The sequence below is a fragment of the Gorillibacterium timonense genome (assembly GCF_001457415.1).
GTDB classification, from domain to species: Bacteria; Bacillota; Bacilli; order Paenibacillales; family NBRC-103111; genus Gorillibacterium; species Gorillibacterium timonense.
Window position 1 is genome coordinate 1 of sequence record NZ_LN881722.1, and the last position, 461,373, is coordinate 461,373.

A 461,373-nucleotide genomic window follows, 5' to 3' on the forward strand; every position below is an offset into this window, starting at 1 on the left:
AAGATGAGATTTCCCAATTCGTAAGACCCCTGGAAGACGACCAGGTTGATAGGTCCGAGGTGGAAGTGCGGCAACGCATGCAGCTGACGGATACTAATCGGTCGAGGGCTTATCCAAATAGACCCCATAAAGTGAAGGGAACGCTGACGAAGCGGATTCCTGGTACTTTGCGGGGGCCCCGATAACAAGGGGACACACAGGTAGGAATGTTCCACGCGAGTTGCTTCGCATCCGGTTTTCAGGGAATAACCTTCCTTGATAGGCCTTGTCATGAGGCACCTGAAAAGCAGTAGACGCGGGCTGAGAAGCCGCGCTTCCTTTTTGGGGATATATGGAGAGGTACCCAAGTGGCCGAAGGGGGCGCTTTGCTAAAGCGTTAGGGTGTAACAGCCGCGAGGGTTCGAATCCCTCCCTCTCCGCCATTCCCTTCATTCGCTCGGTTGATGTGGCGGTGTAGCTCAGCTGGCTAGAGCGTTCGGTTCATACCCGAAAGGTCGGGGGTTCGATTCCCTTCGCCGCTACCAATATTAGCTTGTCAACTTGCTTCAAATATGGTAAGATATCAAATGTCTTGTCGATTATGGAGGCTTAGCTCAGCTGGGAGAGCATCTGCCTTACAAGCAGAGGGTCGGGGGTTCGATCCCCTCAGCCTCCACCATAAGCCGACGTAGCTCAGTTGGTAGAGCAGCGGTATCGTAAACCGCAGGTCGGGGGTTCGAGTCCCTTCGTCGGCACCATCTTTACACGATTCTCTTTTGTTGATGCGGAGCCGTGGTGTAGAGGCCTAACATGCCTGCCTGTCACGCAGGAGACCGCGGGTTCGAATCCCGTCGGCTCCGCCATTTTACAACAAGAGAAAAGCTTACTCTTTGCGCCTATGACGCAAAATTTTTTTTGTCCGTTTACGGTTTGGCTCGGTAGCTCAGTCGGTAGAGCAGAGGACTGAAAATCCTCGTGTCGGCGGTTCGATTCCGTCCCGAGCCACCATTTTATGGAGGCTTAGCGAAGTGGCCAAACGCAGCAGACTGTAAATCTGTTCTCTGACGAGTTCGGTGGTTCGAATCCATCAGCCTCCACCATTTTGTATGAGCCATTAGCTCAGTTGGTAGAGCACCTGACTTTTAATCAGGGTGTCGTAGGTTCGAGTCCTACATGGCTCATTCTATAGAAAAGGGACGTTCTTTCGGAGCAATCCGGTGAGAACGTCCCTTTTTTGCGTTAGGAAGCAATTGGTTCAGGGGTGATCGGCAGAGGCGTTGGCGCTCTTCAGAAGCTTTTTGCGAGTCCGATAGCGAACATCGCTGCCAAGTGCGAGAGGAACCCCAATTAGGAGAATGAGGCAAGAGAAGCCAAATGTATGATGGAAGGCGTTTTCTCCGGCTTTTTGTAGGCGGCTTTGCAAGAAGAGGAACTGGTCCGTGACCATTTTCTTTTGTTGATCATACTCCTTCAAGAAAGCTTCTCGCTGTTCGTCCGAAAGCGTCTTGGTGATGGCCTCCTTCTGCTGATCAAGAAGCGCGCTCAGCTCCGCCGGCTTAAAGCTGTTAATAGAAGAAGTAGAGTTCCCGTTATCTGAAACAAGAGTTTGTTCGATTCGTGTACCCACGACCTGCTTCCACTCGGGCGCTAACTCTTGAACGGATTGAAGATGCGTCAAGCTTACCTCTTTGGCATGGTCCATTTCGCTCGTCATGGCGTTGTTCAGCACCGTAGCCAGGATGGCGACGCCAAGCACATTTCCAATGGCGCGTGCCATGTTGACTACACCGGAGGCGATGCCGACCTTCTCCTCGGGAACGTTGCGAACGGAGGCGGCGATAACCGGTGATAGGCAGAGGCCGAGTCCGAGACCCGACAAAGCGAGGCGAAGCATAATAACGATGGTAGAGGAGTCAGAGGTAAGGCTCCGAAAGGTATAGATCGACAAGATCATGAGGAGCATGCCGGCAGCGGCAAACCAACGGCTTCCGTATTTCGCAGAGAGAGGACCTGAGAAGACAGAGGTGCACATCGAGGCGAGAGCCATCACCGAAATGGTGAGCCCGGCGTGGAGCTCGCTCATCCCGACGATCCGGGTGAGGAAGAACGACATGAGGAACGCAACGCTCATAATGGCGCCGCCGGCTACGATGAGAGTGGCCGCTGCCCGGTTGAAGACACCGATTCGGAGCAGCGAGAGGGGGAGCATGGGGTGCTTGCCCTTGGATTCGGCAAGGGCAAAGCAAAAGAATGCGAGGAGGCTTACCCCAAAGAGAAATAAGGTAGTAGGAGAGCCCCATCCGTAATCGGGTACCTTGATAAAGGCATAGGTGAGGCAGAACATCGCGGCGGAAATGCTGAGCATGCCCGCCCAGTCGATTCTTTTGTCTGAGGAGGGATCGACCGATTCCTGAATGAATGCGACCGTGAGGACGATGCTCAGGATGCCGAGCGGCACATTGACGAAGAAAATCCACGGCCAGCTTAGCCAATCGATCAAAATGCCCCCCAGAGCAGGGCCGCTGGCGGCGGCCAACCCGGAGACGGCCCCCCAAATCCCGATAACCACCCCATGTAATTCTTTAGGAAATGTCGAGGTGGTGAGCGGAACCGTAACCGGAACGATGATGGCGCCAGCGAGCCCTTGCACGACCCGGCATGCGATCAAGGCTTCGCTGCTCGTTGAGAGACCTGCGAAGAGAGAGGATAGCGTGAAGACAGCCAAACCGATGAGAAACAGCTTTTTTCGACCGAATTGATCGGCGAGCCGGGCGGAGGTCAGAATGAAGACGGCAAACGCCAGATTATAGCCGTTCATCACCCAGGAGATCTCGCGGACAGAGCTAGAGTAGGAATGCATCATTTCGGGCAGAGCGATGTTCACGATGGTCGAATCCAGCAGTGCCATGAAAAATCCGAGTACAATCGCGCAAAACGAGAGGGCGGAGCGTCCATTCCATTTCATAAAATGCCTTCTTTCTATTTCTAATATGAACTTTATTTCACGTTTGATTATATGAACCTAAGTTCGCATTTGTCAATCAGACAATTTACGAAGAACGATCGAATAACCGATGCATGCTTGCGGTACCGTCCAATGTCTTTTAGAATTTGGAGAGAAGGGGGACGAAAGGATATGGAACCCAAAGATCGAGTTCGTACTCCACGACAAGAACGAAGTATGAAGACGAAGACGCTGATCCTCCATGCTGCCATCCAGCTCTTTTCCGAAAAAGGCTACCATGCGACCAACACGAAGGAGATCGCCGCGGCTGCAGGCGTATCGACGGGCAGTGTCTATTCGTATTATGCGGACAAGCGGGCGATCTTTCTCGATGCCGTGCTTCTCTACAACCGAGAGTTTGTTGATCGGATGGAGCGGGAGCTTAGTGAGATCGATATCAAGGTAGACGACAAGAGGATGGTATTGCCCACGCTGGTGGACAGCCTGATCAGCGCGCACCAGGTATTCAAGAGCTTTCATAATGAAATGAAGGTGCTGTATTACTCCGATCCGGTCGTGCGCCACTTGATGGATGAGCAGTATGAACGCAGTCGCGAGATGACGCTAAAGTATTTTAACAACTGGAAGGATGAGCTCATACTCGACGATCCGGAAGCGGCTGCCTTCGTGGTCTTTGAGGCGATCGGTCAGGTGGTGGACATGCTGGTGTTCTCGAAGGTGCCGATCTCCGAGGAGCGCATCAAAAAAGGGCTCATCGCTATGGTGGAAAGCTATCTGATGAACCTGGATGAGAAGGAAGAGGCGAAGGGATAAGGAGCCGGTACTGGGGAAGCCTAACAAAGCATATTTGTTTCCTACGGAGGGAATCCGGCCATGTCCTATGCAATTCCCTGGCTCACTGCCATGCTCTTGGTGCTCTTGCTCATTCCCCCTATTCGTTCTCTTGCGCTTCGCAGCGGCTTTGTGGATCGACCCGGCGGAAGGAAGATCCACGGACAGCCGATTCCACTGCTCGGCGGCGCGGCCATTTACATCGGCGTCGTTGTGTCGATCCTGCTCTATACCGGGTGGACGGCGCAGACCAAGACGATCCTAACCGGGGGAACGCTGATGGCCTTCATGGGGCTTTTGGATGATTCCTTTAAGACGAGGGGCAAGGAGTATCCCGTATGGCCCCGCCTCATCGTCTATCTCTTGGCGGCGGTTGTGCCGCTTGCGTTCGGGATCGAGATTTCAAGCGTCCGCGGGCTGCACGGTATGATCGTGTTTCCGCAGGCGGTCGCTTGGGTTGCTACGATTCTCTGGATGTTCGCCATCCCTAACATGATCAACTTTATCGATGGAGTAGATGGGCTTGCCTCAGGGATCATCACGATCGCCTCAGCGGCGTTGTTCGTTGCAGCGTTATGGCAGCGGCAAACCGAATCGGCTGTTCTGGCGGCCATCCTCTTCGGAGTCAGCCTCGGGTTTCTGGCTTATAATTTCTACCCGGCGCGAATCTTTATGGGCGATTCGGGGGCGGTCTTCCTCGGCTATACGATCGCCGTTCTCGCTGTAAACGGCTCCTTCAAGAGCGCAACGGTGATTTCGCTGTTCGTTCCGATCCTGGCGCTTGGGGTGCCGATCTTCGATACTGCGCAGGTTTTCATGCGCCGGCTTATGCGCGGGAGCGGGCTGCACCGGGCCGATAATCTGCATACGCATCATCTGCTGATGCGGTGGGGACTCAGTCAGACGCAGACCGTCGCCTTTCTTTATCTGGTGGAAATTGCCTTTACGCTTCTGGCTGTCATCCTGCTTCTTCTCTATCCCGCGCTGTGAGAAACCCTTTGGGCCCTGTCCAAGGGGTTTCTTTTTGGCTGATTTATGGGGTATCATGGAGAAAAAGAGACGGATCGGAGAGCGGCTATGGACTGGGAGAAGCTGGCGGAGCAACTGGAGCAAAGGCTTGGAGCGGCAGTATCGCTCCGCAATGAGCCGCATGATCACAGCAGGAAGGGCGGGGATAAAGCCGGCTCAGCGGACGGGGATGGGCAGAGCGGGGAGAGGCTTTTTCCGCTTGAGGACACCGCCGACGGACTGCTGCTGCTGGCCGTTGCGGGCAATCTCTCGGAGAGAGAGCAGGCACTCATTGAGCTTGCGGTAGAAGCGGGCAAGATGGGCAGCCAGCCGAAAGCGCCCAACCCCAACGCCCAAGAGGAGCGCCGGGCTATTCTCGTACGGGATTGGTTCCTGCAGCACCTGGAGAGCGGGCAGACCTCGGCAGAGCTTCCGGAGCCGCTTGCCTCTCAGATCGGCTTTCACAAACCGCGAATTCCGCTCCTGCTCACAGGTGAGTTCTCTGCAGCGCGGAAGCAGCTTCCTTATCGGGAATTCAAGAAGCTGTTGGAATCGTTTTTCGATACGGAAATTCATCTGATTCCGCTCATGGACAAGGAGTGGCTTATTCTGGCTCCGGAGACGCTGCTCGCGGACAGCTACGGAGAAGAGGAGGGCGAGGACCGGGTCGAGGATTCGCTCAGCGCATTGGCGGAAGGCATGTATGAGATGCTGTCGAGCGAATGGCTCGGTGAATGTCATCTGAGCATCGATTATCCGATGACGCCGGCTAAATCGCTGCTTCCGGTCGCCCTTCAGCTGCGAGAGACGATTTTGCTAGGCAAAGCGTTCCATCCGGGGATCAACATCCACCTGCCTTGGAAACTCCAAATGGAGAAGCTGCTCTACGAGATTCCCGAAGAAGAGAAGCTGCTTTTCGTGAGCAGGGTGTTCAAGCGCAGCGATCCGTCATTGGAGGGCGAGCTGCTCACTACGCTGGAGAGCTTCTTCGCACTTGAATGCAATGTGAGCGAGACCGCCAAGAAGCTGTATATCCACCGCAATACGCTCCTCTACCGGCTGGACAAGTTCAAGCAGGAAACCGGACTCGACGTCCGCACCTTCAATGATGCCGTATTGGTGAGAATTGCCGTGCTATTGTATAAAGTTACGAAAAGGCAGTAGGATTTTTTGTAGGGATTGTGCATAGTGTTTTGGCTGGGAGTAGGTTATCATGAACATGTACTCAAGAAGGAGCACAATTTATTCATTCGGGAGGAATACGCATGGCTGGCGTTCGCTTGAACCATATTGTGAAGAAGTACCCCGGTAACGATGAAGCGACGGTTAAAGACTTTCACTTGGACATTAAAGATAAGGAATTCCTCGTTCTGGTAGGCGCTTCGGGTTGCGGCAAATCCACCACGCTCCGCATGATCGCGGGCCTCGAAGAAATTTCTGAAGGCGAACTGTACATCGGCGACCGTCTGGTCAACGACGTCGCTCCGAAAGACCGCGACATCGCGATGGTGTTCCAATCCTACGCTCTGTATCCGCACATGAACGTTTATCAAAATATGGCATTCGGTCTGAAGCTGCGCAAATTCAAGAAAGCCGACATCGACGCTCGCGTCCGTGCCGCTGCCAAGACCCTTGATATCGAACATCTTCTGGACCGCAAGCCGAAGGCTCTGTCCGGCGGTCAACGTCAACGTGTTGCTCTGGGCCGCGCGATCGTCCGCGAACCGCAAGTGTTCCTGATGGACGAACCGCTCTCCAACTTGGATGCTAAACTCCGCGTACAAATGCGCGCTGAAATCACCAAGCTTCACAAACGTCTCGGAACGACGTTCATCTACGTAACGCATGACCAAACGGAAGCCTTGACCATGGGCCAACGAATAGTCGTTATGGATAAAGGCATCATTCAACAAGCCGCTACGCCGGAAGAAATCTACAACCACCCGGTAAACATGTTCGTAGCTGGCTTCATCGGATCTCCTTCGATGAACTTCCTGAACGGCAAGCTCGTCGAAGAAGGCGGTAGCCTGAAGTTCAAAGCCGAAGGAGCAAACCTGGAAGTTCCTGCAGGCCGCGCCCAGATCCTCAAATCCAAGGGCTACGTCAACAAGGAAATCGTTCTCGGCGTTCGTCCGGAAGAACTCCATGACGAGCCGATCTTCCTGGAAGGATCCCCGAACTCTATCGTGAATGCTCACGTGGAAGTATCGGAAAACCTCGGTCACGAAATGTACCTCTACCTGAACGGAATCGGCACCAGCTCGATTATCGCCCGCGTAGACGCTCGCTCGGCAGCTAAGGAAGGCAACAATGTCCGCCTGGCTATCGACATGAACAAAGTCCATTTCTTCGACAAAGAGTCGACGGAATCGGTCCTGGTTGAAAAATAAGCTTGCACTCAAGTTCAAAGGGTCAGCCAAAAGGCTGACCCTTTTTTACTAAGAACGGGTTTGCAAACACGCTCTAAGAGGCGATTCTCGCGGTTGACTGTCCGTTCCCTAACTTGTGGCGGGAACGGACCTCGTCTATCGGGGCAGACTGCCGCTATGAAAATGTGGAAGAGAATGGATTCGACTTTTGTTGATTTCAGAACTCAATTCCGATACGATGTACCTATTGGAGAGAGAAGGAGCAACGCAACATGGCCAAAAAAGTAAAAATTGCCGAACTGGTCAAACGCTTTAAGCTGGAGGTCGTCTGCGCCGAAGAGGGCTTGCAGCGCCTGATCACCGTGTCGGATCTGTATCGTCCCGGACTGGAGATCGCCGGGTATTTCAACTACCATCCGTCGGAACGGATTCAAATTCTCGGCAAAACCGAGCTTACGTTCCTGATGACGCTGAGCGAGGACCAGCGCAACGAGCGGTTGGCCAAGCTGTGCAGCTCGGAGGAAACACCGTGCATTCTGGTTACCCGTGGCCTGCCCGTTCCGGAAGAGCTGATCGAGATCGCAACGGCCCGGAAGCTTCCTATCGTCCGCAGCACCATGCCGACGACGACGCTCTCCAGCCAGATGACCAACTTTTTGGAAACCAAAATGGCTCCCACCACGACCATTCACGGTGTCCTGGTCGACGTGTACGGCATCGGCGTTCTCATCACCGGGTCCAGCGGTATCGGCAAGAGCGAAACGGCGCTCGAGCTGGTGAAACGCGGGCATCGGCTTGTGACGGATGATTCGGTGGAAATCCGGCAGACCGCAGAAAATGTTCTGATCGGCAACCCGCCGGAGCTGATTAAGCATCTGCTCGAAATTCGCGGAGTCGGGATCATCAACGTCATGACGCTGTTCGGCGCAGGCGCGATCCGCAGCGACACGAAGATCAACCTGGTCGTTAAGCTGGAGACCTGGCAGCAGGAAAAGCAGTACGACCGTCTCGGATTGGATGAAGAAACGACACGGATTATCGATACCGATATTCCGCTGATGACGATTCCGGTTCGTCCGGGACGCAACTTGGCGGTTATCGTCGAAGTAGCAGCGATGAACTACCGCTTGAAGCGGATGGGCTTCAATGCGGCTCTGCAGTTTGCCAACAAACTGACGGAGACGATTGCGGAGGATTCAGAGAACTTGGATTAAGAGAAAGCGAATAGATGGAAAGGGGCACAAGCATGGTTTTGGCGTTGGATCGAATCGCATTTTCCATCGGGAGCTTGTCTGTTACGTGGTACGGCATCATCTTGGCATCGGCAGCGTTGGCCGGTCTCTATCTGGCGATTCTGGAAGGGAAACGGTTCGGGATCATTCCCGATTTCTTCATGGATGTTCTCCTGATCGGCGTTCCGTCGGCTATCGTCGGCGCAAGGCTCTATTTCGTGGCTTTCAAGTGGGAGGATTACCGCGATACCCCCATGGATATCTTCAAAATATGGGAGGGCGGCATCGCCATCTACGGCGCTTTGATCGGTGCCTTCATCGGCGCATTTTTCTACATAAGGGCCAAGGGCTACAGCTTTTGGCGCATCGCCGATATTTGCGCGCCGAGCCTCCTGCTCGGACAAATGATCGGGCGATGGGGAAACTACGTCAACCAAGAGGCATACGGCGGCCCGGTTTCCGAAAGCTTTTTGCGGGATACGCTGCATTTGCCTTCGTTTATCGTCGATCAGATGCTGGTCGGGACCACATACCATCACCCGACGTTCCTGTACGAATCGGTGTGGAACTTCGTGGGCTTGCTGCTCCTGTTCTGGCTGAGAAGAAGGCCGTTCCTCCGTTCCGGCGAGCTGTTGTTTAGCTACCTGATGTGGTATTCGATCGGACGCTTCTTTATTGAAGGATTGCGCACGGACAGCCTTGCTTTTGCCGGCCCAGGCTGGTTGGAGAAGCTGATGAATGGCTTATGGTCGCCGATGACGCTGTTGTTTGAATCGGGCGCAATGGAACCGGGCAAGAACATCCGGATTTCTCAGGTGATAGCGGTTCTGCTCGTCATTGCAGCCGTGATCATCATTACTTACCGCCGGAAGAAGGGCCATTCCTCGGAACGGTACCTGGATCCGATCGTGTCCACGCGAGTGGTGGCAGCGGGCGCTGGTCCTGGCGAGAGCCATGCGGCTGTCGCTGAACCCATTTCGGTTCCCGTTGAGGCCCATGCGGTGAAAAGCGATGGAGTGAATTCGGAAGATGCAGCCACAACGACGCCGGAGGGAATTCCGGGTCACGCGGCCGAAGAAAGCTCCGAAGACTTCCCCGAGGACTCGCCCATTGATGGGGATACAGAGGGAACGGATAAGGGACGGAACTAGCCGGTACGCTGTCAGCATTCATATCCACACGATTAGGGCTGACAGCGTACTTGGATTTAATCGAATCATGCAAAAGCGGGAGAAACGGTCGTCGTCCCTTCGGGGCGGCGCAGCCGTTTCTTCTTATACCCTGAGCTAAATAGCGAATAGGAAAAGGAGATCCCCATGATTGACACGATCTTGTTTGATTTCGACGGAACTATTGTGGATACGAACGAATTGATCATCACCACCTTTCTTCATGTGCTTGAAGGAAAGACCGCTGAGCCGTTAACCCGGGAAAAGATTCTTCCCTATATGGGCCTTCCGCTCGGGGAGCAGCTTCAACTCTTTTCTGGCCAGGAGGATGTAAGAGACCTGGTGCTGGCTTATCGGGAATACAATCTTAAACGGCATGATGAGCTGGTGCGCAAATTTCCAAATGTGGACGAGGTGCTGAAGAAGCTGCACGAGAACGGAATCCGGATGGGCATCGTCACGAACAAAGTGCGGCTAACAACGGAAAAGGGACTTCGGCTGTTCGGATATGACGCTTATATGGATGAAGTGGTTACGGCGGAGGATGTCGAAGTGGGCAAGCCTGATCCAGCCGGCGTGCTCGTCGCGGTGAGCCTCTTGCAAGCGGACCCGAAGAAAACGCTGATGGTCGGAGACAGCCATTTCGATCTGCTCGCAGGACAGCGGGCCGGAGTGCTGTCGGCGGGAGTGGCTTGGTCTCTTAAGGGGGAAGAATTCCTGCAGACGTACCATCCGGACTATATGCTTCACGACATGTGGGATTTGCTCGAAATCGTTGGAATAAAGAGGGATGAACCGTGCCGAGAAAGGTAGAACGGTACCCGGTAACCGGGCCGAATTCGCTGTGGCAGGTGTACAAGACGGTGAGCCCATGGAGGGCGATGCGCAACTTTGTATTCATTCAAGTATCTCGCTACTCGCCTTCTCTTCGTTTGAAGAATTGGATCTTCCGACATGTTCTCGGTATGAGAGTGGGGGAGAACACGGCATTCGCCCTGATGGCGATGCCGGATGTGTTCTTTCCCGAGCGGATCACGGTGGGAGACGATTCGATCATCGGCTACAATACCACCATCCTCTGTCACGAATACTTAACCCGCGAATACCGGTTGGGCGATGTGCGTATCGGCTCCCGGGTCATGATCGGAGCGGGCAGCATCATCCTTCCCGGCGTTACGATCGGGGATGATGCGATGGTCGGAGCGGGATCGGTGGTCGTGCGCGATGTAGCGCCCGGGAGCTTTGTAGCGGGAAACCCATTGCAAGTGATTCGGCCTGGCTGGGAAGGACAAGCCGGCGAGAGATCCGAATGGGCGGGGAAGGTTGGCGAATCGTCTGGCGGAACGACGGACGAACCGACGGATCGATCGACGACTGTTGCTGCTGGCGGACGGATTGACGAGGAAACGTGATCGTGATATCATAACAACATTCTTTATCTTGCTAATATGGTAGCATGGTAGCGAACTAAAGAGAATGATAAATCGCAAGTGAATTGGAATGAAACGAGGGGAACCGCTTGTCCAAGCCAAGAGGGTTTGAAAAGCCAACGGGTGTGAAGGATTACGTTCCGGAGGCAGTGGAACGACTGCGAAGGATTGAATTCCGCGTACTGGAATGCATGAAACGCTGGGGATACCGGCAGATCATCACGCCTACGCTGGAATTTTACGATACGGTTGGAATGGCCAGCGCGACGACGGACAAAAAGCTGTTTAAGCTGCTCGACCAGAACGGACGGACGCTCGTGCTCCGCTCCGATATGACGGCGCCGATTGCGCGGGTGGTATCTTCCCTCCTTAAGGAAGAGCCGCTGCCGCTTCGTCTGTGCTATCACTCCAACGTGTTTCGGGCTTTTGCCGAAGAAGCGGGGAAGGAATCGGAGTTTTTTCAGACGGGGGTCGAATTGGTTGGGGACGCCTCCGCCGAAGCCGATGCCGAGGTGATTGCTCTTGCGGTAGCTTCCCTGCAAGCGGCTGGAATCGGCGAGTTCAAGATCGCGCTCGGCCATATCGGCTTCTTGAACGGACTGTTTGAAGAGCTGTTGCCCTGGCAGCCGGAGAAGCAGGAGATCTTGAAGGAAAGCTTGATGAACCGGGATTATGTGGGCTATCGGCGCATACTCTCTGAGATCGGTTTGTCTGAGCGGACGGAGGAGAAGCTGGAGAGTATCCTTCGCATTCACGGAGGAGCGGAGGTTCTGGACGAAGCCCATGGCTTGACCCGAAATGCGGAAGCGCAGGAAGCGATCGAGCACCTTCGCAGCATGCTGGAGGTGCTGAACGCTTACGGGATGGCCGGGCATGTGCTCGTCGATCTGACCATGGTCGGCGATTTCGGTTATTACACGGGAATGACCTTTGAAGGTTATGCCTCCGGTCTCGGCTTCCCGGTGGTTAGCGGGGGTCGGTACGATAATCTGCTCGGCCAGTTTGGAAGGCCCGCGCCGGCGACCGGATTCGCTCTGAAGACGAACCGGATTCTGGAATGGGGCTCGGAGCCGACCGAGGAGCCGATGAAGACGACGATCCTTTACCGCGCGGAGAAACGAACGGTAGCCTTGGGGAAGGCGATGGAGCTGAGGGCTTCGGGACACCGGATCGTAGAGACGCGGTTGGTTCTCGAGGGGGAAGAGCTTCCCCATATAGCAGGAGAGTTATTGGTGTTTGAATGATCGCGGTTTGAAGGATTCAGGGAAGGAATGAGGGAGATGGCGGAGCTTTTGAAGGTAGCGATGCCGAAGGGGCGGATTAACAAATCCGCCATCCGGCTGTTCCAGGCCGCGGGCTATTCCATACCGGACGACCTGGAAGAATCGCGCAAGCTGATTGTGACGGTTCCGGAGGCGGGTATGGAGTTCATCCTGGCCAAACCGGTCGATGTCGCCACCTATGTGGAATACGGCGCGGTCGATGTCGGGATTGTCGGCAAGGATGTGCTGCTCGAGGAGAACCGGGATGTCTACGAGCTGCTTGATCTCGGAATCGCACGCTGTCGCATGTCGGTGATCGGACTGCCGGATTACCAGCCGGAGCTTCATCCTCGCGTGGCGACGAAGTATCCGAATGTGGCGTCGGATTATTTTCGCAGGCAGGGTCAGCAGGTGGAAGTGATCAAGCTGAACGGCTCTATTGAGCTAGCTCCCTTGATCGGACTCGCCGACCGGATCGTCGATATGGTGGAGACCGGGCAGACCCTGAAGGAAAATGGCCTAGTCGAGCTGACGACGATCTTCCCGGTGACGAGCCGACTCATCGCCAACCGGGTTAGCTACCGGTTGAAAAGCGATGCAATCCAGCGGCTGTGCGACCGGCTTCGGGAAGTCATTCCGACGGATAAGGCAGCATCGGCGAGCAACCGGTGACAAGGCGATTTTACTGGCATCGGAAACAGAACAAGGATACACGAGCAGGACATGAGGTCACATTTAAAAGATAAACGCCGAGGGCTCACCGACGGGATAGAGAACGGGTTGTGAGCTACGAGGGAGCTTGGACAGTTAAGAGAGAGGATGGGACGAAAGCATGCGGATTATTGGAGCGGACGAATTCACGCTGGAGCGGGAAGTGGACAGCGGCAATGCCGAGCAGAGCCGCGCAGTCGCGGAGATTCTGGAGGCGGTGCGGCAAGAGGGGGATGCCGCGCTCTATCGCTTCACGGAGCAGTTTGACCGTGTCCGGATCGACAGCCTGCGCATTTCGGAGGAAGAGATCCAGGAGGCTTACGCTCATGTAGATGACGACTTCCTCGCAGCCCTGAAGGAAGCGGCTGTGAATATCCGGACCTTCCACGAAAAGCAAAAGCGCTCGTCCTGGATCGATCTGGCGCCGAGCGGAACGATGCTCGGCCAAGTGATCCGGCCCCTGCGCCGGGTCGGGCTCTACGTTCCCGGGGGGAAAGCGGCGTACCCGTCCTCGGTGCTGATGAACGCGATTCCCGCCCAAGTGGCGGGCGTGCCGGAGATCGTCATGGTGACGCCTCCGGCGACGGCCGGTGTGCCGGGCGTGAATCCCTATGTGCTGGTCGCCGCGGCGGAATGCGGCATCACGGAGATCTACCGCGTCGGCGGAGCGCAGGCCGTAGGGGCTCTCGCCTACGGCACGGAGACGATCGCCCGCGCGGATAAGATCGTCGGACCCGGCAACATCTATGTCGCGCTCGCCAAACGCCAAGTGTTTGGCGCGGTGGACATCGACAGCATCGCGGGGCCGAGTGAGATCGTCGTGCTGGCGGATGACAGCGCGACTCCGGCGTATTTAGCCGCCGACCTGCTCTCGCAGGCGGAGCACGACGAGATGGCGTCGGCCGTGCTGGTGACGCCGTCGGCGGCTCTCGCCGCAGCTGTGCAGCAGGAAGTCGAGCGGCAGCTGGCCGCTCTGCCGAAGCGGGAGATCGCTGCGGCTTCACTCCGCGACTACGGCGCGATCTTGAAGGTTGCGGATCTGGATGAGGCGATCCGCGTCGTCAACCGGCTCGCGCCGGAGCACCTGGAGGTGGTCACGGAAGCCCCCTTCGAGCTGCTCGGACGGATCGAGAACGCCGGTGCGATTTTCCTCGGCCCTTATAGCGCGGAGCCGGTCGGGGATTATTTTGCCGGCCCGAACCATGTGCTGCCGACCAACGGCACGGCCCGCTTCTCGTCGCCGCTCTCGGTGGACGATTTCATCAAGAAGTCGAGCGTGATTCACTACAGCAAGCAGGATCTTCTTCAGCACGGCGCCAAGATTGTCAAGCTCGCCCGTGGAGAAGGCTTGGACGCGCATGCGGAAGCGATCGCCATCCGGCTTAGAGAAGAGGGGGAGCAGGCATGACGGAAGCGAGAAAAGAAAGAACGGCCAGTATTGCGCGGAAAACGGGCGAGACGGACATCTCGTTAGCCTTTGGCATCGACGGAAGCGGCGTTGTCGAGCTGGAGACGGATGTTCCTTTTCTCAATCACATGCTCGATCTGTTCGCCCGCCACGGTCAGTTTGATCTGACGCTTCAGGCAAAAGGCGATGTCGAGGTCGACGATCATCATACCGTCGAGGACATTGCCATCTGCCTCGGGCAGGCTCTTCGGGAGGCGCTTGGAGACAAGGCTGGCATCAAGCGGTATGCCAGTGTGTTCATTCCGATGGATGAGGCGCTGGCTCAGGTCGTCATCGACCTCAGCAACCGGCCGCATCTGGAGTATCGGGCGGAGTATCCGTCGGCGCAGATCGGAAGCTTCCAGACGGAGCTCGTCCACGAGTTCCTGTGGAAGCTGGCGCTGGAGGCGAGGATGACGCTGCACGTGATCGTGCATTACGGCCGCAACACCCACCACATGGTGGAGGCGGTATTCAAGGCTCTCGGCCGGGCCCTGGACGAAGCGACCGGATACGATCCGCGCGTGAAGGGCGTCCCCTCGACGAAGGGAGTGCTGTAGCATGATTGCCATCGTCGATTACGGAATGGGCAATCTGCACAGCGTGACGAAAGCGGTGGAACGGCTCGGCGCCGAAGCGCTCGTAACGGCGGACGAGGAAGAGATTCTGGGCGCTTCCGGAGCTATTCTGCCCGGTGTCGGAGCGTTCGGCGACGCGATGGCGGAGCTTGACCGGAGTGGATTGGATGAGGTCGTTCGCCGGTATGCGGCGAGCGGCAAGCCGCTGCTCGGAATCTGCCTCGGCATGCAGCTCTTGTTTTCTCGCAGCGAAGAACACGGCAATCACGCCGGGCTTGACCTCCTTCCGGGAGAGGTTGTCCGCTTTGAAGGCAGCTACAAGGTGCCGCACATGGGCTGGAACAAGCTGTCCTTCCTGCGGGAGAGCCCGCTTACGGCGGGAGTGGAGGAAGGCCACGTGTACTTCGTTCACTCCTATCACGCACGACCGGAGATCAAGAACGACCTCATCGCGGTGACGGATTATCACCAGCCGGTAACGGCGATCGTCGGACGCGATAATGTGTACGGCATGCAATTTCACCCGGAGAAAAGCGGAGCCGTCGGCTTGCAGCTGCTCGGGAACTTCCTACGCCTCTGCTAGTGCATGTTAGCAAATCGGTCCTCGTTCCTCGGTTGATCGGGTCGCACCGTTCCGCTTGTTTGGAGCCGCGAAGGCTCTTCTTCAGGCGTTAGGAGCAAGCTGTTTTTCGAACGTTATAGGGTGGGTTTGGTAACACGCTCAAGAGTGATTGATTTCAAATGAGAAAAGGAAAGCATCACGTTCGGCTTTCACAAGGGGAGGAAGACGGCTGTGTCATTCATTGTCTATCCCGCCATCGACATACGCGGCGGCAAGTGCGTGCGTCTTGTGCAGGGCGACTATAATCAAGAGACGGTGTACCGCGAAAGACCAGAGGACGCGGCCGCCGATTGGGCAGCCGCTGGCGCTTCTTGGATTCATCTGGTCGATCTTGACGGCGCCAAGGAAGGCAAGCCGGTCAATCAGGAAGTGATTGGGGCGATTGCAGGAAGTGTCGGAATCCCGGTGCAATGCGGCGGTGGCCTGCGTACGCTGGAGGATGTGGCCTTGCTTGTCCGGCTCGGGGTGTCCCGGGTGATTCTCGGCACTGCCGCCATCGAAGATCGAGCTTTTGTGGAAGCGGCGCTCGCGGAATACGGAGACAAAGTAGCTATCGGCATCGATGCCCGAAATGGCTTCGTTGCCACGCGCGGCTGGCTGACCACCTCCGAGGTGAAGGCGGAGACGCTCGCGAAGGAATTGGCTGCCGTCGGCGCTAAAACCTTCATCTTCACGGACATTTCCCGCGACGGGATGATGAAGGGGCCGAACGTGGAAGCCATCGTAAGCTTGGCGCAGGCCTCCGGACGCGAAGTGATCGCTTCGGGTGGTGTGAGCCGCTATGAAGATTTGGAGCGGCTTGCCGAGTACGAGAAGGACGGGATCGCCGGAGCTATCGTCGGCAAAGCGTTATATACCGGCCAGATCGAATTAGCTGAGGCACTGCGGAGCTTGGGTTGATTTATGAAATCAGCGTTCCGACTTTGCAGCGCCTAATCCGTTAAGGATAGTGGGTCGGCAGAGAGGATCGCTGGAGATCATTAAAGACAAAGGAGGACGACCCGATGTTGGCTAAGCGGATCATTCCCTGTCTGGACGTGAAGGACGGGCGTGTCGTCAAAGGGGTCAATTTCATCAACCTGCGGGATGCCGGAGATCCGGTGGAACTGGCCGCCTTGTACGACCGAGAAGGTGCGGATGAGCTTGTGTTTCTCGACATCTCCGCGTCCGTGGAAGGTCGAGCGACCATGGTCGAGGTCGTCCGGCGAACGGCTGGAGAGATCGCCATTCCATTTACCGTGGGAGGCGGAATCGGCAGCGTCGAGGATATGAAGCGGCTGCTCCGCGCCGGGGCTGACAAGATCGGAATCAACACCGCCGCGGTGCTCCGCCCCGAGCTGATCGCCGAAGGAGCCCGTCGATTCGGCAACCAATGTATAGTCGTGGCGGTGGATGCCCGATTTAATCCCGAATGGGGCGAATGGGAAGTCTATACCCACGGCGGGAGGAAGCCTACCGGCATTCGCGCGCTCGACTGGGTGTCGCGCGCGGAGGAGTTGGGGGCGGGAGAGCTGCTCCTCACCAGCATGGATGCGGACGGGACCAAGGACGGCTTCGATCTGGCGCTCACGAAGAGCGTGGCGAATCGGGTCGGCATTCCCGTGATTGCGTCGGGAGGCGCGGGGAATGCGGAGCATTTCGCCGATGTGTTCCGGGAGGCGAACGCGGACGCCGCGCTCGCAGCATCGATTTTTCACTACAAGGAATTGTCCATAAGGGAAGTCAAAGACAGCTTGAAGAGGGAAGGAGTGGAAATCCGGTGACGGAATCCGCTAACGCAAGCACGAATTCAAAACAGTTGATTGCAGGAGAAGCTCTTGAAGCCATCCGTTGGGATGAACGAGGACTCGTCCCCGCCATCGTCCAGGATGCTGCGAGCAAGGCGGTACTCACTCTTGCTTACATGAACGAGGAGTCGCTGCAGAAGACACTTGAGACCGGAGAGACTTGGTTCTGGAGCCGGTCCAGGCAGGAGCTTTGGCACAAGGGTGCCACCTCCGGCAACACGCAGCAGGTGAAAGCGATCCGCTACGACTGTGACGGCGATGCTTTGCTCGTTCAGGTCATTCCGGCGGGGCCGGCTTGTCATACTGGCGCGTATTCCTGCTTTAATGAGGAGCTTCCGCTTGCAGCGGACGTGGCACAGGCGGGCGCACAACAAGACTGGAAAACCGAAGAGGCAGAAAAGGCTGGGAAAGCCGCGCTTGGACTGGACCGGACCCTCCATGCCGGGGAAGACCGCTTCCGAATCTTGTCCGTGCTCGAAGAGGTGATCGCCCGCCGGGATGTTGAACGGCCGGAAGGCGCGTATACCACGTACCTGTTTGAGCGAGGCATCGATAAGATCTTGAAGAAGATCGGAGAAGAGGCCGCCGAGGTGATCATCGCCGCCAAAAATCACAGCGCCGACGAATTGCGCTATGAGGCCAGTGACTTGATCTACCACCTACTCGTGCTGCTCCGAGAGGAGAAGCTGCCGCTTGACGACGTGATGGCCGAGCTTGATCGCAGGCATAACAAATAATACCGACAGTTGCTTGGTTAAGGTTCAGAGGCGTGTCCAGTAGATAATCGGGGCAGCGCGAAAGGTAACTTCGCGAAATCCGTGCAACTGTTCGAAAGGCTGCATCTGGCGAAAATTAGCGAAGCAGTGTGAATGGCATCATCCAGTATCCAGCATAAATCGGCATACCAGCGCGAAAGATAGCGCGAGCGGCTCTTCCAACATTCGACGCTGCTCTCCAAGGGGACCCGCCGCTCGCTCTCTTTCCGAGACGGCCGCAGGGTCCCTTCCGCTGTTTTTCGGCACGTTTTTCGCAGCATTCGAGGGAGTTTTGGGCTTTTTTCTCTAGAAGCGCAACTTTCCCTTTTGTAAATTCATTTTGAACAGGTATAATTGAACCGTGACGATTTCTATGACAGTTTGTTGACAATCCCTTGTGCAATGCGCACACGGCCGTTTTTTTGATTACACTTGGGAAGGACAAGTCAGAGGCGGGGGATTGTTCTTCGACGGAATGTCCTTATTTGTCTGGGGGCATTTCGATTCCGGATCGGTTGGCGGTTGGCGTCAAAGGACGGCGGTGAGCGTTATTCCGTGAGGAGGACTCTGCCATACGCGAGTGGATCGCACCATTACTAGGAGGTCTAAAATGAACGGCAATTTGAAGATTTTTTCGGGGTCCTCGAACCCTAAATTGGCAGAGGAGATATCCAAGGTACTGGATCGTCCCCTGGGGAAGGTTAAGCTGTCCCGGTTCAAAAGCGGTGAGTTGTACTGCTTGTACGAGGAGCCGGTCCGCAACTGCGACGTCTTTATCGTGCAAACTTTCTCCCATCCGATCAACGAACACTTTGTTGAGCTGCTCGTCATGATCGACGCTGCCAAACGGGCATCCGCCCGCACCATCAACCTGGTCGTTCCCTACTACGGCTACTCGCGCCAGGAGCGCAAAGCGGCTCCTCGGGAACCGATTTCGGCGAAAATGGTTGCCGACGTGCTCGCCACAGTTGGAGCGGACCGGATGATCACGGTGGATCTTCACGCTGCCGCCATTCAAGGCTTCTTCAATATCCCGGTCGATCACCTGACGGCGCTTGACCTGATCAGCGATTACATCCGCAAGAAAAATATCCCGAATCCGATCGTAGTTTCGCCGGATGCCGGCCGCGCCACGACGGCGGAACGCCTTGCGAACATCCTAAACGCTCCTTTTGCCATCATGATCAAAAAGCGCCCGGCCCACAACGAGTCGGTTATCACGCACGTCATCGGGGAAGTCGAAGGCTACACACCGATCATCATCGAGGACATGATCGATTCCGGCGGTACCATCGTCAACGTCGTGGAAGGGCTTAAGGAACGCGGAGCGGGCGACTCTTATGTGTGCGCCACTCACCCGATTTTCTCCGGACCGGCTCTACAACGGCTCGACCACCCGAACATCAAGGAAGTGGTCATCACCGATACGATCGCAATCCCGGACAACCATGCTTCCCGGTTCCAGGTCATCTCGGTAGCTCCCTTGCTCGCCAATGCGATTCACATTGTGGTTGAGGGCGGTTCGATCAGTTCGCTGTTTAAATATGGCGGGGTTTGACGATTCAAGGCTTGGCATGCGGGTTTTTGGAGGAGGTGCTGACCCGTGGGTAAGAAAATGGCGCTCGAGCGCAAAAAGCAACAGAAGATCATCCCGCTAAAAATCGACGCGACTTTCTTCTTCGAGCGGGCGGTCCGTTCTCTGGACCGCTGTCATTACGATAAAGCATTAAAATATTTCCGTCGAGCCGTGGAATACGAGCCGGAGAATGCGGTCAATCACTGCAATCTGGCCGGCGTTCTCGCGGAGATCGGGAGCTTTGAGGAATCCAACGAGATTCTTCTCGGCATTCTTGAGAAGCTCGATCCCGGTATGACGGAATGCTATTACTATTTGGCGAATAACTATGCCAACATGGACGATTTCGATTCCGCCGAGCAGGCCGTGCTTCGTTACTTGGAGACGGATGAGGACGGCATCTATTTGGAGGAAGCGGAGGAGATGGTCGAGCTCTTGTCTTACGAGCTTGGCCGCCCGATCCAGATTCGCTTCGTGAAGAGCCGGGAAGGCATGTACGAGCATGATGATGCCCGGCGTCTTCTGGAAGAGGGCAAATTCGTGGAAGCGACCGGCGTGCTGCAGAAGCTCGTCAAGAAACACCCGGATTTTCTCGCGGCCCGGAACAACCTGGCGCTCGGTTATTACTATCTAGGAGATTTCGAGAAGGCGCTCAGCACGGTGTTCGATGTGCTGGAGATCGACGAGGGCAATTTGCATGCGCTGTGCAATCTGGCGATCTTCTACCAGCACCTTGGCGAGACCGAGAAGCTGGCGGAGCTTACCAGCCAATTGCGGAAGACCTATCCATTTCACTCCGAATATTTGTTCAAGCTCGCGACGACCATGGGGATTCTCGGCGATCATGAGACAGCTTACCGGCTGTTCAGCCGGCTTCTGAGGATCGGGGTCGAGGAGCAGGATCCGAGCCTCTATCATTACACGGCAGTCGCCGCTTTCAATACGGGACGCTTCGAGGAAGCCCGCAAGAGATGGCGGCAGGCGGCGAAGCTGGACCCGCAAGCGGAGATCGCCCGATTCTATCTTGACCAGATGGATCGCCAGGAGACGGACGGGGTGTTCTTCCATTACCACTACCATCTTCCCTTCGAGCAGAAGGCTCTCACCCTGCAGGAAGGAGAGAGTTCGTTGTCCGAGAGCATCAAGCGCGACCCGCTCATCCGCTCGTCCTTTTTCTGGGGACTGAGGCATGGGGATGCCGAGACGAAGCTCCAAGTCATCCAGGCATTCGGAGCCATCGCAGATGAGGAAGCGGAAGCGGCGCTCAAGCAGTTTCTACTTGAACCGGACGAAAGCGACACCCTCAAGCGGATGGCCCTCTACGCGCTGCGCAGCATGGGAATGACCGGGCCTTTGCCGGTGTACATGGCCGGAGGAACGCGGACCGTAGGCGCCGCTCCCTACTCCCCTTCGCTTCCCGAATGGGAAGAGGACTGGCAGGCCGTGCTTACGCTTGCGCACAAGCAAATGGAGAAGCGCTACGATATGGTGCAGCAGTGTGATTTGGAAACGCTCTGGGTGGAATACTTGACCTGTGTATACCCGACCAAGCCGCGCATCGCCAAGATCGAAGGCTGGTCGGCTGCGCTCGAATATTTGACCGCCAAGATGCACCGCAGAGCCATCTCGTTTGAAGAAGTGGCGGGCCGCTACGGCATTTCCGCAGCGACCGTCAGCCGGGCGGCTCGGCGCATCGACGAAGCCTGCGGGCTGAAAGAAAAACTAACAGGCACTTCCGAGCTTTCGGCGGATGCAGCGGGCTCGACGAGCAGTCCGAACCCGTAACTTGTGAGATCAGGAGGAAAGCGGCCATGTACAAAAGCGTGATCATCGGAACAGGCCCCTCGGGCCTGACCGCAGCGATTTATTTGGCGAGAGCCAACCTGAACCCGCTGGTTATCGAAGGGCCGGAGCCGGGTGGACAGCTGACCACGACGACCGAAGTCGAGAACTTCCCCGGGTTTCCGAACGGCATTCTCGGACCGGAGCTGATGGCGAATATGCGCAGCCAGGCCGAGCGCTTTGGTGCCGAGTTTCGTTCCAGTTGGGTAGTGAAGGCGGATTTGTCCCGCTCTCCTTTCCAGTTGACTTTAGAAGGCGGGGCTGTCATTGAAGCGGAGACGGTCATTCTCTCCACCGGCGCTTCCGCCAAGCTGCTCAGCATACCGGGAGAGAAGGAGAACATCGGCAGAGGGGTCAGCACCTGTGCGACCTGCGACGGCTTCTTCTTCCGCGGCAAGAAGATCATCGTTGTCGGCGGAGGAGATTCCGCCATGGAAGAAGCACACTTCCTCACCCGCTTCGCCAGCGAGGTGCGGGTGGTTCATCGGAGAAATGAGCTGCGCGCATCCAAGATCATGCAGGACCGTACTCGGGAGAACGCCAAGATCGTTTGGAGCTTGAACTGCTCACCGCTTGAAGTCACCGCCGGCGAGAAGGGCGTGACCGGACTGAAGGTGCTCAACAACGAAACCGGACAGGAAGAGGTACTCGAGACCGACGGTATCTTCGTCGCCATCGGACACAATCCGAACACGGCGTTCCTCGAAGGGCAAGTGATGACGGACGACCAGGGCTACATCGTCGTGAATCCGGGGACGACCCGGACGAATGTCCCCGGTGTCTTCGCCTGCGGAGACGTTCAAGATCAACGTTATCAACAGGCGATAACGGCGGCGGGAAGCGGCTGTATGGCGGCTCTCGACTGCGAGAAATACCTGGAAGGGGAAATGGTCCACGATTGGAGCCATACCCTGTCCAATACGACCGTCTAACGAATCGAACTAGCGCCTGCGTCTGGTCGAGAAGGGTGCAGACGAGTGCAAGGAGAGAAAAACCCGATCGATCTCTGTCGGGTTTTTCCCGTTCCAGCAAGCTTTTTTGTATGAACGTTTCCTTGACCGCACACCTAGGAAGCTATATAGTTGGAACAGAAGCGTCCGAGCTCGTTCATGCCGTGATCTGCAAGGCCCGGGAAAAGAAATCCGGTCCCTGTATTGTCATGTCCGGACTGGGGCGGCGCACGCCTGTACCTCGGGATTCCTCCCGAGCCGGATCAGCTTGGATCGCTCGCATGTCTGCAGGCTGCATATGCGAAGACGATCGAGTCTTGAGCGAGAATCGGGCAATGGCAAGCAAATCATGTGTAGAGGTGACATTCAAATGTCAGGAAAAGTGTATGTCGGTGTCGATCTGGGCGGAACCAGCATCAAGGTCGGACTCTGCGACGAGAACGGCAAATTGCTGCAAACCTATGAAGGGCCGACCGGCTCTGAGCACGGCCCCGATGAAGTGCTGGAGCGCATTGCGCAGTATGTCCGTCTCTTGGTCGACGAGTCCCCCTACAACTGGGAGGATGTAGCCGGAATCGGCGCCGGACTGGCAGGTTTCTTGGACATTCCGGAAGGCATCGTCCGCTTCTCTCCGAACCTGAAATGGCATGACGTGCCGGTAAAGGCTACGTTGGAGCAGAAACTAGGCAAGCCGGTCGCTATCGATAATGACGCCAATGTGGCGGCTCTCGGGGAAGCCTGGAGCGGAGCCGGAGCGGGAATTGCCAACGTCGTCTGCTATACCCTCGGAACCGGCGTGGGCGGAGGCATCATCATCGGCGGCAAGATCTATCAGGGCTCGGACGGCATGGCCGGGGAGCTTGGACATATGTCGGTGGTACCCGATCTCGAAGCCATTCAATGCGGCTGCGGCCAAATGGGCTGCCTAGAGACGGTCTCCTCGGCAACGGGAATCATCCGGATGGCGAAGGATGCAGTTCAACGCGGCGACAAAACCTCGCTTGCGATGATTCAGAATATAACGGCCAAGGACGTATTCGATGCGGCCAAGGCAGGCGACGAAGTCGCCCTGCGCATTGTGAACCGCGCGGCTTATTACTTGGGACGCTCCATGGCGGCACTTGCGGTTGTGCTGAACCCGAAGCGGTTTATCGTCGGGGGCGGAGTATCCAAAGCAGGTGAAATCCTCTTCCAGCCGATTCGGGAAATCTTCAAGAAATATACCCCCGCTCAGGTTCAGGAAAACGTCGACATCGTTCCGGCCACGCTCGGCAATGACGCGGGTATCGTCGGTGCCGCCGGTCTCAACCTCCGATAAGGAAATGCTGTAAAGCACGGGCCGCTCAACCGGATCATACCGGCGAGCGGCCTTGGGCGGATCAGGCGAAAAAGGTATCCCGCTGACGGCGGAATAGCTGCTACACGGGTCAGAACCGCGGGAGATACTTTACGGGGAGGGATCGATATGGAGGAACGGATTGCGCTTGCTAAGCTCGTCATCATCACCGGCATGTCGGGCGCCGGAAAAACCATTGCAGTACAAAGCCTGGAGGATCTCGGATTCTTCTGTGTAGATAACCTGCCTCCAGTGCTCATTCCGAAATTTGCCGAGCTGATTGAACAATCGAACGGCAAGATCGGCAAGGTGGCTCTTGTCATCGACCTGCGCGGCCGCGAGTTTTTCCGGGCTCTGACGGAATCGCTGCACTCGCTTCAGGAGAATCATACGATCAGCTACGAAATCCTGTTCTTGGATGCGACGGATTCCGTTCTGGTTCAACGTTACAAGGAAAGTCGCCGACGGCATCCGCTCGCTCCGGGAGGAGCACCGCTTGAAGGCATCCAGCAGGAGCGTAAGCTGCTCGAGGAGCTGAGAGGGCTAGCCAGCCAGTCGATCGATACGAGCAGCCTGAAGCCGGGGCAGCTCAAGGAGATCATCACGTCAAGGTTCAATCATCTGGGGAACGAAGGGCTTGTGCTCAACGTGATCTCCTTCGGCTTCAAATATGGGATTCCGATCGATGCTGACCTCATCTTTGACGTACGTTTCCTGCCGAATCCGCATTATATAGAGAACCTGCGGCCGCAGACCGGGCAAGATCCGGCTGTTTATGATTATGTCATGAAATGGAGCGACACTCAGGAATTCCTGATCAAGCTTCTCGATCTGCTCAACTTCCTCATCCCCCAATACCGGAAGGAAGGCAAGAGCCAGGTCGTCATCGGGATCGGCTGCACCGGCGGCAAGCATCGCTCGGTCGCCATCGCCGAATACTTGGGTAAACGCATCGGAGCAAGCGAAACGGAGACGGTTCGCGTAAGCCACCGTGATGCGGAACGGGACCGGAGGTAGAGGAATTGACGGATGCTTTGACCGGAAAAGAAAATCTCCCCCATGTCGTCGTCATCGGCGGCGGCACAGGGTTGTCCGTCATGCTGCGCGGCTTGAAGAAAAAGCCGCTCGATATCACCGCCATCGTCACTGTAGCGGACGATGGCGGCAGCTCGGGAGTGCTTCGCGATGAGCTGCAGATTCCCCCTCCCGGGGACATCCGCAACGTCATGAGCTCGCTCGCGGATGCCGAGCCGCTGTTATCCCAGCTGCTGCAATACCGCTTCAAGCAGGTGGACGGCCTGATCGGCCACCCGCTAGGCAATCTCATGCTGGCGGCGCTGAGCGACATCACCGGCGACTTCGTAAGCGCGGTGCGCGAGCTGAGCCGTGTGCTCGCCGTCCGCGGGCGGGTGCTGCCCGCTGCGGATATTCCCATCGTGCTCAAAGCCGAAATGGAGGATGGGACCTTCGTAACTGGAGAGTCCAAAATCCCTCAAGCCGGCCGCCGGATCAAGCGCATCTCCATCGAGCCTAAGGATGTGGCCCCGCTGCCGGAAACCGTCGAGGCCATTCGTCGGGCGGATACCATCATCCTCGGGCCTGGCAGCTTGTATACCAGCATCATCCCCAACCTGCTCGTCCCCGATATTGCGAATGCGGTCATCGAGTCGAAAGCCTTGAAGATCTTTATCTGCAACGTCATGACCCAGCCGGGCGAAACGGATTCCTATTCGGTGAGCGATCACATTAACGCCGTCTATGATCACATCGGCCAGCCGATCTTTGATTATGTGATCGTGAATAACGGAACGATCCCTCCGGAGGTCGAAAAAATGTACTCCGAGGAGGGAGCGGCGCCAGTCGTGCTGGACCTGGAAGACGCAGAACGGCAAGGCTATCAGGTCATTGCCGATGAACTCGTTTATTTTCATACGTACCTTCGGCATGATGCCGACAAATTAAGCCATCATATCTATCAACTGGTGGAAAGCTGGATGGTCCGAAAGAGGTGATTTCCCGTGTCCTTTGCGGCGCAGACCAAAAAAGAACTGACCCTGCTGGAAAGTGGGGCCTGCTGCGAAAAATCGGAGCTTTCTGCGCTCATTCGCATGAACGGAGCGGTGCAAATCACCGGTCAACGAATCGTCCTTGACATATCGACGGAGAATGCAGCGATTGCCAGGCGGATTTATCTCCTGCTGAAGAAATTGTACCAGGTGCATACGGAGCTGCTCGTTCGCAAGAAAATGCGGCTCAAAAAGAACAACGTCTACATTGTTCGCGTGCCGCTCAGGGTACAGGAGATTTTGTCGGACCTCAAGATCGTATCCTCCGAAGGCTTTCTCTTCACGCCAGGTATCGACAAGGACCTGATCAAGAACAATTGCTGCAAGCGGGCATACCTGCGCGGCGCCTTCCTGGCGGGAGGATCGGTGAACAATCCAGAAGGTTCTTCTTACCATCTGGAGATCGCGTCCATGTATGAGGAACACTGCCACTCGCTGGTTCAGCTGGCCAATCGATTTGAGTTGAACGCCCGCTGCATCGAGCGCAAGAAAGGTTTCATCTTCTACCTCAAGGAAGGGGAGAAGATCATCGATTTCCTCAGCCTGATCGGAGCTCATCAAGCTCTTCTGCGGTTTGAGGATGTGCGGATCATGAAGGACATGCGCAATTCGGTGAACCGGATCGTGAACTGCGAGACCGCCAACCTCAACAAGACGATTGGGGCGGCCGTCCGGCAGATCGACAACATCCGGCTGATCGAGAAGGAGATGGGGCTCGACAACCTTCCGGAAAAGCTGCGGGAGGTGGCCGAGGTCCGGCTGAAGCATCCGGATATCAACCTGAAGGAAGTGGGCGATCTGCTCAAGGGGAGCGTGAGTAAATCCGGAGTCAACCATCGTCTGCGCAAGCTGGATGAGATCGCGGATAAGCTGAGGAGCTCCCGCTAGTATGCAATCGACTTTTATCATGGGAATAGGAGTCGCGTCAGTTGGTTTGGGAAAGGGTACGGAAAACGATGGGGTTTGAGTGAACAACGCGCTTAAGGAGAGTTCCATGCAAGTTCCATGATTTTTCTAGTGCTGCTTTGGAAAAAATGTTATAATGGACAAAAACTCATTCCTATTCGTTCCCTTTTGTTTCTATAGAAGAAAATTCATGCAATGGGGGTATTGGTTCATGTCTAAGAGTCCCGCTGTGGTTCGTTTGAAAACGGGTCTGCACGCCAGACCGGCTGCTCTCTTCGTCCAAGAGGCCAACAAATTCTCTTCGGAGATCTTCGTGGAGAAGGACGAGAAGAAAGTGAATGCCAAGAGCATCATGGGTATCATGAGCCTTGCAATCAGCACAGGTACAGAAATTTCCATAAGCGCCGAAGGTGCGGATTCCGATCAGGCTGTAAACGCTTTAGTCGCGCTTGTCAGCAAGGAAGAGCTGGAGAACCAGTAACCGGCCGCTTTGCCGCCGAAGAAGCTTCCGTGTCGGGAAGCTTTTTTGATTCGGCAGGGACGAGCCTTTTTTCCTATTACCTCGCTCCTCTAAGGGAGCGCTTCCCCATTCATGTACAAAAAAAGGCTGTCTTCCCCGGTAAACGGAGAAGACAGCCTTTTCTGCAGTGCGCAGCGAATTTCTTTACAGCAGGCTCTTGGCCGGTGATTCGATGACCTTGTCGATGATGCCGTAGGCGAGCGCCTCGTCGGCGGTCATGAAGTAGTCACGGTCCGTGTCCTTATCGATGCGTTCCAGCGGTTGGCCGGTACGGTCGGCCAAGATGCCGTTCAGCTTCTCGCGCAGCTTGATGATGCGCTTCGCGCGAATCTCGATGTCGCTTGCCTGGCCTTCGGCTCCGCCGAGTGGCTGGTGGATCATGACTTCGCTGTTCGGCAGGGCGTAACGCTTGCCTTTGGCTCCCGCCGTCAGAAGAAAGGCGCCCATGGAAGCCGCCATGCCCACGCAGATGGTGGAGACATCGGGCTTGATGAACTGCATGGTGTCATAGATGGCCATGCCAGCGGTAATGGACCCGCCCGGGCTGTTGATGTAAATGCTGATATCCTTCTCCGAATCCTGAGCGCTCAGGAACAGGAGCTGAGCGATGATGGCGTTGGCCACCGCGTCGTTGATCTGGCTTCCCAGGAAGATGATGCGGTCCTTTAAGAGCCGGGAGTAAATGTCATACGCCCGTTCCCCGCGGGAGTCGGGTTCGACAACCATTGGAATAAAACTCATGCGGATTTCCTCCTTTTGCACTCGGCCATAATTTGCTTTCTTGCACAGCCTTCGGTGAAACTATACCCATCTTACTCAAAAAAAGAACAAAAGTCAAAAAAGGTCAGACATTTCTTTTGGATAACAAAAAAACGCCCTTCTAAAGGACGTTCGATGATAAAGTAGATGGCGCGCCCGCGAGGGATCGAACCTCGATCTCAGGCTCCGGAGGCCTACGTCATATCCATTGGACCACGGGCGCATAAATGGCTGCTTTTCGAAGCCAGCAAGTAATATTATAGGCGAGCTAATGAGAAAAAGCAAGGAGAACTTTCTGCTCAGAGCGGATTGTTTCAAAAACGGCAAAATCGCGAGAGAAAGAGAGCGAAATGGAGCCTCTGTGGGATGTAATCGGTCCCGCCGGGACATTTCACAAAAACTTAACCAAACTTCGAAACGGACAAACTTGCACCCCGTTCCATAATCCGCTAAAATGGTATCTGGGACAAAGAAATATTCGTATCGTGGGACAAAAAATGCTTATGCGGGACGTTGGGTGTCCAAGGCGGGAGTGATAACATGAGAGCGGTCCTGGAGATGCAGAAACAGCTCGTCCCCGATGTGCTGGACATCGTCAAGAAGCGCTACACCATCCTCCATTACGTCTTGATCTACCGATTGGTTGGACGCCGGACGCTAGCGGCTGCGCTAAACATGACCGAACGGGTCCTGCGTGCGGAAGTGGATTTTCTTAAGGAGCAAGGCTTGCTGGAGGTGGAATCCTTCGGCATGCGCGTCACTCCATCCGGCAAGCGGCTGCTTGACGAGATGGAGCCGATGATCAAGGAGCTTTTCGGCTACAGCCGGATGGAAGAAGCCTTGAAGGAGAAATTCTCGCTGCGTGACGCCATCGTCGTTCCCGGTGATTCGGATGAGTCCGATTACACCAAGAAGGAGATGGGGCGCGCTGCGGCGGCGGCTCTGCGCAAAGCGGTGACCGAGGAAACCGTCATTGCGGTGACCGGCGGCTCGACCCTTGCGGAGGTTGCGGCCCAACTGACACCGAGTTCAGCCCTCAAAGGGAGCCTGTTCGTACCGGCCCGAGGAGGGATTGGTGAAAGTGTTGAATTCCAGGCGAATACGCTGGCTTCCGTCATGGCCAAGAAGACGGGCGGACAATACCGCCTGCTGCATGTGCCTGATCATTTGGGAGAAGAAGCCTACCATTCGCTGATTCAAGAGCCGAACATTCGGGAAATGATTCAAGTGATGAAGAGCGCCCGTATTCTGCTTCACGGAATCGGAGAAGCTACCGTTATGGCCAAGAGGCGGAAGGTTGAGCAAGCGACCTTGGCGGAGCTGGAAAGATCGGGAGCGCGCGGAGAAGCCTTCGGGTATTACTTCGACCGTACCGGCCAGGTTGTCTATCGGATGCCGACTCTCGGCCTCAAGATGGAGGATCTGAAGCAGGTGGATACCTTGATCGCCGTCGCTGGCGGCGGCAGCAAGGGCGGCTGTATCGCGGCTGTTCTGCGGCACGGGCTTGAGCATATTCTCGTAACCGACGAAGCGGCGGCCCGCTATATTTTACAGGAAGCTTGAGGCTTGGAAGGAATTGCGCATTGTTTGGCGAATACGTATAGGTTGGCCGGACGCGCAGCACGCAATCGGTTTTCTTGACGGCATCGCCGTCTTGAGATATAGGTACCATCATTTTTATCCACATAGGAGGAGTTACCATGACAGTAAAAGTAGGGATTAACGGGTTTGGCCGTATCGGACGTCTGGCATTCCGTCGTATTCAAAACGTAGAAGGAATCGAAGTTGTAGCCATCAACGACCTGACCGATGCAAAAATGCTGGCTCACCTGCTCAAATACGATACGACTCAAGGATCTTTCAACGGCGACGTTGAAGTTCATGACGGTTTCTTCAAAGTGAACGGCAAAGAAGTTAAGGTTCTGGCTAACCCGAAACCCGAAGAACTGCCTTGGGGAGAACTCGGTGTCGACATCGTTCTCGAGTGCACCGGCTTCTTCGTAACGAAGGAAAAAGCTGAACTTCACCTGAAGGGCGGCGCCAAGAAGGTTGTCATCTCCGCTCCGGCTACCGGCGAAATGAAGACCGTTGTTTACAACGTCAACCATGATATCCTTGACGGAAGCGAAACGGTTATCTCCGGCGCATCCTGCACCACGAACTGCCTCGCTCCGATGGCGAAAGTCCTGAACGACAAGTTCGGCATCGTAGAAGGCCTGATGACGACGATCCACGCCTACACCGGCGACCAAAATACCCTCGACGCTCCGCACCGCAAAGGCGACTTCCGCCGCGCTCGCGCTGCTGCTGAGAACATCGTTCCGAACACCACCGGTGCTGCCAAAGCCATCGGCCTCGTCATTCCGGACCTGAAGGGCAAACTCGACGGAGCCGCTCAACGCGTTCCGGTTGCTACCGGCTCTTTGACGGAACTCGTTACCGTTCTTAACGCATCGGTCACCGCTGATGAAATCAACGCAGCGATGAAAGAAGCCGCTAACGAATCCTACGGCTACACCGAAGACGAAATCGTATCCTCGGACATCAAGGGCTGCACCTATGGCTCCCTGTTCGACGCTACGCAAACCAAGGTTCTGACGGTTGGCGACAAGCAACTCGTGAAGACCGTTTCCTGGTACGACAACGAAATGTCTTACACCGCTCAACTGATCCGTACCTTGGAATACTTCGCTAAGCTGGCGAAATAAGGTTGGCGCAAGCCCCTTTAAGCAAAAGAGAGAGAGCGGAAACCGGCTATAACGTTTCCGCTCTTCTAACTGCTTTTTGACCATTATAGACCGGGGAGGAACCCTCATGAAGAAGAGTGTTCGCGACATCGATGTAGCTGGCAAACGCGTGTTTGTCCGCGTCGACTTCAACGTTCCGCTGGAAAACGGCAAGATCACCGACGATACCCGTATCGTTGAAACGCTGCCGACCGTGAAATACCTGATCGAAAAAGGCGCCAAAGTCATTCTGGCGAGCCACCTGGGTCGTCCGAAAGGCGAAGTGAACGAATCCATGCGCCTGACTCCGGCAGCTGTTCGTCTGTCCGAGCTGCTCGGCAAGCCGGTTCTGAAAGCCGACGAATCCGTAGGCGATGCTGTTAAGGCTCAAATCGCCGACATGAAAGACGGCGACGTTCTCGTGCTTGAAAACGTCCGCTTCCACAAGGGCGAAGAGAAGAACGATCCCGAGCTCGCCAAGCAATTCGCTGAGCTGGCCGATATCTTCGTAAACGACGCTTTCGGCGCCGCTCACCGCGCTCACTCCTCCACGGAAGGTATCGCGCACTACCTGCCGGCCGTATCGGGTCTGCTCATGGAGAAGGAGCTTGACGTTCTTGGCAAAGCTTTGAGCAATCCGGAACGTCCCTTCACCGCTATCATCGGCGGAGCCAAGGTCAAGGACAAGATCGACGTCATCGACAACCTGATCAAGCTGGCTGACAACATCATCATCGGCGGCGGCCTGCTGTTCACTTTCCTGAAGGCAAAGGGCTATGAAGTCGGTAACTCCATCGTTGACGAAGAGAAGATTGACGTCGCCCTCGGCTTCATCAAGAAGGCTGAAGAAAAAGGCGTTAAGCTTCTGCTGCCGGTTGACATCGTGGCTGCCGACGCATTCAGCAACGACGCCAACGTGAAGACCGTTGCGGCCAACGAAATTCCTGCTGGCTGGATGGGACTCGACATCGGACCGGAAACGACCAAGGCCTATGCCGAAGTCATCAAGAATTCCAAACTCGTCGTCTGGAACGGACCGATGGGTGTGTTCGAAATGGATAAATTCGCAGCCGGTACCCTCGGCGTATGCCAAGCTTGCGCTGACACGGAAGGCTACACCGTTATTGGTGGCGGCGACTCCGCTGCAGCGGTTGAGAAATTCAACATGAAAGACAAGATGGACCACATCTCCACGGGCGGCGGCGCTTCCCTGGAATTCATGGAAGGCAAGGCTCTTCCGGGTGTTGTGGCTCTGCAAGACAAATAAGTTTCCGCCTCCCGGCAGCCGCCGGGAAGGTGGTCGTTCGTAACGGACGGGACGACATGGGCGGATGAGGCTCGGGAACAGGGTGGAGAAGCGCTAGCGTTCGCCTTTGGATTTTGGAAGCCGACATCGAAGAGATTGAATCGAGGGCTTCCAAAACCAACAGCGATCGGAGCCCTGTTCCACGAAGTCGAAGGAGCCCGGGCTCGTACCCGATCCGTTGTTTACAGACAGCAGCACAAGAGCGGTCCAAACGGGCCGCCGCAAAGGAGGGAATCACGGTGAGAAAACCGATCATTGCCGGCAACTGGAAAATGTTTAAAACGGTCAAAGAAGCGCTCGCCTTCGCGGAAGAAGCGAAAGGCAAAGCGGAAGTGGAAGGCGTGGAGAGCGTCGTATGCGCGCCCTACACCAACCTGCCCGCTCTGGTGGAAGCTTTCAAGGGAACGGCGATCAAGGTTGGCGCACAAAACCTGCACTGGGCCGATAACGGCGCCTACACCGGCGAAATCAGCGGCGAAATGCTGAAGGAGCTGGGCGTAGACTACGTCATCATCGGACACTCCGAGCGCCGGGAATACTTCGCCGAAACCGACGAGACCGTAAACAAGAAGATGAAGGCAGCTTTCAAATACGACCTGACCCCGATCGTCTGCGTCGGCGAGAAGCTGGAAGAGCGGGAAGCGGGCCGCACTAAGGACGTCTGCAAGGTGCAAACCGAAGCGGCGTTCGCAGGCCTCGACAAAGAGCTTGCCGCCAAAACGGTCATCGCCTACGAACCGATCTGGGCGATCGGAACCGGCAAGTCCTCGACCTCCGAGGATGCGAACGAAGTCATCTCGTACATCCGCGAGTTGATTGCAGGCTTGTACGGTACCGAGACGGCGGAAGCCATCCGCATCCAATACGGCGGCAGCGTGAAACCCGCCAACGTGAAGGAATACATGGGCATGTCCGACATCGACGGCGCTCTCGTAGGCGGTGCCAGCCTGGAGCCGGCTTCCTATATTCAGCTTGTTGAGGGGGCACGTTAATCATGACGAGACCCAAACCAGCAGCGCTGATTATCCTCGACGGCTTCGGTCTGCGGACCGAAGCGCAGGGCAACGCGGTCGCGGCAGCCAAGAAGCCGGTTTTTGATCGGCTGTGGACTGAATACCCGCATACGCAGCTCGGAGCAAGCGGCGAGTCCGTCGGTCTTCCCGACGGTCAAATGGGCAACTCCGAAGTAGGACACCTGAACATCGGCTCCGGCCGGATCATCTATCAGGACCTGACTCGGGTAACGAAGTCCATTCGCGACGGCGAATTCTTCGAGAACGAATACTTGGCTGGCGCAGTTCGCCGCGCCAAAGCGAACGGCAAGAAGCTGCATCTGTTCGGCCTTCTCTCCGACGGCGGCGTACACAGCCACATCGACCACGTGTTTGCCCTCCTCGAGCTGGCAAAACGCGAAGGGTTAAACGAAGTGTACGTTCATGCCTTCATGGACGGCCGCGACGTAGCCCCGAGCTCCGGCCGGGACTTCATCGAAGAGCTGGAAGCCAAGATCAAGGAGATCGGCGTCGGCAAAATCGCGACGGTCATCGGACGCTACTACGCGATGGACCGCGACAAACGCTGGGAACGTGTAGAGAAAGCGTACCGTGCGATTGTTTACGGAGAAGGGCTGCAGTATAACAGCGCCGATGAGGCAGTTGAGAAGTCGTACGAAAACTCCGTATTCGACGAGTTCATCCTTCCTTCGGTCATCACCGATGCTGAAGGGCACACGAACGGAACGGTTGATAATGGCGACTCCATCATCTTCTTCAACTTCCGTCCGGACCGCGCAATTCAGCTGTCTCAAGCCTTTACCGTGGATGACTTCGCCGGCTTTGACCGCGGACCGAAGCACCCGCACGATCTGGCGTTCGTCTGCATGACGACGTACAGCGAGACGGTGAATGGCGACGTTGCCTTCCCACCGAAAGTGATTGAAGACACGCTTGGCTCCGTTCTTTCCAAGAATGGACTGAAGCAGCTCCGTACGGCGGAAACCGAAAAGTATCCGCACGTGACATTCTTCTTCAATGGCGGTAAGGAAGTGCAGTATGAAGGCGAAACCCGCGTCCTCATCAACTCGCCGAAGGTCGCTACCTATGACCTGCAGCCGGAGATGAGCGCGTACGAGCTGACGGAATCCACGCTGAAGGAGATCGCGGAAGACAAGCACGACGTGATCATCCTTAACTTTGCGAACCCCGACATGGTCGGTCACTCCGGTCTCATGGAGCCGACGATCAAGGCGGTCGAAACCGTTGACGAATGCCTCGGCAAGCTTGTCGAAGCGATCACCGCCAAGGGCGGCGTGGTCTTGATCACCGCCGACCACGGCAACGCCGATATCGTGCGCGATACGGAAGACAAACCGTTCACCGCTCACACGACGCAGCCGGTTCCGTTCATCTTGACGGACAAGAACGTCGAGCTTCGTGAAGGCGGCATTCTGGCTGACCTGGCTCCGACCCTTCTGCAATTGATCGGTGTCGAACAGCCTGCTGCCATGACCGGACATACGCTGATCAGCGGACGCAAGTAAGCTGGAATGAACCTATTCCGTGGGAGGGCGATGGAACGGAATCCGCTTAGCGGCCCGTTCTCCTCGGCCTTCCATTGAAAGAATGCGTGTCCTGCCCCCGCAGGGCAAGCAGCGGGCGATCTGTCCCGCAAATAAATCAGCTTTTCCCAAACTAAACCTATAAGGAGTGTTCTTCGAAATGACGATTATTTCTGACGTATACGCTCGCGAAGTCCTCGACTCCCGCGGTAACCCTACCGTCGAAGTTGAAGTTTACCTGGAATCCGGCGCTAAAGGCCGCGCCATCGTACCGTCCGGCGCTTCCACCGGCGCACACGAAGCGGTTGAGCTTCGCGACGAAGACAAATCCCGCTACCTCGGCAAAGGCGTTCTGAAAGCTGTTGAGAACGTCAACGAGCACATCGCTCCGGAAATCATCGGCCTCGACGCTCTTGACCAAGTTGCGATCGACACCCGCATGATCGAGCTCGACGGAACCGAAAACAAAGCCAAATTCGGCGCTAACGCGATTCTTGCCGTATCCATGGCTGTAGCTCGCGCGGCTGCTGACGCTTTGGACGTTCCGCTGTACACCTACCTGGGCGGATTCAACGCCAAGACCCTGCCGGTTCCGATGATGAACATCGTGAACGGCGGCGCACACGCCGACAACAACGTCGACGTACAAGAATTCATGGTTCTGCCGGTTGGCGCACCTTCCTTCAAGGAAGCTCTCCGTTGGGGCGCTGAAATCTTCCACAGCCTGAAATCCGTCCTGAAAGCCAAAGGACTGAACACGGCTGTCGGCGACGAAGGCGGCTTCGCACCGAACCTGGCTTCCAACGAAGAAGCGATTGTCACGATCATCGAAGCAATCGAAAAAGCCGGCTACAAACCGGGCGAAGACGTATTCCTCGGCATGGACGTTGCTTCCACCGAGTTCTTCAAAAACGGCAAGTACGAACTGGAAGGCGAAGGAAAATCCTTCACCCCGGCTGAATTCGTTGACCTGCTCGCTTCCTGGGTAGACAAATACCCGATCATCACCATCGAAGACGGCTGCTCCGAAGACGACTGGGAAGGCTGGAAGCTCCTCACCGAGAAGCTTGGCGGCAAAGCTCAACTCGTCGGCGATGACCTGTTTGTAACGAACACCAAGCGTCTGTCCAAGGGCATCGACGAAAACATCGCCAACTCCATCCTGGTTAAGGTTAACCAAATCGGTACGCTGACCGAAACCTTCGACGCTATCGAAATGGCAAAACGCGCTGGCTACACCGCCATCGTCTCCCACCGTTCCGGTGAATCCGAAGACAGCACCATCGCCGACATCGTAGTCGCTACGAATGCTGGCCAAATCAAGACCGGTGCTCCTTCCCGTACGGACCGCGTAGCGAAGTACAACCAACTGCTCCGCATCGAAGACCAACTTCCGGTTTCAAACTATGCCGGTAAGGAAGCCTTCTACAACCTGAAGAAATTCAAATAAGCCTTACGGATATACAGCCCCGGCAGCGGGCGAGCCAGACGGATCTTTCCGGTTCGATGGACCGCCCCTGTCGGGGCTTTTTTGCGTTCACTAGGTCTCTTCCGCTTGATTTTGGAGAGCTTTACCCGATAAGATGAAAACAAATCGTGTAAGTTTCGTAAGAGATAGGGGTAAGCGATAACTAAGGGGGGATGGCTGTGGGAAAATGGATGCGCGCGGTGCTTGTGCTGATCGGATGCGCCTTTCTAACCCGGTTCTTGCCGACTTCGTTCTTCCGCAACGTCGATACGATGGTGCATGAATTCGGCCACGCACTTATGGTCTTAGTGATGTCAGGCAAGGTGATGACGATCAGCTTGTACGCGGACCACAGCGGGGTTACGCAGTCGTACCTTTCCTCGCGGTCCTCTTTCATTCCGGTGTCGCTGGCGGGGTATATGACGGCGTCACTGTTCGCCTGGCTCCTCTTCGCCTTGTACGCTCGGAGGCGTTATTCGTTTGGACTCTGGATCGTAACGGGCATTGCCGCCGTCTCGCTTGCCCTCTTCGTCCGCAACAGCTTCGGGATGTCCTGGCTCGCAGGGCTGCTCGTGTTGAACCTGCTGGTGCTTTTTCTTCCGTATGAGGGGTTACGCAAATATTATTTCTTGTTTGTAGCCTTCCTGTCGCTGGAGGAGTCGGTGATGGGCCCGCTCACGCTCGTTCTCCTGGCTTTCCGAAACGGTTCAGGTGCGGGAGATGCCGGCATTCTCGCCCGTATTACACCGCTGCCTGGCTTCGTCTGGTCGCTTTTGTTTTTCCTCTTTGCCCTCTGGTGCGCGAAGCAGGCCATCGATTCCTTTAGCGGGAGGGACCGTCACAACCGGAAGTCGAGCCGCTCGACTGGCGCCCCTGCTTATGATCCAGTCCCTTCCACAAAGAGATGATGGAAGCATTTCGCTAGACCAATATGACTCCCTTGAGTGTCGAGTGGGGGAGTGAGGAACACCTCGGTCCTCTTACCTACCGTTCATACAGTATCCGCTTGCATAGGCATTAAAAGGGAACAACGATCCAAGTAACAAGAACGCAGACGTTCAGCTCTTTCGCTTCCAGTAGGAAGTCGGGAGGGCTTTGTTTGTGTTGTGAGACATTGAGGTACGACTTGTTGTGGTGAGGGTGACTTGTTGTCGTCTAAAGTAGGTGTAGCATTTAGCTTTTTGGGATTGGCTAAGCAAAATAGAACTTGAAATTCGATCAAAACGGTTATATTATGGATATTACAAATCCATTATGGATAATAAACATCTAAAATATGAGGAGGGGATCACTTGAAACTAACCGCCAGTCTTGAGCAGGCCGCAGCTGTCGTCATTTTGTTGGCCACGCAGGATTTGAAATCTCCACTGGCTTCCGATGAAATCAGCAGAATTCTCGAGGTTTCTCCCTCGTACTTGAAGAAGCTGATCCGAAAGCTGGTCGTCAGCGGCATTGTAAACTCCGTGCCTGGAACGAAGGGTGGAATTACGTTAGCGAAATCGCCGGAACAATTAACGGTATTGGACATCCTGGAGGCAATTGAAGGACCCATCGATATCTATCAGGATAGCGGCCTTATTCAACATGCATTCAAAGATGGACGGTACGCGGAGCAGGGAATTGTAGCGATCAAATCTATGTTTGAGGGTGCCAACAGGCTCATTATCGAGTACTTTTCATCCATCACCGCTGCCGATCTGCTTAATAAGGCGACCAATCATGCCGCTCTTCCCGCAATAGACTGGAATACAATGACGCTTGCCCAATTTTTGAAAAAAGAGATGAATATCTGATGAGTGTATTTAAACTGGAGTGGAAAGCAATCGCAACAAACCGGGTGCTTCTGATCAGTCTAATTATCCTGCTGCTTGTCCCGATTATGTACAGCGGCATCTTTCTCAGTTCAGCGTGGGACCCATACAGCCGTACCGAGAATTTACCTGTCGCCGTTGTCAATTTGGACCAGTCTGCCGATTACGGAGACAAAACCCTTGAGCTTGGAGCGAAACTAGTCGAACAGCTTAAGGATAATCCTAATATGCAGTGGCATTTTGTCGATGCTGATCAGGCGCAGCAGGGACTGGAGCGCGGAGACTATTATATGGTCATTACGATCCCTTCCGACTTTTCAGCCAACGCGTCCACCGTTCTCGACGATACGCCCAAAGCGATGAATCTGACGTATCAGACGAACCCAGGACGAAATTATTTTGCCAGTGTCGTTTCGTCGCAAGCTGCCACAGCCGTCGAGGGAACGATAGCCCGGAGCATCACGCAAGAGTACGCTCAGGCTTTACTTGATCAGATGAGCGGCATCGGCGAAGGGTTCGACAAAGCGGCGAATGGCTCCAAGCAGCTTCAAGAAGGGATTGCCAGCGCTCATGAAGGCAGCCAAAAGCTGAAAGATGGATTGGTGAAGTTGGCTGACAGCACCCTAACCTTCAGCAATGGCGTCAAGCAGTTGGTTGCAGCAGTAGGTACCGTTCAAGCAGGAACTGCAGCCCTCAACGATGGAGCCAACCAGCTGAACGCAGGTGTCATATCTTATACAACCGGTGTAAGTACCTTGTACGAAGGAAGCCAGAAGTTTACTCAGGGGGCTGATCAGCTTATTGCCGCTTCTCCCGCTCTCCTAAGCGGTGCCAAGCAATTGGCGGACGGAGCGCAGCAATTGGCCCCTGGGCTCACGGCTCTTGCAAATGGAGCCAATTCAACCCTCCCTGGCAGCAAAGAGCTGACGCAAGGATTATTGGCGGTAAATGAAGCCACAGCCAAGCTGGCAGATGAGAACGCGGGCGTAGCTTCGCTTGCCAAAGGGCAAAAACAGCTTCAATCTGCTATGAACCAGCTTCAGACCGGAGCAGCAGCGCTTCAGTCTGGACTGAAGCAACTGAACGGAAATCTGCCGTCCGAAGAGCAAGCCCGACAATTGACACAAGGTCTGACGGACATTCAAAAGGGTATTAACAAATTGTCAGCATCCGTCTCGTCAAATGCCAATTTGTCTTCATCGGTTGCCTCCATTCAGACGAATTTGCAAGTGATGCAGACAGCTTTGACGGCTCTGTCAGGGCAAGCCCAGACAAGTAGTCAAGCGGTAATTAAAGTCGTACAGGACTCAAGCGGCTATCAGTCACTAAGCTCTGCTCAACAGCAGGAGCTTCTGCGGGCGCTTGGGGTGGAATTAAACCGTCAAAGCGAGGCGCAAGCGGCACAGCTTAAGAATGCTTCTGCTTCGCTCAAGCAGTTGTCAGACACCTTAAGCACCCAGATCGTGCCGTTGGTTCAAGGTCTCGGTACGCTTCCCGCCAGCATCGAAACGCTCAACACGGCCGTCAATCAAGTGAATCCGAAAGCAGCAGCTGCGATTTCCGCTTATCCGACCATTTCGGCAACATTGGATGAGAAGCTTATTCCCGGCGCAGCAGCCTTAAATCAAGGATTGGCGGATGCCTCAACCGGCAGCTCGCAGCTGGCAATCGGATTGGATAGCTTGAATTCCCAAATGCCGATTTTGGCCGATAGCACTGGCAAGCTGGCTAGCGGCAGCCAAGCCCTTAGCGAAGGAATTGACTCCCTCTCACAAGGAAGCAAGCAGCTGTCCGATGCCGCGACTCGGTTCGCGACCGGTTCAAGCAGCTTCTCCGTCGGGGTCTCCCAGTATTCTCAATCCGTAGAGCAGCTCAATGCCGGGGCGAAGCAAATCGGAGCGGGCTTGGAGCAGCTGGATGCGAAATCCAGCGCCCTCCTCCAAGGGTCCGAATCGTTGAAGGATGGCCTTGCTGTTATGTTCTCCAATCTGCCGGCTCTGGCCGATGGGGCGGCTAAACTCTTCGATGGGACTGAACAATTCCAAAGCGGCTCGAATGCTTTGGTTCAAGGCTCTCAGGATTTAACGGAGGGCATCAATAAACTGAACAGCGGCAGTTCGGAGCTTGCATCCGAGCTTGGAGAAGGGGCCGGGCGGCTTCAGCAGGTCAACACGAATAAGGCCAATGCGGAAATGATCGCCAATCCTTTGAATCCTGTTCATACGGAGTACAGCAAAGTGCCCAACTACGGTCATGCCCTTGCTCCCTACGTATTAATTCTTGGCTTGTTTGTGGGAGCGATCGCGTTTAATCTCGTATTTCCGCTCACAAGCCCTGCAGGAAGTCGAGCATCCGGGCTTTCCTGGTGGTTCAGCAAATTCAGCGTCGGCGTTCTGCAAGCTACGTTCTCGGCCCTTGTCATGAACGTCATCATGCTGTATGGCATGGGGCTTCAAGTGGATCATTTGGCATCGTTCGTCTTGTTGTCAGTTCTAGCGTCCATAACCTTTATGTTCCTGGTTATGCTGCTCAATGTGGCTTTCGGCAACTTCGGACGACTTCTGTCGATGCTGCTGCTGGTCGTTCAGCTTGGCGCAAGCGGCGGTATGATGCCGATGGAGCTGAGCAACTCGCTCTTCAACGCCTTGCACCGCTGGCTTCCAATGACGTATGCGGTTGAAGGAACCCGTGAAGCCATGTCTTCCAGCATGGCCGCCTCTCAGTATTCGAACAGTGTCCTCATGCTGATCGTGTTCATGGTGCTGTTCAATCTGCTTCTTCTCGGGGTTATGCATCTGAAAGCTGGCAAAGAATCTGCATCAGCCATTCCAACAACAGGATCTCATCCGGTAGAAATGTAAAGGATGGGAAAAGTCGAAACAGGGTACCCCAAAAATCGACACCTCCCACCACCCGCGGTTGTGATCTGCTCAAGACAAATGAAAAATCGCTTCTCCTGCAAAACCTGCGGACAGGGTTAGGGTCCGCAGGTTTTTTCTCGTTCGGTGAAGCTGGTATGCGGCGGTCTGTATTTCTTTGGCTGTGGTTGAAAAGCATCTTGACAGAAGATGGATTATCTTATATGGTTAGTTACATAAGTAATTAACAAGTATGGTGGTGAAGTGATGAAAGAGCTGATAGACGACAGCAAGCCCATCTTCGTGCAAATCGCCGAACGAATCGAGAACGACATCATATCCGGGATCTTGCCGGAGGAGAGTCAAGCTCCTTCAACCAATCAGTTTGCGGCGCACTATCAGATCAACCCGGCGACGGCGGCCAAAGGGGTCAACTTGCTGGTGGAGGAAGGCATCCTGTACAAAAAGCGGGGGATTGGGATGTTCGTAGCGGAGGGAGCGCGGGAGCGGCTGCTTCAGAAGCGCAAAGGGGAATTTTTCGAGCAGTATGTGGAAGCGATGCTTCGAGAGGCGGAGAAGCTGGCCATCAGCCGGGAGGAAGTCATCGAGATGATTGCCAAGGGAGGGAAGGGACAATGAGTCAAGCCATTGTTGAGACGAAAGGATTAACGAAGAGGTACGGACAGACGGCAGCTTTGGATGGAATCGATCTTCGCATCGGAGAAAATCAAATTTGCGGACTGCTCGGACGCAACGGCGCCGGGAAAACAACGCTCATGCACATCATCACCTCGCAGCTGTTCGCAACCTCCGGTGAGCTTCACGTGTTCGGGGAAAAGCCCTACGAGAATGAAAAGGTTCTGCGCCAAATGTGCTTCATCAAAGAAAGCCAGGCGTACGCCAAAACCTTCAAGGTGGCGGATGTGGTCAGCCTCTCGAACGGGATCTTCCCGAACTGGGATTCCGCTTATGCGGAGCGGCTGCTGAACGAGTTCGAACTGCCGCGGAGCTGTTCGGTCGGTAAGCTGTCCCGCGGGATGCTGTCCTCGCTCGGTATCGTAGTCGGGCTTGCCAGTCGGGCGCCGCTCACGATTTTTGACGAGCCGTATCTCGGCCTCGATGCCGCCAGCCGCACGCTCTTCTATGATCTGCTGCTGGAGGATTACTCGAATCATCCGCGCACGATCATTCTCTCGACCCACCTGATCGATGAAGTGAGCCGCCTCTTGGAGCATGTAGTCATCATCGATCACGGACGTATCCTGCTCGACCAGGATGCTGATGAGTTCCGCGGGATGGCGTACACCGTGACCGGCAATGCAGACCGCATCCGTTCCTTCGCGGAGGGGAAGAAGGTTCTGCATGAGGAAGGCTTCGGCTCGCTCCTGTCGGTTGTCCTCTGGGGACGCGCAGGCGCGCAGGAGAAGCGGGATGCCGCTGAGCTGGGACTGGAGCTTGGGCCAGTCTCGTTCCAACAGCTGTTTGTTCACATGACTTCGGGGAACGCCGCACGGCCCTCCCTCGTCCAGGAAGGAGCGATCCATCGATGACCAGCAAATCCTTGCGCACGATGCTGAAGATGCACTGGATCAATGTACGCGCCAGTATCTATGTGTTTTGGGCCATCATGCTTACCATCACCGTCCTCGCTTTCACGATCATGACGATCGCCGCTGATCCGGACACCCAAATCAACATGGGATCGATCATCTCTGTTTCAGTCTACCTGCTTGTCGTCAGTCTAATTAGCGTAAATGAAACCTTCCGTTATGCCCTCGGGATGAATGTCCGGAGGAAAGACTATTACAGCTCCACCCTGCTCATGATTGTGGGAACTGTGCTTAGCTTTGGGGTTCTCTCGACGCTGCTCTCTGAGATCGAAAAGCCGATTGCTAAGGCGCTGAATGTGAACGTGTCCCTGTTTGGCGTTTTGGGAGAAAGTTCCCTATCTACTCTAGACGTGTTCCTCTTATATATGGGCGTCGGGCTGTGCATTAGCGCCATCGGTTTTTTCATCTCGATCATTTCGTATCGGTTCGGGAAGAAAGGCGTGCTCCTGCTGGGAGGGATAGCCCTTCTCGTGTTCATTGGGATGTCGGTTACGTCGAGCGGGCCGGTCGTCCGCTTCTTCAACAGCATCGGATCGATCGCAGAAGCGATGGCTTGGTTGATGATCCCGACAGCCGTACTCCTGGCCGTCTCTTATCCGCTCATGATGAGGATGGCCTTGAAGGAGTAGACTTCCGCTCCTTGCTTGCCGGATGGGACACCGTATGGTACAATTATCTTTGCTATGTATCAGGACGGTCAAGGTGCGTCCGGCTTCAAGGAGGTGGAAGTGTGGATTTATTCCTGAAAGTACTGCTTGTGATCGTGTGCGTTGGCCTGATCGCTGTTGTTCTCTTGCAGAAAGGGAAGAGCGCTGGTCTTTCGGGCGCCATCTCCGGGGGTGCGGAACATCTCTTCGGGAAACAGAAGGCCCGTGGAATGGACCTGTTGCTGTCCCGTGTGACGGTGGTGCTGGCAGCTCTGTTTATCGTGGTATCGATGGCGCTAGCCTTTGTATCGAGATAACTGAACCGAACCGGTTGAAAGAGGCGGAAGCTTTGGCTCCGCCTCTTTTTGAATAGATGCGGCTGCGAAGTCCAGGGAAGCGATGGGCAAACAGGCAAACGCCTGCCCCTTCCCGGCGCTCCCGCTTCCGCCCGAACGTCTCTCCCCGTGCGAGTGTATGCTTTGTCCGGGGTTTTCTTTTGCCTGACGATGCTGGTAAATTATTCTGCGACGCTGTTCCCTAGAGTGCGTTACCCCATCGCTGAGCTGAAGCGACCAAAGCTTCAGGTAAGGAATACCTGTGAACGGGCCTTGACGAGTCCTTGAAGCCCCCTATACAGGCGGAGCCATTCGAAATTCGGTTTCGTCATACGCGATAGGCGCAGGACATACGGGTTCTCGGGGCAGGGGGATGCGCATTGGGAAATGGGTAAATACTGAGGAAAGCTGTATCCGTCGATGGGAGTCTCAAGGCGGCACAACCGATTCGGCGGAACTCCGGTGTGACGGTCCCAAGAAGACGGCTTCCTGTACGAAGACATCTGGCGGATTGAACAATCATTTATTTTACTTAAAAGCAGGTGAAATCATGGCAACAGAGCAAGAAGTGCTCGATTATATGGCTAGGGACGATTACCGGCCTCTGACTTATCAGGAGCTGGAAAAGGAATTCGCTCCAGCGGATGCTCAGGAATTTAAGGATTTTCTGAAGCTGCTTAACACCCTGGAGGAGACCGGACGGATCTACCGCAACCGCGGCAACCGCTACGGGCTGCCGGAGAGAATGAACCTGGTCCGCGGAAGGATTCAGGCTCACCAGAAGGGCTTCGGCTTTCTGATCCCGGAAGACCGGGAACGGCCGGACATTTACATTCCCGCGACGGATATGGGCGGATCGATGAACGGCGACACCGTCCTCGTGCGAATCTCCTCGAAGGGAGCAGCGGGCGGCAAGGTGGAGGGCGAAGTCGTCATCATTGTCAAAAGAGCGACCCAACAGGTGGTCGGCACGTTCCAGAACTTTGAAAGCTACGGCTTCCTGGTACCGGATGACAAGCGGCTCATACGCGATATCTTCATCCCGCCGCATGCCTCGATGGGCGCAGTAACGGGGCAAAAGGTTGTCGCCCGCATCGTAAACTACCCGGAAGGCCGCTCGTCGGCGGAGGGCGAAATCATCGAGATTCTCGGACATAAGGATGATCCGGGCATCGACATCCTCTCGATCATTCGCCAATTCCAGCTTCCGGAGGCGTTCCCTGAGGAAGTGACCGCCGAGGCCGACCGTGTCCCGGATACGATCCGTGAAGAGGATCTGAAGGGGCGGCGCGATCTGCGCGAAGAGACGATCGTCACGATCGACGGAGAAGACGCCAAGGACCTGGACGATGCGGTCGCGGTCCGCAAGCTCGACAACGGCAATTACCACCTGGGCGTGCATATCGCCGATGTCAGTTACTACGTGCGCGAAGGATCGGAGCTCGACAAGGAAGCGTACAACCGGGGGACGAGCGTCTACCTGGTGGACCGCGTCATTCCAATGCTGCCGCATCGTCTCTCCAACGGCATCTGCAGCCTGAATCCGAAGGTGGACCGGCTGACGATGTCCTGCGAGATGGAGATCAACGCGAGCGGCGATGTGGTGAAGCATGATGTTTTTACGAGCGTGATTCGCACGACGGAGCGGATGACCTACACCAATGTCCGCAAAATCCTGCAGAACGAGGACCCGGAGGTCACCGAACGGTACAGCGGGCTGGTTGACGACTTCAAGCTGATGGAAGAGCTGGCGATGAAGCTGCGGAACAAGCGGATGACCCGCGGCGCTGTCGATTTCAACTTTACCGAGGCTAAAATTCTCGTCGATGAGAACGGCAAGCCGACGGACATCGTCAAGCGCGAGCGCTCGATTGCCGAGCAGATCATCGAGGAGTTCATGCTGAAGGCGAACGAGACGGTGGCTGAGCATTTTCACTGGCTGAAGGTGCCGTTCCTGTATCGGGTTCACGAAGAGCCGGATGCGGAGAAGCTGCTGCGTTTTGCTGAGTTTGTGACGAGCTTTGGCTATGCGCTGAAGGGCGGAAAAGGCGGGAAGCTGCATCCGCGCCAGTTGCAGGATATCCTCGACGAGATTTCCGGGACGAAGGAAGAAGCGGTCATCAGCACGGTGCTGCTGCGCTCGATGAAGCAGGCGCGTTATGACTCCCAGAGCCTCGGCCATTTTGGATTGGCGGCTGAGTTCTATTCGCACTTTACGTCGCCGATTCGCCGCTATCCTGACTTGATCATTCATCGCGTGATCCGCGAGGTGCTGGAGAGCGGAGGAACGCTCAGCGATAAGCGCCATGAATATTTAACGGCGCGAATGGATGACTATGCGAAGCAATCGTCCGAACGTGAGCGCCTTGCCGTGGACGCCGAGCGCGAGACGGATGCGCTTAAGAAGGCCGAGTTCATGCTGGACAAGGTGGGCGAGGAATTCGAGGGCATCATCAGCAGCGTGACTAACTTCGGCTTGTTCATTGAGCTGCCCAATACGGTAGAGGGCTTGATTCGTCTGGCTGATCTGACGGACGATTACTACAACTACCACGAGGCCCAGCACATGCTGGTGGGCGAGCGGACGGGCCGGATCTTCCGCCTCGGCGACGAGGCGAAGGTGCGGGTGACCCGCGTCAACCTGGACGAGCGCAATATCGACTTTGAGCTCGTCGATATGAAAGCTCGCCGCCCAGGAGAAGGCGGCGGGTTCGGAGCTGCCCGCGGCGGCAAGCGGGGCCGCGGAGAGAAAGGCGGCCGCGGCGAGCAGCGGAACGGCAACGGACGGCAGGGCACGCCGTTCGACGCTCCGGGACGCGGAGGCAAAGGCGGCAAGCGCCGCAAGGGCGAAGCGGCTCCGCAAGGCGAGCGCGCGCGGGTAAGCGGCGGCGCCGGCGGTGCTGCGGCGGGGGCGCGGAACAGCCGCGGCGGCGGCAATGGCGCAGGCGCGGAAACGGCTGCCGGCCATGGCGAGGGCAAGGGCCATGGGATCGGCATTGGCCGCAAGCGGGGCAACGGCGGAGCAACCGCCGGTACCGGTCCGGCACCGGGCGCAGGCCGCGGCGGCAAGCAAGCGAAGTCCGGCGACCGCCGGAGCAGCGCGAGCAAACGCCGCGAAGAAGAGCGGAAGCGCCAGGAGGAGAGCGACATCTACCTGGGCGGCGGCGGACGGCGCGAGAAGCCGGGCATCGCCTTCTATGGCGGTGCAGCCGCAACTTGGGCGAAGCCGGTAGTTTCCAAGCCAGCCAAGCGCAGCAAAAACAAAACTGAGCTTGAGCGTGCTGTTGATCCATCCGGTGATCGGCAAGCTCCTGCACAGGTCGCTCGTGCTGCCAAGCACGCAGCCCACGAACCTGCAGCTCCAGTTGGAGATACGGCAGAGCCGACGGCACCCACGAAGAAGCGCCGGAAGCCGAAGACGAAGCCTCTCGTTCATGCGACTCCGATCGAGAAAGCCGTGGAGGACAAGAAGAAGCCGAGAAGACGCTCCACTAAGAAAGCGGAGCCCGAGAAAAGCGAATAAGTCAGCTAGTACCATGGATTTCATATGACCTCTGCCGCACGGGCTGCTTCTAAAAGCAGCCCGTGCTTTCAGATGGGCGCAGCTATTATTCATCAGAACCAATGAGGTAATCGAGTGGAAGGTTTCGCTTTAGGGAAGCTCTCCCCTTGATTTGTCTTGTTCCAGTTGATACAATGAGGTCCTGAACACAGGCAGAGCAAGGTTTTTCTCTCGCCGCGTGTCTGAAGGAGTGAACATCCATGGCGAAGAAAAGCGATGTCGAGCACAAGTCGCTCGCCCAAAACAAAAAAGCTTCCCATGATTATTTCATCGAGGAAACCTTCGAATGCGGCATGGTGCTGACCGGAACCGAGATCAAGTCGTTGCGTGGAGGCAAGGCGAATCTGAGCGATAGCTTCGCCACGATCCGGAACGGCGAGGTATTCGTGCACAACCTGCACATCAGCCCGTTCGAGCAAGGCAACCGCAGTAACCCGACGGATCCCACTCGGGCCCGCAAGCTCCTGCTCCACCGCGCTCAGATCAGCAAGCTGATCGGGTTTGTGAAGCAAGAGGGGTACACGCTGGTTCCGCTCAAAATCTACACACGCAATGGCTACGCGAAGCTTTTGATCGGCCTCGGCCGAGGCAAGAAGAACTACGACAAGCGGCATGACGCAGCCAAGAAGGACGCCAACCGCGACATCCAACGCGCGCTGCGCGAGAAGCAAAAGGTCGCCCGGTAAGAAGAGGAGCGGCCGAGACTCAAGCCTGGGACGCTGTCCCTGAAGTAGATGGCCGGCCCGGATGGTGGAACGGACAGAACACCAGACCACGTGTCACCGCCAATGGGCCATGCACCAGAACCTTCATGTCGTGCGTACAGTTACCAAACCTTTTTGCAACGAATTGTGCTATACTGAATGTGTATCAGAAAGCAGTATTCTTTCCGGCTCGCACCGATCCAGACGATCGAAGCATGCGGCCTCATCACGGGGGCGTTTTTGGATTCGACGGGGATAGTTCGGGCATGGATAGCGGGTAGTGGGGCTGTGTCCACTCTAAAACGCGGAAGCCTATTAAACGGCAAACAACAACAAACCTACGCTTTCGCAGCCTAATAACCTGTGAGCGTGCTTCTACCTTCCATCGCCCATGTGGCAGGATAGGGGCTAACCTATAGTGGGATACGCTGTCTCATCTCCGCCTGGGGTGAACTGAAGAAGACAATCAGGCTGACCTTATGAGGACCCTGTTGCAGGGGGCCGCCTAAGGTGACATCAAAACTGCAACTACACCCGTAGAAGTCTATGTTGCGTTGTCTTCGGACAGGGGTTCAACTCCCCTCGCCTCCATATGTAAAACCAGTGAGTGTGCACTTAAAAAGGCATGCTCACTGTTTTTTTGTAGGCATATAGCTATGCATGGCGTTTGAAAAGTCCTGTTGGGATTTACTTTGCAGACATTCCGTCATGCAACCTTTATTGGTTCTGATGCTTTTTTGCATACTTTGGAATTGTATATTGCAGGAAATTAATGAGAAGTGTTGAAAGGTTTAGATAACATTTTAGTTTGTTTTTAGAGGAGCGATGAAACTTGGGGGATATCAAGTTATTTAATATAAATGACGATGAAGTTTCAGAACTTGAAGGAAAATCAGTAGCAGTTGAAAAGTCACTTCAGACTTTGATGGAGAGGCACTTAGAAGCAATTCTCGGGATACGCTTTTTGGCAACTGAATATTCGACTGGAAAGACACATGGCGGACGGATTGATACACTGGGAATAGATGAAAACAATGCTCCTGTGATCATCGAATATAAAAGATCTACTAACGAGAATGTTATCAATCAGGGATTATATTACCTTGATTGGCTACTCGATCATAAAGCTGAATTTACTCTTCTGGTCATGAGAAAGTACGGAAATGATGTCGCTGAACTAATCGATTGGTCAATTCCGCGTCTTTTGTGTATAGCCGGTGGTTTCACAAAATATGACGGACACGCAGTACAGCAAATCAATCGTAATATAGAATTGTACAGTTACAAACAGTTTGGTGATGAACTCCTAATGCTGGACCTTGTCAATGCAACAACAGCCCAAACTATTGAATGGGATACTGTGAAGCAATTACCGATATCGAATAAATCCTCTGAAAAAACGGTAACTGAATACTTTAAGCAATCAGATGATGTACTTAAAAATCGTTATGAGGCCATTAGGGCATTCCTGTTGGCTTTGGGAGATGATGTTCAAGAAAAAACTTTAAAGCATTATATTGCTTTTAGAAGGATTAAGAACTTTGCATGTATAGAATTTCATCCTCAAATGGGCAGAATTACCGTTTATGCGAAGGTGAATCCAGATTCCATCGAAATAGAGCCAGGCTTCACAAGAGATGTGAGAAAAATTGGACATTATGGAACTGGCGAGCTTGAGATTACTATTAACAACGATGAGCAGATAGAGAAGGCCAAGACCTATTTGCTTAAAAGTTATGAATCTAGTTGAACCAGTGCCCCAAAGAACTTGAGCATCACGCCATGCCTCCATACCTGAAAAACCCGCTCTGTGAGCGGGTTTTACCTTTTTATCATTAAATCATTGACCGATTATAGACATCACGGCACAATGGAAGGAACGTTGCTTTCATTGTAGACGTTAAGGCTACAACTCGACTTGAATGAAGGAGCTAGCAGATTGATGAAATTTTATTTCGCCCCTATGGAGGGGTTGACGGGGCATATCTATCGGAATGTCCACCATGCTTTTTTCAAGAATGTCGATAAATACTTCTCCCCTTTTATTGTTCCCCAACAAAACGAAAGCTTCAAAACCCGGGATATCCAGGATCTTTTGCCGGAGCATAATCAAGGACTGGTTTTGATCCCGCAGGTGCTGACGAACAATGCCAAAGACTTTTTGCATACGTCGAAGAAACTGGAGCGGTTGGGGTATCAGGAGATCAACATCAACCTGGGTTGTCCTTCGAGGACGGTCGTTTCCAAGCATAAAGGGTCGGGGTTTCTTGCAAAACGAGAAGAACTGGATCAGTTTCTAGATGAAATCTTTGCTCACGCGGAAACCAAGATCTCCCTAAAAACGAGATTGGGAAAAGACGAACCGGAGGAGTTTTATGCGTTACTCGACATCTTCAACAAATACCCGTTAGAAGAGCTGATCATCCATCCCCGAATTCAAAAGGATTTCTATAAAAACACGCCGAATCTGGACATCTTCAAGCATGCCTTGGAGAATAGCAAAAACCCGGTTTGCTATAACGGAGATATTTTTACCACCAAGGCGTACCAGGAGATTTCCGCTAAGTTTCCTACGGTCGATACCTTCATGCTTGGAAGGGGGTTATTGTCCAATCCGGGGCTGATCAGCGGTATTACCGACACGAGGAAAATCGACAAAACCCTGCTGAAAGACTTTCATGATCAAGTGTATGAAGGATATAAAGGTGTACTCTTTGGAGATACGAACGTGCTGTATAAAATGAAGGAGTTATGGTTCTATATGATTCAAGTGTTTTCGGATAACGCCCCCTATGTAAAGAAAATCAGGAAATCCCAACGGTTATCCGATTACGACGAAGCGGTAACAAGCTTGTTCAGAGAACAGGAACTTTTAGAAGATAGGGTCTAAATCGAATAGGAGGACGATATAATCCAGCCTATTTTAAATAATCACGAATACAATAGCCTATCCTACTATGAAGGACACCTAATGGAGTACCCTTCATTTTGCTCTATAGACGATACGTTGAATATAGATAACGTTAGGATCTAAATAAACTCCAGAATCCTTTCGTTGATTCTTTCTTTAGGGAATAAGACGTCAGTTGACCCAGTAGTTGGGTTAGTCCTTGCTCAAATTCCATCGATTCATCATCCGCTCCTGTAAACGCATGGGTAATCTCATGCAAGAGGGTCCCAGAAAAATCAATGACACTCCCTAGCTGACTTCGCTTGATTGTAATTCTTTGATCCAGCGGTTCCCACAATCCAAGGGCCTCATTACCCATATAGTCCACCCGCATGGTTTCAGATATTCTTATTTCTTTGATGTTTTGTGTCTGGGATTTCGGAAGCCAGTTGATAATCACATCCTTAACAGCTAGTACATCCTGCTCGGTTTTTGAAAGTTGATTTAGTGAAACAATTCTAAATTCAAAGCTGTTGTTAAACTCTGTGCGATAACCAGCCAAATCAAGGATCGGCTGACCTTGGATATCTTGTAGATTGCCTAAACGGTGGGCAATTGAATCAGGAACAACCACGATCCGATGTCCATCGTTCTGGGCATGAGTTACTAGCGCCCCTCCATTCCGCAATTGATCCGGTGTCAAAAAGATCACTATTTCATTGGCATTCAAGATTTTACAGGCATGGATTTGTACGTCCGTCCATTGGAGTTCATCGTGAAGATGACCAGTTTCAAAGTTTTTTAGGTCTGCTGCCAACTTATCAGCTACCGAAGATGATGAACAAGATAACAGAATGGATTTCACCCGATCGGTATACGCACTTCGTCCCACGTTAGTTCTTTCCCGGTTGAGAGCTTTGCGAAGAGCAGCATTCAATGATGTAATGTTGTAAGAAAAGAGAAAATTCTCTTCCTCGGCAACATAGAGCCCATTTACATAAATTCGTGCATGGTTCTTCTTCGGTTTCAAAACCGAGCCGTAGGGGAGCGTTTCCAATACTTCGTCTCCCGAAAAATGCAGGAAAAAATCTTTGGCTTGATACATGTCCTCATCTTTGATTCCGATCAAAATAACATCTGTTCCAATGAAATTGGGATCTGACGGCGGATGGACCACCGCATGAAGCGTGACAATATCTTCAAACCCATGCTTGTGACTCTTATCCATTGATATATCCGCATGACGGGAACGAATTAAAACGTGGACTTTCTTTCGATCAAATGTCGCTAATGCATCCTTAAGCCCTACTCCAAACTTTCCAATCACTAGCTCTGGGTTTTTCAGTTTTTCCTTATTCTCGTTCTGTGTAAAGTGTTCATACCTTAACCCCCTGCCATAATCACGGATATGCCAAGCCCCCTGCTCATCCTTGTAAATCTTCGGTTCTATTGTCTTGGTCAACATGTGTTCGTCGAAGGCATTTGCAATGATTTCTCGTAAGGCAAAGGCAATGTTCCAATGTTCAAGTACCTTTTCAATATTTAGGTCAAACTGACGTACCACTTCCACTTTTCTCATCCCCTTAAGGTATGTACTTGGATATCTGTTACAAAAATTTTGCATCTCCGATTGATACTTTAGTAAATTCACCCAATAGAAGGATGGGTGATACCATGTTAAGAGTCCTCATGTGGGAAAAATATCGCAAGCTTGGTGTCGGGCACTTTGAAAACGTCAAAAAAGTGATTATGCAACAAACCTATCCCGCCAGATAAAAAAGACAATAGATATAGTTCAGTTTTGGGTCTTTTCCGGACAACGGAATTGCCCCATTTCGTCAATGATTCGGCAGGAGAGAAACAGCCTCTGTTCATGAAGCAGGGCGATTGAATGCAATTGATGTCAGATGACTTTTGATTATTCAACAGGTTAAAGAAATATTAGCATACTCTCTTAGTTCCTTTTCACCGGATGAATTAGCTTATTTGTCTTTAACAAGTAAGAATGAGTTCCCAATTAGAGACAAGTTCGCGTTCGAGGTCTTCAAGGCATATCCACAAATGATTGTATCACGCGAGTAAGAAGATAGATTCAGAACTATTCTCGGATGGAGGGAATGTAAGTCTGACAGATATATTTGAGTTTAAATCGTGGTACTTATTTGATGTTTATAATGAAATAGAAGTCACTAATGCAACAGATCATGACTTTGTAAAAAAAAATTTCGGGTCTTTACCCCGATGCCAAACAATTTGCAGTAATAATAGCTACACATCCAAAACAGATAATCAAGTTGAAATATTTAGATATTGTGAAATATCTTTCTCCTCTTAATAAGATGACAAAGAACAAAGAGCTTATAAATGTTCCTAATGAATGTAATCAAAGAATTGAAGAGCACTACTCCGTTCTAGGTTATAGAGTAGAGATAGTTGAATACAAGGCTGGTGCAGCTTTTGAATGTCAAATAGACATATATGCATGGGTTATTGAAAAACTAAAATAACAAATTACGCTACCTCTCCAAACATCCTATCCTAAGCATCACGCGGCGGCGGATTGTGGATTTGCAAGCACGTTCGCATTTATGAACCATTTTCCATATAAAGCCACAACGATTAATGATGGGCAGGGATTCGATAAGATCAGATCTAGATTGTAACAGCTTTACATCAAAAAGCATCAGTGCCTTTAAATGCGTCATTATGACACTATGAAGGTACTGATGCTTTCTATGTGTAAGCATATTGATTGATTTCTTGATATCTTCGTAGATATATTAGTCAGGGATACGAACGAATTTATTTAATCCTAATATTCGAATTGATGATTATATGATTACGCCATTAACTTATTTTGCAAAACCATTTCTTGTTAGGTACTTCTTCATATCAACAACATCATTGGGATCAATACGATAGATCTGTTTGAACAACCTCTTTAAATGGTCATAGCGCTGATGTATATATTTCGTTTTTAATGTTGGTATTGGATTGTGTTTACTTCTCCACCTTTTCGCGAAATCCTGTTTAGCGTGTTTCGATCTCAATGGTTCCGAATCGCGAGTAGTCATTATTCGAATTATTACATCACCTAATCCAACAACACCCCGAAGATGAAGTTTTATCCTCTCTCCAACAAAAGGTATGGGTGCATGGAGCGGTACCTCCTCAAGACCTAAATCAGTTATATTAGCAATTCTTGCGAATTCATTGTAAGCATCAAGAAGTTTCTGATCAGCAAGTCCACCATGATGCATAATACAATTACAACATTCTTTGAAGTATCGATAACATCGTATCAAATTATCTAATTTACTAGATGAATATTTCTTTGAAGCTGTATATGATAAATAGAAAGTGTTTTTTAAGATAATTGATTCGTGATTGCAAATTTCGTTAATTGTATAAAATATTCCCCAGAGTCTTCCTCGTGGGTCTACACCAGTAGGGAATTGTAATTGTTTTTCATACCATTTGATTCCTGTATTTCCAAAACCTAAAGTAGTTAACACTTGTGTTATCCAGCTTTCGTGCATTGCAAAGAGATTAGAATTCGAAATTTTGAAAACACTTCGAGTTGTTCATCCCAAGCCTGATTAATACATGATTCTTTATAATCCACGCTTGGTAGTCCACTCCCATAAACGAAGCGTCCGGCTAACTCCACTATATTTGCATCAGGCCTGACTGATAAGTATCCATGAACTTGCCATCGAAAGTTCCATAATGCTGACGCTGTGGGTCAAAGAAAGTTATATAAATCAATGACCTGTTGTTCAATATCCTTACTGGCTTTAAAGAAATAATTTGCCATGATAATACCCCACTATTGTTTTTTAGATACGACGTAATCAAAAATACTATGTTATTTCGGCTGAATGGGATTTTCAGAAAATAACTTCATAATCTTCGATATAATGTTTTTAAGTAGTTCAATGTTTTTGCTTGCTGAAATCAGGTTATATACATTACTCCATTCACTATCTCGAATATTAATAAAATTCTCTTTAGTCATATAGTGATAATTATCTTGTCTCAGTTTTGCTAATTCTTTATATTCTTCTGTATTAAATATTGATCTGGCTATTTCAATAAGATCACTGTTTTTTGGGACATTTGCGATATGCCGCATAAATCGTTCAAATGTGTTCTGCTCCTCTTGTGTGTTTGTATAAATACATAAAAGATTAGCGAGTTTATCATAGACAGCATAAATCCGATATATGGCTGATTCAATAAAATATGAGTAATTCATGTTATGGAAGCATACAAATTCTTCGTTTAGTTCGGAGTTATTTTTCATTGATTCGTGAATTAGAGAATATGCAAATTGTAACGATCGATTGGCTTCATGTAATCTAAAAATTACATCAGTGTGAAGCAAAATGAATTTAGAATGTGGACCTCTGTCAAGAAAGTGGACGGTCAGGAAGCGGAATGAGTAGAAAAAAGAGCTGCAAAACGAACAGGAGAGAGATAGCCTAAGGTGCTGTGGATTCGTTTGCGGTTGTAGTAAAACTCGATGTATTGGAAAAGGGAATGGTAAGCCTGGTCCTTGTTCTTGAAACGGGGGTTGCAGTAAATGAGCTCTTTCTTCAAGATGCTGTGCCACGACTCGATGCAGGCGTTGTCATAGCAATTGCCCTTTCGGCTCATGCTGGGTTTCATGTGATAGAGGCACAACTGATTTCGGTAGTCTTGAGAGGTGTATTGCGAACCTCGGTCGGAGTGGTGAATCAAGCCTTTTTCGGGTCGCTTGGCTGCATATGCATCTTGTAAAGCACCGAGTACGAGGCTCGTTTCCATGTGGTGATCCAGACGCCATCCAACAATCTCACGCGTACATAGATCCATGACGCTGGCCAAGTACAAGCGCCCTTCTCGACAAGGAATCGAGGTGATGTCCGTCACCCATACCATATTCGGCTTCGGCACCCTGAATTGTTGATTGAGGTGGTTGGGGGAAACGGGATGGTCGGGATTGGAGCAGGTTGTCTGTACCCGGTATTTTCTGGACACAACCGAGCGGAGGCTCATCTCTCGCATGTATACGCTCACGGTACGCTCAGAGATCGTATGTCCCTCTTGACGAAGCAGTCGGGTAATCTTCGGGCTTCCGTACCGCTTCTGATGGTCGGCGAAGTGATATTGAATGCGCTTGAGCACAATCGCTTTGCGTCGCTTCTGTTTACTCGACCGCTCGACTCTCCACTTGTAATACCCGCTCCGTGAAACCCGTAGGGTTGTGCACATCTTCTCCAAGCGGAACTCGGAGCGATGATCCTCAATAAACCGGAATCTCAGTTCTTTGGTTTGCTGAAGATGTGCACTGCTTTTTTTACGATGGCGAGCTCTTCTTCCACATCGGAGAGTTTTTGCTCTTTTTCATGGAGTTGCCGGTTTAGTTCGCTCAACTTCGCTTCCAGTTCACGTACCCGATCTCCGCTAGCTGCCTGTTCATATTTCAGTTCACGGTACTGGCCCATCCATTGGTGGAGGGTGCCTCTTGGAATGTTGAGTTCCTCTGCTAGATCCGCTACTGTTTTTGTTTGTTCCTGAATGAACCGCACGGTCTGCTTTTTGAATTCCTCGTTGTACCGTTGTCGTTGTTCGCCCATGGGGACACCTCCGTTGGCTTCATTATCCGCAGTCTGTTAGCCGGTGTCCACTTTTTATTCTAGTTGCATGTTCATCTAATTTGGTTAAGTACTTATTTAGTTTTGGTCGTAGTGCTTCAAATGTTGATATTGCCTTGGTAATGTAATTCTGGTTTTGCTCTAGTCGAGAATCTAATAATTGTTTCTGTAATTCAATAGGGACTGTCTCATTTATTTTCTTTAAGTCAAGTCGAGCATCCCAATTAAGAATGTTTAGGTTAATGAGATCATTATAAATAAAACTTTGAGATGAGAGTTGTTCTAAAAGTATCATAATAACTTTATAAAGAGTTGCAGCGTTTTCATAACAAGACCACGCTACCTTTTTCATATCATCATCTTGAGAATATTCAACGTGTTTTGATAAACGATGATCGTTGCTCTCCCTGAAATCCTCAATTGTTGGGAAATAGCCTCTCGCCTTTAAGTCTTCAATTAAAGAACTAACTCTGCTTTTCTGAAAAGTTTCAACCTTTTTCAATGCTCTGTATACCGCAGAAGATTTTCCTGAGTTTTTAGAAAAATCATAACCATGAATGAATGCAGATAGGCGAAAGGTACGTTCCCATGCTCCCATAACGTGTAGAAATGAATTATTTAAAAAGTAACGAGAACTAAAGAAGGTATCGTCTTGTTTATGCTTAAGTCGTTCTTCGAACATGAACACGCCGCTAAGCGCTAAATAGCTAAATCGATGAATTTCCTCGAGAAGAGAAAACAAGTATCCATTATACGAAAGTTGCCTATCGTAGTGATTTAATAGTTCTATAGGAATAGCAGTTGATATTGTTTTTGTAACATATTCTCTATTCTGTTGGAATAAAAGACCACTCGAATCAAACTTGCTGTTTATGAACTCGTTTTGATTTATTATATCCAAGCATTCTTTTTGTAGGTCTTTATTTGGTTTGTTTTTCATTATTTATCAACGCCTCTTGTTGGTATTATTTAGCGCACCTTGCTTTTATTATAGTTGTATTGTATAAAATGTGAAAGGTATCAAAATTGGTAATATCTTTGTCGATCACTCCAAAACTTCTAAGTATCCCTCTGAATTGTAGCTTTGTTAATCCACAGTTCGGAAAAACGACTCCTTTTTCGTTCAAAATGATAATGGATAATGCCGAACAGGGTCCACCAACCAAGAGACAATCATGTTAACCATAAGTATTTTATGTTGGACATAGGCAACAACAGCTCTAATCATAATTAGCAGTAGGGATGAAATACTGTCATTTGCATCTAAGGGAATACGTTTTTAGGATGATATATTGTTAAGGTGGATCTGTATTCCATATTTGCTTATATAGATAAAATTACAATGTTCAAATTTTGAGGATTTACTTTCTTGAGTGCAATAAGTGGTTGATTCAACCTTCCAATCCTATTGGAGGCGACTGAGATGCAACAGACAAAATCGAGAAGAATTTACCGCGTCAGTTTGATATTCCTGGATCTGCTTCTTGCGGGGGGGGGGGGGATTGTATGGTATAAGTTCCCCTTTACGGCTGATCGGTATCTACCACCTAAGGAAAAGATTCAAACGATTTCTTATGGGACCCTTGTTGCAGATTGAGAGCTTAAATCTAGGGACATTTATATCAGGGATCGGAAAAGGATCTCGGAGTTTTACGGAAAATTTCGCTATGTGCGTGGCGTCCGGTTGCTGGGAGAACGAAATGTCATTAATACCACAAAGTCCATTTGGATAATTCCGGTTCGCGTGGATAACGGAAAGGAAAAACTCGTGAGTCTGGAAATGAGCAGCGGAGGCGATTTCAGCCTGAACGGCGGGAAAAAAAGCGTATCGCTTGTGGTCCCGTCCGAAGGATTCCCTCTTTACAAGCTTGAAAGCCTGCTTTTTCGGACGAGAAGTGAGGGCTTAGATCGACATAACAGCCTGAAAAAAAAGATCGCCTCGTCTTCTTGGCATTCTAGCCAAGGAGAGAGCGATCTTTTTTCACGAAGTGGGCCAGTGAGTCCGCTGCGAGGCTTAATGCCGAACCTTTTTACAGCGAGCGGCGGTGGATGATGGCGAGCATGTCCTCGCGTTTGAGCTTCCGGAAGTGGCCGAACGGGCCATATACCATTACCTTATCGATCATTGGTTTCCAATTGGCTGCTAACGATGTCATAGTCGGCGAGGCGGGACAGAGTCCCTATGCTCGTCCAGAAGGGGCGCATTACTTGAATACCTTCCAGACCAAATTACCATGCTGATTTGTTGGCTGGGTCGATGCCGAAGACGTTGACGGCCATTTGCTTAAAGCGCTCAGGGCCTGCGTCTAGCACATGCTCCATCCAGTTCGGGAAGAGGATCGCGAGGTCGCCGCCGTGCTCGATGTTGTACGTCGCCCAGTCGCCGCGAATGCCCATGGAGATCATTCCGTTGCGCCATGGTTCCGCGGTAGAGGATCGCCTCCCGGTGCTCGAAGCTGTTAGCAGCTTCGGAGATGGTTAGATCGATTGCTCGCCGATCTCTTGGTCGGAGATTGGAAATTGTAGATGAAGTCTCACATATGACTGTACAGCGTGCGATGCTCTCATAACTATTTGCAATGCCATGGAGGAGGATCTGCGACTCCTCTTTTTTAAGGGAATATATACCATATCCAGAATAGCAGTGTGTGCGTTGAATCTCACCCAGTAGTACGGAGATACGGCCTTGATGAAGAGAGGTGCGTAGAACTTTAGACCTATCGTCACTTGAAAAATTGGTCAGAAAATGGTTTAATATAACAATATACGGATGGCCATTTAGTACTCTAGGGAGTGCGGTTATGAAAATATATAAGAGATTTAGTGCAGAGAACCGTATAACATTATATAACGGAGATAGCTTAAAACTATTAAAACAGATCCCCAGCAATTCCGTAGATATGATCATCACTTCTCCCCCGTACTGTATTGGCAAGGAGTACGAAGATCCTCAAAACGACATTGAATCCTTTAAAAACGAACATAAAAGGATATTCCCCGATATATATAGAGTGCTTAAGCCTGGCGGAAGTCTTTGCTGGCAAGTAGGATACCACATTAATGACGCAACGGTATTTCCTTTGGATTTTTTTGTATATGATATATTTGTAGAGGGAAGTAAAGATACAGAATATCCGTTACTATTACGAAATAGGATTATATGGACTTTCGGTCATGGTTTAAACGGTACGCAACGTTTTAGCGGACGACATGAAACAATATTGTGGTTTACGAAAGGTAAAAACTATAATTTTGATCTTGATAGTATACGAATTCCACAGAAATATCCTGGTAAACGTTCATATAAAGGTCCAAACAAAGGTAAATTAAGTGGCAATCTCTTAGGAAAAAACCCATCCGATGTATGGGACATTCCAAATGTTAAGGCTCAACACGTAGAAAAAACGGAGCATCCTTGCCAATTTCCAGTTGCTATACCACGAAGGCTAATAAAAGCGCTAACCCCCGTCAACGGTTTGGTTTTAGATCCGTATGCTGGAGCGGGTACGAGTGGGGTAGCCGCTGTATTAGAGAATCGAAGATTTGTCGGAGCAGAGATATTATCCCAGTATTATGACATTTCTATAGAACGAATTAAAGCTGCCGAACGCGGAGAGGCAAAAGTACGAGAGGATGTACCTGTCGTAGAACCAAATTTGAATTCTTCAGTTGCAAAACTGCCGGAGGAATTTGCAAAAGCAAGGGGAGAGTACTACTGATGGCAAAGAAAAGAAAGAAGCTAACTGAAGAACAACTGGTTAAACGTCGTGATGCAGCATTTCGCAAGAAAATACGGACGACATTTACAAATGCTGGATTCATCTACCTTAATACACTAAATAAGCATCAGAAAATAGGTAGCCGAGTCATTGAAGTGGATGCAGTATTTTTATATGAAAATGTCATGCTAATATGTGAGGATACGGGGGCGGCTGCAAAGGATAAAGACCATATCCGAAAGAAGAAAGAGGCATTTGTCGAGATTAATAGGAATTTTCCGGAATTTTTCAACTGGTTGAGCACTACATTCCCTGAAAACGAGGAAAAATTAAAATCGTACAAAGTGGATCGATACATAGTCTTTAATCTCTACATTTCTCAAAACGAACTAAACTTAACAAGAGATGAACGGTCTTTATTCGACAATATTTTATTTATTGAGCCACAAACTTTAAATTATTTTAATAGAATTACTCAATGCATAAAATTGTCTTCTCGTTTTGAGATATTTCGATTTTTGGGGATAAAGAATGATGATATTGGATCATCAAAAAGCGATGCCGATATAAAGTCCATTAAGGCTCCAATTATTTGCTCAGAAGACTCCGTAGGAATTTATAACGGAGTTCGCGTAATATCATTTATGATGTCGGCTGATTTATTACTTAATACATCTTATGTAATGAGAAAGGATAACTGGGAAGACTCAAATTGGCCATATCAAAGACTGATCGAAAAAGAAAAAGTTGCAAGTATTAGACGCTTTTTAGCTGAAAATGGACAAGCTTTTTATAATAATATAATAGTTGGACTTCCCAATACTGTTCGTTTTGTAGACGCTTCTAATAACTATATATCCATCGATAAAATAGGAGACCTTGAGAATTGTAAATTGTCGATACCTGCAGAATGGAATAGTATCTGTGTTATTGATGGACAACACAGAATTTTTGCACACTATGAAGGCCCTGATAACGACAAATTTGAGAAAAAAATTGCACCACTAAGGAAGAAACTTCATCTATTAGTCACTGGTCTTATATTTCCTGAAAATATGTCTAAAATCGAAATCGCTCAAATTCAAAGCAAAATTTTCTTGGAGATTAATTCAAATGCCAAGTCTGTACCTGCTGATGTTTTGCTTCATATTGAAATGATTAGCAATCCATTTTCAGATATAGGTTTAGCTCGTCGTGTTATTGAAAGACTAAACAAGGAACAAGTCTTTCTTAATATGTTCGAGTTATCGTCTATTGACGAATCCAAGATCAAAGTAGCATCAATAATAAAATTTGCTCTCCGTTATCTGGTTACATTAATACCTTCAGGGGGGAAAGACAGTTTCTTTACTTATTGGGATGAAAATAAAAAAGGGCTTTTATTGAAAAAGGAAGAAACATCTCTTAATGAGTATATAGAATTTTGTGCAGACAACTTAAGAATCTATTTTTCTGCAATAAAAAAGAGATTTACTAATGATTGGCATGATAATAGTTCTAAGATATTATCTGTAACATCTATTAACGGCTTCATTATTGCATATACACGACAATTAGCAGTTAATGGAGTTCAATCGTTTGAATTTTTTGATAGAGCATTTCAAAAGCTCAATGTTGACTTCTCAAAGGATAATTTCCCCTTTACCTCCAGTCAATATAGAAAGTTCTCTGATCAGATTATTAAAGAGGCGTTTGGGCTGGAACCCAACACTCAAGAAGACTCTACATTTTAACATAAATCATCTCTGTTAAGTGTTAAGTTTTTAAGTTACTTAATCCTTAGAACAAATGATATTTCAACTGGTTCTAAGCTAATTTGCAGGCTTGTTCTTACTTCTTCAACAAAATGCGAACAAATCATTTTTTCATCTCCCTCTCCCAGATAATATTTCCATCCAAGAACCGAATTTGCCAACCCTTGAAGAGCATCATATTGTGCTATGGAGAAATCATTATTTTTGAACAAATACATATCGCCATTTATTGATAGTACTATAACTGATAGCATTGTAACCTCCTGTTTTCTGTAATGCGAGGGGTTAGTTTTTTTTTTTTATCATCTATAGCTCTTATTATTGTTTACCGTTTTAATAAATATATGCTTATTTTCCTTACTTCATGATGCGCCCTTCAACCCTTACACGTATTACATTTCTTTATTAATACATAGCCTATTGGAATAATGGATAAATCTTGCTTCCATCCTACCTTTGTATGGGGAACGCAGTGTAACAATCTGCTATAAGCCAGATTCAAAAGTGATATGACTGCTCTTCATTTCGAATCATTGTCCGGGTAGCTATGCAATTAAACGTTGATCTAACTTTATTCCCGCCTGATTATGTAGATGGGTGAAGTCCCAAACTATGCAGCATTCTATCAAAGAATCTATTCAATCTCATTCGGCCAATTGTGGATTTGCTGATCCACGGTTCGCCTTCATAGGTATGACCAGTGAGCGTGTTCTTAAAGGGTATGCTCACTGTTTTTTTGTGGGATGTAAGCTATGCATGGAGCCGTGGGAGCAGGGAAACGCATGGTCAAAGCTGAAATGAACGTTGTGCGGCCTTGGAGCACCAAAAGGATTGACGATATTTGGTGCTTTTTGTATTCTGGTGATGAAATAAGTGTTCTTTTTCACTATCAAAATGGGGGCTCAAGCATTTCAAGAATGTCCTGTTATATTTGATGTATTCAAGATAGCCCATTCAGATTGAACAAGTGTCGAAATGAGCTTGGGAAGGACGTTGGTATTATGAGAAAAATTCCAAAATTTAGCAGCTTGTTGCCGGTACGCCATCACGCCAGCGATGGGGGGCAATTGATACTGACATATTCCCAAACCGTGTTCGAACGGCTCAATTCGGGTATAACAATAGAGAGGTGTCAAAATTCCTCCGCAAGGGGGCTGTTTGAATAATGTCAATCCGTTTAACCGATCAAAGAATCGTCCCACATGTATGGTACGACAAGGAGGCAAAAGAAGCAGCAGAGTTTTACGCTTCCGTATTCCCGGACTCCAAAATTACGGATGTAACCACCTTACATAACACACCATCCGGCGATAGCGATGTAGTCTCTTTTGAAATATGGGGGCAGAAGTTTATGGCGATCAGCGCGGGACCCTATTTTAAAATTAATCCGTCTGTGTCTTTCATGGTTAACTTTGACCCCTCTCGAGAGAAAGATGCGGAAGAGAGATTGAATGAGGTTTGGAGCAAATTATCGGATGGCGGTACAGCGCTAATGCCGCTCGATAAGTACCCGTTCAGCGAAAGATATGGCTGGATTCAGGACAAGTATGGGTTGACGTGGCAGTTAATTCTAACCAACCCAGAAGGCGAAGTACGCCCTACGATTATACCGTCGATGTTGTTTGTCGGGGATCGATGCGGCAAAACGGAAGAGGCGATTCATTTTTACCTGTCCGTATTTAAGAACGCCAAGCAGGGACTTACGGCTCGCTACCCCAAAGGTATGGAACCCGACAAAGAAGGGACGATCCTATTCGCTGACTTCATGCTTGAAAATCAGTGGTTTGTCGCAATGGACAGCGCGCACGAGCATAGATTCAGTTTCAACGAGGCCATTTCATTCATGGTGTATTGCGACACACAAGATGAGATTGACTACTACTGGGATAAGCTCTCTGCGGTTTCGGAAGCCGAGCAATGCGGTTGGCTGAAAGATAAGTATGGGGTGTCCTGGCAGGTTGTGCCCAGAGAGATGGACGAGATGATGAGCAAGGGGACACCGGAGCAGATTGCTTCCGTAACAAAAGAATTTCTTAACATGAAGAAATTTGATCTTGCGGAATTGAAGGAAGCATACAACAGATGATGGGGTTCGGTCTCCGCGAATTGTGGAGTTGCCAAGCCATCGTTGATTTGATGGGCCAACATCAATTTGTTGTTTTTTCGAATAGGGATTCACCTCACCGTGGCCCCATCATGTAAATCCACAACTGCAAGAGGTTGTGGATTTTTGCTGTTTCTATCGATATTCTAGACTTAGAAAGTTTGACTGAATGGGTGCAATATCTTTCGAAACAACTAAAAAGCAACTACCGTTGCTGGAAGTCACCATACACCGAGAGGAGACAATACTATGGGCGTTTCTGCAATCGAGGCTGCACAGATCGTCCCGTCATCCCGGCAGATGGCGTGGCAGCAGCTGGAGTTTTATGCTTTTATTCATTTTACGGTCAATACCTTTACGGATCGGGAGTGGGGGGACGGGGCAGAGTCTCCTGATTTATTCAATCCGACGGAATTAAGTGCATCCCAGTGGGTGGAAGTGTGCAAAAGCGCGGGGATGAAAGGCTTGATTCTGACCTGCAAGCATCATGACGGATTCTGCCTTTGGCCGAGTCGCTGGACGGATCATTCGGTCGCGAGCAGCCCGTGGCGCGAGGGAAAGGGCGACTTGGTCAAAGAGGTGTCGGACGCTTGCCGGGAGGCTGGACTAAAATTCGGCATTTATTTGTCGCCCTGGGACCGACACGAATTGAGCTATGGAGATTCGGACAAGTACAACGCTTATTTCATTAATCAGCTTACCGAACTCGTGACGGGCTATGGGGACTTGTTCTGTGTCTGGTTTGATGGAGCGTGTGGCGAAGGACCGAACGGCAAGAGGCAGGTGTACGATTGGGACGCTTATTACCACGTCATCCGATCCCATCAGCCGGGGGCGGTGATCTCCGTGTGCGGCCCGGATGTTCGGTGGTGCGGCAACGAGGCGGGGCATACCCGGAAGGTGGAGTGGAGCGTCGTGCCTGCGAGCCTTAAGGATAACGAGAAGATTCAAGCTCATTCGCAGCAGGTGGATGACAGCAGCTTTGCCAAGCGAATCGGCTCGGATGAAGAGGATCTGGGCAGCCGTAGGACCCTGTCCGCGACAGACCGTGTCGTCTGGTATCCCGCCGAAGTCAACACGTCGATTCGCCCCGGCTGGTTTTATCATGAACACGAGGACCAGCAGGTGAAATCGGTTCCTCATCTGGTGGACCTATACGAACGGACCGTTGGGGGCAACTCCACCTTCCTGCTCAATCTCCCGCCGGACCGCCGGGGACTCATTCATGAGAACGATGCCGAAACCATGCGCTCCTTGGGAAAAACATTGAAGCAGATGTACGGACGAAATCTAGCCTTGGGGGCAAAAGCAACGGCTTCCGCATGCAAGAGCGATGAGCATGAGGGGAGCCGGGCAACGGACGGAGATCCGGGAACCTACTGGCGAACCGAAGAGAATGTGGAAGAGGCAACCCTCGAAATCGAGTTGGGGACCATACAGACCTTTGATCGTATCGTTCTTCAGGAAGCGATTATTCAGGGCCAACGAATCGAGAAGTTCCATATGGAGAGGCTTCACCAGGGACAGTGGCAGGTATTCTATGAAGGGGAGATCGTGGGATATAAGAAAATTTGCCGCTTCGACCCCATTGAAACAGACCGTATCCGCATCTGCGTAACTCAATCCCGCTGGTATCCGACCTTGCAGGCGGTTCAAGTGTACTGCACCGGAGCAAAGGAACTTCATATCTAGGTCGGATACAGGGAGGGAGATACAAACGATCTATATTCCTGCGGGCAAGGTGGATTTTGGCTCCGATCACGGCGTCAATCGGTATGAGAAGTGAAAGCGACCTCGTGATGAGGTTGCTTTTTTTTGGATAAGCTGCACATTCCATTTTATCGATTTATTACATGCGGACCCCGTCGTGTGGATGCGCAGCGGCTTCAACCGGTATGAGAAGTGGTACGATAACCGCGGTTCTTGAGTTGACAGCGTACTTGGCGGACGCAGCTTTGTAGGCATTCTAATGACGAGTGCTTATGACTTGGAGTTGCCACAGGGGACGATCTGTGATCTAATAGTAATAATTACGAATAAGGAGGCGGGACATATGAAGAACGAACACATGAAAGAAGAACGCATGAAGGAAGATCGTATTCCCGTAACCGTGCTGTGCGGTTACCTCGGCTCTGGCAAAACGACGCTGCTCAACCATGTGCTGAACAATCGCGAAGGCTTGCGGGTGGCCGTGATCGTTAATGATATGAGTGAAGTGAATGTCGATGCGGCTCTTGTCCGCTCCGGGTCTAACCTTTCACGGACCGAAGAAAAGCTCGTCCAGCTCTCCAACGGCTGCATCTGCTGCACCCTGCGCGCTGACTTGCTTGAAGAAGTGAAGCAATTGGCTGAGCAGAAGCGATTCGACTATATCTTGATCGAATCTACTGGGATTGCCGAACCGCTGCCTATTGCCCAGACGTTCTCGTACCGGGATGAAACGGGCCAGATCGACCTGACCGATTATTGCCGGCTCGACTGCATGGTAACGGTAGTGGATGCTTATAGCTTCTGGCAAGATTTTTCCTCCGGGGAAAGCTTGCTGGAAAGGTCTCAGGCAACCAGCGAAAACGACACTCGCGATGTAGTCGATCTGCTGATCGACCAGATCGAATTTTGCGATGTTCTGGTGTTGAACAAATGCGACCGCCTGTCGGAACAGGAGCTGCTGGAGCTGGAGGCTGTACTCCGGGCGCTGCAGCCGCGGGCCAAGCTGGTTCGCAGTGTGTACGGAAAAATCGATCCCCAGGAGATTCTTCACACCGATTTGTTTGATTTCGAGACAGCCAGCACATCGGCGGGCTGGATGCGTGAATTGGAGAACGAGCATGTTCCGGAGACCGAGGAGTATGGTATCGGGTCCTTCGTCTATCGGCGCAGACGGCCGTTTCATCCCGAGAGGTTGTATCACTTCTTTGAGGACTGGCCCGAAGAGGTCGTTCGCTCCAAAGGCTATTTGTGGATTGCGACGCGGACTGACATCGCAGCGTCCATCGGCCAGGCAGGACCATCGATTCAATTCGGGCCAGCAGGCTACTGGGTAGCCTCCCTCTCTTCTCCCGAGAGGGAAGAGGTGCTTCGGGATAATCCGGAGGTTCTGGAAAATTGGGACTCCCGTTGGGGAGACCGCATTACCGAGTGGGTGCTCATCGGTATCCAACTGGATCGCGAGGGGATCACTGCTGAACTGGATAAGTGTTTGCTTACAAATGCCGAGATGATGGAGGACTGGAGCTCCTTTGCCGATCCGCTGCCTGCTTGGCCGAATCTTGAATCGGCGAAGGAGGAGATCGGCAAATGACGGAACATAGCCTCGATATGAGCGCCCCCGTCCCCATTATGGTCCTGTCGGGATTCCTCGGCAGTGGCAAGACAACACTGTTGACCCGCATGCTGGAGGAAACGAAAGCCGCAGGGCTGAAGCCCGCTGTCATCATGAACGAGATCGGAGAGATCAGCTTGGACGGAGCCATGGTCCAAGCTGAGGTGCCCATGACAGAGATCATGGATGGCTGTATCTGCTGCAGCGTACGTGGAGAGTTGGCGCTGGCGATCAAATTGCTTATTGAGGAGCATGCGCCAGATATCGTCATTGTTGAAGCAACCGGTTTAGCCAACCCGGTAGAGATTATCGAGTCCATAACCGATACTTCGCTGATCATGAACACGGAGTTGCGCAGCATAGTCACGGTCATTGGCGCGGATCACTTCTTCGCCATGATGGGAGGCAGCGGAGCTAAAAAGGCTTCCCGCGCCACGCTGGCGCTTCTGGAGGATCAAGTACGAGTGGCCAACCGTTTGATTCTGAACAAGACCGATTTGCTATATCCCGATCAGCTCTTCCTCGTTCATGAGCAAATCCGCTTGTGGAATGAAAGTGCCCAGGTTTTCCAGACGAGCTATGCCGAGATTTCCATTGATGAACTGATCGATAGGGGAGCGGAAGCGCCTAATTGGGAGGAGGAAAAGGTCATCGCGGGGGACCAAGGTGACGATGATACCTGTCTTAGGCATCCGCATCACGACCATGTTACGGTCTTTACTCATAAGCTGAGCGGCCCGATTAAACGGAGCCATTTTCAGCGCTTTATCGCCGAATTGCCTGCCGAAGTCTATCGTTCCAAGGGACTCGTCACCTTTGAAGGCAAAGAAGAGGAGCGGCAGCTATTCCAGTATTCCTATCGCGAGGTATCCTTGACCAAATTGCTTCCTCGCAAATCGATTCCGGATGTGCTGGTCGTGATGGGCGAGGGGATCTCTCGCACGAAGCTGGCTCAAATGATGCTTCAGCTTGAAGGAAATCTTCCGAGGACGGTAAGGACGGGTAAAATCATGAGGGAAAATCTGCCTCATTCCTGAATCAGAAAACGGGTTATCGCGATCGTAAGCTGCTGGAGAAGATGGGACTGATCGTCAAGCAGCGGCTGGACAGGCAGTCACTACCAGCTCTTCCGAGAAGACGATCACCTACAGGCGATATGACTTAAATGCGGCCAATGCTGGGGCGTTCGACCGACTGAGCGTTCGTCATAGAGCCGTGCTCGCCTCAAGGGAACCGGGTCGTGATTAGGCCTCTTCCTCACCTCCATAAAAAACCACAACTCCCAGAGTTGTGGTTTTTTATGCGTTACTCATGATGAGCTTGCCATTATGGGCAAATCACCCGTCTCATGCTATTCGACCTTTTCATCGGTTTGCACCCACGCTCTAGTCGATATATCGTAATTAACTCAAATTCAAATGAATATTTCTGGTAAGATAATGTCATATATGAGAATTTGAAAGGAAAACACTATGGAAAACAATAATATCGGAAAAATTTTCAGGAAAATTCGGTTGGGGAGACAAATGTCATTAAAAGAGGTTTCAGGTCAGTCCTTATCGTTATCTTTTATTTCAAAATTTGAAAGAGGGGAAACGGAAATCTCTTTATCGAGATTTCTACTTCTGCTCGATCAGCTGAACGTGAACATTGATGAATTTGTTAAGATCCATCAAGTAGAGAATCCAAGCGAAGTTGATATATTGATGCGTGAAACAGCCAATGCATTTTTCAATAATAATGTGCAAATGTTAAAAAAAATCGAAGAGAATGAATTAATGAAGTGGGAAAAAACAGCTAAGAAGCAATACTACTATAATTCTATAATGGTTGCTGCATTTGCTTCTGAGGTTTCTGGAGAGAAATTGAGTAAATCCAAAACACAAGATCTATCGGACTATCTATTTGGCGTTGAATATTGGGGGAAGTACGAACTGATGATTTACGGAAATTCAATAGGGGTTCTTCCAATAAAAACGACTGTATTATTAACGAATGAACTTATCAATAGAACGATACTATTTGGCACAGTAGAAGAAAACTATAGAGCCAGGATAGGATTACTAATAAATTCCATTCACGCATGTTTACTACATAATGATCTAATCAATGCAGAGCGATTCTTAGGAGTTATAAGAGAAATGAAGCTAGGCGATCTACTACTCTATGAAAAATGTGAGTACAAATTTGCTTATGGAATTTACTTAATTAAATGTGGAGATATAAGCATCGGAAAACAGAATGCACAGGATGCACTGCAAGTTCTAAGGGTATTGAATTCAACTAATTTGCTAATGGCTCGTGAGGAAATTCTTAAAAACGCATTGAGTTCTCATATATGACAAGTTTTATAAAATGGATTGAAGCTCCTATAAGATGATGACATGAGAGATGAACCCCATCTGATCGTGTCATTATTTTTTTGGAGGGGAGGACGAGATTTGGTTTGTTCTAGAATAGCTTGGCCCTCTTTTCTTTGGGATCGAGAACATGGAGCTAACGACATTGGATGAATAAAGGGGAGATTTGGGATGATCAAATCCATCAAACGATTTAAATATGAAAACATTTTTTTGATAGTCTGTCTTATCGGATTATCAGTTGTGCAGGTACTGACCTCGTTGATTCATACCTTTGCTTTTGACTCTTTGCTGGGTGGAGGTATACGACATTTCATTTATTGGTATCTATTTTGCTTAGGGTTGTGGGTCGTGCTGCTCCTGTGCAATTATTTAATTAGAATTTACCAAACCAAGTTAATTCAAAAAATGTCGACCGAGATCCGCAAAGACATGTTACAGCGTGTGGAAAACCTTTCATTTGATGAATTTCATAAGAGTGGAACAGGAGATTATACTTCAAGATTAAGCAATGATGTAACGGCAATTGAAACATCCGGATTTAAAAGCTTATACAATCTTATAAGCACCGCAAGCATTACGATCTTTTCTTTAATCGCTCTGTTACAATTTAGTGGATATATTATGATCACAACGGTTGTACTAACGGTCATGATTTCATTGGTCCCCAATTTGTTTAGCAAAAAGGCAAATAAATCAATGCTGCAGCTATCAGAAGCAAACGAATCCTTTATCAGCAAACTACAGAATATTCTAAATGGCTTTAGTGTGTTGTTCTTTTCAAATGGCACAAGTAAAATGAAAGACTTTATCGGAAAATACTCGGAAGAACTAGGTAATGAAAAGGTAAATTATTCAAGGACAACAGGTGCGATTACTTTTTTTATTTCATTAATAAGCGTTATTTCTCAATTAATTATCTTCGTCTTAACTGGATACCTTGCTTCAATAGGCATAGTCTCGTTCGGTACAATTACTTCAACAGGAAGTATTGCCGGAAATGTGTTTAGTTCATTAACCCAATTTAATAGTAATGTTGTTCAAATTAAATCCGTCTATTCCATTTTCAAAAAATTTCAATTTCGTTCAAGTGAAGAAACAAACTCACCTTTCAAATTGGAAAGTAGTTTCGAAAGCATTGCTCTTGATGATGTTGGTTATAAATACGATGAAAATGAAGTGCTAACGAATATAAATATTTGCTTTGAAAAAGGAAAAAAGTATGCAATCACTGGAGTTAGCGGAAGTGGTAAATCTACGCTTATGAATATCTTGCTTGGAACAAAGAAGGATTACACCGGATCAGCCAAGCTGAATGGAATTGAAATAAATACAATTTCGGATGATTGCCTCCATCAATACATTGGATTTATTGATCATAAAAACTACATTTTCAACGGCACCCTATCCGATAATATTGCATTATGGAGAGATTATCCGGATGAGGAAATGATGGATGCTGTAAGGCACGCAAACGTAGCTGAAATCGGATGCATTGATGAAGAGATTGGAAACGGCAAAAGACTTTTATCAGAAGGACAAAAGCAACGAATTGCTATAGCAAGGGCTCTTATTCAAAAGAAGCCCATCCTCATTATTGATGAAGGGACAGCAAATCTTGATCAAAAAAATTCGGAGGGAATCGAAAGAGAATTACTTTTGAACCCCAACTTAACCATGATCATGGTAACTCATCACTTAAATAACAACCTAAGAGACTTGTACGATGACATAATCACTCTTCATTCCTGAAAAGGAAAGAATCCATTCTATTATCAGAAAAGCGACCTTAATCGGTCGCTTTTTCTTTCCCATTACACGAATGATAGAGTAGTCCAGGCTTCCACGTTGGTTTTTGATAAGGAAACGGGTAAGCTCATTGCCAATTGCCGCCTTTGTTTACAGGACAACATAGCAGCAGTTTACAGTATCGGGGTTGTACCGGCTCATAGAGGAAGAGGATTGGCTACGCGCATGTTGCAAAGAGCCTTGACGAGTCTAAAGGGGAACTATCCCTTATTAAGGTTGTATGTGATGGAAGGGAACGATGCGGAATCGGTGTATTGGAATCTTGGTTTCATGCCTGGAGTACAGGAAATTGAAAACATGTATATTCCTGCGAACCAGTAGCCGAGAATCATCTGGGGTTCCATATTTAGCATTAGAAAGACCACCTTAACGGGTAGTCTTTCTGCTTTAGATTCCGTTAGCACTCCGTTATTTTGATGCAATGTGCTTGAATGACTGAGGTTAATTCCTGGAATCTATACTTATGGATTACCATATCCACGGTGAAGTCCTCGGCCTTCTTTGTATCCATTATGAAATACAGGCCATTATAGCGCAAAAATAGGACAAGTGCCGTAAAAGCAGTACGTTTGTTGGCGTTGTGGAAGGGATGGTTTTGCCCCAGTGATTCAAATAATGCGGCTGCCTTTTCGAATAGGGTCGGGTATGCATCTTCCTCAAAAGCCGAGGATTGAGGCCGATAAACGGCAGATTCAAGCATTCCAGGGTCTTTGACCCCAACCTGTTCACCCGGACTATAGCGCTGAATCATGGCAAGGTTAATGGCAATGACTTCTTGGGCGGATAAATAGCGGGTTAAGCTCATCTGTCTTTGAGACCGTGTAACGTCTGATCATACAGGTTAATTACATCTGCCAGGGAGTCCATAAAATCTTCACTAATTCCTTGGGGCAAGGAGACTTTCGTTGATTTCTTAATAATGATTTCTCCGGTAGATGGATTTACATCGATGCTGACCGTATCGCCTTGATCGAGTCCAATTTGTTTTAAAGCGTCCGTCATCGTTATACCTAGACTGTTACCAAACTTCGTCACTTTTCTTTCCATCCCAATCATCCTGTCCATTGAAATTCCTCCTTACCATCATATTCAATTGTTATAACAATTATACATGTCTTGGCCCATGAATCAATTTTAAGACATAATGGAGCTTTGCACTTCAGTTCCGCTTGCTTGGGAGGAGAGAGGAGGACAAGCATCCCAATATGCTTATCTCGTCCCTTGAAATGTCTGGTAGCTCTTAAATATGGCTTCGATTCGTTTTTGGTGTTGACTGAAATAGTCAAGGGTCATGATGCCCCGCACCCGATATTCAATTTGTCGGTCACTGTTGATTACGTACATCTCAATTAAAACTTTTTTGTCTAGAGGTTCAATGAAATAGCTGGCGATTTCTCCGCTGTCCAGCGTAAGCGGCCTAGCGTAGGTTAATGGCGGGGATGTGTCTTTATCGTATGGGTGACCAGAGGCCTCGATCAACGTCCCTTCGCCTTCAGAAATGAGGGCCGGGGAAAAGTTAGTCTGTCGTTCTCTGAGATTCCAATTCGAAGGATATTTGATACTGTAACCGTAAAAGTCATCTGTGAACGTTACCCGCTCCGTATTATCGATTTCAGCATCGTCATCGGCAGGCACAACAAGAAGATAAGCAAAGTCCTCTGTATCAAAGCCATTCACTTGGTCTGACTTAGCCGCTACGCTCACTTGATCCGACTTTGTCGTAAGAGGAACGTCACAACCAGCAAGGAGAAGAAGGGAAATGCAGAGTGTGAGGATAAACGTAAAGATTCTCATGCCTTTGGATCGGTCTCCTGTAAACTCTCAGATAAACTCATATAAGCTATTATACATAGGACATCCTTATCATGTAAGTGATGAGATTATGCGCGTGCTACCAATTGCACCCATGAGGCATACAAGCGTCCAAGCCCTTTCAAAACCAAGGGTAACAGGAGGACCATTACCAAGCCAATGCCAGCGGCGGCCCATGAACGCTCAGAGGAGGACAGGTCTGGTAGAAGGAAGAGGAGAGAGGAATCGTACGAGAACAGATCGAAGGAAAAGAAGCGGTCGCTCACCCAGTAGGCGATTGGAGAAAGCAAGATACCGAAGGCGGTAGCGGGCAGAACGACAGCAAGGGTAAATCCGGTAATGCCAATGGGAAGCTGAGCTACACTGTAGAGCAATCCGCGGTAGGTCTGGCTTTGCCCCAGTAGTGAGAAGAGAGACCTCCATCCGCCCCATTGAAAAGGTACGGATGCTTCAGCAGGTTCAGGTTTGAGCTCCTCATCACGTATCCAGTTACTCACCGCCGATTGTTCATTCTTCATCATTCTGGAGCAGGCAGCAAGGGTTGCAGCCAACAACGGGATTCCGATCCAGACGATGATGAGCGGCAAACTCACACATATTCCCGTAATCGCAATAACAAATGCCACAATTCCTTTTGGCAGGGATAACATGAGAAGGGTCCAAGATTGCAGAGTACTTTGTTTTTTCATCGCTAAACGCCCCTTTATTGAAGTCTATTCTAGGATAGATGATTAGGAGGGCAGGGGAAAGGTTCTGAGGATTGGGAGATCCCCCGACCTTGGTCCAGAATTCATTCACGATAACGAATATCCCACAGCCTTCGTTCCCCATAGGACGATATACGATTTCCTGTACGCATGTAGAGGGATCGGCGAATCGGTACGGCCGATTTGAACATCATCTAGACACGCCGGTGCTTGGGTGCAGATGATCCGTATAGAAAATAATGGAATCGTATAGTATCATAAAAATTGCTAGAATACAAAAAATGTTAGGGGCCGCTTTCATGAAAAAGAGGATGAAACGTTTATTAGTTGGGATGGTATTGCTTTTGCTGTTCAGTTCACTTGAGGCTGCAGTGGTTCCTGTAGCCCGTGCAGAATCGTTAGCGGCTACTACGGAGCTTTCTCTCCCCGGAAATTTGACGGACTGGCTGTTGGATGAAGATGCGGGCTATATTTATGCAATCTCTAGCAAGGATAATTCCCTGTATTTCATTAGACTCAGCGATTTTACGGTCGAAAAAACGCTGAATGTAGGATCTAACCCGATTTATCTTGCAAGAGATGGGCAGTCTCTGCAGATTGCGCTCTCCGGAGCGACCCTAATCAAGACGGTTAATCTCTCCACTCAACAAATTTCGGACACGATTCAGACAAGCGCAGTACCTGACTCGGTAGCTGCTACTGCCAATCATCTTTTCTATGGAACGAATGATGGGAAAATATACAAGTACGACAAGACCGCCCGAACGAGCAGCCTCTTGTTCAGCGCTTTTTCGAATGATGATGTGGCTCTCGCCGTAGATGAGCAATCCCATACGCTTTATGTTGGCAAATTGTCCTCTTATGGCGGATTAACGGCTGTCAGCACGGAGACCGGAGCAATCCTGAGTCGGGACATTGATGATGACAAGGAGATTGGCGGGTTTTCTTTATCGCTCAAGCATATTTTTATGGATGATCAGTCCGTATACTTTGGCGGGCATCAGTTCAATAAAGACAACTTGATGGAGACCACGGGCACTTATGCAAGAATGTTGAATGATTATACCTCTCTCGAATCGGTTATATTGGCTGTTTCAGACTCCTATGTGCTTACTACGCAAGGGGTTTACGATAAGGATACTTATACTCCCTTGGTGGACTTTCCCTCCGACAAAAAGTTCGCCTTGCTCGACTCGAACGGCCATGCCTATCTTGCGGGCGTAGCGAACTCATTTTATGATGCCAATAAGATCGACAGAATCGATCTTGTGATCCCGCAGAGGGCAACCGTTGCCTTTACCAAGGATGCCTATTCGATCAAAAGCGATCAAGCGATCACCAATTGGGCCACGACGGATCACTCCCCCTACCTCTACGCCATTGTGGCAAGCACAAATGAGCTTGTCGTTATCCGTAAGGACGATATGAGTGTAGCAAGCAAGATGTTTATTGGTTCTAGCCCGAGTAAAATTAAGATTTTTGACAACAAGATCTATATCATCTATGAAGGTGAGAATCATATCAAGGTCATGGATCTGCATGACGGCCTTCCATCAGATGGAGCAGCAACCCAGATTACCACAAAACACTATCCACTTGATGTCTATCCGGATACTAACAGTCGGATCTTGTATAATGGCGGGGTCTTTAACGGCGGTATTCAAGTGACTTCAGCGGTCTATACCTCTGTTCAGGATGCCGTATACCATGAACAAAGTACAGGAATTTATTATCCTGACCGCTACACGTTAGACGCTGACCAACAAGTTCTCTATGGCGGGGATTCGTATTCTATATACAAATACAGCAGCACAAATTTTGAATTGATTGAAAAAGTCGGTGCACAAAGCGGCTATTATTATTCGGATATTATCCTCGATGAAAATAATCTGTATTATGGGAACCTCAGGCTCGATGCGAACCACATCTCCACCCTATACGGAACCTATCCAGAAAAGATTATTTATGCACGCGGCAGTCTCGTGTTCAGCAATAGTTCCGTCTATGACAGAGACAGCCTCACGAAAATCAGTGATCTGTTTATGTTTATTGATCATGCCTATGTTGGCGGAGATCAAGCCCTATTCGTTTCGACGAATAATCGGCTGTTTAAATTCAATAGTTTGGAAGAATTGACCACGGTCATGAATAAGAACCGCTTACCCTCTCATGCGGTTTTCGTGGATGAAAATTTGACCTCCGGTACGATTGATGGGTACCTGACCTTTGAACCGCCGGTCGAACAAGAAGGGATTACGGGGTACGACGCGTACTACCTTGATCGGAATGGCAATCAACTTAATCAAGTAACGATCTATAAGAACACGGAATTATCAACGGACTCCCAATTCGTTTATGATCTCTATCATTCGGTCCTGCCTGCGGGAGCCGTAAGCATTGGGCTGTATCCGGTCATTTGGCATGAAGGGAGTGGCAGTAAGCGCACACTGGATATTCATATCTCCGTTCCGATTTATGATGCGCCTGACTATCTGCCAGTAGATCTAACCGTGACCGATACCAATGCAGATATCTTCAAATTCGCCGGTACCGTAACCTGGAAGCCGGGTGCGATTGAACTGCCAGGTGCCCGCTATTCCTTATATTTCGTTGATGAAGAGGGTGCGGTTGGAGCTGCATTAGACGTTGTGAACGGTGGGAAAAAAGCCTATTCGGTTACATTTCCAGAGAAGGATGTTCCGAAAGAAGCTATTGGAATCGGTATTTTTGTAGAAAATGATGAATTTGAATCGCCCTTCTACAGCCGTGCACTATTAAAAGATAAAGTGACGCCGGATATCCCGCTATCCTCCATTACCGTGTACAAGAATTTGGTTAAAGTGGATCAGGTCGTCGTGAATAATCTGTTACCTGGAGATTATGTACGAGTTTACAATGGAACAGGAACCTCTCTCCTGGGGGTAGGAAACGTCGGCTCGGACAAGAACACCGTTACGATTCTGATCGGTAATCTTGGGCGTTCAGGGGATAACATTATTCTAACCCGTCAAGCACCTCACAAAATGGAAAGCGCGGGAACGATGGTCGTGATTCCTCCTGTAACGGATGATAGCGGCGGCGGAACCGGCGGTGGCGGTGGAATCGGCGGCGGTGGCGGTGGCGGTTTTGGAGGAGGCATCCCGAACCTGTCCGGCATTTCTGATGAAGCCAAGCTATCGACGATAATCAAGGAAAACACCGATGGAACCCATTCGTCTTTAACGGAAGTGACATCGGCCTTTATTTCAAAGGCAATAACGGCTTCCGACTTTGCCAAAAACCCGGTGATCACGATCAAGGCGGATGAACAAGCGGTAGTTCAAAGCAGTCAATTCCAGATCGATACAAGTTCAATAACAAGCATCCGCAATCAATCAAAGGAAGCCATATTGCTTCTGGAATCCACATGGGGCAAGCTTCAGATTCCAGTGAATGCCTTATTCTCGTCGCTTTCTAAGGACAACGGCTCGGAAAAGAAGGTCGTCATTACGATCTCTCAAGCCGCGAGCACCTATAAAGCCAAATTAAGTGCTCAGCTCAAGAGATCAACCAGTGTTCTGTTGGGAGGTCCTGTCGATTTTGAAGTTAAGTTGACCGGAGGCAGCCAAGAACGCATTCTTTCAAGTTTCTCTGATTATGTTGGCCACGTGATGAATTTCAACGTACCCAAAGAAGCGAATGCCGTCTATACAGGGTTAACCTATGATCCGATCTCGCAGACATACGTCCCGGTTCCAACTACTTGGGAATGGAAGGATGGTTCTTTACAGGTTACACTGAAGCGTAAGGGGAATTCTATCTATACCGTTGTTCAAAATCAAGTTGAGTTTAATGATTTAACTAACAGCAATCCGTATAAAGACAGCATCTTGGCGTTAGCGAATCGAAAGGTTATCAATGGCTATTCGGATGGAAGTTTTAAAGCGGAATCGGTTGTTACACGTGCCGAATTTGCTGTTATGCTCAATCGAGCTTTAGGCATTCTTCCTAAGCAGACGGCCTCGCAAAACTTTACGGATGTTAAGGATGGGGCATGGTATGCAGTTCAAGTAAATGCAGCTGTCGATGCGGGTTTGATTAACGGTTTTCCAGATGGCACTTTTCGCCCAAATCAAGAAATTACGCATGAAGAGCTGCTTGTTATGCTGGTAAATGCCATTAAATATGCCGGAACGGACACCGATCTAACGAAAACCTCTTCGGCAAAGTTCCCTGATAAGCTTCCGGATTGGGCTAAACCCTATTATGCTTCTGCCTTGGCTTATGATCTATTGCCGACGAACAGCCCCTTCCACTTCCAGTCGGGTAAGAAAACACAGCGCCAAGAAAGTGCATGGCTGTTGTACCAATTCATGAAGGTATTGAGGCTGACAAACGGATAGATCAGGAGAGGGTGAAACTTAAATGACAGCGAATTGGTGGTTAGCCCTCATCATCATGGTTGTGTTAAACGGCATTGTGGCATGGACTTTGCTTACAGGGCTAGAGCCCGTAAGTCGGAGGGCCAAGAAGTGGATGTTTATCGTCGTGAATGGGATTGGGCTCGTTCTCGCGGTCTCTCAGTTTTTCTGGATGGAGTTTTAACGTGGCTTCGAAAAAAAGCGACCGATGTTCGGTCGCTTTTTGCATGCTCTATCGGGCGATGAAAACAACCATTCGGTTGATCGGAACGAGTGGCCTTTCGTGAGCTGCTACAAGGGGAGAAAGAGGTGATGTGATAATTATCACAGAAAACTTTTGCTTCCCTTCTCAATAATAACGCTAGTGGCTTTACCGCAGAGAACAGATGGCAGGGAGGCAGAGAGTGTGGCGGTCCGTCGTGGAGCTATGGAGCAAGATTATGTGATTGAACGTGTACGAGAATTGTTTCCATGCCGGGTTTTATGGAGCGAAGGGCGTCCATGCCTGGAGTATACAAGTACAGAAGAGCTGACGAAAATCTCTGATTACGTAAAAGCAAACTTTGAAGTCGAGCTGCTGGATGTGTTTTTTACAGCGGTAGAAAGCCTTCCGGAAGAGAATTAGATTGTTCTGCGGGTAGAAGAACTTCTCTCTTGAAGGCCCGAATTTACTGAGGCGCATTGATCTCTCCGTTTCCACTCAAGATTGGTTTTCCAGTACAAAAAGGGACCTTCATCTCCACGTTTTCCGTGGCTTTGAAGATCCCTATGCGTGTTAGTCGGGACTTGCTCATCAACTGTGCTAACGCGTTTGGGACATCCCCTAGTTGTTAATGCTCGTAGGTTTCAACAGGTTAAATCTGCTGCAAAGCGTCTTCCAGGTCTCGGATCAAATCGGCGGTGTCCTCGATTCCGACGGATAGCCGGATCAAATTGTCGGAGATCCCGATTTGCTCCCGGGTTTCTTTCGGGATGGAGGCGTGGGTCATGACAGATGGGATTTCCACTAGACTTTCCACACCTCCGAGGCTTTCAGCCAAGGAGAATAGCTTTGTAGCAGCCGACACTTTGACCGCTTCTTCCGAACCGCCTTTGACCAAGAAGGAGACCATTCCACCGAAATTCGTCATCTGCTCCTTGGCAATGTGGTGATTTGGATGGGAGGGTAACCCTGGGTAGTAGACCTTATCCACCTTGGGATGCTGCTCCAGAAATTCGGCTATCGCTCGGGCGTTCCTACAGTGCGCGTCCATTCGGACGGATAAGGTTTTTAGTCCCCGCAGCAGGAGGAAGGAATCAAAGGGAGACAGCACGGAGCCGATGGCGTTCTGCAGAAAACGGATTCTCTCCGTCCATTCGTCATTGCGTCGGGCTACCACGACACCGGCAATCACATCGGAATGCCCGTTCAAGTATTTGGTGGCCGAGTGGACGACAAGATCGAAGCCAAGGGTGAGCGGCCGCTGCAAATAGGAAGAGGCAAAGGTGTTGTCGCAGACGCTGATCAGGTTGTGCTTTGCCGCAAGGCCGGCGATTTTCTTCAAATCGACGATCTTGAGAAGCGGATTGGTCGGCGTTTCCACCCAAATGAGGCGTGTATTGTCGCGAATCTGGTTTTCTAGCAAATCCAGGTCCGTCATGTCCACATAAGTGATTTCGAGATCGTGAGACTCTCGTTTTACCTTGTCCAGCAGTCGGAAGGTTCCTCCGTACAGATCGTCGCTCGCGATGATGTGGGAGCCCTTCTCCAGCAGGTCGATCACGACGGATTCCGCCGCCAGGCCGGAGGCAAAGGCGAAGCCGGCTTCTCCTTCCTCCAGGGTGGCGAGGCAGGATTCGAGAGCAGTTCGGGTCGGATTTCCGCTTCGGGAATATTCGTACCCTTTGTGCCGACCCGGCTCCTCCTGAACAAAGGTGGACGTGGCATAGATCGGCGTGATGATGGCTCCTGTAGCCGGATCGGGCTCCTGACCCGCATGTATCGATTTGGTAGTAAATCCGTAACCGCTCATGATTGTCCTCCGCTCATTTTAATTTTCTGCGCAGATAATGGATATAGTCCGTCTTGGTGATCACACCGTAAAATTCGTTATTCTTCGTGACGATGACAAGCAGCCCTTCCTTCAAAATTCCGATCACTCGGGACAATTCAGCTTCGAGCGGGACGGACACAATGTCCTTGGACATATAGGTTTCGACCGGTTCTTTCAAAATCGCTTCGTCCCCGTCTTCAACCGCCGTCAAGATGTCCCACTCGTCGATGATCCCCACAACCTTGGAATCCCGCACCACGGGGATTTGCGAAATTTCGTAGAGGCTCATTTTGGAGTGAGCGTTCAGCAAGGAATCATCCGGCTTTACGGTGATGACGCTACGCTCGGAGTACTTGCGCGTAATGATATCGTCGAGTCCGCCTGCCGTTTCCTTCTCGATCAATCCGCGATCGATCATCCAAAAATCGTTGAACATCTTCGTCAAATACTTGTTGCCGCTGTCGCAAACAAACGTCACGATGTTCTTCGGCTGTGTCTGTTCTCGGGCATACTTCACAGCCGCGCTGATCAGCGTTCCGCTGGATGAACCCGCCAGGATTCCCTCTTTGCGCAACAAGGTCCTTGCGGCATCGAAGCTTTCCTTGTCGCTGACCGCATAGGCCCGCCGAATGAGCGTGGAATCGAATTGATGCGGCACAAAATCTTCCCCGATGCCCTCAACCAGCCAGCTTCCGGCCTGCGGCAACGGCTTTCCTTCCACATAATCCGCCAATATCGAGCCTTCGGGATCGGCCAGTACGATCTCCAGATCGGGTTTGACTTTCTTGAAATAATCGGTGAGCCCCTTCAGCGTTCCGGCGGAACCGACGCCGACGACAATCGCATCCACGTTATGCCCGGTCTGTTCCCAGATTTCCGGTCCTGTTGTTTTCTCGTGAGCCAGCGGATTCGCCGGATTATTAAACTGGTTAACGAAGTAGGAGTTGGGGGTTTCTCTCGCAATCCGCTCTGCGTAATCCTGATAGTACTCGGGGTGGCCCTTCTCCACATCCGAGCGGGTGAGCACAATTTCGACTCCGAGAGCCTTGAGGTGATGAATTTTCTCTGTGCTCATCTTGTCCGGAATGACCAGGATCAGCTTGTAGCCTTTGGTGATGGCGGCGAGCGCCAACCCAAGTCCGGTATTTCCCGCCGTCGCTTCGACCAGAGTATCCCCCGGCTTGATTTTGCCTTCCTTCTCCGCCTGCTCGATCATGGATAATCCGATTCGGTCCTTAATGGAACCGCCGGGGTTCTGATTTTCCAGCTTTAGAAACAGGCGGCTTGCCCCCAAGTCGAAACAGTTGACCTCGATCAGCGGGGTGTTCCCGATCAAATCGATCGTTGTCTTCACCTTGTTACCTCCTTATTTTCCGGCAATGAAGCCGCAGTAAATCAATGGATGAACACCAAATAACCCCACAACGAGTGGAGAGCTTTAAAAACCGATAAAAAATACTTGTATAGTATGAATAATGGAATTATATGACACGATCTTAATGCTGTCAATATACGAGATCGGGAAGGAAAAAATGCCGCTGTGAAACGAGTTTGGCAGATTTTTATTGACAATTTTTTCGATGTGCCCTAGAGTGTAAGGTAATTTAAAATACAAGGTAATCCAATAGGGCTACTCATCAAATAAGCTCCTTTTTTTGGGGCTAAATCCGAGTAAGTAGACAGGAATTATAAGTGTATGCCCGATCGATTGAAAAAACTCTTTTACTTGAAAGGTGAGGATAGGATGAGCACGATTCTGGAGGGCAGGCAAGAGCGAATCAAACAAAAGATCGAGGCTAATAAGTCGCTGTATATTGAAACGAGCCATTCGATTCACGCCAATCCGGAGATCGGCAACCAGGAGCACTTCGCTTCCCAGACGCTTACCCGACTTCTCGAAGATGCCGGCTTTGAGGTCACGCGGAATGTCGCTGGCCATGAGACCGGATTCGTTGCCCGTAAAGGTTCGTCTAAGCCAGGGCCAAAGATCGGTTACTTGGCGGAATATGATGCTCTCCCCGGTCTCGGCCATGCCTGCGGGCACAATCTGATCGGAACCATCAGCACGGCGGCGGCGATCGCATTATCGCAGATTACGGAAGAGGCGGGCGGCGATGTCTATGTATTCGGAACACCGGCCGAAGAGGGAGGACCGGGCGGCAGCGCCAAGGGCAGCTTCGTGAAGCATGGGTTGTTCGAAGGGATCGATGTCGCCTTGATCATCCATCCCTCCGGAGAAACGAGATTGACCACACCCAGCCTGGCTGTAGACCCGCTAGATTTTCATTTCTACGGAAAAGCGGCCCATGCTTCCGGCGCACCGGAGAAGGGAATTAACGCTCTCGATGCAGTGCTGCTCCTATTCAACGGAATCAATGCGTTGCGCCAGCAGCTTCCGACCGACGTGCGCATTCACGGCATTATCACACATGGCGGCGATGCGCCCAATATTATCCCCGAATATGCTTCTGCCCGCTTCTTTATTCGGGCAAGCACATGGGCTAGCACGGAAGAGGTTTCAGCGAAGGTTCGAAAGATTGCGGAGGGTGCGGCATTGGCGACTGGAAGCACCGTAAAAATTGAAAGATTCCAAAACGAGATAAAGGACATTGTCATCAACCGGACGCTGGACGAAGTTGTCGGCAGAGAACTCGAGCAGCTCGGTGAGACCTTGATTCACGAGGAGAGACGGGGGATCGGTTCCACAGACGCCGGGAATGTCAGCCATGTGATTCCAACCTCCCATGAATACATAAAGATCGGACCGGATGACCTCATTGCCCATACGCCTGAATTCCGGGAAGCGGCGGGCTCCAGCAAAGGAGACGAAGCGCTGCTCACGGGAGCCAAAGCGCTGGCTCTGGCCGGACTTCAACTGATCGAGAACCCCGATCTGCTGGCTCGGGTGAAAGAGGATTTTGCACACAATCACTGAGGAATGTTTGGACGGGAAATTACTTTTTCAAGGGGGCAGCGAACATGACTTGTTGAAGATCCGATGAGTTCGAATCGTGATCAGGAACGTTAAATATGGGACATGAAGGGATGAGTATCATGAGGAACAAATGGAAGCTGAATGTGCTGTTGAGCTTGGTCGTAGTCGTATCGCTCGCGGGGTGCTCCTCCAAGAAAGCCGAAACCGCGTCGCCTTCCGCAGGCGCAACTGCAGCGGCAACTTCGGCGGCAACGGCTGCTCCCGCTTCTCCGAGCAAGGCGCCTGTACCGCAAGAGCTAAACTGGATCATTGCCAATGAATTGCCTACCGCCGATTCCGTTAAATCCTACGACACGTTAAGCTCTTCGCAAATCGAAATCTTTGCCGAAGGGTTATACAAGATCGACGGAAGCAACAAAACGGTTCCCGTACTGGCCACCGGAGACCCTGTGATCAGCGCAGATGGCTTGACTTATACGATTAAGCTGCGGGATAGCTTGAAATGGTCCAACGGAGATCCTCTTACCGCCAAGGATTTCGTCTTCGCCTGGAAAAGGCTGTTTGATCCCAAAACAGCGGCGCAAAATGCGAGCACTTATTTTAACATCAAAAATGCGCAGGCGATCAACGAGGGCAAGAAAACGCCGGAGGAGCTGGGGATTGAAGCTGTCAGCGATACCGAGCTGAAGATTACGCTCGAATACCCGGATACCTACTTTACCGCTTCCTTGTCGTCGGTTAACCTCTTTCCGCAAAATGAGGCGTTTGTAACGGGGAAGGGCGAAACGTATGGAACAACAAGTGAGAACACGCTCGGCAACGGACCTTTTGTTCTGTCGGATTGGGATGGTACCGGGCTGAAATGGGCCTACAAGAAAAACGAGAACTATTGGGACAAGGACAACATCAAGCTGGACAAGATCAACATTCAGGTCGTGAAGGAAACCGGAACAGGGATTAACCTGTATGAGTCAGGCGCTGTCGATGTAGCGGCTCTATCCGGGGAGTACATCAGTCAATACATTAGCAACCCCGAATATCTGTCCGTTCTGACGTTGACGGATTCCAACCTGGAGTTGGGCATTAGCGCCAATAAGGCGCTGCAGAACGAGAACTTCCGCAAAGCGATTTCCCTGGTCATCAACCGGGAAGAGCTGGTGAACAACGTGCTGATCGACGGCTCCAAGCCGCTTACCGGGATCGTTCCTAAGGGGATTGCGGTTAATCCGGATACCGGCACGGACTTCTCGGATGAAGCGGGAGTGCTGGTCAAAACCGACGTCGAGGAAGGCAAGAAGTTATGGGAGCAAGCCAAGAAGGAGCTTGGGACGGACAAGGTAACCCTTGAGCTGGTGACGAGCGACACCGATACGGCTAAGAAAACGAGCCAGTATCTGCAGAGTCAACTGGAGACGAATTTGCCGGGCGTGACGATCGAGCTGAGCAACGTGCCTGCCAAAGTTCGTTTCGAGAAGATGATGTCCTACAAATTCGACCTGGCCCTTGGCGGCTGGACCGGCGATTTCGATCCGGTGAGTTATCTAAACTTGTTCTTCTCCACGTATGAACACAATCATGCCAAGTACAAGGATGCCACCTATGATGCGTATATCACCAAAATCAAGACCGAGGATGCGACGAATCCGCAAGTCCGCTGGAAGGATCTCCAGGAAGCTCAAAAGTATATTCTGAGCAAGGCGGTAGTGGCTCCCTTATACCAAGGCGCCTCCAACTATCTGGTCAAGTCCAAGGTGAAGGGCATTGTCACTCACAATTTGGGCACCCCATTGGAAATCACTCGCGCCTATATCGAGGAGGATTCCGCCAAGTAAAGAGTTGAACGCTAATGGAAGGGTAAAGTCTATTCGCGAATAGACTTTACCTTTTTCATGATGATTCAGGAGGGCTTCAGCAGCGGGGAGATGGGTTCGCATGACGAATTATTGCAAATTTATTGGAAAACGGGTCGGGTACATGCTGGTCACCTTATTCTTTATCAGCTCGATAACCTTCTTGTTGATGAACTTCTTGCCGGGCAGTCCTTACAATAACGAAGAGAAGCTGACCAACCAGCAGCGGCAGATCATGGATGAGAAGTATGGACTGAACAAACCGGTAACCGAACGGTATGCCACCTATATGTCGGGCATCGTCCGCGGCGACTTCGGCATCTCGCTGCAATTCAGCAATCAGCCTGTGGGCAAGCTGTTGTCCAAGCGCATTGGCCCCTCGCTTCAGTTGGGAATTCAGGCGATGCTGCTGGGAACGGTCGTCGGAATCGTGCTCGGAACGATCTCGGCTATGTATCAGAACAGTTTTACGGATACCTTTGCCTCTTTAACGGCCATCATCGGGCGTTCGATTCCCAACTTTGTTTTTGCGGTTCTGCTTCAGGCGATATTCGCCATCAGTTTAAAATGGCTGCCGATCGCCTTGTGGGACGACGGATTTCGATCCACCATACTGCCGACGATCGCTTTATCCATCTCGCCCATGGCGGATGCCGCCCGTTTTATCCGCACCGAAATGATCGAGGTGCTCAATAGCGACTATGTAGAATTGGCAAGAGCCAAGGGACAGAGCGAATGGCGGATGGCCTTTGTCCATGGCCTGCGAAACGCCTTGATTCCCTTGATCACCATACTCGGGCCCATGACCGTTGGCTTGATGACAGGCTCTTTGGTGGTGGAGAATATCTTCGCCATTCCGGGCATCGGCGAACAGTTTGTTAAATCCATCCTGACCAATGACTATGCCACCATCATGGGTGTGACACTGCTCTATTCCACGCTGCTTGTCGTTGTCATCTTACTCGTAGATATTCTCTACGGGATTATCGATCCGCGGATCCGGGTAGCGGGAGGAACATCATGAGCGAAGCAAACAGGATGGGACAGGCGCTTCCCGAGATTCCGGACTCTTATTTTGAGCCTTTAAGCAGCGACTACTTTTTGGATAATGAGAAAATATCCGCACCTTCCTTGTCCTTCTATCGGGATGGATGGAGGCGATTGAAGAAAAACAAAGCGGCTCTCGTATCGCTTTATATCTTATTGCTCATTGTCCTCATAGCGGTGGCATCGATCTGGTACTCTCCGCATGATCCGAATCTGCAAAATGTGCCGCATGCCAATTTACCGCCTCGCATTCCCGGGCTGGATATCAATGGGTTTAACGGGATGGCGAAGGTGGCGGGCAAATGGGTGAACAAGTACGAGCTTGCCCACGTTCCTCAAGGCGTACATTACTATTTTGGTACGGATGCATTCGGACGCGATTTGCTGTCGCGGATCTTGGCGGGTACCCGCATCTCCCTGTTGATTGCCGGGGTGGCTGCCCTATTTGATCTGGTCATTGGGGTAACCTACGGCTTGATCTCCGGCTGGAAGGGAGGGCGCACGGATAATTTCATGCAGCGCATCCTGGAGATTATCTCCGGTGTTCCGACCTTGGTTGTCGTGATTCTGATGCTCCTGTTTTTTAAGCCGGGGGCCATGTCGATCATCGTTGCCTTGGCCTTAACCGGCTGGATTACGATGGCGCGGGTGATTCGTGGACAAACCCTTAGGCTGAAGGGGCAGGAGTACATATTGGCAGCGAGGACGCTCGGCGTTTCCTCTCTGAATATTGCGGTGAAGCATATCATCCCGAATCTAAGCGGGATCATTATCATTCAGACGATGTTCACCATTCCCAGCGCGATTTTTTTCGAGGCGTTCTTGAGCTTCATCGGGATCGGAATGCGTCCGCCTCATGCGTCGCTCGGGACGCTGCTTAACGAAGGGTATAAAACGTTTCGATTTTTGCCCCATCTGATGTGGTTTCCCGCCGCCGTTCTCTGTGTGATCATGATTTCCTTTAACTTGCTGGCGGACGGGCTTCGGGATGCCTTCGATCCGAAGATGAAAGAGTAGGGGGCTGAAACGGATGGCGGAAACTTTATTGGAAATGAATGATTTGCATATATCCTTCCAAACGTTTGCCGGTAAGGTAAAGGCGGTACGAGGGGTGACCCTCGCTCTGCAAAAAGGGGAGACCCTTGCCCTCGTTGGCGAATCGGGTTCGGGAAAATCCGTAACCTGCAGGAGCATGATGGGGCTGCTCGCCAAAAATGCACAGGTGGAGGGCGGAGAAATCCTCTATCACGGGGAAGACCTGCTCGCCAAAAGCAATAAGGAAATGAAGCATATTCGTGGAAAAGAGATTGCGATGATTTTTCAGAACCCGATGACATCTCTGAACCCGACGATGACAGTGGGGAAGCAGGTGGCCGAGCCCTTGATTCTTCATCAGAAGCTGAGCAAGTCGGCTGCTAGGAAGAGAGCTTTGGAATTGCTGCAAGATGTAGGAATTCCCGACTGTGAGAAGCGCTTGAATGATTATCCTCATCAATTTTCCGGCGGTCAGCGGCAGCGGATCGTGGTAGCGATCGCACTTGCCTGCAACCCGGAGATCCTGATCGCGGACGAGCCGACAACGGCGCTCGACGTCACCATTCAGGCCCAAATTCTCGAATTGCTCAAGACCCTGCAGAATAAGGTGTCGACCTCTATCCTCTTCATCACGCATGATTTGGGAGTGGTGGCGAATGTCGCGGACCGAGTGGCGGTGATGTATGGAGGGAAGATCGTCGAGATCGGCCGGGTTGACGAAATCTTTTACAATCCTCAGCATCCGTATACATGGGGACTCTTGAGGTCCATGCCGACCGTGGACACCGGCGACGAAGACCTCTATGCCATCCCAGGGAGTCCGCCCGATCTCTTGGCGCCGCCCCCAGGGGATTTGTTCGCTTCGCGCAACCCCTATGCTTTAACGGTCGATGTTCATTATGAACCGCCCCTGTTTCAGGTGTCTCCGACTCACTTTGCCGCCACCTGGCTGCTGGATCCGCGTGCTCCGAAGATGGAAGTGCCTGAAGCGATTGCGGCCCGTCGACGTTATTTTCTGGCTAGAAACAGCGGTCTGATCAAAAAAGAGGGATTGACATGATGGAGAACAAACGTGAACTTTTACGGGTAGATGGCTTGAAGCAGGTGTTCAAGGCGGGCTCTGGTCGAGTTAAGGCCGTGGACGATATCAGCTTTTCGATTGGGGAAGGGGAGACCTTCGGTCTCGTTGGCGAGTCGGGATGCGGCAAATCGACGACGGGGAGGACGATCATTCAGCTATATCAGCCTACGGCGGGGCGTATCTATTATGATGGCGTGGATCTATCGACTCTTCATAGCAAAAAGCAATGGCTGCAGTTCCGGCGCGATGTCCAGATGATCTATCAGGACCCCTACGCTTCACTGAATCCGAGGAATAAGATCAAGGAGATTATTGCCGAAGGAATCGATGTTCACGGGCTGGCCAAGAATGCCGCAGACCGCAATCGTCAAGTCGCCGAGCTGCTCGAGACGGTAGGACTAAACCCGGATCATGCCAATCGTTATCCTCACGAGTTGTCAGGGGGTCAACGGCAGCGGATCGGCATCGCCCGCGCTTTGGCCGTGCAGCCCAAATTCATTATCTGTGACGAGCCCATATCCGCATTGGATGTATCCATTCAAGCCCAGATCGTAAATCTGCTGAAACGATTGCAAAAGGAGAAGCAACTAACGTATCTCTTTATCGCCCATGATCTCTCCATGGTCAAATATATCAGCAATCGAATCGCCGTGATGTATCGCGGGAAGATCGTTGAGCTTGGCCATGCAAAGGAGCTTTATCGCTTCCCTCTGCATCCCTATACGGAGAGCTTGCTATCGTCCATTCCTTATCCGGACCCGGATTATGAGAGTCAGAGAACTCGACTGGTCTTTCACCAATTGATTCAGACGGAGAGCAGCCAGCTTCATGAGGTGGTTCCTGGTCATTATGTCTATTGCGATACATCGGAAATACCATTTTATCAGAGAAAATATGAAGGGATGGTTTCCCATACCGCCTTGCAGACCGAAGTTCAACTGATCCGGTAAAACTTCGTTGCGGCAGCTTGATTCGGCTGCGGATGGCTAATCCCTCAAGAGAGACCCATGGGTCTCTTTTTTTCTCCCATTTAAGGATACCCTCTATTCACCATTGGTTTCCTTCTGTTTTCATTTAAGAAAAATTTAAGCTAGGCCTCCTATAATAAAAAACAGAGAAGAGCTTTAGGAGGAGTGACCTGCTCATGATGGTCAAAAAACGAAAATCGAGACGAAAGCTGCTGATCGGTCTTATCCTCTCCCTATCCATTATCGGTGCCATTGTCTACGGGTTGGCGGATCGCTATTTAATCAGGCATGTGGAAGTGGTCGTACAACCGAATACGATAACAAGGTTCGTCGATTCCGCGTCTACATCGACGTCTTCTTCGTCCTCATCCAGCCCAACGTCATCCTCATCGTCATCAACAGCTTCATCCGAGCCGACACCTACAACCGCGTCGTCATCAACGCCCACATCGGAGTCTGCATCCACAACCGCTGCCTCCCCTTCTGCTACTTCAACGGCAGCTGCGGACTCCGCGCAACAGGTCTCCTCCGACGATTGGAATTACAAGAGCGACTCCACTGAGATTGCGATCAAGAAGGTGGAGACCGGCAGCGGCTCGGACAAAGTCACCTACTATGTCGCCGATGTTCAGCTGAAGGACTCGTCTAATCTGCTGACGGCTTTTGCAGATAATGCCTACGGCCGCAATATTATCGAAGACACCTCGGTGATCGCTTCTGCGAACAAGGCGATATTCGCCATTAACGGCGATTATTACGGGTTCCGCAACGATGGGGTCATCATCCGGAATGGCACGCTCTACCGCAATAAACCGGCGCGTGAAGGGCTCGCCCTTTATAGCGACGGCACGATGGCCTCGTACGATGAAAAGGAGGTTTCGGCAGAAGAGCTGCTGGCCCAAGGGGTGACGAACACCTTCTCGTTTGGACCGGTGTTGGTGAAAGACGGCAAGGCCGTCCAAAACTTAACGAACGTCAAGATCGATAACAACATCGGCTACGGCACGATTGACGGAGCCAACCCGCGAACGGGCGTCGGCATGATCTCCGCCAATCATTATGTGTTCGTGGTCGTCGACGGCCGGCAGAAGAACTACAGCAAGGGGCTGACCCTCACCGAATTTGCCAAGCTTTTCGAAGACCTGGGGGCAAAGGAAGCCTACAACCTCGACGGCGGAGGCTCGTCTACGATGTATTTTAATGGCAGGGTCGTGAACAGCCCGGGAAGCAAGGGCAATGAGCGCGGCGTCAGCGACATCCTCTATATCGCGAAATGATCTTCCGAGCTGCAAGCGAACGATTCCGAAGGAGGCAGATCCCCATGACCGTATTGATTCCCGCTTATGAACCGGACGACCGGCTGCTTTCCCTTATTGCCAATTTAAAAGCGACTTTCCGCTCCAAGATCGTCATTGTCGATGACGGCAGCGGCGAAGCCTATCGTCCGATATTCGACTTGGCGCGTCAATCCGGCTGCGTCGTGCTCACCCACGCGGTCAATCTCGGCAAGGGCCGCGCTCTGAAGACCGGGTTCCGCTACTTGATTGACATCGGCGAAAGGGAGGGCGTGATCTGCGCCGACAGCGACGGGCAGCATCTCCCCGCCGATATCAAGCGAATCGCCGATGCATTAGTCGATTACCGTTACGAGATCGTGCTTGGGTGCAGGCATTTTACCGGAAAGGTTCCGTTCAGGAGCCGTTTCGGCAACGACGCTACCCGCTGGGTATATTCGTTGACGACCGGGCGGCGCATCCAGGACACTCAGACCGGACTTCGTGGCTTCCCGGCCACGATGCTGGATTGGCTGTGCCGGATTCCGGGAGAGCGGTTCGAATATGAGATGAACATGCTGCTGCAGGCCCAAAGAGAGGGTTACTCCTTATACGAGGTGCCGATCGATACCATTTATTTGGAAGATAACAAATCGTCGCATTTTCGCCCTATCGCCGATTCCGCCAAGGTGTATGCCCCAATCCTGAAGTTCTGCTCATCCTCGGTGCTTGCGGCCTTGCTCGATTTCGTGCTGGTTTTATTGCTCCAACTGCTAAGCGGCAGCCTGCTCCTTTCAGTCGTCGGCGCGAGGGCTTGCAGCTCCCTTTTCAATTACGCGATGAACCGGCGCTTTGTATTCGGCGATAAGCAGCGTGAGGCGGTGAGCTCGTCGGCTCCAAAATATTTCGCGCTTGTCTTGCTGATTCTGGGGTTCAACTACGGGCTCATGTTCCTCTTCCATGAACGTATCGGCGTTCCGCTCGTTGCGGCCAAGCTGCTGACGGAGGGAATCCTCTTTGCTTTCAGCTATTGGTCGCAGCGCACCTTCGTCTTCCGAAGCGCACGCCCGTCAACCGGATTGCATCCGACGAGCAAGTTGGATCGTTCAACCCGGCAGTAAGGATGGGAGAGAGTGACTTCTCCGGACATCCCTTCGGCTTACGAGGGCACCGGAAATGCGGCCGAGCTGCCCCAACCATCTTTTCAAACCTAATATAACATGATATATTAGGATAAAGGGTTATGCTGCAAGGGTTGATGGAGGTGCTTGATTTTGGTGAATCATTCGTCGTCGAAGCCGATGTATGAGCAGATTTTTGAAGAGCTGCGTGAGCGGATTGAACAAGGGAGTTATCAGGTAGGAGAACGAGTGCCCTCGGAGAAGGAGCTCTGCGACGAGTTTGGCGTCAGCCGGATTACAAGCAAGAAGGCGCTGGAGATGCTGGCGGCAGACGACTATATTGTCCGGAAGCCCGGCAGGGGATCGTTTGTGTCAGATGCCAAGCCTCAGCGGCAGTCGCACCCGTTGAACCACTCGAGCTCGATTCATTCGACTCATTTGGGAAGGTCCAAGGAGAATAATAAAGGCCAGCTGATCGGCCTCGTGATCACGAATTTTAGCGATATGTATGGGACAGAGCTGCTCTATGGACTGGAAGAAGCGAGCCGAGAGAACGGCGCCTTTCTGGTCGTGAGACGTTCCTTCGGCATTGCCGAGCAAGAGGAACAGATCATCCGGGAGATGCTGGAGCTGGGAGTGGACAGGCTGATCATCTTCCCGGCGCAGGGGGAGTATTTCAGCGCGGAGATTCTGAAGCTGGTCATCGAGAAGTTCCCCTTCGTCATGGTGGACCGTTATCTCAAGGGAATCCCGGCTTCTTCCGTCAGCACGGATAATGTGAAGGCGGCCAAAGAAGGGGCGATCCATCTGTTCGAGCTGGGACACCGGGATATTGCGTTTCTGACCACACCTCCGGTAAACACGACGGCGATTGAAGAGCGCATTGAGGGAATCGTCGAAGCCCATGCCGAATACGGGATTCTGGTGAATCGGGAGCAGTGGCTGGAGTCGTTCGTCTCTACCATGCCGAATGTCTTTGACCCGGAGGCCCGTGTACAGGACGCGGAAATGCTGGTGGATCATCTCAAGCGGCATCCTCAGATTACGGCGCTTTTTGCAGCGGAGTACAACATCGCCTTGCTGGCGGAGGCGGCGGCCGCGAAGCTGGGGCTGCGGATTCCCGAAGACTTGTCGATCATCTGCTTCGACAGTCCGAAATCGAGCGACAGCTTCCGGTTTACTCACATCCGGCAGGATCAGTTTGAAATGGGGAAACAGGCCTGTGAAATGGTTCTGGATATGAACCGGAACGAAAGCCCGGTAAACCGGATTCTGCTTCCGGCCACTTTGGTTAAAGGAAGATCGACTGGACCCGTTCGAACAAGCCCTGCTTCAAGCTGATCCATTCCTTCTCTTAAGAGACCTCATACGAGGTCTCTTTTCTGTTAAATGCGAACACTTGGTATACCATTATATCTAATTAAAATTTTCACATACCAATTATACTATTAGTATATTGACATATTATAATAAAGAGGGTAGGATAATGATGAAAGCGGTTCATATGGGGTGCAACAAGAGAAGGAAGGTGATGGCTTTTGTCGTCAGATGTCGAAAAAAGCGTTCCCGCATCGATCCGAAACATGGTGGATCGGGTGAAGGAATGTTTACCGGATAAGCCAAAGCTGGCGCAGATGTTTGAAAATTGCTTTACGAACACCATCGTGACCACTATCAAGGGGAAGGAAGACGGAACGACCTTTGTTATCACAGGCGATATACCCGCCATGTGGCTGCGCGATTCGGCGGCTCAGGTACGTCCGTATTTGGTCCTCGCTGCAGAGGATGAGAGCATCGCGGATATGATCGCAGGGCTGATCGAACGGCAGATGGCGTACGTGCTGATTGATCCCTATGCAAACGCTTTTAATGAGGGGCCAACCGGAGCGGGCCATCAGCAGGATTTGACCGCGATGAACCCTTGGATTTGGGAACGCAAATACGAAATCGATTCATTGGCTTATCCCATTCAACTCGGATACCTGCTCTGGAAAAACAGCGGGTCGGTCAAACCCTTTAATGAGACGTTCCGTAAGGCCGCTTACGAGATCATCAAGCTGTGGAAAGTCGAGCAGCATCATGAGGACAAGTCGCCGTACACGTTCCAGCGCCTGAATGCTCCTCTTACCGATACGTTGGTCAGAGAAGGCAAAGGCAGCGAAACGGCCTACACCGGGATGACCTGGAGCGGCTTCCGCCCGAGTGACGATTGCTGCAATTATGGGTATCTGATTCCCTCCAACATGTTCGCCGTTGTCGCGCTCCGCTATTTGGACGAGATTGCCCGCGTCGTATATGGGGACGCGGTCTTAGCCGAGGAAGCCTTGGGACTGGCAGACGAAATCGAAGCCGGCATCCGCAAATTCGGGGTTTATGATCATCCCGTATACGGGAAAATCTATGCTTATGAAACGGATGGCAAAGGCGGCTATACCCTGATGGACGACGCCAATGTACCGAGCTTGCTCGCCCTGCCTTATTTGGGATACACCGACGATCAGGACGAGATCTATCGGAACACCCGCAGGTTTATCTTGAGTGAGGACAACCCGTACTACTATCGCGGTCAAGCTGCGGAGGGCATCGGTAGTCCGCATACGCCTCCCGGTTATATCTGGCATATCGCCTTATCCATGCAGGGGCTGACGTCTTCGGACCGGGAAGAGAAGGCCCGGATGCTCCAAATGATTCAGGATACAGACGCAGATACGGGGCTGACGCATGAAAGCTTCTCGCCCGACGATCCGCAGCAGTTTACAAGACCATGGTTTTCCTGGTCCAACATGTTATTCAGCGAACTGATCATGGATTATTGCGGAATTCGCATCCACTCGTAATCCCGACGATTCAACGCGAAGGCATGAAGACCATTTCATCCTCGTGCGCTTGCAACATCAACGATGGTTCCGGCATCCGTTCTCACGTTCATGGGTGCCTAATCATATCCACACGAGCACGGCCGAAAGCGTACAAGCACCATAGAGAAAGAATCTTCTTGAGAGATGGGAAAACGGAGAGCGCCTACGATCCTAAAACGAAGGGGATTGACGAGAAATGAGACAGGCTAAAAAAGGGAAGGTCATCCTGACTGCTGCTATCGCATCTTTGCTTGTTGTGACAAGCGCCTGTTCGAGCGGCAAGTCAAATGCGGGGAATTCCGACGGAGGCAAGCAAAGCGTGACGATTACGTTCCGCTCCGCCGGTTCGGAGGACACGCTGACGAAATACTTCAAATCCGGATTGGTCGAAGAATTCGAAAAACAGAACCCCGATATCAAAATCAACATCGCTCCGATTCTAGCCAGCGAAGGCGACTATACGTCGAAGATCGTGCTGCAAATGAAATCGGCGGGCACCGCGCCTGATATTGTGGCCGAAGATACGTCCATTATCAAATCGGATGCCGCCGCTGGGTATTTGGAGCCGCTGGATACGCAGGTCGCCGGTTGGTCGGATTGGAAGGACCATATCATCGATAACCTGAAAGCCGGCGTAACCGGTGAAGACGGCAAAGTATACGGCGTGCCGGCTACCACCGACACTCGCGGGATCTGGTACAACAAAGAGCTGCTGGCGCAAGCGGGCATCCAAGTGCCCTTTAAGCCGGCAAGCTGGGAAGAAGTGCTGGAGGCCGCTCGCACCATCAAGGCCAAGTTCCCGGATGTAACGCCGCTTAACCTGATCGTCGGCAAATCGAGCGGCGAAGGGGTCACGATGCAGACGCTGGAGATGCTGCTGTACGGAACGAACGATACGCTCTATAACGACACGACCAAGAAATGGGTGGTCGGCAGCCAAGGTCTGCTCGATTCCTTCAACTTCATCAATCAAGTCTACAACGTAGACAAGACGGGGACTTCCTTGCAGGTCGCACTGAACGGCCAAGCGGGAAGCATCGCGTTCCAGCAGTTGTTCCCGGAAGGGAAGCTCGCGATGGCCGTCGACGGCAGCTGGGCCGGTTCGACCTGGTTCGCGAACGGCGCGGCTCCGATTGAGAATGTTCAAGACAAGATGGGTTTTGCTCCGTTCCCAACCCAGAACGGCCAAGAACCGGGAGCGACCACGATGTCTGGCGGATGGGCTTGGTCGATTCCGGCTCAATCGAAGAACAAGGAAGCAGCTTGGAAGTTCCTGGAGTTCTTGATGAACCGGGACAACGGCACGGCTCGGGTTATCGCGGAAGGTGCTTTGAGCCCCCGCAATGATTCCACCGAGGTCCAAGGCTACACCGATCGCACCTTTATCGCCGAAGCTCAAGCCATGGTCAATACGGCGCACTTCCGTCCGGCGAACGATCAATACGCTACGGTCTCGGCTCAACTGCAAAGCATCGTGGAAAGCATCGCTACCGGCAAGCTCACTCCGGAAAATGCCATGAAGCAATTGAAAGACAATGTATCTCGCTCTCTCGGTGCGGACAGCATAGAAGAGAAATAGGAAATGGCGGGAGAGACAAGTCGTCGCCAGCTTACGCAAGCGGCGGCGACTGTTTCTTCTTGGACTAGAAAGGAGAGTACTCATGGGGAGGAAGAAATCGGGAGCTTTTCTGTTCTTCACGCCTTCGATACTGCTGCTGCTTGTGTTTTTCATCTTTCCGATTATCCTTACGTTCTGCTTCGCGTTTACCAATATGGCCTTGACCGGTGAGGCGGCAAAAAATCTACAATTTGTCGGCTTTCAGAATTTCATCAATATGTTCCAAGACCCGGATTTTCGAATCAGTGTATGGCGCACCCTGGTCTTTTTGATATTCTCGGCCGTGATCGGTCAAGTTATGCTGGGCTTCATTCTGGCGCTGCTGATGAAGGAAAAGAATGTGACCTTCCGGCGCATCCTCGGAATTATTGTCATCGCCGCGTGGGTAACCCCGGAAATCGTAGTGGCGTTTTGCATGGTTTCCTTTTTCAGCGACAATGGCTCCTTGAATCAAATCATCGGCTGGATCGGCTTGAAGCCGGTATCCTGGCTGTTCAGCTTCCCCATGGTTAGTGTTATCATCGCCAACATCTGGCACGGAACGGCGTTCTCCATGATGGTTTACCAATCCGCTCTCGATGAAATTCCGAAGGATGTGGAAGAGGCGGCGGTTATCGACGGAACCAATGGTTTTCAGTTGCTGCGGCATATCACCATCCCCATGGTAAAAGGCTCGATCGTAACCAACATGATGCTGGTTACCCTTCAAACGCTGGGCGTGTTCACGCTCATCTATACCATGACCGGAGGCGGACCCGGAACAGCTACGCAAACCTTGCCCGTCTTCATGTACAATCAGGCTTTTGTGAACTACCAGTTTGGCTATGGGACGGCAATCTCGCTTGTGCTGCTGTTCATCGGCATCGTGACAAGCTTGCTCTATATGAAATCGATGAAAGTCAAAATGTAGCCGAAAAGGTGGTGGATCATCGTGGTTAATCATAGGCTTCATCGCAACATCCAGTATGGCATTCTGGTGTTTCTCGGGATTTGCTTTCTGGCTCCTCTCCTGTGGCTCCTCTTCGCTGCCTTCGACCTGAATGCGCGGCAGGGGATCAAAATTCCGAGCTCCTTCTCGTTGGCTAACTTTTCAGCGGTGCTGGGGGATACCGGCAATATCCGCTCCTTTGGCGTCGGGCTTTTGCTCTCGGGGGGACAGGCCATCCTGGTTGTCGTCGTCTCCATTCTGGCCGCGTACCCGCTGTCTCGATATGAGATGAGGTTCAAGAAGAGCTTTCTGCTGAGCATCCTCTTTATGACGTCTCTGCCGATCACCGCCGTTATGGTGCCTGTATTTCAAATGTTCTTGTACTTCAAGCTGCAGAACTCCATCTTCGCAACGATGCTGTTCCTGACTTCCTCCTCCCTGCCGTACGGTATCTGGATGATGAAAAATTTCATGGATTCCGTTCCGATCGACTTGGAGGAATCGGCATGGATCGACGGAACCTCCGTATGGGGCGGCTTGCGTAAAATTGTCGCTCCCCTGATGCTGCCGGGGATCGCCACGATCGCGATCTTTACCTTCTCCGGCAGCTGGGGCAACTTCTTTGTTCCGTATATTTTACTGCAAACGCCGGAAAAACTGCCTGCTTCCGTCACCATCTATCAATTCTTTGGAAGCCACGGGATGGTGGAATACGGTCGGCTCGCGGCGTTCTCGCTGCTCTACACCATGCCCTCCGTTGTGCTGTACATTTTCTCCCAGCGCTACATGTCCAAAGGCTTTAGCATGGGCGGAGCGACCAAGGGATAAGAGCATCGGAAATACGGGCCGACATGGCTCGATCGAAGGAGTGGAACCGCATGACCAAGAAAAAAACTGCGCATGTCATCTCGCATACCCACTGGGATCGCGAGTGGTACATGCCTTATGAATATCATCATGCCTTGCTGATCGAGCTGGTGGACACCTTGCTCGATACGCTGGATCGGGACCCGGACTACCGCTATTTCCACTTGGATGGGCAGACGATTGTCCGCGAGGACTATTTACAGATCCGCCCCGATCAGCAAGAACGGTTGGACCGTTATATCCGCGAAGGGCGAATTCATTTCGGGCCTTGGTATGTGCTGCAGGATGAATTTCTGACGAGCAGCGAAGCGAACCTGCGGAATCTGCTGATCGGCCACCGGGACGCGAAGCCGTTCGGCATCATCTCCAAGACCGGTTATTTCCCCGATTCGTTCGGGAATATGGGACAGGCCCCGCAAATTTTGCAGCAGGCTGACATCGATAACGCCGTCTTCGGGCGGGGCGTCAAGCCTACCGGGTTCAACAATACGGTGGGGGAAGCGGACAGCTACGAGTCGCCTTATTCCGAGATGATCTGGCGTGCTCCGGACGGGTCGGAGGTGCTCGGCGTTCTGTTTGCCAATTGGTATTGCAACGGGATGGAGGTCCCCGCCGATGCGGCGGCCGCGAAAACCTACTGGGACAAAAACCTGGCGGATGCGGAGCGGTTCGCTTCTACGCCGCATTTGCTCTTCATGAACGGCTGCGATCATCAGCCGATTCAGACGGATCTGTCGGAGGCTCTTCGCACCGCGTCCGAGCTGTACCCGGATGTAGACTTCGTTCACTCTAATTTTGACGAGTATCTGCTAGCGCTGCGATCGGAGCTTCCGAACGACCTCGTCACCATCGAAGGGGAGCTTCGCAGCCAGCATACGGACGGATGGGGAACGCTCGTCAATACGGCTTCCGCCCGCGTCTACCTGAAGCAGTTGAACCAGCGCGCTCAGACTCTGCTTGAGAAGGTAGCTGAACCGCTTGCAGCGCTTGCTCAGCAGACCGTGGGGAAGGCTTATCCGCATCATCTGTTGACCTATGCTTGGAAGACGCTGATGCAGAATCATCCTCATGACAGCATTTGCGGCTGCAGCGTCGATGAAGTGCATCGAGAAATGATTACCCGCTTCGCCAAGAGCATCCAGATGACCGAGACGATTGTGGCCCAAAGCGCGGAAGCCATCGCGGGGAAGATCGCTACGGGCGCGGTTGTGGCGTGGGGAGAGGAAGCGATCCCGTTCACCGTCTTCAATACGAGCGGCTGGAAGCGCAGCGGCACTGTTGAAGTCGAGCTGATCGTGGCGAGAAAGTATTTTCCGGAGGGGCCGAATCCACAGGCGCTTGCTAGAGAGCTGGAGCACGAGCCGCTTCCCGGCTATCAGGTGCTGGACGAAGCAGGCTGCGTTTATCCGGCCCGCATCGAAGACCTCGGCGCCCATTTCGGCTATGACCTGCCGAAGGATCGCTTCCGCCAGCCGTATATGGCGCGCAAGGTGCGGGTAACGCTTCCCGTTGCCGAAGTAGCTGAGCTCGGCTATCGCACGTATGCCCTCGTTCCCGAACGGGAAGGCGCTCGCGAACAGGCTGCGCTTGATCTCGTTACCGTGCAGGGCATGACCATGGAGAATGAGAAGCTGCGCGTGGAAGTGGCGGACAACGGAACCGTTACAGTAACGGACAAGCCATCCGGAGCGGCCTATCCCGGCCTGAACGGATATGAGAATACCGGAGATATCGGCAACGAATATGTTTACCGTCAACCGGACGGCGAGCAGGCGCTCACGACCGAGCAGTTGAAAGCGGAGCTGCGTGTGGTGGAGCAAACTCTTTATCGCGCCGTCATCGAGAGTGTTCTTCGCTGGGAGATTCCGGAGAGCGCGGGAGAACGGTTCCTTCAAGAGAAGCGCGAGATGGTTCCTTTCACGGAGCGCAAGGCTCAGCGCTCGGACCGCCTCGTTCCGCTCGTGCTGACAACCCGTTACACCCTCGAATCGGGCAGCGGCCTGCTTCAGGTCAAGACGAGCTTCAACAACCAAGCGAAGGATCATCGCCTGCGGGCGCTGTTCCCGACAAACCGACAGGCGGAGCATCATTACGCCGATTCGATCTTTGAAGTGGCGAAACGCAGCAATGTCCCGGCAAAGGAATGGACGAACCCGAGCAATGCTCAGCATCAGCAGGCGTTCGTGCATGTGACGGACGGAACCGACGGGCTGGTTGTCGCTAACAAAGGCTTAAACGAGTATGAAGTGCTTCGCGACGGCAAGAACACGATCGCCTTGACCCTTCTGCGCGCCTCCTCGGAGCTGGGCGATTGGGGCGTATTCGAAACACCTGAAGCGCAATGCTTGGGCGAGCAGGTGGTGGAATACGCCATCATCCCTCATCATGGAGATGCAGCCGAGTCGGGGGCGTATGCACTCGCTTACCAATATCAAATTCCGTGGACCAGCGTCCAATCCGGCCAATTTGCCGCCGCCGCAACGCTGTGGAAATCCGGGAACGGGAAGGTCGGAACTGCCACCGCTTCCGGTGCGGTTGAAGCAACCCTTCCTGTGTCCGCACAGGCGCTGAGCTGGAATGCGGAGCATTCGCCGCTGGCGTTCTCCTCGTTTAAGATCGCGGAGGAGACGGGGGATCTCGTGGCGCGTTGGTACAACATTGGCTCGGCTTCGGTCAAGCTGGAAGCTGCGCTGCCCTTTGAAGCCGCCGCCGTTTACGAAAGCGACGTGCTGGAGCGCCGCCGCGCGGAGCTGCCCTCCGCTGAGCTGGACGTCGCAGGCTACAAAATCGTGACGCTCGCCTTCCGCATGTCCGCTAAGTGAACGAACAACAACAACAACATGCTGCTCTGTCCGTATATACTCTCTGAACGTCCGACTTTGATCGGGTGGCTACGATAGAAAGTTGCGACAATTGGCCAAGGAACCCGGTTGACGGGATGGGGAGACAGACCCTTCCGCACACGTCAAGTAAAAGCAGCCTGCTCTCTCGGGAGACAGGCTGCTTTTGTCAGCTGCGCAGCGGGTTCGGCGAATGAAGCAGTGGATCTTGCTGCTTTCACCTGGTTTCTGCAAGATTCACCCCTTGGGAGAGAACGCCTTGTGCGTATAGGGGATCGATAGGGCTCGATAGGGCTTGATACAGCGCACTTCACTTTCCCGCTTAGCATTTTTTTCGCTTAAGTGGGGTATGCTTATGAAGATTGCCGTCTCTTGGGTTTCGCTCAACCAGTTGAAGGACTTCACAGAGTTTTAATTTTTCCTTCACGGTAGCTTCATGAACAAAGTTTCCATTTGTGATATTATTCTTTATATAAAGTTAAAATCACACTAAGGAGGAAAAATCATTATGTCTCTGATTGGAAAAGAAGTACTCCCGTTTAAAGCATCTGCCTACAACAACGGTAAGTTTGTCGACCTCACCGAGGCTGACTTCAAGGGCAAGTGGAGCGTCGTTTGCTTCTACCCGGCCGACTTCACCTTCGTCTGCCCGACGGAGCTTGAAGACCTCCAGAACCAATACGAAACCCTCAAAGGACTTGGCGTTGAAGTGTACTCCGTTTCGACTGATACCCACTTCACGCACAAAGCCTGGCATGACAGCTCGGAAGCGATCGGCAAAATCACCTATACGATGATCGGCGACCCGTCCCATACGCTGTCCCGTAACTTCGATGTCCTGATCGAAGAAGACGGCCTGGCAGACCGCGGCACGTTCATCATCGACCCGGACGGCGTCATTCAAGCTCTTGAAATCAATGCCGGCGGCATCGGCCGCGACGCCAGCACTCTGGTGAACAAGATTAAAGCCGCACAATATGTTCGGACCAATCCCGGTGAAGTATGCCCGGCCAAATGGCAAGAAGGCGGCGCTACCCTGAAGCCGAGCCTGGATCTTGTAGGAAAGATTTAAGGAGCGAACCCTTATGGCATTGGATGCAGATATTAAAGCCCAACTGGCTCAATACCTGCAGCTTCTCGAGGGGGATGTCCTCCTCAAAGTGAGCGCAGGTACGGATGCCGTGTCCGCGGAGATGCTGGCTCTCGTCGAAGAGATCGCTGGCATGTCTCCCCGGATCACGGTGGAAAAGGCCTCGTTGCCCAAAACGCCGAGCTTTAGCGTCAATCGCGCAGGTCAAGCGGACAGCGGCATTACCTTTGCCGGCATTCCGCTTGGCCACGAGTTCACGTCCTTGGTGCTCGCCCTGCTGCAAGTAAGCGGCAGGCCGCCCAAGGTGGAGCAGAAGGTCATCGATCAGATCAAAGCCATTCGCGGCGAGTATCACTTCGAGACGTATGTCAGCCTGAGCTGCCATAACTGTCCCGACGTGGTGCAAGCGCTGAACGTGCTGAGCGTGCTGAACCCAGGCATCACCCACACCATGATCGACGGCGCGGCCTTTAAGGATGAGGTCGAAAGCAAGAACATCATGGCGGTGCCTTCGGTTTACCTGAACGGAGAATTCTTCAACAGCGGACGTACGTCCCTCGAAGAAATTCTCGCCAAGCTGGGCAGCCAGCCCGACGCTTCCGAATTGGCGAACAAGGAGCCCTATGACGTGCTCGTCATCGGCGGCGGTCCGGCCGGCGCGAGCGCGGCGATCTATGCGGCGCGCAAAGGCATCCGCACCGGTATCGTCGCAGAGCGCTTCGGCGGCCAAGTGCTGGACACCTTGGGCATCGAGAATTTCATCAGCGTGAAATACACCGAAGGGCCCAAGCTGGCGGCAAGCCTCGAAGAGCATGTGAACGAATACGGCGTCGATGTGATGAAGGTCCAGCGCGCCAAGCGTCTGGAAAAGAAAGAGCTCATCGAAGTCGAGCTGGAGAGCGGAGCGGTGCTGAAGAGCAAAACCGTCATCCTCTCGACCGGCGCTCGCTGGCGCAACGTCGGCGTTCCCGGCGAAGCCGAGTTCAAAAACAAAGGGGTCGCTTACTGCCCCCATTGCGATGGTCCTCTCTTCGCGGGCAAGCATGTTGCGGTTATCGGCGGCGGCAACTCTGGCATCGAGGCTGCGATTGACTTGGCCGGTGTCGTGAAACATGTCACCGTTCTGGAATTCCTGCCTGAGCTTAAAGCCGACTCGGTCCTCCAGGAACGGCTATACAGCCTTCCGAACGTAACGGTTCTGAAGAATGTGCAAACCAAGGAGATCACCGGCACGGATAAAGTGAACGGCATTACGTATGTGGACCGGGAAACCGGAGCGGAGCATCACACCGAGCTGCAAGGCGTATTCGTGCAGATTGGCCTTGTTCCCAATACCGATTGGTTGGGTGACACGGTGGAGCGTACCCGCTTTGGCGAGATTGTAGTGGATCGCCACGGCGCAACCAACGTGCCCGGCGTGTTTGCTGCAGGCGACTGTACCAACAGTCCCTTCAAGCAGATCATCATATCGATGGGATCGGGCGCGACGGCAGCCTTGGGCGCGTTCGATTATCTCATCCGCAATTAATGGTATCATCTCGGCGGGCGACTGCGGCTTCCTTTGCGGAAGCGGTGGTTCGCCTTCCTTACTATGAAGCAGAGGGGCTGGCCCTTAAGCAGGTAAATACCTGCTTGGGTCCAGCCCCTGCTTCAATTTTTCTAACGGATGTCGTAGCCGCTATTTAATCGATAGTTGGTGGGGTGAAATTTTAACGGAGATACACGCAGCTAATAGGGGCCAATCGTTGATATTCACTCCGAAGTAAGCCAAATAGCTGCGTCCATTTCCGCTACATAAATAAATCTACCTTTATGAGCTCATTAGCGGCAGTAGCTTCCATTAGAATCAAAACTCGATGCAGCTCGTTAAGGCTGATTTCAGCTCTGTACATGATGTTGGTTTTTACGTACGAGAGTAGGGGTGGCTCGGCTGATTAACAACCATCGGCGTAGGCAAGCCTCTGCCTTCTTTTCCATATTCCTCCGTCGGGGGTTGACATCAGGCGGCGATTCGCCTATACAAAAAGCAAGGAAATGCGCAGCCCGCAGTGGCAGGAACAAAGGCAGGTACGCGGCGGCAGGTACATCGGCGGCAGGTACAGAGGAAGGTGTCGCTGCAAGCGCAGGAGAGTAAGGATACCGCTACAAGGACAAGCGGAGCGAATACTCGGGAGACAAAGGGGAGCTCGTGAGGTCTCTCCAGCAGCCGACGAGGAGGATATTCATGTGAAGTGGAAAGCTGATTTGGAGCGCTGTGCCGACGACGCGCAAACAAGCGAAAGCAGCCGAAAGGAAAACGAACAAGCGAGCCCACAACCGCATTTTCCCGATAAGATAACTCAGCAGGACATCGCCGCTCGCCTCGGCCTTTCCCTTCACACCGTATCCAAGGCTTTGCGCGGGAGAAGCGGGATGTCCGAGCAGACCCGGCGGGCGGTGTTCCAAACCGCACGGGAATTGGGCTACCGCACGAAGCAGCAGGAAAACTCGCTCGCCATCGATCGGCTTGAGGTGCAGCCCGGGCAGAGCTGTCGGTTCCTGTTTATCTCTTACGCCAAAAGCAGCCTCCATCAGCTTCTGTATGACGGACTGGCGGATCGCTTGGCTGAGTTCGGCCACCACTTGAACTGGATCACTTATCCCGATGAGACAACCGATGAGGCCCGGTTGAACGCGTGGCTGGATGAGCAGGCGGTTCCCTATGTGGACGGCCTGTTCTTGTCCTTCGGCCTTCCGCTGCTCGTGGAGAAGCGCATCCTTCAGGTTCCTGTTCCGAAGATTCTGCTGAACTACCCGGAGACGGGGATCGAAGCCGACAGCATCATTTGGGATGTGTATGATGCGATTGCCAAGAGCGTGCTCACCTTCGTGGAAGCGGGCCACCGCTCCATACTCTATGTCGGGGACATCTACAGCCATCGCGGGTTCCGCCGTCGTTGGCAGGCCTTCAGTGAAACCATGAACGACGCCGGGCTTGAGGTGCGTTTGGAGGATCACCTGATCCGGAGCTACTCCACGCAGCAGGAATGGACGAAGGCCTTTGCCGAGCTTTTGACGAAGAGAGCCCCTTCCGCCGTGTTATGCTCGATTGAATATATTTTGCCTTGGGTGTACGACGCATGTGCTTCGCTCTCGCTGCAAATTCCGGGAGATGTATCTCTGATCAGCCTGGAGACGATCCTTTCGCCTTTGTCCGATGAGGTGACCCACCCGCATTTGCTGGTTAGCAAAACCGGAGAGCGCGCCGCCGACCGGCTGCTGTGGAGGATCGCGAATCCGCATCTTCCTTACGAGCATATCCGTTTGCAATGCCGCTGGCACGATGGCGGCACGGTGCGGCAGCTTCATAACAAGCGCAAGCCGGTCATTCGTTGGAACTAAATTTGAACTAGATGCGCAGAAAAGCGTCCGATTATGATGAAGCTGATCCGTTGATCGAAAAGGCCGGTCAAATCATGAGGAGGTTGATCCACATGGAAGCGTATTCTCTTAATCGGAGCGTTCCCCTGCTTGCGGAGGCGGACATTGTCGTCATTGGAGGAGGTCCTGCGGGCATTGCTGCGTCGATCGCAGCGGCACGCTGCGGCAAAAAGGTCATTGTGGCCGAACATTCGGGACAGCTTGGCGGTATGGGGACGCTGGCGAATGTGAGTGTGTTTATGCCCGTTGGCAACGTGACCGGCATCTACCGCGAGATTGTCGAAGAGACCTTGCCGGAGAGTCTGCCCGATTCCCACGACACTTCGATCGCTCCGCAATACAATCCTTTTCTTCTGCGGCATTATTTCAATGAGAAGCTGGAAAAGGAAAACGTCAAGGTTCTCTTCCATACCACATTCATTAGCGCGGTTAAAGAACGGGATCGAGTAACGGCGGTCATCGTCCATACCCGCGAAGGCTTGTTTGCCTTGAAGGCGGCTGTCTTCATTGACGGCAGCGGTGACGGTGCTGTGGCGATCGATGCTGGAGCCGACTATACGACGGGCAGAGAAGAGGACGGCTTGACGCAACCGATGACTCTCATGTTCATGATGCAAAATACGGGAAAACCGGTACAACGCAGCCTGCCGGAAGGCTGCTACACGTACAGCTCGGTCGAGGAGCTGCCGCAAGGGCGTCATTTGTATTGGGAGAGGAATTCGGACGGAACAATGCTCGTGAACATGACCCGGGTGAAAGGAAACGGCTCCAAGGTGGAGGAGGTCAGCTTTGCCGAGAAGGAGTCGCTGCGGCAGGCCTTGTCCGTCGCGGACTACTTGCAACGCAATGGCTTTGAGACTTACACCTTGTCGCATATTCCCGGGCAGATCGGAGTGCGGGAGACGAATCAGATCGTCGGCCGCTACACACTGACGGAGCAGGATATCGTCGAAGGCAGAAGATTCGCGGATGTCGTCGCACAAACCAATTATGAGATCGATATTCACAGCCCGGATGGCAAAAGAGGGACCGACGAGCGGCGCGTAGACGGCTACGATATCCCGTATCGCTGCATGATTCCCGCGAAGGTCGAAGGCTTGCTGGTGGCGGGGCGCTCGATCTCGGCCACTCATGTGGCCATGTCCTCGATGCGCGTGCAGGCGACCTGCTTCGCGCTCGGCCAAGCGGCGGGAATTGCCGCTTCCTTAAGCATCGACACCCATTGCCCACTGCCTGAAGTAAGCATGACGGAGCTACACCGGGAGCTGGGTAAACAGGGAGTGCGCTTGCTGAAAGAAGATGAGCCTGTAGCTTCAAAATAAAAGGCGGCACGGTATCGCCGTCACGGAATCTTGCTCGTGCTCCCCGGGAATCGGATGCGAGTGTGCACTTTGCACAAGACGCTAGGGTAAACCGTTTCCGAGATGACGGTTTACCCTGGCTCTTTTGGCTGAACAGTTCCTGAATTTTTCCTTGAAATGGAACCATTGATCGTTCAAAAATCCCGGAAAAGACCTCTAGTTTACCGGTTTGATTCTTAAGGGGAAATTCTTTATAGTGAGAGGAATGGGTTCGGGAAAGTAGAGAAAATTCCGCAAGGGATAAGGGCTTTTGACAGAACCGCTAAACATTGAAATGACAACAGGGAGAGAGTTCATTGACTACACAGAAGCTGGGAGTTCCATTGGAAGGATTTGCGGAATTCAGCCGCAAAGTAGCCGCGGAAGGAGCCGTGCTGCTGAAGAATGAGGGCCAAGTGCTGCCGATTGGCAACAACGAGACGGTTTCGGTCTTCGGCAGAACGCAGGTCAACTATTACCGCAGCGGGACAGGCTCGGGCGGAAGCGTTCATGTCGCCTATACGACCAACCTGCTGGACGGTTTGCGAAGCAAAACAAGCATTCAAGTGAATGAAGACCTAGCTGCCGTCTATGAGAAGTGGATCGAGGAGCATCCCTTCGATAACGGTGGAGGAGGCTGGGCCGCAGAGCCTTGGCATCAGAAGGAAATGCCGCTTACCGATGAGCTGGTGGCGGAAGCCCGGCGGAAATCCGCTAAGGCGATCGTCGTCATCGGTCGGACGGCGGGAGAGGATCAGGACAACGCCGACGCACCGGGCAGCTATCAGCTGACACCGGAAGAGAAGGCCATGCTGAAGAGCGTGACCGCTCATTTCGAGCAGACGGCCGTGGTGCTGAATGTCTCGAATATCATCGATATGAGCTGGCTGAACGAGGACGGGGATGCGAACCCGATTCCCTGCGTGATCTACGCTTGGCACGGCGGTATGGAGGGCGGCAATGCGATCGCCGATGTTCTGGTCGGAGAGGTGACGCCGAGCGGCAAATTGACCGATACGATCGCGGTTTCCATCGAGGATTATCCTTCCACTCGCAATTACGGCAATGAGCACCAGAACCTTTACCAGGAAGATATCTATGTTGGGTATCGGTATTTTGAAACCTTTTGCCCGGACAAGGTTCAATATGAATTTGGTTATGGCATCTCGTATACGTCTTTCCAGGTTGAATCGGAGGAAGCTAAGCTCGTCAACCGGGAAGGTGAAGAGCATCTGGAGATCGGCGTAACGGTGCACAATACCGGGACGGCATTCGCGGGCAAGGAAGTCGTTCAGATCTATTATGAAGCGCCGCAGGGCAAGCTCGGCAAGCCAGCCAAGGTGTTGGCGGCATTCGGGAAAACCCGGTTGCTTCAGCCGGGTGAATCGCAGCGTTTGGTCCTGAGCTTCCCGGTTCATGCGATGGCTTCCTATGATGACGGCGGCGTGACGGGGCATCCTTCCGCTTATGTACTGGAGGAAGGGACTTATCGCTTGTATGTGGGAACCAGCGTCAAGAAGCTGACAGAGATCACCGTTGAAGGGCAGAACGGCTATGCGGTGGAAGCTCTTCAAGTCGTGCAACAGCTGGAAGAGGCGCTCGCGCCGACTGTGGCCTTCGCGAGAATGAAGCCGGGAGTCCGGAAGGAAAACGGCTCGTATGAGCTCGCCTTCGAGGATGCGCCGAACCAGAAGATAGCCTTGGCGGAGCGAATTGCGAAGAATCTCCCCGCAACCCTGGAGCAGACCGGGGATCGAGGCTACAAGCTGCAGGACGTGCGGGACGGCAAGGTGAGCCTGGAGGCGTTTATCGCGCAGCTTGATGATCAGGACTTGGCCGCGATCGTCCGTGGTGAAGGCATGAGCAGCCCGCTCGTCACCCCGGGCACGGCATCGGCTTTCGGAGGAGTCACCGACCGTCTGTTCCACTACGGAATTCCCGTTGCCTGTACGGCGGATGGCCCTTCCGGAATTCGAATGGACAGCGGGGAAAAGGCGACGCAGGTAGCCATCGGAACTCTGCTTGCCGCTACCTGGAACGCGGACCTCGTGGAAGAGCTGTATGTCATGGAAGGTCAGGAGCTGCTGCGCAACCGCGTGGATACGCTGCTCGGACCGGGCATGAACATCCGACGCAGCCCGCTCAACGGGCGCAACTTCGAGTACTTTTCGGAAGATCCGCTCGTAACCGGCGTCTTCGCTGCGGCTTGCACCCGCGGTATCATGAAGGGCGGCTCTAACGCTACGATGAAGCACTTCGCCTGCAACAATCAGGAGAAGTTCCGCAGCAAGGTCGACGCGGTCGTCTCCGAACGCGCTCTGCGGGAGATCTATCTGAAGGGCTTCGAGCTGGCGGTGAAGCAAAGCGACGCGAATTCGATCATGACCTCCTACAATCCCGTCAACGGGCATTGGGCGGCGTCCAATTATGATCTGAACACCACGATTCTTCGCGGCGAGTGGGGCTTCACGGGCATCGTGATGACAGACTGGTGGGCCATGATGAACGATGTCGTCCACGGCGGCGCTCCGGATTCGAAGAATACGAACGCGATGGTCCGCGCCCAGAACGATCTCTTCATGGTCATCAGCAACTATGGCGCCGACATCAATGCGATGGAGGATAACACCATTGAGTCCTTGGGCAACGGCACCTTGACGCGCGGGGAGCTGCAGCGTTCGGCTATGAACATCTGCCGCTTCATCATGCAGGCGCCGGTATTCTCACGTAAGCTGGAGCGGGAGGAGACCGCCCACAAGTTCGCAGCGAATCCCGCCCTTTTGCCGGATCAAGTGCAGGCCCTGGCGGAGAACGTTCAGGTGAAGCCCGCCACAGCCGGATCGACCTTTATCCGGGCTAATCAGGCTGGCTACTACTGGATCGTGGTCAAGCTCATGTCGCCGGGCAGCTATTTGGCGCAAAGCGCCTGCAACGTGACGCTGAACGGAGAGCTGATGACGACCGTGCAAACGAACGGCACCGACAACCGGTGGATCCGGCTGCGGCTTGTCAAGATCGAGCTGGAAGAAGGCTTGTATGAAATGAAGCTTGATTTCGTCAAGCCCGGCATGCAGATCGATTGGATCGAATTCAAGCAGGTGTAAGCGGAGCAGCTGGTGGATCGAGCTTGGCAGGCGTGAGCTGAGCGGCTGGCAGCTCCATTTCACAAGCTTCGGGAAGTCGTGCAGCTACGGGCTTTCCTGTGATGCTTAGACGATTGAGGATATTCCAGACAAAAGATGCAAAGAGGACTTTCATCACCACTTTTCCGGTGGGGGTGAAGGTCCTTTTTGCGTATCCGGTGGAGGTTGCTCATCCATACGAACGGGTTTGAACAGTCTCTATTGGTTTTTTTCAAAGAAAAGAAAGATCGGAAGTGTGTCATGAAAGAGAGAATCGCGCAAAGCGCAATCGGAGAAATCATGCAGAGGGGGCTGAAGTTTTCTATTCGGGATGTCGCCGCTCGCCTGGGGATCAGCACGAAGTCGATCTATCAATTTTTTGACTCGAAGGAGCAGATCATCGGGTATTTGGTTGACCGGTGTATTGCCGACATGAGAGATGCTGAGAAAGAAGTGATGGATGACCCGGTGCTCACCCCGCGACAAAAGTTGGAGAAGGCTTTGGTCATTCTGCCTCGTGGCATTGTTTTTCCGGACATTCGAGTCCTGCATGAGGTGAAAGTGAAATACCCCAACCAATGGGAAAAGGCGGACACCTACTTGGAGCAAGGCTGGGATAACATCCGGATGCTCGTTCGGGAAGGAATGGCGGAAGGAAGCCTGCGGCCGTTTGATTTGGACGTTTTCATCCAGATGTACATCGGGGCTTTGAATCATTTGATGGATTACCGGGTTTCTACCCGAATGGGCTTGTCCTTAGAGAAGGCATTGGTGCAGATGGTGGAGATCATGCTGCAGGGGATCGAAAACAAGGTTGTCTAGCAAGTGGAGTAAGGGAGGGGAGCCGAATGAAGCCGTATCTTGGATTCTTGAATCAGGTTATCTATCGATTATTTCTCGACGGCGTGATGATCGGTATTTCGGAATTCCCGCTTTGGTTGTCTTATGCTCAACAAATGAGAAATGGTGATTTGCTGGCTCCTTTAGTATGGTTCTTATAGAAGAGAAAAAGCAAAGGAGTAAACATATGCAAATCAAATTCGGCGAGAATCTTCGAAAGCTTAGAATGATGAACGAGCTTACACAGGAAAAGCTGGCAGAGGTATTCGGAGTATCCCCCCAAGCCATTAGCCTTAACGCTAAAAATTCAAACGGATGCAGCAGGCGAGTTCGTTAAGGAAGGAATGCCGGGAGGTTCTTTTGCCAGAAATGGTCATGGAGGATGATTATTTAAGTGAATTGAAAAAAGGGATCCTTACGGTTTTATCTGTAATCTGTGAGAAAATTGAGAACTCCAAAAATCATGAACATTCAAGTATGGATACAATGTTTGCGATTGGACCGAATACGAATGCGAATGATGATGTCAAAGAGAAAATAGAGCTGCTAGCGAAGTTCCTTGATGTAGCTATTCATTGAAAGGTAGTCTGCGTTATATTCGGATGGACGCTATCATCAGCTTTTTCTGGCACGGACGTTTCTTCTGATATAAAATGGAAATCATTCACTCATTCGGCATGAAGGAGCTAGAACGTTGTCCACTCACAAACTGTGGTTTCTGCACCTCTTCTCAATCTCATTTGCGCCGGTTCATCTCTACACGATGCGGGCTGACAACGCACTAGCGAGCCGGCTGGATGTGCATTGGGGTTTTTCCTGGGAGGGGCTCGTCGTATTCCTGCTCGTCATGGTGCCCAACCTGTTCTACTTTTGGCTTCCCCAAGCAGATGCCGATTTGGTCAAAGCTGAGCACAACGGCAGCTATAGGCTGTGGACGCTTATCGAACACGCGAGCCAGGCGGTCATGGTCGCGCTTTTGGTATTTTTGACAAGTCGTTCGAGCTCGTCGTTTCTCAGCCCGTACACCTTGGGGATGGCCGTCTTTCTGCTGTCCTATTACGGGATGTGGGGATTCTATTTCCGGGGGCGCCGAAATCGGCTCCTGCTGCTAGGCATGGCGGTTTTCCCTGTTGTGTATTTTGTGCTGGCGCAGCTCTGGCTTCACAACGTTCCGGCTCTTGTGCCCACTGGGATCTTTGGAATTGCGCATGTATGGATCACGATCTGCGACGATCAACAGACAAGTAAATAGAGGCGTTCGTGGAGAAGAACAAAGGAGGGAATGGCATGAGCGAGATCGTATCCACTCGAAAATTGACACAAGAGGAATTCACGGCGTATCGGAACGAAGTGGTCGAAAAGTATTGCGAGGAGCTGGTGGGAACGGATTCTGTGGCCAGCGCGGAAGAGGCCCGAGCTTTTGCCGAAACGGAGGTCAGCAGGCTGCTGCCGGTTGGAGTGGACCTCGATTGCTTGAATTTGAACGTCATGGTAAACGATAAAGGAGAGGACGTCGGGTTTCTGTGGCATGAGAAGAGACATATCCTGGAGATGGACGTAGCGTTTATCTACGATATTCTCGTCTATGAGAACCACCGCAAAAAGGGCTATGGCCAAAGAATCATTGCTTATTTGGCAGAGGCGGCCAAGAAGGAAGGGCTGGGTAAGATCGTCTTGAATGTCTTTGCGAAGAATGCGGCGGCAAACGCTTTGTACGAGCGCATGGGGTTCGAAGTGATTGCCGAAGCGAAAGGGCAGAAGGCGATGATCAAGCATCTGTAGAAGTGCGAACATTGCTCATGTGAATAGTCCCGATGCCGTGCTTGATGCATACAAGCGGTTGCTAGGCTTCTTCTTCGATCATGTTCGTGATCGTATCAGGTGATAACTCCGGTTGAAAAATCTCACATTTCATGTCAATTCCACTTGCTCAAACTCCGCGAAAAGGGTAAAACTAAAGGAACACCCAACATTCAAGCAAAGGTGGTTGAGGGAGTGGCTGTTGCAGCAGAGCAAGAGATCCAGGCAAGAGAGTACATTCAGGCCGTCTTCGAAACGGTGCAGAGGCGCAATCCGAACGAGAGCGAGTTTCAGCAAGCGGTGAAGGAGATTCTGGAATCCCTCGTACCGGTGCTTGCCAAACATCCGAAGTATCGGGAACAGGGCATTTTGGAGCGAATCGTGGAACCGGAGCGGCTCGTGACCTTTCGAGTGCCGTGGGTGGACGATCAAGGGATTGTCCGGGTGAATCGCGGATTCCGGGTTCAATTTAACAGCGCGATCGGGCCGTATAAAGGCGGGCTGCGCTTCCATCCCTCCGTGAATGCGAGCATCATCAAGTTCCTCGGGTTTGAACAGACCTTTAAGAATTCTTTGACAGGTCAGCCGATCGGCGGCGGAAAAGGTGGATCGGATTTCGATCCGAAGGACAAGTCGGATCGGGAGATCATGCGGTTCACCCAGAGCTTCATGACGGAGCTGTCTAAATACATAGGCCCGGATACGGATATTCCCGCAGGGGACATCGGGGTTGGCGGGCGAGAGATCGGCTATCTGTTCGGCCAATACAAACGAATTCGCGGAGCCCATGAAGCGGGAGTCTTGACCGGAAAGGGTACTCTCTATGGTGGCAGCCTGGCTCGCACGGAAGCGACGGGGTATGGCTGCGTCTATTTCGTCGATGAAATGCTCGCGGCCAAAGGGCTCGGCTTCGAAGGCAGCACGGTCGTGGTATCCGGCTCCGGCAACGTGGCGATCTATGCCGTGGAGAAGGCTGCGCAGCTCGGGGCCAAGGTCGTGGCCTGCAGCGACTCCAACGGGTACATTCATGATCCAAACGGAATCGATCTTGCGGCGGTTCGTCGGTTGAAGGAGCAGGAGAGAAAGCGGATCGCGGAATACGTGTTGGACCACCCGGGCGCAACGTATCAGGAGGGCTGCAGCGGGATCTGGTCGATTCCCTGCGACATCGCGCTTCCATGTGCGACTCAGAATGAAATCGATGAGGATGCGGCGAAGCTTCTGGTCAAGAACGGCGTGAAGGCTGTAGGCGAAGGGGCCAATATGCCTTCCACCTTGCAGGCGATTGAGGTATTCCTGCAGGCGGGAGTCTTGTTCGGGCCAGCTAAGGCGGCCAATGCGGGGGGCGTGGCGGTATCCGCTCTGGAAATGGCGCAGAACAGCACGAGACAGGCTTGGGAGTTCGAGGAAGTGGACGCGAGGCTGCATGGGATCATGCGCAGCATTTACCAGAACTCCGTCCAGGCGGCCGAGGAATACGGCCATCCGGGGAACCTCGTCGTCGGCGCCAACATCGCCGGCTTTCTCAAGGTGGCGGATGCCATGATCGCCCAAGGGGTCGTCTAATTTCCGACCCACGGCCGCCTTTAATCGCTTTGTGGCCGATTTTGGAGCGGATCACCGACTTTTATCGAGCGGAACACTTGCCAATATAGAAGGCGCATCCTGCTTCCATTCAAGCACCCGTCAGGGTGCTTTTTTCACGTTGTACGGTCGCTCTCCTGTTGTTGCCAATTCGGCTCGCTCTTCGGCTTTCCCCGGAATAATCCACTATACGAAAAGAGGGAATTGCGGAGATGAGGGATCTTTTCTACAGTAAGGATATTAGCCACGTAAACTATCGATTACCTGTAGGAGGAATCCGGATGTACTCTGCTGCTGAACGAGAAGCGGTTTTAACGGAGTTGCAAGCCTTGGCTCAAGGGATTGAAGGGATTCGCGGACTGATCCTGGTCGGTTCCGGGGCGTATGGCTTTCGGGACGCCTATTCGGATCTGGATGTCGTAGCGGTCGCGGAAGAGAGCGGGCAGGTCCCCCGGATCCATGAGGAGCTCATCAGCCTGTTGAAGCGTCATCACTCGGTTGTCCGGCATAAGGTTTATCGCCATGAACCGGATATCTATGTCTCCTGCTTGCTGCTCGGCAGCTATTTGGAGCTGGATGTAGGCGTCTGGGCCTTTGATAAGCTCAGGGCCACAAAGCCGCATTGGAAGATCCTCTTCGACAAACAACCATCCTCCTTGGAGGAACGCTTGCAGAGCAAGAGTAGTATTCCTTCCCCAAAGCTTCTGGAGGACAAGGCCCGCGAATCGATGGGGTTCCTTTGGCAATTCGTGAGGGGTGCGGCCATCTCTCTGAAGCGCGGCCATTTCCTGCGGGCCGATAAGGAAATGGGGACGATCCGGGATGTGATCGCGGAGCTGCTCGTCCTGAGGGAAGGCAAGGGACCGGATATCGGCAAGGAGATCGACAAGGTGAACCCGGAGCTGCGGAACCGGTTGATTCGTACCTACGAAGGCAAGCTCGATCATCAAGGAAGCTGCGACAAGCTTATGGCTGCAGTTGAGCTCTATTATGACATTCTGAACGAAATTTTAGGGCAGGAGGAGACGGCGGAGAGCTATCAAATCAGCCGGAATATGATACGAGACCTTTTAAAACCATATGGAGTTGATACGATGGAACTCAGCTCAGAAAAGATTAAGAACAAATTAGAAAATGAGAAGCTCCTTAACTTGGCAACAACAAATGGCAAGTATCCCGATAACTCCGTTGTTTGCTTTGCCTATGATGAAAATATCCATCTGTATTTTGGAAGCTATTCAGACACCTTGAAATGTATGAATATTTCTCAAAATCCACATGTGGCAATAACCGTTGGAACCTTGCAAATTCATGGACTTGCGAAGGTTGTTCCCTATGGAAGCGAAGAATATATAAGCAAAAGAGCCATTTACGACAAGCGCTTTCCCCAATATGTATCCGTATTTGAGAAGGTTGCTAATGAGTTGTATGAAATCGCTCCTCTTGTCATTTGGAACTACAATCCGTCAGTGGGGGAAATGAATCGAGATGAATTCATCGTGGATGATGAATACTATAAAACAATTTCTCCCTATAAATTCCACGAGTATGAGGAACGATAATTCTACATCAGGGGAATCGTCCCATTCGAAGCGAGCCGGCCGAATCACTTGACTGGCTCGCTTGTCATGAGTTATCGAATGATCGTTTTCGTCAGGCTCCTCACTCTCAGCACCTTTACCTTCCCCGTTAGAAGAGCGCGGTCGCTAATGGCCCAGGTATGACCCTGCGAATTTTTTCGGCGAATCGCCACGAAGTTGTGCTTGCTCCCCGCATAAACCTTAAAGCCCTTGGCTCTGCTTCTGGAACAAAACTTGACGCATTCTCCCAAGCTCTGATTGGGGAAGGCGACCTTTCGGAATACATGGCGCTTGAACAGCAGCGTCGCCCCCGCAACATAGGAAACATAGCGGTTATCCATACCGGGATAGCGGAGGAGAAGCAGCCTTCGTCCCCGCAGGTACATGAAATACGCTCGCTTGCCGACGATGTCGGCGCCTGTTCCTTTCAGGGTCCGCATGCTTTCGGTCAGATAGTGGGGGGCGTAGTAATCGTCGTCGTCAAATTTGGCAATGACTCCGTATTTGGCTGCTTTCACCCCGTAGTTTAGGCAGCGGCCGAGCGACACGCGTTCGGGAAGTCGGTAGATTCTAATGTTTTTGTAGGGTTTTGCCGCCGCCAGATAGTCGCTCAGCCTCTGGGTCCGATGATTCAGGATAACGATGAGCTCCTTGTTCTTGTAGTGCTGCCTGGCGAAGTTGCGAAAAAGCGCGTGCATGCATTCGGGTCGTTTGGTGCACGTAAGGACGGTTATCCCTTCCCGGAGGAGAGGGGGCTTCTTCCTTCTCATCGGGGAACCACCTTTGGCATTCGGCTGATGAACCTTGGGATATTCGTGACTCCGCGGATTCGCTTGTGATGCGCGAGCAAGGTTTGGTCGCTGATGATCCACGTGTGCCCGTGAGAGTTTTTTCTGCGGATGGCGACGAAATTGAATTTGCTTGCGGAGTAAATCTTGAATCCCCTTTTTCGGCTCCGCATGCAGAAGCCGTCGTCTTCGCCGACGCTCTGATTAGGGAAGCTTACGGAGCGGAACACCTTGCGCTTCATGACGAGCGTAGCACCGGGAAGGATGTCGACATAGCGGTTCTCGTCCTGCGCGAACCGAAGGAGGAGAGCTTTGGAACCGCGCAAAACCATATAATGAGCCCGTTTGCCTACGATATCGGCACCCGTTCTCTTAAAGGCCTGCAAGCTGTCCGTTAAATAGTAAGGGGCATAATAATCATCGTCATCAAACTTGGCAATATAGGGATAGCGGCTTCTCTTAACGGCATAGTTTAAGCAGGCTCCGAGAGTATAGCGCTCTGACAAGCGGAACACGTGTACATGGGGATACTTCCGGGCTGCGTTGCGGTAGACGGATAGCGGAATTCGGCTGCTGTTGATGACAATGATGAGCTCTTTCTTGGCATGGAGCTGCCGGCTGTAATTCCGAAAAATAGTATGGATAAAACTCGCTCGATTGGTGCAGGTGATGATAGAAACCCCTGGCGGGCTGCTCGGTCTCCCCGGGTTTGATCTCATGAAATCGGCCCCCCTTATCGGAAAATCACGCACGGAAACCATCGCATAATACAATATGTTCCTAGCAGGGGGAGGCAACGGCATTTCTACCAAGCGAAAAAGAAAGGCGGCCAAGCGAGAATGAACCACGATCGGGTCGGGACGGGGATGGCGAATCGCGCTCGGGGGAGCGCGATACCTCATAGGATGATAGGCGGAGAAATGATATACTAATGGTATAATTTTCTTCTTTTGGAGGTCGAACAATGCCGAATCCGACAGAATATTCCCCTTCCGGTCAACCGATTTACCGCTATGAAAGCCGCGAGGAACAAGAGTGGACTCCTCCAGCCTATGGACAAGAGGGCTGGTCAGAGAAGATCGAAGAGCACTTTCAGAAGCACATCGGACCGATCGAGTCCGTCTTTCATGAGGTCATTTCGGATACAATCCACATTGACGTCCATTTTATCAAACCAACGGCGGAACGGGATTATCAGGTCCTCTTCACCACGGGGATGAGCTATCTTCCCATGAGCACACCCGAAGGCTTGGAGGAGCACGATTATGCCGAGCTGATGATTTGCCTGCCCTCCTCCTGGCCGCTTTCGCAAGAAGCGATACAGGATGAGAACCATTACTGGCCGATCCGCTGGTTGAAGATGCTGGCGCGCCTGCCTCATGAATACCATTCCTGGCTGGGACCGGGGCATACGGTCCCGAACGGCGATCCGGCGGACCCCTTCGCCTCACAGACGAAGCTGAGCGGAGTTATGCTGATGCCTCCGACGATTGCCGATCCGGAATTTTCAACGCTCAAGATGGACAGCGGGGAGACCGTACGCTTCTACAGCGTTCTCCCGCTGTATACGGAGGAAATGAACTACAAGCTGAGACACGGAGCGGAGGCTCTCATCGACAAGCTGGAGAAGACAGCGTTCACCGAAGTGGTGGATATCGACCGTAAAAATGCGGTGAAGTCTTCTCTTCTGTCGTTCTGGAAGAGACGATAAGCCCGTTGATATCCTCCTGCAGACAGGCCCGGTTCCGATGGAACCGGGTTTTGCTGTATAGCGAAGAAGCTCCTGCACCGGGAAGGTGCAGGAGCTTCTCTTTATAGGCTTCTATCGGCCGAATGCTGCGCTGAACGCTGCGGCGAGCAGATCGATGGACAAACGGGAAGTATCGGGGAGGACGAGATCCGCATGCGGGAAGAGCTCCAGTTGGCCGATGGCCACGGCGAACATCCCGGCCGCCTTGATGGCTTCCACGCCCGCGGCTGCATCCTCCACCCCGATGCACCGGTCCGGCTCTACGCCGAGTGCGGCGGCGGCTGTCAGGAACACTTCGGGGTCCGGCTTATTCCGCTTCAGCTTGCCTGCGTCGACGATGTAGTCGAACTGCTCCTCGATTCCGAGGAGGCGCACGACGGTAAACGCGTTTTTGCTGGCCGAGGCGATCGCGGTCTTGATGCCCCGCTCCTTCAGCTCTCCGAGCAGCGGCAGAATGCCGGGGAGGGCGTCGTCGGGAGTGACTTGGTTGATGAGCTCTTGGTACCGTTCATTCTTCTCTGTGGCGAGGCGATCCAGCTCCTCCGGCGAGTATTCGCGAGAGGTCGCAGCATCCGCTTGCCCCAGCAGCAGCTTGAGCGAATCAAGACGCGAGACTCCCTTCAGATTCTCGTTGAATTCCCGGGTGAAGGGGATGCCAAGCTCTTTGGCGAGGATGGCCCAAGCCTGGTAATGATATTCCGCCGTATCGGTGATGACTCCGTCGAGATCAAAGATGACGGCTTGCAGCTGTTCGGTTGGCAGCATCTAGAAAACTCCTTCCCATGGTGTCGGTTTCGCTTTACTTCCGATTCGGTTGCTGGAGCGGATGGGTGATCGGTGTCCCTGAAAGCAAGTCGACCGAATCGTTGTAGAGGGTCAAGGTCAGGGCATCGCCCTCCAGAAGCTCCAGTTCGACGCCGGCGGTGGTAATGGTCACCGAGAGGAGCCGCCCGCGGAAGGTCAGCCGGAAGGAATAGGTCGCCCAGCCGGCCGGAATTTGCGGGGACAGCGACAGGCCGGTTTCCTTCAGGCGAGTGCCGGCAAAGCCATAGACGATGGCCATCCAGGTCCCGCCCATGTTGGCCATGTGGAGGCCGTCCTTCGTGTTGCCGTGCGTGTTGTCCAGATCGAGCCGGGCCGTCTCGATGAAATAATCGTACGCCTTGTCGTGGTACCCGACCTTGGAGGCCATGATGCTGAAGATGCAGGACGACAAGGAAGAGTCGTGGGTCGTGATGGCCTCGTAGTAGTCATAGGAGCGGCGGATCGTTTCCTCGCTCTGTTCATCCTCCAGAAGGAAGTGGGCCAGCACCGTATCAGCCTGCTTGCACACCTGATAGCGGTACAGCGTGAGCGGGTGATAATGCAGCAGGAGCGGGTGCTTGTCCTGCGGGGTATTGGCGAAATCCCATACCGCTTTTCGGAGGAACGAATCGTCCTGCGGGTTGATGCCGAGTTTCTCGTCATAGGGAAGCAGCATGGCCTCCGCTGCCTGCAGCCAACCTTGGGCCTCCGCTTCGGTCACCTGAAGGCGTGCGCAGAGCTCCTGAAAGCCCTTCTCGTCGTAGCTCTTCAGCCGCTCAAAGCTGCGATACGCCCACTTCAGGTTGTGCTTCGCCATCACGTTGGTGTAGTAGTTGTTGTTGACGACGCAGGTGTATTCGTCCGGCCCCGTCACGTCATCGATATGGAAGCGGCCTTCGTAATAATGGCCGATTTCCGCCCACAAGCGTGCGGTTTCAAACAGCACCTCAGCCCCGTAACGGAGCAGGAACTCATCGTCTTCTTCCGCCAGCAAATATTGAATATAACTGTAAGCAACATCGGCGCTGATGTGATATTGCGCCGTGCCCGATGGGAAGAAGGAGGAGCATTCGGTGCCGGAGATCGTCCGCCACGGGTACAGCGCTCCCTTGGCATGGCCCATCTCCCGCGCCCGCTCCCGGGCTTGCTCCAGCTTGGAATACCGATACAACAGAAGCTGCTTCGCCAGCTCCGGAGAAGTCATCAGGAACACCGGGAACATGTAGATCTCCGTATCCCAAAAGTAGTGGCCCTCGTAGCCTTCTCCCGATAGTCCCTTAGCGGAAATGTTGCTGTGTTCGTCCCGTCCGGCGGATTGCAGGAGCTGATAGAGGTTAAAGCGGATTCCCTCCTGCAAGCGCTGATCGTTCTCGATCAAGATGTCCGAGGTTTTCCAGAAGGCATCCAAATAGCGCCGCTGCTGCTTCAAGAGCTCCTCGAAGGTCAATTCTCGCAGAGAGTTTTGCAGGGAGATGCCGCGGGCGACCAGTGAGTCCCCGTGCCGGAGGGTATCCGTGTAGACGTTCCATTTCGTCAGGCAGAGCGGCCCCGTCAGCTCCGCTTCCGCGGTCACCCATCCTTCCGCCGCGCCGGCTCGGGTCTCCACCTTCCAATTTCCGTCCCAGTCATGGCGGGTGACGCAAGCGACCCGCAGAGCGGAAGCCATCGTCTCATCCTCGACGTATAGGTATTCCCCCTGCAAGCCGCAGCCGTCAACGGTAAGACGCTTCGAGTGACCGGCGGCGACGCGAGGATCGTTCGGATTGGTGTAGTTGCTCACATCCCCGTTCAGCCGGGAAACGACCTTGATTTTGCCGACGAAATTGACAGGCTCAAGCTTGACCTCTACTGCAAAAAGCTCCTTGTTCGTGAAGGAGACGACTCTGCGAATGTGCAGCTTGAGCTCTTTGCCGGAGGGGGAACGCCAATGGATCTTCCGTTCCGAGAACCCTTTGTCCATATGCAGGCTTCTCTCGTAGCTCAAAGCGCTGCCCTCTGTGAGCGTGAAGGGCTCCTCGTCTTCCCCGATATAGAGATTCACGCTTTGGGAATCGATGACATTGACCAGCTTTTGCTGGGTTCCTGGAAAAGCGTAGAGCTTCTCCCCGTAAGGAATGTCAATGACATCGTGAAAGGCGTTCAAATACGTCCCTCGTATGCTCGAAATCTCCGCATCCGCATAGCCTTCCTCGAAATTGCCGCGAACGCCCAGGTAGCCGTTTCCCAGCGCAAAAATGCTCTCCAGATTCAACAAAGTTTCGGACGATAACCCTTGGTTGGATATGCTCCAGCTCATGCTAACGTTCCTCCTCGATGGATTATGGATTGAATTTTAAGCGGGAAGGGCCTAAGATTATACTAAATTATTTAGCTTTTTATTAAAATTTAAAGGTGAAGCTCATGATAAAGACGGTTCATGGCGAAGGCAGCATCGCGCCTTCCTATCTGATCACTCGCTCCCAAGATCTCAGCGACGGATTCGTTCATCCTCCGCTCGACTATGAGCAAGAGCTGCTGGAGGCCATCCGACTTGGCGACAAGAGCAAAGCGATGGAGACACTCCACCGCATCAACGCTCTGGAAGGAGCAACGCTAGCCCGCTATCCGCTGCGCTCCAAAAAGAACGCCATGATCGCTTCCTGCACGTTGTTTACGAGGGCGATCATCAGCGGGGGTGTGGACCCGGAGACCGCCTTCCAGTTAAGCGACACCTTGATTCGCGAGATCGAAATGATCGGAGAGCTGGAGCGACTGACCTCGTTTGAGTACGAAATGGTGCTGCAGTTTATTTCGGTTCTGAAGCGGGAGAAGGAGACGCTGCAGTATTCGCACATCGTCAATCTGTCGGTGTCCTTCATTCGGGAGCATATTTTTCAGGAGCTTACCCTCGACATCCTCTCTCGGCATGCGGGCGTGCATCCCAGCTATTTGTCTTGCCGATTCAAGAAAGAAACGGGGATGCCGCTCACGGAATTTATCAACCGGCGCAAGATCGAGGAATCCAAGCCGATCCTGATCTACAGCAACCAGTCGATCTCCGAGATCGCATTATTATTCCGGTTTTGCAATCAAGGCTATTACACCCAATTGTTCAAAAAGTACACGGGGAAGACGCCCAAACAGTTCCGTAGGGAAGGGAAAAATACGTTGAGCGAAGAGAAACGGGAAGAATCATGAACAAGCTGAGACGAAACCTGAAGAACCTGCGGATGGAGCAGAAGCTCATCATAGCGTTTTCCGTCTTCATTGTGGTGCCATTGTTGATTATTGGGGGCATCCTGACCGGGATTTACATGGAAAACAACCGGCAGACCGTGATGGATGCAGCGGTGGAGAAAAACCAGCAGATCATCAAGAATATGGATACCTCGATGCAGCCTCTCCTGCGCATGTCCATGCTTCCGGTTCAAGACGACAGCCTGTTTCGAATCATGCGCAAGGAGTATGACAAGGTAGCGTACCCCCTTCTTGAACGAGCGCGGGATTTTGACACCGTGAACGGCATCATCCGCAGCAGCATGATTCCTTATTCGGATTTGATCGATTCGCTGGCCATCTATCACAATGCGGAGCAGCGGATTATCGGACGCAACCACACCGAATATTTGAACTACTCTTATCTTAAAGAGGGGTTTACTCAGGAGCCCTTTGTCCAAGCGATATCGGAAAGCAACGGGGGTTATGTGCCCATCGGGGTGCATCTGGAGAAGCTTCTGTCGAGAAAGCCTCAACCTGTTGTTTCGATCGGCCGGGGGATCATAGACCCGTATTCCAAGAAGAAATTGGGCTTCGTCCTGATCAACATCAAGGCCGAGCAGCTGCAAACCCTATGGAGCAGCTCCTCCTTCACCAAGAACACAAGATTTTATCTGGTGGACGAGAAGGGAAACATCATTTACAGTAAACGGGCTGAAGAAATCGGGGATGCCGCCTCTGCGGTACTGGGAGTGAGCTTCGATTTGCTGCCGGCCAACGGACGTAATGACAAAGGAGGCAATCTGACCGTATCCTCCGCTTCCGGCATAACCGGGTGGAGAGCGGTGACGGTCATCCCGAAGGAAGAGCTGCTGTCGATCGTTTATGAGACGGTGACGATCATCGTGATCAGCCTGCTCGTCTTGCTGATGATCTCCATCTTCACATCGGCGCGCATTGCGAAGGCGGTCATGAAGCCGCTTGCGGAGTTGAACAGCAAGATGAAGCTGGTCTCCCAGGGGAATCTGGACGTCTCCTTCGAGACCCAGAATGGGGAAATGGGGAAGATCAGCAACACGATCGATCATATGCTGAAGGAAATCCGCAGCCTCATCCAGCGCATTTATAAGGAGGAGCGGGAGAAGATGGAGCTGGAAATGACGGCGCTCCAGTCGCAGATTCGGCCTCATTTCATGTACAATACCTTGAATGTCGTGAAATGGATGGCGAAAATTCAAGGTGCCACCGGCATTGAAGAGGCCTTGAACGCCTTCATTTCGGTCGTGAAATTTACCGCTCGGAAGGCGGGCGATTACGTCGCCATCTCCGAGGAGCTGGATTTTCTGGAGAACTATACGAAGATTCTCGACTTCCGCTATCTGAACAAATTCGAGGTGACCTTCGATGCCGATCCGGAGGTTCGGTCGTGCAAAACCTTGAAGTTCCTTCTGCAGCCTCTGATCGAGAATGCGGTCTTCCACGGCTTTGACGGGATCGAGTATAAGGGCGTGTTGATCGTGTCCATTCAGAAGGAGGACGACCAGTTGGTCATGAGGGTCAAGGACAATGGACGCGGAATCGCGGATTCGATGCCCGCCGCGAGCGGGACGATCCCGCTCCCGGATCATATGACTTCCATTGGACTGAGCAATATCCGCAAGCGGCTCGAGCTTCATTTTGGACAAGAAGGCGGGCTGACTCTGGAGCGAGCGGAGGGTGGTGGAACCGTTGCCACCGTTCGGGTTCCGCTCCTCTATGACGAAGGAGAGACAGGGGGGACGGAAGGTGCGAATTCTGATCGCGGATGACGAGCCGCTGGTGCGGATCGGTCTAAAATCAGTTATCGATTGGAAGGGGAACGGCATGGAGATCGTTGGAGAAGCTGCGGACGGCGCGGAAACGCTGGAGCAAATCTCTAGCCTGAGTCCGGATGTCGTCTTCCTGGATATCAAGATGCCGAAGAAGGATGGCATCGCCGTGATGAAGGAAATGCGGCAGCTCGGCTCGACCGCCAAGGTCATCATCCTGAGCAGCTTTGACGACATCGCTTATGTCAAGGAGGCGATGAAGCTCGGAGCGGTCGATTATTTTCATAAACCCGCTATGAACGAGGAGGAAATCACCGCCGTCCTGAAGGAGCTTCAAAGCGAGGCGACCCAAGGCGGGTTTTCTCCCAAGCAGCCGAGAGCCGATCATCCGGCTTCGTCCAAAGCGGATGATCTGCGCGAAGGGCTGCGCGGCAACAGCGGGGTCATGCGGAGATCCAGCCATCTGAAGGAAGCCGGAATCTACGTTCTGCTGTTTTCCATCAAGCATTATGGGACGGTGATCAAGCGCTATCCCCATGAGCAGCCCCATATATTGCCGGATACGGTGGACAATATCGTGGCGGAGGTGCTGGGGAAGGAGAAGGAGACCGAGTACCTGCGTATCGATGACCGCGTGTCGGCCGTTCTGATCAGCAACAGTGAGCTGAAGAGCTTGCTGGCCTCCTTGAATCGGGTCAACGGGCTGGTTCAAACACTTACTACGGCCTTGAAACGGTTCGTCAATGTCGATGCCGTCTTTGGCATCAGCGATTGGTTCTCCTCCTTCGGAGGCTTGGAAACGGGATATGCGCAGGCGCAAACGGCTCTTGAGCAGGCGTTCTATATGCCCGAGCCTTCCGTTTTTTATTTTCATTTCTGCAAGCCTGTCGACCCGAGCAGCCTCGAGCAATCCGACGTGTTGCTTGCCTCGATGAAGAATGCGCTTCGGGAGGGAAACTTCAAGAAGTTCAAGGAAATTCTCGAGCGCTGGCAGAAGCTTGTGGAGCGAGCTCGCTGTCTGAATGAGCAGGAGGCGCGAAAGGTATACGAAGGTCTGCTCTTCATGCTGGATGAGAGAAAGCCGGACGCAGAGGCGGCGGGAACAGGGGAAACCTTTGCAGAGCTCTCCGCATCCTTCAACCGGGTCATCGAGAGGGCGACTGCGGAGAAGGACAGCAGCGAGTTGAAGCTGTACAGCCTGCTGATCCGCAACGTGATCCGCTATTTGCAGGAGCACTACACAGAGGACCTATCTCTCAAACTGCTTGCGGAGCAATTTCAAGTGAGCCCGAACTATGTAAGCCGTCTCTTCAAGCAGGAGGTAGGCCGCGGAATATTTGAATACATCAACGAAATTCGGATCGAGAAGGCGAAGGCGCTCTTGAAGGATTATCGCTACAAAATCTACGAAATCGCCGAAATGGTCGGTTTCAACAGCCAAACCCACTTTTCCACCGTCTTTCAAAGGCTCACAGGAGTGTCGCCTAAGGAGTATCGGAACGATGAAGGTTGATGCGGTTAATGAAAGTGTGATTTCGTGTATATCCATTCCGGCAAAGGCGGAAATGCTAATTTCATAAGCGTTGTGAGAAGAAATTAATCGTTATTCGGTTAATTTCTTTTGTTTTTGAAAGCCTATATCCTTTGACTATAGGCAAGCACTTCATACGAAGCAGGGGGATTAGAGATGAGCAGGTTTAAGAAGATGACCGGGTTGGTGCTGAGCAGCGTACTTGTGCTTTCACTCGCCGCTTGCGGCAGCAGCAAGTCGGATAAGGAAGCGGGCAGCGGCACAGACAATGCTGCAAGCGGTAAAAAAGTTACGGTAAGCATGGGGTTCTGGGGAACCGCCCAGGACTTGCAGGTTTATCAGGACGCAGCGAAAACGATCTCCACGGAATACCCGAATCTTGAGCTTAAGATCAAACAGTATCCAAGTGCCGGGGATTTCTGGAACACGCTGCCGGGTGAAATTGCTGCCGGCGTAGCGCCTGATTTTATCAAGACATCCAATGAAGGGGCTTACGAGTATATCGATAAAGGCTTGTTCACCTCGTTGGATGATCTGATTACTTCGACAGGCGTAGATATGACTCGCTTTACGGAAACCTCCAAGAACATTTGGAAGGTGAACGGGAAGCAGTACGGGATTCCGAACAGTGTGATGCCGGCCATGTTCTTCGTCAACCAAACGATGTGGGAAGAGAAGGGATTAGGCGAGTATCCGAAAACGTGGGAAGAGGTCGAGGCAGCGGCAAAGAAGCTGACCACGGACAAGACGTACGGAATTATCGCTCCTTTGGATGCCTTTCATATCACGAACTACATCAAGAGCTTCGGCGGTGACTGGGGCAATGGCAAGACCATCAATTCTCCTGAAAACGTACAAGCGCTGCAATTTATTATCGATATGTACAAAGAAGGAATTGCGGTAACTCCGAAGTCTCTGGGCTTTGGCTGGGACGGAGAAGTGTTTAGCAACAGTCAAGGAGCGATGAGTACGGGCGGTTATTGGTACAAAGGGTATCTGAAGGATGCCAATCCGGACTTGAAATATGTCGCTTTGCCGATTCCGAAGGGCACGGTGAATGGAAGCACCACCAGCTCGGATGCCTATATCGTCTTGAAAGACGCCAAGAACAAAGAAGCAGCTCTGCAAGCGGCCTATTATCTGACAAACGATACCATCGAGACATCCTTCATGGATCTTGGATATAACCCGGCAGTTGCCTCGCTTTCGGATCAATTCTTCGATAAGAATCCTGAGTTTGCAGCGATTAAGCCTGCGCTCGAATACAGCACCGACTTTGGATATCCGACGGATACCAAGCGCTTTACCGATGAATTGACCCGGCAATTGGAAGAGCTGATTCTCGGAAAATCCGGAAAGACGGCTCAGCAAATTCTGGACGACGTCCAAAGTCAGTTTAAATAACTGACCCTCGTTTAACGCGTACCGCAGATGGTTTGCTCCCCGCTTCCCGGCATGAGCCGAGGAAGCGGGAAGCTTTTTTGTGAAACGGCGGCTTTCGCGGCTGAAAAACATGCAACTGGAGGTAAGTCTATGTCCAATTACAACGAGAAAACGGCCGAAGTTCGCCCGAGGAGCATCATGCCGTCCTGGTTTCGGCGGCTGCTCGACACCGACCTGACGCTGGGCTGGATTCTTTCGCTGCCGTTTTTGATTTTATGGGCTTGGTGGTTTCTTTACCCATTCGCTCAGTCCTTTATCCAAAGCTTCCAGGATGCCAATTTTGCAGCTTTGGATCAGGCGCGTTTTATTGGCCTGGACAATTATATAAATATTCTTCAGGATAAGGCGTTCTTCCGGGCCGTGCTTCATTCGTTGGAGATCGTGCTCGTGTCCGTGCCGATTCAAACCCTGCTGGGCTTGCTTATCGCGCTGCTTGTTAACCAAAAAATCAAAGGAAAAGGCATTTTCCGTACCGTGTTTTTCCTTCCCTACATCACTTCTCAAATCGCGATCACGACCGTCTTTATGATGCTGTTCAAAAAAGGAACCTTTCTCACGCAATTCTTTGGGAAGTTCGGATTTGGCGATGTGACTTGGTATGCCGACACGCGGTATGCCCTGTTGTTCGTTTGTGTTTTGTTCATTTTCCAACAATGCGGATTTACCATGATCGTATATTTGTCGGGGCTTCAGGAAGTGCCCAGCGATTTGTATGAGGCGGGGGAGATCGATGGAGCTTCCGGATGGAATAAATTCCGCTATATCACGGTCCCTTATTTGAAACCGATCACGTTCTTTATCGTGTCCGTGTCTACGATCGGCGGGTTCCAAATCTACGATCAGATCGCCGCTATATCGCGGTATGGGACGCTCGGGTCTCCGGCCGGAGCAACGGATACGGTCGTCACCTATTTTTATCAGCACGGCATTCGTTATATGAATATCGGGTACGGAAGCGCGGCGGTTGTCCTGTTCTTCCTGATCATTATGCTGATTACCTTCCTGCAAAAAATAGTACTGGATGAGAAGGAGTGAGCCTATGAGAGCCCGCAAAGCCGCCAACCAAACGTTACTTTACATCCTTGTGATTGCGCTGGGTTTACTATTTGCCCTTCCTTTTATCTACACGATATACACTTCGTTCGTCCCCATGCGTTTTGTGAATCGTATAGCTCCACTTACCGAATGGTCGTTCAACAATTACAAGATGTACTTTACCAATGAAGCCTATAATGTGCCGCGTTGGTTTCTGAACACCGTTGTGATGACGTCGATCGTCGTCATCGGCAACTTGATCATCAATCCGATGGTCGGTTTTTCCTTGGCGAAGTTGGATTTTCGCGGAAAGAAGCTCATTTACTGGATTGTCGTGGGTACGATGATGGTTCCAAGCCAAATTGTCCTTATCCCCGTCTATGTGAATGAAGCGCATTTGGGTTGGCTCAATACGTTTCAAGGCTTGACCGTACCGTTCCTGTTCCAAAGCTTGTACATTTTCATGCTTCGGCAGTTCTTTATCTCGGTGCCAGGTGAGTTTATCGAGGCGGCGCGGATTGACGGCCTGACCAAGATGGGCGCTTTCTGGCGAATCGTGTATCCGCTGGCCCGCTCCTCCCTGATTACGACGGCGATCCTCTCGTTCGCAGGGACCTGGAACAGTTATTTGATCCCGAGCACCTTGACCAACAAACCGGAGATGTATGTGCTCGTGGTCGGGTTGAACAGCGTGAAGGATATGTTTTTTGAGAATACGCCTTTGATTATGGCTGGGGTTCTGTTATCCACACTGCCGATTATTATCTTCTTCTTCTTGTTCCAACGGCAGTACATCGAAGGGATTTCGGCAGCTGGAGTGAAGGGATAACGATCCGAGGAGGAGCTAGCAGATGGAACAGGCAAGAAAACGAGCGGAAGAACTGCTGAAAATCATGACGTTGGAAGAAAAAATCGGACAAACCGTGCAATACGGGCGCTACGATGACCGCCGAGTGGAATTGATTGCAGCCGGACGTGTGGGCTCGATGTTGAATGTCTATGGGGCAGAGAGGATCAACGAGCTGCAGAAGCTTGCCGTAGAGAAAACTCGGCTGGGTATTCCGCTGTTGATCGGCGATGACGTCATCCATGGCTATCGAACGATCTTCCCGATCCCGCTCGCCGAGGCGGCCAGCTGGAATTTGGAGGCGATGGAGAACAATGCGCGGATTGCCGCCGTCGAAGCTGCATCGGAAGGCATCCGCTGGACTTTTGCGCCGATGGTCGATGTGACCCGAGAAGCGCGTTGGGGTCGGATCGCGGAAGGAGCGGGCGAAGATGTGTACCTCGGCTCCCTTGCCGCTGTGGCCAGAGTGAAAGGGTTTCAGCAAGCGAATGCCGAAGGGTATCCGACGGTCGCTGCCTGTGTAAAGCATTTTGCCGGTTACGGCTGGGTTGAAGGCGGACGGGATTACGACACCACCGATATGTCCGAGCGGACGCTGCGCGAGCATATCCTGCCGCCGTTCCTTGCGGGAATTCAGGCTGGCGCGATGTCGGTCATGACCGCTTTTAACGAGGTGAGCGGCGTTCCCGCTTCCAGTAATGTCTTTTTGCTGCGGGACATCCTGAGGAACGAATGGGGCTTTGAGGGCATTACCGTCAGCGACTGGGAATCGATTGAGGAAGTGATCTATCACGGTTATGCGGAGGATCGTCGCGACGCAGCCATGAAAGGCATGCGGGCCGGTGTCGATATGGACATGCATTCCGGCGTCTACCAGGAGCATTTGGCTTCGATCATCGAAGAACGGCCGGACATGCTGAAGCTTCTGGATGAGGCGGTTCTGCGGGTCTTGACCATCAAATATGCCTTGGGCTTGTTTGAGAACCCTTATACCGATGTCCATCAACACGAGAAGCTGATTTTGGCTCCCGAGCATTTGCAGCAGGCGCGGCTCAGTGCCAGTCAGTCGGTTGTCCTGCTGAAAAACAACCCGGGTATTCTTCCTCTGGACTTTACGAAGCATCGGAAGATCGCGTTGATCGGACCGCTTGCGGACGACCATCATCATACGATGGGCTGCTGGTCTCACAAGGGCAGAGAAGAAGATGTACAGACGGTTCGGGATGCCTTTACCGCGGAGCTGGCTCCGCATGCGGAGATTTTCTATGAAAAAGGCAGCGAGGTCAAGGAAGAACTGGAAGGCGGACTGGAGCGTGCTGTAGCGTTGGCTGAGCAATGCGATATTGCCATTGTCGCCGTGGGCGAAAGCGAAGATATGACCGGCGAGCATTACAACCGGACGGTGATCAATCTGCCGGAATGCCAGGAACGGGTAATCCGGGAAATCAAGAGCCGCACGAACACGCCGGTCGTCGTCGTCTTGATGAACGGCCGTCCGCTGGCCATCGAGTGGGTACAGGAGAACGCCGATGCGATCGTCGAAGCCTGGCATCCCGGAACGATGGGCGGCGGGGGGATCCTCGACGTATTGACCGGTGCATACAACCCGAGTGGCCGACTGCCGGTTACATTCCCCCGTGCGACCGGTCAGGTCCCGATTTACTACAACCGCAAAAGCACAGGCCGGCCGAATCTGTATGAGGATTACCTCGATTGCGATGACAACGAGCTGTACCCGTTCGGATTCGGACTCAGCTATACCACCTTCGCCTACAGCGACCTGTCGCTGGATCGCACCAGCATCCAGGCAGATGGCGAAATCAAGGTAAGCGCCAGAATCACCAACACCGGCACACGGGCCGGAGAAGAAACGGCGCAGCTTTATATCCGGGATATGGTCGGCAGCACGACACGTCCGGTCAAGGAATTGAAGGGCTACCGGAAGCTGTTCCTGCAGCCAGGCGAGTCCGCTGAGGTGGACTTCACGCTGACCGCAACGGAACTCGGCATGCTGGATGAGAAGCTCGAGTTCACGGTGGAACCGGGCAAATTTACCGTTTGGGTCGGCCCTCATTCTGCGGAAGGCTTGCAAGCCGATTTCCTCGTCGTTTAAGCCGTTGTCTGTGCTGTTTGCAGCAAAGAATCGTGGCATCCAATGGAATGAATCGGTCGGGTGTTCGGCAGGCTTCCAGTTGCGGGCGGCAATGGGAATTGGACAATGGTGGTATAATGGGATACAGACCATAGAGACAAAGGAGAGAAATCCAATGGCTGAGAACATCCCAGAAGTCATCCTGAACGATGGCGTTAAAATCCCCGGAATCGGCTTCGGAACCTACAAAATGAATGGAGCAGAAGGCGTCGAAGGCATGAAGAAGGCGATCGATCTCGGTTACCGGCTGCTCGATTCCGCTTTCAACTACGAGAATGAGGGAGCAGTGGGTGAAGTTGTCCGTCAAACGCTAGTGCCTCGCGAAGAGCTGATCGTCTGCTCCAAGCTGCCGGGAAGGCATCACGCTTATGCGGAGGCCTTGAATACGATCCAGGAATCCCTCTACCGGGGTGGCCTCGATTATTACGACCTCTACCTGATCCATTGGCCGAATCCGCGTGTAGACCTTTATGTCGAAGCTTGGCAGGCGATGATCGAGGCTCGCAAACGGGGCTACATCCGCTCGATCGGCGTCTGCAATTTCCTGCCCGAGCATATTGACCGTCTGGTCAAGGAAACCGGCGTGAAGCCGAGCCTCAACCAGATCGAGCTGCATCCCTTCTTCAATCAGGAGGAGATGCGCCGTTACCACGCGGAGCAGGGAATCGTGACGGAATCCTGGAGCCCGCTCGGACGCGCGAGCCGCCTGCTGGAGGACCCGCGGATCGGCTCCATCGCGGAGGCGCACGACAAGTCGATCTCGCAGATCATTCTGCGCTGGCATGTGCAGCTCGGCGCTCTTCCGATTCCGAAAGCCTCTTCGACCGAGCATCAGTTGGATAATCTCCGCATCTTCGACTTTGAGCTGACGGCGGATGAGATGCAAGTCATCAGCAGCTTGAACTCCGGTCGGCTCTGGAATCAAGACCCAGCGGTTTATGAGGAATTCTAGGAGCGAATAGGAAAGGCCCGCAGTGATCGGAACTCCGATCTGCGGGCCTTTTTGCTTTTAGCAACGCGCGCTCCCGTTGCGGCGAAGATAGGCTTCTCGATTCACAGGAGGGCAGCGAGGCACTTGGCTCAGAAGCTCGGCAGCCCAGCAACTCCGAAGCCCGAACTCAGAAGCCATACTCGGCTTCTTTTTCGGCTTGAATGGCTTGAAAGGCTTCTGTGGTGGCTTTCAGATCATCAGCCAGACGACGCAGTCGAAACAGAATGTCGTCGTTGATGATTTCCTTTTGCCGAAAATCCTTTTCCTCGATATAGACATAGGTCTGAACAATCTGGGCCTTCATGTAGGACAAGATCGGCTTGAGCTGCTGCTCCGGTACAAGATAGTGCCGACTGGAGCCGGCCGTTGCCAGGATGCCGACTACCTTGCCAAGGAAGGCCTGCTGCGGCAGCAGGTCAAAGATGTTTTTGAGACTCCCCGGCAAGGAAGCCTGAAAAATGGGAGTCCCGATGACGATGACATCGGAATTCATCAACTCCGCTGCCACATAGCCAGTGTCTCCCTCATACTCCAGATAGTTGCGGCCGTCGCTGAATTGGATCGTGTAGTCGGCCAGATCGATCAATTGGATATCCTCATTCGGGAACTGCTCCTGCAGGTACTGGCGGGTTACAAGCAAGGCGGCGGTTGTCTTCGAGCCGACGATCGACCCGGATAGCAGGGTGATCTTCATCGTTATACCTCCTTCAGATTTGTGGGATTCGTGGGGTTTGTGTACTTGTGCAGGGCGGGAATGATCTCGGAACCGATCACGTCGATGTTCTTCATGATCTTCTCAAAGGGGACGCCTCCGAAATCCAATTGGGCGATATATCGCTGATTTCCGAACAGCTCATGCTGATACAGCAGCTTTTCGATGATCTCCTGAGGGCTGCCGACATTTATAATGTCTCGCTTGTCGGCACCTTGTGCGAAGAGCTGCTTCGGAAATCCGCGGCCGTTCGTTTGCTTCATCCCTTCATTGATGTGCGGGTAGTATTCCCTCAGAGCCTGCTGTGTGGTTTCGGCCGCGTAGAAAAAGCCAGCCGTCGTCACCGGCAACTGCGAGGGATCAAAACCTCCGAGCGAAGCCGCTTCCCGATAGGCGTCGATCGAATGCTTGAAGGAAGAGGCCGGGCCTCCTAAATGAGCCAAAAACATCGGAACGCCTGCATAGCCGGCCTTCATCGCACTGGCGGGAGTCCCGCCTACCGCCCGCCATATCGGGATAGAGCCGTTCAGAGGGCGGGGAAGCACCCGGGCCTGCATCAGCGGGGCGCGGAATTTACCGCTCCAGGAAACCGTCTCCTGCCGATTCAATTTCAGCAGCAAGTCGAACTTCTCCTCAAACAATTCCTCATAATCGTTCAAGTCGTAGCCGAGCAGCTTGTAGACGCCTACCCGCGAGGCGCGTCCGGCAACAAGCTCCACTCGTCCTCCCGACAGGAGATCGAGGGTGGCGAAATCCTCATAGACCCGAACAGGGTCGAGCGTGCTGATGATGGTGGAGGCGCTGCCGATCCTCATGGTCGTGGTGGCTTGGGCGATGGCCGCTAGTACGACCGTATGCGCTTGGGTGGTAAAGAAATCCTGATGGCTTTCGCCGACGCTGAAGAAATCGATACCGGCTTGTTCCGCCAGCTTTGCCATGTCAATGATCTCCTTAAGGCGCTGCTGTGCGGGTATTCGTTCACCGGTAGCCGGGTTCGGTAAATGATCCCCGAGTGTATATAAGCCAAATTCCAGTCGACGGTTCTGATTTGTTTCCATAAGAGAGGGCTCCCTTTCTTTTATCTTGATATTATTATAATCAAGTTGCTATACTAATGTAAGTAGTCAAAATGATTTGACCGGATACGCTGACGGCTCAAACCATGGTTTCGGCATCCGTTTTTATGCCCATTAACGCCGTTTTGTAGCCTCACGATTAAGGCTGATAGCGTACTACTCGGCTAAGTGAATGGAACGGTTTATCCAAAGAAAATTGGAGGGAGATGCGCCATGAAGGATGAATGCAAGCAGGCGTGGCCGTATTTGGATGTGCTCGGAACCAAATGGTCGGTTCTTATCATCACCAAGCTGGAGGACGGGCCGAAGCGGTTCAAGCAACTGCATCGCGATGTTGCGGTCGTCACCACGCAATCCTTAACGAACGCGCTTAAGCGTCTGGTGGCGAATGGGATTGTCGATCGAAAAGTCTACCCGACGGTGCCGGTCTCCGTGGAGTACAGCCTGACGGAAAAAGGTGCGGACTTGAAGCGCGCATTGACGGAAATTGAGAACTGGGCGCTCCGCTGGCAATAAGTAGTCGGAAACGGCCAGATAAAAATGACCATATAAAAATGACCATATAGAAATGACCAGGTGGATTCCACCCTTTTGTTTTTCTAACGGCTACCATGGCCGCTAAATAGGCGATAAGTAGAGTTTGAAATTCTAACGGAGATATACGCAGCTAATTGGGATCAATCGCCGCTATTTACTCTGCAGGAGGTCAAATAGCTGCGTCCAGTTCCATTAGAATGATTAGGGTGCCATTTTGAGCTAATTAACAGCTGCCGCTTCCGCTAGAGTCAAATCAGGGTTATTTCTCGTTGTCTCAAATGGGAGCGTAAGCAAGGGGAAAGACTCATTTCATCCACGATATCCTGTTCCTGTGAACTTGCCAACGTCAGGAATTTCACGTTAGTCAATTTCTAATCGGTGCCGATTGACCGCGATTTTCACGAATAATGAATCTTTTTGGCCTGTTTTCAAGTATTATAAAAGGAACAGGCGATCATCTGGAAAGGGGTGCCCGACATGGGAATTCTGGCGAGATTCAAGGCGATCATGGCGAGCAACGTAAACGCAGCATTGGACAAGGTGAACGATCCGGAGAAGGAGATCGCGGCTTATCTGCGCTCGCTGACTGGCGACCTCGGGCAGGTGAAGGCGGAGACAGCCTCGGTGTTGGCCGATGAACAGCGGGCCAGGAGAGTGCTGGATGAATGCCGGGCGGAGACGGCAAAGCTGCAGAGATATGCGGACAAGTCCGCGGCTGAAGGACGGGCGGAAGAAGCCCGCCGCTTCCTCGAACGCAAGGAAACGGCGGAGGCCAAAGAACGCGAGCTTCAGGCGGCTTATGATCAGGCGGCGGAGAACGCCGCGAATATGAAGCAACTGCACGACAAGCTCTCGACCGATATTGGCTCTCTTACGGAACGGCTCGAGAAGCTGAAGGGGAAGGCGGCAGCCGCCAAAGTCCAGCGGGAGCGGAATGCGATAGGCTCGCCGATGGGGAACGCAGACTCCCGTCTCAAGGAGCTAGAGGATAAGGTGAACTTCGAGTACGACGAAGCGATGGCGATTGCGGAGCTTCGCGCGGGCCGGAAGGACGACCTGGACGAGGAGCTCGAACGGTTGGACCGTGAATCGTCGACGGACAGGGAAGCGCGCAAGAACGAATAGGCGGCCGACCTTACTCGTATGAATACGATGGGATGTTGATTTAGACAGTGTTTGCAAACCTGGTATTCGGTTGATTCGGCCAAGTCGTCTCGCCTGTTTGGAGCCAGGGAGGCTCTGCTAGGCGATTTCTCAACGCGCTATTCAACGGTACAATGGGTTTTCGAACACGCTCGAGTACGCTGTCAACTTTAATCGTGTGGATACGAAGTGGCGTCAATCGATATGGGAAGTGGTGCGGAAACCATCGTTTTTGAGTTGACAGCGTACTAGAAGGAAATTGGGTGCAGCGAGGTGGGGAAATGCGGGTCATTGAGTTCAAATGCCCGAACTGTGGGAGCGGAATGATCTTTGACAGCAAGTCGGGTACTCTGGCCTGTCCGGGCTGCGGCCGGACGGACCAAATCGAGACGCTGCCGGAGCCGCTCGAGGAAAGGGCTGCGGCAGCGACGGAGAGGGAGTCGGACTACCATTGCACGAGCTGTGGCGGCGTCATTGAAGCAGATGAAGTGACGACGGCCACGGTATGCAGCTTTTGCGGTGCGGCGGTGGTGCTTGGAGACCGATTGCGCGGTTCATTGAAGCCTGCGCTCGTCATTCCTTTTCGGATCGGCAAGGAAGAAGCAGTGGCAGCCTTTAAGAAATGGTGCCGGAATGGGCGACTGACTCCCGCCGGGTTTATGACGGCGGACCGGATCAAGTCGATCTCGGGCGTTTATGTGCCGTTTTGGTTGTACGATCTGGACAACCGGATCGAGGTGCAAGCTCATGCGACCAAGGTAAGAACCTATACGAGAGGCGATTATCAGATTACGGAGACCGAGCATTACGAGGTCTATCGGAAGATTCGTCTTGATTACGAACGCGTTCCGATCGACGCCGCGGAGAAGATGAGCGACAAGCTGATGGATCGGCTGGAGCCGTACCCCTATGAGCAATTGAAGGACTTTCGCTCGCCGTATCTTGCCGGCTTCCATGCCGATAAATACAGCTATACCGACGAGGAGCTCGTTCCCCGCGTGAAGGAGAAGATCGAGCCGTATATCGATTCCTACATTCAGTCCACGGTTGGAGGCTACACATCGGTTCAGTTCACCTCCAAGCAGGTCAACACCGCCGTCCAGCATGCCCATTATGCGCTGCTTCCCGTGTGGGTCGTTCAGTACGATTATGACAAGCTGGAGCATACCTTTGCGATGAACGGGCAGACGGGCAAGGTGGTGGGCAAGCCTCCGATCAGCGCCATGAAGGTGGCCGCCTGGTTTGGAAGCATCGCCGGAGTTTCGTTCCTTCTCCTCAAGACGGTATCCTGGATGATGGGAGGGGGATTCTGGTGATGAGACGACGGCACCTGATTCTTGCGCTCTTGTTCCCGCTCCTTGTTATGCTCGTTCTCCCCTTCGGTGCGGCCGCTGCGGCGGAGCAGAAGAAGATGATCTACGACGAAGCGGGGTTGCTCAGCACAGAGGAACAGCAAGAGCTGAATGACTTGGCTAACAAGCTTGGAGCGAAGCGCGATACCGACATTCTGATCATCACGTCCGAGAATGCGACGAATCTCGATGTGATCAAGCTCACCGAGGATTTCTATGACGAGAACGCCCCGGGCTATGACAAGCCGCACGGCAATGCGGTCATGCTGGTCATGGACATGCGGAATCGGAAGGTCTATGTAGCGGGCTTCGGCAAAGCTGAAACCTATGTGGATGACGGGAGAGCGGACCGCATTCGCGAGAAGATCACTCCGCAGTTATCGAGCGGAGATTATGCACAGGCTTTTGAGAAATATATCGAAGCCTCCTACAACTATCTGGGTATACGTCCGGGAGTAAATCCGGATAACCCGCTATTCTCGATTTGGGTCCAGCTGGGGGGAGCCGTCATCATCGGCGGCATCGTCGTGGGCATTATGGCTTACCGATCCGGCGGGCGGATCACCGTCAATGGAAGAACCTATGAGAATTCGGGCGAATCGGGCATTCTGGAGCGACACGATCAATACATCCGCACAACCGTGACCAAGCGCAAAATCGAGAAAAACAACGGCGGAGGCTCGGGCGGTGGAGGCGGAGGCGGAGTTTCCGCCGGAGGCCATTCGCACAGCGGCAGCAAGGGATCGTTTTAAGGCTTCCAAGGCAAGAAAATCATGAAACAAGAAAGGAAGGGATTTAAGATGGTGTTCTTCAAAAACCAGTTTTCCAATGTAGTGGAATGGGAGGAATTCCGGGAGGACATGATCTTCTGGAAGTGGAGCAATCGCGAGATCAAGAAGGGCAGCAAGCTGATCATCCGTCCGGGGCAGGATGCCATCTTCGTGAACAACGGCAAAGTGGAAGGGATCTTTCAGGATGATGGGGACTACAACATCGAGTCAGAGATCATCCCTTTTCTGTCCACGCTAAAGGGGTTCAAATTCGGCTTCAATAGCGGCATGCGGGTTGAGGTCCTGTTCGTGAATACAAAGGAATTCACCGTCCGCTGGGGGACCCAAAGCCCGATTCTCATTCCCTCTCCGCAGCTTCCGGGGGGCATGCCCATCCGGGCCAACGGGACCTTCACGTTCAAGGTGAACGACTACGTCACGCTCATCGACAAGATCGCCGGAGTGAAGGAGAGCTATCTGGTCGAGGATGTCAAAATCCGCATCACCTCCGTGCTCGATCAACTGCTCATGAAGTGGATCAGCCGCGAAGGCAAGGACATGTTCAACCTGCAGGCGAACGCCCATGACATTGCGCGGGGCATTCAGGAGGACCTGGATATGCAGGTGATGGATAACGGCATGACGATCACGGGCTTCCAGGTGATGAGCTTCAACTATCCGCAGGAAATTCAGGATATGATCACGAAGACCGCGTCCCACGAGATGATCGGCAATCTGCAAAAGTACCAGCAGGTATCCATGACCGACGGCATCGCTTCCGGCAACGTGAAGGGCGGTGGAGCTGCTGCAGACATGGCTGGGATGATGATGGGCATGAACATCGCCAAGGAAATGTTGAACAACATGAACACGCCGGGGAATGCACAAGCGCAAGCTCCGAATGCAGGCGCAAAGAAAGCGAACTTCTGTCCAAACTGCGGCACGAAGAACGAAGGCGCCAATTTCTGCTCGAACTGCGGACAGAAGCTGAACGCCTAACTGGAAAGATCGACGAGTGCGTGGTTATCCCTAAAGCATGCGGATAGCAGCCTGTCTCGATTGCCAGGGATAGGGGGCTGAAACCACGGTTGTTGAGTTCACAATGTACGAAGCATGAGAGGCTGTCCTAGAATCAATTTTGGTTTTGATTCCCCCGCATTGTATAGGATTTTGGCTGCAAAAAACGACCTCATCCTCCACTTCACCGTGGATGCTGAGGTCGTTTTTGGAATTGGATCATGGGAGTTATCCTTCGAGACGTGCTCGCTTATTTCAAGTATTGGACGACCTCTTGAAGGGATTGCCGCGTCTTCGGATAAGGTTCAACAGCCCGGTACCCGAAGCCGGCCATCACGGAGACTCCAAAATGCTCGGGATCGAGAATACCTTCGTTTACCAGGATCTCTTCAACGGCGGCCTTGTTGAAGCCTTCGATCGGGCACGAGTCGATGCCGAGCAGCGCTGCGGCCGTCAGCATGTTGCCGAGGGCGATGTAGGTCTGCTTGCTGGCCCAGTCGAACAGCGCCCGGTCGCTTTCCAGGAGGTCAAAATCCTTTTTCTGAAAGGCTTCGAAGGACGCCCGTTTCTGCTCGGCATATTCGGTGGGAATGCCTTGAACCTCCGTCATGATCCGGGTGATGTAATCCGAGCTGTACAGCGTATCGGCTTTTTTACGCGCGAGCACAATGACGAACCGGTTGGCCCCCTTCAAGCTGTTCTGAGCTCCCCAGGCAACGGGCCAGAGCTTTTCCTTCAGCTCCTGGCTTTCGAGGACAAGGAACTTCCAAGGCTCGAAGCCGTAAGAGCTCGGAGACAGCCGGCCGGCTTCAAGGATCACGGCAAAATCTTCATCGGAAACAGTCTTCGAGGAATCGAATTGCTTCGTGGCATGGCGGAACTGAAAGGCATCGAGAATCTGCTTGCGGGTATCGGTCGTAACGGTCATATCGGACAACCTGCTTTCTTGTGGATTTGAACTCAGTATAACCTGATAGGATCAACTATTGAAGTACGCACATTAATGGTACATAATATACTTATCATTACTTAGGTATCTTTTTTATCCTTAGGGGAGTGAAGAGAATGAGCGAGCAAGCCATGAGTCCCGATTGCCCCCATGCCCGTTGTCCGGTGGAAACTACGCTGAACATCATGAGCGGCAAGTGGAAGGGGATCATCCTCTACCGATTGCTTGGCGGGAAGAAGCGGTTCAATGAGCTGAAGCGGTTGATGGACAATGTCACCCACCGCACGTTGACTTTGCAGCTTCGGGAGCTTGAACAAGACGGTGTTGTAAAACGCACGGTATACGCGGAGGTTCCGCCCCGTGTGGAATACGAATTGACGGAGCTGGGCTACTCGATGAAACCCATCATCCAGTCCATGTTTGACTGGGGCTTGGATTACCAAAAAAACTCTGTCGGCGAACCGCCCTCAATAACGATATGAGTAGCATGAACCATGACAAATCTCCTCATCCGGGAGGTTTGTTTTTTTGTTATAATGCATAGAGTGAACTTGGATATATCTGTATCTCAAGTGGTTTCTTTCCCAGGGGGAGGCTTCATAAGCAGATGGAAAGCAAGCTGCGGCTCTTGGTCCATACGAAATTCGATATGGTAAGCCCCGTCTACCAAAAGGAAATCTATCAGGAATTTTACCGGACCTTTTACCGGACGGTTCTTTATATGGTGAATGATCATGCGTTGACGGAGGATATCCTGCAGGATTCCTTCTTAAAGGTCGTTCAGCATCTTCCTTCCATTGACGACGAGAGCCGACTGTGGGCATGGGTCCGCGTGGTTGTGAAGAATATGACGTATAATTATTTGCGAAAAGCCAAAATCAGACGCAACGAAGTCGATGCGGAAAGTGTTTATATTAGCGACAGCGCTGCTCACGCGACGGAGATCCGATCGACCGAGCAGCAGATTGAGCTGAAGGCGCTGGCGGAGGCCGTCGAGGAATGCCTGACGAGACTGAAGCCGGAGTATCGGGTGCTCATCGAATTGCGCTGGAAAAGGGAACTGAGCTACAAGGAGATCGCCGCAGAGCTCGAGATCACCGAAGAAGTCGTCAAATACAAGCTGTACCGAGCCAGAGAAGCGGTAAAGAAGCGGTTGAAACCCGAATGGGGGGAGGAGAACGATGAACGAAGATCCATTTGACAAGCAGTTTGATGCGGCATTCGAGGAAGCCGTGCAAAATCGCGAATGGCTTCCGGATCCGGACGAGTCCTGGAGGAAGGTCGAGGCTCGGCTTAGCCGCAAGCGGAAGAGGCGGAATCGGTTGAGGAGGCTCCCTTATGCGGCGGCTTCCTTTCTTCTCGGCGCTGTCATCTTTGGGACTCCCGCTGCTACCAAAGCGTTCACTCCCTTGTATCAATCGATAAAGAATATCCAAGAGGGGGCTGTTCATGTTGTGTTCGGAACGAAGGTGGAACAGGAGGGGATCCCGCTGACATCGCCCCCGCCTTCGGGAAATCCGGTCGCCTCCGTCGTTCCCGGAGAGGATGTCGATTCCGGCGAGACGGTTCAAAAGGAATATCCATCTTGGGCAGAGGCTTCCGCTTCCTTTCCATACCCGCTCCCCCTGATGCCGCAAGTGCCCGAAGGGTTTCAACTCGACCGGGTTATGGTCATCTTTCCCCATGGGGATACCGGAAAAGGAGGAACTACCGCTGTATTCTTCTATTCAGGGCCGAGCAGCAAGATCGTCACGGTTACCTTCCGGAAGTTGGAGGAAGGGGAGAAGCTGTCCTCCGACTACAGAGAGGCCGATGGAACCTTCCAATCGACGCAGATTAAAGGGAATGAAGCCTATTTGTTTTGGACCAAGGATGGCTCAAGCAGCTTGGAGATGCTCGCGGGTGGGTTGTATGTGTCCTTCGTTGGCAATGTGGAAAAGGAGACGATCCTGCGCATGGCGGGATCGACAGAGTGAGGAGTAGGCCTAGACAGATACAACGAAGCGTACAGCTTTCCCGCTTAGGAAGGCCGTACGCTTTTTTGCTGCTTGTGATCGGAGAGTTGAGGGTGCACTAAGAAACGAGTATGGAGTCCGTGTATTCCATCGCCAGCTCCGTCACTCCCGATTTGATCACATAATGGGTCACGCAAGCGCGATAATAATAGCCCGCACGCGCCGCTTTTGTCGCTGTCTTTTGAAAGTAGCTCGCGTTTGTGCTGGACAGATCGATCTGCGAATTGACATTCACCCAGGAGGCGCCGGACCATTCTTGAAACTGGATTTTCGCTCCGATGACTGCCACCGTCGACTTAGCCTGAGTCACCGGCGTGATATCGATGGTCTGATTCTTATTATCTTTGATGGTCCGTGAAGAGGATAGAAGATACGTATACCCACTGTAGGAAGAGTAGAGTTGGAACGACGGCGGGGGCGGGGATGTTTTGGCTTGGCCTGCCGCAAGAGCTGCAGGGGACGCTCCTATCCAACCGATCACAACCAAGCTTGCCATAAGCAATACCATGAATCCTTGTCTGACCTTCCTCATCAAGACCACTCCCAGATAATAGTAGGTGCACCTATATAACGGTTGATGTCAAAAGGAAGTTTCAAGAATCGAGTTAGTACGCCGATTCCTATCCACACGATTAGGGCTGACAGCGTACTGGCGCGTGTCCTCAAACCCGACTCCTAGCCAATAATTTGACGATGGAAGGGGTCAGGGGCGGCGGAAGCTGCGCTATTTTCCATTTCCCTGCTCCTTAGAATCCGTTTGTGATAAGATGGGAGCAATGAGCCTATTTTTCGGGAGGAAGCTGCCGTGAATGATGCGGAACCGATCGAACTGACCAAGGGTACCCCGGGCGAGCCTTGTCCCATTGCCAAAACGCTCGACGTGATCGGAACAAAGTGGACCTTTTTGATTATTCGCGACCTGCTGATGGAAGGGACGATGCGCTTCAGCGACTTGTTGAAGTCGATGGAGGGGATCAGCCCGAAGACCTTGTCGCTTCGGTTAAAGGAGCTGGAGAATCATGAGATCGTGGAGAGGACGGTTTATCCGGAAGTTCCTCCGCGCGTGGAATATACGTTAACGGACAAGGGGAAACGCTTGAAGGGGATTTTCATCGAACTAAAACGATTTGGCCTTGACTTGTAACCGCAGAATGAGAAGAAGACCGTACTCGCCCGATGGGGTGGAGTCGGTTTTTTTTGTGCGTATTGATGAAGAATGGCGCAATAGTTACTTTTCGGTAATTATATGAATTAAATATCACTACTTCCAATAAGGAATTCATGGAGGTACACTTGCTTTGAAAAGTTCGTATACAACAAAACAATCCGTTGGGAGGAATCCACATGCTGCAAGGTCAACGAATCGTGATCATCGGAGGAAGCTCCGGAATCGGTCTGGAAACGGCCAGAGGGGCGTTAGCACAAGGGGCGGAAATAGTGATCGCGAGCCGCTCGGAAGACAAATTGCGCAAGGCGAAAGAGAAACTGGGTGCGAAAGTCGAAACTTACCAGCTGGATACAACTCAGGAGCAGCAGGTGAAGTCCTTTTTCGATACCATCGGTTCCTTCGATCATCTGGTGGTAACTGCGGCGGCAACATCGGGGGGAGGGTTTCTTGAGACGGATACAGCGAAGGTCCGTGAGCTGTTCGAGAACAAGTTTTGGGGCCAATACTACGCAGCCAAATATGGCGCGCCGAAGCTCTCTCCAAACGGGTCCATCACGCTGTTTGCCGGCGTTGTCGCCTACAAAGCGATGGTCGGTTCCTCCGCGCTCGGAGCAGTCAATGCGGCCGTAGCGAGCCTCGGCCAAACCTTGGCGCTGGAGCTAGCTCCCCTTCGGGTGAACGTCGTTTCGCCCGGAATCATCGATACGCCTTCTCGCATCGGGATGCCGGAGGAAGCGCGCCGAAGCTTCTACGAAGGCGTCGCAAGCAAGCTTCCCGTGAAACGGGTAGGCCGAGCGGAGGATGTGGCACACAGCGTGCTCTATCTGCTTCAGAACGGATTCGTCACCGGTACCGTTCTGCATGTGGAAGGCGGGCATCTTTTAACGTAATCGCGTCCGGGCTCAAATTGAAGAGTAATGATATTCCCGCTTCCGTCGTAAACATAACAGGGTGCCTAGCGCTGGCATCCTGTTATGTTTTTTTCTTTTTCCAGAGGACATAGGGCATTGACAAAAATAGGAAAATAGTAGAAAATTATGATTCGATCTCTATTGTCAAGGAGATAGGTCACAATGAAGTATTTGTACATCCTTATGTTTGTATCGTTATGGTCCTTGGGCTTGTTCGTCTTATTCCACCGAACGAGAACGACTCTATGGATTGGGTTGACGTTGTTCTTGGGCGGATTCGCCAGTTTCGCGTTCGCGATGCACTTGACCCTCATCCCCTTGATCGGAACGGATTGGATGCCGGTTCCCGTGAGCTTTTTGCTGTACGGACTCACTGTCATCGCCATGCACATTCACTTCTATCTTCTCCCTTACGTCTTCTCCATGGGCGGGTTATGGCTAAATGAGACGATCTCCGTACGGCGCAAGCAGCTGCTGTCCATCCTGCTTTTTTTGGGAACGGTCGCGCTTTTGGCCCAACATTTGATCTTGGAGCCCTGGAACTCCTTTCATGTGGCCCTTTTCCGCTGGTGGGACGGCTTGTATGTCGCGCTGGGCTGTTTTTTCTACGGCTTGGCCAATTTTCGTGAAAAGAATGAGCTTAGACGAACCAGCAGGAGGCAGGTCCTTCTCTTTCCGGTCATCATGGTCTGGGCCTATGCTTCCGATTATGTCGGCTTCGATTCCCTGAAGCTGGGCTGGTGGTCGTTCGACCTGCAGAGCAATGGGATGTGGCAGAGCAATTTCATCGCGATTCTGGGAGCGGTGTACGCCATCCTGTTCTTCATCGTCCGCTACGGATTTCTTGGGGTCAAGCTGCGCATCGAACGCGAACGCATTGATTATTCCATCCGGACGTTGACCATGGGCGTGGCGATCTTAAATCATTCGATCAAGAATGAGATTCAAAAAATCGACTACTTGGCGGAAAAAAGCATAACTCTGATTCATACCGGACAATCGGAGAAAGCGATTCATTCGCTGGAGAAGGTGCACGGGCTAACCGCTCATCTGCATCATATGGTGAACCGGATTAAAGAGAAGGCGGAGGATGTCGTTCTGGATGAGAGCGAGAACGAGGTCCGCGAGATCATCGATCCCGTCATTGCTTCGTCTCGAACGCTTATGGAGGAGGGGCCACTATCGATTTTCGTCCGCTATGAGGCGGAAGGGGTGTTGAAATGCGATCCGGTGCATATCAGGGAAACCCTGTCGAATCTAATCCGCAACGCCATGGATGCTCTTCCGCACGGTGGCGGGACCATCGAGCTTCTGACGACGGCGACCCGAAGAGAATTCCGAGTGGAGGTCAAAGATAACGGGGAAGGCATTCCCCCTGAACACTTGGCCAAAATCGTCGAGCCTTTCTTCACCACGAAGAAGAACACACTCAATTATGGATTGGGGCTTTCCTACTGCAACAGTGTCATGTCCAAGCACGGGGGCAGACTGGCCGTCGCCGAGAGCGTGCCTGGCAAAGGAACGACGATGGTCCTGCACTTCCCTGTAAAAAGATTCAAAGCCCGCGTGCCCAGCTTGACGTTTTCCCGCGAGAGCAAACGGCTCGATCCGCTCAATCCGTCTTGAAATGGGTCAGCTTGTTCTTGATGCTTCGCAGCTGGCTCTTGATCGTATTCGTCGATTTGTGCAGCCGTTCGGAGATTTCTCGTTTGCTTAGTCCGTTCCGGCGCAGATCATACACTTCCCGCTCCATGGGCGACAGCTCCATCAGCTGGACTTCGCTCCGCATGATCCGGGCGGCATCGGCATGAATGGCCGCCCGGTTGTCGTATGCTTCACGAATGGCGTGCACAATGTCCCGGTAGCTGGACTTGTTGATATAATTCACGGCGCCGAGTCGGAAGGATTTCATCACGACCTCGCTTTCCGTAAGAGAGGTTAGCATGATGACCTTCGGAGGCTTTGGCAAGGGCATGCGAAGGAGCTGCTCCGCGGCCTCCAGGCCGTCCAATTGATTCTCGGTGAGGTTGATATCCATCAACACGATGTCGATCTCGGACGCTGACGCCGCTTCGACCGCAGCTTCTTTGGTGGCGACAGCCGTGATCACCTCAATATCGGGCTCGCTCGCCAGATCGGCACTGATATGCTCTCGCCAGAAGGGATCGTCCTCCACAAGCATAATTCGGATACGCGCCATGTATGTACACCTGCCTCACCCAGCGATATCAAGAACCTTACAAGTAATCCGAGTATAACAAAATTTACCGTTTCTCGAACAGGATGAATTCTTTTCACCCCCCTGGGTGAAGAAAGTTCATCCTGTTCGGCGTTCCTGTCGCAGGCCTATAATCCGAAATGCGGCAGCTCGAAAGGCGCAGCGAACAAACAAAGCCGCAGATTCATGAGGAAGAAGGGGATGGATTGGGGGAACAGCATAAGGCGGTTATGGGACCGGCGGGAAGGCGTGATGCGTCTTGTCGCTAGTCGAGGAAGTTCAACGAATCGCAGACTCCATACGCGAGATGTTCCCGGATGCGGTGATCCATCGCTTTCAGGAGCCAGAGCTTCCGGCTCGGAATGAATTTGTCGTACTTGTGAAGCAGGAGCTTCGCCGCATGGAGTCCCGAAGTCAAACCGCAGCGGAACGGCAGTATACGATCATTGCCTACGGAGGGAATGCGGAGCAGGCGATCACGGCCATGGAGTCATTTGGCCGGTACGTCATGAATGGAATGGGAGCAATTCCCACAGGTGCTACGGCTACGGCTGCGGCTGCGGCGAAGCCCCTGCAAATCGAGTCCTTCACGCTCGATGCGGTGGAGAAGCTGGAGAGCGGGCTTATGAAATGCAGCGGGACTGTGAAGACGCAGCTCCGCGAGGCCGTTGCAACCCCGGTGCATGTGAAAATGAAGCGCGTAGAACTGCGCGCCAATCCAAACTGAAAGGTGGCGTCATCAATCAATGGGTGGAACATGGGATCCGACAGCTTTACCGGCCCGACCGGGTCTGTATATCAATTTTGTGGAGGCAGCTGCAGCACAGATCAAGGGAGGAGCAAGGGGAACAGTGGCGTTGCCGCTCTTCCAATACGGAAGCGCAGAAGCGGGGAAATTCTTCACGATTGAGAAGGAATCGGAGGCCGCCAAGCTGTTCGGCCTGGACCGAGTCGGTCCGATTCGATTCGCTCTGCAAGGAGGAGCCAAGGAAGTGCTGGCTTATACCGTCTCGAGCGACGTAGAGGCGGAGTCCTTTGAAGAGATCCGGGAAGCGTTCGAGTCTCGCTCGTTTAACGTCTTTGTGTTCCCGGAAGAGATTTCCGCGGAGGAGCGCGCCAATACGAAAGCATGGGTTGTACGCAACCGTCAAGAGGGAAAGCATTTTCTGGCCGTCTTCGGCGGATCGAACGCCGATGATCAGGACCCGGCGATCGGCAATGAACGCACCACCCAACTGGCGGACGATTATATCGTCAACCTGATCACCGGCGCTCATGTGAACGGCAGCCCTTACAGCTCAGGTAAGTATGCGCCGTATATCGCAGGTCTCATCGCAGGCACGGGAATCAACAAATCCATTACGTATGCTCCGGTGCAGGCTACGGATGTTGGGAAGCGGTTGAAGAACAGCGAGATTGCGGCCGCTCTTCAGAAGGGCTCGCTGCTGCTCGTTCACGACGGAGAGAAAGTGAAGGTCGAGCAAGGGCTCGTCACGAGTAAGAAGAAAATTCGGGCGATCCGGGCGCGCCAAGCGATTTCGACCGACATTCCTAGAACGGCTGCGGAAGCTTACATAGGGAAGCTGGATAATAGTGCCGATGGGCAGGCAGCTTTGATCTCAGCGGTAAAAGCCTACCTGGAGCGGTTGGAGCTAAACCATGTGCTGACGGACATCGTCGTCACCTTGGATCCGGAGCGCAAGTCCGAAGGGGACAGCGTGTACTTGCTGATCGGCTTTACGGAGACCGACAGCATGGAGCGCATCTTCCTGACCGTTCGAGTGTAACTAGCCAACATATAAGGAGGGATCACGGTGCTGGATTCAACCCGTGTTATCAATGGAACTTATGGATACGTGTATCACGACGGAAAATGGTTGACCAATATCAAGTCGGCCGAAGCGAATGTGGAGATTACGAAGGAAGAAATCAGGCGTGCCGGTACCCGCTGGACAGCGCATAAAGTAACCGGGCTGAGCGGAACCGGAACCATCTCCGGTTATAAGGTCACTTCCGAATTCGTCGAGCTCATTGGCAAAATCGCGGATGATGGGCAGGGGACGTTCATCACCGAATTGATCCTGAAGCTGGAGGACCCCGAATCCTATGGCGCTTACCGAGTGCGGCTTAAGGGGGTAACCTTCGATAAGATTCCGCTCATGCATTTTGAAGTGGGCTCTATCGTCGAGGAAGAGCTTCCCTTCACCTTCACCGGGTATGAGCTGTTGGATAAACTGATCGAAGAATAATGCCGGTTTTCGGTCTTCCGTGGAAGTAGGCGCGAACGATTCAACTGATAAGGAGATGAACGAGAAGTGATCGACACGAGACAAAGCAGCGTGCTGCAGGCGCTCCTCAGCGTGGAGAGCAAGCCCAAGAAGGATGTACGGATGAAACGGCTGGGCGTTGATTTTCAGATCCAGGCTTTGGACGGCAAGACCATCCACCGCATCCAGGAGCAGTGCACCCATTATACCGGCAAGGGCCCGAAGCGGGAAAAACTGCTGGATGAAGAGCAATTTGGAGCCTTGGTCATCCAGAAGGCATGCCTCATTCCAGATTGGTCCTCGAAGGAGCTCATCGACAAACACGGCACGCCGACGGAAGCGATTCTCGGCTTGCTGCTTGCCGGGGAGATCGCCCGGTTGTCCGCCGAAATCCTCGAGATCAGCGGGTTCGACAGCGATGAAGACGAAATAAAAAACTGATCAAAGCGGGCGGCGAAGCCTTCCTGATCCACCTGATCTTCCAGCGCCACCATATTCCACCGGACGAAATCTACAACAAAGATGAGGGAGTTAAGCGTTTCATGTATGCCTCCATGCTGCTGCAGCTGGAGGAGGAAGAGAAGGCGAGACGGGAAGAGAGCCGAGCGGCCCGCAGGCTAACGCCGTAAAGCAAGAGGATCGCAGCAAGGAGGCGAAACGCACCGGTGGCATCGTCACAGAAGAAACAAGGAATCCCAACCGTTACCGCCAAGAGCCTCAACCAACTGAATGCCTACAACAAGACGATGAAGCAGCTCCAGACCTCCATGATCCGACTCGACCAATTCAACGGCCTGGCCCAGATGAGCGAGGAAATGTGGAAGGCCGGGGATGTGAACGCCAGGGTGGTCCGACAATTGGTCGGCTTGAAGCTCATGGCCGGGGATGCGATCACGTCGATATCAAACGGGGTAAGCGGGACGATGACCGTGATCTCGAATGGCGTGAGCAGCCGGTTCCAGGCGATCGGCAAAGGCGTCGGCGGAGCGATCCAATCCGGCGCGAATACGGTTGGCAAGGGGCTCGGGAGTCTCTGGGGCAAGGTCAAAGCCATCAAGGCGGCTGCCGATCAGAAGGAAGCGGACAAAGCGGCGGCGGCCCAACAAGCCCATTATCTGTATGGCACCCCGCTACCGAAGCCGAGAAGACTCAAGCGGATGCAAAACATTGTGGGGAGCAGCCCCATTCAAGACTCCGAGAAGCAGATGAAGCTGCTCTCCTCGTTCAAAAGCACAGCCTCAAGTGCGTTCAGCATGGTGCAAGACAAATCCTTGGAGGCGGCGAAAGCGTTCAGCACGGCCATGGGCACGCTGCGCGCCTCCTCAGGCGCGGCGCCCCGACAGCTGAACGAACTGGCGAATTCGCTGCGTTCCGTCGGCAGCCAGGTTCCGCAAAATCTGAATGAAGTGGCGAAGGTGCTCGGAACGCTCAGCAGCGGGACGAAGCTAACCGGCAAATCGCTCGAGGGGCTATCCAAAACCGCGCTGGATGCGGCTAGGTTAAGCGGCTCAGGAAGCGCGGAAATCGCGGAATCGACCTTCAAGGTGATGGCGGCGTGGGGCAAGCCGGCGGAGGAGGGCACCTTCCTGCTGGACCAATTCTATGCCGCGAGTCGTGCGAGCAGCGTCGGCATGGGAGGCCTGATGAAAGCGATGGAGCAGGTCGGTGAACCGATGCGCTTGATGGGCTTCGGGTTCGAGCAGTCCACCGCCCTGCTTGCCCAGTGGCAGGCCAAAGGCTTGACTCCCGTCCAGGATGCTCTCAAGAAGGAGCTTCCGACGGGGGGATTGGCCACGATTGCGGATCAAATTCGAACGGCGGCAACGGCTGCGGATGCCGCTGCTATCGCGACCAAGTATTTCGGACAGATCGCGGGCAAGGATCTGGCTGCATCGCTTCGGATCGGGCAGGTTGAATACAAGGGCGTGATCGCCGCGATGAATGGAGCCAAAGGCGTCATCCAGCAGCAATCCAGCGATATCCAAACATTCGGCGACAAGTGGGATATGCTGCAGAACCGCATCACGATCGCGCTCGCTCCGCTCGGGGAGGCGCTTCTCCCCCTTGGTTTGGCCATGGCTTCCGTGATCGAGGTACTGACGAGGGATTCCGACATTGTTCTTGCCACTCTCGGTTCGGTTGCGGCGCTGCTGCTTGGCGTGTTCGCGCCTGCGCTGTGGGCTTCCGCAGTGGCCGGCTGGGCGGCGGTTGCTCCCTTCCTGCCGATCATCCTTGCCGTCCTGCTCGTCGGTGCGGCTGTGGCCGGGCTGGCGTACTTGTTCAAATACCATATGGATTACATTATGAACAAGGCCGCCGAGGTTTCTGACTTCCTCTCTTCCGTGTTTGGTTTTTCAGACAGCGGCAAGAAGACGATTGAAGTGAAAGGCGGCGCAGCCGGGCAGGCTGTCTCGCAAGGCGGGCCATTGCCGGGAAACTATCACGGACTGGATTATGTGCCTTATGACGGCATGGTCTCCCGTCTTCACAAAGGGGAACGGATCATGACGGCGAGCGAGAATCGGGCCTTCACCCAAGGAGCTGGAGGAAGCGGTTCGATCACGATATCGGGAAATACGTTTAACGTCCGCCAGGATTCGGATATCGATGCGATCGCCAGAGCTCTGGCCCGCGAAATTAAGGCGGCGGGAGGGTTGATGGCGTAATGGCGGCACTCGAGTTTTGGCTGAAGACGATTGATGAGAACGAATGGCTGTGGCTGCCGGTCAATCCCGAGCAGATCAGCGTCAAGCGTGTTCATGGGTATGAGGACGTTCAGGTCACCCAGCTTGGCGAATATACGGTGATCGGCGAGGCGGCGCTTAAGGAATATTCGTTTGCCTCTTTCTTCCCCCGCGACTATCATCCCGGCTATTGCGAGTATGAAGACCTGCCCGATCCTTGGGCGACGGTGGAGAAGATCGAGGGCTGGATGAAAAGCCGCAAGCCGCTCCGCCTCGATGTCACGGGAACCAAGCTGAAGGGGCTCGTCACGCTTCGTTCGTTCCAGTACAGCGAACGGGCGGGAAATCCGGGCGACATCTTCTATGAGATGGAGCTTAAGGAGTACGTGGAGGTGCAGTTCCGGCAGGTGGAGACCTCCGGCTCCGGCAAAGCGGTGGTCGTCACGGGAAAGGGACGTCCCGATACCCGAAAACCGCCCGCCTCGTATATTGTCATCCCGGGAGATACGCTTTGGAAAATCGCGCAGCGGACTCTCGGCAACGGCGACCGCTGGAGGGAAGTCTATGCGGCAAACGAGCTTGTCATCGGGAAAAACCCGAATAAGCTCTACCCCGGCCAGAAGCTGGTGATCCCGTCATGAGCTGGAGCGTGATCTACAAGGATCCGGAGCAATCGGTTTACCTAGATCCCATTGTTAAGGCCGTTAATTGGTCAGGAGATATCAAGCAGGCCTCCCGCAAGCTCGTCGTGGACCTGTCCAATACGGGCAATCTCCGCGAGCTCTATATGAAGTTCGAGAAGGGCGGCGAGCTGAGGCTGGTTCTGGATGGGAAACAGGAATTGTTTCGCGGCGTTCTATTCGCGGATTCGATCGACTCCCGCGGGCAGCTGTCATTGACCGCTTATGACGAGAACATCTATTTGACCAAGAACAAGGATACGAAAATCTTCCGCAACCAGAAGGCGTCCGCCGTGGTGAAGAGGCTCTGCAACGAGTTCTCCATCCCGGCGGGCGAGATTCACGACACGGGCTTCGTCATTCCGAAGCTGGTCTTTCGCGACAAGACGCTGTTCGAAATGATGGTCATGGCGCTCACGGAATCCTGGAAGCAGAATGGCGAGAGCTATAGCCTTGTTTCGAAGGAAGGCAAGCTGCAGCTTCTTGCTCGCAAGGAGCAGAAGACGAAATGGGTGTTGGAGAACGGAGTCAACCTGCTCGATGCGAGCTACTCCCAATCGATCGAAGAAACTCGAACCCAGATCAAAGTGATCGGCGGCGATGCAAAGAAGCAGGAGCTGTCGTCAAGCGCCAAGGATTCGGAGCTGATCAAGCGATTCGGCTTGATGCAGCATGTGGAGAAGCCGGACCAAAGCATGTCCAAATCGCAAATGGAGCAGCGGGCGAAGCAGTTGCTTAAGAAGCTGGCCACGATTGATGACGAGGCTCGAATTGAATGCCTTGGCATTGTGGAGGTCGTATCCGGTTCGGCCGTTTACGTCAAGGAATCGATAACCGGAATTCTGGGCGCGTATTACGTGTCTGCGGATGAACATCGTTTCGAGAAGGGGAGCCACAAGATGTCGCTGACGCTGTCGGCAACGGATGACATCCCGAAGATGGAATACAAGGAACAGAAGGGAGGCTGAACGCCTTGGAGAGAATTGAAGGCTCGGGAGCGAGTCAACTGGTCCAGTTGATCCGCGCGATCGGGTACAATGCGGACATCTCCATCGAGCTGGCAACCGTTACCGCCGCTCCTCCCGATCTGAAGATCAAGGTGGACCATATGAATGTGGAGCTGGAGAAGGACGACTTGATCGTAGCTCAGTCGCTGACTGCCTACAAACGAACGGTTCACTTGAAAAGTCAGAAAAAAGCCGAGATTTCGTCTACATCGGTCAATTCCGTACATACGCTGGTCGTCCCGCAAGGTACGGGACAATTATCCTATCTCTCCTTCGGATTAGCGTCCGCCGATTTGACCGTCGAGGAAGCGGAGCTGGAATTTACCGATGAGCTTAAGGAAGGGGAGCGTGTGATCGTTGCGGGAATCCAGCAAGGACAAACGTATCTCGTACTCGATCGGGCGGTGATGTATTAATGGCTTTATCTCCTCTGCAACGGCGGGAGGAACGGTATGAGGAAGAGAAGATAGGGCCTTCTCCCTCGCGCACCTATCGGATTCATTTCGATACAGGTGAATTGGAGGAACGCAGGATCGATGGGAAAGAGGCCGTGTGCCAGTTCATCCGCAAGGCCATTCTCACCGCCAGATACCGTTTTCTCATCTATGACGGCCAGTACGGCTGTGAACTGGAAAGCCTGCTCGGCCAAGATATTTCCTATGAGCTGTTAAAAAGCGAAATTGCTCGCGTGATATCGGAGGCTCTGCTGGGGGACGACCGCGTCAAGGCGGTGGAGAAATTCCAGATTGTGCGCGACAGCGATAAGCTGTTCGTCACCTTCACCGTCCTTACGGTGGAGGGAGCCATCGAACAGGAGGTGACGATTTAACCATGTATGAGGATCAGACCAAAGCGCTCATTTTGCAGCGGATGCTAACGGCAACGCCGGATGACTTGGATAAGCGCCAAGGCTCCGTTACCTTCGATCTGCTTTCACCCGCCGCCATTGAACTGGCGCAGGCATACACCCAGCTCGACCATGTGCTGACCTTCGGATTCGTCGGTCCGAAGCAGCCCTCCGAGTATCTCGAGCTGCGAGCGAATGAGCTTGGCTTGCTCCGCCGTCCGAGTGTGAAGGCGGAAGGAGAAGTTACCTTCAGCGGAGACAACGATACGGGCATCCCAGTGGGGACGGCTGTCTCTACGGATGAAGAAGATGCCCTTGTCTTTCTTACGGTGGAGGAGGGGGTCATCAAGCAGGGCACCGCTCGGGTGAAGGCCATTGCCGCCGTAGGGGGCATCGCTGGAAACGTGGCAAAGAACCGTATCAAGCTGGTGCTCGGGGACAAATCGGGCATTGTGTCCGTAACGAACACGAAGCCGTTTCTCAATGGAGCCGATACCGAGTCCGATGAATCATTGATCGGGCGATACCTGGACCGGGTGAGAAGACCGGCCACAAGCGGAAACGCTTGGCATTACCGGCAGTGGGCACTGGAAGTGCCGGGGGTAGGCGATGTGAAGGTGTTTCCCGTGTGGAACGGCAACGGAACCGTGAAATTGGCTGTGCTCTCCGACGACAAGAGAGCGCCCGGCTCCCCGATCATCGATCGAGTGAAAAAGGCCGTTGAGGAGCGCCGTCCAGTCGGAGCCCTTGTGACGGTTTCTCCGGCGGTGGAGGTGGGAATCGCCGTCTCCGCCCGCTTGACGCTTGCGGCGGATGCGCAGCTGGATGAGGTCAGCGCGTTGTTTCAAACCGCCTTGACCGTCTACCTCGCCGATTTGGCCTTTCAAGACCCGATTGTGCGTTATAACCGGATCTTGGGCCTGCTGTTGGACATCGTGTCCATTGTAGATTTCGATGATTTGACCATCAATGGCGTCCAGGGGAACCTGGAGCTGGTTGACGATCAGGTGGCGGTGGCCGGGGCGGTGAATTTCGTTGTCGCGTAACCGTGGAGCGGAGATGCTGGACGCCTTGCCTTCCTACTATGCCGATTCACGGCTGGTAGGCAATTTGACCGCGCGGGAAGCCGATGAACTCGCTGTATTTCATGAACGGGTTCAGGACGTACTGCGGCAGTTTTTTGTGGATACCGCCACCTGGGGACTGGCCAAATGGGAAGAGCTGTGCGGTCTCCCCGTCCAAGAGAGCAAGCCCGTCGATCAGCGGCGGTCTATGATCAAATCTAAGCTGCGAGGGGCCGGGACGGTCACGCTTGCCGTCATTAAAGAGGTCGTCGATTCGTTCGAAAACGGCGAGATCGGCATCCAGGAGAATTTTGGCAACTACGAGGTGGTGATCACCTTCATCGGCAAGCGCGGAGTTCCGCCGAATTTGAACGATGTCATAACGGCGGTTCGCGAAATTGTACCGGCTCACATCAATCTGCTGTATCAGTTCACCTATTTGAGGTGGGATGAACTGGATCGAGCCGAATTGACATGGGCGGAGCTGGATGCCTTGAACCAAACGTGGGATGAATTAGAGGTGTGGAAGGTTTAGGAGGAGGATAGCCAATGACGACATTGCCCAGCGGGCTAAAAACATTTGAAGCCAACGATACCGTCAGGCGTATCGCGCAGAACGAGAATATTGAAGCGACGGATGCCTTGTTCCACGAGACGAAGGGGCATCGTCATACGGGGAAAGCGGGCGATGCGCCGCGGATCGGCGGAGAAGGCATCGCCGTGGGAGCCATTGAGCGAAAGCATCTGCGTGCAAGCGGCAGCACGGCCAATATTGCCAAATTCAAAAGGGTATGGATCAACGGAGGAAGTCTGTTCGGTCTTCCGACAACACCCTGGTACGGAGGAGCGGAAAGCCAAGGAGACCGGAATTCCTGGACCATCGACGATTCGAGGCTGCCCAATGTGATTACCATTGATCTTGGATACAGCTATTCCAAGGTGGAGGGAATGTCCTTCGTAAGCATCGGCGATTCCATGCCGAGAGGCTTTTACATAGAGGTCAGCAACGATCAAGAATCGTGGACCCGGGTCTATACCCACGAGGGACCTGTGTATGAGTCGGCGGCTTTTCTGGAATTCCGCCCGTTCGAATCCTGCCGGTACTTGCGTTTAGTGGTCACTTCTCCCAGCCATAAAACCTACACGGCGGTCGCGGGCTTGTGCGTATACAGCGGAGACAACGGAAACGAGGATCTGGATGTGCTGGAGGACCGGAGGACCTGGGGACTTTCCGCCCGATTGCAAGGACTGATGATCATCCCTGAGGGGCAGGTAAAGGACTATGGAGACGGTTCACTAGGGATTTACAAAGCTCTCATGATCATGAATCCGTCGGCGGGAACCTATTTTCGGGTAAATGGAGGCACCTACAAGCTTCCGGCGTGGGGATATCTCTATATCGATATTGAGCACATTCACAAGCAATCGGTGTTCCCCAAGATCGGAACATGGACGGAAGGCCCTCGCGCATACGAGCACAAGGACCGAATCGTGCTTGCTCAGCGAAATGGGGACGGCGATATTTACCTTCACTCCGCGATTCAGGCTAAAATTGCCGGAAATATTCCCGACGCGGACAAAGTGGATGGGATCGATATGCGAACCAGCAGCGGGTATTTGGAATACAACGACGGATCGGGGTGGAAAGGCGTGGGAATCAAAAGCGTGCAGCGAGGGACGGTAAACCTGTCATTTTTTTATCCGAATCAGAACTCGACCTTGTTTCGAGAAGTGACGATCACCCCTGTTAATCCGCAAAAGACCTTCCTGCAGGTGTTCTCCACAGGGCTCGCCGTTTCCATGCAATCGAATCCCGTTATGGACGGCAGCATATGCGCTAGGCTTATCGGTTCGAACAAGGTAAGGTTTAACGCATTAGAGTCGTTCTACGAGGCTTACGCGGAGATTGCTTGGGAGGTTATTGAGTATGCCTAATTATTATGCGCAGATTGATTCCGAGGGTCGGGTGTTTGGGCTGAGCCAACTGGCCGATGCAGTCGCGGCGGACGATCTGATCCCGATCGATCAGGAATCCTATACCAATCCCAACCTCCTGTATACTCGGTACGTGAACGGCGAATTCCAGGGATTCCTGGTTCGGATGGAGGCTGATAAGGCGCTCATCGCTCCGGACGGGAGCGATGCGATGACGATTCAGGCAACCGTCACCGATTGGCGAGGCAACGTTCAAAAGGATTACCGGGAGGAGCTCGTTCTGGAACTAAACGGAATGCGGCATGCGGTGAAGGTGAAGGAGGGCGTCGCGGATCTGACGATCAGCAGCGACGAGCCAGGTGAATTTCGGGTACGAACGGTTGGAATGGACCGAAACGCGGAGCTGAAGGTGGTGGTGACTTATGGCAGCTAAGAAAACGCCGGTCAAGCCGAATCACATTCACATCCCGGCCGATCCGCTGAGGATCAGGCTGGAGGAGATTCAGGCCCGGCAGTCGGGCAGGAGGCAACAGGGCCTCAAGTCGGGAGAAGTCACAAACGAAACGCTTTATGAGATGATTGCGGATATCTTGGAAAGTCAGATGCTGATTGAAGCCCGTCTGCAATCGATCGCCCGGGGGAAATGACCTTAGCCGACGCACGGAGGATAAGAAAGCCGCTCATGGCGCAATCGCGTCGTGAGCGGCTTATCCTGTTCGGGCCGCGGCCTCATGTTCATTTCAGACCCTGTTTCAGAGAGGGTTGCAGCGGTCCACTATCTGCCTCGCCCACTTGTCTCCCAGTTGCTCCAAGTGGATGATAACATCCAACAGCTCCGCTTGTGCAATTCTTTGCTCTTGTGACCAAGCTTGCTTGACGGTTGGAAATAAATTTACTGTGGCGCCGCTTGGCATGCCGTCATAGAAGGCTTCAAGCCGAGGGAGCATCTCTTTGTAACCGGCCGCCATTTCAGCGAGAGGTTTAATAACCGGCTCCATCTCGGAGAGCGACAGAGCTTCCTGCAGATAAACGGCAGCGCATCGGCGGGCATCCACGAGGGCTTGCATGCAAAAATGATTGACGCTCAGCCTGCGGGCGAAATCAGAAGCATCGGCGCGTGAATACCACTCCTCGTCCAGCAGGCCGTCTCGCCAGGTCTGCAGAGCGGCGTAGCCGAGACGGTATCCCCGGTTATCGGCCATGCCCATCGACTCGAGCCTGACCTGCAGCGAGCGGATCAGATTGCGCAGCGGGGAGGGGACAGGCCCTTGATCTCCGAACCTCACCAGGGCGAACGGCCAATGATCGACATGCAGGTATCCCTTGGTTTTCCGCATCTCCGCCTGGAAGTCGGGATCGTCCTTCAACTCGTCGAAGGTTTCCTGGTCGAAGAACGAACGGCAGAGAAGCGTGTTTCCGTTGTCTAGATACCCGGTGATCACTCCCCATTCCGGCGCGACGCGCAGGTTGATGGCCACCGGAAGTCGGCCTCTGCGAAGATCGGCCATGATCCGCTGCTTCTCTTCTTTGCGGGCTTCCGGGCCGATCCGATCGGACCAGACGGGAGCGATGCCGTAGGCAGCGAAGGCCGGCGCGGCATAGTCGTAGGCCACAAGCGCATCCGCGGAGCTGTAATCCCAATGAGGGGTAAAGGCCACTCTCCAGCAAGCCCCCGATACCCCCATCACCTCCTCGTACGAAGTGTCCTCCCCGTAGGCTTTCAAGGCAGCCAGCATGGCTCCGCCCCACGAACAATCTCTCCCTTGGCCAAACGCCAGCGGCTCGATCCCTTCGACGATCCAGTTGTCCGCTGCGGAAGAAGAACGGAGCAGCTCGGTCCGCTCCGAATTGAAGCGGAGGCTCTCACCTTCTCGGCAACTGATCGCATGGATTCCCCCCGCATTGCGATAAACGAACAGCAGATAATCGGGTCCGTCGTTGCCGATGAGGCTTGGAAACAGCTCGTGGTTTGCTGTGAACGACTCCCACCGGAAGTATTGGTAATGCTGAAGCTTCTTCATCACATTGCGGTGGGCCTGTTCGTTTCCGTAGAAGGCGTCCATCACGATCAATTCGCCCGGCTGAAGCGGGACACCCGGTGCTGTCGAGTCGATGGCAAGCGATTTTCCCTTACGAACATAAGCCGCATGGATACCGCTTGGAAGCTCGTATTTCACCAAAAGCACCTTGATCCGGTCGCCCGACAGCTCATAGGGCAGCGTATGCTCGTTCACCGGAAAAGTCAGCCGGCTGCCGGTAATGAAGGAATTCAAATAGGAGGTCACGTCATGGCTCTCCGAGCCGTCCGTATAGACGGCGGAGAGGATAATAAGCTCCTGCGGCATCAGAAGGCTGTCGATGGAATGGCCCAGCGCTCGGGATAAGAGCGGAAGGGTTGCCGTTTCCGGCAGGGCCTTGCCGGTCTCCCATTTCGATACCGCTTGCGCGCTTACCTGAAGCCGTTCGGCAAGCTGCTCCTGGGACATGCCCTTTTCCTTGCGCAGCATGGCAATGCGTTTTCCCGTCAATTCTGTAGGGTTCATCGATTTGTCTCCGTTATTCAGATTACGACGTCGTTACCCTCAATTATATACATCGGGACGGAGTTGACCATTTCTCTTAGGAGGGGAAGAAGAAAAAAATCCTCAACCTGAGGTTGAGGAAAGGCGGCTGGATACAGAAGGGCGGAGCGGATAGAGATACCTCTCACTCTCTTGAGGCCACGGCGCACAGGGTATCGGACTCGTTCCGATAGGGCGACCCGGTGACATCTCCATAGAACTCGGCCTTGCCGAATCCGTTCTGCTGTAAGAGGGAAGTGAGTTCGTCTGGGATATAAGTCTTGTCCCAGAGATGGTAGGTCTCGACAGAACGTCCCTCCTCCAGGATGGTGTAGGAATCGAGATGAATGCCTGCCTTTTCGTCCCAGGAGGAGGACTCTAGACAGAGATAAGGGTCTTTTCGCCAAAATCCCCCGTTCTCGACATACCAAGACCGCGAATCGGAGTGGTTCCGATAGCGAACGGGCTGGAACATATCGAACAGGAACTTTCCGTTCGGGGCAAGGGCAGCATGCACTTTACCTAGGATGGCGCGGCGCTCCTCCTCGTCGAAGACGCCGAAGTCGCAATAGATCATCAAGATCAAGTCGTAAGAGTCCGGAAGCAAGCAGGACAAGTAGTCCTCGTTTAGGTAACGGACGGAGAGGCCGGTCTCAGCGGCTTGTTCCTTCGCATGACGAATGGAACGAGCGGAGAAGTCGATGCCGGTCACCTCATACCCCAGCTCTGCCAGCCGGTTGGTATACAGCCCCGGACCGCAGCCGAGATCAAGGATCTTCAAGCTTGTATTCTCTTGGCAGATATCCCGGTGAATCCAGGCTGCCGAGCGGTCGATCGTTTGGAGGTTGCGGCTCGCGGCATCGGTTCCCGGGTCCAGATGGGCGAGCAGCATCTGCTGCGAGATGTGGTCGTCCGTCCACATTTGAGCGGTTCCTTTTTGAAAGATGGCCGGTTTAGCGGCTGCGGCAAGCAGTTGATGGATCTCCATGAATGGTCGCCCTCTCCATAAGGTATCTCAGGTAAGCGTAGCAGAGTAGGGGCGTAAAGTCGCCGGAGAGAATGGATGAAATGGACAATTCCAAGCGGAAGACGAATGCCAGCAGGGCACGACTTCCGACGATACGCATTTCATGCGGTTAAGGAAGAAGGAAGCGGACGAATCGGCTGATGGACAGGCATAGCTTTACATGAAAAAAGAGCGGTCCCCGACAGGAAACTCCTGCACGAGGACTACTCTTTTATGAGAGATTTTTTCTTTGAGACTCCTAAAGACTAGACTGCCCGGGCGACCTTCACGCGAAGGATACGTTTGTCGGAGACATCCTGCACGCGGAAGACATGGCCGCCGAATTCGATGACCGGCTGCTCGCCAGGCTTCGGAATGCGACCCAGTTGACCGACCAGAAAGCCGCTCAGCGTATCGTATTCCTCATAGGGCATCTGAATGTCGAGAAACTCCTTCAAGGTACGCAGGCTGGTCATACCGCTGACCAGATAGGTTCCTTCATCCAGCGTTTCGATCTCCAGCTCCTCTTCTTCGTCATGCTCGTCGAAGATATTGCCGACGATCTCTTCCAGAAGGTCTTCCATGGTGACGATTCCGGCGGTGCCGCCATATTCATCGATGGCGATCGCCATGTGATTTTTATTCTTTTGCAGATCGCGGTACAAGTAGTCGATTCTTCTCGAGGTTGGGACAAAATAAGGGGTGCGGATCAGCGTCTTCAAGGAAAAGTCGCCATTCTCTTTCCCGTCCAAATATTGAATCAGATCCTTGGTGTGCAGAACGCCGATGACATTGTCGACGCTCCCCTCGTAGATCGGAAATCGAGAGTATTTTTCCACATTGACCCGGTTCGCCACCTCGGAGAGAGGAAGGTCGCTCGGTAAGCTTGCGACGCGGCTGCGGTGAGTCATGATATCGGAGACGGTTTTGTTGTTGAATTCAAAGATGTTGTTGATCATCGTCTTCTCGATTTCTTGAATAGCGCCGCTCTCGTTGCCGACATCCACCATCATGCGGATTTCTTCCTCGGTCACCTGCTCGTGGTTGGCGTTCGGATCGACACCGGCCAGCCGTACGAGAAGGTTGGTGGAGCCGGTCAAGAGCTTGACGACGGGAGAAGCAATCTTGGACAGGAAGGTCAGCGGGCCAACGGTCATCATGGCAACGGCCTCGGACTTCTGCATCCCCAGCTGCTTCGGAACCAATTCCCCGAACACCAGGGTGAAATACGACATGATTAAAGTGATGAGAACGAGTGAGATGGTCTTTAGTGCGCTTTCAGGAAACGGAATTCCCCAATTTATGAACAAAGAGGACAGTCTTTCGGAAAAGCTGTCGGCCGCAAAAGCGCTGGCCAGAAACCCGGCCAGGGTGATGCCGACCTGTATGGTGGCAAGAAATCGGCTCGGTTCACTGAGGAGGTTCTGCAGGGATTTGGCCTTCTTATGGCCGCTCTCCGCCATAGCCCGGATTTTATTGTCATTCAGGGAGATCAAGGCAATTTCGGAAGCGGCAAAATAAGCGTTTAGAACAAGAAGCAAAACAAGAACTACGATTTCGGTAATCAACGATTTCATCCTCCGTCTGTAAGGGATTCGATTAGCATTCCTACGGACGGTCCGCTCAATTCCGCGGATAGAAGCTCGTTTTCCGAGTCGGGTACAGGTTCGGGATCACTTCTTGCCATAACAACCATGCCCCGTCCGGAGCACTCTCAGGTTCATCGTCCACGATGAATTGCCACCTCCATTTCCATTCGGTATTGGCTTTCCTACTTCAATATTATAGAGAATCCGGAAGGTCAGAACAACTTTTGACCTGTGCACAGGTTCGAATGACGCTGTCGAAATAACCAGTATAATGTTAAATTATCAAATAATAAAAATATAGGAAAATAATGATATTCTATGCTATGATTTTTTCAGTGATTCAACGATTCAACGATTCAGCGATTCAGATATTTGGAGATATAATGATTTGGAGAGTCGGGTGAACCGGGAAAATGGGGCGATTGGCGGTCAATTTCTCTCAAGTAAATGAACGCTTGGACGGCAGAGCTTCCGCGTACTTGGACTCGATTCGTTTCGGATCGGCGGTTCTGGTTGTAATGGAGCATCTTGGCTCCCGGCTGTTTGTCGGCTACGGCGAGGTAGAAAGACCCGGCCCTGTGGTTCAATTGCTTTATCTCCTTCATCTTCTTGGAGGTCCGGCGGTCATCGTGTTCTTTGTGCTAAGCGGGCTCTTTATCTCCAGATCGGTGCTTCATGCGTTTCTCTTTAACCGCTGGTCCTGGAAGGCTTACCTGATCAATCGGTTCTCCCGGCTCTATGTGGTGTTGATTCCCGCTCTCCTCCTGACCTTTGCGGCCGACCATATCGCCTCTCGCTTCTATTCCTATCCCGGTTATACAAGCCGCTTGGCGGAGCTTAAGGATTTTGTCGGCAACTTGCTGTTCCTGCAAGCGAATCGGGTAAGCAGCTACGGATCGAATGGGCCTCTGTGGAGCTTGGCCTATGAATTTTGGTATTACCTGCTGTTCCCTCTTGTTCTGCTTGCCTTGCTTCGGACTACACGAGCAATCCGGAGGGTGGGCGTTATCATTCTTGCAGCCGGTATTATGCTCTTCGTCGGGAATCGGGTGAGCCTCTACTTTGTCATTTGGCTGCTCGGGACGGCGCTCCTGGTATTGCCGGGAGGACAGAGGGACCGAAGCAAGACGTTCGCGTGGCTGACCGGTGGGCTCCTGGGTGCTGCCATGCTGATGAGGCCGCTCGTTCAAACGGGAAGGTTGTTCCCCGGCCACGGTTCGGGGCTGCTGTTTCTGGTGGATGTGGCTATCGGCCTATCGTTCGCCGGAGTCATTTCATTTTTGATCCATGGGCGCAGGCGCATCGGGTCGCTTGAGCGGAGAGAGGAAGCCGGGAACCATGAACCGGGTAAGTTTGAAAAGACAGCGAAAAAGCTGGCAGGCTTCACCTTCACGCTCTATCTTGTGCATTACCCGATCATTAACCTGGTTTATCACTGGCGAGCGGCTCATGGCTTTCGGGGTCTGCAGCCCGGACTTGGGACTGTGGCGCTGGAGCTGCTGCTGATCGCTGCCCTATGCGGTGCGGCTTACCTGATCTCACTTGTAACGGAGGCGAAGACAGATAAGATCCGGTCTGTCCTCCTTCGTCGCCGAGCAAGCTTGGCGAGTCGCAGAGAGACTCGTGTCACGGAAGCTTGAATCGGTTAGGCATAGATAAGAGGAAACCGTTAGAAAGGATCTTGAAGCTTAGCTCGTCTTGCGACATGAAAATGGAACAATGAGGGACCGGGAGGAATGTTTCCGGTCTTTTTGACGTTTGATTCCGGTCTTGTCGAGGTTGAAATCGATTTTGGTTTGAACGTTCGGCCCTGCGCTCGCGATCTTAACACAATCTTTATAGAGCCGGGCGGCTTCTTAACACTGCGTTTATGCCATTCTCTCGTATGATGGGGCCATGGGTTCACGCGCAGTCAATCCGATCGCTTAGATCGAGCTTGGAATCAGGCTTCTAGCGAGCTTGGATCGGGTTTGAAATGGGCTGTGCGTATGGACTTAACGAGAATGGGAGGTTTTCAAACGCCATGAAGATGATCGTGCTGCAGGATGCCGCATTCCTGCTCCTCTTGATCGGATTGTCCATTCCTCTTGGCCGGTATATGTACCGGGTGATGACCGGTGAGAAGGTCCTGTTGACCAAAATCCTCTCACCGGTGGAGAGAGCCCTCTACCGCCTGATGGGGGTGAAGCCCGAAGAAGAGATGACCGCATGGCGCTATGCGCTGTCGGTTCTGCTGTTCAGCGGCGTGGGTCTTATCGCCGTATGGGTGCTAGAGCTGCTGCAGAGGAAGCTTCCGTTCAATCCGGAGCATATCGGGGCGATGAGCATGCCCCTCGCCTTCAACACCGCTGCAAGCTTCGTCTCCAATACGAATTGGCAGGCGTATTCCGGTGAATCGGCGATGTCCTATCTGACGCAGGCGCTCGGCTTGACGGTGCAGAATTTCGTCTCCGCCGCAGCCGGGATCGCCGTTCTGTTCGCTTTAATTCGAGGGTTTCTCGGCAAGACCAAGGGCACCCTCGGCAGCTTCTGGTGCGACCTCGTGCGGGTGACGCTCTATGTCCTGATCCCGCTGTCCACGATCCTGGCGCTCATCCTCGTCTCCCAGGGTGTGGTGCAATCCTTTGATTCCTATAAAGCGGTTGCCGCTTTGGAAAATGGCGCCCGGCAGCTCATCCCGCTCGGACCTGCGGCGAGCCAGATCGCGATCAAGCAGCTCGGCACCAACGGAGGAGGCTTCTTTGGAGCCAACTCGGCTTATCCGCTCGAAAATCCGACGGTCTTCTCGAATTTGCTGGAGCTGCTGTCGATCCTGCTGCTCCCGGCGGCCCTCTGCGTGTCCTTCGGTGTTGCCGTGAAAGACCGCAAGCAGGGACGCACCCTCTATACCGTCATGCTGATCCTGTTCATCGCCGCTCTGGCCGTAATCACCTTGAGCGAGCAGGGGCTCGGTCCGGTGTATTCCGGAGTGTCCGCGGGAGGAAGCATGGAGGGCAAGGAAATCATCCACGGGGTCGGAACCTCGTCCCTCTGGGCAACCGCTACGACGGCAGCGTCGAACGGCTCCGTGAACGCGATGCATGACAGCTTCACTCCGCTCAGCGGCATGATGATGCTGTTCCTGATGCAGCTCGGAGAAATCGTCTTCGGGGGAGTGGGAAGCGGGCTCTACGGCATGATCGCCTTTGTCGTGCTCACCGTGTTCATCGCCGGTCTCATGGTCGGGCGCACGCCCGAATACCTAGGCAAGAAGATCGAGCCGTTCGATATGAAGATGGTTTGCCTGATCGTGCTGACTCCGCCTCTCTTGACCCTGCTCGGAACGGCGGTCGCCGTCAGCCTGCCGCAAGCACCGTCTTGGTTGGCCAATCCCGGACCGCATGGCTTTACGGAAATCCTCTACGCGTTCACCTCGCTTGCGGGGAATAACGGGAGTGCCTTCGCCGGCTATGCGGCGAACACGGCGTTTACGAACATCGCGGGAGGGCTGATCATGCTGATCGCCCGGTTCGTTCCGCTAACGGCGGTCCTCCTTCTGGCTGGGAACCTCGGAGGCAAGAAGACGGTCGCCGCCAGCGACGGCACCCTTCCGACTACGGGCGGTCTGTTCGTCGGGATGCTTCTCGGCGTCATCCTGCTGGTGGGCGCGCTCAGCTTCCTGCCTGCGCTCGCGCTCGGTCCGATCGCTGATTATTTCACATCCATACATTGAGGTGAGCACCGTGGAAGAGAAAGGGAATCCCCATACGCGTAAACAAGCGATCTACTTCGAAGCGATCAAACAGTCCTTTTATAAGCTGTCCCCCCGCGTACAGATCGCCAATCCGGTCATGTTTGTGGTCTATCTGGGAGCGATCCTGGTCTCCGTGCTGTACGGCTTGACGTTCGCGGGAATTCGCGACGAACGGGCCGGCTATATCCTGGCCATCGCCCTCATCCTCTGGTTCACCGTGCTGTTCGCCAACTTCGCAGAAGCGATCGCCGAGGGCCGCGGCAAGGCGCAGGCGGACAGCCTGCGGAGCGCTCGCAGGGATGTGGCCGCGCGCAAGCTGAAGGCGGCGGACAACCGCGAGGATTATACCGAGGTGCTCTCCAGCACCTTGAAAAAAGGCGATCTCGTCTACGTCCAGTCGGGTGATCAAATCCCGATGGACGGGGACGTAATCGAAGGGGCTGCGTCCGTGGACGAAAGCGCCATAACCGGGGAATCGGCTCCGGTCATCCGCGAATCCGGTGGCGACCGGAGCGCCGTTACCGGCGGGACGACGCTCGTCTCCGATTGGCTCGTCATCCGGGTGACGGCGGAAGCAGGCGGGAGCTTCCTCGACAAGATGATCTCGATGGTCGAAGGAGCGGCGCGGAAGAAGACGCCGAACGAAGTCGCCCTGCAGATTCTGCTCGTGACTTTGACGCTCATCTTCCTGGTCGTGACCGTCACGCTGCTGCCGTTTACGGGCTTCGCCAGCCGCCAGACGGGGAGCGGCTCCGCGATCTCCATCACGAACTGCATCGCCTTGCTCGTCTGCCTGGCTCCGACCACGATCGGCGCGCTGCTCTCCTCCATCGGCATCGCCGGGATGAGCCGCTTAAACCGCGCCAACGTTCTCGCCATGAGCGGCCGGGCGATCGAAGCCGCCGGAGACGTCGATGTGCTCCTCCTCGACAAGACGGGGACGATCACGCTCGGCAACCGCCAGGCGAGTGAGTTTCTCCCCGTTCGAGGGGTCACCGAGGAGGAACTTGCCGACGCGGCGCAGCTGTCCTCCTTGGCCGACGAAACGGCGGAGGGGCGCAGCATCGTGATCCTCGCCAAGGAGAGGTTCGGCATTCGCGGGAGGGAGCTGTCCCGGCTGGAGGCCGTGTTCGTGGAATTCTCCGCTCGGACCCGAATGAGCGGCATCGACTACCAGGGCAATGAAATCCGCAAGGGAGCGGCTGAGGCCGTCAAAGCCTTCGTGCTGGAGCGGGGCGGAACGTACCCGGAGGAATGCGACTGGATCGTGCAGAGGGTCGCAAACGCGGGCGGTACTCCGCTTGTCGTCGCCAAGAACGGTACCGTGCTCGGAGTCGTCTACTTGAAGGATATCGTCAAGAACGGCGTGAAGGAGCGCTTCGAGGATCTGCGCAAGATGGGCATCAAGACGATCATGATCACCGGTGACAATCCGATGACAGCCGCCGCCATCGCCGCCGAGGCGGGGGTGGACGATTTTCTCGCGGAGGCGACGCCGGAAGCGAAGCTGGCGCTCATCCGCGACTATCAGGCGAAGGGCCATCTGGTCGCCATGACCGGAGATGGCACCAACGACGCACCGGCGCTGGCTCAAGCCGATGTGGCCGTCGCCATGAATACCGGCACCCAGGCGGCGAAGGAAGCGGGCAACATGGTCGACCTCGATTCCAACCCGACCAAGCTGATCGACATCGTCAAGATCGGCAAGCAGCTGCTCATGACCCGTGGCGCACTCACCACCTTCAGCGTCGCGAACGATGTCGCCAAGTATTTTGCCATTATTCCGGTCTTGTTCTTCGGGATCTTCCCGCAGCTTAACGCCCTTAACTTTATGGGGTTAACCAGTTCGACCAGCGCCATTCTCTCGGCGATCCTGTACAATGCGCTTATTATCATCGCCCTCATTCCGCTGTCTCTGCGCGGAGTGAAATACCGGGAGATGCCCGCCAGCAAGCTGCTCGGCCGGAACATGCTGATCTATGGGCTCGGCGGGATCGTGGCTCCCTTCGTCGCCATCAAGCTGATCGATGTGCTGCTGACCGCGGCGGGAATCGCCTGAGTCGGGCCAAGAGGCCCCCAGGTAGAGGAAGGAAGCAAGGGAAAATCGAAAGGAGAAAACCATCATGCGCACCATCATTTCATTGATTCGTCCGGCGATCGTCTGCTTCGCCGTGTTAACGCTGCTGACCGGAGTGCTCTATCCGGCATTCGTGACGGGCGTAGCGCAAGCAGCTTATCCGCATCAAGCAAACGGGAGTATAATGAAAGCAACGCTCGCGGACGGAACGGTTCGGGAAATCGGCTCCTCGCTGCTTGCGCAGCCTTTTACCGAGCCGAAGTATCTGATTGGCCGCCCCGCCGGACCGGCGACGAACCTATCTTCGGTCGGAGATAAGCAGGAGGAGGCAGTTCAGCAGCGAATCGCCCGGTGGCATGAGCTGGATCCGGCCAACAAGCAGGACATTCCGCTGGACCTCGTCACCGTCTCCGGCAGCGGGGTTGACCCGCATATCACGCCGGCGGCGGCCGACTATCAGGTCAGCCGCATCGCCCGGGAGCGGGGAATCGGGGAAGACGAGGTGCGCCGCATCATCAAGCAGCACACCTCGGAGCGCTTCCTCGGCTTCTGGGGAGAGCCGGCGGTGAACGTGCTGCAGGTGAATGCGGCGCTGGACGGATTAAGCCGGTAGTACGCTGTCCACCTTAATCGTGTGGATACGAAGCAAGTCAATCGGTATGAGAAGTGGTGCGAAACCACGGTTATTGAGTTGGATGATCGCGACGGAAGGAGCAGCGGCACGGATGGAAAGCTATGAGGAAGGCAGGCCGGATCCGGACCGGATTCTGCAGCAGATCCGCTCGGGCGAGCCGAAGCGGGTCGGGCGGTTGAAGATCTTTTTCGGGTATGCGGCCGGGGTTGGGAAAACCTATGCCATGCTGGACGATGCGCAGGAGCAGCTGCGCTGCGGCGTCGATGTCGTGGCGGGTTATGTCGAGCCGCATACGCGGCCGGAGACGACCCAACTGCTGAGCGGTCTGCCGGCTCTGCCGCCGAAGCGCATCCTCCACAAGGGCATTGAGCTGAAGGAATTCGATCTGGACCTGGCGCTTGAACGGAAGCCGGAGCTGATTCTCGTCGATGAATTGGCGCACACCAATGCCGAGAGCGTGCGCAACCGCAAGCGATACCAAGACATCGAGGAGCTATTGCAAGCCGGGATCGATGTCTATACGACGGTCAACGTCCAGCATCTGGAGAGCCTGAACGACATCGTTCAGGGCATTACCCAGGTCCATGTGAGGGAGACGATTCCGGACTCCATCTTCGATCAGGCCGACAAGGTGAAGCTGATCGACATCGAACCTGAGGAGCTGCTGAAGAGGTTGGATGAAGGAAAGGTGTACCGGCCCGAGCGGGCCAGGGTGGCGACGGAGCACTTTTTCACCCAGCAGAATCTGCGTCTGCTTCGGGAAATTGCCATGCGCAAGGCGGCGGATCGGGTGAGCCATGACCCCGGCCCTGAGCGGCGGTACGCGGACAAGTCGGCCGGCGTCAAGCTGCTCGTCTGCATCAGCGCTTCGCCTTCTTCCGCCAAAAGCATCCGCTGGACCGCCCGGATGGCGGAAGCTTTTCATGCGCCGTGGACGGCCCTCTACGTGGAAACGGTCGACAATGAGCTTCTCCGGGAGGAAGATCGGGCCGGGATTCGCGCCAACATGGAGTTGGCGGAGCGGCTCGGGGCCGATATCATCGTCACGCTGAACGGACATGAGGTCGCTCCCGTCGTCGCGGAGTATGCCCGTCACTCGGGCATCACCAACATCGTCGTCGGCAAAAGCCGGAACCGGAGAACGCTGCCCAGCTTGTTCGAGAGCGATTTGTCCGACAAGCTGATCGAGCGGCTCGGGAATATTGAGCTTCACATCATCGCGGACAGTACGGCGAAGCGAAACCGGAGGAGAAGGGCCAAGCCGCCTCTTGCTCGACACCTGGACTTCTCATGGGGAGATGCCCTTAAGACGCTCGCCATGCTGATAATGGCGACGCTGGTATCGCTTGGGCTCCGAGCGGTCGGCTTGGGGGAACGCAACGTCATGATGATCTATATCCTCTCGGTTCTCGTCGTCTCGCGGGTGACGCGGGGATATGTGTTCGGAGTCGTAGCCTCGGTGTTCAGCGTTCTCTGCTACAACTACCTTTTTACGGAGCCCTACTTCACCTTAAATGCCATTCAAGCCGGGTATCCGATCACCTTCCTCATCATGCTGATCGTCGCCCTCATCACCAGCGCCTTGACCGTAAGAATCAAGACTCAGGCTCGGCTTGCCGCCGAGAGGGAGAGGCGCACCGAGGTTCTGTACGAGATCAACAAAAAACTGCTGGTCACCCGGGGGCTTGAGCCGATCGTGGCGCTTACGAACGACTACATGGTCAAGCTGTTCCACCGCTCGGCCGTCTTCTACACGGAGGACCCGGTGGAGGACGGGAAGCAGGCTTTCTTCAAGCAGGCTCCGGACGAACCGGACTCTTCTTATCTGCTGACAGCGGATGAACGGGCGGTCGCACACTGGGTATTCGCCAATCAGAAGCGGGCCGGGGCGGGGACGGATACGCTTCGAGGAGCCGGAGGCTTTTACATGCCGGTCATCTCGCAGGGGCAGGTGCTTGGAGTCATCGGTTTGTCGTGTACGAACGGGCGGGCGCTTGATCAGAACAACCGGATTTTCCTGCGCATGATCGCTTCCCAGGTCGCTATGGCGCTCGAGAGGCAGTCGCTGTCGGACGAACAGCGGAACATTCTCATTCAGTCAGAAAAGGAAAAGATGCGCAGCAACCTGCTGCGTGCCATCTCCCACGACCTGCGGACTCCCCTGACCGGCATTCTGGGGGCGAGCTCGGTTATTCTGGAGAACGAGAGCCGGCTGGACCCGGACACACGACGCAAGCTCATCTCCGACATTAAGGAAGATTCCCAGTGGTTAATCCGCCTCGTGGAGAATCTTCTGTCGGTGACGCGCATCAACGAGAACGGAGCGGATGTGGCCAAGACGCCCGAAGCGGTGGAGGAGATTGTAGCGGAGGCGATCAGCCGGATTCGCAAGCGGTTCCCGGGTCGTAAAATCACGGTGAAGATTCCCGATGAGCTGCTGCTCGTGCCAATGGACGGAACCTTGATCGAGCAGGTGTTGATCAATCTCGTCGAAAATGCCGCGAAGCATTCCGGGCCGGAGTCCCTCATTGACGTTAGCGTGCGGAAGCAGGGGCTGTATGCCGTGTTCGAGGTCAGCGACAACGGGGAAGGGATTCCCGAGCAGGATCTGCCTCATCTCTTCGAAAGCTACGTTTCCCCGGAGAAAAGGAACGCGGACTCCTCGCGCGGCATGGGGATCGGCTTGTCCATCTGCATGTCCATCATACGGGCGCACGGCGGCAGGATGGAAGCGGGGAATAAGCCGGAAGGCGGCGCCATCCTGCGGTTTACCTTGCCTATAAAAGGAAGTGAGAGTCCGTGAGCAACCGGCGGTTGATCCTAGTAGTGGAAGATGAAGACGGAATCAGCAATTTTATCGCCGCCATTCTCAGCTCGAACGACTATCAAGTCGTCCGGGCCGAGAGCGGCAAGGAGGCGGTCACCCTGGTGGCTTCCCGCAGCCCGGATCTGGTGCTTCTGGATCTGGGACTGCCGGATATGGACGGGCTGGTCGTTCTGCGAACGATCCGCTCCTGGAGCCGCGTCCCGGTTATCGTCGTCTCGGCACGCGGCCATGAGCGTGAAAAGGTGGAGGCGCTTGATCTCGGCGCCGACGACTATGTGACAAAGCCGTTCGGCACGTCGGAGCTGCTCGCCCGCATTCGCACGGCGCTGCGGCACAGCCAGCCGGGTGCGGGTCTGGAGCAGCCGGGTGAGATGCGGCTTGCCATCGGGGAACTCCTCATCGATGACGAGAAACGAAGGGTGACGCTCGGTGGAGCCGAGGTTCACCTGACTCCGATCGAATACAAGATCGTCCTTTTGCTTGCCCGACATGCGGGCAAGGTGTTGACGCATGCCTATCTCTGCAAGGAGATTTGGGGGCCTTATACGAACGAAACCCAAGCGCTGCGCGTGAATATGGCCAACATCCGCCGCAAGCTGGAGGAGAATCCAGCGGAGCCGCGCTACATCGTGACCGAGGTCGGCGTGGGGTACCGGATGGTAGACAGCATCTGACGGGGCCAGAGACCGGGTGACGTCTGCCAGGCGAGAGAAACGGGGTGAACCGGGAGATATCTGCCGGGCGAGGCGGAGGGAAACGGGTGAACCGGACGGCGCCTGCCGGGGCGAGGAAACCGGGAGAACCGAGGAGGTGGCTTGCCGGATGGAACCGAGTGCGGAAAGGGGCAGAGGGTATCTCGGGTTGGGAGGCTTTTGTCAGGGAACCGTTCATTGACAGAAGCGCCGTCCCGGTGGTATCCTCTTCAAATATCAGACTTTTCAAACGAGCGCGTACGATCCGGATTGCGCTGATCCGACCTTTACCGAATTTCTTATCACGAGCTCTTCGGTAGAAGAGTCTTTTTTTTCGTTTTGGGGACCCTTCAGAAGCGGTAGAACCTCGGATCGATCCATTATATAAGAAAAGAATGTGATGATTTGCGAAACGTGCACGCATACAAACGGGGCCTAAGCTTCCTGCAAAAGAACCTCACCGGCGAGTCGATGGATTATCGGCAGATCATCGCTCTATTCGTACCGATCCTGATTGATCAGGCTTTTATCGTCGGGCTGAATCTGGTCAATACGGCCATGATCAGCTCGTCCGGGATGGCGGCGGTCAGCGCGGTGAACATGGTGGATTCGTTGAACATCTTTCTTATCAACGTGTTTGTTGCGTTGGCGACCGGGGGAACAGTGGTCGTTGCTCAGTACAAGGGCAGCGGTAACCAAGAGATGGTCGGGAAAGCGGCGGGGGGGACGATCACATCGGTAACCTTGCTTTCGCTTTTCGTCGGGCTCCTGTTCGCCGGATTTCACAATCCGGTTCTGAATGTACTCTTCGGTTCAGCAGATCAGGATGTCTTTACCAACGCCCGGGTATACCTGATCGGCAGTTGCGCCTCTTATGCTGGAATCGGCATCGTAGAAGCGGTGTGCGGAGCACTCCGAGGAATCGGCAAAACGAAGTCCTCGCTCATGCTGTCGCTCATCATGAACTTGATGTATGTGCTCCTGAACATCGTTTTCATCACTTTTCTGGATATGGGCGTGTTTGGTATGACTCTCGCCGCAAATATTTCCCGATATGCGGGAGCGGTCTGCGCCCTCGTCTATCTGTTCAAAATCGACGCCAGCCTGCGCGTCCAGCTTCGGGATCTTCTACATTTGCCAATCTCCATGCTCAAGAAGATCATGTTCATCGGCCTGCCGTTTGCGGCGGAGCAGATGTTTTTCAACGGGGGCAAGCTGCTCACGCAGACGTTCATCGTAGGCCTCGGTACGAATGCGATCGCTACGAACGCCATCAGCTCCTCGCTTGCGGGATTTTTTCAAATTCCGGCCGGCGCTCTCTCGCTTACGATCGTGACTGTGGTCGGCCAATGTATCGGAAGCGGAAATGTGCCGGACGCGCGCAAATTCATCAAGTCTTTTCTGTGGCTCGGCTCCGCGTCTCTCTTGATCACGGGGGTGGTTCTCATGCCGTTCTTCCATCCGCTTGTCAGCTTGTTCGGGCCGCCGCCTGAAATTGTCGGCGACATCTTTCTCATCGTTCTGGTGAATACGATCGCTGCCATCTTTTTGTGGCCGATCAGCTTCATTACCCCTTCGGCGCTTCGGGCGGCGGGCGATTCGAAGTTCACTTCGATCACATCCATGCTCAGCATGTGGCTGTTCCGGGTGGTGCTCGGTTATCTGCTCGGAATCGTGTTCGGCTTCGGCATTCTCGGTGTCTGGCTCGCGATGAACTGCGAGTGGGGTGTCCGCGGAGCGATCTTCCTGTGGAGATACCGCGGCACGAAGTGGTATGCGCACAAGCTGATCGATTAGCGCGGTATCTGTAGATCGACGATAGACAACCCATTCGAATTCAGGACGTGGTGACGATGAAGGAAATGGAATCCCCGGCTGAGGGCAGCGCGCATCCTTATCGCTCGGAATGCGAGCGCTGCTTCGGCCTCTGCTGCGTGGCTCTCTCCTATACGAAATCGGCTGACTTCGCCTTCACCAAGGAAGCGGGAACGCCTTGCTCCCATCTGCGACCTGACAGCCGCTGCCGGATTCACGCCGATTTGAGAGTGAGCGGCTTCCGGGGCTGCGTCGGATACGAGTGCTTCGGTGCGGGGCAGCAGGTTTCGGAGATCACCTATGCGGGCAAGGATTGGAGAGCGCATCCAGAGCTTGCGGCGGAGATGTTCCGGGTATTCCCGATCATGCAGCAGCTTTACGAGATGCTCGCTTACCTGTGGGAAGCCGAGCAGCGGGAAGAAACCTTGCCGATTCGCGACGGCCTTCGTCATGCGCGGGAGACGACGGAGGCATTGACGCGGCTGAGCGCCGAAGCCCTTGCTCTGCTCGACGTTCCGAGCCATCGAGCCATCGTGAAGGAACAGCTCCTGCAAGCGAGCGCTCTTGTCCGGGCAGCGGCTGCTCCGCAGGAGCGTTCCTCCGGCTCAAGGTCCGCCGCTGCGAGCCGCAGAGGAAGCGACCTGATTGGCGCTCGGCTAGCGGGCGCCGATCTGCGGGGAGCCGAGCTGAGAGGAGCGCTGCTCATCGCTGCCGATCTTCGTGGCGCGGATCTGCGCGGAACCGACGTGCTCGGCGCGGATTTTCGCGATGCCAATCTGTGCGGGGCGGATTTGGCAGATTGCCTTTATCTGACCCAAGCCCAGGTGAATGCGGCTGTCGGGGATGCAGCGACGAAGCTGCCCGCTTGGTTGAATCGCCCCGAACATTGGCAAAGCTGAGGAAGAGCCTGTCCAGGACGCGGTCAGCCCTACTCATGTGGATATGAATTGGAGATCGAACGGGAAGACAGAAGGGGGCGGTAGTCTTGATCGAAGTCGCAGCAGCGATTATTCGCAATGACAAAGGACAGCTTCTGATTGCTCGGCGCGGACCGGAGAAGATACAAGCAGGCCAATGGGAGTTCCCAGGGGGAAAGCTGGAGCCGGGAGAATCGGCTGTCCGGTGTTTGAAGCGGGAGCTGATGGAAGAGATGGGCATCGAGATCGAGCCGTTTGCTCCTTATGGCGTTCATGAGCATGATTACGAGACGTTTTCCGTTCGGCTGATCGTTTATGAGGCTCATTATGTACGGGGTGAAATTCAATTAACAGATCATGACGATTACCGCTGGGTGGACGTGTCGGAGCTTGGCGAGTATCGATTCGCTCCCGCAGATATCCCGTTTGTGGATCGCCTCCGGGGAATGGTGAAGGGCGAGATACGGAGCGGTGAATGAGAGACTGAATGGACTGGGACGGACAGAACCAGAATCGGAACATTCTCTTCGCCTAGCGGACTGAAAAGAGGACTCAAGCGGGGTGCTTAGGGAATGAAGTCTCCGCCCTCCGCTATGCCGAACAGAAACGAATAAGCGAGAGAAGCGCAAGCCCAACCCGGGCTGCGCTTTTTTTCATTGGGAAAGGCGGTTTGGATTGCTCATTCCGAAGCATCTCATAGGAGTCGGGTATTTTTTGGTTTTTTTCAGGCAGACTGGTTTACGAAGGAATTCTTCAAGGAGGATGAATGATGAGCTTGTCGCCGTTTCCCGAATCGTATTGGCTAGCTTCCGCCGACATTCCGGAATACCCCGCCTTAACGGAGACCATCGAGACGGAGATTGCGGTCATCGGCGGTGGAATTACCGGCATTACGACCGCTTATCTGCTTGCCAAGGAAGGCAGAACGGTCGTCTTGGCCACCTCCGGACGGCTGATCGGCGGTACGACGGGATACACCACCGCTAAAGTGACCGCCCAGCACGATCTGATCTATGACGACTCCATTCGCCAGTTCGGAACCGAGAAAGCGGGGCTCCATTATCGGGCAAATCAGGGGGCGTTGGAGTTTATGCGCAGCTTGGTGGAACAGGAAGCCATCGCCTGCGATTGGGCGAGTGAGGCTGCTTATGTCTATGCGACGACCGCCTCGGGTGCCGAGAAAATTCGCAAGGAGTATGAGGCTTACGAGAAACTGGCCATTCCGGGAGCCGTTGTAGCGGAACTGCCTCTGCCGGTTTCTATCCAAAACGCCATCGAGATGAAGGATCAAGCGAGGTTTCATCCCGTTCCCTATCTGGTTCACCTCGTGAAGGAATTCGTCCGCTTGGGTGGACGGGTGTTCGAGCATACCATGGTGGATACGGTGGAAGAAGGAGAGCCGACCCGGGCCAAGATTCGTGACGGAGTGGAGATCGTCTGCCGTGATCTCGTCTCCTGCGCGCATTTTCCCGTCTTCGAAAGCGGCTTCTATTTCGCTCGGCTTCACGCCGAAACCTCCTATGTCCTCGCCGCTCGGGTGCCGGGGGAGCTGCTGCCCGGCATGTATATCAGCGCCGATGAACCGAAGCGTTCCGTTCGGTCCGTGGAATATGGCGGAGAGCGGCTGCTGCTCATCGGCGGCGAGTCGCATAAGACGGGACAGAGCTCCTGCACCATCAAGCATTATGAAGCGCTGGAGGCGTGGGCCCGTGAAAGGTTCGGAGCGGAAGAGTTTCCATATCGCTGGAGCAGCAACGACTTCGTCACCACGGACAAGCTTCCTTATATCGGGCGGATAGGTACGGGGAAAAGCCACGGCTATGTGGCGACCGGCTTCCGCAAATGGGGAATGACAACCGGAACCGCGGCGGCCCTCCTGCTCCGAGATATGCTCACGGGAAGAAGCAATCCCTATGAAGAGCTGTACAGCCCGAGCCGGTTCCAGCTCAATCCCGACGCCAAAACGATTCTCGTCGAAGGAGCGGATGTCGCGGGGCATCTCATCGCCGGCAAGCTGGAATGGCTGAGCAAGAAGACGCGCGACCTCGGTATGGACGAGGGGGCTCTCTTGCGCATCGACGGCAAAAAGACAGCTGCTTATCGCGATCCCGAAGGCCGCCTGCACCTCGTGGATGCCACCTGTACCCACATGGGCTGCGAAGTGGAGTGGAACGATGCCGACCGCACGTGGGATTGTCCCTGCCATGGTTCCCGCTACGACTATCGCGGAGAAGTTATCGAAGGTCCGGCGACCCGGCCGCTGAAGAAGCTGGAGGAGTAAGCCGAGCTTCCACAGATCAAGACAAAAAAAGGGACGCTACTCCCGGGCTGGGCGGGAGAGCGTCCTTTTTTGCGGGGCCTCAATCCATTTTCATGCTTGTCAATTGGACAAACTGCTGCTTCATCTCTTTCGTCACGACAAATTCATCCTGTTTGACTATGGTAATGCCCTTCGGCACATCCGCCAAAACCTGATCGATGGTGGGACCGCCATAGAAGATCATATCCGGGTTATTGCTGAAATGCTGGGGAATCAAGACCTTTACCCCCATCTCATATAATTCCTTGAATCGCACTGCGTTTTTTATGGTGTCCGCGCCATATCCGCCTGCATAAGCGAGCACAACGTCTGCGTCTTTTACGGCTGCGCGCGCCTCCGGCGACTCGATCTTATCCGTTTCTCCCATGTGAACGATTTTCAGATCGCCATAACGGAAGATGAAGATTTCGTTGTCTCCCATATTGGCGACATGCTTGGAGTTGAACCCGGTAACCTCGACGCCGCCGACTTGGATCGGCTCCTTCATCAGAGCGGGAAGGAGTCTCAGCGGATTCCCTTTAAATTGTTTTGCGCCAGGCGAATGATCGGCATGTGAGTGGGAGATGGACATCGCATCGACATCCATTTCAGGAGCCGGTCCAAATTGCTGATCATAGGTGTGGGGGTAGGGATCGGTGATGATGGTGGTGCCATCCGGAAATGTCATGAAAAAACAGGAGTTCCCGACATATTGGATGGTTAACGGGCCATCCTTGACCGGCTTGGCAGGAATCGTAGGAACAGCAGTCGGTGCTGCGCTTGCCGCTGGGCTTGGCGTGCTGTCCGCCGTAGGTTTCACGCTGGCCTTGCTGGTGTCGGCTGATGGCTGGACGCTGGCGGCAGTCGGCTTCTCCGTTGCTGCGCTGCTGCCCTCCTCCTGTTTCGAACAAGCGCCCAGCATAGCGGCACACAAAACAACCGAAAGCCATAACCCCATTCTTTTGGTATTTATACGGAACTTCATAGCTTAAGCCTCTCCTTATGATTTATAGTTTGCTACGAGTTCATCATAAGGGGAGAAGCTTGCGACGAGAATGGTTTATCTGCAAGACTTGTTTGCTTTTCTGCAACGATCTCCTGATGGCTTCAAAGCGGTTCATGTTCATCCATCCGAAAGACTGCCGTTATATCGAAGCGCGTCTGCCAATCGGGTAAGCCGATGACCGGGTTTGCTAACACGCACTAGGAAAAAATTGTATAATGATCATTGATGATCAAGAAAGCTTGTTCAGCCTAACAAACCGAGGTGAGCTCAGTGGAGTTTGTTACCATCGGCAGAGGAGTACATAGCGGTTATCGGCTGCCTTTATCTTGTACGGATGAGGATTCTTATTTGGAGAGTCTCCCGGATTGTTCCGGGTGGAGCATCGTCGTGATCGAAAAAGGCTCCGGCATCTTGTCCTTTGAAGGTGTGGATACGCCTTTGACGGCACCGGTGATCCTGTGCATCAACGAGACCGAATACCCCAGCTTGATAGCCCCTTCCGGGATCACGATGAAATCGGTTCATTTTGACCCGTTAGTGGTGAACAGCAAATTCAATTTTCATAATGTCCGGTCTCAAGAATCCGAATTCTCCAACACGGAGGAGCAGGATCTGTATCTTCTTTTTCCATTCGTTACTAGAAACGCCAAGTACCCGTTCATCATCCCGACAGATGCCGCCAGCGCCCGACACCTTGCTCAAACCTTCACGGAAATATCCGATGTTCTTGAGAAGCAAAAAGGCTACAATTGGCCCTGCCGCTCCCGTTCCCTGCTGCTGGAGGCGCTTGTTCTCATCTCAAGAGTTGCCGACCAAGCAGGGAGCTTGACTGTAGAGGAAAACACGGGAATTCCGGATATCGTGAACGAAATTATCATCTACTTGCATACAAACTATCCCGACAAAATCACACTGAACGATTTATCCCGAGAGTTTCACGTTAACCGGACCACCTTGAACGCGCAATTCTATCAGTACACCAACCTGTCCGTCATCGATTATTTGATCAAATACCGGGTGCAGTTGGCCGCGACTCTGCTGAGAGATACGCTGCTCCCGATTTCCGAAATCATGGAGCGGGTCGGCTTCCACAACACCACTCATTTCTGGAGAATGTTCAAAAAGCATACGTCCGTCTCCCCCTCCGGCTATCGAAAGCAATATTGCTGGTTGTAGGAGGTTAGGTTTTACGCAGTTGAAGGGGTGCCTGTTAGCCCGCTAACGTGATCAGGACCGGGAGCAGGAGAAACGAAGCCAACGTCGTCCAAACGATGCACTTGGAGACGAAGGCCGGGAAGGCGTCGAAGCGCTCGGCGAGGACGACGGAGTTGACGGCGACGGGCATGGACGCGAGGATGAACAGCACCTGGAACAGGGTGCCGTGAATGCCGAGCAGAGCGAGGACGAGGAGAGAGGCGAGCGGAGCCAGCACGAGCCGCATGCCGAGGCCGCTCCAGAATAGGCGCGGTGGAACACTGCGCGCCTCCGGCGTGCCGATGCGCACGATCTGCGCGCCGAGGACCGTCAGCACGACCGGCGAGTAGGCGTCGGCGATCATGGCGATGCCGCGGGCCACGTCGGCGGGAAGCGATAGGGAGAAGCCGCGCAGCAGGAGGGCGAGGACCGACGCGTAGATAGCGGGCAGCGAGAAGACCGACTTGACCGCGCCGCGCACGGAGAACTGTGATCGGGCGGCAAAGTAGATGCCGATCGTGTTCACGATCACCATCTGCGTGACGACGTAGACGGAGGCCTTGTCGAGTCCGGCTTGGCCAAAGGCGAGCAGTACGAGCGGCAGCCCGTAGTTCACGCTGTTGGTGAACGTGCTGACGAGCGTGAGCCCGGCGGCGCCTGCGGCATCGGCGCGGAGAAGCTTGGAGAGACCGAGGGCCAGATAGCGCAGAACGACCAGGTTGACGAGAGCGAAGGCGATGGAGCCGGCCACATCGGTGGAAGAGATCTCGGCGTTCTGCAAGGTATCGAAGATGATTGCCGGGCTAAGGACGTATAGGTACAGCGTGAGCAGCGGCTTCGTATCGAGCCCGCGAAAGCGGGCAAGCAAAGCTCCGGCGGTGACGGGAATCATCAGCGGCACAATCACGTGAAGCAGGGTGGCGAGGACGGTTTGAAGCACGGCGGTTGTTCCTCCGGTCGGATGAATTTCTTCTCACTATAAGGGCGCGCCGGGTAGATGTCCAAGATCGTTTTGCTATATCGGCTATAGCCTGAGCCTATGGATGGAGAGAAACATCACTTCCTGTTGCATTCAATAGGGATAAAATGGTTGAGTGAACTGGACGAATGGATTCATCGAACCCTCGTATTTTTGAAAACGCTAACAGCTTTGAATCGAGCCTTATCCTTTGCAGGAATCTACAGAAAATGGAGAAGCTTATGCCAAAGATCATTCCCGTTTATACCGAAAACAACGATTATCAGAAATTTGAGGTTCTGAAGCGCAACCGCAACAAGCGGCACAAATACCAGGAGTTTTTCGTCGAAGGGGTCCGCAACATCCATGAGGCGGTTCGGGGCGGATGGACCATCCAAGCTTTTCTCTACGCCAAGGAAAAGAAGCTGTCACGCTGGGGGAGCGACATTCTCGCCGCCTCCAAGGCTAACTTCCATTACGAGCTGTATGGAGACCTCATGGACAAGCTGAGCGACAAGGAGGAGACCTCCGAGTTAATCGCCATCGTGACGATTCCTCCGGATGACGCATCCCGTTTCTCTAAGAAGGGACCGCTCTTAGCCGTCGTCTTCGACCGCCCTTCCAATCGAGGGAATCTCGGCACGATCATTCGGAGCTGCGATGCGCTCGGAGCGAACGGGCTCATCATGACCGGACACGCGGTGGACTTGTACGATCCGGAGACGATTCGGGCTTCGATGGGGTCATTTTTTAGCATGCCCTCCATTCGTATGGACTCTCCGCAAGAGGTTGGGGAATGGGTGAGAGCTTTGCGGGTGATGCTGCCTGATCTGCAGGTAGTCGGTACGAGCGCCAAAGGCAGTCGGAACTTGAGCGAAGCCGATCTTTGCCGGCCGACGGTACTCTTAATCGGAAATGAGGCCGATGGGCTGTGCTTCAAGTTCAAGGAGCTGTGCGACACGTTGGTGAAAATCCCCATGGTAGGCTCGGCGTCCTCTCTGAATGTGGCGAGCGCCGCTTCTATTCTGCTGTATGAGGTGGCTCGCCAGCGAGCTTAGAGCAGGATAGGTGCGGATGGAATGGAGTGAGGAGCGCTGCGTTTTGTTTTTATCTTGGTTTAAGCTGGGATTAAGGTGGAGAGCAAGCCGATTTGCTAGAGTGGGAGTGGAGACGGTGATCGTCTAGATGAAGGAGGAGTCCCATGAACATCTCGTCAATCGGAAGCTTATCCAGCTCGTATTCCTCAGGCTCAACCAGCGGAACTGCCGATCTGGAAAAGGAAAAAGCGAAGCTGCAGGCCGAAATTCGGAAAGAAAATGCAAGCAGCGACGATGCGAAGACCAAGGAACAGAAGGTCAAGGCTATTCAGCAGCAGATTCAGCAGCTTGATGTGCAATTCTCACAGAAGAAAGCAAGCGCGGGCACGGGCGCTTCGCAAGGGACAGGCGGCGGACCCGCTCCGAGCGGAGGTCCCGCGGGTGGGTCCACTCCGAGCGGAAGTCCAGCCGGAGGCGGAACGATTGGCGGCGGCAAGTCGAAGGGTTCTAGCGGTGTGCAAGCGGACGGGAGCTTCGACATTCGAGTGTGAGAAGCAATTTATACGGAGATCCACGCAGCTAATGGTGATCAATCGCCGATTTTCACCCCATAGCAAGTCCAATAGCGGCGCCCATTTCCATTAGATGGAAAGGGTGCCTTTTTGGGTTAATTAGCAGCAGCTTCCTCTAGACTTGAATCGAGCGAAAATTTGTTGATGAAGCTCGCTAAGGCATAATTCAGCGCTGTTCTTATCCGTCTCCAGGTCCGCACCGCTTCCAGTCCCACGCGCAGTTCTTCCCATGTGACCCCTTTGGATTTGATTGCTGAGGCTGCTCCAAGGGTTACTTTGGATCGGTGTTCTTTCGTCGATTTCGTTGACGGCCGATTCGCCTGCGCTTCGTACCCTCACAACCTTGAGTACTTTCTCCTCCCCGTGCAAATACTGACAAAAAAAGCTCGGGGTGGAATAGGCGATGAATGAAGCTCAAAAGGATAAGGAGCAAGGCTTGTCGGCCTGGCAGCTTGCGATGATGGCGCTCGGCACGGTGGTGGGCGGTTCGTTCTTTCTTGGATCGGCGGTGGCGATCCGGGCGGCGGGACCTTCCGTGCTGATCGCCTATGTGATCGGCGGACTGCTGGTCTATTGGATCTTGTCGGCCTTATCGGAATTGACGGTGGCAAAGCCAGCCGCAGGCTCATTCCGCACCTACGCGGAGGAAGCCTTCGGAGCGGGGGCTGGATTCACAGTCGGCTGGGTGTATTGGACCGGCCTCGTGCTCGCCATGTCCAGCGAAGCGATCGCCGCCTCCACGCTGCTTCGGGGCTGGCTGCCGAATGTGCCGATCCCGCTGATCGGCGCGGTGATCATCATCGCCGTAACCCTGCTCAACCTGCTTGGAGCCAAGCGGCTCGGCAAGCTGGAAAGCGGGCTCGCTGCAATCAAGCTGGTCGCCATCGCCGCGTTTATTTTGCTGGCGGTCCTTCTGGTCGCCGGTCTCTTCCTGGGAGGGACGGGTCGTACAACCTTGACCGCTTCTCCTTTGACAGAGGGCTTGCGCGAGTTGTCTCGAGGGACCTGGTTTATCGGCGGCCTTCGCGGTATAGCCGGCAGTATGCTCATGGTCATGTTCACCTATGCGGGCTTTGAAGTTCTAGGGCTCGCCGCTGCGGACGCAAAGAACCCGCAGCGCACCATCCCGCAGGCGATCAATCGGACGATTCTCCTGCTCGTCGGCCTGTACATCGGGGCGATGATCTCGCTCTTCCTGCTGGTTCCGACCTCCCGCGTCTCGGAGGCAGTCAGTCCGTTTGTCACCGCCTTGTCGCTGCATGGCTTCGGTTGGGCAGGCACAGTTATGAATCTGGTGCTGGTAACGGCGATCCTCTCGACCATGCTCGCATCGGTTTTCGGACTCGGACGCATGCTTCGCTCTCTTGGCGACGAGGGTCATGCGCCGGAATGGATGCACGACAAAATGGCTGTTCCGCGCCGAGGCATTCTCGTCTCCGGTGCGGCGATGCTGGCCGCGCTCGGGTTGGGTGTTCTTTTGCCGCAGAATGTCTATTTGTTTCTCGTCAGCTCCGGCGGGTTTACCCTTTTGTTTGCATACACCTTAATTCTTCTCAGTCACTATCGGCTGCGCCGGCGCAATGGTCATCCCCTGGCGGGCAAGTACGGCCTGCGGGGCTTCCCATACACATCCTGGATTGCCTCCGTGAGCCTCGTGGCCATCATGCTGAGCATGCCGCTCATTCCGGGTCAAGGGAGCGGGCTTGCCGCCGGGATTCTGCTCGTCCTGCTCTTTGGCGGCGGGTATGCTCTCGGCCAAGCGCGCCGAACCAAGGGGACGGCAGATGGCCATCCGGTTCTTACTCCCAGCTCGGCGGCGGGACGGGAGCCCGCGACTCTGGCCTGGGCGAGCAGAGCTGGATACTCCATCGAGATGGCGGAAGAGCTGACGAAAGAGCAAGCGAGAGAGCAAACGAAAGAGCCGGCCGAAGAAAGGCTCGGAGCAAGCGCCGATAAAAGGCGGATCGATGAGCGGAAACCGGATACGGGGAAGCGCTGAAACGGGTTAGTCCGCTATAACGCTCCTGGGTGATTGCGATGTTAGAGCAAGGCTTTCGCTTGAGACGCGCAAGGAAACCGCCTCCGCTGCAAAATTGAGCGGAGGCGAAACCATGTGTATATTTTCACGTAGATAACGGGAGTAAATATCTGGTAGAATTCAGAAGAGAATTCATTCGAAAACAGGGTGGGGTCGGGTATGGGGAGAAGATCGACGCGATCGATCGGGTTCATTCTGGGAGTCCTTGCTTTGTGCTTGCTCATCGGAGGCTGCAGCAGCAAGCCCGCAAGTGCCAAAACGTCAATCTACAACGATTCCGCCAAGATTGCGGAAGAAGGCGACAGCTATACGTTCACCGACAAGCAGGGCAATGTGGATTCCGACGGCGGCGACATGTCCTACAAGGGCTTCAGCGGTATGATTACCTTATGGTCGGTCGATAACCCTTCGACGGAAGAGGGAACGTTGACGATCTCCTGGAAGCTGATAACGGCCAAGGGACAAGGCAAGCTGGTCTACCTCTCGCCGGACGGTACGACTCAGGTGCTCGCCGAAGGGGATTCGGATGGCGAGCTTCAGCTCAAGATTCCGGCCGGAACCGGGCGGATCAAGCTGGTCGGTCAAACCGCCAAGGGCAGCTTGTCTGCGGACCTGTCCTCTTCCGAAGGACTCGCGGTCAGCGGAGAACAAGATTCCGATTGGGCCAACGACTGAAAGCTCTCGGTGGTCCATTCCATATGAAGGAGACTGCATCGGCAAGAGCACGAACGTTCGCGCCGAGCAGTCTTTTTTCGCTTAGTCGTATTTTCGGGCATCCCTTTCTTTCTCTCTAGCACACGGTCAACTCCAATCCGATGAATACGAAGGAAGCGGCGTCATTAGGGATGGGAAGGAGGTAGGAGCTGCAATTTTTTAAGCAAACGGAGTATCGGAGTTGAACCCATTGCTGAGGGGGAATCGTCTTTTTCATAGGGAGGGATTCATGATGAAGCCGATGAAGCCGAAACCGAGCGGCAGGAACCGATCAAAGCGAAAACGAAAGCAAAAGGCTGCTCTCATGCTGGGTGCCGTTCTTCTCATGGCAGGCGCGGCGGCGATCTTCCTTGTTACTGCTCATGCAAAAGACGGTTCGGACTCCGTATTTCACCAAGGCACCGTCTATTCCTACAGCTCCGGTGCGGAGCGAATCGTTGCCTATGACGCCGGAAACTCCTATTCCGTAGACAAGGAAGGCCGCGTCACGATCCACTACCGCAACGGGACCATGAAGACCGAGGCTCCTCTGACTCTAGACCCGACCGGCTCGACCGCAGGAATGAGCGAAGCAGACACTGGATTTTTTATCTCCGAGGATAAGACCGCCATCGTGTATGGATTTGCAAACGGGACATTCCCGCTGCACGTCCTCATCAGCGACGATAGAGGGAAGACATGGAACACGTATTCCCTGGATAAGGCAATGGGGTATGACACGAAGTTCATTGGCTTCACGACGCGTAACGACGGATGGATTGTCGCCGGAGGCTCCGCAGGAGTGGGCCGGGCGTTGAACCGGGTGTATCAGACCTCGGATGGAGGCAAAAGCTGGACGGAGCTTGGCAATCCAAACGAGCTCTACTCGGAGCACTTGACCGGGGCGGGTTTTTCGAACAAGGACATCGGCTTTCTAGGCTTCCGCTATTACATGGACAATGGGCCCGTCGTCTATTGGACCGAGAATAAGGGACAATCGTGGGAGAAGCTGTCTCTTCCTCTTCCGGCAAAATACGAGGCATACAAAAAGACGCCGCTCTCCCCAGTCTTTGAAGGGGCGAAAGGGCGCTTCCCGATTTTGCTCAGCAAGGATGGAGCAGACGATATTCGGGGAACGATCTACTTGATCAGCACCGACTACGGCAGAACATGGACGTATGAAAAAGACCTCGACTTCCACGAGTAAGCGGAAGTCGAGGTCCTTTTTTGAGCTTGATGAACACCTTTAGAGACAGCCCTTTTCGTTAAGCAAAGGTCTTCGGGTTCGGGCCATATGTATTGTCAGGCTGACTATCCTGCAGCAGGAAGACGAGAAGGATGATCGCGCCAACCAGCGGAACGAAAATAGCGCGGCTATGAACGATCATACAAGAAGCTATCCGATCTTGCGACTATGCGAACCGGGTTTATAGGAAAGTTATCGACGGAGTTGTCTTCCGAGAATAGGGCGATTTTTGGTAGAATAGGGTAGATATTGCGAGACAGAGAGTCGAGAAATGACAGGCAGTCGGATAATCGAAGCTTGCCAAGCTTTCGTTAAGGCAGGATGCGGTAATTCCGGAGCCGCTTTTTGTAGATAGGAGGAAGAAAGAGGATGTCCGACGACAACGACAACAACAACAACGGCTTTACCCCGACTGACGATCCGAATGAGAAGAACGAACGCAGGCGCAACCTGAAGGTGATTTCCTTCAACCGCGAAAAAGGCGATCTGGTCGAAACCGAACAGCCGAAGATCACCTTCGCCGATGTCGGGGGGATGGACGCGCTTAAGAAAAAGATCCGCATGAACTTCATTCTTCCCCTCCAGCAGCCCGAGATGTTCCAGGCATTCGGCAAAACGGCAGGTGGGAGCCTGCTCCTCTACGGTCCTCCGGGCTGCGGGAAAACCTTCCTGGCAAGAGCGATCGCGGGCGAGATCGGGGCGAACTTTCTGCATATCGAGCTGCAGGCGATTCTCAACATGTACGTGGGTGGAAGCGAAAACAACCTCCACGACGTCTTCGAAAAAGCCCGCGCCGAAAAGCCGTGCGTCATCTTCATCGACGAGCTGGATGCTCTCGGCGGCAGCCGCCATCAGATGCGCCAGCATCACGACCGGATGCTGGTGAACCAGCTGCTCACGGAGTTGGACGGCCTATCCTCCTACAACCAAGAGGTGCTCGTCGTAGGAGCGACGAACACGCCTTGGTACCTGGACTCGGCGCTCCGACGCCCCGGGCGATTCAATCACCTGCTGTTCGTTTCGCCTCCCGAGCCCGCTGAACGGGAGCGCATCCTGGAGTTGAAGCTGGCGGGCAAACCGCAAGAGAAGCTGAACCTGAAGAAGTGGGCGGAAGGAGCCACGCATTTTTCCGGGGCCGATCTGGAGCAAATCGTGCGAGATGCGGTTGAGAAAGCGCTGGAACGCTCTCTGGAGAGTGGCAGCATTCAGCCGATTACGGACGGAGACTTGAAGGCGGTGTTTCAAGAACGTAAGGCGACGACGCTGGATTGGTTCTCCACGGCGAAGAACTACGCGACCTTCAGCGACACGAACAAAGACTACGAGCTGGTGCTGGACTACATCCGGGCGAATCGGATCAAGTAGGCGGAGGCGTCGGGAGGAAGGCCATGGAAGAGTCCACACATGCGGACCGGGCGGACCGGCTGCTGCAATGGAGCCGGTATTCGGAGGCGATTCGCGAGACGGAGGATTGGATCCGGGAGGATCCGGAGGATGCCGCCGCGTACGCCTTCCTCGGGCGAATCCATCTGGTGCAGAACCGGTACGACGAGGCGATCAAATGGGCGAACGAAGCGCTGCGGCTTGATCCGGCGAGCGAGCTCGGTTGGTTCGTGCGCGTGAATACCCTTTACAGCCAAGAACACTTTGATCCATTTAAACGGGATGTGCAGGAGGCTCGCCGGATTGATCCGTACGAGGCGCATTATCCCTACCTCCTGTTTAACTATCATCACAAGAAGGGGGAACTCCCGGAGGCCAGGGCTTCGCTTGAGGAAGCGCTTGAATTGCAGCCTGAGAATTCCCTGTATCTCGCTTCGCTCAGCTATTTGGAGGCCAACTCCAAAAACATCCCGGCATCCGTTGAAGCGGAGGAAGCCGCTCTTCGAATCAATCCCGAGAGTTCCCTGACCTTTCTGTATTTGGGTTGGGCCGCCGAGAAGCGGGGCGATTACAAGAAGGAATTGCTGTACCTGGAGAACGCCGTCCGCCTCAATCCCGAGAACAAGCAAACCCGTGACGAGTATCTTGAGAGCTTGAAGAAAAACTATTGGGTTTATCGAGTGCTGTTTCTGTCTTCTCCACGGAAGCGGAAACCTTGGCAAACGGTGCTTTTCTTGGTTTTCTGTGTGGCTTTTCTTCGTCAGTTCTTCTTGCTTTTTATCCTGTTCGTTCTGCTCGCTTTGTTGGTGAATGGGATAACCCGGCTGCTTGTGCGGGTGAAGGTGTTCGGGTGGCGGTCGCTTTTTCGGAAGAGGGAGTAGGGGAATGGATGCGTAGGGAGTCTATGATGCTAGCGGAGCCGGCAGCGATCCTGAACATGAAGGATTCTAAGGTCTTTGGTCACGAGTTAAGCTGGATGGAGTTGGCTTAATCGGCGGGAAAAGCTATAATAGAAAGCGACTGTGTACAGGAAGCGTGTTGACAAGCCGGCTCTCGGACGGGTACGGGGTTGCCTGCACGCTATATTGAGTGAAAGCGAGCGATAACCGATGGGTCGTAAGTGGAACAACATCAAGGAAAAGAAAGCGTCCAAAGATGCCAACAACAGCCGGGTCTATGCCAAGTTCGGCTTGGAGATTTATGTAGCCGCCAAACGGGGGGAGCCCAACCCGGATTCCAACCAGGCGTTAAAATTTGTGCTTGAGCGCGCCAAGACCTACAACGTGCCGAAGGCAATCATCGACCGCGCCATCGACAAGGCCAAAGGCTCCGGCGACGAGACGTATGACGAGCTGCGCTACGAGGGCTTTGGCCCGAACGGCGCGATGGTCATCGTCGACGCGCTGACCAACAACGTCAACCGCACCGCCTCCGAAGTGCGCTCCGCCTTCAACAAGAACGGCGGCAACCTCGGCGTCAGTGGGTCGGTCAGCTATATGTTCGACCAGACAGCCGTCATCGGCCTCGAAGGCAAAACGGCAGAGGAAGTGCTGGAGCTTCTGATGGAAGCGGATGTTGAAGTCCGCGACATTCTGGAGGAAGAGGATTCGGTCATCGTGTACGCCGAGCCGGATCAGTTCAGTGCCGTGCAAGAAGCTCTACGCGGAGCGGGCGTGAAGGACTTCACGGTAGCGGAGCTCACCATGCTGCCGCAAAACTACATTTCGCTTCCGGCGGAATCGGTGGCCCAGTTCGAGAAGCTGATCGACGCCCTGGAAGATCTGGACGACGTTCAACAGGTGTACCATAATGTCGAGCTGGAAGACTAATCTTCGGACGAGCTCGTGTTAGGCAGCCCGTTTCCGAACGATCGGCTTTCGTAAGGCGATAACATCTTCAAGAATAGATGCAGCTATCGCAAGATTGTTGCTCATTCTCGAAGGTGTTTTTTCATGGTCTCGCAAGCACGCTAATGATTCTGTGAAGGATGTTACCCTGAGCTGGCGATTGATTCAGCGTTCGCCTGGATGGCAAAAGGACTCTTCTCCCGGTAAGCAGCGGGGGAAAGAGTCCTTTTGTCACGTAGTCCAGCGGTTTTCTTGCCGTATAAAACGATGCGAGGAATACCATTAGTCGTGCTAGTGATGCAACAGCATCCGTACCAACGCACCGAGCGGGAAAAGCAGCAGAAGGAAGATCTCCCACACGTAGAGACGGTTCTCGTTCGATTCGAAGCTGAGTGAATTGTGTGTCTTCATGGCCGTGCGCAGACTGCCCATCTTGCTTTCTATGACCTCATACCGATCGTTCAGCTCGTAATGCTCGGCGAGGGCGTCGTACAGGCTGCGGCTGTTCCAGCTGTCGCCTTCAGCCGTCGTCCGGTCGAAGATGCGAATCGTCAGGATGCTGTCAAACTCGAATTTGAGGAATTTTGCCAACACGGAGGAAGAGGAGCGCTTGTTAAAGCGCAGCCGACCGCGCTGCAAGTTGTCGATCAACTGCTCCGACTGGTCGAGGTGGTCGTCCACATCGGCTTCGATCTTGGTCAGGGCGGCCGATTTGGCGAGAAGGCTTGCGACCAACGGTAAAATCGACTCTTCGACCCGGAAGCGAAGCGGAGATCCGTCCCAAGGCGAGAACTCGCCTTCCTCATCGACTTCCAACACGTGACTTTCGGTATAACGGGCCACCATGGCATAATCGATCTCGTCCACAAGCCCGGCGAGAAATTCATAGAACGTCTGCTGCTCTCCCTCATCGAGATCGAGGAAGGTCGCACAGCCGTATTCAAACAGATACACCCGCTTGCCCGGGCAGGGCTTCTGTAGAATCCGCTCCAGATGCGCCTCGTTCAGCTCTAGATATTCCTTCCAGCTGACGGTCCGCTCGATCCGGAAGAAGCTGGCGGGCTTATCCAAGTCGATGGAGGAGCCGATGACGCAGCTTTTGAAGCGGAGGAGCCGGGCGGGAGGAGCAGGCGGGGCCGACGCAGAAGCCGAATCTGAATCAGGAGCCATTCGCGGCAGCCGCAGGAGAGAACCGGAATCGTCTGTATGCACGCTGCTCCCCTCCTTACCGGAACGCTTCGATGAGCATCAGCACAACCTCGGCGACGATCAGAAGCACGATGACCCATTCGACGAAGATCCCGCGGGTCGAGTGGCTGATGGTGGAGAAGCCCTCCATGATGTTGTAGAGAATGGCGGTCTTGCTCTTCAGGATCTCGTAGCGGTCGTTCAGCTCGAAGAATTCCGCCATCTGGTGGTAAAAGTCGCCTGCCTCGCTGTTCGTCCACGTAATATCCGGCTTGTCGAGAATCATGATGTAGGCGATGGTATTGTATTCATGGCGCACGATGCGGGCCGTTGTTCGGGCGAGCTCTTTGTCGCTGATGCGCAGATTTGCTTTTTCCAGGCGGTCGATCATCGTTTCCAAGCGGTCAAGAATCTTGCCGAGCTCCTCCTCGGTCTTCTCCAGAGCAACTGATTTGGCGAGGACGATGGAGATCAGCTCGGGATAAAACAGCTCGAACTCCGGCACGATGACATACTCATCGGTCAGATGAAGCATTTCGGTATCTCCGATTTGGAGACGGTAGTCGTCAGTATAGCGGTCGAACTCGGCGAGCTTGATCTCTGGCTCGAAGGATTGCATGTACTTTAAGAAGCTCTTGATCTCCGCAGGCTCTGTGTGATTGATGAAGACGATGCTGCCGAAGGAGAACACCAGCACCTTTTGCGCCGGATCCACCTTTTTGCGGAGTATGGTCCCCAAGATTTCGTCCTGCAGGATCAAGGGCTCTTCCCAGGTGTACTTCTTCGGAATGCCGCAGTCGCTGGCCACCTTATTCAAGTCGATCTCATTGGTTATGGCATAAGCTTTGAATGTCATAGCGCTCATCATCTATCACCCTTCTTTACAGAGTATACCAACGGGAACGCGGTGGCAAATCGGGATTTCCATTGCTATCTGGGCATTCAATAAATATACTGGTTTTATGCGTGTGAGACGTTTCACAGAAAGAAGATGATGAAGTGCCAAGCGTTGAGAGCATTGCAATCAAGAAGCGCCTACTGCAGGAAGGCTTTCACGCCAAGTGGCAGAGCGCGGAGTCGATCCGGGCTTATCTGGAAAGCTTACCGGCGTATCCAGCTCTTTCCTTCAAGAGGACGGGCTGGCAGGAGGATCGCTATGACGATCCGGATTGGGGCCAGGTAAAGGTTTACCGGTTCGGCGAGCAGACGGATAAGAAGGGGACGCTCGTCTATTATCACGGCGGGGCTTATATTGAAGAAATCCTGCCGCCCCACTTTTCCTTTGCCGAGGCGCTTGTCTCGTTAACGGGGTTACCCGTTATCGTGCCGAATTACCCGACGGTTCCGGCGGCAACGGCGGATACCTTGAACCGGCTGCTGGCCGGCTTCTATGATTTTGTTCACAGTCAGACGGACGGGCCTGTTCACCTGATTGGGGACTCCGCGGGAGCTGCGCTCGCCCTGAATGCGGCGAAGCAGGGGATCGCGTCCTCAAGAGAAGCGGCGACCCTGACTCTCCTGTCTCCCTGGGTGGATGTGACGACAGACAATCCGCGCATCGAGGAAGAAGGGCTGGCGGAGCTGGATGTCTTCCTGCAGCCTCCGGGCTTGGGAGAAGTGGGCAGGCTGTTCGCGGGCGATCTGGGCGTGAAGCATCCACTCGCCAGCCCGCTGTTCGGATCGCTCGCCGGGCTGCCGCGCACGCTGGTTCTCATCGGCACCGCGGACAGCCTGCTGCCAGATGCCCGCCTGCTGCAGGACAAGCTGAAGCGGGAAGGGGTCGATTCCCGTTATATGGAGTTCGCCGACATGATGCACGCCTGGCCGCTCTTTTCGATGCCGGAGGCGGAGGAAGCGCGGAGGCTGATCCGGGATTTCGTTTGTTCTGCCGGTTCTGTTTCCGGCGCCGCTGACACGGTCCCGGATTCGACGGCGAAAGGCCGCCATTCGGAAAGTGGGGGGAAGCCATGAGTTTACTTCGCGGCTTCTACGGAAAGCTGCATGATTACGGAGTGCTGGTGATGTTCCAGCACACGATCTTTTCGTTCTCCTTCGCGATCGTTTCGCTGCTCCTCGCAGCGGGCGGGTTTCCCTCCTGGAGGCTGCTCGCCATCATCGTTGTCGCCCTGCTTGCCGCGCGGACGGGAGCGAACGCGCTCAACCGGGTGATCGACGCGGAGTTTGACAAGCGAAACCCGCGCACCGCCAACCGGCAAATTCCACGGGGGGACATGAGCAAGCGGGAGGCGCTCCTTCTATCCGTGGTCTGTTTTGTCATTACGCTGTTCGCCGCATTCCTGCTTAACCCGTTATGCGCCGTCTTGGCTCCACCGGCGATTTTTTTTATGGTGATCTATTCGTATACGAAACGCTTCACCCCGCTCTGCCATCTGGTGCTCGGGTTCACCTGCTCGATCGCGCCGGTCGGAGCTTGGCTTGCGGTCACCGGCCATTTCAGTTGGACCCCGATCTTTCTCGCCGGAGCTAACATGTTCTGGGTGGCGGGCTTCGACATCATCTATGGCGCCCAGGACGCCCAATTCGATCATGCGAATGGCCTTTATTCCATGCTGACCGAGTTCGGGGTTCCGTTCGGGCTGGTCATTTCTACGCTTTTTCATGCGGTGGCCATGTTCTGTCTTCTTGTCGTCGGGCTGCTGCAGCCCGAATTCGGCTGGATTTACTACTTTGGAGCAGGCATCGTCCTGATTCTGCTCATCATTGAGCATCGCGTCGTCAGCCCGGGGCATCTGCAGCACGCTACCTTCGCTTCGTATAACATCAACGAGCTGGTGAGCATCGTTTTTCTTGCGTGCGGAGTGCTGGATGTTTTTCTATAAAACTAGGTATTAGAATCAATAACGGAGGATTACTATGAACTTGATGAAAACCACGATTCGAAGCGGACTTATCCTAACGACGATCGCCCTGGCTCTCGCGGGCTGCGGCAAAACCGACAATACCGACAAAGCATCTGATTCCGGTTCTCCAGCGAAGGAGCCGGTTGTTGTCTCGCTCGGCATGCTGCCGTCCATAGACGAAATCCCGTTTGTCATCGCCCATCAGCAGGGGTTTGACACCAAGCACGGGGTAACCTTTGACATTGAGACCTTCAAAAGCGCGAAAGACCGCGATGCGGCCTTCCAGGCGGGAAAACTGGATGCGATCAGCGCCGATCTCGTCGCCATCTCCATCTACAATCAAGCGGGGATGGATGTAAAGATTGCGAGCACGACGATCGGAGGCTTCAGCCTGCTCACCGGTAACGACTCTATTCAATCGGTCGCGGACCTAAAGGGCAAGTCGGTCATTTTCTCGAAAAATACGTCGACAGAATATACCCTTTCCCGGATGCTGGAGCAAGCGGGCCTGACGGAAGGAGATATTCAGGCTACGGAGGTTCCGCAGATTCCGACTCGGCTTGAGCTTCTGAAAAACGGCAAGGCGGATGCCGCCATTCTGCCAGAGCCGTTCGTCACCATGGGGAAGGCGGCGGGGCTTCGCGTGCTGTCCTCGACCAAGGATGCGGGCGTCGACCCGTTCGTGCTGGGCATTCCGCAGAAGGTGCTCGACACCAAGAAAGAAGCGATTCAAAACATGTACGCCGCCTACAACGAAGCCGTTGATTATATGAAGGCTCATGATCAGGCGGATTATCTCGATGTGGTCATCAAGGAAGTTGGATATCCGGAGTCGCTGAAGGCAGAAATCACCGTTCCTGAGTATCCTCATGCGGTTCAGATGGAGGAGGCACAGGTGGAGGCGGCTTTCTCGTGGGCGAAAACGAAAGGACTGCTCAAAAAGGATCTCGCTCCGAAAGATGTGATCTCCGATGCCGGACTTAAGTAAAGGGGCGGTTCAACCGGTGGACGTGATATCGGGCGAGGGGCTAAGCTTATCGGAGATAACCGTAAGCTACCGTAACGGGCATCGGCCCTTGGACCGGTTTAATCTCGTGCTGCCGAAGAACAGCATCACCTGCATCATCGGCCCCTCCGGCTGTGGCAAGTCGACCTTGCTTCGAGCGGTCGCAGGCCTCGTTCAGCCGGAGAGTGGAGAGATCCGCTTGGACGGCGCTCCCGTCCGGCCGAAGGACACCCGCATCGGCTTCGTGCCGCAGAACTTCGGGCTGCTGCCGTGGAAGACGGTGCGGGCGAACATCGCCATGGCGATGAAGCTGGCCGAAAAGGGCGCGCAGCCGAAAAGCGCGGCTGAGCGGGAGGCGGAGATCGCCCGCTGGCTGGCCGCGATGGGCATCGCCGGGCTCAAGGACCGCTATCCGCTGTCCTTGAGCGGCGGGCAGCAGCAGCGGGTTGCCATCGCCCGCGCTTTCGCCCTGCATCCCGCGCTGCTGCTCCTGGACGAGCCGTTCTCGGCGCTTGACGCGATGACCCGCGAGAGCATGCAGCAGCTGCTCTGGACGAGCTGGCGCGAGCACCCGGCGACGGCGCTCTTCGTGACGCATGACGTGGAAGAAGCGGTTCTGTTGGGAGAGCGGATTCTCGTCATGCCGAAGAGCCGGGAAGCCGGCACCGTGCTGATGGACAATCCGGCAAGCCATCTTGATTGGGAAGGACGCCGGGAGAGCGCTTGCTTCTTTGAGCAGACGAACCTCGTGCGAAAGGTCATCCGGGACAAATGGTAAAAAAACCGAACCAGTTGGAACAAGGGTCGAAAGCGGGCGGGGCAGAGTCGGAGTCACTGAAGAAAGAACCGGAGTTGATGGAGAACATATCGGGATTGATGGGGAAGGAACCGAACGAGTTTGGATCAAAGTCGGAATCGCTGGAGAACGAATCGAAAAAGCCGATGGCATCGCCACTTTTGCGGCTTACGGGCAAGCGGGTTTTCTCTCTCATTGGAGTCTTGGCGGGGCTGCATCTCCTTTGGTATGTACTCGCTCTCTTGATGAACAATTCGATCCTGCCTGCTCCCGGACCGGTGTACGCCTCCATGGACGAGTTGGTCCGGTCGGGCATCGGCAAGCATGTCGCTTACAGCCTATACCGGATTGCGGTGGGGATCGCAGGCGCGCTGATCATCGGCCTTGCGATCGGGCTGCTCATGGGGCGTTCCGCCCGGTGGAACAAGCTGCTCGATCCTGTGGTCTATCTCACCTACCCGATTCCCAAGATCGCCCTCCTGCCGGTAGCGATGCTGCTGTTCGGTCTGGGCGAAACCTCGAAGATTTTGCTGATCGGCCTCATCCTTGTCTTTCAGATCATCATCTCGGTGCGTGACGCGGTCAAGGCGATCCCCGAGGAAACCTATGACGTCCTGACGACGCTTGGCGCCGACTCCTGGGCTAAGTTCCGGCATGTGACCTTGCCGGGAGCCCTCTCCGTCATTCTCAGCACAGTGCGCATCTCGCTCGGCACTGCAATCTCCGTGTTGTTCTTCACGGAAATCTACGGGACGCAATACGGCGTGGGCTTCTTCATCATGGACGCTTGGTTGCGGATGGATTACGCTCAGATGTATGCGGGCATTCTCGTGCTGAGCGCGGTAGGTTTCCTGCTGTTCATGATTGTGGACCTGCTCGATGCGGTCTGGATGAAGTGGCGCAGGCAACGGTGAACATGGGGCTTCTCTTGCTGCTTCCTAGTTCACCTTCATAAGAAACCTCACCTTCGCGGGCTCATATGCCTGTCATATAAAGTGCGACTCGTGTGAAAAGACCGGACCTTCCGCCGCTAACTGGCGTGAGGGTCCGGTCTATTTTCATTGAAGATCAGGCTGGATGCCAGATCACTCCATCAAGCCCGCCTGGATCAGCAGGTGATGCAGGGCATAGGCGGCGAATTCGCGGGTGGCGGCGGTGTTCGGTCGGAAGAAGGAGCCTCCCGGAAGCGTGAAGCCATCGATCACGCCCGCTTCTGCCAGCAAATTGACGCTATCTTTGGCATAAGCGGAGATCTTCGCGTCGTCCGCGAAGGGCACGATCGGGTTGGAGCGATCCTGCTTCCATTCCCCGCCGGTCAGCTTGAAGGCCCGATCCAGAATGACCGCGAGCTCCTCGCGGGTGACCTTGTCGTTCGGTGCAAATTTGCCGCCGCCGATGCCCTTGATGAGACCAGCGTTGTTCGCGGCTGTAACCTCGGCTGCGAACCAATCGGAGGATTTCACATCGGTGAAGACTTGCGCATCCGTCGCTTCTGTCGTCAAGCCGAGCGCACGGACGAGCAGAGCGGTGAATTCCGCCCGGGTCAAGTTGGCCTTGGGCGAGAAAGTCGTTGCCGTCGCCCCGTCGACGATCCATTTGTTAGCGAGCGCCTGAATGTCGGCTGCGGCATACGAGGAATCAATATCGGTGAAGGCTGGCTTTCGCGCTACTGCCGCGTAAACGGAGAAGCCTGGCCGGCTGACCGTTACGAGGGTGGTGCCGTCAGTTTGCTTCTTGAAGCTGGATGCGATAGGGGCGACGAAGCCATCTTGATCAACCAGTACGCCTGCTGTATTCGGATCAATACTGCCAGGTACGGTGAAGGAGCGTTTGATGAATTGCGGGCTCTTCACGACAAGCGGTTGCTTGCCCCCTGCTGTCAGCCATTTCGCATCATAGGATATCGGCGTGCCGATAAGGGTTCCCGAGGCGGCGGATATTTTGCTGTCAAGGGCTTTGCTTTTTTCTGCCGGTTGCAGGGTGAGCACAAAGCTCTTGGCATCGGCTGGCGCTTTGGCGAGCAATTCGGTGGGCAGGGCAATAGCGGAGCCGCTGGACCCGAATACGATTGTGCTCTTCGCCGGAAAGGAAGCCAACTGCTTCGCCTGCTCGGGCGTAAGCGACAACGAGGCGTTCTTTCGGGTTATCGCGTTATCCGCGATCACGAGAACAGCAGGAGCAGACCCGATGGATGAAAGGGCTGTTTTGAACGCATCATCCGAAAGAGTGACCTTGGCATCCAGATCCGAAAGAGCCACGATCGGCGCAAGGACGATGGGCTTCCTTTCGGGGTTTATTACGGCTTGGGCGGCGTTGCTGTATGCAGGCAAGGCAGGGATCGAAGGAAGATTTCCGCCTGTCCCCGTATTGTCGCTTTCCGGCGAGTTGTCCACGCGAAAGGAAGTGGTGGCGGCGAATGCGATCGCTTTTCCCGTGCTGTCTACAGCCACTCCACCCGCCGCGGTCAGCTGAGCAGCCTGGATATAGATTTTGTACGTGCCGTCATCTAGGCGGCCGATAACCGGCTGGCCGTTTGACCCGATCACGGGAAGCCCTGCTGGAGTCACGCTGATATACTGCCCCGTTATCTTTTTCAGAGAATAAGTTCCTGGCTCAAAAAGCGGTCTCTGCGTAGGCATTCGGGGTATGTCGAGCAGACCGATGGGTTGATTGTTCAGGTTCAGCACATAGATCTGGTAGAGGTTCACCTTATCCGTCGCAAGCCGGAACGTAAGGTCGGTCGAGCTTTGAGCCGAGCGCTTCGGGTAGATGATCTTGTTGGTCAGCGCCAGCTCTTGAATCCCGATGTTCTCATAAGCGGGAGCCTCTTCGCCGGCATAGACGACGAAGGGCAGGCGAAGCACCGGTTGATCCGGATCGGACGAAGTGAGAACAACGGTTCCTTCATAGCGAGTATTCAGCGGAGTGTCGGCACCGACGGTTAATTGGAGTTCGAACGATTGAACTCCTTGGGGTGCCAGATCGATCGCACTCTGCGACAGGGTCGCTTTTACGCTGTCGCTGCGAAGCTGCTCGTCCCATTCGATGCGGCTTGCATACGAGAGAGCTTTGTTTGCTTTATTGGCGAGTGTCAGGGTTTTGGAGAGGGCATCGCTTCCCGGACGCACCACGCCAAAGCTCGCAGAGGAATTCAAATTGGTGATGAGCTTGGCCTGAAAGCTTTTGTCGAGAAGGGTGATCGGTTCTACTGCTTGCAGAAGAGCCGACGTTTCGATGGCTTCCTTCACATCGACGCGGCCAGAACCTTGGCCTTGATGCTCTTCCCCGATATCGACAGCGGTATTGGAGAGAGCCGCTCGGATATCTGCCGGAGTATAGTTCGGATGAGCTTGCTTGATGAGAAGTGCCAGCCCCGTGACATGGGCGGACGCGATGCTGGTGCCGCTGAGTCGATCGTATGCGGCGGAATACGGATAACCGGGCTTGCCGAACTCATTGGCGGGAGTGGTGGACATAATGTTCTGACCCGGGGCAACGACATCCGGCTTGATGCTGAGCTGGCTGTCCGCGTTCGGTCCCCGCGAGCTGAAGCTGGAGAGCTGATCCTTCGATCTCGGGATCTCGGTGAACGCCGGGTTGAAGGTGACCTGCAGGCGAGTGTCCGGATTTTCCTTCAGTGAACGAGCGAGCGCGCGTCCCTCGGCTCCTGTCATTTCGAACGTGGGCACAAATTGCGGGCTGTCTCCAAGGAAGACATCGATATAGCCGTCTCTGCCCGGAATCTGAGGACTCAGATCAACGACTCCGCCTACGGAATAGGAATTGTTGTTGAAGTAGATAGCTGCTAGGGCATGATGCTTTCGGGCAATCTTGATTTTCACGTCATAGGAGAGGTCTCCTCGGGAAATGAGAACCACCTTACCCGCGACATCGGACGGATAATCCCGGTCGCGACCGAGCCCGACGTAGACAAGCTCCAGCGGCTTGGTACCGAGAATATCTGCGAAGGCTGCTTTACCGGTTTCGTAAGCCATCGTTTGGAAAGCGCCGTAGGTGCTGTACGTAGCGGTAACGACGGAGGGGTCTTCCTTCAGCACTGCTTCCGGCGTCAAGCTGCCCTTGTACAAGGAGGTCTCGGCCGTTACCGAACCGACGGCAATGGCGAGCTGCGCTACAGCAAGTGATCCGAGGGTATGGAGGCCCGGACCGGTGTTGCCGCTGGCGGTGACAACCGTGATGCCGGAGAGGACCGCGTTGTTGATGGCGATCGCCTCGGGGGAATTTACATCCTGTTCCGTCTCCGACCCGAGCGAAAGATTGAGGACATCCACGCCATCCTTGATGGCATGCTCAATGCCGTCGATGATCTGGGCGGACGTGCCGGTGAAAGCCGTCGGGTCAACCGGATTTCGAGAGAGGACCTTGTAGACGTACAGCTCGGCATCGGGAGCAACACCCTTATGCCGGATTTCACCGGTATCGTTAGCGGCTTGTCCGACGATGATCCCGGCGATATGCGTGCCGTGAGAGGAAGCCTGAAGTCCATAAGCAGGAATTGGAGGTTCTTCATTCGGGTCGGAGTCTCCGTTGACGGAGTCATAACCGCCTCGATAGGCGGGGGCGATGTCCGGATGCTGGCGATCCACCCCGGAGTCCACGATGCCTACTTTTAACCCTTTTCCCGTATAGGTGTTGGCCCAAGCCCAATCGGCGCGAATCTGTTTGAGCGGGGCTTCGTCCAGGTAAGTCGTTGACTCCTCTGGCGTAGGCGCGGAATCAGGAAGCGCAGACCAAACGGAATTCTCGTGAATGGAGGCGACGCCTGGAATGGAGGCGAGCTCGGGAATCTTATTCGCGGGAATCGAGATTTCGAAGCCGTTCAATACCGTGTTGTACGTGTAGTGGACGTTCAGGTCGAGCCCTTCGGCCTGTGCTTGCTGCAGCACATCCGCTTGTTCCTGGTCAACGGCTGCCTCTGCGGCCTCCGCTGCCTCTGCCGACAGCGCAGTAAAGCTCTGCTTCTCCGATGCTCGTACCGCTGCGGCGGGAGCTTCGCTTAGCTGAACGATGACGCGCACCGTTTCCGGCGACTCGATGTCAATTCCCGGTGAAATGACCGGAGCTGAAGAAGATGCCAGATTTTGTAGAGCGCTTTCTACTATAAGCGGATAAATGGTCTGGTTAGTAGAGCTTGCTGCTGAGGCGATTCCAGGCATACCGCTTGCGGTGATACCAAAAGCTAAGGCAAGAAGAGAAAGCTTGCGCAACCCTGTCTTCAAATGAGTCCCCTCCAACAAAAATGATAGAAGATTAGCCTCCTAATAGGAAGAAGCTTGCAGCGATAACGAGAGCCGCCTGCTTGTCCCTTTAGGAAAATATGCCAAAAGATTACAACAATAATGATTCTATCATATTCATTTTGGAGAAATCCGCAGAATCCTGTCGATAGGCTGGAGAATCGTGAGAAGGATGTAAAAGGGTAAAAAAACCCCCTTTTCCGATGACTCGGAAAAGGGGGAACGTCAGGAATCATTCAATCATCTTACGGTTTTATCAACCAGGTATTAATGATTAGTCGATAAGCCCGGTCTTGACCAGTAGCCCGTGGAGAGCAGCAGCTGCGAAGTCGCGGGTAGCAGCAGTGTTCGGCCGGTAGTAAGAGCCTCCTGGGAGTGTGAAGCCGCTGATGACGCCTGCATCGGACAGGGCCTTGACGCTATCCTTGGCATAAGCCGATACTTTGGCATCGTCTGCGTAAGGAACGATCGGGTTGAGGCCACTCGGCTTCAGTTCGATGCCGGTCAGCTTGAGCGCCCGGTCGAGAATAACAGCGAGATCTTCGCGGGTAACCTGGGCGTTAGGTGCGAACTTGCCGCTTCCGATTCCCTTGATCAATCCTGCTTCACTTGCGGCTGCAACATCAGAGGCGAACCAGTCGGAGTCCTTCACGTCAGTGAAGTTAGCCGTATCGGTTGCTTTCAGACCGAGTGCGCGAACCAGCAGAGCAGTGAATTCCGCACGAGTCAGGTTCGCCTTCGGTGAGAAGGTGGTAGCCGTGGTCCCATCGATGATCCACTTGTTAGCAAGGGCTTGAATATCCGAAGCTACTGTGGAAGAAGCGATATCCGTGAAGGCTACAGTGCGGGTTGCTGCGGCATAGACCGAGAAGCCCGGACGGCTGACCGTCACGAGGGTAGTGCCATCGGTTTGTTTCTTGAAGACGGAGGAAACCGGAGTCACGACTCCATCTTCTTCAAAGAGAACGCCAGCCGTATTGGGCTCGATGCTGCCCGGTACGGTGAAGGAGCGTTTGATGAAGACATTGTTCGGCGTTGCTACAGCTTTGCTGCCGGATGCAGTCACCCAGTTGGCTTCAAAGGAAACCGGAGTTCCTGCGATCGTACCAGCGCCCAGCTTGGCGGTGAAGGATGCTTTGGCATCTTCGGCCGGTTTCACCGTAAGCTCTAGCTTGGCTCCAGCCGGTGCATTCGCCAGAAGCGAGGTCGGCAGAGCGACAGCGGAACCGCCGGCAGTGAAGACAACCGTGCTCTTCGCTGGGAGTCCGGCAAGCAGCTTGACTTGCTCGGCCGTCAGAGAAAGCTTGGCATTGGCAGCGCTGTCCGTGATGAGGATTGCGGCTGCGGAAGTTCCAGCAGACGTAACGGCTGCTTTCAGCGCGTCATAGGTAACGGTAACGACGGCTGCGCCATCTTTGGTCTCAGAAGTCGCAGACACGACTTCTTGTTTCAGACCTTGATCGACAACGGCTGCGGCAGCACCGCTAGCGGAAGGTGCTGCAGGTACGTATGCTCCGCCACCAGTGTATACGGTGGAGTTGTCGACGCGGAAGGAGGTGATGCCATAGTATTCAACTAAAGGCGCATCGTCCTTATCGACATATTGATTCATGTCTTCATCGACTAGGGTAGCATACACATACAAAGAGTAGACACCGTCAACGAGATGTTTCTTAACCTCTTTACCATCTACAAAGTCGATGTATGAGCCGTTAATTCCTTCTTTCCCGTAATTGCCTGCAGGAATATACTCTTCATCACTTCCGGTATAGATCTGTCCGAGCGATCCCAAGATGTTCCCGTCCAAATCAGCAATCAGATATTGAATGAGGTTAACATATTCGGCATCTGCAGTGAAACGGAAGGACAGATCTGTGCTATTTTGAGCTGAACGATTTGGATAAATCAAAGTGTTCGTAAGCTTAACTTGGTCAATGGGATTATCTGCGAATTCCGGCTGACCATCCCCAACATGGACCACAAACGGAAGGTGTAAGGTGGGTTGATTAATAGCTGTTAAAGTCACTGTTCCTTCATACCAACCAGAAGGAGTGTGTGCACCAGCAGAAAGTTGAAGCTCGAAATCCTGGGTTTGTTTTGCCCCTACTGTTACGGTGGTAGTAGAAAGAGTAGCATTTACTTCTTTATCAGGAACAAGCCAATCGATCGAGGCTTGATAGGTCAGATCTTCATTCGATGTATTCTTGACCTGTAATGTCTTCGAATGATTAGTTCCAGGACTTACGATACCAAAACTTGCAGAAGGATTATAGTTAATGACGTCTTTGAATTGGTGAGAAGTATCCAGAATTTGAATAGGCTCGACAGCCGTAAGCAGGGCGGGGGTTAGGATTGCATTTTTTACATTTGCTCTACCTGATCCACCTTGATAATAATCTTCTTGATCGATGATAGGGTCAGCTGTATTAGCTAGGGCGGCCCGAACATCGAAAGGAGTATACAAAGGATGTGCTTGCTTGATCAGCAGAGCCAAGCCAGCAACATGGGGCGTAGCCATACTCGTCCCACTCTTGCGACCGTAAGCGTTATTGTAGGAGCCATCAAACGAGGGTAAAGTAGACAAAATGCTAACACCAGGTGCGCTAACATCAGGTTTAATGCTTAACGAAGAATCAAAGTTAGGTCCATAAGAAGTAAAGCTGGCCAACTTATCACCATTCGGAGTTGCTACAAACGGTTCAAACGTGAAAGTGACTTGCTTATTTTGTTGAACCATTTGGCGGGCTATAGCACGGCCATAACTACCTGGTACTTCGAGGATTAAAGGATAATCGCTGTTCTCACCATACAGATTCCCGATTGTACCATCCCTACCGGGGATGAACGCTGATAAATCAGCATCTGTACTAGTGGCATTAGCATTGCCATTAAAGAGAATAATGGCCTTTGCACCTCTATCTTTTGCGTTTTGAAACTTATCAACAAAGTTATTAAGTCCTCTAGAAATCAAAACGACTTTCCCCGCTACGTTTTCTTTAAAGTCTTCGGCACGCCCCAGACCTGCATAAACGGGAGTCAGTGTTTGTCCGGCAAAAAGTTCATCAAAAGCTTCTTTATCCTGACTCGGGAGCCATGAAATCACGTTAAAGTTACCGTAAGTGCTGTATGCTGCAGTAGTGACAGAGTCATCTTCGATGGTAGGAATGAATTTTCCGCTGTAAGCAAAAGATGTAGCGGTTACAGCTCCGACCGAAATCCCTAATTGAGTTGATGCAGGAGATCCCATGGTTTGGAGACCCGGCCCTGCATTCCCGTTAGCAACTACAACTGTGACTCCCATCAGAGTTGCATTGTTCAAAGCGATAACTTCGGGGGAGTTTACATTTTTTTCGGAGTCCGAGCCTAGAGAGAGGTTAAGAACATCCATATGATCTTTTACAGCACGCTCGATCCCATCTAAAACTTGAGCGGTTGATCCAGTTGCACTAGTAGGCCGCTCTGGATCTTTACCAAGAACCTTGTAAACATGAAGCTCTGCACCATATGCGATGCCTTTTTGAGAGATTGCATTTGATTTGTTATTAAATTGACCAATGATTGTACCGGATACGTGTGTGCCATGACTAGTTCCTGCAAACCCTATAGAAGGATCGGGAAGATCTTCAAAGGGATCGTCATCACCATTGAAGGAGTCATACCCTCCTGCATAAGCAGGTTTGATGTCGGGGTGATTATAGTCAACCCCGCTATCAATGACACCGATCTTCAGTCCCGCACCGGTGTATCCCTCGGCCCAAGCCCAATCTGCGCTGACTTGCTTGATCGGTGCATTATCATATGCTGCAGTCGTCACAGTCGGATCTGTTTCATCTGGTTCGACATACCAAGTGCTGTTCTCATTAATGGCGACAACACCCGGAATCTTGGCGAGCTCCGGCAATTTGTTGGCCGGAACGGTCACTTCGAAACCGTTCAACACGGTATCGTATTGATAGTTGACATCGAGGTCAATGCCCTTGGAGGCGGCTTGCTTCAGGACACTCGTTTGCTGGCTGACGACCTTGGCTTCCGTTGCTTCTCCAGCCAAGGATTTCAATCCTTGCTTGGCGGCGTATTGCCCAACAGCAGCCGGTTGACCGCTTAACTGAACGACGACGCGGATCTTGTCCGAGGAAGTGGTGTTAATCTTAGAAGAGATGACCGGTTTTACGGATGCTGCGGCTTCAGATAGGGCTTTAGCTGATAGAAGCGGTGATTTCGCAGCGGATACTCCGGAAGCAGCCGAAGCAAATCCGGGAATGCCGCTTACGGTGACCCCGAGAGCCAAAGTCAGAAGTGATAGTTTCTTTAACCCTTTCTCCAAATAAATTCCCCTCCATCACGAATTTTTATGTAGTACTCTTTTGATCCTCCCCCTGAAGAGCTGGATGTCCTTCCAACACCCTGCCTACAATTTCCAAGAAGAGTGGAAAGAATAAGAAGATTCTACCACCATGTTTACTTAAAATCTATAATCTATGTGAATATTTTTAACATTTGGTTAGGTATAAAAAGTCGTTATTGGCTTGAAAAACAGAAAAAATAGAAGGTGAATGATAGAATATATGTATATAGGTAATAAGTTACTGTTATCCATGTGAGATAACGTGACAGATTAAACGTATTACTTCCTATATATGTATGAAAAATGGAAGAAAGAAGTTTGAGGAGCCATTCTTGTAATTCCATAAACGACAGTAACAGGAATATAGATTGATTGGATTTTTGATAATTAATTGTATTCAATAACTGTTGGTTGAATTGGGATGGAGGAATAGAAGTAGCTAGACGAGCTGATCGGGAAGCGATTAACGGGATAAATCCTCATGTTCACATGATGAATTACGGGTTTGCTGTGAAATGGTTGAATGATTTGATGGCGGCAGGGAGTCTAGCGCGAAAAAAGAGGAACTGACGGGAGCAAAAAAAACGGAGGGTGGATTAGCCCGCTATTTATCCCTGTTCGGACTGCAGCTTGCGTTTACAGTCGGGAACGAGGGAGTGGAATACAGCGGGTGGTCGTTTACCGGATTGAACGGAATGCAGAAAGCACAGCAGCCTTCCGCCCTAGCATCACTTGGCCCCTATCGGTAAAATCCGGTGAATAAGGAAAGCTACCAAAGAAGATTGATAGGGAAGAAACCTTTTCTCGTCGGGGCTCGTCCATATAGCGTACCTCATTTTTCTCCAAGGAGACGATTGTGATGACCCGATTTTATAAAACCATGACCTGCTCGCTGGCACTTGCCGGGATTCTCGGCCTTACGGCCTGTGCTTCAGGAGGGGAGGAAGCGGCAAGTCCTTCAGCCAGCACTCCGGCATCCACTGCAACCGCAAGCGCGCCTGCAACTTCTGCTCCAACGGCAACCGTTCCCGCTGCTTCGGATTCGGCTTCTCCCGCGCCTGCGACGAATAGCCCTGCTCCAACAGCAGCGGCCTCTTCTTCACCAGCAGCCGCTGCTGCCAATAAGACCGAACAGCTTAAGGAACTGATGAAGCTTGCCAAGGAAGGCAAGGTGCCTGGTATCAAGTATGTCGCTCACAAGAGCATGATTGAGGACTTGAAGTTGGATTGGGGAAAAGCCGACAAAGAAGATCCCCTCGGAAGTTCCGGCTTCTACTCCACGTATAGCAAGAAATATGCTGTCATCGGCTGGAATAAGGGAAGCTTGATCTATGACGTGCGTTCGAGTGCTCCCGAGCTGCAAAAGCTGACGCTAAAGGACATCGAAGGCGTCCTTGGCAAGCCGACCGACACCAAGGTCAACGGAGACGACACCATCTACATCTACAAAGCCAATGATCAATATCAATTGAAATTCATCATTTCGAAATCCACCAGCAAGGTAGACCACATCTCGGTGTATTCTCCCCAGGATGCGATCAACAATATGGCGGGATAACCGAACGATCTTATAATGGATACAGGATTAAACTCGAGCTCTTCATCCATATAGTACTTCGTCACGGGAAGCTTTCGACTTCCCGTGATTTTTTTGGCATTTGACATTTGATTGGGGTAGAACTAAAATGGTTACAACGGGGAGGGGGTAAGAGGATGAAGCAGATCAGCAGTAGATTCTCGATTGCGGTTCATATCTTGTCCTTGGTTGCAGTGACTCCCGACCCCTGTACAGGGGATTATCTCGCGGGCAGCGTCAATACGAATCCAGTGATCATTCGGAGAATTACCGGCATGCTCAAGAAAGCTGGACTGATCGATGTCCGTCCGGGCGTTGGTGGGGCAACCCTGCGTGTATCTCCCGATGACATCACTCTGCTTATGGTTTTCAAGGCGGTTCAGGCCGCTTCTGAAGGAGAGCTGTTCCATTTCCATGACAACCCGAACCCGGATTGCCCGATCGGTGGGAATATCGAAGCTCTGCTGCGGGCGGAAATGCGCGCGGCTCAGGAAGCCTTCGAGGCGAGACTTGCTTCTGTTACGCTCCGGAAGCTTTTGGAGGGCTTTAAGCCTCATCTCGGTGCGGAGCTTAGAGTGCCCTGAACTGTGTTCAAGCGACGATCATGTTCCCGGAAGGATAATCGTGAGAAAGCAGCCGAAAAAGAAGCATAATGGAACATGGTATACTTGGGGAACAAGCGGGATAAGCTATAGTGTCTCGTAAAGTTCTGGATGCACATGAAGATGCAATCGCTTAATAATGAGCATTCAAAAGGGTTGTTAATCGCCGATCACGTTGGGATACAGCACAAGAAAAAGCCATACAGTAAGAGGCAACGCGGAAGGCTAACATTGGCGTAACCAGTACTGCTTTAGTGCGGCGGCGATCAAGCCGTTCATTAAAATTGGAAGCTCGCTCTTCGGAGCTTATTTTTATCCTTTAGTTGTAACCAATATGGTTATAACATAGCAACCCAAGGACAGGACATCCCATGGTTATTCATTACCCATTTCAAACGGAGGTGCAGGAAAATGACAAAGTATTTGGTAACGGGAGCAACGGGATTGTTAGGAGACAAGGCAGTGAAGGCTCTTTTGAAGCGGGTACCGGCAGAGCAGGTGGCAATCAGTGTAAGGGACCCGCGCAAAGCGGATGAATTCGCAAAGCTGGGTGTGGACGTTCGACAAGGCGATTATGATGATGCAGCTTCACTTGATCGGGCTTTTGCAGGCATTGAGCGGTTGTTGCTCATTTCGTCACAAGGGGATAACGACACCCGCATTAAGCAGCACAAAACGGCCGTAGATGCCGCAAAGCGCGCAGGAGTGAAGTTCATCGCCTATACGAGCGCTCCCAATGCGACCCACAGCAAGCTTTTCTTGGCTGAGGTGCACAAAGCAACGGAGGAAGCTATTCAAGCGACCGGCATTCCGTATTCTTTCCTGCGCAACAATTGGTATGTAGAGAACGAGACGGAATCGGTAAAAGGGGTGCTCGCCGGAGCGCCGCTCATCACCTCCGCGGGTGCCGGCCTCGCGGGCTGGACGACGCGCGGAGATTATGCCGAGGCGGCAGCGATCGTTCTGTCCGGAGAAGGACATCAGAATACGATCTATGAGCTTTCGGGCAAACTGTCGACGTATGACGATTACGCCGCAGCGATCTCCAAAGCGATCGGCAAGGAAGTATCCGTTCAGCATGTAGACGATGCGACTTATGAACGAATCATGACAGAGGCGGGCTTGCCTGCTCCGATTGTGCAGATGCTGTCGCTCATCCAGCAAGGGATTCGCAGTGGAACGTTGGCCGTCGAAGGCAAGGATCTCGCCGCTCTGCTTGATCGTCCGGTGACTTCTCTGGAGGACGCGGTGGCCGAAGTGGTCCGGGAAATTAACGCCAGCAAGTAAGTTTTTTCGGACGAGCAAGAACTTGCAGCCACAGCTTGCACCGCACAGAACGATAGTAGTGGGGGCAAGGAAATGGGTAGAGCAAGGAATGAGCTTACCGATCAAGAAGGAATTTGCATATAAATGAAGCGAGCTCGTTAGCAGCCAACCGGTTGCGGCGGGTTCGCTTTTTTATGGGAAGAATATTACGGGTTTTGAGTTTGAAATTCACGAGGGGTTTCTGTCTCGAAGATTGTGGTAAGATGAAGAGAATGGACAACAGGTAAGGGTGAGGATATGGAAACGCAAACGCCTCCGGTACGGGGGATTTTTTTCGATGTGGATGATACGCTGTACGATCACTTGGTGCCTTTTCGGCAGGCGGTTGAGGCTTTGCTAGGCAAGAACGACCTCTTTCCTTATGAGGAGGCCTACCACCGGATGAGGTATTACAGCGACACGCTGTCAGCCGCATCGGGAGGCGCGGGGGCGATGGAGGGCAGCCCGGCCATGGAAGTGATGAGAAGGGACCGGTTTCAGCTCGCCTTCCGTGAATTCGGCGTGGAGCTGAGCTCGGAGCAGGCCGCCGCCATGCAAGCGGAATACTTGGGTGGACAATATCGGCTTCAACCCTTCCCTGGCATGCGGGAGCTGATCGAGCGGCTGATTGCGGACGGGAGGGTGGTCGGACTCATCACCAACGGGCCCAAGCTGCATCAGAAGAACAAAATTCACGCTCTGGGCCTGGACGGACTCATCCCACCCGGCAATTGGTTCATCTCAGCGGAGGTCGGCTGGGACAAGCCGGACCCGCGAATCTTCACGTATGCCAATGAATGCACCGGAACGGATGCTTCCGAGTGCGTGTACATCGGCGACACCTGGCGCAACGATGTGATCGGAGCGCTAGCCGCGGGCTGGAGGGTCATTTGGTTCAACCACCGTGGAGTGGAACCGGAATCCGAAGGAACGCCAACCTATACCGCTGCCAGCTGCGAAGAGCTCGCTCGCCTTCTGTTAAATCAAGCAGAATGAGGAGCAAGGGGCGAAAAGGGCGGAACTTCACTGCTGGAAGCGAGACTCACACGGTAGCATTAGATCTACACAAAAACGCACGGCCAATCTTTAAGATCGGCCGTGCGTTTTTTGACTCCTGCTGCCCTGTGGCTCTGTTGAAGAACCACCTTCCGTTTTCGCGGAAGAAAGCGTAGGCTGCTTTACAAGCCGAGTGTCTTTCCCTTTTCCAAGCGCTGGATGCTTTTCTCGCCGGTATCGGCCAATTCGCGGAACTGATCGATCGTTTCCCGCATCTTAGGAAGGGCATTCTGCTTGTAGGTGCTGATCGACTCCAAGGCGGTCAAGCTGTCCGCAAACGCCTGCTTGAGCGTTTCCACCGAAATGCTCGTCTCCAGCGATTGCTTATGAATTTCCGCGCCTTGCTCCTTCAGCATTTTGGCTGTGCCGGCAATCAGCTCGTTGGTGGTTCGATTCAGAAGCTCGATCTTCTGCAGGACGATCTTCTGGTTATAGAGAGCGCTCGCAACCGTTACGGCAATTTTCAAAGCCGAGATCGTCACCGTTTTGGCCCGATCAACGCCGCGAATCAGTTCCTTGTTGTTTCGGATGACCACTTCGATCGCGATGATGCCCTGTTGATTGACGACCAGCATCTGCTGCATATCCATCACGCGCTGCCGGAGGGGGAAGAGCACCTCTTCCGTAATGAAGCGAACCTTCTCGGCGTCCTCCGCGCGCATTCGTGCGGCTTCGATCTGGGCTTCGATGGTTTCGTCCATGAGAACCCCGAGTTGGATTTCCTTCTGCAGCTTTTTGGTCAGCTCCCTCAGCGTCTGCTGCTCGAGCTCAAGGGTGGTGTTATCGTTCTTGAGCGTCGTTTTCCCTTTGTCCAGCGAAGTGACGATATCGGCGATCACCGTATCCGCTTTCTGATACTTCAGAAAGTACGCGCGCATCGGATTGAATAACTTGCCGAGCAGGCCGCCTTTGGCGAAATCGACCACGCTCGGATCCAAATCCTTCAGCTGCATATGAAGCTCGGTCAGCCCTTTGGCGACCTGGCCCCCTTCGTCCCCCGTTTTGGAGAGATTGCCGACCGAAACCTGCAGCAGTGCGTTTTTGCTGGAGGAGGTCTGCATCGTGTCTATGCCGAAGGAGTCGATGGACTTCAGAATCTCTCTTCGCTTCTCCAGAGAATCCAGGTCCAGCTCCATAATCGTCGCTACGTTGGAATTCGCCAAATCCTTTAATTTCGCGACTTCCTCCGGAACCGGTTTAACTTCCTCCTCGATGACAGCCTTAATCTTCTCCGGACTGGCCACTTCCATGGAAAACGACATAGGTATCCTCCTTTAATTGAGCTTCAATATGATGATGGGCTGGATGGATGAAATGAGGTGCGGCTTACATTTGAACATTGAACAAATTGCCGATTTTGTAGACGACATCGTCGGTATCCGCGTTGATGCTGGCAGCTTCATTGATATTGGAAATGCTCTGTAGCGCTTGAATGTTCGCATTATAGCCGATCGTGTAGATCGGGATCTTGTAGGTTTCGATCAGCTCTTTGATGTCCTTCAGCGAATGGCCTTCATTCGTTTCCCCGTCGCTTAAAACGAAGATCAGCGGCTTGACGGACGGGTTCACCGCCATCTGGTCCTGAATCATCTTCATGGCGACCGCGATGCCGTCGAAGGTAGCTGTCCCTCCGCCAGCGGTTAGACTGTTGACGGCGCCGACGAACATCGATTGCTGATTGGTGTCGTATTTGGCAATCGGCAGGTTGATGGTCACGTTGTTGGAGTAAGAGACAAGCCCGATGCTATTGTCCTTGCCCAAAAACTTTTGCCCCTTGATCAAGGACTCCTTCAAGCGGTTGAGAGGCTCGCCGGCCATGCTCCCGGACACGTCCGTGACAAAGACCGCCATGATCGGCTTGTTGCCATTCTTCTTCTCTTTCCACAGCTTTTGGGCGGAGGACAGAAGGGCTCCGTCCACGGCGGGAAGCTCGGACTTGTAATCTTCGAGAGCATTAAAGCCTTTCTCCTCAGCAGCCTTCTGATACTTCTCCTGAGCGACGAACTCCGAGAATTTGGTCAGAATATCCAGCTTGGCTTGCGGCAGGTCGCCGAGTGCATACAGAGGGCTGTCATGCCTGACGCCAAAGGGAGTGAACACGTAAGACTTTTTCAGATCGGCGGCATTGACGTAGGTTTGATATTCCAGTACGAAGCCGTCCAGCATGCCCGACTTGGCCGCATCGCGCATTTGAATCGTCGTGGAGGCGATGAAGGGAACGTTCGCCTGGAACTGCTCGAACCCTTGCACAGCCTTCTCTCCCAAAATATCGGAGCTGTCGAACGTGTTGAGCGCCGTCACGAGAAAATTCAACCCGGTCGAACTCGCGAACGGATCGGTATACCCCATGGCAAATTCATTGGCCGCAATCGCTTCGGTGATCGTTTTGACATTGACGGAGCCGTATTTCGCTACAAGAGCATCGTGTTTGGCTTTGGAGATGACGATTCCGGGGACGTTGCCGACCAGGCGCTTGGAGATCAGCTTCGTCTCGATGCCGTTCGCCTTGACCATCTCTCCCCACAGCTCATTCGACGGGGTATAAGCGTCGGGGACATATTTGCCGGATTTGATATAGTCGGCCGCCGTACCGGACGCAATGTTGCGGAGCTTGATCGAAGCAGGTTTGCCGTCCACGACGATGTTGGATTTGTTAAATTCCTCCGTGACCTCCGTCAACCAGCCGTCGACTCCAGAGCCGGACTTTTCAGTGGAGGAGAAGATCTCCACAAAGTTGTCGGTGCTGTTCGGCACGGTGATCGGGAATTTGGAGATATCCGGCAAAGACTCGCCGACATCGGCCGGGTTCAGGTCAATCTGGCCTTTGATCGGCTCCGCGGTGGACACCGAAATTTTGGAGTAGAGCTTGCTCAACTGCTTGCCTGCATCCTCCGCAGTCACCTGATCTTTGGTTTTTCCAATGTTGGAGGTAAGGTTTACCCCGTAATAAACCAGAGCAAATACGAGAACCACGATAAGTCCGGAAAAGAAAAGGAACTTTCTTTTTTTTTGCATGGCTGCACCTCTTTAGTTCTTATAGTATTTGGTTTGCTGGATGAGCATGTCGATTTCCTGCATGCAGGGCATCTTCTCGATATCTCCGGCCTCCAGGCTGTCCAGGCGGGATATTTCGAGCAGCAGTTTATCGAGCTTCAATAAGATTTCCTCGTTGTTTTCGATTGAGCTTTTGAGGAAGGCCAAATGCTCGTTATAGACGTCTGCTCTCTGGCGAAGGATGTCCGTCGCATACGCTGTTTTCGCTTTCTTGAGGCTCGCATATTCCGACTCGTCGAACACTTGGAGCCGGTTTAGCATGCTTCGGCCATTCAGATAGAATAGATTCTCCACCTGCTGGATGACGGAAGCGAACTTCTTGTAGCTGACCTCAGCCGGGTCGAAGCGCTGATCCAAGACTTCAAACAGCGTGCTCTTCTTCTTCCTGATTCGCTCCAGCTGATTCAAACCGAGGGCCATATCCTCCTCCAGTGCTTGAATTCGTTTGTAGTGCTGAAAGGCCTCCACGTAATCCTCATGCGTTTGAATCTGTTTGATGGGAATGACGACCGGAGCCTTTGTCAAAAGAGAGTAGCTTCCGTACAGCAAAACGAGGGCGCTGGCGAACAGCAGGGTGACTCCCGAAGCCGTCGCCAAAGCGCTCGCGCCGAGCTCGACACCTATGAATCCGGGGGAGAACACGATGATATTTAAAGCTGCGACACCGAGCACGAGTCCCAGCAATTTGACGTATTTGGTACCCGTCAAGAAGATAACCTCCTTATGCATCTAGTACGCTGTCAACTTAAAAACCGTGGACTCCGCACAACTTCCCATACCGATTGACGCCGATTCATATCCACACGATTAAGGTGGACAGCGTACGATATAGGCATCCTTCCTAGAGCAGACGGAAGGAGAGCGTTCTTTTTCAAGGTAATACGCAGCTGGAGCGGTTTTGATTTCACTTGTGTCAGGTATTTTTGAAAAACGGGTTGTTGGAAGAACGTGCGCAGATCATATTTTCTCTACTTTATCATAATATGGGAGAATCGAGATAGAAGAAAAACCCTCTTTTGGCGCAGAGGGTAGAATGGATGTCATCTATTGTCACGCGAACTGGAAAAATGTTAAACGGAATCGTTTAGGAGCTCGTGGACAAGCCGCCATCCACGTGGAGCACCTGTCCGGTGACAAAGCGGGAATCGTCCGAGGCGAGGTAGACATAGGTCGGCGCCAGCTCGAAGGGCTGGCCGGCGCGGCCGAGAGGAGTATCGGTGCCGAAGATGGCGATTGCATCGGAGGAGAAGCTGGCTGGAATGATCGGGGTCCAGATGGGGCCGGGAGCGACCGCATTTACGCGGATCCCCTTCTTGGCAAGGTTCTTGGAAAGCGCCCGGGTGAAGCCGACGACTGCTCCTTTCGAAGAGGTGTAGTCGATTAGGAGCGGATTCCCAATATAAGTAACCGCGGATGCCGTGCCGATAATAGAGCTTCCGGCTTTCAGATGCGGCAGGGCAGCGCGAGTAATATAGAAATGAGAATAGATATTCACCTTGTACGTATCGTCGAACTGCTCGTCGGTGATGTCCGTCAAGCTGTTCTGCTGGAATTGAATGCCCACGTTATTGACGAGGATATCCAGACGGCCGAAGGTGGCGACGGTGTGCTCGACCAAAGCGGCACAGAGGCGTTTGTCACGGACATCTCCAGGCATGAGAAGGCAGTTCCGCCCCAGTTCCTCCACGCGGCGTTTGATCGCGATGGCATCCTCGTGCTCATCGAGATAGGAAATGGCGACATCCGCTCCTTCCTTGGCGAAGGCGATGGCCGTTGCTCCGCCGATCCCGCTGTCGCCGCCTGTGATCAGAGCCGTTTTACCCGCCAGCTTCCCGCTGCCCTTGTATTGCGGGTTTTCCATGATGGGCTTCGGGACCATAACCCTGCTCACGCCGGGCTGGTGAAGCTGACGCTGCTCGGGGAAGCTGAGCGGAATCTCTTCAAACTCGGTGATTCTCCCGTAGTAGGGGTACAGCGGATAAGGGGCTGTCTGCTTGCGCTCCTCAAACTGCTTCTGCAGATCGGCGATCTGGGCCGGGAGCTGCTGTTCGGGTTTCATGGCCTTCCTCCTTCACCTTCACTCCTATAGCTCTATGTAAGCACGGATGGGTTGGTGCCTAGTTGATTGATACCGAGTTCTATCATGCGGAAGTGAATCGGTGCTTGCTTGTATCCGACGGCAGTCGCACTCCGCAAATGCCCGCATACGCTGGTAGGAAAGCCGCGAAGGAGGATACAGCATGAAAGTGGAATTCAGCCGGGAAGTGCGGAGGCTGCTGGAGAATCATTCATCGGCAACCGTCGATATGCGGTACGATTTAAATCCGTACACCTGGACCATGCCGGTTTTGGGTCCGCGGCCGCCTTTTTATACGAATCCCATTTACGAGTGGAGATACCCGGTGATTTAATCGAACAGAAACGAAGAAGCCTCCTTCTCCGCTGAATGGCGGGTGGGAGGCTTCAACATTCGAGAATAGATGGCCTTGATACAAGAAGCTATCAGGATCTGCCAGGCCAGAAGTGCGGGAAGAGCTCTTCCGCCTATACAGCGGATTCAGCGGTGGCAACCGGGAAGCCTGTGCCAGGATTCACAAGCTCGCGCGCAAAGCTTCGGCCATAGTGATAGGCCTCGGATAGTTCGTCCTCGCTCGGCTTGAACACGGTTCGCAGGCTCGGCACGCTCTTGAACCGGAGCTGGGCGAGCCGCGCTTCGATATTCTTGATCGCTTCTCCGCTCCAGCCGTAGGAGCCAAAGACGCCGGCAAGCTTCTTGCCGTGGACGATCGGATTTAACTGCGTGAGGAGATTCCAAATGGGCGGAAGCGTATCCGCGTTGATCGTCGGCGAACCGAAGAGCAGACCGTCTGCCCAATAAATTTTATCGAGCACCTCGGTCAGCTCACAGGCGGTCAGATCGAATAGGACGGCTTCGATCTCGCCGCTGCCCTCTTCTTCGACGCCGCGCTTGATCTCCTGGGCCATCATCTCCGTGTAGCCGTATACGGAAACATAGGGGATAACGACGCTGCGCAGGGTGTTAGGATTCGTCTCCACCGACCATTCCTTGCACAAGCCGACGATCTCCAGAGGATTCTGATCCAGCACCGGTCCGTGTCCGTTGCAGATAACATCGATCGCCAAATGCTCAATCTTGCCGATCGCCGTTGCCATGCTCGATTTGAATGGTCCCATGATGCAGTCATAGTAATATTTTAAAGCCGAATAATAATCGTCTCGGTTCGCGATCTTGGACAGCAGGACATCGTCGAAGGCATAATGCGCCCCGAAGGAATCGCAGGTGAAGAGGATACGGTCCTCCTGCAGGTAGGTGTACATCGAATCCGGCCAATGCAGAAGGGGAGCGGGAATGAAGGAGAGCGTCTTGCCGCCGAGCTCAAGAGTGCTTTTGGCGTTTACGGGCATGGAGTTGAATTCGCGATTGGTGATTTCCTTCAAGTACTTGAGTGCTACCGGAGAGCCGACGACGGTCACGTTCGGAATGTAGTCCAGCAGTTTTTCGAGCGACCCAGCATGATCGGGCTCCGTGTGATCGACGATGACGTAATTGATCTTGGCGAGGTCGATCGTCTCTTGCAGCTTGGCCAAATATTCGTCCCAGAATTTCACCTTGACGGTCTCGATGAGCGCCGTCTTCTCCGTGCCTTCCACGAGATAAGAATTATAGGAAGTGCCGAATTCGGTAACCATGATGATGTCGAATACCCGGATGTCGTGATCCTGCACCCCGAGCCATTTGACGCCCGGTTTGATGTCCAGTACATTCATAGCCATTCTCCTTTTTTTGTCTCATGCATATGGCCAAATTATACCATGTACGAGCATCCCGGCATGTCCGGTTTTCGTCAATTTATTGAATGCGTGCGTTGTTCGAAGCGGGAGCGGGGCAGGCTTATGAACCGATACGGCTCACAATCCCCAATATATGGTATGATAACTTGGTCGGTAACGATTACTAGTGGTCCAAATGATCGGGGAGGTCTGGAAATGATAGATAAAGCCTATTATCTTTCCCTTTGTGAAGATGCTCAGACGAATATGGATTTCTATAGATCAGAGGCGGAAAAACAGGTATCCAATTGGGAATATGCCAGCAATAAGAGGTATGATGTAACGCCTTATTTTTTTGAGCGTAATCATGAATCTCGGGGGCGTGTAAGCAAAAAGGAAACATCAACGGCTTATGGGTTAGATGCAGATGGGCAAATATGGGTAACAAAGTGTGATTATCTTAGAGACTCCATCGGTTGCTACAGTCGAAATGAGCGTCAATTCGTGAATCGTCTCTATCGAAATGGCGAAATTGATTCAATTGAAGAGGTCGTATTTGAAGAGGGGGTTCCTGTTCGTTATATCCAATTTATTGTGAGAAATGGAAGGACACTCGAATCTTCCTGGCACTTTGAAGAGTATTATGAATACAAAAACAATAGACTTGCACGAATTAGACGAGGCGAGTATGGGTCTCATGGACGAGGGGGTAGTCAATACCAGTATGAGTTGACCTACACGGATAGCGGCAAATTGTCACAAATAAAAGATGATAGGAACCAGATCATCTATTTGGATATTTCAAAATCTCAAGCTTCTGCATTAAGAGAGGAAGTAAGAACGGGACTACTGAATGAATCTCGAAAAATACTTCAAAAAATAGGGAAGCAAGCGGGAGAAGAGAGATTTTGCTTCTTAGGAATCTATCTCCATGATGAACCATTTGGTGTATACGACCCGATCTTCCATCCCGCATTAGAAAGAATCCGATTGGAGCAGCTAAAAGAAAACAGCAGCTTGGAATATATTTGGTGCACGGGAGAGCATCCTGTGACCTATCAGGAAACGATAGAAGATAAGGGAGTTCGCGATCAGTTCGAACGCCTCGTTCAATACTGGGAAATGAAAAATAGTTGGTGGAAAGAATCCAAGAAGCTATGGCAGGAAGTTGCTATGGAACTTAATCAAGAGGACTGGAGCGATTATAGCGCGCTGACTGAAGATTTTGTCTTATACATTGAGGAAGAAGGAATGAAAGTAAAGGATTTAGCAAAGAGCATTCCTCAAGAGAAGCTAAACATTCTCCGTTCTCAGGGTCTATTAAACAACTAACGCACCCAAAGACGTTATGAGCATGAAGATCGATAGGCATCATGCCGAGTATTATAGGTGGGCAATCATTGTGAGGGGTGGCATTTCGTGAAGCACTATCACCAGTGAGCACGGTAATTCTTCTTTATTATATCGGGTACTGCAAATCAGAGGATGCCATCGAATTTTTGGTGATTTCTCAACCGACCAGTAAAGGGGATCGGGTATTGGTCGATTAAGCTCATGCAAAACATTCGTTCAATCGTGACCGATGGGCATGGGCGCAGCGCACAAGAATGACGATCCCCTCCGCCGTTTTGGCAAAAGGGGCCAGCCGTCCTGCCATCCGATCAGGAGGATGGAATGAAAATGCGGTCATTAAGGCTGCTGGCGAAGGGCTCCGAATTTCTGCTAAAATTCAAGGTAGAAAAGACAGGTTCCTCCACGCAAGAAGGACGTAGCAACCTGCATAAGAAGAGAATCGCTGAACGCTCAAGGAGGGGCTGTTGTTGAATGGATCGATGTGGATTACATTAGCTACGCTCGTCGTGGCCTCCGCCTTGTTCATCTCCGGTAAGCTGCGTTCCGATCTGGTGGCCATCGGCGCCCTGCTCGTGCTCATGCTGATGGATATCTTGACACCTGCCGAAGCGCTTGCCGGCTTTTCGAATTCGGTGGTCATCATGATGGTCGGGCTGTTCGTGGTGGGCGGAGGCATCTTTCAGACCGGCCTCGCCAAGCTGGCGAGCGGCAAGCTCTTGCAGCTCGCCGGCAAGAACGAAACCAAACTGCTCATCATGGTCATGCTGGTGACGGCGGCGATCGGCGCCTTCGTCAGCAACACCGGCACTGTCGCGGTCATGCTGCCGATTGTCGTCAACCTGGCGCTCAGCGCGGATACGACTCCAGGGCGGCTGCTCATGCCGCTCGCATTTGCGAGCAGCCTGGGCGGGATGCTGACCTCTATCGGAACGCCGCCCAACCTGGTCATTCAGGATGCGCTGCAAAGCGGCGGGTACGGCAAGCTGAGCTTCTTCTCCTTCGCGCCGACCGGGCTCGTGTGCCTGACGACGGGCGTGCTCGCCATGCTGGTGCTGCGCCGGTTTCTCCCGAAGGAAGAAGGGGCAGGCAAAACCCGGCGCAACGGACGCTCGCCGATGGAGCTCGCGCGCAAATACCGGTTCGCGCAAAATCTGTTTCGCGTTCAGGTGCGCTCCGGCTCGCCTCTGCTGCGGAGGACGCTCCTCGAGCTGGAGATCCCCTCCCGCTTCGAGCTGACCATCATCGAGATCCGCCGGAAGATATCGGCCAAGAATCAGCTCTTCAAGACGATCAATCAGGAGATTGCCGGACCGGGCACGGTGATTGAAGAGGATGACATTTTGTACGTTCACGGTTCTTATGAGCATGCCGAGGAATTCGCCGAGCAGTATGGGCTTGCGCTGCTGGATAACCAGGCGCTCGAAGAGAAGCCTTCGCCAGAGGCGGAGCATTACGCCACGAGTGACATTGGCATCGCGGAGGTCATGCTCGCGCCGGGATCGCGGCTCATCGGCCGGATGGTCAAGGATTCCGGCTTCCGGGAGAAATATCGGCTGAATGTGCTCGGCATCCAGCGCAAGGAGAACTATCTGTTGCATAACCTCAAGGAAGAGAAGATGCGCTTCGGAGACGCTCTTCTCGTGCAGGGAACCTGGCAGGATATTTCGCTCTTGGCCTCTTCTGATCCAGAGGTGGTTGTTGTCGGACAACCTCTGGAGGAATCCCGTAAAATGACGATGGATAACAAAGCGCCTATCGCTGCAGGAATTTTGCTCCTGCTGATCCTGCTCCTCGTCACGGAGCTGATCCCGCCCGTCGCGGCGGTCATGGTATCCGCCGTCCTCATGGTTGCGCTCGGCTGCGTTCGGAACATGGAAGAAGCGTACCGCACGATCAACTGGGAGAGCATCGTGCTGATCGCCGCCATGATCCCGATGTCGACCGCGATAGAGAAGACCGGGGCGGCGGAGCTGTTGTCTCGCGGTTTGGTGGACTCCCTCGGGACCTTCGGGCCGTTCGCGCTGCTCGCCGGGATCTATGCGACAACATCGGTGCTCACCATGTTCATCAGCAACACCGCCTGCGCCGTTCTGCTCGCACCGATCGCGCTGAGCGCCGCTGTTCAGTTTGGGGCAAGCCCGTATCCTTATCTCTTCGCGGTGGCGATCGGGGCGAGCATGTGCTTCGCTTCTCCGTTCTCGACGCCGCCTAATGCCCTCGTCATGTCGGCCGGGCGTTACAAGTTCAGCCATTACTTGAAGGTCGGATTGCCCTTGCAAATTGTCATGGGGATCGTCATGGTGGTTGTGCTGCCTCTGATTTACCCATTTCACTGATAGAGGACGGAAGAATCCACCGCGGCAGCGGTGCAATACCGGCAAACCAGAAACAGAACAAGAACAAGAAAAAGGACCCCGACTCCACTTGATGTGGAGCCCGGGGTCCTTTCCTTATAAGCATAGCTCAGATGAAGATTGAGATTAGTTCACTTTCTTGAAGCGATCTTCGATCTTGGCGGTGATGCTGGAGTTCGCGAACTTCTCTTTGACATAGTCGATCGTGGCGTCCAAGTCAACCGGACCAGCAATGCGGTTCGTGCCCTTGATCAGGGTGACGTAGCCGTCGCCGCCCGTTGCCATGAAGTCGTTGACGACCATGGTGTAGGTGGCATTGTCATCGATCGGCGTTCCGTCTGCTTTCTTGATCTCCAGAACCTTTTGGCCGTACGGCTTGCTGTCGTCGTAGGTGTAGGTGAAGCCGGAGATTTGGCCGATCTTGGCCGAGGTGCCGGCCCATTGTTCGTTCAGCACGGCGCGGATTTGGGCGCCGGTCAGCGTCATCTTGATCAGCACGTTGCCGAACGGTTGGATCGAGAACATGTTGCCGTAGGTGACGTTGCCTTGCGGCAGGTCGTTGCGGATCCCGCCCGAGTTCATGAAGGCGAAGTCGGCTTTCATGATATCGCGCATGCCGTCGGCAATCAAGTTACCCATGGCATTCTCACCGCTCTTGCTCACTTCGCGGGTGATAGCGGCATCAGCCTTACCAACCGGAGCGTTCATGACCGGTGCGTTCTTATCGGTGTAATCTTTGATCATCTTGGTGATTTCAGCATCCGGCGTGATCGCTTCCTGCTTCACGTCGACAACGTCAGCCTTGATGCTGTCGATGTCGTGGGTGGCGCGGTTGATCACCAGATCAACATCGGAGAATGCCGTTCCGTAGGAGTAAGCTTCAATGACGAGCTTGCCGTCGATCATCGTGTTGATCTTGCCATGGTTGTGACCGGCGAAGATCACGTCCACATCATCGTCAACGGCTTTGGCGAGGTCAACGACTTCGCCGGTCGGAGCGGTGGCGCTGCCTTCGAACGGATCGTGGGCAAGGACGACGATGGCGTGAATGCCTTGAGCGTGAAGCTCATCCACGGCTTTGTTGACTGCCGTCGCTTGATCGGTGAAGGTTACACCCTTCAGGCCGGCCGGAGCAACGATGGAAGGCGTGATGTTCGTGATGAGACCGATGAAACCGATCTTCACGCCGCCAACTTCCTTCACGATATACGGATCGAGCATCGGCTTGCCGTCGAGCAGTACGTTGGCTGCAATGTACGGGAAGTTTGCACCAGCGAAATCAACGCCGGTCTTCGGGTTCTTGCCGCCGTAGATCAAGCGGAGAGCTTCCTGCGGTCCTTTGTCGAATTCATGGTTGCCAAGGGTTCCGAGATCGAAGCCGAGGCGGTTCAGGAAGTCGATGGTCGGTTCGTCCTGCAGCAGGGCGGATACCGGAGCGCTGGCGCCTACGGCGTCACCGACGTGGAGCAGGAGGGTATTCGGGTTCTCAGCTTCATACTTCTTCAGGTAAGCGGCGAGGTAATCAGCGCCTCCGAGCGTGGAGGTGACTTTGCCGGCCGAATCCTTCACGACCTTCTTGTAGTCAAGCTGGCCGTGGAAGTCGTTGATGGCGAGCAGTTGAACATTGATGTCCGTGATCAACGTGTAGATAACCTTGGCGGCTTCCGCACGAGTCGAGTTGTTCTTCGGATAGAAGTAGTTCTTCGTGTCGCCCTTCATGAGCCCGCGGTCATAGACCAGGCTGATGGAGTCTTTGGCCCATGCGCTGATGGACTTACCGTCAACGTAAGAGGTCGTCGTGGTCGACTTGAGCTCTTCTGCTGCGCGAACATCGAGAGCGTTTTTGGCCATGACAGCCATTTCTTCACGGGTGATCGGCAGGTTCGGAGCGAATTTGTCGGCGCTCACGCCCTTGACCAGTTCATTCTCATAAGCGGCGGCGATGGCGCTAGCGTACCAGCTGTTCGCAGCAACGTCCTTGAAGGGAGCTGCAGCAGTTGCCGTCAGGCCAAGAGCACGGACGAGCAGGCTAGCGAATTCAGCGCGGGTAACGGAAGCCTCCGGGCTAAAGGTGCCTGCCGGAGTTCCGGTGACGATTTCTTTTTCCGCCAAGGCTTGGATCGAATCATGAGCCCAGTGGGTCTTGGCAACGTCCGGGAATTCGGCAGCAGGTTCCGGAGTCGGAAGAACTTCCTTGGTCAGGTCGATCGTGTAGATACCGAAGCCTTTGTCATCCGTCTTGCCGGTGTACTTGATGTTGTCGGTTTCCTTGGCATACTTCTCGGCAGCCGGAGCCGACGTGAAGGTGACGTTCAAGTTCGAGCCCTTGATCGGGGCGATCGACCAGTTGTTGTCAGCCGTCGGGTTGATTTCTTTGTGAGTGGAGATGTAATCCATCAGGATCTGACGATTTTCATCCGGCGAGTCGATGATGATCTTGCTCGTCTTCACGCCGGGGAAGTTGCCGCCTCCGCTTGCGCGGTAGTTATTCGTGGCAACGACGAAATCCTGGTTCGGATCAACGGCTTTGCCCTTGTATTTCAGGTTTACAATCCGGCTGGAGGAAGCGTCGTTCACGGTTCCGTCCGCTTTGTATTTAGCCGGCTTGGTAACATCCACCTGGTACGTTACTCCGTCGATGACGTCGAAGTTATACACCGGGAAGGAAGCGTTAAGAAGCGGTTGTTCGTCGGTCTTGGCCGGGTCGATCTGGTTGAACTTGCCGGCAGACATTTCCAGCCATTCCTTGATGACCGAGCCCTTGACGAGCATAGCCTTCAGGGTGTTGTCGTAGAGGTACAGGTCGCCTGCGCTCTTGATGGCGAGCGGGCCTTTCGCGATTTCGGTATATTCTTCAGGGCCGTTGCGTCCCGCCTTGAAGGGAGCGCCGACCGAGAGAACCGGCAGGCTTGCGTATTGGGGCAGGTTCTTTTTGATGTAGGAAGCCACATAGTCTTTTTGAGCGGCGGTGACGATCTGTACGGAAGGATCATCCTGCACCAGCGCAAAGTAGCTGTGGATCGGGGCGGTCGTCGTGCCGATCGGGCTGTTCACGTAGTTGAGCGTACCTTCGTGATCGGCCTTCAGCAGCTTGACCATGGCTTGGTCTTCGTCGGCAAGGGACTTCTTCGCCGCCGTGTCGTAGATGGCTTTGGTGGACGATTGCGTGGAAGCCACGCTCCATTTGCCGTTCGTCTTCGACAGGGTCAGATCGATAACGCCGAGGTTGGCGCCGCCGAAGCCTGCTTGAACGGCCGCAACGCCGTTGATCGTGCCCTTTTCATTGTCTACGCCCGGATATACTTTGCCGGAAGCATCCTTGAACAGAGCGTCAAGCGCTTTTTCGGAAGCGGCCGGGAAGACCTTGTGCGTGTGAGAGAAGGTGATGGCGTCAATGCCCGGCACCTTGCTGAGCGGGTAAACAGCGTCTTCAGCCAAGGTGTTCGCTTGAGCGCTGCCGTTGAAGCCGCTGTGAGACATGACGACGACGATATCGGCGCCTTCGCTCTTCATTTTCGGAACGAACTTCTCAGCGGTCGCTACAATATCCTTGGTGATGACTTTGCCTTCGAGATTGTTTTTGTCCCATTGGAGAATTTGCGGGGTAACGAGTCCGAGAACGCCGATCTTAACCGTTTGGGTATTGCCGTTCTCGTCGGTAAAGGTTTTGTTCAAAATTTTGTAAGGGGTGAATTTGTTGACGTCGTTGTCGGGGTTGTTGTCTTTGTCATCGACGTACACATTCGCGTTTATGTACGGGAAGCTGGCTTTTTGAATGATTTGTTCCAGATAGGGAAGGCCGTAATTAAATTCGTGGTTGCCGAAGGTGGCGATATCGTACCCCAGCTCGTTCATAACCTTGTATACCGGGTGTACTTCGTCAGCTTTGGTCGGATTGATAAGAGCTTTGTAGGTTCCGAGCGGAGTGCCTTGAATCAAGTCGCCATTGTCGACCAAAAGGGTATTCGGTACTTCCTTGCGGGATTCCTTGATCAAGGTTGCCGTACGAACGAGACCGACGGTGGGAGCCGCCGCGCTCTTGTAGTAATCGTAAGACATGAGATTCGTGTGTACATCCGTGGTCTCCAAAATCCGCATTTTCAACGTGGAGTCCCCATCCGCAGCTGCTGCGTACAACCCGCCAAAAGGCATGGCCAGCATGCTTGCTACGAGCGTGGATGCGCCAATCTTGGTGATTCTCTGTCTGAACCCATTCTTCACGTTACGTTTCATCCCTCTCTACGTTATGAATTCTACCTCTATAAAACTATTCTATTATATTGATATCTTATCTTATTTTCAATGGGATGAGGAGTAACTTTTGGAAAGATTCATGGAGGAATTATAGAGATAATCAAGAAGGATGGAAAGTAAGGGCTTTCTCGGAATGGAAAGGCTCCTTTTGTACGGATAACTGGCAAAGTAGGGTATACTGATGAGAGTGGCAAGGGATAGGAACTTTGAGGAGGATCCAATGATTTCATTTGAAGAAAAGAACGCCATCGCAGGCTCGTTTGCGGAGCTTACGCGGAAGGAAGTCTCGATGGGGCGCGTGAATTATCATTATGAAGGAAGTGTCCAGGAGAAGAAGATCGTCGTCTATCATTTGCATCCGAACGGCAATGGGTTTGTCTATGCGGAGCTTCTGCCGGAATACGAGACGGACGGCAAGGGCTTCGTGAACATCCGCGATTTCAGCCGAGAGGAGCTGCACACGCTCATCCGCCGTTCGATCCGCTCGCTTGGACCAGAGCGGGAGGAGAAGGAGGATGAAGCTGAAGCGGAAGCGGAAGCACGGTTGGTTGAAGCGGCGGTGACCGAAGAGCAGGATGCGGAAGGATTCACCGAGAAGCATGAGCAGTGGAGCGACGCGGAAGGACACATTCTGGAGCTGCATTTGGAGCCGGAGGATCAAATGTGGTACATCTTCGCGGGCGATCAGCTCGATTCTGCTTTTGAGACGTATGAAGAAGCGGCCGACTATTTGAAAGAAGAAGGATTCACTCGTTGAATGGTCGGAATAGCTGACATACAGAAGGGGTTGTCCCATAGGGGCAGCCCCTATTTCTTTCCTACCTGCAAAAAAATAGGAATGGCGTACTCCTGAAATAGCCGTGTTTTCTCATTGCGTGAAGATGGAATGGAATGGTAATCTGTTGTTCGGTAGGAAGAACAGTCGGACATTTCCGCGCGATTTACGGGCAAGATAAGCGTTCGCTGAGCACAAGCCAGGGGCATGGCCCGTATACTGCAGCAAGACTTCCATAATAGGACTCAGGGAGGAAGAATACTATGAGGAAACGGCGAAAAGGACTGCTGACACTGGCTGTACTGGTGATAGCCGCCCTTTTGGCGCCATCCGCCGACGGACGCGCCGACGGGAATGAAGTAACGGTTCTGGGTACTCCGCTAGGAATGCCGCATGTTGAAATTGATCTTGCCAAATTCGGCATTTATAAGGATGGCACTCATCCGGTGGAGACGACGAAGGGGATCAACAAAGCTCTCAAATGGGCTCAAGAGCAGGGGATCAAGTCGACCAGTCTTCCCCGGGGAACCTACCTGATCTCCAAAGACAGCCGTATCGAGATGGTTGGGAACATGACCTTCACGCTGGACGCCAACACGGTGATCCAGAAGGAAACGAACGGCAAGGAATCGTACCAAACGCTTTTTGTCGGATATGGGACGGATAACGTCACCATTCAAGGCGGCACCTATCGTGGTGACAAGGATAAGCATGATTACACCAAGAAGGACAGCCTGTACTCGTCAGGAACCCACGAAGGCGGATACGGAATTGTCGTGGAAGGTGCGAAGAATGTCACCATCAACAGCGTGAAGGCGATCAACTTTACCGGAGACGGCCTGACGGTGGGGGGGAAAGGAACGCTCGCCAAGGACTTTTACCCGGCGCATTTTACGCTCGGCGCTTATGACGACAAAGGAAAGCCGGTGGCCAGCGCCACGAAGATCCGGACCGTGTCTTCGCTCCCGCTCACCAATGAGATCATTCAGAAGGAACGGGAATTCGAGCTGTCGAATTTGATCAACCTGCCGTGGACCTTCGATCTGTATTTCTATAAAGCGGATAACACCTTCCTCTCTTCCCTCAAAGGGCAGCGGGCACGAACGATCATCGCGCTTCCGGAAGGGGCTGCCTATGCTCAGGCGGTATTCGAGAAATCGTCCACAGCCGGGATCTACATGGAGCTTTGGAACAAGGCGGTATCCAAGGATGTTGTCGTCAAGAACTCCGAGTTCGCTTACAACCGCCGCCAAGGAATCACGATCGGCGGAGCGGACCGCATTCTCGTTGAGAATAACTACATTCATGATATGAAAGGAACGGCGCCGCAGTCCGGCATCGATGCGGAAGGCGGATTCGGAGAAAACGGCAACCGCAACTCCAACCTCACCATCAAGGGCAACGAGTTCTGGAACAACGCCGCTTACGATCTCATCCTCTATGACGGCCGGGACGCTGTCGTCGATGGGAACCACTTCGCTTCCAAGGGAGCCATCGGGCTTGCCGTCTCCGACCCTTTCACCGGGGTCATGGTCAAGAACAACCACTTTGACGGAACGAGAATCAATGCGACGCATGATGTCACCTTCACCGATAACCGGATGAACGATTCCTTTACTACCTTCGAGGGGCCGAACATCGTCATCGACCGCATGACGTTTACGGATTCCGTGCTCAGCATCAGCAGCAAGGTGCCCTTCGGCGTGACGGCGTCTAACATTGTCATGTACAACAACAAAAAACAGCAAAATGCGCTCGCCCTCTGGGGCAAGCCGATCAAGCTGAAGGACGTCACGATCTACGGGGAGACCAAGATCGGCACTGTCGTGGGCGGCATCGAGGACGGTAGCATCTTTGAGCGTTTGAGGGTGATCGGGCACAGCGGAGGTAACCTGCCTCGGGGAACTTATATCGACAGCGTCTTTGAAGCGGCTCCCGGCAGCATGAAGGAGCTGAGCACGCGCTACTCCGGCAGTACCGTTCTCGACGGCTGCACGTTCAAATCGACGACAATGGGACTCTATTACGAGAGCGCGGACGGCAGCCTGACGGTGCGAAACTCCACCTTTGAGGTGGGAAGCAACAATCCGGCCATCACCATCCAGGCAGCGAAGGCAGCGGTCATCGAGAACAATGTGATCCGCGCAGGCAAGCTGTCGAGCACATCCATGGCCGTCATCAAGCTGAACGATGTATCCAAGAGCAAAAACCCGTTCACCGTCGCGATGGCGCAGATTACCGGCAACACGATTACGACGAATCTGGCGGCCAAAGGAATCTCCACCCTCTATACAGGGGTTGGAGCCCCCTCCTACACAGTGACGGATAACGTTCTCGTGAAGGCGGTTCTGGAGACGAAAGCCGACGATGTCGTCACAAATAATCTACTCAGGTAAGCGGAGCCGCATCGCAGGCGACCGTCCCGAAGGCAAAGATTGTCCTTCCGGGACGGTCTTTTTTTGTGTGATATTCTTTATTGCGAACAGTTGACAAGGCGAAAAGGACCTGATAAACTAATCCCATGTTCGCTATAAAGAACATCGAACGAACAGCAGCGAACAAAGTTCAGGGGAGTCTCGGAGGTCGTATGAGCGCTATCGCAGGGATTTATCATTTCACCGGAGAGCCGGTGTCCGCCGAGATCGGACTCCGTCTCATGGATGAATTTGAGCGATTTCCGGCCGACCGAACGGGGACGTGGGCAAGCGAGGGCGTGTTCCTCGGCTGCCGGACCCGCTGGCTGACTCCCGAGTCGGTGAACGAAGAGCTGCCCCGAAAGGGTCCGCACGGGCTCGCGATAACAGCGGATGCGATTCTCGACAACCGCGATGCTCTGCTCGCCTTGTTTGGCATTGAACCTTCACGGCACGCGTCAGTTCCCGACAGCGAACTGATTGTACTTGCTTACTTGAAGTGGGGAGAAGCATCTCCCGCTTGGCTGATTGGTGATTACGCGTTTGTCATCTGGGATGAGTCTCGCCGTCGCTTGTTCGGCGCTCGCGACCATTCGGGAAAGCGAACGCTTTATTATCACCGGACTGCTGAACGATTCGCCTTCTCCACGCTCATCGGACCGCTCCTGGCTCTGCCGGGGGTGGAAAAGCGCCTGAATGAGCGATGGCTGTCCGAATTTCTCGCGATCACCGGCATGGTCGACACGGCAGACAGCTCCCAGACGGTTTATCTCGGCATCGAACAGATTCCTCCGGGGTATTGCTTCCTGTGCGAGGACGGGAGAGTGACCCTGTCCGAATACGGCGGGCGGCTGCTTCCGAGCGACACGCTGAAGCTAAAGAGCGATGCCGAATACGAGGAAGCGTTCCGAGACGTGTTTGGAGCTGCTGTGAGGTCTCGCCTTCGATCGGGTCTGCCTGTCGGTTCTCAGCTCAGCGGAGGGTTGGATTCCGGAGCGGTAGCCAGCTTCGCGGCGCTTGGCTTGCGAGAGGAGGGGCGTACCCTTCACACCTTCAGCTACGTCCCGGTGGAGGGCTTCACGGACTGGACGCCACGTCATCTCATGGCGAACGAAAAGGCGTTTATGCAGGCGACAGCCGCACATCATGACAACATGGAAACCCATTTCCGCGATTTTGCCGGGACCCATCCGCTCTCCGTGATGGATTTCTGGCTCGGTCTGATGGAAATGCCTTATAAATTCTTCGAGAACTCGTATTGGCAAAAAGGGATATTCGAGGAAGCGAGCAGCCGGGGGATCGGTTTTCTCTACAACGGCGCCAGAGGCAACTACACCATTTCGTGGGGGCCGGCGCTTGATTACTACAGCTTGATTCTGAAACGTCTTCAGCTCATCCGGTTTCTCCGGGAGCTCGGCGCGTACAGCCGCAACATGGGCGTGAGCCGATCCCGCGTCTTGTCGGTCGTAGGGGCCAAGGCGTTTCCTGCTCTCCAGGGGCTGACCCGGCAGGCGGCTCCGAAGCCGGCCGAATTTCCGATGTGGATTCATCCGGAATTCGCCGCCAGAACCGGAGTATTCGAGCGGATTGCCGCGCAGGGCTTCGCGGTCAACGGCCAATCGACGTTGGCTGCGGCGGATGCCATCGAGGCGCGCGCCAAGCACTTCACATGCGACAGCCTGTGGAATTCCAGCGGAACGTCGTTCACCAAGCTTTCTCTTCGGTACGGGGTGCAAAGCTATGATCCGACGAACGACCTCCGGGTCATCCGCTTCTGCCTTTCGCTTCCCCTGGACCAGTTTGTCCGTGATGGAGCCGGGCGTTCCCTTGTTCGCCGTTCGACCCGAGGCATTCTGGCCGATGAGGTGAGGTTGAACCAGCGCAAGCGCGGCGTGCAGGCGGCCGATTGGCTGTACCGGATCGTTCCGGTGTGGAAGGAATTCACCGATGAGCTGGAGGCCATGAGCAAGAGTCCTCTCATGCGGGAATATGTGAATATGGACGCCTTGCGCGGGAGCATAGAGCGCTTCAAGGAAGCTCCGAAGGAAGAATCTACGTTCGATCCCGAGCTGCGGCTTCTCATGCGCAGCCTGATCGTATACCGCTTTCTCCGCAACCACTTTGAAGGGAGGTGAGACGATGAAAAAGGAATGGAAACAACCCGAATTGGAAATCCTCAGCGTTCAAATGACGATGGCCGGTCCTGGCAAAGCCTTCCCGGATAGCTTCATTGAAGACGAAGACGAAACCGCCCACCTCAATCACAGCTAAGGAATCGGGATGACAAAGGAAGTTCGAGTAAACCGCCCTTGTACTCCTAAAAAGGTATGAGGGCTTTTCTCTTAATGATCTGCGATCTTGAGCGGTGGAGGATGAAGAATGCAGCTGACGACGAACGAGGTGCTGACGGAGGCGTTTGGGTTCCGGATCCGGAGCGAGATTCCCTTCCCTGAGCTTTTGACGGTGCAAGGCCGGTTCGAGAATGCCGATCTGACAGTCCGGCTTGAACCCCTGAGCGAAGAGTGGGCGGTCATGTTGGCTTCCCCTCGAAAAATTCACGCCACAGAAGCGCAAATCCTCATCCATATTCCGGAAGCGGCACTGTTCGCCGTCAGGGAAGGCCGCGTCATCGCCGTATCTCCGGTTCCCGGTGCGGACATGGACAAGATTCGCTTATATATCCTCGGAACCTGCATGGGAGCCGTTCTGATGCAGAGAGGGGTACTCCCTCTGCACGGCAGCGCGGTTGCGGTCCGAGGCAAGGTGTATGCCATCGTCGGCGAATCGGGCATGGGCAAATCGACGCTTGCCTCGGCCTTGATGGACCGGGGGCTCCCCCTCGTCAGCGACGATGTGATCGCGATCCGTTTCAACGAAGCCGGAATTCCGCTCGTTACCCCCTCCTACCCTCAGCAGAAGCTGTGGCAGGAGAGCTTGGACGCCTTCGGCATGGAGGCGAGCGGGCTCAAGCCGCTTTTTGAACGCGAAACCAAGTTTGCCGTCCCCGTCAGTGATCGATTTGTTCGGGAGGAGCTGCCGCTTGGAGGGGTCTTCGAGCTGGTCAAGAAGGCGGATGCCAGCCCTGGTTTGACCCCGATCGAGGGTCTGGACCGCATGCGCCTTCTCTATGAACATACGTACCGCAACTTGTTCCTCCGTCGGATGGGGAAGCTGGATTGGCATTTTCAAGTGACGGCGAGGCTGGCCGGGCTCGTGCCGATCAGCCGCATCACTCGGCCGGATGAGGGCTTCACGGCGCATGAACTGGCTGAGCTGCTAGTGAAAACAATCGGAGAGGAGGAATAATCGATGATGAATTCAAGTCCTGTGCTTCCCCGGACGGTGCTCAAACAGGTCCCGGGCCATATCGTCAGCGTCATGGATGGAGAGACCGTCATGCTGAGCGTCCAAAACGGCAAGTACTACAACCTGGGGGAGATCGGCGGTGCGATCTGGAATGAGCTTGCCCAACCGATCGCGTTCGAAGAGCTGGTGGAACGGCTGACGGCGGAGTATGAGGTCGAGCCGGAAGAATGCTCGCGTCAGGTTCTCCGCTTTGTGGATATGCTGCGGAATGAAGGCCTCGTCGCGGAAGGATGAAGCGGGGAAGCGTAACGGAATCCGGCGCGGTGGGTGGGGCGGATTCCGGGAGTAAGCCGCTCCCCGCGCAGCCTTATCGGAAGCAGAGGCTTCGATGCATGCGCGTCTTCCTCGCGCTTCCGCCAGGTCGGAAGCGGCTTCTAGTCGAAGCCTTTCTTGAGCTCGGCCGCGCCCGGCTGCAGCTCAGGCGCCCGTTCGCGCAGGTGGCACCGACCCTCGGGGCTGCCATGCGGGAGACGCCGAAAGCTCGGGCGGATGATCGGGAGCGGGCGAAGGTCCGGCAGATCGCCGACGCCATCGGCGCCATGAGCCGGCACACTCCATGGAGCAGCATGTGCTTCACACGCGCTGTCGCGGCCATGCGGATGCTGGAACGGCGGGGAATCGCATGCACGCTGTTTTTGGGGACCGGCCGGGAGGAAAGCGGCGGTCTTGCCGCACATGCCTGGCTGCGCAGCGGAGATATCTATTTGACCGGTGCGGAAGAGATGAAACGGTTTACCGTGGTCGGCAAATTCGCCAAGCCGGCCCGGACGAAGAGTCGTATGGACGGCAGTCACCGGGAGGAAGCGCGATGAAGGATATCTTGAGATATGTCAAACAGCTGGTTTCTTATTCCGGAGCGGCCCTGTACGCTAACATGGCCGGAATGATCGCCATCAGCTTGCTGGACGGGATCGGTCTTATCTTATTAATTCCCATGCTGGGCATCAGCGGAATCATCAGCTATTCGGCGTCAAATCACACCCTGTTCCAAGCGTTCTCCTTCCTTCAAGGATTGTCGGGGGCTGCCGGATTGTTGACGGTGTTGGGAATTTTTGTGATCCTGGCCTTGGTCCAGAATGGGCTCCAACGGCAGTTTACGGTCCGGAACGCTCGGATTCACCAATCGTTTTATCATCACTTGCGGTTTACGGTGTATCGCGATCTGCTGTATGCGGATTGGGGGTTCTACCTGAAGCGGCGGAGATCCGATATCGTGAACACCATGACTTCTGAGTTGACCCGGGTTGGAGCCGGCATCAATCTGTTCCTCGCGCTCGTGACCAACCTTCTGTTCACGGCGATTCAAGTGGTGATTGCGGTTTGGCTGTCCCTTCAAGTGACCGTCTTCGTGGTGGTGTGCGGCTTGGCTTTGGCGTTCCTGTCCAAGCGGGCACTGAAGAAAGCGATGGCGCTCGGCAAGCGGACGACGGATATGTCCCAGAGCTATCTCGCGGGCATAACCGAGCAGATCAACGGCATTAAAGACATCAAGAGCAATCGGCTTGAGGCGTCCCGACTCGACTGGATGAAAAGTGAATCCGACAAGCTCCAGAAGGAGCAGGATGAATATGTGCTGCTGAGGTCGAACTCCCAGCTTCTGTATAAGCTGGCCTCCGCTCTCTTGATCGCCTTCTTTCTGTATGCCTCGATCGCTTGGCTGAAGACGCCGCCGGAGCAGCTCATTCTGGTTGTCGCCATCTTCTCCCGGCTTTGGCCTCGCTTCATGAGCATCCAGATGAATCTGGAGCAGCTTTCCTCCAGCATCCCGGCCTTCCGCAGCCTGAAAGAGCTGCAGGAGCGCTGCCGCATGGCGGGCGAGCGAATCGGTGCGGCCGATAGCGAGCCTCTTCGGTTGAAGGAAGAAATCACGCTGGAAGACGTGAGCTTTCGTTACGATCGGGGCAGCGGCCCCTATGCGCTCAGCAGCATCAAGATCACCATCCCGGCGAATCGCATGACCGCGATTGTGGGAAGATCCGGAGCGGGCAAGAGTACGCTCGCGGATCTCATCATGGGGCTTATTGTCCCAGAAGAGGGTCAGATCTGCGTGGACGGCGAACCGCTGGAAGGAACCAACATCCGCAAGTTCCGGCAGAGCGTGAGCTACGTGTCGCAGGACCCGTTTCTGTTCAACGCCAGCATTCGCGACAACCTTCTCCTCGTTGAGCCGAATGCCGACGACAGCCGGATTTGGGAAGCGCTGGAACTTGCAGCGGCAGCGGAATTCGTCACTCGTCTGCCGATGGGCTTGGATACGGTGCTGGGCGACCGAGGAGTGCGGCTGTCCGGCGGTGAACGGCAGCGGCTCGTGCTGGCCCGCGCGCTGCTTCGCAACCCGTCCATTCTCGTTCTCGATGAAGCCACGAGCGCCCTCGACAATGAGAATGAATCGAGGATTCAGGACGCTCTCTTCCATTTGCGGGGCAAGATTACTTTAATCGTCATCGCCCACCGCTTGTCCACGATCCGGGATGCGGATCAGGTCATCGTTCTCGATCAGGGCGCGGTCGTGCAATGCGGTGAATATTCCAGTTTGGCTCGGGAGAAGCGGGGGATGTTCCGCCGCCTCCTCGGGATGCAAAGAGGGGACGATTCCATCCATTTGGGCGAAGGAGAACGCTATGATTGGAGATCGAATTAAATACTTGAGGGAACAGAAGGGGCTGACCATAACGGAGCTGGCCGAAATGGCCGATATTTCAAAATCGTATTTGAGCCACATGGAGCGGAAGCTGCAAAATAACCCTTCGCTTCAAATGCTGTCAAAGATTGCCGAGTCGTTGGACACGAATTTGGAGTTTCTGCTTGGGGAGGAATACCTGAAGACCGCTTATCTCCTGGACGAAGAGTGGAAAAGCTTGATCTACACCGCGATCCAGGAAGGAATGCGCAAGGAGGACTTCATTCGCATATACCAGCTGCAGCAGCAGGAGAAGGAATAAGCGGGTGGGCATTGTCGGACAGCCTTGTTTTTTCTGAAAACGGGAGATTCTTGATTTGACACGTTCGTTATTAAGAACTATAATGAAAGACGAGTTCATTATAAAGATCAGGAGAACCCTCATGGACAATACGCGCATCCCCAAAGAGATCAACATACGAGAGATTCTGCTTGTTCTTCGCCGCCGCTGGATGATCCTGTTCTTCGTGGCGCTGCTCTGCACCGGTCTCGGCGGTTTATATGCCAACAAGCCGGATACGCCGCTCTATCAAGCGACGGCACGGATCATCATCCATTCGAACACGGACTTCATCAACACGCTGAAGGTGGTCATTCGCGAGCCGGCCGTTCTGCAAAAGGTATTAGTTGAATTGAACCTCGACCGTTCTCCGGGAGCGCTCCGCAGCCAAATATCGGTCTCGAGCGTCGATAATACGCAGGTCGTGCTGGTGAGCGTGACGGACCGGGATCAGGCGCTTGCCGCGGACATTGCGAACTCTACCGTCAAGCAGTACAAAGCAACCATCGCCTCTCTCCTCAATTTCAGCGACATCACCATTTTGTCGGAAGCCAAGAAGGACCCCGCACCGCAGCCGATCAATCCGCCCGCCCGGAACCGGATGATTCTCATCGGCTTGATCGCAGGGTTGGTGATCGGTTTGGCCGCCGCTTTCTTCCGCGATACGATGGATGAGGCGTTCCGTTCCGAGAAGCGCGTTAAGGAAGTGCTCGGAATGCCGGTTCTCGGTCAGGTCTCCCCAATCAAACGGGTGAAGCTTCCGAGCAAAGGCCATCAACGGGTTCACATGACAAGGGGGGAGAGCATTGGCTCTTAATGAAACAGCTTCGGCCCGTGCTTCCTTTCGCAAGGGATTGGTGAGCTACCTGCAGCCTGCAGCGAAGGTATCCGAGCAATACCGTAGCATTCGCGCGAATATCCGACTTTTGTTTGAAAATCAGAAGATGAAGTCGCTTCTTGTCACTTCTCCGGCGGGAGGAGAAGGAAAGACAACAACCGTGACCAATCTGGCGGTTTCCATGGCCTATAAGGGCAGCAGAGTGCTCGTTGTCGATGCCAACGTACGCAAGCCAAGCGTCACGGCGATGTTCCAGTTGGAGCGGACAGCCGGACTGACCGATGTCCTCGCAGGCCGCAAGGATCTGAAGGATGCCGTCTATCCGACGGAGATCGGCGAGCTCGATGTGATGCCGGCCGGTACGTACGGCTCTGAAGCTCATAATCTCATGGATAACGGAGCGTTGGCCGTGATCATGCAGGCTCTGAACAGTCATTACGACATCGTGCTGGTGGATGCGCCTGCAGTGCTCGGCGCGTTTGAGGTGAAGGCTTTAGCGAATTGCTGCGATGCCGTATTGCTCGTCCTGGAGCATGGCAGAACCAAGGAAGAAGCAGCCTTGAACGCCAAGCTGACCTTGGAATTTGCGGGGGCGACGCTGCTCGGCGCAGTTTTAAATGAGAAGTGAGTTCTTTTTTTGTCCCGTCGTTCTTTATTGAGAACAAGTAAATTTAGTATAACGAACAAACCCGGCTTGTTGACCTGCTCTCTGCATGTCTTTACGGGTTTCGGCGATGTCTCCTTGCCGGTATCGATGGAGGCACTCGGTCATGCTGTGGGTCATGGGCCTTAGACGCGGGTCGTCGAGGGTGTGGCGTGAGGCGGGGTTGGATGCCCCGGATTTTTTCGTTTTCTTAAGTTGCGAAAAGCGATTTTCGTTTCTTTACTTGTGCGGGATTCCTCCAGGGAGACCGTACAGGTAAGCAATCGAGAACCGCGTAAGCTTCGGAAAGCACCCCGGTGGCATGCGCCTGTCCGGTGAAGAGGGAGAACCCTCTCATTGACGGTGGTGTGTTGCTGCCTGGTGGGAATTTGGGAATTCGTTTTGGAAGTGGCTGCTATAGCAGCAAGACGCTCCAGCAATTTATTCGAGCACGGGAGGATGAAAACGTGACTTATCGCCAGAGGCTGTCCTTTCTTTTTTTTACCGATTCGTTTGTGGTGATCACCGCGATCTTCTTCAGCCGCTATCTGACCAGTCCAGGTCAGGCGGTGAATGAGGCTTCGCTTGTCATCAGCTCGTTGACGCTGCTCCTCAGCCACCACTTCTTTTCCATCCGCTACAAGCTGTACAAAAAGGCGTGGGAGTACGCGAGCATCGGAGAACTGGTCGCGATTCTGAAGGCGGTGAGCCTGTCGATCGTGACGGCGGCGGCCATGCAGCTCGTGGTCGTCGGCAGCATCTACTTCCGGGTGCTTGCGGTCACGTGGATGCTGCACATTCTGCTCATCGGCGGAACTCGGTTCTGCTGGCGGCTCTTCCGGTCCACGTCTATGAAAAGGCCGAGCAACAAGAAGCGGACGCTGATTGTCGGAGCGGGATCGGGAGGAACGATGATCGTTCGGCATCTGCTCAGCAGCCACGAGACGGATCTCGTGCCGGTAGCTTTTGTCGATGACAATGTGAACAAGCGCAATTTGGATATCATGGGTGTTCCGGTAGTCGGAGGTCTGGAAGTCATTGAAGAGGTCACCCGGGAGATGAAGATCAGCACGATCATCATTGCCATCCCGTCCCTCCGTCGCAGAGAGCTGCAGCGGATCTATGAGGAATGCGCGAAGACGGCCGCCAAGACGCAGATTCTGCCGATGATCGAGGACATCGTCTCCGGTAAACTTTCGGTCAACCAGGTTCGGGACGTTCAGGTGGAGGACCTGCTCGGCCGGGAGCCCGTTGAGATGGACATGGAGAAGGTTTCTGAATATGTGACCGGCAAAATCGTTCTGGTTACGGGAGCTGGAGGTTCCATCGGCTCGGAGATTTGCCGCCAAGTGGCGGGGTTTCACCCGGAAATGCTGGTGCTGCTCGGGCACGGAGAGAACAGCATCTATTCGATTGAGATGGAGCTTCGCGAGCAGTTCAAAGATTCCGGAATGAAGATCATCCCGGAGATTGCTGATCTGCAGGATGCTGCGAAGATGATGAGCGTCATGAAGACTTATCGGCCTGATGTGGTGTACCATGCGGCCGCCCACAAGCATGTGCCGCTCATGGAGCGGAACCCGGAGGAAGCGGTCAAGAACAACATCATCGGCACGATGAATGCCGCCAATGCCGCAAGCGCGAGCGGAGTGCGAACCTTCGTCATGATTTCCACGGACAAAGCGGTCAACCCGACGAGCGTGATGGGCGCGGCCAAACGGCTCGCCGAGATGATCATCCAGGATCTCGACCAGCGCAGCTTCACCAAATTCGTCGCCGTGCGCTTCGGCAACGTTCTCGGCAGCCGAGGCAGCGTCATCCCGTTGTTCAAGAAACAGATCGAGAAGGGGGGGCCGGTGACGGTCACCCATCCCGATATGATCCGTTATTTCATGACCATCCCCGAGGCTTCGCGGCTTGTTATTCAAGCGGGAGCGCTCGCGCGGGGCGGAGAAATCTTCGTCCTCGATATGGGCGACCCGGTGCGGATCACCGACCTGGCCGTCAACCTGATTCGGCTGTCCGGCAATTCGGTGGAGGACATCGGCATCGAGTATTCCGGAATCCGGCCTGGCGAGAAGCTGTTTGAGGAGTTGCTCAACAAAGACGAGGTTCACGAGGAGCAGGTGTACCCGAAGATCTACATCGGCAAAACCTCGGAGCTTCGGATGAAGGAGATTCAAGATTTGCTGAAAGCTTACACCACCATGGAGAAAACGGAGCTGAGGGAATGCCTCCTCGGCCTGGCGAACCGGCGGGTACCGGATTCCGGCGAATCGGAGCTCGCGGTTGTCTCCCGGTAATTCGGGTAAGAGGAAAGGAGGGAAGCGCAATGCCGGCCATCTTGTTTGTGGCGACTGTAGACACGCATTTTGAGAAGTTTCACCTCCCCTATCTGCAATGGTTCAAGGAGCAAGGCTGGGAGGTGCATATCGCGGCGAGGGGAGACCGCGATCTTCCTTATGTCGATCGCAAGTTCGACATTCCCTTCGAGCGATCGCCGTTTCGCAAGGGAAATCTCCAGGCTTATCGAGAGCTGTCGGAGCTTATCGGGCAACAGACGTATGAGGTCATCCACTGCCATACTCCGATGGGCGGAATGCTCGCGCGGCTGGCCGGCTGGAAGGCGCGGCGGAACGGGACGAAGATCCTCTATACGGCGCATGGCTTTCACTTCTGCAAGGGAGCGCCGCTCATCAATTGGCTGCTCTACTATCCCATCGAAAAAGGGCTTTCCCGGCTGACCGACTGCCTCATCACCATCAATTCCGAGGACTATCGGCTCGCCCGCAGCCGACACTTTCACGCCTCCGAAATCGCGCATGTATCGGGAGTAGGCGTTCAAACCGAGCGCTTCCGGCCGCTCCTCCCCGAGGAGAAGCTCGAAAGGAGGAAGGAGCTCGGACTTGAGGAGGAGGGGCTCTTGCTCTTCTACGCGGCCGAGTTCAACAAGAACAAGAATCAGCAGTTCCTCATCCAGGCGCTCGCCCGCATCCGGGATGAGGTTCCCGCCGCCCGCCTCGTGCTCGCAGGCTCCGGTCCTCTGCTTGAGAGCTGCCGGGAGCTGGCCAATCGGCTTGATGTGGCTGACCGCATCGACTTCCTGGGGTACCGCGACGATGTCATGCGGCTGATGCCGGCCTGCGACATCGCCGTCGCCTCCAGTCTCCGCGAAGGGCTTCCGGTCAACATCATGGAAGCGATGGCGAGCGGTTTGCCGATCGTCGCCACGGATAATCGGGGGCACAGCGAGCTTGTCCGAGACAGTGTCAACGGATATATCGTCTCTCCAGGCGATGCCGCCGCGTTGGCGCAGCGGCTCGCGGAGCTCGGGACCTCAAGCGAAGTGCGCGAACGCATGGGTCAGGAAAGCTTGCGCCTGGTCACCGCCTATTCCGTGCAGGAAGTCAAGCAGCAGCTCGGCCAAATTTATGCTCGCTACGCCTGGGTGTAGCATGGAGCCCTTGGTGAGCATCATTGTGCCGGTCTATAACATGGAGCAGTACCTGGAGAGAAGCCTCGACAGCCTGCTTGGCCAAACGTTGAAAAACGTCGAGATCCTTGCCGTGAATGACGGGTCGACGGACGCAAGCCTCGCCATCCTGAGGCAAAAGGCATCGGGAGATGCTCGCCTGCGCGTCATCGACCGAAAGAACGGAGGCGTCTCCGCGGCTCGTAATGCGGGGCTGAATGAAGCGAGCGGGGCTTATATCGGATTCGTCGACCCGGATGATTGGGTGGATCCCGGCATGTTCGAGGCTCTCTACCGGACGGCGGTCGAGGAGCGGGCGGACATCGTCATGTGCTCGTACATCCGCGAGTTCGGCGACCATGCGAAGGAAAAGGAATTCTCGCTCGCTGACCGCACGGTTTACCGGGACGAGGAAGTGACGGACGGCCTCCTGCGGCGGCTCGTCGGCCCGGTCGGAGCGGAGACGGGAAACCCGGAGCTGCTCGATGCGTGGGGCACGGTTTGGAACAAGCTGTACCGGGCGGAGCTGATCCGAGAAGCGGAAGCCGAGTTCACCGACCTCCGCCTGATCGGCAGCAACGAGGACACCCTATTCAATCTGCAAGTCATTCACGAAGCGCGCAGCTTCGTGTTCTTACATACTCCTTATTACCATTACTGGCGGGTGAACGCGGGTTCCTTGACATCGGGATACAACCCGCGTCTTTTGCATCAGTTTTTGCAGCTGTATGGACAGATGGAACAGTTTCTAACCGACCGGAATTTGAGCGGCCCGTTCCGCAAAGCCCTGGACAATCGGATTGCGCTGAGCACACTGGGCCTTGGGCTCAATATTCTGTCGGCAGACAATCCGGCGCCCGCGCCTGAGAAGCTGAGGCTTCTTCAAGAGCTGCTCGATCATGAGCGGTTTCGCTCGGCGCTTTCTCGCTTTTCCCCGGAAGGTCCACCGGTCTGGCGGATCTTCTATTGGTGCGCCAAGCTCCGGTTTGCCGCCGGTTTTTATGTGCTATTGTCCGCGGCAGACCGGATGAGAAGACGAAAGAGGTAAGGAAGACGAGGTGTAGCAAATGGAACCGATGCGCGTCCTGCAGGTTGTGACCGTCATGAACCGCGGCGGCTTGGAGACGATGCTGATGAATTACTACCGGGGGATCGACCGCTCTCAGCTGCAATTCGATTTCATGGTGCACCGCGAGGAGCGCGGCCACTACGATGATGAGATCGAACGGCTCGGCGGACGAATCTACCGGATGCCGATGGTGAGGCCCGGAAATTACCGGCTTTACTTCAAAAGCTTGAAGCGGTTCTTCGCGGACCACCCAGAGTATCGGGTCGTTCATTCCCATATCAACGAGAACAGCAGCTTCGTACTGCGGGCGGCGAAGAAAGCCGGCGTTCCTTGCCGGATCGCCCACAGCCACCTAAGCGATCTCGGGCTGGACATCAAGCTTCCCTTCCGCCTGTACGCGAGAGCCGTGATGCGCGGCAAGCCGACGCATTACTTCGCCTGCTCCGCGAATGCCGGACGCTGGCTCTTCGGCCGGAAGCGTGAAGTCACGATCCTCCATAACGCGGTGAACGCGGAGGAATTCCTCTACGATCCGCAGTTGCGCGAGCAAGTCCGCGCGGAGCTTGGAGCGGGAGATCGCTTCATGCTCGGCCATATCGGCCGGTTCAACCGGCAGAAGAATCACCGGTTCCTGCTCGACATCTTCAAGGCCGTTCGGGATAGGCGTCCGGATGCTCTGCTGGTGCTCGCGGGAGACGGGGACCTGCGCGGAGAGATCGAGGAGAAGGCGGAGCGGCTCGGGCTGACGGAAGCGATCAGGTTCCTCGGCGTACGCGAGGACATTCCGGCGCTCCTGCAGGCATTCGACCAGTTCCTCTTCCCCTCGCTCTTCGAAGGGCTGCCGGTCGTGCTCGTCGAGGCGCAGGCGGCGGGGCTCCACTGCATCGTGTCGGACACGATTACGCAGGAAGCCGATGTGACCGGACGGGTGAGCTTCGAGCCGATCGCCGCGTCTCCCGCGGCCTGGGCGGAGCGAATCCTCTCTCTGTCCTGCGAGCATGCCGATACCTCGGAGGCTCTCGCCTTGAGCGGCTACGACACCAAGACGACAGCGGCTTGGCTCGGCGACTATTACCGGGCATGCGCCGATCCGGATCGCAGCAGGGAAGAGGAGCGGATGGCACCGGCTTCGAGCTTGGAACCAACAAGCTTAGAACTTAGCAGTCCGGAATCTACGAGCTTGGAACCTAGCGGCTTTGAAACGACGAGCCTGGAGCCAACAAGCTTGGACCCTTGCGGCCTGGAACCATCCGACTTGGACCTTACCAGCACGGAACCGGCTAGCTTGGAGCCTCCCAGTTCGGAGCCCACTGACCTGACCGAGCCGGAGAACCTTTGTGAGAATCAGCCGATGGAGGAAAAGCCCGCAAAGCCGACCCTAACCGTATTCACGCCGACTTACAATCGCGGCTACATTCTTCCGGTCTGCTACGAAAGCTTGAAACGCCAGAGCTGCAAAGACTTCCTCTGGCTGATCATCGACGATGGCTCGACGGACGGGACGGATGAGCTCGTTCTCTCCTGGATTGCGGAGGGTGCGCTGCCGATCCGCTATCACCGCCAGGAAAATCAGGGCATGCACGGCGCACATAATACCGCCTACGAACTCATCGATACCGAGCTCAACGTCTGCATCGATTCCGATGACTACATGCCGGACGATGCGGTGGATGCGATCGTATCCTTCTGGCGGCAGCACGGCAGCGACCGGGTGGCGGGCATCGCCGGGCTGGACGCGGCTCCAGACGGCAGCGTCATCGGAACGCCTCTGCCCGACGGTCTCGCGACATCGACGCTGACCGATCTGTACGGGCTGCACAAGGTGCGCGGCGACAAGAAGCTGGTCTACCGCTCGGAGCTGACGCGCAGAACGCCGCCATATCCGTTGTTCGCGGGAGAGAAATACTGCCCGCTCAGCTACAAATACGTGTTGATCGACCAGGAGTATCCGCTCCTCTTGCTCAACAAGCCGCTCTGCGTGGTGGAGTATTTGCCGGACGGCTCCAGCTTGAACATCATCAAGCAGTACCGCCGCAATCCACGCGGCTTTGCCTTTTTCCGAAAGACAGCGATGAAATATGCTCCGACAGCGAAAGAGCGGATGCGAGAGGCGATTCACTACGTGTCCAGCAGCCTGATGAGCGGCAATCGCCGCTTCCTGCGGGAATCCCCATGCCCCGTTCATACGGTGCTTGCGCTGCCTGTCGGACTGCTCCTCTACGTCTACCTGAACGTGACGAGCCGCCAGACCGCCATGAGGACCCAAAAGAGCGCGGCGAAGGGGTGACGTCATGACGGTCATGCTGATCAATCTCGTTCTGGTCTATGTCGCCTCCTTGTATGCGCGCTTCCTGGCTCGTCCGGTGTCACTCGGTGAATATGGCCTCCGCAACCGCCCGAGCTTCCTTCCCGCTCTTGTCGCGGCGCTTTCCCTGACGCTTGTCGCGGGCTTGCGGAACAACATCGGAGACACCTTCACCTACATGCATTCTTACCGGTACGGGATTTTTACCTGGGAGACGATCGATTACAGCAAGGACTTCGGGTTCAACATCATGCAGCTTCTGTTGAGGCAGATCAGTGGAGATCCGCAGCTGCTCATCTTTGTGACGGCGGCGATTACGACCTGCCTCATTGCCTGGATTCTGTACCACTATTCGCGGATGTATGAGCTGAGCTTGTACCTCTACATCACGACCGGGATGTTCACGACTTCCATGAATGGCATTCGTCAGTTCATGGCAGCCGCAATCATCTTCGCCGGGACCAAATACGTGATGAACGGAGACTGGAAGCGGTTCTTTCTGCTGGTTCTCCTCGCCTCCACCGTGCACCGCAGCGCCCTCGTTCTGCTGCCGATCTACTTCCTGGTGCGAAAGCCGGCCTGGACGAAGCAGACCTTCCTGCTGATCGGAGTAGCGGTGCTGATCGTCCTCGGCTTCAACCAGTTCATGGGGACGCTGTTCACGGTGCTGGCCGATACCCAGTACAGCCATTACTCGACCTTTTCCGAAGGCGGAGCAAGCTACATTCGGGTCCTGATCGCGGCGGGGCCGCTCACCGTCGCCTTTTACGGACGAGAGAAGCTGAAGAGCCTCGCGCCGAAGCTCGATCCGATCATCAACCTGTCCCTGATCAACGCGCTCTTCCTGCTCATCGCGACGCAGAACTGGATCTTCGCCCGCTTTTCCATCTACTTCGGTTTGTACCAGCTGCTGCTCATCCCGTGGATCATCAAGGTGTTCCGGGAGAAGGACCAGAAGCTGGTCTACTATTTGATCCTGCTGTTCTACCTATTCTTCTTTTTGTACGAATGCATCATCGCTTATGGCGGTTTGAATTACGGCAGCCGCTATCTCGTGTTTTAGAACGGAAAGGAGCATCCCGTGACAAAAGCCGATCCCATCCCGAAGATCATCCATTCCTGCTGGTTCGGAAGAGGCGAGAAGCCTGCGAAGATCCGAATGTGTCAGGAGAGCTGGCCGAAGCATCTGAGCGGGTACGCCTTCATGGAGTGGAATGAGGATACCTTTGATCTCTCCTCAAATCGCTACGTGCAGGAAGCCTATGCAAACGGCAAATTTGCGTTTGTGAGCGACTATGTCCGACTGTACGCCCTTTACACGCACGGCGGAATCTATATGGACACGGATGTCGAGGTGCTGAAGCCGCTTGACCGGTTTCTCGGGCACGAGGCGTTCTCTGGCTTCGAGGATGAACGGCATGTTCCCACCGGCCTCATGGGGGCGCAGCCCGGACATCGCTGGATCAAGGAGCTGCTGGACGATTACGTGGACCGGCCTTTCGTTCGGGCGGACGGCTCGCTCGATCTGACTACCAATACCAAGCTCATTACGGAAAATGCGAAAGCTCACGGCTTCATTCCGAATGGCCTCTTTCAGGAGCTGGACAACGGGGTGACGCTGTATCCGCGAACGTATTTCTGCCCCTACGATTACATTAACGGAGCGAATTATTTATCTGGTGAAAGCTACGCGATCCACCACTTCGCGAAGTCCTGGCTTCCGCCCTCCGTCCGCCGCCGCAGCGAGCTGAAACGGCGGATCGCCCGGATTCTTGGCCCTTCTGCCATCGCCCGCATGCGCGCGCTGCTGAAGGCAGGGCAATGATTCGATCAAGACCCTAAGAAAGGAGGCAGCGCGATGAAAAAGCGGCTGCTCTTTGTCACCCAATATCTGCACACCGGCGGCGCTGAGAAGAGCCTGCTCACCCTTTTGTCGGAGCTCGATTACGACAAGTACGAAGCGGACCTCCTGCTCTTCGACCACAGTGGAAAGTTGTTCCCGATGGTACCACCGGAGGTGAACGTGCTTCCGCCCTTGTTTCCGTCCTTCACGATGCCGCTGGGAGCTTCCGTCCCCTATTTGCTCCGGGAGCGTAAATATCGCCTGCTCACCGGAAAGGTGATGGCCGCCGCGCTCGGGCGAACCGGAAAAGGCAAAGGGGTCGGCAAGCGGTGGGCGGTCTACCGCCACGCACTTCCAAGGCAGAAAACCTATTATGACGCCGCGATCAGCTACCTTGACTTTTTTTGCAATTATTATGTGGCCGAGAAGGTGCAGGCTTCCCGCAAAATTCTCTACAACCACATGGATTACGGCTACAGCCAGGAGCAGGGCTGGCCTTGTCCGGAGATGGAGCGAAGGAGTTTCGGCAAGTGCGATTACATCGTCACGGTGGCCGAATCGGCGCGGGATTCGCTCGCCTCCCATTTCCCCGAGTTTTCACGGCAGATCCGCGTCATCCATAACCGAGTTTCGGAGACAGCGGTTCGTGAAATGGCGCGGGAGCCGGTGCCGGAGGCGGAGGATTCCTTCGCCGGCATCACGATCGTCACGGTTGCGCGGCTGGGCGACGAGAAGGGCGTGAGGCTCGCGCTCGAGGCTTGTCGGCTTCTGGACCAGGAAGGCTATCCGATCCGCTGGAACCTGATCGGCGGCGGCCCGCTCGAGAGCGAGCTGAAGCAGAGGGCGGAGGAGCTCGGCCTGTCCGAGCGCTTTCGGCTGCTCGGCGAGCAGGCCAATCCGTATCCGTATATGAGCCGCTGCGACATTTATGTGCAGCCCTCCAAGACGGAGGCGCACTGCATCGCGGTAGAAGAGGCGCTGGCGCTCTCCCGACCAGTCGTGGTCACCGACATCCCTTCCTTTCGGAAGCAGATCGACGACGGAGAGACCGGCATCCTCGTTCCGGTTACGCCGGAAGGTATCGCCTCCGGCATTCGGCAATTGATCGACCAGCCCGAGCTTCGTGTGGAGCTGACCGACCGTTTGGAGAGAAGCGGGAGCCGCCATGCCGGGGAGCTCGCTAAGTTTTGTTTACTGCTTGAGGGGGAGTTTTATGAAACGGTGGTTTGATCTTCTGGTGGCGGTGCCTCTCTTCCTTCTGGCCGTTCCGATTTTGGCGATTCTGGCCGTCCTCGTTCGCTTCAAGCTCGGATCGCCTATCCTGTTCAAGCAGGAGCGGCCGGGCCTGAGCGGCAAGCCGTTCGTGATCTATAAGCTGCGGACGATGACGGATGAACGCGATGAGTCGGGAGTCTTGCTGCCGGATCATGTTCGGCTGACGGCGTTCGGCCGCTTCCTGCGAAAATTCAGCCTCGACGAGCTGCTGCAGCTGGTGAATGTGATCAAGGGGGAGCTCAGCTTGGTCGGTCCAAGGCCGCTCCTCATGGAGTATATGGAGCTGTACACTCCCGAGCAGGCGAGACGCCATGAGGTTCGTCCCGGAATCACGGGATGGGCTCAGGTGAACGGGCGCAACGCCATTACCTGGGAGGAGCGCTTTCGGCTCGATGTCTGGTACGTGGAGAATCGCAGCTTTCGGCTGGACCTGCAAATCCTATGGATGACGGTGCTGAAGGTGGTTCGTCACGAAGGGATTCAGAATCCCCAGCATGCGACGATGCCTTTGTTTCGGGGAAGCCTGCAGAAGACGGAGTTGTAAGGGATGGAAATGACGAGAAGAAGGGGAACGGCATGAAGAACCTTATGCATAGCGATGCATCGGAGCTGTCCGTCGAGCTGCAGCTGACGCTGCTCTTGCTCCGCTCGGAGCCGGGCAAAGTCTGGAACGCGGAAGAGCGAGAACTGTTCCGGCAGGCGGATTGGGCGCATGTGATGGAGCTGGCGCGGCATCACCGGGTATACCCGTATTTGCACCGTCAGGCGCGGCAGCTCGATTTCCCGGCGGCACCGGAGCGGGTGACGGGCAGTCTCGCAAGGGAGTATCGGCATAACGTGTTTCGGATGCTGCACTTAGCGGGCGAGATGGAGACGGTGAGCGAGCAGCTCGATCTTGCGGGCGTCCGCTCCCTCATGCTCAAGGGCCCGGTGCTCGCCCACGACCTGTACGGAGAGCTATCGCTGCGCACCTCCTGCGATCTCGATCTGCTCGTGGAGATCGAGCAGCTGGATCGGGTGGAGCGGCTGCTGCCTTCCCTCGGCTACGTCAAGGACGATTACATCGAGACCGTTCTCGGCGACTGGAAATGGCGGCATCATCATATCACTTTCTACCATGCGGAGAAAGGGATCAAGCTTGAGGTGCACTGGCGGCTGAATCCCGGCCCCTCCAGCGAGCCCGCCTTTCAGGAGCTGTGGCAGAGGAGGAGGCAAACGCCGCTCGCCACCGGTTATCCGGTCTACTATCTCGGCCGGGAGGACCTGTTCCTGTTCCTCGCTTCTCACGGGGCGCGGCACGGGTGGTCGCGCCTGCGCTGGCTGCTCGACATCGACCGGCTCGTCCGCCAAGGCCTGGACGAAGAGAAGCTCACAAGCCTGCTGCACAAGCATCGGCTGTCACCCGTCGGCGGGCAAGCGCTCCGGCTCGCTTCCGTCCTGCTCGGCACTCCGCTCACCGCTCCGCTTGCGAGGCTCGCCTCGGACCGCCGGGCCGGAAAGCTTGCGGCGGAAGCCATGTTCTATGTCCGGCAGATGCTGAATTTACATACGTATCCGCTGACTGAGGAAGTGAACCGCTATCACCGCCGCCATCTGTTCTCGCTGATGGCGCCGTCGCATAAAGCGCTGTTCCTGCTCAGCCTGCTCTACCCCTTTTATGAAGACGCCCGCACCTTGCCGCTGCCCGAACGAGCCCATTTCCTCTACTTTCCGCTGAGGCCGTTCCTCTGCGTTTGGAGAATGGCGCGCCGTTTCCGCTATCAGGAAGGAGGGGCCTGATATGGAGGAGATGGAGGGGGTTCGGGTCAGCGTCATCGTTCCCGTCTACAACGGCGAACGATTCCTCGCGGATTGCGTGGAATCGCTCCGCGCCCAGACTCTCCTGGGCTGCGAGTTCATCTTCGTGGATGACGGCTCCCGTGATGGAAGCCGGACGATCCTGGAAGAATACCGGGAGCGAGACAGTCGCATCCGCTTGATCCATCAGGCGAACGCAGGGGTCAGCGCCGCCCGCAACCGGGGCATGGCAGAGGCTCGCGGGGCGTATATCGGCTTTGTCGATGCGGATGACACGGTCCGGGCGGATTACTTCGAGACCCTCTACCGGGCTGCGGAAGAGGAAGACTGCGAGATCGTCATCTCCACCTTTGCGAGTGAGCAGGAAGGGCGGCTCGTCGTTGCGCAGTACGGGTTTCCAACAGAGTCTGCACTTCGTAGAGAGTTCATTCGGTACGAGATTCTGCCTTATTTTTTCAAGGAAGACAACTTGAACGCAGTATGGACGAAGCTGTACCGGACCTCGCTTCTGCGGGAGCACACCATCCGCTTTCCCGTCGGGATCGCCCTCGGGGAGGACGCCCTGTTCAACATGGAGGCGTTCGCTCATGCGGGGAGCGTACGGTTTGTCGATTATCTCGGCTATCAGTACCGCGACGTTCAGGGAAGCGCCACCCGCAACATTCTGGCGAAGGATTATTTTCGGAGAGCGCTCGATGTCTATGAGATGAAGCTCCCCGGAATCGAAGCGGCCTCCGGCCTGCAGGGAGACAACCTGCGGCGGCTGAAGGCCGTCAAGCTGATCTATAGCGTGCTGTCCTACGTTTATCTCTATTTTACTCCAACGGCCGACGTCCCCCTCCGCGAGCGGTTTGCTTACGTCCGTCGGATGGTCGGACACAAGCGGGTGAGAGAGGCGCTGCCGTTCTACTGGGAGGAGCGTTACCCGGCAGCCGGCCGGTATGAACGGTGTGTGCTGTGGCTCGTCAAAACGAGGCTGACAGCGGGGCTGTACGCAACAGCTGTATACAGCCGCATGCGAAATAACGGTGGGTAAAGCGATTGCCTCGGAGCAACTGCAGACTGGATTAACCAGCCGTACAGGCGCAAGGGAATGAGAAGCCGAGGCTTGGTAAGAAATGATGGGAATGACGTGCGAAATCATCGAAACCGGAGGCAGGACGTTCTATGAAAATCATGATGTTCGCCCATGCGGGCAGCTTGAACCGAGGATGCGAGGCGATCGTCCGCTCCTCCACCCACCTGATCAAGGAGAAGATCGCGGGAGCGAAGGTGCTGCTCTCCTCGGAGCGTCCGGAGACGGACCGGATTCTCGACAAGGTCGACGAAATCCGCGACGGCAAGGCGCAGCCGGTGAGCAAATACAGCATCGACGGCCTGCTGTCGGCGCTCTCCTACAAGCTGCGGGGCGACGAATCCTATGCGCTTGGCAAAATCCACAAGAGCGTCATCCGCCACATTCCGGAGGTGGATGTCTGCCTCTCGATCGGCGGAGACAACTACTGCTACGGCGAACAGCCGGGCTGGTACGAGATCGACCGGCAGGTGAAGCAGAGGGGCAAGAAGCTCGTGCTTTGGGGCTGTTCGATCGGCGAGGAGGACATGTCGGAGCGGAAGCTTGCAGACCTTCGGTTGTTTGATCTCATTCTCGCCCGCGAAACGTTGACCTACGAGATGCTGAAGGCGAAGGGACTGACTAATGTTCGGCTGTGCGCCGATGCGGCATTCACGATGGAAAAAGAAGAGCTGCCGCTTCCCTCCGGCTGGCAGACGGGCAATACCGTCGGCTTCAACTTCAGCCCGCTTGTCTGGAAGCGGAACGAGCAGTCGCGGGAAGCCGCGAGAGCGCTGCTCACGCACATCCTCGACACAACGGACATGAGCATCGCGCTCACGCCGCATGTTGTCGAGGAGGGGAACAACGATTACGAGCTCCTGCGCCAGTTTGAACAGGAGTTCGCTTCTACGGGGCGAGTCTTTCTGCTGCCCGACCATCTGAACGCAACGCAGTACAAGGGCTACATCGCGCGCATGCGATTCTTCGTCGGAGCTCGGACGCACGCGACCATCGCGGCGTATTCCAGCCTCGTCCCGACGCTGGTGCTCGGCTACAGCGTGAAGTCCAAAGGCATCGCGCGCGACCTGTTCGGCGAAGAGAAGCTCGTACTCGCCATCGACCAGATCGCCGACCCGGGGAGGCTGATCGCCGCCTTCGACGAGATGGTGGGCGAGGAGGAGTCGATTAAGGCGCAGCTCGCCGAATCCATTCCCCGCATCAAGCAGATGTCGTACAAGGCAGTCGATTATCTGTGCGAGGTGGCGGGTTAACCGGGAGGGTCTATGAAGAAGAAGCTGCTGTTTATCATTCCAAGCCTGTCTGCAGGCGGAGGAGAGAAAAGCCTCGTCACCCTGCTGTCCCAGCTGGACTATTCGCGGTACGAGGTGGATCTCTTCCTGCTGCATCACGAGGGCTTGTTCATGGACTTTCTTCCCCGCGAGGTGCGCGTGCTGCCGCTTCCCGAAACGTACCGCAGCTTCGCCCGGCCCTTGCCGGAATCGATGCTGCGCTTCGTGAAGAGCGGGAGGTTCTCGCTGGCAGCCCAGCGCCTCTTGTTTGCATTCGGCAGCCGGAGCGGGGGGACGAGTAGGAGCGAGCAGCGCAGCTGGCGGCATATGGCGCGGTTCCTTCCGGCGCTTCCGGAGACGTACGACGTGGCCGTCGGGTTCCTGGAGAAGACCTCCAATTACTTCTGCGTCGATAAGGTGCGCGCACGGAAAAAGATCGGCTGGGTGCACATCGACTACGACAAGCACGGGATGGATGCGGCGTTCGATCTGCCCTATTTTCAGAAGCTGGACCATATCGTCACGGTGTCGGAGGAATGCGCGGAGATTTTGCGCCGCAACTTCCCAGAGGAGAGCGCCAAGATCGACGTCGTCTATAACATCGTCTCTCCGGCGATGATCGCCCGCATGGCGGAGGAGGCTCCCGTCGATCTGTACAACCGGGTAGAGGGGGAGACGATCATCCTCTCCATCGGGCGCTTGCATGCGCAAAAGGCGTTCGAGACGGCTATCGCGGCCTGCCGCAGGCTGCTCGACAAGGGGCATTCCGTCCGCTGGTATGTGATTGGCGAGGGCGAGGAGAGAGGGAAGCTCACGGAGCTTATCGCGAAAAGCGGCCTGAACGGGCGCTTCATCCTGCTCGGTCTGAAGGCCAATCCTTATCCTTATCTCAAGCAGGCCGATCTGTACGTGCAAACCTCCCGTTATGAGGGCAAATCGATTGCCATCGACGAAGCGAAGATTCTCGGCAAGCCGATCGTCGTCACCAACTTCAGCACAGCGGCCGATCAGATTCGCCACGAGTCGGATGGGCTGATCGTCGGGATGAGCCCCGAGGCGGTGGCGGGCGGGATCGAGGAACTGATGGGAAGCCCGGGACTTCGGCGCCGCTTCTCCGATCAGCTCGCGGCAAGTCCGCTCGGGACGGAAGCGGAGATGGAGAAGCTGGATCGGTTGTTCGCCTGAGTGATCCGATGGAACGAACGGCATTCGTCAATCTGCCAGGTAACGCACAGAGGAGGAGCGCATGAACGCATGAAGAAGAAGCTGCTGTTTATCATGAACAACCTGGGCTGCGGCGGAGCGGAGAAATCGCTCGTCTCTCTCCTGGATACGATCGATTACGATGCCTACGAAGTGGACCTCTTGCTGTTCCGGCAGGAGGGGTTGTTCCTGAACCAGATCCCCGAGCCGGTGAAGGTGCTTCCGGAGCCCGGAGGCTACCGGTATTACGACATGCCGCTCGCTCAGGCGGTGGCGGCCAACCTGAGCCGCGGCCGCATCCGGGCCGCAGCGAGCCGGGTTCAGGCGGCGTACCTATTCCGCAGCGAGAAGAATCGCGCGCGCTGCGAGCAGCGGGTATGGCGGCATCTGTCTCGTTCCCTTCCGCCGCTTGCGGGCGAGTATGATGCGGCCATCGGCTTTCTCGAGAAGAACCCGATCTACTACTGCATCGAGAAAGTGAAGGCGAAGAAGAAGCTCGGCTTCATCCATATCGACTACAACAAGCTCGGCATGGACGCGAAGCTGGATCAGCCCTTTTTTGAGCGCCTCGATCATCTGGTGACCGTCTCGGAAGAATGCGCGGAGACCTTGAGGAGAGAATTCCCGGACCTGTCCGATAAGGTCGAGGTCATCTACAACATCGTCTCGCCGAAGGCCATCCGGAAGCTGGCGAATGAGCCGGTTTCGCTTCCTCCAGCGTCCGTCCGGCTGCTGTCCATTGGGAGGCTGAACGCCCAGAAGGGATTCGATTTGGCGGTGGAGGCCTGCCGCAGGCTCGTTGACAGCGGCAAAGACATCAGTTGGGCGATCATCGGCGAAGGAGAGGAACGGCCTGAATTGGAGAGGCTCATTCGGCACTATGGGCTGGAGCAGCGATTCTTCCTGATGGGGATGAGCGAGAACCCCTATCCTTACCTGAAGGAAGCCGACATTTATGTGCAGCCCTCTCGGTTTGAAGGCAAATCGATCGCCATCGACGAGGCGAAAATCCTCGGCAAGCCGATTGTCGTCACGAATTTCTCCACCGCCCGGGATCAGATCGAGAGCGGTGAAACCGGCCTCATCGTGGAGATGAATGCGGAAGCGCTGGCCGAAGGAATCCGTTTGCTTATGGAAGACGAGGGGCTTTGCAGCTCCTTCTCGCACCGCTTGGCCGGGCTTCCGCTCGGGACGGAAAGCGAAGTCTACAAGCTGTATCAGATCATCGGACAGGGGGAGAGCGCGTGATGGCTTGGTGGATAACCGGTTTTCTTGTCGCCGCAGGATTGGTCGTAGCGCTTACGGACCTTGTCCCGATCTTCCGGACTTGGCTTAGCCGAATTCACATCGGCCGCTATGAGGATCAGGAGACTTGGGCTCGTTCGGTACAAAAGAGGGCTGTCCATTGGGTGAACCGGACGCCGACCATCAAGCTGACGGATCAGACGCGGTTCGTCCTGCTGGATCGGCTGCGCGGCAACTACAAGCGCAGCTCGATTCAGCAGTGGCAGGAAGGCGCTCTTCTTCTCGGTCTAGGCACCATGCTCCGTCAGCAGCCGGACGAGGCGGCTGTCCGTGAGGTGGATCGCTACCTGAAGCGGCTGTTCCTGCCCGACGGGAGCTGGCGGAACGCTCCGCAGCATGTGGACGGCGCGATCCTCGCTTACGCGGTGATGAAGCTGCCGCATCTGGACCCGGACCGGTTCCGACCTGCCTTCGATGCGACATGGTCCATGATCCGGGACCACCTGGGCGAAGACGGAACGGTAGGCTACCGCAAGAGCATGATGAAGTACCGATACGTGGACACGATCGGGTTCATCTGCCCCTTCCTTACCGCCTACGGCATCCGGTACGACAAGGAGGAATGCGTGGAGCTGGCGCTCCGTCAGCTGCGGTCGTTCGAACGGCACGGGCTTCATCCCGGGCTGTTCCTTCCCAGCCACGCTTATCAGGTGGAGACGAAGGCTCCCCTCGGCTTATACGGCTGGGGACGCGGCCTCGCCTGGTTCGCACTCGGCCTCGCGGATACGTGGAACGAGCTGCCGCTCCGTCATCCGGAACGCGCTTCGCTGGAACGCATGGTCGCGGGTTACGCCATCGCCGTCCTTCGCGAACAGCAGCCTGGAGGCAATTGGAACTGGACTGTAACCCGAAGCGAAGCCATTCCGGATTCGTCTGCCACCGCTTCTCTCGCCTGGTTTCTTACCCAGGCGGCCACGATCGAAGCGGTCTCCAAGGAGTGCTCGTCCGGTGCGGACAAAGCCCTCCGCTATCTCATGAAGGTAACCCGCCGTAACGGAGCCATCGACCTTTCTCAGGGCGACACGAAAGACATCGGCGTTTACTCCACCCTGTTCGACATCCTGCCGTTCACGCAAGGGTTTGCCCTTCGCACACATTTTGCCATTCGGCAGAACCGGGTGAAGAACCATGATCGAGAGGATCATGAACGGGACCAAAGCCAGATTGAACCGCTGGTTGTCGAGCGAGCCGCCGTTTGAGGAATACTTGAGGCTGGGCATGCAGGTGGGCGAGCATTGCCGCATTCAGCCTGGAGTCGTCTTTGATTATTCGCACTGCTGGCTGATCGAGATCGGCAACGAGGTGACCATCGCACCGCAGGCGTATCTTCTGGCTCATGACGCCAGCACGAAAGCCTGGAGCGGCTATACCCGCATCGGCCGGGTCGTCATCGAAGACGGAGCCTTCATCGGAGCGCGGGCTGTGATCATGCCGGGGGTGACGGTGGGTCATCATTCCATCATCGCGGCCGGCAGCATCGTCACCAAATCCGTACCGCCGAACAGCGTGTTCGGTGGAAATCCCGCCAAGGAGATTTGCACGATGGCGGCCTATCGGGAGAAATGCGAGAGCGAGATGAGGGAAATGCCCTTGTACGACAGCTCGTACACCCTCTCGGGAGGAATCACGGACCGGGAAAAGCGAGAGATGCAAGAGGCTTTGATGCAGGGCAGAGGGTTCGTGGTATAAGAGACCAGTGCTGACGTTCATGGAAGCGGCCGATGCGCCCGTTTTCATGAACGTTAGCCGGGAAGAGGCGCGTCATGAGAATAAAGAACACAATGATCAACATCTTCGCGGGCATCGGCAATCAGCTGATTATTACGGCGCTCAGCTTCATCTCCCGAAGCGTCTTCATCGCGACGCTCGGCATCGAGTACCTGGGCGTGAACGGGCTGTTCACGAGCATTCTCGCTATGCTGTCGCTCGCGGAAGCGGGCATCGGGGCCAGCATCATCTACAACCTGTATAAGCCCGTAGCCGAGAACGATCAGGAACAGATCAACGTGCTGATGAAGCTGTACCGCAAGGCGTATCTGGTCATCGCGCTTGTCGTCGGGCTGCTCGGGCTCTCGTTCATGCCCTTCCTCGGCTTTTTCGTCAAGGATGCCCAGGTTGATCATCTCTATCTGATCTTCGGCATCTTTCTCATCAACACCGTGGCGCCGTACCTGTTTCAAAGCAAGCTGTCCTTCCTGAATGTCAACCAGAAGTCGTATGTGGTGACTGCTGCCTACTCGGTTTCATCTATCCTGTCCACGAGCTTGAAGATCGCCATTCTGTATTACACGCATAATTACATCCTGTTCCTAGTCGTCGATTGCTTGCTGACCCTCTCGACCTCGCTGTTCCTGAGCCGCATGGTGGACCGGAAATATCCGTTCCTCAAGAACCCCGTCACGGGCAAGCTTGATCCCGATACGAGGCACTCGATCATCCGCAACGTCAAGGCGATCGTGCTGCAAAACATAGGCGGTTACTTCGTGTTCGGTGCGGACAGCTTGATCATTTCTTCTTTTGTCAGCTTGGCGGCAGTGGGGCTCTATTCCAACTATAAAATGCTGATCGACATCAGCCGCACGTTCGTGAACCAAGTCTTCAACAATATGTACCACAGCGTCGGCAATCTCGTGGCAAAGGAATCGACCGACAAGGTGTATTCCGTCTACAACGCGACGATGCTGGTCAACTTCTGGCTGTACTCCCTGTTCGCCATCCTGCTCTACGTGCTGATTGATCCCTTCATCACCGTCTGGATCGGCCCGAAGTTCCTGATGGGGCATGGAGCGCTCGTGCTGATGCTGCTCGTCTTTTTCGAACGGGGAATGCGCAATTCGATTTCGACCGTGAAGACAACAGCGGGGATCTTTCATGAGGATCGATTCGCTCCCCTCATCCAAGCGGGTGTCAACCTGGCGGCCGCGCTCGTGCTCGTTCAATGGATGGGCATCGCGGGCGTGTTTCTCGGCAGCTTGATCGGCAGCTTAGCCGTTCCTTTCTGGTACACTCCGCACCTCGTCTACAAAAAAGTGTTCCTTCGACCGGTACGCCATTATTACTTGCGCTATCTGAGGTATTCGGCCGTAGGAGTGGCTGCGCTTGCCGTGGTGTATTTCCTTGCCGACGTTCTGCCCTCCGAAAGCTGGCTCCATGTCATCGTCAAAGCGATCGTCTGCTTTGCGGCCGTCAACCTAATCTACTTGAGTGCATTCTACCGTTCTCAGGAATTCAAATACCTGCTTGGCGTCGGCAAGAATCTGCTTGCCAAGCTGCCGATTCGGAGAAGAATCGAGCAAATCGAACGATTGGAGGGAATCCGCTGATGGCTATTCTCGTGACGGGCGGTGCTGGTTATATCGGCAGCCATACCTGTGTGGAGCTTCTGGATGCCGGCTATGACATTGTGGTGGTGGATAATTACTCGAACAGCCATCCGGAGGCTCTTCATCGAGTGGAGGAGCTGACGGGAAGAACGTTTCCCCGCTACAACGTGGACCTGCTGGACAAAGAAGCCTTGAACCGGGTGTTTGCCGAGCAGTCGATCGATGCCGTCCTGCACTTTGCCGGACTGAAGGCGGTTGGGGAATCGGTCGGAATGCCTTTGCGCTATTACCACAACAACATTACCGGCACCTTGAATCTGTGCGACGCGATGAAGGAGCACGGCGTCTACCGGCTCGTGTTCAGCTCCTCCGCAACGGTCTACGGGATGCCGGAGAGCGCGCCGATTCCCGAGAGCGCACCGGTGGGGGCAACGAACCCTTATGGGCGGACGAAGCAGATGATCGAGGAGATGCTTCGCGATCTCAGCCTCACCGATTCGCGCTGGAGCATCGCGTTATTGCGCTATTTCAACCCGGTCGGCGCCCACAAGAGCGGCCGCATCGGCGAGAATCCGAACGGCATCCCGAACAACCTGATGCCGTACATCACGCAGGTGGCGGTGGGCAAGCTGCCTCTCTTGAAGGTGTTCGGCAGCGACTATCCGACGCCGGATGGAACCGGCGTGCGCGACTACATCCATGTGACCGATCTGGCGATCGGGCATCTGCGCGCGCTGGAGAAGACGGCGACTGCCGCGGGGACTGCCGCCTACAACCTCGGCACAGGGCGGGGCTTCAGCGTGCTGGAGCTGATCGAGGCTTTTCAGAAGGCGTCTGGCCGCGTAGTCCCCTATGTCCTCGCCGAGCGGAGACCGGGAGATATCGCTCTCTGTTACGCGGATACCGCGAAAGCCGAAGCCGAGCTCGGCTGGACGGCCGCGCGAGGCATCGCCGAGATGTGCGAGGACTCCTGGCGCTGGCAGTCGCAGAACCCGAGCGGCTTTGAACGATCGGCGTCCGCGCTGGCGGCGGGCTCCGGCCGACTATAGAACATGTACACATTCGAGGGGGATCGAGAGATGTACGATTTAGGCAAGCTGTCGCAGGATGATTTGTTGACCATCATGCTGGATGTTAGCCGCAAGGGCGAGGAATCGCATGATTGGGGCGTCCGGGAAGCGATCGAGGAACTGAAGCGGCAGATTATGAATTCGACCCGGCTCGAATAGGGCGCGTTGTCAAACCGCCAGTACGCTGTCAGCCTTAATCGAGTGGATAAAATCGGCGTCAATTGGTATGGGAAGTTGTGCGGAGACCACGGTTTTTTAGCTGACAGCGTACCAGGAGAACGGTAGTTGAAAAGGGGGGCTAAAGCATATGGATGAAACGAACTTGCTCTTTACCAGCTCGGGCCGGCGGGTGTCGCTGATCCGGGAGTTCAATGAAGCTTACCGCCGGTACGGCTTCGCCGGCCGGGGCATCACCGCCGATCTTAAGGCGACGGCTCCAACGGCGTTTTACAGCGACAAGCATTATCTTGTCCCGCGCGTGACGGACCCGGCTTATGTCGACAGGCTGATCGAGGTGTGCCGGGAGGAGCGGATTCATGCGCTCATTCCGCTCATCGACACGGAGCTGACGCTGCTGGCCGAGAACCGGCATCGCTTTGAGAGCGAGGGCGTCCGCCTCGTGCTGTCGAGCCCTCTCCTGAATGAGATCGCCTTCGACAAGACGAATACGTATCAATTTTTTCGCTCCCACGACATCGCCACTCCGCGCGTCTATACAGCGGAAGAGGTGAAGAGGGGAGAGCATTCATTTCCGCTCATGGTCAAGCCAAAGAACGGCAGCTCGGGCCAAGGGGTCACCTTGGTGAGAAACGAGCGGGAGCTCGATTTCTTCAAGGAGTACATACCGGGAGCCATGGTGCAGGAGCTGGTGCGCGGCGAGGAATATACGATAGACGTATTCGTCGACTTCTCGGGAGCCGTCAAGACCATCGTGCCTCGACTCCGAATCGAGACGAGAGCGGGCGAGGTGAGCAAGGGCGTCACCCGCAAGGATCCAGCCATCATCGAAGCCGCTCGAAATGTGGCGGAATGCCTGCCGGGGGCGGTCGGCTGCATCACCCTGCAATGCTTTAAGCAGGAGAACGGGGACATCACCTTCATCGAAATCAATCCGCGCTTCGGCGGCGGTGTTCCGCTGTCCATCGCGGCTGGGGCCGATCTGCCGCTGTGGACGATTCGGATGTGCCGGGGCGAGGAGCTGGGGGAGCCCGATTATTCCTGGAAGGACAGCCTCAGCATGTATCGGTACGATGATGCTGTTTTTTGCGGGTGAGCCTCATGGGTATCGACGCGGTCATCTTCGATTTGGACGATACGCTGATTTCGGAGCGGGAATACGCGATGAGCGGATTCCGCGCGGTGGGCGAGTGGCTGAAGGGACGCACCGGGACGGAGCGCTTTTTCGAAACGGCTGTCGCCTTTTACCATAGCTCGGATAAGAGTCGGATCTTCAACCGGTCGCTAGACGTTCTCGGAGTGCCCTACGACGACGGGGTGATCGCCGATTGCGTGGCCTGCTACCGGGAGCACCGGCCTGACATCCAGCTGCTTCCCGATGCGGAATGGGCGCTCAGCCGGCTGGAGGGCCGGGTCAAGCTGGGGCTCATCACCGACGGGTATTTGGAGACGCAGGAGCGCAAGGTTCAAGCGCTATCCCTTCGCGACCGCATGGAAGCGGTCATTCTGACCGACTTGTTCGGTCGCGACAACTGGAAGCCTAGCCCGGTTCCCTATGAAGCCGTGAGCCATATGCTGCAGGCGCCTCACTCCCGCTGTCTGTATATCGGGGACAACCCGGCCAAGGACTTTATCACCGCCAACCGGCTCGGCTGGATGACGGTTCATATCGATCGGGGAGAGGGCGTCTATTCCGGAAGCCGGTATACCCCCGATCACGAAGCTCATTACCGCATTGCCCGCTTGCAGGAGCTGCGGGATATCCCGGTCTTAAGGCCGTTATTTCGAATGGAGGGATTGTATGCCTAACCCGTTGCCTGCCAAGCGAATATTCCTTTCTCCGCCGCATATGAGCGGCAGAGAGCTGAAGTACATTCAGGATGCCTTCGATACCAATTGGATCGCCCCGCTCGGCCCGAATGTCGATGCGTTCGAGCGGGAGCTCGCGGCCGAGGTCGGAACGCGTGGAGCCGCGGCGGTATCTTCTGGAACGGCCGCGATCCATCTCGCTTTGCGGCTGCTCGATGCCGGACCCGGCGACCGGGTCTTCTGCTCCAGCTTTACGTTCATCGCCAGCGCGAACCCGATCCGCTACGAAGGAGCGGAGCCCGTCTTCATCGATTCGGAGCCGGATACCTGGAACATGTCTCCGGCTGCGCTCAGCCGGGCGCTGGAGGAAGCGGACCGGATCGGCCGTCTGCCGAAGGCGGTTATCGTAGTCAACCTGTACGGGCAGAGCGCCAAGATGGAGGAGCTGACAGCTCTGTGCGACCGGTATGGAGTGCCGATCATCGAGGATGCGGCGGAATCGCTCGGCTCCTCCTACAACGGGAGAGCGAGCGGAACCTTCGGCAAATTCGGCATCTACTCCTTCAACGGCAACAAGATCATCACGACTTCCGGCGGCGGCATGCTCGTCTCGGACGATACCGGAGCGCTGGAAAAGGCGCGGTTCCTGGCCACCCAGGCTCGCGATCCGGCTCCCCATTACCAGCACAGCGAGCTCGGCTATAATTACCGCATGAGCAATGTGCTCGCCGGCATCGGGCGTGCGCAGCTGGAGGTGTTGGAGGAACGCGTCCGGGCGAGAAGGCTCATCTTCGCCGCCTATGAGAGCGAGCTGGGCGATCTTCCCGGCATCTCCTTCATGCCGGAGCCGGCAGGCAGCCGCTCCAACCGCTGGCTCTCGGTCATGACCGTGAATCCCAAGGAATCGGGAGTCGCCGTTCCCGCCCTCTTGCAGGCTTTTGCCGAGAGCAACATTGAGGCGCGTCCGGTATGGAAGCCGCTGCACCTGCAGCCGCTGTTTGACGGAACCGCCTATTACGCGCATGCTCCGGGCGAGAGCTTTTGTGAGAAGCTTTTCGCCGAAGGGATCTGCCTGCCCTCCGGGTCCTCTCTGACCGAAGAAGAGCAGGCCCGCGTGATCTCCTGCGTTCGGGAGGAATGGAAGCAGGGCATTGCGGTCTCCGCTTGACGAGCGAGCCTGTAAGCCGCTGAGATACATGGGTTCCCCCGTTCCTGTACATGGTTTTCCCGTTCTAGCACATCGTTTTCCCGAAACCCCTGCCCGTTTTGGGCAGGGGCTTTTTTGCGTTGCCGAGTGCCTGTAACGGAGAGTTCTTCTGGGTGCCGCCATTTTTTCTACTCCCAGTACGCTGTCGACCTTAATCGTGTGTATACGAAGCGGCGTCAATCGGTATGAGAAGGGGTGCGGAATCCATCTTTTTTGAGTTGACAGCGCACTAGGGGAAGGAAAAGCAACGTTCGACATGGAATAGGGTGAAGGGTGGAAACTTGCGGAAAAATGAACCGTATTAGGAAACGAAAAAAGTATGCGGGGACAAGCTTCCCGAAGGAAGAGACTTCCCCTTGAATAGGAGTGATGAGATGCCGTTGATCCGTGTACTCAAATACGATGGTGCTCCAGACGTATTGGTTTGGAAATATCCAAATGCCGAACTCGGTCGCTGGACTCAATTGATTGTCAATCAATCGCAGGAGGCTTTGCTTGTCAAAGGCGGAGAGGCTCTGGATTTGTTCGGCCCCGGCAGACATACGCTGAAGACCGAAAATATCCCGATCCTTTCTTCTCTCGTCAATTTACCGTTTGGCGGCAGTTCGCCTTTTACAGCAGAGGTTTGGTATGTAAACAAGTTGAATCGGCTGGATGTAAAATGGGGAACCCCGACTCCCATTCAGCTGCAGGAGCCGAAGTATCAGACCTTTGTGGCGGTTCGTGCCTTCGGTCAATTCGGGGTGCAGGTGGAGGATACGCGTAAATTTCTGCACAAATTGGTCGGGACTCTCGCGGAATTTACCCAGGATGCTCTTTTGCAGTATTTTCGCGGAATTCTGATGATGAATATTAAGGAAATCATCACCGGTTATTTGGTCAGCAAGAGGATCAGCGTGTTCGACATCCATGCTTACGCATCCGAAATCGCTCGAACCTTGGAGGAAAACGTTCGGCCGGTCTTTCAGGAGCATGGACTGCGGCTGTTTAATTTCACCATCGATTCGATCAACCTTCCCGACGATGATGCGAGCACCAATCGGCTGAAGGAAGCTCTCGCCAAGAAAGCGGAGATGAATATTATCGGCTACTCCTATCAGCAGGAACGCAGCTTCTCCACGCTGGAGGAGGGAGCCAAGACGATGCATGGAGGCTCGGGCATGGTGGACACCATCGTCGGACTAGGGATCGGACAGCAGATGGCCGGCAATGTGGCGCGTATGACCGGTGAGATGGCGGGGCATATGCAGATCGCGTCCACTCCCGTCGCTTGCCCTTATTGCCGTACGGCGAATGAGAAAGATTCGACTTTCTGTCGCAAATGCGGAAAGTCGCTCCTCCCGGAGGACCTTCCCGGCTCTTCGGGTTCGGCTGCTCCTAAGACCGGTTCTCAGGCGATAGCGACATGCAATAGCTGTGGGAAACAGATTCCGATAGGATCGAAGTTTTGTCCGGAATGCGGAGACGAATATCGGGCTTGCCCTCAATGCGGCTTCGATAACGACTCTTCCGCCGTTTATTGTTCGAATTGCCAGGGCTTGCTCATAACCAACTGTCCCTCATGTGAAGAGCCTGTCCAAGCCGACGACAAATTTTGCCGCAAATGCGGGCATGGACTTGGAGAGTGACTCGGTTAGCTGCCCGGGGCAAGCGCTGCGATTGAAAGGGGTGGATGTATGAAGAGAAGAGAATACTCGAATTTGCTGTTCATCTTGCTGTCGGCAGTAGTGGTTTTGGCGACATTCGGGTTGTTCCTGCTTATCGATCAGCAAGGATTTCATTCCGGGCACGGGTGGCTCACCTTTCTCCTCTTGGCGGGTACGGAGCTGGCCTTCATTCGACTCGTTCGCGGCTTGTTTCGACAAGAGCAGACTTCTCCGAGCCTGGTCCCCGCCTATCTGCCGCGAATCGTTCTTACGGGCTGCTATTTTGCCGCGATTCTTGTTGTGGCCTTCCTATTCGGGTGGGAGAGCGAGCTGGCATTCGCCCGCTACCTGACCCTTCAGCTTATCGTCTTGGGGCTATATGCAGCCTTGTATCTGATCGCGGTGGCCTTCCAAAAGAAGGTCGCTGAAGAGAGGGCGGATCGGAGTTTCCAAACCGAACAGATCCGGCAGATGCAGAGAAGCTTGCTTTCCTCTTTGCGGATACTGGAAGACCGGAAAGCCCCTGATGAAATGGATCTCCTCACCAAAGTGAGGGAGTTATCCGAACGTTTCACGTACAGCGATCCTTACTCGCATCCCTCTTTGGCCGGATCGGAGGACAATCTGCACTGGCAGGTTACCCAACTGGAGCAGTGTGTGCGCTCTCTCAACCAGGATAATGGAGAGGGAAACCGGGATCTTGCATGGAGGTTTGCTCAAGACATTACAGCCGACCTGATCAAGCGGAACCAGGATCTGCTCGCGCTAAAATAGCATGAAGCCCGTTAAGGAGAGATGTGCTCGTGTACAACGACGATAAAACGCGATTAAGAGGATGGATTTTCTTTTTCTTCATTCCGTTCTTCCCGCTGCTTTTTTTATGGCGGATCTTTTTGCATCGAAACCTGAGCTTTCAAAAGACGAAGGACTGGAAGCTGCTCGGAAATTCCATCTTCGTTTTCTTCGTCTATATGATGATTTATTCCATTTCAAGATTGGGAACTGAATTTCGCATGGGGCATGTTTTCGCCATCAGTGTGGTTCTCCTCATTCCGGCGCTTATCTGCTGGACAATAGGTAATCGGAAAGTTCGCAAATTGGAAGAACGATATGGCCGCTATCAAGCGTTTGTATTTGGATCAAGCAGCAGATCGGTGAATGAAATCGCCCAGCATATGGGTCTTCGCACAAAGCTTGCCCTAAATGATCTTCGGAGGATGCAGCTCCTCGGGCTATTGCCGGGGTACGCGGTATTATCCGAATCCATGACGGTTGTTAAGGTGACCCCAGGGTTTGATTCGGTGCTCGGCGTTAACTTTAATTTTGGCGATCTATCCGGGTCCTTGACTCAAGCGGTGAATGCAGTAGCTTCTTATTTTTCTCCGCAGGAGGAGACGCCTGCTCTCCAGCCGCTTGTTGTGGAGTGTCCCGGCTGCGGCTACGGAACCTTGCTCCAGCCGAATGAATCCAAGTCTTGTCCGTATTGCGGTTCGGCTGTGACGTACGCCCAAGCGAAGAAAAATGCGTAGGTCATATAGCATTCGAATCCCTGCCCGCGCCATCATCTGAATGTTATTGGCGGCTGAGAGGTTTGCGTTACCCCTCGTGCAGTGATAGGATGGAAGCAAAAAAAAGGAATCGATTCTGTCATGCCAATCCGCTTTGTAACCGAGGCCGTCATGCTGGCGGTCTATGGGAATTTGTTGGTTCCCGAGAAGCCGGTGGAATTCCTCGTGCCCGCTTCGACGATCGCCGATCTCTACGAATATTTGGAGGATCCGGAACCGATTGTGGCCGACCTCGATCCCGAGGAACTGCGCGAAACCATTAAGCGCTTGATCGAATTTTTTGAACTGCCGTTTTTTTCGAAACAGATCCAGAATGCTCTTCTCGTGCCTTGGCGCAAGACGGCCGCGCTTCCTTTGGCGGATCATGTCACCGTGGCCGTGTTGAATACCGTGGAGGATGCGGAATACGGCGAAGAAGTGAACGAAATCGACACAGAGCTGATCTTGGCGGCTGCACGGGAAAAAGCCCTGCTGCTGACGGACCAGTTCGAACTGGTTGATCGCATCTTGGAGCAGGGCATTCCGGTGATTGTGGTGGATATTGAGGATTTCGAATACGCCGTCGAGAACGGGCTTGACCGCCAGCTGGACCATTTAAGCTAACCCTCTAGAGCGTATCTTAAACGGGGTGAACCGCGGAGCCATGCTCCAGAAGGAGAGTTGTCCCCACCCTCCGTTAAATCCAAAACACTTGAAATGACCATCTGCAGATGCGTTTTGGATTTAAAAGTCGGTCTTGGGACAACTTCTCCTTCCTTCGCTCGGCTCCGATTTCTCTGTAGACATGCTCTCTCGTTGCTTATTCCGCTTTCGGCTCCAGGCGGAAATCGTCATATTCGAAGCCGGGAGCGACGATGCAGGTGACGAAGGAAGGTTCATCCCCCTGCGGCTTGGCCGTCTGCCAAACGCCTGCGGGAACAAGCACCACGGGAGATTGTCCTGCGGCCACATCCATGCCGAGCAGAATGGATTCCCCCTCGCTGGGAAGTTCTCCGGCGCCTCCAAGGGTCAACCGAATCGGGCTTCCGGATTGCCAAATCCACAGCTCGTCCGATAAAACCAGATGCCAATTGGAGACTTCTCCCGGATGCAGAAGAAAGTGGACTCCTGTAGCGGCGGCTCTCGCTCCGGAATAGTCCGGACCGAGCACACTCTGCGGAATCTCTTGATGGGTTCGCCAGCATTCAGTAAACCAGCCACCTTCTACATGGGGGCGAAGCTTGAGCAGATCAACTAAGGGAGATAATGGGGCAGTCATAGGTGGGGAGTCTCCTTCACAGCCGTCGTCTTTCGACACGGCTTTTTTTCTTTTTATCATATCCTTTTTTGGCCCAATAAGGAACCGGGCGGCGGAAAGACCGTGAGGGAACGGAAGCATTCTTGCAGCCGAATGCCAAAATCACAAAAGAAAGTCCCAAAAGCCGAAATAGTTTTTCTCGCTGTCGCGGGTATAATCAATAAGGGAAGAGCAAAATCGAATAAGCATAAGGGATGGTGGATCACGTGACGAAACCGATAGTGGGGCTGCAAATGTACACCCTGCGGGATATGACGGAAAAGGACTTTATCGGAACCCTTCGCAAAGTGGCGGATCTGGGATACAAGGCAGTCGAATTCGCGGGGTATTTCGGTACACCTGCCAAGGAGCTTCGCGCTCTGCTCGACGAGCTGGGCTTGAAAGCGCCTTCGGCTCACATCGGCCTCAGCTTTGAGGAACCGGACAAGATTTCGGCTAATTTGGCCAAAGAAATCGCTTATGCCAAAGAACTCGGCATGGAATATATCATAACGCCTTGGGCTCCGCTGCCTGAACAGCCGACGATGGAAGACGTCAAGAAGCTGGCATCGATTCTGGAAAGCGCCGGACGCCAGGTTGTCGAAGCCGGACTGAAGTACGGGTACCACAACCATGAATTTGAATTCAAGCTCGTGGAAGGCAAGCCCGTGATGGATCACCTGCTGGAGCTTGTGCCGGCGGAATACCTGGTCGCCGAATTCGATCTCGGCTGGGTGCATATGGGCGGACAGGTTCCGGTTGATTACGTGAACCGTTATGCGGGCCGGGTGCCGCTTGCGCATTTCAAGGATTTTGGCGAGGGCACGCGCGACACGGAAGTGGGAACAGGCGTCGTCGACCTGAAGAGCGTCCTCGGCGTCGCGGAGCAAGCCGGAATCCGCTATTTCATCGTGGAGCAGGAGGAATTCTCTAACTCCTCCCTGGAGAGCGCCAAGCTTTGCCTGGATTTTTTCAAGGAGAACGGTGTGCTTTAATATAACTAGTACGCTGTCAACTCAAAAACTGTGGACTCCGCACCACTTCCCATACCGATGGACGCCGCTTCGTATCCACACGATTAAGGTTGACAGCGTACTAGAGCGTGTCTTCAAACTCATGAGGTAGCCGAGTTGCGAACAGATGTGGGGAGAAGGCGAATGGATTTTGCCTCATCCAGCATCCCCTCTTGAGCAAAATCGGCTGATATTCGAGTTCGAAGACACGCTCCGAGAAGATCGAGAGACTGCTTGCTTGCGGATGTATTCGCGAGGAGCAGTCTCTTGTCTGTGTAAAGACTCGCTCTGATGGAGAAGCCGGATGGTGCAGCACGGAAGATCCGAAGCGGCGTCTTTCCTCGCGGGTAAACACATAATTGCCAGGACACGGTTTAACCGCCCGTGCTTCCCGTACAGCCTCCTCATAAGATGATGGGATCGGATCGCAATCCGTTACCTTACCTAGAAGGACGAGGAGGAGAGTCCCATTTCCGCCAAATCTAAATGGACGGCCCACGCCCCCTATCATGTCATTGTGAAATACCGGCATGGCGTATCGCGGATCTCGGTAGCATCAGCGTGCCACAAGCATGGGGATCGGCTCATCTGCTGCAACAATAAGCTGGGCTACGACATCATCGAGGTGAAAGGAAGCCTGACGAAGGCGCTTGATCGCTATAAAAAGCAGGCCGGAGTGGAGTATGTCGAACCGAACTACTACCGTCATGCTTCCTATAGCCCGAATGATCCATTGTATCGTCAGCAGTACGGCCCTCAAGCCATCCAAGCGCCTACGGCATGGAACCGAACTGTCGGAAAAAAAAAGATCATCATTGCGATCTTGGATACCGGCGTCCAGCGGAACCACCCTGATTTGAAGAGCAAGCTGCTGGCCGGATACAACTTCGTGAGCAATACCACGAATGCGGACGATGACAACGGACACGGCACCCATGTGGCCGGCATAGCGGCTGCGGCAACGAATAATCGGGTCGGCATCGCCGGGATGGCCCCAAACTGCCGCATTCTTCCGGTCAAGGTGCTGAATGCGGCCGGTACCGGCACCACGCATCACATCGTGCAGGGCATTCACTATGCGGTAGATCGAGGAGCCCGCGTGATCAACATGAGCTTCACCGGACCCATTCGCTCCAAGCTTGAGGCGGATGCCATCCGCTATGCGCGCAAGAAAGGGGTCGTGCTGATCGGAGCGGCAGGCAACGACGGCAATACGGTCCTCTGCTACCCGGCGGCATTTCCCGAGGTGATCGCTGTGGCCGCCTTGGACCGAAACAGCCGGAAGGCGACCTTTTCCAATTACGGCAAATGGGTCAGCGTGGCGGCTCCGGGTGTGGAGATCTTATCCACGTACACCTCGGGAAGCTACCGAATGCTCAGCGGAACGTCGATGGCGGCTCCCCATGTCAGCGGAGTGGCGGGGCTGCTCGCCTCCCAAGGCTTGTCGCGATCAAGCATTCGCACACGGATTCAGGGGACGGCCGATCGGATAACAGGATCGGGTTCCTCCTGGAAATACGGACGGGTGAACGCCGGGAAGGCCGTGCAGGGCGCCAAAACCGGATAAACCGGAGGTGTCCTTCCTCTTCAAAAAGACCAGCTTCAGGGCGGGCAACCCTGCAAGCTGGTCTTTTGGCAAAAAATGAAAGCGTTGCTAATATTTTTGTCTATCTTTCGACACTTTCATACAATTATTGACGAATAATGCCGCTTCTCTTATTCTCTTATACAGGTTAGAAAATATAGGATAAGGATAGCGTGCTGTTCTCTACACCGAGGTTGATCCGCATTGTTTGACGGGACGTAAAGGTGATAGTAATGAAAGGGAAAAAAGTATTTGTTGCCGATTGCCAAAAAGGAGACATTTTAGCGCAGGATGTATTTTTGTCGAATGGTGTGCTTCTCATTACCCGCAACAGCCTAATCAATGAGTATATCATAGAGAGACTGTCCGAGCATCGGATTGAGGAAGTCAACATTTTGCAGCAAATCGAATCTTCCTCTTCTCTGATGAGGGAATATACGAAGGGGATCGAAAAGATCAACGGGATCTTCAAGCGATTGATCGCAGGAGAGCGAATGGACGTCTCGGAAGTGGACAAGATCGCAGGTCGTTTGGTTCCCTACCTGGATCAACCTTCCAGCGTTGCTGCCTGCCTGAGCGATGTGCGCGTCAAGGACGAGTACACCTATGCTCACAGTGTGAATGTAGCCTTCTACAGCCTGATCATTGCCAAGTGGCTTGGATTGTCGCGTCATGATTGCCGGAAAGCGGTTCAGGCCGGCCTTTTGCATGATGTTGGCAAATTGTTGATTCCCGATTCGATCTTAAACAAGCCGGGGCGCTTGACGGACAAAGAGTTCACCATGATCAAGCAGCATCCCTTGCTCGGCTACAACCTGCTCGCTCAAATTCCGAATTTATCGCAAGAGGTACGGGAGGCGGCTCTTCTCCACCACGAGCGTTTGGATGGACAAGGCTATCCTACGCAAACTCCGCTGGGTCAAGTTGGAATTCTGTCCCGCATCGTTGCGGTCGCCGATGTATTCGACTCGATGACGACAGACCGAATCTATAAAAAGGCCGTCAATCCCTTTGAAGCCTTCGAGATGTTTGCTTCAACCGGTCTTTCTCAATTCGATCCTTTTGTGCTGAACACGTTTCTTGTGCGCATGCCCTCCTGCTACACCGGCAGCAAGGTGCAGTTAAGCAGCGGGGAGGAAGGCGAAATCGTCTACGTACCGCCCTATCGAATTTTGTCGCCTATTGTCAAAATAAATGCCGAATACCGAGAGCTTGGTCCATTCCATCAAACCAAAATCATCAAACTGGCCATCTAGAGAACAGAGGATTGCTGGAGATAGAGGGAAACCATATGACATCCAAAAAAACGGACTTGAAAACGGGAGACAAAAAGAAACCGGAAGCCGCCCGCTTCCGCCGCAGATTAAGCCGTTCTCTTAAGACCCAACTGATTGTTGTATTCGCCATTGTTCTGCTCATTCCCGCGATCGTGATCGGTCAAATCTCCTACAGGAGCGCGAAAACCAGCTTACATAATGAAGTCCAGAAGACCATCGACGAGAATGTCGCGATGCTGAATTCGGTATTGAACGATGCCATCGATCAGAAGCTCAAGCAGGTTTCCACGATGTCGGCGCTGTTCAACAAATCGGAGAAGCCGGCAGAGATTACGAAGAGCCTGTTTTCCTACGCCTCGCTCCATCCGGAAGTCGCCAGTGTGTATGTGGGGACGGAGCAGGGCGGCATGATACTGGCCCCTTCGGCCACCCTGCCGAAGGATTTTGATCCGCGCACCCGCCCTTGGTACAAGGACGCGGTCGCTGCGAAGGGGAAGGTCGTCATCACTTCGCCTTATAAGACAGCGGACGGAACCGACGCCATGGTCGTGACCATCGCTCAGACGCTTTCGGACAACTCGGGGGTTGTCGGGATTGATCTCAGCCTCGACCGAATCACCAGCATTGCCCGAACCGTGTCGTTCGGCAAAAAAGGGTATGCGTTCATTCTCGATCAAGAGAGGCATGTCATCACCCATCCTTCCCTGGAGAACGGCTCGGAGGTTGCCGGGAAGGACATGGATTCGCTCTTTGCCGATGATGCAGGCCGCACGAAGATAGGCAAGGGAGACGAGAAGGTGATGGTTGCCTTCGTCACGAACGAGCTCACCGGTTGGAAGCTCGCAGGAGCGTATCCGCAAAAGGAGATCGATGAAGCCGTCTTCCCGATCATCAAGACGACCGCTATCGTCAGCATCATCATCATTTTGCTTGCCAGTGCGCTGGTCGTCTTCTTCCTTCTCACGATCATGAGGCCCCTCCGGCGGATTCACAAGGCTGTTGAGCGTATTCGCCAAGGCGATTTGACGGACAAGATCGATGTCTATCCTGCCAATGAGCTGGGAGATCTGGCCAAAGGCTTCAATACGATGTCCGATCATTTGCGTCATTTGATTCGAGAAGTGGGACTGAGCGCAGGCCATGTGGCATCCTCCGCCCAGGAGCTTACGGCCGGAGCTGAGCAGACGGAGAAGGCGACGGAGCAGATCGCGACGGTCATACAGGGAGTTGCAGCCGGAACGGACAAGCAGCTTCGCCATGTGGACGAAGGCGCCGCAGCCGCCCGCACGATGTCCCAGGATGCCCAGGAGGCATCTGTGCGGATGGAACGCGTAACGGAAGCGATGAACGTGACCGCCGGCCAATCCCTCGAAGGGAAGGTTGCGATGGAGACCGCCGTCGAGCAGATCGTCGCCGTTGACGCTTCCGTTCAGGAGCTGGCCGGAGCTTTGCAGCGGCAGGGCGAGCGTTCCGAGGAAATCGGTCGGATTGTGGAGATCATGGCCGAGATTTCGGCTCAAACCAATCTGCTGGCCCTCAACGCGGCCATCGAGGCGGCCCGGGCCGGAGAACACGGTCGGGGGTTTGCGGTGGTAGCCGGAGAGGTCCGCAAGCTTGCGGATCAATCGTCGGAATCGGGTAGCCGGATAGCCGGGCTCATCGCCGATATTCAGACCGATACCCGGGAAGTATCCGGTTCGATGGAATCCGCTCAGAAGAAAGTGGCAGCGGGCCTTCTCTCCGTCGAGCAAGCCGGCTCCCGGTTCCACGAGATCTATTCCTCGGTGCACGAGGTATCGGATGATCTCGGGGGGATGTCCAAGCTGATTGATCAGCTCGCGAAACAGATGGCGGAGCTGTCCCAATCGATAGCAACCGTTCAGAAACTCGCTGCCGATACGGTAGAAGGAACCCATACGGTATCCGCCGCTACGGAGGAGCAATTGGCCTCCATGGAAGAAATCGCTTCGTCGGCCGCTTCCCTCGGCAAGATGGCGGAAGAGCTTCGAGCGATGACCGAGCGGTTCCGCGTCTAATTGCCCAGGAAGAGGCGGCGGGTTTCTAGCATAGTTGTCCCGTATAAATCCATCCACTTGTTGAACAAGCGATCTTCGGCAGCCTTTGCCGAGGATCGCTTTTTTTACAAAATTCGAGAAAAATGAGAAGAAGCCGAACTCTAAATATCGTATACTAGTAAAAAACGCGCGCTTGGAAAGGAGGACTCAGGTGCCTCATCACTCGCAGATCGACACATGGATGCTGGACCATCTTTTTGAGCGCGGACTGCACGGGATCGCGGTTTTGTCGGCAGCGAACGGAAGCTGGGTCCGGTTAAATCCCGCTTTTTGCCGACTTATCGGATATGAAAAGACGGAGCTTGGAAGCACGGCCTGGTCGGACCTGCTTGTCCCAGAGGAACGGGAGAAGGGCGACCCGGGGCGCATCGCAAGCCACCTGCGGTCTACAGGGGACGACGAGTATCGAACGATCCTTCGTATGCGGAAGAAAGACGAGGGGGCGGTGTGGTTGTCGATCTGTGCGACACTCGGCTTATCCTCGGAGGTTCTAGTGGTTCAGGCGGAGGACGTGACGGCACAAAAACAGATGGAGGAAGAGCGGTGCAGGCGCGACGATTTCCTGGGGCTCATCATGGACGGCGGCCGTTCTCCTTATCTGTTCTCCATCAGCACGACGGCCGGGCTCCTTGAATTTGTCTCTCCCTCGGTGAAGGCGATGCTTGGGTACGAGCCCGAGGAGATGATCGGGCACAAGCGGACGGAATTCTATCATGCGGACGAATCCTCCACTATGCTGCTTCAGGAGGACCGGGAGGAGAGCGGCAAAGTCTTCCTTCGCCGGGTAAAGCACAAGGACGGGCGTTACATTTGGATGGAAACATCCGCTCATCCCCTTCGGGACAAGGGCAGTCGTGCAGATCGGGTATTGACCGTCGGGCGCGATGTCTCCGAGCGCATTGTTCTGGAGGAGCAGCTGCGGGCGAATGCCGACAACTACCGGCTGCTATCGGAAAATGCGCAGGATCTCATCTCTCGGCACAGCATGGAGGAGGGAGCGCCCTTCCTCTATGCTTCTCCCGCCAGTCTGCCTCTCCTTGGTTATTCCCCGGAGGAGCTGATCGGAGTTCCTTCCTTGTCACTCGTGCACCCGGAGGATTTGCCGCGGGTGTTGAGCCACATGAACAATAATCTGGTGACACAAGGACGCAGGTCGATCATGTACCGGTTTCGCCGCAAGGATGGCAGCTATATATGGCTGGAGACTTCCAGTCGTTTTGTCTTTGGCGTTGACGGCAGCGTGCAGGAGATCAATGCCATCGCCCGCGATGTCAGCGAAACGAAGCGGTACCTAGACGAGATCGAGCAGCTGAGCTATGATTACACCCTCATCCTCAACGCGGTTTCCGAAGGCATCTTCGGGGTTGATCTGGAAGGCAAAGTAACCTTCCTCAATCCGGTCGGAGCCGCCATGCTCGGCATTCAGGCGGACGGCGTCATCTCGCAGCCGCATCTTTCCTTCATGCATCAGGCGGGTACGGACGGCACTCCGTACGGGGCGCTGGATTCGCCGCTATACCGAGCCATCGTGTACGGTGAGCGTCCTGAACGACAGGAGGTTATCCTGTGGAAGCAGGACGGTACAAGCTTCATCGCCGAGTATCAGGCCACTCCGATCATCGACAACGGCAAGCGCAAAGGGGCCGTCGTCGTCTTCCGCGACATGACCAGCGAGCGGGAGATTTACCGGGCGAAGGAATCCGCCGAAAGAGCGGACCAAGCCAAATCGGAGTTCATCGCGATCATGAGCCACGAGATCCGCACGCCGATGAACGGGATCATCGGAATGAACAGCCTGCTAGCGGAAACGGAGCTGACGGAGGAACAGCGCGCCTATACGCAGATAATCGAACAGAGCGCGGATGCGCTTTTGCATATCCTGAACGACATCCTGGATTTCAGCAAAATGGAAGCGGGACAGATGACGCTCGCCTGCGAGCTTTTCGATCCGCATGACGTATTGGAGAGCGTCGTTGACTTATTCTCCGGTCGGGCCCGCGAGAAGAAGCTAGAATTACGCCTGGAAATGGATGGGTCTGTGCCGCATGCGCTCTACGGAGATGAAGGCAAGCTGCGCCAGGTGGTCCTCAATCTCGTCAGCAATGCGGTGAAGTTTACGGAGGCGGGCGGAATATGGGTGGGGATGTCCCTGGAGGGCTGTCCGAGCGGCTCGGACTTCCTGCTGGAGCTCTACGTGCGCGATACCGGAATCGGAATCCCGGAAGGCAAGCGGCAGTACTTGTTTCAATCGTTTTCCCAGCTGCATCCTGCGATCAACCGCAAGTATGGGGGCACGGGCTTGGGGCTTGCCATTTGCAAAAAGCTGGTGCGGCTCATGGGCGGCGACATCGATGCGCATCGTCCCGACGACGGAGGCACCGAGTTTCGCATCAAGCTGCCCTATAAACGAATCGAAGGACAGCTTTTTCCTTTTCGGGATGATGATTGGACAAGCCGTAAGCTGCTCGCTGGGGAATAGGTGCACATGTTGAGTGAGGGTTGGATCTCCGTTCTAATCTGCGAGGGAGCCGTTCTTTTTCGAATTCGTGCAACCCTGCGGCTTAAGGGGACGTCAGGAGGATGAATCTCACTCAACAGGGAAAGGGATTGATCCTAATGCGAACCAGGCTTGCGGCCGTACTGGCCTTTTGTCTCGTCAGCCTTGCCGTCCTTCCGGGAATTGGCAGAGCCTTTACTGATACGGCAGGCGATCCGGCGGAAAAGGAAATTCTCGCACTGGAAAAAGCAGGCATCGTGAACGGGATTGGGGGAGGCAGCTATGCTCCCGGAGAGCCGCTGACGAACGCTGCGGGCATACACCTGCTGGTGAAGGGCTTGGGGCTTAACATGAATACCCTGCTGATCAAGACTAGCATGAAGGTGGAGGACTATTTTTCGAAGATTCCCGAGGGAGTTTGGTACTCCCGCTCTTTTCTCATTGCCAAGCTGAACGGGCTGTCGCTGTCAACGGATTTGGACCCGAAGGTGGCGATGACCCGCGAAGAATATGCCAAGCGGCTGATGGAAGCCATCTCGACGACCGGCGATTATGCTTATCCGGAAATCTGGATGATGCTGAAGGATGAGGATGAAGTCGATCGCGCCAGCATGGATGCCATTCAGAAGCTGTTGATTTTGAAAATAGCCGAGCTGAAGGATGGAAGCTTTGACCCGAAGCGGATCATCACCCGCAGCGAAGCGGCCAAGATGCTGGTTGGCGCGATTCAATTCGTGGAGAGCATGAAGGCGGAATCCGGCAAGCCGGAAGGGACGAAGGAGCTGACTTACGACTTCGGCGGCCATGACGAGAAGGAGATGGCCACTTATCGGGAGGGGGACGGATTCTACCTGTATGTGCCCGAACGCTTGGAGATGGAGTCGGCAGATGCAGGGCAAACCGTTCTGACTACTGTAGAGATCCCGCATTCCACGCTCTCTCTTAAGAAGGTCGCAAGCAAGTCCGATCTGACTCAGTTGAAAAAAGCCGCTTCAGAGCGATTGAGTAAGGAATATCCCCAAAGTGAGACGGTAGAGTTGAAAGCGGATAGTCCTTACGCTATACCCGGGGCAAGCTTCCTTCTGCAAGCGAAGGATTCCTCCACCTTGACGTTTGCGGGAGTGCTGGAATCTGAGGGAGAGCTCTATGAAGTGTCCATCAAGCTCTGGCAATCGGAGACTTGGACCTATCCGGTTTTTCGGGCGGTGCTGGATACCTTAAAGCCGCTTGCAGCCGAATCCTCAATAGCAGTAGAGGCCTCATAAACCATGAACACAGGCAGGGATATGATCCCTGCCTGTGTTCATGAATCTGATCCGCCCCGAACCTACTGGGCGGGCAGCAAGGCGCTTGCCCGTTCGATGACGGCCGCTTTCTTGCGTTCCAGCTCCAGGATGCGGCTCTTGATGCTCACCGTGTCCCGGGCAGCCGGAACGAGGCGGTTTAACGAAGCGAGGGCTCCCGATCCATCGGCTTTTCTCACGGCGGCGGAGAAGACCTTCATCTCGGCCGTGACGATCTTGCCTGCGGCTGTCGCGGAGCTTCGTTCGTTTTTGAGCTTCAGCCCAAGCGGTTCCGTCTCCGCGAGCACGGCTCTCACTTTTTTGAGATGTGCGGTTCTCGCGTCCTTCGCATCCTTCCATTCCTTATCCTTGCGGCGGATTTCTTCGCGGGCGAGCTGAACTGGTATTTTCAGCGCGTCCACCTGAGCTTGCGCCAGGGCGATGGCCGGCTTGCTCTTGAGCGATTTGGCCAGGCTCAGCTGCTGGTTCAGCCGGGTGTAGGAGTCGAAGAGAGGCTGCCGCTTCTCCTTGAGCTCCTTGGCCTGCTTCTCCAGCCGGGCCAGCTTCTCGGCGTCCCACTCCTTCATCCGTTTGTTGACGGAGAGCCTCGCCTCGTCGGCCTTGCTGCGCACAGCCTTGATCTCCCCATCCGCCGCCCGTTCCTTCTCCTGCTCTTGCGCATATTCCTTGTACCGGGAGCGGAGCTTGCCGGCGGTCTGCGGGTCGGCTCCCGCCGCCAGCTTCTCGAAGGCCGCTTGCACCGTGGGCGTCAGCTCGGCGACAGCTTCGGCGGACTTGGGCGCGCCGCTCATCGCGAATGCGGCGATGAGGACGCATAACAGTGTGCGTTTCATGGACTTTACATTCCCTCCTTATCCAGATGGATTCCATCAACGAACGACGACGGGCCGAACCCAAACGAAAAGCACCCGCAAGAAAGGCCTTATCGGCCATTTCTTACGGGTGCTTCCTTCGTAAGTGTCGCTCGTTTGATGTGACTATACCCCGAATGAAGGAAGGTGTCAAGCGACGCGGAACGAGCCGATTAGATCGAGACCGGGAAAGGGAGACGAGCCCTCCGGATCTTGCTATACTGAAGAAAAAAGGAGTGGAGGATAAGGCCATGAAGCTGTTTTTTATGTCCGATATACACGGTTCGCTCAGCTGCCTGAATCAGGCGCTTGAAGCCTTTGAGCAGGAGCAGGCGGATGCTCTCGTTATTCTCGGAGACTTGATGTACCACGGGCCGAGAAATCCGCTGCCGGAGGAATACCGCCCGAAGGATGTGGCCGACCGGCTGAATGCCTACAAGAGCCGGATCGTTGCCGTCCGCGGCAATTGCGACTCCGAGGTCGATCAGATGTTGATCGAGTTCCCTATGCTCGCGGAGTACGCCATGCTGTTCTATGAGGGACGGCGAATCTTCGCGACGCATGGACATCACCATCACATCGACGACCTTCCCAGCCTCGCGGCGGGCGACCTGTTCATTCAGGGGCATACCCATGTGCCGGTTGCCGAGAAGCGGGGCGATATCATCGTGCTTAACCCCGGGTCCGTGTCACTGCCCAAGGAAAACTTCCCCCGGTCCTACGGACTGATGGCAGGGAGCCGTTTTCAAGTAAATAGCTTTGCTGGAGATACGGTGAAGGAAATTTCCTGGTAAGCGAAGGAGTGGCGGGCCGTCGGATGGATTGGCCTATTATCAAAGAATGCTGGATACGTGTTACCTGTGAGGCTCATTACCGAACACGCCTTTCGAGGCGGTGTTGCGGTTTTGAGTCTTTTTTGTCAGGCATAATGAAAAACGAAAGGTCCGGCTATCGACCGGAACCTTCCGTTTTCATTCGCAGCGGGGGCGCTGAGTCAAGTGGAATGTTGACGCCGATTCATATCCACACGATGAGGGCTGACAGCGTACTAGGAACTTGCTTGAATTGAAGCGGTGTTTCTTGCTAAATAATCCGGTTACCGGTCAAGGCTCCGATCCCCACGTCAAGGCCCCGGAGACATATCCAGGTGTGAGCGCACTGTCCGTATAGGCGGTAGCTGTGGAGTTGAAGGAATAGTCATCCGACTGAGAATAATTGCTCCAATCCGTCTTGGACATCCGGATCTGGATCTCTACGCTCTGCCCGGCGGCAAGAGTTCCCGCCGCGCTTGTGAAGCCGATTTCGGCATACGTGTCTGCCGTTGGCTTGGAGGTCGCCATCTTCACGAACGTTCCGGTGACATTTGCGGTTCCCGCAGACGACCAGTCCACAAAGAAGTTTTGGGCTTTCTCACCGTTGATGGTGTAGTAATAGTGGATTTTGACGGTTGAGAGAGTGATGGCGGTCGTTCCTGTGTTCGTCAATTTGATCCGCGGGCTCAGAGTGTTGGAGGTCGCGCTCAAGGTACCGTTGAACATCTGAACCTTGATGGCGCCGGGAGACGTCGTCGGTGTCGCAGTTGGCGTAGCGGTTGGAGTTGCAGTTGGCGTAGCCGTCGGTGTGGCCGTCGGAGTTACAGTCGGCGTAGCCGTTGGTGTGGCGGTTGGAGTTGCAGTCGGCGTAGCCGTTGGTGTGGCGGTTGGTGTGGCGGTTGGAGTTGCAGTTGGCGTAGCGGTTGGAGTTGCAGTCGGTGTAGCTGTCGGTGTCGCCGTTGGCGTAGCGGTCGGCGTAGGCGTCGGGTTGACCGGGTCGCCGTAGACGATGCCATGGCCGTTCGTGCCTACATAGACGCGGCCGAACACTTTCGGATCGCCGGTGATGGCGGAATTGGTCACGCCGTATTGATGCTGATCGTCGTTGATGCGCACCCAGCTTGCTCCGCCGTCAATGGAGCGGAAGATGCCTCGCACTCCGTCGATCTTTGCGCTGGTGTATAGAGCCTTGTAGCTTTGGCCAGGAGCCGCCTTGCCGAATCCGATGACATCGGCTTCCTGTACATTGGTGAGCTTGGTGAAGCTGGCGCCGGAATTAGTGGAATGCCAGAGCCCGTACACGGTCTCCTCGTTGCCTCCGGCGAGCCAAATATCGCCCTCGATGCCGGCTACTGCTTTCAGATCGCCGGTATTCGGCAAGCCGGTAGCGGTTGTCGGGGCAAAGGTAGCTCCACCGTCCGTACTGATATAGAACTTGCCGTCGCCGATGGCGTAGAATTTGGTTTTGTTTACCCGGTCCGAAGCGACCTTCGCCCCGATAGGCAGGCCTGTGGCGGCCGTCCAGGAGTTCCCACTCGACTTCGTGTAATAGACTCCCGCGTCGGCAAGCGACCACACGATCGAGCTTCCATCGGCGGCCATGGCTACCGTGCCTCCGCCTTTCTTCGTCGTGGGTTGGCTGTTCGGCGTGTACCAGTTCGCCGCGCTGTCCCGGGAGAGCCCAAAGAGAATCTGGCTCGGATAATTGCTGTCATAGGTCCCGACACGGACGATAAAGGCCGGATCAAGCTCGGCGTAATCCATGCTGGCCGTGCTCTTCGGGTTGACGAGCATCTTCGCCGGAACCTTCGTGAGGTCATCGTGCCGGAAGCCGCTCACATCGAATACGCCGCTGATGACGTGAGGGCCGATCGGAGTGCTGAGAAGCGAGGCGACGGCTGCTTCCTCGATTCCTTTGGCCATGACCGATATTTTGATCTTGCCGCCATTGTCCCAGGCGGTCAGGTTATTGGTGCCATAGAGGGTGGCTCCGGTGCCGTACATCATGCGGTCGGAATTGAACGGGTCGATGGAGATGCCGCCGATCATCCAGCCGAGCTTGGGCGAAATCTCAGGCGGAGAAGGATTGGTGGCGAAATCGAGCCAAGGAGCTGCCGATATGTCCAAGGTGTAGCGGAACGAGCGGTTCGGGTAGCCGTTCCAATCCCAGATCGGGGTCCAGGTGGCGCCGCCGTCCGTGCTGCGGTACATCTTCTCATCCGGCCACCAGGCGTTCATGGACGAAACCATCACGGTGTTCGGATGCTGAGGATCGACAGCGAGTCCGCCGTATCCAAACCAATTGTCTTCGCTATTGGAGTTAACGGGGCTAATGTTCGTCCAAGCTCCGGTAGCGGTGTTCAGCTTCCATACTTGGCCTTTGCTGCCGCCGTAGGGGCCGACATCGTTGCTGTAATTGACGTACAACGTGCCGTTCGAGCCAAGCACGCCGTGATGGGGAAGGAAGCCCGTCGGCTGTCCGGGGATCGCCTGCCAGGTGGCGCCGCCGTCCGTACTGCGGAAAATATTGTTCGTGAGATCGGCAACCCCGACATAGATCGTCTGGCTGCCATTTCCTGCAGAGCCGGTCGATTTGTCAAAGGTGATCCAGGAGATCCCCATGATGTCGCCTTGGTACGAATCTCCTGGGACAGGAATATACGTGCCCGGATTCGGGAAGCTGGTGACCTTGCTCCAGGTTTGCCCGTAATTGACGCTCTTCCACAGACCGTTGCCGCTGCGGGCGCCCAGATACAAGATGTTGTTCTTGTTTGGGTCGATGACCAGGCGTTCTCCCATGGAACGACCCGGCATGTTCCCGCCGACTTTAAACGGCAGCGGGGAGGAGACGAACGAATTCCCCTTGTCGGTGGAGATGAGCACCTGACCGTTCTTCTTGTCCCAATCATTGGTATACATGCCGGTCAGCAGATAGAGACGGTTGGTTTCGACCGGATCGGTGGCGAGGGCATCGATGCCGTTCTTGTTCCAGTCCTCCCAGCCGACAAAGTTGGTGAGCTGGGTCCAACTGCTATCGGTCGGATTCCAGCGGTAAGCGCCGCCCATGTCGGTCCGGGCATAGATCAGATCCCGTTCGGATTCGTTGAAGATGATGCCGGGGATGAAGCCGCCTCCCGCTCCGGTGTTGGCGTTATTCCAAGTATAAGCTTCGCTTGGAGCTGCTTGTGCGGCTGGAACTAGCTGAGAGAATGAGGTTCCGATCAGGGCCGCTGCGAGAAGCAAGAGGGCGACGGGTTTTCGGTTTTTATTACGTACCATGAATTCTCCTCCTCTGTAAGGTGTGATTCGGTTTTCAACTAGAGCGTGTCTTCAAACCCCTGGTATGGCCCAAGTACGAAAAAAATTGCTTGAGCTAGAACGGTTTTCCCTTTCATCAGGCGGTCTCTTCCCAGTTGAATCCTGAATTCGAGTTTGAAGACACGCTCCAAATGGACGAAACACTAGCCTGGACTGCGTGCTTCTTCGCATCACTCCCCATCATCAGCTGCATCGGGTACAAGCGCTTAAGGATACGGACAAGCCGTAGCAATAGGGTAACGCCTATCCCGGATAGCTGATGGCTGCGGGGCAGGAGGACTCCGGAATCGAACACCAAACGCCTTTTAGAAAGCGCATACATTTCTCGTTCTTAAAAAAGGCGGTCGGAGTTCAAAAGAAGGGTTACCGATAACGCTTTCATGTCCATACTAGCAATCAATTTCCAATTTGTAAACAGCTATTTTACCTAATGTTGGAATTTTGTCCTCTCCCAAGAAACAGAGTGCCGAAAAACGGATGCAACTGTTCGCGAGGCGTGCACATCGGAGCAAACATCGCCCGACGATAATGGAAATTGCGCCGCTGTCCTGTTGGACTCACTAGCTTTTTCTTAAGAAAAGTCCAAAAGACCTGTTTGATACGAGCGGAAAGTGGGTAAGTGATGCTATCTTCCATTCCAGTTCGTGTAAAAATTTGCCGAAAGGAGGAACACCACCTTCCGTAGACATCTCTGATCTGCCAAGCTAGCGTTTTATTACCCGTCCGAATTGCTCGACCGCCATCTATGAAAAATTTTTTTACCCCCTCTTAAAAACATTTATAGAAATATCGAAATTTAACGCCATTTTGTGACAAACATCCTTGCTTATTGCGTGATATGATAGAACAATCAATAAGCCGAAGTCAGTTAAAGGCAAACCTAGCTGAAAAGCAGGGACGCAAAGTCACAGGTCTACGGTACCCCATACTAGGACGGCTGGACTGCCTGGAGATCGGACCTACATGGAGGGAATATCCAATGAACCAGCCCATCCAAGCAAACGCCGATGATTTTGACCAGGAATGGATCGACTTGATTCATGAAGCATACGAAATGGGAATCTCCTTCGATGAAGTGAAGGACTTTTTCCAGCGCCCCAATCGGATGCCTATCGCCCTGTAGCCCTGTCTCCCTAATGCATGATCGACACCCATACATACAGCGGCCCCGCATATCGGACTGTATCCCCCATGGAGACCTACATGGCTGGAGCAGTCTATTTATTTTCTTGGCTGCCATTCTATTAGTCTCATTCTGATAAAGGATACGATAAGCGGAAGGGAGAGAAAGCAGATGAGGATTGGAGTTCCGAAGGAAATCAAGAACAACGAAAACCGGGTAGGAATGACTCCCGGTACGGTAGAAGCTTATATCGCGGCCGGTCATGAGGTGGCGGTGCAAAGCGGAGCGGGGCTTGGCGCTGGACTTACTGATGATGAATATGCCCGATCGGGAGCCTTCCTTGTCCCGTCTCCTAAGGACGCATGGGCCGCGGACATGGTGGTGAAGGTGAAGGAGCCGCTGCCGGAGGAGTATGCCTTCTTCCGCAAGGGTCAGGTTCTCTACACCTATCTGCATCTTGCGCCGGAGCACAGCCTTACCCAAGCTCTTGTCGAATCGGAAGTTACGGCCGTCGCCTATGAAACCATTCAGCGGGAAGACGGAAGCCTGCCCCTGCTCGTCCCCATGAGCGAGGTAGCGGGTCGAATGGCGGTGCAGATCGGAGGTCACTTCCTCGAAAAAGCGCATGGAGGCAAAGGAATCCTCCTCGGCGGAGTGCCCGGTGTGGCTCCGGGCCGTGTCGTCATCGTAGGCGGGGGTGTTGTGGGAACGCAGGCGGCCAAGATAGCCGTCGGAATGGGGGCGGACGTATCGATTTTGGATCGGAGCGTCGACAGACTTCGCCAGTTGGACGATCTTTTTCGCGGGCGCGTCAAGACGATCGCCTCCGGCAACGCGGCTATCGCGGAGGCCGTCCGTTCGGCGGATCTGTTGATCGGGGCTGTTCTGATCCCGGGAGCGCGAGCTCCTCGACTCGTGAAAGAGGAGATGGTCGCCTCGATGGAACCAGGCTCGGTCATCGTCGATGTGGCCATCGATCAAGGCGGGTCGATCGAGACGATCGACCGGATCACGACTCATGACCATCCGACGTACGTCAAGCACGGGGTGCTTCATTATGCGGTAGCCAATATGCCGGGGGCGGTTCCGCGCACATCCACGATCGCGTTAACCAATGCCACCCTGGAGTACGGCCTGCAGATCGCCGAGAAAGGAGTCCGGGAAGCGGCCCGGGAGAGCGCCGCAATCGCAAAGGGGGTTAATGTTACCGGAGGGCATGTGACCTACCGGGCGGTAGCGGATGCTCATGGTTACGCGCATACCGAAATCGCGGAGATTCTGTTCTGAAGCGAGAGGGGATGCGTTGCATTGTACTCTGAATCTGTGCATAATAAAGACAATAGCATTATGATAATGATTATCATTATCATAATGCTATTTCTTATTCGCCACTGCCGAGCCATGGAATCTTTACTTATGTATAAAGGGGCTTGATGACCGATGAGAACGAAACTGCTGAGGACGCGCTTATCTCTTGATGACTACCTGGACATGTTGAACCTGGCAATCCGTTTGGGAGACAAGGAGTGGCAGAAGGAAATCACCGCCAAGCTTGAGGAACTGACCTCTCATCAAACGGAAGCGGGCGCATGACGGGGACGGAGAATCCGTCACAAGCGGATTCCCGTCGGTGTCTTGTAGCTCTTCAGCATCACTTGGCAGTCTACATGCGTGACGCCGGCAAGGGTGTAGAGCTTCTCAGCCAGGAACTGCTCCATCTCCCGGCTGTCCCGGAATAAACCATGTACATGCAGCTTGCTCGGACCGGTCATATGATAGAGGCTGGTTACAAACGGATCGTCTTTAAGCAGATCCGCGACTTCAAGCAGCAGATGCGGCTCCACATCTACGTAAAAAAAGGCGGACACGCCGATTCCAATCTTCTCTGCATTGATGACGGCGGTAAAGCGCTCAATCACGCCTTCTTCGATCAGCATGTTGATCCGGGATTGAACGGATACCCGGGACAATCCGATTTCTCTCGCCAAGTCAGTGTAAGATATTCTCCCATTTCTATGAAGAGAAACAATGATTTTTCGGTCTATTTCATCAATAGCGAACACGTCGGAGTCATGTTGAGATTTATTCATACCCTTATCTCCTTATCGTCTACTTTTACAAATTGCCGCCTGTTTTCAGGAATGGCTTACTTTATGATCTAATATAACTCGAAAGAAACAGCGGTAGCAATGGTTAATTTGGACGATAACGGAATTTTTGATAGGTTTGCCAGGAGTGATTGACTTTTCTTTTCATGTTATGATATCTATCATATATGGGGATTGGCGAAAATGCAACGAACGAGCGGAGAATAAAAAAGACTGCAGCTTTGGTGGATTTCCCACCGGCTGCAGTCCTGTCCGTAAGATCGAAAGAAAAGAGATGAATCCGTATCGGTTACTCCGCTTCGAGGGCTTCTGCCTCTACCTCCGTAACGGCAGCGGCTTCCTGTTCAGCGGCTTCTTCCTCCGTAACCGCTTCCAATACTGCCGCATCTTCCTCTAGGACGACCGGGGCTTCTTCGGCCTCCTCGGCAATCGCGTCGACTTCTGCAGCGGCTTCTTCCAGCTCAACTTCCGCCGCCTCAGCCGTTACCTCTTGGTCGTCTTCCTCCAATTCCAAAGCAATTTCTTGTTCTTCTTCGGAGTCTTGCACAGCGGACAGGACTTCTTCTTCTTGGCTCATCGTTATCTCTCCTTTCGGTTGATTACTTCAAGTGTATAGCCTGGCCATTGGGCCCACAAGAGGGGCAAAATGTCGAGCCCAGCTTTATTTTCCCCCACCTTTCGAGTCATGTGAACGCGTTTGGCGATTGGTTGGACATGCTGTCTGTCCTTGGTATAATGGAAGAATCAAACAAAGGAGATTGATTATTGTCGATTATGGCAAATTGTGATATTCGCAGCAGGATTGAAGCGGAGATGGCCGTTCGCGGCATGACCTTTTCCCAACTGGCCCATGAATCGGGCGTGAACCGCGGAGTATTCAGTGCGATCTTCAATCGTAATCCCCCGAAGCCGATGTCGATCCATCAGCTCGATTTGATCGCCGCCGCTTTGAGGCAGCCGGAGGGCTGGCTCTATGATCTCTATGTAGACGAATGCTTTCAAGGCGGAAGGAACCATTGGAAGCGCACCAAAATGGTTTTGCTGCGGTGCGTGGAGCTGGAACGGGCTGATCTCATCGATCGGATTCTCGTTCTTCTCATGGAGGACCCTACGCATACCCATGAAGTCTTCGATTTTGCGGAGAAACTGTATGCCGAGGGACAGCGGAAGCCGTCGATCCCTTTTTACCGTTGTGTGGCCGAGAATGAAATCAAGCAGCATTCCGAACGGCTGATCATCAGTCAATACAAATGGTTTCGGGCGCGCATCGGGGATGATCTCGAAGAGAATCGGGCAGCCGCCCTGCAATTTTCCCCCTTTCGGAAAAGACTGCCCGTGCCCGATCAGGTGGAGGGCTTGCTGCAGTTGGCCTTCATTTCGTTCCATCTGCACAAGTGGGATGAGGTCATGGGGCTCGCCGACGAGATGAGAGCCTTGCTGGCCATCATCCGAAGAGACCAAAACGACCGTAAACAGAAGGGGCTGCCAGAGGAGCGGCTCTCGGCTGAGCGTCATCTCGCGGTGTACATCGGACACAGCTTCCTTCTGAAAGCCAGCGCGCTCAAATGGCTGGGCCGCTATGAGGAGGCACTCGCATCGATTCAAGCGTATGAGGAGTCGGAGGATGGCGACGGACTAGATGAAGCCGGCCTCAACGAAGTGGAACGCTTCCGGCTCTATGCCGAAGCGAACCGGTTGAATTTGCACGTACTGATGGGCCGCTTGGAGCATTTGCCCCGTTACGTCGACTACTTGGATCACCATCCGGAGATTTGGCTGACCGGTTTTTTGTCGATCATGGTTGCCGTAAACCGCCACCGGTTTCAGATTGATGACATTCTGACGCATTATCAGGATCATATCGATGCTGTAAAACCGCTGAATTCCGCCGATATACATACGGAGGGGAACTTTCCCTTTCAAATGGATCAAAGCGCCCGGCTCAGCTGCCAGCTTGCGATCTATTCGTTCCGGCTTGCTCGCTATCCGGAGGGAATGGAGTGGCTCCTGCACACCTTGCGCCGGTCCTTATCCGCCAACAACCGCGGCCTGGCGCTTTTGTGTGCAGCCTATTATGAACAGTATCGAGAGAAGGCGGACGCCGAACAACGGGCTGCTTTCCGAGTTCTTTTGCACGACATTACCGAACATCCAGAAGTTTTTCTTTGTTAGCGAATAAATTATTTTATCAGTTGGGTATCCTCCGCTAAAATGGACACAACTACAAAATATGGGAGTTAACACGTTTTGAATACAATCCTGAACCAAATTGAAGAAACGCGCCAAGAGATGATGGAGCTGGCCAATCGTTATGGCATGAGAGACAGCCGAGTGCTGGACAAGTCCTGCGAATTAGATGAGCTGTTGAATAAATATGAGAAGATCAAGAAGAGAATCGCCTGCTTCAAAGCAAGGGAAATGTCCTATAACCTCGTGAAGGGCGTATTCGGTCAAAAAGTTTGTGAAGGCTGAGTGCCAGACGAATCCGCACCACCTCGTACAAAGGCAAGAGTCGAGGCTCGTAATTATAGCAAAATGGGGATAAGCCGATAGCGGCTTTTTTTTGTATGCGTTTTCGGGTATGCGAATGGGTCGCATCTTGCTACAATGAGGACAAGGAAGGGGAGAGGCTGTTATGAAGATCGACTTGAGCGGCAAACGCGCGCTTGTGACGGGAGCAACGGGTCAGCTCGGCCGAGTCATGGCACGGACGCTGGCGGCTTGCGGTGCGGATGTAGCCATTCATTACCGGGGAAATGAAGCGAAAGCCGATGAGCTGGAGCAGGAGATTCGCGCACTCGGTTGCCGGACCTTGAAGGTGCAGGCGGATATCACGGACAAGGCTTCGATATTCGCGATGAAGGATAAGATTTCGGCGGAGCTGGGCGAGGTGGACATTGTCGTCGCCAATGCGGTCATCCAATATTCCTGGGCTTCGGTGCTTGAACAGCCGGAGGAGGACTACGAGAGCCAATTCCGTTCATGTGTCATGCAGAGCGTGTACTTGGCCAAGGCATTCCTACCCGGAATGATGACCCGTCGGAGCGGAAGGCTGATCGGCATCAATACGGAAAGCTCCATGCAGAATCTTCCGGGGCAATCCGCTTATGTGGCGGGCAAAAGAGGGATGGACGGCGTCTACCGCGTGCTGGCCCGCGAAGTCGGGGAGACGCAGGTGACGGTGAATCAGGTCGCACCGGGCTGGACGATCAGCGAGCGCGACCGCGAGGAGCAGACGGAGCACAGCGAATCCTATGAGAGAACGGTTGCGTTAAAGCGGCGCGGGACGGATCAGGAAATCGCCAATGTCGTCGCGTTCCTCGCATCCGATCTGGCCAGCTTCATCACGGGGGCCTATGTGCCCGTGTCCGGCGGCAATGTCATGCCCGCGATCTGATAGGTAGCAAATGGGTTATAGGAGCGGAAAAGGGCGTCATACGCAAACGGCGGAAATGCCGATGCGAATGACGCCCTTTATGCTGGAGCAATGGATCAGTCGAACAGGTTTTCGAATACGTCCATAATAGAGCTTTTCTTCTTGCGTCTGCCGTATTTGTCGTAGCCATAGCGATTGTAGCCATGCTTGTCATACGGGCCGCCGTATTCCCGGTTTTCGTATACCGGTGGAATGGAGCCGGTTCCGTATGAACGGTCGGAAGGATACCCTTCCCTGGTAGTGTCGGCTCTTCTCCGGTCTTCTGAATCACGGCGGGGGTAATCAGGGACGTCCTCCGCTGGGGAATATTCGTCTTGGAGACCTTGCCGGAGCTTCTCCAGCTCTCCCCGATCGAGCCAAATTCCTTTGCAGCTCGGGCAGATGTCGATGAGCACGCCTTCTTTTTCCACCTCGCGCAGGGACACGTTATCGCAGATCGGACATTTCATGATGGAATCTCCTCCTGTGTGTGGGGTAACGGTCTTTCGCTTTGAAGCCGTCACCGTACTTACGGAGGAAAGCGGAATGGGTTTCATGGAGGATAGGGCTTCGGGTGCGCTCGATCGGGTGGGGAGTGCAGTTTGGAGGCTCCGGAGGTCTGTGCTAAGCTAAGTATTAAAAAGGAGGGACCCCGGTGGAACTGTATGAACATATGGGCGGTGCTCCGGCGGTGCGCAGGCTTGTGGAAGCTTTCTATCCCAAGGTGCAGGCGCATCCGCTCTTAGCGCCGCTGTTTCCAGAGGATATCTATCCCGTAATGGACAAGCAGGAGCTGTTCCTGACGCAGTTTTTCGGCGGACCGCCTCGCTATACGATGAAGCATGGACACCCCATGATGCGGGCGCGGCATCTCGCATTTCCCATCACGGCCGAGCGGGCGGATGCTTGGCTCGCCTGCATGAAGGAAGCGCTGGAGGAGACGATCGCCGATGCCGAGCTGCGGAAGGCGCTGTGGGAGCGGCTGAAGAATACCGCCTACTTCTTCATCAATACGGAGTCGGATGAGGCTGAACATACGAAATCGGATGGAGCTGACTGAGCCTGCTCAAGTTTCCGGATCGTACACCGTACCGGTAAAGAGCAGGGTGCCGGTCGCTTCATCCTGAATGGCTAAGAAGAACGGCCGGTCCACGGTCATGTTGACGGGTTGAGCGGCGGCTCCCCCAGCCATCAAGACGGCAGTCGCGGCGGCCGCCTTCGTTCCTCCTTCATCAACCTCGATGAAGCTCCGTTGGAGAATGCGGCTGATCGCAAGGGAGGGCTGGATATCCGCGATCGGAGTGAAGTTGGCTTTGCCTGGGGTAAAGGCCTGCTTCATGCCGAGATCGGTGAGCGGCTGGGTCAGCTCCATTTCGTCGGAGAAGCGGAATTTGGGCAGAGTCAGATTCACCAGCTGCTCGGTGAATGCGGAGCCGGTCCAGTCTTCGGGATGCTTGAGCAGAGTGGGCAGCAGGGCGGTCAGCCCCGGCCCATTGGGAAGAACGATGATCATCGAGCAGGTCGAATCGGCATAGGGCATGCGGACGGCTGAGAAAAGATCGGCCTTCCGATAACCGAACGAAGCGACTTGATGCATCGTGGGAACGTTAATCACAAGTCCATCCGCACGGATAAACGGCTCGTTGAAAGTCGTCGAAGGTTGAAACTGGTTTTCCCATTTGGCTTTGAGAGAAGCGGCGTTCAACAGCGCCAGTTTGGTATCCCCGAGCGGTCCGTCGATCATCTTCGGGATGAGTCCGTCGGCTTGCTTCTTTACCCAGCGATTGATCGTATCCGGAGCCTTAGAGGAAGTGAAGTCGAGGGTAGCGACCTCCGCCTGGTAGCCGTCCTTTACCTTCTTCAGGAAGTGGGAAGAGAAGGAGATTCCCTTATCAAGCCAGAGCGAGTTGGCTAGCTTAAGCTGGAACTTATCGGGGGCACTGGAACTGGGAGACAGGGTATCTAGCAGGGCCTTGTTTCCCTTTGCTACTTTTTCCGGATCAAGCCCTTTATAGTGAAGGGCTTTTGTCATTTCGGCTTGCGTCTCTCCCGCGGCTCCGCTGTAGACCATGCCGAGCGCCATGGATAGGCTCACCGGGGAGAAGAGGCTGTTCGTTGTTTTCTTCTCGAAGAGCTTCAAGGAGAGAGCGAGTGCCGTCTTCTGATTCGCATCCGCCACCTTGGCGGTGAGCTCATCCATCGAAGAAGCGGAGCGTTTGTCTGCCTTCTGATGCAGGGTCTCATCTGCCTCTCCCCTCGTCATATAAGCGGCCACCAGGCCTCCCAAGACGAGGATGACCACTCCTGCCAAGCCTATGATTTGCTTTCTACTCATTGGTAAAATCCTCCTGAATGGGTTCTTTTTCTCATAGACGCAAGATTCTCCTGTTAGGTTGCGAGTCTTTTGGAAGGGGATTACAATGAAGGCGGTACAGGAGAGAAACACAGGAGAGAGATACAGGAGAGGGGACCGCTTCGAAGATGGGAAGCACACGGCTTGAAAAGGATTTTCTCGGAGAAAAAGAAGTTCCGTCCGATGCGTATTACGGAATTCAGACATTGAGAGCAGTTGAAAATTTCCCGATAACGGGGGTTCCGGTCCATCCGGAGCTGATTCGCGCGCTGGCTGAAGTGAAGAAGGCCGCGGCAAGAGCGAACCGGACGGCGCATCTGCTGCCGGAACGCATTGGGGAAGCGATCATTCAGGCAGCGGAAGAGGTCGCCTGCGGGCAACTGGCGGATCAGTTCATCGTCGACTCGATTCAGGGTGGAGCGGGAACCTCGATTAATATGAATATGAATGAAGTGCTGGCGAACCGCGCCCTTGAACGGCTCGGAGAGAAGAAGGGCAACTATTTCGCCTGCAGTCCGAACAACCATGTCAACATGTCCCAATCCACGAACGACACCATTCCGACTGCGCTTCGGCTTGCGGCGTACCGCCTGCAGCTGGAGCTGACCGCGGCGCTTGATGAACTGGTGGAAGCCTTCCATGGGAAGGGGGAGGAGTTCGCCGATGTCTTGAAGATGGGGCGGACCCATCTTCAGGATGCCGTTCCGATCCGCATGGGGCAGGAATTCGAAGCTTATGCGCGCGTGCTCGCCCGCGATGCAGCCCGGATTCGGACTGCCGCCGAGGGATTGCTAGAGGTCAACATGGGCGCGACCGCGGTCGGAACGGGGCTCAATGCCAAGCCGGAGTACATCGTGCTCGTCGCGCAGTACTTGGCGGAGCAGACCGGCTGGGAGGTTCGCTCGGCCGATCACCTCGTGGACGCCACACAGAACACCGACGCCTATACGGCGCTCTCGGCAGCGCTCAAGGTATGCTCGATCAACCTGTCGAAGCTGGCGAACGACATCCGGCTTATGGCATCGGGACCGACGGCGGGCTTTCAAGAGCTCACGCTGCCGCCCCGGCAGCCGGGTTCGTCGATCATGCCCGGCAAGGTAAACCCGGTCATGGCGGAGACGATCAACCAGATCGCCTTTCAGGTGATGGGCAACGATACGACGATCGCGGAAGCTTGTCAGGCCGGGCAGTTGGAGTTGAATGTGATGGGACCGGTGATCGCCTTCAACCTGCTGCAATCGCTCAAGATCATGAGAAACGGCCTCGTCGTCTTCCGCAAGTTCGCGGTAGAAGGGCTGACGGCGAACCGCGAGCGGTGCAAGCAGTATGTAGACCGCAGCTACGGCATCTGCACGGCGCTGAACCCGCATCTCGGCTATGAGCGCGCAGCACAGCTCGTCAAGGAAGCGATGAAGTCAGGCATGACCATCCGCGAGCTGATTCTGGAGCGGCATATGCTAACCGAAGAGGAGATCGACCTGATCCTCGATCCGTATCACATGACCTCGCCGGGAATCTCGGGAGAGAGATTGCTCACGGAGCAGTGAGAATGAAGCGAAAGAGGAGGGGAATCAATTGGTTTGATTCTCCTCCTCAGCATTTTCGATTTGATAAATAACTTTTCCATTCGATTTTCCAACGATGGATAGAGGCTTTTCTTTTTCTACCGCCAAGAAGGTTTTTTTATGGTCTCTTACTTTTATGATATCCAGGTTCGACTTTGAGAAGATTTCGATCGTATCCATCTTAGGGTCCGATAGATAGCCAAGTTCGATGTAGTTGGAGTAAGCGTGGGCCTCGCTCTGATCGAGGTCGCTCGTGTGAACGACGGTGATTGGTTCTTTGGGGGCTATGGGATAGAGGGAAATCGTCTTTAATAGGAGTTCCTCTCCTTGTTGAGCTGACAAGTAACCCAAGTAGTCTTTTTCATTTACCGTAATCAGAAACGAACCATATACGTTATCTCCCGCATAAATGCTGTCAACGATCGTGATCTTCTCTCTTTTTAAGGAGTATTTGTATTCTAATGATTTTAGAGCCAGTTGATCCAATGTCTTGGATTCGATTTTCTTATAATCTTGACTAGTATTGATCAGGATAAAGGAATCATCGGACTCCGCAGAGGGGGGATTCCTGCTCTGCATAACCAGAAAAGCGACAAGGAACAGTGTTAGCAAAGCGATTGTTGTCAGGATCAAGGGGCGATTCTTAAGAAATTTCATAATATCCTCCCGATGAAGATAGAACCCAGTTGAAATTATATTCAGCTGGGTTCTTTATTTGACGAAAATCAAAAAGCATTCGTGTACCCAAAGAAATGCAACGGGCTTCCAGCCGATCATTCAGAAATGGCATATTCATGCCAGCGAGCGCCACCGTTTATATCAATAGATGCATCCATGTGCCCTGATCTAAAAATGAATATCAAATAAACGATAAATATTACAATTACATTTAGAATCAAACTCATTTTTTAGATTAAAAAAGGCCTCCCATTTTGGCAAGGTATATTCATTAAATCCATGCCTCATCGTGACATCAATTAAACGTTTCTCAATTAAGCTAACTCCTGTCGGATAAGCGAGTGCATCACATAGCTGGATTAATTTATCGTAATCAGAATATTCAATGTTTTGTAAATAGTCGTTTATAAAGCTTGTTTCATCTTTCGTACAATCATTTTCCCCACTATAGGCATGAACTGATTTTAAGGGGAAAGAATGCGTTAAGCATATCCTAGCAGCGTCATCGTAACGCTGACCCTTCAAATAAAGATAGCCATCATAAATGTGCCTCATAGTCGTAATTCCTTCTCTTCGCCCAATATCATGTAATAAACCAAAAATATACGCAGCATCCGCATCAAGATTTTTGCATTGCTTTGAGATTGTACTTGCGCAATCTGCTACGAGTAACGAATGATTCTCCCAAGCTCCCGGGTTCCTTCTTACAGCATCATTAAACATTTCGTTTGCCTTATTTATCGTTGGAATATTCATAAGTATTTCTCCTTATATGGTTTGGGTGAAGTCCCGATTCGGAGACGGGTAGGACTCTGTTCGCTTTTATTCAAAAAAAGATCCATTTTGTGAAACAGTGGTGCGCAACATAAGTCCTTCTCTTGTTGTTATATAGAGGGAGCAGCAAACCAATCCTTCCGCTGACTGTTGCACACGCTGATTCCCTCTCCTTTTTCTCCATAGCAAGTAGGCCTTACTAGTTGTCCGAGTCCGTGCGAATCACGAAGAAGTAGGTATACGCTGTCTTTTTCCAAGTCGCCTCCACTTCGATCCCTCGATCATCATCCTTCTTAAAAAGAGAACTCAGCCCTGACCATTTGTGTGTTTGAACCTCAAAGGTATAGCGATTTCCGTCTTCCTGAAAAGGGATAGAGGTTGTGGTTCTCTCATCGTATAAGTAATGTCCATCCGGCCCTACCAAGCTATCCTTGCCCGTTATTCGGTCGGGGGGATTGTCACCGAAATCAAGCACGATCGTTTCGCTGGTTTTGATCGGTTCAATCGTGTAGGACGGGTCGAAAGCGAAAGAAAAAACGTCCTGACGAGATTCGTTTTTTTCGGAAGACACGGTTTTCTGAACCTGATAGCCGATGACTTTTTTTCCTGAGGTGATGGTTACTTCCATCTTCGGCTCGGGCTTGGAGCACCCACCGATAATGGCGAACACGATCGCCAGGAACAGGAACAGGAACGGGCTGTATCTTTTCTGCATGAATGAGCCCTCCGTGATCGATGTTACTATCGCTTCTTCTCACTCTATAGACACATGAAAGATGGAAAGGGTAGCACGGAAAACGAAATGAAAATGAAATGATTCCGATTACCTTTTATCAAGCTGAAAATTAGCGGCAGGGTGAATCGATGAACAATCTCGAGGAGGTGTCGGAAGTGAAAGGGAAGTTAGTTGCTTTATTAGTAGCCGCTCTTGTTGTTCCGGTATACTCGAGTGCGGCTCCAGCAGACATCGGCAGGCCGAAAAAAGAAGAATATCAACAGATCCAAGAATCCAAAATGATTCGTTACCTGTATGGTTTAAATCAGGATGATGATTATGTGAAGGGTGTTGTAAGGGAATACACCGCTAGCAATAAATTTGGTGCTGCATTGACGGACGCAGAAATCAGGGAACTTGAGAACCGGTTTGCGTATCAACGGGATCATAAACGCGCCGTGGTAGACTATTTAAATACTCTCGATTCCTATGCCTGGAGCTATTTTGATCAAAAACAAGGCGGGATCTATGTCATCGGATTAAAAGGAGAGGCTTATAAGAATAGGCAGCTTACCAAAACAATCAGGGATTTGTATGGAATGCCGAATCAGATTTCGATCCGAAAGGCTGCTTGTCGTGAGGCAGATTTAATTGAACTTTCGAATCGGATTTTCAGAGATCGCGATAAGCTGAAGGCTGCTGGTGTGATCGTAAAAAAGACGGAAGTCAATACTCCCAAGGAGAAGGTTGATGTTTACATGAGTCAGAACAGTATGGACGCGCAGAACTTGCTTCTCAGCCTTTATCCAAGAGATCGACTTGCCTTCTATGAAGCAGAGAATGAAATCGCATTAACGGCGAGAACGGATGTAGGGTCCCCGCTGGAAGGTGGGTTAATGATAACAAGATCTGCGACAAGCACAGAAGGGTATTGTTCATCCGGTTTTGTAGCAAAGCGAGGGAATTCGTACTATCTTCTTACAGCAGGGCATTGTACAGCAACAAATGACTTGATCTACCAAGGCGGTTGTTTGATTGGAATGACAGCTGGCTCTCATATAAGCGGCAATCCGGATACGGCTGCTATTCATATCCCTGCAGCATCGGCAAGTAAATATGTTTATGGTTCAAGCTCAAAGAGCGTATCTCTAACTTCTGCTGAAGCGGCTGGTGCTGCCCAAGTAGGTGACTCCGTTTGTATGGCCGGGGCAAGTTCAGGAGAAACATGCGGCTATGTGAAGAGTGTGTATGTAAATGATACGATTGGGACTGCTGATTACTATGGCGTAAGCTCAGCTTATTATACCTCTGCGGCAGGCGACAGCGGGGGGACGGTCTACGATGGTTCAATTTTAAAAGGAATACACTTCGGAAATGTGAGTGAAGGCAGTGGAGTTCCTATGGTCTCCTACTACTCGAAGGTAGCGGATATCCTCGCCTATTGGGGTTTAACCTTTTAGTACGCTTTCAACCTTCATCGTATGGGTACGAGTCGGCAATCGGTATAGGAAAACCATAGTTTTTGAGTTGGAAAGCGTACTAGTTGTACCCTGTCAGTTTGCTCCTATCTTTTCCTTTTCTCAATATAATCCGCAAAAAGATAGCCGAGCAGTGAGATAAATGCGACTGCATATAGATAAAACACAAAATTGACTAGGGTTTGGCGATTCAACTGGAAAAAGCTTAGGTAACTTACTTCGCTATTATCCCCTAATACTAATGAGAGTTGAGCCAATAGTGAAAAAAGGATGCTTATTACCATCAAAGATATAAAGCTATTGCGCCACCGATGCTCATCATTTATCCCGATCATTATCGCGATAAAAACAATGCAAACAAGTGTGAATAAAAAAATCACAAAATCCCTCCCATCAGCATTGCCTGTCATAATGGTGGTGTTTCAGCTAACCATCGAATAAATGGTTACAAGTAGAAAACGCGATTGGAACGAAAAAAGTAGCAGCATGAAACTCAAGAAAACAGAGTTAATTGCTAATTAAGCTTCCGTATAATGATGGCCATATATATAAAAAACCGCATCATCTACTCCTCTCTCTGCGGAGAGCAGATAATCACGGGATCTTCGAAGAATGACCTGGGGTGCCGAAATGATCAAGGGGGAGAGGCCGGAAGCTAACCGTGGCGCTGCAAGCAGAATGGGAACGGCATCAGCTTTCGATGATCATCAGCACTTCTGACAGGTTGACTGCCGTGGTTTTCTCTTTTCGAACAAAGACGAGCTCCTCATCTGTTGCGGAGACAACCGTTACGCGGTAGTACCCTTGGGGAGAAGCGAATAAGCTGTTGCTTTTAAGCCGTATGTTGCATCGGCATCCCACCCATAACCGGTGCGGAGACGCTTCACCCATCAGGTTCCCTGCAAAGTCGGAATCGAGCTCCGTGGACCCGTTTCCAGCGATGCCTGCCTCAGAGATGCTTTTGATATCGGAAATGCGGAGAATCCCCCGTTTGCCCTTTTCTCGAAACAGGAGATAATGACGGGTAACCGTCGCTACAGTCGCACGGTATACCCCTTGGTAAGCTTTGTCGTTCAGCAGGATGCTGACCGTCTTTCCGACAAAAGCTTGATAGGCGCTTGCCTCGACTTTCTGTAATTGAGGCTGGGGCTCCTCGACGGCTCCGTCTCTCAATAGGTAGTCCATACTGATCTGAAAATAGTCGCAAAGCAGCAGCGTCTTGTCGGTTTCCGGGTAGGCGAGACCCGATTCCCATTTGGACACCGCTTGCCGGGACACGCTGCAGATGTCCGCCACTTGCTCTTGGGTTAATCCGTTCTTGGACCGCAATTCTTGCAATTTCTCTGCAAAAGCCATGAGAAGTTCTCCTTCCGAAGCTGAGATGGAATCATGCTCTAACCGTAACCAGACAAGCGAAAAAGATCAACCAACTTGGCGTTGCATCATTAGCAACTTGCGGTTGCGCGACCGCATGATCCGGTTAAACCCTGCTATTGCGGCAGTCGCACTGTAAACCAAAAAGGAGCGGCCGCTCCTCGGTAGAAAGCCGAGAGGCGGCCGCTGCTTGTTTGCTCTTCTGTTTGACGGGGGTAGGACCGTTCGACAGAGTACTTATTCGGAATGGAGCTGACCGTCGGACGTACAAGCTTACGCCGTCACGCGTTCCTGCTTCCACGTTCCGTTGGCTTCGAGCGTATGCTCTTGACCGCCGACCAGGAGGGCGGCTGGGACACCCGTCTGATTGCTTATTTCGATGGTATCCGAGGTGACGTTCACCTTCAGCAGAGCGCCGCGGAAGACGACCTTGAAGGAGAAGGAGGTCCAGTGACCCGGAACGAACGGGTTCAGCACGAGCCGGTCGTCCTTCACGCGCAAGCCGCCGAAGCCGTGGACGACAGCCATCCAGGTGCCGGCCATGCTGGTGATGTGGCAGCCGTCCTCGGTGTCGTTGTTGTAATTGTCGAGGTCAAGGCGGGCCGTACGCAGGTACATCTCATACGCCTTCTCCTGGTAGCCGAGCTCGCAGGCGATGATGGCGTGGACGCAGGGAGACAGCGACGATTCATGCACGGTTAACGGCTCATAGAAATCGAAGTTGCGCTTCTTGGTCTCGAGATCGTAGCGATCTCCGAGGAAATAGAGCCCTTGCAGGACGTCGGCCTGCTTGATGTAGCAGGAACGCAGGATGCGGTCCCAAGACCACTTTTGGTTGATCGGGAGGTTCTCCGCTCCGAGCTCCTTCACGGGGATGAGCTCCTTGTCAAGGAAGCCGTCCTGCTGCAGGAAGATGCCGCGTTCTTCGTCCGACGGATAGTACATGCGGGCAATGATGTCTTGCCATTTGGCCGTTTCTTCTTCTGTCAGTTGGATGCGGTCCACGAGCTCGGTGTAGCGGCTCGGCTCCTGCTCCTTGAGATAAGCCAGCGCTTCCAGCGTGTATTCCATCGTCCATACAGCGATGCGGTTCGTGTACCAGTTGTTGTTGACGTTGTTCTCGTATTCGTTCGGGCCGGTGACGCCGAGCATCACATATTGACCTTTGTTTGCGGTAAAGTGAACCCGTTCTTCCCAGAAGCGGGAAATTTCCGCCAACACCTCCAGGCCGTATTGCCCGAGATACGCCTTATCTCCGGTATAATTCACATAATTATAGATGGCGTGAGCGATCGCTCCGTTGCGATGAATCTCTTCAAAGGTGATCTCCCATTCGTTGTGGCATTCTTCTCCGTTCATGGTGACCATCGGGTACAGAGCGCCTTTCTTGAAGCCGAGCTTGCGGGCGTTTTCCTTTGCCTTCTCCAGGTGCTTGTAGCGGTAGATCAGCAGGTTGCGGGAGATGGCCGGATCGTGGGTGCTCAAGTAGAAGGGAACGCAGTACGCTTCCGTGTCCCAATAGGTGCTGCCGCCGTATTTTTCCCCGGTGAAGCCCTTCGGTCCGATGTTGAGGCGGTCGTCTTCGCCGCTGTAGGTTTGATTCAATTGGAAAATGTTGAAGCGGATCGCCTGCTGGGCGGAAGGGTCGCCTTCGATGATGATGTCGCTCTCTTCCCAGGAATGAGCCCAAGCGTCGGTCTGCTCCTGCAAAAGAGCGGCGAAGCCAGCGATCTTGGCGTCCCCGGCAAGCTTCTCAGCGGTGGGCAGTAACTGGCCGAGGCCGTAGTTGCGCGAGGTCACATTCGCTACATATTTATAGAGGACGAGCTCTTCGCCTTGAGCGGCGTCTACCGTGAAGCTGTGGGCGACGAATTTCTCTCGTTCTTCTTGCTCGGGGGTCACGGAGACCGATTGACCGCCTTTGGTGACGGCGTAGGTCATGACGGAGGTCACGTGGAAGTCGAGCTTTTTCGTCTTGACGGTCAGGTGAGCCTTCGCTTCATCCGATCCCTTGCTCACTTCCAACCAGAACTTCTCGTCGTAGTTGGAGTCCTTGTTGGCCACATCGCCGTCGAGATAAGGGGTAAGCTTGACCTTGCCCGTGAAATTGAGCGGAGTGATCGAATAGCGGATCGCGCCGATCTCCTGGCGCTTCGCGCTTACGAAGCGGATCGCGTCGATCTGCACCTCCTTGCCGCCCTCCAGAGTGGCGGTAAAGCGGCGGGACAGGTAGCCTTCCTTCATGTGCAGGGTGCGGACAAAGTCGTGAACCTTCACCTTGTATAGGTCAAGCGGTTCGCCGTCGATTTCGACTCCGATGCCAATCCAGTTGGTCGAGTTGAGCACCTTGGCAAAGTATTCAGGATAGCCGTTCTTCCACCAGCCTACGCGGGTTTTGTCCGGGTAGTAGACGCCCGCCATGTAGCTGCCTTGGAGAGAGGCGCCGCTGTAGGCTTCTTCGAAATTGGCCCGTTGGCCCATATAGCCGTTGCCGATGCTGAAGATGCTTTCGGACAGCTCATGGGTGTGGGCATCGAAGCCCTCTTCGATAATCGACCACTCGTCGACGTGCAGGTATTGTTTCATTAGGGAAACTCCTTTGCGGTTTAGTGAAGGATCGGATGCATGCCGGATGAGGCGGAAAGCCGCGAACCGGAAGGAATTCATAGTCATGAAGTGAGTGAGTCATACGCTGTGGAGGTGTGAGGCATAGCCGCGAGGCAGGTCAGACGCGCATTCACGGCATGATGATGGATCAGGTAAGCTCAGCCAGACGTCCGACGGTCATCGCCCCGAGGGAGGGGACCACCAGATCGGCTTTGTTCAGAATGGTCGGCGAGCCGATACCCACGCTGCGCATTCCTCCGCGCCTTGCCGCTTCGATGCCGGCTTCGGCGTCCTCGAAGACAACGCACTCCGCAGGAGATACGCCGAGTGCTTCTGCGCCGAGTAGGAAAACCTCCGGATCAGGCTTGGCGGCCTGCGTCTTCGTCCCGTCGATAATGGCGTCGAAGTAAGGGGTGAGCCCGGTATTGGTTAGAATGATGCTGGAGTTCTTGCTTGCCGAGCCGAGCGCCACCTTAAGGCCGGCTTCTCTGCAGGCCTTCAAGAAGTCGAGTGCGCCGGGCAGAATCTCCGATTCGTCCATCCGGGAGATCATCTCCACGTACCAGCCGTTCTTCTTGGCGGCAAGTGCCTCCTTCTCATCGGGGGCGAGCGTCATACCGCCGATGGAAAGCAAAATATCGAGGGAAGCCATGCGGCTGACCCCCTTCAGTCTTTCGTTGTCTTCCTGGGTGAAAGGGAAGCCGAGTTCTTCGGCCAGCCTTCTCCAAGCGAGATAGTGGTATTTGGCGGTATCGACTAGGACGCCGTCCAAGTCGAACAAGCAGGCTTTCAGTGGCAGGGTCATATAGATCTCTCCTTTTGTTCATAGGCGATAAGCATCGGTAAGCATTTCATATGAGACGTTATGGAGATAACGGCAGATGCCGCAAGGAAGATTCCCGCACGATCAGCTGATGAGGAATGATCTGGCGAGCCGGAAACGGCAGGCTCTTCTCATCCGGGGCATGCCGAATGCGATAAACAAGCGTTTGCGCAGCGGCATAGCCCAGCTGATAGATGCCGATGTCCACGCTGGTTAAGGGAGGGTGGGACAAGGCGGCGGGCGGAATGTTGTTGAAGCTGACCAGACAGATATCTTCCGGGACGGAGTACTGCGCCTCCTTAAGTCCGCGCAGGATGCCGAGCGCCATCAAATCATCGGACACGACGAGCGCGGAAGGGCGATCCTGCAAGTCCATGAAAAAAGACATGGCCCGATAGCCGCTTTCCTGTAAGAAATCTCCTTCCACTATCCATTCTGGCCTCAACGCATATCCCGTATTCTCCAAAGCGGCGAGGTACCCTTTCAGACGATCTTGAGAGACGACCAGGTTTTGCGGACCGCTGACAAACCCGATGCGGGTATGTCCCATGGCAATCAGATGCATGACGGCGTCGTTTGCAGCTTTTACGTTGTCATTGTCGACCGTTAGGATCTCGGGGTGGCTTTCACTCTTGCCGATCAGCACGAAGGGATGGCTGCCGGAGCTCAGGAATTCGATGACCTGATCATCCTTGCGCGAATAGAGCAGGATCGCCCCGTCTGCGCGTTTGCCTTCAAGCAGGCGGGACAGCGTGTCGATTTCTTTGCGCTCTGTCGGTTCTGCCGTCAGCAGCACATCGTAGCCGGAGCGGCTTGCCTGGGTGACAATCCCTCGGATCAATTCCGGAAAGAACATATTGGTGAACAGCTCCTCGGCCGGCTTCGGGAGAACGACACAGATGGTGTTCGATTCCCTGGAGGCGAGGCTCTTCGCCAAAGAGTTTGGGGTATATCCCAGATCCTCCATGATGGTTCTTACCCGTTTGGAGGTCTCTTCGCTGATCCGGGAAGATTTGGACAGAACCCGGGATACCGTTGAGGGGGAGACGCCGGCCAGCCGGGCGACATCTTTGATCGTTGCCGACATGAAAACTTGAAGCCTCCTAGTGAAACCGTTTGCGCTACAGAGACATCTTAATGCAATTTTTTGCCCTTGTAAATAGAAAGTGAACCGAAAATGAGGGCGAAAAGTTATGAGTAATGACAAAGAAGGTGTTTAGAAAGCGGATACAATTCGTTTTTGGGGGTTTTTTGAGGATGATACGAGTAAGGAAAGAGAGATGAAAGGAAAAATGCAGCTCCTCTTTTGTGCAAACTAGTTTCGCAAATATGAAAAGTCGGGCAAAAATCCTCCTGATAACAGCGCTTACTTCGCAAAAATGGAGCGGATTTATCGTGAAAAATATGAGCGAAACGCAAAATAAATAAGCGGTTTGCGCAAATTTGCAGGATTTAACTATCGGAATGGGAGTGTGAAACGATTATCATCGGTCCGAAAGAAATGCATTCACCCCGATTCGCGATTGTGCTATAGTCTATTCAACTTGCCGAAAGGAGTACGATTGTGCGTCCCATTTGGTTCGGTATCGGCGCGTCCTTTCTCTTCGCGTCCTCGTTCATTCTCAACCGTTCGATGGAGCTGTCCGGCGGAAGCTGGCTATGGAGCGCTTCCCTCAGGTATCTCTTCATGCTCCCCCTGCTGCTGCTCCTCGTGGCCGGTCGAAAGAACATGCTTCCTCTGCTTCAGGAGATGAAGCGGAATCCTCGGGCATGGCTCTTGTGGAGCACAATAGGCTTCGGTCTCTTCTATGCGCCGCTCTGCTTCGCTGCCGCTTACAGCCCCGGCTGGCTCACGGCAGCGACCTGGCAGATCACCATCGTCTCCGGGACGCTGCTCGTTCCGTTCTTCTATGAAACGCTGGCTACTCCGGAGGGGCCTAGGAAAGTACGAAGGAAGCTTCCGAGGATGCCTCTCGCCTTGTCGGGGCTTATTCTCATCGGCATAGCTTTGATGCAAGCGGAACATGCTGGGGCGTTGACCCTGCGCGAATCGCTGTTCGGGGTCATTCCTGTTCTGGTCGCTTCCGTTGCCTATCCGCTTGGAAACCGGAAGATGATGGAGCACTGCGGCGGAAGACTGGATGCTTTTCAGCGGGTGCTGGGGATGACCGTCGCCAGCCTGCCGGTGTGGCTCGCACTCGCGGCTTACGGCTGGATATCGGCGGGACCGCCCTCTATCGGACAAGTGGGCGGTTCCTTGACGGTCGCGGTGTGCTCCGGAGTCATCGCCACACTCTTGTTCTTCCATGCCACCGATCTGGCGCAGGGAAGCATGCAGCAGCTCGCCGGGGTGGAGGCGACCCAGTCGATGGAGGTGCTGTTCGTGGTTGTGGTGGAGCTGCTATTGGGCAGTCCGCTTCCGACGGCTGTATCGTGGATCGGCATGCTGCTGGTTATGCTGGGGATGGTGCTGCAGAGCTATGCGACGAGTCTATCGTCCGGCCATTTGCAAGCGTCGGGGCAGCGGACGGCAAGCCGGCGTGCAGCAGGCAGGGAGCGCGGATAAGCGCCCTTGCGGTGGCAAACGGATGGAGAATGGATCGGAGCAGCGACTTAAAAGCTTGGCTTCTTGGAGCAAAAAAAGGAACCGCATGATCCCCGACTGCCTGAGGGGAAATGCGGTTCCTTTTCTATTGCGGAAGCAAGTTCTAGTCTCGTTCCTTGTTCAGGAAGAAGATGGCGAGCGTCCCGGGGCCGGAGTGTGCCCCAACGGATGCACCGACTGTGCTGATGAGCACCTCGGGGGTTCCGAAGGCTTCTCGGATCATGGAGGCGACTTGCTCGGCGGCTTCCAAATCATCTCCGTGGCTGATGCCGATGGTTTGTTTGTCCAGCGCAACGCCACGCTCCCGGATGATTTCGACCATGCGCTGAAGCGCCTTCTTGCGTCCGCGGACCTTTTCGATCGGGATCAGCTTGCCGTCCTCGACATCCAGAATCGGCTTGATCTGAAGGATGCCTCCGATGAAAGCGGCAATCGGGCTGACCCGTCCGCCACGGAGCAGGTATTTCAGATCGTCGACTGTAAAGATATGCTCCATATGGCGGGCGTAAAAAGCCGCGGCTTCCACAAGCTCGGCCATGCCTTTGCCCTGTGCGGCGAGTTCTGCCGTCTTCAGCACGACCATGCCTTCGCCAAAAGAGGCGCATTTCGTATCGAGAACCTCAAGCTCGAAATCGGGGTATTGCTCCAACAGGTCATTCTTGACCATAACGCCGGTTTGGTAAGTTCCCGACAGAGCGGATGAAAAAGCCAAATACAAGCAGCTTTGCCCTTGTTCGGCGTAGGAACTCAGACGGCTGTACAAGGTCTGATAGGAGATTTGGGAAGTCTTGTAGGCGGTGCCTTGGCGCATGCCGCGGAACATGTCGGCGGGGTCCAGGGTGACATTGTCCTCGTACTCTTTATCGCCGTCGATTACCATCAGCGGTACGACCTCAATCCCGTGGCGCTGAACGAGTTCCTTCGGCAGATCTGCGGCGCTGTCCGTAAAAATTTTTATCGTCATCTCTTAACTCCTTTTGCCCGAAATATGCATCGGGGGATCCGCAAGCTTGTGCTTCCATCATACCACTACTTCCCGTGCTGTGAAAATTCAGGATTTACAAGAAATCAAGGATTTTTGCCAATCGGGCGAATTAGGCGCAGGGACATTGAGTTCGATTTTGCCGATATGGTATCCTAAAAAGAGAGGAACGGCAGAGCATACGGAAGGGGGATGGCCCATGACAATTCGAAAAAACGGGATTCGAGCGGTCGCAAGCCTGCTGATCGTCGTCTTCTTCCTGTTCACGTATCCGACGCCTCCCATTCCGAAGCGTTCCGAGCCGGCCCCATCCAGCAATGGAATGGTTCAGGGGGAGAACCCCGTTTGGTCATCGGCGGCCCGTCAAGCTCCTCTGGGCTCAGGCAAGCATACCGCTCTCCTGAAATCGCTTGCGGCACTGTTATTTGTCTGCGCGATTTCCATCCGGTATCCGCTCGCTCCGACCTCCATTCGGTTATCGACCCTTCCCTCGGTCGCTCATGCGAGAAGGAGAGCCCTCCTATTGCCGCTTCAATTCTCCTCCAGGTACGTGTAATTCTTCGGCGTCAGGTAGAGACAGGGAAATCTGTTGTTTGTGAGATACTCCGGTCCCATTACCTGCCAAGGAGGAATGCCTCATGCACGACGAATCGGTCCTGGCCCCTTCCACCGCATTGTGGAACGAGGCGGCCGACTTCACCTTGTTCGGATACCCCGTCCACTGGGATTCTGTGATCCATGTGCTGGTCGCGTTTGGGCTCGTTTTCTTCGCCGTGTTCTATCTGGCGCAAGGATCACGTTCCATACGTAAGCTATCGGTGCGGAGCGCCTGGCCCCGAATGCTGCGCGCGATGCTGGAACAGGAGCTCGACCGTGAGATCGGTTACCGGCAGACGCCGGGCGTCCGCAAGGAGGATGAAAATACACTGATCTGTTATGTTTCCCGAACGGAAGAGACCGAGGTTATCCGCCTGATCCGGGAAATGGATGAGCATGCGGTCATCACCGTCGAATCCTCCGGCTTGCCCTCGCGAGCAAGAGGCGGGCGCGGTTGAAGGATTCTTGATGAACTTATATAGGTGTGAAGGAGCGCGGAAGCCGGGAGCTCGATGCCGGTTTCCGCGCTCTTTTTGCGCTTATCCGAAACGGGCCTCATTCGCTGAACGTACATAAGAGGAAGACAATGGAAGAACGGTATTCTTGTACGGCAAAAGAAAAGCGCCGGTTAGCCGCGGCGCTTAGGTTTCGAGTTCTATACCTATAAGAGTGATGATGCCGTAGGAGTCCGAGTGATGCGGGGCTAAAGCTTGAGTTCCTTCTTCAACTGGCTGATCCGCGCTTGGCTGATTCCGAGCTGTGCGGCGAGGTCCTTCTGACTGGCTCCCGGATGATCCGCAAAGGCCTGCTTTAAGCGTTCGAGCATTTCCGAAGTTTTGCCGCGCTTGCGGCCTGGCGGCTCGGTATCTCGGCGGACAGGCTCCGGCTTGTACAGAACGGCGGCTTGGCCGGTCTTCAGCTCCTCCAGACAAGTCGAACAGATAAACTGCTCATGGTAATACGTGACCGTATCGAGTCTGCGGCAAAAGGCGCATTCCGTGGACTTGTACTTTCTCATAACGATGGTGTTATCGTCTGTAATAAAAAACTCCAAGGGGTCCCCGATCTCGATATTTCGCGTCATGCGAATTTCGGTCGGGATGACGATTCGGCCCAAGCTGTCTAAATTGCGGACCATTCCGGTGTTTTTCATACGGCTCCCTCACTCGCGGCATAGTGAATTTCATACTTAACTATAACAGATTTTAAAAGAGAATCGTACTGGATAACGGTCAAAAATGGAAAATAATCCGCGATTTTAGCCGTTTTTCGCGATCGCAGGCGATATTAAATCCAGTGGTTCCAGATAATTGAATTTCAGTGTAGAGGGAGTGAAGAGCAGGGCATTCGCTGGTTTGGGGAACCGGATTCGTGCGGTATAATGAAAAGAAAATGAAAGCATGGAAATGCGTGAAGGAGCGGACAAGGTGGAGGCTAAATATGTTCGGGAGACCCGATGCTACAAGATTTCAAGAGTGTTCCCCTTTGATGTAAACAATCATTATACGTTATTCGGCGGCAAGCTGATGTCCTATATCGACGATATCGCTTCGATCTCGGCGGCTAAGCTGTGCCGGGCGACGACGGTTACGGCATCGACCGATTCCGTTGACTTTCTCTATCCGATCCGCATGACGGATTCCGTAGCGCTTGAGTCTTATGTGACCTGGACGGGGCGCAGCTCGATGGAGGTCTTCGTGAAGGTGGTGACGGAGGATTTGAAGACAGGGGAGAGGCGGATTGCGGCGACTTCGTTCTTGACCTTCGTTGCCTTGGACGACGATGGCAAACCTGTCGCAGTCCCTCACGTGATCCCGGAGTCGGCTGAGGAGCATCTGCTGTTCGAGGGCGCCGAGCAGCGGGCCGAAGCGCGGAAGCGGCGGCGCTCGGAGAGCAAACGCTTTGCCGATCACCTCAGCACTGCTTCTCCGTGGGAGTGAAGGCTGAGCGGATCACCTCAGCGCCGCTTATTCGTTAGAGTGAAGGCTGAGCCGACGATCTCAGCACCGCTTCTCCGTGGGAGTAGAAGCGATGCCGACGATCATCCGAGCATCGCTTCTCGATAAGTGTGAAGGGTTTTGCCAGTCTCCTCGGCATCTTTTCCCCTGGAAGGGAGAAGAGGGCTGGAACGCTTGACTGGCCATCTGATGGGAGTAAGGGAGAAGGTTGTGTGGGCAGACGGAGAGTGGGGATTCTGCTGATGGTCTTGCTGCTGGCATTCGGAGGGAGCGCCGCACGCGTATGGGCGGCGGCTATTCCGGAGCAGCAGGGGCTGGTCACGGACACGGCGGGTTTGTATTCGGAAGAAGAACGAGTAAAGATCGAGGGAGCCGCAAAGGGGGATTCCTATACCTTCTATGTGCTTACGGTGGAGAGCCTGGAGGGAGTGGAAGCTAACGAGTATGCGCAGGGGGTTTACCGCAGCTGGGGGCTTAGCCGCAACGATATCCTGCTCCTCATCTCACTCGGCAACCGCCGCGTCGAGATGAATTTCAACAATCCCACGTTGCTGACGGAGCTTGACCAACGGTTTGGCCGCGGCAACGGCTCTATCTCCGAGCTGACTACGGAGTACTTCAATCCCTCTGCAAAGCAAGGAGATTATGCGGGGGCGACGCTTGCGGTTATCGGTGAGGTGCACCGGATCGCCGAAGCCTCAAGTGTGGAGCCCGGCGGGAATGGCGCACCGGAGCGAACATCTAAGCCGGATACCGCGGTTGTCCCCGCACCGGAGACAACGTCCAATCCGGATTCAGTCGTAGCCCCTGTACCCGAGCGGACGGCACGTCCCGCCGATTCGACGCCCTTTCCGGGCTATACCGTCCGGGCGGCGGAGGAGAGCCATTCGCCTCTACTTCCGCTGCTTCTGCTTGCGGGCGGCGCGGCATTCATCGCCGCGCTTGTCTGGATTGGATACGGCCTTCTCCTGAAGCGAAGGATGAAGCGGCAGGTCGAGGAAGCCCGTGAGCTGCTCATCGGCGTCTCCCGGAGCGGCGAGAAGCTGAAGCCCTTTCTCGGCCTTGTGCAGGGAAGCACGGAGCAGCTGGTGACGCGCCTCGATCGCGAGCTGTCTGCGTTAGCCGTGGAGGCAAGCGCGTTTGGTTCCGAGCTGGCGGAAGCCTCCGTCTCCCTGTTCAAGCTGGGCGAACTGAACCGCCGCTTGTTGGAGGGGAGCGCTCGGCTGTTGGAGCTGAATAGCCGGTTCCGCTCGGTCGAGAAGGAAGTGGCCGGGCTGATCGAGGTGGACAAGACGGTCAAGGGCGAAGTCAAACAGCTGCAGGAGCGGCTTGACTCCGCTGCAGCTCGCGTGGAGGAGCTTAAGGCGCGCCATGGTTACCCGCTCGGTCATTTGGCGGATGAATTGGCGCATATTGCGGCGGACATCGCCAAGGCGGCGGATCTCTCCATCTTTGATCCGCTCGAGGCGGCCAAGCTGGCAAATCGAACGGAGAACGAGCTCGCATCCAAGGAGAAGGATGCGGAGGATTTCCCGGTCCTCCTGGAGGCGCACCGCAGCTTCCCGGACCGGGCGGCAGGAGCCCGGTCGGAAGTGGACACGCTCATCCGAGAGAATGGGCTCAAGTTGCCGCACACCGATCCCTTCGGCACCCTGAGCCGGGCGGCGAATCAAGTTGCTCCACTCATCGCCGCTCTGCAGGCGGGGCAGGTGGAAGCGGCCCGAACGATCTCCGGCGAGATGGACCATCTGCTGGCTGAAGCCGTGGAGATGACCAAGCGGCAAGCTTACTTAAAGGGAAAGAATGCCGCCGATATCCGGATCGCCGAAGAACGGATCTCCCGCATTCATGCGGAGGAGGGGAGCCGCAGGTCCGAGCGCGCCCGCGTGACGGCCGCTTATGCTCGGATCCACTGGACCCCCTTGGAAGAAGGCTATGAGAGGGCGGAACGGCTTGCTGCCGAGACGGAGCGGACACTGCCCGATATTCGTGTGCTGACGGACGAGGAGCATCAGGAGTATGACAAGGCGCGGAGCCTGCTCGACGAGGGACTTGCTCGGCTTGACGAATGCGAGCGTCTGCTCGCCGACAATGTTCGCGCGGGGGCCGAGCTTGACCGTCTGCTTGCCCAGTCGAAGGAGCGGCTCGCGGAATACGGAGCCGTGTATGAACGGGGAATCCGGCGGATCAAGGCGGAGGACCTGCGGTTTCATTCCGGCTACGGGGCCGATCAGGTGGGAGAGCGGATCGAAGCTCTCCGAAATCGACTCGGCGGCCTGCTGGCGAACGCGCCTTACGAGTTGAACGAAATCGGTCAACTGCTCGATCAGCTGCAGGCGGAGACGGGTCACTACACCGATATGGTGCAGGAGGTTGCCCTGCAGAAGGAGAATGCCGAGCGTCAACTGCTTGATCTGGAACGGCGTTATCGGGCTGCGAACGGTCGGATGGGCTCCTCCCGGTATGCGGGACTGTCCTCGAACGATTATTCTTCCCGCATGGGCGATATCGCCAGCCTGCTAGCCGCCGGCTATTACGCCAGAGCGCTGGAGGAATCGAGCGGGCTCGAATCGGCGATCCACCAGATCGAGCTGGCGATCGAGGAGGCGAGACGCGAGGAAGAAGAGCGGCAGTCCGCCGCCTCCTCTATTTCCGCAAACGATTCTTCCTGGAACTCCTCGTCCTTCGACAGCAACTCCTCAGGAGGCTCTTCTTGGGACTCTGGTTCTTCAAGTGGCAGTGACAATTCCTCCGGCGGCTCCAATTGGTGAAGGCTGGAGAGCGTGATTTGTCAATACTTGAAATGTCGCCCTGCTGTCGATATAATGCCTAAGGGTCGTTTCTCCGCATGCCGTTCCCGGATCGGAGAAACTATATAGTCAGGAAAACGGTGGATGGAGCTCTGCGCTTCGTCCGCCTTTGCTTTCCGGAGAGCCGCTTGCCGGCTCTTCTTTCCATCATGAGGAGGAATCACGTTGGGTTCGACAGAAGAAGCTACAGAGAAGCCGTTATTGGAAGCAACACCGATTTACCGATGCAAGGATGCCGGATGCAAGGCTTGGGTGCGCGAAGAGTATTTGCCTGAAGACAAAGCATGTCCGCTCTGCAAGGGGCCGATGCTGAAGAGCATCAAGCATTTGCCGCCGACGGGCAAGCCGAAGAAGAAGGCCAAGGCGACAGCGAAAACCTCCCGATGACACTGCCCTGCGGATAAGGACAAGCACGGGGCCAGTCCCCTTGCCGATCCGCCGACCGAAATCCTTTGAATACATGCAGACCTGGCCAAGCCGGCCGCTGCCAGAAACCTCCCGAGCTTGTTTCGGGAGGTTTTTGTATAGGGGGAGTAGAGGATTTTATCCCTCTTTTATTGAAATGTGAACCTGCCGGGTGCACGGGCCCGCCTCTATAATGAAGACAGCAACGAACCCGTTGCCATTACAGGTCTAGGAGGGTCACAAAGAATGAAGAAAAAGTTGTCACTGCTTCTCGTTTCGGTTATGGCGCTCTCATCGCTCGCCGCCGGCTGTGGAAGCAAGGATGCAGCGGAGTCCGCAAGTCCTTCCTCATCTCAAGCTCCGGCTGCGACAGAATCCGCTTCTCCCTCACCGGAACCCACGAAAGCGGCAGAGCCGTTCAAGGTTTCCCTGCGGCACATCCAAATCGGGGATGCGCAGAAGAACCGCAAGAAAATTCTCGACGACGTGGTCGCCAAAACCGAAGCCGAAATTCCCGGCCTGAAATTCGAGCTGGACGGCGTGGAAGACAACACCAACCGGTTCACCAAGCTGCCCGCCGAAATGGCGGCCGGCAACCCTCCCAAGATCATGGACCTGTTCGGCGGCGAAGGGGACGCTTTGAAATACGGCAAAGCCGGACGTCTCCTGGATCTTGCGCCTGTACTCGAAGAGATCGGCATCAAGCAGGATCAATTCGTCAACCTGAACCAATTCAAAGACGGCGACAAGCTGTACGGCCTGCCGCTTGGAGGAAGCTCCGAAGGCTTCTACTATAACAAGGACTTGTTCGCCAAGTTCAATATCGCCGAGCCACAAACCCTAGAGGATCTGGAAAAGGCTGCGGAAACCTTAAAGGCCAACAAGATCACGCCGTTTGCCATGGGCTCCAAGGGCGCGTGGGTGCCGCTGATGCTCGTCAATACGCTGATGGGGCGCTACGCCGGACCGGAGATCGTGAAGGAGCTGGCAGACGGATCGAAGAAGTGGACCGATCCGACGGTGGTCGCCGCCTTTACGAAATATAAGGAATGGGTAGACAAGGGCTACTTTACCAAAGGCGAGCTCGGTCTCGAATACGGCCAAATGCTCGACCAGTTTGTCACCGGCAAGGCTGGCATGATGTTCGACGGAAGCTGGCGGTCCTCGGTCTTTAAAGACAAGGAGCTGTCCAAGGACCTTTTTGAGAAGGCGGGTTACTTCGCATTGCCCGCTGTACCGAACGGCGTAGGCGACCAAAAAGCGATCAACGCCAACTATTCCAACGGCTACGGCTTCTCGGCTGATCTGAACGAGAATGAGCTGGCTGCCGTGAAGGCCTTTATCAAGAACCTGTACAACGAAGAAATGCAGCTGCGCGGGCTGCTGGAAGACGGCGTTCTGCCTTCCATGAAGCTGTCGGCGGATGCCAAAGCGAAGGTGACGGATCCGATCGTGACCACGGTCATGTCGCAGTTCGACGCGACGACCAACGCCTTCTCGCACTTCGATTCTACCGTCAAGACGGAAGTGTACCAGGAAGCCGAGAAGCAAATCGGCAAGCTGATCGCGGGACAGACGACCCCTGAGAAGATGGGCGCTGCGGTTCAAGCCATCGCCGACAAAGCCGCCGCCAAATAAACGGAGCCACCAATCCGCAATCTTCGGATGAAGAAGGCGCTGCCCGCCCGGTGTGGGCGGCGCCTTTTCTTCTTCTAATTTCTACGACTACCGGGCCGGACGGCGTCATTCGCGTGGGGAAGCCTGCGAATGAGTCGGATCGTTCCTCCCGGGCAGGGAGCTGGGTGAGAACAGATGTCGAAGGATACCTTGAAAAACCCGTTTATTTACCTCATGTTCGTTGTGCCGACGATCGCCTTGTACGTTCTCTTTTTCATCTATCCAATGGGCAGTTCCGCTTTCTATGCCTTCACGGATTGGAGCGGCCTCGACTCCACGAAGTTTATCGGGCTGCATAATTTCCGTGAGGCGTTCGGAGATGTCGATTTTCGCCATTCGATTCTAAACAACCTGTGGTTTATCGTCTTCTCCGTCTTCATCCAGGTGCCGATGATCATTTTCTTCGCCCTATTGATCGGCAATGTGAAGCGCCTGCAGGGCTTTTACAAGACGACGGTCTTCATGCCCTCCATTCTCTCCACCTCGGTCATTGGGATTCTGTGGAGCTTCATCTACGAGCCGGAGGTCGGGTTTCTCAATACCTTCCTGGGCAAGCTCGGCATTGAGCCGATCTATTGGCTGTCCGATCCGAAGTGGGCGATGGTGTCCATTCTGATCACGAATGCCTGGCAGTGGATGGGCTTCTATATCGTGCTCGTGCTGGCGGCGATTCTCGCCATTCCGAAGGAAATCAACGAGGCGGCAGCCATCGACGGCGCCAATGCCTTTCAGCAGGCCGTGCGCATCACCGTTCCGCTCATCCGGCCGATCATCTCCGTCGTCGTCATGCTGTCCATCGCCGGAGCGATGCGCGTCGTGGATATTGTGCTCGTCATGACGGACGGCGGGCCAGTCGGATCAACGGAGGTCATGGCCTCGTATATGGTGCACAAGTCGATCAAGATCGGACAGTTCGGCTACGGCACCGCCATCTCGCTCATCATCTTCGCTTTTGCCATGATCCTGACGACCCTCTATCAGCTGACGTTCGGAAGAAACACGGAAAGGATTGAATACTGATGCCGATCGCACTCAAGAAAATCCTTCCGCACGCTGTGCTCATGCTCTATGTGCTCATCGTCCTGATTCCGTTCGCCTTCATCGTCCTGTCCTCGTTCAAGGGAGGCAATGTCGAGATTGCCTCCCGACCCTTCGCGCTTCCGGAACATTGGGTATTCGAGAACTACCGCGAGGCGTGGGTGAAGGCGAAGATCAACGTCTACTTTTTCAACAGCTTGTACATCTCGCTCGTCTCCTCGGTCGTCGGAGTCCTGCTGGCAGCCGGGACAGCCTTTGCTCTCACCCGGATGAAGTTCATCCGAACGAGCAAATGGATCTACCAGTTTGTTCTGATCGGCATGCTCATTCCGGGCAACGTGCTCTTCATCGCCCAATACATCCTGGTAATGAAGATGGGAATCCTGAACACCCATTGGGCGCTGCTTCTTCCCTATACGGCGGGGGCGCTTCCCTTAAGCGTCCTGCTCATCGCGGCCTTCATGCGCAACATTCCGTTTGAGCTGGAGGAAGCCGCCATCATGGATGGATTGAGCGCTGCCGGCTTGTTTGCTAGAATAGTACTACCGCTTACCGTTCCGGCGCTTGTGACGGTCTTTATCATCAACTACCTCGGCAACTGGAATGAATACCTGCTCGCGAACTTCTTCCTCAGCAAGGAAGCGCTGAAGACTCTCCCTACCGGGATGGTCGGTTTCCGGGACGCGTTCCAGACCGATTATGCCTTGATCTGCACCGGGATCGTGTACAGTGTGACGCCGGTATTGATTCTGTACGCCTTCCTGCAGGAGAAGATCATCGAGGGTCTCACTGCGGGGAGCGTCAAGGGCTAGTACGCGTTCCTATGGCATCTTGATTTTAACAAGTGGTGGAGCCATCCCTTAACCGGAATAACCGGGCTGTATGAATCAGGATTCGTCAAATAGGAAAGGAAGAGAAGCAGAATGAGGATGACGCTGAGAGCCAAGCTGTTTACAGCTTTCTTCACCCTCATCCTCCTGCCTCTCTTCCTTTTTGGCATAGCGGCGTACTCCTTTCTCTCGGATATCCTGCAGGAGAAGTACACGCGCCAGGCCGAAATCACGCTCCGGGCGCTTTATCAGAGCGTGGATTTTATTTTCCAGGAAATGAACAAGGTGACGGACAGCACGATCGCGAGCAATGCCATCCAGGAGGTTCTGCGCAAGCCCGGAGCGAATGTCACGGATATCGATTACTTGAAGCTGAATGAGGTTCAGCGGAACTTCCGCGATCTGCTGGTCAATCACCCCTCGGTAAGCTATGCGTTTGTGTACACGATGGAGGGCGGGACGATCATTCCCTTTTACCAGAAGGACCGGTTCGTTGCCTTGCCCTTTGACGTCTTCAAAAAGGAAACGCTCTACTCCGAGGTGCTCGCCCGAGATGGAAAGCCGAAATGGGTCGGCCCCTTCGAATATCCGCAGCTGACCGGAACGGACCCGGTCTTCACCCAGGTTCGAGTCGTCAAGGACATCATCACGCTGAGCGACAAGGGCGTGCTCGTCGTCCAGATGAAGAATTCTGCGCTCGAGGATCTCTTTCGGTATTTCACCTACAAGCAGGAGACGTACCAGACCCGATTCTTCATTGTGAATCGCACGGGGCTGATTCTGTTCGACAGCTCCTTTCAGAGCGAGGGTCTCTTCCTGCGGGAATACACGAAGGATTTGCCGGAGGTGAAGACGGGGACGCAGAGCAAGCGGCAGATGTTCCAGGATGTGGACAGCATCGTCTCCAGCATCCGGCTGGACAACGAAGGCTGGCAGCTCGTCTCCGTGACTCCCTGGAGCTCGTTGTCGAAGGAGATTAACCTCTATACGAAATGGGTGGGCCTCATCATCGTCGCCTGCCTGCTGTCCGCCTTCGTCTTCCTGCTGTTCTTCGTCAATCGCATCACCCGTACGATCTCGCGCATCTCCCGGACGATGCGCCGCGTGGAGGACGGAGAGCTGGACGTGAGGGTGCGGGAGAGCGGCAGCGACGAATTGAATCTGCTCGCGCGCAGCTTGAACAGCATGATCGCCCGCATCCAGGAGCTGCTCGGGAGTGTGAAGAAGGAGCAGGAGCAGAAGACCCAGGCGGAGATGCGGGTGCTGGAGGCGCAGATCAAGCCGCATTTCCTCTTCAACACGCTGGAGTCGATCAATGTGCTGGCCGTGCAGAACGAGGGGCGCAAGGTGAGCCAGATGGTGCTCCGGCTGGCGAGCATCCTCCGAATCAGCATCCACGGCAACAGCATCATCCCGCTTCGGCAGGAGATCGAGCACCTGCGCAGCTACCTGGAGATCCAGCGCTTCCGCTTCGAGGACCTGTTCGATTATGAAATCGAAGTTCCTGAGGAGCTGCTGGATTGTCCCGTGCAGAAGCTCACCCTGCAGCCGCTGGTCGAAAATTGCATTCAGCATGGCTTCGACGGGCTGGCCCGCAAGGGGCTGATCCGCGTGACGGCGGAACGGGCAGGCGGGCGGCTCGTGCTCACCGTCGAGGACAATGGCATCGGGATGACGCCCGGCCAGCTGGCGGCGTTCCACTACCTGGATTCTGAGGAGAGAGCCGCCGGGAGTGCCGGAGCCCGCGGAACGCCGGAGGAATCGGGCCGCAGGGCGTCGGAGGCGGGGCTAACGCTGACAGGAGCAGAGCAATCGCCGAACGGAGCCGGGTGGCCCGCACGAAGGAACGGGAGAGAAGGCGGAGCAGCCGGTTCAGCGGGGAACGAGCCGGAGCGGAGAGGACTCGGACTGCGTAGCGTCGCGGACCGGATCCGCATTCAGTTTGGAAGCCGATACGGGCTGTTTATCTGCTCGGAGGCTGGAGTCGGGACTGTCATCAAATGCGTTCTACCATTAGCGGAACCGGGTGATCCGAATGAAATTGAAAGCCATGCTGGTTGACGACGAAATGCCGATTCTGAACAACCTGAAGAAGGTGCTGCCTTGGGAACGAATGGGGCTGGAGGTAGTCGCTTTGGCCCGCAACGGTCAGGAGGCGCTCATGGCGGTGAAGGAGCACCGGCCGGATGTGATCCTCTGCGATATTCGCATGCCGGTGATGGACGGCCTCGTCTTTCTGGAGGAAGTTCGCAAGGTGGACGCAGCCTGCGAGATTCTGATGCTTACCGGCTATCAGGAATTTGAATACGCGCGGACGGCCATGCAGTATGGAGTGAAGGATTACATCCTCAAGCCGATCGATTACGAGCAACTGGAGGCTAAGGTTGGGCAGGTGGCCGAAAGCATTCGCACGCGCCGCGCTGAAGACATCAAGAAGGAGCGCAAATGGGGAAAAGCGGCGGGTCTCGCCTATGAGAAAATTTTGCGTGATGTGGTGATGGGCTTCCCGTCCGTCAATGCACGGAACTTCCTGGTCGACGAGGGGGTGAGAGTCGACGAGCTGGCCTATACGGTTCTGTTGGTCGATATCGACGGTTATTCCCTGCACTCGGTAAAATGGACTGATAATGAGCGGAGGCTGTGGAACTTCGCGGTGGGCAACGTCCTTCAGGACGCACTCACTCCGCTGAGGCTTCCGTATCGGGTGCTGCAGATCCGCGAAGGCGAGTGGCTCATCCTGGTGGAACGCCAGGTGGGGGATACGGAGGCGTCGGATGAAGCGATGGCGTGCTGGCTCGCCGCTCTCCAGGAGGCGGTCCGGGACAACGTCAAGCTGAGCGTGAGCGTCGGCATGCATCCCGAGCCGGTTAAGTTTGCCGAGCTGGCTTCGACTTATCAGACCATGCAGCGCATGCTGCTGATCAATTCAGGCAACAGCAAGGTGCTTGCCGTTACCGATGAGGTCCTGCGGATGGCGGACAGCAGCCGTTCGCTGTGGAAGACCATGGAGGAGATGATCTCCGGGCTCCGCAAGCAGGACCGGGCACGCATCACAGGCGCGCTGGAGAGCTTGAGGCGGGATATCGCCGCCGAGCCGAACGAAGCGGCTGTCGCCAAAGCGGAGACGGTGCTGCATTACCTGATCGTGCATCTGCTTCGCGAGATGCGCGAGATGGACATGGTGACGCCGCAGGACGAGGATGAGCTCTGGACGAAGCTGCAGCACAGCCTTGGCATCAAGGACATCATGGACGCGGTCGTGCATCTCGTGGACCGCTCGCTTGCCTCGGCGCTTGGGAAGAAGACGAGCGAGCTGCTCATGCTGAACGCCAAGGACTACATTCACCGCAACCTGGCATCCGATATCGGGGTGGAGGAGGTCGCCGGACATCTCGGCATCAGCAGCAGCTATTTCAGCCTGCTGTTCAAGAGCCATTTCGGAGAGACCTTCGTCGAATATGTGACCCGCCAGCGCATGGAACTGGCCAAGTCGATGCTGCTCATGACCGACAAGAGCGTGACGAAAATCGGAGCCTTGGTCGGGTACGCAGAGCGACGCTACTTCACCAAAGTGTTCGTGAAGCACACGGGGCTCACTCCATCGGAATTTCGCGGAGCGCGAGGGGAGCCGCAGGCCGGGATTCCTTGATGATCTTGGCGAGGCGAGAGGGATCGCCGATTTGTGGGTTGACAACGCGCGAGTACGTAAGTAGCATTGGCGACAATGGAGACAACTAAGAAACTTCCCCTAGCGGGATTCGGAGGGTGATGGGCATGCGGAATTGGAAAAAGTGGACCTTGGAGCAAAAGGTAGGACAACTATTTATGGCCGGCTTTGACGGTCTGACTCCGACAGACGGGATTCTGGACTTGATCCGCGAGAATTCTCTCGGCGGCGTCATCTACTTCCGCCGCAACATCGGCGATCCGGAGCAGGTCGCCCGGCTGTCCCAGACGCTTCAAGAGAAGAACGCGGAAGCGGGAGACGCGCCGCTCTTTATCGCCATCGACCAGGAGGGCGGGATGGTGTCGCGGATCGACCGCGACGTCACGCTCATTCCGGGTGCGATGGCACTCGGGGCGGCGGGCAGCGCCGAGCTCGCCTATCAGACGGCGAAGATCAGCGGGCGGGAGCTGCGGCTTCTCGGCATCAACGTGAACTTCGCCCCGAGCCTCGACGTGAACAATAATCCGCTCAATCCCGTCATCGGGGTCCGCTCTTACGGCGAGGACCCGGCTTTCGTCGGCGAGCTGGGAACGGCCGCAGTGCGCGGCTACCAGGAAGCCGGAGTCGCCGCCACCGTGAAGCATTTTCCCGGCCATGGGGACACGGAGTTCGACTCCCATTATGGGCTGCCGCTGATCGCCCATGACGCCGAGCGGCTGGAGCGCGTCGAGCTCGCTCCGTTCCGCCGGGCGATCGCCGAAGGAACGGACGCGGTGATGACCGCGCATGTGATCTTCCCCGCCTTCGAGCCGGAGTCTCTGCCCGGGACGCTGTCGCCGAATGTCGTGACAGGGCTCCTGCGCAGCAAGCTCGGCTATGACGGAGTCGTCTTCTCCGACTGTATGGAGATGCACGCCATTTCCCGCCATTTCGGCGTGGCGGAGGGAGCCGTGCTCGCGGTGGAAGCGGGAGTCGACGTCGTGCTGGTCAGCCATACGCTGGAGGAGCAGCGCGCGGCCATCGGCGCGGTCATCGCGGCGGTGCGAGGGGGCCGCATCTCCGAGGCGCGCATCGACGAGTCCGTGGAGCGCATCCTCGCGCTCAAGGAGCAGCGCGGCATGGATCGTACGGCCTCGGAGCCGGGAGCGCTGAGCGGGCAGCTCGGCCGTGCGGAGGACTGGCGGACGGTGCGTGAAGCCAGCGAGCAGAGCATCACGCTGGTGAAGGACACCGCCGGGAACCTGCCGCTTCGCCGCGACGAGCCGACGCTGGTCGTCTGGGCTGAGCCGCGGGAAGCGACGCAGGTGGTCGAGATCATTGAGCAGGAGGCTACGCTGGGGGCCGCCTTGCGGCCGTATCTGGCCGAGGTGCGGGAACTGCGTATCGGCCTCGATCCGGGCGAGGCTGCCGTTCGTGAGCTTCTTGAAGCGACAGCCGGGTATTCCCAGGTGGTCGTGGCCACCCACAATCCGGTGTCTCGCCTTCCGGAAGGCCAAGTGCGGCTCGTGCAGCAGTTGGCCGAGCGGTCCGGGTTGAGGCTTGTTGTCGCTTCGACACGGAATCCCTATGATTTGAACGAGTTCCCGGCGATTCCGACCTATCTGGCAGCTTACGAGAACCGTCCGCAAGCGATGACTTCGCTCGCCCGCGTGCTCGCGGGTGAAATTCCGGCTCGCGGCAAGCTGCCGGTGACGATTTCGGCGGCAGCGGCGGAATAAACCAGCAGCGTCTGCCGCTTCAGCTCTGGCTTCGGCTTCAGTAGCACATTCGGCAGCGCATTCGGCAAATCGTCGCCTCTAGACATTTAAGCTAAAAAGCCTCACCCCCAAACGGCCAAAAGTTGAAGCCGATTCGGGAGTGAGGCTCTTTTTATTCCGAGAAGAATTGATCCTGCAGCAGCTGCTTTAATTCGGGAACGCTTGCTATGCGATCCTTGGGCCAATCAATTTGCTCGAAATAATCCTTCAGAATATTTCCGCAAAACAGATGGAGAGACAAGCCGCCAATGAGCGCATCCAAGAACCGTTCTCGATCCTCCTTGCCGATATAAGCCGAGACCAACTCCTTGTCGCACAGAAACAGCTCGAACACAAGGGCAGGCAGCTCATAGCATGCCGGAGCCAAGCGGCTGTCCGCAAAATCAATCAGCGTCACGGAGCCGTCCGAGCCAATGATGAGATTATCCCGCGTGATATCACCGTGGACCACGACGGGCTTGCTTAAATCCTGCTCCTCCGCAACGAGCGAAAGCCCGTGAATCAAAGCTGGATTTAGTCCCTCCATGCGCTTCAGCCGAGTGCTTTGATCGCTAAGATCGAGAAGGGGGAGCGGGTCTGGGCCCGGTCGGTTAAGCTTTGTGAGGATCTCCTTGATTCGCTCGGCAAACTCCATCTTAACGGACGCCGGAGACGCCAGCAGCTCGTCGATGGACTGAACGGCGGGGATGTACTCCATGATGAGATACCGGAAAAGGTAACGATCCCGGGTCTCGCCGTATCCGATGAGCTTGGGCACGGATATTCCGTGATCCATAGCGAATTTCATCACGGAGAGCTCGGTGTGATAATCGTCCTTCGTATCGATGGAGGCTTCCATAGGAGCGAATAGCTTGATGACCCAATCATCCGCCCGGAACACGGCGTTCGTGCCGGGAGTAAGCTTCTGAAGCGGGCTCTTGATCGACAAGCCTTCTTTGAGAAAGATGGCGTGGGCCAGAGGGGAGAAGGCTTCGACCGAATCGAAAACCTTGCACCAGGAATCCCAGCCATTCAGTGTTTTCATAAATAACATGGGCATGTTCCTTTATCGAAGGGTAGGGGTTCGAAATGCTGTCCGCAGGCTAAGGCGATCCTGCCAGAGACGATCATCCGAAACCAAAAGAACCGGAGTCGGATCGAGGTAGGTTCGATCCGCTCCGGTTCTGCTAAGGTACAGGGGTTCAACTTATCTGGTTGCTGTGGGCGAGATCCTAGAGAGCCGTATGGACTCTCTCAGGGTCAGCCTGAAGCGTCTTCCAGCAGCTCTTCGTGATAAGGCAAAGCGTGGATCGTCACGCGGTCGATCCGCAGGTTGTCGAGCTCGGCAATCTCGAAGATGATTCCGTCGTACAGAACCTGCATGCCGACCTTCGGCTTCTCCTCCAGCTGTTGATAGACCCAGCCGGCTACAGTATCGATCTCCTCGTCCTCGATATCGAGGTGGAAGAGGTCGTTCAGCTTGTCGAGCAGGAAGCGGCCGTCAACGGAGGTATAGGAGTCGAACACTTCTACCTCCGGACGCTCTTCCTTCCATTCGTCATGGATATCCCCGACGATCTCCTCGAGGATGTCCTCCATGGCGATGATCCCGGCCATACCGCCGTATTCGTCAACGACGACGGCGAGGTGGACGCGCTCGCGCTGCATGACCTTCAGCACTTGGCTGATCTCCATCGATTCGGGGATATGGGGCACCGGCCGAATCATCGGCTCCAGCTTGGCGGAAGCCCGATCCTGGGAGAGAGCGGCATTGTAGACGTCCGCCGAGAGGACGAAGCCGAGCACATTGTCCTTCTCTTCCATCACGACCGGATAGCGGGTGTGTCGAGTCTCCATGACGGAGGTCAAATTCTCTTCAAAGGGCAAGTCCGCATACAGGCATTCCACCACGGTGCGCGGAATCATCACTTCGCGGGCGAGACGTTCGGAGAATTCGAAGATATTTTCCATAAGGGTCAGTTCGTTCTGGTCGATGTGGCCGCCCTTTTGACTTTCTTTCATCAGAATGCGGATTTCTTCTTCCGTGTGACTCGCTTCATGCTCGCTTGCAGGCTCGATCCCGATCCAGCGAAGGATCGTATTGGCTGCTCCATTCAGAAGCCAGATGATCGGGTACATCAACCGATAGAACCACAGGAGCGGGGCGCTGAGCCACAGGGAGGTCGTCTCCGCTTGAAAAATCGCGATGGATTTCGGGGCGAGTTCCCCGAGAACGATGTGAAGGAAGGTAATAACAGCGAATGCCACACCAAGGGAAATCGGGTGGATCAGGGATTCGGGCGCTCCGACCCAGTTCAGAAAAGGCTCAACGATGAGGTCGGCAATCGCCGGCTCTCCCACCCAGCCAAGACCGAGGGAGGCGAGGGTGATCCCGAGCTGACACGCGGACAAATACGCGTCAAGCTTCGACGCGACATGCTGGGCGACCTTCGCCCGACTGTTGCCGGAGCTAGCAAGCTCCGCTAAGCGGGTGGCGCGCACCCTCACGAGCGCAAATTCCGCCGCCACAAAAAAGCCGTTCAACAAAACGAGTATAAGAACCAAAACTAAATTCAATAGAATCGATAAACCATCTTCCAAGCCGTCATCCTCCCCGCACGCGGGTTCGGATATTCACCTCCGGGATTATTGAGTGATTGACGTACAGATTCGCGTACAGCCGACTGTAAAATGTATGCGTCAACTTTCCAACTCAATCACCCCCCTTTTCACAATATTATATGGGAAGCAGCTGGAAGACACAACATCATAAGATTTCTTAAGAATGCCGGGGAATGCGGACAGAGGAGAGGTGAATTGGTTATAGTAGGGGAGACCACCTGGAAAATGAACGTTTGCACAAAGGAGTTCTGCTTATGGAATACCGAATATTGATCGTGGACGATGATCCGGCCATCGCCGGTTTGGTGCGGATCTACCTGGATCACGAGGGCTTGGAATGCGATACGGCGGCGGATGGAGCGGAGGGGCTGTCGGCGCTCGAGAAGAAGGAGTACCACCTGGTCGTCCTCGATGTGATGATGCCCCGGATGGACGGGATCGAATTTTGCCGGAGGGTCCGGGAGGATCGATCGATCCCTATCCTCATGCTGAGCGCTAAGGCGGAGGAAATGGACAAGATCACGGGCATGATGACCGGCGCGGATGATTACCTGGCCAAGCCGTTTCACCCGCTTGAGCTGGTCACCCGGATCAAATCGCTTCTTCGCAGAACCTACCAGTATAATCGGCCCGCCGAACGAAGAACGGACGGTGAAATCCGTATCGGGCCGCTCCTAATTGATAGCCGGACGCACACGGCGGAAGTGAACGGCCGAAACCTGCACCTCACCTCGAAGGAATTCGGTATTCTCCATCTTCTTGCCAGCCAGCCTGGAAGGGTGATGGGGGCGGAGGATATTTTCCGACAGGTGTGGCAGGAGCATTATTTCGATTCGAACAACACGGTGATGGTGCACATCAGCAACCTGCGCGACAAGCTCGAGCGGGAGATGAACGAGCGCATTCTCGTCACGGTGTGGGGAGTGGGGTATAAGATCGATGGCTAATTCCACTATGAAAATGGTCCGGAGGCTCGTCTTCCAAATGATCGGCAGCCTCTTGCTCTCGATGATAGGGCTGTTCGTGCTTCAATCCGTCTTCGACCGCATCGTTGGGATCGCGTTACGCTATCCCTCTCTTCATCTATTCGACTTGGTAAACACCTTCGGCGGTGCACGCGTGATTCTGCCGCTGGTGTTCGGCTTCCTGATGATCCTGTTCATGGTACTCTTCAACCTGAGGCGCTACCTCTATCTAAGCAAAATGCTTCGTTCCATCGGAAGCGTCTCGTCAGGGCGGTCCCGGGAGACCGTGCCGGTTCAGCAAAACAACGAGCTGACCGAACTCGCCATCCGGATCAACGAGCTGGCGCTGCGCCTGCAAAATTCGCTGGAGGAGGAACGGCGGGCCGAGCAGACGAAGAATGAGCTGATTACGAACGTTTCGCATGACCTGCGCACCCCGCTTACGTCGTTGATGGGGTACCTGGAGCTGGTCGATCAGGACCGGTACCGGGACGAGGTGGAGCTTCGGCAGTATATCGCGATTGCGCATGAGAAGGCGGTCCGCTTGAACGAGCTGATCCGTGACTTGTTCGATTATACCCGGATGCGCAACGAGCAGCTTCCGTTCCAGCTGCAGCCGGTCGATCTGGCCGAGCTGGCCGGGCAGCTTCTGACGGAATATCGCCTCTCGCTTCTGGAGCAGGGGATGGAGGGCAGGCTTTCCCGTTCAAGCAGCCCGCTTGTGGTGTACGGGGATGCGGGGAAACTGATTCGCGTCTTTGAGAACCTGCTGTCCAATGCGATGCAGTACGGCAAAATCGGCAAGTACATCGATATCGCGGTGCGCCGGGAAGGCAGGCTGGCCGTGGCGGAAGTGATCAATTACGGAGAGCCCATTCCCCTGGTCGATCTGCCTTACGTGTTCGACCGGTTTTACCGGGTGGAGAAATCGCGCAACGAGCATACCGGCGGCTCCGGCCTCGGACTCGCCATCGCGAAGGGCATTGTGGAGCAGCACGGAGGAGCCATCGAGGTGGAGAGCGACGGGCAGAGGACGGTTTTCCGTTTCAGGCTGCCGTTAACGGAAATCGAACTTAAGAAATCTTAAGGGATTCTTAAACGGAGCTTAAATCCGATTCTTTACAATAGGACTCGTAGAGAGATAAAGAAAGGGTTTGAGTCCTTCATGAAACGAATCGCTGCCGTTGTCACCTTGATCCTTGTTCTTGCCGCCGCACCCAAGATCGTCAGCTATGCGTTTGATTCCCGCCAATCGGCGGAGCCAGCCGGAGCAACTGCCGCTCTTCGGGGGCTTGACGCCAGCTCCGCTTTCCTGCTCGACGTGTCGGACGGCAAGGTGCTGTACGAGCACAACAGCCATTCGGCGCTGCCTCCCGCAAGCATGACCAAGATGATGACGGAGTACCTTCTTCTGGAGGACATTCAGTCAGGAGAGCTGGATTGGGAGGATGAAGTAGAGTTCAGCGCATATGCCGCAGCCGTACCCGGCGCTGGTATGGACGGACAGGAGGGAGAGCGCTGGTCCGTGCGCGACCTGTTCGCCGCGATGGCGATTCATTCGGCCAACGATGCGGCGGTGGCACTTGCGGAGCATGTCTCCGGCTCGGAAAGCAAGTTCGTCAAGAAGATGAACGAAACCGCCGCCCAGCTGAAGCTGAAGGACACGAAATTTTACAATGCGACCGGGCTTGGCCGACGGGACATCGCGGAGATTTCACCCGACCGGCCCAAGGGGGACAATAAAATGTCCGCTCGTGATGCCGGTGTGCTGGCTTCTCATCTGATCCGCAAATATCCGGAGATCTTGAAGATCACCAGTCAGCTGGAAGCGAGCCTGAAGGGAGGCAAGGTGGTTCTGCCGACCACCAACGAGATGCTTCCCGGCGGCCGCTTCGGCTTCAAGGGCAATGACGGTCTAAAGACCGGATATACGAGCGAAGCGGGATACTGCTTTACCGGAACCGTCAATCAGCATGGACGCCGCTTGATCGCGGTCGTCATGGGCGCCTCCACCCCGGAAGCCCGCTTTGAGGAGACAGAGAAGCTCTTTTCCTACGGCTTCACGGAGTAAGGCAACGATCACCGCGAGTTGAACCTTTACCGGCCTGCCCCTTGTCCTCCCGCCCCTTTACTTTCCCGCACGGCGCTTATACAATGGGCACAAAGCCACTGGAGCGCTTCTACTGGATGCCTCCGGTTCATGCCATCATCCGGGAAAGGAACGGGAGCCTTGAAACCGTCCACACTCGCTTGGCCATTCCGATTGGCCCGGCTTCACCCGCCTCAGGTGCTCGCCTTGGGGTTTATTCTTATCATCATTCTTGGGGCATTTCTCCTCCATTTGCCAATTTCGCTCGACGGGGACGGAGAACTGCCTTTTATCGATTCGCTGTTCATGGCTACCTCGGCGACCTGTGTCACAGGCTTGTCCGTGGTCAATTCGGGAGAGGATTTCACGCTCTTCGGCCAATTGGTGATCTTGACCTTGGTTCAGCTCGGCGGTCTCGGTTTCATGACGATGGCGTCGTTGATTGCTCTCGTGTTTAAGCGGAAGATCACCTTCAAAGAACGTCTCATTCTGCAGGAAGCCATGAACCACGGAACCGTGGAGGGCATCGTTCGCCTGATCCGCCGGGTATTGGTCTATTCGCTCGTGATTGAGGCTGTTGGGGCGGTTCTGCTCTCGGTGAGATTTCTGCTCGAGATGCCCGCCGATCAGGCGGTCTATTTCGGCTTGTTTCACAGCATCTCCATCTTCAACAATGCGGGCTTCGATTTGTTTGGAGCGTTCCCCGGACGGGCGGGAAGCTTGATCCACTACGTCAACGATCCGTTCGTCAACGTGGTGACCATGGTGCTCATTTTTCTCGGCGGCATCGGGTTTATCGTCATCGACGACCTGCTGCATTATCGCAAGCGGCGCAAGCTCACCCTGCACAGCAAAGTCGTGCTGTTCGTATCGGTCGCCCTGATTCTCGTCGGGACGCTGGTGATCTTGATCTTCGAATACACCAACGCGCTCACCCTGCAAAAGCTATCGGCTCCGAGCAAGCTGCTCGGATCGCTGTTCCAATCGGTGTCCATGCGCTCGGCGGGCGTCTCGACCTTGGACGTCGGCTCCATGCGCCAGGCCACGCAGTTTTTTACGATCCTGATGATGTTCATCGGAGCCGCTCCGGGCTCCTCCGGCGGAGGAATCAAGGTGACCACCTTCGCCATACTCGTCGGAGCCGTCATCGCCATGCTGCGCGGGAGGCAGGACATCGTCCTCTTCAATCGGCGGCTCGCGCAGGAGCGGGTCTACAAAGCGATCACCTTCACGCTGTTCTCCTTCTTCTTCGTAATCCTCGCTGCGATGATTCTATCCGTGACGGAGAGCTACAGCTTTCTCGGGATCCTGTTCGAAGCGACATCCGCCTATGCCACGGCCGGCCTCTCGATGGGGCTAACCGCGAATTTGACCGATTACGGCAAAGGCCTGCTCATGATCCTCATGTTCGTCGGCCGGCTCGGCCCGGTCACATTGGCATTCGCGCTCACGCCGAAGCATGAGAAGGAGCTGTACCGCTATCCCGAAGGGAAGATCACCATCGGGTAGGCACTGCTCGGCTCGGGCTGGAGCGGCCGACTTGATGGACAAAAACATCCCGTTCTCCTCCAGACGGCAGGAAGAGCGGGATGTTTGCGTTTGCTGAGCTTGAGCCGTTCAATAAGTCCGCGTGGCGATGGCATCCAGGCTCTTGAACTCGTAGCCCTGCTTGCGCGCGTCGTCGATTATTCGCCCGAGCGCTTGGGTATTGTCTCGTGATACGGAATGGAGCAGGATGACGGCTCCCGGATGAAGCTGCGCCATGACTTGGCGGTAAGCGTAATCTGCGCCGCGCTGTTCGTTCGGGTCCCAGTCTTTGTATGCGATCGACCAGAAGACGTTGGAATAGCCCTCCTCCGCACAAACCCGCAGCACCCGTTCGTTGAAGATCCCGCGGGGTGGGCGGACGAACGCCATCTCCTTCTGACCGGTGAGTTCGACCACGGCGGTCTTTACCTTGGCTAGCTCCTCCCGGATCTTCTCGTTCGTCACCTGCGTCATGTCCGGATGGCTCCAGGAATGGTTGCCGATCAGGTGGCCCTCGGTAGCCATGCGTTTCACAAGCTCCGGCTTGCTCAGAACATAGTGTCCGGTCAGAAAAAAGATAGCCGGAACCTTCTTCTCCTTGAGGGTATCGAGGATGGCCGGGGTATAACCGTTCTCATACCCATTGTCGAAGGTGAGATACAGCTCCTTCGCGTCCGGGCTAGCGGCAGAGGCGCCGCGGAAGATCGCTGCGTGCTTTTGCAGAATCGGCTTAAAACCTTCGTCGTCGATCGATGCGGGCTGACCGCCCCGGCCCTTTCTGAAACCGAAGTGATAGGCGCCATCGGCTGCGGCAGCTTGGGAAATGCCTTCATCGGACACCGCAGATGAGGCTGTCTTGGCTGCTGCGGCGGAATCCGCATGCGACCCTGTCAAGGCGGATACAGGGAGGCTGGCGATCATGAGAATGCATACGATAACCGCAAGAGCGGAGGAACGGTAACGATTCGACATCGGGATTTCTCCTATCCGTTTTGAAATGGTCAATGCCGCCCGGCCCGGGGCGCTACCCCTACTATTCCACTGGAACTCGAAGATATGCACGTTTTTCTACTTGGTCGTGTTTCCATCGAAGGCATAGGCTGATAACCTTTCTCATTGACGAGAAGACGCTTTAAAGAGATGAAGTAGAGAAATCGGGAGCATCCTTTCGGTTTGCCTCCTCTGGGCTGCCATTCCTTCACCAAATGCCGGATTATTGCGGCGAGAGCGGAAATATCCGATTTTATCGACCGTCCCGAAAGCTATATAATTAAGAGCAATTGAGACAAGAAAGCGGAAATCTCGGCATGGATGGAGAAACCGGGAGATACCTCTTTCGAACCCGGCGCCGATTCTCGCGGCCGTACGTTCGCGTCATGTCGAGCAGCCAATAAAACCAGGGGAGTGGACGAAGTTGACCCGTGAACAGTTGTTGGAACGCAAGTCGGAAATGCTGAAGCGAAATATGCAAGAGCTCATCATGAAGCAGAATCAGCGGGGGCTTACCCGGCAAGACGGAAAATACCTGCAGCAGGTCATCAAGCAGTTCCACCAAAATGTTCATAGCCTTCATGACTCAGCCAAGTGAGAATCGGCTGTAGCATGACGGAACGATAATGAGGAGCCAAAGTCAAATGGGAAGACGGGCACCCTGTTCATGGAGCGGGGTGCCTTTTGTATAGAGGCCTATGGTAAGCAATGAAGACGAGGGGGATCGGTTTGTGCTGACGGCTTTATGGGGTACGATCATTAACGCGCTCGCCATCATTGCGGCGGGCGTGCTCGGCATCTTCCTGCCGAAAATGCCGGAAACGATGCACCGAACGGTGATTCAAGCGATCGGCATCTTCACCTGCGTACTCGGCGTGGGAATGGCATTAAAGGGGGAAGAGACGCTCTATCTGGTCATTAGCTTGGCGGGCGGAACGCTGCTTGGCGAAGCCATCGGAGTGGAACGCGGCTTTGAACGGGTCGGCGCGTGGCTGGAGCGCAAGGTGGGCGGCGAAGGCTCCGGCAAGGTCGGACAAGCATTCGTCACCTCAACGCTGATCTTCTGTATCGGGGCGATGGCGATTCTCGGGCCGATCGAGAGCGCGACGGGACAGGGGCACTCCCTGCTCTACACAAAGTCGATTATGGACGGGATGATCACCCTGATTCTCGCATCGACTTTGGGGATCGGAGTGATCTTCTCCGCTCCGGCTGTCTTCGTCTACCAGGGAGTGATCGCGCTCGGTGCCTTCTGGTTCGCCTTGCGTCTCGATCCAGTGTCGCTCAGCGCAGCCGTGAGGGAGATCTCGGCGGTCGGCGGCGTCCTGATCGTCGGAGTAGGCCTCAATCTCCTCGAGATCAAAAAAATCCGCGTGGCGAACATGCTCCCCGCGCTCGTGGCGATGGCGCTGTTCATGGCCTTCCGGTTCGTGCTAGAGTAAGAAAAAGGAAAGAGAATCTAGCTATCATCGAGAAAGAAGGAACGTCTATGTCCACTGCCCGCTTGTCGGTTATTCGAACCTATGAGGAGCTCGCCGTGAATTCATGGCCAGCCCTGTCCGTTCTGTGCATGGACGGATGGCTGCTGCGCTCGGCTGACGGGTATTCCAAGCGCGCCAATTCGGTGCTTCCCCTCTATTCCTCCGAGCTTCCCCTTTCGGAGCATATCGCTTTTTGCGAGGACTACTATGCCCGGCTTGGATTGGACCCGGTATTTAAGCTCACGGCGGCGTCCTTGCCGAGGAAGCTTGACCGTGAGCTGGAGCGGCTTGGCTACAGCCGCGTCGAAGAGGTTAGCGTGCAGAGAGTCGCCCTGCCTTTGGCCGAACCGGTCGAACAAGAGAATGAGGAGCCGATTGTGTCCTTCTCGGCTGTCGATCCATGGCTTAAAAACTACATCAAGCTGAACCCGAAGCAAAGCCCCCATAAGAAGACGATCGCCCGCCTGTTCGAGCTCCAAACCTATCCTTGCTATTATGCGACGATCACGGAGAAGGGAAAGGCTGCGGCCATCGGGATGGTGGTCATTGTTGGAGCGCATGCCGCCGTATACTATATCATCACCGCGGCGGCCTTTCGCAGGAGAGGCTTTGCGGGCAAGCTCATGCGCGCCTTATTGGCAAAAGCGGCGGAGGCCGGGGCGGAAGAAGCCTTTTTGCAGGTTCTGACGGACAATGAAGCGGCGGTGTCACTCTATGAAAAGCTCGGGTTTCAAGAGCTGTATCGCCAGTGGTATCGGGTTAAGAGCGGTGACAGAAACCGATAAAGCGCTCGAAGGGAATCACAATTGCGCGGAGCCCACCATAATACAGCATTGACATTTTATTGAAGATGTCCTACTGTCATTATAAAAAGGTAAAAGCTGCCGCTCGGAGCTTGCTGGAAAGAGGAACGAGAAGACCATGTCCTTATCTTTTTGGAAGCTGCAACGCAATGTGAAAGCCCGGATGATAGAGCGCTTCATGACGCATATGATCAACAACTGTATTTTTCCGTTCATGGGCATCTACTTGGCTGGTCAATTTGGCGCCAAGCTCACCGGAATTCTGATGACGGTTACGATTCTGTTGGCGTTCGTTGCCGGAATCTTCGGCGGCTATCTATCGGATCAGATCGGACGAAAGAAGCTGCTTGTCGTGACCGAGGTCGTTCGCTTTACCGCGATTGCAGGCATGATTGCCGGCAGCACGGATGCCCTCTCAGCTCCGGTGCTGGTATGGGCAGGCTTCTTTTTTTGCTATTTTTGCTCCGGATTATCCGGTCCCGCCGGAGACGCACTCATCATCGATTCCAGCGATAGCGAAGAGCGCCGGTACATCTACAGCTTCGATTACTGGCTGTGGAACATCTCCGTCTTGGTCGGCATGATCATCGGCGGATTCTTTTTCAAATTACATAGGCTGGAGCTGTTTGTGGCTTTGGGCGTCATTTCGCTTCTCTCCATCGCGATCCTGGTGTTCTGGATCAAAGAGAATCGGACAACTCTTCCGGCAGCCGAAGAACCCTCCGAACGTGTCGGTTTCCTTCGCAGTACGGCGGCCAATTATCGCACGGTGGTTATGAACTCGGTTTTCATGGTGTTCCTGCTCGCCTCGCTCATTGACATATCCATTCAGCTGCAATTCAACAACTATTCCCCGATCCGTTTGGCTGCGGCCGTCGAGGAGACGAGCCTGTTTCATCTCTTCGGACAGACCTTCAAGGTGGACGGCTACAAATTGTTCGGGCTGCTCAACATCGTCAATACGGTGGCGGTAGTCATCCTTGGCACTTGGATTCGCAAGAGGACGATGCGGCTTTCGGACAGCAAGGCGATCATCGGCGGGCTTGTGCTGTATGTGGGCGGTTACGCCTTCCTGGTCGCCACGGCGCTGCCCTGGTTCCTCATGGTGATGATGGTTGTCGTGTCCTTCGGTGAAATGATCTATGCTCCGCGCAAGCAGGCGGTGCTGGCCGATATCGTTCCCGCCGATCAGCGCGGTTCTTACATGGCCATTAACGCGTTAACGTTAAGGGGAGCGATGATGATCGGCTCTTTGGCGGTCACTCTGGGGGCTTATATCCCGGCATGGGCGATGGGTGCGGAATTGGCCGTCGCCGGACTCGCGAGCATGCTCCTCTATCGGAAAATGTTCCGCATGAAGCCGAAACCGGTCCCGGCTCCCGAGCCGGTGGCGATCGGCGTGGCCCCGCCCTCTTGAGCTAAGCGGGAGAGCTGCGAACGGCTCTTGCAAGCGGCGATCTGTTCGCTTGGCGAGGAGCTACCAGTGGATGGAGACTAAGCCATTTCCGGCTCACCTGATAGGAACGGGCAATGGCGTGAGCAATCCGGTTAACCTTCATTTGAATTCAAGCACATGTTCCTTCGGGGCATGTGCTTTTGCATGAAGGCGTGTTTTCTAGCGGAGCTTGAATGATTTCTTGACGAGCGGGGAGAGCCATTTGACCCCGCTCGGTGTAAGGGTGTCCGCTGCCAGATGCGACAGATATCCGGCTGCGGATGCGGCGGCCAGACCGGGAATCGCCCATTCGGCTTCCAGCTGCCGACCGATGGCGGCCCAAAGGGCGAGTGCCCAGATCGTATGGGTGAGGCCGCGATGCTTCAGCCATGGGGCGATGACAACGAAGGCGCCCAAGCCGAGCAAGCCTCGGGAATCGCCCATCCATGCGGCATACAGGAGAGCGCAGCCGATGGCGCTCACCAAGGCGTTGCGAATCGCACCTTCCTTGGCTGTGAGGCCGAGCAGCAGAAGCGCGACTGCCGCGGCAGACGGCAGGGGAGCGAAGCCGTTTCGGGTTCCGTAGAGCACGAGAGCGACGACGGCGAGAACGCCCGCCCACGGCGCGAGGATGCGGATGACACGCGAGACTTTGCTGAGCTTCGAGCTGAGCAGACTCGCCCCATCGAGATCCGCGGCGAGCGCGGAGAAGGAAGCGGCCGTGATGAGCAGAGCGGCCTGGGTGAGGGAATGCGAGTACACGGCGGCAGCGCCGATTCCGATTGCGGTGCCGATGGTCAGATGAGTCGAACCTTTCATGATGTCCTCCTTAGCTGATGAGTTCGTCGGGAATCCAAACATACGTTTGCTTTGGTAGTATACCTGTGCCGCACCCGGATGACAACCGGGAACGCTTCTTTTGCATCATACGCGAAGGAATGACGGGCGATTCTTATCACGCTCATGGATAAAATGATTCAGGGCCACCTGTTCAGTTCCGGGCGTCGAGAGGTAGAATGATTGAAACGACCTTTTGTAATCGTAGGCGGAAATCGTCGCGTTTCGTGCCGCCGCGGACATGGACTTAGCAGAACGAATTCTTTACACAGAAGAGGGATGAGACATGACAGGTACGTGGTTTCACGGGGGGCGCAGCCCTTTTGCGGAGAAGAGCGAGGAGTCTATCTCTGTCTATTGCGAGAATGGCATCATCCGGGCCGTCGGCTCCGACCGAGAGCTCAGCTTGCAGCTTGCCGGCCGTGACATTCGCCGGATCGATCTGGACGGAGGCTATGTGCTTCCCGGACTAACGGATTGCCATATGCATCTGTCCATGCAGGGGATGAAGCTGGCGGCTCTCGATTTCAGCGGAGCGGAATCGAAGGAGGAGATGCTCCGCCTGCTGAAGGACCGTGTGGAAGCAACCCCGCCCGGCGAATGGATTCTCGGCTACAACTGGAATGAGAACGCCTTCCTTCCCGCTGTCGCGCCGAACCGGGACGAGCTCGATGCGGTCACCGACCGGCATCCGGTGCTGCTGACGCGCGTCTGCTACCATTCCTTGCTGGCCAATTCAGAAGCGTATCGGCGTGCCGGCATTGCGGAGGATATCGTCGATCCGCCCTCTGGGGCGTACGGGCGTGATGAGCGGGGCAGGCTGAACGGGCGCATCTACGAGGATGCCGGCGAAGCCTTCCAAGCGGCGGTGCCGGAGCCGGATTATGCCGCCAAGAAGGCCACAATCCGCAGCGCCGCCGAATACGCCCTCTCGCTTGGGCTGACGGCGGTGCATACGGATGACCTGCGGTATCTCGGCGACTTGAGCACGATGCTCCGCATCCACCGCGAGCTGCGCGAGGAGGGCGTCCGGCTGAGGACGCATCAGCTCGTCTATTACCCGAACCTCGCCGAAGCGAAGTCTCTGGGCCTTCGGGCAGGCAGCGGCGACGAATGGCTCCGCCTCGGAGGGGCGAAGCTCTTCGCGGACGGCGTACTCGGGGGCCGGACCGCCTGGCTGAGCGAACCGTATGCCGACGATCCCGGCAATTCCGGCATCCCGATCCACACGCCGCAAGCGCTCCGGGCTATCGTCCGCGAGGCGCGGGAGGCCGGCTATCCGATCGCCGTCCATGCCATCGGAGACGCGGCCGTGGACCTCGCGCTCACGGCGATGGAGGAGCAGCCGGTGGAGGCGGCCAGCCCGCTCCCCGATCGGCTGATCCACGTACCCGTGCTGCGCCCCGAGCAGCTCGAGCGGATGCGCCGCCTACGGCTTGCAGCCGACATTCAGCCGCCCTTCGTGGCGAGCGACTACCCGTGGGTGCAAGAGCGGCTCGGCAGCCGGCCGGTGCACCGCTACGCCTGGAAGACGCTGCTGGCCGCAGGCGTTCCCTGCGGCGGCAGCAGCGATGCTCCCATCGAGCCGCTGGATCCGCTCCACGGGCTGTACACCGCCGTCACCCGCCGCAAGCCGGGCGAGCGTCATCCGGGCTACGAGCCGGATGAGTCGCTGACGCTTGCGGAAGCGATTCGGCTGTACACGAACGGGAGTGCCCGGACGGCGGGAGAAGAGAACGTGAGGGGGACGCTGGCTCCCGGGTATGCAGCCGACTTCACCGTGCTCGACCGCCCGTTCGCGGAGGACCCCGAAGAGTGGCTGCGGATGAAGGCGCGGCGGACGGTCGTGAATGGAGAGACGGCTTACGAGCGGGACTAATCCCAGGCGGCAGAACCGGCTGTGCGGTGCAGGTCTCGCAATCTCGCACAGGAGTGTCCGTGCGGGACTAACGTCATGGATCAGTGTCGCCATGTGCGAGCCATATCCAGCAAGCGAGCCATACCCAGCAAGGAAAAGGGGAAGCAGAGGAAACCGGAGGGAATCGATATGGAATTTTGTACCGAACGTCTCATCCTGCGCGAATTTACTGACGATGATTTTGCTGCCGTGCACCGGTATACCTCCAATCCGGATGCGATGAAATTTATGCTGTGGGGGCCGAATTCGGAAGAAGAGACCCGCGGCTTCCTGGCCAAGGTCGCAGCGCTTGCTGCCGAAGAGCCGCGTACTGGCTACGAGCTGGCCGTGACCCGGCGCGACGACGGTGCACTCCTCGGCGGCGGCTGCTTGTATGTGACCGGGACGAACGGAGAGATCGGCTACTGCCTGAGTCCCGATGCCTGGAACCGGGGCTATGCCACGGAAGCGGCCCGGGAGCTGATGCGCTATGGCTTTGAGGAACATCGCTTGCATCGCATATTTGCGACCTGCCGTCCGGCAAATGCAGGCTCGGCCCGGGTGATTGAGAAGCTTGGCATGCAGCGTGAGGGTCACCTGCGGGAGTACCTGTATGCCAAAGGGCGTTATCACGACTCGCTCTTGTTCTCGATCCTGGAGGAGGAGTGGAGGGCAGGACAATGAGCGACGGCATGATGCTAGTCGGCGCGCTCGGTCTCGTCGGCTACGCAGGGCTGTCCTTGCTTGCACTGCGCTCCAAAGTCCGCGCGGGGAAGGTTCTTCTCAGCGGAAATGCAATCGGAATAAGCGTGGCGCTCTGGGTCATCTTTTATGTGCTGTTTTCCTTCATCCTTACCCTGGAGTTCCCGTTCTGGCTGTTCTTCCTTATTACCTTCCTGAACATCCTTCCGGTTGTTTGGGTCTCCCGGGTCCGCCTCGGGGAATTCGGGCTGCAGACGGGATACCGCTTTATTCCGCGCAACCAGCTGCTCGGGTTCCGTTTCCTGAACGACGATGGCAATCGGGTGGAGTTCTTTCTTAAAGCGGAGGAGCGATACCCGCAAGCGGCGTTCAGCCGCAAGCTGTCCCGGGATGAGGTGCAGGAGCGGCTGGCGAAGTATTTTGCACCTTGACGGTTACCTTGACGGTTACCTTGACGGTCAGCCTGACGTTTAGCAGCAGTAGAGAATATAGCCCCGGGAAATGCGGATGAAAGGGAGAGGTGGTCATGACGGAACCTGTGGAGTCTGTGGAGTTTGTGGAGTCAAAGGAAACGCGCCGTGTGCGCAAGGTTGCCATTCTGTTGTTTGATGACATTGAGGTGCTGGACTTTGCCGGTCCGTATGAGGTGTTCGCGATGGCGGGCAAGCAGGGCGGAGACTTCGAGCTCTATACGGTAGCGGAGGAGGCGCGCATCGTGACGGCGGTCGGCGGGCTGCGCCTCGTACCGGATTATGCCATCGGCGGCTGTCCAGTGCCGGATTTGCTGATCGTACCGGGAGGAATGGGCACGCGTAGAGAAATCTCGAACCGCAAGCTGCTCGATTGGATTGCCGCGACCGCAAGCGAATGCGAGCTGTTGCTGTCCGTCTGCACCGGCGCTCTGCTGCTGGCGGCTGCTGGTCTGCTCGACGGGCTGGAGATTACGACTCACCATGCCTCCATTCCGCTGCTCCGCGAGCTCGCGCCCAGATCGGCTAAAATCCGCGAGGACGCACGTTATACCGATAACGGGCATATTCTTCTGTCCGCCGGGGTCTCGGCGGGCATCGACATCTCCCTCCATGCCATCGAGAAGCTGCTCGGAGAGGAGCGCGCGCTTCTTGCGGCGGGGCAGATGGAATACGACTGGGAAGGCGCAGAGACCGAGCGAATGCTCTTTGACTAAGCCGAATGCGCCGATTTTCGGGAATGGGGAAACGAGAGACCGCTTCTCCCGTAAGAGAAGGATAGGTTAGCAATCCTTTTTAAGAACACCGGAAGGAGCAGGCAAATGACGGAACAGCTGCGACGGAAAAAGCCGGCGGAACATCCGCTGAGAACGAAGGAGAAGAACTCCAACCTCGAACGGACAAAGAAAGGAAACAGGTTCGAATACCGCGTGAATGAGGGTTCACTATGAAGGGGTTTCCTCTCACAAAGCGGAACAAGTGGCTGATTCTTCTCGGTGTAGCCGGCGTCCTGCTGCTTACGGCTATCGCCTGGTCGATTCCTCGCTTTCAGGATCGGGTCTTCTACGTATTTGACAGCAAATACCGGCTGGCGGAGCATACGGATAATACCTCCGTCTATCGCACTCGTTCAGGTGATGGTCCGATCAGGGTGACGGATTCCGGCGGCGGCAAGGAATTTGCCATTGTGATTGGAAACGAGCGGATTAACGTCAAGCTGATCTCGGAATCGGAGGAAGAACGGCTGTACGATATCACCGATGCTGTGGGAACCCGCAGGGCGAAGGCGGCGAGCGATAGATGGGTGGAAGTCCGACAGGAGGACGGCAGCTATTTTCCGGAGATGGTCAGCTCCGCTAACATGAACGGACAGTGGGTGTATGATACCCCGGGCGGTCATTTATACCCCGTCAGCACTCTGCTTGAAATGATAGATCCCACCTTGCGGCAGAAAGATGGGAATCCGGTATTATACGTGCTAGGCGTGCTTTTTCTAGCGGTCAGCTTCATCGGGTGGCGGTTCCGCGAGTTCTTTTTCAAGCTGAAATATACGATGTGGGTGGAAGACCCGGAGCCGACTGACTTTTATATGACCTCAACCAAAATCGGCAGCATCGTCGTTGCCATCGTCGGTGTCGGGTTCCTGCTCGGCGCGATTTTTTCCGTGATGTAAGGACTGAGATAGAACCGAAGGAAAGTCGATTCAAGACAGGAGGTGTGAACAGGTGGATTTTCGTTATCCGATCGGAACATTTGAGTGGCAGGGAGAGATCACCCGGGAACAGCGGGAACAATGGATCTCCGATATCGCGGAATTGCCTGCGCTCCTTGCGACGGAGATTCGCGGCTTATCGGACGAACAGCTGGATACTCCGTATCGCGAAGGAGGCTGGACCATCCGCCAGGTGGTGCATCACTTGGCTGACAGCCACATGAACAGCTTTATCCGCTTTAAGCTGGCGCTGACGGAAGATCGCCCGACCATTCGGCCCTATTATGAGGACCGATGGGCGGAGGGAGCGGATGCACGTCTGCTTCATCCGGAAGTGTCGCTTCGGCTGCTCGAATCGCTTCATGAGCGCTGGGTGTTCCTGCTGCGGACTATAAGCGATGAGGACTATGCCCGCGATTTTTATCATCCCGAATCTGAGGCGGTGGTACGCCTGGATTACAACGTGGGCGTTTATTCCTGGCACGGCTGGCACCATTTGGCCCATATCCGCACTCTGAAAGAACGAAAGGGCTGGACTTGATGAGGCCGGACGGACCGGCATCCAGGGAAGCGGGAGCGGCTCAACCGGCCGCAGTTGCGGATAGCGACATGCAAATCACCTTGGCGAAGGATGATCACGAGGACACAGCCTTCGCTGCATCGAGGTCCCGCGAAGCGGACCGATTCATCCCGCAAGGTATGGCAGAAGGAGCTCCCCGGCAGCGGGATGCAGTTCGGGCCCTGCAGGAGCTTCGCTTGGAAGAGAGGCTTATTCGTTATTCGCCGAGGCTCGTGGGCACGGTGCCGATCGGTATCGATGTGGCGGGCTCCGATCTGGACGTGATCTGTGAAGTCGCGGATCTGGCCGCCTGGTGCGGTGAATTGCAGCAGTTGTTCGGCCATTTGGACGAGTATCGCTGCTCCGAACCAGATGGAGCCGTGGCGACGGTTAATTTCACCTATGACGGCTGGGAGATCGAGCTGTTTGGGCAGAACCGCCCGACGGACGAGCAGAACGGGTACCGTCATATGGTGGTGGAGGAGCGGATTTTGCGGCTGCTGCCGGAGGCGGAGCGGGAAAGGCTTCGTTCATGGAAGGCGCAGGGCATCAAGACGGAACCCGCCTTTGCCAGGCTGCTCAAGCTTCCCGGAGATCCCTATGAAGCGATGCTCTGCTTGTGGGAAGAGACGGATGAGGAGCTCATGCGGAGGATTCGGGGCCGGACTTCTCCCTGATCGCGGAGAACACAAAAAACAGGCTGGGAAGGATGGCGCACCGCACATCCTTCCCAGCCTGCTTTTGCGGTCCGATCAAAGATCCTCTCGGTTGTCCACCCGGCGAAAGTCGTCATCCGGGTCATCCGCTCCCGCTCCGTTGAGCAGGTCGATTCCATTGATAACGTCGGTGAGAGGAGCGGCTGGGTCTACCGGAGAATTCGCCGCAACTTCATCCGCATCTGGCACAGCGGCGAGGTCGATCGGATCGACAAGCTCCCCCTTGTCCTCGAATGCGGCTCCCGCATGATAGGAGTTTGGCTTGTCCTCTTGAGTCGTGGAGATGAGCTCCTCTCCCTGAACGGCCTTCCATGCTGGAGTTACGAGATCGTTCGGGGTTGATCGGCAAAAAAATTTTGTCCGAAAGCAGTTGCTTGATCTGCCGGGTCATCGCGTTTCTCGTCTGCCATATCGCTGTCCCGCCTCTCGCTAAAAATGTCCTCCGTACGGATCGATTTACAGGTGCTGCAGATGCGTATCTTTACCCGTTCATGCTGTCCGTTAAACTTCCCGGACCTTCCTGCATCTATACTTGGAGTAGGAAAAAGAGGGGGAAGCGAGTGTGACTCTTTATTTTTCGATGTGTGATGCAAGTCACAAGGAGGGGGGAGTAGGAGCGTTATAGTGGACTCCAGTTCAACCATTCCTGTTGAGAGGAGTTTTCACTCTATGAATAAAACCGGTTTTCAACCTGCCCAGACACTCGGTGAAATCGTGGCTGCCTTCCCGCAAGCGGCCGATGTGTTTAAATCGCTCGGACTGGATTTTTGCTGTGGAGGAAGCAAGACCTTAAAGGAGGCTGCCGGCAGCAAAGGGATTGAGGAAGCTATCGTGCTCGCGAAGTTGGAAGAGAAGCATACCGACTATTCGCAGTTCGGCCAACCGGCCAAGGATTGGCGGAATGCGCCTTATGCGGAGCTGATCTCGGAGATCGTCAATACCCATCACGCTTATCTGTTGCAGGAGCTTGCTCCGCTGGAGGGATATGTGGCCAAGATCGCACGCGTCCACGGTCCCGCTCATCCCGAATTGATCCGCGTCCATGAGCTGTACCGGACGATGAAGGCGGAGCTTGAGGAGCATCTGGTCAAGGAGGAGGAGCAGCTCTTTCCCTCGATCCTGAGCTATGCGGACAGTGAAGACGAAGCGGATCGAGCGAAAGCAGCGACTCTTCTCAAAGAGTTGGAGTCCGAGCATGCCGGAGTGGGGGAAATCCTGCGCGAAATCCGCGAGCTGACCACCGATTATACCTTGCCCAAAGAGGCTTGCGGCACGTACCGGGTTTCCTTTGAACGATTGAAGGCTCTTGAGTCGGACATGTTCGACCACATCCACCTGGAGAACAACATCTTGTTTCTGCGCATCGCCGGATAATTCTAGCTCCCATACAATCGGACAGCACGAAAAAGCCGTTCCCACCGCATCCAAGCGGGAGGAACGGCTTTTCGTATGCCGACCGGCACGGATCTATGGCGGGTCGCAGCCGGCCATGGCTTCATGCTTCGGATGGTCGTAAAAATTAGGCCGCGACGTCTCGCTTCGTGAAGATCGTCCAGGACAGGACATTCATGACCACGAAATACCCGACGAGTACCAGGATGGAAAAGGTCAGCGTCATGTCGCCGCGCAGAGGCGTCCCATCCAGATAGACCGTGAGGTCGGTGTTCGCAAACAGGTAGTACTTGATCCACCAGTAGCCCTTCAGCAGATGGATCGCCGTGCTGCTGAGCAGAAGCACGGCCATGGACAGCGCGATGGCCAGGGAGCTTGAGCGGAACACGGTGGAGATCATGAACGCAAGCGTCACCGTCATGAGCAGGCTGATGCAGGACATGCCGTATACCGTGAGGATATGGGGCAGCATGCTCAGCTCGTGAACGGTTCCGTCGCCCGCTGCGTAGACGTAGGGCAGCGTGGTGCCGTCAAAGCCGTTAAACAGGCCGCCGAATCCGTAAGAGGCTCCGAGGAGCACCAGCAGCAGCAGGAGGCTGAACTGGAAGGCGGACAGGTACTTGGACAGCAGCACTTTGGCCCGGGAGTGGGGGCGGATGAGCAGAAGCTTGGCGGTGCCTTGGGAGAATTCACCCGCGACCGCATCCGCGGCGATGACCACGGTGAAGATGGTGACGAGGATAATGAGGTCGCTCATCTCAAGAACCGAGCCCCAGACGGTCCCGTCGGGAGGAGCGATATCGTGCTCAAGTCGGTATTCATTTATTTTCAGATGCTCTTCATAATAGTCGCGTGCTTCCTTTGACGGATTGTCTTTAAGGTTATTTTCGTATTCCGTATTTTGCTGGGTCAACTCTTGCTTCCAATCGGGATTCGCCGGAGCAAATTTGTGGATCTGATAAGTACCGAATGCAACGATGCCGATGAGCAGGATGAGGAGAATCCAGGTGCGCGGTCGGCGGTAGATTTTCATGTTTTCATTGCGGATGAGCCTAAGCAATTTGATCACTTCCCGTCATTTCCAAGAATTTGTCTTCCAGGCTCTTCGTCACTCTGCGGATGCCATACAGCCGGACGCCCACCCGTACGAGCGCGGCGGCGATCTCGGCCACTTCTTCGCGCTCCGCGCTCACCTCGATGCCCTCCGAAGTGATCTCCGCTTCCCGGGCGCAGGCGAGGGCTTCCTTGGCTTTTGCCGAGTCGTCCACTTCGAAGATGTACCGGCTCGCTTCGCCTTCCCGGACAAAATCCTGAATCGAGCGTACATCGACAAGCTTGCCGTTCTGAATGATGCCGATGCGGTCGCACATGAGCTCCATCTCGGCCAGCAGGTGGCTCGATACGATGATGGAGATGTTGCCCTCCTGCGCGAGTCTCCGCAAGTAATCCCGCAGCTCGCGGATGCCCGCCGGATCAAGTCCGTTCGTGGGTTCGTCCAGAATGAGGAGCGAGGGTTTGTGCAGCAGCGCCTGGGCGACGCCAAGCCGCTGCCGCATCCCGAGAGAATACCGCTTCACTTTATCGTGGATGCGGTTTTCGAGTCCGACCAGTCGAACGACCTCCAGGATTCGCTTGCGGGTCACGCCCGGCACCATCCGAGCGTAGTGCACCAGGTTTCGGTAGCCGGACAAGTATTTATAGAACTCGGGATTCTCCACGATCGCCCCCACATGGCGGATGGCTTGCTCGTATTCCCGCTTGATACTCTTTCCTTCGATCAGCACGTCGCCTTCTGTCATGCTCATGAGTCCGACCATCATGCGGATCGTCGTCGTTTTCCCGGCTCCATTCGGGCCGAGAAACCCAAAGATTTCTCCCTTCGGTACCTCGAAGCTCAGCTTGTCGATCAGCGTTTTGCCGCCGATCCGCTTGGTGACTCCGAGGAGCTGCACCGTCGGTGTTTTCATGAATGCTTCCCCCTCGTTATGTTTTCGCTTTCCCAAGTCTACGACGTTTCAGAAGGGGACAAAACCGTCTTCGGCCCGTTCCGCTCCCTGGACCTAGGTCGGGGACGAAACGGGCCGAAGGGTCAGGAGAAGACCTCGTTACCGTGAGTATTCCAGTTCCATCAGCCGGGCGAAAGAGGCATAGCTGCGGCTGCCGGGGTTGATGAAGTTGAAGTTGTCGAAGCCGCAGCCCTCTTGTCTGCAGTCATCGATCGTCCAAGAGAGGCGGAACTTGCACCATTCCGCGGTGGCTTGCTGAAAGTCGCAATAACGGCAGTTTCCCTTTTCGAAATACGTTCTCAGCTCGGGCGGCAGGCTGTCGATGACGAGGCCGTAGGCATCCATGTCCTTTAGCTTGAGGATCACCATCACATCGCCCGTATGAAAATCGATCATAAAGCGCGCGACCCGTTTCTTTTTCTGGAAATATTCCAGAGAATCATCCTTGTAATGGGCGGACAACCCCATCGACCCGACAAAATGCTCGTGAAGCAGGATCAGCAGGAGCCCGTGATCCTCATCGAGCAGAGCGGCTAAATCGAGTGCAGCAGCGTTAGAGGGGAGCTTGTCGCGGTCGGCGACACGTTTGTAGTCCATATAATAGAATTCGTGCGGATCATCCGCGTGAAAGCCTGGAGACAGAGCATAGGCCTTCAAGACGGAGGGAAGCCGGGGGTTGTCCGGATAAGAAACGACAAAAAAAGCTGCATCCTTTCGGAACTTTGCTCCGTCATATTCTTCGATGGCGAATCCAAAGTCGATCAGCCGGTCGAGAATGAGCTGGAATCGGGTCATCTTCTTCAGAGTTTGGCGAAAGTCCGCTAGGGGGATGCGCAAGCCGTCTCCGTCCAGAACGCCGAGGCTTCCGATGGCCTGAAGAACGTCTCCGAGCCGTTTGACGGAGCGCCAGGAGGCTTTGGCGAGATTTCCATCCTCTTTGTTTTCGTTCACTTCATGAATGTCGCTGAGCGGTACCCCATAGGAAGAGGGATTCTCCTCCATATCCCGGTACACTTGGCCTACCCGTTCCGCCAGCTCCTTGAAGGCATAGCGAAATTCCGCCTCCTCCATGAAGCCGAGCAGGTTCGGATCGACCGGGAAATCATCCGGTACATGCGGAATATGCCGGTAATAAGCGGTAACTTCGCGCTGAACATGATAGAGGTGGTTCAATGAGATTCCTCCCTAGTACGCTGTCAACTCCAAAGCGTGGTTCTCGCACCACTTCTCCTACCGATTGACGCCGCTTCGTATCTGCACGATTAAGGCTGACGGCGCACTAGAGGCAGGAGCTGTCCTGCGCATGAATAAGATAGGGAAATTATACCCTATGATGATGACAACAGAATGTCCGGTTTCCTTTTATTTTGCGTGAAAGGGCTTAAGGTGGTGAAGACATATATCCAAATGATTGGGGAATAGAATGAAACTAATAAGAATTCATAAAAATGACACAAATATTCCTGCGGTTTAGAGGTAAAATTCCGTAGAATGCTTTTTACCTCTATGAACTAGGACCAATGGAAGAGGAGGAACGGAATGAATAAGAATCGAACCCGCCGCCGCTGGCTGATCGGGATATCCGTCAGTTTGGCCGTCGTTTTATGCGCTGCGGGCGCCTATGCCGCTTTCATCTATCACAAGGCCGATCAGGCCATTCAACATATTGCTGCGCCTCCTACGCCTACCCCATCGGGAAGCGCCGTTCCGTCGGTGACTCCTTCTCAGGTGAAGGAGGATCAGGATAAGCCGATTTCCTTCCTGCTCACGGGGGTGGATAGCCGAGGTGGAAGCGACGGATCTATGAATACGGACGTCATCATGCTGCTCGCGCTGAATCCGAAGACCGACTCGGCGACGATCGTTTCGCTCCCCCGCGATCTTGAACTGAAGCCGGGTGACATTCGAAATCATAAAGCCAATTACTTTTTTCCCTATTACTATCTGAAGGATAAAGATACCGCCTTCGCCCAAACCAAGGAGCTGTACTCGCGGCTGTTCGGGGTTCCCATCGACTACATGGCGATGGTCGATTTTCAAGGGTTCCGTGAGCTGGTGGATGAGCTCGGCGGTGTCCGGGTGAATGTAGATATGGATATGAAGTATCGGGACACTTCGGATGGAACCAATATCGATTTGAAAAAAGGCGAACAGACGCTGGATGGCAAGAACGCCCTCGACTTCGTTCGCTACCGCAAGTCGAACCAGGGAACGTCAGAATCGTCCGACACCGCCCGCAATGAGCGCCAGCAGCAGGTGATCAAGCAGATTCTGAGCAAGCTCACTTCGGTCAACGGGCTGCTGAACCTCGGAGACGTCCTGGATATCGCCGGCAAAAACGTGAAGACGGATGTTCCCGAGAGCGAGCTGCGCAGCTGGATCGGCCGCATCCGCGAATTGAAGCCCGATGAGGTCGAATTCATTCATTTGAACGGGGAATGGATAAGTCCCTATATCGTTCCGAAGGAGACCGATTTGAAGCAGGCGCTTACTGCTTTCCGGAGCCGTCTCGGGCTGGAGCCGGAGGAAGCGAACGGAGTGCAGTTGGACCGATTGGCGGACACCGTGGGCCTCCTTCCCGACAGCGGGACGGCCAGCGGCCTGAGCGACCAGAACAGCTCGGGAAGCCGAACGGAGAGCGCCAGCGGCACCGGCAAAGAGGGAACTGGGCCTGTGAACTAAAGCAGTCCGATCACCATCGAGTCACCTGGGTTAGCCCATCTATTACCCCCACATAAAAGCACTTCCGACTTCTCCAGCAAAGAGACGGAAGTGCTTTCTTGCATCACCAGCTGTTGTGGATGCCGGCATTGTTGATGAGGAGATCGAGGCTCGGAGTCTGGGATGCGATGATATCGGCGGCAGCTGTCACGGATGCACCATTCGAGACATCGAGCGGCACCTGGACCAGCTGCTTCGGATAGGTCTCCGCAAGCCGGTCCAACTCCGGCCAATCCGACATATAGCTCCCTGCATAAACCTGGTAACCCCGTTCCAAGAGGCCTTCCGTCAAGGCGAGGCCGAGTCCCCGGTCAGCGCCGGTAACGTAAGCGGTTGCCATGCGCTATCTCTCCTACTAAAGCGGTTTCGTTACTATAATCCATTCTAGCTCATTCTCTCTCCACACTCAAAGAAAATAGAGACTGTATGACACAATTGAGGCAAATGAGAATGATGTTCATCACTTCTTTGGAATAAAATGACTGATTCTTCAGGAAAAAACGAATTGAAAGCGGTTGCAAAATATGGTGTATTTTGGCTGTTACTCCCGCTTTTCTACCCTTCTGTTATGGCTATTTCAATTTGCTGTTTATATAGCAGAGATTTTGCTCCTTTTTTTTAGCAGGAAACCGAATCGTTCGCAGACCAGGATGAAAAGAGCTTACCTCATAAGGAGATTCGCTGTGACAAATGAAACCGGAAACGCTTGAAGAGACAGACGGTTCGATCGTTCTGCGCAAGCTTCCCTGGGGGTGGAGGAGTTGGCTGTTTCAAACTTGAAAAGCGGCTGATTCTTCGCCGAAAACCAAAGATTTTAATGAATTTTTTTTTGTTTTTTTTCTTTTTCAAAATGGCACAATCTTGTGAATTAGTTCACTTTAGAAGCTGTTTTTTTGAAGTACAATGGGGACGAAAGAACGGACCGCTCCTCCGAAATTATGACCGCTGCTGCTCAAGCCCTCACACGTTCGGATGTCGATTCGTTTTTCGCTGCGCTGACAACGGTTTGTCTTACCCGAGAGGAGGAGACCCCTTGGACGAACTGCTCGCCAAGCTGCATCAAACAAATTCGCTGACCAAGGACGAGATCGTCGAGCTCCTCGGAAGCCTGACCCCGGAAGGGCGGAAGGAATTGTTCCGGCTCGCCGATCAGACCCGCCAAAGGCATTATGGCAAAGCCGTGTTCATGCGTGGATTGATTGAATTCTCCAACATGTGCAAGCAGGACTGCCTGTACTGCGGACTCCGCCGGTCGAATGCCGGGGTGGACCGCTATCGGCTCACGGAGGACGAGATTCTCGAGTGCGTCGAGGAAGGCTACGAGCTTGGCTACCGGTCCTTCGTTCTGCAAAGTGGAGAGGATTTCCGTTACACCGAGGAATTGCTTACCGAAATTATCCGCCGGATCAAAGCTCGCTATCCCGAGGTGGCGATCACGTTGTCCATCGGGGAACGCAGCGAGCGCTTTTACCGGACGTTATTCGAAGCGGGAGCAGACCGCTACCTGCTGCGGCACGAGACAGCATCCCGCTCTTTGTATGAGTCGCTGCATCCCGGAATGTCTTACGATAACCGCATCGACTGCCTGTACACCTTGAAGCGCATCGGCTATCAGGTAGGCGCCGGCTTCATGGTCGGGTTGCCGGGACAGACGGCTGAACATCTCGCCGAAGATCTCCTTTTCCTGCATGAGCTTCAACCTGAGATGATCGGGATCGGCCCGTTCATCCCGCACAGTGCAACTCCGCTTGCGAAGGCGGAGGGGGGCACCGTTGACCATACATTGGTAATGATAGCGCTTGCTAGACTTTTTGTTCCAGGTGCTATGCTGCCCGCAACCACGGCGATGGGTACCCTCGACCCGGTCGGACGGGAGAAGGCTTTGAAGGCCGGCGCTAACGTTGTGATGCCCATTCTGTCGCCTCTGGCCGTCCGCGAGAAGTACGCGCTCTACGAGAACAAAATCTGCACGGGAGACGAAGCCTCCCACTGCCGCCACTGTATTGAAATGCGCATCGTCGCTTCCGGCTACCGGATCGAGATGGGGCGCGGCGACCACTGTGGATTCCGCACCGATTCTTGCTTAGCTTGATTAGCATGATTGCTTAAGTCCCTCCCCCATGCCGTATGACGGTACGACTGAAAAGTCAGGATTTGAGCTTCATATATCTGATTTGATTGCTCTACACGCTTATACCGGGCAGTACGATCAGAAATTCAAAGGAGGAAACCAGATGTCTATTTTACCGAAGAAGAACTCGCTGGGCTTTTTCGAAATCCGTCTTGAATCCATCGGCGGACTCGGCGCCAACCTCGCGGGCAAGATGCTCGCCGAAACCGGTGCGATCGGCCTCGGGCTCAATGCGTCCAACTTCTCATCCTACGGTTCCGAGAAAAAAGGCACTCCCGTAAAAGCATTCGTTCGCTTCTGCGATCCGGATGTCGAGATTCGCGACCACAGCCCGATTGAAGAGCCTCATGTCGTCGCGGTCTTCCATGAAGCCCTGTACAAGAACGTCAATGTCATCAGCGGCTTGCCGACCGATGGGGTTGTGCTCGTCAACACGACCCGCGACTTCGAAGAAGTAAAAAGAGATCTCGGTCTGCAATACGGTACGCTTGCGCTTGTGGATGGGATGGGCATTGCCGTCGAAGAGAAAACGAAGGTCAATACCTCCATGCTGGGCGCGCTGTTCCGGATTTGCGATTTCCTCGACCCGGAAGCGATGCGCAAAGTCATCCGTTCCACCTTCGAGAAGAAATATCCGCACCTCGTTGAACCGAACATCCGCACCTTTGACCGCGGCTATAACGAAGTGAAGTTCATGACGTATGATGTGCCGGCCGGTGCGGAAGCCAAGCCCTTTAAACGCGCGCAATCTCCTCTTGGTTACGCGACCCAGGTTCCCGGCGGCGTCATTCTCGCCCAAGGCAACAGTATCCTGAAGGACCTGAGCGGTTCCCGCCAAGGCTTCCTGCCGGAGCTCAACACCGAGAAATGTATCAGCTGCGCCAACTGCGACGCCGTATGCCCCGACTACTGCTTCGTCTGGGAAACCGGAGAAGACAAGAAGGGCCGCCCGCAGCAATTCCTGCGCGGCATTGACTATCAATATTGCAAAGGCTGCCTGAAATGCGTGGAAGTTTGCCCGACGGATGCCCTTTCGTCCCGCCGCGAAGAAGTGGGATACGCCGAAGAGCACCGCGTCACCCAAGTTTTTAATTAAACGTAAAGGGGAGGACATGAACCATGGCCGTTATTGAAGATAAATTGTCGCAAGTCATTCCGGCAGAGCAGATCACGCATTTCGAATCCGGCAATGAAATGGCCGCCACGGCTGCCGCTCAAATCAATTACCACATCATGGGTTATTTCCCGATCACACCGTCCACTGAAGTAGCCCAATACCTGGACCAAATGAAGACCCGCGGTCTTCATGACATCCAACTGATCGCCGCTGACGGCGAGCACGGCTCTGCCGGGATCTGTTACGGCGCAGCCATGACGGGCGCTCGCGTCGTCAACGCGACGAGCTCCCAAGGCTTCCTGTACATGCTGGAGCAGCTTCCGACCCAATCGGGTACTCGCTTCCCGATGGTGCTTAATCTGGTTACCCGCGCGATCAGCGGTCCGCTCGATATCCGCGGCGACCACTCCGACTTGTACTACGGCTTGAACCTGGGCTGGGTCATCCTGACCGCCAGCACCCCGCAAGCCGTATATGACATGAACATCATCGCGCTGAAGGTTGCGGAGCATTCCGATGTCCGTCTACCGGTCATCGTCGCTTACGACGGCTTCTTCACGTCTCACCAGAAACGCAAGGTGCAGTACTTCAAGGACAACAAAGTCGTTCAAGACTTCGTCGGTCCGAACCCGAACCACAGCTATCCGAACATCGCGGACCCGTCGCACCCGGTCACCATCGGGGCGCACATGGGCGGCGACGATCTGCTGAACAACCACTATCAGCTGAGCGAAGCGCTGGAAAAAGCCGGCGAAGTGTATGAGCAAGTCGCCCGCGAATACGCACAGCTCTCCGGCCGCGAATACCCGACCCTCGATCTGTACCGCATGGAAGACGCCGAAGTGGCTGTATTCCTGCTGAACTCCGCCGGGGAATCCGCGAAGGATACGGTTGACGCTCTCCGCGCCAAAGGCGTGAAGGCCGGTCTCGTTCGCCCGAACATCATCCGCCCGTTCCCGACGGAAGCGATCCGCAAGGCCATGAAGAACGTCAAGGCTCTTCTGGTCGGCGAACGCGCTGATTCCTACGGTGCGCAAGGCTCCAACCTTACCCATGAAATCCGTTCCGCCCTGCAAGTCGATCCGGAGAACAAGACGATCGTTCTGTCCCGCATCTTCGGCCTCGGCGGCAAGGACTTCTATGCAGATGACGCGCAAGCTTTCTTCGAGGCCGCCATTGACGCTGCTGAAAAGGGCTATGCCGAGAAACCGTTCGACTATCACGGCCACTACCCGGGCGACGCGGCGCATGCCATCGTTTCGAACCAAGTGATCGAGCCGCTGAAAACCGACGATTACAAGACGGGCCTCATCAACGTCACCGAAGACGAAACGACCGGCCGTCTGAACGTCAAGCTGCCGCCGCTCCGCCAACTGACCGTGAAGCCGCACCGTCTGGCTCCCGGACACGGCGCTTGCCCTGGCTGCGGCGCACTGTCCGCCATCGAGCTCTTCCTGAAGGGCATCGAAGGGGACGTCGTCCTTCTGTTCCAAACCGGCTGCGCTTATGTCGTAACCGCCAGCTACCCGTATTCGTCCCACAAGCAGACCTTCGTGCACAACCTGTTCCAGAACGGTGCTGCCACCGTAGCTGGTGCGGTTGACGCCTTCTATGAGTTGAAGCGTCGCGGAGAGATTCAAGTATCCGACGACGTCACCTTCATCATGATTTCCGGCGACGGCGGCATGGACATCGGCATGGGCGCCGCTGTTGGTACCGCGCTCCGCAATCATAAGATTATCATCCTCGAGTACGACAACGAAGGCTACATGAATACCGGCTCGCAGCTGTCCTACTCGACTCCGATGGGCCACATGACCAGCACCTCCGGTGTCGGCAAAGCCCAAAAGGGGAAAAAGGGCCATCACAAGGACACCGCGCAAATTCTGGCGGCCTGCAACATTCCTTACGTCTTCACCGCAACCGAATCGAACGCTCAGGATCTGCTGAAGAAAGCCGCCAAGGCGCAATGGTACGCCAACAACGTCGGTACGGCTTACGGCAAAATCCTCTGCGCCTGCCCGCTGAACTGGAAGTCCGAGGACCAAAAAGGCAATGACCTGGTCAGCGCCGCCGTCAACTCCTGCTTCTTCCCGCTGTACGAAATCGAGCAGGGTATCACGACGATTACGTACAATCCGGAAGACAAGGGCAAACGGATTCCGGTAACCGACTGGCTGAAGGGCATGGGCAAGACGAAGCACCTTCTGAAGGACGAAGAGCAATTGAAAGCCTTCGAAGACGAAATTGAACGCCGCTGGAGCCGCTTGAAGGCCAAACACGACAATCCGGAGCTGTAAAAACGAACCGGAACGATCGTGCCAAGCCCGCTCCCTTGCCGCAATGCTGACAAAGAGCGGGCTTTCTTAACGAGAATAGCAGGTTTTTACCGGAAGAGGCCTTGCCGCTTTCGATAAAGTAAATGTGGGTCCCTGGAGGCCGGCAGTCGCGGCTGCCGGCCTCCAGGGACCCACTGATAAGCATTCTCACTATTCCGAAGCCACGAAAGCCGAATGAGGGAGTCGTTCCGTTAACGAGCGAACCCATCCGGCGCGAAAGGAGAGTCCATGATGGAATTGCAACAAACCGCCTGCTGCTGTGGAGGAGAGTCCGAGCCCGATGAGAAGCTGGAGAAGGTCAAGGCGACCATCGAGCAGTTCAAACTGATGAAGGGCGCGCTCATCCCGGTCCTTCATGAAGTCCAAGACATTTACGGCTATTTGCCGGAGCATGTGCTGAAGGTGGTCTCCACCGAGCTTGAAATCCCGATGAGTGAAATCTTCGGTGTTGCATCGTTTTATCACTTCTTTTCCCTTACTCCGAAAGGAGAAAACGTGATCCGGGTTTGCATGGGCACCGCTTGCTACATCAAAGGCGCTCAAGGACTTCTGGACCGTCTCAGCACCGAGCTCAATGTCGCCGTTCAAGGAACCACCGCCGATAACAAATTCACGCTGGAGGCTACTCGCTGCCTGGGCGCTTGCGGTCTGGCCCCGGTTCTGACGATCGGCGAGAAGGTTTACGGCCGCCTCACACCCAACGATGTTCCGAAGATATTAAAAGAGTACAACTGATGAAAGCGTGCGCATGAAGCGCATTTTAAACGGGAGGTAGTGGCATGAAGCTGTTAACGGATCTTGAAGCGATCAAGACGCTTACCGAGGGCAAGCTGCAGAACCGGCAAATCACCGGAACCGCGGCAGGCGGCGTAGAGTTCCGCTCGGTGATGGTATGCGGAGGAACGGGCTGCACCTCGTCCGATTCTAACAAAATTATCGCGGCTCTCCAGAAGGAAGTTTCCAACCATGGCATTGAAGATAAGGTAGAAGTCGTTCGTACCGGCTGTTTCGGCCTTTGCGAGCTCGGACCGGTTGTCATCGTGTATCCGGAAGGCGTCTTTTACAGCCGCGTTGAAGTGAAGGACATCCCGGATCTTGTCGAACAGCACCTTCTTAACAACAAGCCGCTCAATCGCCTCGTGTATGAGAAAACGATTACAGACGGCGAAATCCACAACTTTGAAGAGACCGACTTCTTCCGCAAGCAAGTGCGGGTCGCCCTGCGCAACTGCGGCGTCATCGATCCCGAAGTGATCGACGAATACATTTCCCGCGACGGCTACAAGGCCCTCGGCAAAGTGCTGATGACCATGTCCCGGCAGCAGGTCATCGACACGGTGAAGCAATCGGGCCTGCGCGGACGCGGCGGCGGCGGCTTCCTGACCGGCATGAAATGGCAGTTCGCGGCCGATCAAGACAAGGATCAAAAGTATATGATCTGTAACGCGGACGAAGGAGACCCTGGTGCCTTCATGGACCGTTCGATTCTGGAAGGCGACCCGCATTCCGTGATCGAAGCGATGGCCATCGCAGGATATGCCATCGGAGCAAACCAAGGCTTCGTCTATGTTCGTGCGGAATATCCGATCGCCGTTCAGCGTTTAATGAAAGCGATTAAACAAGCCCGCGAATACGGCCTGCTCGGCAATAACATCCTCGGAACCGGCTTTAAATTCGACATCGACGTCCGCCTCGGCGCGGGAGCGTTCGTCTGCGGCGAAGAAACCGCTCTGATGAACTCTATCGAAGGCAAGCGCGGCATGCCGAATCCGAAACCGCCCTTCCCGGCGGTTGAAGGACTGTGGAGCCAGCCCTCGGTCATCAACAACGTGGAGACCTTCGCCAACATCGCGCCGATCATTCTGCGCGGGGCCGACTGGTATTCCAGCATCGGGACGGAGAAGTCGAAGGGGACCAAAGTATTCGCACTCGGCGGCAAGGTCGTCAACACCGGCCTCGTCGAAGTGCCCATGGGGATCACGCTCCGCGAGGTCATCTTCGAGATCGGCGGAGGCATTCCGAACGGTAAGAAGTTCAAGGCCATTCAAACCGGCGGACCTTCCGGCGGCTGTCTGACCGAAGAGCATCTCGACTGCACGATCGATTTTGATACGCTCACAAGCCTCGGCTCCATGATGGGCTCCGGCGGGATGATCGTCATGGACGAAGACACTTGCATGGTGGACGTGGCCCGTTTCTACCTCGATTTCACCCGCGATGAATCGTGCGGCAAATGTACGCCTTGCCGGATCGGGACGAAGCGCCTTCTGGAACTGCTCGACAAGGTGACCGAGGGCAAAGGCACCATTGAAGATCTCGACAAGATGGAGCAGCTCTCCATCACGATTAAGAACGCATCGCTTTGTGCGCTCGGCCAGACGGCGCCGAACCCGGTTCTGTCGACGCTCAAGTACTTCCGCAACGAATACATGGCGCATATCGTCGATCAAAAATGCCCGTCCGGCGTCTGCAAATCGTTGATTTCCTACACCATCGATCCGGAGCTCTGCCGCGGCTGCAGCCTCTGCGCGCGGAAATGCCCGAACAACGCCATCAGCGGTAAAGTGAAAGAGCCGTACGTCATCGATGCGGCAGCCTGCATCAAGTGCGGCGTCTGCTTCGATGTCTGCAAGTTCAAAGCCGTAGCGATAGTCTGACGAGAGGAGTGATCGAGAGTGAATACGATTAAAATTACGATCGACGGCATTGAGACGGAAGTCGCCAAAGGGACGACCGTGCTTGAAGCAGCCCGCGATCTCGACATCAATATTCCGTCCCTGTGTTACATGAAGGGGATCAACCATTCTTCCAGCTGCCGCGTGTGCGTCGTGGAAGTCGGCCCCCGGCTCATCGCCTCCTGTACGCTGAAAGCGGAAGAAGGCATGAAGATTCAAACCAATACCAAGAAAGTGCGCGATGCCCGCAAGGCCACCGTCGAGCTGCTCCTGTCCGACCACGACCGCGAATGCTTGAGCTGCTCCCGCAGCGGCGGCTGCGAGCTGCAAACCGTCTCGAACGACTTGAACGTGCGGACGGTCTCCTTTGCTGGCGAGAAGTCTCACGGCGGCAAGGACCTTTCGTCACCGTCGATCATGCGCGACTCGGCCAAGTGCATCAAATGCGGACGCTGCATCGGCGCCTGCAGCACGATGCAAACCGTTCATGCCATCGGCTTCAATCACCGCGGCTTCGATACGACCGTCGGTCCGGCCTTCGGCCGCGCCTTGGGGGACTCCACCTGCGTCAACTGCGGCCAATGCATCATGGCATGTCCGGTCGGTGCTCTGACCGAAGTCGAGAACATGAACGATGTGTGGAATGCGCTGTCCGATCCGAGCAAATATGTCGTCGTTCAGCCGGCTCCGGCGATTCGTGTAGCGCTTGGTGAAGAATTCGGCATGCCGGTTGGTACCCGTGTGACGGGCAAGATGGTCGCCGCGCTCCGCAAGCTCGGCTTCGACAAGGTGTTTGATACGAACTTCGGGGCGGACCTGACGATCATGGAGGAAGGAACGGAGCTCCTGTCCCGCCTGAACAGCGGAGAGAGCCTGCCGCTCATGACCTCCTGTTGCCCAGGCTGGGTCAAGTTCGTTGAGCACAACTTCCCGGATCGGCTGGATAACCTCTCCACTTGTAAATCACCGCATGAAATGGAAGGCGCGATGATCAAGACCTATTTTGCGAAGAAAATGGGCCTCGATCCGAAGAACATCGTCGTCGTCTCCATCATGCCCTGCACCGCGAAGAAGTTCGAAGGGCAGCGTGAAGAGCTGTCCAACGAAAGCATGCAGGACGTCGATCTCGTGCTGACGACCCGCGAGCTTGCCGCGATGATCAAGGAAGCGGGGATCGACTTCGTGAACCTGAAGGGCGAAGCCTTCGACAACCCGATGGGCGAAGGCAGCGGCGCGGGCGCCATCTTCGGAGCAACGGGCGGAGTGGCGGAAGCGGCTCTGCGGACCGTCTTCGAGATCACGGCCGGTAAAGAGCTGGAGACGGTGGAATATACCGCTGTACGCGGCTTGGATGGCATCAAGGAGAACGTGATCGAGCTGCCGAACGGCAAGAAGATTCGCACGGCCGTCGTTCACGGCCTCGGCAATGCCCGCAAGCTGATGGAAGCGATGGAGCGCGGCGAAAAAGCCTACGAGTTCATCGAAGTCATGGCTTGCCCCGGCGGCTGCGTAGCAGGCGGCGGTCAACCGATCATCGACGCTCAGACGAGCGAGAAGATCAACATCAAGGCGGAACGCGCCAAAGCGATCTATACGGAGGACGAGGCCCAAACCGTCCGGAAATCGCATAAGAATCCTTCCATCCAACAGCTGTATGCCGAATTCCTGGGAGAGCCGAACGGCCATCTGTCCCACGAATTGCTGCATACCCACTATGTGAAGCGTTCGAAGTTCTAATCGCATCGGGCTCCTGTGACGGAAACGGTCGGGGTGCAGGCGGCGGAAGCTCGTTCCGCTGGCGTGCTCCTTCCGTTTCTTTCCATTCAAGGCGAACGAAAAAATGTGAGTTGAAGCACATCCCAACTTGAGTGCGGCTTCCATCCCTATAATGGAGCTGAAACACGGATCAGAACCGCCTTAAGCTGAGCCGCTATCGCTTTTATCAGATGAACTCAGATGGACTGTCCCGATAAATCGGCCTGAAATCGGGTTTCAAAGACACCGTAACTAGTGAAAAAAATCACAGATATGGAAATAATGGCGGTGTAAAATCAAGATAAAGAGGGGAAAGCCCCCCGTTTTCCCCGGATCTACATGAAGGTTCGATACGGATTAACCCTGTTAAAGAACGCACAATCATCACGGAATTCTGGTCATACAGTCACTGGTCGCGGGCGTTATGCGCCCGTTGGCTACCTAGGAGGGTACAACGTGAAACGGAAGGATTGGGAGCCGGCTGACTTCATTAACGATCAGGAAATTCTAGCGACACTGGAAGAGGCAAAAAAGAAAGCGCTTGATCGCAAGTATCTGCTCCGTCTGCTGGAGAAGGCGAGAGAGTGCAAGGGGCTAAGCCATCGGGAAGCAGCCGTTCTCTTGGAGGTAATGGACGAGGAGCTTCTTGAGGAAATTTATCGTTCGGCCAAGGTGATCAAGGAGAAAATTTACGGCAACCGCATCGTCCTGTTTGCGCCGTTATATATAAGCAATTATTGTGTCAATAACTGTGAATACTGTGGGTATAAGCATTCGAATTCCGAGTTCGTCCGCCGCAAGCTGAACATGGAGGAGCTCGCGGATGAGGTGCGCATTCTTCAAGAGCTCGGTCACAAGCGCCTCGTGGTTGAGGCTGGAGAAGACCCGGTGAACTGCGATATCGATTACGTCGTAGACGCGATCAAGACGATTTATTCGGTGAAGGTGGACAACGGCAGCATCCGCCGCGTCAATGTGAATATCGCCGCCGCTTCCGTGGAAGATTACCGCAAGCTGAAGGATGCGGAAGTCGGCACGTATATTTTGTTTCAGGAAACCTATCATCGTCCCACGTATGCCGCTCTTCACAAGCAAGGGCCGAAGCATGATTACGACTGGCATACGACGGCGATGGACCGCGCCCAGATGGGCGGTCTGGATGACGTAGGCGTCGGGGTTCTCTACGGACTCTATGATCACAAGTATGACACGATCGCCATGCTGATGCATGCTGAACATCTGGAAGAACGCTTCGGCGTAGGCCCGCATACCTTGTCCGTTCCTCGCATGCGCGAAGCAGTGGGCGTAAACCTGGATACCTACCCGTATCTGGTCAAGGATGACGACTTCAAGAAGGTCGTCGCCATTCTCCGTCTGGCGGTTCCCTATGCCGGTATGATCCTGTCCACCCGCGAAGAGCCGACGTTCCGCGATCAGGTTATTCAGCTCGGCGTCTCGCAGATCAGCGCAGGGTCGAGCACCGGTGTCGGCGGCTACATGGAAGCGAAGCTTCATAAGGACGAAGAACCGAAGGAAAAGCCACAGTTCGAAGTGAGCGATCACCGTTCGCCGAAAGAGATCATCCGCGGGCTTTGCCGCGACGGGTATGTCCCCAGCTATTGCACCGCGTGCTACCGGGAAGGGCGTACAGGAGACCGTTTCATGCGCCTGGCCAAGAGCGGCCAGATTCACAACGTCTGCCAGCCCAATTCCCTCTTGACCTTCAAGGAATACCTGCTCGACTATGCCGATGAAGAAACCCGTCGGTTGGGCGAGGACATCATCAAGAAGGGCATGGAGGACATTCCGAAGGAGTCGGCCCGCAAGGCGACCCTGGACCGGTTAACCCGCATTGAGCAAGGGGAGCGGGATTTGCGTTTTTAGTTTTCCCCATTTCTGAAGGAGGGAACGTCATGCAAGCCTCACCCCAATCGGATCGGCTGCACATTACCGTATTCGGCTGTAAAAATTCTGGCAAGTCGAGCCTTATCAACGCATTAACCGGACAGTCCACGGCACTCGTCTCCGATGAGCCGGGGACGACAACGGAGCCCGTCTACCAACCCTTTCATCTTGATCGCGTCGGGCCGGTCGTCCTTGTGGACACCTCCGGGATCGATGACGAAGGCGACCAGGGAAGCTTCCGGGTTCACAAGACGAAGCAGGTCCTGGATGAGACGGACCTCGGCATCGTGATTTTTTCTCAAGAGAATGAATGCTTTAAGCTGGAAAAGGAATGGTACCGCGAGCTCGTCGGACGCAACATTCCGGTCATCGGCGTCATCACCAAGGTGGATGAGCGGTATGTCGATATCGATCCGCTGGAGATGGAGCTGAACATTCCCATCGTCAAGATCAGCGCCAAGAAAAAAATGAACATCGGAAGCCTGAAGGACGCAATCCGTGTGTTCGCTCCCGTCGAGTTTGAACGGGCCAGCATTGTGGGCGATTTGGTAAAGCCGGGAGATACAGTTGTTCTGGTTACACCGGAGACGATTCCCGCGCCCAAATACCGGCTGGTTGCCTCTCAGCAACAGATTTTGCGGGATCTTCTCGATCATCACGCGATGGTCTTGTTCGTAACGGATGCCGAGCTTCCCGGTCTTCTGGCCAAGCTGAACGGGCGGCCGGACCTCGTCATCACGGATTCCCAAGTCTTTGACAAAGTGAACGCGGTAGTGCCGGCTTCCGTGCCCTTGACCACTTACGCCATTCTCATGGCGCGTTTCAAGGGTGATCTGGAACGGTTCATCGATGGCGCGAAAGCCATCGAAACGCTGAAGCCCGGTGATAAAGTGCTGCTCTCGGAAGCCTGCATCCAGCATCCGCATAACGGCGAGATTGACCGCGTGCTCGTGCAGCAGAAGCTTCATGAAGCGGCAGGTGGCCAACTGGAGATCACGACGAACGTGGGTCCGGATTTTCCAGACAACGTCGGCGACTACAAGCTGATCGTCCACTGCGGCGGCTGCATCTTCAACCGCAAGCAGCTGATGATGCGCCTGCTTCGCTCCAATGAGCAGGGAGTGCCGATTACGAATTACGGCATCTCCTTCGCTTACTTTCACGGCATCCTTCCGCGCGTCGTGGATGTGCTGCAGGCAGAGCAGCGGTAAAGGCTTACGAAAGGGTGCTCTGAGCTTGAGCCATCAAGTGGACGGGGAATCGAGCTTGGTGCTGCCCCGGGCAATCGCAGAGGGCTCGGCAAGCGGGCGAAGAAGCGGGATAAAGCGCCCGAACTTACGTTTTACCGGATGGCGGGGGCTCCCGCCATTTTCTTTAGGAGAGGAAGAATCGGTCATGGAGGAACGGATGAATACGAACGCGGAGGAACGCGTTGAGCGGGATTCGCTTGGATCGAAGAGCCTTCCGTCCGGTGCTTATTACGGCATCCATACGCTCAGAGCGATGGAAAACTTCTCCGTCAGCGGCAGGCCGGTCAATCGGCATCTGATCCGGGCCCTCATCACGGTGAAGAAAGCGGCGGCTCTCGCCCATCTTCGACTGGGTACCTATCCTGCCGAGATCGCTCAGGCGATTGCTTCCGCCTGCGACGAGCTTCTCGTAGACGGAGAGGCTCGTGCCTGGGAGGAGCGCTGGGGCGAGCATTTTCCGATCGACGGTCTTCAGGGCGGAGCCGGGACCTCCACCAACATGAACGTCAATGAAGTGGTGGCCAACCTTGCCATTGAACGGCTTGGCGGGCGGCGGGGCGACTACTCGGTCGTGCATCCGCTCGATCACGTCAACTGCTGCCAATCCACGAACGATGTGTACCCTACCGCGCTGCGCATAGCAGCCATCCGGCTTCTGCGCCGGGTGAGCGCGGCTTTCGCCTCCTTGCAGGAAGCGCTGCAGGAGAAGGAGCAGGAATTCGCCGATGTGCTGAAGCTCGGACGGACCGAGCTGATGGATGCCGTGCCGATGATGGCCGGGCAGGGCTTCGGCGCCTATGCGAAGGCAGCCGCCCGCGACCGCTGGCGGCTGTACAAGATCGAGGAGCGGCTGCGCGAGGTGAATATCGGTGGAACGGCGATCGGCACAGGGATGAACGCTCCCGTGAAGTATTCCTATTACGTGACCGAGCTGCTCCAGGATCTGACTGGCTTCGGGATCGCGCGCAGCGAATACCCGATGGACCCGACCCAGAACATGGACGTGTTCGCGGAAGTGTCCGGGCTTTTGAAGGCGGCTGCCGTCAATCTGCTGAAGCTGTCCCATGATCTTCGGCTGCTCGCCAGCGGCCCCGCTGGAGGGTTCGGGGAGTTGGAGCTGCCTGCGGTTCAAGCCGGATCGTCGATCATGCCGGGAAAGGTCAATCCGGTCATGGCTGAAATGGCCGGAAGCGCGGCCATGAAGGTGATGGCCCATGACACTGCAATCACCTTAGCGGCTTCCTCGGGGCAACTGGAGCTGAACGCCTTTGTGCCCTTGATCGCCGATTCGCTGCTCGATTCGCTGGAGACGCTGGCGAATGCGGTAACGCAGTTCGAGACCCGCTGTGTCCGCGGCATCCGCATCCGGGAGGATCGCTGCCGCGACAACGTCGAGCGATCGGCAGTGCTGGCGACGGCGCTCGTCGGCCGCATCGGCTATGAGGCAAGCGCGCGCGTAGCGAAGCGCGCCCAGAAGGAAGGGCGCAGCGTCCGGGAGATCGTTCTGGAGGAAGGACTTTTAGCCGAGGAAGAAGCGGATCGCATCTTGAATCCCTATCAAGTGACCAAACCGGGGATACCAGGAAGATAAAACCGCATGCCGCCCGGAGAACGAGATTCAAGGTGGATGCGAAGTGGATAGAGCTGTACTGAGAATCGCAGCGGCCGGAGGAACGGGGCTATGGAATCCGGTGCCGCTCTTGGGGAATAGGGGGAGAAATGCCGTGAGTCTGAATGAAACGCCGCGCTCCAGCCGGCTGCATATCGCCATCTTCGGCCGCCGCAATGCGGGGAAGTCGAGCATCATCAATGCCATCACCAAGCAGGAGATCGCCGTCGTCTCCGCCGTCAAGGGGACGACGACGGACCCGGTCTATAAATCGATGGAGCTCTTGCCCATCGGGCCGATCGTGCTGATCGATACGGCGGGCTTGGACGATGAGGGCGAATTGGGCGAGCTCCGCAGGAAGAAGACGCTTGAGGTGCTGAACAAGACCGATCTCGCGCTCATCGTCGTCGATGCGGCGGAAGGCGTTACCGAGTTTGATCGTGAAATCGCTGAGCTCGTGCGCGGTAAATCCATCCCGGCCATCGGCGTGCTGAACAAGACCGATCTGTTGGCCGAAGATGCGGAAGGAGCGGAAGCGGCGCTGGCGGCGGAAGAACGTGCCGCAAGCGAGCTCGGTTTGAAGACAGTTGCCGTATCCGCGAAGGAAGACCAGCGGATCGCCGAGCTCAAAAAGGCGCTCATCGCCGCCGTTCCGGATGAAGAGGACAAATTCCGTATCGTGGGTGATCTGCTGTCGCCTGGGGATCTGGTCGTGCTGGTCGTCCCCATCGACAAGGCCGCGCCGAAGGGACGGCTCATTTTGCCGCAGCAGCAGACGATTCGCGATATTCTGGAGAGTGACGCCATCGCGGTCGTCACCAAGGAATACGAGCTGAAGGAGACGCTGGAGAGCCTCGGCAGGAAGCCAAAGCTGGTTATTACCGACTCGCAGGTGTTTCTCAAGGTAGCCGCGGATACGCCAAAGGACATTCCGCTCACTTCGTTCTCCATCCTCTTCGCCCGTCACAAAGGCGATCTGGAAGAGATGGTGCGCGGTGCGAGAGCCATCGATCGGCTGCAGGACGGAGATAAGATCCTGATCGCCGAGTCGTGCACGCATCACCAACAGCCCGACGATATCGGCAAGGTAAAGATTCCCCGCTGGATTCGCCAAGCTACAGGGAAGCAGCTTCACTTTGATTTTGCGAACGGCATGAAATTTCCGGACAACGTCAAAGACTACGCTCTCATCGTCCACTGCGGAGGCTGCATGATGAACCGCAGGCAGATGCTGTGGCGGGTCGAGCAGGCGGTGGAGGCCGGTGTGCCGATCGTCAACTATGGAGTCGCCATCGCCTACGTTCAAGGCATTCTGGAACGGGCGATTTCCCCGTTCCCGCTCGCTCGCTTCGCCTGGGAGGAAGGCGAACGGATCTAAGAGATGGTTCGGGCCGCACTTACGTTTGCTCTAAAGCGTGTCTTCAAACGATGGTGCAACGTAAGCGGAGCCGAGCGCTGGAATGAGAGAAGGCGATGAGGAACTATTCTCATCCTACGGACTGGTTGAGAGAATTGGACATGGATACGAAGAGAGCTGCTGCAGGCTCTCTTTTCTTCTATTCACCTGTAACGAATAGCGACGGCGGAGCGAATAAGAGAGGACAAGGCCGGAGAGAGAGGGGGCGATCGAGCGGCATGAGCCGGGAAGAGGAAGAGATTCGACAGTTTGTACAAGGGAGCCGTGCCGCCTTTGAAGCGCTCGTTCTCCGCTACCGGCAGCCCGCAGTTGGGTTCGCCCGCCATTATGTCCGCGATTATCACATCGCCGAGGATTTGGTCCAGGACTGCTTTGCTTATTTGTATGTCTACCCCGATAAGTACAACTTTCGCAGCTCCTTCAAGACGTATCTCTACACCCTGATCCGGCACAAATGCGTGGATTACCTACGCAAAAGAGAGCGGAGAAAGGAATACGCGAGCGTGACGGGGGAAGCCTTCCAGCCGGAAGGCAGGCCGAACAGCCGGGAAATCAGCGATCCTCTGCCGGGTCCGGAGGAGCAGGTGCTCGCTCTTGAGAGCTGGACGGCCTGGGAGAATCGGCTGGATCAGCTCCGGGAGGAGTACCGTTCGGCCCTCTATCTGGTGGATGTGGACGGACTGTCTCCGCAGGAAGCGGCGGCAGTATTGGGGAAATCGTCGGCAGGATTCCGGGTTACGCTGCACCGGGCGCGAAAAAGGCTGAGAGAGTTGACGGAGAAGGAGGGAGAACATGAGCAAAGAGAATGGGAAGAGCGGATTCGAGAACAGCGGGTGTAAGGACAGCCATGAAGGAGCAAGAGAGTCGGAAGCGGCCAACGAGGCGCGGAACCAGAGTGGAATGAGCGAACCTGCAACTGCCGAACAGGTAACGATTGACCCGGCCCAAGAACAATTTCTGCGCGGCGTCTACTTAAAGGCGTATATGCTGGAGTACGACCGCCGGGAAGACGAACGCGTTCGACAGAACCGCAAGCGGCTCCGCAGGCAAAGCCTTGGACGACTATCCATCATGGTCTTCGGTCTCTTGTTCGGCTATGTCTTCCTTCGGATGAACTCCTACGATCTCATCACGCTTTTGGCGTTTTCCTTGGGGATTGTGGCTTTAGGAACGATCCTGGAGCAGACGGAGCTTCGGTGGACGGGAGAACAGGAAGATTCGGCGGGCCGGGAAAAGGAGTGGGAACCTTGGAAGTAAGTCTGAATCAATTGACGAAACGTTACGGCAGCAAGACAGCTCTCGATCAGGTCACCTTGAAATGGGAGGAAGGCGTGCAAGGGCTGCTGGGTCCAAACGGAGCGGGCAAAACGACGCTGATGCGCCTTCTCGCCACGCTGCTCACGCCATCGGCGGGAAGCGCCGAAATCGGCGGTGTTCCGCTTACGGAGAAGGGACGCATTCGCGAAATGATCGGCTATCTGCCGCAAGATTTCTCGTTCTATCCCGGGATGACGGTCGGAGAGGCGATGGACTATCTCGCTCTCCTGTCCGGTGTGAAGGGGAAGGCGGAACGCAAGCGACGGATCGATACGCTGCTCGAAGAAGTGAATCTGGCCGCTCACCGCAGGACGAAGGTGCGGGCGCTGTCCGGCGGGATGAAGCGGCGGCTCGGCATCGCGCAGGCGATGATCCACGAGCCGCGGCTGCTCATCGTAGATGAGCCTACCGCAGGACTCGATCCCGAGGAGCGCATCCGCTTCCGCCAGCTGCTGGCGAGGTTCGCAGAAGGCCGGGTCGTGCTGCTGTCCACCCACGTGGTGGAGGATGTGGAGTCCTCCTGCCGGCAGGTGACGGTGCTGCAGAATGGCCGGATGCCGTTTACCGGAGAGATTCCCGAGCTTGCAGAGCAAGCCAGAGGGCGTGTCTGGCTGGCGGAGATGGACAAGGGAGAATGGGCGAGGGCCAACAGCCGATACCCGATCGTATCCGCCGTAGCGACCGTTTCCGCCATGAAGGTTCGCCTTTTGGCCGACGAGAGGCCATTCTCTGACGCGGAACCGGCAGAGCCGACGATGGAAGACGGCTATCTCTGCTTGGTGGGCAAGGGAGGGAGCGGGCGATGAACTTCTTCTCCCTCGTCGGGAAAGAAATGAAGATGCTGAGCCGCAATCTCGTCTTCTATCTGCTGATTGCCGTCATTCTGCTGTTCTTCTATGGGAATTACGCGACCTCCGAGAGCTGGGAGGGAGGAAAGGCGCCGAAGCTGCCGCAGAAGCAGGAAGAGCAGGTCGGGCAGGGAGCCTCAGGAGCGGCGAACGGCTCCGGTGAGATCGCTGATCCGGGGGCAACCGGTGAAGGGAGCGGCTCGGGTGTCGTTGCAAGTCCCGGCGCAGCCGGGGAAGAGAGCAGCGCAGGTGCTGCCCCAAGCCCGGTTGAAGGCGGAGCCGATAATCCCGCGGATGTGGGCGATCCCGCCGAACAGGCGCCTCCTCCTATGCCCGTCTATGGCTTCAAGAATATCACAGAACCCGAGCTACTCGCTCAGCGTTATCAGTGGTCGCTTGAGGCTGACTTGAAGAGCGGATCGATGGAGCAACGAATCTTCTTCGGGATGTTTGCTCACAAATCGAAATTGTCTGCAAGTGACCGGGATGCCATGAACGCGTTGATCGCTCAATTAAACGAGGTTCAGCAGAAACCGGGCAGCTACACTTCTCTTGACGTTGTGCAAATGGCGGCCGATCTCGACCGGAAGCTTGGCGGCTGGACCCATTACATGCGAGATGGTATGACCTTTATGGATGGGATCTATACCTATGAGGAAGCCATGGCGCAGTACCGCTTAGAGGAAGCGGAATACCTCCAGCGGGTGAAGGAAGGCCAGGTCTACCCGGGAATGGCTCGCCTCTTCTGCGATTATATGGGGCTTACCGCCGGGATCTTCCCGGTCTTCCTCGCTGCCTTTGCTCTTAGTCGCGACCGGGCGAGCCGAATGAACGAGCTGATCGCGAGCCGCCGGGTGCGGGCGTGGAGCTATGTCGGAGCCCGCTTCACCGCTTATGCGCTACTGATCTCTCTTGTCTATCTGCTGCTCTCCGTCCTGGCTGCCTGGGAAACCGCCGCGGCGCTTGAGGGGGAAGGCGCCTTTTGGACGGCACTGCCCATCTTCCTGGCGCATGGGGCCGGCTGGCTGCTGCCCACCGTCTGGGCGACGACCGCCTTTGGCATGCTGGTCTACACGCTGTTCGGCAGCGGACTTGCGGCGATTCCGCTGCAGATCGCATGGTGGCTGATATCGGCTCTTCCTCTGATTGGAGATTATCGGCTCTATAAATTAATCCTGCGCTTTAATACGCCGACGGAAGCGGCCACGTATCGCCATTACGCCGGAGACATTTTAACCAACCGCATCTTCTACTCCATTCTGGCTCTCCTGATGGTCGAGGCGGCCGCTCTTCTTTGGGAACGCAGGCGCAGCAGCGGACATGCGGCGAAGCGTAGAATTCGAAAGCGGCATGCGAACTCGCTGCCGATCCAGGAGGGGGGCCGATGAGCCGATCATCCGGCGCCGTTCCAAATCCAGCTATCCCTTCTTCCGTGAGCGGAGCGGCGTTCGTTCCGCTCACCCTGCACAACCTTCGGCTCATCGCGACCTACAGCTGGCTTGCCGTCCCCGTGATCCTCGCCTTTATGGTGGTGTTGGCCAATCCTGCTTTCATGGGTCCTCCACAAGCCGCACTCTGGGGCGAGCGGTTTATCAGCCTGACCGCTCTGCTCCTGTTTCCCCCGTTAGCCCTCATGGATGCGGGCGGGGTTGGCGAGACGCTGCTTGCCAAGCGGTATCCGCATCTGCGCATTTTCGTTATGCGCTGGCTGCTTACCGCCGTATACATGGCTGTTCTCACGATTGCTTTCCTTGGCTTCCTGCGGCTGTTCGGAGCGACCTTCGAGCTGGCGGCCCTCGTCGGCGGGGTATGGATGACGGCCCTCGCATTAGGATCAATAGGCATGCTGGCTTCGGTTTTGTTTGGCAGCCTGCCCGCCGGCTTCATTCTCGCATTCGCCTGGTATTTGATGGACTGGACGACGAAAGGCAAGTTTACCGGCTCCTTCTATCTGTTCAGCATGGCGAAGGGCGTCTGGAACTCCGACAAGCTTTGGCTGCTTGGAGTGGCGCTTGTCTCCACCGCCATTTCCGCCTGGCTGCTGCCGAAGAGCCTTGGAGGAGAAGCGTACCGCTAAAGCTCCCGCTCGGATCGAGAGATAGGACCTGAGACGACGACTGAAGTACCCATTCGATAAGCTCCCCATTTCCTGAAATAGGAGTGTGTATGCAAACACGCTCTAGGAGATGGGGAGCTTTTTTTCGCGTGTTGGAAGCCCTTGAAGATTTCATAGGGGTCTGCGAACAAACCGTTTGATTTCTTATAGAAATCTAATTTCCTCCTTATACTCCCAAAAATAGCCATGTGTTTTAATGAAAGTAGAAGAAAAGAAGCCTCGCAGCGAAAGAGGCAAAATCTATCATCAGCGAAACGGGGAGAGTAAACGGATGAGTACAGTGGAAGAAACGCTCCTGCTGCCGGATCAGGAAAGGAGAAGAAAATCGCGAGTACCGCATGTCTTCCAGGTCATGTACAAGTACTGGGTTTTCTATCTCATGATGCTTCCGGCATTGATCATCATCATCTTCAACAACTACATTCCGATGCTCGGGGTGGCGATCGCCTTCAAGAATGTGGATTACTCCAAGGGAATCCTCGGGAGTGAGTGGTCCGGGTTTGAGAACTTCAAATATCTATTCGCCACGGAGAAAGCCTGGGTCATCACGCGCAATACCCTCGCATACAACGGTGTATTTATCATCTTGTTCCTCGTTATCGGGATCGCGTTCGCGATTATGTTCTCGGAGATGCGCAACCGCTTTCTATCGAAGCTGCATCAGAGCGTCATGTTCCTGCCTTACTTCTTGTCCTGGGTTGTGGTCGCTTACCTCGTCTTCGGCTTCTTGAGCACCGATAACGGGTTCATAAACGTCACGATTCTGCCCAAGCTCGGACTCGAACCGATTGAATGGTATTCCCAATCGAAATATTGGCCGTTTATTCTCCCCTTGGTGAAGGTGTGGAAGGAAGTCGGCTATTCCACCGTCATCTACCTGGCGGCGATCATCGGGATCGATCACGAATACTACGAAGCCGCCTTGATCGACGGCGCGAACAAATGGCAGCAGATTCGCAAGATCACCATTCCCTTGATCAGTCCGGTCATCATCGTCATGACGCTTCTGCAGATCGGCAAGATCTTCAACGCGGACTTCGGTTTGTTCTTCCAGGTGACGCGTAATGCCGGCGCCCTGTATTCAACGACGCAGGTTATCGATACGTATGTCTACCAGACCTTCCTGCAGATGGGCGACATCGGCATGTCATCCGCTGCGGGGATGATACAATCCGTAGTCGGATTCTTCCTGATCTTCTTTGCCAATCTGATTGTACGGCGCGTCAGCAAAGACGACGCATTATTCTAGGGGGCGCTTGACAATGAGCATGAGTATGGAAGGGAAGCTGAACACGCCTGCTTCGTCAGGCCGAAGAACCAAAAAATCGAAAAACCCCAACGCACTTTCGGGACCGGCGAACCTGGTCATCAACATATTCTTTTGGCTCTACTCCGCGGCCTGTGTTCTGCCGCTGGCACTGGTCATCATCGTCTCGTTTACCGATGAGAATTCCATTCTTCGCAGGGGTTATACATTCGTTCCGGAAAAATGGTCGACATTCGCTTACGAGTTCTTGTTCAAGGATTGGCAGCAGCTGGTCCATTCGGCGGAAATCTCGGTGATCGTCACCGTCATAGGAACCTTGCTCAGTCTGTTCTTCATGGCTCTGTATGCCTACCCGATCTCAAGGCCGGACTTTCCGCATCGCAACTTCTTCTCCTTCTTCATGTTTTTCACCATGCTGTTCAACGGCGGTCTGGTTCCCTGGTATCTGGTCTACACCCGAATGCTGCACCTCAAGGACAACATCTGGGCGCTGATCATCCCGCTCATGATATCCGCCTTCTATATTATGATCATGCGAACCTTCTTCGCGAACACCATCCCTGGGGCGCTGATCGAATCGGCGAAGATCGACGGGGCGGGAGAGCTTCGGACGTTCATTCAGATCGTGCTTCCGTTGTCGCTTCCGGTTCTGGCTACGGTGGCTCTGTTTCAAACCCTCGGCTACTGGAATGACTGGTTCCTCAGCATGATCTACATCTCCATGCCGAACGGCTCGAATCTGCAGAACGTCAATCTGCAGTATCTGATGTACAAAACCATGCTCGACATTCAGTTCATCACCTCCAACCCTACAGCACTCTCGGCAATAACTGCAGCAGGCGGCGATCTCAAGATTCCGCAGGAGTCGGTGCGGATGGCCATGGCGGTTGTCGGCATCGGGCCGATCGTCTTCGCGTATCCCTTCTTCCAGAAGTATTTCGTACAAGGGCTCACCGTCGGTGCGGTAAAGGGCTGATCGTACTCTAGCGGTCAAGGTACAAGGGGATAACGTCGGCGGCCGCTGAACGTTTCCCCGGTCCTTCCGGAAATCAAGCTCGTATACGCCTTGCCATCCCCCGCGAGGGGAGTGCGGGCAACGGATTCCAGGCTTCAATCGGCGCAAGCTGCCGGTTCAGCATATAAGATCAATAGGGAGGTTTTGAATTTCATGAAAGCAGTGAAAAAAAGCGCAACTCTGCTGCTCATGCTGATGCTGGTGCTCAGCCTTAGTCTGGCGGGGTGCAGCAAGAAAGAAGAAGGCTCTTCCGCATCTCCCAGTGAAAAGGCTTCCACCGCACCAAGCGCTGAGGCGAGCAAAGCTCCGGCTGATTCGCCAAGTGCCGATCCTGCTAAAGAATTGAAACCGTATACAGTCAAATTGCTGTACATCGGCGCGGCTCAAAAGGATGAGCAAAAGGTCGAAGACGCGATCAACAAGATCCTCGAACCGAAGATCAACGCTAAGCTGGATATCGCACCGATCGACTGGGGCGCTTGGGACAACTCCACGAACCTGATGATCGCGAGCCGCGAGAAATTCGACATCATCTTCACGGCCCAATGGAGATTCTATGCGACCAACGTGGCCAAGGGAGCTTATCTTCCGCTCAATGACGACAGCCTGAAGGATGTCGGCAACCTGATCGACAAGTATGGTCAAGGCATTAAGGAAAACCTGAATCCGTCGTTCCTGTCCGGTTCCCAGATCAACGGTAAAAACTATGGGATCCCGACCAACAAAGAATTGGCTGCTCAAGGCGGCATCGTGTATCGTTCCGATATTGCAGATGAACTCGGGATCGATATGTCCACCGTCAAGACGGTTCAAGACCTCGACGCTGTTTTGAAGGTCGTCAAGGAAAAGAAACCGGATATCACTCCGCTGTACTTCAAAGAAGGTGAAACCTTCAATTCCCACTACATGGCGCAGTATGATACGCTGGGGGATGACGGCACACCCGGTATGATCTTCAAGAACGGAACGGAAACCAAGGTCGTTTCCAAGCTGGATACGGACGTTTACAAAGCAAATGTGAAACTCGCTCGCGACTTCATGAAGAAAGGCTATATCAACAAAGACGCCGCTGTCGCTACCAATTCCACGCAGGATGCAATGAAAGCCGGCAACGTATTCATGACCGTGCAATCGTTGAAGCCGGGCAAGGACATTGAAATGGCGAACGCCATCAACATGGTAGGCAAGCTGAAGCAAATCGCTTTGACGGATGCGACGATCTCCACGGGCGATACGGCAGGTGCGATGCTGGCCGTTTCCAGCACCTCGGAAGACCCGGCTCGCGCGATGATGGTGATCAACCTGCTGCATACCGACAAAGATATCAACAACCTGATCAACTTCGGGATTGATGGCGTTCACTACAAGAAAGTAGCCGACAATGTCATCGAACCGGGTCCTGATGCAGCCAACTACAGCCCAGGCGCTGCTTGGATGCTCGGCAACCAATTCCTGAACTACATCTGGAAGACCGAATCCCCGACCAAATGGGATGAATTCAAGGCTTTCAACGGGCAAGCCAAAGCTTCTCCCGCACTCGGCTTCACCTTTGATACTTCCAGCGTGAAAACGGAAGTCGCCACCTGTAAAGACATCATGAAGGAATATGACGCCAGCCTGGATACCGGCTCCGTCGATCCGGATACGGCTCTTGCCAAATATGTCGACAAGATGAAGAAGGCCGGTATGGAAAAGATCATTACTGAGAAACAAACGCAACTGGACGCCTTCCTCGCCACCAAAAAATAAGCGGAGCGGAAGCGCACAGCCTGCCAACTGCCGTAATCGAATAACCAGCAAGAAGAGCCCCGCCGGTATCCAAGATCCGACGGGGCTTTCCCTATGTTATTTGATTATTGGCTTAGCTTTTCATCGAGCGCTTTGATGTCACGCACCATGGTCTCCCAAGACCTGTCTGCAGCCAGGTCACCGTCGTCCACTTTACGAAGCACCTTTAGCAGCTCGGTTTGAATCGTCGCATGATTGGCGCCGGTAAAGGGGGGCTTAACATTGCGGGCGGCTTTGGCGTAAATGTCGCCAATCGGTGCGTCATTGAAGTAAGGATCGCGATAGTCGAGCAGAGTTTGTTTGCTGTAGAGCGAAGGGGTGGAGGGGAAGGTCCCCTGATTGATGAAGGTTTGCAGCTGCTGCTCCGGAGCGGTCAGCCATTTGATCAACTGGTACGCTTCCTCCTTGTGGCTGCCGGTCACGGGCAGCGCCAGGAACGAGCCCCCCCGGCTGGCATAGCCTTCCGGGATCTCCGCGATGTTCCAGAGTCCGTCCGCCTGCGGCGCACTGTCCTTCATGCTCGCGACGAGCCATGCCGGACACAGCATGACGGCGAAATCCTGCGTCAGTCCCTTGCTCCATTTTTCGGTATGGATGGTCAGATTAGCCGACAGGCGATTCTCATGGGCCTTCAAGGCATAGTCCCATGCCCGCTTGACGGCTGGATTGCTCTCCACGATCAGATGTCCCGCACGGTCATAATATTGTTCCTCGGCCTGGTTGATCATTACCCGGTACAAGCTTTCCATGTCATTGATGAAGGCGACGTTGGTTTTCTCGCGCAGTTGAACTCCCGCTTCCAGGAACCGGTCCCACGTGTTTATCTGCTTGGAGACTTCTTCCGGGTCAGTTGGAAGTCCGGCTCGAGCGAACAAATCCCTCCGGTAGATCATGGCGTACGGACCGATATCGGTCGGCAAGCCGTATAGGAAGCGGCCGTCATCGGAAACCGCCTGATCCCACTTCCAGCTCAGGAACTGGTTCTTCAGCTCCTCGGCTCCAAAATCGAACAGGTTGTAGAAGTATCCGGGATTGCGCTTAAACCAATCCATGAAATCGACCTCGATCATGGCCACATCTGGGCTCGTGTACCGGGCGGCGAAGGCGGTTTGCAGCTTGTTGGGAAGCTCCTCGTAAGCGGAAGACTGGATATGGATGCTGAGCTCCGGGTGCTGCTCCTGATACACGCTTATGATATCCTCAAGTCCCGAGCCTGGAATGAGCCAGACGTTGAGGTCAATGGGCGGATCGGGGGCTTCCTTCACCGTAACGGAGGGAGTCAAGGCGCATCCGCCGTTTAACAGAAGGGCGGTACAGCACAAGCCGGACAACAGGGCTCGTAAACGGGTTTGCAAGGCAAGCTGCCTCCTCATTCGCGGAATCATGCGTTCAGTCATGCCTGCAGCGGTCGGTGCTGCTTCTGATAATCCTGGGGAGTAATGCCCACATGCTTTTTGAAGATATAGCTGAAGTAAGCGGGATCTTTAAACCCGACGCGCTCGCTCACTTCATAGACTTTGACGGTGATGTCGTCGAGCAGAGCTTTGGCCTTGGCGATTCTCAGCCCGGTTAAGAAGCTCGAGAAGCTTTCGCCGATGTCCTCCTTGAAGATCCGGCCGAGATAGGTCGGATTCATATAGAGCTCCTCGGCGATCGTCTTCAAGGTGAGGTCCTCCTCCAATCGGCGTTCCATCGCCTCTACGGTGAGAGAGATGACCCGGCGGGATGCTTTTACGCGGATATGCTCTTCCATTTGGGCGGGTGCTGCACATTCCTGAACGTCCAGGATATGGGTAACGGTGGCGTCCGGAGATTTCTTGGCCAATCGAGCAGCCTGCAAGCTTTCGCGGTAGGCGGAGCTGAGCGATTCCAAGCTCTTGTGCCGTTCCGATAGCCCGAGGCAGAAGCTGCACTTCAGGATGGCGGCAAGCTCGCTTACGAAGCTGGCGGCCAGAAGGCGGTCTTCTTCGGAATCGGACTCGGATAGAGAATGGAGAAAAAGGACGATCGGCCCTTCTTGTTCTTCGATCATGCCGATGGCCCGTCCGTAAGGGAGGAACCAGTCCTCGGCGATATTGCGCACCGCATTGTAGAGCGTGGACTCCTTCCAGCCGGGGGTCAAAGTCTCATTCTTAAGAAGGACCGTAAGCACGATAAAGGAGTCGTAAGGCGGAATGATCGATTCGTCGAAGTAAGGCAGCGGGATTCCGTAGAGCAGGTCATGCAGCCGTTTTTCCAGGAGGTTCTTCTGCCTCAGGCGGTTGAGCTGCGCCTCCTGCTTTCGCTTCTCCAGCTGTTCCTGTAGGTTGGCGACGAGCTCGAGAATATCCTCCACGGAGGAAGGCTTCACCAGATAATCCTTCACCCCATATTGAATTGCCTGTCGCGCATAAGCGAAATCCTGGTAGCCGGTCAGCAGCACCAGCTCGGTCCCTGGATAATGCTGCCGGACATGCTGGGCGAGGCTCAAGCCGTCCATGCCCGGCATGCGGATGTCGGAGATGATGAGGTCAATCGGCACCTGAGCCAGAATATCCAACGCGTCGAGTCCGTTCTCCGCCTCTCCCGCCACGGTCCATTTCGCTCCAGCGGTGTTCAGCATGTCGGATAAGGAACGCCGGACAAAGCTTTCGTCGTCCACGATAAGAATGTTCATAGGGTTACCCTCCTTGCTTATGAATCGGTCGGTTTCAGAGAATCGTCCGGACGGAGAGGGAAGGTCACCTTCGCCTGCAGTCCGCCAAGCTCGCTTTTGCTGAGGCTGAGTCCGTAATCGCTGCCGTAGATGAGCATGATGCGCGTATGCAAATTGGAGAGCCCGATGCCGGAATGAAGCGGGTTGGACAGCAACTCGGATTCGGCTCCCCCTCCGTTAAAGACCTGGTCCATCTCTTCTTGACTCATCCCCTTGCCGTTATCCTCAACGGTTAACACGAGCGTCGTATCCTCCTTGCGGATGCGGATGCGGATCAGCCAAGTGCCGCGAACGACGGTTTCCAAGCCGTGGGTAATGGCATTTTCGACGAGGGGCTGGAGGGTGAGCTTCATGATCATGCAGGACAACACATCAGGATCTGCGTTGATCTCGACCTGCAGCTTATCCTCATAGCGGAGTTTTTGCAGGAAGATGAACCGGTTCAGCTGGGCCAAATCCTCCTCCAGCGTAACGAATTCCGATCCTCGCTCGATGCTGTAGCGAAGCAGATCGCTCAAGGCGAGCACCATTTGGGATTCCTGTTTCAGCCTCTTATTGGCGAGCGACCAGTAGATGGTGTTCAAGGTATTGTAGAGAAAATGCGGCCGGAACTGGGCTTTGAGCGCGGTGATCTGCGCCTGCTTTTCGCTGACCTGCTTGCTTGACAGATCGGCGATGGTGCGGTCGAGATTTTGCAGCATGGAGTTGTAGCTGGTATAGAGGATATCGAGCTCCTTGTTTAAGGTCGTCTTGTTAAAAGGAATCCGGGTGCCTCGTTCGACGTTCGACAGGCGGGTCGCCAGGCTGCGGATCGGGCGAGACAGGGTCCAGGAATAGACGATGGTGAAGGCGAGGGCTGCCGCAAGTCCGCAAAGCCCGACGAAAAAGATTCTGCTTTGAATGGTGCTGAGGTCCTTCACGGCTTCCTTGGAATCGATGAAGGCGAAGAGGCTCCAACCGCTGTAGGACGAATAGGAGTAGGAGACATAGGTATCCGACGAATTCATCTTAAGCGGTACGATATGCGGCTTCTTGGAAGCAAATTTCTCGAGAAGATCCGGGTCCATATACTGGCCGATATCCCGGTGATCGGTGGAATAAACGATGGTGCCGTAAGGGTCGGAGATCTGGATTTTCTCATTTTTGCCCAGGTGAAATTGACCGACCGCATTGTCGAGAACCTCGATAGGAATGACGATGAAGAAGGTGCCGATGTCGTTCAGTTTCTGCCAATCGTTGATCTGCCGAGTTCCCAGGATGATCGGGATAGAGTTATTCAGCCAGCCGTCCGCCGCTTGCCAGCTCATGCGGCCTTGGTTCTTCCGGATCGCCGGATACCAATCGGTGTTCTTGATTTGGGCTTCCGTATCCCAGATCAAGTCAAGAGAGCTGGTATTGGCATAGGCGGCATTTCCCTTTTTGTCAAAAATCCGGATGAGCACATCGTAGCTGATGTTGCGCGTCGCCTGATCGAGGTAGCGGACGATCTCATCCTTGTCGTGGCGAACAGGCTGACCGGCATCTGCATCCTGAAGCGCCTCCTGAATGGTCGGGCTGAAGATGATCATCGAGGAAAGGTTGTCATGCTCCTGAAGAATCACATCCAGCTTCCCTTGGAGCTGTTTGAAGGATTCGAGAATATACTGATTGGAGCGTTCCAGGACAACCTGTGAGGAAGAACGGTAGGATAGCAAAATGATAGCGATTACGGTTGTTAAGATGAGAAAAGAAAAGCCGCTGATCAGCTGTACGAGAATTGACATTTTTTTGTTCATCCCGGGCCCACCCCGAAAAAGAATCTATTCGTATATTGTAGCAAATGCTCCCAGTAAAGCCTAGATAAAGAAAGGCAGGAAGTATGCTATTTTATAGAAAAGTCATATTTGTAGGAGGGGATTTGGATGAATGAGGGGGCGGAGTCAACCGCGATGAAGCTTTGAGACAAGCAAATAGACCGTTCCGTTTCGCTTGCAACGAATTGGAACGGTCTATTATGATGAGGGGAGTTATCCATTTAGGCTTCGCCGCGCATCTGTCTTTCGGCTCGAATGAAGGCGATGAATCGGCGAGCTTCGTCTGAAGTCAGCTCTCTGCCGTCAATCGTTAACTGAAACTTCTGGATAATCGATTCGTCTGCAAGCTCGAGGCTCTCGACGAAATCCTTCACTTCCGGGTCCAAGGAACGGCCAGGCTCATTCGTTCGTCCCATCAGAAAATCGAGGGTGACACCAAAGAAATCAGCCAGCTTTGCCAGCACATCGAGATCGGGCTCTCGCCGGTCGTTTTCATAGTGGGATAAGGACGCCCGGGAGATGCTGACCTTTTCCGCCAGTTCTCCTTGAGTCAATTCCTTTTCCGCCCGCAGTCGGGCGATCCGATTGCCGTACTTCATTACCATTCCTCCAAAATGATCGCGGATTCGGCGGGTTTAGGGCCCGCACGCCGTTTGGATGGCAGCTGCCAATGACCATCCAGCAGTCCCGACAGCTTGTGCCGGTCCCGATTTTTGGCACCCGGATAGTTCTTCTGGAACGGGCGGATGCGGATTATGTAGATTCTCTTACCATCATAATAGTTTCGGCAAGGGAGAGCAACCGGATGAAAGCCTTTAAATTTCGTCATCATTCGACTTCTTTCTCCAAGGTCATCCTACCCGCCCAAGACTTCAGGAGTTACAGGAAATTGCAACAAATGGTCCATACCCGGCAAATTTCGCTCGGAGTATAATTCATCCATGATACATTACGTAACAAATGCGACTCTATTGGCCATGCCCTGCACGAAGCACCGGAGTATGCGGTGTGGATAGAGATGGATTCTACACGTCGGTAAATACGCATAAACGGAGCATGAGGTTCCACGTATTTACGGCCAAAGAGGGAGGACGCAGGATGAAAGACGAAAGAATAGAACTCGATATCAGCCGGATCATGATGCAGTTGGGAATCCGGAGCCAGGACGTCGAACGTGCCAATGCGTATCCCAGCTTCAATCGGGATTCCGGCGCGCGTTCCGAGGGCCTTCGCCCGGTGAGAACAAAGCCATTGCCGTATTCGAAATTCTCGGCAAAGTTCTTTGGCAGCCGCAACCGGTAAAACCAGTTCATCCGTGTCTGCCTCATCAACTGCGAGCGTATGCGAACGGTGGTTCCTGAATGATCAGGGACGCCGCCGCAAGGAATGAAAGCGTTTTATATTTATATAGAAGAAAGCGACCAAAAAGCATTCCAAACGGCGGGGGAGCCGGTTCAGGAATGTTTTTTTCATGAGCGGGCCGAGAATCCGGTGAGCGGTAACCGGGAGGGATGGAGAGACACTTGCCGATTGCAAGATTCGCTAACTTATAGAAGATAAAGGCAGGTGGAGCTCCTTCCGCCGCTGTTCATTATAATGTGCGTCCTTAGTCCTTTCTTCACGATGGCTACAGCGTTCGACGCGAGCCTTTTACTTGCCCCGGCCTTATTTCCCAAATTTTATTCCCCTATTGACAGTGATACAAATTGTATCATAAAGTGAGTTCAACTCCACGAGCCTTCGCCAAAAACCTATCCGTGACAGGGCAGCGAGGATTCTGTCGGGAGACGTTACACTGACGGTTGACATTCCTTGACAGCATTTTGCCTCGGCCAGAGTGCCGGACCGCTACGACTCACACAGGCGACAGACAGGGCTAAGCGGGGAGATGCAATCTTCCGCTCGCAAGAGGGTGTATGCAAACACGCTCGACATGAACAATTGAGAGAGGTGAGAGACATTGTCCAAGAAAACGATGCCGAAGAAACTGCTGATTTCGGTTCTGTCCGCAAGCTTGCTGACCGGGAGCTTGTCCGTCCCGGCCGTAGCCTGGGGAGAGACCGCGAAGGCGGGATCGGCTGCGGGAAGCGAAACCGGCCTAACGGAGGCTGAACGGCTGAATTCATTAAGCGGAGGAATCGTTCCACTGCCAGATGCGGCAAAGCCTCTGATCGATCAGCTTCAACGGCTTCGCGCCGCGATTCTCCCCGAAGACCTTCTCGTTCTGAAGGAAGCGAGAGAGCGGGTGAGGGAGCTGGATGACCCGGCCTTGTTTGCGGAGATCGGGTACAAGCTCGCCTTGGCGAAGGCTGGCAAAGCCGGATATGACTCCATTACGCCGCAAGCGTTGATGGAGCTCATCCACGATCTAGCGTTTGATTACGATCCGACCTTGACCGATCTGGCGATGGTTCGAACCAAGCATGCCGAATTGCTCAGCGATCTGGTGCGGCTGTCCGGGAACCCGAACGGCATGGACGGTATCGATTACGGCGACCTTGCCGCCTTCTCCCTGCGTTATGCTTCCTATCTGCAGACGGCTGCAAGCGGCAAGGACCTTACTGCGCTGCTGAACCGAAAAACCGTATCCACTCTGTTGAATCAAGCGCTTGCGGACACGCTGGATGACAATGATCTCGTTGTCAGTCAGATCATCCGGGGACTCGGAATCACGGCGAACGACATCATCAAGGTGAAGGACCGGGTCAGCGTGATCGTGGACCCGGACGGCAGCGCCAAGCTGGCCTTCGCCTTCACGGCGGTACGCTCGCAGGTGCAGTACAAGGAAACGGCGGACACGTACCGCAAGACGATCACTCCTTCGCTATCGGTGTTCGGCAAGCAGATCCCGGCCTCCCTCATCGAGTGGCAGGAGGTTAAGGATGTTCCGGCGGTTACCATCACAAACGGGAAAATCACCCTCACCTCGGGCAAGGGAGCGGTTGTGACGGTTCGGGCCGTGCTGAAAGCCCTGAACAAGCCCCTGCTGGACAGCCGGGTCGTCTATCTCGGCTCTGCAAGCCCCGATAAACCGCAGCTTCCGGAGGAAGCCCAGTATCTGGTCGAGCGCTTGAATGAAGTTCGCTCCGCGATCCGACCTGAGGATCTGCCTTCGATCCGGCAGGCGAGAGATCGGCTGGCCGCTCTGACGAATACGGCGCTGATCAGCGACATCTGGGAGCCGATTGCCAAGAAGAAAGGCAAGAAGACAGGCTTCGAGCAGGTGACGGAGAAAAACATCCTCGGCCTGTTCGCGGGACTCGGGATCGCCTATGACTCCGATTTCAGTGAGTTGGAGCAGCTTCGCCGGGACAACCTGGAGCTGTTGGATCAATTGGTGATCTTGAGCGGCGAGTCGAAGGGAATGGATGCGATCAGCTTCACCGACCTGACGGAATTCCTCCTCGCTTACGAGAAATCGATGCAAAGCGGCCTCTTCACTGGCAACGGGAAACCAATCACGCAGAAGCTGCTGGATATTCTGAGCGGCACGTATAACGAGAATGCCTGGAACAAAGTGCTTGCGGACAAGGACCTGAAGATCAGCAAGGTGCTTCGCGGCTTGGGCATCAAAGGCAAAGACATCACAAGAACCAATTCCCGCATCGCCTGGACCGTAGACCCGCTCTACCGCGCGCGTTTCGGACTCCTGCTGGCCTACTTCAAGACGATCTTGGACAGCTCGGCCTTCTCCGGGATTGACCCTAGCAGCATCAAGCTGGAGACCCTGCTTCCTACCTTGTTGAAGGACAGTCTCACGAATAAGTAACGACTGGTGACTGGGGTGCCGCAAACGCAGCTCGTGCGGGAGCGGCCCCTAGATCCAAACCGGGCAACATGGAGGACGACATCCCTGTGAACCGAGCGATCGGTGCAAAAAACGGCTGCTGTCCGGCTTCCGGCTAGTAATCGAATGATCGAAACCGGATTATGCAGGAACATGGCGAACGAGGTTAACTATCTTATAGGAGATAAATATTAATTTTATCAATATGATAGTTCATTCCTATAAAGATTGGTTCGTTTGAATGAATGGGTTGTTTTCATTGATACCACCGGTATACACCGGCAAGCGTCTTGTGCTGTTCGATATGGCCTGAGCGGGCAGGCTTCGCGCGGCCCTCAAGCTCAGGGATCTCATGAAACGGTCCATCTCTTGACCCGCAGAGGGAAGGGCCGTCCCATGAGCATCTTAGAATCAGCCCTATGGTGCGCCGCAAGCATGCAGTCATCAAACCAATCGGAGGGATGCAATGTGCAAAAAGTGAAGAAGGCGATTATTCCCGCTGCCGGTCTAGGCACCCGGTTCCTTCCGGCGACCAAGGCGATGCCGAAGGAGATGCTGCCCATCATCGACAAACCGACGATCCAGTATATCGTCGAGGAAGCGGTGGAGTCCGGTATCGAGGACATCATCATCGTGACGGGCAAGGGGAAACGGGCGATTGAGGACCATTTCGACCATGCGTTCGAGCTGGAGTCGAATCTGGAGATGAAAGGGAAGCTCAAGCTGCTTGAGGAGGTTCAGCGAACCTCCAAGGTGGATATCCATTACATCCGGCAAAAAGAACCGAAGGGGCTCGGTCACGCCGTCTGGTGCGCCCGTCGGTTTATCGGGCAGGAGCCGTTCGCCGTTCTGCTCGGTGACGACATCGTCCGGGCGGAGACCCCCTGCCTGAAGCAGATGATCACCCAGTACGAGGCGGTATCCTCCGCCATTCTCGGCGTTCAGCCGGTGCCGGACGGCGAAACCGGGCGCTACGGGATCGTGGCTCCCGCCTCCCAGAACGGCCGCTTATACGAAGTGGCGGGCCTGGTCGAGAAGCCGCCGGCGGGACAAGCTCCCTCCAACCTGGCCATCCTCGGCCGGTACATCCTTCCGCCGGAAATCTTCGGCATTCTGGACAGCCAGGAGGAAGGCTCCGGAGGCGAAATTCAACTGACCGACGCGATTGCGCGTCTTGCGCTGGAACAGCAGGTGTACGCCTATAACTTCCAAGGAACCCGCTACGATGTCGGCGAGAAGCTCGGTTTTATCCTGACGACTCTCGATTTTGCGGTGGCGAATCCCGAACTGAGAGGAGCGACCTTGAAGGCCATTCAAGAATTGCTGGTGAAGGAAGGGGCGGCTCCTGAGATCTTTCTCCGCGATCTGCGCGCACGGGATGTAAGTGACTGGTCCTCTCGCTCCACAGGCTGAACCGGCTGTCAGGCAGGATGAGAGTCGAATAACGAATGCTTAAGATTTCAAATTTTCGGAAGATTCAAAATTCAGTGGGGAGGTTGACAACGATGGGAATCGGGGAATATTCCAAGAATTTAACGGCGCAGCTTGGACAAGCCGAGGTAGGTGTACCGGCTCGCGAACGGATGTATCTCATGCTGAAACGGACGATGGATGTGATGGGAGGGATGCTTGGAATTCTCCTCGCCCTTCCCGTGCTCGTTCTGATCGCACTCCTGATCAAGCTGGAGGACCCTCAAGGCGGCGTCTTTTTCCGGCAAACCCGAGTCGGCAAGAACGGCAAGGAGTTTCAGATGTTCAAGTTTCGCTCTATGGTCAGCGACGCGGAGAAACGGCTGGCGGACTTGCTGAAGCAGAACGAAATTCAAGGGAATATGTTCAAGATGAAAAACGATCCGCGCATCACCCGCGTCGGTCGAGTGATTCGGAAGATGAGCCTCGATGAGCTTCCTCAGCTGTGGAATGTCGTGAAAGGTGATATGAGTCTGGTCGGTCCCCGACCGCCCTTGCCCCGCGAGGTCAAGGATTACACGGTTTACCATCGGCAAAGGCTCCAGGTCACTCCCGGTTGCACCGGACTCTGGCAGGTCAGCGGGCGCAACAGCTTAAGCTTCGAGCAGATGGTGGAGCTGGATCTCACCTATATCCGCAAACGCAGCATCTGGATGGACCTCTCGCTGATCGCGCGGACGGTGAAGGAGATTTTTGCATCGAAGAGCGCGTTTTGAAGACAGATTCAAAGAGCGCACGGAAGGAGAGAGCAGGGGATGGAGAGGAAGCTCTACCGCATCGGCATCGACGCTCAGGCGATCGGCACCAATTTTAGCGGCAACGAAGTCTACATCAAGAACGTCATCAAGAATCTCGACCGGAGCCGGTTCGATTACCGCCTGTTCGTCAATAAAAACTACAACTACGCCGGGGATTTTTCCGAAACGGACTGGAAGACGGTGGAATTCAAGACGCGCAGCCCGTTTCTACGCCTGCCGATCGAATTCCCCCACCTTATCCGCCGGGAGAAGCTTGACCTTCTGCATGTGCAGTACACGGCCCCGTATTTCGCCGACTGCCCGATCGTAAGCACCATCCACGACATTTCGTTTGAGCATTACCCGGAATTTTTCACCCGGAAGGAAGCCTCCTTCCTCAAGGTCGGTATCCGTAAAACCGCCAAGGAAGCGGCCCGAATCATCACGGTCTCGGAATATTCCAAGCAGGACATGATTGACACCTACGGAGTTCCCGAGGAGAAGATCGCCGTGACGTACAACTCCATCGACGAAGCGTTCCGGGCCGTTCCGGATGCTTCTCAGCTCACGGCGGTCCGCAAGAAATACGGCATCGAGGGCGAGTATATCCTCGCAGTTGGCAACCTGCAGCCGCGCAAGAACATCCCCCGCTTGCTGGAAGCCTATAAGCGCATTCGGCTGGAGAATCCGGATATTCGGGCGAAGCTGGTTGTCGTCGGGCGCAAGGCGTGGATGTTCGGAGGAATCTTCCAATCGCTGGCCGATTTCCCGTTCCTATCGGATGTCATCCTCACGGACTATGTGCCGAAGGAGGACCTGCCCCTGCTCTACAACGCGGCGGATGTATTCGTCTATCCCTCGATCTTCGAAGGCTTCGGCCTGCCGGTTCTGGAAAGTATGGCCTGCGGCACGCCGGTCGTCACCTCGAATACGTCCTGCCTCCCGGAAATTGCCGGAGGCGCGGCGGTGCTGGTCGATCCTTTGAAGGAGGACGAGATTGCCGCCGGGATCGTCAAGCTGCTCCGCGAGCCGCGAACGCGGCAGGACTATATGGCGAAAGGGCTTGCCCGGGCGCAGGATTTCAGCTGGGCCAAGACGGGGCGGCAAACGTCCGCGATCTACGAGAGCGTGTTGGACGAACGCCCGGCCCGCCGCACTCTCGGGGCGCAGACGGTCTAAACACCAACCAGTGAAGAAGGGGAACCTGTCATGAACATACTCATCACCAACGCCTACTGCTATCTGAACAAAGGCGACTCCGGCATCATCCGAGCGATGGTGCAGGAGTTTCGCAAGGAGTATCCGCAGGCGCGCATCACGGTCATCTCGCTATTTCCGGAGCTGGATCAGGACAAATACGGGGATTGCCGGGTAGTCGGCGGTCTGCTCTCGCCTTACAAGGGCAAGAGCCGGCTGGCCAAAGTGCTGCGGAACTCCTTTCGCTGGTCCGCGCTTTGGGCGGCGAATCTGCTGAAGCTACCCGTTCATCCCACTCTGCGCGAATTCCGGGAGGCGGACATCGTGGTGAGCTGCGGAGGGGGCTACTTCAAGGCGCGCAACCTCGCTCAATTCCTTGGAGACTTCATGTACCATTACGTGCAGTTCATGACGGCGGTCCAATACCGCAAGCCCTTCGTGATCTATGCTCAGACGGTCGGCGAATTCGGCGAAAATGCGCTCGTGCAGAGCAAAATCCGCCGCATTATCAAGAAATCAGCGCTCTGCCTGCCGCGGGAGCCGATATCATCGGCGTTTCTTAAGCGTTTTGTTCCAGATGCGGACAACTGCTTCGAGACGAGCGACATCGCCTTCCTGCTGGAAAAGAAGGAGATCGGTCCGGGTCGCCTGCAGAAGCTGCTCACCTCGAACAGCATGAAGATCGGCATCACGATGCGCTCCTGGCATTTTCCGGGGGAAGCGAACCGAGACGAGTTGCTTGCGGGATACAAAGAAACGATGCGGCAGACGATCCTTCATCTGGCCGGTATTCCGGGAGCGCAAGTGTTCCTGATGCCGCAGTGCATCGGTCCGGGAGAGGACAATGACCTGATCATCTCGCGGGAGATTCATTCCCGGCTGGAGGGTCTTCCCAATGTCCATCTGATCGGCGAGAACCTGACCCCGGAGGAGCTTAAGGGCGTCTACAGCTGCATGGATCTGTTCCTCGGTACGCGGATGCACTCGAATATCTTTTCCTTGTCGGAGGGGGTGCCCTGCGTGGCGGTCTCCTACGATCCGAAGACGGATGGCATCATGAAGGCGGTTGGGCTCGAAGAGTACGTGCTCCCGATCAAGGGCATCAAGGAGCAGGCGCTCATCTCGCTCGTCGACAAGGCCCTCGCCGATCTGGACGGCATGCGGCGGACGCTCTCGCGGACGCTGCCGGGGCTGAAGGCAAAATCGCGACTCAACAACACGCTTCTGTACGACGTGATCGCGTCGGGGGGAGCCACCCCGGCGAAAGCCCGGATCACCGCCGTAGCGGGAGAATGGCAGGATGCGTAAGCGAGTGCTCTTCCTCGGGGCTTTCCAGGAGCCCGGTGGGGAGGAGGAGGTCATCACCTACCTGTACAAGAACCTGGACCGAGAGCGATACGAACCGTATCTATGCGGACCGTTCCGCCAGGATTTCTTTGACAAGCATCACATTCCTCGGGAGGAAATTCTTGAGCTGCCGATGACCGGCATGGGCGATTTGAAGTCTTGGCGGATGCTGATCGGGTATATCGACAAGCTGAACATCGACCTCGTGCATTCGCACGGCAATCGCGGTGGTCTGTTCGGTCGGCTTGCATCCCGATTGTCTCAAAGACGCCCGAAGTCGGTCTGGACCGTGCATCTGCTCATCGCGGAGAACACCTTCACGATATCGCCGATGCAGAAGAAGGTGTACACCGCCGTCGAATACGGCCTCGGCCGCCGCTTCACCGATCATATCGTCGCGGTATCGGACGATCTGCGCGGGAAATACGCGCCGCACTGCCCGAAGACGGCAATCTCCACCATTCACAACGGAATTGACGTTCGCCGCTTTCATACGGACAAAGCCGAGAGGCCGGTGAACCGCGAGAGCATCAAGTTTGGCTTCGTGGCGCGGATGTCCAAGCAGAAGGGACTTCCCTATCTGATTGAAGCCTGGAAGAGCGTAACGGAGGAGCTGCGGGGAACCGGACTCAAGCCGGAGCTGATCCTCGCCGGGACGGGCGAGGAAGAGGCGCCGACGAAGGAATTGGTGAAGCGGTTCGGCTTGGACAGCTCCGTCCAGTTTCTCGGCTTTCGTACCGATATTCCGGAACTGCTCGCCGGAATGGATGTCCTGCTGCTGCCCTCGCTCTTCGAGGGGCTGCCGATGGTCATTCTGGAGAGCCTCGCTTCCGGCACGCCGGTCATCGCGACCCGCGTCAACGGAGTGCCGGAGGTGCTGGAGGATGGAACGAACGGCAGGCTGGTGGCTCCCGGGAACGCGGCGGAGCTGGCGGCGGCTATGATGGATTACCTCCGGCAGCCGCAGCTGATCCGCGCTCATGGCACAGCCGGGCAGAAGAAAGTGGCGGAAGGCTTCACCAAGGAGCAAATGCTTCAGAAGCATATGTCGCTCTATGACAAGCTGCTCGCAGGTGCTCCGGCAGCGCTGACGGACGGCGTCGGCGGCATGGCAGGAGCGGGGAGAGCCGGTAGCGGAGCTACGCCGGCCTCTGAAGCGAGTGCTTCGGCGATGAAAGCAGCTGGAGGCTCCTCCGCCGAAAGAGCCGCGTTGACGGCGAAGGCCGCCCCCGCAGTGCAGACCGCCGCCAAGCGGCAAGCCTCCGCTCTGCCCGCCGGTAAAGGCGGCGTCCGATGAACGCGCGGCGGGCGGGTTCCGCCCCCAAGCGATTCCGCTCTCCGGCAGGAAGCGGAGCGGCCTCCGCTGGTTCAGCGGCCGCAGGGGTGGCTGCGGCGCTCACCGAATCGGCCACACCCCCCACGGCACTCGCGGAAGCGGCCGCGTTAGCGGCACCGGCGGGGCCAGCTGCTGCCGCAGCGAAACCCAAATCAGCGGGCAGCAGCATGTCCGCCCTGTTCCTGGTGACCATCCTGCTCGCGGTCGTCGCCAAGCTCTCCGGCCTGATCCGCGAGATGGTCATCGGCTACTACTATGGCGCAAGCGCCGAGCTGGACCTCTACTACTACCTGAACACCCTGCCCGAGCTGTTCAGCACGGGCATCACGGCGGCGGTTGCCGTCGCGCTCATCCCCTTCCTATACGGGAAGGAGGATTCCCGTTACGGCGAGAACCGCGTCATCGTCTCGCAGGTGCTCATCGCCGGAACGCTGTTCTTCGGCCTTGTGACAGCGGCCGCGATCGTGTTCCATCAGCCGGTGCTGGAAGTCCTGCTCGCCGGAAGCAAGATGCCGATGGCGAATGCGCCTGCCCTGCTCGCGGTTGCCAGCTTGCAGATGGTGCCGACCTTTCTCTCGGCCATCCTGCTCGCCGTCGAGACCAAGCTGGAGAAATTCAAGACGATCACTCTCTTAAGCCTTCCACTTAATCTGGCGGCGGTCGTGGCGCAGATCGTCCTTCATCACCGGACCGGCGTCCTCTCGGTCGGCATCGGCCTTCTCGTCGGCACGGTCTTGCAGACGGCCTATCTGTTCTACGACCTGCACCGTCAGGGGCAGCGCTACAAGGCGGTTCTTGCTCCGGCGGCTTACCGCGGACCGGAGTTTCGCGAGTTCCTGCTGTTTCTCATCCCCGTTTACCTCGGGACGATGATCCAGCGCGCAGGTGTATTCGTGGATCGCCGGCTGGCCTCGGGGCTGGCGGAAGGCAGCATTTCGGCTCTGTCGTATGCCGACCGGGTCATCCAGATGATCGTGATGATCATCGTGAGCACCATCGGCATGATCCTCTTTTCCAAGATGAGCTCCATTGACGAACAGGATGAGGAGGGGATGGTGGAACTGCTTGGCGGCGCGATCACCTTCAGTTGCCTGACCATTTTACCGGTAACCGCGTTTCTGCTCGTGTTCAGCCCCGAGGTCATCGCCCTCCTGTTCGGACGCGGCAAGTTCGATGCGAACGGGCTTCACCTCACCTCGCAGGCTCTCGCAGGCTATGGCATCGGGCTGCTCGGCATCGGGATGCGGTACATCCTCAACCGCGTGTATTTCGCGAAGCGGGATGCGCGCACCCCCACGATTAATACGCTGAATGCATTCGTCGTCGGCGTCATCTTGAGCATCGTGCTGTGCCGGTATTTCGGCGTAACGGGCATCGCCCTTGCCGCCTCGCTCACGATGATGCTGTCGAGCCTTCTGCTCGCTTACCGGCTGGAACGCCGCTACCGGTTCCTCTCGAGGATCGATTGGGGGGATGCTGCGAAGTCAGCGGCCCTGTCCGTTCTGCTCGGCGCGGTATGGTTCGCTATCCGCGAGCTCGTCCCGGCTTCCCCCGCCATGAAGCTCCTGGCCGCACTCCCCGCGGGCGTCCTCGTCTTCGCCGCTTGCGCCAAGCTCTTCGGCATTCGCGACTGGGTGAAGCTGGAGGCAGCTTTGAAGGCCAAACTCAGCTCCAAAAGGAGGTCCATCGGATGAAGCATGTGTTCATAATCGGCTCCAAAGGCATTCCAGCCCGCTACGGCGGTTTTGAAACCTTTGTCGAGCAGCTGACCCGGCAGAAGCGTTCGGCGGACATCAAATACCATGTCGCCTGCCAAGCCAAGGAAGACGGAGAATTCGAGCATAACGATGCTCGCTGCTTCCAGGTCAAGGTTCCCGAGGTGGGCAGCGCCAAGGCCGTGCTCTACGACCTACTCAGCCTGAAGCGCTGCCTTCACTACATCCGCGAGCACAAGCTGGAGGATTGCGTCGTTTACATCCTCGCTTGCCGGATCGGCCCCTTCTTCGCTTATTACAAAAGCAAGCTGGAGCGTCTAGGAGCGCTCGTCTACGTCAACCCGGACGGGCATGAGTGGAAGCGCAGCAAGTGGTCGAAGCCGATCCGCGCGTACTGGAAGCTGTCAGAGAAGCTGATGGTGAAGCATGCCGATCTGCTCGTCTGCGATTCCGTAGGCATCGAGGATTACATCAGGAAGGATTATGCCCGCTACAAGCCGCGCACCCGCTTCATCTCTTATGGAGCGGACTTGATCCCCTCCGAGCTGCCTTCCGATTCGCCGAAGCTGCTCGACTGGTATCGGGAGCATGGCGTGGAGCCCGGCCAGTACTACCTGATCGTCGGCCGCTTCGTTCCGGAGAACAACTACGAGACGATGATCCGCGAGTTCATGGCGAGCGATTCGCCCAAGCAGCTCGTCATCGTTACGGGGGTGGAAGCGAACACCTTCTACGAAAGATTGCTCGCTTCGACCGCGTTCGACCGGGACCCGAGGATCAAATTCGTCGGAACGGTCTACGACCAGGAGCTGCTCACGAAGCTCCGCGAGGAAGCCTATGGCTATCTGCACGGGCATGAGGTAGGCGGAACCAACCCCTCGCTGCTCGAAGCACTCGCTTCCACCCGGCTGAATCTGCTTCTCGACGTCGTATTTAACCGCGAGGTCGGAGCGGAGGGAGCTCTCTACTTCAGCAAGACCCAAGGCGATCTTGCCCGCGTGCTGCACGAAGCGGATCGCCTGCCCGCTGCCGTGCTCGCTAGCTACGGCAGCCGGGCAAAGGCCCGCATCCGGGAGGCGTATTCCTGGAGGGACATCGTGAACCAATATGAACGGCTGTTCCTCCTGGAACGGCGGAGCGAGGCGCAGGTGAATCGAGGCAAAGCTGCTGTGGCTTCCCGATAGAGGCAAACGCCCATGAGGCAAAACGAAAAGGAGAGATGGAGATGAAAGGGATTATTTTGGCAGGAGGAACCGGCTCTCGGCTGTATCCATTAACGAAGGTAACCAACAAGCATCTCCTTCCCGTAGGCAAATACCCGATGATCTATCACGGCATCCACAAGCTGATCGACGCGGGGATGAAGGAAATCCTCATCGTCACCGGCCGCGAGCATATGGGCGATGTGGTCAGCCTGCTCGGCAGCGGCAGCGAATTCGGCTGCACCTTCACCTACAAGGTGCAGGATCAAGCCGGAGGCATCGCCCAGGCGCTCGGCCTCGCGGAGAACTTCGCCGCCGGCGACAGCATCGCCGTCATTCTCGGTGATAACATCTTTGCCGATGACATAGGGGCATATGCCCGCCGCTTCGAGCAGCAGGGCGAAGGGGCCAAGATTCTCCTCTGCCGCGTGCCCGATCCGGAACGCTACGGCGTCGCCGAGCTCTCCGGCAGCCGCATCGTCTCCATCGAGGAAAAGCCGACTCAGGCCAAGAGCCCGTACGCGGTGACCGGAATCTACTTTTACGACGCCAAGGTGTTCGAAATCATTCGCACCTTGAAGCCCTCCGGTCGCGGCGAGCTGGAGATTACGGACGTGAACAATCATTATATCTCGACAGGCGCGCTGTCCTACGACATTCTGAACGGCTGGTGGACGGACGCCGGAACGCATGCCTCACTGGCGCTTGCGAATCAACTGCTCGAGAACGCTGAATTCGATCCGGACTTCGGCCGTAAGCCGAAGCTGTCGATCGCAAACTAGTACGCTGTCCACTCAAAAACCGTGGACTCTGCACAACTTCTCATACCGATTGACGCCGATTCATATCCACACGATTAAGGCGGACAGCGTACTAAACCGCATAGACAAGTCACTCAGTCACTCATTCGAAAGGGGACACCCTTATGAAGCTCATCCCGGCCAAACTTGACGGGGTCTATCTACTGGAGCCGGTCCGGCACCGGGACGCACGCGGATTTTTCATGGAGAGCTTTCGGGCGGATACGCTCAAACGGCTAGGGCTCCCATCGGCATTTATTCAAGACAATCATTCCTTGTCGGTTCCCCGTGGGACTCTGCGCGGTATGCATTACCAGACACCGCCGAAGGCGCAGACCAAACTGATCCGGGTGCTCGCCGGCGCGATCCACGATGTGGTCGTGGACATGCGTGAGAACTCGCGGACCTTCGGGCAATGGGAAGCCTTTCTGCTCACGGAGGAAAACCAGCTTCAACTACTCATCCCGAAGGGCTTTGCCCATGGCTTTTGCACGCTGACCGAGAACACGCAGGTGCTGTACAAGGTCGATGCGCTCTACTCACCGGAGAATGACCGGGGCATCCGCTACGATGATCCCGATCTTCAAATTCCTTGGCCGGTGGAAGAGCCCATCTTGTCGGACAAAGACGGCAAGCACCCGCGGCTTGCGGAAGTGGAGATTTACACGAAGGAACAATGGGAGGGAACGGCATGAGGATGCTAGTGACGGGAGGCGCCGGATTCATCGGCAGCAATTTTATCCGCTATATGATCGAGCGGGCGGAGACGGAACAGATCGTGAACCTGGACAAGCTCACCTATGCCGGCAATCCGGACAATGTGAAGGAATGGGAAGGGCATCCGCGCTACACCTTCATCCGGGGCGATATCGCCGAGCGGAAGCTGGTGAGCCACCTGGTCAAGGCTTACAAGATCGATACCATCGTCAACTTCGCTGCCGAATCGCATGTGGACCGCAGCATTACCCGCCCTGAGGTATTTGCCTTGACGAATGTGCTCGGCACGCAGACGCTCCTCGATGTGGCGAGGGCAAACGGGGTCGCCAAGTTCGTGCAGGTATCGACGGATGAGGTGTACGGCTCGCTTGGGCCGACGGGTTACTTTACCGAGGAAACACCGCTCGCCCCGAACAGCCCCTATTCCGCTAGCAAGGCGGGCGCCGATCTGCTCGTGCGCGCTTATCACGAAACCTATGGCATGAACGTGAACATCACGCGCTGCTCGAACAATTACGGACCCTATCAGTTCCCGGAGAAGCTGATCCCACTCATGATCACCCGAGCCCTGCAAAACAAACCGCTTCCCGTCTATGGCGACGGCCTGAACGTGCGCGACTGGCTGCATGTGGAGGATCATGCGGCGGCCATCGGTCTCGTCATCGAGAAAGGCGTGCCGGGTGAGGTCTATAACATCGGCGGTCACAATGAAAAAGCGAATCTCGACATCGTCCGCCTGATCCTGGACGCACTCGGCAAGCCGGAGTCGCTCATCCAGCATGTCGCCGACCGCCTCGGCCATGACCGCCGCTACGCGATCGACCCGGCGAAGATTACCTCCGAGCTCGGCTGGAAGCCGCGCTACACCTTCGAGACGGGCATCCGCGAGACGATCGATTGGTACCTGGGGAACGAGAGCTGGTGGAGAAGGATCGAGTCGGGAGAGTATCAAGCGGAGGAGGACCGGATCTATGGCTGATATGACGAAGCGGAGAGCGATCGTGACTGGAGCGCGGGGACAGCTCGGGCAGGATCTGGTCAAGGTCCTCTCCGGAGCGGGCTGGCAGGTGTACGGTCCGGGTCGGGAGGAGCTTGACTTCACCGATCCGGAGGCGGTGGAGCGGGAGTTCGCCCGCATCCGTCCCGATGCCGTCATCCACGCGGGAGCTTACACCCAAGTGGACGCCGCCGAAGAGGATTATGGCGGAGCGTTCCTGGTGAACGCCTTCGGGACCCGCAATGTGGCGATGGAGGCGGAACGGTACGGAGCCAAGCTGGTCTACATCAGCACGGATTACGTGTTCGACGGGACGGGCAGCGAGCCCTACCGCGAGTCGGAACGGACGTCTCCGGTCAACGTCTACGGCGAATCCAAGCTGGCCGGAGAGAAATTCGCCTTGCGTCTGTCGAGCCGTGCCTTTATCGTGCGAACCTCATGGGTGTACGGGCTGAACGGCGGCAACTTCGTCAAGACGATGCTCACGCTTGCCGATTCCCGTGATACCATCTCGGTCGTTAACGATCAGATCGGCTGCCCGACTTACACGGTGGATCTTGCGCTTGCCGTCTCCCGCCTGATTGAGACGGAGCGCTTTGGAATCTACCACGCAGCAGGAGGCGGGCAGTGCTCCTGGTACGAGTTCGCGCGGGCGATCTTCCAGCGGGCGGGACGGACCGTCTGGCTGAATCCGGTTGATAGTTCCGCTTTCCCACGGCCTGCCAAGCGTCCGGCCTATTCGGTGCTCGGGCAGACGGCTTTGACCGCCGCCGGAGTTCCGGCGCTTCCGCATTGGGAAGCTGCGCTCGATGCGTTCTTCCACGAGTGGGAGCATGCGAACGCTCCGCGTTATTCGAAGCTCGGTTGAACGGGTTCGTTCCTCATCAGAAGCTGCTGACCGTTCCGGTTTTCCCCTGCAGCTCGGCTGAACGTTCCGTTCTTTGCTCGAAGCTCGGGTTCCGAAGAGGATGGTTCCCATCCGATATTCGCTTGTGATATCCACTTGAATTCCAAGGAGGTTGCGTTCATGAAGCTTGTGCTGTTATCCGGCGGCTCCGGCAAACGCCTGTGGCCGCTCTCGAACGATGCGAGGAGCAAGCAGTTTCTCAAGGTTCTGCGCGCGCCCGACGGAAGCTATGAATCGATGGTGCAGCGGGTGTGGCGGCAGCTGACCGCCGCCGGGCTCGCGGACAGCGCCTGCATCGCCACGGGAGGTGGGCAGGTGGACATGATCCGCAGCCAGCTCGGAATGGAGGTTCCGGTGATCGCCGAGCCCGAGCGCAGGGATACCTTCCCTGCGGTGGCGCTGGCCGCCGCCTATCTTTATTCCATCGAAGGGACTTCGCTGGATGAGACGGTTGTCGTCCTTCCCGTTGATCCTTACGTCGACGAGGAATTCTTCGTCAAGCTGACCGAGCTGGATGCTTACCTGCGGCAATCGGGTGCGGAGTTGGCGCTGATCGGCGCCGAACCCGTCCTGCCCTCGGAGAAATATGGCTACATCGTGCCAGAGCCGTTCCTGCCCGAATACCCGGAAGCCGTCATCCGCAAGCCGTACTCCCGGGTGCGCCGCTTTACCGAGAAGCCGAAGCGGGAAGCGGCGGAGGCACTCCTGAAGGAAGGCGCTCTGTGGAACTGCGGCGTCTTCGGCTTCCGGCTGGAGTATCTGGTGAACCGGCTGATCGCCTCCGGCCTTCCGGTTCACTATGAAGAGATGGTGCGGCAATATGGCCGCATGCCGAAGATCAGCTTCGACTATGAGGTGGTCGAGAAGGCGGAGCATATCATCTGCACACCTTATCACGGCAAATGGAAGGACCTCGGCACCTGGAATACGCTGAGCGAGGAGTTGGATACCCCGCAGATCGGCAAAGGTGTCGTGAGTGACGATTCCACTGGCTGCCACCTGATCAACGAGCTGGACATTCCGGTTACCGTCATCGGCATTCACAACGCCATCATCGCGGCGAGCCCTGACGGCATTCTCATCGCGGAGAAGGAGGCGAGTCCGCGCATCAAGGATCTGCTGGTCGGCACTGACTCGCGCCCGATGTATGAAGAGCGGCGTTGGGGCTGGAGCCGGGTGCTCGATTACCGCTCTCTGCCCGGCGGGCGCGAGGTCATGACCAAGCGGATCGGCATCGCAGCCGGGAAGCATCTCAGCTACCAGCAGCATTTCAAGCGCCGCGAGGTCTGGACGATCCTGGACGGCAGCGGGGAGCTGGTGCTGGACGGCTCCTACCGGAGGATCGGCGCCGGGGATGTTGTGACCATTCCGCCTGGAGCGAAGCACAGCCTGCGGGCGACAAGCGACCTAGAGCTGATTGAGGTGCAGAGCGGAAGCGAGCTGATCGAGGAAGATATCGTGCGTCTCACCCCGGATTGGACGGAGATCATGCAGGAAGTGTCTGTCTATATAGAGGAAAGAACCGATTGAGTCGGACAGAAGGAGAGGACAACGGCTAACCATCCGGCAAACCCGCTTCATCGGGTTTGCCGGAACGAAGGAGGAGGAATCATGAGAACATCCAGACGCAGGAGATGGTTGCGCTTGGCGGGAGGAGCCCTGCTCCTCCTTTTGCTGCTTGTAGGAGGAGTTGCCGGTTATTTGTGGAATCGCGTCCATCATGTCGACCTCGCTGATATCCGAGCGCGGCACGCCTTGCCGCAGGCTTCGGCAGGCGAGGATGGCAGCAGCGCGAGTCCCGGCCAAACGGAGGGAGGAGCTGCGCTGCCCGGCAAGCTGAGCGCGCCTGCAGCTAAAGCCGAGGAGCTCGCCGGCAAGCCGATCAGCTCGCAGGATGCGATCGACTTTGCCGCCATTCTGATGAAAGCGGGCTTGTCGTTCAAGGAAATCAATTACTTGACCCGGCAGACGGAAGCCGATCTCAGCGTGGAGGAGCGGCAGCACATTCGCGATCTTCTGCTGTCCAAGCTGTCTCAGGAGGAAATCGAAACCCTTCAGGCCATTACCCGCCCCTATGGCAAAAATCTCGTGATTCTCGACAAGGACTATCCGATCGAGCTGGTCGGCGTCTACGATGCTGCGGAACGGGAGAAGATCATCAATGCCCTTCATGAAAAGGGCTCCGCTTCAGATGAAGGGAATGCCGCTTCTGGAGTAGGTACGTCTTCTGGATCAAGTGGAAGCAAGGAGACCGCATCCGCAGCAAATCCTGTTCCATCGGGGACATCCAAACCAAGCGGTCATTCTGGAACATCCGGAACAACAACCGGGAATTCCGGCACTTCCTCATCGTCCGGTTCAACCGCCAAACCGTCGAGCAAGCCATCCTCCTCGGGAGGGAAACAAACGGCAGAAGGAGCAGGCACGTCAGGCGGCTCGACCGGTTCGACTGGGACCACTGGCCCCACTGGTGGCTCCAAAGGCTCCACTGGTTCTGCGACGGGAAAAGCAGTGATCACCGCCAAATACGAGAGCAAGCTGAAGGCTCTGCAGGCTTCCAGTGAAAAGAAGGTCAGCGCATTGGCCGCTTCCGCCATCCAAAAGCTCACTTCTTCCGGCAAGGTGCCGACGGAGCTGATCGGTCAGATCGCCGCAGCTGAAAGCGAAAGCGATGCTTCGTTTGAAGCCATCCTCGCTTCAGCGTCAAAGGAATACAAGGCGGGAGGCTATTCGACGGAGCAGCTATCCGCATGGCGCAATAGCTACGAATCGCAAAAGGCGGCTACCAAGGCGGCGGCGCTGGCCCGCCTCAGCAGCAAGACCGGCAAGTGATCTTTCAGAGTGTTTGCGCACCGGGTTCATCGAAAGCCAAACCCATACGGGTTTCTTTCCCTCACCTGTTATCTAGCACGTGTTTGCTAACCCGACCTAATGCCAGCGGATGCGTACCTTCATATTCAGCTCCATAAAAGCGAAAAAGAAGCATTATTCCGTGAAATGTTGCATTTTGTGCATGATATCAGATCAAAAGTGGGAGACAATCGGATAAATGATGCATCTATTTCACTATTTTCAATAAAAAAGTAGCATTTATCTAAAAAATATTGCATTTTGTGCATGATTCTGGTGAAAAGATGAAGCTTGTCCGCGAAATGTTGTATTTTGTGCACGATTTTCGAACAAGAGCGGATAAAATCCTAATGAATGATTATGGTTGCGGCGTACTAGTACGCTACCAGGACCATAGTTTCAACATCCTTTCCCTTACTCATTGCCGTCATAACTTATCCGCGCGGTTAATAGCGCACTAGTCATCGTTTCTCCTATCTGCCGGTGGGTCATTGCATCCATTGGTTTCCCTCAACGCAGCACAAAAAGCGCTTCGCTTACCCGAACGGAGGATGGCCTCTTTCGTGAAGGTAGGCGGAGCGCTTGCTGTTATATAGGAGCAGCTTCGGACCGATAGCCCCAGACTCTTATCATTCACGCAGCCTCGACCGTTTCACCACGACTTGCATGGTCCGGTCCAACCGGCGTTTGCTCTTAGTGGAGCTGATTCTCTCAGGCTTGCCGTTTGCATCGTCGCGTGTTTGGCTGAGGACCCAGATGAGTCCAAGATGAGCCCAGAACATGGCGAGGGTATGGCCGGGAGAGAAATTGTAGGAGAACAGCAGCACAGCCGAACCGCCCAGCAGGCCGAGGAGATACCCTTTTCGTTTCGGGTTTGTCGTTCTGATCGCGGCTCGGAAGCCCTGAAAGAGAACCGACCCTATTAGTAGAAGGAACAGAGAAAGTCCGATGACTCCCGTATCATCTAGCACCGCCATGAACATGCTCGCGACCCATTCGTCCGGATTCAAGTACTTGATGGAGAAATAACCGTTGCCCACGACCGGATGATTGTCGAGCCAGTGGGTGTAGGCGAGATTCAGCTTCTCAACCCGGTATTTTCCCGTCCCTTCATCGCCGTTAAACAGGTTGGTCAATTTGGAGGACAGCAAGTTTTCTCTTCCCGACGTCTGATCAAAGACCTTTTCTACCGCGACGAGAGTTGGTACCAGCAGCAGGAGCAGGGTAACCAGCAGCAGGACCGTTTTTGGCTGGAACAAGCGTTTGAAATAGAAGATAAACACAATCAGAAGGCCAAGTACGCTTCCGATCCATGCGGATCGCGTCCACCCCATGATGATCCCGACCACGCAGAGAACCAGACTGAGAAAGAGCACGACCGGATAACGAACTTTTCGTTTGGATAGCAGCAGGGTTGCGATAAAAACAATCGTGACCCCCATGAAAGCGGAGAAGAGATTCGCTTCATACAAGCCTCCCCGCCAGGTGATCGAGGTCCAGTTTGTTCCGCTAATTTGCCCCGTCATTAACCCGCCGTATTTCTCCCCGAACAAAAAGCTTCCGGTGAATTGGTTGTAGAGAAAACAGATCAGCGCGTATACACATTGGAATACACCTAAGCCGATATATAGATTGACGTACCGGTAAATGGCGCCCGTCTCAAAGGTGGCGAGTTGGCTGACCAGGAAAAAGCCCATAAAAGCAAAAGAAATCTGCAGGATTCCACTGACGGAGTAATCGAAGACCTGACTGTTGATATAGGACACGACGGATGCGTATAGGACGAAGATCAGGAAGAGAACGCTTTGCGGATTGATCGTGAGCTTGATTCGTCGGCTTTTGTTGAGCAGAACATACAGGACACCCGATCCAATCGCGACCAACGCCATGATCATTTCGGGCCGGAAGCTGCTGCTGGACAGATCGAGGGTCAATCGGTTGAAGGTGACGCTGATCAGATAGACCGTCATGGAAGCCTTCCAGGAAAAAAGCAGCCATGCGAATAGGGCGGCGACCGCAGCATAGAGGATATAAGTTGGATGGATGGCGAATGCCGTTGTGAGAAGGGCGGCGAACATGACGAGCAGAGATGTTTTAGCGCCAAGCTTTCCTCTTTCCATCCATAAACGCGTTCTCTCTTCCATATAAAAGCCTAGGTTTCCTTTATCAACGCTCATAACCTGCTTCCACTCCCATCCGTTCGGATCTCCTCTTCGTTGCGCTACTCATCGGTTTGCTTTTTTACCGGTCGATGGAGCAATTTATATATTGATACAAATTGTATCAGTATACCGATTGTATCACAAAAGAGAGACTTTACCAAGAACCTAATAGGAAGCGGATATGAAGGAGAGAGAGAATGCGCTATTTTTAACAACTATCAGGCAGATTTCGCGAGAATCATCACTTGAAAAGCTAACAGGGATTAGCAGCATTGAATCGTTAATCAATGATACATATTGTATTAATAGGATATGTAGTTCGGGGGACATAAAACAAAATATGTTGAAAATAAAAATATGTGGATAGAAATGAAGTCGAATCCTGAAGGGAATAGGACTCGATGGCTACAAATTGTATCAGAAGAACGCGACTTTCTTCATTCGAAGAGCAAGAGACAATGGTGGTACAATGAGACAAAGTTTTATAGGGGGGGATTCTTTCCATGGTCGATATTCATGCCCACCTTCTTCCCTTCCTGGATGACGGCTCCTCCAGTTTGGAGGAATCGCTGGAAATGGCCGACATGGCAGTGTCCGAAGGCATTACGGCGGTGATCGCCACCCCGCACCATGCGAATGGGATTTATGACAATGAAGCCTCGCGAGTTCGGGAGGAGGTCGCTTCCTTGCAAAAGCTTCTGGAGCTCCGGAATATTCCCCTTAAGGTAGCTTCCGGCCAGGAGATCCGAGGATTCAACGACCTGCTGCGCGACTATGAACGGGGGACGCTGCTCACGCTGGCGGATTCGTCGTACCTGCTGTTGGAGTTCCCGTCCGGACAAGTCCCGGCGAAGGCGAAGGAATGGATTTATGAGCTGGGATTATCGGGCGTAACGGTGGTGATCGCGCATCCGGAACGCAACAAGGAGCTGGCCGCGTCCCCAGAGAAGCTGGCGGATTTCATTGAAGCGGGGGCGCTCGCCCAGGTAACCAGTCATTCTCTGACCGGAGGATTTGGGCGCTCCGTCCAGAAGACCGCTCTCCAGATGTGCCGCAGCCGGCTAATTCATTTTGTGGCTTCCGATGCTCATAACGTCAAGGCCCGCCCGTTTGCTCTTCGAGAAGCATATTCCTTGCTAGAAAAGGAAGCAGGGAAAGAGCTCGCCGATAGCTGCCGGAGAAATTCCGAGCTGCTGCTCGCAGGTGAGGCGATCCCTTATGAGGAGCCGCTGCTCCCGAAAAAACGGTGGTCTTTCTTTTCCAAATGAATCCAGACGAATGAAACTATTTACCGTATTCTCCCAAGGCTTCACTAGCATGGATTGATCCGATTCAAGGTCAGCCCTCATTCGGGTCTGGTTTTGCATTTGACATAGCATGGAGTCAACGGATGACAAGTTCAACTACCCAACAAGATCGGAGGTATCTAATGGAATTAGAATTCAAGGACTACGTGAGAATCTTGCGCAAGCGGCTTCTCCTCATCGTGTCCATCACCCTGGTAAGCACGCTCGCTGCAGGCTTGATCAGTTATTTTGTCCTATCGCCGGTCTATGAGGCATCGACCAAGATGATCGTCAAGTCCAACGAACAGACGGGGAATCCCCAGCTCGACATCAATGCGATCAACAGCAACCTGAAGCTCATCGATACTTACAAGGAAGTGATCAAGACACCGGCCATCATGGACGCCGTTGTGGCGGAGCATCCCGAATTCAACATGACCTCGGAGGAGCTGATCCAGAAGGTAAGGGTAAGCTCGGTCAATAACACCCAGGTCCTCACGCTGGTGATCCAGGACGGCGATTACAACAAAGCCGCGCAGATGGTCAACGCGATTACCGAGGTGTTCAAGCAAGAGATCCCCAAGATCATGCTCGTGGACAACATCACGATCCTCAATCAGGCCAAACTGAACGCCGATCCGGTTCCCGTGAAACCAAACAAGGTCATGAATATCGCTATCGCGTTCTTGCTGGGGTTGTTCATTTCGGCAGGGCTCGCGTTCCTGCTGGAATTCCTGGACGATTCCGTCAAGACGGAAGCGGACATCGAAGCTCTGCTCGGTTTGCCGACTTTGGCCGCCATCGCCCGCCAGAAGCCAGAGGACTTCAAGACTCAAGCTTCCACGGAGCTAAAAGTGAAGGCAGGTGTTAAAGAGCATGCCACCCTCAACCAATAAACGAATGCTCATCACCCTTGAGAATCCCAAGTCGCCGATCTCCGAGTCCTATCGCATGCTGCGGAGCAATCTCGACTTCACCTCGTTCGACAACAACGAGAAGATTCTGATGGTCACCTCCGCCGGTCCATCGGAGGGGAAGTCGACTACAACGACCAATCTGGCCACCGTCTATGCACAGTCGGACAAGCGAGTCTTGATCGTCGATGCCGATCTGCGCAAGCCGACCGTCCATCTGTCGTTCAATCGCTCGAACCGGAACGGCTTGTCCAACATCCTCGTCGGTCAGGCCGAGTGGAAGGAATGTATCCAGAGCAGCGGAATCGACAACCTGTCAATCATTCCCTCGGGTCCGATTCCCCCTAATCCGTCTGAATTGCTCTCATCCAAAAGGATGAAGAAATTCATCGAAGAGGTGAAGGATGAATTCGACATCATCCTGTTCGATACCTCGCCGATTCTGGCGGTCACCGACGCCCAGGTCGTCGCTGCTTTTTGCAGCGGGGTTATCCTGGTCGTTGACGCCGGCAAGACCAAGAAAGACACGCTATCCAAAGCCAAGCACACCCTGGAACGCGCCGATGCGCGCATTCTCGGCGTCGTGCTCAACAACATAAGCCGCTCTAAGGGCGACTCGTATTACTACTATTATTACGGAACGTAAGAGAGTCGTTATCAAACGGATTAACGAATAGCGAAGCCCCCCTTTGGTGAAGAAAAGGGGGGCTTCGCTATTCGTTTTTTACCCTCGCATCGATTCCGCTAGATTCATCCAGTCTATAGTGCATGAAGCTTTGCTACTTGCGCTTTCGCTGGCAACTCCTTAATCCTTCTCGCCGGAACCCCCGCATACAGGCCGTTCGGCTCGCAATCCCGGTGAACGACCGCACCGGCGGCAATGACGCAGCCCGCGCCTATCGTCACTCCGGGCAGGATGACGGCGCGTGTGCCGATCCAGCAGCCGTCTTCGATGCGAATGGGCAGGCCGATCGGCTTGCCCGCCCTTTGCTCGGCTCCGCCCATTTCATGAGTAGACGCACAGAGCATCACCTCCATGCCGAGAGAAACGCCCTTGCCGATCGTGATCTCCCCGTGGTTTTCGAAATAGCAGCCGTAGTTCACGAAGGAGCGTTCTCCAATCCGGATCCGGTTGCCGCTGAAAAAACAGCGCGGCGATAGAAACCGGGTCCGCACATCGATTCCGGCGGAACGGTATAGGGCGTGTCTCAACCGGGAAGGTACAAGCGAAGAAGCGGCGAGTCCGTTTACGATAAGCTTGCGATAGAGGGTCTGCCATTTGGCCATCGTCTCGCCTCCTGTTCAGATTGGGGAAGAGTGCCCCGATTGTAGATACCCGATAGTAGATACCCGATTGTAGATAAGACGAGTGATACAATATGTATCTGTATACTGATTGTATCTTTCAAACGGGTTCACCGGCAAGTGGACTTGAGTACCGGATCCTGTCATCTGGAAAATATCTAAAAAATACTAATCTAGGAATGATAAGAGAAAGGTATGTGAACATTGGGATTATAGTAGTCTTAAGGTCCTAAAAATGATAGAAAAGTAGGACTTTTATAGTTGACCCTTCTCTTCTTTTCATGGTTTAATTGGATTATTATTCCTAGTCGGAGTGGGAGCTTTCTCGGGCATTCGCCTGGATTCTACCAATAATACCTGGTAATTTTCGATGTTTTCCGAAGGCTCGATTGTGTATTTGTACTCAAGCCCTCAACGAGTCTGACTCGTCTCGACGTATCTGGCATTTGCCTATTTTTATGATCAGGATGGATGCACTATGGCCTATACGCGCAAGCGAATTGGAGATTTGCTGATGGAAGCCGGGGTGATCACGGAGGAGCAGCTGAGCCAAGCTCTCATTCAGCAAAAGGAATTAAAAATGCGGCTCGGCGACGTCCTGATTACGCAGGGCTACATCACGCAGCAGCAGTTCATCGAAGTGCTGGAATTTCAGCTTGGCATCCCGCATGTCCAGATCTATCGGCAGAAGATCGAACAAAGGATCGTCCAGCTCATCCCGCAAAAGGTGGCCGAGCAGCACAGCGTGCTGCCGCTGCGCATCGACGGCAACAAGCTCGTGCTCGCCATGGCCGACCCGCTCGATTACTTCGCGATCGATGAGATTCGTATTTTGACAGGGCTCCGCATTGAACCGGTCATCGCTTCCAAGGAAGAGCTCGTCCGCGCGATCGCCCGTTACTACGGCCTTCAGGACAGCATTGAGCAGATCACGCAGAGCATGCAGGCGCGCGAGGAGGAAGTGCTCCAAACCGCTCAGGACAACGATTCGCCCGTGGTCAAGACGGTGAATCAGATCATCCTGCAGGCCGTTCAGATGAGTGCCAGCGACATTCATTTCGATCCCCAGGATGACGGGCTGCGCATCCGCTACCGCATCGACGGGGTGCTGCGCAATGAACGCACGCTTCCCAGCAGCATGCTTCCCGTGATTGTCGCCCGTGTGAAGATCATGGCGAATCTCAACGTCGCCGAACGTCGGGTTCCGCAAGACGGCCGAGTGGAGCTCGATATCGAGTTCCGCCGCATCGACATTCGGGTCGCTACGCTGCCCACGATTCACGGCGAGAAGATCGTCATGCGGGTGCTGGATACCGCCAGTTCTTTGACTCAAGTGAGCAAGCTCGGGTTTTCCGAGAGAAATTATTTCACTTTCATCCGCGCCATCGAGAAGTCTCACGGGGTGGTCCTACTGACCGGCCCGACCGGCAGCGGCAAGACGACAACGCTCTATTCGGCGCTCGCGCATCTCAACCGGGACGACGTGAACGTGATTACCATCGAAGACCCGGTGGAATATCAGCTCGCCGGGATCAATCAGGTTCAGGTGAACAATGTAACGGGGCTGACCTTCGCCAAAGGACTTCGCTCCATTCTCCGGCAGGACCCGAACATCATCATGGTCGGCGAAATTCGCGACTCCGAGACCGCCGAGATTGCGGTTCGCGCTGCTATGACCGGGCATTTGGTTCTCAGTACCCTGCATACCAACAGTGCAGTCAATTCAATCAGCCGATTGATCGACATGGGAGTCGAGCCCTTCCTCATCGCATCATCGGTCAATTGTGTCGTGGCGCAGCGGCTTGTCCGCAGAATCTGCCCGCACTGCGCGAGCGCCTACGTCCCGCCCGAAGAGGAAGCGACGGAGCTAAGGCGATACGGCCTCGATGATTCCCGCTTACTCATCGGCAAGGGCTGCGGCGAATGCGGCCGGACCGGCTACAAGGGCCGCCTCTCCATTCATGAGGTGTTGCATTTGGACGGAGGCCTTCGTTCCCTCATTCTGCAGAAGCGACCGGACCACGAGTATTTTGCCTATGCGGCGGAACGCGGCATGGTCTCCTTGCTCGAGGACGGGCTGCGCAAGGCGGTGCAGGGACTCACCACCATTACCGAAGTGTTCCGCGTGACGGGGCGTGACGAATGATGGATGGACAAGCGTGCTTGGGGGAAGGCGGTGTAGAAAGCATGAATCAGTCCAAATCGAAAGCCGACGCGGAAGGGCTGCTCCGGCTGGCTGTAGACCGACAGGCCTCCGATCTTCACTTGACCGCCGGATCGCCGGTGATGTTGCGTATCCACGGCAGCTTGAAGCCAGCCGGAAATCATGTGCTTCGGCCGGAAGACACGGAGGCGGTCGCCCGTCAGTTGATCCCGGAAGCCGATTGGGGAGCCTTCCGGCAGAGCGGCGACCTCGACTTTGCCTACGGCATACCGGAGGTGGCTCGCTTCCGGGTGAATGCTTACCGGCAGCGGGCTCATGTGGGACTCAGCATCCGGATCATCCCGGATCGGGTCCCGCATCTGGGAGAGCTGGGCCTGCCGCCCGCTGCGGAATGGTTCGCTTCGCGGCCTCAAGGCCTCCTGCTCGTGACCGGTCCGACCGGCAGCGGCAAATCGACCTCGCTCGCCGCGATTCTCGACCATATCAACCGAACGCGAAGCGAGCATATCATTACGCTTGAAGATCCGATCGAGTATCTTCACGAGTCCAAGAGGAGCATCGTGAATCAGCGCGAGGTCGGCGGCGACACGGAATCGTTCGCCCGCGGTCTGCGGGCTGCGTTAAGGCAGGACCCGGATGTCATCCTCGTCGGCGAAATGCGAGATTTGGAAACCATCTCCACCGCCATCACCGCCGCTGAAACCGGACATCTCGTCTTTGCGACGCTTCACACGGCGGATGCTCCCCAGACCATCGACCGGATCATCGATGTGTTCCCTCCGGGCCAACAGCAGCAGATTCGCTCCCAGCTCAGCTCGGTTCTCCTCGGCGTAATGGCTCAGCGTTTGCTGCCGACGGCGGATGGGAACGGCAAGATCGCCGCCGTTGAGGTTCTCGTCAATACTCCGGCCATCGCGAATCTGATTCGCAGCGAGAAGGTGCATCAGATCCGTTCAGCGATGCAGACAGGGCGAGGCAGCGGCATGCAGACGATGGAGCAAGCGCTGCGCGAGCTGATCCAGGCCGGGAGCATCACAGCGGAGACGGCGCGAGATGCCGTCGTCGGCTTGGCCGAGACGAAGCTGCTCTAGAAGGAGGAGACTAGATGCCCAAATATCGCTACAAGGCCGTCACCTCCGCTGGCAAACCATCCGCAGGCATCCTCGAATCGGCTACTCTTCAGCAGGCTTCCGAAGAGCTTCGTAGCCAGGGGCTATGGATCATGAGCTTGAAGGATCAGGAAGACAGCCTGCTGACCCGCGACATCAACGTGTCGCTTGGCGGAGATAAGGTCAAGCTGGAGCATTTTACGGTGTTTTGCCGGCAGCTTGCCACCATGTACAAATCCGGCGTGAGCCTTGTCGAATCGGTCCGGCTGCTCAGCGAGCACGCGCCGACCAAGCCATTTCGCAAGGTGCTGGCGGAGGTTGCGGAGGAAATGAAGGACGGCGCGCAATTCTCGGATGCCGCTGCCCGGCATCCCAAGACATTCGGCCCGATCTTCGTCAACATGGTGAAGGCGGGGGAGGCAGGCGGCAACCTCGATGCGATGCTGGAGCGGCTAGCCATCTTTTATGAGAAAGAACACAACACGAAGCAGAAGGTCAAGTCCGCGATGGTGTATCCGACGATCATGGCGGTGGTCATGGTGCTCGTCGTGACGTTCATGATGATCTTCGTCATCCCGAAATTCGTGGATAGCTTTGCCTCCATGAACGTGGAGCTTCCACTGCCTACGCGGATCGTCATCGCCGTGAGCGACTTCATGCAGAGGTTCTGGTACCTGGTCATCGCCGGCTTGTTCGTGCCCAAGGGAATCCTCACCCTCATCCGCAAGTCCGAAACCGGACGGGAACGTCTGGATTACATAAAACTACAGGTTCCGGTATTCGGCAAGCTGTGGCACAAGCAGGCGATCGCCCGCTTCAGCCGCACCTTCAGTTCCCTGTTTGCCGCAGCGATTCCCCTCATGGAGGGACTGACGCTCGTCTCACAGGTTGTCGCCAATGAAGCAATCGGCAAGGTCATCCTGAAGCTTCGGGAGGACATCATGAAAGGGGAGTCGATGAGCGAACCGCTCCGGCGGAACAAGCTGTTCCCGCCGATGGTGGTCGAGATGATTGCAGTGGGGGAGCAAACCGGCTCCTTGGACAGCATGCTGGACAAAGTCGCGGATTTCTACGAGGCCGATGTGGACGCCATGGCCGACCGGTTGAAGTCGCTGTTGGAGCCTCTGATGATCTTAATCATCGCGGGGATCGTCGGGATTATCGTCCTCGCGGTCATGACGCCGACGTTCAAGATGATTCAGGAAATGAATTAGGTTGTTATTCAAATTGATGAATAGAGGAGAAATGAAGCCATGGAAGCTACGCTGGGGAAAGTAAGAACGCTGGGGAAAGTAAGGAACAAGAAGGGTCTTACGTTGATCGAGCTTTTGGCGGTTGTCTTGATCATCGGCATTATAGCGGCCATCGCAATTCCGGCTGTCAGCAACGCGATTGAAAAGTCGAAGAACAACGCGGATTTGGCTAATCAGCGACTAATTGTCGATGCGGCTAATCGCTACGCTTTAGAACAATCACCGGCAGCAGTTACACTTACTGTAGCTGAGTTACTAGCTAATGGCTATATAACGAGTCTGCCGAAATTTAATAATAAGGCCAAGCATGAAGTCGCAAGTGTTACGATTACACCTAGGACTAATCCTACTGGAAGTGGTCTTGATGGGTACATTATAACCCTTACCGGAACCGATACGAGTAATTTTAAAAATATGACGATTACTACTCCTTAAGAATTCAATACATCTCCCCGAAAGGCAGGCTGTCCAATGATCTCCGATCTTTTGCTTTCTCTTCTCATCGGACTGCTCCTTGGCAGCCTGCTTACTTGGCTTTCGGATTGCTTTCTGGAAAGTGCAAGCCCTGATTTTCAGAGATTCGTTATGAAGCGGCTTCCCCTTGGGTGGCATGAGAGTGTAGCGAAAACGAAATGGCTGGTAAACTCCAGATCCCTCATGACAGGCGAGTTGAAATCTCTTCCTCGGCGCTATGGATCTGGCATTCTTGCATTTGGCGTCATTTCCGCTATCACCTACACCATCGTTGGACAAGAGAGGGAGCTTCTTATTACCGCATTGCTCCTAATCATCCTCTACCTCATCGTCCTTACCGATCTGGCCGAGATGATCATTCCGGACGAAGTCGTTCTATTCGGAGCGATTGCGGCGGTTCTTCTCCGCCTGTTCCTCTCCAATCCTTTGCCGTTATGGAATTACGCCGCTGCCGCAATCGGCGGGAGCGTGTTCCTTCTCGTCATTGGCCTCACATTCGAGAAGCTTCTAGGCCGGGAAGCGATGGGCGGAGGGGACATCAAGCTGTATGGCTTTCTCGGCTTGATCCTTGGGGTGAAGCTAACCGCGCTCAGCCTGTTTCTCGCCAGCGCAGTCGGGTTGCTGGTTCTGCTTCCGCTTCAGCTATCTACCAAAAAAGGCACCGGGGAACCGGTACCGTTTGGCCCTTTTATCGCGATTGGTGCTTGGATCGCTTATCTCTGGGGTGATCCGATGGTGAATGGGTATCTTCATCTTCTCATGTAGTTCTCCTACAGGCTTGGCACATAGACAACCGTAGATTCCTCATCCGTTGCTTGATTGGGCAGCAGCATCGTAAGCCGAATGGTTACCTTGCGGGTCTCGCTCGCATCCCGTTCGATGACGATACTTTTTACCTTTTGCGAGAGAACTTGATTCATCGTCGTACCATCTGGCTTGGCTAACGCGTAACTCACTTGATGAAGCGAGGCATCGAAGGAATAGGTCAGAACCTCTTTGGAGTCGGAATAGTGGATGATCAAGATTCGGCTTCCGTCGCTCGACAGAGAGGCGTTTTCTTTACGCAAGGCGTTCACCATATGATTCAGAACGGTCCGGGAATCCCGTTTCGCTTCATCTCGGGTTGTCTGCTGCACAAGAGTGGCATGCGTCTGATCGGTGAGATACAGAATTCCCCCCATCACGATTCCCAAGATCACGATGACAGCTAGAACTTCTACGAGAGTGATGCCGCGTCGATTACGTTTCATCATGAGTCTCTTCCCCTCTAGTGGCTGTCCAAATAGGCCTGAAGCACATAAGGCTGGCCGGTCTGCACGTCGGTAGCGGTCACTTGGACAAGTCGAAAATCTTCGTTCAGGTTATAGGTAGTTCCTTGGATGGCCACGTTAGTCGCTTGCTCGGGAAGAGGAAGGGTAGCGATCTCAATCTTGACTTTCGGAGCGGCAGAGGTCGGAAGGTACAGGGTTTGGACAGGGGACGGAGTTGCAGCCTTGAGCGAGATCAAATCGACAGATTGTCCGTACAGAGTGATGGAGCTGTCCGATTTTAGGGCTTCCTTAAGCTCTTCCATGACCGTGCGGGCAGCGGATAGGTTCGATTCTTTGTCGTTATTTTGCTTGGAAAATAAGGACGTTTGCTGAAGCGCATAGGAGATGGCCAGAACAGCGACGGCGAGTATGACGATCGACACCAAGACCTCAATCAAGGTAATGCCCCGCTTGTTGTTCATAGGAACCTCCAGCCAACTAGTCTTATAGTCCTACTATAGAGGAATTGGGCAAGATTGGAAAGAGGGGATCGCGATGAAGAAGCTTGCTTCCCAAAAAGGAAACGCCCTGCTGCTCGTTCTTGCTTTCGTATTGGTTATGGTGCTTCTGATTATGCCTGTCCTTGCCCTTGCGAGTGAAGGCCAGCTCCAGACCTTAACGGATGGACACAACGAAGCGGCTTTTGTCAAAGCGGAATCGGCTGCGCGAGTCTATAAGGATCTGTTCGAGAAAGCCTTCGCTCGCATGGAGAGCGACTCAACGAGAACGACTCCGATCACGGTTGATGATGTCGCGGTTTTGGCACAGGAAACGGCAGCGGCTCTCCAGCATGCCAACCTGTATCCGTGGCTGACGATCTCGGCGGATGCCATTCCTGCCGACGGCGGAGTTCCGGCTATCTCTTTTACCGCCTCTTCCGGCAGCGGTCCGCAAAAACGGGCAAAGGCCATCGTGCTCCAAATCTCAACCGAGCAGGAAACCGTCTCGAATCCGGCTGAGGGCGCCTTCTATATCCAGCACGGAGTCGTATCGAACAATACGCGCGTCAACCACCTGTTTGAAGATGTTTCGAGCGAACTGACGCCGCCCGGTTATCGCTTCATCGAGAATGACTATCCCGCAGACAAATATACTGCTGAATTCAAGGATTACATGTCGAGATATACCGGAAGCTCCTTTGACGAAAAGTTTTCCAAAAGGCCGCTTCCTCTAGCTCCACTGTCCTTTGATGCCGCTTATCAGCCCTTCCCGGATAGCCCACTGGGAACCGTGGACAAGGTTTATTCCAGACCAGGTGGGACCGGGCTGTTGAACGCTTCGAAGGTTACCTTGAAGGAAACGGAGTTTGATGGGTCGTATGTGATCACACCGGCTCCAGGAGGGAACGGCGTAGCGATTAAATCGAGTGGGGATGTTGTTTTCCCCGGCTCCATAAAGAATACGACCATCGAGGGAGACTTGCTGGTCGGTGGCAATCTTCTGGCGGAACAAGGAAACACGAAGCTCGTGATCAAAGGGAATGTGAAGGTGAACGGGGATATGCGGCTGGGATCGTTCACTGACCTGATCATAGAAGGAAACGTGGAGGTACGGGGCAGCCTGACAACCGGAGCGTTCCACAACAGCTTGATCGTGAAGGGCGATCTCATCGTCCATGGAAGTGAGACGAAAATCGGCCAGATCGCTACCTTAACCGTCCAAGGAGACTTCCTAACCAAAGGGGATGTAACTTTTACCGGTTCGGTCGACAATGAGGCCCAGGTCGGTGGCGACCTCATCACGAACAAGAATTTCACTGCTGCCGGAAATATGAAAGTTCTTGATGTACAAGGGGCTTTAAGCAGCAAGTTGTCCATGAAATTTGGTACCGTGGACTACCTGTCCGTCGGCAGATGGTCCACGATGGCGGCGAGCGATTCCTCTTATAAGAGCGGGACCATCGTCGGCAATGACAGACAATCCATCGTGAGCGGAACGGAATTCCGTTATGGGCACATCGGATTCCTGCGAGCCACGCGTGACTTCAGCTGCGAGACCTTCACATCGGCGAGTGAGATTAGCATGCTTCGGCTAGGAGGTTCTCTCCTCACGGGGAACGACATTAAGATCCCCTCTACCGCTGCGTACTGGCTGATCGACGGGGATATCAGCGTCGGACAGAAGCTGAATTTTGAGTACATCACGAATGTAACAGTGAAGGGATCGATCTTCGCTGGCGAGGAATTCATGTTTACGAATGTCGCTACCGATTTTCATGTAGGCGGCTCCATCTTATCTCCAGGCAACATCTCCTTTTATGAGATTCGGAACGGAAGCATGGGGAGTATTCTCTCGAGAAAAGCGATCAGCTTCCGAACGATCACCTCCCTGCAAATTGCGGAGACCATCGCCGCTGGCGGGGATATCACGTTTGTTGCCGGAATCGGCAATCTGAAGGTGGCGAAGGATCTGATCTCGGCTGGAAGCCTAACGATATCCGATAATTGTGATTTATCTGCCGAAGTGAAGATTGGAGGCATGTTGGCAGCATTAAAGGATATTTCCATTCTGAATAATCTGCATCCGGGGACAACCTTTGGCGGCTTCTATTCCGGAGGCAACGTGACCTTCGCCTCCTGGAATACGGCTTCGGGATCGAACAGGCCAGCGGAGAATTATTTGAAAATCAACCATAAAGCGCCCGAAGCTCAGAGTGTCAGTCGGATTACGATCAGCACCAAATGGAGCTCTCGCGTCACCTACGCTGCCCCATGAAGACAGCAAGCGTTGACTCTATAAGAGGAGGAAGTCCACGATGATTCAGTCGCTCTGGAGCCGCATCAAGCCGGGGAAATCCGTTTTCGGCATGGAAATTACAGAGGATGAAGTGAAGCTCTGCGAACTGGATGCGGTTAGCAGCGGGCGGCTGCGGATTGTCCAATGCGCCTCGGTATCGCTCCCGAAGGGGACGATGAACGACGGGCGGGTGAAGGACCCGCATGCCCTGGAAGAGGCGGTTCGCGAACTGCTCGCGGAGAAGCGGTGGGGAACCAACCGGGTGCATCTGGCTATCCCCAGCCAAACCGTTCTCGTGAAGACGATCAAGATGCCGAACGCCCCGGACAACCAGATGGAGAAGCTGATCCGGTATGAGCTGGCGCATCATCTGACCTTGCCCTTCGAGCACCCCCATTACTCCTACACTCGCCTGGAGCGGGAACAAGGAGGGAATGACACCAAGAAGGGGAAGAAGCCGGAGAAACCAGAGAAACCAGGGAAATCGGAGAAGCCAGGGGAAACGGGAAATCCAGAGCCGGAGAAACCGGAGAAACTGGAAAGGCTGGAGCAACCAAGGAAGTCAGAGAAATCAGTCCATAGGCCAAAGGCAAACCTCCTATCCTTCGCGCAAAAAGAGATCGATTTCTCCCGTCTCTTCACCCGCAAAGCTTCGCAGGAGGTGGCTGTCGCTTCCGAAGAAGGCGCTGACAGTCCTGTACTTAGCGAAGTGCTCATCGTAGCCGCGCCCATGGAGATGCTGGAGGAGTATGTCCATCTCTTGAACCGGATGAAGCTTGCGCCGCTCAGCTTTGAGATCAAAGCCTTCTCTCTGATGCGGCTGCAGGAGCGGTGCATGCCGCTTGAGGAGGACTCCTGGATCATCCTCGACGTCAACGCCTCCAACACAGACTTGACCATCGTGGACCACGGGTTGTTCCGATTGACCCGCAACATGGAGATCCGTTTTGCCTCGGCAGATTCGCCAGCCGATGACAGCCAGGAGTATTCCTTCTACAACGGGATCATGAGCCCGAGTCAACCCTTCGAAAATGCTTGCCAGGATCTCGTTTCAGAGCTGGAGCGGCTGCTTAACTTCTACCGGTATTCCCTGGACAACCGCCATATCGAATTTCCGGCTATCGTACTTACCGGCAGCTTGGATCGGATGAAAGAGCTGGAGGATTACCTCGCCTCGCGCATGAATCAACGCATCTATCGATACGAGGCAACGTCTTCCGCCGGTCTTTTTGGCGGCGAATCTTCGATTGATCTCGCCGCTTTTGCCGTTCCGGTCGGCCTTGCTCTGAGGGGGAGTCGCGAATGAAACCGATCAATCTTCTCCCCAAGGTTCCCTACCTGGTCAAGCGTCGCGACTTCCTGATTTTGATTGTACTGATCTTCGCGCTAACCGCCTTGGCGGTGCAAGTCTCGCTGGCTTATGTGTGGAAGTCCAACAAAACCACCAGTGAGGCCACGCTTCAGAGGACGAGCGCTGACGTTCGGGAACTGCAGAGTAAGACAACGCTCGACCCAAGGAGCTTGCTCTACGCGCAAGGGAATGCCATGCTCAAGCAGCTCACGGATGCCCGCCCGGAGTGGGTTCCGGTATTGGATTCCGTGCTTGCGGCAATGACCTATCAGGGTCAGATCGACCATCTCGCCGTATCCGAATCCCGCACTCTTTCTCTTACGACGATCGTATTGACGGAGGAGCAGTTGAAGGAATGCATGGGGAAGCTGGAGGACGTCCCTTATTTCGATAAGATGACCCTCCATGTAACGGAGCACAAGCAGTTTCGCGAAGGAGACAAGGCCAAGCTGATCTCCTTCGACGGAGAGGTGGTCGATTTGACCCATCGTGATTATTACTCGTTGGATGTGGAGATTCAGCTACCCTCGGTCGCCGACATCCGGAAAGCGGGGACGCCATGAAGGATTCGATCCGCGGCCTGTACCGATCCGCTCACAAAAGAGCCGTTGTCGCCATCGCGGTTGCGGCTGCCGCAGCTCTCCTTGTCAATCTCGCTTTTGCCATTCTATCCTCATGGCCGTCCTACCGGGAATACCGGTCAATGGAGGAACAGTTGACGGTGAAACAAGCGGAATGGGAGGAATTGTCCCGAAAGCCGATTGCCGAGCAAGCGTCGAACCGGGATATTGACCGATTGCTGGCCGCTATCCCTCTGAAGCTGCAGCTATCTGCGATGACCGGAGAGGTCATGGAGATGGCATCCCGCTCTCAAGTGCTGTTCGTTCGTTTGAGTCAGGGACAGGGACAAGCTGCGGGAAGCGCATCGGCTCCCAGCACGAGCGCGAATGGAGACGCGGCCGCTCCAAGCAGCGGGACTGAAGCCAACGCCGGAACCGTATCGGGTGTGTTGGTCCCGCATGTGTTCCAGACCACCGTATACGGCGATATGCTTTCTCTGAGGACCTTTTTGGATAACTTGTCCAAGTCGGATACCTTCTTTACCGTGAACCAGGTTGCCTTTGCCAAAATCGAAGCCAAAGACGAGGGTGATCTTTCATCTCTTCTTCTGAAGCTGCCGCATTGGCGCGAAGGGCTGCCCGCTTATTCGATGGACCTCACTTTGGCGGCGTTCACTTTGCCGGAATCCTATCAGGAGTCATTTAAAGATTGGGAGAAGGGGCAGACGACCGCATGGCGATGAGCGGATTGAATGAAATGAAAAACCGGGGGACCGCTAAGATCGCTAGGATCACTAGATCACTAAGAGCCAAAATCGCCAGGATGGGCAAGATCGCCAGGATGGGGCAAGATCGCCTGGCATCGCACATCGCACATCACCAAATCGCGTAAAAAACAGCCATTCGTTCTTCTCCAAACGAAGAACGATAGCTGTGCGCTTTCATGAGAACCCGTTATTTCGTATACTCACGGATTTTGGCGATCAGATCTTTGCCGCTGATGCTCTTGTAGCCTGCGTTAATGCGGTACACCATATTTCCAGTCGGTCCGTTGAGCCCTCCCTGGATGGTCACGTCCAGCTTATGGCCCAGCTTGGCGGAGATGGTGCGGATGTCCTTGTTGCTGGCTCCATACGGATAAGAGAAGACGTCCGTCTTCGTGCCCAGCTCTTCGCGGATCCGCTTGTCCGCCAGCGCCAGGTCGTCGGTGATTCGCTTGTGGTACTGCTCCACCGTTTCGGCGGGTTTGCCCTTCTCAGCGGGATAGCGGCTGGTGAGGGCGGGGCCGGCATTCGGGATATAGAAATGCTGGTTATAGGTGTGGCTGTAGAAGCTCATGCCGTTTTGGCCCATTTCTCTCATCTGGTCCCAGGTCAAATGCGGATTGCCGCCCGGATTCCCGGTTTCGGTCGATCGGACGATGATGAAGTTGGTGGCGGGAATCTTATTCTTTTTCAGGTAGGGATAAGCCACGGTATAGAAATCCTCATACCCATCGTCGAAGGTTAGGAGAACGGCATTAGCCGGTACCTTGCCCTTGTTCAGCTTGAATGCTTTGAACTCGTCCATCGAGATGAAGTGAAAGCCGTTCTTGGTTAGGGTGGTCAACTGCTCTTGGAAAACCTTCAAGGAGATCGATTTGGCCTTCGGGTCATCCTTGAAATCGTGATACATCAGCACGGCAACCTTGTTGGTATAGGTAACCTTGGCTGTCGAATTGACCGTGGTCGGCTTCCCTTGACCGCTTGCAAAGTAGGCGGGCTCAGCTGTGGGTGAATTCCCAATCGGTACGGTAACCCCAGCGGGGCTCGGTTTTGCGATCTCCGCGGTATGGGCGGGTGTGGGTGGTGTTAAGAAGAATACGAACGCCGCGATGAGCAAAACACCGGCAAGGCAGGTTAGGGAGATGATCCCTTTTTTGTGTATGTTCATGACGAGTCTCCTTCCCGCAATGCGGAAGCGGCCTGCACAGGCTTACTGGATATGAGGGACAAAGGGGAAGCAGGAAGAGAAGCGCGAATGGATAAACATTCCTCCCAATGCCGCCTCTCTATAGACGCTGCAAATGGGTAAAAAGTTTCGCTAGTCAAGAATGTGAAGAGAGGGTATGAAAAAAATGATCGAAATGTGTCGAATCATAGTCTTTTTTAGACAGGAATAACCAAATGGATGTAGAATATGTAGAGTGATCCTTTTGAGGCAGCGCTGAATGTGGATCGGGGAGTGACGATCGTGGCCGCGTGGCTTGGATAGGTGAATGTTTCATTATTTGGGAGGAATGAGTATGAGTAACCCTATCAAGCAGACTTGGCAGGCCATTTGGCAAAGATTCAACCCTGTACGATCATCGGATGCAGCCCCTGCTTCTCTCTTTGCCAATAAAAGCATAGCGGAGGGGAGCATTGATCCCACACTGGATGAAGAGATCCGGGAAAGATTGGACATGATCAAGCTGACGGAAGAAGATATGGCGGTACTCCGGAGAATCAAGCCTCTTATGGAGCCCCATCTGCAGGCCGTCATCGATGACTATTACGATTCGCTCATGAAGATATCCAAGCTGAAGGCGATCATTTATATGCACAGCTCGGTTGAACGGTTGAAAGGAACCATGAGGCGGCATTTGCTGGAGATTCTCGACGGGCACATCGACACGTCCTTCATGGAGAAGCGGCTGCGCATCGCCATGATGCACAACAAGATCGGGCTCGAGCCGAAGTGGTATATGGCCGCTTTCGAGAAGCTTCAGTCCTCCTTTAAGGAGCACCTGGCACAAGAATTGAAGACATCCGTCGATCGCGAACAGGCGACGGAGACCATCTCCAAGATGTTTAACTTCGAGCAGCAGGTCGTCCTGGACGCCTATGAGAAGGAAAATATCCGGGAACGGGAGTCGCAATACGAGAAGGTCAAGGACGAATTGAAAGCCAATTTGGCTATGATCAGCGCGGAATTGGCTGCTTTGACGGAAGAAACGAGCGCGTCCGTAGAGGAGCTCGTCTCCACCAGCAATGAAGTCAATCGCTCGCTGTCGCAGAGCGTCGATCAATCCCAGGAGAGCCGCAGCCTCGCCGCAACGGGGCAAGAGGATCTGCAAGCGCTGGGACAGCGGATATCCTCCATTCGCAAGAGTGCGGATCATATGGAAGAGACCGTTCAGCAGTTGAACCGGTCTTCCGCGCAAATTCATAACATCGTCCTGATCGTGAAAGACATCGCGGATCAGACGAAGCTGCTCTCCCTGAATGCTTCTATCGAAGCCGCAAGGGCCGGAGAGCATGGCCGCGGATTTGCCGTCGTTGCCGGTGAAGTCCAGAAGCTCTCGGACGACACGAAGCAGGCGGTTCAGCAGATCACCGAGCTGGTCGGGCAAACGTCCAAGTATACCGCCAGCGTGGTGAAGGCGATCGGAGATACCCGCGAGCTCGTGACAGCCGGAGAGTCGGAAGCGGTGCGTACGGAACAAGCCTTCGCCGATATCGTTCTCTCGATGGAGAGCAGCCTGCAATCAGCGGCAAGCGTGAAGCAGGATATGGATACGCTCGTGGGAATCATCGAAGAGATTGGGCAGGCTTCCTACCGCGTAGCGACTACGGCAGAAACCCTTAATTCTACAACACAGGACTTTTAATCGAGAACCGGCAGGTTCGAGGCGCGAGCATCGCCTGATCGATTGTGATCGTCATCAGGGTGTAAAAAAGAGCGAGAGCTCTTTTTTTGTGTCCTTGAAAGCGGTTTAAAGAACGGATTCGCAAACACCTGCAAAATATGTGACCAATTTCACTTCTGCATCATTCAGGAGTCCCTATACTAAGACAGGGGTCCGGGGCAGGACGAAAGGAATTTGCTGCGCCCCTCTTTACGATGCAGGGCTCACCCTTAATAATGGAGAAGTGGCTTCACCCGGTTCCGGCGTCATTCAATTATATCCTATGGAAGTGAGAGGTCAGCCTGATTCTGAAAGGCGCAGACGGCAGCGGGAAGGTCATCAACTAAAAAAAGGCGGTCCACCGCCAAAAATTTGGAGATGAAGAGAGATGTACACGGAAGACAATGAACACATTATCGAGTATGCCTTGAAGAAGAAGAAATTCCTCGACAATCACCCGCTTCGGTACCTGATTTCCTCCGGCCTTGCCGGGGCTTATGTGGGCGTTGCGGTTATCCTGATGTTTTCCGTATCGGCCCCGCTCTATGCCGTTCATTCCCCGTTCACTTACCTGATCATGGGGTTGTCCTTCGGCGTTGCGTTGACCTTGGTCGTCTTCGCAGGTGCGGAGCTGTTCACCGGCAACAATATGGCGTTTACCATCAGCACCTATTCCGGGGCGACAACCGTTTGGGACACCGTGAAGAACTGGGTGTGGTGCTGGCTCGGCAACTTCATCGGCGCATTTATCTTCGCGGCTCTCGTCTTCGGCGCCGGTCTGTTTAAAGGCATCGCTCCTGAGCATCAATTGATGGTTCTGGCTGTGAAAAAGATGACTCTCCCCGGCTATGAGCTGTTCTTCCGCGGTATTCTCTGTAACTGGTTGGTATGCTTGGCCATCTGGACGTCCCATAAGGCCAAAAGCGAGTCCGCCAAGCTTATTCTGATCTTCTGGTGTCTCTTCGCCTTCATCTCGTCCGGCTTTGAACACAGCATCGCTAACATGACGACCTTGTCCCTGGCTCTTCTTCTTGATCATCCGGCTAACGTCACGCTTTCCGGCATGTTCCACAACCTGGGCTTTGTCACGCTCGGCAACATTGTCGGCGGTGTGCTGTTTGTCGGTACCGCCTACTGGTTGATCTCGCCGATCCGGAATTACCGGGAGAAGCTCGCAACGGCGGCAGGCAAAACGCACTCCCACTCCCACAAAGGATAATTCCGACGGCAGAGGGATATCCTCAGAATCCAAAAAAGCCTTCTTTCCCGGATGGCGGGAAAGAAGGCTTTTATTGCGAGGAATGATACGCTACACGCGGCATACCTCATTGGGACAAGATTCACAATGGCAGACGGATTGAAGGAATTCTTCATCCCTGACGACGATATATCCATTGTCGTAATCGACGGCGTCCTTTTTGCGGAGGTCGTTCAGCATTCGGTTCACACTTTCCCGGGTGGCTCCGATCATATCGGACAGCTCGGAGTGGGTCAGCTTCTTCGTGATCAGCAGGCCACCGCTATCCGTCTTGCGACCGTAAGTATGCGCGAGCCGGAGCAGGGTGGAGCAGAGTGCTCCCGGCTTGCCGTACATGACCATGTCGCGAAATTTGGCTTGCGTGACCCGGTGAGTCAGGCCCATCCATTTCATGAAGTCGATGGCGAGCTCGCCGTGCTGCCAGATGAGGATCTCAAGATCGCTCAGCTGCAGGATACCGACCGTGCATTCCTCCATGGCGGTTGCGCTGAACGCTTGGCGGGAATTATGGAACGGGTCGATCTGACCGAGCATATCGCCCGATTGATGCATATACAGGATGAGCTCTTTGCCTTCATCGGTGGATTTCGTGATCTTCACGCGTCCAGCTTTCAAATAGAATAATTTGTCGGAGTGATCGCCTTCCCAATAGAGATGGGAGCCAACGGGGAATTTTTGCTCGTACATGATTTCCCGGAGGATGGTTAAATTTTCTTCCGAAAACACGGAGGTATTTCCCGGGAGAACCTGATCGAGGTTCATTTGAGTGTCATTCAATGGATTTTCCCCCTAATGATAGACCATTATTCCATAGTATATCGTAAATTACTGGGAATACTGTGTGAGGAAAGTCATTGACCACTCAGGTTTTTACGGAAAACAATACTGTGATTTAATTTACAGCTTAATGAGATTCGATGCTCGATAATTAAGCTAACTGAGAACGATGATGCCCGGATGGAAGGAGGATTTTCAGATGCTTACAGGTGTAATCCTGGCGGGCGACTCAAACCGCAAAACAGGCGCTCATTCCAAGGCGCTGCTTCCCTTTTGCGGAGAGATCTTGATCCAGCGACAAGTGCGGATGTTGAAGAGCGCGTGCAGAGAAATAATCGTCGTAACCAATGAACCGAAGCTTTATCTACCCATCTTGGGGAACAGCGTTCGGATCATCACCGACTATTTCCCTGGCAAGGGCCAACTCGGAGGCATGCACGCAGCTTTGTCCTTAAGCACCTCCAATCGCCTGTGGGTTGTCGGAAGCGATATGCCCTTCCTCTCAGCCAAGGCCGCAGGCTTGATGCAGAGCCAGATGGAGCCGGACACGGATGCGGTGATTCCGCGCTACGGCAGCGAGAGCCACATGTTGCACGGCATCTACCACAAGCGCTGCCTGATTCATGTATCCGCCGCACTGGACAAGGGACACTACGAGCTTGCCGACCTGGAGGATAACCTGCGGGTGAAGACGGTTGACGAGCTTTTCTTTAAGGGACATGACATTGAGCCGCATTTCGTAACTCGCATCAATACAACAGAAGCATATCATCAAGCGATGCACCTCAATTATCTTCATCATGATCATGAGGAAGCGGCGCGTTGCGTATAATTCGGTTGGATCATAATCGTAAGAAGACTCCCGAGGTAGGGAGTTTTTTTATGGGCAAATTCCGCTGCTGCCGATTCAGGTACTGATTTCCGGTGTGTGTTACTCTGGAGCTCTCATGGATTGTCTTCGATTCGAATCCTCGCCATTCCCCGCACGGGTCCATCGCATGATTGCAGAGACATTTCTCATATCATTTATTTGGAAATGGGAATTATATGGTTATTTAGGCAATGGCATCCTGAAATGACAACGGAAAAGAAGCGATTATCACAGGAGATCGCCGAAATCGTGCACTGAACAAGGCTGATTCCGGAATTTCTTTGGAAATAACAATGAAAGTCACTGTGACCATTTGCACATCAACGGGACGTAAGGTAATGAAGGAAACGGAAGATACCGACGAGGGTGCTCATGAAACAAATGTTGTGTCGGATAAAGACCTGGTACAGGAAGAGGGGGAATCGTCGGGTGGAGTGAATGTACGTGGACAAGATCATGGGGGAGCATCTTTGCGACTGGGTGTCACGATCGGGTGTATGAACAAGATGAGGATCGCCTCTCAAAGACAGCAAACAGAAGCACGAACACACGATGAAACACGAAAGCAAATATCATCAACAGGAAATTATGCGAATCATCACAAAAAAGAGATATTTATCATAGGTTTGGGTATGCAGTCGCCAATAATTTGGGTAAAACTAGATAAAAGAGGGTGAAATCGAGCCTGGGATGAAGCAGATACGGATAGAATAAGCCGCATAATACCGCACCTTTAGGCCCTTCGAATTTTTTCTGAAAATGGTGACGAAAATCACTGTGATTATTTGCACAAAGTTTTAGAATGGAAACATAGATCAACAAGGGGAAACAAAAGAAACACACAATGGCATTTATGAAACAGAGGGGAAATCACTCCCTGCGGATGCCACAGAGGCTCACCCCGAAGCGCCTGCAGATTTTACCGGTACACTTTGGGTGCGGCTGTTGAAAGCTCTCCCCCTTTTGATGGAACCCTAAGACGAGGCGAGGACAGGCCACAGGATCCTTGCGTAAGACCTCCTTCATCCCGTCTTGGAAGTTTTTATATAGCAGCTTTGCAAAGTGGTTCCTCCTGCAGCAGCAGGAAATCTTTTTGGAGGTGCAAGATCATGTCTATTCAAGAAAAAGATGTTATGCAAACCGGAAAAGAACCTTGGAGAGGCTTCCTCAAAGGAAAATGGATGCGGCACATCGATGTCAACGAATTCATCGGCCTCAACATCACCCCTTACTATGGCGATGACGCCTTCCTGGAAGGTCCGACCGCAGTAACGACGGAACTTTGGAAAGAAATCTCCGAGCTCACGAAGAAAGAACGGGAAGCCGGCGGCGTTCTCGACGTAGACGTCAAAAACCCGTCCACCATTCTCTCCCACGGCCCTGGCTATATCGATAAGGACAAGGAACAGATCGTCGGCCTGCAAACCGATGAACCGTTTAAACGTTCGATTCACCCCTTCGGTGGTATCCGGATGGTCGAAACGGCTTGTAAGGCTTACGGATTCGAAGTTCCGCAAGAAGTCATCGACACGTTCACCAACATCCGCAAGACCCATAACCAAGGCGTATTCGATGCCTACACCCCGGAAATGCGCGATGCTCGTAAAGCCGGCGTCATCACCGGTCTGCCGGATGCTTACGGCCGCGGCCGGATCATCGGCGACTATCGTCGGATTGCTCTGTACGGGATCGACCGTCTGATGAAAGAAAAGCAACGCGAGCACGCTCTTCTCGAAGTTGGCACCATGACCGAAGAAATCATTCGCGACCGCGAGGAAATCTCCGAACAGTTCCGCGCCTTGAACGAGCTGAAGAAACTCGGTAAGCTGCACGGCTTCGATATTTCCCAACCGGCTCGCACGGCGAAGGAAGCTGTCCAATGGGTATACTTCGGTTACCTGGCTGCCATTAAGGAACAAGACGGCGCTGCCATGAGCCTCGGCCGCGTATCGTCCTTCCTGGACATCTATGTTCAACGCGATCTGGACGAAGGCACGATCACGGAACAAGAAGCTCAGGAAATCGTCGACCACTTCATCATGAAGCTGCGTATCGTTAAATTCCTGCGTACCCCGGATTACAACGAGCTGTTCAGCGGCGACCCGACTTGGGTAACGGAATCCATCGGCGGGATGTCCCAGAACGGAGAAACTCGCGTAACCAAGAACTCCTTCCGGTTCCTGCACACCCTGTACAACCTGGGCCCGGCTCCGGAACCGAACCTGACGGTGCTCTGGTCCACCCAGCTGCCGGAAGCGTTCAAGAAGTTCTGCGCGAAGGTTTCCATCGAAACGTCTTCCATTCAATATGAAAACGATGATCTGATGCGCCGCTTCTACGGCGACGACTACGGCATCGCTTGCTGCGTATCCGCGATGAGAATCGGGAAGCAAATGCAGTTCTTCGGCGCCCGCGCCAACCTGGCCAAGTCGCTCCTGTATGCCATCAACGGCGGCGTGGACGAAAAGCTCGGCATTCAAGTCGGCCCCCGCTTCCAGTCGGTCACTTCGGAAGTACTGGATTATGAAGATGTCATGTCCAAGTACAAGGAAATGCTCGAATGGCTCGCCGGCCTGTATGTGAACACCTTGAACATCATTCACTTCATGCATGACAAGTACAGCTACGAACGCATTGAATTCGCTCTGCATGACAAGGACTTCCTGCGCACGATGGCTACCGGGATTGCCGGTCTGTCCGTTGCTGCTGACTCCCTGTCCGCTATCAAATATGCGAAGGTTTACCCGATCCGCAACGAAAAAGGAATCGCCGTTGACTTCCGCATCGAAGGTGAATATCCGCAATACGGCAACAACGACGATCGCGTCGACCAAATCGCTGTCGAGCTCGTGGAAATGTTCATGGGCATGATCCGCAAGCACCCGACGTACCGCAACGCTCTGCACACGATGTCGGTCTTGACGATCACGTCGAACGTCGTGTACGGTAAGAAGACCGGGACGACCCCGGACGGCCGTAAAGCCGGCGAACCGTTCGCACCGGGCGCTAACCCGATGCACGGACGTGACAAGAAGGGCGCCCTCGCTTCTCTCGAATCGGTAGCCAAACTGCCGTACGAAGACAGCATGGACGGGATCTCCAATACCTTCTCCATCGTTCCGAAGGCACTTGGCAAAGACCTTGACATGAGAATCGACAACCTGGCTTCCATGCTCGACGGTTACATGTCCAGCGACGGTCACCACCTGAACGTCAACGTGTTCGACCGCGAACAACTGATCGATGCTATGGATCACCCGGAAAATTACCCGCAGCTGACCATCCGTGTATCTGGCTACGCCGTCAACTTCATCAAGCTGACCCGCGAACAACAGCTGGATGTCATCAACCGGACGTTCCACCGCTCGATGTAAGACAGATCGGGTATCGCGTGGGATGAATAAGACGAATTCGCCGGATCGGTCTCGATCCGGCATCGTCTCTCTGATCCCCACGATCCCCACCTGTTAGACTCATTGCCTTTACCTGCTGGGGCCCCTGAAAAAGGAACCGGGAATCTTCCCGTCATTTTTCGAGGCCCCGGATTCATGACCGCCTATACATTCCCTAATCCTTGCGCATGCCGCCTGGAAGGAGACGTGATGATGATGCAAGGCCGTATTCACTCCGTAGAAACCTTTGGTACCGTCGATGGTCCCGGCATCCGTTTTGTGTTGTTCACACAAGGATGCGCTCTGCAATGCCAGTACTGCCACAACCCGGACACGTGGGAGATGAAGGGAGGGCGAAGCGTCACCGTAGATGAAATGCTTGGTGAGATTGAACCCTACCTGTCCTATTACCGCCGCTCCAAGGGCGGACTCACCGTGACCGGCGGCGAACCGACCCTGCAGGCCGGTTTTGTCGAAGCACTCTTCCGGGAGTGCAAACAGCGCTGGAATCTGCACACGACCCTCGATTCTAACGGGTTTTGCGAGCCGGCTCATGTTGCCGGATTAATCGAAGTGACCGACCTTGTCCTGCTCGACCTTAAGCATATCGACCGGGACAAGCACATCGCACTCACCGCCCAGCCCAACGACCGCATGCTGCGTTTTGCCCGTTACTTGTCGGATATCAATAAGAAGGTGTGGATCCGCCACGTCTTCATTCCCGGCATCAACGATGACGAAGAGGATCTGCTGAATCTCGGTCGTTTCATCGGAACCTTGAACAACGTAGAGAAGCTGGAGCTGCTGCCCTATCACACCATGGGAATCTACAAATGGGAGCAGATGGGCAAGGCTTATCCCGGGGCGGACTTCCGATCCCCGACGGACGAGGAGATGGAACGCGCCAACCGGTTGATCCACCAAGGCATCGAGGAAGGCAAGAACGGCAAGCAAGCCCCGTCGGCCATCGCCGCTGGAGCCGATCGCAAGCCGGAGCCTGCTGTCCAAACGGAAACCCAGGTGGACACGAACGCTGCCGCTTTCGAAGGCCACCGGGCTACTCACCGGTAAGACGCAAGAACGCAAACCCAGTCAAGTACCCTCTGCATTTTCAATGCAGGGGGTATTTTTAATTCGCGCGGATAATGCGGCAAAGGGTCATCTCTGGTTCTTGAAGCCCATTTAAAAAAGTTGTCACATTTATTAATAAATCTAATCATTTCGTTACATATATCACACTATGTCAGTTTATACGGGTGTATGATAAGGGAGTTTCATAGATAGAAGTAGAACGCTTATCATTATACATAGCTGCATCGGGGGCGCATCATCGTGGTCGGGCTGTCGTTGGGAATGTTGTTGTTCATTATGGCTGGAGGTTTTGTAGCTGCATTTGTCGATTCGGTTGTAGGCGGCGGTGGGATGATCTCGCTGCCGGTTCTGATGGCGACGGGAATTCCGCCGCATCTCGTTCTCGGTACCAACAAGCTGGCGTCTTCGATGTCGAGCTTAGCCAGCACGCTGTCCTTCCTCAAATCGGGGAGAGTGGACAAGAAGCTGGTGCTGCGATTTGGAGCTTTTTCCGTGATCGGGGGAGCTGTAGGGACTACGGTTCTGCACTGGGTGCCGTCCGGCTTTCTTCGGCCGATGATGATCGTCATGCTGTTCGCGGTCACGATCTTCACGTTGACGCGCAAGCAGATGGGGGACAAGCGTACGTTCACCGGCTTAACCGGAAAAACCACCCTCTGCTTGACAGGAGCCGCGCTTCTGCTCGGCGGGTATGACGGCTTCTTTGGACCGGGTACCGGTTCGTTCCTGATCTTCGTCTTCCTCTTGATCGGATTCGACTTCGTAGGCGCCGCCGGGAACGCCAAAGTGCTCAACCTGTGCAGCGGTCTAGCCAGTCTGACGATGTTCGCCTTCTTTCATTCCATCGATTATCGCATCGGCCTCGCCATGGGCCTCTCGATGGTCTTCGGATCACTTGTGGGAAGCCAGGTCGCTATCCGCAAGGGTACCCGCTTCGTCCGTCCGCTGTTCCTCAGCATGAGCGCTCTGCTCATCGCCAAACAGCTGTGGGATTTCCTGCAATAAGCTGGTGTTGCCCCATTGTAATATGACGCTGCCTTCGGGCGGCGTTTTTAAGTTTTACACAAACGCAGATAAGCGTTTACGCTCGGCAAACCTTCCTTCGGTACACTACTTATAGGAAGAGGCCGAAAGGAGCCGAAACGGTGGGGAGTTTGCAAAATCTGTTGGGGCAAAAACGAATCATTCCGTCCGTCCTAAAGGCCGAGGACTTGAAAATCGCCTGCAAAAGCGAGCTTCCGGTCATTTTTCTGCTGTCGGGGGATTTGTTTACGATCGGGGATTATGTCGCCGAGATAGCCCGGCGGAACAAGCAAGTGTTCATCCACATCGATTTTATCGCTGGCTTCGGCAACGATCCCATCATCGTCAAATACGTGGCGGAGCGGATCAAGCCGGCAGGCATCATCTCGACCAAGGGGCATCTGATCAAGCAAGCGAAGAAGTGCGGACTGTTGGCCATCCAGCGGATCTTTCTGATCGACACGGCGGCGCTGGAGCACGGGTTGAATACGATCCGGCAAAACCAGCCGGATGCGATCGAAGTGATGCCGGGGCTGATCCCCCGGGTGATTCGGGAACTGCGCCAGGAGTTGGATACGCCGATTATCGCGGGCGGGTTGGTCAAGCATCCGGAGGAAGTCGAGGCCGCGTTGAACGCAGGTGCGCTGGCCGTATCGGCGGGGAACAAGGAGCTATGGGCTTGACCGCACTCTTTACGAAATCCCCAAAATAGAGAAACATTCCGAAAACAATCGTATTTTATAGTGAAAGTAGGAAACAACCAATTGAATGATGAGGGTTGAGACGATGAGAAAACCCTTTATGCAATGAACGGGATGTGTGCCGCTTTGATTCGGCGGACTTGTCGTTATTGGATAAAGGGTTATTTGTGTTGTCCGCCGAGAAGGAGTTGAGTCTGGCTTTGCTGCCATCATGGGATTTTGACGCTTATTTCTTTGATCTGGATGGCACGATTTATTTGGAGGATCGACTGCTTCCGGGGGTGGAGCGGACACTGGCGCACTTGCGGAAGGAAGGGAAGCGGGTCATGTTCCTGACGAATACAACGACGCAAACCCGCCGGCAGTGCCGGGAACGGTTGGAGGGGCTGGGGCTTGCGGCGGAGCTGGACGAGATCGTCACCGCTGCCTATCTGTCCGCGATGTATCTTCAGGAAACCGATGCGGCTTCGCTGATTTACGCGGTAGGGGAAACCGCTCTGATGGAAGAGCTGGAGGCGGCGGGGATCCAACTGTCCTGGGACCCGCTGGCCGCCACCCATGTGCTTGTCGGCATGGATCGCGCCTTCGATTACCGGAAGCTCCATGCGGCCATGAAGGCTGTCCGCAACGGGGCGGTGTTGATCGCCGCCAATCCGGACCCGTTCTGTCCGGTCCAGGACGACGTGCTGCCGGATACGTGGTCGATGGTCCGGGCCATCGAGGCCGCGAGCAGCGGACAAGCCGGATTCGTCATCGGCAAGCCCTCGGCCTATTACGCCCGGAAGGTGTTCGAGAAGGTCGGAGTGCCGCCCCATCGCTGCCTGATGGTAGGAGACCGGCTGGAGACGGATATCCTGTTCGGGATTCAAAACGGCGTCTCCACCGCCCTCGTGCTGACGGGTGCGGCCTCTACCCAGGATGTGGATGCCACCGGGATCCGGCCGGATTACACGCTGATCACGCTGGAAGAGCTTTGCCCCTAAAAGGTGCAAGGAATGATGCAACAGCAAGGTATTGTACCGCTTCCCGCTGTTCCCATGACGGAACGCCGAAAGCGCGACAAAATAAAAACGGTTGGGAGAGAACCAAATGAATATGAAGAAAGTAGCGGTGCCGCTGCTGATCGCCGCCATGTTGGCAGGATGCGGGAAGACAAGTGCTCCGGTGGACAGCGCAGCAAGCGTCAAACCGACGGAGACGGCTGCAGGAGAACAAGCAACGAGCAGCGAATCTCCGGCATCCCATGACGAGAAGGTGGAGCTGACCTTCTACTACCCTATCGCGGTAGGAGGCCCCCTGACGGCGACCATTGAAGGAATGGCAGCAGAATTCACCAAGCAGAATCCGAATATCGTCGTCAAGCCCGTTTATACGGGAAGCTACGCCGACACGACGATCAAGGCCCAAGCCGGCGTTCAAGGGAAGAACCCGCCGGATGTAGCTGTGCTGCTCAGTACGGAGCTGTACAGCTTGCTGGACATGGATGCCGTCATCCCGTTGGACGATTATATCGCCCAAGAAGACGGATCGTATCTCTCTGACTTTTATCCGGCGTTCATGGCCAACTCGCAAACGGAAGGGAAGACCTACAGCATTCCGTTCCAACGCAGTACCATCGTGCTTTATTACAACAAGGAGATGTTCAAGGAAGCTGGACTCGATCCGGAAAAGGCGCCGCAAAACTGGGACGAGTTGGCCCAATATGCGACGAAGCTGACCAAAGAGGGCAGATGGGGACTTGAAGTTCCGGTTAGCGGATTCTCTTATTGGATGTTCCAAACGTTCGCTCTGCAAAACGGTAAAAACCTGATGAGCGACGACGGTAAGCAAGTTTTCTTCGATACGCCGGAAAACGTGGAAGCCTTGCAATATTGGATGGATCTGGCCGGCAAGCATAAGGCAACTCCCACCGGTGTTACGGATTGGGCAACCGTTCCTTCCGACTTCATTCAAGGGAAGACGGCCATGATGTACCACACGACGGGGAACTTGACCAACGTCAAGAAGAATGCCAAATTCGATTTCGGCGTATCCTTCCTGCCGCAGAAGAAAACCTTCGGCTCGCCGACAGGCGGCGGCAACTTCTACATTTTCAAGGATATCGACAAAAAGAAGCAGGATGCGGCCTGGAAATTCGTGAAGTTCATGACCGAGACGGAGCGAGCAGCGGCCTGGAGCCGGGATACCGGATATGTCGCCGTACGCAAATCCGCTTACGAGACCGATACGATGAAAGCCTATATCGCCGAATTCCCCGCAGCACAAGTGGCCCGGGATCAACTGGAGGTGGCCGCTGCGGAATTGTCCACCCACAATAACGGCAAAGTGACCAAAGCCCTCAGCGATAATCTGCAGGCCGCTCTGACGGGAAGCCAGGATGCCCAAACGGCTCTGAAGAAGGCCCAGGAAGAAGCGACGGCGGCGCTGGCCCCGTTCAACAAATAATCCGATCAGGCAGGAAAAGGATGCCAGGCGCGGGACGTTTCCGGATATGGACGGAAACCTTACCCGCGCCCGCTCCTTATTCGCTAAGAACAATTTAACAAGAGCGTGGTTGCATACAAGCTCTAGAAGAAGAGGAGATCTCGTGGGTAAAGTTAGGCGCATGGCCTGGATCCGAACGAACGCATTCGCCTGGATGCTGCTTTTACCGTCTCTCGTTTTTTTGGTGCTGTTTACGTACTATCCCATCGTCAATACGATCAAATTAAGCTTCTATCAAGCGGATCTATCGATTCGTGAACCGATCTACGTCGCCCTCGATAATTACAAAACGATGGTGCACGACCCCGTATTCCGCAAGGTGTTCGTCAACAACCTCTGGTTTGCGGCGGGGACGATCCCGGCGGCTCTGGCTCTGGCTCTCGCCATGGCTGTTTTCGCCAACAAGGCGTTGAGAGCAAAAGGCCTGGTGCGCACCGCTTTTTTCTATCCGACCGTCATTCCCATGATCGCCATCGCCAACATCTGGCTGTTCATCTACACGCCCCAGTACGGGCTGCTGGACCGGCTGGCGTCGGTGATCGGCAGCGGGGAGCACAATTATTTGGGCTCGCCCCATTTCGTCATGTGGGCGATGATCGCCATGATCGTCTGGAAGGAAGCCGGGTATTTCATGATCTTCTATTTGGCGGGCATGCAAAACATATCCAAGGAATTGTACGAAGCCGCCGAGACGGACGGGGTGGGGGGCTGGACCATTTTCCGCAAAATCACGTTCCCGCTGCTCCTGCCGACGACGCTGTTCGTCCTGATCGTCGCTTTGACGAATTCCTACAAGCTGGTGGATCATCTGTGGATCATGACCAAGGGTGGTCCGAACAACGCGAGCAATCTGCTGCTTTTTCACATTTACGAAACGGCGTTTAGCTTCTGGGATCAAGGGATGGCCTCCGCTCTGACGGTGGCGATGGTGCTGCTGCTGCTCGTGCTGTCCGCTTTGCAGTTTTTCGGCATGGACAAAAAGATTCACTACCAATAAGATCAAAAAAGCAAGGAGATGCGCAGGATGCTGCATCGAATCAAACGGATATCTCCCCTCCATTTGTTTATGTACCTGATGGCGGTTGTCTGGATGGTCCCGCTGGGCTGGGTGTTGATGACGGCGTTCCGTCCCAAGGATTTGGCCTTGTCGCCGAAGTGGACGTGGCAGTTTACCCTGGATAATTTCTCTACTGTGTGGGCTGCCGCCCCGTTTTCCATTTATTATCGAAATACGATTCTCATCGCCGCCGGAATTTTCCTCATTCAAATGCTCACCTCCACGATGGCGGCGTTCGCCTTTTCTCGGGTGAAGTTCTGGGGCAGCAACTTGATCTTTCTGCTCTTTACCGTTCAGATCATGATCCCCGCGGATGTTCTGATTTTCCCCAACTATATCGTCCTGAGGGACTTTTCGCTTCTCGATACGAAGCTCGGCATCATGATCCCTTATTTCGCTTCTGCGTTCGGCATCTTTTTGCTTCGCCAGACCTTCAAAACGATTCCCTCCGAGCTGGACGAAGCCGCTGTGATGGAAGGCTGCAGCAAATGGAAGATCATGTGGACGATCTATTTCCCTTTGGCGCGCTCCGCCTATGTCGCCTTCGGGCTCGTTTCCGTCAGCTATCATTGGAACAACTTCTTATGGCCGCTGATCGTCACCAACTCGGTGAACAACCGTCCTCTCACCGTCGGGCTTGCCATCTTCGCTCAGTCCTTCGAGACAGGCGCCCAGTGGACGGAGGTCAGCGCGGCTACCTTACTCGTGATCGCACCTCTGCTCATCGGATTCTTCGTATTCCAGAGGCAGTTTATCGATAGTTTTATGCAATCGGGTATCAAATAAGAAAGGGGGAGGACTCATGGACAACACGAGCATGATGATAGCTGATGCGTTTGCCTGGACCGCTTTACGGCCCTGGTTTGGCAGGCTTCCCGAGGAAATGAGCGGGGATTATTCTTTCGTCATCGTTGGCGACCGGACGGGCGGAGCGGTTCACGGTGTGTTTGAACAGGGCATGGAGGCGGCGAAAAGGTTGAATACGGCGTTCCTTCTCACCATCGGCGATCTTGTCGAAGGGTATTGGACGGACGAGGGGGAGGCTCATGAGGAGTGGGAGCGCGTGGACGCTTGTTTAACGGGCGTCGGCATCCCGCTTTTTCAGACGGTGGGCAATCACGATTACGGCACGGAAACGATGCGGAAGGTGTGGCGTGAACGCAAGGGAGCGGATTATTATGCCTTTCGGTTCGGCAAAACGCTGTTCCTCGTAGCCAACACCGAGCCAGAATCGGAGCCTGATGCAGAGGAGCTTGCGTCGGTGCAGCGGGTGAACCGCTACCTCTTGGCAAACCCGCAGCTTTCCTATGAGGAAGCGTACAAGGCGGCGATCCGCGAGGAGTACGATCCGCATTATACGGAGGATGCACTGATTAATCCGCATATCGGAGAAGAGCAGCTCGCATTCTTTGCGGATGTGCTTGAGAAGCATGAAGATGTGGAGTGGACGTTTCTTCTCTTGCACCAGCCTGCCTGGAAGAAGGCCAATCCGGCATTCGAAAGGCTGGAGCAGCTGCTTGCCGACCGCCGGTACACGGTGGTGAGCGGACACATCCATCACCTGGAGGTTACCGAAAGAAACGGAGCGCAGTATATTCAGATGGGCAAAACCGGCGGGCTCAGTTCATTTGAGGGTAAGGGTGATATCCATCATCTGCTGAACGTCAACATGCGGGGCGGCGTTCCGGAGATGGAGGTGATCCTGCTGGAGGGCGAAGGCGGGACCGATCTCTTGAGCCACTATGTGAAAGTGGAATTGATTCCTTGAGCTATTGTGCGAAGGTGGAATCGAAGGGCTGACAATTTCATCTCTGAATACGAAAAAGAGACTGCCGAATGCCCTCCATGAGGCGGATTTCATCCGATCTTCCTTCATCATTGCCGAGGTTCTGTGACCTAACCAGCCTTTCACGCTAGTTTGAGGACGCTTTAGCTTGCGCTCAGGTGGAAAGTTGGGTAAAAAGAAGGGAGAGCATGAGCATTCGAAATCCAAAGGAGGAGTTATCCGCATGGAAATCCGGTTTCATGGCCATTCCTGTATTCAATTGACGGGAGGCGGGCATTCTGTCATCATCGACCCGTTTCTAACGGGGAACAGTCTGGCGACCGTTCAGGCCCAAGACATCGAAGTGGATTGTGTGTTGCTGACTCATGGGCACGGCGATCATATCGGCGACGCTGAGGAGATTGCCCTGCGATGTGGAGCGCAGGTGATTGCAATAGCTGAGCTTGCGGGTTACATCGGCAAAAGCGGGGCGAAGGCTGTAGGGATGAACCTTGGAGGAACTTACCGGACGGAGTTCGCCCGGTTCAAGATGGTACAAGCCTTTCATAGCTCCAGTGTGGAGGGGCCGGATGGACAGCCTATCTACATGGGGATGCCCGCTGGATTCCTGATCGAGATGGAGGATCGGACGATCCTGCATTGCGGCGACACCGCTCTCTTCGGAGACATGAAGCTGATTGGAGAGAGGCACAATATCGACGTGGCGTTCATTCCGATCGGAGACCATTATACGATGGGGCCTGAGGATGCAGCCCTTGCCGCCGAATGGCTGAAGGCCAAGGTGGTCGTACCGATTCATTACAACACGTTCCCGCCTATTCGGCAAAATCCTCTGGATTACCTCGCGCTCCTAGAGGAGCGGGATATCCACGGCAGGATTCTCGAGCCGGGAGAGGTTTTGGTGCTGTAAGTCGGTCTGCATGGTTGACCCAGCTATGAAAAAGCACTCCAGGCCCTGTCGGCTTGGAGCGCTTTTTTATAGAAGAAAGAGTGTGGCGAAGAGGGCAGAAACCACGGTAATTGAGCGGACAGCGTACGGGTACCCTTGCTTGCCTCTCAACGAAAACTGGCGCTGCTTTTCTTTTATGTTAAGCGACATCCTGCGGCTCAGAAGCGCTCTCTGCCGTTTTGCTCCGGCGGGTCATGTTAAACAGAATGTTCAACAGGACAGCGGTGACGCTACCCGCTACAATGCCGCTGTCGGCGAGTACTTGCAGGCGTTCCGGCAGCTTGCCGAAGATTTCCGGCATGACGGAGACCCCCATGCCGATACCGACCGAAATGGCGATGATCAGCAGGTTTTCGTGGTTGCTCAGATCCACATCGCTCAGCATGCGGATACCGGACGACATGACCATGCCGAACAGGGCGATCATCGCTCCGCCAAGAACCGGCGAGGGAATGACGGTCGTAGCGGCCGCAACCTTCGGGAGCAAGCCGAGCAGAACGAGAATGCCTCCCGCCATGATGATGACGTCGCGGGTTTTCACCTTCGTCATTTGGACGAGGCCGACATTTTGCGAAAAGGTGGTGTACGGGAAGGCGTTGAAGATCCCGCCGAGAATGCTGGCGAGCCCTTCCGCCCGGTAGCCCTTGGTCAGATCGGCCGGAGTCATTTCTTTGTCGCAGATTTTGCCGAGAGCGACGAATACACCGGTCGATTCCACGACGCTGACGATGGCGACAAGCGTCATGGTGATGATGGCGGATGGATGGAACTCGGGAGTTCCGAAGTAGAAGGGCTTCACGATGTGAAACCAAGACGCTGCTTCAACCGTGGAGAAGTCCACCTTGCCCATGAAGGCGGCGGCAATCGTGCCTGCGACGAGACCGATCAGAACGGAGATGGAACGCAGGAAGCCGGTGGCAAAGCGGTTGAGCAGGAGGATCAGGATGAGGACGCCGAAGGCCAGCGCCAGGTTGGACAAGGAGCCGAAGGAGTCTCCGGCGTTACTTCCGCCGCCCATGTCTGTGATGGCGACCGGGATGAGGCTGATCCCGATGATCGTGACCACTGACCCGGTGACGACGGGCGGGAAGAAGCGAATGATCTTGCCGAACAGCGGAGCGAGCAGGAATATGACGATGCCCGAGACGATAATGGACCCATAGATCGCGCCCATGCCGAACTTGGAGCCGATCGAGATCATCGGGCCGACGGCGGTGAAGGTACAACCGAGCACGACGGGAAGTCCGATGCCGAAAAATTTATTTTTCCATACCTGCAGCAAGGTAGCCAGCCCGCAGGTGAGCAGGTCGATGGCTACGAGGTAGGCCGTTTGTTCGCCGGTGAGTCCGATGGAGTCGGCTACGATCAAGGGAACGACAACCGCACCGGCGTACATAGCCAGAACATGCTGAAGGCCGAGTGAAAACAGTTTGAACGGGTTACGCATTCTTGCACTCTCCTAGAGATTATTGGGCAAACGTGACGCGGCCATCGGCAAGCGAAGCGATGCGGGCGAGCGATTCCACCCGATAACCGGCTTCCGCCAGCTTGTCCGCTCCGTCCTGGAACGATTTTTCGATGACGATGCCGATGCCGGCAACTTGAGCCCCTGCCTTCTCGACGATGCGAGCGAGACCGAGTGCCGCTTCGCCACGAGCCAGAAAGTCGTCAATGACGAGCACTTGGTCTCCGGGTACAAGGAACTTTTTCGATACGGTGACTTCGTTCGTCTCTTGTTTGGTGAAGGAGTACACCTTTTCGACCAGAATGTCTTCTGTCAAGGTCAGCGATTTCCGCTTGCGGGCGAAGATCAGCGGCACGCCGAGTACGAGAGCCGTCATGACCGCCGGCGCAATGCCGGACGACTCCAGTGTGAGCACCTTGGTGAACGGCACTTCCGCGAAGCGGGCGGCAAACTCTTTGCCGATGGCCATCATGAGCTCCGGATCGACCTGGTGGTTCAGGAACGCATCCACCTTCAGGACTTGATCCGATAAGACGATTCCTTCCTCCGCGATCTTGTTCTTTAGCAATTGCATGTGAATCCCCCTGTTTGTCTGGTTGATGATGCGTAAGAAGAATGAAGCTAATGAATGATGATGCCTGTAATAAGAATGATGACACATGCAGAGCATGCTGATGCGCAAGAAGATTGATGACACAAGCAGAGCATGTTGATGCGTAATAAGATTGTGATGCGCACATATGTGCAGAGCCTACGGATGCGCAAAAAGCATGGATGACTGCGCTGAGCTTACGGATGCGCAAAAAGACCGCCTCCCCTGTACGGAGAATGCGGTCTGTCGGGTGCGCGGCAATACGTTCCCAGCTCGTGCGAAGCACTAAAGGGTAGGCGTCCGGCACTCGTAGTCCGATCATTTCCGGTGATCAGGTAGAGACTTGCGGGCCATATTCCCGCTATTATACGAGCGATATGTGATTGTTCCGGCTCGCGCCGTTCGTTGGCGAATCGGTGCCGTCAGGTAAGTCGACTTGCGTGCTGCGTGCGGCTTCCACTGCGCGATGTGGCGACGCAGGGTGGTAGTTGACACATGCAGCCCTTCCATGGCATGGGAGTATTATAGCTTAGCTTTCGTTTTCTGAAAAGAGCTTTTGGATGGAAGGAAGAAACTGTTCGAACATTGTCGAATTTTGGCGATAATGACTGCGGGTGTGGAGTCAAAGTATGGGGGGACGACGAATGCATGAAGCGGATTCATTAGCTGAATGAAGTCGTATAAGGCTCAATAGATAATAATAGCTCTCTGAGGTGTGTGATGAGGGAATCTAAAGCATGACGAATTGGGCGAGGGAAGCGGAACAGAGGTGCAAAAATGAAAAAGCAACATTTTTTAACATTATTAGGATGTACCTGAAAACTTATTATAACGTGTTGCGATCGCGCGGAATTGCAATTCCATTCGAATTCGAACCTGAGGTGTGTTCGGCTCAGGCGATCTATCTCTTTGTAGAGCAGCAAGCCCTTTTTTGTCTGTTATAAGGAGGTACTTTGGAAATTCTGGATAAATTATATCCTTAATTTGGTTTGTGTAGTATTATAAAACTAATGACCATCCAGAAAAGAGGCATATTATGAAGAAAAAACTATTAAATGGATTAGCTTTACTGTCATTGTGCGCTTGTATATTGTTTCCAGGAGGTGCATCGGCTGCAGCTCTGCAAGTTCCCCTAAAAGATATGCAAACGCATTATTGGAGTGCAACTTTACAAAGTGAACTTCAACCAATAGAATCAACTTGGTTGTGGAACGAACCACGTGCTGATAGGAATATTGAATATTGGGGGACAGGGTATTGGGCCGATGGTTTGACAATTTATAAGCCTGCGAATTTTTTGCTTTATGAAAACGGGGATTTATTGTTGTCTACAGATAAAAGTTTCAGTGAAAACAGCTTTTCTAAAGTTATGAGCAATGTAAAGTCAATATCACAAATCACAGTTCCTTTCTACAAATCGCGAGAAATCACGGAGATAAGATATAATTCCAGAAGTCAATATAGCCTTGGTAAGGATCGTGATTCGATTTATACTGTGAACTTATCGACTATCCTTACTAACGATGGTGAGTTGTATATTATGGGAAGCCCTAGTGATATTCCATATACAAACAAAAACTTAACTATCGAAAATTTAAATGTAATATCAGAGACTGACACCAGTTATAAAAAGGATATTCTAATGACGACATCCATAGAAATGCTATTCCCATTTACCTATCAAGCAAATCCTAATACACCAATCAAGATCGCTGACAATATTGATTACATTGATCCATCCTACTACTATGTTGAGACGCTATATGGCAACGGTGTACATAGAGGTTCAACAGGAGATGAAACTGGAGAAAAAGGATTTTTCATTGATAAACTGGGCAATACCTACCTTGGATTTCCAGGGCAGACCGACTCCAATACTTTAGCAAATCAAAATCTAGTAAATTATAGCCCCTACGATAACATTATGTTATTAGAAGATGGTACACTTTACCGCAATAACGGCAAAGTAAGTAGTAATATCAAGGATTTTACACCTTACTTATATTTATTAAATGATGGAACTCTCTATGATTACGAGCATAAACTAATTGATCGAGATGTGAAGGCTATTTATGAATCTTTGTATTTTGATAATGGAGAACTCTATTTGTATGATCATGATTATTATATCAAATCTGATGATAGTCTTTGGGGTGGCAATGGGGATGGTTACAAAAAGCTAATGGATGATGTCTCTGCTATTTTCCAAGTATATGCAGTAAGAACGAATGGTGATGCTTTCACAATCGAAAAAAGTGAAAATGGATCACTCTTACCGAGGAAAATAATGAATGGAAATGGGTTATCACCAAAACCAGCAGCCAAGGTACATGAAGGAAAAATATTCAAGGATGCCTCCAACTGGGCACTTGTTGATTTACGTTCAGCTAGAACATCTGGACTTACACTTCCAGTTCAAGATTTAAGTTATAATAAGGCAATAACACGTGAAAAATTTTGTGAAATTGCTGTTAAACTCTATGAGAAATTAGCTCAAAAGTCAGCACCTTCATCAAGTAAGAATACTTTCGAGGATACTAGCAATCCTGAAATACTGAAAGCCTATGAATTAGGCATTGTGAAGGGTACTTCAAAAACGACTTTCTCTCCACAAGCTAATATTACACGTGAAGAAGTAGCAACCATGTTAAAACGTACTGTGGATAAGGCAGGGAAATCATTACAAAAAGGCAGTGCTAAGAATTTCTCCGACCATGCTCAAATCTCTAGTTGGGCTAAGGATGCTGTGAGCGCAATGTCTGCCGCGAATATTGTGAAGGGGCTGAGTGAAACTACATTTGCCCCAAAACAGAATACGACGATTGAGCAGGCTGTTATTATGGCGAATCGACTAGTGAAGTAACTTATAGTCCGACTTAAGAACGAATACAATAGGATTTCAATGAAATATCATAAACGAGAAGCTGCGTGATATCAGCTTCTTTTTTGTATTGCAGTGTCACTACTAAAACATAATACCCCGAAATTATCAAAATAATTATTGATGAAGACATAATCGAAAATGTTGCATAATGTACATCATTTTCAACCGGTTCCCTTGTGTTTATCGGAAAATCCTGTATTTATTGCACAATTTCCGAACTACGAACCTTCATTTCTAAGAAAATGATGCCTTTTTATGCAACATTTATATGAAGAGGGCTCAGCTTGATCTCTAAAGTGAATTCCGCCTGAACGTCTTAGTATCCGATTATTCTTGTGCTAGAATGAGAGAAATAGAGTGTCAGCAAAATGACAATGATTGAAGGAAGGATAGACATGACGATTTTGCGCAACGACTGGTCCGGTCCGCTTAAAGGAGAGTTCGATAAGCCGTATTACCGGGAGCTGCGGACTTTTTTGGCAGAGGAATACCGGACAGGAACCATCTTCCCGGATATGTACGATATCTTCAACAGCCTGCACACTACCCCGCTTCACAAAGTGAAGGCGGTGATCCTGGGGCAGGACCCTTATCATGGGCCGGGGCAGGCTCACGGGCTCAGCTTCTCCGTCAAGCCGGGCGTTCCGGTACCGCCGTCTCTCCGCAATATGTTGCAGGAGCTTCATGAGGATCTCGGCTGCCGCATCCCCAACCACGGCCACCTGACACATTGGGCGCAGCAAGGGGTGCTTCTGCTCAACACGGTGCTCACGGTCCGTTCCGGTGAAGCAAACTCGCACAAGGGCAAAGGCTGGGAGGCTTTCACGGACAAAGTGATCCAAACCGTCAATACGCTGGATCGTCCGGTTGTTTTCCTCCTGTGGGGAAGCCCAGCGCAGAGCAAGCTGCCGATGATTGACGCCTCGAGGCATGGAGTTATCCGCTCCCCGCATCCAAGTCCGCTGTCCGCGCATCGCGGCTTCTTTGGCAGCCGCCCGTACTCGCGCACCAATCAATTTCTCCGCGAGAACGGCCAAGAGCCGATCGACTGGCAATTGCCGCAGCTGTAATAAGAGAGTTATCAGCTAACGTGGGGAAATGCCCCCTGACGTGAGGTAAATCCTATCCTTACACCTCCAAAAGAGTGAATTCTGTCGTACGATGGAATTTCTTCTCTTGGGGGTGTTTTTCGTTGGCAGTCCGATTGGACTATCTTTCTCATAAATGAGGCTTTTAGAATAGTCTATCATTCAAACCTCTTTCCTGGCAGAAGGGACCTTTTCCTTATTCGAATCAGGAGTTTGGTTTTCAATTCACTTGGAAAACAGTGAATGCTTTGTCGAATATGATAAAAATTAGTCATGGATAGGTCGAATTTACCATGGTATAATATGGGGGCATTTCCGCTCATTCACTTCTAGTAGAAAGGGGGATTCACCGTTACATAGCAAAATATGGCATCTGGCCATCATCAATATTTATTAGGGAGGATTCTATGAAGAACGTAATCGGACGAAAATTATTAACAGGTGCATTGGCGCTCACTTTGTCGTTGAGCCCGTTCGCTGGAGTAGCGGGCCATGCTGCGGCGGAATCAGCCGCCACGACGCAGGTGGCGACCGCTGACTTCGCGGATGTGGGGAAATCCTACGCAAAAACGGAGATCGAGGAATTGGTCAAACTCGGTATCCTGTCTGGCGACGGTTCGGGTCATTTCAACCCAACGGCAGGTTCGACCCGAGCTGAGATGGCAAAGGTGCTAACGCTGGCGCTTGGCTTGAAGCCGAATCCTGAAGCAGCAGCATCGTTCAAGGATATCCCGGCGAATGCATGGTACAAAGGCTATGTAGGTGCGATGGTCGCAGCAGGGATTACGAAGGGAACATCGACGACAAGTTTTTCGCCGAATGAGCAAGTATCGCGGGAAGCGCTGGCCGTATTCTACATAAGAGCCATGGGACTTGAGGAGTCAGCGCAAGCCCTGCAAGGGGAAGCTGCGTTCGCGGATGCGAACAAGATCTCGTCCTGGGCATTGCCGGCGGTTCGTCTCGCTGCGAAGCTGGGCTTCATTCAAGGCGTAGAGAAGGACGGAAAGCTGTACTTTGAGCCGGCTGCAAAGGCCGAACGGCAAGCGCTTGCGAAGCTGACGTACAGCTTCTACGTAAACAAGGATGAATACGTGGAACAAGCGGCAAAGATCGTGAAAGAGGAGACATCCCCCTCACCATCCGCTTCGGCAAGTCCGAGCGCCACGCCGACACCGAGCGCAACCCCGACTCCGGCTGGGGGAGGGGGAGGCGGCTATGTGCCTCCGGTGACGACACCGGAGCCGACGGCAACTCCGGCCCCGACGGAAACAGAAAAGCCAACCCCCGCCCCGACGATTGGAGAAGGGGATCCTTCGGTCAGCAAGCCGCATTATGTGTACAAATACGTAGCAAAAGGTTATTCGGTTTATGGGATGGTCGACGGATATGCTACTGTCCGGGTGTATTACAAGGGATCCCTCATTGCCGAAGAGAAATCCAAGTACTCGGGGCGATTCTCTATTTCTCTTTATCCAGTCAGGGAGCGGATCGTGGACGGAGTTTTGCAAATCACGTCGCAGCGACCTGGGGAGAATGAAAGTGTACCTTATACCCTTCCCGTGAGCGCTCCAGAATCTACTGAAAGTGGAACTACCGCGAAACCTCTCGTTGATCAAATCCATGCTGGAGATCTTATGATTACCGGGAAAGCGGCTCCCTACTCCACTATTTATATCCGGAACAGTGAAGATCGTCTTATTGGCGTAGGATCGGCAGATCATGGCGGAACTTTCGTGGTGCCCTTTTATGTCCATCCGTTGGAGAAAGAAATTGTTCGCGTGACATCGATTGAGGGGATGAAGGCGGAAAGCCCTGTTGAAGAAATAACGGTAGTAGCGACACCAGATGAGAAGACCCCGGCTCTCAGGCTCCCGCTTGAATCCTTCGTCTCGGGTCCTTTTATTTGGTTCAGCAACAGTGCGCCGGGAACCGTCTTTGAAATCGAGATAGACCACCGGGTGTTTACTCTGAATCAAACGGGTACCACCCTCGCTACGATAAACCCGCTCATTAAGCTTCAGGTCGGTGATAAGGTTCTTGTACGCGCGCAATTACCAGGAAAAGCAGCGACGGAGATTCGAGAATTTCCGGTTGTAGCTGCAACGGGCAAGACACCCATGCCTCAAGCAGGCACTCTTTATTACAACACCAGCGAACTGAAGGTTACCAAAGCCGCTGGTTCAATTCTCTATATAAAAAATGAGGCGGGTCAATTAGTCCAAAACCCGACTCTTATGGCTTCGGATACAGAGGTTACTATCGATTTTAACTATGAACTGAATCCAGGCGAAACCTACTATCTGTATGCCTTGATTCCTAATAAAGAAGAGAGCGATCCTCTCGTCTTAACGGTTCCCGCCGTAACCAAGAGAGTGGCTGAGCCTACGGTAAGCGAAACGGTCTACGAAGGGGCTACCAGCATCGATTTTAAGGCCGAGCCAGGTTCCAATGTGAGGGTTTACCTGATAAATCCAAGTGTCATCGAGTCGGGGAGATACAGTTGGACCCCAATGTATAACGAGAGCGGCAACTATCAATATTTCACGAGCAATCCGGTTGGGCTTGGTGATCTTTTCTTGATTGTCGCAGAAAAAGATGGGATGGAAGTAAGTAAAGCAACTTGGGTAAAAGTGATGCCTCTGCCGGAGAGTATGCCGCTATCAGTTGAACCGACCGTGGTAGGAAGCGTCTACGAAGGCGATCAAATGTTGAATTTGAAACTGGATAAATGGGACAAGTACCAGAGATATGTCATTTACGATGATCAAGGAAAGCTGCTGGTTTCGGGGAGAAGCCAGGTTTACAGCGAGCCGATCGCGAAAGGAACGAAGTCGTTAACGGTAACGGTACAAGAAAAGGATAAACGTCCCGTCACGGTCACCATTCCGGTCCTTCCGACTGTTGGTCGGACGGAAGGAGTCCATATTGAGAACGACAAATTTGTGGCAGGACCGAATAATTTGAAGCTAACGGCAAACAAAGGCGACCATATTTATGTCAGATGGAATAAGGTTCTTATGCTGTCATCGTATTATCGCGATTCTCTCACGCTTGATAGCCTCGATTTACATATGGCAAAACCAGGCGACATCATCACCATTTATGTAACGACGCCGGGTAAAGAAGCATTCGAGCAATCATTCGTCATTCAGGCACCGTAACTGCACAAGAAAAATACAAGCGCACCGAGGCTGCGGGTTCAAACTAGCAACTGCCAAGCTATTGGTGCGTAGGGCCTATGTCAAAGAGACTTTCCTCTCTGAGGAAGGAAAGTCTCTTTTGCAAGGACCCAGGGAATGAAAGCCTATTCAATCGCAGTAGCTTCATGATCAAATTAAACTTGGGAGGCAAGAGAATGAAGGGAAAAGCTCACAGAAAACTTACAGCAGGGCTATTAGCACTTGCTCTCGTCACTAGCCCGTTTGCCGGCACGACAACACGGGCGTTCGCGGACGGTGTAGGGACGACTGCCGCTGCGGCCAGTTTCTCCGATGTGGAAAAATCCTATGCCAAGACTGAAATTGAAGAGCTTGTGAAATTGGGCATTCTCTCTGGCGACGGTTCGGGTCATTTCAACCCAACGGCAGGTTCGACCCGAGCCGAGATGGCAAAGGTGCTGTCGCTGGCGCTTGGCTTGACGCCGAATCCTGAAGCAGCAGCATCGTTCAAGGATATCCCGGCGAATGCATGGTACAAAGGCTATGTAGGTGCGATGGTCGCAGCAGGGATTACGAAGGGAACATCGACGACAAGTTTTTCGCCGAATGAGCAAGTATCGCGGGAAGCGCTGGCCGTATTCTACATAAGAGCCATGGGACTTGAGGAGTCAGCCCAAGCCCTGCAAGGGGAAGCTGCGTTCGCGGATGCGAACAAGATCTCGTCCTGGGCATTGCCGGCGGTTCGTCTCGCCGCGAAGCTGGGCTTCATTCAAGGCGTTGAGAAGGACGGAAAGCTTTACTTTGAGCCGGCAGCCAAAGCCGAACGGCAAGCGCTTGCGAAGCTGACATACAGCTTCTACGTAAACAAGGATGAATACGTGGAACAAGCGGTAAAGATCGTGAAGGAGGAGACGTCCCCCTCACCATCCGCTTCGGCAAGTCCGAGCGCCACGCCGACACCGAGTGCAACCCCGACTCCGGCTGGGGGAGGGGGAGGCGGCTATGTGCCCCCCGTGACGACGCCTGAGCCGACAGCCACGCCGACTCCGACCGCGGCCCCGACGCAAGGGCCTGGCGATGCCACGGTGAATGTACCGTATTTTGCAGAGCAATACTTGGCAGGTTCTACTTACGTCAGAGGCCTTGCTGATGGACATGCGACGATCCGGGTTTATTACAACAAGGAACTGTTGGGAGAGGGCGAATCGGATTATAACGGGATTTTTAACGTTAATCTCAACAGTGAGAAAGTACAGTTCATTGATTCCGGTTCTCTAGCCGTCACAGCACAAAGAGACGGCGGGAATGAAAGTGGATCCTTGAGTATTCCGATTCTCGGAGGCACAGGAAGCGAAGTAGAAAAAGCACCTGCCCCGGTTGTATCCGATGTCCATGCTGGCGATTTCTTGCTAACAGGGACTTCAGTGGGATATGCTTCCTTAAGTGTTGAGGATGACCATGGAAACTCCATCGGATATGGCTTTGCCGAAGAAGACGGGGGTTTCCGCGCCGTTATCTATAGCGATATTAAAGAGGGAGATACTTTCCAAATTATTGCCACTGCCTTTGGAATGAGAGCCAGCGATCCGGCTAAGGTTGTCGTGAAAGCTCCTCTGACCGATAAAGGGCCTGATGATTTCCTGCTGGGTACGGTCTATGAAGGTCCAACTTATTTGAACTTGCCAGAGCTTGAAGGTTTGAGCTATCTTGTTAAGACTCCCAATCTCTATACATGGGTAAGAGAGGGCGGGCTCTTCTACCAGCCTTACGCCTATTTAAAGGCAGGCGAGACGGTTAGGGTTTTCGCGCAACAATCAGGAAAAGCTCCTGTCGTCAAGCAAGTGACGGTTGTAGCTGCCAGCGATAAAACGGAAACTCCGTCCACGAAAAACACAATTACCTTCAATGCAACAAGCATTCAAGTAGATACGGTGAAGAATGCCGCGCTGTACATGACCAACGAGGATGGAACAAGCTACTTTGGCTATAGCGCTGAAGGCGATGCACAGCGTACGGTTAGCATTAATTCGTACAGATCGCTCAAACCGGGTTCCAAGGTGAAATTGTATGCTTACGTTCCGGGTAAACAGTTGAGCGATCCCTTCGTCATTCAAGTTGCTTCATTGCCAGAAAATCGTGCAGCCCAGGCTACGGTAACCCAAACGGTTTATGAAGACGACTATACGTTGTCTGCTCAAGTGGAAGAAGGAAGCAAGGTAACCGTTTATCATCTTGGCTCCGAGCCGATAACGAGTACTTATGGGCCTTCTTACCCTGCTGTGGACGGAGTTGTTAATATTAGACTCTATGGGCCGCAAGCAGGGGACAAGCTGATCCTCGTGACCCAGAAAGATGGGTACGAATCGAGTATCCCACTTGTGATCGAGGTACAGGCGTATACAGAGCTGTCTACGATTCCAACCGTAACGGGAACCGTGTACGAAGGGGATTTTTACCTTCCGATCGATGCATCCAACACCTCACTAAGAGTCTATGATGATCAGGGTAATCAGCTCGGATCTTATACTACTGGTAAAAACAGCATAAGAATGCCCCTGTCAGTGCCGGTTCCTGTAGGGAGCAAATCGATCAAAGTGGTCGCGCGGGAGGAGGGAAAGCGCGCTGTGGAAATTGAGATTCCTGTGGTAGAGAACAGCGGGCAAACCAATCCGGTTGCTTTAATTGAATCGAGTAAAATCTATCCTGGGGATGCCACTATTACAATTGAAACACAACCTGGTGATGATCTTTTATTTGCTTGGGGCTCCAAAAAGCTTATGTCACACGCAGTTGAAGGGGGTAAAATGACTATCCGGTTAGGCGGGGACGCTTACTATGACTTTAAACAAGGTGATGTCATTCGCATCACGGTAAAGTCTCGTGGCAAAGCTGCCGCAACCCTTGATGTAACCGTTAAAGCCCGCCCTTGATGCGGCGCTGAATGGTCAAGAAACGTACACGTTAGCGGGAGGGTGTCCAAAAGTCATCGTATATGACTCAAGGAACCCTCTCTTTTCATTTCGTCAAACTAAAGAAACCACTCTTTGGTAAAATGGAAGTGCGACCCACCCTCTTAGGCAAAGGACGGTTTCTTTTGAACATGCTCCAAATGAAGGGAATATCCTATTACCTGTTGGTACATACTATGTAGTGATTTTACAATGTAAAAATTTATTTTACATCCCTTTGTTTGATACCATATAATAAAGCAAGATACAGGAGAGAGGTGTGAAAAATGCACTACGACTATTATGAATACCGTGATCTGATCGCTCAGAACTTAATTTCTTTTTTGAAACAGCGTGGCTACTCCAAGTTATCCTTTTCAAAGTTGACTGACATTTCACGTCCAACGATTGATCAAATTTTAAAAGGTGAAAGTCCAAGCCCAAAACAATATCACACTCAGATCACAAAAATTAATGAGACGTTCCAATTACCAGACGATTACTTCATTGTTTTTCAGGATGAACCCACGACAACTTCGCGTTACGCGTACGCTTACTCTGACCATGGTCGAGATGCAGATAAAAGTCCTAAAACGATGGAGCTTCTCAATGCTCTGGATGATATTCTGGACGTTTATTCCCTTTATTTGAAGTAAGGAGGGGCTTGTTTCATGCGAATCACCAGCGATAACTTGGATCAAACGATCCGCATAAATGAACAAATTGCAGACCAGATTGTAGATCACATTCACTTCATTGAAAAACGTTTAATCAAATGGCAGTCCCTTCCGATTGAGGAGCAAGCTTTTGAAATCCTAAAGGAACAAAACTTGATAGAAGTGCCGATACCTGACGAAAATTGGGGTGGCGCAATTCGAAAGTTTGCAAATAACAAGATGGTTCCCATCATTAATACGTATCAACCACGTTTGTATCAATACTTCATTTACTGGCATGAAATTTATCATTTGACTGAACGTGAAGAGATGCAAACTGTGCATAAAAATGGTTACGAGATCATAACTGAGTTTGATCTTAATGAGCGCAAAGCAGATTACTTTGCAAGCCAAATGATCTTTGGTAGAACGGATCTATACGACTTCTTTCACTCATTAAACACGAATGATTTCATTGAGCGAATTGCGCATTGTATGAAGTCCTTTAAAGCCCCTTACAAAGCGATCTTGATTGAATTGTATCAGGTCGCCAAGAAGAATAATCACACTCAACTGCAGGGTGATATCAAGAAGCATTTTGATTTACGTCTTAAACCAACGGAGTGGGAAATTGTTTTTCAAGAAAATGGGTTGGATGATTCTTTAATTAAGCCTTCATACGTGACAAATATGAATGCGATCATCAAAACAATCCAGGAAGAAATCAAAAAGCATCCCGATGTCCAGTTCTACAAAGACAATTTAAATTTAATAAAGGAATGGGAGCTAAAGTACAAAAACGTTCAGCGTGAAGCCAAAGGAGCAGAGGATGGGCAACTATCGTGACCTAAGTCAGACATTACGGGGAATGACTGGGGCAAAGATATTGATTTTGGATACTAACAACATCCAGTTTTACTATCAGCACGAGACAGTATTGCCGAAGTCAGAAATTTTTACCCCATATGATCTTATTCTTATTCCAGGTTGGGTTCAAAATGAATTCGGCCATCACGCTGGGAAGTCAGCATATGTTTACTCCATTCCTAAACCCGTAATTATTATTGATGAGGCTGAGGATTATTTTGAGATGATCGGATATAATGATGAGCGACTAATGGAGATATATCGACTTGCCTCCACTGGTCTTGGTAAAGCATTACGTTTTATTCACATCTGTAAAAAAGATCATCAAATTCTACCTGATACATGGATTGATGATTTTTATGATCAGGGTTTTGAGACAAAGCAAATGCCATCAGGACTAATCACAAAGAAGAATGCTGGGGAAGTTTCAATTGTTACTCTGTGCTTCTTGTTGCTGTCTCACTTTAGCCATCATATTGCATCTATTTCTTTAGCGTCCAGTGATCATGGTACTTACCATCTAAAAGACAAGGTGCTTAGCGAAGCCAATTCACCTTTGTTACATCTTGGCATTTCGCAAGCGCCGCCAATCTCTTTTCAAAGTACGGACGTCGTAATCTACAATGCAGTAAAGACGGGTCTAATCCAGCCTCATCAAATTCATACTTTACGAAATCATACACAAGAGCGGTCGGTGATTTATTAGGTAATGGGTATGATGAGTCGCTGGAGTTCCGCTCAAACGCAGGATATAGTGAAGGACAAGGCATTCGCACAGGGTTCACTACATAGAAAAGGGAGGAACTACCATGAATTCACCCGCGAAGCCGACTTATCGCAAAGTGTTCTGGTCAGCCGGATTCGGCTGGCTGTTCGATGCGCTGGATGTCGGGCTTTTGTCGTTTATTCTCGTTCAGCTCACAACGGAGTGGGGGCTAACTCCTGCGGAGAAAGGCCTCCTCGGTACCGTCACGACAGCCGGGATGGCCATCGGCGCGCCGCTTGGCGGCTATTTGGCCGATAGGCTGGGCCGGAGGCCGATCTTCCTCCTCACCTTAATCTTGTTTGGCGCGGCGAGCTTGACCAGCGCGTTCTCGCCAGGGCTCGGGTTTATGATGGCATGCCGCCTTGTGATGGGAATCGGTCTTGGGGCGGAGCTGCCGGTGGCCTCGACGCTCGTGAATGAGCTCGCTCCCCCGGACAAGAAGGGGCGCACCGTCGTACTGTTGGAAAGCTTCTGGGCCGGAGGCTGGATGGCCGCCGCCATTCTTGCCTATTTCGTCATGCCGGATTACGGCTGGCGGGCTGCGGTGCTCGTCGGCTCGCTGCCGGTCATTTACGCCATCTTTATCCGCCGGAACATCCCGGAGACCCGACCTTCGAAGACGAGCAGCAAGGTGCCGCTCGCTACGATCTTTCGGGAATATCGCCGCCAGACTGCTGTGCTCTGGACGGTATGGTTCGCCGTCGCCTTTTCCTACTACGGCATGTTCCTGTGGATTCCCTCCGTCCTCGTCGGCAAGGGCTTTACGATGATTAACAGCTTTAAATACGTGATGCTGATGACGCTTGCCCAGCTCCCTGGATATTTTGCTGCCGCGTGGCTCGTCGAACGGTGGGGACGCCGGCCAACGCTTGCGCTGTTTCTCGCGTTTACCGCCGTTTGCGCCGCCTTCTTCGGGGCCAGTACCAGCACGGCGGCGCTGCTCACTTGGGGGGCTCTGCTGTCCTTCTTCAACTTGGGAGCCTGGGGGGCGCTCTATGCCTACACCCCGGAAAACTATCCTGATGAGGTCCGGGCATCGGGAGCGGGCTTTGCCTCCGGCTTTGGCCGCATCGGCAGCGCCATCGCCCCGTATTTGGTGGGGATCTTAGTGTCTCGCCACTATTCCTATGAGGTTATCTTCGGTATCTTCGCGGTGGTTCTGATCCTTGGGGTTGCCGCTTTGGTCGGTTTTGGTCGGGAAACGCGCGAACCGTCACGTTCGGCTTAACCCGCTTGAAGAAAGGGCGAATGAATGAATCGGTCTGCCGTTTCTCCCTTCCTTTTCTATCCATAGAATAGGGTAGATTGGCCAAAGGAGGGATCTGGTGGGGAAAGGTACACGAGAAGAGAGCGGCAAAAGCCAAACGGGGCTGCAGCCTGTCCAAACACGAAAATTTTTGCAGAATTTCTTCAGTTGGCAGGCACAAGTCAACCACCGCTTAGACGTGGCGGAAGGTAAAATCCGTCGACAATGCCTCCGTCTGAAGGAGGCTTTCGCGCGCATCCGCAAGCTGGAGCAGGAAGTCGAAGAGCTTACTTCATGGGATGCGCTGTACCGGCTTTTTTCCGATAAGACGCGTCAGGACTGGACGATCTATACGGAAGCCGGGCCGCTGGATGGAAAGGTTATGACCGCTGGCGAGGACTACGTTCGGATATGGGAAGCTACCGGCGACGAGGTCTTCCTGCCTTATGCGCAGATTGAAGCGGTGTCCCTTCCGGGCAAAGAAGGAGGCGGATGGTCATGAGCCAGCCCGCAAGACTGGAAGCGGCCCTGAAGGAACGGATCGGCAGAGAGATCGAGGTGTTTTTGCCGAACCAGTATTACGAAGGGATTTTGATGAGGGTCGAGAACGGTCTGATCAACTGTTACTCCGATACGGGTGGGTACGACTCTTCTGGAATTACGTTCATCATCCCTTTGAATTCCATTCAGTATGTGCGCATATTGCCCAAGTGAACCCTATTTTAAGCAGAAGACCGCTTTCCGCCGGTAGTGGCGGTAGGCGGTCTTTGTCGTTCTTTTCAGGAAGAAACGTTGAAGACGATGAAAAGCGGCGAAAAAGCGGCGGGGAAGCTCGCTAGCTGAGCAGGTTTTCCAGCCAGTTGCTCCACTCGGGGTAGCGACTTTTGTTCCTCTGGCTGGTGCTGGAGCTTCGCAGCCGTCGATCATATAACGGCAGAGAAATAGCGGTGAGCGGCGCATTCGCGTGAAGCAGACGGGCGAGCAGCTGCACATCCTCGAACAGGCGCCCTCCGCTCGGATCGTCCGTCAGCCATCCGCCCAGGCGATGCAGCGCCTCCGTCCGATACATGCGGGGAGCAATGACTTCCGCTCGCTGCATAAGATTCCTCCATCCCTTGTCAACAAGGGAAGTGGGATGAGATTCCCGCTCGTACAGGAGTTCGCCGCGAGAGGTTTCCCTCCATACCCGATGGCCGGCGAGGATGGCTTGCGGAGACGGCTCCGGCGTATTTCCCGTCCCAGACTCACACTCACCGGCGGCTTCCAGCAGCTTTTCTAGAGTGAGAGGCGGTAGCCAGTCGTCGGCATCGAGCTCGAGAAACCAGGCTCCTGCCGCCAGAGGAAGAACCGCGTTCAGAGCGTGGGCCTTGCCGCGATTGGGGGCAAGCCGGATCAAGCGCACGCGCGGATCGACCGGCAGAAGAGAGGAAGAGGGCAGAAGCTCTTCCTCCGAGCCGTCATCCACGATGAGCAGCTCCCAATCGGGAACCGACTGCTGAAGCACCGAGTATACTGCCCAGGGAAGGCGGCGGGAGTCGTTATAGGTGCACAGGACGACACTGACCGTGGGTTTCCTGTCAAGGACAGGCCTGCTGATTCCAGCTTTGCTATCCATGGCGTTTCCCCGTTCCCGAAGGAGCGTGGACAGCACCGGGATGATCCACTCCGGCAAGGGAATCTGATCGAGTAAAACCGCTTCGAAGGGAGTCAACGCTTCGAGATCATCTCTTTGCACGAGAAGGGAGGGCGAAGCGACAGAACCCGAATGCGAGAAGCGAGTGCCCGCATAGACTAGAAGAAGCGGCTCATCATCCTGCGCGATAAGGGTTTGGAGGGTTCGAAGGGTGTTGCCGGTCGTACCTTGCTTCAAACGTTCCACCCGCGAGAAGCCACCGAGCCTGCTGGCTTCTCTTTCCGTACCGTAACCGGCATCCGTTCGAGTTTGAATGATTGCCAGCTTCACATGCGTTTCCCCCTCTCAGGCAACACCACCGTCCATTTGACTGAAAACAAGATCACATGTAAGGGAGAGGAGGCTGCCATGAGCTTGATCTTGTATCCGGCTCCGTTCGACTTTCATTGGATGAAGCAGCGCCCGCAGCAGCTTCTGCTCCGTTTGGCACGGCTCGGCCACACGGTCTATTACTGCAACAAGAGCGAGCAGGAGCGGCCTGTGGAGGAGGTAGAGCCGGGATTCTATATCATCCATCAAACGAAGCGCTGGCTGCAGGAGGAATGGCCGCTCCTGCGAAAAAACTCCGGTCAAGCTGCCGGAGTCTGGTGTTCTTACCCGCTCGCCAAAAGGGAGTGGGCGTTATGGTCATCCGATTGGGTCATCTACGATTGCGTCGATGATTATGCGCCTTGGAGAGAAGCTGAGCTGGACACTCTCCAACGAGCGGGAGTTGTAGTGTGCGCTTCGGAGCGATTGACGGAGCGGATGCTTCGGCTCACGCAGAAGAAACCGGTTGTCACGATCCGCAACGGGTATGACACCGGCATGGGGCTGCATCGGGTTGATGCGAAGCCGGAACCCACACCGTTCGCAGCAGTTGAGCCGGGGTGGCAGCCGCAGGGCTCTATCGACAACGAATGCGGTCAAGCAGAACACCATTTCCCAGGAAATGTCGTTTTCTCTCCCGTTGCGGGTTATATCGGGGCTTGGGCTCCATGGGTGGACGAAGCCCTGCTCCGCCGCTGCCGAAAGGAAATCGCCGGCGACTGGTCGCTCGAGATCATCGGCCCGGAGTTTGGGCGCGCTTTTCCGACCGGAGTCGGTCCAGAAGGCGGCGAAGCCTCTTCTGGCTGGCGCTTTCACGGAATGTTGCCTCATGCGGATCTGCCGGAGCGGATCCGCTCCTTCTCTGTAGGGCTCATTCCGTTTCGCAGGATTCCGGTTGCCCTCGCTGCAAGTCCGGTCAAGGCTTACGAATACTTGGCCGCTGGTCTGCCGGTTGTCACGACAGATCTGCCGGAATGCCGGACGATGGCGCCGCATGTGGATGTGGCGGTGTCCACCGCTGACTTCATCCGCCTGCTGCAAGTAAGGCTCAATAATCCGGGTAGCAAGGAGGACCGTAGTGCCCGCATCCGGTATGCGTTGGAGCATACGTGGGAACGGCGCGCCGAACAAGCGGATCGGCTCATCCGCAGCCTGGAGAGCGGCAGCCTGTAGCATCTGGCAGCCCCCATACAAAGCTTGGGGTTGAAGCGTACTAGTTCTTTTCAAGCTCTACTTCCATCTCTCGTCGAAGCTCGACAAGGGCGGTCTCTGCCTCCCGTTCGGTTTGACGGATGAGGGGCTCTGCTGCTGCAAATCGTTCTTTTCCCTCTCTGAGCAATCGTCGAAGACCCTCTTCGAGCGCGTCCTCCTTCTTCTCATCGGTTTGCAGGAAGTCCTGGAGTCCGAAGCGGCTGAGCAGGCTGCTGACTTTGCCTTGCTTGCTGACGCAAAACGTTGGAACAAGCCCCCTCAAGGCGGCGAGCGCCGGATGCAGCTTGAAGCTGATCAGGTAATCACAGCTCTGAATGACGCTGTATACAAGCTCTAGCTCATATTCCGGTTTAAAGATAGCTACGGAAGCTTGGGGAGCACCTGCAAGTAGGTGTTCCGTCAAATCCTTGCAGACCTTGTAGTCGGTGTAAGGGTTCACACTGTGATTTACCACGGGAATGAGCAGAATGTGATAGCCCTCGGAGGAAACTTTCCCGAGTATAGAGGCTAAACGAGCAGCTGGAAGATCGGGGTAAGCGTGAACGCATACTCCGATGGTCGGCAGCCTGGAGGGACGATGAAGCGGCAGCCCGGGAGAACGATAAGCGAAGACCGGATCGGGCACAGTGTCAATCCGCGAATGCAAGCCTATGCGTCGTGCGATGGCAGCGGAACGTTCATCCCGTAAGTACAGCCCCTGGGTACCTCGAAGAAACCTCCGGTACTTTTCCACTTCGCTATCCGGCCAAGTCGACTCCGGGTAAGCATCGACAATCCCCACGCCATATACCCAGGCGGGCTTTGCTTGGAGCTTGGCAGGGAAGTAATAGGAATTGAAGGAGTAAGGGGTAATGAGATCTCCGCCGCCGATCAGAACCGCATCCACACCTTCCGGGTCGAAGGATGGATGCCAAGCGACAACCTGGTGTCCGGCCAATTGTTGACGAAAGGTAAGGAGAAACAGCTCATCGCCGAAATTGCCCATCCCGTAATATCCGCATACTCCGATTTTCATAACGATTCCTCCTCTTGTCCGCTGTCCTTCAGCAGAAAGGTTAACCGGGGACGGTCCAATCGATAGGGACGAGTGATCCGGCTGGCCAGCTTGATCAGAAACCGCCCGTTCTCCGGAAGACTCGATAGATATGGCGTCAGGTCAAGGGCTAAGGAGTCGTCGATGCTTCGCTTTAGCGACATGTCGGCAAGCGGTCGGCATTCGGGCTTCGTCCGATCCGTAAGCCGTTCCAGCGGAACGCTCGGCTTCGCTACCGAGAGCTCCATGAGGGGAAGCGCGTCAGGTACGCCTCCCGGTGGGACATGGGCATCAAATTCCAAGTAAACGCGAAGCGGAGATCCCGGGAACAATCGGGTGTCCACAGAGAGGAAGGTCTCGTATACACCACCTGCTGGACAGCCGACATAAGGCGGATCTTGAAGGAGACATTTGTCAGGGTAGTAGGAATTGACCGTCCGGAAGCGAAGCGGCAGCTGCTTGGTCCAGTACTTCTCCCATTCAGCGACAGGAAGGGAACCGGCCGCTTCGTTCTTCCAATCGGGAAAATGGTCGCCAAGCGCTTCTGAAATCGTCTTGAACCGCTCCTCCCAAGAGAACTGACGGGACCAAACGGACCGCTCCACATTCCTATCTGCCGACTCTAGGCAGGCCTCTTCCACTCTGAGGGCAAATTCATCCCGGTCATGGGCGATGAACACAGAGGGCTGCAAGGGAAGCACTTCAGGCAGAGGAGAGGAGACGACAGGCTTGCCTGCCGCCAAATATTCGTAGACCTTGACCGGATTGGTGCTCATCGTAATCCGGTTCAGGTGAAACGGAATGACGCAGACCCGAGTCATACGGAGCAGAGCGGGAAGCTCCTCATATCTTCGGTAGCCCAGCATCACCACGTTGGGCCCAAGTGGACCGGTGTCCTCCCGCAAGGTCGGCCCGGCGATATAGAACAGCGCATCCGGCATGGCCGCGCTAGCCGCGCGAATCCAATCCTCGTTCACCCACGGGGCCCAAGCTCCAATGTAACCGATCACGGGGCCGGAGTGCCCAGCGATCCTCTGCCAGGCGGAGTCCGCCTCCGCTTTTGCCGCCCCTGTCCTTGTACCGCTTTCGCTGCTGCCTTCGGCAAAATGCTCGTAATCACAGCCGTTTGGAACGAGGTAAATGGGCTTATTCGGGAGCAATTGGCGCATTTTCGTTTCCAGATGGGAGGCCGTACAGATGATCAGATCCGCGCTTGCCGCAAACTGCCGTTCTTCCTCCTCCCAATCAGGAAAGTCATCCACGCAATCATAGACGACACGATCAACGCCGAGTGTGCGGGCATGGGGGAGCTTTCGGCTCCAGGAGGTCCAGTACAACCTCCCTTCGGTAGGCAGGAGGGGCAGCAGCTCATCGACAAACGCGAGAGAATGACGGATCACCGCGATTCCCGGCTCGGGAAATTCGACAACCCGCCCCTCTTGGGCCGACTTGTTATAGAACATGATCGAATGCCCGTTTCTGGCGAATTGTCTCATGACTTGCTGGGGACGCTGTACCATATAGGACCAGTCCAAGGTCGGCGGGTAGATGATCGTTCCCATGTTCACACTCCTTTCACGATAGTACGCTGTCAGCCCTAATCGTGTGGATATGAAATTCTGTCAATGAGCAGCAGATAGAGTGCAGAAACCACCGTTATTGAGCTGACAGGCGTACCGGGTCTGTTCGAGACGCACGGATGCGCCGGACCGGATGGTTTTATTGTATGGCCGAGAGAAGGAGAAGGGAGCGGCCTTCTTCCCGCATAACGGCCTCATTTCGGCAGTTTCGGTGTCTAGAAAAGGAACAGGAGTTGTTTAACCTGAAAGGCAAACGGGTATGAAAGGGTAATAGCGAGAGTCTCGAAGCAAGACGGCAAGAAACGGCTCGATATCCGGTGGTTTGTAAGGAGGGATGGACATGCATTCGTCCAGATGGCGTAAAAGTTTGTTAGCCTGCACAGCGGCGGCTGTGTTGGTTGGCGTTGGCCTGAAAACCTATGTGGCGGAAGGGGTCGTCGTTCCTTCCGGCTCCATGCTGCCGACGATCCAGGTGAACGACCGTTTTCTCATTGAAAAGCTCGTGCCTCTGACCCGCTTCGAATTCGGCGATATCATCGTCTTTCATCCTCCGCTCGCGGACCGAGAGGACGAGCGCTTCATCAAGCGGCTGATCGGACTCCCTGGAGACACGATCGAGGTGAGAGACGGTTACTTATATCGGAATGAAGAGAAGCTCATTGAGCCGTACATACAGGAAAAGATGGACTATTCCTTCGGCCCTATAACCGTACCTGCAGGCCATTATCTGGTGCTTGGCGATAATCGCAATGTCAGCCTCGACTCCCATCTGTGGGACGATCCGTTTGTTCCGCAGAATCAGCTTATTGGAAAAGTCGTGTGTCGGTTCTATCCGTTCGAAGATTTTTCCACGATGAAGACGGCGAGCGCGACCTTGGGTCCGTAAGAACCGAGTGGACCGAAAACTTTGACGTAGGCATGTGTGAAGTGGAGAGGGAAAGGGTAAGGTAAAGGTACATGGGGCTTGTTAAGTAGACCCAGCAACTTTCTGAATAGAAAGGGGATAGAAGGCGATGACGAAGAAAATTCAGGCCTACTTCCAGACGGAAAATGACGCGCTATCCGCCAATACCCGGATTCAGACCTATGGAGCCGAATACTTGGAGGTATCGGAGCTGCCGGATGCGATCGGCCGAGATTCTAGGCTGTTGATCCCGATTACGACCGGTTTGACGGTCGGCGGTACACCTGGATCGACAACCGGCTATGGAGCGGGGGCAGCTGTCACAACGGATTCCGCCGGAAGGGCAGCAGCCACCTATCTGGACTATGGGGAGAACGACGGCAGCAACGACGTTTTGAGCAACGGGGATCCGCTGAATGTCGGGAGCGATACGGTGGAGAACGATTATTATGCCGGAGATCGGTCCCTTCTCCGTTATGTATTGGCCGCAACGGTTAGGGATGAGGTTTATGCCGATGTGGTGGAGGCAATCCGCAGAAGCGGCGGATATGTCGAGGTGTTTGATTGATTTGGCGTTTCGGAGTTGAAGCAGTCCGTTGAAACCGGGCTGCTTCGTTTATGACAGCTACAACAATAAAAGACAGAGCGGAAGGAAGCCTTGTTTGGGGCTTGTCCGGTCTGTCTTTTTCGTTTCCTCTTTTCCGATTCATCTTCTGGTGATTGTTAACGGCGGGCTTCGGTCCGATCATCCTCGGCAACTTTCCCGTACAGGACAAAGCTGTAAATCGCCGCCAGCCCAACGATCACAAAGATGATGCGCGCCACGGTACTGTCCATACCCCCGGTTAAGCCGCCGACCAAATCCCATTGAAACAAGCCGACGAGCAGCCAGTTCAAGCCACCGATAATGAGCAGGGTCAGAGCAAGCACGTTCAAGCTTTTCATCGAACGATTACCTCCTTGCGGCAGTTTTGCATGTCTTCAGCTTTCAGTATGGGTAAATCGCTTGTTTCTATACATTCGCTTTTGTTAGCGCTCCAATTGGAAATTGACCTTGGGAATAAACGATCTAAATGGTTCTTTATGATACGAATTGTATTGTTTTGCCAACGCATCAAAATTCGCATGAAATCAAGCTTTTTTCGATCGTTTTCTTCAATAATTGATAATGGTTTTGTGAAAAAAGAGGCAAATAGGTCCAATAGTCTACAAAATGTATCAGCGAATTGTGACTTTTTTCCTCATTGGATCGAAATTTGATGGTACAATTAGACAAAGCTTATAGGAGACTATGGAAATGATTGATATTCACGCTCACGTTCTTCCATTCTTGGACGATGGAGCAGCCGACTTACATGAGTCTTTAGAGATGGCAAGAATGGCCGTATTAGAAGGCATTCAAGCCGTTATTGCAACACCGCACCATGCCAACGGTCAATTTGACAACGCAGCATCAGACGTTCGCAAGGCTGTCGCTTCTTTGCAAGATGAGCTTGAAGCTCACCGAATTCCGCTTCGGCTTTACCCCGGTCAAGAAATTCGGGGATATTCCGAACTCCTTCAAGATTGGGAGAGGGGCGCTCTCTTGACTCTAGCGGATACTTCGTATTTGCTCCTTGAATTTCCATCCGGTCAAGTTCCGACGAAAGCGCTTGAATGGATTCACGAGCTGAGCATTTCCGGAATAACCGCTATTATCGCTCACCCGGAGCGGAACAAGGAACTTGCCGGTTCGCCGGATACGCTGGCTGGACTGATTGAAGCAGGAGCGCTCGCCCAGGTGACCAGCCATTCGCTCACCGGCGCATTCGGCCGCTCCATTCAGAAGAATGCCCTGCATATGTGTCGAAGTCGGCTGATTCACTTCGTGGCCTCCGATGCTCATAACGTCAAGCAAAGGCCGTTCGCTCTTCAAGAGGCTTTCTCCTTGCTGAAGAAAGAAGCGGGGAAAGAAGTAGCTGACATCTGCAGAGAGAATGCGGAGCTGCTGCTTTCGAAAGAATCGATTCCGTATCGACAGCCCCAACTGGCTAAAAAGCGCTGGTCTTTTTTTGTGAAATGAATCCGTAAGCCTACATAATTCCATCAATATGTCTATTGTGTTTCAAAATGGGTATTTCTATTGACCTGGTTCAAGGTGAATGCTAGTATTTTCCTTACCTTGCCATTTGCATAATTTTGAATCAGAGGCAATATTACCAATAAGTAGTAATAGGAGGGTATTAACAAGAATGAAGAATCACACGCGCAAAATCGTATCCACGACTTTGGCTGCCAGCTTGCTCATGGGTTCCATCGCAGGCTTGCCGCTCAGCACGAAGGGAGTCTTCGAGCACTTCGGCGCGAATAAGGCGTATGCAGCGGACACCGCCGCAACGCTCAAGGAACGCTTGGCGAAGATTCACGCGGAAATGACCGACAAGGAAAAGGAAGCAATCCGCACGGCCCGTACTGACTTGGACAAGAGCAAGCTTACGGGCACAGTAGAAATCGTCTGGCAAAAAATTATCGCTGAATACCCGGAAGCGAAAAAAGATGACGCTTTGAAGGGGAACCTGACGAAGCTGACTCAAAGCCTTCTGCTCTACTACGATACGGATCTCAAGGCCGTTGATAAACTGAAAGCGGATTACTCCACGCTGTTCAAGACTCTGGCCAGCTACACGGGGAAGACCGCACCGACCGTTGCAGACGGCAGCCAATTCGCTACCGAGCTGGAAGCGGCTCTGCGCAGTTCCATCAAGAACATACCGAGCAATACCGACTGGTTCACTTATCTGTCGACCAACCGGGAGACAATCCTTGCGACCGTCAAGAAAGCTTATGACGGTAGCGAAACCAATACCGCTAAGGTTTTGAGGGCCTATAACATTAGTTCGAACGATCTGCTGTCCGTCATCCTCATGGCGAATGTAGAAGTACCAAGCCTGAAAGATGCAGAAACAGCCTTTATCAATGCTTACACCCGTATTTTGAACAAAGAGAACGGTACCACGACGGGGACTGTGGTTGTTCCTCCGGCAGCTGCGAACTTTGACCTGAATACAGCTAAAGCCGCGCTGCAAACTGTCGCGTCGAAGCTTGCTGGCTTGCTTGGGCAAGGAACGGACAACCAAGGACTGCGTGCCGCAACGGCTGCGCTTCAAGAGCTGCTGAGAACCCAAGCGGTCATTGATCTCTCTTCCAGCGTTACCGTTTCCGGTGATACGGCCAAGATTTCCATCAACGTATCGAGCCTGGACTCCGTATTTGCCAACATTCAAGAGTTTGTCAAAGCCGCTAATGAGGCTCTCAAGAAAGCCGCTCCGGATGCCAAGCCGCTGAAGGCAGTCGTCACTCTGGACTTCAAGACTGTGAATGCGAAGACCGTAGAAGTGCCGATCACACAAGAGCTGCTGAAGAAAGCCGCTCAATACGGTATCGAAGCCATCGCCTACAAAGTTAACGGAGTCTCGCTTACCGTCGACGTCGATCAACTGAAAGCCGATACGGTGCTCAAGATCGCCGAAGTCGACTCTAAAGTCGTTACGGATGCAACGGCCCTCGTCTCTGTATCCAAAGCTTACTCGTTCACCTTTACCGCTGCCGGCAAAGAAATCAAGGAATTCGCCAAAGCAGTTGAAGTTCGCGTACCGGTTACCGTTCCGACGGGAGTGGACAGCGAGCTGCTGTCGCTGGCGAAGATCGACAACTCGGCGATCGTCTTCAAGGGCGGGTTCTACAACCTGAACACGAAGGAACAGGTTACTCCGAACAAAGGGTTCTCTACCTATACCGTTGTAGAGAACAAAGTGAAATTCAACGACGTAGCCAGCGTGAATGCCTGGGCTGGCAAGCAAATTTCCGTAGCCGCCGCCAAGGGCATCGTGGAAGGACGCGGCAACAGCCAGTTCGTTCCGAACGGCAACGTCACCCGCGCCGAATTCGCCAAGATGCTGGTCAAAGCCTTCGGACTGGAGAATGAAGCTGCGAAGGAATCCTTTACAGACGTGAAGGACAACGATTGGTTCAAGCCTTATGTGGCGGCAGCCGTAGAAGCAGGCCTCGTTACCGGTAAGTCGGCAACGACTTTCGATCCGAACGCCAAGATCACCCGCGCCGAGATGGCCACGATGGCAGCCCGCGCTCTTGTGAAGGTCTATGACTACAAGAACGTCGCTGATGTGAAAGGATCGCTCGCTTCGTTCAAAGACGCTTCCAAGATCCACTCGACTCTGCAAGCCGGAGTAGCACTGGCCGCGGAGGAAGGTATCGTCGTAGGAAGCAACAACCAGTTCAAGCCGGAAGATTCCGCTACTCGCGCAGAGGCAGCCGTTATCATCTACCGCCTGATCAATCAATAAGAAACAACTGGTAGCAGCAGGTAACTTCTCTCCGTGCCTGTGGGGGAGGAGTTACCTTTCCTTTCAATTATGAGTAGAAGACTGTGTTCATCTACACAGCAAGAGTGGGGGTCACTAATGGAATTGGAAGTCAAGGACTACGTGAGGATTTTGCGCAAGAGGCTTGTTCTCATCGTGTCCATCACCCTGGTCTGTACGCTTGCGGCCGGCTTGATCAGTTATTTTGTCTTATCACCGGTTTATGAAGCGTCCACCAAGATTATCGTGAAATCCAACGAGCAGACAGGGATCACACAACTGGACATCAATGCGATCAACAGCAACTTGAAACTCATTGATACCTACAAGGAAGTGATCAAGACACCCGCTATTATGGATGCGGTCGTAGCCAAACATCCGGAATTCAACGTAACATCGGAAGAACTGATCAAGAAGGTGCGCGTCAGCTCGGTGAACAACACGCAAGTCATGACGCTGGTCATTCAAGACGAGGATTATAACAAAGCGGCCAAGATGGTCAACGCCGTCTCCGACGTCTTCAAGCTGGAGATTCCCAAGATCATGAAGGTCGACAACATCACGATCCTCAACCAAGCCAAGCTGAAGGACGACCCGAATCCGGTGAAACCGAATAAGGTCATGAACACCGCCATTGCTTTCCTGCTCGGACTCTTCGTCTCCGTCGGACTCGCGTTCCTGCTGGAATTCCTGGACGATTCCGTCAAATCGGAAGCCGATGTCGAAGCTCTGCTCGGTATGCCAACACTCGCCGCTATCGCCCGTCTGAAGCCGGAGGATTACAAGACTCAAGCTTCCGAACAACAAGTTAAAGCAGGTGTTAAAGAACATGCCTCCCTCAACCAATAAACGACCGATCATCACCCTTGAGAATCCCAAGTCGCCGATCTCCGAGTCCTACCGCATGCTGCGGAGCAATCTCGATTTCACCTCATTCGACAACAACGAGAAGATTCTAATGGTCACTTCCTCAGGTCCTTCGGAAGGCAAATCAACGACCACGACCAATCTGGCAATCGTTTACGCCCAATCGGACAAGAAGGTCCTCTTAATCGATGCTGACCTTCGCAAGCCGACCGTACATCAAACCTTCAGCCGGTCCAACCGAAGCGGCTTGTCCAACATTCTCGTCGGTCAGACCGAATGGAAGGAATGCGTGCAGAGTACCGGGATCGATAATCTGTCGATCATCACCTCGGGACCGATTCCCCCCAATCCATCCGAGCTTCTCTCTTCGAAGCGGATGGGACAATTCGTCGAGCAGGTGAAGGGCGAATTCGACGTTGTCCTGTTTGATACGCCGCCCACCCTTGCGGTTACCGATGCTCAAGTGGTCGCTACCAACTGCAGCGGTGTCATTCTGGTCGTCGATTCCGGCAAGACCAAGAAGGACGCACTCGTTAAGGCCAAGGCTACCCTCGATCGTGCCAATGCGAGAATCCTCGGTGTCGTGCTCAACAACGTAAGCCGCGGCAAAGGCGATTCCTATTATTACTATTATTACGGCAACAAATGAACCGTTTCTGAACATAGAGTAGGGCTGCGAAATAGCTAGCATACATCCAAAGGGGGCAAAAACTCTACTAACCGCCGCTGTTATCATTATTCGTAAGGAGTGAAAGGTTTCAATGGGGATTAGTGAGGCTCTTAAAGACCCCACCGCTCCATCTGAAGTGACAGTAAATGGTTCGAGTCATGTAAATAGAGGGATTTATCAAACGATAAAAAGACCTCTAGATGCGGTAGGGGCAATCATTGGAATTACTATTATGATTCCATTATTTACAATCATCGCGATCCTCATCAAGCTGGAGGACCCGAAGGGGAATATCTTTTTCTCTCAGACCCGAGTGGGTAAAAATGGGCGAGAGTTTCAAATGTATAAATTCCGCTCCATGGTAACCGACGCTGAGAAACAAATTACCAAACTAAGTAAGCACAACGAAATCGAAGGCCATATGTTCAAGATGAAGAACGATCCACGTGTTACTTGCATAGGTCGAGTCATCCGTAAGATGAGTCTGGATGAACTTCCTCAGCTGTGGAATGTAGTGAAGGGCGACATGAGTTTGGTTGGACCGCGTCCACCTCTGCCGTGCGAGGTTAAGAACTACACCGCGTATCACCGCCAGCGGCTACAGGTGACGCCCGGCTGCACTGGCCTGTGGCAAGTGAGTGGACGCAATCGCTTGAACTTCGAGCAGATGGTCGAGCTTGACCTTAGATACATTCGGAGACAAAGCTTCAAACTAGATGCAATCATTATGTTGAAAACAGTAAAAGAAATATTTGCATCGAATGATGCATATTGAACACCTTCTTTTTGGTATCGACACCCAGATGATAGGGACCGACTTCAGCCGTAAGTCATCGAAGTCGGTCTGCGCCTACCGAAAACTGTTGGAGAAGTGAGTGGTCAAGTGCGCCGATCTTCTGATCTACTACTCAGTTGGTACCGAAGAATATGCCTCTATGACCCTCACAAAATAGTGCCCGCTATACCTACCTTCATCTCCTCCAGGAGTGTACTCGCACATTCCCCGCTCGCCGCCGGATGAAATCTTGCTGCCTTATCACGAGCACGACGTCGAGCTGGGCGATTATTTATTTGTGGCAAAAAGTACAAGGGGTTTCATAGACTCGCCACAGGTTCATATTATCTTACCCCAAAAAGTGAGCGGTAATTACGTAAGTAGAGGGCATTTTAACAAGTGGAGAAAGTAAGTTGTCTTGGTTGAATGGAGCTTTCTCTATACGCTACTTATCGTGTTATAGTCCTGCTGGTCGTCCGGATATGACTTGCTTTGGATTCACAACCATGCTTGATAGGGGATAATCATGATTATTACGAAAACACCTTTCCGTATGTCGTTCTTTGGCGGCGGAACAGATATGCCAGGATTCTTTAATGAAAACGGCGGCGCAGTGCTGTCAACCACCTTTGATAAATACTGCTATGTCAATGTTCGCCATTTACCAAGATTTTTTGATTACTCAACAGAGCTTTCCTATTCCAAAACGGAACGTGTCACAACTGTAGATGATATTCAACACCCGGCCATTCGTAATGCAATGCGCTATCTGGATATGCATAACATTCGTCTAACATATGAGGCGGATCTTCCTGCTCGCTCTGGTCTTGGTACAAGTAGTTCCTTTGCTGTTGGCATGTTGAATGCCTTTTATGCTCTAAATGGAAAATATGCAGGTAAAAAGAAGCTAGCAGACGAGGCAATTTATCTTGAACGCACCCTTTGCCAGGAGGCAGGTGGCTGGCAGGATCAGATCGCCGCAGCATACGGCGGATTCAACAGAATTAATTTTAATGCAGATGGATACGAAGTTCTGCCAGTCATTATTTCGCCGGAACGTAAGAAGCAACTTAATAATAATCTGCTTATGTACTTCACTGGTTTTACACGTTTTTCCTCTGACATTCATAGGTCAAATCATGAGACTGCTGAAGAAAAGAAAATACAGTTACGAGAGATGCTGGCTTTGGTGGATGAAGCAGAAAGAGTATTGACAGATAAAGGAGCTGATCTCGACGATTTCGGCAGACTGTTGGATAAGACATGGAAGCTTAAGCGCCAGACTGGTTCTAAGATTTCGACGGGTAGCATTGATGAGCTATATGCAAAGGCTATTGAAGCAGGTGCCTTGGGTGGAAAATTGCTTGGAGCCGGTGGCGGTGGTTTCTTTGTATTTTATGTGCAGCCGGAAAAACAAGATGCTGTGCAGGGGGCTATGAGCGATTTGATGCACGTACCCTTTGAATTTGAAAATGGTGGCACGAGAGTGATTCATTACACACCAGAGACATACATACCCAAAGTGTAATTTAGTTATCAAGCGAGCTTGCTGTCAGAAAGAATGAGGGTCTAAGGATGAAAGTAGTGATAATGGCTGGAGGAAAGGGAACAAGAATTTCTTCCATTGCTAGCGATATACCGAAACCGATGATAAAGATTGAGGGCAAGCCTGTTCTTGAGCATGAAATTGAATGTCTTCGAGATCAGGGCTTTACTGACCTCATCATTACTGTTAATCATCTTGGCAATATCATCATGGATTACTTTGGTGATGGAAACAAGAAATCTCCAACCACTGGTAAGCCGTTTGGTGTCCAAATTGAATACTATTTTGAAGAAACGCCACTAGGCAACGCTGGTGCTTTGTTCCGTATCAAGGATAAACTGACCGAGGATTTTCTGCTGCTGAACGCGGATGCTATTTTTGAAGTTGATTTCAACCGTTTCGTTCAGTATCACAAGGAGAAAGGTGGAATTGTAACTCTTTTTACCCATCCGAACAACCACCCATATGATAGCAGCCTGATTTTTGCGGATGAACAGGGGGCAGTGGTACGGTGGGCTGCAAAAGAAGATGCACGACCTGATTATTACCGTAATCGTGTCAATGCGGGGCTTCATATGATTTCTCCAGAAGTGCTGGATGCAGAGATTACTACTTCCAAAGTTGATTTGGACAGACAACTACTAAAGCCTTTGGCTGGAACCGGCAAAATATTCGTCTATGACAGCCCAGAGTATGTGAAGGACATGGGAACACCGGAACGCTATGAGGCTGTTTGTAAGGATTTCCGTGATGGAAAAGTGAAAGCAAAGAACCTACAGAACAAGCAGAAGGCGATATTCCTTGATCGAGATGGAACGATCAACAAGTATGTCGGATTTCTTAGAAAGATAGATGAATTTGAGCTACTACCGGGTGTTGTGGAGGCAATCCGAAAGATTAACGAATCTGGTTATCTGGCAATTGTGGTAACGAATCAGCCTGTAATTGCCCGTGGAGAAGTAAGTCTTAAGGAGCTTGAGGAACTACACAATAAGATGGAAACTCTTCTTGGCAAAGAAGGAGCATATGTTGATGCCATTTATTATTGTCCGCATCATCCACATAAGGGATATGAAGGCGAACGGCCTCAGTATAAGATTGAATGTGAATGTCGCAAGCCGCAGCCGGGGATGCTTTTGAAAGCGGCTAAAGATTTTAATATTGATTTGTTGCAGTCTTGGATGGTTGGCGATGGAGAAAATGATATAAAAGCTGGAATCGCAGCAGGGTGCAGGACCGCATTAATTGGTCAAATTGCTGGATTTGGTCAAAACGGAAACTTTGATTCGTTACTAGAATTCATTGGAAGAGTAATGTAAAAACAAGTTACAAGGATGCGGATCGTATATTATGAATGCAGGCTTCTGTGCCTTTTGGAGGTAGAAAATGAACACGCTGGACAATAGGCTAGAAAAACATATTGATTTTTTAATCAGTCGTTACCCTGTTTTAGAAGGAATTAAACAGGATATTATTGATGCTTATCTAGTTATGGAGGAATGCTACGAAAACGGCGGTAAGTTGATGATTGCAGGCAATGGTGGATCAGCAGCTGATTCGGAACACATTGCCGGTGAACTTATGAAGCGATTCAAAATTCCGCGTCCTGTGAGTGAAGAGTTTGCATTCAAACTTAAAGCAGTGGATGAGAAACGAGGAGCCGAACTAGCAAAGAATTTAGAATGTTCGTTGATGGCAATTCCTCTAGTCGCGCATGAGGCTTTGACCACAGCATACATTAATGATGTTGATGGGCTTGGAGTTTTTGCGCAGCAATTATTCGGATATGGAAAATACGGGGATGTATTCCTTGGAATATCTACTTCTGGGAATAGCAAGAACATCATGAATGCTACTGTAGTTGCAAGAGCAGCTGGTATTAAGGTAATTGGCCTTACTGGTGCAAAAGGTGGTGAGCTGGCGAATGTGGCCGATGTTGCAGTTAAGGTTCCAGAGACGGAGACATATTTGATTCAGGAACTGCATTTGCCAATTTACCATTGTTGGTGTTTGATACTGGAAGATAAGTTTTTTGGACCGCAGTAATTTATAGCAGTTTGGGTGGGGATATGGTCAGTGGAAAAGATTCAATTGCTTAATACCTACGTTAATAATGTAACGATGAATGAAACCTTAGATGCTATCGAACAGATGATTCAAAGCGGAAAAAAATCATATATTGTCGCAGTAAACGTAGATGTAATCATGAAGATTGAACATGACGACTATCTGAAAAAAGTTACAGATAATGCGGATATGGTCTTGGTTGATGGAAAACCGCTGATTTGGATTTCTAAGATACATAAAAGGCCTATAAAAGAAAAGATTTCTGGTTCAGATCTTGTTCCGAAACTTTGTGGCTTGGCTGCCAAAAAAGGATGTACAATGTTTATTCTTGGCGGAAAAGAGGGTATTGCGGATCAGGCCAAGCAAAATATAGAAATGGACTATCCAGGTATTAAAGTAGTAGGAACTTATGCTCCGCCAATTGGATTTGAAAAAGACGATACAGAATTAGCCCATATTAATAGCATGATCTCTGCAGTGCATCCAGATTTATTGATTGCTTGTTTTGGATGTCCTAAACAGGAAAAATGGATTTACGATAATATTCAAAACTATGACGCAAAGGTTTCTGTTTGTGCAGGTGCTACAGTGGATTTCCTTGCTGGAAATGTGAAGCGCGCACCCAGATGGATGAGTGAACACGGATTAGAATGGTTTTATAGATTTTTACAAGAGCCGAAGCGATTGTTTAAGAGATACTTTATTGACGATGTGAAAATACTTGGATTAGTTTTGAAATATAAATCGAGATAAGAAGGAAGGGAGAACATATGAAGCTAGAGAAACAGAATATTCTATTTCTAACGAGAACAATGAGACTTGGCGGAACAGAAAATGTCATACTACAGTTATGTGAGATCCTTAAACCAAGGGTAAATAAAATTGTGGTATGCTCGTGTGGAGGAGTAAATGTAGAGAAATTGACTGCAATGGGAATAAAGCATTTTGAGATTCCTGACATTGCAGAAAAGAAACTGTCATCGATTTTACGGACCCTAAAAGTAGTAAAAAAAAACTGAAAGACGAGAATATTACAATTGTCCATTCTCATCATAGAATGGCTGCTTTATACGCAAGACTACTCTGTGGAAAAAATGTCATCAGGATTGCAAATGCACACAATACATTTCAAGATAAAAAAGTGATGACACAAATAGCCTACTCTGGAACTAAGGTAATCGCAGTTGGAGAGCGGGTTAAGAGGAATTTAGTTGAGTATTTTAGACTGTTGGAATCACAGGTCTCAGTTATCCATAATACGGTCAAACCTTTTGAAGGCACTATCCAATCGGTTCAGGAATTCGAAGCAGCACGAAAAGAAGGGTGCGTACTGATTGGTAATATCGGCCGCTTGTCAGAGCAAAAGGGAATGGAATACTTCATTCAAGCTATTTCAAAAATATTCTTTAAGTACCCGACGGCGAGATTTTATATCGTCGGTGACGGAGAAGATGCAGAAATGCTTAAAACGAAGGCGTCAGATATGTTACCAGATGGTGTGCTGACACTATTAGGATATCGCTCAGATATTCAAAATATAATGAGTCAGCTTGACTTTATCGTACTAAGCTCCCTTTGGGAGGGATTTCCTTTAACACCAATAGAGGCTTTTTCTGTTGGTAAGACTATCGTTGCAACCAGTGTTGATGGAACATTAGAGATTGTGAAAGACGAAGTAAATGGACTACTTGTTGAAAGTAAAAATGTTGATGAGCTTAGCAATTGTATTATAAGAATGTGTCGAGATGTTGACCTAAGAGAAAGATTAGAGAATAAGGCATTAGAAACGTTTAATTCAGATTTTTCGTTTAAAATTTTTGCAGAGAGATATGTTCAATTCTATATCAATTTAGTGGAGTGCGGGTAATGGACAAATCGATTAATCGGGAAATGAGCAAACCAGTTAAGTGTATATATTATGCAGTTGTCTTATTTGGAAATGTTGTGATAAATAAAATTCCAAGTCGTCATCTAAGAAAGTGGTTCTATAAAATGCTTGGTGCAAAAGTTGGGAAGAATTCAGTGATCTGTCGCAGAGCCGATGTGCTATTCCCGAAGGGCCTTTGCTTGGCTAATAATGTTAATATCGGTTGGTTTGTCGATTTGGATGCCCGGGGCGGGATCTATGTTGATCATAATACAAACATCTCCAGTCATATAAAATTAATTACTGGTAGTCATGATGTTGATGACCCCCAATATACAGCATCATTTAAACCCATAATTATTGGGCATCATTGCTGGATAGGAACCGGTGCGATTGTACTGCAGGGAGTTACCATTGGGGATGGAGTAGTTGTTGCAGCCGGTGCAGTGGTTACTAAAGATATTCCACCATTTGAGGTATGGGGTGGTGTTCCGGCCAAGTTCATTCGAAAACGTAATAATGATATAAGTTATGAAGTACAGGGAGCACCTATATTACATTGAAAACGGAAGATGAATATGATTCAAGATATAAGTGAAGGGGGATTGTATGCAAGAAAAAACTGTTTTAACTCCAGTAATTATTAGAAATGAAGTTTGGTGTGAGACAAATGTTGTAATTAAAGGGAGTCTAATTGGAAGCAAGTGTACTGGTGGTGCAAATAGCTTGGTTAAAGGAACACTAGAAAGTAATAGCGTATATGTTGGGAATCTAGTAAAAAATACGAGACTGCAATAAGAGAAGTGAAAATAAATGATACCAAAAAAAATTCATTATTGTTGGTTTGGTGGAACCTCCTTGCCAAAGTCTGTAATTCAGTGTATTGAATCCTGGAAAAAATTTTGCCCTGATTATGAAATTATAAGATGGGATGAATCAAACTTTGATATTACATGTTCAAAGTTTGTAGAAAAAGCATATGAAGAAAAGGCGTGGGCATTTGTATCCGATTATGCTCGATTGAAGGTAATATATGATAGTGGAGGTATATATCTCGATACAGATGTTGAACTTTTAAAAAGTCTAGATGAATTGCTTAATAATCAGTTTTACATTGGTGTTCAACAAGTTGAAACCTTATGTACTACAGGATTGGGATTTGGAGCAGCAAGGTTAAACGATGTGGTAAAAGAAATGTTAAGTGAATACGATAATCTAACATTTGATAATAAAAGAAAGGAATCATTTGCTTGTCCATATTTGAACTCAAGAGTTTTGACAAAAAGAGGATATATATTTTCGGAAAAAGTTCAATATATCATAGGGGCTACAGTTTATCCACCTATGTATTTTGATCCAATGGCACCTGGTGATGGAACGAAAAATTTACTATGTAAAGAGACTGTATCGATACATCATTATAGTGCATCTTGGATGGACAAAAAAATCCAATTGAGAAGAAAAATAATACGCATGATAGGACAAGATAAAGTGAGCAAATTAAAGATGGTATTTAAGAATGAAAAATAATCGCCCTGCTACAAAATATGGTTTTATTGATATCCTATCATATTTTATATTGATTCCGTTTTTGTATCCTAGGGGCTTTGCCGAAATTAGTACTACATATAAATTATTTTTTACAATATGGCTTTGGGCAGCAGTAGCAATCATTTGGATACAATATCTTCTATATGCAAACATTATGCGATCGAAAATTAATAGAAGAGGGTTTGCGTTAACTCTTTATTTCGTGTTGTCTATATTGCTTACAATAATTATTAGAGGTAATTTATCTAGTGGATTGCAACAAATGCTAGCTGCGCCTTCGTTATGCGTATTTATTATATATAACTTTGATAAATATTGGCATAAGATATTAGGAGCCCTTTTAAATATTTTCATCATGTTATTATTCTTGAATGGAGTTGTTTTTAAGGGATACTTTGTGGAATATACACATGTTATTTTTTTAGGACATGTACAGGTCGTTTCGCAGATTGGAATGGTTGCAATATTTGTTGCTTTGTTAAATTATATGCTTATTAAACGGAGAAAATTCAAGTCGGTGTTATTGCTTATAATGTCGATTTTAACAATGTTTAGTACTGATGCAACATCAGCGGTATTAGTAAGTATAATTCTGATTGTAATAGGGATAGTTTATAAATGGAGGCTTTATCATATATTCTGTTTAAAATCTAAATGGTATGTAGTGTTTGGTTTTTTAATGAGTATTTCTGTTATTTATATTGCAACAGTAAACAATAATTATAGTGTATTCATTTCTGACCCAACATTTTCCGGAAGACGTTTTGTATGGTTAAATGCAATATCACATATTACTTCCCGTCCTATATTTGGATTTGGAATAGATGGTGTGCTTATAACGACTTTCTGGACGCAATGGTCAGGAGGTGGATTTAACTATGCGCATAATCAAATCATCCAAAATTTACTAGATGGAGGAATTGTGTTATGTGCAGCATTTTGGACAATGATGTTTACATATGCCTCTTATATAGATAATTTGAAACATCTTAGATATAAGGTTTTATCTAATGCAATTCTAATAGTTTTATTGATAGTTATGATATTTGATAGTACAACGCTTTATTGCTACATGTTCATTTTTTTGGCAATTCTAGTTAAACTACCGAATATTGAAAATGACAGGAGCTAATTGTCGTGATATTTTTTTGAGGGATTATGGGCTCAACTTAATTAATGCGTTACGAAATGACCGAAGGACAATAATGGGAAATCACCTGCTACTCTGTATGGTTGTAATTTCACCGAACATCAAAAAATGAATAAGCAGATTCGAATCCAGTTTAATAATGAAATGCTCGACATACAAAATTTACACGGCTGTGAGGTTCAGTCCATGTGATCCCAACGAACCCATAGAAGGCATTCCACGTAGTTATAAACAATGCCGTCCTCTTTACGACGAAAATGCCTTTTTAAAGGGATTAATGGTAGCGGATAGTACAACATTTTCCTGTATTTACGAAAGAACCTTATTACATGCGCCTTCATTCGTTATCCTGTACCACTTGCCAAGCCGGTTTTAGATGGTTCTATGAAATTGCTGGACTCAAATTACTGCTAGCTTTCCATTCTCATTCTCAAGTATAGAGATAAATTGCATTATGAAAATATAAAGATAAGTGATTTCACTAAATATAATGAGTTCTTTTGATTGATACTAAGAAAAAGAGATTGGATGAAGAAAAAATGCACAGTTTGATCAGGTATATAAGAGAAAAGGGAATGAAGCAACTCATTCATGTAATTTATCAATATAAATTCGATTTAATACTTCAAAAATTGTTGCTATTTT

Annotated in this window: 393 protein-coding genes, 9 tRNA genes, 1 rRNA gene, 1 other RNA gene, 3 pseudogenes and 2 riboswitches (1 of these 409 only partly in view); of the genes and pseudogenes, 324 read left to right on the forward strand and 83 right to left on the reverse strand. The window is 54.0% G+C overall.

Annotated features, from left to right (window positions below; all coding sequences use genetic code 11):
• The 9 genes from BN2684_RS04595 to BN2684_RS04635 form a co-directional block, all read left to right on the forward strand.
• Positions 1-117 (forward strand): 23S ribosomal RNA (locus BN2684_RS04595); the annotation flags it as partial.
• 216 nt (positions 118-333) lie between these two features.
• Positions 334-422: transfer RNA gene (locus BN2684_RS04600), tRNA-Ser, on the forward strand.
• A gap of 25 nt (positions 423-447) precedes the next feature.
• Positions 448-524, forward strand: a tRNA-Met gene (locus BN2684_RS04605).
• A 58-nt stretch (positions 525-582) separates the two neighbouring features.
• Positions 583-658: transfer RNA gene (locus BN2684_RS04610), tRNA-Val, on the forward strand.
• Between the two features lie 3 nt (positions 659-661).
• Positions 662-737: transfer RNA gene (locus tag BN2684_RS04615), tRNA-Thr, on the forward strand.
• A gap of 28 nt (positions 738-765) precedes the next feature.
• A tRNA-Asp gene (locus BN2684_RS04620) sits at positions 766-842 on the forward strand.
• 69 nt (positions 843-911) lie between these two features.
• Positions 912-987: transfer RNA gene (locus BN2684_RS04625), tRNA-Phe, on the forward strand.
• Positions 988-993: 6 nt separating this feature from the next.
• Positions 994-1,079, forward strand: a tRNA-Tyr gene (locus BN2684_RS04630).
• Between the two features lie 8 nt (positions 1,080-1,087).
• Positions 1,088-1,160, forward strand: a tRNA-Lys gene (locus BN2684_RS04635).
• Positions 1,161-1,234: 74 nt separating this feature from the next.
• Here the strand turns inward: BN2684_RS04635 and BN2684_RS04640 are convergent.
• Positions 1,235-2,944 (reverse strand): MFS transporter, encoded by a 1,710-nt coding sequence (locus BN2684_RS04640; protein WP_058301020.1) that lies wholly within the window; start codon positions 2,942-2,944, stop codon positions 1,235-1,237.
• A gap of 171 nt (positions 2,945-3,115) precedes the next feature.
• Between BN2684_RS04640 and BN2684_RS04645 the strand changes: the two genes are divergently transcribed.
• From BN2684_RS04645 to BN2684_RS04760, 24 genes are all read left to right on the forward strand, one after another.
• Complete coding sequence (locus BN2684_RS04645) at positions 3,116-3,757, forward strand: TetR/AcrR family transcriptional regulator (protein ID WP_058301021.1); 642 nt, start codon at positions 3,116-3,118, stop codon at positions 3,755-3,757.
• Between the two features lie 60 nt (positions 3,758-3,817).
• The gene (locus BN2684_RS04650) at positions 3,818-4,765 is read left to right on the forward strand and encodes an MraY family glycosyltransferase (protein ID WP_058301022.1); all 948 of its coding nucleotides are present in this window, start codon (positions 3,818-3,820) and stop codon (positions 4,763-4,765) included.
• Between the two features lie 87 nt (positions 4,766-4,852).
• Positions 4,853-5,947 (forward strand): PucR family transcriptional regulator, encoded by a 1,095-nt coding sequence (locus BN2684_RS04655; protein WP_058301023.1) that lies wholly within the window; start codon positions 4,853-4,855, stop codon positions 5,945-5,947.
• A gap of 101 nt (positions 5,948-6,048) precedes the next feature.
• A complete protein-coding gene (locus tag BN2684_RS04660; RefSeq protein WP_058301024.1) occupies positions 6,049-7,173 on the forward strand; it encodes an ABC transporter ATP-binding protein in 1,125 nt (374 codons plus the stop codon).
• A gap of 251 nt (positions 7,174-7,424) precedes the next feature.
• Positions 7,425-8,366, forward strand: coding sequence for an HPr(Ser) kinase/phosphatase (hprK, locus tag BN2684_RS04665; protein WP_058301025.1), 942 nt, complete (start codon positions 7,425-7,427; stop codon positions 8,364-8,366).
• Between the two features lie 32 nt (positions 8,367-8,398).
• Positions 8,399-9,535, forward strand: a complete 1,137-nt coding sequence (lgt, locus tag BN2684_RS04670; protein WP_058301566.1) for a prolipoprotein diacylglyceryl transferase — start codon at positions 8,399-8,401, stop codon at positions 9,533-9,535.
• 165 nt (positions 9,536-9,700) lie between these two features.
• Positions 9,701-10,366 carry a pyrophosphatase PpaX gene (ppaX, locus tag BN2684_RS04675; RefSeq protein ID WP_058301026.1) on the forward strand — a complete coding sequence of 222 codons (666 nt, stop codon included), beginning with the start codon at positions 9,701-9,703 and terminating at the stop codon, positions 10,364-10,366.
• Positions 10,351-10,965 carry an acyltransferase gene (locus tag BN2684_RS04680; RefSeq protein ID WP_234340167.1) on the forward strand — a complete coding sequence of 205 codons (615 nt, stop codon included), beginning with the start codon at positions 10,351-10,353 and terminating at the stop codon, positions 10,963-10,965. The genes ppaX and BN2684_RS04680 overlap by 16 nt, the downstream gene beginning before the upstream one ends.
• Before the next feature lie 107 nt (positions 10,966-11,072).
• Positions 11,073-12,227 (forward strand): ATP phosphoribosyltransferase regulatory subunit, encoded by a 1,155-nt coding sequence (locus BN2684_RS04685; RefSeq protein ID WP_058301027.1) that lies wholly within the window; start codon positions 11,073-11,075, stop codon positions 12,225-12,227.
• Positions 12,228-12,263: 36 nt separating this feature from the next.
• Positions 12,264-12,917, forward strand: a complete 654-nt coding sequence (hisG, locus tag BN2684_RS04690) for an ATP phosphoribosyltransferase (protein ID WP_058301028.1) — start codon at positions 12,264-12,266, stop codon at positions 12,915-12,917.
• A gap of 160 nt (positions 12,918-13,077) precedes the next feature.
• Complete coding sequence (hisD, locus tag BN2684_RS04695; RefSeq protein WP_058301029.1) at positions 13,078-14,364, forward strand: histidinol dehydrogenase; 1,287 nt, start codon at positions 13,078-13,080, stop codon at positions 14,362-14,364.
• Complete coding sequence (hisB, locus tag BN2684_RS04700; protein WP_058301030.1) at positions 14,361-14,963, forward strand: imidazoleglycerol-phosphate dehydratase HisB; 603 nt, start codon at positions 14,361-14,363, stop codon at positions 14,961-14,963. The genes hisD and hisB overlap by 4 nt, the downstream gene beginning before the upstream one ends.
• Position 14,964: 1 nt before the next feature.
• Entirely contained in the window at positions 14,965-15,564 is a 600-nt protein-coding gene (gene hisH, locus BN2684_RS04705; RefSeq protein ID WP_058301031.1) for an imidazole glycerol phosphate synthase subunit HisH, read from the forward strand.
• A gap of 210 nt (positions 15,565-15,774) precedes the next feature.
• Positions 15,775-16,503, forward strand: coding sequence for a 1-(5-phosphoribosyl)-5-[(5-phosphoribosylamino)methylideneamino]imidazole-4-carboxamide isomerase (hisA, locus tag BN2684_RS04710; RefSeq protein WP_058301032.1), 729 nt, complete (start codon positions 15,775-15,777; stop codon positions 16,501-16,503).
• Between the two features lie 104 nt (positions 16,504-16,607).
• Positions 16,608-17,366, forward strand: coding sequence for an imidazole glycerol phosphate synthase subunit HisF (hisF, locus tag BN2684_RS04715; RefSeq protein ID WP_058301033.1), 759 nt, complete (start codon positions 16,608-16,610; stop codon positions 17,364-17,366).
• A 35-nt stretch (positions 17,367-17,401) separates the two neighbouring features.
• Positions 17,402-18,127, forward strand: coding sequence for a bifunctional phosphoribosyl-AMP cyclohydrolase/phosphoribosyl-ATP diphosphatase HisIE (hisIE, locus tag BN2684_RS04720; RefSeq protein ID WP_392388997.1), 726 nt, complete (start codon positions 17,402-17,404; stop codon positions 18,125-18,127).
• Positions 18,128-18,755: 628 nt separating this feature from the next.
• The gene (locus BN2684_RS04725) at positions 18,756-19,703 is read left to right on the forward strand and encodes a ribose-phosphate diphosphokinase (RefSeq protein ID WP_058301034.1); all 948 of its coding nucleotides are present in this window, start codon (positions 18,756-18,758) and stop codon (positions 19,701-19,703) included.
• Between the two features lie 57 nt (positions 19,704-19,760).
• Positions 19,761-21,506 (forward strand): tetratricopeptide repeat protein, encoded by a 1,746-nt coding sequence (locus BN2684_RS04730; protein WP_058301568.1) that lies wholly within the window; start codon positions 19,761-19,763, stop codon positions 21,504-21,506.
• A gap of 26 nt (positions 21,507-21,532) precedes the next feature.
• Positions 21,533-22,495 (forward strand): thioredoxin-disulfide reductase, encoded by a 963-nt coding sequence (trxB, locus tag BN2684_RS04735; protein WP_058301035.1) that lies wholly within the window; start codon positions 21,533-21,535, stop codon positions 22,493-22,495.
• Between the two features lie 388 nt (positions 22,496-22,883).
• Positions 22,884-23,831 (forward strand): ROK family glucokinase, encoded by a 948-nt coding sequence (locus tag BN2684_RS04740; RefSeq protein ID WP_058301036.1) that lies wholly within the window; start codon positions 22,884-22,886, stop codon positions 23,829-23,831.
• Positions 23,832-23,978: 147 nt separating this feature from the next.
• Positions 23,979-24,866, forward strand: a complete 888-nt coding sequence (gene rapZ / locus BN2684_RS04745) for an RNase adapter RapZ (RefSeq protein WP_058301037.1) — start codon at positions 23,979-23,981, stop codon at positions 24,864-24,866.
• Positions 24,867-24,871: 5 nt separating this feature from the next.
• Positions 24,872-25,861, forward strand: a complete 990-nt coding sequence (locus BN2684_RS04750) for a gluconeogenesis factor YvcK family protein (protein ID WP_058301038.1) — start codon at positions 24,872-24,874, stop codon at positions 25,859-25,861.
• Positions 25,862-25,867: 6 nt separating this feature from the next.
• A complete protein-coding gene (gene whiA / locus BN2684_RS04755) occupies positions 25,868-26,803 on the forward strand; it encodes a DNA-binding protein WhiA (protein WP_058301039.1) in 936 nt (311 codons plus the stop codon).
• 229 nt (positions 26,804-27,032) lie between these two features.
• A complete protein-coding gene (locus tag BN2684_RS04760) occupies positions 27,033-27,302 on the forward strand; it encodes an HPr family phosphocarrier protein (RefSeq protein WP_058301569.1) in 270 nt (89 codons plus the stop codon).
• Positions 27,303-27,485: 183 nt separating this feature from the next.
• Here BN2684_RS04760 and clpP read toward each other — a convergent pair whose 3' ends face one another.
• Together clpP and BN2684_RS04770 are read right to left on the reverse strand one after the other, a co-directional pair.
• Complete coding sequence (gene clpP / locus BN2684_RS04765; protein ID WP_058301040.1) at positions 27,486-28,082, reverse strand: ATP-dependent Clp endopeptidase proteolytic subunit ClpP; 597 nt, start codon at positions 28,080-28,082, stop codon at positions 27,486-27,488.
• Positions 28,083-28,248: 166 nt separating this feature from the next.
• A tRNA-Arg gene (locus BN2684_RS04770) sits at positions 28,249-28,323 on the reverse strand.
• Positions 28,324-28,640: 317 nt separating this feature from the next.
• Here BN2684_RS04770 and BN2684_RS04775 point away from each other — a divergent pair.
• The 18 genes from BN2684_RS04775 (at position 28,641) to BN2684_RS04855 (ending at position 50,574) form a co-directional block, all read left to right on the forward strand.
• Positions 28,641-29,663 (forward strand): sugar-binding transcriptional regulator, encoded by a 1,023-nt coding sequence (locus BN2684_RS04775; protein WP_058301041.1) that lies wholly within the window; start codon positions 28,641-28,643, stop codon positions 29,661-29,663.
• Between the two features lie 137 nt (positions 29,664-29,800).
• Positions 29,801-30,808 (forward strand): type I glyceraldehyde-3-phosphate dehydrogenase, encoded by a 1,008-nt coding sequence (gene gap, locus BN2684_RS04780; RefSeq protein WP_058301042.1) that lies wholly within the window; start codon positions 29,801-29,803, stop codon positions 30,806-30,808.
• Between the two features lie 106 nt (positions 30,809-30,914).
• Positions 30,915-32,093 carry a phosphoglycerate kinase gene (locus BN2684_RS04785; protein WP_058301043.1) on the forward strand — a complete coding sequence of 393 codons (1,179 nt, stop codon included), beginning with the start codon at positions 30,915-30,917 and terminating at the stop codon, positions 32,091-32,093.
• Positions 32,094-32,371: 278 nt separating this feature from the next.
• Complete coding sequence (gene tpiA / locus BN2684_RS04790; RefSeq protein ID WP_058301044.1) at positions 32,372-33,124, forward strand: triose-phosphate isomerase; 753 nt, start codon at positions 32,372-32,374, stop codon at positions 33,122-33,124.
• A gap of 2 nt (positions 33,125-33,126) precedes the next feature.
• Positions 33,127-34,671: a 2,3-bisphosphoglycerate-independent phosphoglycerate mutase gene (gene gpmI, locus BN2684_RS04795; protein ID WP_058301045.1), complete on the forward strand. Its 1,545-nt coding sequence runs from the start codon at positions 33,127-33,129 to the stop codon at positions 34,669-34,671.
• Between the two features lie 178 nt (positions 34,672-34,849).
• Positions 34,850-36,139, forward strand: a complete 1,290-nt coding sequence (eno, locus tag BN2684_RS04800; protein WP_058301046.1) for a phosphopyruvate hydratase — start codon at positions 34,850-34,852, stop codon at positions 36,137-36,139.
• Between the two features lie 197 nt (positions 36,140-36,336).
• A complete protein-coding gene (locus tag BN2684_RS04805) occupies positions 36,337-37,065 on the forward strand; it encodes a M50 family metallopeptidase (RefSeq protein ID WP_058301047.1) in 729 nt (242 codons plus the stop codon).
• A 384-nt stretch (positions 37,066-37,449) separates the two neighbouring features.
• Positions 37,450-37,950 carry an Rrf2 family transcriptional regulator gene (locus BN2684_RS04810; RefSeq protein WP_058301048.1) on the forward strand — a complete coding sequence of 167 codons (501 nt, stop codon included), beginning with the start codon at positions 37,450-37,452 and terminating at the stop codon, positions 37,948-37,950.
• Positions 37,950-40,829 carry a YhgE/Pip domain-containing protein gene (locus BN2684_RS04815; protein WP_058301049.1) on the forward strand — a complete coding sequence of 960 codons (2,880 nt, stop codon included), beginning with the start codon at positions 37,950-37,952 and terminating at the stop codon, positions 40,827-40,829. Before BN2684_RS04810 ends, BN2684_RS04815 begins: the two co-directional genes overlap by 1 nt.
• 264 nt (positions 40,830-41,093) lie before the next feature.
• Positions 41,094-41,465, forward strand: a complete 372-nt coding sequence (locus BN2684_RS04820) for a GntR family transcriptional regulator (RefSeq protein WP_058301050.1) — start codon at positions 41,094-41,096, stop codon at positions 41,463-41,465.
• Positions 41,462-42,376: an ABC transporter ATP-binding protein gene (locus BN2684_RS04825; protein ID WP_058301051.1), complete on the forward strand. Its 915-nt coding sequence runs from the start codon at positions 41,462-41,464 to the stop codon at positions 42,374-42,376. Before BN2684_RS04820 ends, BN2684_RS04825 begins: the two co-directional genes overlap by 4 nt.
• Positions 42,373-43,065, forward strand: coding sequence for a hypothetical protein (locus BN2684_RS04830; protein WP_058301052.1), 693 nt, complete (start codon positions 42,373-42,375; stop codon positions 43,063-43,065). The genes BN2684_RS04825 and BN2684_RS04830 overlap by 4 nt, the downstream gene beginning before the upstream one ends.
• 101 nt (positions 43,066-43,166) lie before the next feature.
• Entirely contained in the window at positions 43,167-43,400 is a 234-nt protein-coding gene (gene secG / locus BN2684_RS04835) for a preprotein translocase subunit SecG (RefSeq protein WP_058301053.1), read from the forward strand.
• Positions 43,401-43,968: 568 nt separating this feature from the next.
• A complete protein-coding gene (rnr, locus tag BN2684_RS04840) occupies positions 43,969-46,941 on the forward strand; it encodes a ribonuclease R (RefSeq protein WP_082651765.1) in 2,973 nt (990 codons plus the stop codon).
• A gap of 239 nt (positions 46,942-47,180) precedes the next feature.
• The gene (gene smpB / locus BN2684_RS04845) at positions 47,181-47,666 is read left to right on the forward strand and encodes an SsrA-binding protein SmpB (RefSeq protein WP_058301054.1); all 486 of its coding nucleotides are present in this window, start codon (positions 47,181-47,183) and stop codon (positions 47,664-47,666) included.
• Between the two features lie 248 nt (positions 47,667-47,914).
• Positions 47,915-48,278: a transfer-messenger RNA gene (gene ssrA, locus BN2684_RS23815) on the forward strand.
• Positions 48,279-48,516: 238 nt separating this feature from the next.
• Positions 48,517-49,434: a DUF5655 domain-containing protein gene (locus BN2684_RS04850; RefSeq protein ID WP_058301055.1), complete on the forward strand. Its 918-nt coding sequence runs from the start codon at positions 48,517-48,519 to the stop codon at positions 49,432-49,434.
• A 192-nt stretch (positions 49,435-49,626) separates the two neighbouring features.
• Positions 49,627-50,574: a tRNA dihydrouridine synthase gene (locus BN2684_RS04855; RefSeq protein WP_058301056.1), complete on the forward strand. Its 948-nt coding sequence runs from the start codon at positions 49,627-49,629 to the stop codon at positions 50,572-50,574.
• Between the two features lie 133 nt (positions 50,575-50,707).
• On the opposite strand, the gene BN2684_RS04860 is transcribed toward BN2684_RS04855, so the two are convergent.
• The 7 genes and pseudogenes from BN2684_RS04860 to BN2684_RS24190 all read right to left on the reverse strand — a co-directional run.
• Positions 50,708-52,144: an ATP-binding protein gene (locus tag BN2684_RS04860; RefSeq protein WP_234340168.1), complete on the reverse strand. Its 1,437-nt coding sequence runs from the start codon at positions 52,142-52,144 to the stop codon at positions 50,708-50,710.
• Positions 52,145-53,426: 1,282 nt separating this feature from the next.
• Positions 53,427-54,089: a hypothetical protein gene (locus BN2684_RS24430; protein ID WP_148449887.1), complete on the reverse strand. Its 663-nt coding sequence runs from the start codon at positions 54,087-54,089 to the stop codon at positions 53,427-53,429.
• A gap of 353 nt (positions 54,090-54,442) precedes the next feature.
• Positions 54,443-54,961 (reverse strand): Cthe_2314 family HEPN domain-containing protein, encoded by a 519-nt coding sequence (locus BN2684_RS25330; protein WP_159065762.1) that lies wholly within the window; start codon positions 54,959-54,961, stop codon positions 54,443-54,445.
• 41 nt (positions 54,962-55,002) lie between these two features.
• A complete protein-coding gene (locus BN2684_RS04875) occupies positions 55,003-55,881 on the reverse strand; it encodes an IS3 family transposase (RefSeq protein WP_108722159.1) in 879 nt (292 codons plus the stop codon).
• Entirely contained in the window at positions 55,878-56,195 is a 318-nt protein-coding gene (locus tag BN2684_RS04880) for a transposase (protein WP_058301060.1), read from the reverse strand. Before BN2684_RS04880 ends, BN2684_RS04875 begins: the two co-directional genes overlap by 4 nt.
• A gap of 22 nt (positions 56,196-56,217) precedes the next feature.
• A complete protein-coding gene (locus tag BN2684_RS04885) occupies positions 56,218-57,153 on the reverse strand; it encodes a hypothetical protein (RefSeq protein WP_058301061.1) in 936 nt (311 codons plus the stop codon).
• Positions 57,154-58,243: 1,090 nt separating this feature from the next.
• Positions 58,244-58,671: pseudogene (locus tag BN2684_RS24190) on the reverse strand (NADH-dependent alcohol dehydrogenase); the annotation flags it as partial.
• A 343-nt stretch (positions 58,672-59,014) separates the two neighbouring features.
• Here BN2684_RS24190 and BN2684_RS04890 point away from each other — a divergent pair.
• A complete protein-coding gene (locus BN2684_RS04890; RefSeq protein ID WP_058301062.1) occupies positions 59,015-59,932 on the forward strand; it encodes a DNA-methyltransferase in 918 nt (305 codons plus the stop codon).
• The gene (locus BN2684_RS04895) at positions 59,932-61,665 is read left to right on the forward strand and encodes a DGQHR domain-containing protein (protein WP_058301063.1); all 1,734 of its coding nucleotides are present in this window, start codon (positions 59,932-59,934) and stop codon (positions 61,663-61,665) included. The genes BN2684_RS04890 and BN2684_RS04895 overlap by 1 nt, the downstream gene beginning before the upstream one ends.
• Before the next feature lie 35 nt (positions 61,666-61,700).
• Here the strand turns inward: BN2684_RS04895 and BN2684_RS04900 are convergent, their stop codons facing one another.
• Positions 61,701-61,940, reverse strand: a complete 240-nt coding sequence (locus tag BN2684_RS04900; RefSeq protein ID WP_058301064.1) for a hypothetical protein — start codon at positions 61,938-61,940, stop codon at positions 61,701-61,703.
• A 911-nt stretch (positions 61,941-62,851) separates the two neighbouring features.
• On the opposite strand from BN2684_RS04900, the gene BN2684_RS04905 reads away from it, so the two are divergent.
• The 7 genes and pseudogenes from BN2684_RS04905 to BN2684_RS23820 form a co-directional block, all read left to right on the forward strand.
• Positions 62,852-63,772 carry a VOC family protein gene (locus tag BN2684_RS04905; protein ID WP_058301065.1) on the forward strand — a complete coding sequence of 307 codons (921 nt, stop codon included), beginning with the start codon at positions 62,852-62,854 and terminating at the stop codon, positions 63,770-63,772.
• 267 nt (positions 63,773-64,039) lie between these two features.
• On the forward strand, positions 64,040-65,482 hold the full coding sequence (locus tag BN2684_RS04910) for an alpha-L-fucosidase (protein ID WP_058301066.1): 1,443 nt from the start codon (positions 64,040-64,042) through the stop codon (positions 65,480-65,482).
• Between the two features lie 391 nt (positions 65,483-65,873).
• Positions 65,874-67,091, forward strand: a complete 1,218-nt coding sequence (locus BN2684_RS04915; RefSeq protein ID WP_058301571.1) for a GTP-binding protein — start codon at positions 65,874-65,876, stop codon at positions 67,089-67,091.
• The gene (locus BN2684_RS04920) at positions 67,088-68,149 is read left to right on the forward strand and encodes a CobW family GTP-binding protein (RefSeq protein ID WP_058301067.1); all 1,062 of its coding nucleotides are present in this window, start codon (positions 67,088-67,090) and stop codon (positions 68,147-68,149) included. The genes BN2684_RS04915 and BN2684_RS04920 overlap by 4 nt, the downstream gene beginning before the upstream one ends.
• A 435-nt stretch (positions 68,150-68,584) precedes the next feature.
• Positions 68,585-69,454 (forward strand): helix-turn-helix domain-containing protein, encoded by an 870-nt coding sequence (locus tag BN2684_RS04925; RefSeq protein WP_058301068.1) that lies wholly within the window; start codon positions 68,585-68,587, stop codon positions 69,452-69,454.
• A 189-nt stretch (positions 69,455-69,643) separates the two neighbouring features.
• On the forward strand, positions 69,644-71,224 hold the full coding sequence (locus BN2684_RS04930) for an ABC transporter ATP-binding protein (RefSeq protein ID WP_058301069.1): 1,581 nt from the start codon (positions 69,644-69,646) through the stop codon (positions 71,222-71,224).
• Between the two features lie 87 nt (positions 71,225-71,311).
• A pseudogene (locus BN2684_RS23820) lies at positions 71,312-71,602 on the forward strand (GNAT family N-acetyltransferase); the annotation flags it as partial.
• Positions 71,603-71,678: 76 nt separating this feature from the next.
• Here the strand turns inward: BN2684_RS23820 and BN2684_RS04935 are convergent.
• The 4 genes from BN2684_RS04935 to BN2684_RS04950 all read right to left on the reverse strand — a co-directional run bounded on the left by BN2684_RS04935 (position 71,679) and on the right by BN2684_RS04950 (position 73,782).
• Entirely contained in the window at positions 71,679-72,086 is a 408-nt protein-coding gene (locus tag BN2684_RS04935; RefSeq protein WP_058301070.1) for a type II toxin-antitoxin system death-on-curing family toxin, read from the reverse strand.
• Positions 72,083-72,346: an AbrB/MazE/SpoVT family DNA-binding domain-containing protein gene (locus BN2684_RS04940; RefSeq protein ID WP_058301071.1), complete on the reverse strand. Its 264-nt coding sequence runs from the start codon at positions 72,344-72,346 to the stop codon at positions 72,083-72,085. The genes BN2684_RS04935 and BN2684_RS04940 overlap by 4 nt, the downstream gene beginning before the upstream one ends.
• Before the next feature lie 144 nt (positions 72,347-72,490).
• The gene (locus BN2684_RS04945) at positions 72,491-73,075 is read right to left on the reverse strand and encodes a hypothetical protein (protein ID WP_058301072.1); all 585 of its coding nucleotides are present in this window, start codon (positions 73,073-73,075) and stop codon (positions 72,491-72,493) included.
• Between the two features lie 86 nt (positions 73,076-73,161).
• Entirely contained in the window at positions 73,162-73,782 is a 621-nt protein-coding gene (locus BN2684_RS04950; protein WP_058301073.1) for a sensor domain-containing protein, read from the reverse strand.
• 317 nt (positions 73,783-74,099) lie between these two features.
• On the opposite strand from BN2684_RS04950, the gene BN2684_RS04955 reads away from it, so the two are divergent.
• The 3 genes from BN2684_RS04955 to BN2684_RS04965 all read left to right on the forward strand — a co-directional run bounded on the left by BN2684_RS04955 (position 74,100) and on the right by BN2684_RS04965 (position 78,825).
• Positions 74,100-78,182: an S-layer homology domain-containing protein gene (locus BN2684_RS04955; RefSeq protein WP_148449889.1), complete on the forward strand. Its 4,083-nt coding sequence runs from the start codon at positions 74,100-74,102 to the stop codon at positions 78,180-78,182.
• Between the two features lie 22 nt (positions 78,183-78,204).
• Positions 78,205-78,384 (forward strand): hypothetical protein, encoded by a 180-nt coding sequence (locus tag BN2684_RS04960; RefSeq protein ID WP_058301075.1) that lies wholly within the window; start codon positions 78,205-78,207, stop codon positions 78,382-78,384.
• 222 nt (positions 78,385-78,606) lie between these two features.
• Complete coding sequence (locus BN2684_RS04965) at positions 78,607-78,825, forward strand: hypothetical protein (RefSeq protein ID WP_082651766.1); 219 nt, start codon at positions 78,607-78,609, stop codon at positions 78,823-78,825.
• A 229-nt stretch (positions 78,826-79,054) separates the two neighbouring features.
• Here BN2684_RS04965 and BN2684_RS04970 read toward each other — a convergent pair whose 3' ends face one another.
• Complete coding sequence (locus BN2684_RS04970) at positions 79,055-80,212, reverse strand: cystathionine gamma-synthase (RefSeq protein WP_058301077.1); 1,158 nt, start codon at positions 80,210-80,212, stop codon at positions 79,055-79,057.
• Positions 80,213-80,225: 13 nt separating this feature from the next.
• A complete protein-coding gene (locus BN2684_RS04975; RefSeq protein ID WP_058301078.1) occupies positions 80,226-81,587 on the reverse strand; it encodes a pyridoxal-phosphate dependent enzyme in 1,362 nt (453 codons plus the stop codon).
• Between the two features lie 390 nt (positions 81,588-81,977).
• On the opposite strand from BN2684_RS04975, the gene BN2684_RS04980 reads away from it, so the two are divergent.
• The 27 genes from BN2684_RS04980 to BN2684_RS05100 all read left to right on the forward strand — a co-directional run bounded on the left by BN2684_RS04980 (position 81,978) and on the right by BN2684_RS05100 (position 115,413).
• The gene (locus BN2684_RS04980; RefSeq protein WP_058301079.1) at positions 81,978-83,168 is read left to right on the forward strand and encodes a M20 family metallopeptidase; all 1,191 of its coding nucleotides are present in this window, start codon (positions 81,978-81,980) and stop codon (positions 83,166-83,168) included.
• 119 nt (positions 83,169-83,287) lie between these two features.
• A complete protein-coding gene (locus tag BN2684_RS04985) occupies positions 83,288-85,000 on the forward strand; it encodes a peptide ABC transporter substrate-binding protein (protein ID WP_159065763.1) in 1,713 nt (570 codons plus the stop codon).
• Between the two features lie 100 nt (positions 85,001-85,100).
• A complete protein-coding gene (gene opp3b / locus BN2684_RS04990) occupies positions 85,101-86,042 on the forward strand; it encodes an oligopeptide ABC transporter permease (RefSeq protein ID WP_058301081.1) in 942 nt (313 codons plus the stop codon).
• Positions 86,043-86,056: 14 nt separating this feature from the next.
• Positions 86,057-87,082, forward strand: coding sequence for an oligopeptide ABC transporter permease (gene opp3C / locus BN2684_RS04995; RefSeq protein WP_392388998.1), 1,026 nt, complete (start codon positions 86,057-86,059; stop codon positions 87,080-87,082).
• 13 nt (positions 87,083-87,095) lie between these two features.
• A complete protein-coding gene (locus BN2684_RS05000; RefSeq protein ID WP_058301083.1) occupies positions 87,096-88,160 on the forward strand; it encodes an ABC transporter ATP-binding protein in 1,065 nt (354 codons plus the stop codon).
• Positions 88,157-89,131 (forward strand): ABC transporter ATP-binding protein, encoded by a 975-nt coding sequence (locus BN2684_RS05005; protein ID WP_058301084.1) that lies wholly within the window; start codon positions 88,157-88,159, stop codon positions 89,129-89,131. The genes BN2684_RS05000 and BN2684_RS05005 overlap by 4 nt, the downstream gene beginning before the upstream one ends.
• A 194-nt stretch (positions 89,132-89,325) precedes the next feature.
• Complete coding sequence (locus BN2684_RS05010) at positions 89,326-90,426, forward strand: phosphodiester glycosidase family protein (protein ID WP_234340170.1); 1,101 nt, start codon at positions 89,326-89,328, stop codon at positions 90,424-90,426.
• Positions 90,427-90,470: 44 nt separating this feature from the next.
• Positions 90,471-91,544 carry a bifunctional glycosyltransferase family 2/GtrA family protein gene (locus BN2684_RS05015; RefSeq protein WP_058301085.1) on the forward strand — a complete coding sequence of 358 codons (1,074 nt, stop codon included), beginning with the start codon at positions 90,471-90,473 and terminating at the stop codon, positions 91,542-91,544.
• A gap of 156 nt (positions 91,545-91,700) precedes the next feature.
• The gene (locus BN2684_RS05020; RefSeq protein WP_316245505.1) at positions 91,701-92,885 is read left to right on the forward strand and encodes a GntR family transcriptional regulator; all 1,185 of its coding nucleotides are present in this window, start codon (positions 91,701-91,703) and stop codon (positions 92,883-92,885) included.
• 242 nt (positions 92,886-93,127) lie between these two features.
• Positions 93,128-94,381: a glycoside hydrolase family 125 protein gene (locus tag BN2684_RS05025; RefSeq protein WP_058301573.1), complete on the forward strand. Its 1,254-nt coding sequence runs from the start codon at positions 93,128-93,130 to the stop codon at positions 94,379-94,381.
• A 217-nt stretch (positions 94,382-94,598) separates the two neighbouring features.
• Positions 94,599-95,981, forward strand: coding sequence for an extracellular solute-binding protein (locus BN2684_RS05030; protein WP_058301086.1), 1,383 nt, complete (start codon positions 94,599-94,601; stop codon positions 95,979-95,981).
• 82 nt (positions 95,982-96,063) lie between these two features.
• Complete coding sequence (locus BN2684_RS05035; RefSeq protein WP_058301087.1) at positions 96,064-96,930, forward strand: carbohydrate ABC transporter permease; 867 nt, start codon at positions 96,064-96,066, stop codon at positions 96,928-96,930.
• Positions 96,931-96,951: 21 nt separating this feature from the next.
• Positions 96,952-97,776, forward strand: coding sequence for a carbohydrate ABC transporter permease (locus tag BN2684_RS05040; protein ID WP_108722161.1), 825 nt, complete (start codon positions 96,952-96,954; stop codon positions 97,774-97,776).
• A 50-nt stretch (positions 97,777-97,826) separates the two neighbouring features.
• Positions 97,827-100,637 carry an alpha-mannosidase gene (locus tag BN2684_RS05045; RefSeq protein ID WP_058301089.1) on the forward strand — a complete coding sequence of 937 codons (2,811 nt, stop codon included), beginning with the start codon at positions 97,827-97,829 and terminating at the stop codon, positions 100,635-100,637.
• Positions 100,638-101,163: 526 nt separating this feature from the next.
• On the forward strand, positions 101,164-101,727 hold the full coding sequence (gene ahpC / locus BN2684_RS05050; RefSeq protein ID WP_058301090.1) for an alkyl hydroperoxide reductase subunit C: 564 nt from the start codon (positions 101,164-101,166) through the stop codon (positions 101,725-101,727).
• Positions 101,728-101,740: 13 nt separating this feature from the next.
• Positions 101,741-103,273, forward strand: a complete 1,533-nt coding sequence (gene ahpF, locus BN2684_RS05055) for an alkyl hydroperoxide reductase subunit F (protein ID WP_058301091.1) — start codon at positions 101,741-101,743, stop codon at positions 103,271-103,273.
• 698 nt (positions 103,274-103,971) lie between these two features.
• Positions 103,972-105,126, forward strand: a complete 1,155-nt coding sequence (locus BN2684_RS05060) for a LacI family DNA-binding transcriptional regulator (protein WP_058301092.1) — start codon at positions 103,972-103,974, stop codon at positions 105,124-105,126.
• Positions 105,127-105,218: 92 nt separating this feature from the next.
• A complete protein-coding gene (locus tag BN2684_RS05065) occupies positions 105,219-106,487 on the forward strand; it encodes an FAD-dependent oxidoreductase (protein WP_058301093.1) in 1,269 nt (422 codons plus the stop codon).
• A 335-nt stretch (positions 106,488-106,822) separates the two neighbouring features.
• A complete protein-coding gene (locus tag BN2684_RS05070) occupies positions 106,823-109,609 on the forward strand; it encodes a glycoside hydrolase family 3 protein (RefSeq protein WP_058301094.1) in 2,787 nt (928 codons plus the stop codon).
• A gap of 279 nt (positions 109,610-109,888) precedes the next feature.
• Positions 109,889-110,449 (forward strand): TetR/AcrR family transcriptional regulator, encoded by a 561-nt coding sequence (locus tag BN2684_RS05075; protein ID WP_058301095.1) that lies wholly within the window; start codon positions 109,889-109,891, stop codon positions 110,447-110,449.
• Positions 110,450-110,475: 26 nt separating this feature from the next.
• On the forward strand, positions 110,476-110,628 hold the full coding sequence (locus tag BN2684_RS24435; protein WP_159065764.1) for a hypothetical protein: 153 nt from the start codon (positions 110,476-110,478) through the stop codon (positions 110,626-110,628).
• A 26-nt stretch (positions 110,629-110,654) separates the two neighbouring features.
• Positions 110,655-110,804 carry a helix-turn-helix transcriptional regulator gene (locus BN2684_RS25335; protein ID WP_199825300.1) on the forward strand — a complete coding sequence of 50 codons (150 nt, stop codon included), beginning with the start codon at positions 110,655-110,657 and terminating at the stop codon, positions 110,802-110,804.
• A gap of 23 nt (positions 110,805-110,827) precedes the next feature.
• Positions 110,828-111,046: a hypothetical protein gene (locus tag BN2684_RS05080; RefSeq protein ID WP_148449891.1), complete on the forward strand. Its 219-nt coding sequence runs from the start codon at positions 110,828-110,830 to the stop codon at positions 111,044-111,046.
• A gap of 115 nt (positions 111,047-111,161) precedes the next feature.
• Entirely contained in the window at positions 111,162-111,719 is a 558-nt protein-coding gene (locus tag BN2684_RS05085) for a hypothetical protein (RefSeq protein ID WP_058301097.1), read from the forward strand.
• 35 nt (positions 111,720-111,754) lie between these two features.
• On the forward strand, positions 111,755-112,249 hold the full coding sequence (locus tag BN2684_RS05090) for a GNAT family N-acetyltransferase (RefSeq protein WP_058301098.1): 495 nt from the start codon (positions 111,755-111,757) through the stop codon (positions 112,247-112,249).
• A gap of 213 nt (positions 112,250-112,462) precedes the next feature.
• Positions 112,463-113,833: an NADP-specific glutamate dehydrogenase gene (gdhA, locus tag BN2684_RS05095; protein ID WP_058301099.1), complete on the forward strand. Its 1,371-nt coding sequence runs from the start codon at positions 112,463-112,465 to the stop codon at positions 113,831-113,833.
• A 299-nt stretch (positions 113,834-114,132) separates the two neighbouring features.
• Positions 114,133-115,413: a pyridoxamine 5'-phosphate oxidase family protein gene (locus BN2684_RS05100; protein WP_058301100.1), complete on the forward strand. Its 1,281-nt coding sequence runs from the start codon at positions 114,133-114,135 to the stop codon at positions 115,411-115,413.
• Positions 115,414-115,484: 71 nt separating this feature from the next.
• On the opposite strand, the gene BN2684_RS05105 is transcribed toward BN2684_RS05100, so the two are convergent.
• The gene (locus tag BN2684_RS05105; protein WP_058301101.1) at positions 115,485-116,201 is read right to left on the reverse strand and encodes a glycosyltransferase family 2 protein; all 717 of its coding nucleotides are present in this window, start codon (positions 116,199-116,201) and stop codon (positions 115,485-115,487) included.
• Positions 116,198-116,938: a glycosyltransferase family 2 protein gene (locus BN2684_RS05110; protein WP_058301102.1), complete on the reverse strand. Its 741-nt coding sequence runs from the start codon at positions 116,936-116,938 to the stop codon at positions 116,198-116,200. The genes BN2684_RS05105 and BN2684_RS05110 overlap by 4 nt, the downstream gene beginning before the upstream one ends.
• Before the next feature lie 245 nt (positions 116,939-117,183).
• Here BN2684_RS05110 and BN2684_RS05115 point away from each other — a divergent pair, with 245 nt between their 5' ends.
• Positions 117,184-117,930: a suppressor of fused domain protein gene (locus BN2684_RS05115; RefSeq protein WP_058301103.1), complete on the forward strand. Its 747-nt coding sequence runs from the start codon at positions 117,184-117,186 to the stop codon at positions 117,928-117,930.
• Positions 117,931-118,041: 111 nt separating this feature from the next.
• Here the strand turns inward: BN2684_RS05115 and pgmB (BN2684_RS05120) are convergent, their stop codons facing one another.
• Complete coding sequence (gene pgmB / locus BN2684_RS05120; protein WP_058301104.1) at positions 118,042-118,734, reverse strand: beta-phosphoglucomutase; 693 nt, start codon at positions 118,732-118,734, stop codon at positions 118,042-118,044.
• A 34-nt stretch (positions 118,735-118,768) separates the two neighbouring features.
• Positions 118,769-121,069 (reverse strand): glycoside hydrolase family 65 protein, encoded by a 2,301-nt coding sequence (locus tag BN2684_RS05125; RefSeq protein WP_058301105.1) that lies wholly within the window; start codon positions 121,067-121,069, stop codon positions 118,769-118,771.
• A 104-nt stretch (positions 121,070-121,173) separates the two neighbouring features.
• Here BN2684_RS05125 and BN2684_RS05130 point away from each other — a divergent pair, with 104 nt between their 5' ends.
• From BN2684_RS05130 to BN2684_RS05165, 8 genes are all read left to right on the forward strand, one after another.
• Positions 121,174-121,950 carry an AraC family transcriptional regulator gene (locus BN2684_RS05130; RefSeq protein WP_058301106.1) on the forward strand — a complete coding sequence of 259 codons (777 nt, stop codon included), beginning with the start codon at positions 121,174-121,176 and terminating at the stop codon, positions 121,948-121,950.
• The gene (locus BN2684_RS05135; protein WP_058301107.1) at positions 121,947-123,776 is read left to right on the forward strand and encodes a cache domain-containing sensor histidine kinase; all 1,830 of its coding nucleotides are present in this window, start codon (positions 121,947-121,949) and stop codon (positions 123,774-123,776) included. Before BN2684_RS05130 ends, BN2684_RS05135 begins: the two co-directional genes overlap by 4 nt.
• Entirely contained in the window at positions 123,754-125,289 is a 1,536-nt protein-coding gene (locus BN2684_RS05140) for a response regulator transcription factor (RefSeq protein ID WP_058301108.1), read from the forward strand. The genes BN2684_RS05135 and BN2684_RS05140 overlap by 23 nt, the downstream gene beginning before the upstream one ends.
• Before the next feature lie 174 nt (positions 125,290-125,463).
• A complete protein-coding gene (locus BN2684_RS05145; RefSeq protein WP_058301109.1) occupies positions 125,464-126,711 on the forward strand; it encodes an ABC transporter substrate-binding protein in 1,248 nt (415 codons plus the stop codon).
• A gap of 129 nt (positions 126,712-126,840) precedes the next feature.
• The gene (locus tag BN2684_RS05150) at positions 126,841-127,785 is read left to right on the forward strand and encodes a carbohydrate ABC transporter permease (RefSeq protein ID WP_058301110.1); all 945 of its coding nucleotides are present in this window, start codon (positions 126,841-126,843) and stop codon (positions 127,783-127,785) included.
• Between the two features lie 4 nt (positions 127,786-127,789).
• The gene (locus BN2684_RS05155; protein ID WP_058301111.1) at positions 127,790-128,614 is read left to right on the forward strand and encodes a carbohydrate ABC transporter permease; all 825 of its coding nucleotides are present in this window, start codon (positions 127,790-127,792) and stop codon (positions 128,612-128,614) included.
• Between the two features lie 22 nt (positions 128,615-128,636).
• On the forward strand, positions 128,637-130,745 hold the full coding sequence (locus BN2684_RS05160) for a glycoside hydrolase family 3 N-terminal domain-containing protein (RefSeq protein WP_058301112.1): 2,109 nt from the start codon (positions 128,637-128,639) through the stop codon (positions 130,743-130,745).
• Between the two features lie 154 nt (positions 130,746-130,899).
• On the forward strand, positions 130,900-131,736 hold the full coding sequence (locus BN2684_RS05165) for an aldo/keto reductase (protein ID WP_058301113.1): 837 nt from the start codon (positions 130,900-130,902) through the stop codon (positions 131,734-131,736).
• Positions 131,737-131,902: 166 nt separating this feature from the next.
• Here the strand turns inward: BN2684_RS05165 and BN2684_RS05170 are convergent, their stop codons facing one another.
• Both BN2684_RS05170 and BN2684_RS05175 read right to left on the reverse strand, forming a co-directional pair.
• Positions 131,903-132,469, reverse strand: a complete 567-nt coding sequence (locus tag BN2684_RS05170; RefSeq protein ID WP_058301114.1) for an NADPH-dependent FMN reductase — start codon at positions 132,467-132,469, stop codon at positions 131,903-131,905.
• 2 nt (positions 132,470-132,471) lie between these two features.
• Positions 132,472-133,545 (reverse strand): LLM class flavin-dependent oxidoreductase, encoded by a 1,074-nt coding sequence (locus BN2684_RS05175; RefSeq protein WP_058301115.1) that lies wholly within the window; start codon positions 133,543-133,545, stop codon positions 132,472-132,474.
• A gap of 231 nt (positions 133,546-133,776) precedes the next feature.
• Between BN2684_RS05175 and BN2684_RS05180 the strand changes: the two genes are divergently transcribed.
• From BN2684_RS05180 to BN2684_RS05200, 5 genes are all read left to right on the forward strand, one after another.
• Positions 133,777-134,079: a winged helix-turn-helix transcriptional regulator gene (locus BN2684_RS05180; RefSeq protein ID WP_058301116.1), complete on the forward strand. Its 303-nt coding sequence runs from the start codon at positions 133,777-133,779 to the stop codon at positions 134,077-134,079.
• Between the two features lie 498 nt (positions 134,080-134,577).
• A complete protein-coding gene (locus BN2684_RS05185; protein ID WP_058301117.1) occupies positions 134,578-135,225 on the forward strand; it encodes a PspA/IM30 family protein in 648 nt (215 codons plus the stop codon).
• 299 nt (positions 135,226-135,524) lie between these two features.
• The gene (locus BN2684_RS05190) at positions 135,525-136,559 is read left to right on the forward strand and encodes a TFIIB-type zinc ribbon-containing protein (RefSeq protein WP_058301118.1); all 1,035 of its coding nucleotides are present in this window, start codon (positions 135,525-135,527) and stop codon (positions 136,557-136,559) included.
• Positions 136,559-137,347 carry a TPM domain-containing protein gene (locus tag BN2684_RS05195; protein WP_058301119.1) on the forward strand — a complete coding sequence of 263 codons (789 nt, stop codon included), beginning with the start codon at positions 136,559-136,561 and terminating at the stop codon, positions 137,345-137,347. The genes BN2684_RS05190 and BN2684_RS05195 overlap by 1 nt, the downstream gene beginning before the upstream one ends.
• Before the next feature lie 48 nt (positions 137,348-137,395).
• A complete protein-coding gene (locus BN2684_RS05200; protein ID WP_058301120.1) occupies positions 137,396-138,364 on the forward strand; it encodes an SPFH domain-containing protein in 969 nt (322 codons plus the stop codon).
• 268 nt (positions 138,365-138,632) lie between these two features.
• On the opposite strand, the gene BN2684_RS05205 is transcribed toward BN2684_RS05200, so the two are convergent.
• Positions 138,633-139,310: an NAD(P)H-dependent oxidoreductase gene (locus BN2684_RS05205; RefSeq protein ID WP_058301121.1), complete on the reverse strand. Its 678-nt coding sequence runs from the start codon at positions 139,308-139,310 to the stop codon at positions 138,633-138,635.
• Between the two features lie 137 nt (positions 139,311-139,447).
• On the opposite strand from BN2684_RS05205, the gene BN2684_RS05210 reads away from it, so the two are divergent.
• From BN2684_RS05210 to BN2684_RS05220, 3 genes are all read left to right on the forward strand, one after another.
• Positions 139,448-139,813 carry a winged helix-turn-helix transcriptional regulator gene (locus tag BN2684_RS05210; protein WP_058301122.1) on the forward strand — a complete coding sequence of 122 codons (366 nt, stop codon included), beginning with the start codon at positions 139,448-139,450 and terminating at the stop codon, positions 139,811-139,813.
• Between the two features lie 125 nt (positions 139,814-139,938).
• Positions 139,939-140,532: an RNA polymerase sigma factor gene (locus BN2684_RS05215; protein ID WP_058301123.1), complete on the forward strand. Its 594-nt coding sequence runs from the start codon at positions 139,939-139,941 to the stop codon at positions 140,530-140,532.
• Positions 140,513-141,307 carry a DUF4367 domain-containing protein gene (locus BN2684_RS05220; protein WP_058301124.1) on the forward strand — a complete coding sequence of 265 codons (795 nt, stop codon included), beginning with the start codon at positions 140,513-140,515 and terminating at the stop codon, positions 141,305-141,307. Before BN2684_RS05215 ends, BN2684_RS05220 begins: the two co-directional genes overlap by 20 nt.
• 97 nt (positions 141,308-141,404) lie before the next feature.
• On the opposite strand, the gene BN2684_RS05225 is transcribed toward BN2684_RS05220, so the two are convergent.
• Complete coding sequence (locus BN2684_RS05225; protein WP_058301125.1) at positions 141,405-141,878, reverse strand: hypothetical protein; 474 nt, start codon at positions 141,876-141,878, stop codon at positions 141,405-141,407.
• A gap of 273 nt (positions 141,879-142,151) precedes the next feature.
• On the opposite strand from BN2684_RS05225, the gene BN2684_RS05230 reads away from it, so the two are divergent.
• From BN2684_RS05230 to BN2684_RS05240, 3 genes are all read left to right on the forward strand, one after another.
• Positions 142,152-142,490, forward strand: coding sequence for a winged helix-turn-helix transcriptional regulator (locus BN2684_RS05230; RefSeq protein ID WP_058301126.1), 339 nt, complete (start codon positions 142,152-142,154; stop codon positions 142,488-142,490).
• A 200-nt stretch (positions 142,491-142,690) separates the two neighbouring features.
• The gene (locus BN2684_RS05235; protein WP_058301127.1) at positions 142,691-143,404 is read left to right on the forward strand and encodes an SDR family oxidoreductase; all 714 of its coding nucleotides are present in this window, start codon (positions 142,691-142,693) and stop codon (positions 143,402-143,404) included.
• A gap of 183 nt (positions 143,405-143,587) precedes the next feature.
• Positions 143,588-145,051, forward strand: a complete 1,464-nt coding sequence (locus BN2684_RS05240) for a sensor histidine kinase (RefSeq protein ID WP_058301128.1) — start codon at positions 143,588-143,590, stop codon at positions 145,049-145,051.
• Here the strand turns inward: BN2684_RS05240 and BN2684_RS05245 are convergent.
• The gene (locus tag BN2684_RS05245) at positions 145,038-145,625 is read right to left on the reverse strand and encodes a response regulator transcription factor (protein ID WP_058301129.1); all 588 of its coding nucleotides are present in this window, start codon (positions 145,623-145,625) and stop codon (positions 145,038-145,040) included. The genes BN2684_RS05240 and BN2684_RS05245 overlap by 14 nt on opposite strands.
• 277 nt (positions 145,626-145,902) lie before the next feature.
• Between BN2684_RS05245 and BN2684_RS05250 the strand changes: the two genes are divergently transcribed.
• The 14 genes from BN2684_RS05250 to BN2684_RS05315 all read left to right on the forward strand — a co-directional run bounded on the left by BN2684_RS05250 (position 145,903) and on the right by BN2684_RS05315 (position 156,774).
• Positions 145,903-146,370 (forward strand): hypothetical protein, encoded by a 468-nt coding sequence (locus BN2684_RS05250; RefSeq protein WP_148449893.1) that lies wholly within the window; start codon positions 145,903-145,905, stop codon positions 146,368-146,370.
• Between the two features lie 19 nt (positions 146,371-146,389).
• Complete coding sequence (locus tag BN2684_RS05255; protein ID WP_058301131.1) at positions 146,390-147,430, forward strand: phage tail sheath subtilisin-like domain-containing protein; 1,041 nt, start codon at positions 146,390-146,392, stop codon at positions 147,428-147,430.
• 27 nt (positions 147,431-147,457) lie between these two features.
• The gene (locus tag BN2684_RS05260; RefSeq protein WP_058301132.1) at positions 147,458-147,892 is read left to right on the forward strand and encodes a phage tail tube protein; all 435 of its coding nucleotides are present in this window, start codon (positions 147,458-147,460) and stop codon (positions 147,890-147,892) included.
• Between the two features lie 66 nt (positions 147,893-147,958).
• Positions 147,959-148,351: a phage tail assembly chaperone gene (locus BN2684_RS05265; protein ID WP_058301133.1), complete on the forward strand. Its 393-nt coding sequence runs from the start codon at positions 147,959-147,961 to the stop codon at positions 148,349-148,351.
• 224 nt (positions 148,352-148,575) lie between these two features.
• Positions 148,576-150,576, forward strand: coding sequence for a phage tail tape measure protein (locus BN2684_RS05270; protein WP_058301134.1), 2,001 nt, complete (start codon positions 148,576-148,578; stop codon positions 150,574-150,576).
• Positions 150,576-151,235, forward strand: coding sequence for a LysM peptidoglycan-binding domain-containing protein (locus BN2684_RS05275; protein WP_058301135.1), 660 nt, complete (start codon positions 150,576-150,578; stop codon positions 151,233-151,235). Before BN2684_RS05270 ends, BN2684_RS05275 begins: the two co-directional genes overlap by 1 nt.
• Entirely contained in the window at positions 151,232-152,242 is a 1,011-nt protein-coding gene (locus BN2684_RS05280) for an XkdQ/YqbQ family protein (protein WP_058301136.1), read from the forward strand. Before BN2684_RS05275 ends, BN2684_RS05280 begins: the two co-directional genes overlap by 4 nt.
• 5 nt (positions 152,243-152,247) lie before the next feature.
• A complete protein-coding gene (locus BN2684_RS05285; protein ID WP_058301137.1) occupies positions 152,248-152,697 on the forward strand; it encodes a DUF2577 domain-containing protein in 450 nt (149 codons plus the stop codon).
• Positions 152,697-153,110, forward strand: a complete 414-nt coding sequence (locus BN2684_RS05290) for a DUF2634 domain-containing protein (protein ID WP_058301138.1) — start codon at positions 152,697-152,699, stop codon at positions 153,108-153,110. Before BN2684_RS05285 ends, BN2684_RS05290 begins: the two co-directional genes overlap by 1 nt.
• 2 nt (positions 153,111-153,112) lie before the next feature.
• Entirely contained in the window at positions 153,113-154,174 is a 1,062-nt protein-coding gene (locus BN2684_RS05295) for a baseplate J/gp47 family protein (protein ID WP_058301139.1), read from the forward strand.
• Complete coding sequence (locus BN2684_RS05300) at positions 154,164-154,727, forward strand: putative phage tail protein (protein ID WP_148449895.1); 564 nt, start codon at positions 154,164-154,166, stop codon at positions 154,725-154,727. Before BN2684_RS05295 ends, BN2684_RS05300 begins: the two co-directional genes overlap by 11 nt.
• A 14-nt stretch (positions 154,728-154,741) precedes the next feature.
• Complete coding sequence (locus tag BN2684_RS05305) at positions 154,742-156,127, forward strand: discoidin domain-containing protein (protein ID WP_058301141.1); 1,386 nt, start codon at positions 154,742-154,744, stop codon at positions 156,125-156,127.
• Complete coding sequence (locus BN2684_RS05310; protein ID WP_058301142.1) at positions 156,120-156,560, forward strand: hypothetical protein; 441 nt, start codon at positions 156,120-156,122, stop codon at positions 156,558-156,560. The genes BN2684_RS05305 and BN2684_RS05310 overlap by 8 nt, the downstream gene beginning before the upstream one ends.
• Complete coding sequence (locus BN2684_RS05315) at positions 156,550-156,774, forward strand: hypothetical protein (protein ID WP_058301143.1); 225 nt, start codon at positions 156,550-156,552, stop codon at positions 156,772-156,774. Before BN2684_RS05310 ends, BN2684_RS05315 begins: the two co-directional genes overlap by 11 nt.
• Before the next feature lie 105 nt (positions 156,775-156,879).
• Here the strand turns inward: BN2684_RS05315 and BN2684_RS05320 are convergent, their stop codons facing one another.
• The 3 genes from BN2684_RS05320 to BN2684_RS05330 all read right to left on the reverse strand — a co-directional run bounded on the left by BN2684_RS05320 (position 156,880) and on the right by BN2684_RS05330 (position 161,262).
• Entirely contained in the window at positions 156,880-158,670 is a 1,791-nt protein-coding gene (locus tag BN2684_RS05320; protein WP_058301144.1) for a helix-turn-helix domain-containing protein, read from the reverse strand.
• Positions 158,671-158,833: 163 nt separating this feature from the next.
• On the reverse strand, positions 158,834-159,676 hold the full coding sequence (locus tag BN2684_RS05325) for a class I SAM-dependent methyltransferase (protein ID WP_058301145.1): 843 nt from the start codon (positions 159,674-159,676) through the stop codon (positions 158,834-158,836).
• Positions 159,677-159,960: 284 nt separating this feature from the next.
• Positions 159,961-161,262, reverse strand: a complete 1,302-nt coding sequence (locus BN2684_RS05330; RefSeq protein WP_187385751.1) for a hemolysin family protein — start codon at positions 161,260-161,262, stop codon at positions 159,961-159,963.
• 434 nt (positions 161,263-161,696) lie between these two features.
• On the opposite strand from BN2684_RS05330, the gene BN2684_RS05335 reads away from it, so the two are divergent.
• The 10 genes from BN2684_RS05335 to BN2684_RS05380 all read left to right on the forward strand — a co-directional run bounded on the left by BN2684_RS05335 (position 161,697) and on the right by BN2684_RS05380 (position 176,259).
• A complete protein-coding gene (locus tag BN2684_RS05335; RefSeq protein WP_058301147.1) occupies positions 161,697-162,923 on the forward strand; it encodes an acyltransferase family protein in 1,227 nt (408 codons plus the stop codon).
• Between the two features lie 383 nt (positions 162,924-163,306).
• A complete protein-coding gene (gene kdpA, locus BN2684_RS05340) occupies positions 163,307-164,995 on the forward strand; it encodes a potassium-transporting ATPase subunit KdpA (RefSeq protein ID WP_058301148.1) in 1,689 nt (562 codons plus the stop codon).
• 10 nt (positions 164,996-165,005) lie between these two features.
• On the forward strand, positions 165,006-167,075 hold the full coding sequence (kdpB, locus tag BN2684_RS05345) for a potassium-transporting ATPase subunit KdpB (protein ID WP_058301149.1): 2,070 nt from the start codon (positions 165,006-165,008) through the stop codon (positions 167,073-167,075).
• A gap of 64 nt (positions 167,076-167,139) precedes the next feature.
• Positions 167,140-167,706, forward strand: a complete 567-nt coding sequence (locus BN2684_RS05350) for a potassium-transporting ATPase subunit C (RefSeq protein ID WP_058301150.1) — start codon at positions 167,140-167,142, stop codon at positions 167,704-167,706.
• Between the two features lie 112 nt (positions 167,707-167,818).
• Positions 167,819-170,530, forward strand: a complete 2,712-nt coding sequence (locus tag BN2684_RS05355; RefSeq protein WP_058301574.1) for a sensor histidine kinase — start codon at positions 167,819-167,821, stop codon at positions 170,528-170,530.
• The gene (locus BN2684_RS05360; RefSeq protein ID WP_058301151.1) at positions 170,527-171,228 is read left to right on the forward strand and encodes a response regulator; all 702 of its coding nucleotides are present in this window, start codon (positions 170,527-170,529) and stop codon (positions 171,226-171,228) included. The genes BN2684_RS05355 and BN2684_RS05360 overlap by 4 nt, the downstream gene beginning before the upstream one ends.
• Positions 171,229-171,717: 489 nt before the next feature.
• A complete protein-coding gene (locus BN2684_RS05365; protein ID WP_082651825.1) occupies positions 171,718-173,043 on the forward strand; it encodes an MATE family efflux transporter in 1,326 nt (441 codons plus the stop codon).
• 56 nt (positions 173,044-173,099) lie between these two features.
• Positions 173,100-173,960: a pentapeptide repeat-containing protein gene (locus BN2684_RS05370; RefSeq protein WP_058301152.1), complete on the forward strand. Its 861-nt coding sequence runs from the start codon at positions 173,100-173,102 to the stop codon at positions 173,958-173,960.
• Positions 173,961-174,046: 86 nt separating this feature from the next.
• Positions 174,047-174,457, forward strand: a complete 411-nt coding sequence (mutT, locus tag BN2684_RS05375) for an 8-oxo-dGTP diphosphatase MutT (RefSeq protein WP_058301153.1) — start codon at positions 174,047-174,049, stop codon at positions 174,455-174,457.
• 290 nt (positions 174,458-174,747) lie between these two features.
• Positions 174,748-176,259 (forward strand): FAD-dependent oxidoreductase, encoded by a 1,512-nt coding sequence (locus BN2684_RS05380; protein ID WP_058301154.1) that lies wholly within the window; start codon positions 174,748-174,750, stop codon positions 176,257-176,259.
• A gap of 79 nt (positions 176,260-176,338) precedes the next feature.
• Here BN2684_RS05380 and BN2684_RS05385 read toward each other — a convergent pair whose 3' ends face one another.
• Entirely contained in the window at positions 176,339-177,262 is a 924-nt protein-coding gene (locus BN2684_RS05385) for an MBL fold metallo-hydrolase (RefSeq protein ID WP_058301155.1), read from the reverse strand.
• Between the two features lie 291 nt (positions 177,263-177,553).
• Between BN2684_RS05385 and BN2684_RS05390 the strand changes: the two genes are divergently transcribed.
• Positions 177,554-178,459, forward strand: coding sequence for an AraC family transcriptional regulator (locus tag BN2684_RS05390; RefSeq protein ID WP_148449897.1), 906 nt, complete (start codon positions 177,554-177,556; stop codon positions 178,457-178,459).
• Positions 178,460-178,493: 34 nt separating this feature from the next.
• Here BN2684_RS05390 and BN2684_RS05395 read toward each other — a convergent pair whose 3' ends face one another.
• Positions 178,494-179,417 (reverse strand): AEC family transporter, encoded by a 924-nt coding sequence (locus BN2684_RS05395; RefSeq protein ID WP_058301157.1) that lies wholly within the window; start codon positions 179,415-179,417, stop codon positions 178,494-178,496.
• Positions 179,418-179,677: 260 nt separating this feature from the next.
• Here BN2684_RS05395 and BN2684_RS05400 point away from each other — a divergent pair, with 260 nt between their 5' ends.
• From BN2684_RS05400 to BN2684_RS05420, 5 genes are all read left to right on the forward strand, one after another.
• The gene (locus BN2684_RS05400; protein ID WP_058301576.1) at positions 179,678-180,493 is read left to right on the forward strand and encodes an RNA methyltransferase; all 816 of its coding nucleotides are present in this window, start codon (positions 179,678-179,680) and stop codon (positions 180,491-180,493) included.
• A gap of 143 nt (positions 180,494-180,636) precedes the next feature.
• Positions 180,637-181,023, forward strand: coding sequence for a FlxA-like family protein (locus BN2684_RS05405; protein ID WP_058301158.1), 387 nt, complete (start codon positions 180,637-180,639; stop codon positions 181,021-181,023).
• Positions 181,024-181,447: 424 nt separating this feature from the next.
• Positions 181,448-183,043 (forward strand): amino acid permease, encoded by a 1,596-nt coding sequence (locus BN2684_RS05410; RefSeq protein ID WP_082651773.1) that lies wholly within the window; start codon positions 181,448-181,450, stop codon positions 183,041-183,043.
• 198 nt (positions 183,044-183,241) lie between these two features.
• Positions 183,242-183,757, forward strand: coding sequence for a hypothetical protein (locus BN2684_RS05415; protein WP_058301159.1), 516 nt, complete (start codon positions 183,242-183,244; stop codon positions 183,755-183,757).
• Between the two features lie 268 nt (positions 183,758-184,025).
• Positions 184,026-184,982 carry a WD40/YVTN/BNR-like repeat-containing protein gene (locus BN2684_RS05420; RefSeq protein WP_108722163.1) on the forward strand — a complete coding sequence of 319 codons (957 nt, stop codon included), beginning with the start codon at positions 184,026-184,028 and terminating at the stop codon, positions 184,980-184,982.
• Between the two features lie 58 nt (positions 184,983-185,040).
• Here BN2684_RS05420 and BN2684_RS25160 read toward each other — a convergent pair whose 3' ends face one another.
• Positions 185,041-185,163, reverse strand: coding sequence for a DUF805 domain-containing protein (locus tag BN2684_RS25160; RefSeq protein ID WP_262360869.1), 123 nt, complete (start codon positions 185,161-185,163; stop codon positions 185,041-185,043).
• A gap of 227 nt (positions 185,164-185,390) precedes the next feature.
• On the opposite strand from BN2684_RS25160, the gene BN2684_RS05425 reads away from it, so the two are divergent.
• The 3 genes from BN2684_RS05425 to BN2684_RS05435 all read left to right on the forward strand — a co-directional run bounded on the left by BN2684_RS05425 (position 185,391) and on the right by BN2684_RS05435 (position 188,233).
• The gene (locus tag BN2684_RS05425; protein ID WP_058301161.1) at positions 185,391-186,386 is read left to right on the forward strand and encodes an ATP-binding protein; all 996 of its coding nucleotides are present in this window, start codon (positions 185,391-185,393) and stop codon (positions 186,384-186,386) included.
• A 23-nt stretch (positions 186,387-186,409) separates the two neighbouring features.
• Positions 186,410-187,285: a tetratricopeptide repeat protein gene (locus BN2684_RS05430; RefSeq protein WP_058301162.1), complete on the forward strand. Its 876-nt coding sequence runs from the start codon at positions 186,410-186,412 to the stop codon at positions 187,283-187,285.
• Positions 187,286-187,513: 228 nt separating this feature from the next.
• The gene (locus BN2684_RS05435; protein ID WP_058301163.1) at positions 187,514-188,233 is read left to right on the forward strand and encodes a YebC/PmpR family DNA-binding transcriptional regulator; all 720 of its coding nucleotides are present in this window, start codon (positions 187,514-187,516) and stop codon (positions 188,231-188,233) included.
• Between the two features lie 309 nt (positions 188,234-188,542).
• Here BN2684_RS05435 and BN2684_RS05440 read toward each other — a convergent pair whose 3' ends face one another.
• Together BN2684_RS05440 and BN2684_RS05445 are read right to left on the reverse strand one after the other, a co-directional pair.
• Positions 188,543-189,463, reverse strand: a complete 921-nt coding sequence (locus BN2684_RS05440; protein ID WP_058301164.1) for an RMD1 family protein — start codon at positions 189,461-189,463, stop codon at positions 188,543-188,545.
• A gap of 13 nt (positions 189,464-189,476) precedes the next feature.
• Positions 189,477-190,304 (reverse strand): RMD1 family protein, encoded by an 828-nt coding sequence (locus tag BN2684_RS05445; protein ID WP_058301577.1) that lies wholly within the window; start codon positions 190,302-190,304, stop codon positions 189,477-189,479.
• A gap of 134 nt (positions 190,305-190,438) precedes the next feature.
• Between BN2684_RS05445 and BN2684_RS05450 the strand changes: the two genes are divergently transcribed.
• From BN2684_RS05450 to BN2684_RS05470, 5 genes are read left to right on the forward strand one after another with little or no spacing between them, the layout of a single operon-like run.
• Positions 190,439-191,410 (forward strand): alpha/beta hydrolase fold domain-containing protein, encoded by a 972-nt coding sequence (locus BN2684_RS05450; protein ID WP_082651774.1) that lies wholly within the window; start codon positions 190,439-190,441, stop codon positions 191,408-191,410.
• On the forward strand, positions 191,407-192,279 hold the full coding sequence (locus BN2684_RS05455) for a 4-hydroxybenzoate octaprenyltransferase (protein ID WP_058301165.1): 873 nt from the start codon (positions 191,407-191,409) through the stop codon (positions 192,277-192,279). The genes BN2684_RS05450 and BN2684_RS05455 overlap by 4 nt, the downstream gene beginning before the upstream one ends.
• A 34-nt stretch (positions 192,280-192,313) precedes the next feature.
• Complete coding sequence (locus BN2684_RS05460; protein ID WP_234340172.1) at positions 192,314-193,288, forward strand: ABC transporter substrate-binding protein; 975 nt, start codon at positions 192,314-192,316, stop codon at positions 193,286-193,288.
• Positions 193,272-194,084, forward strand: a complete 813-nt coding sequence (locus BN2684_RS05465; RefSeq protein WP_058301166.1) for an ABC transporter ATP-binding protein — start codon at positions 193,272-193,274, stop codon at positions 194,082-194,084. Before BN2684_RS05460 ends, BN2684_RS05465 begins: the two co-directional genes overlap by 17 nt.
• The gene (locus BN2684_RS05470; RefSeq protein ID WP_234340173.1) at positions 194,078-195,016 is read left to right on the forward strand and encodes an ABC transporter permease; all 939 of its coding nucleotides are present in this window, start codon (positions 194,078-194,080) and stop codon (positions 195,014-195,016) included. The genes BN2684_RS05465 and BN2684_RS05470 overlap by 7 nt, the downstream gene beginning before the upstream one ends.
• 171 nt (positions 195,017-195,187) lie before the next feature.
• Here BN2684_RS05470 and BN2684_RS05475 read toward each other — a convergent pair whose 3' ends face one another.
• Both BN2684_RS05475 and BN2684_RS25235 read right to left on the reverse strand, forming a co-directional pair.
• Positions 195,188-199,342 (reverse strand): S8 family serine peptidase, encoded by a 4,155-nt coding sequence (locus tag BN2684_RS05475; protein ID WP_058301167.1) that lies wholly within the window; start codon positions 199,340-199,342, stop codon positions 195,188-195,190.
• Positions 199,343-199,634: 292 nt separating this feature from the next.
• Positions 199,635-203,684 (reverse strand): S8 family serine peptidase, encoded by a 4,050-nt coding sequence (locus BN2684_RS25235; protein WP_316245503.1) that lies wholly within the window; start codon positions 203,682-203,684, stop codon positions 199,635-199,637.
• Between the two features lie 880 nt (positions 203,685-204,564).
• Here BN2684_RS25235 and BN2684_RS05485 point away from each other — a divergent pair.
• The 4 genes from BN2684_RS05485 to BN2684_RS05500 all read left to right on the forward strand — a co-directional run bounded on the left by BN2684_RS05485 (position 204,565) and on the right by BN2684_RS05500 (position 208,184).
• Positions 204,565-205,263: a YjgB family protein gene (locus tag BN2684_RS05485; protein ID WP_058301169.1), complete on the forward strand. Its 699-nt coding sequence runs from the start codon at positions 204,565-204,567 to the stop codon at positions 205,261-205,263.
• A gap of 155 nt (positions 205,264-205,418) precedes the next feature.
• On the forward strand, positions 205,419-205,865 hold the full coding sequence (locus BN2684_RS05490; protein WP_058301170.1) for an Rrf2 family transcriptional regulator: 447 nt from the start codon (positions 205,419-205,421) through the stop codon (positions 205,863-205,865).
• Between the two features lie 429 nt (positions 205,866-206,294).
• Entirely contained in the window at positions 206,295-207,170 is an 876-nt protein-coding gene (locus BN2684_RS05495; protein WP_058301171.1) for an SDR family oxidoreductase, read from the forward strand.
• A gap of 276 nt (positions 207,171-207,446) precedes the next feature.
• Positions 207,447-208,184: an HAD family hydrolase gene (locus BN2684_RS05500; protein ID WP_058301172.1), complete on the forward strand. Its 738-nt coding sequence runs from the start codon at positions 207,447-207,449 to the stop codon at positions 208,182-208,184.
• A 182-nt stretch (positions 208,185-208,366) separates the two neighbouring features.
• On the opposite strand, the gene BN2684_RS05505 is transcribed toward BN2684_RS05500, so the two are convergent.
• The 4 genes from BN2684_RS05505 to BN2684_RS05520 all read right to left on the reverse strand — a co-directional run bounded on the left by BN2684_RS05505 (position 208,367) and on the right by BN2684_RS05520 (position 213,357).
• Complete coding sequence (locus tag BN2684_RS05505; RefSeq protein ID WP_058301173.1) at positions 208,367-209,506, reverse strand: toxic anion resistance protein; 1,140 nt, start codon at positions 209,504-209,506, stop codon at positions 208,367-208,369.
• A 64-nt stretch (positions 209,507-209,570) separates the two neighbouring features.
• The gene (locus BN2684_RS05510) at positions 209,571-211,259 is read right to left on the reverse strand and encodes a vWA domain-containing protein (RefSeq protein ID WP_058301174.1); all 1,689 of its coding nucleotides are present in this window, start codon (positions 211,257-211,259) and stop codon (positions 209,571-209,573) included.
• A gap of 12 nt (positions 211,260-211,271) precedes the next feature.
• Positions 211,272-212,006 (reverse strand): hypothetical protein, encoded by a 735-nt coding sequence (locus tag BN2684_RS05515; RefSeq protein ID WP_082651775.1) that lies wholly within the window; start codon positions 212,004-212,006, stop codon positions 211,272-211,274.
• Positions 212,007-212,382: 376 nt separating this feature from the next.
• Positions 212,383-213,357, reverse strand: a complete 975-nt coding sequence (locus BN2684_RS05520) for an SDR family oxidoreductase (protein WP_058301176.1) — start codon at positions 213,355-213,357, stop codon at positions 212,383-212,385.
• Between the two features lie 181 nt (positions 213,358-213,538).
• Between BN2684_RS05520 and BN2684_RS24695 the strand changes: the two genes are divergently transcribed.
• The gene (locus BN2684_RS24695) at positions 213,539-213,709 is read left to right on the forward strand and encodes a hypothetical protein (protein WP_187385752.1); all 171 of its coding nucleotides are present in this window, start codon (positions 213,539-213,541) and stop codon (positions 213,707-213,709) included.
• A 133-nt stretch (positions 213,710-213,842) separates the two neighbouring features.
• On the opposite strand, the gene BN2684_RS05525 is transcribed toward BN2684_RS24695, so the two are convergent.
• Entirely contained in the window at positions 213,843-215,087 is a 1,245-nt protein-coding gene (locus BN2684_RS05525) for an FprA family A-type flavoprotein (RefSeq protein ID WP_058301177.1), read from the reverse strand.
• 219 nt (positions 215,088-215,306) lie between these two features.
• Between BN2684_RS05525 and BN2684_RS05530 the strand changes: the two genes are divergently transcribed.
• Positions 215,307-216,422, forward strand: coding sequence for a hypothetical protein (locus tag BN2684_RS05530; RefSeq protein ID WP_058301178.1), 1,116 nt, complete (start codon positions 215,307-215,309; stop codon positions 216,420-216,422).
• Between the two features lie 488 nt (positions 216,423-216,910).
• Positions 216,911-218,779, forward strand: a complete 1,869-nt coding sequence (locus tag BN2684_RS05535) for an SLC13 family permease (protein WP_199825301.1) — start codon at positions 216,911-216,913, stop codon at positions 218,777-218,779.
• Between the two features lie 144 nt (positions 218,780-218,923).
• Here the strand turns inward: BN2684_RS05535 and BN2684_RS23830 are convergent, their stop codons facing one another.
• Positions 218,924-223,018 carry a bifunctional 2',3'-cyclic-nucleotide 2'-phosphodiesterase/3'-nucleotidase gene (locus tag BN2684_RS23830; RefSeq protein WP_108722164.1) on the reverse strand — a complete coding sequence of 1,365 codons (4,095 nt, stop codon included), beginning with the start codon at positions 223,016-223,018 and terminating at the stop codon, positions 218,924-218,926.
• A 253-nt stretch (positions 223,019-223,271) separates the two neighbouring features.
• On the opposite strand from BN2684_RS23830, the gene BN2684_RS05545 reads away from it, so the two are divergent.
• From BN2684_RS05545 to BN2684_RS05720, 37 genes and pseudogenes are all read left to right on the forward strand, one after another.
• Positions 223,272-223,808, forward strand: coding sequence for a hypothetical protein (locus tag BN2684_RS05545; RefSeq protein ID WP_058301179.1), 537 nt, complete (start codon positions 223,272-223,274; stop codon positions 223,806-223,808).
• A 281-nt stretch (positions 223,809-224,089) separates the two neighbouring features.
• Positions 224,090-226,222 (forward strand): right-handed parallel beta-helix repeat-containing protein, encoded by a 2,133-nt coding sequence (locus BN2684_RS05550; RefSeq protein ID WP_058301180.1) that lies wholly within the window; start codon positions 224,090-224,092, stop codon positions 226,220-226,222.
• A gap of 191 nt (positions 226,223-226,413) precedes the next feature.
• Positions 226,414-228,375: an asparagine synthase-related protein gene (locus BN2684_RS05555; protein WP_058301181.1), complete on the forward strand. Its 1,962-nt coding sequence runs from the start codon at positions 226,414-226,416 to the stop codon at positions 228,373-228,375.
• Positions 228,376-228,379: 4 nt separating this feature from the next.
• Positions 228,380-228,511 carry a paeninodin family lasso peptide gene (locus BN2684_RS24210; RefSeq protein ID WP_058301182.1) on the forward strand — a complete coding sequence of 44 codons (132 nt, stop codon included), beginning with the start codon at positions 228,380-228,382 and terminating at the stop codon, positions 228,509-228,511.
• A gap of 108 nt (positions 228,512-228,619) precedes the next feature.
• Complete coding sequence (locus BN2684_RS05565) at positions 228,620-229,546, forward strand: phosphoenolpyruvate carboxykinase (ATP) (protein WP_058301183.1); 927 nt, start codon at positions 228,620-228,622, stop codon at positions 229,544-229,546.
• 3 nt (positions 229,547-229,549) lie between these two features.
• Positions 229,550-229,840, forward strand: a complete 291-nt coding sequence (locus BN2684_RS05570) for a lasso peptide biosynthesis PqqD family chaperone (protein WP_058301184.1) — start codon at positions 229,550-229,552, stop codon at positions 229,838-229,840.
• Positions 229,837-230,418: a lasso peptide biosynthesis B2 protein gene (locus BN2684_RS05575; RefSeq protein WP_234340174.1), complete on the forward strand. Its 582-nt coding sequence runs from the start codon at positions 229,837-229,839 to the stop codon at positions 230,416-230,418. The genes BN2684_RS05570 and BN2684_RS05575 overlap by 4 nt, the downstream gene beginning before the upstream one ends.
• Positions 230,415-232,247: an ABC transporter ATP-binding protein gene (locus BN2684_RS05580; RefSeq protein ID WP_058301185.1), complete on the forward strand. Its 1,833-nt coding sequence runs from the start codon at positions 230,415-230,417 to the stop codon at positions 232,245-232,247. The genes BN2684_RS05575 and BN2684_RS05580 overlap by 4 nt, the downstream gene beginning before the upstream one ends.
• A complete protein-coding gene (locus BN2684_RS05585; protein ID WP_058301186.1) occupies positions 232,228-232,548 on the forward strand; it encodes a helix-turn-helix domain-containing protein in 321 nt (106 codons plus the stop codon). Before BN2684_RS05580 ends, BN2684_RS05585 begins: the two co-directional genes overlap by 20 nt.
• A 121-nt stretch (positions 232,549-232,669) precedes the next feature.
• The gene (locus BN2684_RS05590) at positions 232,670-233,383 is read left to right on the forward strand and encodes a YveK family protein (protein ID WP_058301187.1); all 714 of its coding nucleotides are present in this window, start codon (positions 232,670-232,672) and stop codon (positions 233,381-233,383) included.
• The gene (locus BN2684_RS05595; RefSeq protein WP_058301188.1) at positions 233,373-234,032 is read left to right on the forward strand and encodes a CpsD/CapB family tyrosine-protein kinase; all 660 of its coding nucleotides are present in this window, start codon (positions 233,373-233,375) and stop codon (positions 234,030-234,032) included. Before BN2684_RS05590 ends, BN2684_RS05595 begins: the two co-directional genes overlap by 11 nt.
• A 482-nt stretch (positions 234,033-234,514) precedes the next feature.
• Positions 234,515-236,350 carry a polysaccharide biosynthesis protein gene (locus BN2684_RS05600; RefSeq protein ID WP_058301189.1) on the forward strand — a complete coding sequence of 612 codons (1,836 nt, stop codon included), beginning with the start codon at positions 234,515-234,517 and terminating at the stop codon, positions 236,348-236,350.
• 29 nt (positions 236,351-236,379) lie between these two features.
• Positions 236,380-237,501, forward strand: coding sequence for a glycosyltransferase family 4 protein (locus BN2684_RS05605; protein WP_058301190.1), 1,122 nt, complete (start codon positions 236,380-236,382; stop codon positions 237,499-237,501).
• Positions 237,502-237,514: 13 nt separating this feature from the next.
• Positions 237,515-238,567, forward strand: coding sequence for a glycosyltransferase family 2 protein (locus BN2684_RS05610; RefSeq protein WP_234340175.1), 1,053 nt, complete (start codon positions 237,515-237,517; stop codon positions 238,565-238,567).
• Positions 238,568-238,622: 55 nt separating this feature from the next.
• Positions 238,623-239,564 (forward strand): annotated as a pseudogene (locus BN2684_RS05615) (glycosyltransferase family 1 protein); the annotation flags it as partial.
• Between the two features lie 375 nt (positions 239,565-239,939).
• Entirely contained in the window at positions 239,940-240,875 is a 936-nt protein-coding gene (locus BN2684_RS05620; protein ID WP_058301582.1) for a glycosyltransferase family 2 protein, read from the forward strand.
• Positions 240,876-240,879: 4 nt separating this feature from the next.
• The gene (locus tag BN2684_RS05625; RefSeq protein WP_058301192.1) at positions 240,880-241,956 is read left to right on the forward strand and encodes an EpsG family protein; all 1,077 of its coding nucleotides are present in this window, start codon (positions 240,880-240,882) and stop codon (positions 241,954-241,956) included.
• An 18-nt stretch (positions 241,957-241,974) separates the two neighbouring features.
• On the forward strand, positions 241,975-242,718 hold the full coding sequence (locus BN2684_RS05630; protein ID WP_058301193.1) for a glycosyltransferase family 32 protein: 744 nt from the start codon (positions 241,975-241,977) through the stop codon (positions 242,716-242,718).
• Between the two features lie 33 nt (positions 242,719-242,751).
• Positions 242,752-243,966: a glycosyltransferase gene (locus BN2684_RS05635; protein WP_058301194.1), complete on the forward strand. Its 1,215-nt coding sequence runs from the start codon at positions 242,752-242,754 to the stop codon at positions 243,964-243,966.
• On the forward strand, positions 243,950-244,555 hold the full coding sequence (locus tag BN2684_RS05640) for a sugar transferase (protein ID WP_058301195.1): 606 nt from the start codon (positions 243,950-243,952) through the stop codon (positions 244,553-244,555). The genes BN2684_RS05635 and BN2684_RS05640 overlap by 17 nt, the downstream gene beginning before the upstream one ends.
• A 32-nt stretch (positions 244,556-244,587) precedes the next feature.
• Entirely contained in the window at positions 244,588-245,790 is a 1,203-nt protein-coding gene (locus BN2684_RS05645; protein WP_058301196.1) for a nucleotidyltransferase domain-containing protein, read from the forward strand.
• Between the two features lies 1 nt (position 245,791).
• Positions 245,792-246,844: a glycosyltransferase family 2 protein gene (locus BN2684_RS05650; RefSeq protein WP_234340176.1), complete on the forward strand. Its 1,053-nt coding sequence runs from the start codon at positions 245,792-245,794 to the stop codon at positions 246,842-246,844.
• Between the two features lie 131 nt (positions 246,845-246,975).
• Positions 246,976-248,136: a polysaccharide pyruvyl transferase family protein gene (locus BN2684_RS05655; RefSeq protein ID WP_058301197.1), complete on the forward strand. Its 1,161-nt coding sequence runs from the start codon at positions 246,976-246,978 to the stop codon at positions 248,134-248,136.
• A 12-nt stretch (positions 248,137-248,148) separates the two neighbouring features.
• Positions 248,149-249,339 (forward strand): glycosyltransferase, encoded by a 1,191-nt coding sequence (locus BN2684_RS05660; protein ID WP_058301198.1) that lies wholly within the window; start codon positions 248,149-248,151, stop codon positions 249,337-249,339.
• 69 nt (positions 249,340-249,408) lie between these two features.
• On the forward strand, positions 249,409-250,605 hold the full coding sequence (locus BN2684_RS05665; RefSeq protein WP_058301199.1) for a glycosyltransferase: 1,197 nt from the start codon (positions 249,409-249,411) through the stop codon (positions 250,603-250,605).
• The gene (locus BN2684_RS05670; RefSeq protein WP_082651778.1) at positions 250,605-251,861 is read left to right on the forward strand and encodes a glycoside hydrolase family 88 protein; all 1,257 of its coding nucleotides are present in this window, start codon (positions 250,605-250,607) and stop codon (positions 251,859-251,861) included. Before BN2684_RS05665 ends, BN2684_RS05670 begins: the two co-directional genes overlap by 1 nt.
• Positions 251,806-252,351, forward strand: coding sequence for an acyltransferase (locus BN2684_RS05675; RefSeq protein ID WP_082651779.1), 546 nt, complete (start codon positions 251,806-251,808; stop codon positions 252,349-252,351). Before BN2684_RS05670 ends, BN2684_RS05675 begins: the two co-directional genes overlap by 56 nt.
• 74 nt (positions 252,352-252,425) lie before the next feature.
• A complete protein-coding gene (locus BN2684_RS05680; protein WP_058301201.1) occupies positions 252,426-253,985 on the forward strand; it encodes a lipopolysaccharide biosynthesis protein in 1,560 nt (519 codons plus the stop codon).
• Positions 253,985-255,034: a UDP-glucose 4-epimerase GalE gene (gene galE, locus BN2684_RS05685; RefSeq protein WP_058301202.1), complete on the forward strand. Its 1,050-nt coding sequence runs from the start codon at positions 253,985-253,987 to the stop codon at positions 255,032-255,034. Before BN2684_RS05680 ends, galE begins: the two co-directional genes overlap by 1 nt.
• A 30-nt stretch (positions 255,035-255,064) precedes the next feature.
• Complete coding sequence (locus BN2684_RS24440) at positions 255,065-255,214, forward strand: hypothetical protein (RefSeq protein ID WP_159065765.1); 150 nt, start codon at positions 255,065-255,067, stop codon at positions 255,212-255,214.
• 148 nt (positions 255,215-255,362) lie between these two features.
• Complete coding sequence (locus BN2684_RS05690; protein ID WP_058301203.1) at positions 255,363-256,328, forward strand: ATP-grasp domain-containing protein; 966 nt, start codon at positions 255,363-255,365, stop codon at positions 256,326-256,328.
• Between the two features lie 5 nt (positions 256,329-256,333).
• A complete protein-coding gene (locus tag BN2684_RS05695; RefSeq protein ID WP_058301204.1) occupies positions 256,334-257,041 on the forward strand; it encodes an HAD family hydrolase in 708 nt (235 codons plus the stop codon).
• Positions 257,034-258,209 (forward strand): DegT/DnrJ/EryC1/StrS family aminotransferase, encoded by a 1,176-nt coding sequence (locus BN2684_RS05700; RefSeq protein WP_058301205.1) that lies wholly within the window; start codon positions 257,034-257,036, stop codon positions 258,207-258,209. Before BN2684_RS05695 ends, BN2684_RS05700 begins: the two co-directional genes overlap by 8 nt.
• 413 nt (positions 258,210-258,622) lie before the next feature.
• Complete coding sequence (locus BN2684_RS05705; RefSeq protein ID WP_058301206.1) at positions 258,623-259,876, forward strand: SPFH domain-containing protein; 1,254 nt, start codon at positions 258,623-258,625, stop codon at positions 259,874-259,876.
• 48 nt (positions 259,877-259,924) lie between these two features.
• A complete protein-coding gene (locus BN2684_RS05710) occupies positions 259,925-260,668 on the forward strand; it encodes a hypothetical protein (protein WP_058301207.1) in 744 nt (247 codons plus the stop codon).
• A 29-nt stretch (positions 260,669-260,697) separates the two neighbouring features.
• Complete coding sequence (locus BN2684_RS05715; RefSeq protein WP_058301208.1) at positions 260,698-261,423, forward strand: hypothetical protein; 726 nt, start codon at positions 260,698-260,700, stop codon at positions 261,421-261,423.
• 120 nt (positions 261,424-261,543) lie between these two features.
• Entirely contained in the window at positions 261,544-262,065 is a 522-nt protein-coding gene (locus tag BN2684_RS05720) for a hypothetical protein (protein ID WP_058301209.1), read from the forward strand.
• A 196-nt stretch (positions 262,066-262,261) separates the two neighbouring features.
• Here BN2684_RS05720 and BN2684_RS05725 read toward each other — a convergent pair whose 3' ends face one another.
• Positions 262,262-262,720: a cupin domain-containing protein gene (locus BN2684_RS05725; RefSeq protein ID WP_058301210.1), complete on the reverse strand. Its 459-nt coding sequence runs from the start codon at positions 262,718-262,720 to the stop codon at positions 262,262-262,264.
• A gap of 245 nt (positions 262,721-262,965) precedes the next feature.
• On the opposite strand from BN2684_RS05725, the gene BN2684_RS05730 reads away from it, so the two are divergent.
• The 6 genes from BN2684_RS05730 (at position 262,966) to BN2684_RS05755 (ending at position 272,450) form a co-directional block, all read left to right on the forward strand.
• Positions 262,966-263,733 carry a sugar phosphate isomerase/epimerase family protein gene (locus BN2684_RS05730; RefSeq protein ID WP_058301584.1) on the forward strand — a complete coding sequence of 256 codons (768 nt, stop codon included), beginning with the start codon at positions 262,966-262,968 and terminating at the stop codon, positions 263,731-263,733.
• Between the two features lie 487 nt (positions 263,734-264,220).
• Positions 264,221-265,318, forward strand: coding sequence for a S8 family peptidase (locus BN2684_RS05735; protein ID WP_082651780.1), 1,098 nt, complete (start codon positions 264,221-264,223; stop codon positions 265,316-265,318).
• Positions 265,319-265,569: 251 nt separating this feature from the next.
• Entirely contained in the window at positions 265,570-266,592 is a 1,023-nt protein-coding gene (locus tag BN2684_RS05740) for an HD-GYP domain-containing protein (protein WP_058301212.1), read from the forward strand.
• A 35-nt stretch (positions 266,593-266,627) separates the two neighbouring features.
• A complete protein-coding gene (locus BN2684_RS05745) occupies positions 266,628-268,649 on the forward strand; it encodes a methyl-accepting chemotaxis protein (RefSeq protein ID WP_058301213.1) in 2,022 nt (673 codons plus the stop codon).
• A gap of 190 nt (positions 268,650-268,839) precedes the next feature.
• Positions 268,840-271,167 carry a PAS domain-containing protein gene (locus BN2684_RS05750; RefSeq protein WP_058301214.1) on the forward strand — a complete coding sequence of 776 codons (2,328 nt, stop codon included), beginning with the start codon at positions 268,840-268,842 and terminating at the stop codon, positions 271,165-271,167.
• A gap of 137 nt (positions 271,168-271,304) precedes the next feature.
• A complete protein-coding gene (locus tag BN2684_RS05755) occupies positions 271,305-272,450 on the forward strand; it encodes an S-layer homology domain-containing protein (protein ID WP_159065766.1) in 1,146 nt (381 codons plus the stop codon).
• Positions 272,451-272,512: 62 nt separating this feature from the next.
• Here the strand turns inward: BN2684_RS05755 and BN2684_RS05760 are convergent, their stop codons facing one another.
• Positions 272,513-273,322, reverse strand: coding sequence for a hypothetical protein (locus BN2684_RS05760; RefSeq protein ID WP_058301216.1), 810 nt, complete (start codon positions 273,320-273,322; stop codon positions 272,513-272,515).
• A 269-nt stretch (positions 273,323-273,591) separates the two neighbouring features.
• Here BN2684_RS05760 and yfcE point away from each other — a divergent pair, with 269 nt between their 5' ends.
• Positions 273,592-274,134: a phosphodiesterase gene (gene yfcE, locus BN2684_RS05765; protein WP_058301217.1), complete on the forward strand. Its 543-nt coding sequence runs from the start codon at positions 273,592-273,594 to the stop codon at positions 274,132-274,134.
• 309 nt (positions 274,135-274,443) lie between these two features.
• On the opposite strand, the gene BN2684_RS05770 is transcribed toward yfcE, so the two are convergent.
• Positions 274,444-277,431: a cellulose binding domain-containing protein gene (locus tag BN2684_RS05770; protein ID WP_058301218.1), complete on the reverse strand. Its 2,988-nt coding sequence runs from the start codon at positions 277,429-277,431 to the stop codon at positions 274,444-274,446.
• A 902-nt stretch (positions 277,432-278,333) separates the two neighbouring features.
• Positions 278,334-278,420, forward strand: a riboswitch (cyclic di-GMP riboswitch).
• A 29-nt stretch (positions 278,421-278,449) separates the two neighbouring features.
• Between BN2684_RS05770 and BN2684_RS23835 the strand changes: the two genes are divergently transcribed.
• The 3 genes from BN2684_RS23835 to BN2684_RS24700 all read left to right on the forward strand — a co-directional run bounded on the left by BN2684_RS23835 (position 278,450) and on the right by BN2684_RS24700 (position 280,186).
• On the forward strand, positions 278,450-278,593 hold the full coding sequence (locus BN2684_RS23835) for an anti-repressor SinI family protein (RefSeq protein WP_082651781.1): 144 nt from the start codon (positions 278,450-278,452) through the stop codon (positions 278,591-278,593).
• A gap of 171 nt (positions 278,594-278,764) precedes the next feature.
• Positions 278,765-279,880, forward strand: coding sequence for an alanine dehydrogenase (ald, locus tag BN2684_RS05775; RefSeq protein WP_058301219.1), 1,116 nt, complete (start codon positions 278,765-278,767; stop codon positions 279,878-279,880).
• A gap of 153 nt (positions 279,881-280,033) precedes the next feature.
• Positions 280,034-280,186 carry a hypothetical protein gene (locus BN2684_RS24700; protein WP_187385753.1) on the forward strand — a complete coding sequence of 51 codons (153 nt, stop codon included), beginning with the start codon at positions 280,034-280,036 and terminating at the stop codon, positions 280,184-280,186.
• A gap of 17 nt (positions 280,187-280,203) precedes the next feature.
• On the opposite strand, the gene BN2684_RS05780 is transcribed toward BN2684_RS24700, so the two are convergent.
• A complete protein-coding gene (locus BN2684_RS05780; RefSeq protein ID WP_058301220.1) occupies positions 280,204-280,683 on the reverse strand; it encodes an Lrp/AsnC family transcriptional regulator in 480 nt (159 codons plus the stop codon).
• Positions 280,684-280,990: 307 nt separating this feature from the next.
• A complete protein-coding gene (locus BN2684_RS05785) occupies positions 280,991-281,278 on the reverse strand; it encodes a hypothetical protein (protein ID WP_058301221.1) in 288 nt (95 codons plus the stop codon).
• Between the two features lie 188 nt (positions 281,279-281,466).
• Between BN2684_RS05785 and BN2684_RS05790 the strand changes: the two genes are divergently transcribed.
• The 3 genes from BN2684_RS05790 to BN2684_RS05800 all read left to right on the forward strand — a co-directional run bounded on the left by BN2684_RS05790 (position 281,467) and on the right by BN2684_RS05800 (position 284,098).
• Positions 281,467-282,873 (forward strand): helix-turn-helix domain-containing protein, encoded by a 1,407-nt coding sequence (locus BN2684_RS05790; protein WP_058301222.1) that lies wholly within the window; start codon positions 281,467-281,469, stop codon positions 282,871-282,873.
• A gap of 75 nt (positions 282,874-282,948) precedes the next feature.
• The gene (locus BN2684_RS05795) at positions 282,949-283,173 is read left to right on the forward strand and encodes an aspartyl-phosphate phosphatase Spo0E family protein (RefSeq protein WP_058301223.1); all 225 of its coding nucleotides are present in this window, start codon (positions 282,949-282,951) and stop codon (positions 283,171-283,173) included.
• Positions 283,174-283,336: 163 nt separating this feature from the next.
• Complete coding sequence (locus BN2684_RS05800; RefSeq protein WP_058301224.1) at positions 283,337-284,098, forward strand: SDR family NAD(P)-dependent oxidoreductase; 762 nt, start codon at positions 283,337-283,339, stop codon at positions 284,096-284,098.
• A 95-nt stretch (positions 284,099-284,193) separates the two neighbouring features.
• On the opposite strand, the gene BN2684_RS23840 is transcribed toward BN2684_RS05800, so the two are convergent.
• Positions 284,194-284,586: a TFIIB-type zinc ribbon-containing protein gene (locus BN2684_RS23840; RefSeq protein ID WP_082651782.1), complete on the reverse strand. Its 393-nt coding sequence runs from the start codon at positions 284,584-284,586 to the stop codon at positions 284,194-284,196.
• A gap of 203 nt (positions 284,587-284,789) precedes the next feature.
• Here BN2684_RS23840 and BN2684_RS05810 point away from each other — a divergent pair, with 203 nt between their 5' ends.
• Entirely contained in the window at positions 284,790-285,176 is a 387-nt protein-coding gene (locus BN2684_RS05810) for a globin domain-containing protein (protein WP_058301585.1), read from the forward strand.
• Positions 285,177-285,182: 6 nt separating this feature from the next.
• Here BN2684_RS05810 and BN2684_RS05815 read toward each other — a convergent pair whose 3' ends face one another.
• Positions 285,183-286,451: a serpin family protein gene (locus BN2684_RS05815; protein ID WP_058301225.1), complete on the reverse strand. Its 1,269-nt coding sequence runs from the start codon at positions 286,449-286,451 to the stop codon at positions 285,183-285,185.
• A gap of 146 nt (positions 286,452-286,597) precedes the next feature.
• Between BN2684_RS05815 and BN2684_RS05820 the strand changes: the two genes are divergently transcribed.
• A complete protein-coding gene (locus BN2684_RS05820; protein ID WP_058301226.1) occupies positions 286,598-288,016 on the forward strand; it encodes an aspartate ammonia-lyase in 1,419 nt (472 codons plus the stop codon).
• A gap of 24 nt (positions 288,017-288,040) precedes the next feature.
• On the opposite strand, the gene BN2684_RS05825 is transcribed toward BN2684_RS05820, so the two are convergent.
• From BN2684_RS05825 to BN2684_RS05835, 3 genes are all read right to left on the reverse strand, one after another.
• A complete protein-coding gene (locus BN2684_RS05825; protein ID WP_058301227.1) occupies positions 288,041-288,691 on the reverse strand; it encodes a hypothetical protein in 651 nt (216 codons plus the stop codon).
• A gap of 189 nt (positions 288,692-288,880) precedes the next feature.
• The gene (locus tag BN2684_RS05830; protein ID WP_058301228.1) at positions 288,881-289,468 is read right to left on the reverse strand and encodes an HD domain-containing protein; all 588 of its coding nucleotides are present in this window, start codon (positions 289,466-289,468) and stop codon (positions 288,881-288,883) included.
• A 217-nt stretch (positions 289,469-289,685) separates the two neighbouring features.
• Positions 289,686-290,201 carry a hypothetical protein gene (locus BN2684_RS05835; RefSeq protein WP_058301229.1) on the reverse strand — a complete coding sequence of 172 codons (516 nt, stop codon included), beginning with the start codon at positions 290,199-290,201 and terminating at the stop codon, positions 289,686-289,688.
• A 176-nt stretch (positions 290,202-290,377) separates the two neighbouring features.
• Between BN2684_RS05835 and BN2684_RS05840 the strand changes: the two genes are divergently transcribed.
• Positions 290,378-291,661, forward strand: a complete 1,284-nt coding sequence (locus BN2684_RS05840; protein ID WP_058301230.1) for a S1 family peptidase — start codon at positions 290,378-290,380, stop codon at positions 291,659-291,661.
• A 708-nt stretch (positions 291,662-292,369) separates the two neighbouring features.
• Here the strand turns inward: BN2684_RS05840 and BN2684_RS05850 are convergent.
• The 4 genes from BN2684_RS05850 to BN2684_RS05865 form a co-directional block, all read right to left on the reverse strand.
• Complete coding sequence (locus BN2684_RS05850) at positions 292,370-293,035, reverse strand: helix-turn-helix domain-containing protein (protein WP_058301232.1); 666 nt, start codon at positions 293,033-293,035, stop codon at positions 292,370-292,372.
• Positions 293,036-293,326: 291 nt separating this feature from the next.
• Positions 293,327-295,639, reverse strand: coding sequence for a glycoside hydrolase family 65 protein (locus tag BN2684_RS05855; protein ID WP_058301233.1), 2,313 nt, complete (start codon positions 295,637-295,639; stop codon positions 293,327-293,329).
• Between the two features lie 169 nt (positions 295,640-295,808).
• Positions 295,809-296,465, reverse strand: coding sequence for a beta-phosphoglucomutase (gene pgmB, locus BN2684_RS05860; RefSeq protein ID WP_058301234.1), 657 nt, complete (start codon positions 296,463-296,465; stop codon positions 295,809-295,811).
• Between the two features lie 58 nt (positions 296,466-296,523).
• Entirely contained in the window at positions 296,524-297,570 is a 1,047-nt protein-coding gene (locus tag BN2684_RS05865; protein WP_058301235.1) for a LacI family DNA-binding transcriptional regulator, read from the reverse strand.
• 477 nt (positions 297,571-298,047) lie between these two features.
• Between BN2684_RS05865 and BN2684_RS05870 the strand changes: the two genes are divergently transcribed.
• Positions 298,048-299,049 (forward strand): DMT family transporter, encoded by a 1,002-nt coding sequence (locus tag BN2684_RS05870; RefSeq protein ID WP_058301236.1) that lies wholly within the window; start codon positions 298,048-298,050, stop codon positions 299,047-299,049.
• A gap of 142 nt (positions 299,050-299,191) precedes the next feature.
• Here the strand turns inward: BN2684_RS05870 and BN2684_RS05875 are convergent, their stop codons facing one another.
• A complete protein-coding gene (locus BN2684_RS05875; RefSeq protein ID WP_058301237.1) occupies positions 299,192-300,052 on the reverse strand; it encodes a DegV family protein in 861 nt (286 codons plus the stop codon).
• Between the two features lie 217 nt (positions 300,053-300,269).
• On the opposite strand from BN2684_RS05875, the gene BN2684_RS05880 reads away from it, so the two are divergent.
• The gene (locus BN2684_RS05880) at positions 300,270-300,626 is read left to right on the forward strand and encodes a hypothetical protein (protein WP_058301238.1); all 357 of its coding nucleotides are present in this window, start codon (positions 300,270-300,272) and stop codon (positions 300,624-300,626) included.
• Positions 300,627-300,708: 82 nt separating this feature from the next.
• Positions 300,709-301,125: a DUF2179 domain-containing protein gene (locus BN2684_RS05885; RefSeq protein WP_058301239.1), complete on the forward strand. Its 417-nt coding sequence runs from the start codon at positions 300,709-300,711 to the stop codon at positions 301,123-301,125.
• Between the two features lie 245 nt (positions 301,126-301,370).
• Here the strand turns inward: BN2684_RS05885 and BN2684_RS05890 are convergent, their stop codons facing one another.
• A complete protein-coding gene (locus BN2684_RS05890) occupies positions 301,371-301,820 on the reverse strand; it encodes an AbrB/MazE/SpoVT family DNA-binding domain-containing protein (protein ID WP_058301240.1) in 450 nt (149 codons plus the stop codon).
• Between the two features lie 274 nt (positions 301,821-302,094).
• On the opposite strand from BN2684_RS05890, the gene BN2684_RS05895 reads away from it, so the two are divergent.
• From BN2684_RS05895 to nagZ, 9 genes are all read left to right on the forward strand, one after another.
• Positions 302,095-302,607, forward strand: coding sequence for an acyl-CoA thioesterase (locus tag BN2684_RS05895; RefSeq protein ID WP_058301586.1), 513 nt, complete (start codon positions 302,095-302,097; stop codon positions 302,605-302,607).
• A 230-nt stretch (positions 302,608-302,837) separates the two neighbouring features.
• Positions 302,838-305,396: a TPM domain-containing protein gene (locus BN2684_RS05900; RefSeq protein WP_058301241.1), complete on the forward strand. Its 2,559-nt coding sequence runs from the start codon at positions 302,838-302,840 to the stop codon at positions 305,394-305,396.
• 204 nt (positions 305,397-305,600) lie between these two features.
• Positions 305,601-305,822: a cold-inducible protein YdjO-related protein gene (locus tag BN2684_RS05905; RefSeq protein ID WP_058301242.1), complete on the forward strand. Its 222-nt coding sequence runs from the start codon at positions 305,601-305,603 to the stop codon at positions 305,820-305,822.
• A 264-nt stretch (positions 305,823-306,086) separates the two neighbouring features.
• Positions 306,087-307,478: an ABC transporter substrate-binding protein gene (locus tag BN2684_RS05910; RefSeq protein ID WP_058301243.1), complete on the forward strand. Its 1,392-nt coding sequence runs from the start codon at positions 306,087-306,089 to the stop codon at positions 307,476-307,478.
• 174 nt (positions 307,479-307,652) lie between these two features.
• Positions 307,653-308,537 carry a carbohydrate ABC transporter permease gene (locus tag BN2684_RS05915; protein WP_058301244.1) on the forward strand — a complete coding sequence of 295 codons (885 nt, stop codon included), beginning with the start codon at positions 307,653-307,655 and terminating at the stop codon, positions 308,535-308,537.
• Complete coding sequence (locus BN2684_RS05920; RefSeq protein ID WP_058301245.1) at positions 308,537-309,367, forward strand: carbohydrate ABC transporter permease; 831 nt, start codon at positions 308,537-308,539, stop codon at positions 309,365-309,367. Before BN2684_RS05915 ends, BN2684_RS05920 begins: the two co-directional genes overlap by 1 nt.
• Before the next feature lie 111 nt (positions 309,368-309,478).
• Positions 309,479-311,446: a cache domain-containing sensor histidine kinase gene (locus BN2684_RS05925; RefSeq protein WP_058301246.1), complete on the forward strand. Its 1,968-nt coding sequence runs from the start codon at positions 309,479-309,481 to the stop codon at positions 311,444-311,446.
• Complete coding sequence (locus BN2684_RS05930; protein WP_058301247.1) at positions 311,421-313,034, forward strand: response regulator transcription factor; 1,614 nt, start codon at positions 311,421-311,423, stop codon at positions 313,032-313,034. Before BN2684_RS05925 ends, BN2684_RS05930 begins: the two co-directional genes overlap by 26 nt.
• A 125-nt stretch (positions 313,035-313,159) precedes the next feature.
• Positions 313,160-314,770, forward strand: a complete 1,611-nt coding sequence (gene nagZ, locus BN2684_RS05935) for a beta-N-acetylhexosaminidase (protein ID WP_058301248.1) — start codon at positions 313,160-313,162, stop codon at positions 314,768-314,770.
• Positions 314,771-314,921: 151 nt separating this feature from the next.
• Here nagZ and BN2684_RS05940 read toward each other — a convergent pair whose 3' ends face one another.
• Together BN2684_RS05940 and BN2684_RS05945 are read right to left on the reverse strand one after the other, a co-directional pair.
• Positions 314,922-315,842 (reverse strand): phosphotransferase family protein, encoded by a 921-nt coding sequence (locus BN2684_RS05940; protein ID WP_058301249.1) that lies wholly within the window; start codon positions 315,840-315,842, stop codon positions 314,922-314,924.
• A gap of 206 nt (positions 315,843-316,048) precedes the next feature.
• Positions 316,049-317,389 (reverse strand): hemolysin family protein, encoded by a 1,341-nt coding sequence (locus BN2684_RS05945; protein WP_058301250.1) that lies wholly within the window; start codon positions 317,387-317,389, stop codon positions 316,049-316,051.
• A gap of 275 nt (positions 317,390-317,664) precedes the next feature.
• Between BN2684_RS05945 and BN2684_RS05950 the strand changes: the two genes are divergently transcribed.
• The 4 genes from BN2684_RS05950 to BN2684_RS05965 all read left to right on the forward strand — a co-directional run bounded on the left by BN2684_RS05950 (position 317,665) and on the right by BN2684_RS05965 (position 321,973).
• The gene (locus BN2684_RS05950) at positions 317,665-318,357 is read left to right on the forward strand and encodes a response regulator transcription factor (protein WP_058301251.1); all 693 of its coding nucleotides are present in this window, start codon (positions 317,665-317,667) and stop codon (positions 318,355-318,357) included.
• Positions 318,350-319,462: a sensor histidine kinase gene (locus tag BN2684_RS05955; RefSeq protein WP_082651784.1), complete on the forward strand. Its 1,113-nt coding sequence runs from the start codon at positions 318,350-318,352 to the stop codon at positions 319,460-319,462. Before BN2684_RS05950 ends, BN2684_RS05955 begins: the two co-directional genes overlap by 8 nt.
• A 78-nt stretch (positions 319,463-319,540) precedes the next feature.
• Positions 319,541-320,446: a D-alanyl-D-alanine carboxypeptidase family protein gene (locus tag BN2684_RS05960; protein ID WP_058301252.1), complete on the forward strand. Its 906-nt coding sequence runs from the start codon at positions 319,541-319,543 to the stop codon at positions 320,444-320,446.
• A 129-nt stretch (positions 320,447-320,575) separates the two neighbouring features.
• Positions 320,576-321,973: a TrkH family potassium uptake protein gene (locus BN2684_RS05965; protein ID WP_058301253.1), complete on the forward strand. Its 1,398-nt coding sequence runs from the start codon at positions 320,576-320,578 to the stop codon at positions 321,971-321,973.
• A gap of 108 nt (positions 321,974-322,081) precedes the next feature.
• Here the strand turns inward: BN2684_RS05965 and pdaA are convergent, their stop codons facing one another.
• Positions 322,082-322,963: a delta-lactam-biosynthetic de-N-acetylase gene (gene pdaA, locus BN2684_RS05970; RefSeq protein WP_082651785.1), complete on the reverse strand. Its 882-nt coding sequence runs from the start codon at positions 322,961-322,963 to the stop codon at positions 322,082-322,084.
• Between the two features lie 442 nt (positions 322,964-323,405).
• Between pdaA and BN2684_RS24445 the strand changes: the two genes are divergently transcribed.
• The 4 genes from BN2684_RS24445 (at position 323,406) to BN2684_RS05985 (ending at position 326,682) form a co-directional block, all read left to right on the forward strand.
• Positions 323,406-323,579: a hypothetical protein gene (locus BN2684_RS24445; protein WP_159065767.1), complete on the forward strand. Its 174-nt coding sequence runs from the start codon at positions 323,406-323,408 to the stop codon at positions 323,577-323,579.
• A 133-nt stretch (positions 323,580-323,712) separates the two neighbouring features.
• Positions 323,713-324,423 (forward strand): DUF554 domain-containing protein, encoded by a 711-nt coding sequence (locus BN2684_RS05975; protein ID WP_108722175.1) that lies wholly within the window; start codon positions 323,713-323,715, stop codon positions 324,421-324,423.
• A gap of 47 nt (positions 324,424-324,470) precedes the next feature.
• Positions 324,471-325,247: a GNAT family N-acetyltransferase gene (locus tag BN2684_RS05980; protein WP_058301255.1), complete on the forward strand. Its 777-nt coding sequence runs from the start codon at positions 324,471-324,473 to the stop codon at positions 325,245-325,247.
• A 136-nt stretch (positions 325,248-325,383) separates the two neighbouring features.
• Positions 325,384-326,682 (forward strand): MFS transporter, encoded by a 1,299-nt coding sequence (locus BN2684_RS05985; RefSeq protein ID WP_058301256.1) that lies wholly within the window; start codon positions 325,384-325,386, stop codon positions 326,680-326,682.
• 198 nt (positions 326,683-326,880) lie between these two features.
• Here the strand turns inward: BN2684_RS05985 and BN2684_RS05990 are convergent, their stop codons facing one another.
• Positions 326,881-327,519, reverse strand: a complete 639-nt coding sequence (locus BN2684_RS05990) for a metal-dependent hydrolase (protein WP_058301257.1) — start codon at positions 327,517-327,519, stop codon at positions 326,881-326,883.
• Between the two features lie 304 nt (positions 327,520-327,823).
• Between BN2684_RS05990 and BN2684_RS05995 the strand changes: the two genes are divergently transcribed.
• The 8 genes from BN2684_RS05995 to ric all read left to right on the forward strand — a co-directional run bounded on the left by BN2684_RS05995 (position 327,824) and on the right by ric (position 334,966).
• Positions 327,824-329,416: an amidohydrolase gene (locus BN2684_RS05995; RefSeq protein WP_058301258.1), complete on the forward strand. Its 1,593-nt coding sequence runs from the start codon at positions 327,824-327,826 to the stop codon at positions 329,414-329,416.
• Between the two features lie 168 nt (positions 329,417-329,584).
• A complete protein-coding gene (locus tag BN2684_RS06000; RefSeq protein ID WP_058301259.1) occupies positions 329,585-330,118 on the forward strand; it encodes a GNAT family N-acetyltransferase in 534 nt (177 codons plus the stop codon).
• Positions 330,115-330,567 (forward strand): hypothetical protein, encoded by a 453-nt coding sequence (locus BN2684_RS06005; RefSeq protein ID WP_058301260.1) that lies wholly within the window; start codon positions 330,115-330,117, stop codon positions 330,565-330,567. Before BN2684_RS06000 ends, BN2684_RS06005 begins: the two co-directional genes overlap by 4 nt.
• A gap of 95 nt (positions 330,568-330,662) precedes the next feature.
• Complete coding sequence (locus tag BN2684_RS06010) at positions 330,663-331,322, forward strand: DJ-1/PfpI family protein (protein ID WP_058301261.1); 660 nt, start codon at positions 330,663-330,665, stop codon at positions 331,320-331,322.
• Positions 331,323-331,552: 230 nt separating this feature from the next.
• Complete coding sequence (locus tag BN2684_RS06015; RefSeq protein ID WP_058301262.1) at positions 331,553-332,278, forward strand: DUF6199 family natural product biosynthesis protein; 726 nt, start codon at positions 331,553-331,555, stop codon at positions 332,276-332,278.
• Between the two features lie 52 nt (positions 332,279-332,330).
• A complete protein-coding gene (locus BN2684_RS06020; protein ID WP_058301263.1) occupies positions 332,331-332,858 on the forward strand; it encodes a YfiT family bacillithiol transferase in 528 nt (175 codons plus the stop codon).
• Positions 332,858-333,553 carry a DUF4269 domain-containing protein gene (locus tag BN2684_RS06025; RefSeq protein ID WP_234340177.1) on the forward strand — a complete coding sequence of 232 codons (696 nt, stop codon included), beginning with the start codon at positions 332,858-332,860 and terminating at the stop codon, positions 333,551-333,553. Before BN2684_RS06020 ends, BN2684_RS06025 begins: the two co-directional genes overlap by 1 nt.
• Before the next feature lie 708 nt (positions 333,554-334,261).
• Entirely contained in the window at positions 334,262-334,966 is a 705-nt protein-coding gene (gene ric / locus BN2684_RS06030) for an iron-sulfur cluster repair di-iron protein (RefSeq protein WP_058301264.1), read from the forward strand.
• Between the two features lie 145 nt (positions 334,967-335,111).
• Here the strand turns inward: ric and BN2684_RS06035 are convergent, their stop codons facing one another.
• The 3 genes from BN2684_RS06035 to BN2684_RS06045 all read right to left on the reverse strand — a co-directional run bounded on the left by BN2684_RS06035 (position 335,112) and on the right by BN2684_RS06045 (position 338,163).
• The gene (locus tag BN2684_RS06035) at positions 335,112-336,053 is read right to left on the reverse strand and encodes an ABC transporter permease (protein ID WP_148449901.1); all 942 of its coding nucleotides are present in this window, start codon (positions 336,051-336,053) and stop codon (positions 335,112-335,114) included.
• Entirely contained in the window at positions 336,037-336,951 is a 915-nt protein-coding gene (locus BN2684_RS06040) for an ABC transporter ATP-binding protein (RefSeq protein WP_058301266.1), read from the reverse strand. The genes BN2684_RS06035 and BN2684_RS06040 overlap by 17 nt, the downstream gene beginning before the upstream one ends.
• A 138-nt stretch (positions 336,952-337,089) precedes the next feature.
• Positions 337,090-338,163, reverse strand: coding sequence for a hypothetical protein (locus BN2684_RS06045; RefSeq protein ID WP_058301267.1), 1,074 nt, complete (start codon positions 338,161-338,163; stop codon positions 337,090-337,092).
• A 366-nt stretch (positions 338,164-338,529) separates the two neighbouring features.
• Here BN2684_RS06045 and BN2684_RS06050 point away from each other — a divergent pair, with 366 nt between their 5' ends.
• On the forward strand, positions 338,530-339,672 hold the full coding sequence (locus tag BN2684_RS06050; protein WP_082651786.1) for an LCP family protein: 1,143 nt from the start codon (positions 338,530-338,532) through the stop codon (positions 339,670-339,672).
• A gap of 103 nt (positions 339,673-339,775) precedes the next feature.
• On the opposite strand, the gene BN2684_RS06055 is transcribed toward BN2684_RS06050, so the two are convergent.
• Positions 339,776-340,051 (reverse strand): SDR family NAD(P)-dependent oxidoreductase, encoded by a 276-nt coding sequence (locus BN2684_RS06055; RefSeq protein ID WP_058301268.1) that lies wholly within the window; start codon positions 340,049-340,051, stop codon positions 339,776-339,778.
• A 693-nt stretch (positions 340,052-340,744) separates the two neighbouring features.
• On the opposite strand from BN2684_RS06055, the gene hydE reads away from it, so the two are divergent.
• The 18 genes from hydE (at position 340,745) to BN2684_RS06145 (ending at position 364,221) form a co-directional block, all read left to right on the forward strand.
• Positions 340,745-341,803, forward strand: coding sequence for a [FeFe] hydrogenase H-cluster radical SAM maturase HydE (gene hydE, locus BN2684_RS06060; RefSeq protein ID WP_058301269.1), 1,059 nt, complete (start codon positions 340,745-340,747; stop codon positions 341,801-341,803).
• 142 nt (positions 341,804-341,945) lie between these two features.
• Entirely contained in the window at positions 341,946-342,938 is a 993-nt protein-coding gene (locus BN2684_RS06065) for a 2-oxoacid:acceptor oxidoreductase family protein (protein ID WP_058301270.1), read from the forward strand.
• A 23-nt stretch (positions 342,939-342,961) separates the two neighbouring features.
• Entirely contained in the window at positions 342,962-345,259 is a 2,298-nt protein-coding gene (locus tag BN2684_RS06070) for a thiamine pyrophosphate-dependent enzyme (RefSeq protein ID WP_058301271.1), read from the forward strand.
• A gap of 270 nt (positions 345,260-345,529) precedes the next feature.
• Complete coding sequence (gene nuoE, locus BN2684_RS06075; RefSeq protein WP_058301272.1) at positions 345,530-346,033, forward strand: NADH-quinone oxidoreductase subunit NuoE; 504 nt, start codon at positions 345,530-345,532, stop codon at positions 346,031-346,033.
• A gap of 44 nt (positions 346,034-346,077) precedes the next feature.
• On the forward strand, positions 346,078-347,955 hold the full coding sequence (gene nuoF / locus BN2684_RS06080) for an NADH-quinone oxidoreductase subunit NuoF (protein ID WP_082651787.1): 1,878 nt from the start codon (positions 346,078-346,080) through the stop codon (positions 347,953-347,955).
• Between the two features lie 18 nt (positions 347,956-347,973).
• Positions 347,974-349,710, forward strand: coding sequence for an NADH-dependent [FeFe] hydrogenase, group A6 (locus BN2684_RS06085; RefSeq protein WP_058301273.1), 1,737 nt, complete (start codon positions 347,974-347,976; stop codon positions 349,708-349,710).
• A gap of 474 nt (positions 349,711-350,184) precedes the next feature.
• Complete coding sequence (gene hydG / locus BN2684_RS06090; protein WP_058301274.1) at positions 350,185-351,612, forward strand: [FeFe] hydrogenase H-cluster radical SAM maturase HydG; 1,428 nt, start codon at positions 350,185-350,187, stop codon at positions 351,610-351,612.
• 29 nt (positions 351,613-351,641) lie between these two features.
• Positions 351,642-352,844, forward strand: a complete 1,203-nt coding sequence (gene hydF / locus BN2684_RS06095; RefSeq protein WP_058301275.1) for a [FeFe] hydrogenase H-cluster maturation GTPase HydF — start codon at positions 351,642-351,644, stop codon at positions 352,842-352,844.
• A 184-nt stretch (positions 352,845-353,028) separates the two neighbouring features.
• Positions 353,029-354,474: an aspartate ammonia-lyase gene (locus tag BN2684_RS06100; RefSeq protein ID WP_082651789.1), complete on the forward strand. Its 1,446-nt coding sequence runs from the start codon at positions 353,029-353,031 to the stop codon at positions 354,472-354,474.
• A gap of 133 nt (positions 354,475-354,607) precedes the next feature.
• Positions 354,608-355,870 carry a [FeFe] hydrogenase H-cluster maturation GTPase HydF gene (gene hydF, locus BN2684_RS06105; protein WP_058301276.1) on the forward strand — a complete coding sequence of 421 codons (1,263 nt, stop codon included), beginning with the start codon at positions 354,608-354,610 and terminating at the stop codon, positions 355,868-355,870.
• Positions 355,871-356,010: 140 nt separating this feature from the next.
• Entirely contained in the window at positions 356,011-356,748 is a 738-nt protein-coding gene (locus BN2684_RS06110) for an RNA polymerase sigma factor (protein WP_159065768.1), read from the forward strand.
• The gene (locus BN2684_RS06115; RefSeq protein WP_058301278.1) at positions 356,702-357,166 is read left to right on the forward strand and encodes a hypothetical protein; all 465 of its coding nucleotides are present in this window, start codon (positions 356,702-356,704) and stop codon (positions 357,164-357,166) included. Before BN2684_RS06110 ends, BN2684_RS06115 begins: the two co-directional genes overlap by 47 nt.
• A complete protein-coding gene (locus tag BN2684_RS06120; protein ID WP_058301279.1) occupies positions 357,157-358,032 on the forward strand; it encodes an ABC transporter ATP-binding protein in 876 nt (291 codons plus the stop codon). The genes BN2684_RS06115 and BN2684_RS06120 overlap by 10 nt, the downstream gene beginning before the upstream one ends.
• Entirely contained in the window at positions 358,029-359,462 is a 1,434-nt protein-coding gene (locus BN2684_RS06125; protein ID WP_058301280.1) for an ABC transporter permease, read from the forward strand. The genes BN2684_RS06120 and BN2684_RS06125 overlap by 4 nt, the downstream gene beginning before the upstream one ends.
• Positions 359,459-360,151 (forward strand): hypothetical protein, encoded by a 693-nt coding sequence (locus tag BN2684_RS06130; protein WP_058301281.1) that lies wholly within the window; start codon positions 359,459-359,461, stop codon positions 360,149-360,151. Before BN2684_RS06125 ends, BN2684_RS06130 begins: the two co-directional genes overlap by 4 nt.
• A gap of 310 nt (positions 360,152-360,461) precedes the next feature.
• A complete protein-coding gene (locus tag BN2684_RS06135; RefSeq protein ID WP_058301282.1) occupies positions 360,462-361,439 on the forward strand; it encodes an ABC transporter permease in 978 nt (325 codons plus the stop codon).
• 19 nt (positions 361,440-361,458) lie between these two features.
• Positions 361,459-362,433, forward strand: coding sequence for a carbohydrate ABC transporter permease (locus tag BN2684_RS06140; RefSeq protein ID WP_234340189.1), 975 nt, complete (start codon positions 361,459-361,461; stop codon positions 362,431-362,433).
• A gap of 192 nt (positions 362,434-362,625) precedes the next feature.
• A complete protein-coding gene (locus BN2684_RS06145) occupies positions 362,626-364,221 on the forward strand; it encodes an ABC transporter substrate-binding protein (protein ID WP_058301283.1) in 1,596 nt (531 codons plus the stop codon).
• A 104-nt stretch (positions 364,222-364,325) separates the two neighbouring features.
• On the opposite strand, the gene BN2684_RS06150 is transcribed toward BN2684_RS06145, so the two are convergent.
• The 5 genes from BN2684_RS06150 to BN2684_RS06170 all read right to left on the reverse strand — a co-directional run bounded on the left by BN2684_RS06150 (position 364,326) and on the right by BN2684_RS06170 (position 369,580).
• Positions 364,326-365,615 (reverse strand): ABC transporter substrate-binding protein, encoded by a 1,290-nt coding sequence (locus tag BN2684_RS06150; protein ID WP_058301284.1) that lies wholly within the window; start codon positions 365,613-365,615, stop codon positions 364,326-364,328.
• Positions 365,616-365,653: 38 nt separating this feature from the next.
• Positions 365,654-366,916, reverse strand: a complete 1,263-nt coding sequence (locus tag BN2684_RS06155) for a response regulator transcription factor (RefSeq protein WP_058301285.1) — start codon at positions 366,914-366,916, stop codon at positions 365,654-365,656.
• A 17-nt stretch (positions 366,917-366,933) separates the two neighbouring features.
• The gene (locus BN2684_RS06160; RefSeq protein WP_058301286.1) at positions 366,934-368,730 is read right to left on the reverse strand and encodes a sensor histidine kinase; all 1,797 of its coding nucleotides are present in this window, start codon (positions 368,728-368,730) and stop codon (positions 366,934-366,936) included.
• A 239-nt stretch (positions 368,731-368,969) separates the two neighbouring features.
• Complete coding sequence (locus tag BN2684_RS06165) at positions 368,970-369,347, reverse strand: helix-turn-helix domain-containing protein (protein WP_058301287.1); 378 nt, start codon at positions 369,345-369,347, stop codon at positions 368,970-368,972.
• Positions 369,347-369,580, reverse strand: a complete 234-nt coding sequence (locus BN2684_RS06170) for a hypothetical protein (protein ID WP_058301288.1) — start codon at positions 369,578-369,580, stop codon at positions 369,347-369,349. The genes BN2684_RS06165 and BN2684_RS06170 overlap by 1 nt, the downstream gene beginning before the upstream one ends.
• A gap of 266 nt (positions 369,581-369,846) precedes the next feature.
• On the opposite strand from BN2684_RS06170, the gene BN2684_RS06175 reads away from it, so the two are divergent.
• The 15 genes from BN2684_RS06175 (at position 369,847) to BN2684_RS06250 (ending at position 387,792) form a co-directional block, all read left to right on the forward strand.
• Complete coding sequence (locus BN2684_RS06175) at positions 369,847-370,050, forward strand: hypothetical protein (protein ID WP_058301289.1); 204 nt, start codon at positions 369,847-369,849, stop codon at positions 370,048-370,050.
• 658 nt (positions 370,051-370,708) lie between these two features.
• Positions 370,709-372,517: a hypothetical protein gene (locus BN2684_RS06180; protein WP_058301290.1), complete on the forward strand. Its 1,809-nt coding sequence runs from the start codon at positions 370,709-370,711 to the stop codon at positions 372,515-372,517.
• A 486-nt stretch (positions 372,518-373,003) separates the two neighbouring features.
• On the forward strand, positions 373,004-373,948 hold the full coding sequence (gene galU, locus BN2684_RS06185) for a UTP--glucose-1-phosphate uridylyltransferase GalU (protein ID WP_082651792.1): 945 nt from the start codon (positions 373,004-373,006) through the stop codon (positions 373,946-373,948).
• A 92-nt stretch (positions 373,949-374,040) separates the two neighbouring features.
• Entirely contained in the window at positions 374,041-374,721 is a 681-nt protein-coding gene (locus BN2684_RS06190) for a sugar transferase (protein ID WP_058301291.1), read from the forward strand.
• A 39-nt stretch (positions 374,722-374,760) separates the two neighbouring features.
• Positions 374,761-375,921 carry a glycosyltransferase family 4 protein gene (locus BN2684_RS06195; protein WP_058301292.1) on the forward strand — a complete coding sequence of 387 codons (1,161 nt, stop codon included), beginning with the start codon at positions 374,761-374,763 and terminating at the stop codon, positions 375,919-375,921.
• 30 nt (positions 375,922-375,951) lie between these two features.
• Positions 375,952-377,247: a polysaccharide pyruvyl transferase family protein gene (locus BN2684_RS06200; RefSeq protein WP_058301293.1), complete on the forward strand. Its 1,296-nt coding sequence runs from the start codon at positions 375,952-375,954 to the stop codon at positions 377,245-377,247.
• The gene (locus BN2684_RS06205) at positions 377,240-378,583 is read left to right on the forward strand and encodes a glycosyltransferase family 4 protein (RefSeq protein WP_058301294.1); all 1,344 of its coding nucleotides are present in this window, start codon (positions 377,240-377,242) and stop codon (positions 378,581-378,583) included. Before BN2684_RS06200 ends, BN2684_RS06205 begins: the two co-directional genes overlap by 8 nt.
• Positions 378,580-380,316: a murein biosynthesis integral membrane protein MurJ gene (gene murJ / locus BN2684_RS06210; RefSeq protein WP_058301295.1), complete on the forward strand. Its 1,737-nt coding sequence runs from the start codon at positions 378,580-378,582 to the stop codon at positions 380,314-380,316. Before BN2684_RS06205 ends, murJ begins: the two co-directional genes overlap by 4 nt.
• Positions 380,313-381,521 carry a beta 1-4 rhamnosyltransferase Cps2T gene (gene cps2T / locus BN2684_RS06215; protein WP_058301296.1) on the forward strand — a complete coding sequence of 403 codons (1,209 nt, stop codon included), beginning with the start codon at positions 380,313-380,315 and terminating at the stop codon, positions 381,519-381,521. The genes murJ and cps2T overlap by 4 nt, the downstream gene beginning before the upstream one ends.
• Before the next feature lie 41 nt (positions 381,522-381,562).
• On the forward strand, positions 381,563-382,321 hold the full coding sequence (locus tag BN2684_RS06220; RefSeq protein ID WP_058301297.1) for a sugar phosphate nucleotidyltransferase: 759 nt from the start codon (positions 381,563-381,565) through the stop codon (positions 382,319-382,321).
• Positions 382,322-382,464: 143 nt separating this feature from the next.
• Positions 382,465-383,034, forward strand: a complete 570-nt coding sequence (rfbC, locus tag BN2684_RS06225) for a dTDP-4-dehydrorhamnose 3,5-epimerase (RefSeq protein ID WP_058301298.1) — start codon at positions 382,465-382,467, stop codon at positions 383,032-383,034.
• A complete protein-coding gene (gene rfbB / locus BN2684_RS06230; RefSeq protein ID WP_058301299.1) occupies positions 383,031-384,035 on the forward strand; it encodes a dTDP-glucose 4,6-dehydratase in 1,005 nt (334 codons plus the stop codon). The genes rfbC and rfbB overlap by 4 nt, the downstream gene beginning before the upstream one ends.
• Positions 384,028-384,921 carry a dTDP-4-dehydrorhamnose reductase gene (gene rfbD, locus BN2684_RS06235; RefSeq protein WP_234340178.1) on the forward strand — a complete coding sequence of 298 codons (894 nt, stop codon included), beginning with the start codon at positions 384,028-384,030 and terminating at the stop codon, positions 384,919-384,921. The genes rfbB and rfbD overlap by 8 nt, the downstream gene beginning before the upstream one ends.
• A 159-nt stretch (positions 384,922-385,080) precedes the next feature.
• A complete protein-coding gene (locus BN2684_RS06245) occupies positions 385,081-386,490 on the forward strand; it encodes a sugar phosphate nucleotidyltransferase (RefSeq protein WP_058301301.1) in 1,410 nt (469 codons plus the stop codon).
• An 81-nt stretch (positions 386,491-386,571) separates the two neighbouring features.
• Positions 386,572-387,792, forward strand: coding sequence for a hypothetical protein (locus BN2684_RS06250; RefSeq protein ID WP_148449903.1), 1,221 nt, complete (start codon positions 386,572-386,574; stop codon positions 387,790-387,792).
• A gap of 647 nt (positions 387,793-388,439) precedes the next feature.
• Here BN2684_RS06250 and BN2684_RS06255 read toward each other — a convergent pair.
• Positions 388,440-389,930: an O-antigen ligase family protein gene (locus BN2684_RS06255; RefSeq protein WP_159065769.1), complete on the reverse strand. Its 1,491-nt coding sequence runs from the start codon at positions 389,928-389,930 to the stop codon at positions 388,440-388,442.
• 545 nt (positions 389,931-390,475) lie between these two features.
• Here BN2684_RS06255 and BN2684_RS06260 point away from each other — a divergent pair.
• The 3 genes from BN2684_RS06260 (at position 390,476) to BN2684_RS06270 (ending at position 392,818) form a co-directional block, all read left to right on the forward strand.
• On the forward strand, positions 390,476-391,240 hold the full coding sequence (locus BN2684_RS06260) for a tyrosine-protein phosphatase (protein ID WP_058301304.1): 765 nt from the start codon (positions 390,476-390,478) through the stop codon (positions 391,238-391,240).
• Between the two features lie 161 nt (positions 391,241-391,401).
• Positions 391,402-392,154 carry a YveK family protein gene (locus BN2684_RS06265; RefSeq protein WP_058301305.1) on the forward strand — a complete coding sequence of 251 codons (753 nt, stop codon included), beginning with the start codon at positions 391,402-391,404 and terminating at the stop codon, positions 392,152-392,154.
• Positions 392,135-392,818 (forward strand): CpsD/CapB family tyrosine-protein kinase, encoded by a 684-nt coding sequence (locus tag BN2684_RS06270; RefSeq protein WP_058301306.1) that lies wholly within the window; start codon positions 392,135-392,137, stop codon positions 392,816-392,818. Before BN2684_RS06265 ends, BN2684_RS06270 begins: the two co-directional genes overlap by 20 nt.
• Positions 392,819-392,931: 113 nt before the next feature.
• Here BN2684_RS06270 and BN2684_RS06275 read toward each other — a convergent pair whose 3' ends face one another.
• On the reverse strand, positions 392,932-393,459 hold the full coding sequence (locus tag BN2684_RS06275; RefSeq protein ID WP_058301307.1) for an acyltransferase: 528 nt from the start codon (positions 393,457-393,459) through the stop codon (positions 392,932-392,934).
• Positions 393,460-393,955: 496 nt separating this feature from the next.
• On the opposite strand from BN2684_RS06275, the gene BN2684_RS06280 reads away from it, so the two are divergent.
• Genes BN2684_RS06280 through BN2684_RS06300 form a run of 5 tightly spaced genes read left to right on the forward strand, consistent with a single transcriptional unit; the run spans position 393,956 to position 399,242 of the window.
• Positions 393,956-395,623: a GspE/PulE family protein gene (locus BN2684_RS06280; protein ID WP_058301308.1), complete on the forward strand. Its 1,668-nt coding sequence runs from the start codon at positions 393,956-393,958 to the stop codon at positions 395,621-395,623.
• Positions 395,624-395,664: 41 nt separating this feature from the next.
• Positions 395,665-396,732, forward strand: a complete 1,068-nt coding sequence (locus tag BN2684_RS06285) for a type IV pilus twitching motility protein PilT (protein WP_058301595.1) — start codon at positions 395,665-395,667, stop codon at positions 396,730-396,732.
• 14 nt (positions 396,733-396,746) lie between these two features.
• Entirely contained in the window at positions 396,747-397,964 is a 1,218-nt protein-coding gene (locus BN2684_RS06290) for a type II secretion system F family protein (protein ID WP_058301309.1), read from the forward strand.
• A gap of 39 nt (positions 397,965-398,003) precedes the next feature.
• Positions 398,004-398,438 (forward strand): prepilin-type N-terminal cleavage/methylation domain-containing protein, encoded by a 435-nt coding sequence (locus BN2684_RS06295; protein WP_058301310.1) that lies wholly within the window; start codon positions 398,004-398,006, stop codon positions 398,436-398,438.
• 36 nt (positions 398,439-398,474) lie between these two features.
• Positions 398,475-399,242 carry a prepilin peptidase gene (locus tag BN2684_RS06300; RefSeq protein ID WP_058301311.1) on the forward strand — a complete coding sequence of 256 codons (768 nt, stop codon included), beginning with the start codon at positions 398,475-398,477 and terminating at the stop codon, positions 399,240-399,242.
• A gap of 5 nt (positions 399,243-399,247) precedes the next feature.
• On the opposite strand, the gene BN2684_RS06305 is transcribed toward BN2684_RS06300, so the two are convergent.
• Both BN2684_RS06305 and BN2684_RS06310 read right to left on the reverse strand, forming a co-directional pair.
• Positions 399,248-399,730 (reverse strand): type II secretion system protein, encoded by a 483-nt coding sequence (locus BN2684_RS06305; RefSeq protein ID WP_058301312.1) that lies wholly within the window; start codon positions 399,728-399,730, stop codon positions 399,248-399,250.
• 14 nt (positions 399,731-399,744) lie between these two features.
• The gene (locus tag BN2684_RS06310; RefSeq protein ID WP_058301313.1) at positions 399,745-400,209 is read right to left on the reverse strand and encodes a type II secretion system protein; all 465 of its coding nucleotides are present in this window, start codon (positions 400,207-400,209) and stop codon (positions 399,745-399,747) included.
• A 73-nt stretch (positions 400,210-400,282) separates the two neighbouring features.
• On the opposite strand from BN2684_RS06310, the gene BN2684_RS06315 reads away from it, so the two are divergent.
• The 4 genes from BN2684_RS06315 to BN2684_RS06330 are packed head-to-tail and all read left to right on the forward strand — an operon-like array spanning position 400,283 to position 405,177.
• Positions 400,283-402,502 carry a polymer-forming cytoskeletal protein gene (locus BN2684_RS06315; RefSeq protein WP_058301314.1) on the forward strand — a complete coding sequence of 740 codons (2,220 nt, stop codon included), beginning with the start codon at positions 400,283-400,285 and terminating at the stop codon, positions 402,500-402,502.
• A gap of 40 nt (positions 402,503-402,542) precedes the next feature.
• A complete protein-coding gene (gene pilM / locus BN2684_RS06320; RefSeq protein ID WP_058301315.1) occupies positions 402,543-403,829 on the forward strand; it encodes a type IV pilus biogenesis protein PilM in 1,287 nt (428 codons plus the stop codon).
• Complete coding sequence (locus BN2684_RS06325; RefSeq protein ID WP_058301316.1) at positions 403,826-404,437, forward strand: PilN domain-containing protein; 612 nt, start codon at positions 403,826-403,828, stop codon at positions 404,435-404,437. Before pilM ends, BN2684_RS06325 begins: the two co-directional genes overlap by 4 nt.
• The gene (locus BN2684_RS06330; RefSeq protein ID WP_058301317.1) at positions 404,434-405,177 is read left to right on the forward strand and encodes a hypothetical protein; all 744 of its coding nucleotides are present in this window, start codon (positions 404,434-404,436) and stop codon (positions 405,175-405,177) included. The genes BN2684_RS06325 and BN2684_RS06330 overlap by 4 nt, the downstream gene beginning before the upstream one ends.
• A 211-nt stretch (positions 405,178-405,388) precedes the next feature.
• Here BN2684_RS06330 and BN2684_RS06335 read toward each other — a convergent pair whose 3' ends face one another.
• Entirely contained in the window at positions 405,389-406,366 is a 978-nt protein-coding gene (locus tag BN2684_RS06335; RefSeq protein ID WP_058301318.1) for a polysaccharide deacetylase family protein, read from the reverse strand.
• A 352-nt stretch (positions 406,367-406,718) separates the two neighbouring features.
• Here BN2684_RS06335 and BN2684_RS06340 point away from each other — a divergent pair, with 352 nt between their 5' ends.
• Together BN2684_RS06340 and BN2684_RS06345 are read left to right on the forward strand one after the other, a co-directional pair.
• Positions 406,719-408,065 (forward strand): globin-coupled sensor protein, encoded by a 1,347-nt coding sequence (locus BN2684_RS06340; protein WP_058301319.1) that lies wholly within the window; start codon positions 406,719-406,721, stop codon positions 408,063-408,065.
• A gap of 406 nt (positions 408,066-408,471) precedes the next feature.
• Positions 408,472-409,302, forward strand: a complete 831-nt coding sequence (locus BN2684_RS06345) for a formate/nitrite transporter family protein (RefSeq protein WP_058301320.1) — start codon at positions 408,472-408,474, stop codon at positions 409,300-409,302.
• Positions 409,303-409,392: 90 nt separating this feature from the next.
• On the opposite strand, the gene BN2684_RS06350 is transcribed toward BN2684_RS06345, so the two are convergent.
• A complete protein-coding gene (locus BN2684_RS06350) occupies positions 409,393-410,103 on the reverse strand; it encodes a Crp/Fnr family transcriptional regulator (RefSeq protein WP_058301596.1) in 711 nt (236 codons plus the stop codon).
• A gap of 214 nt (positions 410,104-410,317) precedes the next feature.
• Here BN2684_RS06350 and mobA point away from each other — a divergent pair, with 214 nt between their 5' ends.
• The 12 genes from mobA to BN2684_RS06410 all read left to right on the forward strand — a co-directional run bounded on the left by mobA (position 410,318) and on the right by BN2684_RS06410 (position 423,434).
• A complete protein-coding gene (mobA, locus tag BN2684_RS06355; RefSeq protein ID WP_058301321.1) occupies positions 410,318-410,950 on the forward strand; it encodes a molybdenum cofactor guanylyltransferase in 633 nt (210 codons plus the stop codon).
• Between the two features lie 377 nt (positions 410,951-411,327).
• A complete protein-coding gene (locus BN2684_RS06360; protein ID WP_148449905.1) occupies positions 411,328-411,666 on the forward strand; it encodes a hypothetical protein in 339 nt (112 codons plus the stop codon).
• A 432-nt stretch (positions 411,667-412,098) separates the two neighbouring features.
• Positions 412,099-414,363 (forward strand): formate C-acetyltransferase, encoded by a 2,265-nt coding sequence (pflB, locus tag BN2684_RS06365; protein ID WP_058301323.1) that lies wholly within the window; start codon positions 412,099-412,101, stop codon positions 414,361-414,363.
• Between the two features lie 231 nt (positions 414,364-414,594).
• Positions 414,595-415,452 carry a pyruvate formate-lyase-activating protein gene (gene pflA / locus BN2684_RS06370; RefSeq protein ID WP_082651795.1) on the forward strand — a complete coding sequence of 286 codons (858 nt, stop codon included), beginning with the start codon at positions 414,595-414,597 and terminating at the stop codon, positions 415,450-415,452.
• A gap of 261 nt (positions 415,453-415,713) precedes the next feature.
• Positions 415,714-416,478 (forward strand): sulfite exporter TauE/SafE family protein, encoded by a 765-nt coding sequence (locus BN2684_RS06375; RefSeq protein WP_187385754.1) that lies wholly within the window; start codon positions 415,714-415,716, stop codon positions 416,476-416,478.
• Positions 416,479-416,618: 140 nt separating this feature from the next.
• Complete coding sequence (locus BN2684_RS06380; RefSeq protein WP_108722166.1) at positions 416,619-417,179, forward strand: glycerol-3-phosphate responsive antiterminator; 561 nt, start codon at positions 416,619-416,621, stop codon at positions 417,177-417,179.
• Positions 417,180-417,397: 218 nt separating this feature from the next.
• Positions 417,398-418,180, forward strand: coding sequence for an HAD-IIA family hydrolase (locus tag BN2684_RS06385; protein WP_058301598.1), 783 nt, complete (start codon positions 417,398-417,400; stop codon positions 418,178-418,180).
• Between the two features lie 106 nt (positions 418,181-418,286).
• Positions 418,287-419,642, forward strand: coding sequence for an ABC transporter substrate-binding protein (locus tag BN2684_RS06390; protein ID WP_392388994.1), 1,356 nt, complete (start codon positions 418,287-418,289; stop codon positions 419,640-419,642).
• Positions 419,643-419,802: 160 nt separating this feature from the next.
• Positions 419,803-420,678: a carbohydrate ABC transporter permease gene (locus tag BN2684_RS06395; protein ID WP_187385758.1), complete on the forward strand. Its 876-nt coding sequence runs from the start codon at positions 419,803-419,805 to the stop codon at positions 420,676-420,678.
• A gap of 27 nt (positions 420,679-420,705) precedes the next feature.
• The gene (locus tag BN2684_RS06400) at positions 420,706-421,524 is read left to right on the forward strand and encodes a carbohydrate ABC transporter permease (RefSeq protein WP_058301326.1); all 819 of its coding nucleotides are present in this window, start codon (positions 420,706-420,708) and stop codon (positions 421,522-421,524) included.
• Between the two features lie 16 nt (positions 421,525-421,540).
• On the forward strand, positions 421,541-422,506 hold the full coding sequence (locus BN2684_RS06405) for a metallophosphoesterase family protein (protein ID WP_058301327.1): 966 nt from the start codon (positions 421,541-421,543) through the stop codon (positions 422,504-422,506).
• 241 nt (positions 422,507-422,747) lie between these two features.
• Positions 422,748-423,434: a metal-dependent hydrolase gene (locus BN2684_RS06410; protein ID WP_058301328.1), complete on the forward strand. Its 687-nt coding sequence runs from the start codon at positions 422,748-422,750 to the stop codon at positions 423,432-423,434.
• A 178-nt stretch (positions 423,435-423,612) separates the two neighbouring features.
• Here BN2684_RS06410 and BN2684_RS06415 read toward each other — a convergent pair whose 3' ends face one another.
• Positions 423,613-424,920: a nucleobase:cation symporter-2 family protein gene (locus BN2684_RS06415; protein WP_058301329.1), complete on the reverse strand. Its 1,308-nt coding sequence runs from the start codon at positions 424,918-424,920 to the stop codon at positions 423,613-423,615.
• A 19-nt stretch (positions 424,921-424,939) separates the two neighbouring features.
• Positions 424,940-425,512 carry a xanthine phosphoribosyltransferase gene (locus tag BN2684_RS06420; RefSeq protein ID WP_058301330.1) on the reverse strand — a complete coding sequence of 191 codons (573 nt, stop codon included), beginning with the start codon at positions 425,510-425,512 and terminating at the stop codon, positions 424,940-424,942.
• Positions 425,513-425,820: 308 nt separating this feature from the next.
• A riboswitch (purine riboswitch) is annotated at positions 425,821-425,922 on the reverse strand.
• A 644-nt stretch (positions 425,923-426,566) separates the two neighbouring features.
• Here BN2684_RS06420 and BN2684_RS06430 point away from each other — a divergent pair.
• The 10 genes from BN2684_RS06430 to BN2684_RS06475 all read left to right on the forward strand — a co-directional run bounded on the left by BN2684_RS06430 (position 426,567) and on the right by BN2684_RS06475 (position 439,857).
• The gene (locus BN2684_RS06430) at positions 426,567-428,393 is read left to right on the forward strand and encodes an S-layer homology domain-containing protein (RefSeq protein WP_058301332.1); all 1,827 of its coding nucleotides are present in this window, start codon (positions 426,567-426,569) and stop codon (positions 428,391-428,393) included.
• A gap of 416 nt (positions 428,394-428,809) precedes the next feature.
• Positions 428,810-429,484, forward strand: coding sequence for a uracil-DNA glycosylase (locus tag BN2684_RS06435; protein ID WP_058301333.1), 675 nt, complete (start codon positions 428,810-428,812; stop codon positions 429,482-429,484).
• Between the two features lie 425 nt (positions 429,485-429,909).
• Complete coding sequence (locus BN2684_RS06440) at positions 429,910-432,663, forward strand: S-layer homology domain-containing protein (protein ID WP_058301334.1); 2,754 nt, start codon at positions 429,910-429,912, stop codon at positions 432,661-432,663.
• 194 nt (positions 432,664-432,857) lie between these two features.
• The gene (locus BN2684_RS06445; protein WP_058301335.1) at positions 432,858-435,590 is read left to right on the forward strand and encodes an S-layer homology domain-containing protein; all 2,733 of its coding nucleotides are present in this window, start codon (positions 432,858-432,860) and stop codon (positions 435,588-435,590) included.
• A gap of 305 nt (positions 435,591-435,895) precedes the next feature.
• Complete coding sequence (locus tag BN2684_RS06450; protein ID WP_058301336.1) at positions 435,896-436,264, forward strand: helix-turn-helix domain-containing protein; 369 nt, start codon at positions 435,896-435,898, stop codon at positions 436,262-436,264.
• A gap of 15 nt (positions 436,265-436,279) precedes the next feature.
• Entirely contained in the window at positions 436,280-437,110 is an 831-nt protein-coding gene (locus BN2684_RS06455) for a hypothetical protein (protein WP_058301337.1), read from the forward strand.
• Positions 437,094-437,837 (forward strand): hypothetical protein, encoded by a 744-nt coding sequence (locus BN2684_RS06460; protein WP_058301338.1) that lies wholly within the window; start codon positions 437,094-437,096, stop codon positions 437,835-437,837. Before BN2684_RS06455 ends, BN2684_RS06460 begins: the two co-directional genes overlap by 17 nt.
• Before the next feature lie 103 nt (positions 437,838-437,940).
• Positions 437,941-439,125 carry an MFS transporter gene (locus BN2684_RS06465; RefSeq protein WP_058301339.1) on the forward strand — a complete coding sequence of 395 codons (1,185 nt, stop codon included), beginning with the start codon at positions 437,941-437,943 and terminating at the stop codon, positions 439,123-439,125.
• A 97-nt stretch (positions 439,126-439,222) separates the two neighbouring features.
• On the forward strand, positions 439,223-439,645 hold the full coding sequence (locus BN2684_RS06470; RefSeq protein ID WP_058301340.1) for a hypothetical protein: 423 nt from the start codon (positions 439,223-439,225) through the stop codon (positions 439,643-439,645).
• A complete protein-coding gene (locus tag BN2684_RS06475) occupies positions 439,642-439,857 on the forward strand; it encodes a hypothetical protein (protein WP_058301341.1) in 216 nt (71 codons plus the stop codon). The genes BN2684_RS06470 and BN2684_RS06475 overlap by 4 nt, the downstream gene beginning before the upstream one ends.
• A gap of 121 nt (positions 439,858-439,978) precedes the next feature.
• On the opposite strand, the gene BN2684_RS06480 is transcribed toward BN2684_RS06475, so the two are convergent.
• Positions 439,979-441,106, reverse strand: coding sequence for a glycosyltransferase family 2 protein (locus BN2684_RS06480; RefSeq protein ID WP_058301342.1), 1,128 nt, complete (start codon positions 441,104-441,106; stop codon positions 439,979-439,981).
• 78 nt (positions 441,107-441,184) lie between these two features.
• Here BN2684_RS06480 and BN2684_RS06485 point away from each other — a divergent pair, with 78 nt between their 5' ends.
• A complete protein-coding gene (locus BN2684_RS06485; RefSeq protein ID WP_058301343.1) occupies positions 441,185-442,318 on the forward strand; it encodes a glycosyltransferase family protein in 1,134 nt (377 codons plus the stop codon).
• A gap of 40 nt (positions 442,319-442,358) precedes the next feature.
• On the opposite strand, the gene BN2684_RS06490 is transcribed toward BN2684_RS06485, so the two are convergent.
• Positions 442,359-443,372: a polysaccharide pyruvyl transferase family protein gene (locus tag BN2684_RS06490; protein WP_058301344.1), complete on the reverse strand. Its 1,014-nt coding sequence runs from the start codon at positions 443,370-443,372 to the stop codon at positions 442,359-442,361.
• Positions 443,369-444,952: a glycosyltransferase gene (locus BN2684_RS06495; RefSeq protein ID WP_058301345.1), complete on the reverse strand. Its 1,584-nt coding sequence runs from the start codon at positions 444,950-444,952 to the stop codon at positions 443,369-443,371. The genes BN2684_RS06490 and BN2684_RS06495 overlap by 4 nt, the downstream gene beginning before the upstream one ends.
• 358 nt (positions 444,953-445,310) lie before the next feature.
• Between BN2684_RS06495 and lepB the strand changes: the two genes are divergently transcribed.
• The gene (gene lepB / locus BN2684_RS06500) at positions 445,311-445,856 is read left to right on the forward strand and encodes a signal peptidase I (protein WP_058301346.1); all 546 of its coding nucleotides are present in this window, start codon (positions 445,311-445,313) and stop codon (positions 445,854-445,856) included.
• 127 nt (positions 445,857-445,983) lie between these two features.
• Entirely contained in the window at positions 445,984-446,442 is a 459-nt protein-coding gene (locus BN2684_RS06505) for a hypothetical protein (protein WP_058301347.1), read from the forward strand.
• Between the two features lie 155 nt (positions 446,443-446,597).
• Here the strand turns inward: BN2684_RS06505 and BN2684_RS06510 are convergent, their stop codons facing one another.
• Positions 446,598-446,819, reverse strand: coding sequence for a DUF378 domain-containing protein (locus BN2684_RS06510; protein WP_058301348.1), 222 nt, complete (start codon positions 446,817-446,819; stop codon positions 446,598-446,600).
• Positions 446,820-447,171: 352 nt separating this feature from the next.
• On the opposite strand from BN2684_RS06510, the gene BN2684_RS06515 reads away from it, so the two are divergent.
• From BN2684_RS06515 to BN2684_RS06585, 15 genes are all read left to right on the forward strand, one after another.
• Entirely contained in the window at positions 447,172-447,936 is a 765-nt protein-coding gene (locus BN2684_RS06515; RefSeq protein ID WP_058301349.1) for a tyrosine-protein phosphatase, read from the forward strand.
• Between the two features lie 169 nt (positions 447,937-448,105).
• Positions 448,106-450,217 (forward strand): S-layer homology domain-containing protein, encoded by a 2,112-nt coding sequence (locus BN2684_RS06520; RefSeq protein ID WP_058301350.1) that lies wholly within the window; start codon positions 448,106-448,108, stop codon positions 450,215-450,217.
• A 117-nt stretch (positions 450,218-450,334) separates the two neighbouring features.
• Positions 450,335-451,084 carry a YveK family protein gene (locus BN2684_RS06525; RefSeq protein ID WP_058301351.1) on the forward strand — a complete coding sequence of 250 codons (750 nt, stop codon included), beginning with the start codon at positions 450,335-450,337 and terminating at the stop codon, positions 451,082-451,084.
• Complete coding sequence (locus BN2684_RS06530) at positions 451,065-451,751, forward strand: CpsD/CapB family tyrosine-protein kinase (RefSeq protein WP_058301352.1); 687 nt, start codon at positions 451,065-451,067, stop codon at positions 451,749-451,751. The genes BN2684_RS06525 and BN2684_RS06530 overlap by 20 nt, the downstream gene beginning before the upstream one ends.
• Before the next feature lie 112 nt (positions 451,752-451,863).
• Positions 451,864-452,547: a sugar transferase gene (locus BN2684_RS06535; protein ID WP_058301353.1), complete on the forward strand. Its 684-nt coding sequence runs from the start codon at positions 451,864-451,866 to the stop codon at positions 452,545-452,547.
• 526 nt (positions 452,548-453,073) lie between these two features.
• The gene (locus BN2684_RS06540) at positions 453,074-454,075 is read left to right on the forward strand and encodes a GHMP family kinase ATP-binding protein (protein ID WP_058301354.1); all 1,002 of its coding nucleotides are present in this window, start codon (positions 453,074-453,076) and stop codon (positions 454,073-454,075) included.
• Positions 454,076-454,122: 47 nt separating this feature from the next.
• Positions 454,123-455,412 carry a D-glycero-beta-D-manno-heptose 1,7-bisphosphate 7-phosphatase gene (gene gmhB, locus BN2684_RS06545; protein WP_058301355.1) on the forward strand — a complete coding sequence of 430 codons (1,290 nt, stop codon included), beginning with the start codon at positions 454,123-454,125 and terminating at the stop codon, positions 455,410-455,412.
• Positions 455,413-455,479: 67 nt separating this feature from the next.
• On the forward strand, positions 455,480-456,139 hold the full coding sequence (locus BN2684_RS06550; protein ID WP_058301356.1) for a D-sedoheptulose-7-phosphate isomerase: 660 nt from the start codon (positions 455,480-455,482) through the stop codon (positions 456,137-456,139).
• A 30-nt stretch (positions 456,140-456,169) separates the two neighbouring features.
• Complete coding sequence (locus BN2684_RS06555; protein ID WP_058301357.1) at positions 456,170-456,913, forward strand: WecB/TagA/CpsF family glycosyltransferase; 744 nt, start codon at positions 456,170-456,172, stop codon at positions 456,911-456,913.
• 226 nt (positions 456,914-457,139) lie between these two features.
• The gene (locus BN2684_RS06565; protein ID WP_262360894.1) at positions 457,140-458,027 is read left to right on the forward strand and encodes a glycosyltransferase family 4 protein; all 888 of its coding nucleotides are present in this window, start codon (positions 457,140-457,142) and stop codon (positions 458,025-458,027) included.
• Entirely contained in the window at positions 458,027-458,590 is a 564-nt protein-coding gene (locus BN2684_RS25240; RefSeq protein WP_058301360.1) for an acyltransferase, read from the forward strand. The genes BN2684_RS06565 and BN2684_RS25240 overlap by 1 nt, the downstream gene beginning before the upstream one ends.
• 46 nt (positions 458,591-458,636) lie before the next feature.
• Positions 458,637-458,825, forward strand: a complete 189-nt coding sequence (locus BN2684_RS24450; protein ID WP_148449907.1) for an LbetaH domain-containing protein — start codon at positions 458,637-458,639, stop codon at positions 458,823-458,825.
• A gap of 15 nt (positions 458,826-458,840) precedes the next feature.
• Positions 458,841-459,557 (forward strand): glycosyltransferase family 32 protein, encoded by a 717-nt coding sequence (locus BN2684_RS06575; protein ID WP_058301361.1) that lies wholly within the window; start codon positions 458,841-458,843, stop codon positions 459,555-459,557.
• Positions 459,547-460,710 carry an O-antigen ligase family protein gene (locus BN2684_RS06580; RefSeq protein WP_058301362.1) on the forward strand — a complete coding sequence of 388 codons (1,164 nt, stop codon included), beginning with the start codon at positions 459,547-459,549 and terminating at the stop codon, positions 460,708-460,710. Before BN2684_RS06575 ends, BN2684_RS06580 begins: the two co-directional genes overlap by 11 nt.
• 593 nt (positions 460,711-461,303) lie before the next feature.
• Positions 461,304-461,373 carry the start of a CDP-glycerol glycerophosphotransferase family protein gene (locus tag BN2684_RS06585; RefSeq protein WP_199825302.1) on the forward strand. Its footprint extends 1,094 nt past the window's final position, so the window shows 70 of its 1,164 coding nt (coding positions 1-70); it begins with the start codon at positions 461,304-461,306; the stop codon falls past the right edge of the window.

Excerpts from the sequence above, each read along its gene's own strand:
- BN2684_RS04640 (WP_058301020.1), bottom strand. The coding sequence starts at position 2,944 with ATGAAATGGAATGGACGCTCCGCCCTCTCGTTTTGCGCGATTGTACTC.
- BN2684_RS04645 (WP_058301021.1), top strand. The coding sequence starts at position 3,116 with ATGGAACCCAAAGATCGAGTTCGTACTCCACGACAAGAACGAAGTATG.
- BN2684_RS04650 (WP_058301022.1), top strand. The coding sequence starts at position 3,818 with ATGTCCTATGCAATTCCCTGGCTCACTGCCATGCTCTTGGTGCTCTTG.
- BN2684_RS04655 (WP_058301023.1), top strand. The coding sequence starts at position 4,853 with ATGGACTGGGAGAAGCTGGCGGAGCAACTGGAGCAAAGGCTTGGAGCG.
- BN2684_RS04660 (WP_058301024.1), top strand. The coding sequence starts at position 6,049 with ATGGCTGGCGTTCGCTTGAACCATATTGTGAAGAAGTACCCCGGTAAC.
- hprK (WP_058301025.1), top strand. The coding sequence starts at position 7,425 with ATGGCCAAAAAAGTAAAAATTGCCGAACTGGTCAAACGCTTTAAGCTG.
- lgt (WP_058301566.1), top strand. The coding sequence starts at position 8,399 with ATGGTTTTGGCGTTGGATCGAATCGCATTTTCCATCGGGAGCTTGTCT.
- ppaX (WP_058301026.1), top strand. The coding sequence starts at position 9,701 with ATGATTGACACGATCTTGTTTGATTTCGACGGAACTATTGTGGATACG.
- hisG (WP_058301028.1), top strand. The coding sequence starts at position 12,264 with ATGGCGGAGCTTTTGAAGGTAGCGATGCCGAAGGGGCGGATTAACAAA.
- hisD (WP_058301029.1), top strand. The coding sequence starts at position 13,078 with ATGCGGATTATTGGAGCGGACGAATTCACGCTGGAGCGGGAAGTGGAC.
- hisB (WP_058301030.1), top strand. The coding sequence starts at position 14,361 with ATGACGGAAGCGAGAAAAGAAAGAACGGCCAGTATTGCGCGGAAAACG.
- hisH (WP_058301031.1), top strand. The coding sequence starts at position 14,965 with ATGATTGCCATCGTCGATTACGGAATGGGCAATCTGCACAGCGTGACG.
- hisF (WP_058301033.1), top strand. The coding sequence starts at position 16,608 with ATGTTGGCTAAGCGGATCATTCCCTGTCTGGACGTGAAGGACGGGCGT.
- BN2684_RS04725 (WP_058301034.1), top strand. The coding sequence starts at position 18,756 with ATGAACGGCAATTTGAAGATTTTTTCGGGGTCCTCGAACCCTAAATTG.
- BN2684_RS04730 (WP_058301568.1), top strand. The coding sequence starts at position 19,761 with ATGGCGCTCGAGCGCAAAAAGCAACAGAAGATCATCCCGCTAAAAATC.
- trxB (WP_058301035.1), top strand. The coding sequence starts at position 21,533 with ATGTACAAAAGCGTGATCATCGGAACAGGCCCCTCGGGCCTGACCGCA.
- BN2684_RS04740 (WP_058301036.1), top strand. The coding sequence starts at position 22,884 with ATGTCAGGAAAAGTGTATGTCGGTGTCGATCTGGGCGGAACCAGCATC.
- rapZ (WP_058301037.1), top strand. The coding sequence starts at position 23,979 with ATGGAGGAACGGATTGCGCTTGCTAAGCTCGTCATCATCACCGGCATG.
- BN2684_RS04760 (WP_058301569.1), top strand. The coding sequence starts at position 27,033 with ATGTCTAAGAGTCCCGCTGTGGTTCGTTTGAAAACGGGTCTGCACGCC.
- clpP (WP_058301040.1), bottom strand. The coding sequence starts at position 28,082 with ATGAGTTTTATTCCAATGGTTGTCGAACCCGACTCCCGCGGGGAACGG.
- BN2684_RS04775 (WP_058301041.1), top strand. The coding sequence starts at position 28,641 with ATGAGAGCGGTCCTGGAGATGCAGAAACAGCTCGTCCCCGATGTGCTG.
- gap (WP_058301042.1), top strand. The coding sequence starts at position 29,801 with ATGACAGTAAAAGTAGGGATTAACGGGTTTGGCCGTATCGGACGTCTG.
- BN2684_RS04785 (WP_058301043.1), top strand. The coding sequence starts at position 30,915 with ATGAAGAAGAGTGTTCGCGACATCGATGTAGCTGGCAAACGCGTGTTT.
- gpmI (WP_058301045.1), top strand. The coding sequence starts at position 33,127 with ATGACGAGACCCAAACCAGCAGCGCTGATTATCCTCGACGGCTTCGGT.
- eno (WP_058301046.1), top strand. The coding sequence starts at position 34,850 with ATGACGATTATTTCTGACGTATACGCTCGCGAAGTCCTCGACTCCCGC.
- BN2684_RS04815 (WP_058301049.1), top strand. The coding sequence starts at position 37,950 with ATGAGTGTATTTAAACTGGAGTGGAAAGCAATCGCAACAAACCGGGTG.
- BN2684_RS04820 (WP_058301050.1), top strand. The coding sequence starts at position 41,094 with ATGAAAGAGCTGATAGACGACAGCAAGCCCATCTTCGTGCAAATCGCC.
- BN2684_RS04825 (WP_058301051.1), top strand. The coding sequence starts at position 41,462 with ATGAGTCAAGCCATTGTTGAGACGAAAGGATTAACGAAGAGGTACGGA.
- BN2684_RS04830 (WP_058301052.1), top strand. The coding sequence starts at position 42,373 with ATGACCAGCAAATCCTTGCGCACGATGCTGAAGATGCACTGGATCAAT.
- rnr (WP_082651765.1), top strand. The coding sequence starts at position 43,969 with ATGGCAACAGAGCAAGAAGTGCTCGATTATATGGCTAGGGACGATTAC.
- smpB (WP_058301054.1), top strand. The coding sequence starts at position 47,181 with ATGGCGAAGAAAAGCGATGTCGAGCACAAGTCGCTCGCCCAAAACAAA.
- BN2684_RS04855 (WP_058301056.1), top strand. The coding sequence starts at position 49,627 with ATGAAATTTTATTTCGCCCCTATGGAGGGGTTGACGGGGCATATCTAT.
- BN2684_RS04880 (WP_058301060.1), bottom strand. The coding sequence starts at position 56,195 with ATGGGCGAACAACGACAACGGTACAACGAGGAATTCAAAAAGCAGACC.
- BN2684_RS04885 (WP_058301061.1), bottom strand. The coding sequence starts at position 57,153 with ATGAAAAACAAACCAAATAAAGACCTACAAAAAGAATGCTTGGATATA.
- BN2684_RS04890 (WP_058301062.1), top strand. The coding sequence starts at position 59,015 with ATGAAAATATATAAGAGATTTAGTGCAGAGAACCGTATAACATTATAT.
- BN2684_RS04895 (WP_058301063.1), top strand. The coding sequence starts at position 59,932 with ATGGCAAAGAAAAGAAAGAAGCTAACTGAAGAACAACTGGTTAAACGT.
- BN2684_RS04900 (WP_058301064.1), bottom strand. The coding sequence starts at position 61,940 with ATGCTATCAGTTATAGTACTATCAATAAATGGCGATATGTATTTGTTC.
- BN2684_RS04905 (WP_058301065.1), top strand. The coding sequence starts at position 62,852 with ATGTCAATCCGTTTAACCGATCAAAGAATCGTCCCACATGTATGGTAC.
- BN2684_RS04910 (WP_058301066.1), top strand. The coding sequence starts at position 64,040 with ATGGGCGTTTCTGCAATCGAGGCTGCACAGATCGTCCCGTCATCCCGG.
- BN2684_RS04915 (WP_058301571.1), top strand. The coding sequence starts at position 65,874 with ATGAAGGAAGATCGTATTCCCGTAACCGTGCTGTGCGGTTACCTCGGC.
- BN2684_RS04920 (WP_058301067.1), top strand. The coding sequence starts at position 67,088 with ATGACGGAACATAGCCTCGATATGAGCGCCCCCGTCCCCATTATGGTC.
- BN2684_RS04925 (WP_058301068.1), top strand. The coding sequence starts at position 68,585 with ATGGAAAACAATAATATCGGAAAAATTTTCAGGAAAATTCGGTTGGGG.
- BN2684_RS04930 (WP_058301069.1), top strand. The coding sequence starts at position 69,644 with ATGATCAAATCCATCAAACGATTTAAATATGAAAACATTTTTTTGATA.
- BN2684_RS04935 (WP_058301070.1), bottom strand. The coding sequence starts at position 72,086 with ATGAGCTTAACCCGCTATTTATCCGCCCAAGAAGTCATTGCCATTAAC.
- BN2684_RS04940 (WP_058301071.1), bottom strand. The coding sequence starts at position 72,346 with ATGGACAGGATGATTGGGATGGAAAGAAAAGTGACGAAGTTTGGTAAC.
- BN2684_RS04945 (WP_058301072.1), bottom strand. The coding sequence starts at position 73,075 with ATGAGAATCTTTACGTTTATCCTCACACTCTGCATTTCCCTTCTTCTC.
- BN2684_RS04950 (WP_058301073.1), bottom strand. The coding sequence starts at position 73,782 with ATGAAAAAACAAAGTACTCTGCAATCTTGGACCCTTCTCATGTTATCC.
- BN2684_RS04955 (WP_148449889.1), top strand. The coding sequence starts at position 74,100 with ATGAAAAAGAGGATGAAACGTTTATTAGTTGGGATGGTATTGCTTTTG.
- BN2684_RS04960 (WP_058301075.1), top strand. The coding sequence starts at position 78,205 with ATGACAGCGAATTGGTGGTTAGCCCTCATCATCATGGTTGTGTTAAAC.
- BN2684_RS04970 (WP_058301077.1), bottom strand. The coding sequence starts at position 80,212 with ATGAGCGGTTACGGATTTACTACCAAATCGATACATGCGGGTCAGGAG.
- BN2684_RS04980 (WP_058301079.1), top strand. The coding sequence starts at position 81,978 with ATGAGCACGATTCTGGAGGGCAGGCAAGAGCGAATCAAACAAAAGATC.
- BN2684_RS04985 (WP_159065763.1), top strand. The coding sequence starts at position 83,288 with ATGAGGAACAAATGGAAGCTGAATGTGCTGTTGAGCTTGGTCGTAGTC.
- opp3b (WP_058301081.1), top strand. The coding sequence starts at position 85,101 with ATGACGAATTATTGCAAATTTATTGGAAAACGGGTCGGGTACATGCTG.
- opp3C (WP_392388998.1), top strand. The coding sequence starts at position 86,057 with ATGGGACAGGCGCTTCCCGAGATTCCGGACTCTTATTTTGAGCCTTTA.
- BN2684_RS05000 (WP_058301083.1), top strand. The coding sequence starts at position 87,096 with ATGGCGGAAACTTTATTGGAAATGAATGATTTGCATATATCCTTCCAA.
- BN2684_RS05005 (WP_058301084.1), top strand. The coding sequence starts at position 88,157 with ATGATGGAGAACAAACGTGAACTTTTACGGGTAGATGGCTTGAAGCAG.
- BN2684_RS05010 (WP_234340170.1), top strand. The coding sequence starts at position 89,326 with ATGATGGTCAAAAAACGAAAATCGAGACGAAAGCTGCTGATCGGTCTT.
- BN2684_RS05015 (WP_058301085.1), top strand. The coding sequence starts at position 90,471 with ATGACCGTATTGATTCCCGCTTATGAACCGGACGACCGGCTGCTTTCC.
- BN2684_RS05025 (WP_058301573.1), top strand. The coding sequence starts at position 93,128 with ATGGTGGATCGGGTGAAGGAATGTTTACCGGATAAGCCAAAGCTGGCG.
- BN2684_RS05030 (WP_058301086.1), top strand. The coding sequence starts at position 94,599 with ATGAGACAGGCTAAAAAAGGGAAGGTCATCCTGACTGCTGCTATCGCA.
- BN2684_RS05035 (WP_058301087.1), top strand. The coding sequence starts at position 96,064 with ATGGGGAGGAAGAAATCGGGAGCTTTTCTGTTCTTCACGCCTTCGATA.
- BN2684_RS05045 (WP_058301089.1), top strand. The coding sequence starts at position 97,827 with ATGACCAAGAAAAAAACTGCGCATGTCATCTCGCATACCCACTGGGAT.
- ahpC (WP_058301090.1), top strand. The coding sequence starts at position 101,164 with ATGTCTCTGATTGGAAAAGAAGTACTCCCGTTTAAAGCATCTGCCTAC.
- ahpF (WP_058301091.1), top strand. The coding sequence starts at position 101,741 with ATGGCATTGGATGCAGATATTAAAGCCCAACTGGCTCAATACCTGCAG.
- BN2684_RS05065 (WP_058301093.1), top strand. The coding sequence starts at position 105,219 with ATGGAAGCGTATTCTCTTAATCGGAGCGTTCCCCTGCTTGCGGAGGCG.
- BN2684_RS05075 (WP_058301095.1), top strand. The coding sequence starts at position 109,889 with ATGAAAGAGAGAATCGCGCAAAGCGCAATCGGAGAAATCATGCAGAGG.
- BN2684_RS24435 (WP_159065764.1), top strand. The coding sequence starts at position 110,476 with ATGAAGCCGTATCTTGGATTCTTGAATCAGGTTATCTATCGATTATTT.
- BN2684_RS25335 (WP_199825300.1), top strand. The coding sequence starts at position 110,655 with ATGCAAATCAAATTCGGCGAGAATCTTCGAAAGCTTAGAATGATGAAC.
- BN2684_RS05090 (WP_058301098.1), top strand. The coding sequence starts at position 111,755 with ATGAGCGAGATCGTATCCACTCGAAAATTGACACAAGAGGAATTCACG.
- BN2684_RS05100 (WP_058301100.1), top strand. The coding sequence starts at position 114,133 with ATGTACTCTGCTGCTGAACGAGAAGCGGTTTTAACGGAGTTGCAAGCC.
- BN2684_RS05105 (WP_058301101.1), bottom strand. The coding sequence starts at position 116,201 with ATGAGAAGGAAGAAGCCCCCTCTCCTCCGGGAAGGGATAACCGTCCTT.
- BN2684_RS05110 (WP_058301102.1), bottom strand. The coding sequence starts at position 116,938 with ATGAGATCAAACCCGGGGAGACCGAGCAGCCCGCCAGGGGTTTCTATC.
- BN2684_RS05115 (WP_058301103.1), top strand. The coding sequence starts at position 117,184 with ATGCCGAATCCGACAGAATATTCCCCTTCCGGTCAACCGATTTACCGC.
- pgmB (WP_058301104.1), bottom strand. The coding sequence starts at position 118,734 with ATGCTGCCAACCGAACAGCTGCAAGCCGTCATCTTTGATCTCGACGGA.
- BN2684_RS05125 (WP_058301105.1), bottom strand. The coding sequence starts at position 121,069 with ATGAGCTGGAGCATATCCAACCAAGGGTTATCGTCCGAAACTTTGTTG.
- BN2684_RS05130 (WP_058301106.1), top strand. The coding sequence starts at position 121,174 with ATGATAAAGACGGTTCATGGCGAAGGCAGCATCGCGCCTTCCTATCTG.
- BN2684_RS05135 (WP_058301107.1), top strand. The coding sequence starts at position 121,947 with ATGAACAAGCTGAGACGAAACCTGAAGAACCTGCGGATGGAGCAGAAG.
- BN2684_RS05145 (WP_058301109.1), top strand. The coding sequence starts at position 125,464 with ATGAGCAGGTTTAAGAAGATGACCGGGTTGGTGCTGAGCAGCGTACTT.
- BN2684_RS05150 (WP_058301110.1), top strand. The coding sequence starts at position 126,841 with ATGTCCAATTACAACGAGAAAACGGCCGAAGTTCGCCCGAGGAGCATC.
- BN2684_RS05155 (WP_058301111.1), top strand. The coding sequence starts at position 127,790 with ATGAGAGCCCGCAAAGCCGCCAACCAAACGTTACTTTACATCCTTGTG.
- BN2684_RS05160 (WP_058301112.1), top strand. The coding sequence starts at position 128,637 with ATGGAACAGGCAAGAAAACGAGCGGAAGAACTGCTGAAAATCATGACG.
- BN2684_RS05165 (WP_058301113.1), top strand. The coding sequence starts at position 130,900 with ATGGCTGAGAACATCCCAGAAGTCATCCTGAACGATGGCGTTAAAATC.
- BN2684_RS05170 (WP_058301114.1), bottom strand. The coding sequence starts at position 132,469 with ATGAAGATCACCCTGCTATCCGGGTCGATCGTCGGCTCGAAGACAACC.
- BN2684_RS05175 (WP_058301115.1), bottom strand. The coding sequence starts at position 133,545 with ATGGAAACAAATCAGAACCGTCGACTGGAATTTGGCTTATATACACTC.
- BN2684_RS05180 (WP_058301116.1), top strand. The coding sequence starts at position 133,777 with ATGAAGGATGAATGCAAGCAGGCGTGGCCGTATTTGGATGTGCTCGGA.
- BN2684_RS05185 (WP_058301117.1), top strand. The coding sequence starts at position 134,578 with ATGGGAATTCTGGCGAGATTCAAGGCGATCATGGCGAGCAACGTAAAC.
- BN2684_RS05190 (WP_058301118.1), top strand. The coding sequence starts at position 135,525 with ATGCGGGTCATTGAGTTCAAATGCCCGAACTGTGGGAGCGGAATGATC.
- BN2684_RS05195 (WP_058301119.1), top strand. The coding sequence starts at position 136,559 with ATGAGACGACGGCACCTGATTCTTGCGCTCTTGTTCCCGCTCCTTGTT.
- BN2684_RS05200 (WP_058301120.1), top strand. The coding sequence starts at position 137,396 with ATGGTGTTCTTCAAAAACCAGTTTTCCAATGTAGTGGAATGGGAGGAA.
- BN2684_RS05205 (WP_058301121.1), bottom strand. The coding sequence starts at position 139,310 with ATGACCGTTACGACCGATACCCGCAAGCAGATTCTCGATGCCTTTCAG.
- BN2684_RS05210 (WP_058301122.1), top strand. The coding sequence starts at position 139,448 with ATGAGCGAGCAAGCCATGAGTCCCGATTGCCCCCATGCCCGTTGTCCG.
- BN2684_RS05215 (WP_058301123.1), top strand. The coding sequence starts at position 139,939 with ATGGAAAGCAAGCTGCGGCTCTTGGTCCATACGAAATTCGATATGGTA.
- BN2684_RS05220 (WP_058301124.1), top strand. The coding sequence starts at position 140,513 with ATGAACGAAGATCCATTTGACAAGCAGTTTGATGCGGCATTCGAGGAA.
- BN2684_RS05225 (WP_058301125.1), bottom strand. The coding sequence starts at position 141,878 with ATGAGGAAGGTCAGACAAGGATTCATGGTATTGCTTATGGCAAGCTTG.
- BN2684_RS05235 (WP_058301127.1), top strand. The coding sequence starts at position 142,691 with ATGCTGCAAGGTCAACGAATCGTGATCATCGGAGGAAGCTCCGGAATC.
- BN2684_RS05240 (WP_058301128.1), top strand. The coding sequence starts at position 143,588 with ATGAAGTATTTGTACATCCTTATGTTTGTATCGTTATGGTCCTTGGGC.
- BN2684_RS05245 (WP_058301129.1), bottom strand. The coding sequence starts at position 145,625 with ATGGCGCGTATCCGAATTATGCTTGTGGAGGACGATCCCTTCTGGCGA.
- BN2684_RS05255 (WP_058301131.1), top strand. The coding sequence starts at position 146,390 with ATGGGTGGAACATGGGATCCGACAGCTTTACCGGCCCGACCGGGTCTG.
- BN2684_RS05275 (WP_058301135.1), top strand. The coding sequence starts at position 150,576 with ATGGCGGCACTCGAGTTTTGGCTGAAGACGATTGATGAGAACGAATGG.
- BN2684_RS05280 (WP_058301136.1), top strand. The coding sequence starts at position 151,232 with ATGAGCTGGAGCGTGATCTACAAGGATCCGGAGCAATCGGTTTACCTA.
- BN2684_RS05290 (WP_058301138.1), top strand. The coding sequence starts at position 152,697 with ATGGCTTTATCTCCTCTGCAACGGCGGGAGGAACGGTATGAGGAAGAG.
- BN2684_RS05295 (WP_058301139.1), top strand. The coding sequence starts at position 153,113 with ATGTATGAGGATCAGACCAAAGCGCTCATTTTGCAGCGGATGCTAACG.
- BN2684_RS05305 (WP_058301141.1), top strand. The coding sequence starts at position 154,742 with ATGACGACATTGCCCAGCGGGCTAAAAACATTTGAAGCCAACGATACC.
- BN2684_RS05310 (WP_058301142.1), top strand. The coding sequence starts at position 156,120 with ATGCCTAATTATTATGCGCAGATTGATTCCGAGGGTCGGGTGTTTGGG.
- BN2684_RS05315 (WP_058301143.1), top strand. The coding sequence starts at position 156,550 with ATGGCAGCTAAGAAAACGCCGGTCAAGCCGAATCACATTCACATCCCG.
- BN2684_RS05320 (WP_058301144.1), bottom strand. The coding sequence starts at position 158,670 with ATGAACCCTACAGAATTGACGGGAAAACGCATTGCCATGCTGCGCAAG.
- BN2684_RS05325 (WP_058301145.1), bottom strand. The coding sequence starts at position 159,676 with ATGGAGATCCATCAACTGCTTGCCGCAGCCGCTAAACCGGCCATCTTT.
- BN2684_RS05335 (WP_058301147.1), top strand. The coding sequence starts at position 161,697 with ATGGGGCGATTGGCGGTCAATTTCTCTCAAGTAAATGAACGCTTGGAC.
- kdpA (WP_058301148.1), top strand. The coding sequence starts at position 163,307 with ATGAAGATGATCGTGCTGCAGGATGCCGCATTCCTGCTCCTCTTGATC.
- BN2684_RS05350 (WP_058301150.1), top strand. The coding sequence starts at position 167,140 with ATGCGCACCATCATTTCATTGATTCGTCCGGCGATCGTCTGCTTCGCC.
- BN2684_RS05355 (WP_058301574.1), top strand. The coding sequence starts at position 167,819 with ATGGAAAGCTATGAGGAAGGCAGGCCGGATCCGGACCGGATTCTGCAG.
- BN2684_RS05365 (WP_082651825.1), top strand. The coding sequence starts at position 171,718 with ATGGATTATCGGCAGATCATCGCTCTATTCGTACCGATCCTGATTGAT.
- BN2684_RS05370 (WP_058301152.1), top strand. The coding sequence starts at position 173,100 with ATGAAGGAAATGGAATCCCCGGCTGAGGGCAGCGCGCATCCTTATCGC.
- BN2684_RS05380 (WP_058301154.1), top strand. The coding sequence starts at position 174,748 with ATGAGCTTGTCGCCGTTTCCCGAATCGTATTGGCTAGCTTCCGCCGAC.
- BN2684_RS05385 (WP_058301155.1), bottom strand. The coding sequence starts at position 177,262 with ATGAAGTTCCGTATAAATACCAAAAGAATGGGGTTATGGCTTTCGGTT.
- BN2684_RS05400 (WP_058301576.1), top strand. The coding sequence starts at position 179,678 with ATGCCAAAGATCATTCCCGTTTATACCGAAAACAACGATTATCAGAAA.
- BN2684_RS05405 (WP_058301158.1), top strand. The coding sequence starts at position 180,637 with ATGAACATCTCGTCAATCGGAAGCTTATCCAGCTCGTATTCCTCAGGC.
- BN2684_RS05410 (WP_082651773.1), top strand. The coding sequence starts at position 181,448 with ATGAATGAAGCTCAAAAGGATAAGGAGCAAGGCTTGTCGGCCTGGCAG.
- BN2684_RS05415 (WP_058301159.1), top strand. The coding sequence starts at position 183,242 with ATGGGGAGAAGATCGACGCGATCGATCGGGTTCATTCTGGGAGTCCTT.
- BN2684_RS05420 (WP_108722163.1), top strand. The coding sequence starts at position 184,026 with ATGATGAAGCCGATGAAGCCGAAACCGAGCGGCAGGAACCGATCAAAG.
- BN2684_RS25160 (WP_262360869.1), bottom strand. The coding sequence starts at position 185,163 with ATGATCGTTCATAGCCGCGCTATTTTCGTTCCGCTGGTTGGCGCGATC.
- BN2684_RS05425 (WP_058301161.1), top strand. The coding sequence starts at position 185,391 with ATGTCCGACGACAACGACAACAACAACAACGGCTTTACCCCGACTGAC.
- BN2684_RS05430 (WP_058301162.1), top strand. The coding sequence starts at position 186,410 with ATGGAAGAGTCCACACATGCGGACCGGGCGGACCGGCTGCTGCAATGG.
- BN2684_RS05435 (WP_058301163.1), top strand. The coding sequence starts at position 187,514 with ATGGGTCGTAAGTGGAACAACATCAAGGAAAAGAAAGCGTCCAAAGAT.
- BN2684_RS05445 (WP_058301577.1), bottom strand. The coding sequence starts at position 190,304 with ATGAGCGCTATGACATTCAAAGCTTATGCCATAACCAATGAGATCGAC.
- BN2684_RS05455 (WP_058301165.1), top strand. The coding sequence starts at position 191,407 with ATGAGTTTACTTCGCGGCTTCTACGGAAAGCTGCATGATTACGGAGTG.
- BN2684_RS05460 (WP_234340172.1), top strand. The coding sequence starts at position 192,314 with ATGAACTTGATGAAAACCACGATTCGAAGCGGACTTATCCTAACGACG.
- BN2684_RS05465 (WP_058301166.1), top strand. The coding sequence starts at position 193,272 with ATGCCGGACTTAAGTAAAGGGGCGGTTCAACCGGTGGACGTGATATCG.
- BN2684_RS05470 (WP_234340173.1), top strand. The coding sequence starts at position 194,078 with ATGGTAAAAAAACCGAACCAGTTGGAACAAGGGTCGAAAGCGGGCGGG.
- BN2684_RS05485 (WP_058301169.1), top strand. The coding sequence starts at position 204,565 with ATGACCCGATTTTATAAAACCATGACCTGCTCGCTGGCACTTGCCGGG.
- BN2684_RS05490 (WP_058301170.1), top strand. The coding sequence starts at position 205,419 with ATGAAGCAGATCAGCAGTAGATTCTCGATTGCGGTTCATATCTTGTCC.
- BN2684_RS05495 (WP_058301171.1), top strand. The coding sequence starts at position 206,295 with ATGACAAAGTATTTGGTAACGGGAGCAACGGGATTGTTAGGAGACAAG.
- BN2684_RS05500 (WP_058301172.1), top strand. The coding sequence starts at position 207,447 with ATGGAAACGCAAACGCCTCCGGTACGGGGGATTTTTTTCGATGTGGAT.
- BN2684_RS05505 (WP_058301173.1), bottom strand. The coding sequence starts at position 209,506 with ATGTCGTTTTCCATGGAAGTGGCCAGTCCGGAGAAGATTAAGGCTGTC.
- BN2684_RS05510 (WP_058301174.1), bottom strand. The coding sequence starts at position 211,259 with ATGCAAAAAAAAAGAAAGTTCCTTTTCTTTTCCGGACTTATCGTGGTT.
- BN2684_RS05520 (WP_058301176.1), bottom strand. The coding sequence starts at position 213,357 with ATGAAACCCGAACAGCAGCTCCCGGCCCAGATCGCCGATCTGCAGAAG.
- BN2684_RS24695 (WP_187385752.1), top strand. The coding sequence starts at position 213,539 with ATGAAAGTGGAATTCAGCCGGGAAGTGCGGAGGCTGCTGGAGAATCAT.
- BN2684_RS05525 (WP_058301177.1), bottom strand. The coding sequence starts at position 215,087 with ATGAATGTACTGGACATCAAACCGGGCGTCAAATGGCTCGGGGTGCAG.
- BN2684_RS05530 (WP_058301178.1), top strand. The coding sequence starts at position 215,307 with ATGATAGATAAAGCCTATTATCTTTCCCTTTGTGAAGATGCTCAGACG.
- BN2684_RS05545 (WP_058301179.1), top strand. The coding sequence starts at position 223,272 with ATGATTTCATTTGAAGAAAAGAACGCCATCGCAGGCTCGTTTGCGGAG.
- BN2684_RS05550 (WP_058301180.1), top strand. The coding sequence starts at position 224,090 with ATGAGGAAACGGCGAAAAGGACTGCTGACACTGGCTGTACTGGTGATA.
- BN2684_RS05555 (WP_058301181.1), top strand. The coding sequence starts at position 226,414 with ATGAGCGCTATCGCAGGGATTTATCATTTCACCGGAGAGCCGGTGTCC.
- BN2684_RS24210 (WP_058301182.1), top strand. The coding sequence starts at position 228,380 with ATGAAAAAGGAATGGAAACAACCCGAATTGGAAATCCTCAGCGTTCAA.
- BN2684_RS05565 (WP_058301183.1), top strand. The coding sequence starts at position 228,620 with ATGCAGCTGACGACGAACGAGGTGCTGACGGAGGCGTTTGGGTTCCGG.
- BN2684_RS05570 (WP_058301184.1), top strand. The coding sequence starts at position 229,550 with ATGATGAATTCAAGTCCTGTGCTTCCCCGGACGGTGCTCAAACAGGTC.
- BN2684_RS05575 (WP_234340174.1), top strand. The coding sequence starts at position 229,837 with ATGAAGCGGGGAAGCGTAACGGAATCCGGCGCGGTGGGTGGGGCGGAT.
- BN2684_RS05580 (WP_058301185.1), top strand. The coding sequence starts at position 230,415 with ATGAAGGATATCTTGAGATATGTCAAACAGCTGGTTTCTTATTCCGGA.
- BN2684_RS05585 (WP_058301186.1), top strand. The coding sequence starts at position 232,228 with ATGATTGGAGATCGAATTAAATACTTGAGGGAACAGAAGGGGCTGACC.
- BN2684_RS05590 (WP_058301187.1), top strand. The coding sequence starts at position 232,670 with ATGGACAATACGCGCATCCCCAAAGAGATCAACATACGAGAGATTCTG.
- BN2684_RS05605 (WP_058301190.1), top strand. The coding sequence starts at position 236,380 with ATGCCGGCCATCTTGTTTGTGGCGACTGTAGACACGCATTTTGAGAAG.
- BN2684_RS05620 (WP_058301582.1), top strand. The coding sequence starts at position 239,940 with ATGGAGGAAAAGCCCGCAAAGCCGACCCTAACCGTATTCACGCCGACT.
- BN2684_RS05625 (WP_058301192.1), top strand. The coding sequence starts at position 240,880 with ATGACGGTCATGCTGATCAATCTCGTTCTGGTCTATGTCGCCTCCTTG.
- BN2684_RS05635 (WP_058301194.1), top strand. The coding sequence starts at position 242,752 with ATGAAAAAGCGGCTGCTCTTTGTCACCCAATATCTGCACACCGGCGGC.
- BN2684_RS05640 (WP_058301195.1), top strand. The coding sequence starts at position 243,950 with ATGAAACGGTGGTTTGATCTTCTGGTGGCGGTGCCTCTCTTCCTTCTG.
- BN2684_RS05645 (WP_058301196.1), top strand. The coding sequence starts at position 244,588 with ATGAAGAACCTTATGCATAGCGATGCATCGGAGCTGTCCGTCGAGCTG.
- BN2684_RS05650 (WP_234340176.1), top strand. The coding sequence starts at position 245,792 with ATGGAGGAGATGGAGGGGGTTCGGGTCAGCGTCATCGTTCCCGTCTAC.
- BN2684_RS05655 (WP_058301197.1), top strand. The coding sequence starts at position 246,976 with ATGAAAATCATGATGTTCGCCCATGCGGGCAGCTTGAACCGAGGATGC.
- BN2684_RS05660 (WP_058301198.1), top strand. The coding sequence starts at position 248,149 with ATGAAGAAGAAGCTGCTGTTTATCATTCCAAGCCTGTCTGCAGGCGGA.
- BN2684_RS05665 (WP_058301199.1), top strand. The coding sequence starts at position 249,409 with ATGAAGAAGAAGCTGCTGTTTATCATGAACAACCTGGGCTGCGGCGGA.
- BN2684_RS05670 (WP_082651778.1), top strand. The coding sequence starts at position 250,605 with ATGGCTTGGTGGATAACCGGTTTTCTTGTCGCCGCAGGATTGGTCGTA.
- BN2684_RS05675 (WP_082651779.1), top strand. The coding sequence starts at position 251,806 with ATGAACGGGACCAAAGCCAGATTGAACCGCTGGTTGTCGAGCGAGCCG.
- BN2684_RS05680 (WP_058301201.1), top strand. The coding sequence starts at position 252,426 with ATGAGAATAAAGAACACAATGATCAACATCTTCGCGGGCATCGGCAAT.
- galE (WP_058301202.1), top strand. The coding sequence starts at position 253,985 with ATGGCTATTCTCGTGACGGGCGGTGCTGGTTATATCGGCAGCCATACC.
- BN2684_RS24440 (WP_159065765.1), top strand. The coding sequence starts at position 255,065 with ATGTACGATTTAGGCAAGCTGTCGCAGGATGATTTGTTGACCATCATG.
- BN2684_RS05690 (WP_058301203.1), top strand. The coding sequence starts at position 255,363 with ATGGATGAAACGAACTTGCTCTTTACCAGCTCGGGCCGGCGGGTGTCG.
- BN2684_RS05695 (WP_058301204.1), top strand. The coding sequence starts at position 256,334 with ATGGGTATCGACGCGGTCATCTTCGATTTGGACGATACGCTGATTTCG.
- BN2684_RS05700 (WP_058301205.1), top strand. The coding sequence starts at position 257,034 with ATGCCTAACCCGTTGCCTGCCAAGCGAATATTCCTTTCTCCGCCGCAT.
- BN2684_RS05705 (WP_058301206.1), top strand. The coding sequence starts at position 258,623 with ATGCCGTTGATCCGTGTACTCAAATACGATGGTGCTCCAGACGTATTG.
- BN2684_RS05710 (WP_058301207.1), top strand. The coding sequence starts at position 259,925 with ATGAAGAGAAGAGAATACTCGAATTTGCTGTTCATCTTGCTGTCGGCA.
- BN2684_RS05720 (WP_058301209.1), top strand. The coding sequence starts at position 261,544 with ATGCCAATCCGCTTTGTAACCGAGGCCGTCATGCTGGCGGTCTATGGG.
- BN2684_RS05725 (WP_058301210.1), bottom strand. The coding sequence starts at position 262,720 with ATGACTGCCCCATTATCTCCCTTAGTTGATCTGCTCAAGCTTCGCCCC.
- BN2684_RS05740 (WP_058301212.1), top strand. The coding sequence starts at position 265,570 with ATGAAAGGGAAAAAAGTATTTGTTGCCGATTGCCAAAAAGGAGACATT.
- BN2684_RS05745 (WP_058301213.1), top strand. The coding sequence starts at position 266,628 with ATGACATCCAAAAAAACGGACTTGAAAACGGGAGACAAAAAGAAACCG.
- BN2684_RS05755 (WP_159065766.1), top strand. The coding sequence starts at position 271,305 with ATGCGAACCAGGCTTGCGGCCGTACTGGCCTTTTGTCTCGTCAGCCTT.
- BN2684_RS05760 (WP_058301216.1), bottom strand. The coding sequence starts at position 273,322 with ATGAAACGCACACTGTTATGCGTCCTCATCGCCGCATTCGCGATGAGC.
- yfcE (WP_058301217.1), top strand. The coding sequence starts at position 273,592 with ATGAAGCTGTTTTTTATGTCCGATATACACGGTTCGCTCAGCTGCCTG.
- BN2684_RS05770 (WP_058301218.1), bottom strand. The coding sequence starts at position 277,431 with ATGGTACGTAATAAAAACCGAAAACCCGTCGCCCTCTTGCTTCTCGCA.
- BN2684_RS23835 (WP_082651781.1), top strand. The coding sequence starts at position 278,450 with ATGAACCAGCCCATCCAAGCAAACGCCGATGATTTTGACCAGGAATGG.
- ald (WP_058301219.1), top strand. The coding sequence starts at position 278,765 with ATGAGGATTGGAGTTCCGAAGGAAATCAAGAACAACGAAAACCGGGTA.
- BN2684_RS24700 (WP_187385753.1), top strand. The coding sequence starts at position 280,034 with ATGAGAACGAAACTGCTGAGGACGCGCTTATCTCTTGATGACTACCTG.
- BN2684_RS05780 (WP_058301220.1), bottom strand. The coding sequence starts at position 280,683 with ATGAATAAATCTCAACATGACTCCGACGTGTTCGCTATTGATGAAATA.
- BN2684_RS05785 (WP_058301221.1), bottom strand. The coding sequence starts at position 281,278 with ATGAGCCAAGAAGAAGAAGTCCTGTCCGCTGTGCAAGACTCCGAAGAA.
- BN2684_RS05800 (WP_058301224.1), top strand. The coding sequence starts at position 283,337 with ATGAAGATCGACTTGAGCGGCAAACGCGCGCTTGTGACGGGAGCAACG.
- BN2684_RS23840 (WP_082651782.1), bottom strand. The coding sequence starts at position 284,586 with ATGAAATGTCCGATCTGCGATAACGTGTCCCTGCGCGAGGTGGAAAAA.
- BN2684_RS05810 (WP_058301585.1), top strand. The coding sequence starts at position 284,790 with ATGGGCGGTGCTCCGGCGGTGCGCAGGCTTGTGGAAGCTTTCTATCCC.
- BN2684_RS05815 (WP_058301225.1), bottom strand. The coding sequence starts at position 286,451 with ATGAGTAGAAAGCAAATCATAGGCTTGGCAGGAGTGGTCATCCTCGTC.
- BN2684_RS05820 (WP_058301226.1), top strand. The coding sequence starts at position 286,598 with ATGGGAAGCACACGGCTTGAAAAGGATTTTCTCGGAGAAAAAGAAGTT.
- BN2684_RS05825 (WP_058301227.1), bottom strand. The coding sequence starts at position 288,691 with ATGAAATTTCTTAAGAATCGCCCCTTGATCCTGACAACAATCGCTTTG.
- BN2684_RS05830 (WP_058301228.1), bottom strand. The coding sequence starts at position 289,468 with ATGAATATTCCAACGATAAATAAGGCAAACGAAATGTTTAATGATGCT.
- BN2684_RS05835 (WP_058301229.1), bottom strand. The coding sequence starts at position 290,201 with ATGCAGAAAAGATACAGCCCGTTCCTGTTCCTGTTCCTGGCGATCGTG.
- BN2684_RS05850 (WP_058301232.1), bottom strand. The coding sequence starts at position 293,035 with ATGGCTTTTGCAGAGAAATTGCAAGAATTGCGGTCCAAGAACGGATTA.
- BN2684_RS05855 (WP_058301233.1), bottom strand. The coding sequence starts at position 295,639 with ATGAAACAATACCTGCACGTCGACGAGTGGTCGATTATCGAAGAGGGC.
- pgmB (WP_058301234.1), bottom strand. The coding sequence starts at position 296,465 with ATGACCCTGCCACTGAAAGCCTGCTTGTTCGACTTGGACGGCGTCCTA.
- BN2684_RS05865 (WP_058301235.1), bottom strand. The coding sequence starts at position 297,570 with ATGTCGGCAACGATCAAAGATGTCGCCCGGCTGGCCGGCGTCTCCCCC.
- BN2684_RS05875 (WP_058301237.1), bottom strand. The coding sequence starts at position 300,052 with ATGACGATAAAAATTTTTACGGACAGCGCCGCAGATCTGCCGAAGGAA.
- BN2684_RS05880 (WP_058301238.1), top strand. The coding sequence starts at position 300,270 with ATGACAATTCGAAAAAACGGGATTCGAGCGGTCGCAAGCCTGCTGATC.
- BN2684_RS05885 (WP_058301239.1), top strand. The coding sequence starts at position 300,709 with ATGCACGACGAATCGGTCCTGGCCCCTTCCACCGCATTGTGGAACGAG.
- BN2684_RS05890 (WP_058301240.1), bottom strand. The coding sequence starts at position 301,820 with ATGAAAAACACCGGAATGGTCCGCAATTTAGACAGCTTGGGCCGAATC.
- BN2684_RS05910 (WP_058301243.1), top strand. The coding sequence starts at position 306,087 with ATGAAGAAAAAGTTGTCACTGCTTCTCGTTTCGGTTATGGCGCTCTCA.
- BN2684_RS05915 (WP_058301244.1), top strand. The coding sequence starts at position 307,653 with ATGTCGAAGGATACCTTGAAAAACCCGTTTATTTACCTCATGTTCGTT.
- BN2684_RS05920 (WP_058301245.1), top strand. The coding sequence starts at position 308,537 with ATGCCGATCGCACTCAAGAAAATCCTTCCGCACGCTGTGCTCATGCTC.
- BN2684_RS05925 (WP_058301246.1), top strand. The coding sequence starts at position 309,479 with ATGAGGATGACGCTGAGAGCCAAGCTGTTTACAGCTTTCTTCACCCTC.
- BN2684_RS05930 (WP_058301247.1), top strand. The coding sequence starts at position 311,421 with ATGAAATTGAAAGCCATGCTGGTTGACGACGAAATGCCGATTCTGAAC.
- nagZ (WP_058301248.1), top strand. The coding sequence starts at position 313,160 with ATGCGGAATTGGAAAAAGTGGACCTTGGAGCAAAAGGTAGGACAACTA.
- BN2684_RS05940 (WP_058301249.1), bottom strand. The coding sequence starts at position 315,842 with ATGTTATTTATGAAAACACTGAATGGCTGGGATTCCTGGTGCAAGGTT.
- BN2684_RS05950 (WP_058301251.1), top strand. The coding sequence starts at position 317,665 with ATGGAATACCGAATATTGATCGTGGACGATGATCCGGCCATCGCCGGT.
- BN2684_RS05955 (WP_082651784.1), top strand. The coding sequence starts at position 318,350 with ATGGCTAATTCCACTATGAAAATGGTCCGGAGGCTCGTCTTCCAAATG.
- BN2684_RS05960 (WP_058301252.1), top strand. The coding sequence starts at position 319,541 with ATGAAACGAATCGCTGCCGTTGTCACCTTGATCCTTGTTCTTGCCGCC.
- BN2684_RS05965 (WP_058301253.1), top strand. The coding sequence starts at position 320,576 with ATGCCATCATCCGGGAAAGGAACGGGAGCCTTGAAACCGTCCACACTC.
- pdaA (WP_082651785.1), bottom strand. The coding sequence starts at position 322,963 with ATGTCGAATCGTTACCGTTCCTCCGCTCTTGCGGTTATCGTATGCATT.
- BN2684_RS05980 (WP_058301255.1), top strand. The coding sequence starts at position 324,471 with ATGTCCACTGCCCGCTTGTCGGTTATTCGAACCTATGAGGAGCTCGCC.
- BN2684_RS05985 (WP_058301256.1), top strand. The coding sequence starts at position 325,384 with ATGTCCTTATCTTTTTGGAAGCTGCAACGCAATGTGAAAGCCCGGATG.
- BN2684_RS05990 (WP_058301257.1), bottom strand. The coding sequence starts at position 327,519 with ATGAAAGGTTCGACTCATCTGACCATCGGCACCGCAATCGGAATCGGC.
- BN2684_RS05995 (WP_058301258.1), top strand. The coding sequence starts at position 327,824 with ATGACAGGTACGTGGTTTCACGGGGGGCGCAGCCCTTTTGCGGAGAAG.
- BN2684_RS06000 (WP_058301259.1), top strand. The coding sequence starts at position 329,585 with ATGGAATTTTGTACCGAACGTCTCATCCTGCGCGAATTTACTGACGAT.
- BN2684_RS06005 (WP_058301260.1), top strand. The coding sequence starts at position 330,115 with ATGAGCGACGGCATGATGCTAGTCGGCGCGCTCGGTCTCGTCGGCTAC.
- BN2684_RS06010 (WP_058301261.1), top strand. The coding sequence starts at position 330,663 with ATGACGGAACCTGTGGAGTCTGTGGAGTTTGTGGAGTCAAAGGAAACG.
- BN2684_RS06015 (WP_058301262.1), top strand. The coding sequence starts at position 331,553 with ATGAAGGGGTTTCCTCTCACAAAGCGGAACAAGTGGCTGATTCTTCTC.
- BN2684_RS06025 (WP_234340177.1), top strand. The coding sequence starts at position 332,858 with ATGAGGCCGGACGGACCGGCATCCAGGGAAGCGGGAGCGGCTCAACCG.
- ric (WP_058301264.1), top strand. The coding sequence starts at position 334,262 with ATGAATAAAACCGGTTTTCAACCTGCCCAGACACTCGGTGAAATCGTG.
- BN2684_RS06040 (WP_058301266.1), bottom strand. The coding sequence starts at position 336,951 with ATGAAAACACCGACGGTGCAGCTCCTCGGAGTCACCAAGCGGATCGGC.
- BN2684_RS06050 (WP_082651786.1), top strand. The coding sequence starts at position 338,530 with ATGAATAAGAATCGAACCCGCCGCCGCTGGCTGATCGGGATATCCGTC.
- BN2684_RS06055 (WP_058301268.1), bottom strand. The coding sequence starts at position 340,051 with ATGGCAACCGCTTACGTTACCGGCGCTGACCGGGGACTCGGCCTCGCC.
- BN2684_RS06065 (WP_058301270.1), top strand. The coding sequence starts at position 341,946 with ATGTCTATTTTACCGAAGAAGAACTCGCTGGGCTTTTTCGAAATCCGT.
- BN2684_RS06070 (WP_058301271.1), top strand. The coding sequence starts at position 342,962 with ATGGCCGTTATTGAAGATAAATTGTCGCAAGTCATTCCGGCAGAGCAG.
- nuoE (WP_058301272.1), top strand. The coding sequence starts at position 345,530 with ATGGAATTGCAACAAACCGCCTGCTGCTGTGGAGGAGAGTCCGAGCCC.
- nuoF (WP_082651787.1), top strand. The coding sequence starts at position 346,078 with ATGAAGCTGTTAACGGATCTTGAAGCGATCAAGACGCTTACCGAGGGC.
- hydF (WP_058301275.1), top strand. The coding sequence starts at position 351,642 with ATGCAAGCCTCACCCCAATCGGATCGGCTGCACATTACCGTATTCGGC.
- BN2684_RS06100 (WP_082651789.1), top strand. The coding sequence starts at position 353,029 with ATGGAGGAACGGATGAATACGAACGCGGAGGAACGCGTTGAGCGGGAT.
- BN2684_RS06110 (WP_159065768.1), top strand. The coding sequence starts at position 356,011 with ATGGATACGAAGAGAGCTGCTGCAGGCTCTCTTTTCTTCTATTCACCT.
- BN2684_RS06115 (WP_058301278.1), top strand. The coding sequence starts at position 356,702 with ATGAGCAAAGAGAATGGGAAGAGCGGATTCGAGAACAGCGGGTGTAAG.
- BN2684_RS06125 (WP_058301280.1), top strand. The coding sequence starts at position 358,029 with ATGAACTTCTTCTCCCTCGTCGGGAAAGAAATGAAGATGCTGAGCCGC.
- BN2684_RS06130 (WP_058301281.1), top strand. The coding sequence starts at position 359,459 with ATGAGCCGATCATCCGGCGCCGTTCCAAATCCAGCTATCCCTTCTTCC.
- BN2684_RS06135 (WP_058301282.1), top strand. The coding sequence starts at position 360,462 with ATGAGTACAGTGGAAGAAACGCTCCTGCTGCCGGATCAGGAAAGGAGA.
- BN2684_RS06140 (WP_234340189.1), top strand. The coding sequence starts at position 361,459 with ATGAGTATGGAAGGGAAGCTGAACACGCCTGCTTCGTCAGGCCGAAGA.
- BN2684_RS06145 (WP_058301283.1), top strand. The coding sequence starts at position 362,626 with ATGAAAGCAGTGAAAAAAAGCGCAACTCTGCTGCTCATGCTGATGCTG.
- BN2684_RS06155 (WP_058301285.1), bottom strand. The coding sequence starts at position 366,916 with ATGAACATTCTTATCGTGGACGACGAAAGCTTTGTCCGGCGTTCCTTA.
- BN2684_RS06160 (WP_058301286.1), bottom strand. The coding sequence starts at position 368,730 with ATGAACAAAAAAATGTCAATTCTCGTACAGCTGATCAGCGGCTTTTCT.
- BN2684_RS06165 (WP_058301287.1), bottom strand. The coding sequence starts at position 369,347 with ATGAAGTACGGCAATCGGATCGCCCGACTGCGGGCGGAAAAGGAATTG.
- BN2684_RS06170 (WP_058301288.1), bottom strand. The coding sequence starts at position 369,580 with ATGATGACGAAATTTAAAGGCTTTCATCCGGTTGCTCTCCCTTGCCGA.
- BN2684_RS06175 (WP_058301289.1), top strand. The coding sequence starts at position 369,847 with ATGAAAGACGAAAGAATAGAACTCGATATCAGCCGGATCATGATGCAG.
- BN2684_RS06190 (WP_058301291.1), top strand. The coding sequence starts at position 374,041 with ATGGGAATCGGGGAATATTCCAAGAATTTAACGGCGCAGCTTGGACAA.
- BN2684_RS06195 (WP_058301292.1), top strand. The coding sequence starts at position 374,761 with ATGGAGAGGAAGCTCTACCGCATCGGCATCGACGCTCAGGCGATCGGC.
- BN2684_RS06200 (WP_058301293.1), top strand. The coding sequence starts at position 375,952 with ATGAACATACTCATCACCAACGCCTACTGCTATCTGAACAAAGGCGAC.
- BN2684_RS06205 (WP_058301294.1), top strand. The coding sequence starts at position 377,240 with ATGCGTAAGCGAGTGCTCTTCCTCGGGGCTTTCCAGGAGCCCGGTGGG.
- murJ (WP_058301295.1), top strand. The coding sequence starts at position 378,580 with ATGAACGCGCGGCGGGCGGGTTCCGCCCCCAAGCGATTCCGCTCTCCG.
- cps2T (WP_058301296.1), top strand. The coding sequence starts at position 380,313 with ATGAAGCATGTGTTCATAATCGGCTCCAAAGGCATTCCAGCCCGCTAC.
- BN2684_RS06220 (WP_058301297.1), top strand. The coding sequence starts at position 381,563 with ATGAAAGGGATTATTTTGGCAGGAGGAACCGGCTCTCGGCTGTATCCA.
- rfbC (WP_058301298.1), top strand. The coding sequence starts at position 382,465 with ATGAAGCTCATCCCGGCCAAACTTGACGGGGTCTATCTACTGGAGCCG.
- rfbB (WP_058301299.1), top strand. The coding sequence starts at position 383,031 with ATGAGGATGCTAGTGACGGGAGGCGCCGGATTCATCGGCAGCAATTTT.
- rfbD (WP_234340178.1), top strand. The coding sequence starts at position 384,028 with ATGGCTGATATGACGAAGCGGAGAGCGATCGTGACTGGAGCGCGGGGA.
- BN2684_RS06245 (WP_058301301.1), top strand. The coding sequence starts at position 385,081 with ATGAAGCTTGTGCTGTTATCCGGCGGCTCCGGCAAACGCCTGTGGCCG.
- BN2684_RS06250 (WP_148449903.1), top strand. The coding sequence starts at position 386,572 with ATGAGAACATCCAGACGCAGGAGATGGTTGCGCTTGGCGGGAGGAGCC.
- BN2684_RS06255 (WP_159065769.1), bottom strand. The coding sequence starts at position 389,930 with ATGGAAAGAGGAAAGCTTGGCGCTAAAACATCTCTGCTCGTCATGTTC.
- BN2684_RS06260 (WP_058301304.1), top strand. The coding sequence starts at position 390,476 with ATGGTCGATATTCATGCCCACCTTCTTCCCTTCCTGGATGACGGCTCC.
- BN2684_RS06265 (WP_058301305.1), top strand. The coding sequence starts at position 391,402 with ATGGAATTAGAATTCAAGGACTACGTGAGAATCTTGCGCAAGCGGCTT.
- BN2684_RS06270 (WP_058301306.1), top strand. The coding sequence starts at position 392,135 with ATGCCACCCTCAACCAATAAACGAATGCTCATCACCCTTGAGAATCCC.
- BN2684_RS06275 (WP_058301307.1), bottom strand. The coding sequence starts at position 393,459 with ATGGCCAAATGGCAGACCCTCTATCGCAAGCTTATCGTAAACGGACTC.
- BN2684_RS06280 (WP_058301308.1), top strand. The coding sequence starts at position 393,956 with ATGGCCTATACGCGCAAGCGAATTGGAGATTTGCTGATGGAAGCCGGG.
- BN2684_RS06285 (WP_058301595.1), top strand. The coding sequence starts at position 395,665 with ATGAATCAGTCCAAATCGAAAGCCGACGCGGAAGGGCTGCTCCGGCTG.
- BN2684_RS06290 (WP_058301309.1), top strand. The coding sequence starts at position 396,747 with ATGCCCAAATATCGCTACAAGGCCGTCACCTCCGCTGGCAAACCATCC.
- BN2684_RS06295 (WP_058301310.1), top strand. The coding sequence starts at position 398,004 with ATGGAAGCTACGCTGGGGAAAGTAAGAACGCTGGGGAAAGTAAGGAAC.
- BN2684_RS06300 (WP_058301311.1), top strand. The coding sequence starts at position 398,475 with ATGATCTCCGATCTTTTGCTTTCTCTTCTCATCGGACTGCTCCTTGGC.
- BN2684_RS06305 (WP_058301312.1), bottom strand. The coding sequence starts at position 399,730 with ATGATGAAACGTAATCGACGCGGCATCACTCTCGTAGAAGTTCTAGCT.
- BN2684_RS06310 (WP_058301313.1), bottom strand. The coding sequence starts at position 400,209 with ATGAACAACAAGCGGGGCATTACCTTGATTGAGGTCTTGGTGTCGATC.
- BN2684_RS06315 (WP_058301314.1), top strand. The coding sequence starts at position 400,283 with ATGAAGAAGCTTGCTTCCCAAAAAGGAAACGCCCTGCTGCTCGTTCTT.
- pilM (WP_058301315.1), top strand. The coding sequence starts at position 402,543 with ATGATTCAGTCGCTCTGGAGCCGCATCAAGCCGGGGAAATCCGTTTTC.
- BN2684_RS06325 (WP_058301316.1), top strand. The coding sequence starts at position 403,826 with ATGAAACCGATCAATCTTCTCCCCAAGGTTCCCTACCTGGTCAAGCGT.
- BN2684_RS06330 (WP_058301317.1), top strand. The coding sequence starts at position 404,434 with ATGAAGGATTCGATCCGCGGCCTGTACCGATCCGCTCACAAAAGAGCC.
- BN2684_RS06335 (WP_058301318.1), bottom strand. The coding sequence starts at position 406,366 with ATGAACATACACAAAAAAGGGATCATCTCCCTAACCTGCCTTGCCGGT.
- BN2684_RS06340 (WP_058301319.1), top strand. The coding sequence starts at position 406,719 with ATGAGTAACCCTATCAAGCAGACTTGGCAGGCCATTTGGCAAAGATTC.
- BN2684_RS06345 (WP_058301320.1), top strand. The coding sequence starts at position 408,472 with ATGTACACGGAAGACAATGAACACATTATCGAGTATGCCTTGAAGAAG.
- BN2684_RS06350 (WP_058301596.1), bottom strand. The coding sequence starts at position 410,103 with ATGAACCTCGATCAGGTTCTCCCGGGAAATACCTCCGTGTTTTCGGAA.
- mobA (WP_058301321.1), top strand. The coding sequence starts at position 410,318 with ATGCTTACAGGTGTAATCCTGGCGGGCGACTCAAACCGCAAAACAGGC.
- BN2684_RS06360 (WP_148449905.1), top strand. The coding sequence starts at position 411,328 with ATGAAGGAAACGGAAGATACCGACGAGGGTGCTCATGAAACAAATGTT.
- pflB (WP_058301323.1), top strand. The coding sequence starts at position 412,099 with ATGTCTATTCAAGAAAAAGATGTTATGCAAACCGGAAAAGAACCTTGG.
- pflA (WP_082651795.1), top strand. The coding sequence starts at position 414,595 with ATGATGCAAGGCCGTATTCACTCCGTAGAAACCTTTGGTACCGTCGAT.
- BN2684_RS06390 (WP_392388994.1), top strand. The coding sequence starts at position 418,287 with ATGAATATGAAGAAAGTAGCGGTGCCGCTGCTGATCGCCGCCATGTTG.
- BN2684_RS06395 (WP_187385758.1), top strand. The coding sequence starts at position 419,803 with ATGGCCTGGATCCGAACGAACGCATTCGCCTGGATGCTGCTTTTACCG.
- BN2684_RS06400 (WP_058301326.1), top strand. The coding sequence starts at position 420,706 with ATGCTGCATCGAATCAAACGGATATCTCCCCTCCATTTGTTTATGTAC.
- BN2684_RS06405 (WP_058301327.1), top strand. The coding sequence starts at position 421,541 with ATGGACAACACGAGCATGATGATAGCTGATGCGTTTGCCTGGACCGCT.
- BN2684_RS06410 (WP_058301328.1), top strand. The coding sequence starts at position 422,748 with ATGGAAATCCGGTTTCATGGCCATTCCTGTATTCAATTGACGGGAGGC.
- BN2684_RS06415 (WP_058301329.1), bottom strand. The coding sequence starts at position 424,920 with ATGCGTAACCCGTTCAAACTGTTTTCACTCGGCCTTCAGCATGTTCTG.
- BN2684_RS06420 (WP_058301330.1), bottom strand. The coding sequence starts at position 425,512 with ATGCAATTGCTAAAGAACAAGATCGCGGAGGAAGGAATCGTCTTATCG.
- BN2684_RS06430 (WP_058301332.1), top strand. The coding sequence starts at position 426,567 with ATGAAGAAAAAACTATTAAATGGATTAGCTTTACTGTCATTGTGCGCT.
- BN2684_RS06435 (WP_058301333.1), top strand. The coding sequence starts at position 428,810 with ATGACGATTTTGCGCAACGACTGGTCCGGTCCGCTTAAAGGAGAGTTC.
- BN2684_RS06440 (WP_058301334.1), top strand. The coding sequence starts at position 429,910 with ATGAAGAACGTAATCGGACGAAAATTATTAACAGGTGCATTGGCGCTC.
- BN2684_RS06445 (WP_058301335.1), top strand. The coding sequence starts at position 432,858 with ATGAAGGGAAAAGCTCACAGAAAACTTACAGCAGGGCTATTAGCACTT.
- BN2684_RS06450 (WP_058301336.1), top strand. The coding sequence starts at position 435,896 with ATGCACTACGACTATTATGAATACCGTGATCTGATCGCTCAGAACTTA.
- BN2684_RS06455 (WP_058301337.1), top strand. The coding sequence starts at position 436,280 with ATGCGAATCACCAGCGATAACTTGGATCAAACGATCCGCATAAATGAA.
- BN2684_RS06460 (WP_058301338.1), top strand. The coding sequence starts at position 437,094 with ATGGGCAACTATCGTGACCTAAGTCAGACATTACGGGGAATGACTGGG.
- BN2684_RS06465 (WP_058301339.1), top strand. The coding sequence starts at position 437,941 with ATGAATTCACCCGCGAAGCCGACTTATCGCAAAGTGTTCTGGTCAGCC.
- BN2684_RS06475 (WP_058301341.1), top strand. The coding sequence starts at position 439,642 with ATGAGCCAGCCCGCAAGACTGGAAGCGGCCCTGAAGGAACGGATCGGC.
- BN2684_RS06485 (WP_058301343.1), top strand. The coding sequence starts at position 441,185 with ATGAGCTTGATCTTGTATCCGGCTCCGTTCGACTTTCATTGGATGAAG.
- BN2684_RS06490 (WP_058301344.1), bottom strand. The coding sequence starts at position 443,372 with ATGAAAATCGGAGTATGCGGATATTACGGGATGGGCAATTTCGGCGAT.
- BN2684_RS06495 (WP_058301345.1), bottom strand. The coding sequence starts at position 444,952 with ATGGGAACGATCATCTACCCGCCGACCTTGGACTGGTCCTATATGGTA.
- lepB (WP_058301346.1), top strand. The coding sequence starts at position 445,311 with ATGCATTCGTCCAGATGGCGTAAAAGTTTGTTAGCCTGCACAGCGGCG.
- BN2684_RS06505 (WP_058301347.1), top strand. The coding sequence starts at position 445,984 with ATGACGAAGAAAATTCAGGCCTACTTCCAGACGGAAAATGACGCGCTA.
- BN2684_RS06510 (WP_058301348.1), bottom strand. The coding sequence starts at position 446,819 with ATGAAAAGCTTGAACGTGCTTGCTCTGACCCTGCTCATTATCGGTGGC.
- BN2684_RS06515 (WP_058301349.1), top strand. The coding sequence starts at position 447,172 with ATGATTGATATTCACGCTCACGTTCTTCCATTCTTGGACGATGGAGCA.
- BN2684_RS06520 (WP_058301350.1), top strand. The coding sequence starts at position 448,106 with ATGAAGAATCACACGCGCAAAATCGTATCCACGACTTTGGCTGCCAGC.
- BN2684_RS06525 (WP_058301351.1), top strand. The coding sequence starts at position 450,335 with ATGGAATTGGAAGTCAAGGACTACGTGAGGATTTTGCGCAAGAGGCTT.
- BN2684_RS06530 (WP_058301352.1), top strand. The coding sequence starts at position 451,065 with ATGCCTCCCTCAACCAATAAACGACCGATCATCACCCTTGAGAATCCC.
- BN2684_RS06535 (WP_058301353.1), top strand. The coding sequence starts at position 451,864 with ATGGGGATTAGTGAGGCTCTTAAAGACCCCACCGCTCCATCTGAAGTG.
- BN2684_RS06540 (WP_058301354.1), top strand. The coding sequence starts at position 453,074 with ATGATTATTACGAAAACACCTTTCCGTATGTCGTTCTTTGGCGGCGGA.
- gmhB (WP_058301355.1), top strand. The coding sequence starts at position 454,123 with ATGAAAGTAGTGATAATGGCTGGAGGAAAGGGAACAAGAATTTCTTCC.
- BN2684_RS06550 (WP_058301356.1), top strand. The coding sequence starts at position 455,480 with ATGAACACGCTGGACAATAGGCTAGAAAAACATATTGATTTTTTAATC.
- BN2684_RS25240 (WP_058301360.1), top strand. The coding sequence starts at position 458,027 with ATGGACAAATCGATTAATCGGGAAATGAGCAAACCAGTTAAGTGTATA.
- BN2684_RS24450 (WP_148449907.1), top strand. The coding sequence starts at position 458,637 with ATGCAAGAAAAAACTGTTTTAACTCCAGTAATTATTAGAAATGAAGTT.
- BN2684_RS06575 (WP_058301361.1), top strand. The coding sequence starts at position 458,841 with ATGATACCAAAAAAAATTCATTATTGTTGGTTTGGTGGAACCTCCTTG.
- BN2684_RS06580 (WP_058301362.1), top strand. The coding sequence starts at position 459,547 with ATGAAAAATAATCGCCCTGCTACAAAATATGGTTTTATTGATATCCTA.